Here is a 330,889-nt window from a genome sequence, read left to right as displayed (position 1 = left end):
GTAGCGGTCGCAGAGGTCGCGACCGGTGGCGAGCTGGTCGTCGACGGAGTCTCCTGCGCCGGCTATGCCCTTGAACACGTTTTCGCTGTTGCGGCCGTAGAGGTAGGCCTCGAAGTGCACGCCGGGGATGACGAGGTGGAGGTATTCGGGCGCGTAGGGCATGGGGGCATGTTACCGAAATCCTGTGTCCCTAACCGCCTTTGTCTCCCCAGAGGTACCAGGTGTTGGACGTCAGGGACTTCACCACCGTCGGCGCCTCGGTGCCGCCGTGCGCGGCCGCGGTGCTGAAGGGGGTGAAGCTGCCCGGGGCGAGGGTGGTGGAGCGCGCGCCGACGAGCGTCTGGTCCTTCTTGAAGTAGAGGTAGTTGACTCCGTTGACGCCCACGGTCAGATTGCCGTCGATCACGTCGTAGCCGGGGTCGAAGAAGACCTGCGGTGCGGAGACGGTGACGAAGTCGGTGGTGTAGTTCACCATGATCACGTTGTGGCCGCTGGCGTTGACCGACGAGTAGAGGATCCCGTACTGGCCGCGGCCGGCGTCCCAGAAGGCCTCCGGCGCCCAGCTGTGGGTGACCATGTCGTGCAGCTTGAGGCGGTGGTAGCCGGTGAAGGTGCGCAGGTCGGCCGAGTTCCAGACGTGGATGTACTGGCTGTTGTAGCTCCAGTCGGTGCCCTTGAGGTCGGTGGCGAGCACCACGAAGGTGCCGTCCTGCTTGCGCAGGATGAACGGATCGCGCAGACCGCCGGCGCCTTCGGTGGGCGTGACCACGGGGTTGTTCTGGTTCAGCGGCATCCAGCGCAGCCCGTCCGTGCTGACGGCCAGGTGGAGGCCGTAGTCGGTGCCGAGGCCGAGGCTGGTCGACTCGGTGAAGTAGGCCATCACATACGCCGAGTCCGCCGCGTGGGCGGCCGAGGTGCCGAGGGTCAGGGCCAGGGGGACGGAGGCTGCCGCGCCGAGGACGAGACGGCGGGACGGGTTGGGGGTCATGTGCTCTCCACGGGGTGCGGGGGCCGTTGGGCGCATGGAGGAGTGAGGGAGGCGTCCGAAGTGTCGGTATATCGAACGCAGTTCGGTGAACCGATCAGAAGGTAGGGGCCCGAGGGGAACAGGTCAATCACTGGGACACGCTTGGCGGTTTTCCGCCTTCAACCTGTACGTGGCCCGAGGGAAAATCCGGCGATCTGCTCAGCGCACCGGGCTAGTCTCGGCGGCCGTGAACAGGAGACGGCAGAAGAAACTGACGAAGCGGCTCGTCGCGGCGGCGATGTTCGGCGAAGGCCGGGATGTCGACGCGCTGCTGCGTGCCGGCGCCGATCCGGGAAAGGCCGACACCGACGGCCGCACTCCGCTGTACGCGGCCTGTGTCCAAGGCGCCGCGGACACCGCCCGCCGCCTGCTCGGGGCCGGCGCGCCGCCCGACGCGGAGAGCGGCGGCCTCGGCTCGGAGGGCACCCCCCTGTGCGCGGCCGCCTGTTGGGGCTACACCGAGACGGTCCGCACCCTGCTCGACCACGGCGCCGACCCCGACCTCCGGGAGGACCACGGCACCGGGTTGACTCCACTGGAGTGGGCGACCGCGGGACCGCACCCGGAGACGGTCGCCGTGCTGCGCGCCGCGGGAGCCCGCTGAGGAGGTCGACGAGGTGTCGGGGGCGGGGCGAACCGGCGGCCGGGGCGACGATATTTCGGGGGCGGGGGAACCGGCGGCCGGGGCCCGGAATCAGCGTGCCGGGCTCGGCCGGGGCTCGACGTCCGCGATCAGCCGGTCGATCAGCGCGATCAGTACGTCCCGGCACGACTCCCGCTCCCGCGCGTCGCACAGCAGCACCGGAACGTCCGCCGGCAGCGCCAGCGACTCCCTGATCTCCTCCGCCGGGTAAGGGTGCAGTCCGTGGAAGCCGTTGACCCCGACCACGAACGGGATGCTCCGGCGCTCGAAGAAGTCGATCGCGGCGAAGCTGGACTCCGGCCTGCGCACGTCGACCAGGACCACCGCGCCCAGGGCACCGATGGCCAGGTCGTTCCACATGAACCAGAACCGCTGCTGCCCCGGGGTGCCGAAGAGATACAGCACCAGGTCGTCGGCGATGGTGATCCGGCCGAAGTCGAGGGCCACGGTGGTGGACCGTTTCTCCTCGATGCCCTTCAGGTCGTCGATGTCCAGCCCGGCGACGGTCAGCGGCTCCTCCGTGCGCAGCGGCGCGATCTCACTGACCGAGCCGACCATGGTGGTCTTGCCGACGCCGAAGCCGCCCGCGATGAGGATCTTCACCGTGTCGGGCGCCGCGACCGTCCCGTCGGTGGGATCAGATCCGGCCAAGGCCGTCCCTCACTTTCTGCAGCAGGTCCAGGTCCAGGTCCCCGGTGGCGGTGACGGGACGCGGCGGCCGGGCCGTGATCAGGCCCGCCTCCAGCAGATCGCAGAGCATGATGACGACCACGCTCACCGGCAGGTCCAGACGGGCCGCGAGCTCCGCCACGGCGACCGGCCGGGCGCACAGCCGCAGGATCCGGGCGTGCTCCGGCTGCGGCCGCGCGGCCCGCTCGGGCGGTGGGTCCACCGTGGTCACCGTCGTGATGAGTGTGAAGTCGGCGCGGCTGGGCCGGGTCCGCCCACCGGTCAGGGCGAAGGGCCGGACGAGCCGGCCCGCTTCGTCGCCTCCGCTCACCTCACCCGCCGTGGGTGCGCACGGCGGGACCGACACCGGTCCGCGGCGCCGCGCTGAGGTGCTCGCCGATCTTCTTCACCAGCATGTTCATCTGGTACGCCACCACGCCGACGTCCGCGTTCGAGCCGGCCAGCACGACGAGATGGGCCCCCGGGCCCGCCGAGGTGAGGATCAGGTAGCTCTTGGCCATCTCGATGAGCGCCTGGCGCACCGGGCCGCCGCGGAAGTCCATGCTGACGCCCTTGCTGAGGCTCATCAGGCCGGACGCGGTCGCCGCCAGCCGTTCGGCGTCCTCCCGTGTGAACCCGGTGGACTTGCTGACCACCAGCCCGTCCTCGGAGAGCACGACGGCCTGGTTCACGTCGGCGACCCGGTCCACGAGACCGGTGAGCAGCTGGTCGAGCTGGGTGTTGGTGGCGGGGGCGGAGTGTGTCATCGCGATGTCCTTCATGAGCGGTCGGCGGGCGGTGTGGTGGTCGGGGAGGTGCCCGCGGCGGTGACCGGCGGGCCGGGCGCCGACGGGGCCGACTCCTCGGGGCCGAACGGCGGCACGTCGTCGTCCTCGCGTGCCCGCAGCGTGCCGCGCTGGAAACCACCGAGGGAAGAGGCCGCGCGCTCCGCGGTGAAGTCGTCGGGGAAACCGTCTTCCTCGACGGCCCCGGGCTCCTCGCGCAACTCGGCGGCGAGGCTGGTCTGCGGCACCCGGCGGGGCAGCGGGGCGAGAGCGTGGGGGCGGGCGGACACCGCCGCACTCGACGACGTCACCGCAGCCACCCCCCGCATCCGACCACCCGCACGGTCCGCGGTGACCGGAGTGCTCGGCTCGTCTGTGGTGTTCGGGGTGTTCGGCGTGGGGGAGTCTGTGCCGGCCGGGGTGACTGGAGTGCCCGGCCCGGCCGTGGTCTTCGGCGTGGGGGCGTCTGCCCTGCCCGCGGTGACCGGTGAGTCCGGCCCGGGAGCGGACGCGTCGGGGGCGAGGGCCGACGAGGTGTCCGCGGGGGGCGGTGCGTCGGCTGCGGCGGTTGCCGTGCCGTCTGCCGCGGGCGACGCGTCGCCCGCGGAGGCCGCCGAGGCGGGCGTACCGTCGGCCGGGGCCGACGGGTCGTGCGCCGGGGTGGATCGGCGGCGTACCGGGAGGGGCGAGTTCCGTTCGGGGCCGGACCTGCTGTGTTCCGGGTCCGGGGTGGACGTGTCCCGGGCCGGGCCGGACGGCTCCCGTGCCGGGCCGGTGACGCGCCGCGCCGGGCCGGACGCCTCCCGTGCCGTGTCCGGTGTCTCCCGTGCCTTCCGCTGTTCGCCGAACGTCTCCCGTGCCGCGTCGGGCGCGGACTGCCCGGCCGGCGCGAGGTCCGCCTCCGGCGCGGGGGACACGACGGTCCCCGGCGCAGGCGAGACCCCGGCCTCCGGGGACTCGGAGGCCGGGGCCTCGCGGACCACGATGTCGTACGGAACGAGCACGATCGCGGTGGTGCCGCCGTACGGCGACGGACGCAGGGTCACGGTGATGCCGTGCCGGGTGGCCAGCCGGGCGATCACGAACATGCCCAGCCGCAGGTCGTCGGCGAGCGCCACCACGTCGAACTGCGGGGGCACCGCCAACTGCGCGTTGAACGAGGCGTAGTCCTCCTCGGACAGACCGAGGCCGCGGTCCTCGACCTCGATCGCCAGGCCCTTGGCCACCTGCGCCGCACGCACCCCGACCGGGTTCGGCGCCGGCGAGTAGGAGGTCGCGTTGTCGATGAGCTCGGCCAGCAGATGGATCACGTCCGCCACGGCGGGCGGGGCGATGGACACCTCCTCCTCGGTGTGCACCTCCACCCGCCGGTACTCGGCGACCTCCCCGACGGCGCTGCGCAGGATGTCGACCAGCGCGACCGGTTCCGACCAGCTGCGTCCGGGCCGGCCGCCGCTGATGATGACGAGGTTCTCCTCGTAGCGGCGCAACTGGCTCGCCGTGGAGTCCAGTTCGTACAGGCCCTGGAGCACCTCCGGGTCCTGGTGCTGCCGTTCCAGCGCGTCGAGCTTGCTGAGCTGGAGGTTGACCAGGTTCTGGCTCTGCCGGGCGATGCCCAGGATGACCTTCTGGAAACCGCGCCGGGTGTCGGCGAGTTCGACCGCGGTGTGCACGGCTGTGCGCTGCGCCGTGTTGAACGCCTGGGCCACCTGGCCGAGTTCGTCGCCGCCGTAGTCCAGCGGCGGGGTCGCCGAGTCCACGTCGACAGTCTCCCCCCGGTCCAGCCGGGCCACCACATCCGGGAGCCGTTCGTGCGCCAGGCTGAGCGTGGCCATCCGCAGCCCGCGCAGCCGCCGGGACAGCGAGCGGGTGATCCGCCAGGACACGCCGACGCACAGCAGCAGGGCGACAAGGCCGCCGGTACTCAGCGAGGCGGCCTTGATCAGCAGCCCGCGCGCCTCGTCCGCGCTGTTCCGGAGCAGCACCCCGGTCTGCTGCCGGATCAGTACCGAGTACTGCTCGGAGACCGCGATGAGCGCGGCGCGCCACTCCTTCTGCACGTCCGGCAGGACGATGTCGCCGTTCCCACGCTGCTTCGCCCGGGCCGCGAGCACCCTGTCCTCGACGGACTCCAGGGTCTGCCAGTCCCTGCTCTGCAGGATCCTTTCGGTCTGCGTCTTCGCCGAGCCGGTGAGCGAGGGGACGATCTGGTCCTCCACGAGCCAGCGGCGCGCGTTCACCGTCTGCGCGAACGCTGCCCACTCCTTCTCGTCCATCCGCCGCTTCGGCCCGGCCAGGGTGAGGTGCAGGTCCTCCTCGGAGACGAGTTCCGCCGCGTGCTCCAGGGCGACGAGCGGGCCGGCCTGCGAGGTGAGGTCGCCGTCGTCGACCTGGGACAGCTCCTGGAAGGCGTGGATCTGGTCGTCGATGATCGACGTGTACTGGTCCAGCGCCTGCGCCGGGGTGATGTTGGTGGGGTCGTCCACCTGGCCCCGGTAGTACTCCAGGCTGCTCACGGAGGCGACGACCGAGTACATCCGGTCCCGGACCCGGGCGGGCGCGCGCTGGATGTCGTCCGACCGGGCCACCAGCCTGGCGACCGCCGCGTCCGTCTTCTTGCGCTGTGCCTCCAGCGGGGCCCGGGAACCGGCGGGCGTGGCCAGCCACACGGCCGACAGGCTGCGCTCCTGCTGCAGCGCGAGCGTCGCCTCGGTGCCCAAGGCACCGGTCGCCCGGCTCAGTTCGGTCTGCTCGCGCAGCCGCAGCCCCTCCGAGAACATCTGGATCGTCGTCACACCCCACATCGCGGCGAGGGTGACGCTCGGCACCAGCGCCAGCAGGATCAGGGAGAGACGTATGGAGCCGAGACGGCGGCGCCGGGCACCTGTCCGTGGAGACATAGTCGTCCTAGGGGCGATCAGCGGGGCAAGCGGGGGAGGAGGATCGGGGATGGAGGCGAGGCCGGGGGGATGGGGGAGGCCGGGGATCGGGTACGGGGAGAACTGTCCGGTCAGCGGGTTCCGTTGGCGGCGAACCGGGCGACCGCGGCGACGTTGGTCTTCGTGACGAAGGCGGGGCCCGTCAGGACGGGGGCCACACCGCCGCCGCTGAGGTTGCCGTTGGTTCTGTAGAGCCAGAGCGCGTCCACGGCGAGGTAGCCCTGCAGATACGGCTGCTGGTCCACCGCGAACTGCACACTGCCGTCGCGGACGGCCCGGACCAGGTCCTTGTTGAGGTCGAAGGTGGCGACCTTGGCCTTGCTGCCCGCCTTCCCGGCCGCCTGTACCGCGGCGAGCGCGAACTGCGCGCCGTTGGTGACGACCTCGTCGATGTCGGGGTCCTGCTGGAGCGTCGCCGTCACGGCGGCGGTCGTCGCGTCCATGTCGGTCCCGTCGACGTAGAGCATCTTGGTCTCGCCGGCGAACGTCTTCTTCACGCCCGCGCAGCGCGCCTCCAGGGCGACGTTGCCCCGCTCGTGGATGACGCACAGCGCGTGCTTGGCGCCGAGGGCGTCGAGTTTGTCGCCGACGGCGCGGCCCGCGACGCTCTCGTCCTGGCCGAAGTACTCCAGGATTCCCGCGGACCGCCAGGCGTCGATACCGGAGTTGAGACCGACCACGGGTATGCCGGCCGCCCTGGCCTCGGCCACCGGGCTCTTCATCGCCTGCGGCTTGGCCAGGGTCACCGCGATGCCGTCGGCCTTGGCGCGGATCGCGTCCCGCACCAGCGCGGCCTGTCCGGCGGCGTCGGAGTCGCTCGCGTAGGTCAGGTCGACGCCGTCCTTGGCGGCCGCGGCCTCGGCGCCCCTGCGCACCAGCTCCCAGAAGGCGTCGCCCTTCGCGCCGTGGGTGACCAGGGTGACCTTGATCCGGTCACCCGACCGGCCCGCCGCGTCCGTGTCCGCGCCGGACGCCGTGGCGCCGGAGCAGCCGGCGAGGAGCAGACAGCAGGCCGCGGCCAGGGCGGTCAGGCGCGCGGATCTCAGGGAACCGGGGGAAGGGGGAGCGGGGAGGGGAGTGTTCATGGGGGGCTGCACCTCGGTGTGCGGCAGAGCAGGAGGACGGAGCGAGTGCCGCCGGAGCGAGGGGTGTGCACCGGCGAGAGGCTTTCGCTGGCTCGGAGCCAACCGTGTGTGACCGCCGGTAGTCAAGTGAACAACCACTTGGGGTGAGGTGCTGCTGCCGCATTGTGATGTGGGACGGGGCCGACCGGGCCGAAGAAGGGGATCGCCGCAGGTGAATTGAATGATCGTCAATCTCTTCGGGGGTGCAGACCACGATCGTCGACCTCTCCGGGCACGTCGCCCCCGATCGTGGACCTCTCCGGGCACGTCGCCCCCGATCGTCGGTCTCCCCGGAGCGCGCCGGCCGCCGTCCCGTACCGGCCGCGGATCAGGGCTTGCGCGCCACCGCCCCGTACATCGCGATGTCCTCGTCCCGCTCCACCACGGTGCCGGTCCCGTCGGGGTGCCACCGGTGGACCTGGACGATGCCCGGGTCGACGAGGTCGAGGCCGGTGAAGAACGCCGCCGCCTCCGCGTCGGTGCGCAGCCGCATCGGCATGCCGCGCGCCGCGTACTCCCGGGCCACCCGGCCGACCTCCTCCGGCGCGAAGTCGGCGGTGCCGATGGACATCGCCAGGTAGCTGCCCGAGGGCAGCGGGTCCAGGAGGCGGCGGACGATGCCGACGGCGTCGTGCTCGTCGAGCAGGAAGTGGACGATGGCGATCACGGTGAGCGCGACCGGACGGTCCAGGTCGAGCGTCGTACGGAACGCGGGGGCCGCCAGGATTCCCGCAGGATCCCGCATGTCCGCCTCCAGGTACGCCGTCCGGCCCTCGGGCGTGCCGGCCAGCCGGTCCCGGGAGAGGGCGAGGACGAGCGGGTCGTTGTCGACGTATACGACCCGGGAGTCGGGGGCCGCCGCCTGGGCGATCTCGTGGAGGTTGGGGGAGGTGGGGATGCCGCTGCCGATGTCGAGGAACTGGCGTATCCCCGCCTCCCGCGCGAGATGGCGCACCGCGCGGTGCATGAAGTCGCGGTTGGCCCGCATGTGCACCGGCAGGGCGGGCCACTCCCGGCACATCGCGTCCCCGGCCTCGCGATCCGCCGGGAAGTGGTCCTTGCCGCCGATGATGTAGTCGTAGATCCGTGCGGAGTGCGCCGTCTCGGTGTCGATGTCGAAGTCCATGCGGTTCAACCTTCCACCCGACGGCGGTGGTTGAAGCGCGAACCGGGAATTCCTCGGCACCGGTGCCCGCCGTCACCGGCTCAGGCCGGTTCCCCGGCCTCCGGCAACGGCATCGCCTTCTCCACCCGGGTCTCCTTGCGTCGCTGCCGCAGCCTCCGGCGCGGCTCCTGGTCGGGCAGCCAGCCGAAGGCCAGGCAGCTGCCCACGACCCCGAGGAGCAGGCCGATCATGAAGCCCCCGAGGTTCGAGGTGAGCCATGTGCCCAGGGAGAGCAGGACGCCGATGATCGAGTAGAACAGGCGCTGCGTCGGGTTGAACAGGATCAGCAGCCCGATCAGCAGCATCAGGGTCGGCAGGAGATAGCCCGCCAGACCCTGCATGCCGATGTGCAGGATCACCGGCAGCGGTGCCTTCATGGTCACCAGGATCCACGCGCCGCCCAGGGCGAGCATCAGCCCGCCCGGGAAGGGCCGGCGCCCCCGCCACTGCCGGAAGCGGTTCACTGCGGGCAGCCCTTGCTGCTGAACCTCATGTGCAGGTCCGGCAGCTTGAAGACGGCCGCGGTGGCGGCGTAGTTGTGCTGGTACAGGTCGGTGATGACGACCTTGTCCGCCTGCTGGCCGTAGACGCCCGGCAGGCCGCGGGTGTCCACCTTGTCGAAGGTGCTGGCGTCGCGGCCGATCTCGATGTTGTTGAAGGCCGCGTTGCCGGTGATCTCGTCGGAGTCGATGGCCAGGTTCTCCACGCCCACCTTCGTGCCCTTGTTGCCGGCCGTCAGGACGAGCTGGATGCCGCCGAGGTCGACGCTCTGGCACAGGTTGGTCAGCTTGCCGCTCTTCACCACCGAGGTGACGACCAGCACATCACCGCCGGTGTCGCCCTGGTTGGGGCTGTTCTCGATCATGTGGTCCAGCGTGCCGAACTGCGCGAAGCCGTCGCCTTCGAGCTTGTCGGCGGTGACCACGAACGGCATTCCGGAGATCGAGAACTGCACACCCAGCGCGCCCTGGGCGGTGAGGACCGCGAGGGTCGCGGCGGTGAGGGTCGCGGGCACCGCCATCACGGCGGCCCGGCGCAGCCGGACCCGGCCGCGTCTCTCTGCGGAACCGCTTTCCGGGTTTTCGGGGGTGTTCTCGGCGGACGGTGTGACGTCCGAGGACGAGGCCATGTCTGCTCCCATGGGCATAGTCATGCGGTTGGGCTTCGTGGCACGTTGTCCTGGCGCGGACAGCGGCTGTCGCGCACGCCTCCTCACAACTCCCGGATCTTGCAAGGGCTTGCTCGTTACGCGTCAGTAGCCAACGAGGAAGTTACCGATGGTTACAGCAAAGGGTCAAGGGAGATGTGGAAAAAGGGTGTTCGTCGTGTGCCGCCTGTGCCGCATATATCTGTCGGATCATCAACTTCCTTACAGCGCCTTGACGTTGAGTGAATCCGAGGTCTACAACTCTCGTGGCTCAGCCCGGATCCGTGGCGCCGGATCCGCAGCGCGGCGAACACGTCCGCGCGCTCCCGGACCCGGTCCGGCCGTCGGTGACCGACGGCCGGACCACCCGCCAGTACGGGACCACCGGCCCGGGCATCCAGCACGGGCCTTCACGCGCCCCGAGTCCGACCCCTCCAAGGCGCCGCCCACGGCCGCTTCCCCCCTGCCGGCCGTGTCCGACGCTCTTCCCGCTGCCGGTCCGTCACGTACGGAGAAGGCGTGACGGTCCGGTACCGGTGGACGCCGACTCGCGCCCCCCGACCCCCCACGAGCCATCAACTCCCCAGCTCTACCCCCCACTTGAGAAATGAGGCACCCGTATGCGCATCCGCTCTCTCCTCGCCGTCGCCGGTACCGCCGTCGCCCTCACCCTCCCGGCGGTCTCCCCGGCCTCCGCGGCCGACCCCGCGGTCCTGACCACGGCCAACGGCGACCTCGCCGTCGGGGACGAGGTCGTCGCGTCCCTGGCCGACGGCACGGCCGCCACGTTCTACTCCAGCGCCACCGGCACCAGCGGTGTCTCGTGCGCGTCGTCGAACTTCTCGGCGACCGTCACCGACAACCCCACCGCGCCCGGCACCGCCACCGAATCGCTCACGGCGCAGACCTTCACCAACTGCACCTCGAACGTTCTCGGTGTGCTCGGCGTCACCAGCATCACGGTCAACAACCTCCCGTACACGGCGGCCGTCTCCTCCGGCGGCGCCATCACCGTGTCGGCGCCCGCCGGCTCCAACATCCGCACGACGGTCGTCCTGCGCACCCTGCTGGGCAGCGTCAGCTGTGTCTACGAGGGTCCCAGCCTGAACGGCACCACGAGCAACACCGACAACAGCATTGCCTTCACCAACCAGCCGTTCACCAAGCTGTCCGGCTCGTCGCTGTGCTTCGCCAACGCCTACTTCACCGCCAAGTACGCCCCGGTGACGAGCGGTGGCGCGGCCGTCACCGTCAACTGATCACCGCACGGCAGGAGTTCAGCGCCGACGCAGGCGCAGGACCAGGGCGGCGCCGCCGGTGAGCACCAGCACCGCCGCGGCGCCGCCCGCCAGCATGGGCGCGGACGGCCCGGACGTCCCGGAAGCGGACGCCACCGGGCCGCTCGCGGGCGTGGCCGCGGCGGCCGAGCCGGGTGTCGTGGCAGCCGTCGGAGTCGCCGCGGCCGTGGTGGGCGTGGCCGAAACCGACGGGCCGGCGGACGGACGCCTCGGTGCCGCGGACGCCGCGGACGCGGACGGTGAGGGGGACTCAGCGGCCGCCACCTCCGGGAACACCACGTCCGAGCACGAGTAGTACGTGTCCGGCGTACTGCTGTTCTGCCAGATCGTGTACAGCACCTGACGTCCCGTCCGGTCCGCGGGCAGCTTCGCCGTGATGCGGTAGGCGCCGTCCGTCAGCGCCGGGTCCTTGATCTCGGCGAACGGCCGCTCGGGCAGATCGTCCCAGGTCAGCGGCTGCGAGGCAGTGTAGCCCTGCTTCGTCAGGTACAGCTTGAACGTGCCCGTGTGCGGGATCGTCGAGACGTACGTCATCCGCAGCGTCCCGCCCGGCGTCAGCCGGGTCGACGGCCAGTCGGCGCGGGCGAGGTCGAGGCCCCGGTAGTCGGGCAGACCACCGCTGCACAGCTGCCCGTCGGGGACGGTCTGCCGGTCGCGGCCGTTCACGTTCGCGACCCGCAGGTTGTCCCAGGCGGTGAACGGGCCGCCGTTGGCGGCGACAGCGGCCCGGCAGGCCGCCGAGTCCGACGGCGCGCCGCCGTCGGGGGAGCAGGCGTACACCCTGCTGACCGGGTCCGTGGGCGCGCCGTGCGCCTGTGCGGGGCCCGCGGCCCACAGCCCCAGCAGGAGCGGGCCCAGGGCGGCGGCCGCCAGGGCGGCGGTGCGGTGTGCGGTGGTGCGGGGCATCGGGGACGTCTCCTCGGCCGGCGCGGAACGGTCTGCCGTGCAGTACGGGCAAACAGCCCGGCGCGTTCAGTACGCCGACGCAGCGGACGTCACCCGAGTAAACCGGGGCATTCACCGTCGAGATGCCGTCGTCAAGGGTGGCTTTCCGGCCGGATCGAGGGTTTCCCCTGTATCCGAATGACAGTTCCTCTGCCTATCGTTCCTGCCACAGCTGACCCACAGGTAACCCCTCCGGGCTCGGCACCGCGCCTGGCCGGCCATCGCGTTGCTCCTCGATTCACCCCCCGCCGCTTCGACGACGAAGCGAATCGACCGCCGCTCCGCCCTGCCCGGAGCCGGCCACGAAAGGCACGCCCTTGCGCACCTCACCCGCCCTGAGACGGAAGCTGATATCCGTCGCCGCGGTCTCCGCGGCCCTTCTCACCGCCGCCTCCACCGCCTCGGCCGTCGCCGCCCCGGACAGCGACCCCCAGGCCGCCGCCGTCCCGGCCGCCCAGACCGAGGCCGCGCCCGGCGCCCCGGCCGAGCGCCTGATCGTCGGGTACAAGTCCGGCGCGGAAGAGGCGAAGTCGAACCCGGCCGCCGAGGCCGACGCCGCCGCCAAGGGCAAGGAGGCCGGCGAGGACGTCGACTTCCAGCGCCGTCTCGGCACCGGCGCCGCCCTGGTCGACCTGGGTGAGGACCTCACCCGCGCCGACGTCGCCGACGTCGTGGCCGAGTACCAGGCCGACCCGCAGGTCGCCTACGTCGTCCCGGACCGCCTGAACACGCCGAAGGCCGACCCGAACGACACCGAGTACAGCAAGCAGTGGGACCTGTTCGAGGCCACCGCCGGCATGAACGTGCCCGGCGCCTGGAACACCACCACCGGCACCGGTGTCACCGTCGCCGTCATCGACACCGGTTACGTCGCCCACTCCGACCTCGCCGCGAACATCGTCGGCGGCTACGACTTCATCGCCGACACCGCCGTCGCGGTGGACGGCAACGGCCGCGACAGCAACCCGGCCGACCCGGGCGACTGGTACAACGCCAACGAGTGCGGCTCCGGCATCCCGGCCTCCAACTCCTCCTGGCACGGCACCCACGTGGCCGGCACCATCGCCGCCGTCACGAACAACAGCAAGGGTGTCGCGGGCATCGCCTACGGCGCGAAGATCTCCCCGGTCCGCGTCCTCGGCAAGTGCGGCGGCTACGACTCCGACATCATCGACGCCATCACCTGGGCGTCCGGCGGCACCGTCTCCGGCGTGCCCGCAAACTCCAACGTCGCCAAGGTCATCAACATGAGCCTCGGCGGCGACGGCGCCTGCACCTCGGCGACCCAGAGCGCGATCAACGCGGCCGTGAACCGCGGCACCACGGTCGTCGTGGCCGCCGGCAACGAGAACGACAACGTGGCGAACCACTCGCCGGGCAACTGCAACAACGTCATCTCGGTCGCCGCGACCAACCGCTCCGGCGCGAAGGCGTCCTACTCCAACTACGGCTCCCTCGTGGACATCTCGGCGCCCGGCGGCCAGACCAGCACCGGCACCGCGAACGGCATCCTGTCCACGCTGAACTCCGGCACCAAGACGCCGTCCACCGAGAACTACGCCTACTACCAGGGCACCAGCATGGCCACCCCGCACATCGCGGGCCTGGTGGCGCTGATGAAGTCGGCGAACTCCTCGCTGACCCCGGCCCAGATCGAGTCGGCCATCAAGACCAACGCCCGTGCGCTGCCCGGCTCCTGCTCCGGCGGCTGCGGCGCGGGTCTGGCGGACGCGGCCAAGACGGTGCAGGCGGTGAGCGGCTCCGGCGGCTCCACGGGGGGCACCACCTTCTCCAACACCACCGCGGTCAGCATCCCGGACAACGGCTCGGCGATCGAGTCCTCCATCGCGGTCAGCGGCCGCAGCGGCAACGCCCCCTCGACCCTCCAGGTCGGCGTGGACATCACCCACACCTACCGCGGTGACCTGGTCATCGACCTCGTCGCCCCGGACGGCACGGCGTACCGCCTGAAGGCGTCCAGCACCTCCGACTCCGCGGACAACGTCGTGACCACCTACACGGTGAACGCCTCCAGCGAGGTCGCCAACGGCACCTGGAAGCTGCGCGTCCAGGACGTGGCCGCGCAGGACACGGGTCGGCTCAACAGCTGGAAGCTGACCTTCTGAGCGTCGTGACCCCCCGGTATGAACGGGCGGGCCGACCGGTGTGGATGGACACCGGCCGGCCCGCCTTGCGTTGCTCATGAAGCGGCGCGTTCCTGCGAGGCCAGCACCCGCTCGCCCCGGTCGGCCCGGGCGTCCAGGCCGGGCAGCAGACCGGGCACCGCGATGCTCGGCAGTATGTGCGCCCACATCACCGACAGCCGCTCCCCGAGATCCGTGCGATCCGTCAGCGCCCGTGACATCAACTGGATCCCGGTGAACGAGCCCACCAGCAGTTCCACCGTCTCCCGCGGCTTCACCGTCGGCAGCAACTCGCCCCGCTCCCGCGCCAGCTCCAGCAGCTCGGTCAGCCGCTGCGCCCACTGCCGGAACGGCTCCCCGTGATCCACGCCGGACGGCGTCTCCTGGTCCACCGCCAGCCGCACACTGCCCCGCAACAGAGCGTTGCTCAGGAGCCGTTGGCCCACCACGAACGTCATGTCGACGATCTCCTGCAGTTTGCAGGGCTGCGGCGGAACCGCCCCGAAGGGCACCTGCTCGTTGAGCACCGCCTGGGCGAGGGACTCCTTCGACGCGAAGTGGAAGTACAGGGCACCCTTGGTGACCTCGGCGCGCTCCAGAACCATGGCGATGGTGGTGGACGTGTAGCCGTGCTCGTCGAAGACCGCACCGGCCGCTTCCAGGATCGCCCTGCGCGTCCTGATCGCGCGCTCCTGTTTCGCCATAAGAGCCCCTTCACGGCACCGAGTTGGCCGATGATCCCGCGATCGTGAGCGGGATCGGCCCGATCATAGGATGCCGCCGACTGATCTCATTGAAAACAAACCGGTCGCCTCGTACTCTAACGCTCACTGGAGCGGACGGTTCGCCGTCCACCGTGGCCTTCGGGGGACCGTAGGGAGAGACATGACTCGACCGCGGCAGCTTGCCGACGCTCCGTCCCTGACAGCAACCGTTCCACGCCAGCTCGTGCACCGCGCCGCCGTCGCGGAGACCTTCCTCACCGGCTGGCGGCGCACCGGGACAGACCGTTTCGCGGTCTCCGCCCAGTGGCCCCGGGCGCACGGATTACACGTGTCGCCGGACTGGTCCGCGTACGACCCGCTGCTCGTCGTCGAGACGATCCGGCAGGGCGGCACGCTGATCACCCACACCGAGTACGACGTGCCCCTGGACCACCACTTCGTGCTCCAGGAGTTCCGGGTCGGCACGGTTCCGGGGCAGTTGGAGGTCGGCCCGCTGCCGGCCGAGCCGGAGGTCGAACTCGTCTTCACCGACGTCCAGTACCGCGGCCGGCGTCCCGCCGCCGCCCGCTACACCGCGCACGTGCTGCGCGGCGGCGACCGTGTCGCCACCGCCGACGTCGCCTTCACCTGCGTGAGCGGGCCCGTCTACCGCAGACTCCGCGGCGGCCGCACCCCCGCCACCGTCACGGCCGTCCCCGTCCCGCCGGCTCTGCCCGCGGCCGAGGTCGACCGCGCCCTGCCCTCCGACGTCGTCCTCGCCGCCACCGACCGGCCCGCCCGCTGGCAGTTGAGAGTAAATACCGCGCACCCCGTTTTCTTCGACCATCCCCTCGATCACGTCCCCGGCATGCTCCTGCTGGAGGCCGCCCGCCAGGCGGCACGGCTGAGAACCGGCGACGGGCGGTCCCCGATGGCCTACCACGCGCACTTCCACCGGTACGCCGAACTGGACGAACCCGTCTGGATCGAGGCGAAGGAAGACCGCGGAACCGGCATACAAGTCCTGGGGCGGCAGGGGGAGTCGACGGTATTCGAGTGTCTGGTCGGTACCGCCACACGGTGAGCTGGTGTTTACTGGGGGTCAGAAACAAACGGCATGACCCGTTCTTTACCGGCCCAGGAGAGTTCAGGCGATGGCGAGGCAGTTACGCGCCGAACAGACCCGCGCGACGATCATCACGGCCGCGGCCGACCTGTTCGACCGGCACGGCTACGAGTCGACCAGCCTCAGTGACATCGTCGAGCACGCCCATGTCACCAAGGGGGCCCTCTACTTCCACTTCGCGGCGAAGGAGGACCTGGCCCACGCGATCATGGAGCTGCAGTCCCAGGCCTCGCGCAGGGTCGCCTGCGAGATAGACGACCGGGGCTACCCCTCCCTCGAAGCCCTGATGCGCCTCACCTTCGGCCTGACCCGGCTGTCGGTGGAGGGCCCCATAGCCCGTGCGGGCCTGCGGCTCGCCACCGGCGCCGTCCCGGTCCGGCCGCCCGTGCCGCACCCGTTCACCGAGTGGCTGGACCTGGTGTCCCGGCGGCTCGTGGGCGCGGTCAAGGAGGCCGACATCCATCAGGACGTCGACGTGGACGCGATCGCCCACTCGCTCGTCTGCTTCTTCGTCGGCACCCGCGTGGTGGGCCGCTCCCGCGAACCGAACACCCGCCTCCCGCGCCGCATGGCCGAGATGTGGCACGTCCTCATCCGCGGCCTGGTCCCGGTACCACGCCGCCCGCGCTATCTGAGCCTCGCGGCGCGGTTGGAACGGGAGGTCATGGCGGTGGTGTGAGGCCGGAGGGCCCCCGTCCTGGGCGGGGGCCGTCCTGGACGCGGCCGGCTGGGGCGCCTCGCGACGCGGTAGGGCGGCCGCGGCGGCCGTTGCCACCCGCGCGCCGGAGGGGGCGCGCGGGTGGCCGGACTTGAGCGGCGGGAGGGACTCTCGCGCCGACAGGACGGGGCGGTACGGGTCTGGGCACGGGGTACGGGGACTGCGGTCGGCGTGTCCGGGGTGCGCCCGCCGCTCAGTCTGCGGTGGACGGGCCCGCCGACGCCGGTGAGGGCGACGTCGGCGGTCGCACCACGGCTGCGGGTCGCCGTACCGGGCGCCGGTGAAGACGCGTCCGCCCGCCGGCTCGGCCGGCGGCGCCACGCCCGCCCCGGCGCGGCTGCCGCCGCGGCGGGCTCCTGACCTTCCGGCACGCACGGGCTGCCGGCAGGTCAGGCAGGGCGCCGGTGCATCCGGCTCGGCGGCCCGGCCTCCGGCGGAGGTCACGTGCCGCGGAGGTGGTACGCCCGCGCGATACGGTGAGCCGCATGCCCGACCCCTCCGCCCCGCCCGTGATCCTCGGCGACGAGCCCGGCTCCTTCCCCCACGGTGTCCTGGCCGAACGGCATCCGGCGATCATCCGGCAGGTACGGGACGCCTTCCCGTACGGCCCCGGCATCCACCACGCCCTCGACGCGCTGCTGGCGAGCTGCACCGAGGGCGTGATCGAACCGCTGCCCGCCGACGCGCACGACCGGGACCGGTGGCGGGCCTGGGGGCTGGACGCCTACGCGGGCCGCTCCTGGTTCGAGGTGCCCTGGCTGTGGTCGGAGAGCTACTTCTACCGCCGGCTCCTCGACGCCGTCGGCTACTTCGGCCCCGGCCCCTGGCAGGGCATCGACCCGTTCCGCCCCTTCAAGCTCGCCGAACTCGATTCCCCCGAGACCGACGAGGAGCTCGCCGCGCTCGACGGCCTCGGCACCCGCCCCGTCGACGAGCGGGCCCACGCCCTGCTGCACGGCTCGCTGTGGGGCAACCGCGCGGACCTCGGCTTCCGCCTGTCCGACGCGGGGGCGGAGGGCCGGGCCGCCGTACCGGGACTGGTCGCCGACGACAGCGAGGACCTCTGGTCGCTGCTTCCGTCCTCGGACACGGCCACCGGCACCGTGTGTCTCGTCGCCGACAACGCCGGCCGCGAACTGATCCCCGACCTCCTCCTCGTCGCCCACCTCCTCGCCCACGGGCGGGCCGGCCGGGTCGTCCTGCACGTCAAGCCGTACCCGTACTACGTCTCCGACGCCACGACGGCCGACGTCGTCGACGCCCTGCGCAGGCTGACGGCCGCACCGGGCGAGGCCGCCGCGTACGGCCGGCGCCTGTGGGCGGCCATGGCGGACGGCACCCTCGCGGTCCGCGCCCATCCCTTCGCCGCCGCCCCGCTGCCGTACGCGGAGCTGCCGGACGACCTGCGCGCGGAGTTCGCCGCGGCCGCCCTCACGCTGGTGAAGGGCGACCTCAACTACCGCCGTCTCGTGGGCGACCGGCTCTGGCCCCCGACGACCCCCTTCAGGGACGTCACCGCCCACTTCCCGGGACCGGTCGCCGCCCTGCGCACCCTGAAGTCCGACGTGATCACCGGCCTGACGGCGGACACCGAGGCCGCGCTGGTGGCTGCCGAGGGGCAGCTGTGGCGGACGGGCGGGACGCGTGCGCTGATCCAGGTGAGGAAGTGAGGAGGCGTCAGGAGGGCTCGCCGTCCGGGTCCGCCCTCAGGAAGTCCTCCACCACGCGGACCAGTTCCAGCGGCGTCTCGTCCATCGGGTAGTGCCCGGCGGCCGGGAGTTCGTACAGCTCGGCGCGCGGATACCAGCGCAGCCAGGTCTCGCGCATCAGCCCCGCGGAGAGCGCCGGGTCGAGGGCGCCGGTCACGGCGAGCGCGGGCACGGTCGCCCCCTCGGCCCGCTCGTGGAAGTCCTCGCCGGCCCACGAGTCCAGCCAGGAACGGAACGCCTTGGGGTCGCTGACCTCCAGCGAGCGGGCGACCATCCGGTCCAGCCAGGCGGCGGGGCGGCGGCCCCCGGTCGTGATGTCGAGGATCGCGCGCCGGTTCTCCGGCTTGTGCGCCGCGTCCGCGAACAGCTCCCACTGGTCGGGCGGCAGCGCCAGCCCCGACGCGGGCACCGGGGACACGCCGACCAGCCGCCGCAGCCGGTGCGGGGCGTGCGCCAGCAACCGCTGCCCGATCGCGCCGCCCATCGAGTGCCCGACCACCGAGAACCGCTCCCAGCCGAGCCGGTCGGCCAGCGCGACGAGGTCCCCCGCGGCCTCCGCGGTCGTGTACGTGCCGCCGAGGTCCTTGGCGGCGCCGTAGCCGCGCAGGTCCACCAGCGCGTACTGGAAGGCCGTACGGTCCAGGTCCGGCAGGACGGGCGCGAACGCGGACCGGTCGGCGAACCAGCCGTGCACCGCGAACACCTTGTGCGCACCGTCGCCGTGCAGCTCATGAGGGAGCACGAAAGAGGTCATGCGAGCAGGGTGACCGGTGGTCAGAGGCCCGGCAAGGGTGAGCGGCAGGCCGGCACCGAACGGGGGACCTTGTCGTAAACCGGCCGGAACCGGGGCGTGGCGCCCTATGCTGCCATCGGCCGACCGGGGGGAAGGGGTGCGTGCATGTCCCAGGTGGTCCGGGTGCGGGTGGACGGCTCGGAGGAGGAACTCCGGTCGTTCGCCCAGTGGTTGTGCGAGGAGCCGGACATCCGCCATAGGGCGCTGATCTCGTGGGAGGCTCCGCCGCCCGGTGAGGGTGAGATGGGGGGTGCGTTCGACGTGGTCAAACTCGTGATCGACAGCGGCTTCCAGATCTCGAGCCTCGGGCTCGCCTACGTCGCCTGGCGGGGCACCCGTCCGAGGCCCACCTCCGTCACGATCGAACGCGACGGCGTCCGGATCACCCTCGACGACAGCGACCCCGAGGCCGTCGCCCGACTCCTCAGGGCGCTCGACGAGTGAGCGCGCTTCCCGACCCGTCCACGTCCCGGGCGGTCCTGATCGGGACCAGCGAGTACACCAGCCCGAACCTGGACGGACTGCCCGCCGTCGCCGCCAACCTCAAGGCACTTGCCGACCTGTTGTGCGCCCCGGACGTGTGGGGGCTCCCCGCACAGAACTGTGTCGTGGTCACGAACCCGACCACCCCCAGGGAACTGGTCCACCCCATCGCCCAGGCGGCCGCCGAGGCCACCGACACCCTGCTGGTGTACTACGCGGGCCATGGGCTGACCATGCCCATGGCGCCCGCGCTTCACCTGTCCCTGCGGGACTCCGAGCCGAACCTCTCCTACACCTGCGTCTCGTACGAGAGCGTCCGTGAGCAACTGGTCGCGACGCGAGCACGGCGCCGCATCGTCGTCCTCGACTGCTGCTTCAGCGGACATGCTCTGGGGATGGCCTCGGGTGATCCGTCCACCAGGGTGGTCGAGGAGGCGGGCGGTTTCACGGAGGGCACCTACCTGATGGCCGCAGCCGGCAGCACCAAGAAGGCCATCTCCGTCCCCGGCGAGCCCTACACGGCGTTCACCGCCGAACTCCTCCGACTGCTCTCCGACGGCCTTCCCGGCGGAGACCGTTACCTCGATCTCGACACCCTCTTCCAGCACGTGGACGCGCGCCTGCGAGCCAAGCGGCGGCCCGAGCCCCAGCGCCGCGTCCACAACACCGCCGGCCGTGTCGCCTTCCACAACCGTGCCTTCGTCGCCGACGTCGAAGCCCCGACCGCCGACACGCCGGCACCGCCGCTGACGGCCGGCGCGACGGCGGTGGTCCTGCGGACCCTGATCGAGTCGGCCCGGGCGGACCGGTCCGCGCGACTGGCCACGGCCGCACGGGGACCGGCAGCCGAGGTGGCCGAGCTGGCCTGCCTGCTTCCCAAGGCAGGAATGAGCTACGAGGTCCGGGACTTCCTGGAGAAGGCGGCCCGGGACCGGCCGGTTCGCGAGATCGTCTCCCTGGTCGCAGGCCTGCACAAGGACGAGCGGCACGCCGCCCGGTACACGTCCATCGTCCTCACGGAGGCAGCTGGTCTCGCCGTCCCCGACGTCGCGGACCTGATCGCCGGGCTCCCGGCCGACGACGCGGACACTCTGATACGGCACCTCAGCCAGTGGTCACCGATCGATCGTCTGGTCGAACTGACGCGCACTCTCCGGGCCCGCGGCCTGCGCGCGCAGGCCTCCGCCCTGATCGGCGGCGCGGCAGGCGGGAGGAGTGACCTGGTCGGCCTCTTCTCGGTACTGGTCGACCAAGGGCGCGACGGCGACGTCGAGTTGCTGCTCCGGGGGTCCGAGAACTGGAGTCGGCGGCAGCGCCGCTCCATCGACGAGGTGCTGAGGACATCCTCCCTCGACCGCACGACATGGCGCCCACTGCTGCGCAGACACGCCTTCCACTCACCCAAGTCCATCCGTGCGGAGTTCGTTCGCACCTACGCCGTCCTCCTGGCATTGTCGACCACCCTGTCGACTGTCGACCGCAACGTCCACGGTGTGCCCCGTACGGTCGTCCTGTTCGGCGGAGCAACCCTGCTGTTCGCCTACGGCGTCCACGCCGCCCACAGGATCGTGCTGACACATCCGAACCACTACCTGGGCGTGATCGGGGGCGCCACCTTTGTCGCGGGCCTGAGCCTCCCGATCGCGAGTGTGTTCCAGTACGCCGTCACAGGGGTACTGGCCGCGTTCGTGTGGTTCCTCCACAGACGCCTGCGGGACACGCGTCGCGTGCGGGCCTGGTACAGCGAGGTCATCGCCGGGCGCCGGCTGAACAGCCCCTGGGCCATGCACGGTCTGGCCTCCCTGGAAGCGGAGGAGGGGAACGTGGAAACAGCCCGGCGCTGGTACCGCCGAGCCGCTGACACCGATGCGGTGGTGGCGCCCCGGGCCATGCTGGACCTTGGCCTTTTCGAGGAGCGGCAGGGCGACCTGGACGCGGCACGCGCGTGGTTCACCAAGGCGGCGGCCCAGAAGGACACGGCAACGGCCGCCCGCGCCATGGTGCATCTGGGCATCCTCGAGGAGCGGCAGGGGGCCTGGAAGGCCGCGGCCGACTGCTACCACCGGGCGATCGAGACCGAACGCCTCTACACCGCATGGAACGTGTACATCCTCGATCTCCTGCCGAGCGACGGCACCATCACGGGCCCTCTCCGCGACCGGTACGCCAGATCCGTCACGAAGAGGGCCGACGCGGCGCCCTGGGCCATGCACAACCTCGGTCTGATCGAGGAACGCCAGGGCAACGCGGACGCGGCACGTGACTGGTACTCCAAGGTGGCGGCCCTCGGGAACGCGGAGGCGGCGAGCCGCGCGTCCGAGGGCCTCGCGCGACTGAGTCGGCCAGTGCGCTGACCCTGCCACTGTGCGACCCCGTCGTCCCCGCTCACCGGAGCGGCCACCCCCGGCTGTCCTCACGCCCCGCCGTCGAGGTGCACGGTCGTCTCCCCAAGACGCCGGCGGACGCGCTCGACCGGTGCTCCACGGCAGCCAGAAGCGGACAATTTGCTTACGATGCAAGGCGTTTCGCCCGGTTCACGCGATGGTGTGATCATGTGCCGCCCCGTGGATGGCCGTTGGTGGGCGCGGGTAGGGCCCGGCCATGACGCAGCCGTTCGAACTCCCGCACTTCTACATGCCGTATCCCGCGCGGCTGAACCCGCATGTCGACGAGGCCCGGGCCCACTCGACCGAATGGGCGCGGGCGATGGGCATGCTGGAGGGATCCGGGATCTGGGAGCAGGCCGACCTGGAGGCGCACGACTACGGCCTGCTCTGCGCCTACACCCACCCCGACTGCGACGGCCCCGCCCTGTCACTGATCACCGACTGGTACGTGTGGGTGTTCTTCTTCGACGACCACTTCCTCGACATGTTCAAGCGGACCCCGGACCGCGCCGCGGGCAAGGCGCACCTGGACCGGCTCCCGCTGTTCATGCCGCTGGACCTCTCGACTCCCCTGCCCGAACCGTGCAATCCGGTCGAGGCGGGTCTCGCCGACCTGTGGGCGCGTACGGTGCCGGCGATGTCGCAGGAGTGGCGGCGCCGGTTCGCCGTCGCCACCGAGCACCTGCTCAACGAGTCGATGTGGGAGCTGTCCAACATCAACGAGGGGCGGATCGCCAACCCCGTCGAGTACATCGAGATGCGCCGCAAGGTGGGCGGCGCCCCCTGGTCGGCCGGGCTGGTGGAGTACGCGACCGCCGAAGTCCCGGCGTCCGTCGCGGAGTCGAGGCCGCTCAGGGTGCTGATGGAGACCTTCTCCGACGGCGTGCACCTGCGCAACGACCTGTTCTCCTACCAGCGCGAGGTCGAGGACGAGGGAGAGCTCAGCAACGGCGTCCTGGTGCTCGAGAAGTTCTTCGGCTGCACCACCCAGGAAGCGGCCGACACCGTCAACGACATCCTCACCTCCCGCCTCCACCAGTTCGAGCACACCGCCCTCACCGAAGTGCCCGCGCTCGCCCTGGACAAGGGCCTGCGGCCCGACGAGGTCGCCGCCGTCGCCGCGTACACCAAGGGACTTCAGGACTGGCAGTCCGGTGGTCACGAGTGGCACATGCGCTCCAGCCGGTACATGAACGAGGGCGCGACCTCCACCGCGCCCTGGCAGAAGCTCACCGGCCCCGGCACCTCCGCCTCCGACATCGGCGCCCTCCTCGCCTCGGCCGCCGCGAAACGTCTGCGCGCCTACACGCACATGCCGTACGAGAAGGTCGGGCCGTCCCTGCTGCCCGACTTCCACATGCCCTTCCAGGTGGAGCTGAGCCCGCACCTGGACCGGGCCCGCCACACCCTCGTCGAGTGGACGCGCCGCATGGGCATGCTGTCCGAAGGCGTCTGGGACGAGGACAAGCTCGACTCGTGCGACCTGGCGCTGTGCTCGGCCGGCCTGGATCCCGACGCCACACCCGAGGCCCTCGACCTCAGCGCCGCGTGGCTGGCGTTCGGCACCTACGGCGACGACTACTACCCACTCGTGTACGGCCACCGCCGCGACCTGGCCGCGGCCAGGTCCACCACCGCCCGCCTGTCGGCCTGTATGCCCGTCGACGGCGAGGACACCATCGTCCCGGTGAACGCCATGGAACGGTCGCTGCTCGACCTGTGGGCGCGGACCACCACCGGGATGACCCCCGACCAGCGGCGCACCCTGCGCGAGGCGGTCGACGCGATGACCGAGAGCTGGGTGTGGGAGTTGTCCAACCAGCTCCAGAACCGCGTCCCCGATCCCGTCGACTACCTGGAGATGCGGCGCGCCACCTTCGGCTCCGACCTCACCCTGAGCCTGTGCCGCATGGGCCACGGCCCCGCCGTTCCGCCGGAGATCTACCGCAGCGGCCCCGTCCGCTCCCTGGAGAACGCGGCCATCGACTACGCCTGCCTGATCAACGACGTCTTCTCGTACCAGAAGGAGATCGAGTACGAGGGCGAGATCCACAACGCGATCCTCGTCGTACAGAACTTCTTCGGCTGCGACTACCCGACCGCACTCGGCATCGTCCATGACCTGATGACCCAGCGCATGCGGCAGTTCGAGCACGTCATCGCCCACGAACTGCCCGTTCTGTACGACGACTTCGACCTGTCCGCCGAGGCCCGCGAGGCCATGCGCGGATACGTCACCGACCTGCGGAACTGGCTGGCGGGCATCCTGAACTGGCACCGCGAGGTCGACCGTTACAAGGCCGCCTACCTGGCCCGCCGGGCCCACGGCTTCCTTCCGGACCGCCCGCCGGCCGCCCCCGCCCTGCCGGTCGGCTGACGTCTCACACGGGCCGGCTGACCGACCTCTGCGCGGAGTGCTCGACCGCGGCTCGCGCCAGCCCCCGGACCATCGGGTGCGGCTGCGAGCCGTCGCCGGACAGCTCCGGCTGGAAGAGGGAGGTCAGGAAGAAGGGGTGGCCGGGGAGTTCCGCCATACGCACCGCACCCGTCGCGTCCCACCCGGAGAAGCGCAGGCCGTGGGCGCGGAGGGTGTCGGCGTGGCTGGACAGGCCGTAGTGGCAGGAGTAGCGCTCGACAGTGCGGTCCGCGCCGAGCAGGGCGTGGGCGAGCGAGCCCGGCTCCAGCAGGACGGTGTCCTCGTGGCCGGCGAGGGAGCAGGCCAGCGGTTCGAGGAGGAAGTCGTCGGCGTCCGGGTCGTTCTCGGCGTGCGCCACGTGCGTCAGGCCGCAGACGTTCCGGGCGAACTCCAGCAGCGCGTGCTGGAAGCCGCCGCAGGTGCCGAGGAAGGGGATGCCCTCCTCGCGTGCGGTGCGGATCGCGGACAGGACGCCCGCCTCGCTGCGGTACGGGCTGCCCGGCACCACCCACACCGCGTCGAAGCCGCGTACGGCGTCCTCGGCCTCGGCGTCCTGCGAGGGGACCCAGTACGCGTCGAGGACCAGCCGGTCCCGGGAGGCGAGGGCGTCCAGCAGGAGCGGGATGCGGGTGTGGGAGACGACGTTGGGGGAGTGGTCGCCGACGAGGGCGACCTTGGCGATCTGAGCTGCGCTGTCGGTCATGCCCTCATCCTCGGAGCGCGCCCCACTTCACGTCCAACGATGATTTCTGCTCTCTCCATAAGCAGAACTGATGCGACCCTGGGCGCATGGACCCGCACCTCCTGCGCACCTACGTCACGGTGGCCCGCCTCGCCTCCTTCTCCGAAGCCGCGCGCGCCCTCGGCTACACCCAGTCGGCCGTGTCCCAGCACATCGCCGCCCTCGAACAGGACCTCGGCGCGCCGCTGCTCACCCGCCGCCCCGTCGCCCCGACGGCGGCCGGCGAGCGACTCCTCGAACACGCGGGCCCGCTGCTGCTGCGCCTGGACGCGGCCCGCGCGGACGTCGCCCGCATGGCCGCCGCCCCCGCCCACGGCCTCACGCTGGCCACCTCACCGACCGCCCTCACTCCCACGGCCCTCGCCGCGCTGCCACCCGCCGGCGTGACCCTGCGCGTGCTCGCCCGCGACGAGGTCCCCGCCGCCGTCGCCACGGGCACGGCCGACCTGGGCCTCGTCGACGGCCTCGCCGCCCCCAGCGACCCGCTCCGCCTCCCCGACGTGGCCCCGCTGACCACGTACGGCGTCGGCGAGGAACCCGTCTGCGTCCTGCTGCCCACCGCCCACCCCCTCGCCCGGCGCCCCGGCCTGCGCCTCGGCGACCTCGCCGACGCCCGCTGGATCGACGCCCCCGACACGGGCCTGCCCCTGTCCCACCTGCGCGCCGCGAACGGCGGCCACGGCTTCCGCACCGCCCTCCGCTACGACGGCACCGACGTCCGCGTCCTCACCGCTCTCGCCGCGGCGGGCCACGGCCTGACCCTCCTGCCCCGCTCGGCGGCCACGGGCGTACCGGGCACGGCAGCCGTCCCGCTCGAGAAGCCGCGGCTCGTCCACCGGGTGCAGCTCGTGCACGCGGGGACGCCGACGGGGGCGGCTCGGGCGTTGGCGGAGGCGCTGTCCGTGCGGGAGTGAGGGGCGCTGTCGGTACGGGAGTGAGGGGCGCTGTCCGTACGGGAGTGAGGGGCGCGGGCACGTCGAGGGGGTTCGGCGGGCCGGCGGGGACTACCGCTTCTGACCCTCCGTCAGTCTCACTCGTTCGTGGCTCGTGCGGCTCCGGGGCGCCGGGTAGACCCCAGCCGGAGGCGATCCATGAAACAGACTGCGTTGCGTCCCAAGCCGATGCCCGGGCAGGAGCCCGGCGGCGGCACCCGCCCGGGCCGCCCGGGCCGACGCCCGCACGCCGCGCGCCGTCGCGGCCGGCGGCTGACGACCCTGCTCTTCGGCCTGTTCGTCGGCCTGGTCCTGGTTCTGTCCGGGATCGGCCTCGGCACCGTCGGGGCCACCGTGATCGGCATGAGCAAACTGGCCGAACTGCAACGTCAGACGGGCCGGGGGGTGCCAGGAGCGCTGGGTACCACGTCCGCCCCGGCCGGTCCGGGCCCGTCCGTGCCGACCGGGGCGGCCCCCCCGTCGCCGGACCGCGCCGACGCCAGCCTGGGCGTGGAAATCGTGGACGCGGAGAAGTCGGGCGCGAAGATCGTCGCCGTCCATGTGCCCGGCCCCGGCTACACGGCCGGGCTGGTCCGTGGTGACGTCCTGCTGATGTTCGGCGAGACACGCATCGACTCGGCCGACGACCTCGTGCGAGCGGTCGACGAGGCGCGTCCGGGGCGGGAAGTGATGCTGACGGTGCGTCACCGAAGCGGTGGCTACCAGCAGTTGGTGGTGGTCCCCGGCGTCGTCACGTGACGGGCCGGACCGCCTGGCGGACTGGACGGGATGTTCCCGCGGTGCTCGCCCTCCCTCATCCGCCGGGGGTCCTGCACGACCCCCTGCCCGACTCCTGCGGGCTGGGCGGCCCCGCGGGCTGACCGCCCTGCTGGAGCGCCGCCCGGAGATCGCCGGGATCATCACGGGCCATGCCCACACGCTCGTCGCCACCACCTTCGCCGGGCGCCCGCCCGACTGATGCGGTGTCTGCGTCCAGACGTCAGGCCTAAGGGGATGACGATGTGCAGCCATTGGCCGAGTCCCGGGAGCCGGACGTCCTCACCTCCCCCCGAGGCCCGCCCCTTCCCCTGTTCCGCTGTTCCGCCTGTTCCGCTGTTCCGCGTGAAAGCCACGCAATCGGCTCGCGCCGCCCACGCTGTCCGGGCAGGATGCTGCCCGTAGCCACCACGTCCCGCACAAGCCCGTCAGGGAGGCCCGGATGACCGGCAGCACGCCCGCGCCCTTCACCGCCGACGACTACCGGGCCCGTATGGAGCGGGCCGCACACGCGGCCGGCGACGCGGGGCTGGCCGGGCTTCTGGTGGCGCCCGGCCCGGACCTCGTCTGGCTCACCGGCTACGCGCCCACGGCCGTCACCGAACGGCTCACCCTGCTCGTCCTCGCCCCCGGCCGGGATCCCGTCCTCGTCGTCCCCACCCTGGAGGCCCCCGACGCCGCGAAGGCGGCCGGCGCCCCGGTGCTCACCCTGCGGGACTGGACCGACGGCAAGGACCCCTACGCCGTCACCGCCGCGCTCCTCGACGCACGCGGACGCTTCGGCGTCAGCGACAACGCCTGGGCGATGCACCTGCTGGGCCTGCAGAAGGCCCTGCCCGACAGCTCCTACGCCTCCCTCACCGAGGCCCTGCCGATGCTGCGGGCCGTCAAGGACGCGGCGGAACTGGAACTGATGGCGGCCGCGGGAGCGGCCGCCGACGCAACGTTCGAGGAGATCCGGAAGGTTCCCTTCGCCGGCCGCAAGGAGTCCGACGTCGGCGCCGACCTCGCCGAACTGCTGCGGCGCTTCGGGCACTCCCAGGTCGACTTCACCATCGTCGCCTCGGGACCGAACGGCGCCAACCCGCACCACGAGGTCGGCGACCGCGTCATCCGGCGCGGCGACATGGTCGTCCTCGACTTCGGCGGCCTGAAGGACGGCTACGGCTCCGACACCTCCCGCACCGTCCACGTCGGCGAACCCACCGACGAGGAGCGCCGCGTCCACGACCTGGTACGCGAGGCCCAGGAGGCCGGCTTCCGGGCGGTGCGGCCCGGCGTCGCCTGCCAGGAGGTCGACCGCGCCGCCCGCGCGGTCATCGCCGACGCCGGCTACGGCGAGCACTTCATCCACCGCACCGGTCACGGCATCGGCGTCACCACCCACGAGCCGCCGTACATGATCGAGGGCGAGGAGCAGCCCCTCGTGCCCGGCATGTGCTTCTCGGTGGAGCCCGGGGTCTACCTGCCCGGCCGCTTCGGGGTCCGCATCGAGGACATCGTCACGGTGACCGAGGACGGCGGCCGCCGCCTCAACGACACCACCCGCGAGATGGTCATAGTGGAGTGAGGCATTCCGTGGAGTCCCCGGCACCCACCCCCGACGGCAACGGCGCGACCATGACCCAGGCACCCACCCCCACCGCGGACACCGTCCGCCGACTGGTCCGTGCGCTCCTGAAGGAGGGCGAGGAGGGCACCAAGGGCAGGAACGGCGCGGGCGGGGCCGCCGGACTCGACGTACGGCCCGTCCGCGAGAGCGGCGAGCAGTGCACCTGGTGGGTCGGCAGCCGCCACGTCCTGCGGCTCGCCCCCGACCGCGACGCGGCCGCCCGGCAACGTCGCGAACTGCGGCTGCGCGACCTCGTCCGCCCGCACGTCCCGGTCGCGGTGCCGACGAGCGTCGCCCACGGCGAATGGGCCCCGGGACTGACCTACACCCTGGACACCAGGGTGCCCGGAGGCACCGGCGAGGAGCACGACGTGTCCGCCGTCGGCGAGGCCGACCTGGCCGGACTGCTCGGCGGGCTGCGCGAGGTGCCGCCCCGCCAGGCCGAGGCGCTCGGCGTGTCCCGCACCGCGCCCCGCTCCCTGGAGACGCTGCGCCGCAGGGCCGTGGCCGCCGCCGCACGGCTGGCCCGCGCCGACGAGTTCGACCCGGCCCGCCTCCAGCAGCTCACCCCGCCCGGCGCGGCCCAGCTCGCCGCCCAGCCCGCCACCGCCGTCCTCGTCCACCACGCCCTGCGGGGCGAGCACCTCGTGGTCAGCCCCGACGGCCGGGTGCGCGGCGTCCTCGACTGGAGCCGGGCGGTCCTCGGCGACCCCGCCGAGGACATCGCCGGCCTCGCGCTCGCCGTGGGCTCCGGCGCCGCCGTCCGCGCCGCCACCCTCGCCGGCTACGGCGCCCGCCCCTGCCTGCGCGGCCTCTGGCTCGCCCGCTGCGACACCGTCATCCACCTCGCCGAACACCTCCCCACCCCCCGCACCGCCCTCCTGCCCCTCCTCCGCACCCAACTCCGTCACGCCTGGGAAGCGATCCTGCTGGAACGGGTGACGGAGTTCCGGGAGGACGACGACGGGGCGGACGAGGAGCCGTAGGCGCGGTCCATTTCGGTGGTGGCAGGGCGGGGGCGGCTGTCAGAGTGCCGGTCATGGATCTTCCTCCCGACACGGTGCTCGTCTTCGACCGGACGGACGACCTACTCGTCTTCGAGTCGTTCGTCCACGCCGCGAACTGGCTCGAGGCGATCGACATCGACGAGGGGGAGTACCCGGCGGCCTACACCCCCGACGGGGGCGTGGTGGCCCTGACCACCCCGGAGGCCTGGCGGGGCCCCGTCGTGCTGACGCGGACCGACCGGGCCGACCGGGAGGATCTGGCACGCAGGGTGGCTCGCTACTGGAGCCTGCACCAGGAGGGCCGGTCAGCTTGCGACCCCGTACAGACCGCGAGCTTCCTGATCGACAGGGACAACCAGCTGTGGAAGGGACGGCTGAGGCGGCTCCTCGGCGGCTGAGGCGTCACTCCTGCTCCAGCACCACACACGACTCCCCGGGGACATGCAGCAGCCCGTCGGGCCCCGGTGCCTCCACCGGTTCCCACGCCGCGAGGACGCGTGCCGGGCGGGTGCCCAGGGGGATCGCGGCCGGCTCCTTGCCGAGGTTCACGGCCACGCGGACGTCTCCGCGGCGGAAGGCCAGCCAGCGGGCCTGCGTGTCGTGGGCGACCTTGAGGTCGGCGAGGTCGGGGTCGGTGAGGTCGGCCTGGGCGTGCCGCAGGGCGATCAGGCTGCGGTACCAGGCCAGCACGCGCGCGTGGGGCTCACGATCCGGCTCGGACCAGTCCAGGCAGGAGCGCTCCCGCGTCGCCGGGTCCTGCGGGTCGGGCACGTCCTCCTCGGCCCAGCCGTGCGCCGCGAACTCCCGTCGCCTGCCCCGGCGCACGGCCTCCGCGAGCTCGGGGTCGGTGTGGTCGGTGAAGAACTGCCAGGGGGTGCCCGCGGCCCACTCCTCGCCCATGAACAGCATCGGCGTGAACGGGGCGGTCAGCGTCAGGGTGGCCGCGCAGGCCAGCAGGCCGGGGGAGAGGGCGGCCGCGAGGCGGTCGCCCTGGGCGCGGTTGCCGACCTGGTCGTGGGTCTGGCTGTAGCCGAGGAGCCGGTGCGCGGGCAGCCTGGTGCGGTCCAGCGGGCGCCCGTGGTGGCGGCCCCGGAAGCTGGAGTACGTGCCGTCGTGGAAGTAACCGCCGGTGAGGGTCTTGGTGAGCGCGGCGAACGGGTCGCGCGCGAAGTCGGCGTAGTAGCCCTGGGACTCGCCGGTGAGGGCGGTGTGCAGGGCGTGGTGGAAGTCGTCGTTCCACTGCGCGTGCAGGCCCAGGCCGCCCTCCCGTCGGGAGGTGATCAGCCGCGGGTCGTTCAGATCGGACTCGGCGATCAGGAACAGCGGCCGGCCCGTCTCGTCGGCGAGGTCGTCCACGGCCGCCGACAGCTCCTCCAGGAAGGGGTACGCGCGTGTGTCGGCCAGCGCGTGCACCGCGTCCAGGCGCAGCCCGTCCAGCCGGTAGTCGCGCAGCCAGGCCAGCGCGCTGCCCACCAGATACGCCCGCACCTCGTCCGAGCCGGGCGCGTCCAGGTTGACGGCGGAACCCCACGGCGTGTGGTGCGTGTCCGTGAAGTACGGCCCGAAGGCGGGCAGGTGGTTGCCGGACGGGCCCAGGTGGTTGTGCACCACGTCCAGGACGACGCCGAGACCCAGCTCGTGGGCCCGGTCGACGAACCGCTTCAGCGCCTCGGGCCCGCCGTACGGCTCGTGCACGGCCCACAGGGAGACGCCCTCGTAGCCCCAGCCGTGCCGGCCGGGGAAGGGGCATAGGGGCATCAACTGGACGTGGGTGATGCCGAGTTCGGCGAGGTGCCCGAGCCGTTCGGCGGCCGAGTCCAGCGTGCCCTCGGACGTGTACGTGCCGACGTGCAGCTCGTACAGGGCCGCGCCCTGCAGCGGGCGCCCGGACCACTGCGCACGCCACGTGTACCGGTCCTGGTCGACGACCGCGCTCAGACCGTCCGGTCCGTCCGGCTGACGGCGCGAGCGCGGGTCGGGCAGGACCGGGCCGTCGTCCACCGCGAAGCCGTACCGCGAGCCGTCCGCGGCCTCCGCCTCGCCGGTCCACCATCCCGCCCGCCCCGGATCACGCTCCAACGCGCGCCTGACGCCGTCGCACTGGAGCGTCACACGATCGGCCTGCGGTGCCCACACCTCGAACTGCACGGACGGTTCCCCTTCGTCTGCTCACCGGGATGTAGCCCGTCCCATCGTGCTCCAAACGAGATCGATCCGCTGCGGGAACACCCCGTTCGCGGCGGGTGTCGTGGCGGACGTCCTCGGGCACGCGCGTGGGGTCGCCGTTTTCCCGTTTTCTGGACACCCGGGGTTCACTGACCGACAATCACGTGCGTGACGTCGTCTTTCGAGTTCAACACGTACCCCGCGCGATTGTCCGACGCGGAGCGCGACAGGGTGCTGAAGGTGCTCCGTGACGGCGTCGCCATGGGCCGCCTGTCGCACGACACGTTCATCCGGCGCATGGAGCTGGCGCTCGCCGCCCGCCGCTCCGACGAACTCGTCGCCCTCACCGCCGACCTGCCCAAGGAGAGCCGCTTCTCGCGCATCGTCTTCGGCAGCGTCGAGGCGGTCTCCGGCTTCACCGTCCGGCTGCGCCGGGCCTGGCAGGCCGAGCGGCTGCCCAAGCTGCTGCTGCCGCACCCCGGTACCGAACAGGCCCTGCGCATAGGCCGCGACCCCGCGAGCGGCCTCCGGCTGACCCACGAGAGCGTCTCGCGCGTGCACGCCGAACTCAGCCGCCAGGGCGGCATGTGGGTCCTGCGCGACCTCGGCTCGACCAACGGCACGACTGTCAACGGACGCCGCGTCATCGGCGCGGCCGTCGTCCGCGAGGGCGACCAGGTCGCCTTCGGACGGATGGCCTTCCGCCTCTCGGCGAACTGAACCGGCGAACTGAACCGGCCGCAAATCGGGCCGCCCAACGCGGTGTTGACGTACCTCCCGTGCCATGACTCACTGTGCGTACACCGCGTACACCTGATGAACCGACGGCGCTCCGACGCGGAGGTGTGTCCTGCCGCCACTCCTGCGCTACCCGACCGTGGACGAACTCGCGGCCCGCGCGGCCGCGCTCGTCGCCCGCAGGCCCGGGGACGCCCGGCTGCGCCAGGTCGGGGTCTCCCGCGCGGGCACGCCCCTGTGGCTGCTCTCCGTCGGCCACGGCGCCCGCCAGGCCCTCGTCGTCGCCGGACCGCACGCCAACGAGCCCGTGGGCGGCGCCACCGTCCTGTGGCTGGCCGAACGCGTCCTCGCCGACCCGCGGCTCACGGAGGGCGCCGACGCCACCTGGAACCTGCTGCTGTGCCTCGACCCCGACGGGCTGCGCCGCAACGAGGGCTGGCTGTCCGGCCCGTACACCCTCGGCCGCTACTTCCGGCGGTTCTTCCGCCCAGGCTTCCGCGAACAGCCCGAGTGGCTGCCCGAGGGGGCGGCGGCCGCCACGCTGCCGGAGACACGGGCGCTGCTCGGCCTCCAGGATGAACTGAAACCTTTCTTCCAGTGCTCGCTGCACGGCGTCGACGTCGGCGGCGGCTTCGTGGAACTCACCCGTGACCTGCCCGGACTCCCCGAGGCCGTGGCCCGGACCGCCGCGGGATTGGGCATCCCCCGCGAACTCGGCCCCTACGACACCCTGTACTGGCCCGGCCTGGGTCCCGCCGTCTACCGGATCCCGCCCCCGCGCCCCCGCGACCTGGCCGCCGCCATCACCGAAGCCGCCGTCGAGTCGACCTGGTACCACCCGCACCGGCACGGCACGTTCACCGCGGTCGTCGAGGCACCCATGTGGGGCGTCGCCGCCGTCGAGGACGACTCCCCGCCCGCCGACCGGGACGCCGTGCTGCGCACCGTGAGCCGGAGCCTGCGCCACGACACCCGGGTCCTGGAACGCGTCCTCGCGCGCGTGCGGCCCCGTCTGGCCGACGCCCCCGACGCGGCACGCCTGCTCGCACCGATCGACGACTACCTACTCGTCTGCCCCGGCCTCGCCGACGCCTGGGACCCCGACGCCGGCGACCCCACCCACCCGCTCCCGCCGCTCAGTACCGCCCATCTGGCCGCCCTGCGCATCGCCGGCCGCCGTATCGCCGTACGGACGGCTGGCCTGCTGCACCAGCTCGTCACCGGCGCCGGGCCCGAGCCGGCCGGGGTGCTGCCGGAGCTGGACGGGCTCATCGACGCGTGGTGCGCCGACTACGAGGACTGCGGGGCGCGCTGGATCCCCGTGGCCCGCCAGGTGGAGTACCAGGCGAGGATCGTGCTCGCCGCGTTCGAACTCGCCGAACGGCAGACCTCCGCCCCCGCACGATCGGGTGAGCCGGACTGGGGAACGCAGGCCGCCGTGCCGATGCACCGGGAATGAAACACTTCCCCACACACAGCCTTCTGGCCGCCCTGCCGGCCACGGCCGCCCTCGTCCTCACCGCCGTCACCCCCGCCCAGGCCTCGGCGCCCGGCGACACCGGCAACTGGCTCCGGCTCACCGTCACCGAGGGCGACTCCCGCGTCAGCGACAGCCGCGGCACCCTGCTCCTGTGCGATCCGCCCCACGGCCACTCCCGCGCCACCGAGGCCTGCGCGGAGCTGGCGGCGGCGGACGGCGACCTGCGCGCCGTACCCGCGCGGAAGGACACCATCTGCAGCCTCGTCTACGCCCCGGTGACCGCGCACGCGCGCGGCCAGTGGAACGGCCACCCGGTCGAGTACGAGAAGACCTTCGCCAACCGCTGTGTGATGGGCGCGGAGACGGGCGCGGTGTTCGCCCTCGACGACGCGCAGCCGTCGGAGCTGCCCGACCTGCCGGGGTTGTGAGAACCGCGACGCGGCTTCGGGCACACGCGCGTGCCCGAAGCCGCGCGTGCCCGAAGCCGCCGTGTCCCTCCGAGCTCTCTGGCCCACCGGGCTCTCTGAGACCACCGAGCCCTTCGAGCCCTACGTCCCCTCGCGCGCGTGCAGCGCCGCCGCGACGACCGTGCGGGACTGGTGCTCCACCTGGTGCTCCAAGGGCACCCAGCGGGCACGGAAGCGTTCGGCGAAGGCCTCGCTCCAGGTTTCCACCAGGCGCCCCAGCCGGGGGGCCGCGTCGTCCTCCTGCTCCTGGAGGACCCGCCGCAGCATCGCCGCCGCCCGCAGCGGCAGCCGGCGGGCGAAGGCGTCGACGCTGCCGACGTACGCCATCGTCGTGCCGGCCGGCGGGGTGTGGGTCCAGTCCGCGGCCAGGCCCGGCACCAGCTCCAGTGCCCAGCGGGCCGCTCTCAGCAGCGGGCCGTCCACGCCCTCCAGGCGCGGCAGCGCCTCCGTGAGGACCCGCTCCACCTCCCGGGTGTCGCGCAGCAGCCGGACCGCGAGGCGCCGGATCGCCGCGGCCGGGGCGGGGTGCGGGGCGGGGTCGTCCACCAGGTCGCTCGCCCACATCGGCACCTCCACGACCGCGGTCAGGCCGCCGTAGCGATGGGCGTGGTACCAGGTGCTGTGCCGTGCGTCGTCCGGCATGCTCGGGTACGCCACCCCCGCCCCCGGCCCCGGCATCACGTGCACGCCGGGCCCGGACGTCGGCCAGCCCGCCGCGTCGGAGGCGCCCGTCTCCACCGGGATGTGCAACTGCGCCGCGGACTTCGCGAACGGTTCGGCGAGACCCGGGATGTCCTTCGTCAACTGCACCCAGCTGCCGCCCAGATCGGTGCCGTGCAGCGTCACCTGGAGGTAGGGCCGCAGCTCGTCGATGACCTGGGTCAGCGCGCGCGTCTCGGGCGGCAGCCGGTCGGGCGGGAGGACGGCGGGCGACCACTCGGGCTGCTCCGGGCCCGCGGGCCGGAAGAAGCCCAGGTGGTACTCGAGCAGACTGCGCGGCGCCGGGGTCACGTGCAGGCTCGCCCCGTCGGGGTCCGCGCACAACAGGAAGTGCCAGGACGTGCCGTCCCGCAACTCCCGCTCGTGCACCACCCGTTCGGCCAGGGCGAGAAGCGTCGGTCCGCCGGTCGGCTCGTTCGCGTGGGCCCCGGCGACCACCAGCACGGCCCGCCGGGCGTGCCCCACGGACAGCAGGTGCAGGGGCCGCCCGGCGCGGGAGAGGCCCACCTGTCGCAACACGCACAGACCGGGTCGGAGCGCGGCCAACGCCTGGGCGGAGAAAGTCAGTTCGGTCACCGTGGGGTAGCGCAACTCCGGCAGGAGACTCACCCCCGTCACGTCCGCCCGGCCCTCGCATCCGCAGTACCCCACGGACGCCACGCGGTGTCAAGGACGCGGTGGGGGAGCTTCCCGGGGGCGCCCGGACGCATCCACGGCGGACACCGTCCGCGCCACCACCCAGTGGTGCTTGCCCAGGGACCGGCTCCGGGTGAACCCCCGGCTCTCGAACAGCGCCACGGTGCCGTTGTGCAGGAACGACGCGGACACCGACCGGCCGGCCACGTCCTCCGGGTAGCTCTCCACCGTCCCGCCGCCGAGCCGGGCGATCTCGCGCAGCGCGCCGTCGAGTCCGGCGGACGCGACACCGCGACGCCGGTACGCGCGGTCGACGAAGAAGCAGGTGATCCGCCAGTCCGGCAGCCCGGCCCCACCGCCCCCTGCGCCCTCCTCGCCGAGCCCGGCCTCGTAGGCCCGCCGGTGCTTGATGCGCGGCAGCTCGGCGACCGGACCGAACTGACACCAGCCCACACACTCCGCACCGTCGTACACGAGCGTGGCGTGCGCCCGGCCCTCCCGGACGTGGGACTCCTTCTCGGCGCGGTTCTGTGCCGGCGTCTTCGAGCGCCCGACGCCCTCGGCGTGGAAGGCCATGCACCAGCAGCCACCGAACACACCGCCGTGCCGCTCGACCAGCCGCGCGAAGTCCGCCCAGGTGTCCCCGGACAGGGGTCTCGCCGTGTACTCCGCCATGCGTGCCTCCCGCCGTCCTCAGCCCGTCCGCTCCAGCAGAGCCACCGGCCGCCGCGCGAACAACTCTTCCACGCGCGCGTGCCCCGTGAACTCCCGCCCGCGCTCCAGGACGTCGGCCCACCGCCCCGGCGGCAACGCCAGCCGCGTCTCCCGCCAGCCGCCCGCCTCCGCCAGCCGCAGCGACAGCCGCGTCACGGCGGTGACGACCTCACCGGAGCGCGCGAACGCCAGACAGTGGTCCGCGGCCGGCCCCTCGACGGCCAGCGGCTCGTACGTCGCCGACTCCCCGAAGACCTCCGGCCGCCGCCGGCGCAGCCGCAGCGCCGCCGCCGTCACCTCCCCCTTGTCGCCGGAATCCTCCGGCGGGAGAGGCACGGGACGCCGGTTGTCCGGGTCCACCAGCGCCCGGTACTCGCTCTCCGTGCCCTGGTAGACGTCCGGCACCCCCGGCATCGTCAGGTGCACCAGTGCCGTGCCCAGCATGTTGGCCCGGACGTGCGGCTCCAGCGCGGCCCGCAGCGCGGCCACCCGCTCGCCCGGCGGCCCGCACGGCCCGGCCGCGACGAACGCCGCCACCGCCTCCTCGTACGGCGGCTCCTGCTCCGTCCAGCTCGTGTACAGGCCCGCCTCGCGCACATGCTTGAGCAACGCCTCCTGGACGCGCTCCGGGGACGCCGGTCCGAGTCCGAACACCGTCTGCCAGGCCGCCCACGCCGTCTGCCCGTCCGGCACGGCCTCCTCGGCCCGCGTCACCTGCTCCAGGACCTCCGCCCAGCGCTCCGGGCACTCGGAGAGCACCGCCAGCGCGGCCCGCACGTCGGCGCTGCGCTTGGTGTCGTGCGTCGACACGACCGTCCCGGTGACCGGCCAGTCGCGCTGCACGCGCGCGCAGTAGGCGTGGAAGCCGGCCGGCGACACACCCTGCCGGCCCGGATCGCCCCCCACCTCGTTCGCCGACAGCAGCGGCACGTACCGGTAGAACGCCGTGTCCTCCACCGACTTGGCCCGCAGGGCGGACGCCGTCTGCGCGAACCGCGACCGGAACTCCACGGCGGCCGGCCCCGTGCCCTGCCCCAGCACCAGAGCGCGCACCACGTCGACCGCCCCCGCCTCCTCGGGCACGACGAAGGCGAGCCGCGCCTCCTCGGCGGCCTCCTCGGTGACGACGGCGGCCGGGTCGCCCGAGGTGTACGGCCGGTAGACCTCCATGCGCACGAGCAGCTCCTCCAGGGCCGTGCGCAGCGCCCAGGGCGCCCGGTCGCGCAGCGCGGGGTCCGGGGAGGTGGCGCACACGCGGGTCGCCGTCCGGGTCAGTCGGTCCACCTCGGCGGCCAGCTCGTGCGAGAGCACCGCGTACGCCGCCCGCCGTACGGTCGCCGCCCAGTCCCCGCCCCGGTCCGTCTGCGGGGCCGCGAAGTGCCGGTAGAGCTCCAGGAGTTCCCCGGCGCCCGCGGGGTCCGTGAAGAGGCCGTCGACGTGCCGGAGGGCGTCGTAACCGGTGGTGCCGGCGACCGGCCAGGAGTCCGGCAGGGGCTCCCCGTCGGCGAGGATCTTCTCGACGACCGTCCAGCGGCCCCCGCTCGCCTCGTACAGCCGCGCCAGATACGTGTCGGGGTCGGCGAGCCCGTCGGGGTGGTCGACGCGCAGCCCGTCGAGCACCCCCTCGTGCAGCAGCTGGAAGATCTTCGCGTGCGTGGCCTCGAAGACCTCCGGGTCCTCCACGCGCACCCCGATCAGCTCCGAGATACTGAAGAACCGCCGGTAGTTCAGCTCGGTGCGGGCCAGCCGCCACCACACCGGCCGGTACCACTGCGCGTCCAGCAACTGCGGCAACGGCAGGTCCTCGGTGCCCTCGCGCAGCGGGAAGACATGGTCGTGGTAGCGCAGGACCTCACCGTCGACGCGCAGCTCGTCCATCAAATCGCCCAGCGGCCCGCCGAGCACCGGCAGCAGCACCTGGCCGCCCTGCGTCTCCCAGTCGATGTCGAACCAGCGCGCGTACGGCGACTTCGGGCCCTCCCGCAGGACCTCCCACAGGGCGCGGTTGTGGCGCGGGACCACGGCCATGTGGTTCGGCACGATGTCCGCGACCAGCCCGAGTCCGTGCTCCCGCGCGGTGCGCGCCAGCGCCCGCAGCCCCTCCTCGCCGCCCAGTTCCTCACGCACGCGCGCGTGGTCCACCACGTCGTACCCGTGCAGCGAGCCCGGCACGGCCTCCAGGACGGGCGACAGATGCAGATGCGACACACCGAGCGAGGCCAGGTACGGCACGGCCGCCGCCGCGGCCGCGAACGGGAACCCGGGCTGCAGCTGGAGCCGGTAGGTGGCCGTGGGCACGACGGGGGCGGGGCGCTCAGGGGTCATGGAGACCTACGTACCCGCCCTGCCCCCTTTCGTGTCATCCCACCCGCCAGGTGGACGGGACTCGGCCGGCCGCTGCAGCACCGTCATGCTCCGGTCCACCAGCGTCAGCCGGTCCCCGGCCGTCACCTTCGCGTCCGCTCCCCGCGTCACCGGCTCCGGGTGCGCGGTGTCCACGACCACCTGCCACTGCCGCCCGTGGTTGACCGGCACCACGAACTCCAGGGTCCGCGGCGAGGCGTTGAACATCAGCAGGAAGGAGTCGTCGGTGATCCGCTCACCGCGCGCGCCGGGCTCGGAGATCGCGTTGCCGTTGAGGAACACCGTCAGCGCCGACGCCTGCGCCGAGGTCCAGTCGCGCTGGGCCATCTCCTTGCCCTCGGGCGTGAACCAGGCGATGTCCGACAGGTCGTCGTGGGTGCCCTCCACGGGCCGCCCGTGGAAGAAGCGGCGGCGGCGGAAGACCGGGTGTTCCTTGCGCAGCCGCACGATCGCGCGCGTGAAGGCGAGCAGCTCGCCGCCGTCCTCCTCGGAGTCGGGCCACGCCACCCACGACAGCTCGCTGTCCTGGCAGTAGGCGTTGTTGTTACCGCGCTGGGTGCGCGCCGTCTCGTCGCCGTGGCTGATCATCGGCACGCCCTGGGACAGCATCAGCGTGGCGATGAAGTTCCGCATCTGCCGGGCGCGCAGCTCCAGCACCGCCGGGTCGTCGGTCTCGCCCTCCACACCGCAGTTCCAGGAGCGGTTGTGGCTCTCGCCGTCCCGGTTGTCCTCGCCGTTGGCTTCGTTGTGCTTGTGGTTGTAGGACACCAGGTCGTGCAGGGTGAAGCCGTCGTGGCAGGTCACGAAGTTGATCGAGGCCAGTGGGCGGCGGCCGTCGTCCTGGTAGAGGTCGGACGAGCCGGTCAGCCGGGAGGCGAACTCCGCGAGCGTGCGCGGCTCGCCCCGCCACAGGTCCCGCACGGTGTCGCGGTACTTGCCGTTCCACTCGGTCCACAACGGCGGGAAGTTCCCCACCTGGTAGCCGCCCTCGCCCACGTCCCACGGCTCGGCGATCAGCTTCACCTGGGAGACGACCGGGTCCTGCTGCACCAGGTCGAAGAAGGACGACAGCCGGTCCACCTCGTGGAACTGGCGGGCCAGCGTCGCCGCGAGGTCGAAGCGGAACCCGTCGACGTGCATCTCGGTGACCCAGTACCGCAGCGAGTCCATGATCAGCTGGAGCACGTGCGGGGACCGCATGAGCAGCGAGTTCCCGGTGCCCGTGGTGTCCATGTAGTAGCGGGGGTCGTCGGTCAGGCGGTAGTACGACGGGTTGTCCAGGCCCCGGAAGGACAGCGTCGGGCCCAGGTGGTTGCCCTCGGCGGTGTGGTTGTAGACCACGTCGAGGATGACCTCGATCCCCGCCTCGTGCAACGCCCGCACCGCCGACTTGAACTCCAGCACCTGCTGCCCGCGGTCGCCCCAGGAGGCGTAGGCGTTGTGCGGGGCGAAGAAGCCGATGGTGTTGTAGCCCCAGTAGTTGTTCAGGCCCATGTCGACCAGACGGTGGTCGTTGACGAACTGGTGTACGGGCATCAGCTCCAGGGCCGTGACGCCCAGCTCGGTGAGGTGCTCGACGATCGCCGGGTGCGCGAGCGCCGCGTAGGTGCCCCGCAGTTCCTCCGGCAGCCCCGGATGGCGCATCGTCAGGCCCTTCACATGGGCCTCGTAGATCACGGTGTGGTGGTACTCGGTGCGCGGGGGCCGGTCGTCGCCCCAGTCGAAGTACGGGTTGACCACGACCGACGTCATCGTGTGCGGCGCCGAGTCCAGGTCGTTGCGCCGGTCGGGGGCGCCGAAGTGGTAGCCGTACACCTCCTCGCCCCAGCGGATCGAGCCGCTGATCGCCTTCGCGTACGGGTCGAGCAGCAGCTTCGCCGAGTTGCAGCGCAGTCCGCGCCCGGGGTCGTACGGGCCGTGCACGCGGAAGCCGTAGCGCTGCCCCGGCATGATGCCCGGCACGTACGCGTGCCGCACGAACGCGTCGCTCTCCCGCAGTTCCACCGCCGTCTCCGAGCCGTCGTCGTGCAGCAGACACAGCTCTACTCGGTCCGCGGCCTCGGTGAAGACCGCGAAGTTCGTACCGGCGCCGTCGTACGTGGCGCCGAGGGGGTATGCCTCTCCAGGCCAGACCTGCATGGATACGACTCTTTCAGGTGTGCCGCCCCGCTGGGGGTGCCTTGGCATCGAGTCTCCCGGAAAGTGAGGGAACCACCTGTGACTTACGCCCCTCTTACCCATCGACCGGTGCACACGCCGGCCGACGGCGGGTGCCGAATCAATGGGGCAATCACGTACTCCCGGGGCACCAGGGGGAGTAGGGGGAAGATGTGCGCACGACAGTGCGGCGCCACCTGGGCAAGGTGGTGGCAGGCGCGGCCATAGCGGTGGCCGGTACAGCCGCGATGATCGCGATCACCCTGCCGGGCACGGCAGGGGCGGACGGAACCGGAGGGAGCACGAGCGGACAGGCCGCGCAGCAGGCGGCCGGAGCGGGGGCCGGACAGGGCGCCGGGCAGCAGGGCGGCTCGGCCGCGGTCGAGCCCGGAGTCGTCGAGGAGGCGCCGGCCGAGGGCCGGAAGGGCCAGGGCCGCGACCCGCTCACCGACGACGAGATCGCGCGGGTCCAGAGTCTCGCGGTCAACCGGCAGCTCTTCAACGCCACCGAGGACGTCGACGGCGACCGCGGCCCGCAGCGCCTGAGCGTGGACCTCGCCGATCCCGCGGCGAACGAGGTCGACGACCCGGACGCGCCCCGGCGCGCCGAGGTCACCTTCTACGACTACAGGAACGACACGCTCGTCACCAAGACCGTCAACCTCGACACGGGCAAGGTCGAGAGCACCGCCAGCCGGCAGGGCGTCCAGCCGCCGCTGAGCGCCGCCGAGCAGACCGAGGCGGCCCAGCTGCTGATCGCCGACCCGCTGGGCGCGGGCCTGAAGGCGGACTACAAGGACGCCACCGGCAAGGAACTCACCTCGCCCGACCAGCTGGTGCTCGCCGGCATGGTGTACCGCGCCTCGCCGGGCGCCCAGCCCGCCGTCCTCGACCAGTGCGGCATCCACCGCTGCGTCCGGCTGCTGCCGAAGGTCAAGAACGGGCCGTGGATCGACACCCGGTCCTTCGTGATCGACCTCAGCGCCCGCAAGGTGGCCCGGCTCGCCGGCTGACCCGTCCGTCCAGTTTTCCAACCTTCATCTCCCGTCGTAGGGATGCAAAGGGAGTCCTTTCCTCATGCGCGTGATCAGAAATAGCCGTGCCCGCAAGGGAGCGGCCCTCGGTCTGTCCGTGGCCGCGCTTGCCGCCGGCGCGACGACCACCGGTACCGGCCCGGCTGCCGCCCAGCCGAAGGCGGCTCCGGCGGCGGCCGCCGACTGCAGCGCCGCCTACCGCATCCAGCAGAAGCTCTCGAACGGCACCACCTGGCGCATGTGCTGGCGCTTCGAGGCCAAGTCCGGCCTCATCCTGGAGAAGATCTCCTACCAGCCGCCCGGCGAGGCCCGCCCGATCCAGGTCCTCAACAGTGCCAAGCTCGCCCAGATCCATGTGCCGTACGACGACGGCAAGAACGAGTACAACGACATCACCGACTACAACTTCGGTTCGGGCCTGGTGAACATGGCGCCCGGCGAGTGCCCCGGCGGCACCATCAAGACGGTGAAGGTCCCCGAGGCGTACAACAGTACGAACCCGAACGTCAAAGGCCTGTGCACCACGACCCGCGCGCGCGGGCACGCGTACCGCATGCAGACCGACTCGGGCAAGGTCTACCAGGCCCAGGGCAAGGACCTGCTCGTCTACACCGTCAACAAGGTCAGCTGGTACGAGTACATCACCGAGTGGCGCTTCTCCGACGACGGCACCATCAACATGAACGTCGGCGCCACCGGCAGCCTCTCGCCCTTCGACTACGACGCCGGTGACGGCCGCGGCTGGCCCATCGGCAAGGGCGCCAAGGCCTACTCCACCAGCCACAACCACAACGTCTTCTGGCGGCTCGACTTCGGCCTCGACGGCTCCTCCAAGACCAAGGTCGAGCAGTACGACTCGGTGGTCAGCCCGCCCGCCCCCGGCGGCCAGGGCCCGACCAACAAGACCACCCGCACCACCGTCACCAAGGAACTCGCGGGCGACGCCGCGAACATGCGCTGGTGGCGCGTGGTCAGCGCGACCGGCAAGAACAAGGACGGCCACCCGCGCTCGTACGAGATCGTCCCCGGCGCCACGAGCAAGTACCCGGGACGCCCCTTCACGAAGCACGACGTGTACTTCACGGAGTACAACGCGTGCGAGCAGTACGCCAACAACAACGTCCGCCTCTGCGCCAACCCGCGGCACGGCTACTCCGTCGACAAGTGGGTGAACGGCCAGACGCTCACGCACCCCGTGACCTGGGTCAACGTCGGCTTCCACCATGTCGCGCGGGACGAGGACCAGCAGCCCATGCCGGTCCACTGGCAGGGCTTCTCGATCGCCCCGAGGGACGTCACCGCTATGAATCCGCTCACTCCGCCGTCCCTCGCGGGCGAGAACGGCCGTCCGTAGACGGACAGTTGAGAAACGACCTGTCCATCCGGCTGCACCGCCCACCGCTCCCGGAGTACCCTTCCTTGATCGTTGGGACGGGGAGTGCTCGGGGGAGCGGAAGGCGGTGCTTGGGTGGGCTCGGGAGGGCTGGAGCTGCCCCCTGGTGACGAGGGTCACGAGGGAGGCTCCTCCACGGACGTCCCGCCCGGCACGGTGTCGCTGGCCCGGCCGATGGAAGGCGCCATCGGGCCGGAGCTGGACTGGGACGCCGAGGCCTGGCGGGAGGTGCGCACCCGCGCCCAGCGGGCCGGCCGGGCCTACATCTGGCTGAACCTCGTCGAACAGCGGCTGCGCGCCGTCGTGGCCGCCGTGCTGCGGCCCATCTACGAACCCGTCCACGGCGACGACTGGGTGGTCGCCGCGGCCGGCCCCGCCGGACAGGAGTGGGTGCAGCGTGCGGTCGCCGTACGCGAAGTCAGCCGCCGCAAGGGCTACCTGCTCGACCCGGCCGACGACAACGTGATCTCCTTCCTCACGCTGCCCCAGCTGCGCGAGCTGATGGTGCAGCACTGGCCGTGCTTCGAGCCGTACTTCGACGACCGCCGGGACGTCGAGCTCGCCCTGGACGAGCTGGAGGTCACCCGCAACGTGGTCTCCCGCAACCGGGCGCTGTCCGAGGCCGTCCTGGGCCAGGCCGAACGGGCATCCGCACGGCTGCTGGAGGTGCTCGGCACCGGCGGCGACGTGCCGTCCGCGCGCCGGCTGCCCGTGGACGCGGTCGAGGACCTCGTCGGCGACCGGTACGCGGACGTGGTCGCCGTCCACTCCGACCGGGTGCGGCTGCTGCGCCAGTTCCCCGCCGAGGACATCTTCGACGGCGCCCGCCGCCTGGACGCCATCGGCATCGGCCTCAATCTGCTCGTCCAGAACTTCTCCGGCCGGCGGCTGGTCCGCCTCGCCGAGGCCGGCGCCCGCGTCCGGCTGCTGTTCCTCAACCCGGCCTCCAGCGCGGTCAAGCGCCGCGAGCGCGAACTGGGCATGAAGCGCGGTGAGTTGAGCCGCGCGGTGGAGATGAACATCCTGCACATGCGCCGCGTCCGCTCCCGCCTGCGCGACCCGGGCGCCTTCCAGATCCAGGTGTACGACGAGACGCCCCGCTTCACGGCCTACCTCGTCGACGGCGACGGCTCCGACGGCATCGCGGTCGTGCAGTCCTATCTGCGGCGGATGCGGGGCATGGAGGCGCCGGTGCTGGTCCTGCGGAACGGCAACCGGGTGGTCAAGTCGGGCGAGATCGACGAAGGCGGACTTTTCTCCGCCTATCGCGAGGAGTTCGAGCTGGCCTGGGCGGATTCGCGGCCCGTGTCCTGAACTGTCGTGTCCTTCCGTGGAGCCTCCCCAGCTAAGCGGAACGCGATCCTCTGATTGTCAGTGGCGCATGGGAAGGTGGAGACCACTGGGGGAAGCACCACCAAGAAGGGGGGCCACCATGGCCTGGCACCGCGAGCTGCTCATCGGCTTCGACCTGGAGACGACCGGGACGGATCCGCGCGAGGCGCGCATCGTCACAGGGGCCGTGATCGAGGTCAGGGACGGGCAGGTTCTGGGGCGCCGGGAATGGCTGGCCGACCCCGGCGTGGAGATCCCGGCGGACGCCGTGGCCGTCCACGGGATCAGCAACGAGCGGGCGGCCGCCGAGGGCCGCCCCGCCGACCAGGTCGCGGACGCGATCGCCGGCGTCCTCGTCACGTACTGGAAGACAGGCGTCCCGGTCGTCGCCTACAACGCCGCCTTCGACCTCACACTCCTCTCCGCCGAACTGCGGCGGCACGGACTGCCGCCCCTGCGCGACCGCCTGGGCGGCGTCGACCCGGCCCCGGTCGTCGACCCGTACACCATCGACCGCTGGGCCGACCGCTACCGCCGCGGCAAGCGCAACCTCGAAGCGGTCTGCGCCGAGTACGGCGTCCCCCTCGACGCGGCCCACGACGCCTGCGCCGACGCCCTCGCCGCGGCCCGCCTGGCCTGCGCGATAGCCGAGCGCCACACCAAGGTCGCGGCCCTCGGCCCGGCGGAGCTGCACCGCCGCCAGATCGAGTGGTACGCCGAGTGGGCGGCGGACTTCCAGGACTTCCTCCGCCGCAAGGGCGACGCCCAGGCGGTCGTGGACGGGACATGGCCCCTGCGGGAGCTGGCGGACAGCCGGTCCGCCTGAGCCGGCTGCCCGGCTCAGAAGGGGTACCAGCGCACCGTCTCGTCCCCGTCCCGCAGGGACGCCACCCGGCGTTCGAACTCGGCGAGGGCCTTGGGGTTGGCCGGTGCGTGCTGGGCGACCCAGGCGCAGCTCGCGGTCTCGCGGGCGCCGCGCAGGACCGGGCAGCCCTCCCACGCGCGTACGTCCCAGCCGTACGTCGCGGTGAAGGTGTCGTAGGCCTCGGCGGGCAGGCCGTAGCGGTCGCGGGAGAGGGCCATCACGACCAGGTCGTGCTCGCGCAGGTCGGCGGAGAAGGTCTCCAGGTCGACCAGGACCGGGCCGTCCGGGCCTATGTGGACGTTGCGGGGCAGTGCGTCGCCGTGGATCGGGCCGGGCGACAGCTGCGGCGTGAGCGCGGCGGCGGCCGTGGCGAAGCCGTCGCGGCGCTCGCGCAGATAGGCGGCGTCCGCCGGGTCGACCGCGTCGCCCGCGAGCCGCAGCCAGCGCTCCACGCCGGACAGCAGATCCCGCGGGGGCAGGGTGAAGGAGGGGGAGGGCAGGGTGTGCACGACACGCAGGAGTTCGGCCAGATCCCGCGGCTCGGCGGGCCGTACCGGGTCGGGCAGCCGGTGCCACACCGTCACCGGGTGTCCCTCGACCAGCAGGGCCTTCGGCTCGGCCGCCCGCACCGCGGGGACTCCCGCCTCCTCCAGCCACGCCGCGATGTCCAGCTCGCGCCGGGCCCGGTCGAGGAGTTCGGCGTCGCGGCCGACCTTCACCACCAGGTCGCCGGCGGCGAACACCGCGTTCTCGCCCAGGGCGAGGAGCCGCGCGTCCCGGGCCGGGCCGGGCAGCACCCCCGCCGCGACCAGTACGTCCCGCGCACGTGCCTCGTCCATCGTCCGCCTCCGTCTCGTCGTGTGCCTCTACCTCGGGGACGGCGTCGGGATCCGGCCATCCGACGGCCAGTCTCGCATTCGTACAGGTGGGGCCATCTGCGCGGTGCCTTGACGGGGTACAGCGGCTTCACGACCATGGCGGGGCCCGTCACAGCCGCGGGAAGGGGGATCGCTTCGTGTCGCTGACGACCGAGGGGAGAGGGAGCGAAGGGAGAGGGAGCGAAGGGCGAGGCGGCGCGCGCCGTGCGTCCGGCACCGGACCGCCGCGGGACCTCGTGAGCCATGGCGCCTGGTTCCTCGTCCTGCCCGCGCTGCTCCCCATCCTGGTGCTGAGCGTCGGCCCGCTGCTGTACGGGATCCTGCTGGCGTTCACCGACGCCCAGTCGGGCCGCACCGAGCCCACGCAGTGGATCGGCGGGCTCAACTTCCGGGACCTGGGGCACGACACGCTGTTCTGGGAGTCGTTCCGCATCGGGCTGGTCTGGGCGGTCGGGGTGACCGTCCCGCAGTTCCTGCTCGCCCTGGGCCTGGCCCTGCTGCTCAACCAGGAGTTACGGCTGCGCTGGCTGGCCCGCGCCCTCGCGATCGTCCCGTGGGCGATGCCCGAGGTCGTCGTCGGCATCATGTGGCGGCTCGTCTACAGCCCCGACGCCGGTGTCCTCAACGAGACCCTGCGCGACCTGGGCCTCGGTGACGGACGGGACTGGCTGAGCGGCCTGGCGACCGCCCTGCCCGCGGTGATCGTCGTCGGCGTCTGGGCGGGCATGTCCCAGACGACCGTCGCCCTGCTCGCCGGACTGCAGAACACCCCGCGCGAACTCCACGAGGCCGCCGCGGTCGACGGCGCGGGCGCCTGGCGCCGCTTCCGCACGGTCACCTGGCCCGCGCTCCGCCCCGTCGCCCTGGCGATCACCGCGCTCAACTTCATCTGGAACTTCAACTCCTTCGCCCTGGTCTACGTCCTGACCAGCGGCGGTCCCGGCGGCCGCACCCGGTTGCCCATGCTCTTCGCCTACGAAGAGGCCTTCCGCTACGGCCAGTTCGGCTACGCGGCGGCGATGGGATGCGTGATGGTCGCGGTGATCTCGGTGCTCCTCGCTCTCTTCCTGGTGGGCCGGCTCAGGGGAGGTGACCGGGCATGAGGACCAGCGCCACGGGCCGCGTCGGCCAGTACCTCGCCCTGCTCGCCTATCTCGTCTTCCTGGCCTTCCCCTTCCTCTGGCTGGTCTCCACCGCCTTCAAGTCGCCGCGTGAACTGGGCAGTCTGCGCCCCGGCTGGTTCCCCGAGGACCCCACCCTCGCCAACTTCCGGCAGGCCTTCGACGAACAGCCACTGCTGCGCGCCGCGGGCAACTCCCTGCTCGCCGCCGCCGGGGCCGCCCTGATCGCCGTACTGCTCGCGACCCCGCTGGCCTATGTCATGGCCCGGCACCGCACCCTGCTCGCGCGGGCCGCGACCGGGTGGGTCGTCGTCAGCCAGGCGTTCCCGCTCGTGCTGGTGATCATCCCGCTGTTCCTGGTGCTGAAGAACCTGCGGCTGATCAACTCCCTGCCGGGCCTGGTCATGGTGTACGTGGTGTGGGCGCTGCCGTTCGCGCTGTGGATGCTGGTCGGGTACGTGCGTGCGGTGCCCGTCGAACTGGAGGAGGCGGCGGCCGTCGACGGCGCAGGGCGGCTGCGGACCCTGGTGTCGGTGACGGCGCCGCTGCTCGCGCCGGGGATCGTGGCGACGGGGCTGTTCGCGTTCATCACGGCGTGGAACGAGTTCTTCTTCGCGCTGGTGCTGCTGAAGACGCCGGAGAAACAGACCCTGCCGGTCGTCCTCACCCACTTCATCGGCGCGGAGGGTGTCGCCGACCTCGGCCCCCTGGCGGCCGCCGCCTTCCTCGCCACCCTTCCCTCCCTGCTCGTCTTCGCGGTCATCCAGCGACGGATCACGAGCGGCATGCTCACCGGGGCGGTGAAGAGCTGATGCGTACAAGACTGATGCGTACGAGACTGATGCGTACGAGAAGCGCGGCCGTCCTCGCCCTCGGACTGCTGCTCGCCGGCTGCACCGGCAGCGGCGGCTCGGACGACGGCCGGATCACCCTGCGCTTCCAGTCCCTCGCCTGGCAGGAGGAGTCCGTCGAGGCCAACAAGGAGCTGGTGGACGAGTGGAACGCGAGCCATCCGGATGTGAAGGTCGAGTACGTCCAGGGAAGTTGGGACAGTGTCCACGACCAGCTCCTCACCTCCTTCGAGGGCGGTGAGGCACCGGACGTCATCCACGACGCCTCCGACGACCTCGCGGACTTCGCCTACGGCGGCCATCTCGCCGACCTGACCGACCTGCTGCCCCAGCGGCTCAAGTCCGACATACCGCACCGCAGTTGGGAGACAGCCACCTTCGGGGACGGCATCTACGGCGTCCCCTTCCTCCAGGAGCCGCGCGTGCTCATCGCGAACGCCACCTGGCTGAAGGAGTCCGGCGTACGGATCCCCACGCCCGAAAGACCCTGGGACTGGGCGGAGTTCCAGCAGATCACCGATCAGCTCAGCGGCGACGGCAGGTACGGTGTGGCCTGGCCGCTCAAGGACCCCGTCTCCGCCACGCTCAACCTCTCCCTGTCGGCGGGCGGGCAGCTCTTCCACCGGGGCGCGGACGGCAAGGTCACCGTCCGCTTCGAGAGCGGCGACGAGGTCGTCCCCCGCATGGTTCACGACCAGGTCGGCGAGGACCGCAGCGCCCCGGGCTCGCTGCTGGGCAGCGGCGGCTCGGACACCCTGCCCGGCTTCTTCGCCGGCAAGTACGCGATGGTCCCGCTCGGCTTCTCCTACCGCCAGCAGGTCGTTCAGCAGGCGCCGAAGGGCTTCGACTGGCAGGTGCTGCCCGCCCCGGCCGGGGCCGACGGGCTCACCCAGGGCGTGAGCCCGCAGACCCTGTCCATCGCCGAGGACAGCCCGCACAAGAAGGAGGCCGCCGCCTTCATCGACTTCCTGCTGAGGCCCGGGAACATGGTCCGGCTGGCCCTGGGCGACTGGATGCTGCCCACCGGCACCCGGGCGCTCGCCGACCCCGCCCTGCACACCACGAAGGACGACTGGGCCACCGGTACCGCCCTCGCCGCCCATCTGCGTCCGGCGCCCGCGCAGTCGGTCCGCGGCTACCCGGAGTGGAAGGACAAGGTGGCGACCCCGGCCTTCCAGGAGTACTACAGCGGCGCGATCGACCTCGACGAGCTGCGCGACCGCCTGGAGAAGGAAGGGAACCTGGTGCTGGCCCGCTACCAGCGCTGAGTGTCGGCGACGGCTCTGAACGGCGGTGACAGTGCCGGCCGGCGGTGACTGTGCTCGTCTGCGGTGACAGTGCCGGCCTGTAGTGACGGTGCTGGTCGGCGGTGACAGCGACTGCCGTGACGGCGGCCTGCGGTGACCGTACCGACCGGCCCGCCCTCCGGCGTCGTCATGCATTTGCACGAGACGTCTCGTCTCGCGTACGGTCGGCGGCATGACCACTTCCGCGGACCTGACCACTCCCGCGCACATCGCCATGTTCTCCATCGCCGCCCACGGCCATGTGAACCCCAGCCTGGAGGTGATCCGGGAGCTCGTCGCGCGCGGCCACCGGGTCACCTACGCCATCCCGCCCGCCTTCGCCGACAAGGTCGCCGCGACCGGCGCCGAGGTGAAGACGTGGCACTCCACCCTTCCCTCGCCCGACGCCGACCCGTCGGTCTGGGGCACCACCCTCCTCGACAACGTGGAGCCCTTCCTCGACGACGCGATCCAGGCGCTGCCCCAGCTGATCGAGGCCTACGCCGGGGACGAGCCCGATCTCGTGCTGCACGACATCACCGCCTACCCGGCCCGCGTTCTCGCCCACCGCTGGGGCGTGCCCGCGATCTCCCTCTCACCCAATCTCGTGGCCTGGGAGGGCTACGAGGAGGAGGTCGCCGAGCCGATGTGGGCGGAGCCGAAGAAGACCGCGCGCGGACAGGCCTACTACGCCCGCTTCGAGGCCTGGCTGGCGGAGAACGGGATCACCGAGCACCCCGATCCGTTCACCGGCCGGCCCGCCCGCTCCCTGGTCCTCATCCCGAAGGCGCTCCAGCCGAACGCCGACCGGGTCGACGAGAGCGTGTACACCTTCGTCGGCGCCTGCCAGGGCGACCGCGCCGCCGAGGGCACCTGGAGCCGGCCCGCCGACGCCGAGAAGGTCGTCCTCGTCTCGCTGGGCTCGGCCTTCACCAGGCAGCCGGCGTTCTACCGCGCCTGCGTCGAGGCCTTCGCCGGGCTCCCCGGCTGGCACCTCGTGCTCCAGGTCGGCAAGCACGTGGACCCGGCCGAGCTGGGGGACGTACCGGCGAACGTCGACGTGCGTTCCTGGGTGCCGCAGTTGGCGATCCTGAAGCAGGCCGACCTGTTCGTCACCCACGCCGGCGCCGGCGGCAGCCAGGAGGGGCTGGCCACGGCGACCCCGATGATCGCCGTTCCGCAGGCCGTGGACCAGTTCGGGAACGCGGACATGCTCCAGGGCCTCGGTGTCGCCCGGCACGTGCCGACGGAGGAGGCGACCGCCGAGACCCTGCGGGCCACCGCCCTGGCCCTGGTCGACGATCCGGAGGTCGCCCGACGGCTGAAGGAGATCCAGGCCGGCATGGCCCAGGAGGGCGGTACACGCCGGGCCGCCGATCTGATCGAGGCCGAACTGCGTCAGCGGCACGCATGAGTGAGGGCCCGTTGACTCCCCGGTGGTCAACGGGCCCTCGGTCCGGGAGGGATCAGACCCTCACGGGTTCACCCTCGTCGTCCCGCGTCGTCCGCGCGGCCGCCTCGGGCGACTCGTCGTGGGTAAGGTCCGGCAGCCGGTTCAGCCACTTCGGCAGGTACCAGTTGCGCTCGCCGAGCAGGGCCATCACCGCCGGGAGCAGCACGCCCCGGATGATCGTCGCGTCGATCAGGACCGCGGCGGCCAGGCCCACGCCCATCTGCTTCATGGACTGCATGGACAGCGTGCCGAAGATCGCGAAGACGGCGACCATGATGACCGCGGCGCTGGTGACGACGCCGGCCGTGGTGACCACGCCGTGGGTGATCGCGTCCTTCGTGGTGCGGCCCCGCAGCCGCGCCTCGCGGATCCGGGAGACCACGAACACGTGGTAGTCCATCGACAGGCCGAACAGGATCACGAAGAGGAACAGCGGCAGCCAGGTGATGATGGCGCCGACGCCCTCCGCGCCCACCAGGGACGCGCCCCAGCCGTGCTGGAAGACCGCCACGAGGATGCCGTAGGCGGCGCCCACCGAGAGCAGGTTCAGCACGATCGAGGTGAGCGCGATCGTCAGCGAGCGGAACGACAGCAGCATCAGCGCGAAGGCGAAGACCACGACGAAGGCGAAGACCGGGACGACGGCTCCGGCCAGCTGGTCGTTGAAGTCCTTCGAACCGGCCACCTGTCCGGTGATCGGCGCCTCGACGCCGTCGACCTTGCCGAGGGTGGCGGGCCGTACGTCGTCGCGCAGCTTGTCCAGGCTCGTGCCCGCCTTGTCCAGGTCGGAGCCGCCGACCAGTGGGACGTACACGAAGGCGATGTTCCGGTCGTCGTGCAGCTTGATCTCGACCGGGCCGCGTGAGGCACCCGAACTGATCGCCCGTTCACGGAAGTCGGCGAGCGCGGACTTCACCTCGGGCGCGTTGATGTCGTCGGCCTTGACGACCACCTCGGCCGGCTCGGAGCCGCCCGGGAAGGCCTCGTTGAGACGGTTGTAGGTCTGCACGATGGGCAGCGAGTCGCCGAACTCCTGGTCCAGGGTGAGCTGCTGGGTCTTCATGCCGAGCGCGGGCGCCGCGATGGCGAGCAGCGCGCCGGTCGCGACCACGACGGAGACGACGGGCTTGGCGAGCACACCCTTCAGGACGGCCGACCAGAACCGGCTCCCGCTGTTGCCGGCGGTGCTGCGGCGCTTCAGGAACGGGAGGCGGCCCTTCTCGACCCGCTCGCCCAGCAGCGACAGCAGCGCGGGCAGCACGGTCACGGAGCCCACCATGGCCACGGCCACGACCATCAACGAGGCCAGGCCCATCGCCTCGAACTCGGCGAGCCCGGTGAACAGCATGCCCGCCATGGCCACGCACACCGTGACACCGGAGACGACGATCGCACGGCCACTGGTGGCGGCGGCGATCCGCAGGGCGGTCTGCGCGTCCCGGCCCGCGACCCGCTCCTCGCGCTCCCGGCGCAGGTAGAACAGGCAGTAGTCGACGCCGACGGCCAGACCGACCAGCAGCATCACGGAGTTGGCGGTGTCGCTCATCGGCATGACGTGGCTGACGACGCCCATCAGGCCCATCGTCGCCATGATCGCGGTGATCGCCAGCAGTACCGGCAGCAGCGCCGCCACCAGCGCGCCGAAGGCGATGAGCAGAATGCCGAGGGCCACCGGCACAGCGGAGTACTCGGCCTTCTGGAAGTCGTCCCCGAACGCGTCGTCGAACGTCTTCATCATGCTGGCGCCGCCGATCTCCTCGATCCGCAGCGACTCGTGGTTCTTCTGCACGCCCTCGACGGCCTTCAGGACCGGCTCCACCCGCTCACCCGCGGTGTCGGAGTCACCGGTCATGTCGAACTGAACCAGCGCGCTGCGACCGTCCTCGGAGATGGTCTGCGTGTCGTACGGCGAGGTGACGTCGGTAACCTTGCCGGTGCCCTCGACGGCCTTGATGACCGCCTCGACGGCCTGCCGGAACTCGGCGTCCGTGGCCTTCAGCCCGTCGCCCTTGGCCTGGACGAGGACCGTCTCGCTCGCGGGCTCCTCGATCCCCGCGTCCTCGATGATCTTGGCCGCGGTGTGTGTCTCGCCCTTGAGCTGGTCGCTGTCCTTGACGTCGACCCGGCCCGCGGCCGAACCGAGCCCCATCGCCAGGACGACGAACAGCATCCAGATGCCGACGGCCGCCCAGCGGTGCCGGGCACTCCAGCCGCCGGCCCGCGCGGCGATGCCCCGCACCCGCGAATCTCCGTTCCCCATGACGGGCTTGCCCCCTTGAGGTGCGGTGGCGACCCCCTGCCGCCACCTTTCGCTTCGAAGGTATGGGTCGCATAAAGCCATCTCGTCGTGCTGCCCGGTGAACCCTCGGGCGCCCGGGTCCTCCCCTCGGACCCCGCCGTCTCACCGCTGGGGAGGAGGAGGGCCCTTACATCTATTTCGAGGATCTCGGGGGCGATGATCAGGGAAAAGCGGAGGCGTCAGGTCCGCAGCCCCGGTCCGCGCACCCGGCGACCGCGGCCGCCATGCCCACCTCCCCGGGTCACGACGGCCGCCCTACTGTGTGCACATGACGACGACGTACGCGGCGCTGCTGCGCGGTATCAACGTGGGCGGCGCCAAGAAGGTCCCCATGGCCGTCCTGCGCACTCTCCTGGAGGGCCTCGGACACGGCGACGTGCGCACCTACCTGCAGAGCGGCCAGGCCGTCTTCTCCTGCGACCACGGCGACGAGGACGGCCTCGCCGGGGAGATCACGCGGGCGATCGAGAAGCAGTTCGGCTTCTCGGTCGACGTGATCGTCCGCGACCACGCCTATCTGAAGGCGATCGCCGAGGCCTGCCCGTTCCCTGCCGCCGACCTGGAGGCCAAGCAGCTCCACGTCACCTACTTCTCCGTCCCCGTCGACCCCGACCGCTTCGCCGGGATCGACCAGGCCGCGCACCTCCCCGAGGAGTTCCGGCTCGGCGACCGTGCCCTGTACCTGTACGCCCCCGACGGCCTGGGCCGCTCCAAGCTCGCCGAACAGCTCTCCAAGCCGCGGGTGAACAAGGGGCTGATCGCCACCACCCGCAACTGGAACACCGTGGTCAAGCTGGTGGAGATGACGCAAGGGTGACCTTCCGCAGGCCGTGGAGGTCGTCTCCGCCGAGCGCGTCGACGTCGTCCTCGGTGAGCGAGCCGTAGCGGTCGACGGGGGAGAGCCCCCACCCGTAGAAGTCGGCGGACACCTGCGCGTCCGCCAACCGCCGGCTGCCTTAGGGCCGTTGGTACTCGGTGACCCAGTGGTCGTCGTGGAAGCCGTCGGCGAAGTACGTCCCGTACCTGCCCGAGCCGGGCCGGCGTACCGGTCGAAGTCGTCATGCCCCCGGACGGCCCTGCCCCAGGGGCAAGGTCAACCCAGCGCGTCCAGCCGGGCCGTCTCGTCCTCCGTGAGGTGTACGGCGGCCGCGTCCAGGTTCTCCTCCAGGTGGGCCAGGGTGCCGGTGCCGGGCGTCGGGCAGAGGACGGGGGAGTGGTGCAGCAGCCAGGACAGGGCGATCTGGGCCGGGGTGGCGCCGTGCGCGGCGGCGATCGACGTGCAGACCGGGTCGGTCGTGAGTGTCCCGTTGCCGAGCGGGAACCAGGGCAGGAAGGCGATCCCGCGTGCCTCGCACAGCCGAAGGAGCGGTTCGCTCGCGCGGTCGAGGAGGTTGTAGCGGTTCTGGACCGCGGCGATCTCTGTCAACTCGACTGCGGACATGAGCTGTTCGGCGGTGACCGTGTCCAGGCCCAGATGCCGGATCTTGCCCTCGGCGCGCAACTCGTCGAGCGCGCCCAGCTGGTCGGCCATCGGGACGGCCGGATCGAGCCGGTGCAGCTGGTACAGGTCGATGGTGTCGAGGCGCAGCCGGCGCAGGCTCGCCTCGCACATCGCGCGCAGCCGGTCGGGCCGCCCGTCGACATGCCAGGCGCTGTCGCCGGTCCGGACGACCCCGCCCTTCGTGGCGATCAACAGGCCCTGAGGGTAGGGGTGGAGCGCCTCGGCGACCAGTTCCTCCGCGAGCGACGGGCCGTAGTTGTCGGCCGTGTCGATCAGCGTGACGCCGCGCTCCACCGCCCGCCGCAGGACGGCGACGGCGTCCCGGGTGTCGCCGCGCGGCCCCCAGTAGCCGGGGCCCGTGAGCTGGGCGGTGCCGTAACCGAGCCGACGGACCGTCAGCTCACCGCCCACGACGAGCGTTTTCCCGATCATCCGACGCAGCGTACACACCGCTGTGCGAGGCTCGCTCCATGCGCTACATCATCATCGGGGCAGGGGCGATCGGCGGAACCGTCGGAGGACGTCTCGCGGAGGCTGGGCAGGAGGTCGTACTGGTCGCACGCGGTGCGCACCACGCGGCGCTGCGGGAGGGCGGGCTGCGGCTGAGGGTGCCGGAGGGTGAGCTGAGGTTCCGGCTGCCCGTCGTCGACGGACCGGACGCGCTCGGCACGCTGCGCGCCGACGACGTCCTCGTCCTCGCCGTGAAGACGCAGGACAGTGAGGCCGCGCTCGAGGCGTGGGGGCCGGCCCCGGTCGAGGGCGGCGGCACGGCCGCCGAGCGGTTGCCGCTGGTCTGCGCACAGAACGGAGTGGAGAGCCAGCGCCTGGCCCTGCGCCGCTTCCGGCACGTCTACGGCGTCTGCGTCTGGCTGCCCGCCACCCACGTCGAACCGGGCGTCGTCTCCGCCGCCGGCACCCCGCTCACCGGCGTCCTCCACCTCGGCCGCCACCCGCACGGTACCGACGACACCGCCCGCCGGATCGCCGCCGACCTGGAGAAGGCGCACTTCGAGGCGCCGGTCGTGCCGGACGTGGCGCGCTGGCAGTACGCCAAGCTGCTGTCCAACCTGGGCAACGCCCTGGAGGCGGTGAGCGGCCCCGTCGACAGCGAGGAGGCCGTCGCGCTGTACCGCAGGGTGCGGGCCGAGGGGGAGTCGGTCCTCGCCGCCGCCGGGATCGCGTACGTGGGCGCCGAGGAGCAGGCGGCCGCCCGGGGCGACAAAGTCACCCTGGTGCCCCTCGAGGGCGTCCCGCGCGGCGGCGGCTCCTCCTGGCAGTCCCTCAGCCGGGGCGCCGGCAGCATCGAGGCCGATCACCTCAACGGCGAGATCGCCCTCCTCGGCCGCCTGCACGGCGTACCGACCCCGCTGAACGAACTCCTGCAGCGGCTCGCGAACCAGTTCGCGCGCGAGCGCAGGGCCCCCGGCTCGTTGCCGCTGCGGGAGCTGACCCGGCTGGCCGACGAGGCTGTCGCGTTTGTTCAAGAGGACCGGGGCGCCCGTCCCTAGCGTGAGGGGCATGAAGTACGACGAGACGCACCGGTACATGTCCGAATGTGCCGCCGAGGCGGCGCGCGTCGCGCGCGGCGTCCCGGCGGCCAGGCTGAACGACCCGATCCACTGCACCGACTGGAACCTCCGCGCCCTGGTCAACCACTGGGTCCTCTACACCTCCCACGGCCTGGAGCACCGCGCCCTGCGCAAGCAGCTCCCCGAGGACCTCGTCGCCCGCGACTTCACCGCCGACCCCGACTGGTCCGAGGCCTATGCCGCCCAGCTCGACCGTGCGGTCGCCGCCTGGGCCGACCCGGCCGTCTGGGAGGGCGAGGTCGACCTCGGGCCCGCGTCCCTGCCCGCCGCCGAGCTCGCTTCGATGATCATCAAGGAGATGGCGGTCCACGGCTGGGACGTGGCCGTCTCCACCGGCCAGAAGCTCCATGTCTCGGACGGTGCCGCGCGCCTGGTCCTCGACGTGGTCGAACGCCACGGCGACCTCTACCGCCAGTACGACGGCTTCGCCGACCCGGTGCCGGTACCGGCCGACGCGCCGGCGTTCGAGCGGGCACTGGCGGCCAGCGGACGGGACCCGGGGCAGGGCACCCGAGTGGACCATTGACAAGGACCGGTATTGGGCCGTGAACGAGGTCCAATCGGGAACTAGCGTCGACGCCATGACCAGCACAGCCGTCTCACCCACCCGCGTCGACTTCTGGTTCGACCCCGCCTGCCCGTTCGCCTGGATCACCTCCCGCTGGCTGCTGGAGGTCGAGCGGCACCGTCCGCTCGACCTCCGCTTCCGGCTGATGAGCCTCTACCTCCACAACACCGGCAACGAACTCCCCGACTGGTACCGCGCGTTGGTCGACAAGTCGATCGGCCCGGTACGGGTCGCCGTCGCGGCGGCGGCGCAGCACGGCGACAAGGTCCTGCGCGACCTGTACACCGCGTACGGCACCCGCATCCACGAACGCCGCCTCGACGACTTCGACACCGTGATCGCCGACTCCCTCGCCGAACTCGGCCTGCCCGCCGAACTGTGCGCCGCCGCCCACGATCCGTCGTACGACGACGCCGTCCGCCGCAGCCACGAGGCGGGAGCGGAGCCGGACTCCGGCGGGTACGTCGGCACGCCGACGATCCACGTGGACGGGACGGTGTGGTTCGGCCCTGTGCTCCGGGCGATCCCCCGCGGCGACCGGGCGGCCGAACTCTTCGACGCCTTCCGGGTGCTGGCGGTGGAACCCGACTTCTTCGAGCTGAAGCGGACACGGGTGGGAGGGCTGTCGTTCGAGTGACGGGGGCGTCCGGAGCTGTGCGTCAGGAGGTCAGGACGGCTCCGGACAGGCTGGGGTGACGCAGGTAGTCCAGGACGCTGTGCGGCCACCAGGGCGCGATGCTGATGTCCGGCAGCTGTTCCACCTCCGGGAAGACACGGGTCAGTTCGCCCTTCCGTAGGGCGACGAAGTCCCCTACGTCGGCCAGGTCGACCCAGCGCCGCACGCCCGGCGGCTTCGTGGACTCCCCGTCAGCCCTTCTCGCCCCGCCACCCGTCCCGCCCCGCCCACCGCACCGCCGGCCCCATCCCGAGCCCTGCCACCGCGAACAGCACACCCAGCACCGCCCAGCCCGCCGAGCCGTGCTGGATCGCGGTGACGGTGACCAGGGCCGGGCCCGCCATCATCCCCGCGGACATGCCCGCCCCGAAGACGCCCTGGTAGACGCCGTGGGCTCGGGAGTCGGCGAGGGCATAGCCGAGAGTCCAGCCACCGGCCGCCGAGAGGACCTCGGCGAAGACGTGGACGACAGCTCCGGCGGTGAGAGCCAAGACCGCCCACATGGGGGAGAGGCCCGCGGAGAGGGCGTAGACCGCGCAGGCGGCGGCCAGCAGCAAACCCGACCAGCCCATCGCCCGTACGGCGTCGGGGACGTGGGAGAAGCGGCGCGCGACCGGGACCTGGAGCAGGGCCACCAGCACACAGTTCACGATCATCAGCAGGGCCGCCGTCCAGCGCGGGGCCTCCGTTCGCTCCACGATCCACAGCGGCAGCCCGACCTCGGAGAGCGTGTACTGCACGACCAGCACGGCGTTCAGCACGGTCACCGCCAGGAACGGCAGGTCACGCACCGCACGCCAGCGGTCGGCGGCCGGGGCGTCCGCGGAGAGGGGCGGGCGGTCCTGGGCGTGCGGGGCCAGAGGCAACCCGGGGATCAGCAACGCGGGCCCCGCGAACGACAGCGCGTTCAGCAGAATCACCGTCACATAGGCGTCCCTGGTGTCGAGTTGAAGTGCGATCGCCCCGAACGCGCCACCGACGCCCATGCCCACGTTCGTCACCATCCGCAGATACGCCCGCGCCTCCACCCGCGTGGCCGCCGGCAGCACGTCCGCGTACAGCGCGCCCTGCACCCCGCGCGAGGCCATCTGCAGCCCGGTCGCACAGACCACCGCGACCAGGAAACCGGCGTACGAGTGCACCAGCACGTAGGCGGCCGTAGCCACCCCGGTGCCGGCCCACAGCAGCGCGGCCACGCGGCGGGAGCCCCACCGGTCCGCCGCCCGCCCCGCGGGTACCCCGGCAGCCACGCCGACGAGCCCCGCGCCCGTCATCCCGAGGCCGACGGCGGTCGTGTCGAGACCGACGATCCGGGTGAAGTACAGAACGCCGAGCGGGAAGTAGAGGCCGTTGCCGAGGGAGTTGACGAAAGTCAGCAGCGAGGCGCGGCGCAGGGTGGGGTCGGCGGGGAGCAGGCCCGAGGCACGCGTGACCTGCTCCGACGTGGGTGTCGTGGTCATGCGGACAGCCAACCCGGGGGCGACACCCCACCGGCATTGATTTAGCCTGACACTGAATGATCGAGATCCGGTTCGCCGTCGGCGACCTCGCCACCACCTCCTTCGCGTACTCCCCGCTCCAGGAGGCGGTCTTCTCCCTGCGCTCCCTGCACGACCCGGCCCGCTATCCCCATCACCGCCCGTGGCTGCGTCGGATCCGCCCGCGCCTGGAATCCCTCGACCGCGAACTGCTCACCGCCCTGGTCGCGCCCTGGCTGTGGGTGCCGGACTTCCTCACCCCGCGCCCCGACCGGGCCCGCCCCGCCTTCGCCGACGAACTGGACCGGGTCCGTGGCACCCCGCTCGAGGTGGTCGTCGCCGACTTCCGTGCCACCTACCGGACCGAGGACGCCCTGCCGCCCGTCGTCGCCCGTGGGCTGGCCGATCCCGGCGCGTTCCTCGCCCGGATCGCGGACGCCCTCGACGCCTACTGGCACACCTGCCTGGTCGCGGACTGGTGGCCGCGTGTGCAGAGCATCCTGGAGGCCGACCTCGCCCACCGGGGACGCGTGCTGGCCGAGCAGGGCGCGGGCACGCTGCTGCCCGGCCTCGACCGACGGCTCACCTGGACCGGCAGCCGTCTCCAGCTGTCCACACGGGACTTCATGGTCCAGGCACCCTGGGCCGACGTCAGCATCGCCGGACGAGGCATGGTGCTGCTGCCCACGCTGTTCGCCCGGGGCGCCCAGCCCCTGATCGACCCGTCACGGCCACCCGTGCTCATGTATCCGGCGCGCGGCCGCGCCACCCTCTCCGAGACACCGCCCCCGGTCACCGACGACGCCCTCGTCCGCCTCCTCGGCCGCCCCCGCGCCCGCCTCCTGCTCCTCCTGGCGGAACCGGCCTCCACCACCGAACTGGCCCACCGTCTGGGTGTCACTCCGGGAGCGGTGAGCCAGCACCTCGCGGTGCTCTATGACGCGGGGCTGCTCAGCCGCACGAGAAGCGGCCGGACCGTACGGTACGCGCGAACGCTCCTCGGCGACGAACTGTGCCGTTAGGGCCTTCCGGCGGATCAGGTCGCAGGAAACCGGCGGTGACTCATCAGCGCAGGTGAGCGGCGGCGAGGGGGTGCCCCCGCGCGAGGCTGTTCGGAGCGCGGGGGAGTCGGCGACCGACGACAACGCCGGTGGGCCCCTCCCGCTCATGGGGGTCCCTCCCGCTCGAGCGAAGCCGGGAGCGGGGGAGAAAGGCGGGAACGGGGGAGAAGCCGGAAGTGGGGGAGGGCGTGCCGGCCCCGCGCCTGCGGCAGGCCCTGCCCGGCAGGGCCTGGCGGGACGAGGGGGAGACCGGCATGGCCTGGCGGGACGAGGGGGAGACCGGCGGACAGCGGGCCGCACCGGCCCGGCCGCGAGGAACGGCTCCGCCGACCGGCTCAGGCCCCGACCGCCGCCAGTCTCGGCGACCGTGCCGCGTCGTACCGCTCCAGCAGCACCCGTGCCACTTCCGGTGCCGGGCCGAGCACCCCGGCCAGGACGTCCGCCCCGGCCGCGCCCCGGGCGATGCGGTCCGGCAGGAAGCCGGGGGCCAGGACGTACGGGGCGACCGCCACCGTGGAACAGCCCAGCTCCCGCAGTTCGCGCACCGCGTCCTCCGTGCGTGGAAGGGATGCGGAGGCGAACGCGGGTCGCACGGCGCACCAACCGGTGTGCCACCACTCCCGCGCGATGTCGGCGATCACCGCGATCGCCTCCGGGTCCGTGGACCCCGCCGAGGCCAGCACGACCCCGGTCGAGGACTTGTCGACGGTCGTCAGCCCCGCCTCGTACAGTCGCCGTTCGAGGGCGGACAGCAGCAGCGGGGACGGGCCCAGCACCTCGGTCTGGCGGATCCGCAGCCGCCGCGGCGCGTCCCGCAGGACCGCCGGGATGTCCGCCTTCGCGTGGAAGGCGCGCGTCAGCAGGAGGGGGAGGGCGACGACGTCCCGTACGCCCTCCGCCGCCAGGGACTCCAGCACCCCCTGTACCGAGGGGACGTTGAAGTCCAGGAAGCCGGTCTCCACGCGCAGTCCCGGCCGCAGCGACCGCACCCGGCGCACCAGGGCGTGGACGGTCGCCGCGTGCCGCGGGTCGCGGCTGCCGTGGGCGATCACGAGAAGAACCGGCTGGTGGTGCACGCGGGTCAGCCCTTCACCAGCAGACCGCGGCCGCGCAGCACACGCCGCTCCAGCGGGCTGAAGATCAGCAGGTCGATGGCGATGCCGACGAAGAGGATCAGGACGATCGCCTCGAAGACCATCGCCATGGAGCTGGCGTTGCGGCCGTTCTCCAGCAGCGCGCCCAGGCCGATGCCCAGGTCCGGCGAGGAGGCGATGATCTCCGCCGCCATCAGCGAGCGCCAGGAGAAGGCCCAGCCCTGCTTCAGACCGCCCAGGTAGCCGGGGAGCGCGGCCGGCAGGACGATGTGCCAGGCGCCCTTCAGCCCGGTCGCGCCCATCGTGCGGCCCGCCCGCAGGAACAGCGGGGGCACCTGGTCGATGCCGGAGACCAGGCCGTTGGCGATGGAGGGGACCGCGCCGAGCAGGATCACCGCGTACATCATCGAGTTGTTCAGACCCAGCCAGATCACGGCCGGCGGCACCCACGCCACCGACGGCAGGGACTGCAGACCGGACAGGATGGGGCCGATCGCCGCCCGCACGAACTTCACCCGGGCCACGATCAGACCCAGCGGGGTGCCGATGGCCAGCGCCATCAGGAAGCCCAGCAGACCGCGCGAGACGCTGGTCCAGATGTACTCGAGGAGCTTGCCCTCCAGCCACGCTTCCTTGAACTCGCCCCCCACGTCGGCGGGCGAGGGCAGCTTGCTCGGATCGTCGACGATCTTGAAGGAGATCAGCGCCTGCCAGACCACCAGCACGACCGCGATCGCGATGATCGGCGGCAGGATCTTGTTGACGAAGGTCTGCTGGAACGACGTACGGCTGACGACGCCGGTCTCCAGGGCGTCCAGCCCCGCCTCCACCGAGGCGAGCTGCTGATCGCCCTCGGCGCGGGTGTCCGTCGTCTTCGTCTCAGTGCTGGCCATGACGGCGGATCTCCCCACGCAGGACTTCGGTGATCTCCAGGGACAGTTCGGCCACGGGCGCGTCCTCGATACGGCGCGGCTGCGGAATGCCGACGGTCCACTCACGGGCCACCCGGCCCGGCCGGGAGGAGAGCAGGACGACGCGCTGCGCGAGCCGCACCGCCTCCCGCACGTTGTGCGTGACGAACAGCACCGACAGCCCGGTCTCCTCCCAGATCCGGGTCAGCTCGTCGTGCAGCACGTCCCGGGTGATGGCGTCGAGCGCCGCGAACGGCTCGTCCATCAGCAGCAGCCGGGCGTCCTGCGCGAGCGCACGCGCCAGCGCCACCCGCTGGCGCATACCGCCCGACAGCTCGTGCACCCGCTTGCCGTACGAGCCCTTCAGCCGCACCAGTTCGAGCAGCTCCTCGGCCCGGCCGCGCCGTTCGTTCTTCGGAACGCCCCCGAGCTTCAGGGCGAGTTCGATGTTCTTGCCCGCGGTCAGCCACGGGAACAGGGCGTGCTCCTGGAACATCAGAGCGGGGCGCCCGTCGGTGCTGATGCTGCCGGCGCTGGGCTGGTCCAGCCCCGCCACCAGGTTCAGCAGCGTGGACTTGCCACAGCCGGAGGCCCCCAGGAGGGTGACGAACTCGCCCGGAGCGACATCGAGGGTGATGTCGTCCAGGACGAGCTGCTGCCCGGCTGGCCCGGCGAAGGACTTCGACACGTGCTCGATGCGGGCGGCGTACTCCACCGACTCGGCGCTTTCCGCCTTGGCGAGGGTGGTGGCCATGGTCGTCACCTCCTGGGAACTCATCCGACTTCGGGCTTACTTGACGCCGAGACCGGCGTCGTCGACCGTGCTCTCACCCGCGGCCTCGAGGACCTTGTTCAACGGCGCGAGGTCGTAGATGCCCTTCAGTAGCGGGTCCTCCAGCAGACCGGCCTTGACCGCGTGCTCGGCCTCGGTGTTGAGCGTGGAGGCCAGCGGGTCGTTGGTGAACTGGATCGACTTCCACGCCGGGTCCAGGACCTCGGCGGGCAGCTCCTTGCCGGAGTCCACCTTCAGCTGCGCGTTCGCCGCGGCCTTCGCCTCGTCGGGGTTGGCGTTGATGAACTTGTTGACGTCGACCGACGCCTTCAGCACGGCCTCGACGGCCTTCGGGTGCTCCTCGAGGAACTTCTGCGACACGATGATGTTCGTGATCACGAACTTCTTGTCCGGCCACAGGTCGGCCTCGTCCAGCAGCACCTTGGCGCCCTCGGCGACCAGCTTGGACGCGGTCGGCTCCGGCACCCAGGCGCCGTCGATGGAGCCGGACTTGTAGGCGTCCGGGGTGACCTTGTTGTCGGTGCGGACGACCGACACGTCGCCCTTGCCGCTCTCCGCGTCGACCTTCCAGCCCTGCTCCGCGATCCAGTTGAGGAACGCCACGTCCTGCGTGTTGCCGAGCTGCGGGGTCGCGATCTTCTTGCCCTTGACGTCCTTCAGGCTCTTGATCTTGTCCGGGTTGACCACGAGCTTCACACCGCCGGACGCCGAACCGCCGATGATCCGCAGGTTCTTGCCCGCGGACTTGGTGTAGCCGTTGATCGCCGGGGACGGGCCGATCCAGCCGATGTCGATGGAGCCCGAGTTCAGGGCCTCGATCTCGGAGGGGCCGGCGTTGAAGACCTGGTACGTCGCCTTGGTGGCGCCGAGCGCCTTCTGGAAGTAGCCCTTGTTCACACCGACGAGGGCGGTCCCGTGGGTCAGGTTGCCGAAGTAGCCGATCTTGACGGAGTCGAGACCGTCGATCTTCTCCGCACCGGCGGCGACCTTCTGGGTGGACGTGTCGTCGTCGGCCTTGGAGCCGTAGCCGCAGGCGGCGAGGGTCAGCAGAGGAAGTGCGGTCATCACCGCGAAGGTACGGCGGATGCTGGATGTGGCAGGCACGGGAGGCGTTCCTCTCGTTGGCCCGGCGGTCACGTCTCTCAGGTCGTGGCCGGGAGGTCGGCAGGTCTTCGCTTACGGCGGTGGGGGGCGAGGGCGCGCAGGCAGTGCGCGTACGTCACGCCGCACATCGCGCCACTCCGCCCTGCCCGCTGCCGATGGCGCCGCTGCCGACGCGGCCGCCCTCCTTGGCGAACGTGGAGTAGTAGTCGGTGGTGGTCACGTCAGAAGTCCCACCCGTCGTCCTCGGCCTGGTCCTTGACCGGCTCCGGGGAGGCGAAGGACTCGCCGACCATGCCCGCGGTGAGCGTGGTGCCGTCGTTCGGGTCGATCAAAATGAACGAGCCCGTGCGGCGCGAGTCGGCGTAGGAGTCGACCGGCAGCGGTTCCGCGGTGCGGATCTTCACCCGGCCGATGTCGTTGGCGACGAGCTGTCCCGGGTGCGGGTGCAGGGACAGGTCGTCGAGGGTGAGACGGGACGGGATGTCCTTGACGATCGCCTTGACGGTGCGGGTGCCGTGCTTGAGCAGCACCCGGTGGCCGACGGTCAGCGGCTGGTCGGCGACATGGCAGACGGTGGCCTCGACGTCCTGCGTGGTGGCCGGCGCGTCCTTGCTCGGCACGATCAGGTCGCCGCGCGAGACGTCGATGTCGTCCGCGAGCAGCACGGTCACCGACTGGGTCGTCCACGCCACGTCGACCGGCCTGCCCAGCAGGTCGATCCCGGCGATGGTCGTCTTCTTCCCGGACGGCAGGACGGTGACCTCCTCGCCCACGCGGAACGTGCCGGCGGCGATCTGACCGGCGTAGCCGCGGTAGTCCGGGTGCTCGGCGGTCTGCGGCCGGATCACGTACTGCACGGGCAGCCGCGCGTGGCAGTGCGCCAGGTCGTGGCTGACCGGCACGGTCTCCAGGTGCTCCAGGACGGTCGGGCCGCCGTACCAGTCCATGGTCGCGGACGGCTCCACCACGTTGTCGCCGGCGAGCGCCGAGATCGGGATCGCGGTGACCTCCGGGACGCCCAGCTCGGTCGCGTACGCCGTGAACTCCTCGGCGATCGCGGCGAACACGGACTCCTGGTAGTCGACCAGGTCCATCTTGTTGACCGCGAGCACGACGTGCGGGACGCGCAGCAGCGCGGCGATCGCCGCGTGCCGGCGGGTCTGCTCGACGACCCCGTTGCGGGCGTCGACCAGGATCACCGTCAGCTCGGCCGTGGAGGCACCCGTCACCATGTTGCGGGTGTACTGCACATGGCCGGGCGTGTCGGCGAGGATGAACCGGCGCCGGGCCGTGGCGAAGTAGCGGTACGCCACGTCGATGGTGATGCCCTGCTCGCGCTCGGCGCGCAGACCGTCGGTGAGCAGCGCGAGGTCGGGACCTTCCTGCCCGCGGCTCGCCGAGGCGCGCTCGACGGCCTCCAGCTGGTCCGTGAGGATCGACTTGGAGTCGTGCAGCAGGCGGCCGACGAGCGTGGACTTGCCGTCGTCGACGGAGCCCGCGGTGGCGAACCGCAGCAGGGTCGTGGCCGAGAGTTCCTCGGTCGTGATCGTGCTCATGCTTAGAAGTACCCCTCGCGCTTGCGGTCTTCCATCGCGGCCTCGGAGAGCTTGTCGTCGGCGCGGGTGGCGCCGCGCTCGGTCAGCCGGGACGCGGCGATCTCGGCGATGACGGCGTCCAGCGTGGTCGCGTCGGAGTCGACGGCGCCGGTGCAGGACATGTCACCGACGGTCCGGTAGCGCACGAGCCGCTTCTCGACGGTCTCGCCGTCCTTGGGCCCGCCCCACTCACCGGCCGTCAGCCACATCCCGGCGCGCTGGAACACCTCCCGCTCGTGCGCGAAGTAGATCTCCGGCAGCTCGATGCCCTCGCGGGCGATGTACTGCCAGACATCCAGCTCGGTCCAGTTGGACAGCGGGAACACCCGGACGTGCTCGCCGGGCGCGTGCCGGCCGTTGTACAGGTTCCACAGCTCGGGCCGCTGACGGCGCGGGTCCCACTGGGAGAACTCGTCGCGCAGCGAGAACACCCGCTCCTTCGCCCGAGCCTTCTCCTCGTCCCGGCGGCCACCGCCGAAGACCGCGTCGAACCGCTCCGACTGGATCTTCTCCGTCAGCGGCAGCGTCTGCAGCGGGTTGCGGGTGCCGTCCGGACGCTCCTTCAGCACACCCCGGTCGATGTAGTCCTGCACCGAGGCGACGTGCAGCCGCAGGTTGTGCCGCTCCACCGTGCGGTCGCGGTACTCGATGACCTCGGGGAAGTTGTGCCCGGTGTCCACGTGCAGCAGCGAGAACGGCACCGGCGCCGGCGTGAACGCCTTGAGCGCCAGGTGCAGCATGACGATCGAGTCCTTGCCGCCGGAGAACAGGATCACCGGGTTCTCGAACTCGCCCGCGACCTCGCGGAAGATGTGCACCGCCTCCGACTCCAGGGAGTCGAGGTGGCTGAGGGCGTACGGGCTCGCCGTGCCCTCCTCGGCCTTGGCAACGGTCGTCACACCAGTCCCCTTTCGCTGAGCAGGGCGTACACCGACGCCGCGGACTCCTGCACGGTCTGGTTCTGGGACTCGATCCGCAGATCCGGCGACTGGGGCGCCTCGTACGGGTCGTCGACCCCGGTGAGCCCGGTCAGCTCGCCCGCCGCCTGCTTGGCGTACAGGCCCTTGACGTCCCGCTCGCTGCACACCTCGACCGGAGTCGCCACATGCACCTCCAGGTACGCCGTCCCGCTCGCCTCGTGCCGCTTGCGCACCGCGTCCCGGCTGTCCGCGTACGGCGCGATCACCGGGACGAGCGCCTTGACGCCGTTGCGGGCGAGCAGGTCGGCGAGGAAGCCGATGCGCTGCACGTTGGTGTGCCGGTCCTCACGGCTGAAGCCGAGGCCCGCGGAGATGAACTCGCGGATCTCGTCGCCGTCGAGCACCTCGACGAGGTGGCCCTCCTCGCGCAGCCGGCCGGCCAGCTCGTACGCGATGGTGGTCTTGCCGGCACTCGGCAGACCCGTGAGCCAGACGGTGGCTCCGGTCGTCACGTGGTTCTCCAATGTCGTAGGCGCGGTCATGGTCAGCCGTGCAGTCCGCACTCGGTCTTCGCGCGGCCCGCCCAGCGGCCGGCGCGCGCGTCCTCGCCCTCCAGGACGCGGCGGGTGCAGGGGGCGCAGCCGACGGAGGCGTAGCCGTCCATCAGCAGGGGGTTGGTCAGCACGCCGTGCTCGGCGACGTACGCGTCCACGTCCTCCTGGGTCCAGCGGGCGATCGGGGAGATCTTGACCTTCTGCCGCTTCTCGTCCCAGCCGACGACCGGGGTGTTCGCCCGGGTCGGGGACTCGTCGCGGCGCAGGCCGGTCGCCCACGCCCGGTAGCTCTTGAGGCCCTCCTCCAGCGGCTGGACCTTACGGAGCTTGCAGCACAGGTCGGGGTCGCGGTCGTGCAGCTTCGGCCCGTACTCGGCGTCCTGCTCGGCGACCGTCTGGCGCGGGGTGAGCGTGATGACGTTGACGTCCATCACGGCCTCGACCGCGTCCCGGGTGCCGATGGTCTCCGGGAAGTGGTAGCCGGTGTCGAGGAACACCACGTCGACGCCCTTCAGCACGCGCGACGCCAGATGCGCGACCACCGCGTCCTCCATGGAGGAGGTCACGCAGAACTCCTTGCCGAAGGTGTCCACGGCCCACTGGAGGATCTCCAGCGCCGAGGCGTCCTCGAGATCGCGTCCCGCCTGTTCGGCGAGCGCCTTCAGCTCATCGGTGGTGCGGCCTTCCTGAACCGCGGTCATATTCGGTCCCCTCCCGTGTCGGTGCGCTGAACGCCCCGGGCGAGCAGCCCGAGGAACTTCAGCTGGAATGCGCGGTTGCAGGCCGCGCATTCCCAGGCGCCGTGACCTTCTTCGCTGGGGCGCAGGTCCTCGTCGCCGCAGTACGGGCAGTAGAAAGGTGCGGCCCGCTCGCTCATGAGAGGGCCTCCTCGTCGGCACGGGCCGCCCAGGTGGCGAACCGCTCGCCGTCCTCGCGCTCGGCCTGGAACCGCTTCAGGACGCGCTCGACGTAGTCCGGCAGCTCCTCCGAGGTCACCTTCAGACCCCGCACCTTGCGGCCGAAGCCGGCGTCGAGGCCGAGCGCGCCGCCCAGGTGCACCTGGTAGCCCTCGACCTGCTCACCCTTGTCGTTGAGGACGAGCTGGCCCTTGAGACCGATGTCCGCCACCTGGATACGGGCGCAGGCGTTCGGGCAGCCGTTGATGTTGATGGTGATCGGCTCGTCGAACTCCGGGATCCGGCGCTCGAGTTCGTCGATCAGTGTGATGCCGCGCTGCTTGGTCTCGACGATGGCGAGCTTGCAGTACTCGATGCCGGTGCAGGCCATGGTGCCGCGCCGGAACGGGGAGGGCTTGGCGGTCAGGTCCAGGGCCTCCAGGGCCTCGACCAGCGGCTCGACCTGCGCCTCCTCGACATCGAGGACGATCATCTTCTGCTCGACCGTGGTCCGCACCCGGCCCGAACCGTGTGCCTCCGCGACCTCGGCGATCTTGGTCAGCGTGGTGCCGTCGACACGGCCGACACGCGGCGCGAAGCCGACGTAGAACCGGCCGTCCTTCTGCCGGTGCACGCCGACGTGGTCGCGCCAGCGCTCCACGGGCTCGGCGGGGGCGGGACCGTCGACCAGCTTCCGCTTGAGGTACTCGTCCTCCAGCACCTGGCGGAACTTCTCCGCGCCCCAGTCGGCGACCAGGAACTTCAGGCGGGCGCGGGTGCGCAGGCGCCGGTAGCCGTAGTCGCGGAAGATGCCGATCACGCCGGCCCAGACGTCCGGGACCTCGTCCAGCGGCACCCAGGCGCCGAGCCGGACGCCGATCTTCGGGTTGGTGGACAGGCCGCCGCCGACCCACAGGTCGAAGCCGGGGCCGTGCTCGGGGTGCTCGACGCCGACGAACGCGACGTCGTTGATCTCGTGGGCGACGTCGAGGAGCGGGGAGCCGGAGACGGCCGTCTTGAACTTGCGGGGCAGGTTGGAGAATTCCTTGCTGCCGATGTACCGGCTGTGGATCTCGTCGATGGCCGGGCTGCCGTCGATGATCTCGTCCTCGGCGATACCGGCGACCGGCGAGCCGATGATGACACGCGGGGTGTCACCGCAGGCCTCGGTGGTGGACAGGCCGACGGCCTCGAGGCGGTTCCAGATCTCCGGCACGTCCTCGATGCGGATCCAGTGCAGCTGGATGTTCTGCCGGTCGGTGATGTCCGCGGTGCCGCGCGCGAACTCCTGCGAGATCTCGCCGATCACCCGCAGCTGCCGGGTGGTCAGCCGGCCGCCGTCGATGCGGACGCGCAGCATGAAGTACTTGTCGTCCAGCTCCTCCGGCTCCAGGACCGCGGTCTTGCCGCCGTCGATCCCGGGCTTGCGCTGGGTGTACAGGCCCCACCAGCGCATACGGCCGCGCAGGTCGTTGGGGTCGATCGAGTCGAAGCCCCGCTTGGAGTAGATCGTCTCAATGCGTGTCCGCACATTGAGACCGTCGTCGTCCTTCTTGAACTGTTCGTTGCCGTTGAGCGGGGTGAAGTGACCCACGGCCCACTGACCCTCACCGCGGTGACGGCTCACCTTGCGGCGGGGCGCGGAGGCGGCAGGGTTCTGCGGGGTGGCGGCCATGGTGAAAAGTCCTTCGGGACAGGCGGAAAGCGGCTCTGACCAGCGCGTATGGGCGCATGGGTTTATGTGCGCGTCATTGCGCGGGGAGGGTGGAGGAGGGTGTCGGCGGTGCTGCTCCATGGCCGGGGGCCACTGATGGACGCAGCGTCAGCTCGCCGGACAGATGGCGCTGGACATGCGGCCGAGGTCGACGTGCCGCCGACTCACCAAGGCAATTCCAGTTCCAGACATGACGGAAGCGTGTCATGGCGATCTGGACACAGTCCAGCTTCGTCCGTCATGTGGACACCCTTGTCCCGGAATGTGAGACAAGGGTGTCGTCGGTCACATGCGCCGTGCGGCATCTTGTCCGCGCAGGTCAGGAGGGGTATGCACCCGGCCAGGGTCCCGGGCTGGGCGCCTCCGCCTCCTCCTCGACCTTGGTGTCGAACAGCGTGAACCCGCGCCGCAGGTAGTTGGCCATCGCGTGCTCGCCGTCCTTGCTGCACGTGTGCAGCCACACCCGCTTGGTCTGCGGCAGCCCGGGCCAGCGGTCCGCGAGGTCCCAGGCGCGGGCGGTGCCGTACGACAGCAGATGGCCACCGATCCGCCGGCCGCGGAAGGCGGGGATCAGCCCGAAGTACTCGATCTCCACGACCCCGTCGTCCTGCGGCGCCAGCTCCACGTACCCGGCGGGCGTGCCCCGGTCGTACGCGACCCATGTCTCGACCCCCGGACGCTCCAGGTGCTCCTGCCACCGCGCGTAGGTCCAGCTCAGCCGGTCGACCCACAGGATGTCGCCGCCGACGGAGGCGTACAGGAAGCGGCTGAACTCCGGCGAGGGCACCTCGGAGCGGACGATCCGGACGTCGCCGTCGGGCGCGGCGGCCGGCAGCAGGTCACTCGGTGCGGTCTGCTCCAGGGACCAGGTGGTCACGGGGATGTTGGTCATGCCGGTCAGGGAATCATCTACTCCGCTGATCTGTCGATCGAGGCCAGGGGCAGCGCGAAGAGGACCCGCCCCGACTGCGTCCACACCTCGCCGGTCGCCGCCCAGTAGGAGAGGGACTCGGTCCCGGAGCCCCAGCAGCTGTGGCTCTCGGCGGTACCGCACACCGCGGCCCGGGAACCGTCCGTGTCCTGCCGCCACAGCGTCCCCTGCCGCTCGCCCGCGCCCGCCGCGCGGGTCACGTACCAGGCGGACTCATGGGCGAGCACCCCGCGCACCCCGGTGAGCTTCGTCCGGTACGCCTCCGTCGCCCGGACCCGCCCGGCGGCGTCGGTGGCGAGAAGGCCGACGCGTCCGGGGTCGGTGTCGAAGGCGTACCGCCACAGGCGGGCGCCCCGGTCACCGTCGTCGAGGGTCCACTCCCCGGCGACCAGGCTGTCCGGCGCGGTGCTGCGGTCGAGGGAGACGGTGGCCGGGTGCGGGGCGTTCGGGCCGCCGCTCAGCCGGTAGGAGGCGACGGCCGGCAGGACGTACGGGGAGCCGTGCGCCGACCAGCCGCCGGGCACCCGCCCGATCGCCTCGCCGGTGACGGTGGCGCGGTGAATGCGGTTCATGTCGTAGACGTACAGCGCGGTGCGGCCCCCGTCGTCGGCGGTGACCAGCAGCTTGTCCTGGTACCAGACCATCCCGGAGACATGGGAGACCAGCCCCCGGTAGTCGCGTCCGCCGTCGACCGGGACGGCGAGCAGCGCCCAGGTGTAGGTGAGGCGGTTCAGGTTGGCCGCGTCGACGAAGGCGATCCGGGCCAGCCCCCGGTCGGCCGCCGGGCCGGCGCTGCGGGACCAGCCGGACAGGATCACCCGGTGCGCGCCCCACAACCCGTCGTCGTCCGCGTCGCCGGAGGTGGTCACCGCGCCCGGCTGCCAGCCCTCGGTCTCGTCGGTGTTCCAGCAGTACGCGCGCGTGGCCGTGGGGGAGACGGGCAACGCCCGTCGCTCGGTGTCCGTGCAGTCGACGGCGTCGCGCAGGGTGCGGTCGGCGCCGCTCAGCACCGCGCCGACGCCCACCGGCCGGCCCATCTCGGAGGCGAGCCGGTCCAGGGAGGCCTGCGGCACCGGATCCTCCGTCAGCCGCAGCGCGTCCGTGTCGGCCGAGGCGGTGAGGGGCTTCAGGGCCCCGGGACCGTCCGTGACCGTCGCCTGGGAAGCGCTGATCATGGTGGCGGCGGCGGTGAGCGCGAGCGCGGTTCCGGTCAGGAACGCGCGCAGTGCCCTGCCCCGCCTGCGACGTCGATGTCGGCCGCGATGTCTCATCTGTCCTCCCGAGGCGGGCCAACTGCGCCTGATGATCCGTACGTTGACCAAGGAGCAGGTGGGGTGACCCGTCAGGGGATGCTACGGCAGTCCGCACGCCCCTGGGGCGAAGTCCCCGCACATGTACGGAAGATGCCGTGACGTAAGGCGATTTACGGTACGAATGAGGGGGTGAGACACCCTCCGGGCCACGGAATCCGTCGTCAGGGCCTCGGAGGGCGGGGTACGGAATCCGTCGTCAGGGCCTCGGAGGGCACGGCACGGAATCCGTCGTCCGCACCCCCGTCACCGCCGGAGCGCTCGAGTACGGAAGGAGATCCTTCGGGTCGTCCGGGAGGAGCACCTCCACCTCCGCGTCCTCGCTGAAACGATAAGGCCGATGTTCCAGGAGTCCCCCCAGGTACCGCCGCACCCGCGACATCTCGGCCCGCACCGTCACCGTCCGCGCCGGGTCGCCGAACACGTCCTGCGCCAGCCCCGCCGCGCTGCGCCCGCCCCGCTGCACCGCCAGCAGGTACAGCAACTCGGCATGCCGCGGACTGAGTTCATGGGACCACGAACCCGCCCCGCCGCTGACCGTCACCGACCAGCGGCGCGGCCGCGTCACATCCAGCACGATCCGGGTGGCGCCGGGTGGCAGCGGCTCCGCAGCCGCGTCGAGCGTCCGCACCAGCCAGCCCCCGGACAGCGGCTCCACCGAGCACAGCCCCAGCGCCGGCAGCCACCGCCGGCCAGGCGACAGCGACTTCGGCAACGCGATCCGGTTCGTGTACGGCATCCCGGTCACGGCCGCGGTCCAGCCGTCCTCGTCCACCACCGCCGCCCGGCCGCCCAGCCGGGCCAGCACCGGCGCCGCCACCGCGCGCAGCCGCTCCAGCGCACTCAGATGCAGCTCCCGCAGCCTGGCCTCGGCGAGCTTCGCCACCGAGTCGACCCAGGCCAGCGTGGCGGGATGCATCGTCTCCAGCGGGCCGCTGACATCGACCACGCCGAGCAGCCGGCCGTCGCGCGGGTCGGTGATCGGGGCGCCGGCGCAGGTCCACGTGGTGTGCGAGCGCACAAAGTGCTCACCAGCGAACACCTGTACGGGTCTGCGCACCACCGCCGAGGTACCCACCCCGTTGGTGCCGACGACGTCCTCCCGCCAGTCCGCACCCAGTTCGAACCCGAGCCCGTCGGCCTTGCGCAGCACCGGCGAACAGCCCTCCCGCCACAGCACCCGGCCCTCCCCGTCGGCGACGACCATGATGTGGTGGGCGACGTCCGCGACCGACAGCAGTCCCTCCCGCAGCACCGGCAGCACATCCCGCAGCGGCGACTCCTCCCGCCGCCGCCGGACCTCGTCGGGACTGAGCAGCCCCGCTCTGAATCCGTGCTCCGGATCGACACCGCTGCGCAGCACCCGCTCCCAGGACTGCTCGATCACCGGACGCGGCGCGACGCGCGCCCGCTGCCCGGCGAGCCTGGCCTCCCGCACCTCGCTGAGCGTCCGCGCCGCCCGTGCGGCGTCGACGGCCGCGAACCGCGGCACGTTCATCGGCGACTTCGCCACTGGGGCCTCCCGGGAAGCACACAGGCGTGCGACCGGATGTCAAGCTTCTGCGCCGACTGTTTCCGGTCTTGCTGGAGGTCCCATCTTGCCGTCCGCCCGTGACGGAGGGGCACACTCCGGTCACCGAGTCCAACACGTTGCAACCCCTTGCAACCCTGGTCAACATCCACGGGCTGTCCGAGACTTGTGCCACGCCGTCCCGAGCGGCGTTCCTGGCCTCGCAGGGCCATTGCCGCGGGGGTGGTGCCGTGTCGGCGCAGCACCACCCCCGCACCTGTCGGCGCCCAGCTCAGGACAGCGGCCTGGCCCGCTCCACGATCGCCTCCAGACCGAGGCTGTGGGGCAGCGCCCCGAAGGCCGCACCCCCGTCGCCGCCCAGCCGTGAGGCACAGAACGCGTCGGCGACCTCCGGCGGAGCGAACCGAACGAGCAGCGCCCCCTGGAGCACCAGCGCGAACCGCTCCGCCAGCCGCCGCGCCCGCGCCTCCGCCTCGTCCAGATCGGCCAGCTCGGTCAGCAGATCCTTGATCGCCGCGTCCAGCCGGTGATCGGCACCCCGGGCCCGGCCCACCTCCTGGAGATAGGCGTTCAACGCCTGCGGCTCCCGCTGCAACGCCCGCAGCACATCCAGCGCCTGGACATTGCCCGCACCCTCCCAGATCGAGTTCAGCGGCGACTCACGCACCAGCCGGGGCATCCCCGACTCCTCCACGTACCCGTTGCCGCCCAGGCACTCCGCCGCCTCCACCGTCACCGGCGTGCAGCGCTTGGTCACCCAGTACTTGGCGGCCGGCACCGCGATCCGCAGCAGTGCCCGCTCCTGCTCACCACCGTCGTCGTAGGCCGCCGCGAGCCGCAGCCCCAGGGTCGTGGCCGCCTCCGACTCCAGCGCGAGATCGGCCAGAACATTGCGCATCAGCGGCTTGTCGAGGAGCTTCCCGCCGAACGCCTCCCGGTACGCGCAGTGGTGCACGGCCTGGGAGACGGCCGCCCGCATCAGCCCCGCCGAGCCCAGCACACAGTCGAGCCGGGTCGCCGCCACCATCCCGATGATGGCGCGCACCCCCCGCCCCTCCTCGCCGACCCTGCGCGCCCACGTCCCGTCGAACTCGACCTCGGCGGAGGCGTTCGACCGGTTGCCCAGCTTGTCCTTGAGCCGCTGGATACGGAAGACGTTGCGGGAGCCGTCCTCCAGCACCCGGGGGACCAGGAAGCAGGTGAGGCCCCCTTCTCCCGGTGAAGGGGCGGCCCGGGCCAGCACCAGGAAACCGTCCGACATCGGCGCCGAACAGAACCACTTGTGCCCGGTCAGCTCGTACGCGCCGTCCTCGGCGAGCGGCCGCGCGGACGTCGTGTTCGCCCGGACGTCGCTGCCGCCCTGCTTCTCCGTCATCCCCATCCCGAACAGCACCCCCGCCTTCCGGCTCGGAGGCCGCATCTCGCGTTCGTAGATCGTCGACGTCAGCCGGGGCTCCCACTCGGCCGCCAGCGCCGGATCCGTGCGCAGGGCCGGCACCGCCGCATGGGTCATCGACAGCGGGCAGCCGTTGCCCGCCTCGACCTGCGTCCACACCATGAACCCCGCCGCCCGCCGCACATGCCCGCCCGGCTGCGCCCAGGCCGCCGTCAGACCGGCACTGACCCCCTTGCCGAGCAGCCGGTGCCAGGCCGGGTGGAACTCGACCTCGTCGACCCGGTGGCCGTAGCGGTCGTACGCGCGCAGGGTCGGCGGGTTCTCGTTGGCCTGGATCGCCCACTCCTGCAGCTGGGCCGACCCGGCGGCCCGGCCCAGCGCGGACAGCTCACCGCGCGCCTCGTCGAGCAGCTCCGGATCGAGGTGGCGTTCCACGGCGGCCACCAGGGCCTGGTCGGCGCCGTAGACGTCGTACCCCAGCAGGGGCGGGGGCTGGTTGGTCACGGTGTGCGTGCTGCCTGCCATACCGCGAACGTACCCCCGGGTACGCCGCTCATGACCCCCAGGACACGGACAGCAGACGGGCAGCACCCGGGCAGCCACCCGGGACGGGCCGCACGCGCGTGCGCCGGGGCCGATGGCACACCGTGACGGCGTCCCACCGGAGGTGAGCGCAGCCTCGCTCGGCGGATACCGTTAGGACGTGCAGCCAGCAAGTCAGTCATCCGAGCAACCCGAGAGCCCTCACGGGCGTCTCCACCGCGCGCGTGCCCTCTACCGGAACGTCTCCAAGCGCAGGACCGCCTGGCTGCTGCTCAAGGACACCGTCAACTCCTGCATCGAGTACCGCATCCTCGGCCTCGCCGCCGAGGCCGCCTTCTTCACCCTGCTGTCCGTGCCGCCGCTGCTGCTCAGCCTCATCGGCCTCCTCGGCTATGTCGACGACTGGACCGGCACCGACACCATCACCAGCTTGGAGACCAACCTCCTGGAGGCCTCCCGCACCGTCCTGTCCGACAAGGGCGTCACACAGATCGCCCAGCCGATCCTCGACGACGTGATGAAGGGCGGCCGCCCCGACGTCATCTCCATCGGCTTCCTGTTCGCCGTGTGGTCCGGCTCGCGCGCGGTGAACGTCTTCATCGACACCATCACCGTCATGTACGGCCTCGACGGCGTCCGCGGCATCGTCAAGACACGGCTGGTGGCGTTCCTGCTGTTCATCGCCGCCCTGCTGATCGGCTCGGTCGCGCTGCCGCTGATGGTCGCCGGGCCGGACGCGGTCGTACGGATCGTGCCGTGGTCGACGACGGTCGTCCAGGTCCTGTACTGGCCGGTGGTGATCGTCCTGTCGATCGCCTTCCTGACCACCCTCTACCACGTGTCCGTGCCGGTGCGCTCCCCGTGGATCGAGGACGTGCCCGGCGCCCTGGTCGCCCTCGCCATGTGGGTGCTCGGCAGCTTCCTGCTCCGCATCTACCTGCAGAACACCATCGAGGGCGCCACCATCTACGGCTCCCTGGCCGCCGCCGTCGCCGTCCTGCTGTGGATCGGCGTGTCCGCCTTCGCCGTGCTGGTCGGCGCCGCCGTGAACGCCGCGATCGACCGGGTCTGGCCGGCCGCCGCGACGGCCGCGGCCCGCGCCGCCAACGAACGGCTGCGCGAGGAGGAGGCCGCGGAGTACGTCGCCCGCATGGCCGCCGCCCGCACCCACGAGGACCCCGACGACCCCGACATGCCGTCGGAGTTCCCCGAACGCTGGTCCCGCTTCCTGCCCCCGGAGGACGTGACCGGCCGCCTGCGGACCCACGCCAGGACGTCCCCGAAGGGGGGCGGGGAGGAAGAGCCGCCCCCCGAGAAGTGACCCCCCCCGGAGAAGTGCCCCCCCGGAGAAGTGCCCCCCCGGAGAAGTGCCCCCCGGAGAAGGGACCCCGCAGTCACCCCCAGGTACCCGCCCCCGCCGCCTCCCGCGCGAAGTCCGTGAAGTCACGCGGCTCCCGGCCCAGAACCTCCCGTACGCCGTCCGAGAGGTGGGCGTTGCGGCCGTCGAGGAGCTCCTCGAACAGCTCGACCAGGAAATCGGCCTCCTGCGGCGGCACACCGAAGGCGGTCAGGTGCGCGTGGTACTCCCGGGCGGGCACGGAACGGTACGTCAGCCCGCGGCCCGTCGCCCCGGCGATCTCGGCGATCGCCTCGCCCCAGGTCAGCAGCCGCGGCCCCGTCACGTCGATCTCCTGCCCCACGTACCGGTCGCCCGACGTCAGCGCGGCCACCACCACGTCCGCGATGTCCCGCACGTCGACGAACGGCTCCCGCACGCCCTCGGCCGCCGGGAACACCAGGCCCCCACCGAGCCGCAGCTCCTCCACCAGCGGGCCCTCACTGAAGTTCTGCGCGAACCACGCGGCCCGCACGATCGTCCACTGCGCCCCCGACTCCCGCAGCCCCTTCTCGGTCGGCAGCGCCCGCTCCTCGCCCCGCGCCGACAGCAGCACCAGCCGCCGCACACCGAGCCCGACCGCCTCCCGGGCGATCTCCCCGACCGCGCGGGCCGCCTCCGGGGAGCCGACGTCCGTCGGGTACGCCAGATAGGCCGCGTCCGCGCCGCGCAGCGCCTGCGCCCACGTCGACCGGTCCCCCCAGTCGAAGCCCGTCGCCCGCGAGGCCGCCCGCACCGTGAGCCCGGCGGCCCCCGCCGCCCGCGCCACGCGTCCGCCCGTACGACCGGTCGCGCCGGTCACCACCACCGTCATGTTCCGCGCCGTGTCCTGCGTCATCTGCGTCATGCGTCCAGTCAACTGCCGCCCCGCGCACCGGCCCATCGCTGAACGGCTCATTCCCATAAGCGCGCGTCTACGCTGGCGCCATGGACGCACTCGCAGGCCTTCTGGAAGGTCCACGCGCGCGTGGCGCCCTCATGATCCGTGCGTGCTTCGACCCGCCGTGGGCGGTGCGGGTGGAGGACCGCGCGCCGCTGACGGTGATGCTCATGGTGCGCGGCGAGGCATGGGTCGTACCCGACGACGGCGACCGCATCCGGCTGGTCGCCGGCGACCTCGCCATCGCGCGCGGCCCCGGCGCCTACACCTGCGCCGACGACCCCGCGACGCCCCCACAGGCGCTGATCCTGCCGGAGGGACAGTGCGCCTACCCCGACGGGCGGCTGCTGAACGGCTCCATGGACCTGGGCGTACGCGCCTGGGGCGACCGGCTGGACGGCTCCACGGTGGTGCTGATCGGGACGTACATGATGGAGGGCGAGATCAGCGGCCGGCTGCTCGACGCGCTGCCGCCGCTGCTGTCCCTCACCTCCGACGTGTGGCAGTGCCCGCTCACCCCGCTGCTGATGGACGAGATCGGCCGCGACGAACCCGGCCAGGAAGTCGTCCTGGACCGGCTGCTCGACCTGCTGGTCATCGCCGCCCTGCGAGCCTGGTTCTCCCGGCCGGAGGCCGAGGCGCCGGCCTGGTACCGGGCGATGGCCGACCCGGTCGTGGGCCGCGTCCTGCGCCTCGTCCAGGACGACCCGGCACACCCCTGGACGGTGGCCTCCCTCGCCGCGAAGGCCGGCGTCTCCCGCGCCGGCCTGGCCCGCCGCTTCACCGACCTCGTCGGCGAACCCCCGATGACATACCTGACCGGCTGGCGCCTCGCCCTCGCCGCCGACCTGCTGCGCGACACCGACGACACGATCGGCGCGATCGCCCGCCAGGTCGGCTACGGCAGCGCGTTCGCCCTGTCCAGCGCCTTCAAACGGGTCTACGGCGTCAGCCCCCAGGAACACCGGACACGAGCGGCGTAGCCTGGCATCCGTGTACGAGGAACGCCCCTCCCGGCTGGCCGGCGCGGTGGTGTGGACCAACACCCCGGCGGGCGCAGGGGTACACCCCGTGCTCCCCGACGGCTGCATGGACCTGCTGTGGAACCAGGGCCGGCTGCTGGTGGCCGGCCCCGACACCCACGCCTACGTCCCCGACGCCCCGCCCGCGTCCTGGGCCGGCCTGCGCTTCTACCCCGGCACCGCGCCCGCCCTGCTCGGCGTACCCGCCCACGAACTGCGTGACCAGCGCGTGGAGTTGGCCGACCTGTGGCCGGCGGCGGAGGTACGGCGGCTGCGCGCCCGCGTCGAGGCCGCCGCACACCCGGCGACGGCACTGGAGGAGCTGGCGCTGGAACGGGCGGCCCCGCCCGACCCCGAGCTGCGCCACCTGGTCACCGCCCTCGCCGCGGGCCACCCGGTCGCCGCGACCGCCGACGAACTCGGCATCGGAGCACGCCAGTTGCACCGCCGCTCCCTGACCGCCTTCGGCTACGGCCCCAAGACGCTCGCCCGTATCCTGCGCCTCCAGCGGGCCCTCGCCCTGGCCCGGACAGGCCTGCCGTACGCGGACACGGCGACCCGCGCCGGTTACGCCGACCAGGCTCATCTCGCCCGGGACGTAAGGGAGTTGAGCGGGACGACGCTGACGGACCTACTGCGCCAGCGGCGCGAACAGGTCGACGCCGTTGCCGTCGGGGTCGTGCACGACGGCGTACCGCTGGCCCCAGGGGGCGTCCCAGGGCTTGAGCTCGCCGACGTACCCGGCGCCCACGAGCTCCTCGTACACCGCGTCGACCTCGGCGGGCCCGTCGCAGCGCAGGGCGAGGGAGTGCCGGCCGCCTCCCGACGGCGCCTGCCAGCCGGGGAGGAAGGACCGGACGGTCTCCTCGGTGTCCAGCAACAGCCGCAGCCCGCCTGGTAGTTCGGCCTCGGCGTGTGGCTCCCGCTCGGCGCCCTCGGAGAAGGCGAACCCGAGCCGGCGGTAGAAGGCGACGGAGGCGGCCATGTCGGAGACGACCAGGCCGATGGCATCGAATCGTGGAGTCATGCGGCCACCGTAGGCAGGAGGCGGGCGGTCGGTCTTGAAGGAATCGGACAGTGGGCCGCGTGTCGCATACTGCATACAGAATGTCACGCTCTGTATGCCTCATGTCTCATGCCTCATGCCTGATGCTGGTTGTCTGCGTGCCGCCGCATACTGCATACCGCGCACCGCATTGCGCATACCGCATCCCCCGCCCGGACCGTCAGCTGAAGGCCACCGGCCCGTTCGGCGTGTCCACCGTGAACGAGAGACCCACCGGGCCCTGGGTCAGCGGGAGTTCGGTGCCGAGGGCGGTCAGCAGGCGGCGGATCTCGTCGGGGTCGGGGGCGGTGGCCGACAGCTCCAGCAGCGGGGTGACGGGCAGGCCCGACGCGGAGGGGTGGACCGTGGCACCCCAGTCGATGAGGAAGGGGACCAGGCCGGACGGGTGCGGGTCACCGCCGTCGGTCAGCCGCCACTCCAGCAGGGTGCCGTCGGGGCGGCGCCGGCTCATGTCCCGTACGTCGCCGGGGTCGTAGCCGTGCGCGCGGGCCGTCGCCACCGCTTCGTCCAGGTCGGGCGGGCTGATCGCCCAGGTGATGGTCCGCGGCGAGTCGAGCCCGTCCACGCCGAAGGGGCGCGGACCGGTCGGCGCGGCCTGCTCGGGATCCGGCCCGATGATCTCCAGATAGGCGCTGCCGCCCAGGCCGACCAGGTGGTTGCGGGTGCCGTGCCCGATGTGCACACCGCCGGGGGCGGGGGCCACCCCCGTGCGCCGGGCGAACTCGGCGACCGTCGCCGCCAGATCGGGGGTTGCGAGGACGAGGTGGTCGAGCCGTGGGGGAATGGTGTTCATCCCGCCCGAGCCTACGCGGCCCGCCGCCGAAAAGGATGCGTCTGTGGAACACCTGTGCGGCAGGATGGCCGCATGATCCGTACCGTACGCGCCCTGCCGGCGCTGCTGCTGACCCCCGTGCTCCTCGCCGCCTGCGGCACCGAGGACGCGGGCGCCGCCGACCCTGCCGAACTCAAGGCCCGGGCCGAGGCGTTGGGCATCCACCCGGACGCGGTGTACGTCACCGAGGCCCCCGGCGGCTACACCCTCGCCCAGCAGTCCGTCGGCGTGTACGGCGGCGACGGCTTCTCGGCCACGTACGTCTCCCGGAAGAACGGCAGCCAGCTTCAGCTCACCGTCGACCGCGGCACCATGACCGCCGAGACCTGCCCGACCCAGCCGCCCGCCGACGACTCCGGCACTCCCGCGGACTGCACCCGCGAAGGAGACCTCTGGTACCGCGGTGGCGGCGGGGAGTACGTGGTGCCGAAGAAGGGGTTCCTCGTCCGGATCGGGGGCGAGGGCGTGCCGCGCGACGTTCTGCGCGAGGCCGCCGAGAAGGTCCACCAGCCCTCCGCAGGCGAACTCGACACCCTCCTGCCGCCCGCCCCGGCCGGGGGCGAGCCCGTGGAGCGGGGTGACCTGCCACCGGAGGGAGACGGGGCGCCCGACAACAACGTGGACGTCGGGGGATGAGGAAAGTCCGCCGTACCGCTCGTTCCGCGCCGAAACTTTCGCCCTGATCACGACCCTGGGAGGCGCGCCCGCGCCCCCCTAGGCTCCGGCCATATGACCACCCGCCTGCTCGTGTACACCCGCACCACCGACTACCGCCACGACTCCATCCCGGACGCCGTCACCGCCGTACGGACACTGGGCGACTTCACCGTCGACCACACCGAGGACCCGACGGCCCTGGAGGCCCCGCTGGACGGGTACGCGGCCGTCGTCTTCCTCTCCACCAGCGGCGAGGTCCTCACCCCGGCCGGACGGGAACGCCTCGCCGGGTACGTCGAGTCGGGCGGCGGCTTCGCCGGCGTGCACGCGGCGGCCTGCACTGAGTACGACTGGCCGTACTACGGCGACCTCCTCGGTGCCCGCTTCGCCCGTCACCCCGCCCTCCAGCCCGGCAAGGCACTCGTCGAGTACCGCGACCACCCCGCCACCCGCCATCTGCCCCCCGTCTGGGACTTCACCGACGAGTGGTACGACTTCCGCACCAACCCGCGCGACCGGGTCCACGTCCTCGCCACCGCCGACGAGTCCTCGTACGACGGCGGAACCATGGGCCCCGACCACCCGCTCGTGTGGTGCCGCGAACAGGGAGCGGGCCGCGTCTTCTACACGGCTCTCGGCCACACGTCGGAGGCCTACCGGGACGCGGACTTCCTGGCCCACCTTCGCGGCGGAATCAACTGGGCGGCGAGGCTGGAGGATTGACGACACGTCGTGACGGACGGCCGGCTGCCGGAGGTGGACGACAGCGGCGGCGTCGGCGTGCGCACCGCCACCCGGCTGCTGGAGGGGAACATCGCACGGCTGCGGTCGGTTCCGGAGCGTACGCGGGGATGAGCCACGGCCGGCGCCTCGGGCATCCTGTCCGGCATGACCTCGAGACGGTCATCGCGTTGTCCGCCGGTCTCTCCGGATGCCTGATGGTCCTCATGCCTGATGGTCCTCATGCCTGATGGTCCGCGTCGGCCCGGCGCTGTCGGCGCACGGCCGCCTCACGAGGAGGGCCTCGCGCGTCACTGCTTGGGCGCACCCGTGCTCGCCCGCTCCACCAACCGCGTCGACAGCTCGGTCCGCGTCCCCTCCGGCCGCTCCCCGTCCATCATCCGCACCAGCAGCCGCAGAGCCGTCGCCGCCATCTCGGCCAGCGGCTGGCGGACGGTGGTCAGGGCCGGGGTGGTCCAGCGGGACTCGGGGAGGTCGTCGAAACCGACGACGCTGATGTCGTGCGGGACGCTCAACCCCCGTTCCGCCAGGGCCTCGTAGACGCCGAGGGCCATACGGTCGGAGCAGACGAACACGGCTGTCGGGGGCTCGGGCAGGTCGAGGAGTTCGCGCATGCGGTGGTGGGCGACGGACTCGTCGAAGCCGCCGTGGCGGATGTACTCGGGGCGGTGGCCGACGCCCGCCGAGGCCAGGGCCGAACGGTAGCCGGCGACCCGGGCGTTGCTGCACATCTTGCGGCGCGGGCCGGCGATCACCGCGATCCGCTCGTGACCGAGGGCCAGCAGGTGCTCGGTCGCCGTCACCCCGCCCTGCCAGTTCGCCGCGCCCACCGACACCACGCCCGACGGCGGCTCGACCACCGGGTCGATCATCACGAACGGGATGCGGTGCTGCTCCAGCCAGAGGTACTGGGACTCCGTCAACTCGGCCAGGTTGAACAGCACTCCGGCCGAACCGCGGGCGGTCAGCTTGTCCAGCCAGCCGCGCTGCGGGCGGCCCACCCGGGTGCGGGACAGAGCGGCCGAGACCACGACGTCCAGGCCCGCGTCGTGCGCCGCCTCCTCCACGCCGTGCAGCACCGCCCCCGACCAGGAACTCTCGAGCGAGTGCACGACGAGATCGACCAGCCGGGTCGGCTTCGCCGCGTCGAAGCGCGGTCTGCGGACGTAACCCAGCCGGTCCAGCGCCTCCGTGACCCGGCGGCGGGTCTCCGGGGCCACGTCCTCACGGCCGTTGACCACCTTGGAGGCCGTCGGCACCGACACCCCCGCCTCACGGGCCACGACCGCCAGGGTCGGTCCGGCCGTCACGCTCGCACTTGCCGTGCGGACCATCGGGAACCACCTCTCCGGCCCGCCCGAGGGCCAGCGAAAGTTCGACCACCGCCCTTTCGGAGCCGACCCTGACCGACGGCTCGCAGAAAGCGCTTGCTATCCTAGGTGTGCCTCAGCGTGACGTGAAGACACCGGGAGTGGCCGGATCCCGCGGCCGTGCAGGCCTGCGCAGTCCTGATCGGCCCGGGCGCAGCTCAGCAGGGCGTGCACGTGAGGCTGAAGTCGCGGAAGTCGGCGGTGAACGACGCGTCGACCAGGTCCCGGGCATGGATGCCGACCAGGGTGCCGGTGAAACGGAGGCGATCGGCGTGATCGTCGGAGAGCCGGCCGCAGTCCAGCGCAGGACCCACCGGGGTGCGCACCCCGTCGCGCACGTACCAGAAGCGGGCTTCGACCCCGTCGACGGTCACCCCCAGGGTGAGCGGCACGCTCGCGTCGACCTCCACGACCGCCGCCTGCCGCGCGCCCGTCTCGTCGCGCTCCAGCACACTGAGCACGGTCCGGCCGCCGCCGGCCTGGCCGTCCCCGCGCCACTGCTGCCCGCGCTGCGGCTCCCCCTCGGGCTCCGCCCAGGTCAGATCGAGGGAGAGGTACGCCTCCGCGTCATAGCGGAGGACGAGTCCGGCGGCTTGCGTGAAGGTGGACGGGCCTGCCTCCAAGGTGACTTGGGCTGTTGCTCTGTGTTCCGTGAGGCGCTGCGCCAGCAGGCTCTGCGCCCAGCGGGACTCCGGCCCGTGCCGGCCGCGGAGCCGGATCCAGCCCGGGCGGGAGGTGACGTCCGCCCAGGAGGGGTCCGGCGGTTCCCGCAGCGTGCTCCAGGGCCACCCCAACGGCGCTTGTGGGGCCGCCGGTTGATGGGCGTGAGGGCTCGCCGGTACGTCGACCTCCACCGCCGGGTGCCAACCGCCTTGCCGTAGACGGGGCTTGCCGTCCGCGTCCCAGGTGACCGCCTGGATCGCGGTCTCGCGGCCGAGGGTGCAGCGGGGGCCGTGCGGGGTGTCGAGCGGGCGGGCCGTGAGATGGCTCAGGAACCACTCACCGCCCGGCGTCTCCACCAGCTCCGCGTGCCCCGCCTTCTGCAACGGCAGCTTCGGGTCGTCCCGGGAGGTGAGCAGCGGGCGGTCGTCGAGCTCGTACGGGCCGGTGAGCCGACGGCTGCGGGCCGTACGGACACCGTGCTCGAAACCGGTTCCGCCCTCGGCGAGAACGAGGTGGTACCAGCCCTCCCGCCTGATCAACTTCGGTCCCTCGATGAGACGTTCGTGCTGGAGGAGCAGCTGCGTGTCGCCGCGCGGGGCGAGGGTGCCGCGGTCCAGTTCCGTCAGGACGATCCCCGCGAAGCGCTGTCCGCCGGGACGATGGTCGTTCTGGAGGTTGAGCAGCCAGAGCCGGCCGTCCTCGTGGAAGAGAGCGGGGTCGAAGCCGTGACTCGGCACGCGGCGCGGCTCCGTCCAGGGGCCGGCCACGTCGGGGGCGGTACTGATGTACGTGTCGAGGTCGAAGTACGGCGTGCCGACGGATCGTACGACCGCGTAGACCACCCAGAAGCGCTCGCCGTCCCAGCTCAGGGAGGGCGCCCAGATGCCGCCCGAGTCGGGGACGCCGGCCAGCGTTCCACCGGGGGCGGCGCCTTGGACGTGGCCCGCGTACTCCCAGTGGGCGAGATCCCGGGAGCGGTGGACGGGGATGGTGGGGAACCACTCGAAGGAGCTGGTTGCTATGTAGTACCAGTCGCCGGCGCGGATCAGGGAGGGGTCGGGAGCGAAGCCGCGGATGACGGGGTTGTGTGCGGTGGTCGGGCTGGTGGCGTCGGCGGCCCGTCGGGTGTCGCCCGGAGCCGGTCGGATGTCTCCCGTATCTCGTCGGATGTCTCCCGTATCCCGTCGGGTGTTGCCCGTATACCGTCCGGTGTCTCCTGTATTCGGTCGGGTGTCTCCGGTCGTCACTTGAGCGCCCCCAGCGTGACCCCCGTCCGCCAGTAACGGCGCATCGCGACCATCATGATCGCCATCGGCACGATGGACAGCAGCGCGCCGGTGAGCACCAGGCTGGTCACGTCGACACCGGACTCCATCTTTTTGCCGGTCCAGTTGTACAGCCCCAGGTTGAGCGTCCAGTTCTCTTCGCCGCGCAGCACGGTCAGCGGGAGGAAGAAGGCGTTCCAGGTGTTGACGAAGGCGAGCAGGAACACCGTGGCGCCACCGGTGGTCATCATGCGCAGCACGATGCTGAAGAAGATGCGCAGCTCTCCGGCGCCGTCGATACGGGCCGCCTCCAGCAGCTCGAAGGGGATCGTGGACTCGGTGTAGACCTTGGCCAGGTACACGCTGAACGGATTGATCAGGCAGGGGATGAGCATCGCCCAGGGGGTGTCGACCAGACCGATCTCCGAGAACATCAGGTACAGCGGCAGGGTCAGCAGGGCGATGGGGATCAGGAAGGAGCCCACGACGCACGCGAACACCACGTTGCGCCCGGGGAAGTCGAAGCGGGCCAGCCCGTAGCCCGTGGCGAGGGCGACGAGGGTACCGCCGAGCGAGCCGACTCCCGCGTACAGGAAGGAGTTGGCGGTCCAGCGCAGGAAGATGCCGTCGTCGTAGGTGAACACCTGGTGCAGGTTGTCCCACAGGTGCCAGCCGGAGAACCACATGCCGTTCGTCTGGTACAACGCGACGCGGTCCTTGGTGGCGGCGACGATCAGCCACCACACCGGGAACAGGCTGTAGGCGCTGGCCAGGGTCAGCCCGACGAGGAGGAAGCGCTGGCCGCCGCGCGAGCGCGCGGACGGGTCCGGGCGCGTACGGCGGCGGACGACCGGCGCCGGGGACTTCTCGGCCCGGTTTTCGGTGAGTGTCATCAGTCGACCTCCCTCGAAGTCAGCCGGTAGAAGAGGAAGGAGGCGACACCGAGGATGAGGGCGAGCAGCACCGACAGGGTCGCGGCGTAGTGGTAGTTGTTGGCGCTGAACGCCTGGTTGTAGATGATCATGATCGGGGTGAAGCTGTCGGTCACCGTCTGGGGGGTGACGTTCCGGAACAGCGCGGGCTCGTTGAAGATCTGCAGCATCTGGATGATGGAGAGCAGACCGGTCAGCACCAGGGCCCCGCGGACGTGCGGGATCTTGATGCTCAGCGCGATCCGCACCTCGGAGGCACCGTCCAGCCGCGCCGCCTCGAACAGCTCGCGGGGCACACCCTGCAGGGCCGCGTAGATGATCACCATGTTGTAGCCGATGCCGTGCCAGGTGAGCAGGTTGCCGATGGACGGCCACACCATCGAGGGCGCGAAGAAGTCCCACTGGAACCCGAAGAACTCGCCCAGGGGCGTCAGCGGCCCCACGAGCGGGCTGTACAGGTTGACCCAGACGATGGCGGCGACCACCCCGGGGATCATGTACGGGACCAGCAGCAGGATCCGGAAGCGGCCGGCCGCCCGTGCGGTGACCGCGTCCAGGAACAGGGCGAGCACCAGGCTGATCCCAAGCATCAACGGGATCTGGACGCAGGCGAACAGGAACACCCGCAGGACGGAGCCGAGGAACGCCGAGTCGGTCAGGCCCTGCTGGTAGTTGTCCAGGCCGACGAACTTCTCCGTCGCCCCGCCCAGGCCCAGCCCGGACCGCTGCTCCAGAAACAGCGACTGGTAGACGGCGTAGCCGATCGGCAGCAGGTAGAGGAACACGAAGCCGAGCTGGAAGGGCACCGTGAACGCGGCACCCTTCCAGCGCTGGGAGCGGATCATCTGCGCTGCCTCAGCCCTTGACGTTGATGCCGCGGGACTTCAGGTCGTTGACGGTCCACTCCTGCATGTGGGCCAGGAGGTCGGTGATCTTCATCTGCTTGTTGACGACCTTGCCCCAGCCGCTCTGCAGCTCCGTGAACATCGCGGTCCAGTTCGGGCCGAAGGTCCAGTCGGTGGTGACGGTGGCCAAGCTGTCCGTCACGACCTTCTTGGCCGGCTCGTAGTTCTTGCCGAGCAGCTTCTCGGAGATGGCCTTGTCGATGTACGGGCTGGTGTCGGCCAGTCCGGGCATCACGCCGCTGCCGGTGTCCGGGCTGGCCATGGTCTGGACCGCACCCGGGTCGGTCGACATCCACAGCGCCGTTTCGGCGGCCTCCTTCTGGTGCTTGCACTCCTTGGCCACCAGCGTCAGGTTGCCGCTCTGGTTGGTCCCGGCCGGCGTCTTGGCCGCCTCGCCCTGGAACGTCGGCCACGGCGACAGGGCCCACTGCCCGAAGGACTTGGTGAAGTTGTTCACCATGCCGGACATCTGCCAGGTGGAGATCTGCCGGGTCGCGGTGCCGCCGTTGTCGTAGTTGCGCTGCACGGCCGCGTAGTCCGCGAAGGAGAGCTTGGAGTTCAGGTCGTTGTCGATGATGTCCTGGATCACCTTCGCGGCCTTGAGGGTGCCCTCGTCCTGGAAGTTCACCTTCCAGGAGTCGCCGTCGATGGTGTACCAGTGGGCGCCCGCCTGCATGGCGAGCACCTCCAGGGTGCTCGGGTCCTCACCCGCGTAGTTGGTGATCTTGATGTTGTGCTTCTTCAGCACCTTGCCGGCGGCGATGAAGTCGTCCCAGGTCGCGGGCGGCTGCAGACCGTACTTCGAGAAGACGTCGGTGCGGTAGATGGTGAAGGCGGGCGCCGAGGCGGTGGGGACGCCGTAGACCTTGCCCTGCACGGTGCCGCTCGCCCAGGAGCCGGCGTTGAACTTGTCCTTGCTGGACTCGACGTACTGGGTGATGTCGGCGAGCGCGTCCTGCGAGACCCAGCTGGTCACGTACTCGGCGGTGTTCTGCAGCAGGCAGGGCGCGTTGCCCGCCTTGACCGCGTTGGCCAGCTGCTTCTGCATGGTCAGCTGGTCGGTGACCTTCGTGTACTTGAGCTGGACGTCCTTGTGGGAGGCGTTGAACGCCTTGACGACGGCCTCCTGGCCGTTGGCCCAGCCCCAGAAGTCGAGGGTGACCGGACCGGAGGACTTGGACCCGGAGTCACCGGAGTCGGAACCTCCGCAGGCGGAGAGCAGACCTGTCAGCGCGATGCCCGCCACTGCGGCGCGGGCGAACCTTCTCCGGGGGCTGGTGGAGTTCATCTGACCGTGATCCTTCGGAAAGTAGGCGTCTCGGAAGAGAGAACGGCGGCTCGATACCGGCCGGGAACGGCGGCCGGGAGGCGTCGGCGGCCTGGGCGGCCGATGGCGACAGCGGCTCGCGGTGCGGGGGGTCCGGCCGAAGCGGAAGGTGTAGTAACCGGTTGCTGGGACCGTAGGCCCAGTGGTTCGGCCATATCAAGAGGCGTGCGGGAAAAAGTTGTGAACAGGGAGGTCAGTTGGTGGGAAACCGGTTACGAAAACTGATCGTCAAAGCGGCATCGTCGGAGAGTCGGGGTTCAGAGCGCCGGCAGCAGGACCGGCGGCGTCGGCGCGCCTGCCGGCAGCACCGGCGGCGTAGGCGCGCCTAAGGCCCGCCGGTCGCCGACCGCCGTGTTCACGTGTGCCGCCTCGGCGGCCGCACCGAGTCCCGTACGACGACATGGGTGCCCAGCACCAGGTGCTCGCCGTCACCGCCGCCCTTGCGCCGGCCTGCCGGGCCGGTCCCCTCGCGCCGGTCGGCCACCGCGCGCAGGGCGACACGGCCCATCTCCTCGTACGGCACGTGCACGGTGGTCAGCTGGGGCGTGAGCTGGGAGGCGAGCGGAATGTCGTCGTAACCGACGATCGACACATCGTCCGGCACCCGCAGGCCCTCCGCGCGCAGCGCCTGCATGGCGCCCGCCGCCACGACGTCGGTGCCGGCGAGCACCGCGGTGAAGTCCGGCGTGTCGTGCAGGGCCGCCTTGACGGCCGCGTACCCGTGCTCGTCGTCGTACGGACCGTGGCGCACCAGGCCCGGGTCGAACGGCACCCCGTACGCCTCGAAGGCCCGCCGGGCGCCCTTCAGCCGGCCCTGGGCCGTGGTGAGTCCGGCGGGCCCGGGCAGGACCAGCACCCGGCGGTGGCCCGCGGACAGCAGGTGGCTGGCCATGGCGTAGGCGCCGGACTCGTTGTCGTAGTCGACCGTGGTGGCCGGGACGTCGCCCTCCAGCGGTGGCCGGCCGACCAGGACGAGGTGCGAGCCCGCCGCGTCGAGGGAACGCGCGAAGCGGGCCATGCGCAGCTGGTACTCCTCGAAGTCGTAGGCCCCGCCGAGCAGGACGACGGCGGCCACGCCCTGCTGGCGCATCAGGTTGACCAGGGCGAGTTCACGCTCGGGGTCGTCGCCGGTGGTGCCGACGAGGGACAGCCAGCCGCGCAGGGTGGCCGCGCCCTCGACGCCCTTCGCCACGTGCGCGAACGCGGCGCCGGTGATGTTGTTGATGAGGATCGCCACCGTGGGTGTGCCGCCCCCGGCGAGGGAGCGGGCGTGCGCGTTGGTGACGTAGTCCAGGTCGCGGACCACCTTCATCACGCGGCGGCGCAGCTCCTCGGAGACCGGGTAGTTGCCCGACAGGACGCGCGAGACACTCGCCACGGAGACGCCCGCGCGCTCCGCCACGTCCCGGATCGTCGCCCGGCCGGCGTCACCGATCGCCTTGCGCTGACTCACCGCTGCGGCTCCTTCACCGTCGTGCCCCGCTCACCGGGCGGGCCGGGGCCCGGTCCCGCGCCGGTGCGGAAACCGTATCCCATCGTTCCTCCAGGTGGCGTGGCCTGTGGACAACCTCCGGGGACGGTGCGGGGGCCCGCATCAGGCCACCCGGACCAGGTCCGCGTGGCGCACCTCGTGGGCCAGGGGGAGGCCGCCGGCCAGGCGCTCCAGTTCCTCGACGACGATGCGGCCGAGCCGCTCGAGTTCGTTGCCGAGGGAGCCCGCGATGTGCGGGGTGAGGAAGACGTTCGGGAGCCGGTAGAGGGGGGAGTCGGCGGGCAGCGGCTCGGGCTCGGTGACGTCGAGGATCGCGTGCAGCCGGCCGGAGACCAGCTCGTCGGTGAGGGCGGCGTGGTCGACCAGGGCGCCCCGCGAGGTGTTGATCAGTACGCCGCCGTCGCGGACCAGGGCGAGCCGGGCGCGGTCGAGCATGTGGTGGGTCTCGGGGATGTCGGGCGCGTGCAGGCTGACGATGTCGCTGTGCCGCAACAGGTCCTCCAGGGACAGCAGCTGGGCACCGAGTTCGGCGGCCTCGGCGGCGTCGACGTAGGGGTCGTGCAGCAGGACCTCGAAGTCGTACGCCCGCAGCAGCTCCAGCAGGCGGCGGCCCACGCGCGAGGCGCCGATGACGCCGACGCGGCGGCCGAGGTTGCCGGTGGCGGCGGTCTCGGCGGGGGTGGGGTGGACGTGGGTGCGGCGGAAGCGCTCGCGGTGGGCGAAGGCGTCCTTCCCGGCGAGCAGGATCATCGCGAGCGTGTACTCCGCGACGGGGAGGGCGTTGCCGGTGACCGCGCTGGAGACGGTGACCCCGTGGCTCCACAGGGGCTCGCCGATCAGGGAGCGGACGGAGCCGGCCGCGTGCAGGACCGTGCGCAGCCGGGGTGCCGCGGCCAGGGTGTCCGCGCCCAGGCGGGGGCAGCCCCAGCCGGTGATCAGGACGTCCGCGCCGGCCAGTGCGGGGGCGGCGGCGGGGTCGGCGAAGTCCCGTACGACGAGCGCCGGGTCGAGGTCGGCCGTCCGCCGCAGCCGGGCCAGGAGCGGCGCGGGGAACAGCAGGGGGAGGTGCACCGGATCCATGGCGAACACGGCCCTGGGCAGCTGGGCGCTGGGCATGACTCTCCTGAGGTGCGTGGGAAACATTTTCTGAAAGCGTCTTCTACCGTAGGTCTCGCCCGGAGGCGTGGTCAATCGGTCGGATGGAATGCCCGGGTGGAAACATTTCGAGGTGGGATGGCGGCCAAATGGCCACTTCAAAGGCGTTGTTGGGGTGACGGGGAGGCAGCTGTCCAGGAGTGGCGGAGCCTGCGCGAAACCTGTTTCCCGCATCGGGCGATGGGTGGCGACCGGGAGGGTCGTGACAACCGGCCGATGTGGCGTCGGCGGGGCGCGTCCAGTGCGGGGCAACTTCTGATCAGGTCGGCCGGACCTAGGGGAGCCGAGCCGTCGCACGGCTGATCGTCCCAGGTCAGAGCGGTTGTCGCGGAGGGCGGGGCCGGGTCGTGTGAGCTGCGCCTGCGTGCCGTCGGCCCGTACAAAGAGTTTTCGAAAGTCTGCGCAGACCCTTGACGGGCCCCCGAGAGCGCAAGAAGCTCACCCCACCCAGTCGTAGCAACCGGTTGCTACCTGTTACTGCGCTTGCCGCGCCCACCGCGCTTTCCGCGCCGCTCCCGAACTCCCGACCAGAAGGCGAGGCCCCCATGCCCTCCCATGCCGGTGCTCCCCCCAGTCGTCGCCGCTTCCTCGCCCTGTCGGCCGGTGGTGCCGTGGCCGGTGCGGCGTCGCTCGGCGGGTGTGCGCTGCCGGTGTCGACGGGGGTCAGCGGATCGGGTGAGACCGTCACTGTGATGGTCAACTCCGGCGATATCCTCCCGGAACAGGTCCAACAGGCCAAGAAGGACCTCGGAATCAAGATCGTCCTGGTGAAGTACGACATCACCAAACTGATCGCGATGCTCACCAGCGGCAACCCGCCCGACCTGGTGCGCGGCGTCGGTGCCGTGGACTCGCCGTTCTTCGCCGCGCGGGACGTGGCCGAGGAACTGGACCCCTACTTCGCCCGGAGCAGCATCCTCAAGCCGGCCGACCTGGACCCCGTCAACGACCTGTGGCGGTACGACGGCCGCACCCAGGGCAAGGGTCCGCGCTACGGCATGGCGAAGGACTTCTCCCAGGACTCCATGTACTGGTACAACACCGCGGCCTTCGACAAGGGCGGAGCCGACTATCCGCCGGAGACCGAACCCACCACGTACGAGGAGTGGCTGGACACCGCCAAGCGCCTCGTGCAGCGCAAGAAGGGCCAGACCACCGTCTTCGGCGGCAGCTACGGCGGCCTCACCCGCGCCACGCTTCTGGCGACCATGACGGCGTCCGCCGGAGGGAGCCTCTTCAACGACGACTTCTCCCGGGTCGACTTCACCACCCCCGAGGCCCGCAAAGCCCTGACCTGGTACATCGACTACTGCAGGACCAAAGTCGGGCCGAGCCTCATCCAGCCCGACCCCAACGGCTGGGACGGGCCCACGTACCAGGCCGGGCGGATGGCCATGTCGAACTCCGGCTACTGGATGGGCGGCATGATCGGCACCGACAAGAAGCTGGCGGAGGTGTCCCGCCTGGCACCCGCCCCGGTCTTCGCGGGCGGCCCACGGATCAGCGCCTGCCAGGGCGGCACCGGCCTGTGGATGCCGCGCGGGGCGAAGAACAAGGACGCCGCATGGCGGATCTTCGAGTGGTTCTTCGGCGAGGAGCCGGCCAAGGCACGCGCCTCCGGCGGCTGGGGCATCCCCACCCTGAAGTCGATGCGGTCGCTGATGCCGACCCAGGAGGACTACCAGAGGCGGGTGCTGAAGGTACAGGAGAACGAGCTGAAGCACTTCTCGGTGGTCTCCTTCACCCCCTACACCAGGGCAGACGCGCTCGACGCCCTCTTCAACCAGATCGCCCCCGCCGCGATGAACGGCCAGATCTCCGTCGACACCCTCGCCGGGCGCCTGAACTCGGCCATCAACGAGCAACTGAAGCGCGGTAAGGAGCAAGTGGGATGACGGTCGACCAGATCTCCTCCGTCGCGGACCGGCCCCGGCCCGCCGCGAGCGCCGGACCCGCACCGGCCGCCGGCAGGCCACGGATCTCCATGACCGCGCGCAGACACCGGGCGTTCTACCTGTTCACCTCGCCCTGGATCATCGGGTTCCTGCTGCTGACCATCACACCGATGGTGTACGCGCTGTGGCTGAGCTTCACCACGTTCGACGGCATCTCGCCCAACTGGCGCTACGTCGGACTCGGCAACTACCGCGAACTGCTGAACGATCCGGTCACCTGGGACGCCCTCGGCCGCGCGGGCCTGTTCGCGCTGACCTCGGTGCCGCTGTCGATCATCGCGGGACTCGGCCTCGCCGTCCTGGTCAACCGGCCGATCAAGGCGCGCGGCCTGTTCCGCACCCTGCTCTATCTGCCCGCCGTGGTGCCGCCGGTGGGCGCGGGCCTCGCCTTCAAGTTGCTCTTCGACCAGAACTCCGGTGCCGCCAACGGCGTTCTGACCGTCTTCGGTATCGACGCCGTGGGCTGGCTCGCCGACCCCTACGCCCGCTACGTGCTGCTGATGACGGTGCTCTGGGGCGCCGGAAACGTCATGATCATCTCGCTGGCCGGGCTCCAGGACGTACCCCGGGAGCTCCACGAGGCGGCCCGTATCGACGGGGCGAGCGCCTGGCGCACCTTCCGCAGCATCACCGTGCCGCTGCTGTCGCCCGTCCTGCTCTTCCAGACGGTGACCGGAATGATCGCCTCGGTGCAGACCATCATGCCGCTGCTGCTGGCCCCCCTCGGCGACACGAGCGGCATCACCACGGTCCCGCAGTCCAACTACCTCTACATGATGCACGTGTTCGCGCAGTACTTCGCGCTCGGCCGCTACGGCTACGCCTCCGCGCTGCTGTGGGTGCTCTTCGTCCTGATCCTCCTCGTGACCGGACTCATCTTCAGGTTCACGTCCGGCGCGGTGTTCTACAACGTCGACCCGGAGGCGAAGAAGTGACCGCCACGACCCTGCCGCCCAAGTCATCGACGACCGACGTGCGCGTGCGGGTGCGCGCCAGGCGCCTCGTCCTCTACACGGTCCTCGTCTCCGTCACCGGGCTGTTCCTCGGCCCCTTCGGCTGGCTGATCCTCTCCGGCCTGAAGACCCAGGGCGAACTGGCCGCCTCGCCGGTGCACTGGCTGCCCGACGCCTTCCAGTGGCACAACTTCGCCGACGCCTTCAACCAGATCGACTTCCTCGGCTACGCCCGCAACTCCCTGGTCATCGCCCTCCTCTACGCCACGCTCGTCACCCTCAGCTCGGCCTGGGTCGGCTTCGGCTTCGCCCGCCTCGACGCGCCCGGCAAGAAGGTGCTGTTCGGTGTCCTGCTCGGCTCGATGATGCTGCCCCAGATGGTCACCCTGCTGCCCACCTACCTGATCTTCGCCAAGCTCGGCATGGTCGACACGTACTGGCCGTGGGTGCTGTGGGGCTTGTCCGCGGCGCCGTATCTGGTCTTCCTCTTCCGGCAGTTCTTCGCGGGCATGCCGCGCGAGCTGGAGGAGGCCGCGATCGTCGACGGCTGCGGATACACGTCGATCTTCTGGCGGATCTTCCTGCCGCAGTCCTGGCCCGTGCTGTCCGCGAGCTTCATCATCGCCTTCACCTGGACCTGGGGCGACTACATCGCCCCGCAGCTGCTGCTGTCCACCGACCGCACCACGCTCGCCGTCGCCGTGATGACCACCTACGTCAGTGAGGCCGGCACCCCCGTCCCCGAGCTGCAGGCCGCCGCTTCCGTGATGTACGTGGTCCCCATCCTGCTGATCTTCCTCATCGCCCAGCGCGGCTTCGTCGCCGGGATGTCCACCTCCGGTCTGAAGTGACCCTCCCCGTAGCTCTCCCGTATCTCTCCTCTCTTCCTCCTGTTGAAGGAACTTCTCCATGAACGACACGCAGAGCACCGGACTGTCCCGGCGCACCCTCCTCCAGGCCGCCGGTGCCACCGCCGCCGCGTACTCACTGATCGGCGCGGCGACCGGTACCGCGAGAGCCGACGACACGCCCGGAACGCCCGACAAGCTGGTGGTGTACCCCATCCCCAGCGGGGTCCCGACCAACTCGAGCTTCACCGTCAAGGCCCGTACGCCGGGCGGCGCCTGGCAGACGGTGCCGGTCTACCGGGCCAGGGCGAAGCAGATCGACGCGAACACGGGCAGCGGCCCGGTCTTCAACTCCTCCGTCGCCACGTTCGACTTCGACGGCACCGTCGAGGTCGCCGTCACCTCGTCCAAGGGAGCCATCGGCTCCGCGCGGATCCGCCCGCTGTCCTACGGCACCCAGTTCACGGTGGACGGCGCCACCGTGAGCTTCACCCTCACCGAGCCGCGCAACCTCTCCATCGAGATCGACGGCGAGATCTTCAACAACCTGCAGCTGCACGCCAACCCGATCGAGTCGAACGCGCCCGACCCCGACGACCCGGACGTCATCTACTTCGGCCCCGGCCTGCACAGGACCACCGACAACGTGGTCAAGGTGCCCAGCGGCAAGACGCTCTACCTGGCCGGCGGTGCGGTGCTGACGTCCCGGGTGGAGTTCGTCAACGTCGAGAACGCCCGCCTGCGCGGCCGCGGCGTGCTGTACAACTCGCCGAGCGGCGTCCTGCTCCAGTACTCCAGGAACATCGAGATCGACGGCATCCTGGTGCTCAACCCGAGCAGCGGATACTCGGTCACCGTCGGCCAGTCGCAGCAGGTCACCGTCCGCAACCTGCACTCCTACAGCCACGGCCAGTGGGGCGACGGCATCGACGTCTTCTCCAGCGAGGACGTCCTCATCGAGGGCGTCTGGATGCGCAACTCCGACGACTGCATCGCGATCTACGCCCACCGCTGGGAGTACTACGGCGACTGCCGCAACATCACCGTCCGCAACTCCACCCTCTGGGCGGACGTCGCGCACCCCGTCAACGTCGGCACGCACGGCAACACCGACAAGCCGGAGACCATCGAGAACCTCGTCTTCAGCAACATCGACATCCTCGACCACCGCGAACCGCAGATGGACTACCAGGGCTGCATCGCGCTCAACCCCGGCGACAGCAACCTGCTGCGCAACGTCCGCGCCCAGGACATCCGGGTGGAGGACTTCCGCTGGGGTCAGCTGATCAACATGCGGGTCATGTTCAACAAGTCGTACAACACCTCCGTCGGGCGGGGTATCGACGGGGTGTACATCCGGAACCTGACCTACACCGGGACGCACGCCAACCCGGCCGTCATGGTCGGCTACGACGCGGACCACGCCATCAAGAACGTGACGTTCCAGAACCTCGTCATCAACGGCAAGTTCATCGGCAACGGGATGAAGAAGCCCGGCTGGTACAAGTTCACGGACATGATGCCGGCGTACGCCAACGAGCACGTGCTGAACATGCGGTTCCTGAACTCCACCGAGGCCACGTCCGCCAAGGCGCCCGAGATCACCAGCCCGGACCAGGCCACGGGGACCAAGAACCAGGTCTTCAACCACCTGATCACCGCCGGCGAGCTGCCGACGTCGTTCAACGCCGAGGGGCTGCCGAAGGGGCTGGAGATCGACACCGCCACCGGTCTGATCTCCGGGACCATGCGGGACAACGTCGGCGCCTTCCCGGTCACCGTCTCGGCCACCAACAGCGTGGGCACCGCGACGCAGACCCTCACGCTCACCGTCCAGCACGCGTGACGCGGCCCTTGCGAACCATGGAGTCACCCGTGCTTCCTCTCAGCCGACGGTCCTTCCTCGGCGCGGCGGGGCTCGTGGTCGCGGCCGGAGGCGGACTGCTGTCCGCCTCCGCCGCGGCGGCGTGGGCCCAGGACGACAAGACCCGGCTGCGGGCCTTCACCCACCCCGGACTGCTGCACAGCGCCGCCGACCTCGCGCGCATCAAGTCCGCGGTCGCCGCGCAGGAAACGCCCATCTACAACGGTTACCTGGTGTTCGCGGCCCACGCCCGCTCGAAGGCCACGTACACGATCCAGAACACCGGCCAGATCACCTCCTGGGGCCGCGGCCCCACCAACTTCCAGAACCAGGCCGTCGCCGACTCGGCCGCCGCCTACCAGAACGCGCTGATGTGGTGCGTCACCGGCAACCGTGCCCACGCCGACAAGGCCCGGGACATCCTCAACGCCTGGTCGGCGTCCCTCACCGCGATCACCGGAGCCGACGGCCCGCTCGGCGCGGGTCTGCAGGCCTTCAAGTTCGTCAACGCGGCCGAGCTGCTGCGCCACAGCGGCTACGACGGATGGGCGGACGCCGACATCGCCCGCTGCGAGCGGTCCTTCCTGGACGTCTGGTATCCGGCGGTATCCGGTTACATGCTCTACGCCAACGGCAACTGGGACCTGACGGCCCTTCAGTCCATCCTGGCCATCGGCGTGTTCTGCGAGGAGCCCACGCTCTTCGAGGACGCCCTCCGGTTCGCCGCGGCCGGCGCGGGCAACGGCAGCGTGCGCAACCGCGTCGTCACCGACGCGGGACAAGGGCAGGAGAGCGGCCGCGACCAGGGCCACGAACAGCTCGCCGTCGGCCTGATGGGCGACGCCGCCCAGGTCGCCTGGAACCAGGGCGTCGACCTGTGGGGCTTCGACGGCCACCGCATCCTGGCGAACGCCGAGTACGCCGCCCGCTACAACCTCGGTGGCGACGTTCCCTTCACCCCCGACCTCGACCGCACCGGCAAGTACATCAAGACGACCGTCTCCAACAAGGGCCGCGGCACCCTGTCGCCGGTCTACGAGATGTACTACGCCCACTACGCCGGCGTCCGCGGCCTCGACGCCCCGTACACGAAGGCGGCCGTCTTCCGCGGCACGGGCGGCGCCCGCGTCGTCGAGGGCAGCAACGACGACCTGCCCGGCTTCGGCACCTTCACCTACGCCGGCACGCAGGCTCCCGCACCGACCGCGCCGACGGCCCCGGCCGGCGTCACGGCAGTCGGCGCCGACCGGAGCGTCACGGTGACCTGGCTGCCGTCGGCCTGGGCCGACACGTACACGGTCCTGCGGGCCGACGTGGCCGAGGGCCCGTACGAGAAGATCGCGTCCGGGGTCGACGGTACATCGTATACAGACGACGGTGTGCGGGCGGGCCGCGCCTACTACTACACCGTCACCGCCACCAACATCCACGGCACCAGCGACAGTTCCACCTGGGCGGCGACCACCGCCGGCCTCCCCGCCCCCTGGTCGACCCAGGACGTCGGGGCCGTGCAGGTCCCCGGCACCGCGCTCTTCGACGGCGAGCGGTTCGTGCTGGAAGCGAGCGGCACCGCCGGCACATACCGGGTGGCGCACCTCCCGCTGCCCGGCGACGGCACGGTCACCGCGCGCATCGTGTTCCCGCTCAGCTCGCAGTACTCGAAGATCGGCGTCACTCTTCGCGACTCCCTCGACGCGGACGCCGCGCACGCGTCGATGCTGATCCAGGGCCTGCCGCTGCACACCTGGAGCGGCGTGTGGACCGTACGCCCGAAGAGCGGGGCACCGGTGTCCGCCACCGGCAGCACCCCCGTGCCGCCCAGCCAGCAGCAGGCGATCACCACCAGCGCCTCCTTCCCGATCTCCGACCTGGGCGAGCTGCCCGAGTCGGCGACCCCGCTCGAGGCCCCGTACGTCGAGGGCGCGGGCGACGGCTACCGGCTGCGCATGCCGTACTGGGTGCGCGTCACCCGCAAGGGCCGGCGCTGCACCGGGGCGATCTCCCCGGACGGCGTCGACTGGACCGAAGTGGGCTCCAGTGAGGTGGAGCTGGGACGCACCGCGTACGCGGGCCTCGCCCTCACCTCCTGCCTCGGTGTCGACGAGGGCTACGCCGAGACCGGCACCGGTGCCTTCGACAACGTCACCGTGACGTCGTCGGCCACCGGTGAGGTGTGGAGCACGCCGCGCCCCCGGCGCACCGCCGGCGACCTGCGGGCGACCGCCGGCGCCGACGCCGTGGAGCTGGCCTGGACCGACCCGGACCTCTCGGCCCGGTACCGGGTGCTGCGGGCCACCGCCGCGGACGGCCCGTACCGGACCGTCGCGACCGGTGTGGGCCCGGTCGGGTTCGGCACCCGCATCCGGTACGCGGACGCCACGGGTACGCCCGGCACGACGTACCACTACGCCGTGGCCAAGTCCAACGGCGGCGGACGCGGGCCGCTCTCGCAGCCCGTCGCCGCGACGATGCCGACCCCGTCGGTCCCGGAACCCACCTCCGCGACCACCGCGTTCGCGAACACGGGCGTGCCCTTCCGGTATCTGCTGCGGGCCTCCCACGAACCCGTGCGGTTCACCGCGGACGGTCTGCCGGAGGGCCTGCGCCTCGACAAGCGCACCGGGCTCGTCTCCGGAACGCCCACCGAGACCGGCGAGTTCACCGTCACCACCACCGCGGGCAACGCCGCCGGCGACGCAACCGGCACGCTGAGGCTCACGGTCGGCACCCCGCCGCCCGACCCGTGGACGTACGGCGACCTCGGTGACGTGGTCCTCGACGACCGCGCCTTCGGGACCTTCGGGGTGGTGGCCGTCAGGACCCCCGGCAGCACGGCGTACGAGGACGGGACCCTCGTCGTCCGCGGTGCCGGGACCGACCTGAACGTCAACGGGCAGGGGATGACAGGTCAGTTCGTACGGCAGCCGGTCACCGGTGACTGCGAGGTCACCGCACGGCTCGTCTCCCGCGAGGGGGCGAGCGGCGACCGGGTCGGACTGCTCATGGCCAAGTCCCTGTCACCGTTCGACCAGGCCGCCGGAGCGATCGTCACCGGCGGCACCACCGCGCAGCTCATGCTGCGCAAGACCGTGGCCGGCGCCTCCGCCTTCTCCGGCAACGGCACGGTCACCCTGCCCACCCTGCTGCGGCTGAAGCGCACCGGGACCGCCTTCAGCGCAGCCTTCTCCACCGATGACGGCGTCAACTGGACCCCCCTCGCCGCGGGAGAGATCCCCGGCTTCGGTGACGCCCCCTACTACGTGGGCCTCGTGGTCTGCTCGCGCAGCCCCCTGGTCCGCAGCACCACGCGATTCAGCGAGGTGAGCATCACCCCCGTGTAGATCGAGCGGATTGGAGCCGCACCGCTATGAGCCGCACTTCCCCCCACGAGCAACTCCACAGCGGCGAGGTGAGCCGCCGCGGTCTTCTGAAGACCGCCGGCGGCGTCACCGCCGCCCTCGCCCTCGGCGCCACGGCCACCGCCACCACGGCCGATGCCGCCCCGGCGACCTTCACCCACCCCGGCATGCTGCACAACGCCGGCGACATCAACCGCGCCAAGGTCAGGGTCGCGGCGGGCACCGACCCCTGGCTGTCCGGCTGGAACAGGCTGGTCGCCAACTCCCACTCCCAGTCCACCTGGACGCCCCGCGCGACGGCGACGATCATCCGCGGCGGCACCGGCGAGAACTACTCACTCCTCTACAACGACATCGCCGCCGCCTACCAGAACGCCCTGCGCTGGCAGGTCGGCGGAACCTCTGCCAACGGGGACTGCGCGGTGCGCATCCTCAACGCCTGGGCGAACACCCTCACGTCCGTCACGGGCAACGCCGACCGGTTCCTGGCCGCCGGGATCTACGGCTGGCAGTTCGCGAACGCCGCCGAACTCATGCGCGGGTACGCGGGGTTCGACCTCGCCAAGTTCCAGACGATGATGAAGAACGTCTTCTACCCGCTCAACAACCAGTTCCTGAACAACCACAACGACGCCTGCATCACCAACTACTGGGCGAACTGGGACCTGTGCACCATGGCCTCGATCATGGCGATCGGGATCCTGTGCGACGACGGCGCCAAGTACGACCAGGCCGTGAACTACTTCAAGACCGGCGCCGGCAACGGCTCCATCCAGCACGCGGTGCCGTTCCTGTACAGCAACGTCGAGGGCTACGACCTCGGCCAGTGGCAGGAGTCCGGCCGCGACCAGGGCCACACCGTGATGGGCATGGGCCAGATGGGCGCGCTCTGCGAGATGGCCTGGAACCAGGGCGACGACCTGTACTCGTACGACGGCCGCCGCTTCATGAAGGCCGCCCAGTACGTCGCCAAGTACAACCTGGGCAACAACGTGCCCTTCACCACCTACACCTGGGGCAGCGGCCAGAACTGCAGCCAGCAGTCGCAGACGGTGATCAGCTCCGCAAGCCGCGGCCAGGTCCGCCCGGTCTGGGCGATGCTCCACTACCACTACAACCGGCGCCTGTACCTGGACGACAAGTACATCTCCCAGATGTGCTTCTCCGCCGCCCCCGAGGGCGGCGGCGGGGACTACGGGTCCACCAGCGGCGGCTACGACCAGCTCGGTTTCGGCACCCTGATGTACGCCAAATAGCCCTGCGTGAGGCTCGTGCACCGGAATACCGGGCGCCGCTGTGGTGCTCTGGTGTCACTGGTGCACGAGCGCGGCGAAGGGCTGGTGGGCAGATGACGGCAGGCCGGACGAACCCCGTGACGAGGCCCCACGCGGACCCCGTGGTCAGCACTCCGTACGGTGCCGTACGCGGCCGGTACGAGCACGGCGTCGCCGTCTTCCGGGGAATCCCGTACGCGGCACCCCCCTTCGGGCCCCGCCGGTTCCGGCCGCCCGAGCCGCCCGAGCCCTGGGACGGGGTGCGTGACGCGGGCGCCTTCGGGCCGACGCCGCCGAAACCGCCGTACTCCGAGGCCTTCGCGCAGTACCTGTCCGACCCGGTGGTGCCGGGGGACGACTGTCTCAACCTCAACGTCTGGACGCCCGAGCCCGGGCCGGGCAGTCGGCTGCCGGTCCTGGTGTGGTTGCACGGCGGGGCGCTGACCAGGGGTTCCTCGGCGGTGCCCGTGTACGACGGGCGGCACTTCGCGCGGGACGGGGTCGTGTTCGTCTCGATCAACTACCGGCTGGGCGTGGAGGGCTACGGCCTGTTCCCGGACGCCCCCGCCAACCCCGGTCTGCGTGACCAGCTCGCCGCGCTGCGCTGGGTGCACGAGTCGATCGGGGCCTTCGGCGGCGATCCCGCACGGGTCACCCTGGCCGGGCAGTCGGCGGGCGCCATCAGCATCGGCGCGCTGATCGCCGCCCCGCAGGCGCAGGGACTGTTCCGGCGGGCCGTCCTGCAGAGCGGGCCGCCGGAGGCCTTCGAACGGGACAAGGTGCGGCGGATGGTCCGCCGGATGGCGAACCGGCTGAGGATCCCCGCCACCGCGGAGGCCTTCGCCGCCGTCGACCGCGAGCTGCTGCTGCGCACCCAGGCCGAGATCGGCAGACTCAGCAGCCCGGTCCTGGGCGGGCCCGCCTTCGGCATCGTCATCGACGGCGACCTCGTCCCGCGCGACCCCCTGCAGGCCCTCGTCGACGGCGAGGCGGCCCGCGGCGCGGACCTGCTGCTGGGGTGGACCCGTGACGAGTACCGGCTGTGGCTGGTGCCGGGCGGCCTGCTGGAACGCGTCGACCGCCTCGGCGCCGTCGCCCTGGCCGGCGCCATGGCCCGCTGCCACTGCGGCCACGAGGTGCCGCGCGGCTACCGTGCCCTGCATCCCGAGGCCGGCACCGCCGAGACCGTCGGCCAGATGGTCACCGACCACCTGCTGCGCCTGCCGCTGCGGCGGCTCGCGGACGCCCGCCCCGGCTCGTCGTACGTGTACGAGTTCGCCTGGCCGTCGCTGCGGCCCGGCCTCGGTGCCTGCCACGCGCTGGAGCTGGGCTTCGTCTTCGACACCGGGGACGTACCCGAGGCCGCGAAGCTCGCCGGCGAGGGCGCCCCGCAGGAGCTGGCCGACGCGATGCACGGGGCCTGGGTGCGGTTCGCGGCGACGGGCGACCCGGGCTGGGAGGCCTGGGACGCGACGCATCCGGTGCGTGTCTTCGGCGAGGGCGGGGCCGGGGATGCGGGCGACAGGATTTCGTATACGGCATACGGTCCGCGGGATGTCGAGCTGGCCCTGTGGGCCACCGGCAGCACGACCGCCGAACCCACGGTCCCCGTGTCGCCGGACCCGCTGATTGCCCGCTCCCTGCGCACCACCGAACTGCGCTCGGCGGTCCGCCGCCTGCGCCGCGCCGGGGGAGTCCGCCGCCACTGACGGCCCGACGCCCCGCACCCGCACACCGGTCCCCTGGGGAGCGCCGACCTCACCGCCCCGCCCGTGACCCCTTCCCCACCCCCGCCACCGAGTCCCGCACCACCACATGGGTCCCCAGCAGCAGGTGCTCGCCCGGCGCGTCCGGGGACCGGCCCAGCACCGTGCGGACGGCGAGGCGGCCGAGCTCCTCGTAGGGGACGTGGACCGTGGTCAGGGCCGGGTGCAGGTCGCGGGCGAACGGGATGTCGTCGTAGCCCGCCAGCGACACGTCACCGGGCACGTCCAGGCCCGCCTCGTGCAGGGCGGTCAGCGCGCCCGCCGCGACCATGTCGGTGGCGGCCACCACGGCCGTGAACTCCAGGCCCTGCTCCAGGGCCCCGCGCATCAGGCGGTACCCGGAGTCGCGGGTGAAGTCGCCGTGCAGGATCAGCGCCGGGTCCGGGTCGAGGCCGCGGGCCCGGTGGGCGCCGGTGTAGCCGCGCTCGCGGCCCAGCGCCGTGGTGTGGTCCGGCTTGCCCCCGAGGAGCAGCACCCGCCGGTGCCCCTGGGCGAGGACGTGCGCGACCAGGGCGTAGGCGCCGCCCTCGTTGTCGTACTCGACGACCGTCACCGGCGCCCCCGGCCCCAGCGGCGGGCGCCCGCACAGCACGAGCCGGGAGCCGGCCGCGGCCAGCGAGTCGGCGATACGGCGGGTGCGCTCGCGGTATTCCGGGGTGTCGGCGGCGCCCCCGACCAGGATCACGGCGGCGGCCCGCTGGGCGCGCATCATCTCGACGAACTCCAGCTCGTGCCGCACGTCGCCGTCCGTACTGCACACCAGGCACAGATGCCCGAGCCGCGTCGCCTCACGTTCCACGCCGTGCGCCATGTGCGCGAACGACGGCCCGGTGATGTCCTCCAGCACGAACGCCAGCGTCGGCGTCCCCGCCCCCGCGACGGCCTTGGCCCGCGCGTCCGCGACGTAGTCCAGCTCGCGCACCGCCCGCAGCACCCGCGTCCGGGTCTGTGCGCTCACCGGATACACCCCGCCGAGGACCCGCGACACCGTCGCCGCGGACACGCCCGCCCGGGCCGCCACGTCCCGGATGGTGCTGCGCGTCGCGTCCCCGCTCTTCCTCGTCATCCCGCCCCTCCCTCGGAAACCCGGCGGGAACCGGTTTCCCGTGCGGAGGCTAGCAGCGGGTGGACCGCCCGAGCAGGGGCCGTGCGGTCGTCAACCTCCGCACGGCCGTGCAGGGTTACGCCGTCGCCAGCGTCCGCGCGATCGACGCGACCGCCTCCGGGCCCACCCGGCAGCACCCGCCGATCAGCCGGGCGCCCGACTCCCGCCAGCCCAGGACCTGTTCGGGGGCGAAGGTGGAGCGGCCGATCCAGGCGCGGGCCTCGGCGTCCCAGGCCTCACCGCTGTTGGGGTAGACGACGACCGGCTTGCCCGTCACCCGCGCCGCGATCGCCACGGCGCCCTCGACGTCCTCGGGGGCACAGCAGTTCACGCCCACCGCGATCACCTCGTCCACGTCGGCGGCCGGGGCGAACGCCTCCTCCAGCGGCTGCCCGGCCCGCGTCCGGCCGCCGGCGATGCTGTACGACAGCCAGGCCGGCACGCCGAGCCCGCGCACCGCCCGCAGCAGCGCCTCGGCCTCGTCGGCGTCGGGCACGGTCTCCAGCGCGAGCACGTCGGGTGCGGCGGCCGCCAGCACCTCCAGGCGGGGCCGGTGGAAACGTTCCAGCTCGTCCACCGTGAGGCCGTAGCGGCCGCGGTACTCGGAGCCGTCCGCGAGCATCGCCCCGTACGGGCCCACCGACGCCGCCACCCACAGCGGCTGCGTGATCCCCTTGTCCCGGGCCTGCCGGGCGGCTTCCCGGGCCAGTTCCACGCTCAGCGCGAGCAGCCGGGCGGCCTCCTCGCGGCCGATCCCGCGCCTCGCGAACCCCTCGAAGGTGGCCTGGTAGCTGGAGGTGATCGCCACGTTCGCGCCCGCCTCGAAGTAGGCGAGGTGCGCCTCGGTGATCGCCTCGGGCCGCTCGGCGAGCAGCCGCGCCGACCACAACTCGTCGCTCAGGTCGTGCCCGGCGGACTCGAGCTGGTTCGACATGCCGCCGTCGAGGACGACGGCTCCGGAGGCGAGCGCCTCGGCGAGGGTGGGGGCCTGCGGGGAAGGGGTGTCGCTGGTCATGACCCGACGCTAGTCGAACAGGCGGGGGACGGCCCGGTGTGTCCAATACATGAACAATGCGCCCATGATGTGGGACGCGCTTCGTCGATCACACCCCTCCCCGTCCCGTTCCCGCGTCTAGTCTGGGCGGGTGACCGACATCGCCTCCCTGGACGTGGAAGCCCGCGAGGTCTTCGGGGCCGCCGGTGCCGGCCGCGCCGTCGTCGAGCCCCTCGTGCACAACCCGAAGAACGGCGTCACCGCCGGCGTGTGGCGGGTGCGCGCCGGGGAACGGTCGGCGGTGCTGAAGGTGCTCACCCGCACCAAGAAGGCCGAGGGCCGCTGGGCCGCCTCGGACGAGCCCCGGCACTGGAACCACTGGCGCCGCGAGGCCCACGTCTACGAGTCCGGCCTCGCGCGGCTCTGGCAGCCGTACGGCATCCGCGCGCCCCGGCTGCTGGCCTGCGTCGAACGGCCCGACGGGGACGTGGCGCTGTGGCTGGAGGACGTGCCGGGCGAGCCCGCCACCGCCTGGACGGTCGACCGGCACGCCGAGCACGCCCACCGGCTCGGCGCGGCACAGGGGGCCGTCGGTGCGATCGACCGGCCCTGGCTGACCCGGCGCTTCCTGCGCCAGTACGTCGAGAGCAACACCCTCGGCCAGGAACTCCTCGACGACGACGAGGCCTGGCAACAGCCTCTGGTCCGCGACCACTTCCCGCCCGGCCTGCGCACGGCCATGGTCCGCCTCCACCACGACCGGGAGTGGTTCCTCCAGGTGATGGAGGGCCTCCCACGCGCCCTCAGCCACCTCGACCTGTGGCCCGCGAACGTCCGCGCGGACGGGGCCGACGGCGCGGACCACCGCCCGGCCTCCGTCGCCTTCGACTGGGCCTTCGCCGGCGACGGCGCCCTCGGTGAGGACCTCGGCAACTACCTTCCCGACACCGTTTTCGACCTGTTCCTCCCGGCCGCCCGCCTCCCCGCGTACGCGGCGGCGGCCTACGACGCCTACCTGCACGGCCTGCGGGAGAGCGGGTGGCGGGGCGACGAACGGCTCGTACGGCTGGGGGTGTGCGCGTCGGCCGTGAAGTACGACTGGCTCACGGCCCTGATGCTCGCGCGGGCCGGGGAGGAACAGCTCGACTACGGGGGCGGACGCACGGTGCCGGCGGAACTCCGTTACCGGGAACGCGGGTCGGTGCTGGAGTTCCTGGCGGGCTGGGCGGCCGAGGCGCGGCGGCTGGCGCCGGAGGTGGGTTTTCCGGAAGCGCCGAGCGGCCGTTGACGACGCGGCGGCCGCCACGGTCGTAGCCGCCAAAACCGCCCTGGCCGCGGACAGGCGTGCCGTCCCGCCGGGGCCGCGCTCGTCCCCCGGAGGGCGGCACCTCGCCGACGCGGGCGAGCGAAACCCACCCCCAGCACCGGCACCGGGCGCCCGCTCCCCCTACGCCGCGTGCCGCCCACCCCCACGCCGCCTGACACCCCACATACGCCAGGTCACCGGAACCATCAGTCCCCCGAGCATCCCCGCGGCCAGCACATAGGGCCACCACCCGAACCCCTCACTCGCGGCAGCGCTCGCGCTCCTCGTCTCCGCGGTCGCCGCCCCCGACGAGCCCTGACCGTGCACCGCCGCCGAAGGGCTCGCCGAAACCGCCGTCAGCACGACGTCGTTCCCGTCCCCGGCGCGGTAACTGATCCGGTAAACGGTGTCGGCGAGTTTCACCTCGCCGCCCTCCTTCAGCCCCTCGAAGGTGCCGGTGACGGCCGCGTGCCCGGTGTGGTCGAGGACTGTGATCTTCCGCGCCGGATCGACACCGGCGGCGGACAGGTCCAGGGACCCGGCCAGCCGCACCTTCCCGGCCACCTTCAACGGCGCGTCCCGCAGGACGAGTTCACCCTGGGCGTCCTGTGTGTAGTCACCGGTCACCGTCACCCCGCCCGCGACCACACCCTCGTTCGTGACGCTCCCCTTCACCGTGCCCTTGCCGCTGAGCGTGCTCGTCACCCGCAGCGCCGAACCGCCGGTGTCCAGCCGGGCCCCCGCCGACGTCAGCTTCACCGCGCGGCTGTTGGCGAGCGTCGCCCCGTCCTTCAGCGCGAGGGTCCCCTTCTTGACCGTCGTCGTGCCGGTGTACGTCACCGCCGATCCCGTCAGGGTCGTGGTCGCGGCCCCGGACTGGACGAGCGAGCCGCTCCCGCCGAGCTGCGACAGCGAGATCGGTTTCCTGGTGTTGCGCACGACGAGCGTCCCGTTGTTCACGATCCGCCGTCGCTCCGTCCCGGTGAGCAGCGAGCCGTCGCCGCCCGCCGCGCCCGACCCCAGCCGCAGCACGGCTCCCTTCTCCACGGTCGTCGACCCGTCGTAGTACTGCGCGGCCGCGAAGGTGACGTCGTTGCCCTTGGTGCCCGCGATGACGATGTCGCCGGCGCCGGGCGCGGACAGGGTGTCATGGAAGCGGCCGCCGCCGATGGGGGCGCCGAGCGTCACCGGCCCGTTGTAGTCGAAGGTGAGCTTCGAACGCTCCCGGGCCGCCAGCAGGTTGATGTACACGGTTTCGGCGGTGCCCGGCATGAAGATCTTGTCGGTGGTGCCGTCGCCCCACTGGACGTTCGCGCCCTTGATGTTGGTGCCGCGCTTGTTGACGTTCTTCCGCGCGGGCGTCCAGTTCAGGGCGGGGTCACTGAGCGAGGGGTCGGTGTCGCCGCCCTGGTCCGACCAGCTGTACTGCCCGGTCAGGACGACCTTGCTGCCCGGCCGCGACTGGACGTTGATGTCGCTGCCGTACTCACGCTGGTAGAAATCCATGCCCATGGTCACCGTCCGGCCCAGCGGGGTGTCCACGGTGAAGGTGCCCTGGTTGAGGATCTTGCGCACGCGTGGCAGCGAGGTCGCGTACTCCGGCCGGCCGGCGTTCACCTGCGTGCCGTTGTCGATCACCCCGGAGAAGGAGTGGGTGCCCGACAGGTCCCAGGTGCCCCAGAGGAAGCGCGGCTGGGTGATCAGCCCCGAGCCGCTGATCGTGCCCAGGTTGTAGGCGCTCTTCAACGAGAGCCGCAGGGTGCCCTCGACCCGGATGTTGTCCTGGTTGAGCCGGAACGCCGGGGTGTTGTACGGGAAGTGGCCGATCAGCCCGGTCGTCCCGCCGTTGCCGTACTGGAGGGTCGCGCCGCGCTCGACGGTGATCGCGGGCGGGTCGGGGTTGGTCACGGTCACGTACGGGTGGTTGCCGCCGAGCGTCCGCACGCTCTGCCGCTGCCGGGACCTGGGCAGCGTGAAGTCGCTGTCCCTGGTCAGGATCAGGGTCCCGCTGCCGCGCACGGTGAGTGTGCCCTCGCCGCGGAACACCCCGTCGTACGTCGTCGTACCGGACGGCACGGTGACCACCGTGTCGCCGCTGAGCGTCACGTCCCGGCCCGCGAGTACGTCCGCGGTGACGTCCCGGGCCCCGGCGGCGGCCGCCGGGGGAGCGATGACGGTGAGGGCGGCGACCGCGGCGAGGGCGCCGGCGGCCGCTGCTGTCTTGTGGGTATGGCTGCGCACGTCGTCGGAGACGGAGCGGGCGGCAGGCCGATAACAGAAAATCGCCGTCCGCCCGAAAACTCCGGAAAGGGCTTGTCCCCGGGTCTCGTCGCACCCGTTGACCTGCTCGTAACACGCCCTTACCTTTTCGGCGTTCGTCATTCCACATGCCGTTCGCAGACTCGAACGACCCTCCGGCGAGAGGCAGCCGCGTGCATCCCCATCCCCTCGTCCTGAACCGCGCCGATCCCCAGGTCCACCGCCACACCGACGGCTTCTACTACTTCACGGCGACCCACCCGGACTACGACCGCATCGTCCTGCGGCGCTCGCGCACCCTGAGCGGCCTCGCCACCGCCGCCGAGTCCGTCGTCTGGCGCGCCCACCCCACCGGCGACATGGGCGCCCACATCTGGGCGCCCGAACTCCACCGCGTCGACGACACCTGGTACCTCTACTTCGCCGCCGCGCCCGCCGAGGACGAGTGGGCGATCCGCGTCTGGGTTCTGGAGAACACCCACCCCGACCCCTTCCGGGGTACGTGGACGGAGAAGGGTCGCATCGAGACCGCCTGGGACACCTTCTCCCTGGACGCCACCACCTTCGTCCACCGCGGCACCCAGTACCTGGCCTGGGCCCAGCAGGACCCCTCCCGCGACGGCCACAACACCGCGATTCTCCTCTCCGCGATGGCGAACCCATGGACCCTGACAGGCCCTCAAGCCCTGCTCTCATCACCGGAGTACGACTGGGAGTGCGTCGGCCACAAGGTCAACGAGGGCCCGTACGTCCTCCAGCGCCACGACCGGGTCTTCCTCACCTACTCCGCGAGCGCCACCGACCACCACTACTGCCTGGGCCTGCTCACCGCCGACGCCGGCAGCGACCTCCTGGACCCCGCCGCCTGGACCAAGTCCCCGGTCCCGGTTTTCGCGACCAGCGAGGCCAACGGCGTGTACGGCCCCGGCCACAACTCGTTCACCGTCGCCGAGGACGGCGAGACCGACGTCCTGCTCTACCACGCCCGCCCGTACAAGGAGATCGACGGCGACCCCCTGAACGACCCCAACCGCCACACCCGGTTCCAGACCTTCGGCTGGAACCCGGACGGCACCCCCGAGTTCGGCGTCCCCGTCGCCGACACCGTGAAGGAGAGTGCGTGACATGAGACGTGCGTACGCGATCCTGCTCGCCCTCTGTCTGGCGCTGGCCGGCGCCCTCGCCACCGCGGGACCCGCCCAGGCCGCGCCCCAGACGATCACCAACGGCACCCAGTTCACCGACACTTCGGGCAGCCCCGTGCACGCCCACGGCGGCGGCGTCCTCAAGGTCGGGAACTACTACTACTGGTTCGGCGAGCACCGCAACGCCGACAACACCTTCCGGTACGTGGACGCCTACCGCTCCACCGACCTGAAGAACTGGGAGTTCCGCAACCATGTCCTGACCCAGTCGAGCGCCCCCGAGCTGGCCACCGCCAACATCGAGCGGCCGAAGGTCATGTACAACGCGGCCACCGGCAAGTTCGTCATGTGGATGCACAAGGAGAACGGCACCGACTACAGCGAGGCCCGCGCCGCCGTCGCCGTCTCCGACACCGTCGACGGCAACTACACCTGGCAGGGCAGCTTCCGCCCGCTCGGCCAGCACATGTCCCGCGACATCACCGTCTTCGTCGACACCGACGGCGCCGGCTACATGATCTCGGCCGCCCGTGAGAACTACGACCTGCACATCTACCGGCTCACCGCCGACTACACCGGTATCGCGAGCCTGGTCGCCGACCCCTGGCACGGCGGCCACCGCGAGGCCCCGGCGCTGTTCAAGCGGGGCAACGTCTACTTCATGCTGACCTCGGGCGCGACCGGCTGGAACCCCAACCAGCAGCAGTACGCCACGGCCACCAGCCTCGCCGGCCCGTGGACCGCGATGACGAACATCGGTGACGCGACCACCTACGGATCGCAGACCGCATACGTTCTACCGGTGCAGGGATCCTCGGGCACCTCGTACCTGTACATGGGCGACCGCTGGGGCAACTCCTTCGGCGGGACCGTCAACGACTCGCGGTACGTCTGGCTGCCGCTGACCTTCCCCACGTCGACCTCGATGACCATGTCCTGGTCGCCGGAAGTCACGGTCGACGCGGCCGCCGGCACGGTCAGCGGCACGAGCGCCACGTACAACACACTGATCGCGCGGCACAGCGGCAGGTGCGCCGACGTCACCAGCCAGTCCCTCTGGCAGGGCGCGCAGATCAAGCAGTACGACTGCAACGGCGGCAACAACCAGAAGTACTGGTTCAAGTCGGTCGGCAGCGGTTACTACCAGTTGGTCGTCCGCAACAGCTCCCTGTGCGTGCAGGAGAACGCGAGCACGGTCACCCAGGAGAACTGCAACTCCTCTGCGACCAGCCAGCAGTGGTCTCTCACCACCACCGGCTCCTACGTGAACATCAAGTCCCGCGCCACCGGCGAGTGCCTGGACGTGAACGGCGCGTCCACCGCCAACTCGGCCGCCGTCATCACGTACACGTGCAACGGCGGCACGAACCAGCAGTGGACGCGGGGGACATGACGTTCCGTCGACGCGAGGTCAGGTCAGCAGGTCGATCGCGTCGATCGCGGTCCCCGCGCTGAGGAAGCCGGTCGACCCCGACCCGCTCACCACGTTGATCCTCAGCACGTTGTACTGACTGGTGTCCGTGAGCCACGCGCTCGCCGGGATGCTGTACGTGAACGTGTGGTTGTTGCCCCGGTACGACCCGTTGGTCAGCGACCGCGTGTTCGGCTGGGTGGGCGGGGAGGGGATGGCCGACGTCCAGGTGTCGTTGACGACGACCTGCGGCCGGCCGTTGGCGTAGGCCGTCGTCACGCCGATGCGCAGGGTGTGCGCGGCGGCGGCCTGGGCCGCGGTCAGCCTGAAGTACACGAGGAGTCCGCTGTTGACGTCCTTCCAGAGGTAGCAGGGGAAGGCGGAGGTCTCGCTGCCGCTGCCGATGACGACGTTGCCGGTCCAGGCGGCGGCCCGGACGTCCGACGGGTGCGCGTACGTCATCAGGTCGGCGTTCTTGAAGCCGCTCGGTGTGCCGGTCCAGTCGTTGATCCGCCAGATCGCGCTTGCGTTGCTCGGGTCGTTCGAGGAGGGGATGGCGATCGTGTTGAGGGTGGTCGTCCCGCCTGCGGACGCGGTCACCTGCGTACTGTATACAGCCAACTCGCTCTTGTAGACGGTCAGCGTGTACGTCCCCGGCAGCACCCCGCCGATCGAGAAGTAGCCGTCCGAGGCACGCGCCGACCCCCAGTACTGCGCCGCCGAGTTGGCAAGCCCCACCGTGTACGGGTACGCCGTGTTCCGCCCGGTGATGCCGACCCCGGCCACCCGGCCGCGCCCGCTCGCGCCGACGTATCCCGAGATGCCGAGCGAGTCCGCCCACGAGGTGGTCAAAGTCCCCGGGAACAGCGACGAGGAGGGCGCGCCGCCGTCCGTGAAGGCGATGACGTACGGGCCCTGGAGACCGAAGCGCTGGGCCTCGGTCTGGTTCTGGCCGTAGTACAGGATCTCGTACAGGCCGCCGCCGTCCGCGCTCTGGTGCCGGAGGAGGGAGCGGTAGAACGGGCCGCCGGAGGCCTTCTCGTGGTTGCTGCGCACGATCCACAGGCCGGCGCTGCCGGTCGTCCAGCCGACGTAGTCGTAGTCCATCACCCGGAGCTTGGAGTAGTGCTTCGAGCGGGTCTGGCCGTCGGACTTCGCGAACACGTCCGAGGCCTCGATCGTGCTGGTCGTGTAGGTGTAGGAGTCGGGCTCGTCGTTGAGGAAGAGGCCCTTCTTCACGCGCACGATGTAGCGGGTGGCGGAGACGGACGTGTCGGCCTTGTTGGTCCACAGGTAGATGTTGTTCTCGCCGCTGCGGGCCGCGTAGTAGTGCCGCAGCGTGCCGTACGCGACGGAGATCAGGATCGTCGTGCCGGACTGCCTGATGCTCACCGTGGAGGTGCCGAGGCCGGACTCGATGTGCGAGTTCATGCCGCCGTAGCCCTGGTATTCGACGCCCCGGTAGACCAGTGAGGTGAGGTCGCCGTTGGTCTTGCTGACCTTGAAGACGAGGTTGGCGCCGGTGTCGACGACGTAGTTCGAGCCGTCGTCGGTGTAGCCGAACGCCGCGGCGGACGCGGGGGTGGCGAGCGGACCGGCGAGCGCGGCCGAACCGGCGGCTGCTGTGATGCCGACGGTTCCGAGCACGAAGGTACGGCGTCGGACCGGCCTGGGGCTGTCGGATCCGGACATGGGGGTGCCTCCTTCGGAGATGTGGGGGAGCGGGTGTGGTTGGCAGAGTGACAGTTGAATCGATTTCGCGAAAGGGCTTTCGCTTGCGGGGGGTTGGCAATCTTGCGAAATGGGCTCAGGCTCTAGAAAGCGCTTGCCCGAGGCGGTACGGTCCACCGCCAGGTCCTGTTGCCGCGATGGAGGAGCCGCACGTGAGACGTTTCACCCGAGCCGTGCCGGCGGCGCTGATCCTGGCCACCGCCCTGACGGCCACGCCCGCCGCCCAGGCCCACGACGGCCGCCGCCCGGCCCTCGGCATCGATCACTGCACCGCCACCGCCTGCCACTTCGACGTCCCGCCCGGCACGTACGACGTGAAGGTCCTCCTAGGCGGCGAGGCGGCGTCGAGCACCGCGATCAGCGGCGAGACCCGGCGCTCCCTGCTCCCCGAGACCGCCGTCCCGGCCGGCGAGCGCGTCGCCCGCAGCTTCACGGTGAACGTCCGCACCCCCGAGGGCGAACCGACCGGCGCCGAGGGAACTCCCGGCCTGGACCTGGCACTCGGCGGTTCGGCTCCCGCCCTCGCCGACATCCGCGTCACCCCGGCCCGGCATGCCCGCCAGATCTTCCTGGTCGGCGACTCCACGGTCTGCGACCAGCCCGGCGACCCGTACTCCGGCTGGGGCCAGCAGCTACCGCAGTACCTCCGCAAGGGCGTCTCCGTCGCCAACTACGCGGATTCCGGGGAGAGTACGGTCACGTATCTGGGGAACCCGCAGTTGTGGGCCACCGTCCAGCCGCAGATCCGCCGCGGCGACCTGGTGCTGATCCAGCTCGCCCACAACGACAAGACCACCGACGAGGCGACCTACCGGGCGAACCTGGAGACGCTGGTGGCGGGCGTGCGCGCGAAGGGCGGCGAGCCGGTCCTCGTCACCCCGATCGTGCGCCGCTGGTTCAACGCCGACGGCACGCTCAACAACGGCACGGCCCTGCTGGTCAACGGCCTCGGCGTCGACCACCCGGCGGTGATCCGCTCGGTCGCCGCCGACCGGGACGTCCCGCTGATCGACCTCACCGCCCGGACCAAGGCGCTGGTGGAGTCGCTGGGCGTCGAGGGCTCCAAGGCGCTGTACCTCTACAACGAGAAGCGGGACAACACCCACACCTCCGTGCACGGAGCCACGGTGTACGCGGGCCTGGTCCGCGACGAACTCGTCGCCCGGCATCTGGTGCCGCAGGGCACCGTCCGGGTGGGATGAGCCCCTGGGGGCGCCCCGACCGGAACCGGGACGCCCCCAGGCCCTGGCCCTCGACCGAAAGAACCCCCGATGCACCTGCCCCCGCCCGACCACACCCTCAGCCCCCGCACCGGCTACACCCGCGCCCACTGGGAGGCGGCCGCCGACGCCCTGCTCGCCGCCGTCGAGCCGTACGCCACCGAGGACCGCGCGCTCTACCACCTTCCCGGCGACCGCGAGAGCTGGTCCGGCCGCCTCTCCGACGGCCTGGAGGGCTACGCCCGCACCCTCCTCCTCGCCGCCTTCCGCCGCGACGAGACGGCCCTGCAGCGCTATGCCGACGGCCTCGAGGCCGGTGTCTTCGGGGTCTGGCCCCGCATCGAGGACCGCAGTCAGCCCCTCGTCGAGGCGGCGTCCATCGCCCTCGCGCTCCGGCTGACGCGGGAGGTGCTGTGGGACCGGCTGGACGAGGGCGTACGGCAACGGGCGGCGGCCTGGCTCGGGGACGCGCTGACCGCCGAACCCTGGCCCTGCAACTGGGAGTTGTTCCCGGTCACCGTCGGCGGGTTCCTCCAGTCGGTCGACCACGAGCCGGAGGCCGCCGGCAAGGCGATCGACCGCGGTCTGGAACGCATCGAGCAGTGGTATGCCGGTGACGGCTGGTACACGGACGGCGCCGGGCGGGCTTTCGACTACTACAACGGCTGGGCGATGCACCTGTATCCGGTGTTGCACGCCTGGTTCGCCGACGACAGTCGACTGTTGAATGTATACGGTAGCCGCCTGCAGGCCCACCTCTCTGACTACGCCCGTCTCTTCGGTGGCGACGGCGCCCCCCTGCACCAGGGCCGCTCCCTCACCTACCGCTTCGCGACGACGGCCCCCCTGTGGCTCGGCGCGCTGACGGGCCACACCCCGCTGCCGCCGGGGGAGACCCGTCGGCTGGCCTCGGGCGCGCTGAAGTACTTCCTGGAGCGAGGCGCGGTCGACTCGGGCGGTCTGCTGACCCTCGGCTGGCACGGACCGGACTCCACGGTTCTGCAAGGCTATTCGGGCCCCGCCTCCCCCTACTGGGCGAGCAAGGGTTTCCTCGGTCTGCTGCTCCCGCCGGAGCACGAGGTGTGGACGGCGCGGGAGCTGCCGGGGCCGGTGGAGCGCGCGGACGCGGTCACGCCGATCGCCGCCCCCAACTGGCTGCTCCAGTCGACGCGGACGGACGGTCTGGTCCGCCTCCACAACCACGGCAGCGAGGACGTCCGCTACGACCCGTACTACACGCGGCTCGCGTACTCGACGGTGACGGCGCCCTCGTCGTGGTACGACAACAGCGTGATCGTCGGGGACGATCCGAGCCGTACCGGTATCGAACCGCTGGGGGTGGGGGACGGCTGGGCGGCGTCGCGGCACACCGCGGGTGGAGGAGCGCGGGTGACCAGTGTCGTGCTGGTGCGCGGGGCGGCGGAGGTGCGGGCTCATCTGGTGTCGGGGGCGGAGCCGGGGACGCCGGTGCGGGTGACCGGGTGGGCGGCGGAAGGGGGCGTGCGTGCGGAGGTCGTACCCGTCTTCGGCCTGGGGGAGTCCCTCACGGGGGTGACCGGCGACGGGGACGGTCTCTTCGTCGCCCTCGCCCGGCTCACCGCCGAACCGGACCCCCTCCCGCTCGAGGACGTCGTGTCCGTGCGGGTGGAGGGGGCGGGCGAGATCCACGTCCGTTGGAGCGCAGGGCCCGAGGTGCGTCTCCGGGTGGTGGACGGAGCGGTCGTCTCCGGGGACCTCGTAAGGGTCAGCGGTGGGGGCGTCGGGGCAGACGAGTGACCGCGCCGAACGTCGTCAGTGCCGCCAGGATCCAGACGGCGTAGACACAGAAGGCGCCCCAGGGCGAGTCGGTGGCGGCGGGCAGCAGGGCGTACCCGAGCCGGTTGACGGCCCAGCCGACCGCCAGCGCGGCCAGGAAGGCAGGCCAGCGGAGCCGTACGCCCTGGGCGACGGTGCGCAGCAGCTCCAGTTCTGCGATGACCGTCATCATGATCGGGCCCTCCTCCCAGCCGAGGGCGGCGGCGACGGCTCCGAAGGCCAGGCCGAACAGCCAGGTCTCCAGGAGGGGCCGGGGCGGGGCGGGCCTGCGGGGCGTGCCCCTCGGGAGCCAGAAGAACCGCCGTACGTCCTGGACGAAAACGTGTTTCCCGCCGCCGGCCATGGCACCGCCCTCCCCCGTTGTGTGTGCCCGCACCTGTGAGACGCACCCACCGGGGGCGGTGGTTGTAGGGGCGGCAACGGGGGAGTCCGGCAGTCCGGCGGTGGTTGACGTTCGAGCCCGCTCAGGGCTTGAGGCGGGCGATCTTCAGGGTCGTCGTGGTCGGCGAGGCGCCGGTCAGCGGCTTCGCGTAGGTCGGTGTGACGGGGGCGTACGCCCAGGTCAGAGTGCCGTCCTTGAGGACCGCGAGGTCGCCGGTGATCCGGGTGTTCACGACCTTGTCCGCGCTCTGGAACTTGCCGTTCCAGTCGATGAGACGGAGGTGGGTGCCCGTGAAGGTGCCGGTGCAGGTGCCGCTCGCGCACTTGGCGTTCTTCAGGGACTCCCAGGAGACGAGGAGACGGTCCTTGCCGTAAGGGGCGATGTGGACGTTGACGTTCTCGATGCCGGGCGTGCTGGTGAGGTAAATCGCCTTGCCGGGGCCGGAGTTGCGGTTCTTCATGAAGGCGACCGCCACCTGGTGGGCGGTGGACTTGGGCTTCACGGTCCAGCCGCGGCCGCTCGAGTCCTCCGGGTTCTTCTTCGCGGAGACGGCGCCGCGGGAGGCGAAGGCGGTGGCGTAGCGGCCGGTGGCGGACTTCACCAGGTCGCCGGTGCGGCCGGGGAAGGTGCCGCCGCAGTAGCCCGCCCAGCACTGCTCGCGCTGCACGACGGGAGCGGTGTCCGGGGCGCCGATCCCGGTGGAGACGAACAGGCCCGAACGCCAGTCGTCGAAGCAGAGGGAGGTGAAGGCGCCCGTCTTCTCCGGGTACAGGGCTATGCCCTCGTTGTGGCTGCACCCCCAGGTCCAACCGCCGCTCAGCTTGGCGCCCTTGGCGCTGACGTAGGTCAGCTTGTCGCCGTAGTGGCCGTCGGCGAAGCCACCCGCGCCGTGCACGACGAAGTACGCGCCGTACTTCGCGCCGTTCCAGGTGAGCTGGCCGTCGAGCAGCGGGGCCGTGTCGTGGGAGGCGGTGCCGGTGAGCTTGGTGCGGAAGGTCTGCTTGCCGTTCGTGTACCGGACGATCGCGGCCGCCGTCTCCTTCCACTTGTTCGTGTCGGCGACCCGGGTGAGGAGGGCGAAGCCGTCGTTGTGCGCGACCAGGCCGCCGACCTCCTTCGCGCCCTTGACGACCGTGTCGGCGCCCGAGCGCTTCCCGGCGGCCGTCAGCGGGGTGACGTGGATGCCGTCCGCGGCGGGCCAGGCCACCCGGAGCGTGCCGTTGGGGGCGACCGCGGTCGTCGTCCGCGTCCACTCACGGGTGTTGTTGTAACCGGCCGACAGATAGGGGAACTTGGCCGCGAGAGTGACGGTGGTGCTCGTGGGCGTCAGGTTCGGGGCGGTGGTCGCCGCCCCGGCGGTGGCGTACCACGCGCCGACGGCCACCACGGCGGCTGCGAGGGCCCCGATCACGGGCTTGCGGGCCGCGCGGACACGGCGGTGGCGCGTTGTGCGTCGTGCAGATGTCATGGCCGGCAGTCGCCGCAGGGGTGGGAAAGGTTGCCGTACGGAGGGAATCGGCCAGATTCCTGAGCGAGGGTTTACGCCATACCGGCGTGAGCGGGCTTTGTTCGTTGCCGGGCGTGAGCGGGGTGCACAAGAATCCCCCGCATGACTTCCAAGATCCGCCATGTGACGATCGACAGCTCCGACGCCTACGCCCTCGCGAGCTTCTGGTCCGAGGTTCTCGGCCAGCCCGTCCACGAGGACGACAAGCCGGGTGACGAGGAGGCGCTCATCGAGGGCGCGGGCCTGCTCTTCGTCACCGTCCCGGAGGGGAAAACGGTCAAGAACCGCATCCACTTCGACCTCCAGCCGCAGGAGCGCACCCGCGAGGAGGAGGTCGAGCGCCTGCTCGCCCTCGGCGCGACCCTGGTCGACGACCGCCGCAACCCTGACGGCACGGGTTGGGCGGTGCTCGCGGACCCGGAGGGGAACGAGTTCTGCGTGGAGCGGAGTGCGGGGGAGCGGGGCCAGTAGGAGGCGGGGCCAGTAGGGGATAGGAGACGGGGCCAGTAGGGGAAGGGAAGGCGCTCGGTGTGCGGGCGTGAGGCGAGGGAGGGCCCCTCGCACGCGGGCTACGGCTCGCGGGGCCAGTGGGTGAGGGCCGTGTGCAGGGCGTCGATGGCCTTCTCCCACGAGCGCTGTACGTCCCGGGACGCCCCGAAGCTGCCGCCGGCCTCCAGGGCGCAGTAACCGTGGAAGGTGCTGCGCAGCAGGCGGACGGCGTCGGTGAGGTCGGGTTCGTCGAGGCCGTAGGCGCGGAGCATGCCGTAGGTGATCTCGGCGGTGCGACGGAAGGCGGGGGCCTCGGCGACCAGGCCCTGGTCGACGGGGATCTGGGTGGCGGCGTACCGTCCCGGATGCCGCAGCGCGTACTCCCGGTAGGCCCCGGCGAACCCGGCGAGCGCCTCCTTGCCGGCCCGCCCGGCGACGGCCACGGCGATCCGGTCGATCATCTCGCCGCCGGCCAGCAGGGCGACGCGGGTCCGCAGGTCCTGCAGGTTCTTGACGTGCGAGTACAGGCTCGCGTCCTTGACCCCGAAGCGGCGGGCCAGTGCGGAGAGGGTGACGTTCTCGAACCCGACCTCGTCGGCGAGATCGGCGGCGGCCGCGACGAGGCGGTCGGGGGTGAGGCCGGCTCGGGGCATGGGGGGCCTTGGGGGTAGGGGGCGGACCTTGGTGGGTTAGGGGGGATCCTAAGGGGTGTTCCGATGCTGTGGCTTGCGGTGGGCCGGCGCGGTTCGGCCGGTGGGGCAGGTAAGGGCTGACGTGCGCACGACGCTCGAGATCCGAGCCCGTACGGGGCGTTCGCGCCCTACAGTTCGGACACGACCCGAGTTCAGAAGGAAGGCAAGAACCACGGTGGCTGAAAGATCGCCCGAAGAGCCTGAGAACGGCTCGTCGATATCCGACGAGGAGTTGCAGGCGTTCCTCCAGGACAGCGAACGCAAGGCAGCGGCCGCGCCGAAGGAGCCCTCCGCTCGCGCCCGTATGGTCACCGAGCGGCTGCGGCAGCAGGACGCCCGGGGTGAGGCGCCCGCGCCGTGGCGGGGCGTGTCGGAGGGGCGGGCCGGGCGGCGTCGGAAGGTGTGGCCGGCTCTGGGGGTGCTGCTGGCGCTCGGTGTGGTCGCCGTGTCGCTGAAGCCGTCGTTGCTGCCCGGTGACCCCCTCGGCTCGGGGGAGCCGGAGGTCGCCGCGGGGTCCCCCCTGCCCGCCGAGACCGCGGCCCCTACCGGCGCGCCCGCCGAGGCCCCCGATCAGACCCCCACCCTCGACAGGCCGTTCGCCGGTTCGCCGGCGCTGCGCTGGGCCGACGGGGAGGCCGGTATCGTCCTGCCGGCCGCGAAGGCCGTCGGGGCGGCTCCGAAGGAACGGGTCGAGCAGGCACTGCAGTTGACGAAGAAGCTGCTGGTCGGGGCCAACCTGGACCCCAAGGCGCTGCGCGGCGAACGTCCTGCGGCCGCGCTGTCGGTGTTCGACCCCAAGCAGCCGGACCTCCTCGACGACCTGAACGCCTCCCTGCGTTCCCCGGACAAGGACCACGACCCCCTGCTGCTGTTCAGCCGCTTCGACCCCGACGAGGTCCGGCTCGTCGGAGACGTGGTCAAGACGCGCGGGCGGATGACCTTCAAGAAGGGCGAGTACGCCGGCGTCGCCGTGCACGCCGACTACACCTTCGTCTACCCGGTCGTGCGCACCGACGGCTCGACCGAGGTCACCCGCACGATCGTGCGCCGCGTGATCGACGTCGAGCTCTCCGACCCCGCGCACTACGACGTCACCTCCGGCCGGCTGGTCCTCGTCAAGTACGACCAGGAGATCGGCAACTCGGCGTGTGACACCTACGACGGCTTCCTGCACCCGGAGTTCACGTCGACCGAGTCGGAGGGGCCCGAGCCCACCGGCCCGACCGTGGACCCGTACGACCGCAGTCAGGGCCTCGATGAGAACCGCTCCAAGAACTGCGGGACGGTGTCCCGCGTCTGAGCGGGGAGGAGTGGGGAGTGGACCTCCGCCCGGACGGCGGCCGCATGGCCGTCCTGGCGGAGGTTCCGCCCGCTGACCGGGCTCAGCCGATCGGGGCGTACACGACGCCCAGCTTGTCGATCTCGTCGCCCGAACGGCCGGTGAAGCCCACGATCTGCCAGCCGGCCGGAGCCGTGAAGGTCCTCGTGTCCGAGGTGGGCGTGCCGGCCGACAGGGTGCGGGACTTGTCCGTGGTGAAGGCGGCCGAGAAGATCCTTGTGCGGCCGTCCTTCTGGCCCTGCGTCAGCTTCACGGATGTGAGGTGCTCGCCCGTCCCCAGCGTCAGGGACGTCGCCGTGCCGCCCGTCCCGCCGTGGGTCAGCGTCGTGCCGCCCTCGTGCGTCAGGGACAGCGCGTCCAGGCGGGAGCCGCCGCGCAGGGTCAGGGTGCGGGGCGAGGGCGTCGACGGCAGATCGTCCGCGTCGTTGAACGCCGTGCCGTGCGGGCCGCCGAAGAAGTCACTGGCCTTCAGGGCCGAGTCGAGGGTGTACGAGAAGTCGACCGTGTGCGGGAAGTGGTCGGACAGGTTGGCGCCCGCGGAGTCCAGGAAGGACGCCCACTCGTTGTGGTAGCGGGTGGCCGTCAGGGACAGCAGCTTGCTGCCCCGGTAGAAGATCTTGTCCACCACCTCGCAGCCGTTCGGCGGAGCCGACGTCGGGCAGAGCAGGGCGTCCGCGCCCTGGGCCGGCGGTGTGCCGCCCTTCACCAGCTTCACCCACGCGTCCGTCAGGCCGTTCTCGGTGACGAGGGTGCGGATGTTGTCGCCGGTGCGGGTGTAGCGCGTGTTGGTGTCGCCCATGACGATCACCGCGTTGCCGGAGGAGTTCGCCTGGATGAAGTCCGACAACTGGTCGATGTTGGCGCGGCGGGCGGCCAGCGCGTCATCCGTCGCGTCGGCGTTGGTGTGGACGTTGTAGAGGTCGACGAAGACGCCCTCGGCGAGGCGCACCCGGGCCAGCGAAAAGCCCTTCGGCGTCAGGCAGTTGGTGCCCGTGCAGTTCTTCCACTTCACCCGTTCGAAGTCCTCGAAGGGGAAGTCGGAGAGCGTGTTGAGGCCGTCGCCGAACGGCACTCCGCCACTGGTCGCCGTCCGGTGGGGATGGTTGTCGCCCGCGTACAGCGCCGCGTGGTAGTTGAAGTCCTCCTGGACGTTCACGATGTCGTACGCCGCCAGACGCGGGGAGATCAGCGGGGTGTTCTTCTCCGGACTGCCCGAGCTCAGGCCCTCCGGGAGGCCCGCCACGTTGTACGTCAGGACGTTGAACGTGCCGGTGGTGGCGGCTGCGGCGGGCGTCGCGCCGGTGCCGGCGAGGCCGGTGAGGGCCAGCGCGGCGGCCGCGAGGGTGCCGAGGAGTCTTCTCATGGTGGGGGTGTCTCCGGTCGGACGGAACGGGTGGGGAACACGAACGCGGACAGGGAACATGAACGCTGCTCACGTTCGCTGTCCAACAGTGTGACCGGCAAGGGCAGTTGAGGAAACAGTGAGAGACGAGGTGAACCGGCCGTGCCCGGGTCGGCCGCTGATCACCCCTGCGTCGATCAAAGTTCATGTTTCGCCTCGATCCTCCACACGCGGCGCACTCGCGCCGCAGAAGGCAGCCGCGGAAGGCAGCGGCAACCGGGAGGGCACCATGGGACACGGTCACGCGCACGGGCATCACCATCACCATCACGGAGCTGACCACGAGCACGGGCACGACCATGGGCACGAGCAGCCCGCCGCCCTGCCCGCCGCCTTCGACACCTCCGTGCCCGACGAGGCCCTCAGCCCCGAGCAGCGGTCGCGCCGCTCCCTGCTCCGCCGCGCCGGCCTCCTCGGCGCCGGTCTGACCGCCGCGAGCGTTCTCGGCCAGGCCGCGGCCTCCCCCGCGTACGCCACCACCGGCAGCCGCCGCGGCAAGGGCTTCCTCTGGCTCGCCGGTGACCACCACATCCACACCCAGTACAGCAGCGACGGCAAGTACCGCGTCGTCGACCAGGTCCGCCAGGGCGCCAAGCACGGCATGGACTGGCTGGTCATCACCGACCACGGCAGCACCACACACGCCAAGATCGGCGTCGACAAGGTCAACCCGGACATCAAGGAGGCCCGCTCCGCCTACGAGGACACCCTCGTCTTCCAGGGCCTGGAGTGGAACATCCCGGGCGCCGAGCACGGCACCGTCTTCGTCCACCCGGGCAAGAACGAGGTCTCCGTCCTCAAGCAGTTCGAAACCGATTACGACGGCAGCGTCAAGGGAGCCTCCGACTCCACGCCCGCCAACGAGGCCCTCGCCGTCGCCGGCCTCAACTTCCTCGCGGAGCAGGTGCAGCGGCGCAAGGTCAAGGACGCGCTGATGCTCGCCAACCACCCCGCGCGGCGTGGTGTCGACTCCCCGCACGAGATACGCGCCTGGCGCGACGCCACCCCCGCGAGCCACCGGATCGCCGTGGGATTCGAGGGCGCCCCCGGGCACCAGGCCGCCGGCCTCCCGGCCCCGCTCGGCATGGCCCGCGCCCGCGGCATCTACGACAACAACCCCAGCGCCAACTCCTTCCCCGGCTACCCGCTGGAGAGCTACCGCACCTGGGGCGGCTTCGACTGGATGACCGCCACCGTCGGCGGCCTGTGGGACAGCCTCCTCGCCGAGGGCAAGCCCTGGTGGATCACCGCCAACTCCGACTCCCACCAGGTCTACGGCGACACCGCCGTGCGCGGGCCGGGCGGCGACTTCAGCGCCAACGGCAGGTACGAGGACCCGGTCTACGGCGGGAAGATCGACATCACCCAGGGCGACTACTGGCCCGGGCAGTACAGCCGTACCCACGTCGGCGCCGACGGCTTCACCTACGCCGCCGTCATGGACGGTATCCGCGCCGGCCGCATCTGGGTCGACCACGGCCAGCTCCTCAGCGGCCTCGACGTCCGTGTCTCCGGCGGCAGCCGCTGGGCCACGCTCGGCGGCGCCCTGCACGTCAAGAAGGGCACGGCCGTGACGCTGACGGTCGACATCGCTCTCGCCGATGGCCCCAACTGGGCCGGTTTCGTGCCCAAGCTGGCCCGCGTCGACGTCATCCGGGGCGATGTCACCGGCCCGGTCGCCGACAAGGACACCTTCACCGCTCCCACCGCCAAGGTCGTCCGCTCGTACGAGGTGAACAAGTCCACCGGCACGGTCCGGCTCACCTACGAACTCGGGCGTGTGGACCGGCCGACGTACGTCCGCCTGCGCGGCAGCGACGGCAACCGTTCCGCCGTCGGCGCGATGGGCGCCGCCGTCGACCCGGCGGGCCCGGCCATCGACGTCGTCGGTGACGCCGACCCGTGGCTCGACCTGTGGTTCTACTCCAACCCGGTGTGGGTCCTGCCGTCGTGATGTCGTACGTCCTCACGGTGGACGCCGGTCTGCGCGACCTGCGCGCGGCCGATCACCTGCTCCGCACCTTCGCAGCCGAACTCTCCCTCCCCGAGGGCATGTTCGGCTGCACGCACCTGGTGCGGGGCGATCGGCCGCGGGTCGTCGTCTCCCTCGCGACGCGGTCGGAGGGGGAGCCGGCCGGTGTGCGCGAGTGGTTCGTGGCGAAGGGGTACGAGGTGGCCGACGGGGCCCCGGACGTCGTCGGCCGCGCGGTCCTCTACCCCGGAGCCGACGCACTCCGCGGCACAGTGACGGTCGCGGAGATGCTGTCCGTCTCCGCGATCGACCGGGTGACCGTGCTGGGCGCGGTGGGCCCACCCGACCCGGGGGCAAGGCTGGTGACGCGGGATCATGTGCGACCGCAGTGGCAGGACCGGGAACTCGTCCTCACCGCCATGCCCGCCGCCGGCGGCACCCTCGTCCCCTTCGAAGTGCCCGATCCGACGCCCTGCTGCGCCGACCACTGAGGACCGCTGAGGACCGCTGAGGACCACCGAGGTCACCGTCGCTTGCGGCGGGCCCTGCGCGGGCGGTGCAGGGCGTCCAACTCGCCCACCGCCGCCCGCACATGGGCCGGATCCCCCGGCCCACGGCCGCCCGCGCACCACCACACCGGGCGGCCGTCCTCCTGGCGCGTGTGCATCCCGATGCGGTGCTCCGCGCAGACCGGCCAGACCTGCCACAGGCACTCCATGACCGTGTCCTGCGCGGCCTCGGCGACGGCCGCGAGCGCGCTGGTGAGGGTGGCCTCCGAGCCGTGCCAGAGGTCTGAGCCGTGCCAGCGGCCGTCGGGCAGGGCGACGTACACGTGCTCACGTTCGGACTCGTCCAGGTCGTCCCAGGGCGGCAGCGCCAACAGACGCAGGGGGCCGTGGTCCGGCAGGAGGGCGGCGAGGTCGCGGTTGACCAGGGCCAGGGCCTCGTCCCAGACCGGGTACTCGCCGGCCTGGACCTCGCGGGGCCGCGGCAGGTCGAAGGGGTCGTACATGCACGACATCGTGCACCACCGGCCGCCCGGCGCGCTGCCGGGGGCGGTGGCCGCACCCGCCGTCTCCCGGTGGATCGGCGTGGGCCCGGGCATCGCCGTGGGCGCGGTGCTCTTCCCGGCACGGTGCTGTGGCTGCTGACGTCGCCGCTCATCGCCGTCCGGACCCTGGAGCGGGCGGCACCGGTGCCGCCCGCCCCGGCCGACGTCACGCGTTCGGATTGAGCCCGTTCGACAGGCCGGTGTAGGCGGGCTTCGCCGCGTAGCCCTCGTTGTACGGCAGCGCGGCCCCGTACCCGCTGAACGTACCCGGCACCCAGGAGTACTTGTCGGTGACGCCCCACAGGGTGACGCCGGCGCAGCGCGGGACGCCCAGGCAGTTCTCGCTGGCCGTCTTGTAGTCGGTGGACTGCTGGGCGAGTTCGGCGGAGGAGGCCGGCAGCGGGATGCGGATGTCGAGCTCGGTGACCGACACCTCCAGACCGAGGTCGGAGAACCGCTTCAGGTTCGCCTTCATCGACGCCGGCACCTTGCCGACCTCGAAGTGCGACTGGAAGCCGATCCCGTGCAACGGCACACCCTGCGCGAGGAGTTGCTTCGCGAGGTTGTACAGGGCGTCGCTCTTGGCGTTGTCCGCCTCGATGTTGTAGTCGTTGATGTACAGCTTCGCCGCCGGGTCGGCCGCGTGCGCCCAGCGCAGGGCGTTGGCGATGTAACCGGTTCCGAGCTTGTCCTGCCACAGTGAACTGCGCATCGAGCCGTCCTCGTTGAACGCCTCGTTGACGACGTCCCAGGCGTAGATCCTGCCCTTGTAGCGGCCGACGGTCGTGTCGATGTGCTTCTTCAGCAGCGTGTTCAGCTCGGACGCGGAGAAGTTCCCGTTCTTCAGCCAGGACGGCAGCTGCGCGTACCAGACCAGCGTGTGTCCGCGCACGCCCTGGTTGTGTGCGACGGCGTGGTTGACCAGCCGGTCGGCGGCCGCCCAGTTGTAGCTGTTCCGGCTGGGCTCCAGCGCGTCCCACTTCATCGCGTTCTCCGCCGTCACCGAGTTGAACTCCCGGTCCAGGACGGTGGTGTAGGAGGAGTCGGAGGTCAGCGGGCCGTCACCGACGGCCGCGCCGATCTTCACACCCCGGCCGTCGGCGTAGCCGCGCAGGGTGGTGGCGGCCGAGGCCTCGGAGCTGAGGTGCGGCAGACCGACGGCCGCGGTGGCGAGGAGGGCGCCCGCCAGGGCGAGCGGGACGGGGCGCGAGAGGCGTCGACGGCGGTGGGTTCCCGACGGGGTCTGGGGCACTGCTGCTCCTCGGGGAGTGGGGGACGCGGGTGCTTCGGCCTTGAGTCGCCGCCGACGGACGTAAGGTTGCCGGGGACTTCGGGAGGGGGCCGGTGACGTACGAGGCGCGCAGCGGGCGAGCACGGAAGGTCACGTCGGGTTCCGGTCAACCGCTGTGGCGGCAGCGGGACTTCGGGGTCTTCTGGGTTGCGCAGACGCTGTCCTTCCTCGGTGACTCCTTCGCCCTGATCGCGCTGCCCCTGCTGGTCCTCGAGGCCACCGGCTCCGTCGCGCGCATGGGTCTGCTGACGGCGGTCGGCGGGGCCGCCTCGGTGGTGGCGGCGGTGTTCGCCGGGACGGTGGTGGACCGCGTCGACCGGCGCCGTCTGCTCATCACCTGCGACCTCGTGCGCATGGTGCTGTACGGGGTGATCCCGGTGGTGTGGCTGTTCGGGCCGCGGATCTGGCTGCTGTACACGGTGCTTCCCGTGTGCGAGGCCGTCGGCATGCTGTTCGCGGTCGGCTATGTCACCGTCGTGCGCGGTCTCGTCGACACGGCACGGCTCACCGAGGCCAACGGGCGGCTCAACGCGACCGCCGCCGCGGCCGGCGTCCTCGGGCCGCTGGGCGCGGGACTCCTCGCCGCCTGGACCGGTCCGGCGGCCGCGGTCGGCGTCGACGCGGCCAGCTTCGGCGTGTCGGCCGCCTGCCTCGCCGTCGTCCGGGTGCGGGAGCGGCCCGCCGACGACCGGCCGGGGGAGCGGGCCGGGCTGTGGCGGGACCTGCGCACCGGAGTGGCGTTCCTGTACGGCCACCCCGTGCTGCGGACCCTGACGGTTGTGCTGTTCCTCTTCAGCTTCCTGACCCTCGGCCTGAACGACCTGATCATCTACCACCTCAAGCACGACCTCGGCCACGACGACGGCACGGTCGGCACGGTGCTGGCGGCCGGCGCGCTGGGGACGGTCGCCGGGTCCCTGCTCGTGGCCCGGGTGCGCCGCCGGCTGGGCTTCGGTCCGACCTGGATCACGGCGGTCGCGCTGAGCGGTGTGGCCGTCGCGGGCCTGGGCTGGGCGCGGCACGTCGGCCTCATCGCCGTCCTCGCCGCCCTGTTCCTGGCCACCGTGGCCGTCGCGGGCACCTGTTCCATGTCCCTGCGGCAGGAGGTCACCCCGGAACCGCTGTTGGGCCGGGTCACCTCCGCCTTCTGGACCCTCCAGTACGCGGCGGCCCCCATCGGCGCGGCCGTGCTGACCTGGGCCGCGGAACGACACGGCACCGCACCGGTCGGGCTGCTGGCCGGTGGGTGCTGCGTGGCGATCGCGGGGGTGGCGCTGGTGACGCCGATACGGGGCAGCGGCTGACGCCACACGCCTACAGCCACCTGTCTACGGCCGCCTGTGTACAGCAGCCTGTCTACAGCCCGCCTGTCTACAGCCCGCCTGTCTACGGCCGCCTGTGTACAGCAGCCTGTCTACAGCCCGCCTGTCTACAGCCCGCCTGTCTACGGCCGCCTGTGTACAGCAGCCTGTCTACAGCCCGCCTGTCTCCGGCCCCCAGGCCTCCGGCGCCGCCGGTGGCCGGCGCCGCCGGTGGCCGGCCCCGCGACCGACCTCTCAGTCCCGCCGCCCTGGCAACCGCATCGCCGGAACCAGCGCCAGCGCCAGCAGTCCCGCCGCGACCAGGTACGCCGTACGGAAGCCGGACGGGTCCGCCCCGGCGGAGCCCAGGACCACGGAGATGAGCGCGGTGCCGACCGACGCGCACACCTGGGAGTTGATGTTCACCGCGGTGCTCGCGGCGGGCATGCGGTCCTTCGGCAGGTCGCGGCTCGCGGTCGTGGTCGTCGGCAACAGCACCATCCCGGAGCCGACGCCCATCACCACCGTCGCGCAGACCACCTGCCAGGCCGGCACGTTCTCCACCCCGACCAGCAGCCCCGTCAGGGCCATGCCGAGCGCCCCCACCGCGATCCCGGCCCGGATCAGGCGCCGCGGGGACACCTTGTCCACCCTGCGCGCGGCGATCTGCATCGTCGTACCGACGGCGAGCCCGACGGGCACCCCGAGCAGCCCGGTCGACGTGGCGCTCCAGCCGCGCGCCTGCTGCCAGTACACGGGGCCCAGCAACATCGAGCCGAAGTAGCCGCAGGTGAACAGCGCGAGCGTGCCGATGCCGAAGGCGAACGTCCGGTCGTTCAACAGGCGTAGGTCCAGCAAGGGGTGACGGGTCGTCAGTGCGCGCCGCAGGAATCCCGCCACCAGCGTGGCTCCGGCGAGCGCCGGCAGCAGCGCGCCGGGCGTCGAGAAGTCGCCCCGCTCGCCGCCCCGGGCCAGCCCGTACAGCAGCAGCGCGAGACCGGGGGAGAGCATCAGCAGGCCGGGGACGTCCAGTTGCGGCGCCGGCACCGTGCCCCGGGGTGCGTCGGGGCGCAGCAGCTTCGCGGCGAGTGCCAGCGCCACCGCGCCCACGGGGAGGTTGACGAGGAAGATCCACTGCCAGGACGCGGCGTCGAGCAGCCAGCCGCCGAGGACCGGGCCGGCCACCGGTCCGACCAGGATCGGCAGTCCGAGCAGTGCCATCGTGCGGCCGAAGCGTTCCCGGTCGGCGGCGGCCATCGCCATGCCCATCCCCACGGGCACGAGCAGTCCGCCGCCGAGCCCCTGCACCACGCGGAACGCGATGAGGCTGGGCGCGTCCCACGCGCACGCCGCGAGCAGCGATCCGAGTGTGAACAGGATGAGCGCGGTGAGATAGGCGCGCTTGGCGCCGATACGGGCCATCACCCACGCGGTCGTCGGGATGACGGCGGCGAGGGCCAGCGTGTACGCGGTGGCGGTCCACTGGATCGTCTCCAGCGGGGCGCCGAACGCCTCGGAGAGCCTGCGCATCGCGATGTTGACGATCGTCATGTCGAGCACCGACATCACCGTGCCGATGATCACGACGAGGATCGTGCGGTTCAGCGCCGACGAGGGGATGCGAGGCGCGTCGGACGCCTCCTGAACGTCCCCTCCGGCGGCTTCTGTCGAGATCATGTCCCCCCGTCCCCTCAGCCCTGGTAGGGGCGGGCAGCCCGGGCCGTCCGCAACGCCCTTCCCCACCAGGCGAGTTGACCGAGCATGCCCTTGGCGGCACCCTCGCAGACGCCGGCGTCCCGGGGCGCGCCGTCCTCCCCGAGCCCGGACCACGGGCCGTGCAGGCTGACCGAGTCCCGTACGGTCGTGGCGTGCAACTCGGCGAAGACCAGCCGGAGTTGCTCCACCGCGCGGACGCCGCCCGCGAGCCCGCCGTAGGAGACGAAGCCGACCGGCTTGGCCTGCCACTCCCCGTGGTGCCAGTCGATGACGTTCTTCAGGGCGGCGGGGAAGCTGTGGTTGTACTCGGGCGTGACGACGACGAACGCGTCGGCGGCGGCCAGGCGCGGGGTGACCTCGGCGAGCGCGGACACGGCCTCGGGGCTGGGTGTGCCGCCCCAGCCGGGCATGACCAGCGGCAGGTCGAGGTCCGCGAGGTCGACGACGTCCAGGTCGAGGCCGTCATGGCCGGCGGCGGTGCCGAGGAACCAGTCGGTGACGGCACGGCCCTGACGGCCCTCGCGGACGCTGCCGACGATGACGGTGACGCGGAGCGGAGTCTCATGATCGATGACGGTTGTGGACATGGGTGTCCCCCTTGTTCTCCCTGGGCCCCTGGACGGGGCGGGACGGCCGCGCGGCGCGGCCTCACGTTCGGTAAGCTACAACGAGCGTTGTAAAAAGTACAACGCTCGTTGTAACTCATGAGGAGGCGGCGTGGGCGGCAGCAACGAGGCGTGGCTGGAGAAGGCGCGACGCGAGTTCCCGCCCCGCAAGGTGGAGAAGTGGGTCGCGATGGCGGGCGCGGCCTGCATCGTCTTCGGCCGCGAGGGCTACGCGCGCGCCTCGGTCGACGCCCTCGCCGCCGAGGCCGGCGTGTCCACCCGCACGCTCTACAACCACTTCCCCGGCGGCAAGGCCCAGCTCTTCAGCACTGTCGTGACCTGGACGTCCTCCGAGGTGAAGGACGCCCAGGTCGCCCTGTTGCACTCCGTGCTGGACCCCGAGCGCCCGCCCCGCCCGGAGGACCTGGAGCGCGACCTCGTCGCCCTCGCCCGCGGCTTCGTCGGCCTCATGGCGGACTACCCGAACCACTTCGCGCTGGTCCGTCACATCCACGCCGAGGCCGACCACGTCCCGCCGGAGGTGCTCCAGGCATGGCGCGAGGCAGGCCCGGGCCCGGCCGGCCACGCCCTCGCCGAGGCCCTGGACGGCCTCGCCGCCGTCGGCCTCCTCGACCTGCACGGCGACGCGGCCCTCGCGGGCGCGCACCTCATGGCCCTGATCTCCCACGCGATCATCCAGCAGTCCCACTACGGGGTGCTGCCCCTGCCGAAGGAGGAGACCGAGCGGCTGATCACCGGGGGCGTCGCGGCCTTCCTGCGGGCGTACCGGGCGGCGTGACCTCCGCTGCCGACCGGCGTCCTCACCCAGGGGGTGGAGGTCCGAGCGATGTCTCTCATGACGGCCGCGGGCGGACGCCTGGCATGTCAGGTGACTCCCGGTGGGCTGCTGGAAGGTCACGGACGCGGAGCGGAGGCCCGTCGCGTCTGCACTGCCTACGCGGTGTGCTGCTCCGCCTCGCCGAAGCGGGCCAGCGCGAGTGCGCCCGCGAGGGAGAGCGCGAACCCGGCCGCCGCGAGGGGCGCGAGTCCGTGGCGGGTGGTGTCGCCCAGCCAGACGACGCCGAAGACCGCGGGCCCGATGGTCTCGCCGATGACCATGGCCGCGGTGGCGGCGGTGACCGCACCCGCCTGGAGGGCCCCGATCAGCAGCAGATAGCCGGAGATCCCGGAGACGACCACGGCGTACGCCGCCGGCTCGGCGAGGACGCCCGGCACGGTCGGGCCCGGCAGCAACCGGGCGGCGACGGCCACCACACCGAAACTGACCCCCGCCATGACGCCCAGCACGGCGGCGCGATGGCGCACGCCGCCGAAGCGGGTGCTCACCCCCCAGCCCAGCACCGCGAGCCCGACCGAGGCCGCCAGCACCGCGCGCCGCATCGTGTCGTCGCCGTCCCCGCCCGTCTCGCGGCCCGCAGCGATCGCCATCAGCGCGAGCCCGCAGCACACCGCGCCCACCGCCGCCCACTCCACTCGCCGAAGCCGGACGCGCAGCATGCCCGCCGCGACGACCGCGGTCACTGCCAGGGATCCGGCGACCGCCGCTTCCACCAGGAAGAGCGGTACCGAGCGCAGAGCGAGCAGTTCCGACACGAAGCCCAGCGTGTCGAGAACGATCCCGACGAGGAACGGCCACTGCCATGTGGCCCGCACCGCCGCTCCCGGCCCTCCGCCGGCCACCGCTCGGGCGCCGAGCGCCTGGAAGACGGTCGCCGTACCCATCAGGACGGAGGCGCAGAGTGCGAGGAGCAGGCCGAGTGCCATGAGTGCACGCTAATGGTCCAGGAGCGTGTCGGGCGGGAAGGCGACGGGGCGTGGCGCCGGGTGGCCGGGCGGGAGAGAGCGGTTGTGGACGCCGGTGTCGGCGTGCTCGACGTGGTCGGCGCGCTCGATCATCGTCCGGGCCGTCTGTACCGGGGCCGTCGTGCGGCCGTACGCGCCCCGGCCGTCGACACCCGCGTCACCCCCGGCGCAATGCGTACGCGTCCCGGCTGTCGACCCCCGCATTACCCCCGGGGTAATCGACCGCTCCCCCTTCCCCCGGCAGGATCAAGCACATCGACGGGAACCCCCGTCGGGATCCGGCCCCAGCTGCGAGGAGAGCGCCATGTCCGCCACGTCCACCGCCGCCACGGCGAGTGCAGGCACCACCGTGAGTTCCGTCGCCGAGGCCACCCGGGCCGTCGTGCAGGAGTTCCTTGCCGCCCGGCTGGCGGGGGACGTCGGGCGGCTCGTCGAGCTCTTCGCCGACGAGGTCGACTGGCTGCTCGCCGAGAACCCCGCCGCCCCGTGGATCCGCCCGCGGTCCACCGCCGCCGAATGCGCCGCCCAGGCCACGGAGTTGATGGAGCACACCGTGCCCGAGGACGCGCGTGCCTCCGTCGACACCTTCCTCGTCGACGGCACCGACGCCGTCCTGATGGGGCACGTGTCGGGGACCGTACGGGCGACGGGGAAGTCCTTCGAGGGCCCGTTCGCGCTGCGCCTCACCGTCGAGGACGGCCGGATCACCCGGCACCACCTCTACGAGAACAGCCTGTCGATCGCCGAGGCCTGCACCCCGTGAAACCGGCTCGGCCGGACTCCGCACGCCGGGCACGCCGCGCCGCCCGTGACGGGTGGCGCGGCCTCCCGCGGATGGCGGTGTGAGGCAGCTGCCGGGGCCGCTCAACTCTGCCGGGCCGCCCGATGCGGAGAGGCTTCTCGGCCCGGGAGGGTCTGCAGGAACCTGGCGAGGAGGGTGTTGTAGCCGGCTGGGTCTTCCATGTTGGGGTAGTGGGCCGTGTTCTCGACGGTGGTGGCGCGGCCGTCGGGGACGGTGCGGACGAGGCGTTCGGCCATGCCGATGTGGTCTGCCGAGTCGATGCCGCCGTTGATCGCGAGAACGGGGACGTCGATGTGCGCCGCTCGCTTCCAGGTGTCCTTCACCGGGACGAGATGGTCGGGTTCGCCCGCGGTGTGCTTGGAGATCGTGCGCAGCGCCATGGCGCGCAGCCGCCGCACCACGTTCTGATCGACGTCGTCGAGCGGGCGGTGCGGGCCTGCCGCGTAGCGCAGGAAGGCGTTCAGCCAGGCCTCGATGTCACCGGTGGCCAGCGTGCGTTGCTCTTCGGCCAGGACGTCCAGCACCCAGGGATCCTCCCAGGAGGGCTCGCTGGTCCCGACGCCGGTGACGACCACCGCGCGGACGAGTTCGGGGTGTTCCAGCGCGGTGTCGATCGCTGTGCCCCCGCCCATCGACACCCCGACGAGGACCGCGGGCGCGGCGTCGAGGTGGTGGAGCAGTGCCGCGACATCGTCGGCCGGACGGAAGGGCCGGGACGCGTTCGAGGAGGCGCCGTGGCCGCGGGCGTCCGGGGCGATGACCCGGTGGTGCGATGCGAAGGCCTGTATCTGGTCGTCCCACATGCGGTGGTCGAGGAAGCCCCCGTGGAGCAGCACGAGGGCCGGTCCCGCGCCGTGCTCTCGGTAGGCGAGGGAGCCGTCGGAGGTCGGTGACGACAGCGTCTGTGCGTGTTCACCAGGTCCATTCATGACAACCAAGTTGTCATTTTTCCGCGAAGTTGGCAACGGAGGTGTCATTCTGGCGGTGTGACTGACGCCCGCACGCCCCACGACGCCCCCTTGGCGCCCGATGAACTCGCCGACCGGCTCACACAGGTCTTCGCTCTGGTCGGCCCGCTCTACCGGCGGGTGCATCGCAAGGTGGAACAGGCCGCGCCCCTCGAAGGGCTTTCCGCCGGCGTGCGCGCCGTCCTGGATCTGCTGCGCGAGCACGGGCCGATGACCGTCCCTCAGATGGGTCGCGCCCAGGCCCTGAGCCGGCAGTTCGTGCAGCGCATGGTCAACGAGGCGGCGGCGCAGGGCCTGGTCGAAGCCATCCCCAACCCCGCCCACCAGCGGTCCTCACTGATCCGGCTGACGGATGCGGGCGGCGCGGCCATCACTGCGGTGCTCGCCCGCGAACGCGCCCTGCTGAGGCAGGTCGGAGGCGACCTGAGCAGGGCCGATGTCGATGCCTGCACGAAGGTGCTGGCCCGAATGCTCGCGCTCTTCGACGACGTCGACGTGAACTAGCGCCACGGCCGGCAGCGCTACCGCCGGACGCGAGGGCCCACCACCGCCGGACAACCATGACCGGTCGTCCGCCGGCGCCCGGCCGGGGGCGCCCGGCCCGTGACGTCACCGACATGGCGGATCCCCCTGGCGGGGATCGACGATCAGGCGCCCGGGGCCGGGTCGAGGGAGTCGACCTCGTCCATGAAGCCCAGCATCTTGGCGTTCAGCAGGTCGGGGTGGTCGATCGCGGGGCCGTGGCCGGTGTCGGTGACGATCTCGGCGCGGGCCCCGGGGATCAGGCGCGGCGCACGCTCCAGTTGGCGCCTGGGGTGTACGAGCAGGCTGCGCCTGCCGAGGACGAGGTAGAGCGGGGTGCGGACGGTGCGCAGTTCGTCCTCGGTCAGCGGCAGCGGCGCGGGGCGGCGTATCCGGAAGGCACGGACGCCCGCCCGGACCCACGTGCGCAGCTCGGGAACGACGAGTACCGGCTGTTCCAGCCAGGCGGCGAGACGCGGGCGCAGCGCCTCGGGGGCGAAGGTCGCGAAGAGGCTGACGAAGATCCAGAAGAAGAAGCGCGGGCCCACCTTCTCCAGGCCGCCGGGGTCGAGCAGGGTGACCGAGGCGAGCCTGCCCGGCCTGCGGTGTGCCTGGTTGAGCGCCAGCCAGCCGCCGTAGGAGGAACCGACGAGGTGGACCCGGTCGAGGCCGAGCGCGTCGAGTGCCTCGTCGAGCCACTGGGCCGCGCGTTCGGGCTGCCACATCGACGCGCGCACGGAGGCGATCAGCCTCCTCGCCATGACCGCGGCCATGGGCACCAGCGTCCTCGTGGGCCAGCGGGGACCGGAGTCGGCCCTCGCGGTACTGCGCCACCACCTGGACCGGATCTTCACGACCGACGGGCACTCCCCGACGCCGGCATGACCTCGGCGGCCCCCCACGGCCTCGGGCGTCAGGCGGGACGCCGGGCGCTCACCCCCGGGCGTTCACGGCGCGCAGGACCGCGTCCGCCCTCCCGCGTCCGCCGCGCGCGTCGGGGTCGCCCCCGACACCGGGCTGGTTCGGCCGGCCTGACGGGACGGGCCGTCCGGCCGCCCCGGTGTCAGCCGTTCACCCCGGCGTAGTGCGCGAGGCTCCTGCGCCACAGCAGCCGCGCGCCCAGGTAGGCCAGCACACCCACCAGCGGTGAGACCGCCGCCAGCCAGTACGGAACACCGGTGTCATGGCCGTGGCCGGTGAGGACGGCGGCCGGGAGGTACGCGACGAACGCGAGCGGAAGGCCGTACGTCAGAAAGCCGCCCACCGCCCTCGGGAGCACGTTGAGCGGGTAGCTGCCGAAGGTGCCGAGGAGTTCCTCGAGCCAGCGGCTCCAGTAGTCGGCGGCGGGGAAGCGCAGGGCGGCGCAGGCCACCGCCGTGAAGAGCGCCGCCTCCAGCAGCATGCCGCCGAGGATCGCGGCGACCAAATACGAGATCCGGCCCGCCGTCCAGTCCAGCTCGCTGCGGCTGAGCGCGCCCACCATCAGGCCCGCCGCGACGGTCAGGTCGCCGATCGCGTTGGTCGGGAAGTAGGCGAGCTGGACCTGGCGGTGCACCGGCATGGGGCGGGTCAGATAGATGTCGATCCTCCCCTCCTGGATCTGCCGGCCGATGAAGTGCACCCGCCCCAGCACCAGCACGAACAGTCCGTGCGCGAGCATGCGCGTCGCCGGGATCAGCAGTACCTCCGAACTGTCCCAGCCGCCCATCCCGGTGAACCGGGACAGCAGCACCGTCGCGAACACGATCACCGACACCTGCCAGATCGCGCCGATCGCGACCATCAGCAGGAACTCGGTGCGGTACTCCAGCTGGGCACGGAAGTTGAGCCGCGTGACGCGCCACGCGATCCGGACGCCCTTCACAGGCCTCAGCCTCCCTGGGAGATGACACGACGGGCGGCCCGCCGCCACAGGAAACGGGTGAACAGGGCGAGGACGACCACCCAGGCCGCCTGGACCGCCAGCTGACCGGCCGCGTCCGACAGCGGGATCCGGCCGATGTAGAGCGACAGCGGCACGTTCAACGTCGCCTGGAAGGGCAGGAAGCCGCTCAGCGTGATGAACCAGTCCGGGAAGAACCACAGCGGCGCGTACACGCCGGACAGCAGGTTCTGCGCGAAGATCAGGATGAGCATCGCGGCGTTGTTGCGCACCGTCCAGAAGCACAACTGGTCCAGGACGAGCATCACGTAGTACAGCACCCACTGGCCGAGCAGCAGACTGAGCGCGAACACCCCTGCCACGGCAGCCGACTTGGGCGGCTCCACCACGCCGACGGCGAGACAGACGGCGTATCCGCTCAACGCCCAGGCGAAGCCGTACAGTTGCTCGCCGAGGGCGCGCAGAGCGTGGTAGCGCCGGGGCGGCAGCGGGCGCAGATACCAGTAGACGATCGTGCCGAAGTGCATGTGCTGCAGCACGGTGTCCCGGCCCGCGTACTGGTCCAGCTCCCGCAGCCGGGAGGCGAGTACGGCCAGGACGGCGTAGGTGACCGCCTGGTCGCGGTCGAGTCCGGCGGTGGTGCCGGTGTGCGCGTACAGGCCGTCCCACAGCGACGCCACCAGGACCACCTGCACGGTCAGCCGGAGCAGGACGGCGGTCATCCGGGGCGGGCTGTGCAGTTCGCCGAGCGGGGTGACGCGGGCGGCGCGCCAGGCGTGCACCGTGGCCATCACACCGCCCCGGCGTGGATGTAGGCGGCCCGCATGACGTCCTCGAGGTCCGCCTCGTCGATGGCGATGCCCGTCACCTCGTACCGCTCGATGACCGCCTTCAGCGCCTGGTGGACGGTCGGCGCGTCGGCTCCGTCGGGGCCGAACACGACCTGCGGCCCGTCGTGCCGCAGCACCGCGATGCCCGGCAGCGGTACGACGTCGCTGTGCGCGTCGGCGAGGGTGGCCCGCACCTGCCAGGTCGAGCCGAACTTGCGGCGGATCTCGTCGAGGCTGCCGTCCAGGACGAGCCGGCCGTGGTTGATCAGGACGACCCGTTCGGCGAGCCGCTCCACCTCGGTCATGTCGTGCGTGGTCAGCAGCACCGTCCGGCCGCGCTGTTCGACCTGGTGCCGCAGGAACTCGCGGACCTGCTCCTTGACCACGACGTCCATGCCGATGGTCGGCTCGTCGAGGAAGACGACGGGCGGGTCGTGCAGCAGCGCCGCCGCCAGATCGCTGCGGACGCGCTGGCCGAGGGAGAGATGACGGACCCGGGTGTCCCAGAAGGACGACAGGTCCAGCAGGTCGTCGAACTCCTTGAGCCGGGCGGCGTGTTCGGCCTTGGGCACCTCGTAGATGTCCCGCAGGATCGCGAACGACTCACGCACCGGGAGGTCCCACCACAGCTGGGTGCGCTGTCCGAACACCGCGCCGATGTTGCGGGCGTTGCGCTCCCGCTCCTCGTACGGCACGACGCCCGCGACGCGGGCCTCGCCGGAGGTGGGGGTGAGGATGCCGGTGAGCATCTTGATGATGGTGGACTTGCCGGCGCCGTTCGGGCCGAGCAGGGCGAGGAGTTCGCCCGCGGCCACGTCGAAGGTGATGTCGCTGACGGCGTGCTTGGCGACCCGCTCCGGGTTGACCAGGGAGCGCACGGCTCCCATGAGGCCGGGGCGGCGGACGGTGGTGTGGAAGGTGCGGGACAGACCGCGCACCTCGATGCTGCCGCTCACTCGAGGAACCTCCGTGGGATGGGGACGAGGAACCGCACGGCCGAGGCCGGCCGGGTGGGGAGCCGGCCGGCCTCGGGAGACGTCATCACCGTGTCGGAATGTCGATCAATTGGTCAATCGGTTAACCGATCTCCGAGAACACGAACGAGAACTCGGCGGGCGCGGCCTTCAGGAAGTACTGCGGCAGTGGGCCCGGGCCGCAGGACTGCGAGCCGATGCCGTGCTGGCCGTGGTCGAGGTTGACCCACACGGTGTCGCCCGGCACCAGGTCGGTGCGGTGCCGGGCGGCGTCCAGCTGCTCGTTCGTCCAGCGGCGGGCGCTGAACCAGAACTCCGGGTCGCCCTCGATCCGCAGCCCGCCGATCTCCGCCCAGCGGACATCGGCGCGGGCGCCGTTCTCCTGGGGGCGGACGTATGGCGTCTGCAGATCGTCTACAGTCGACTGCCAGCGGCCGACCATCGACGCCGCCCTGCTGTCGGGATACGCCTCGCCGGGACCGCCGCCGAACCACTTCACCTGGTCGGCCTCGGCGAGTCCGAAGCGGACGCCCAGCCGGGGCAGCGGCACCGTCCAGTCGCCCTCGGGCGTCACGGACACGGTCAGCTTCAGCCGGTCGCCGTCGGAGGTCCAGCGGTACACCGTGGCGAGGCCGACCTCCCGGGCGGCGGGCGCCACCCTGGTCCGTACCGTCAGCGCGGCGTCGCCCACCTCCACCGCGTCCAGGCGGTGCCGTACCCGGTGCAGGCCCAGCGTGCGCCACAGCACGCCGTAGCGGGTGTCCGACTGCCACTCGGCGCCCTCGTCGTTGTCGGTGGTCGCCCGCCATACATCGAGACGGAAACCCTCGACGGACACCCCGCCGATCGTCCTCAGCGCACCGGTACGGGTGTCGAAGGCCGCCGGGCCGAGCGTGATCAGCCGTTCCCCGACCACCGGCCCGTCGGTGGGGACGACCGTGGGCGACGGACGGGCGGTGACCGGGAACTCCCCCCACGCCACCTCGTGGTCCTTCCGTCCCCACGCCGTGTCGGCCGCCAGCAGCGCCCGCACGGTCCACCGCGTCTCGGCACGCCGCGTGTCCGCGGGCGGCTCCGGCAGCTTGACGTCGACCGACTCGCCGGGGGCGAGTGACGGCACGCTCAGACTGCCCGCCTCGATCGTCTCGCCGTCCACCTGGTACGACCACTCGAAGGCCAGCGCCGACAGGTCGGCGAAGTCCTGCTTGTTGGTCACCCGCACGGTGCCGTCCGTGCCGTCGCCGGTGATCGCGACCGGCTCGATCACCTTCTTGAACTCGACGAGCCCGGGGGAGGGGGTGCGGTCGGGGAAGACCAGGCCGTCGCAGACGAAGTTCCCGTCGTGCAGCTCCTCGCCGAAGTCGCCGCCGTACGCGTAGCCGTAGCGGGGGTCCTTGATGCCGTGGTCGATCCACTCCCAGATGAAGCCGCCCTGGAGCCGCTCGTGCGCCTCGAACAGCCGCTGGTAGTCGGCGATGCCGCCGGGGCCGTTGCCCATGGCGTGGCCGTACTCACAGAGGATGAAAGGGAGTCGGCGCCGTTTGTGGGTGCCGCCGTCCAGGCCGCGGCCGATCCGCTCGACCTCCTCGTGGAAGGCGTACATGCGCGAGTAGACATCCGTGTCGCGGCAGTCGATGTCGCCCTCGTAGTGCACCAGGCGCGAGGCGTCACGGCCGTGGATCCACTCGGCCATCGCGGTCAGACCGCGTCCGGTGCCGGCCTCGTTGCCCAGGGACCAGATCACCACCGACGGGTGGTTCTTGTCCCGCTCGACCATACGGGCGGCGCGGTCCAGGAGGGCCGGGGTCCAGCGGTCGTCGTCGACGGGGTTGTCCCGCCAGTCCTGCTCGACGAAGCCGTGGGTCTCCAGGTCGCACTCGTCGATCACCCACAGCCCGTACTCGTCGCACAGGTCGAGGAAGGCCGGGTGGGGCGGGTAGTGCGAGGTGCGGACGGCGTTGACGTTGTGCCGCTTCATCAGCAGCACGTCCTCGCGCATCGTCTCCAGGTCGAGCGCGCGGCCCTGCTCCGGGTGCCACTCGTGCCGGTTGACGCCCTTGAACAGGACGGCCCTGCCGTTGACCTTGATCAGGCCGTCCTCCAGGACGACCGTACGGAAACCGATCCGCAGCGGGACGCGCTCGCCCTCGGTGGCGAGGAAACCGTCGTAGAGCTTCGGGGTCTCCGCCGTCCATGGCAGAACGGGGACCGTGACCGCTTCCCCGGTCGCGACATCGATGTCCAGCGCGGGTACGGTCACCCGCCCGTCGACGTCGGAGTCGACGCGCAGGGTGCCCTCGCCCGTGACGTGGTCGTAGGAGGCGTGCACGAAGAAGTCGAGGGCGGCCCCGGCCGGGCGGTGCAGCAGGGTCACATCACGGAAGATGCCCGGCAGCCACCACTGGTCCTGGTCCTCCAGGTACGAGCCCGCGGACCACTGGTGGACACGGACCGCCAGTACATTGTCGACAGTCTGCAGCAGATGGCCGACCGCGAACTCGTGCGGCAGCCGCGAGCCCTTGAACTCACCGATCTCCGTGCCGTTCAGCCAGACCCGGGCGCAGGACTCCACGCCGTCGAAGCGCAGGACGGCGCCGCCCTCCGACAGGGCGGGCCAGTCCTCCGGCAGGTCGAAGACCCGCAGATGGTCGCCCGTCGGGTTCTCGGTCGGGACGCGGGGCGGGTCGACCGGGAAGGGGTAGAGGTGGTTGGTGTAGATGGGGGAGCCGTGCCCCTGGAGGACCCAGTGACCGGGGACCGTGACCTCGGCCCAGTCCCCGGCGTCGTAGCCCTCCGCGGCGAACGAGTCGTCCTCGGCGTCGACCGTCGCCGACAGTCGGAAGCGCCAACTGCCGTTCAGCGAAAGGGACTTCGCGTCCGAGGAGGCGTACCAGGCGCGGGGCGGAAGGGCCCCGGCGCCGGGCGAGACGTCCTCGACGTAGTCGACGGCCGTGGTCGTGCGGAATGACATCTGTCTCCTAGCTCAGCCCTTGATGCCGGTCTGGGCGATCCCCTGCACCAGCCAGCGCTGGAGGAAGAGGAACACCAGCAACAGGGGCAGGATGGAAATGGCCGTGGCCATGAAGATCAGGTGGTAGTTGACGGTCTGGTTGGTCATGTACGACGACAGCGCGACCTGCACGGTCCAGGCGCTGGGGTCCTGGCCGATGACCAGCGGCCACAGGAAGGAGTTCCAGCCGTTGATGAAGGTGATGGTGGCGATCGCCGCGAAGAAGTTCAGCGAGTTCGGTACCACGACGCGCCAGTACGCGCCCCAGTAGCCGAGCCCGTCCACGCGCGCCGCCTCCTCCAGCTCCTTCGGGAACCCCAGGAAGTACTGCCGGAAGAGGAAGCAGGTGAAACCACTGAAGAGGCCCGGGATGATCAGACCCCGGTAGGAGTCGATCCAGCCGAGGGACGACACCAGCACGAAGCCGGGCACGAACGTGACGGCGGTCGGCACCATCAGGGTGAACAGGACGGCGTAGAACACCTTGTTGGCGTGCCGGTAGGGGATGCGGGCCAGGCCGTAGCCGGCCAGCGAGCACACCAGCAGGGTGCCGACGGTATGCAGAACACCCACGATCAGCGAGTTCACCATCGACTGGCCGAAGTCGACCGTCGGGTCGTCGAACGGCTCGGTGATGTTGCCCCACTGGATGTCCGTGGGGAAGAGCGTCCACTCCTCGCCGGTGATCTGGGCGTCGGTGGAGAGGGCGTTGCGGATCAGGACGTAGAACGGGATCAGGAAGAAGAAGGCGGCGACGCCGATCGCGAGGTACAGGCCGGTGGAGCTCATCACCCCGCGGCCGCGGCCGCGGCCACGTCCGGTGCCGCGGGGGCCGCCGGCGGGGGCGGTCTTGGTCACCTCGGGTGCGGTGGTGGTCACTTGGACTCCTCACCCCTTCCGAAACCCATGATCTTGCCCTGGAACAGGGTCACGACGACGATCAGCAGGGTGAGGATCACCGCGCCCGCGCTGCCCGCGCCGTAGTCCTGGTTGTCGCCGAGAGCGGTGTAGTACAGCTCGACGAGCGGTGGCCGTCCCCAGGTGGTCTTGGACAGCAGGTTGAAGAACTCGTCGAAGGCCTGGTAGGCGGCGATCAGCAGCAGCAGGATCACGGCCGTCGAGGTCGCCCGAAGCTGCGGCAGGGTGATGTACCAGAAGGTCTGCCAGCCCCGCTTGGCGCCGTCGATCGCGGCCGCCTCGTACAGCTCGCCGGGGATGTTCTGCAGCGCGGCCAGGAAGAGGATCATGTAGAAACCGGACTGCAGCCACAGACGCGCGGTGACGATGACGAGCCAGTACCACGGCGGGTCGGGGTTGGCGAGCCAGGCGATGTTCTCGACGCCGAACCAGCCGAGCACGGTGTTCGCCAGACCGAAGCGGACCCCGTTGAAGACGGACATCTTCCAGATGAGGGAGGCGGCGACGTAACTGCACGCCGTCGGCAGGAAGAAGACCGACCGGAAGAACGCCCGCATGAACCGCAGCCGGTTCACCATCAGCGCCAGACCGAGCGAGAGCGCCCAGGTGGTGGGCACGATGATCGCGGCGAAGACGGTGAAGGTGCCGAGGGCGCCGGTGAAGTTGTCGTTCTCCAGCATGAACCGGTAGTTGTCGAACCCGACGAACGTGCTGGGGGTGACGGTGAAGCGTGCCTCGAAGAAGCTGAGCCAGATGCTCCAGCCGATCGGGACGTAGACGAAGATGAGCAGGCCAATGAGGAACGGCCCGGTGAAGAGCCAGAAGTTGAACGTGCCGCTGCCCCGCAGACCCCGCCGCGGACGGCCCTGGGAGGGCTTCGCCGGGGCGGGGCTCGCGAGGTCGAGCTTGGTGGTGGTCGACATGGCGTGGTCCGTCCGCCGGCCTATCCGAAGAGCTTCTTGAGCTCGGCGTTGACGGTCGTGTCGCACTTGTCGAGCGCGGCCTCCGGGTCACCGTTCTTGCGGACGGAGTCGGCGAAGACGTCCTCCGTCGCCTTGATCATCGCCTGGGTCCAGCCGATGTTGTCGAAGTGCCCGTAGTCGGTGAAGAGCTTGACGCCCTCGGCCGGCAGCCCGGACTTGAGCTTCTCGGCGGACGCGGCGATCGAGGTGCGCGGCGGGACGTGGAAGCCGTAGGAGAGGGCCCAGTCCTCCTGGTACTCCTTCTGGTCGATCCACAGCCACTTCACATACGCCTTGGCCTCCTCGATCTTCTCGCTCTTGGCGTTGACGAACATGGACCAGCCGCCGTTGTAGACCGAGGGCTTGCCGGCGGCGCCGACCTTGGGGAAAGGGAAGACGCCGAGGTCGTCGCCGAGCGCCTTCTGCATGGCCGGCATGGCCCACATACCGCAGAACTGGACGGCGGTGAGGCCCTGGACGAGCGCGGAGGGGTCCCAGTAGTCGGCCGGGGCGTCCAGCAGCAGGTCGCCGCTGGTGAACAGCTTGCGCATCTGCTTGAGGCCCTCGACGACGCCGTCCGTGTGGTAGGCGGGCTTGTTGTTCTGGTCGAGGGTGTCGGCGCCGGCCGCCCAGATCATCGGGCGGATGACGGCCTGCAGCGTGTTGCCGAGGTAGACGCCCTTGACCTTGTCCGTGGTGAGCTTGGCGGCGACCTCCAGCAACTCCTCGAGGGTCTGCGGCACTTCGACCTTGGCCTTCTCGAAGAGGGACGGCCGGTAGAAGAAGAACTGCGGGTCGTCGATCATCCGGACGCCGTATATCTTGCCGTCCACCGTGTGCGACTGGATGTCGGCCTGGTTGAAGTCGTCCTTCACCGGCTCGATGATGTCGGTGAGGTCCGCGACCTGACCGCTCTTCACCAGCTGGATCTGCGGGTGGAACTCGAAGAGGTCGGGCGCGTTCTTGGTGAGCAGGCTCGCGAAGAGCTTGCTCTCGAAGTTCGAGCCGGTGATCCACTGCGTCGTCACCTTGGCCTTGTCGTACGCGGCCGCGTACTTCTTGATCGCCTGCTCGGTGCCCGCCTCGCCGTACGCGTGGAAGTACTGCACGAGGCCGGTGCCCGAACCACCGCCTGACCGCCCGTTGTTGCTGCCGCACGCGGCCAGCGTGCCGGCGGCGGCCATGCCCGCTGCGGCCCGGAAGAGGGATCGGCGGGACCAGTTGCTGTTGCTCATTGCCGACATGCTGACGTCCTTGTCTCGAGTGCGGCTGCGGCTCAACACGGCTTCAGCGCCAGATGGCTCGAATGGCGTTGCGGTGCGGGACGTTAACCTTCGGCTAAGGCTTCGGCAAGGGGTTGGACGAAGTCTGCCCGAAGCGTTGTGATCGGTTCGGGATGGCGAACGGGAGAGGCGGGGGAGGGTGGTGTGGAGTGCCGGGGAATGGGTAATGCGGTTGCGAAAAGAGGGACGGGAAGAGGGGGTTGGGGGCCGGTGGCTCTCGGCTCAGGGGCCGGCGACCTGGGCCGTTCGCCGGTTCACGCGGGCGGTGCGGTACGGCTCCGTGCGGGGGTGGCGCGCTGTCCGTTCCGCTGTACGACGGACTGCAGCGCCCCTTCGAGTGCGAACGTCGCCGCACCCAGACAGACCGGGTCGGTGGGGATCGGGGAGAGGACGATCTCGGTGGACGCCAGTGGGCGCCGCAGCGCGTGCCGGGCGACGGCCTCGCGGACCTCGTTCAGGAGGGGCTCGCCGAGCCGGGCGGCGACCCAGCTGCTCAGCACGACGACTTCGGGGTTCAGGAGGTTGACCAGGTCGGCGATGCCCGCGGCCAGATAGCGGGCGGTGTCGCGGACCACCTTGACGGCCACCGGGTCGTGGACGGCGACCGCGCGGGCCAGGGCGTCGACGGTGGCGGTCTGGTCCTCGGGATGCAACAGGGCGCTCTGCGGGCTGAGTTCACGCAGGTTCTGCATGATGCCGGGCGCGCCGACGTACGTCTCCACGCAGCCGTGATTGCCGCAGTGGCACAGCCGGCCGTCGAGCACGAGCGTGGTGTGCCCCCACTCGCCGGCGCTGTTGCTGACCCCGCGGTGCAGCCCGCCGCCCAGGACCAGCCCGGCGCCGACGCCCGTGCCGAGGTTGACGACCACGGCGTCCCCGCGCCCCCGCGCGGCCCCGAACCACAACTCGGCCACCGCGCAGGCGCGCAGCGGATTGTCCAGGTACAGGGGATACGCGATGTGCTCGGAGAGCAGGTCGAGCAACGGCACGTCGTGCCAGTCCCAGTTGGGCGCGTACTCGGAGACGCCCGTGTCCCGGTCCACCTGCCCCGGCACGCTCACGCCGACGCCGAGCACCCGGGCCCCCTCGACGCCGGCCTGCGCGACCACCGAGCCGGCCGCCGCGGCGACATGGCTGACCACCTGCTCCGGGCGGCTCTCCCCGGGGCGCATGTCCTCCTCGGCGCGGGCCAGCACGTTCAGCGCGAGGTCGAACAGCTCGACATGGACGTACGTCTCCGCGATGTCCACGCCGATCAACGCGCCCCCCGACGCGTTGACGGCGACGAGGCCCCGGGGGCGGCCGCCCGCCGAGTCCTCGAACCCGACCTCCGTGATCATGCGGAGGTCGAGCAGCTCACCGACGAGGGTGGCGACGGTGGCGAGGCTGAGGCCGGTGGCGGCGGCCAGCTCCTGCCGGGAGGTGGGCGAACGGGCGATGATCTGGCGCAGCACCTCGTAGCGGTTCGCGGTGCGGATGTCGCGGGACGTGCGCTTCACCGGAGAGCCCCCTCCCTTCCGTGCCGGGCAGGCCGGAGCGGGGTCGGCACCGGCGCGCGGCGTCAGGCTATGGGGTGCGGGGAAGTTCGACAAGGGGTTAGGAAAGGGGGTTTACGAAGTCGGGCGGAGGCCGTCGGTTCACTGGCCGAGGACGTCCGCGAGGAACGCGTTGGTGAAGGTGCCGGCCGGGTCCAACTCCCGTACCAGTGACCGGAAGTCGTCGATCCGCGGATAGCGCTCGCGCACCGCGTCGGCCGGTACGGTGAAGACCTTGCCCCAGTGCGGCCGCGGCGCGAAGGGCTCCAGGGCGGCCTCCAGTTCCCGGACGACGGGCAGCACGGCTTCCGTGTCCTCGATCCAGGTGAAGTGCACGGCGACGGAGTCCCGGGCGTGGGCCGGGCTGAGCCACTGCTCGTCGGCGGCGACGGTCCGCACCTCGCAGGTCTGCAGTGCGGGGGCGACCGTCTCCCGGATCCCGTCGATTGCATACAGAATGTCGACGGCACGCTCACGCGGCAGCAGATACTCGCTCTGCAGCTCGTTCCCGCTGCTCGGCGTGAACTCCGCCCGGAAGTGCGGCAGCCGTTCGTGCCACGGCCCCGGCACCCCGAACTGCTCGGTGCAGTTCACCGCCGGCATCCCCGGCACCGGGTGCAGCGCCTCCGTTGCCGGGGCGGCCCACGGGAAGTCGGCCAACGGCTGGTCGGTACGCCGCTTCAGCCACACCTGCCGGAAGCCGGGCGTCCGCCAGTCCGTGAACAGGCTCACGCTGTACGCGGCCCCCGCCACGGTCTCGAAGTCGAGCCCCTCCAGAGGAAGGTCGGTGAACAGGTGCTGCTCGACCTCGAAGGCGGGCTCCAGGTCCAGGGTGAGCGCGGTGACGACCCCGAGGGCGCCGAGCGAGGTCACGGCCCCGCCGAACCGTTCTTCCTCCCGCCCGACGGCGACGGTCGATCCGTCGGCGGTGACGATCTCCACCTCCCGTACGGCGGCGGCGAGGGACCCGTTGCGCACCCCCGACCCGTGCGTCCCGGTCGCCACCGACCCGGCCACCGAGATGTGCGGCAGGGAGGCCATGTTGGGCAGCGCGAGCCCGTGCGCGTGCACCCGGCGGGCCAGTTCGGCGTACCGCACCCCGCCGCCGACCCGTACCGTCCGCGCCGCCGTGTCGACATCGACCTCGGCAGGCAGGGCGTCCAGCGACAGCAGCACGCCCTCGGGCCCCGGCTCGGCGATCTCGTTGAACGAGTGCCCGCTGCCCAGCACCCGCACCCGCGCGCTGTGGGTCACGAGCGAGCGCAGCGCGTCGAGCGAGCCGGGGCGGTGCAGCTCCTTCGCCGCGAAGGTGATGTTGCCCGCCCAGTTCGTCACGGTCCCGGCCATGCGGTCGCCCCTCCCGAGGAGTACGAGAATGCGGAATCCCCAGGTGGAACCTACCTTGCCGTCAACACGAGGCCCCCCGCCGCCTCCCCCGTCCGCCCAGGGGCATACCGTGAGGAGTCGTACGCCTGAGCCGGGAGGAGAAAACGGATGGGCAGCCGTACCGCGCTGGTCGAGGATCTGATGGAGCGGTTTCCGCACGTTCCGCGGGAGGCCGTCTTCAAGGAGGACCTGCTGCGCGGAGGCGTGGCCTTCGACCCGTCCGCGCTCAGCGACAACGAGAGCGGCGAGGTCAAGCCGAAGTCGTACTTCATCTTCTCCTTCGACCACGGCACTCTCCCCGAGCTGGGCGAGGCCGCGCTGCGGCGGCCGCCGGAGGAGATCATCCTCACGGGAGGCCCGTACGACCTGCGGCGGACGGTCGTCTCGGTCCGTGTGAACCCGGCCTCCCCGTACCGGGTGGCGGCGGACGACGACGGGCTGCTCGGGCTCTACCTCGACGGGAAGCGCATCGCCGACGTCGGTGTGCCGCCCATGCCCGAGTACTACCGGCACACCCTCTCCAACGGGAAGTCCGTCATGGAGGTGGCCCCCACCATCCAGTGGGGTTACCTGATCTATCTGACCGTCTTCCGGGTGTGCCAGTACTTCGGCGCCAAGGAGGAGTGCCAGTACTGCGACATCAACCACAACTGGCGCCAGCACAAGGCCGCCGGTCGACCGTATACCGGAGTCAAGGACGTCGACGAGGTCCTCGAGGCCCTGGAGATCATCGACCGGTACGACACCGCCAAGGCCTCCACCGCCTACACCCTCACCGGCGGCGCGATCACCAAGACGGTCGCCGGTCGCGACGAGGCGGACTTCTACGGCCACTACGCCAAGGCCATCGAGGAGCGCTTCCCGGGCCGCTGGATCGGCAAGGTCGTCGCCCAGGCGCTCCCGCGTGACGACGTGCAGCGCTTCAAGGACTACGGGGTGCAGATCTACCACCCCAACTACGAGGTGTGGGACCGCCGTCTGTTCGAGCTGTACTGCCCGGGCAAGGAGCGCTACGTCGGCCGCGACGAGTGGCACCGGCGGATCCTCGACTCCGCGGAGGTCTTCGGCGCGCGCAACGTCATCCCCAACTTCGTCGCGGGCGTGGAGATGGCCGAGCCGTTCGGCTTCACGACGGTCGACGAGGCGATCGCGTCGACGACGGAGGGCCTGCGTTTCTTCATGTCGCACGGCATCACGCCCCGCTTCACCACCTGGTGCCCGGAGCCGACCACCCCGCTCGGCAAGGCCAACCCGCAGGGCGCGCCGCTGGAGTACCACATCCGTCTGCTGGAGGCCTACCGGGCCACGATGGACGACTTCGGTCTGTCCTCGCCCCCCGGCTACGGCCCGCCCGGTCCCGGCCGCGCCGTCTTCTCCGTCAGCTCCTTCATGGACAGCCTGCCGGCCCAGGAGCCGTCGGCCGTTCGATAACGCTTCGGTGACGTCGTTCGGTTTGGCGGTACGGCGTTGAGTCGCAGGCGGTCCGCGTCCGTACGACAGGTGCGAAAGACCGGAGTCGTGGGGGCACGTCCGTCCTGTCCTGACATCTGAACAGGGCGCTTGTCAGTTGTGCGGAAGACGTGAAAAGCTCTGGCCCTGCCGCGAGGTTCCCCCCAACTCCATTGCCGTCATGGTGAGTTGACCTCGCTTGTGGATGCAGGAGACCCATGCCCGACCTGCCGACCCCGAAGGACGCCGCTGAGGCCGCGCTCTTCTCGGAGTGCTGGGACGCCGTCCTGTCGTACGCCGACCTGTGCACGTCCGGCTCGACCGCGGCCAATCAACTGGCCCGCGAGGCGTTCGCGCTCGGCATACGCGAGGCCCGTGCCGCCGAGGACGGTTACCGGCACACCGCCGGCCGCCGTTCGTCCCGGCTGCCCCGGATCCCCCTGCTGCTGACCGCCGTACGCACCACGGCGGCCGCCTGGGAGGCCCAGGGAGAGGGCCATAAACTCGACCCCGACCTGCGGTTGTGGCTGAACTCCGACAAGGCGGCACGGTACATCGGACCGCCCCTGAGCCGGCCCATCGCCCTGCGTGGCCTCAGGGACATGCAGGAGCCGGACGCCGCGCTGCTGTGGCTGGCGGAGGTGGAGGCGCTGCCGCTGCGTGCGGTGGCCCGCCGGCAGGGCCTCGACCCGATGGCCGCGATGGAGGAGCTGAACCAGGTCCGCGGCCTGTTCCGGGACCGCTGCCACCGCAACCATCTCGACACGCCGATGGACGCGGAGTGCCGCAGCTACGTCCGGCTCCTGGACGCCGTCACCCGCTCGCCCGTCGCCGACACGCCCGACGACCTCTCCCGGCACCTCGCCACCTGTGTGGAGTGCGCGGAGGCCGCGGCCTGTCTGCGTCTGCACGGCGGCGGACTGCCCGCCGCCCTCGCCGGCGGGGTCATCGGCTGGGGCGGCCTCGCCTACCTGGAGCGCCGCCGCCGGGCCGCCGAGGTCCGGCTGGGCGCCGGACGCCCCGACGCGCCGGACACCGACGGCGAGCCGGCGGACGCCGCCGCGAGCAAGGCACGCGCGGTGCGGCACGGACTGCTCGTCGCCGCCGTGCTCGTCTCCGCGCTGGCCCTCGCCGTGTCGCTGATGCCGTTCGGCGACAGCGGCGACAACTCCGCGCAGGGCGACCTGCCGACCGACAGCACTCCGGTGGCGGGTCCCGGCAACCCGTCCCTGCCGTCCACCGTGCCCGTCCCCTCGGACTCGAAGACCACCTCCGACTCCCCGAAGCCCTCCCCGAGCCGCACACCCTCGGCGCCGGAGAAGTCCGACCCCGAACCCCAGGGCACCACCTCGTCCACCGCCGGCGCCGGCGCGAGCGAGCAGGCGGCGTCCTGCTCGGTCGACTACGACCTGGTCAACCAGTGGCCCGACGGCTTCCAGGCCACGGTCACCGTCACCACCGAGACCCCCCTCTCCTCCTGGACCGTCGCCTGGTCCTTCCGCGACGGCCAGCGGGTCGACCAGATGTGGGACGCGAGTTTCTCCCAGAACGGCTCCCGCGTCACCGCCGCCGCCGCCGACTACAACAAGAACGTCTCCGCCGACGGTACCCTCTCCTTCGGCTTCCTCGCCTCCTGGCAGAACAAGAACACGGCACCGCACGGATTCACCCTCAACGGCCGGGACTGCACCTGATGATCCGGCGCCATGGGAGCTGACGTCCACGGCTTCGTCGAGTGCCGGGCGACGCACCGGGTGCTCGATCCGGAGGACGCAGGCGGCTGGGCCGCCGCGATCGACCTGGACCTGCTCTACGCCGGGCGCAGCTATGACGCCTTCGGCTGCCTGTTCGGCGTCCGCAACCACGCCGGCTTCCGGCCTCTCGCGGCGGACCGTGGACTCCCCGACGACGTGTCGGCCGAGGCCCGGCACGCCCACGACGCGTGGGGACGGGACGCCCACAGCGCGTCCTGGATCGGCTGGGCCGAGCTGTCCCGGGTGGACTGGGACGAGCCGGCGGAGCGGGTGGACGAACGCGTGCACGAGTACCGGCGGGGTGCCGACGGCGGCTGGATCCTCAGGGGAAAGGCGTCCAAGCGCCTCCGGGACCGTCCCGCGGAAACCGAGTGGACGGAGGGCGACACCCTCTTCCGTGTCACGCGGACGACCCGGCGGGACGCGGTCCCGCAGGACGGCGACTGGGCCCCGGTCTGGGCCGTCATGCGGACCCTCGCCGCGGTGCACGGCGAGGAACACGTCCGTCTGGTGGTCTGGTTCGACAACTAGGGCCTGTCCGGCATGAACTGCCGGACAGGCCCTGGCGTGCCGGGGCGGCCGGTGGCTCCGCCCGGTGGTGGAGGGTTCAGGTGGCCACGTAGGCCGCGAGGTGTTCGCCGGTGAGGGTGGAGCGGGTGGAGACGAGGTCGGCGGGGGTGCCCTCGAAGACGACGCGGCCGCCGTCGTGGCCGGCGCCGGGGCCGAGGTCGATGATCCAGTCGGCGTGGGCCATGACCGCCTGGTGGTGCTCGATGACGATGACCGACTTGCCGGAGTCGACGAGCCGGTCGAGCAGGCCGAGCAGCTGCTCGACGTCGGCGAGGTGCAGGCCGGTGGTCGGCTCGTCGAGGATGTAGACGCCGCCCTTCTCGGCCATGTGGGTCGCCAGCTTGAGCCGCTGCCGCTCGCCGCCGGACAGCGTGGTGAGCGGCTGGCCGAGGGTGAGGTAGCCGAGCCCGACGTCGGCGAGCCGGTCGAGGATCTTGTGCGCGGCCGGCGTACGCGCCTCGCCGGCCCCGAAGAACTCCTCGGCCTCGGTCACCGGCATGGCGAGCACCTCGCTGATGTCGCGGCCGCCGAGGTGGTACTCCAGGACGGACGCCTGGAACCGCTTCCCCTCGCACTCCTCGCAGGTGGTGGCGACGCCGGCCATCATCGCCAGGTCGGTGTAGATGACGCCGGCACCGTTGCAGGTGGGGCAGGCGCCCTCGGAGTTGGCGCTGAACAGCGCCGGCTTCACGCCGTTGGCCTTGGCGAACGCCTTGCGGATCGGGTCGAGCAGTCCGGTGTACGTCGCCGGGTTGCTCCGCCGGGACCCGCGGATCGCGGTCTGGTCGACCGTCACCACCCCGTCCCGCCCGGCGACCGAGCCGTGGATCAGGGAGCTCTTCCCCGACCCGGCGACGCCGGTGACGACGGCCAGCACACCGAGCGGGATGTCGACGTCGACGTCCCGCAGGTTGTTCGTGCCGGCGCCGCGCACCTGAAGAACTCCCGACGGTGTCCGCACCGAGGGCTTCAGCGAGGCCCGGTCGTCCAGGTGCCGCCCGGTGAGGGTGTCACTGGCCCGCAGCCCCTCGACGGTGCCCTCGAACACCACCTCGCCGCCCTCGGTGCCGGCCCGCGGGCCGAGGTCGACGACATGGTCGGCGATCGCGATCGCCTCGGGCTTGTGCTCCACGACCAGCACCGTGTTGCCCTTGTCGCGCAACTGCAGCAGCAGGCCGTTCATCCGCTGGATGTCGTGGGGGTGCAGCCCGATCGTCGGCTCGTCGAAGACGTAGGTGACGTCGGTGAGGGAGGACCCGAGGTGGCGGATCATCCGGGTGCGCTGTGCCTCGCCGCCCGAGAGCGTGCCCGAGGGGCGGTCGAGGCTGAGGTAGCCGAGCCCGATCTCGACGAACGAGTCGAGCGTGTGCCCCAGCGCGGCCAGCAGCGGCGCCACCGACGGCTCGTCGAGGCCGCGGATCCATTCGGTCAGGTCGCTGATCTGCATCGAGCAGACGTCGGCGATGTTCTTCCCGTCGATCTTCGAGGACCGGGCCTCCTCGCTGAGCCGGGTGCCGTCGCACTCGGGACAGGTCGAGAACATCACCGCCCGCTCCACGAAGGCGCGGATGTGCGGCTGCATCGCGTCGACGTCCTTGGACAGGAACGACTTCTGGATCTTCGGGATCAGCCCCTCGTACGTCAGGTTGATCCCCTCGACCTTGATCTTGGTCGGTTCCTTGTGGAGCAGGTCGTGCAGCTCCCGCTTGGTGAACTTGCGGATCGGTTTGTCCGGGTCGAAGAAGCCGCAGCCCCGGTAGATGCGGCCGTACCAGCCGTCCATGGTGTAGCCGGGGATCGTGAGCGCGCCCTCGTTGAGCGACAGGCTGTCGTCGTACAGCGCCGACAGGTCGAAGTCGGTGACCGAGCCCCTGCCCTCACAGCGGGGGCACATGCCGCCGAGCCGGTTGAACGTGGCCTTCTCGGCCTTGGTCCTGCCGCCGCGCTCGACGGTGATCGCACCGCTGGCCCGCACCGAGGGGACGTTGAACGAGTACGCGTTGGGCCCGCCGATGTGCGGCTGCCCGAGCCGGCTGAAGAGGATGCGCAGCAGCGCGTTGGCGTCGGTGGCGGTGCCGACGGTGGAGCGGGGGTTGGCGCCCATCCGCTCCTGGTCGACGATGATCGCGGTCGTCAGCCCCTCGAGGACGTCGACCTCGGGCCGCGCCAGCGTCGGCATGAAACCCTGCACGAAGGCGCTGTAGGTCTCGTTGATCAGCCGCTGCGACTCCGCGGCGATCGTGTCGAACACCAGCGAGCTCTTGCCCGAGCCGGAGACGCCCGTGAACACCGTCAGCCGGCGCTTCGGGATCTCGACGCTGACGTCCTTGAGGTTGTTCTCGCGCGCGCCGTGCACGCGGATCAGATCGTGGCTGTCGGCGACCTGCGGCGCGGGCGACCGCGGGTCCGTCCTCTCGGCCATGCTCATCGTGTCTCCATGGGTTGGGCTCGCTCCCGCACGGTGCCGTCCGCGCGGGTCATGACGGTGCTCGTCGGACGGCTCAGCGCACGTGCGGAAGGAAGCTCGCGGGGATGGTGATGTCCATGGCCCTCACGCTAGGCGCGGCCCGGGACCGGCGCTTCTCGATTTCTGATCGGCCGGGTCACCTGCTTCGCCACGCACGACGGCATCCCCGCCGTCGCGCGCGCCGCCTCCTGCCGGTAGACGCTGGGCGGCACCCCGACCAGCTCGGTGAAGCGTGTGCTGAAGGTGCCCAGCGAGGAGCAGCCGACCTCGAAGCAGACTTCGGTGACACTGAGGTCGCCCCGGCGCAGCAGCGCCATCGCGCGCTCGATGCGCCGCGTCATCAGATACGCGTACGGCGACTCGCCGTAGGCGCGCCGGAACTCGCGGCTGAGGTGCCCGGCCGACATGTGCACACCGCGGGCGAGCGCCTCGACGTCCAGCGGCTGCGCGTACTCCCGGTCGATCCGGTCGCGGACGCGGCGCAGCCGCGCGAGGTCGCTCAGGCGCTGCTCGGGGGCGGGTCTGCTGGTCACATCCGCGATCGTACGACCCGGTCTGCGCTCCGGTCCTCCGGTTCGGGCGATCCGCCCGCACCCCGTCACACCGGCACGAGCCCCGGATTCCCCGCCTCCGTCACGAAGGACGCCGCCGTCGAGACGGGGGCGCCGGGGCTCGTCACCGCCGGGACGGTCCGGAAGTCGGCGCGCGCCCCGCGCCGGTCCAGGCCGACGCGGACGTAGCCGCGGCGGCCGTCGTAGAACCGCAGGTGGGGGTTGGCGGCCAGGTACGTCGCCCAGTTCGCGGGGCGTGCGGTGCCGTCCCTGCCGCTGGCGATCGACGTGGCGACGATCTCGGTGCCCAGGGTCGTCGACGCCGGGTCGTCGAAGTCGTCCTTGACGTCGAAGGCGCAGCCGACGTGGACGTCGCCCGTGAGGACGATCAGGTTCTCCACGCCGGCCGACCGCGCGCCGGCGAGGATCCGGGCGCGGGAGGCGCGATAGCCGTCCCAGGCGTCCATGAACATCGGCGCCTCTGCGCCGAGGTCCAGCCTGCGCTGGGAGAAACAGACCTGTTGCGGCATCACGTTCCACAGCGCGTCCGACGCCCGCCAGCCGTCGATCAGCCACTGCTCCTGGGCCGGGCCGGTCATGGTGCGCGCCGGGTCGTCCGACTCGGGGCCGGGGACGTGTCTGCCGTCGCCGTAGGCCTGGTCGGAGCGGTACTGGCGGGTGTCGAGGACGTCGAACTGGGCGAGGGTGCCCCAGTGCAGCCGCCGGTAGAGCCGCAGATCCGGGCCGACGGGCAGCCGCGCCGTGCGCAGCGGCTGGTGCTCCCAGTACGCGCGGTAGGCGGCGGCCCGGCGCAGCAGGAACTCCACCGGCGGGCCGCCGAGTTCGTCGACGGCGCCGGCGTAGTTGTTCTCGGTCTCGTGGTCGTCCCAGGCGACGACGAAGGGGTGGGCGGCGTGGACGGCACGCAGGTCGGGGTCGCTCTTGTAGAGGGCGTACCGCAACCGGTAGTCCTCCAGGGTGACCGTCTCACGGTTGAACACGTCCGGCAGGATCCGGTCGGTGTAGGCGCGGGCGCCGCCGGCGGAGTCCACCGCGTACTCGTACAGGTAGTCCCCCAGGTGGAAGACCACGTCCACCTGCTCCTGCGCCAGGTGCCGGTGCGCCGTGAAGTACCCGTCGTGGTACGCCTGGCAGGACACCGCGGCGAAGGTCAGCGCCGGGACGGCGGAGCCGGGGGCGGGGGCGGTGCGGGTGCGGCCCGTCTCGCTGATCCAGGTGCCCGTGCGGAACCGGTAGTAGTACGTGCGGCCGGGCTCCAGCCCGCCGACGTCGACGTGGACGGTGTGGTTGTAGTCGGGTGACGCCAGGGTCGTACCGCTGCGGACGACCGAGGCGAAGCGCTCGTCCCGCGCCACCTGCCACGCGACGGCGACGGCCCGCCCGGCCAGACCTCCGCCCGGCTCGTACGGGACGGGTGCCACCCGCGTCCACAGCACCACGGAGTGGGGCAGCGGATCCCCGGAGGCGACGCCCAGCGTGAACGGGTCCTCGGCGATCCTCGCCGCGTCGAGCTCCCGGGCGGCCGCCACGCCCGTCGCGGGCAGGTGCGTGGCGAAGGCGAGGGCCGCCGCGGCGGCGGTGAGGGTCAGGAAACGGCGGCGGGCGAAGTGGCGGGCGGCGGCGCGCGGTTCGGGTCCGTGGGCGGCCGGGACGCCGTGCGGCAGGGGTCGGTGACGGCCTGTCGGGCGCATGGGCCTCGGCTCCCGCGGGACTCTGGGGGGCGACTGCGGCCCACGGGCCGGAGCCTGCGGGCGGCAGGCATCTCGATGCTAAGCAGGCGAAGGGGGAGATTCCGGCAGGAGTAACCCATTTGAGCTACCGTCAGGTCCGACGTGGCGAGGAGTGGGGCACGGGCGGCCGCCTCAGCGGCGGCCGCCCTGCCGGGCTCTCAGAGGGTGAGATAGAAGCGGACGGTCGTGCCGTCGTCCGAGGCGTGCACCCGCACCAGATCGGCCACGTAGTGGACGAGCATCAGGCCACGGCCGCCGATCTGCCCCCGCTCCGGCGGCCTGCGCCCCGCGAGCGGATCCGTCAGCCGTCCCCGGTCACGGACCTCGCACACGGCCTGGCCCGCCTCGGCCCAGATCCACAGCGTGCCCCGGCCGCCGCCGTGGACCACGCTGTTGGTCGTCAGCTCCGCGACCGCCAGCTCCGCGTCCTGCAGCCGCTGCCCGGCCAGGCCCAGCCGGCCGGCCTGGCCGACGGCGAAGTGACGGACCTCGGGAAGCTCCTGGGCGCCGAAGGAGAAGACGGCGGCGTCCGGGGCGGGGACCAGCGCCGTGTTGTAGCGGGCGACGACGGCCTGCCAGTCGTAGACGTCACTGGCCCGCTCGCGGCCTCCGGCGATGACCGTCGGATGTGTGACCCGGGCGTCGGCCAGCACGTCCGGGTCCAGCCGGGACTCGTCGTACGGACACAGGATGGTCGCCGCCCGGCCCTCGAAGGCGGCGTTGATCAACGCCTCGTGCTGCGCGCACGCCGGGTACTCCACGGAGCTGCGGCCCGCCCAGATCGGCTCTCCGATGATCCGCACCCGCCCCTGCGGGTGGGCGTCGGCGAACGCCCGGAGAACGCCGGGGATGATCCGTCCCGGGTTGCGGCCGGCCTCGGTCATGTCCAGCAGGAGGACGTCCTGGGCGTCCGCTCCCAGCCCGGCCTCGATCAGTGCCAGGTTGGGGCCGGGCACGGCCACCGCCACGGGCTCACCCGAGGCCAGGCCCTCCCGTACGAACGACACCGTCTGCTCGGCGTACTCCTGCCCGGTGCGGTAGAACAGCGCAGGGTGGCTGAACGCCTCGTTGACCACGGAGCTCATCGGGGCGCCACCTCGATCCCGCGCACGGTCGGCCAGAACAGCTCCAGCACCCGCGGCACCTGGGGCGGCGGATGCTCCACGACGACCCGTCCGCCCGGCAGGTTCATGGCCGTGACCGCGAGCGCCGACACCCCGGCCACGTCGACGAATCCGACACCCGACAGCTCCACATAGGACACGTCCCGGTGCCGCCGGGCCAGCTCGGCCAGCGCCTCCTGCCAGGACAGGCGGGTGATGACGCTGATCTCGCCACTGACACAGATCCCGGGACGACCGGACAACGGGCTCACCTCCAGCACAGCCCCGCCGTGCGCCGGAGTGGGCTCGCCCCTGTCATGTGTGGCATCCACACTCGGTCTCCTCAGCAATCCGCCGACCCTCTGCTCGTCCGGGCGCGGCACGGACGGAACGTCACATCCCGTCCGGGCGGCGGCCCGGGGCGGCCCCAGCCTGCCAGGGGTTCCGCCCTCGCCGATCACGCCGCGCCCAGTGCGGCTTCCCGCTGCCGCCGCGAATATGCCCGTCTGATCGTGGGTGTTCACGCGCCGCCTTCGCCACGCTGTGCCCGCCGCCGCGCACCGCGATGTGCAACGCCCACGGCGGCGACGAGCCGACGACACAGCAACCACGTGTCGGCTCCATGTGACGGGTTCCCTCACGCCTCGTCGATGTCCAGCAGGGCGGCCGGGCCCACGTCCACCCACGCGAGTTCCACCCGCACCCCGGGAATCTCCTGGTACGCCGGCCGCGGTGCGAGGAGGGCGGTCAACGCGCGGCGCAGGCCGTCCTCGTCGCCGTCCGGGTGCCGACGGTGCAGCGTGCCCGGCCTGGGGTCCGCGGCCAGGACGCGCCGTACGTCCCACACGCCGCCCGTGCGACGGGCGCGGACGACCGCGACGGGGTCGACGACCGTGCAGTGGAACGTCAGCGTGACGGGGAAGTCCCACGCGAGGTCGGACGCCGCCAGCTCCCAGCCGGCGTGCACGTCCCGGCGCCCGACGTCGACCAGGCTCACGGCGGTGGCCCGCGCGGGATCAGCCACCCCGGTCGCGAACGTCCCGTCGATCTCGTACACGAGCGTCTCGTCCCGCCCCGCGGCCAGCGGACTGCGCCGCTCCCGCCACGCACTCCACCGCCACCGCGGCCGCAGCGCACGGCGCCTGACGATCGGGTAGCGACGCATCACCCTCCCTCACCTCCCGTCCGTGCGCACGTCGGTACGGGGGCGCGCGTCAGTACTGCAGGGCGGTCGCCACGTCCCGCCCGATCCGCTCCACCGCGGCCAGGTCGAGGCCGTAGTGCACATAGCGGCCGTGACGTTCCACGCGGACGAGGCCCAGGTCGCGCAGGGCACGCAGATGGCGTGAGACCTGCGGGCGGGTCATCGACAGCCGGTCCGCCAGGTCTGCGGTGGTCATGGCCTGACGGGCGATGAGCCGGCACAGGCGCACCCGGCGCGGGTCGGTGAGCGCCAGCATGCGGCTGCGGGCCAGCGTCACCCCGATCTCCGGGGCGTCCATCGGGAAGTGCACGACCGGCGGCAGCCCTGGCTCGTCCTTCACCAGCAGGTGCGGCGCGCCGTAGCAGGTGGGGATGAGCAGGACGGGCGTACGGGCCGGGCTGAGCACCGCGTGGTGCACCTTGTCGAGGACGACCCGGGCCGGGCTGTCCAGACGGGCGCTCGACGGGCTGAGCGAGAGCAGGGCGGCCGTGGGACCCTCGTCCGCGAGCCGCTGCCGTACGCGGTGCGCGGCCCGGGACAGGGCCGGCTCGGTGCGGGCCCAGAGCTCGTCGAAGTAGACGCGGCGGCACAGGTCCAGGAAGGCGAGGACGTCGGCGCGCAGCGCCTCCGGGTCGCGCAGCAGGTCCTCGGCGAGGGCCGAGTGCGGCTCGGGCAGCGCGGACGCGGCCTGCCGCAGCAGCCGCGCCTGCGCCGGCTCCTGCAGCACCCGGCCGAAGGCGAAGCCGCGGTAGCCGCTGGCGCAGGTGTACGCGGTGAGTTCGGCGAAGCGGTCCGCCGGCAGGCCCGTCAGGGACGCGTCCAGGCCGGGGTAGAAGCCGCGCCAGCGCAGCGCCGTCCACAGCGGGGCGAACCGGCGCAGCCCGGCCCGGAATCCGGGCGGAGCGGCAGCGGCGGTCCGCTCGGCCCAGGCGGAGTGCTCGGCGTGGTGCGCGTGCTCCGTCAGCACATGCAGGCTCGCGGCCAGCTCCGCGAGCGGGGACACGGCGACCGTGAAGTGGTCGGCTGCGGTCCCCTCCAGGACGATCACGACCGACATGACCGGGAGTGTACGGCCTCACACCGGCACCTCCCCCTTCTCGGACTCCGCCTCGAACTCCGCCCGCGCCGCCGCCAACACCCACGGTTCCGTGAGCAGTTCGGCGACCACCTCGGCCAGCCCGGTCGCCGCGACCTGCGCGCGGTCGTGCGCGAGGGGCGTCGCCGCCGCCTCCCGCATCGCCTCGGAGTGGGCGGGCGTACCGGCCTCGGCGATCTGGACGTAGGGGTGGATGACCGGCATCCGCTGCGAGAGGTTGCCGATGTCGGAGGACCCGGCGGGGCTGTCGGGGTCGAGCGGCGCGATGTCCACGCCCAGCGCGCGCACCGCGTCCCCGAACCGCTCGGCGAGCACGGCGTTGTTGCGGCGCTCCGCGTACAGCGGTCCCGTCTCGGAGACCTCCGCCTCCGTCCCGGTGGCCAGCGCCGCCCCCTCGGCGGCCCGGCGCACCCGCTCCACCAGATCCCGCGCCGACACGGCCGTACGGTCCCGGACGTACAGGTCCACGACGGCCCGCGCGGGGACCACGTTCGGCGCCTTTCCGCCCTCCGTGACGATCCCGTGCAGCCGCGCGGTCGGCGGCACGAACTGCCGCATCGCGTCCACGGCGGCCAGGAACAGCTGGGCGGCGGCCAGCGCGCTGCGCCCCTTCCACGGCGACACCGAGGCGTGCGCGCTCACCCCGCCGAACGCGACCCGCAGATGCGCCGCCGCGAGCCCGGGCCGCCCGGTCAGCCACCGGTCCCCCGGATGGAACATCACCGCCGCGTCCACCCCGTCGAAGACCCCCGCAGCGGCCAGCCGCACCTTCCCCGCGCCGCCCATCTCCTCCCCGGGCGTGCCGATCACGGCGACCGTCCCCGGGTGCGCGGGAAGGGCCCGTGCGACGGCGATCGCGGCCGCCGCCGCCCCCGCCGCGATGAGATTGTGGCCGCAGCCGTGCCCGACCCCCGGCAGCGCGTCGTACTCCGCGAGGACGGCGACGTACGGCCCCGGCCGGCTCCCCTCGTGCACGGCCACGAAGGCGGTGTCGAGCCCGCCGGCCGGCGCGGTCACGGTGAACCCCGCCTCCGCGAGCCAGCGGGTCAGCACCTGCTGGGCGTGGAACTCGGCGAACTTCAGCTCGGGCCGCGCGTGAATGGCCAGACTGACGGCGTCCATACGGGGCCGCAGCACGGCGAGTTCGGCGGACAGGGCCTCCAGAGAGGGCGAGGACATGAACAACTCCCTTCGTGCCGACCTGTGATGACGTGATGTCGGCTACGAAGAGAGCGTGCGGCCGGGTATACGCGCAGGGGCGCCGATTACCGCGGCGCAGGCAACCCTCCACCGGAGGCGGGGAGATGTCCGGTGCCCGGGGAGATGTCCGCAGGCGGAGAGATATTCCGTGGCGCCTCGAAGGCACCGGCGTCTATGGTGGGTGCGCGCATCGCGCGGCGGCCGTCGGCCGCCGCCGTCGGCCGAGTGAGGAACAGGAGGTGTGACCGATGACTGTCGCCACCACGGGTGCTGTCCGCAGCGACCAGACGTTCGTTCGTTCCACCTCCGCGGTCTCCGGCTGACCACTTCACCCACCGCGCCGGGACCGCCCTGTGAAGGGTCTTCCTTGAACCTCTCCTCTTCCATGGCTTCCGCGGCTTCCGCACACCCTCTGTCCCGCTACGGCTGGGACGAGGGATGGGAAGCCGAGTTCGCCGGCCACGCCGAGCGGGGGCTGCTGCCCGGCCGGGTCGTCCGCGTCGACCGCGGGCAGTGCGACGTCGTCACCGGTGACGACGTCGTCCGGGCCGACACCGCGTTCGTCACTCCGCACGACCCCCTGCGAGTCGTCTGCACCGGCGACTGGGTCGCCGTCGACGCCGACGGCACCCCGCGCTACGTACGCGCGTATCTGCCGCGCCGTACCGCCTTCGTACGGTCCACCTCCTCCAAGCGGTCCGAGGGGCAGATCCTCGCCGCCAACGTCGACCACGCCGTCGTCGCCCTGTCCCTCGCCGCCGAACTCGACCTCGGGCGGGTCGAGCGGTTCCTGGCGCTGGCCTGGGAGTCCGGGGCACAGCCCGTCGTCGTCCTCACCAAGGCCGATCTGGTGCCCGGCCCGGCCGTGCTGGCGCACCTCGTCCAGGACGTCGAGCGCAGTGCGCCCGGCGTGCCCGTGCTCGCCGTCAGCGCGCTGGACGGCGACGGGGTCGAGGAACTCGCCGGCCTCCTCGGCCGTGGCACCTCCGTGCTGCTCGGCGCCTCCGGCGCGGGCAAGTCGACGCTCGCCAACGCGCTCGTGGGGGAGGACGTCATGGACGTCCAGGCCACCCGGGACGCGGACGGCAAGGGCCGGCACACCACGACCACCCGCAACCTGCTGCCCCTGCCCGGCGGCGGCGTGCTGATCGACACGCCCGGGCTGCGCGGCGTCGGGCTCTGGGACGCCGGCGGCGGCGTCGGCCAGGTCTTCTCCGAGATCGAGGAACTCGCCCAGCGCTGCCGGTTCCACGACTGCGCCCACGAGTTCGAACCGGGCTGCGCGGTGCTGGCCGCCGTCGACACCGGCGACCTCACGGTCCGACGCCTGGACAGCTACCGCAAGCTCGTCCGCGAGAACCAGTGGATCGTCGCCAAGTCCGACGCCCGACTCCGCGCCGACATCCGCCAGGACTGGAAGCGCAAGCAGGCCGAGGGACGGGCGGCCTGGCGGGCGAAGCGGGGGGAGTGGGGGTGACGGCGGCAGGCTCCTGGCCGGGGTGACGGCCGTCCGGCTTCGGGCAGGGTGACGGCGGCAGGCTCCTGGCGGGGGTGACGGCGGCTGCTCCCCCGGCCGGGACGGGGGTGGCGGTCCGGTTCCTGGGCGGAGACGTGACGGCGGCCGGCTCCCGGCCGGGGTGACAGGGGCCGGCTCTGGCCGGGGCGGCGTCGGCGGCACCCGGCCGGAGCGGTGGGGGACCGGCGTCCGGTCCCCCACCGTGATGTCCGATTCCCGCTGGCACTCCCCGTGTCACGGGCGAAGACTGGAACCCATGCGAGACGAGGAGAGCAGGTACGAGGCGGTCCGCAGCCGGGACGCGCGGTTCGACGGTGAGTTCTTCTTCGCCGTCGAGACGACCGGCATCTACTGCCGGCCCAGCTGCCCCGCCGTGACGCCGAAACGGCGCAACGTGCGGTTCTTCGCGACGGCCGCCGCCGCGCAGGGCTCGGGTTTCCGGGCCTGTCGGCGGTGCCGGCCGGACGCCACACCCGGCTCGGCCGACTGGAACGTACGTGCCGACGCCGTCGGCCGGGCCATGCGGCTGATCGGCGACGGAGTCGTCGACCGGGAGGGCGTCGCCGGTCTCGCCGCGCGCCTCGGCTACAGCGCCCGCCAGGTGCAGCGGCAGCTCACCGCCGAGCTCGGCGCGGGGCCCGTCGCCCTCGCGCGGGCGCAGCGGGCGCACACCGCGCGGGTGCTGCTGCAGACGACCGGCCTGCCGGTCACCGAGATCGCCTTCGCGTCCGGGTTCGCCAGTGTGCGGCAGTTCAACGACACCATCCGGGCGGTGTACGCGCAGACCCCGACCCAGCTGAGGGCCGCCGCGCCCCGGCAGGGCCGCACCGCCGCCCCCGGCGCCGGGATCCCGCTGCGGCTCGCCCACCGGGGCCCGTACCACGCTGCCACCGTCTTCGACCTGCTGGAACGGGAGGCCGTGGCGGGGGTGGAGGAGCTGAGCGGGCCGCCCGGCGGACGCACGTACCGCCGGACGCTCCGCCTCCCCTACGGCAGCGGAATCGTCGCCGTGGACGAGCGGGCGGGCACCGCAGGCCGGGCCTGTGCCGTCCACCCGGGCGGCTGGCTCGACGCGCGACTGCACCTCACCGACCCCCGCGACCTCACCACCGCCGTCCAGCGGCTGCGGCGGCTGTTCGACCTCGACGCCGACCCGTACGCCGTCGACGAGCGGCTCGGCGCGGACCCGCGGCTCGCCCCGCTCGTCGCCGCCCGGCCCGGGCTGCGCGCGCCGGGGGCCGCCGACCCGGAGGAGTACGCGGTGCGCGCGCTGGTGGGCCGTACGGAGGCCGAACGCCTGGTCCGCGCCCACGGCAAGACCCTGGACGCGCCCTGCGGCGGCCTCACCCATCTCTTCCCCGAACCGGCGGCTCTGGCGGAGGTCCCAGGCCCCCCGGGCACCCTCGCCACCGCCCTCGCCGACGGCACCGTACGCCTCGATCCCGGCGCCGACCGGGACGACGCCCAGGAGGCGCTGCTCGCCCTGCCCGGCCTCGACGGCCGTACCGTGGCGGCGATCCGGGCCCGCGCCCTCGGCGACCCCGACGTCGCGCCGCCCGGCGCGGACGTCCCCGACACCTGGCGCCCCTGGCGCACCTACGCCCTGCACCATCTGCGCGCCGCGGAGGAACCCCATGTACTGGACCAACGTCGACAGCCCCCTCGGCCCCCTGCTCCTCACCGCTGACCCGGACGGCGCCCTGACCTCGGTGTCCGTCCCCGGTCAGAAGGGCGGACGCGTCGTCCAGCCCGGCTGGCGGCACGACCCCGGGCCCTTCCGCGCGGCCGGGGAACAGCTCACCGCCTACTTCGCCGCCGACCTCAAGGAGTTCCGGCTGGAGCTGCGCGCCGAGGGCACCGCCTTCCGCGAACGCGTGTGGGCCGCCCTCGACGCCATCCCCTACGGGTCCACCACGACATACGGCGAGATCGCCGCCCGCGTCGGCGCGTCCCGGGCCGCCGTGCGGGCCGTCGGCGGCGCGATCGGCGCCAACCCGCTGCTGGTCGTCCGCCCCTGCCACCGCGTCATCGGCGCCGACGGATCCCTGACCGGCTACGCGGGCGGCCTGGAACGCAAGGTGCGGCTGCTCACGCTGGAGGGTTCGCTGTAGGGGCGCCGCCCTCCTGCGGCGCGAGCAGCAGCTCCACCACCCCCGTCGTGTCCTCCTCCCCGTGCCCGTCGGCCAGCCGGCGTTCCATCAGCGTCATGTAGGGCGTCAGCAGCTCCGGGCTCACACCTTGCTCCTGGGCCGTGGCGAGCAGGGTGGCGTTGCCCGCGACCTGCATGGCCAGGTTCGACACGACGCCCTTGCCGTAGTCTCCGCTCTCCAGCTGCGCGGCCGCCTGATGCGCCATCGGCGCCATCGCGCCGAGCCAGGACACGAGCAGCGGGGCGAGTTCGGAAGGGGCGATGTCCTCGCGGCGGACGAGCGCGAAGGCGTGCAGGATGCCCGCGAACATCCCGCTCATCGCGCTCAGCAGTGCCACGTCGTGCAGCGCGGCGAAGCCGGCGTCCGCCCCGACGTACACCGTCCCGGCGGGGACCGCGAGGACGTCCCGATGCTCCTCGAACAGCCCGGCGGAACCGCTGTAGAAGACGTACGCCCCGCTCTGAGCAGCCCCGATCATCGGCGGTACGGCCATGATCCCGCCGTCCAGGAACCGGGCACCGCGCTCCGTCGCCCAGGCGGCACGGGCCCGGCCCTGCGCGGGCGTGTCGGTGGTCAGGTTCACGAGGTCGCGGCCGGCGAGGTCGGCCCCCGCCAGGGCCTCGCCGACGGACGCGTCGTCGAGCAGGCACACGACCACCAGCCGGTTCGCCGCCACGGCCTCCGCCGCACTCGCGGCGACGGCGGCCCCCTCGGCGGCGAGCGCCTCGGCCCGGGCGGGGGTGCGGTTCCAGACGGTCACGGGATGCCCGGCGGCGAGCCAGGCGCGGGCGAGCGCGGTGCCCATGGCACCGGCACCGAGAAGGGAGATCGGGGAAAGAGCGTTGTCACCAGCGTTGTCAGTCATGGCGACTAGGCTCATTCGCGGGAACCGGCCTGCTCAAGTACGTACTTCGAAGTGGGTGGTTACCACCGGGAAAGCATCCAGGCAGGGGAGGCGCGGACATGGCGATCGGCCGACGGCCGGGGGCGTACGTGTGCGGGATCGACGCGGCGATGGACGTCATCGGCGGCAAATGGAAGGTCCTGATCCTCTGGGCCCTGCACGAGAAACCGTGCCGCTTCGGCGAACTGCGCCGCGGACTCCCGGGCGTCACGGAGAAGGTCCTCGCCGCGCACCTGCGCGAGTTGGAGGCAGACGGCATGGTCCACCGCGAGGAGTACGACGAGACACCCCCACGCGTCGAGTACTCACTCACGCCCCGCGGCGAGTCCCTCAACGAAGCCCTTGCACCACTGGGCGCGTGGGGCCGGGAGAACCTCCTCGGGGGCGATCCCGTGCCGCACTAGACACCGCCGTCCCCCTCCAGCCCCCAACTGTGGATCCGGCGCGGGTGGATCCGGATGACCTCCGCACTGAAGTGCGGCCCCAGATCATGCGGCCCGGTCAGCAACTCCGCCTCTCCACGGATGTCGATGCCCCGAACCCTCCAGGGCCGCAGACTGACGATGTCGTCGACGACCAGGGCGACCTTCGGATTCTGCTGCAGATTCCGCCACTTCTTCGTGCTGCCCATCGCATGCCCACCGACCAGGATCGTGCCGTCGTCCTGCGGGAAGAACCCCACCGGATTCGCCTGCGGCTGCCCCAGCCCATCGACGGTGGCCAGCCGCCCCAGCCGCTGCGACTTCAGATACGCGCGCTCTGCCTCGCTGAATGCGGTCATGGGAGCAGCGAAGCACGCGGCCGCCGCACCGCACATCGGATCTTCGCCCTAGGGCCGACGCCCTACGTCGCCGCCCCGCGGGCTCACCCCCACCACACCGCCCCCAGCCAAGCCCCCATGATCAGCAAGCAGGTGAACAGCTCCGCCAGGATGCTGGAGCCGCCCGCGCGCATCGTCTCGCGGAGGGAGGCGCGGGCCGCGTCGGGGCGGCCCAGGCGGAGGCGTTCGGCGTAATAGATGCCGGCGATGAAGCCCGGGACGGCGCCGAGGACGGGGACGAGGAAGAAACCGAGGAAGGCTCCGGTGCCCGCGTAGACGGCCATGTGGCGGGTGGCGCCGCTCACGCGCAGGCGGCGGGGTGGCAGGGCCCAGCGCACCACCTGGGACAGGAAGAGGGCGACCGTCGCGCCCACCAGTACGGCCCAGGAGACCGGATCCGGGTCCTTCAGCGCCCACCACAGGACCGCGGACCACACCAGCCACGATCCCGGCACGCCGGGTACCAGCACTCCGCACAGGCCGAGCAGGATGACCAGACCGACCAGCAGGAGTTCCCACGCTCCCATCTGCCCAGCGTGCCGGAATCCGGGAGAAGACGCAGGTCAAGGCGGAGGCGGAGGCACGAGCGCTAGCGCTCCCGGGTCACCCAGCCCCGCTCGTACGCGTGCCAGCCCAGCTGCAGCCGGGTCGTCACGCCCGTCAGTTCCATCAGCCGTCTCACCCGGCGCTGTACGGTCCGCAGGCCCAGGTCGAGCTGTTTGGCGACGCTCGCGTCGGTCAGGCCGGCCAGCAGCAGGGAGAGGATCTCCAGGTCGGTGGTGTCGAGGCCGTCCGGGTCCTGCTCCGCGACGCCGGCCGGGCCCAGGCGGAGCGGCAGCGCTTCCCGCCAGACCGACTCGAAGAGACCCGACAGCAGCTCCAGGAGTCCGCCGGCGTGCACCACCAGCGCGGCGGGCTCCGCGGAGCGGCCGGTCAGCGGCACCAGGGCGAGCGCGCGGTCGGCCACGACGAGCTTCGTCGGGACCTTCTCCACCACCCGCACCCGCTCGCCCCGGCCGAGGGCGGCGGTCAGCTCCTTCATGCCGTCCGGCTGGTCGAGGACAGCCCGCTCCAGCACCACGCGGTAGCGCACCCCGCGGGCCGCCGCCTGCTCCTCCGCGACGTTCTCCCCGCCGGTCACGGCAACCGGTGTGCCGGTGACCAGCGCGCACACCTCCTCGCTCGCCCCCAGCTGGATCTGCAGGAAACGCTGGGCGACCGCCGCCGCGCCCGTCACCACCTCCACCAGGTCGTGCACCGACGGTTCGGCCGCCGCCGCCCGGTACTCCTCGGCGAGCAACGCGGCCGCCAGCTCCGCCTGCTCCAGTTCGTGGCGTCGCTGGGTGAGCAGCGCCCCCAGCGCGACGCCCGGCGGCGCGGCGACCCAGCGCCCGGGCCGGCCCGAGGACTGCGCGGCCAGCCCGTGCCGCTCCAGCCGGCGCAGCGCGCGCTCGGTGTCGCGCTCGCCCAGGGTCAGCCGCCGCGCGAGATCCGGTACGTCCGCGGCGCCCACGGACACCAGCACCCGGTACGCCGACTCGTGCGTCTCGTCGAGCCCGATCGCTCCCAGCATCCGGTGCCGTCCTCCCCTGACCGCCATGGTCGCGTCCGGCGGGAAGGTGGCGGGAAACCGCCACGGCGCATTCCCGCCCCGGTACATCATCGCCCTGGACCCGGTCACTCTGCCAAGGTGTGGCCACGGCGGTCGGCGGTGATCATCCGCGGCCGTGACCGTGAGCATCCGTCACAGCGGAGCTCCAGGTGGGCGGGGCACACCCGGGACGGCCGGCCGCGTCGGCGCGGCACCGGTGAGCACCCAGAACGTGGTCCGGGTTCATGACGCGCAGGGGCGCACCGGGGATCTGAGCCCGGATCACCCGGGGTCGCCGGGCGGTTCTCCCGTGGGGGGTGGAATCGCCCGGCGGTCTCATGACCCCCTCCTCGCACCCCAGTTCGGCATGTCGCTCGACATGCGCGTCGACACGCCGGAAGGCGCGACGTACCGGCTCGCATTTTCCTGATGCCCCGTTTTCATACGGCCCGTGCGGTGGACAATTAGGGGCATGAGCCAGCAGGGGGGAAGGCCCACCGGTCACGAGGACGACTGGTGGGGGCAGTTGTACGACGACTCCACCGAGGACACCGGACCGACGGCCGCCACCGACTCGCTGGACGACCGGTTCGCCTCGGCGGTGGGCGCGGTGCGCCCCGCGGAGGCGACAGAGGCGAGAGAGCCGACAGAGCCGGCAGAGCAGTCCGAGCCGACTGCACCGACGGAGTCGCCGGCTTCGGCGGGAGCCGCGCGACCGGCGGACGAAGAACGCCCCGAGAAGGCGGACTGGTGGGAGGCGGTGGACGTACCTCCGCCCCCGCCCCCGACCACCCCGCCCCCACCCACCACACCTCCGTCCACCACGCCTCCGCCCACTGCACCCCCGCTCGCTGCACCGCCGTCGCCCACCGCGCCACCACCGCCGACCGCAGTGCCCCGACCGCACAACGCAGCTGACGAGGAGCCGCCCGCCGCCGGCCCCGACGACCGTCCCCCCGTACGCCCCCGCGCCCCCTGGGAACCACCGCCGGACACACCTCCCGGCCCCACCACCTTCCCGCCCGGCCCACTGCCCCCGGGTTTCGACAAGCGGTCACCCCGGAGCCCCGCCTCCGCCGCGCCCGCCGGCCGTACGGCCACGGAGACAACCCCCACGCCCTCCGTTCCCGCCTCCCGCACACCCCCCGACACCCACCCCGCGAAGCCGACCGCACCCCCACCACCCCCACTCGCTCCCACCCCCGGCACCGGGACCCCGCCCGCCCCCACCGCGTCCGCCGCCGGCACCGCCGCCCCGTTCGGCCCGGCCACCGCGCGCCCCGCCGCCAAGCCCTACGTCGGCTCCGGCCCGCCCACCTACGACGCCGAGCCCACCGCCCTCCCGCCCGCCGACCCGGACGAACTCGACGACCTGCTCGCCGACACCGTCCTGGACGGCGCCCGGTACGGGTCCTGCACGCTGCGGGCGGCGTCCGTGCGCGGGGACTCCGCGCGCTACCGGGGCGAGCCGCGCCGCGACTCCCTCCTCACCGCACGATTCGGCACCGGCGAGCAGGCGCTGATCCTGGTCGCGATGGCGACCGGCGCCCGGGCCACGCCGGGGGCGCACCGGGCGGCCGCCGAGGTGTGCAGGTGGATCGGTGGGGCCGTGGGCCGCAGTCACGTCCGGCTCGCGGAGGACATCAGGGCCGCCCGGCGCGGCGACCTGAAGTCGGGCCTGCACCGTCTCACCGACCGCAGCCTCGGCCGGCTCCGCGCCAGCGCCGCCGAACAGGGCCTCGAACCGGAGGAGTACGCGGCCAGCCTGCGCTGCCTCCTCCTGCCCGCCGACCCCGAATGCCGCACGCGCGTCTTCTTCGGCGTCGGCCCCGGCGGACTGTTCCGCCTGCGGGACGGTGAGTGGCAGGACATCGAACCGCAGGTCGGCGAGGTCGCCGGCGAGCCGGTCGTCGGGTTCGGCTCCCTGCCCGCCGAGACACCCGAGGGCGACCGCCTCACCATGGACCTCGGCATCCCGACCCCGCCGAACCCGTACGAACCGGATCCCGAGCCGCCCCGTGAACCCTTCCGTTTCCGGGCCTCCGTCGCCCGCCCGGGTGACACGCTCCTGATGTGCACCGGCGGCCTCGCCGACCCCCTGCGCGGCGAGCCCGAACTGCCCGCCCATCTGACGGAGCGGTGGTCCGGGACCGCCCCGCCCGGCCTCGCCGCGTTCCTCGCCGACACCCAGATCCGGGTCAAGGGATACGCGGACGACCGTACGGCCGCAGCCGTTTGGGAGGCGTGACAGGCGTTCGCCGTGCATGCATGGACCCGGAGGAATCCGAAGGACCCACGGAGACCGAAGATGCTGGTCGCCCGCGGTGCTGGACGGCGGCGTCGGGCGCATGCTGCAGATGGCCCGCTCCAACCTGCGCTACGTGCCGCGTCCTCAGCGGTACCTACTCGCTGGGCGTCCACCGGCGCGCCGAGGTGTCGTACGTGTAGTGGGGCAGGCCCGCGATGCTCCTGGTGCGGAACGGGCGGCCGTGGTCGTCGACGCGGACCGTGCCGGTACGGCCCTGGGAGGACCAGTCGAGTTCGAGGTACCAGGAGCAGTCGCAGGCCTGGGTCCGCGCGGTGACCAGCAGCACCTCCGGATCCTCGGCGGACACCCGGTAGGGCATCCGGACCGCCGGGATGGGCGTGCCCGAGTCGTTGCCGGGGACCGCGCGGGCGATCGGGCGGTCCTTGTCCAGGTCGACCGCGAAGTGGCGGGGGCTGATCGAGCCGCCGCAGCCCTGGTCCATGGCGTAGGCGTTGCCCGGCGTGGGGTCGGTACGGCCGACCACCCGCACACGCAGCGCCGTCAGCACGACGGCCGTGGAGCTGCGGCCCTGCACCGAGATCTCCACGTTGGTCTCCCGCCCGTGCACGGCCCCCTGCGCCGTCGCCCACGGCCTGGCGTCCTGCGGAGCCGGGGGCGGCGGAACCTGCGCGGGCGGCTTGGCGACCACGTAGTCGTGACCGCAGCCGAGCGCCCAGGCCTGGGAGTCGGCGGTCCAGGTGAGGGGGACGGCCGCGGGCGTGTCCTGGGGAGGGGTGGTGCGGGAAGCGGAGGGGGAAGGCTTCGGGGCGCCGGGGGAGGGCGGGATGGTGCGGGCCGTGGGGGAGGGGGAGGGCGAGGGCGACGGGGAGGTGGTCGGCGTGGGTGAGGGGTGCGGAGCCGCCGGGGCCGTTGTCCGGGACGGGGTGGTGGGGAAGGACCGTGCCGTGTCGGAGGACGACGGGCGGTCGGCGGGGAGCGCGGAGAGGGTGCCGAGGGTGGCGAGCAGAGCGCAGGCGAGGGCGGCCAGGAGGGTGACGCGGCGGTGGTGCCAGGGCCGGGGCGGGCGAGCGGGGCCGGGATCGACCTGTGCGTCCGGCGCGCTCTGTGTCTCTGGTGTCCCCGGCACATCACGCTTCTCGGGTACGTCGGGGTTCGCCGGTGCCTCAAGGTTCGCCGGTACCTCAGGCTTCTGCGGTACGTCCGCTGCTTCCGCGGCCTCCTTCGCTGCCTTCTTCTTCTCCTCCTCGTCCTCCGCCTCCGCCGATCCGGCCGTACGCGGCCGCTGCCGTGCCGCCACCGCCAGCAGCCACCGGCGATGGAGTTCGAGCCGTTCCTCCGGCGATGCCCCGCAGAACTGCGCCAGCCGCTCCACGGGCGCGAAGTCCTGCGGCACCGCGTCCCCGGCGCAGTAGCGGTGCAGGGTGGACGTGTTCATGCCGACTCGGCGGCCCAGGGAGCCGTAGCTCCGCTCCGTCCGCTCCTTGAGTTCCGTCAGCAGTGCCGCGAACTGCGCGACATCGTCCCGTGCTGCCGACACCGTTCCCCCGTCCGATCCGCACCGCATCCCAGGCACTCATATGTCTGCACGTCAGATGGCCTGGGATGGTTCCATGCCCGCCGAACGGGCGCCGGAGCTTGCCGCCGCTCCGGTGACCGCCGATGCTCTTGGTGTCGCCGCCGAGCAAGCCGGACGGACCATCCGGTGCCCGGTGGCCTTCCACACTCCTGCACCCCACTGCACTCACTCACGGGGGACACCCATGCCCAAGCACACCCGAGCAGGCGCGCTCGCCGCGCTCACCGCCGCGGGCCTCGCCCTCGGCACCGTACTCGCCGCCCCGGCCGGTGCCGCCCCGAAGGCGCCCGGCTTCCTCGCGGCCAAGGACCTTCCGCCGCACCTTTCGTCGACCTGGACGGCCGGCAAGGTCACGCCCGGCGTACCGGAGGAGGTGGAGGTGGACCGCTGTCTGGGCATGGCGCTGCCGGGCCACGCCTCCTCCTGGCACCGCGACTTCTGGACCGACCTGGACGCGAGTGCCCGTCAGATCACCGTCGTCCTGAAGGACACCCGCGCGGCGAAGGGCCTGGCCTCGCGGCTGAACAAGGACATCAAGTCCTGCCCGACGCGCATCGAGCAGGCCGACCCGGAGGTCGAGGCCACGCTGAAGGACTACGGCACGCTGAACGTCGAGGAGGGCGCCCACGTCCACGGGCTGCACACCGAGACCTCCTGGGGCGCGACCGACATCCGCCTTCTCTCCGTCGGCCGGGACGGGCGGACGGTGACAGTCGTGGACTGGGGCCGGCTGGGCGACTTCGGCGACGCGCCGGTGAAGGCCTTCAAGAAGACGACCACCCAGGCCGTCAACAAGCTCCACTGACCCGGACGACCACCGGAAAGGACGGGCCGCCGCTCTCCCGCCACGGGGGTCGGGAGAGCGGCGGCCCCGCACTGTCACCGCTGCCGGCGGCAGCGGTGAAACTGGTTCCGGCTGGGTTTCCGGGTGCGGAACCAGCGGATTCCGGCCAACTTCGCGAACTGCGGGAAGGCGGCGGTGCAGTGAAGGAGCCGGGGAGCCGGATCTCCTCGGTCTCCACGCCCGGCTCCTCGGCGGCGCACACCGGCCCCGGGCCGTCGACGTCCGGCACCAGCCGCCACACCTCTTCCCCGCCTACGGCCGGATCAGCAGACACGCATCGGCAGAAAGGCCCATCGCTCGCGGTCAGCACGTCCCTCGGGCGCGTCGGCTCGAAGGCGTGCAGGACGGCCGGATCGGCGGCCGCCTCGACGAGCAGATGCCCCGGCTCACCACCCTCGGCGGGGGCGGCGACCGTCAGGTGACGGGTGCGCGGGTGCACGCCCTTCAGGGGTACGCCCGCGCCGTCGTACAGCAGCCCCTCCGCCTGGAAGGCGGGGGCGTCGCCGGTGAACCCGGGGCCGATCACGAACCAACTCGTCGACCAGGGCTTTCCCCACTCCGCGCCGGTCGCGCGGGGCTCGTGGGCGGCCTGCAGGGTCCGGTCGACCGGCACCGGCTCACCCGGCACGTGCCTCACGGACGGGACCAGCGGCACCCGCGCCCCCGTGCCGCGCGGGACGCACGCACTGCCGCATCGCGCGCTCCAGGCGCGCTTCCACCGGGGTTCGGGCGCCGTGCACGGCGCTGTCCTCGGCGACGCGGACGGCGGTGTCGGGGTGTCACCCACCCCTCCCGGCGCCGGTGAGGACATGCGGAGCGGGCCCGTCGGCGTGGCCGAACACCCGGTCGTTGAGGATTCGACATGACTCGGTCCGGTGTCGACGGGGCAAGCATCCCCGTGAACGTGTTCGAGCAGGAGGGGAACCGACCATCGGCACGCGGGCGGGGGTCATGAAGAGGCAGGCACGAGGCAGCGGTTCGACCGTGATCGCGGACACCTCGGCGACGACGCGCACAGTGGAGGACAAGGCCGACGACGATGCCGGGGAGACCCAGGCGTCGCAACTGCGGCGCAGACTCGGGCGGGCGGACCTGCGGGCCGTCCCCGAGACCCGGCGGGCGCTGCGTGAGCTGCTGCGGCACTGGGGGAGGCCGGGACAGTCGGAGACGGCGGAACTGCTCACCAGCGAGCTCGTCACCAATGCGCTCGTCCACACCGATCACGACGCGGTCCTGACGGCCACCGTCGGGCCGTCCGGCCTGCGGGTCGAGGTACGGGACTTCGTCCCCCGCCGCCCGCAGCCGCGCACACCGAGCGCCGGCGACAGCACCCACGGCCGGGGCCTGGTCCTGGTGCAGTCCCTCGCGGACGCGTGGGGCGTCCGGGCGCACGGTGTCGGGAAGGTGGTGTGGTTCGAACTGGACGCGGAAGCGGCGTGAACGGGGGCCGCGCGCACGGGAAGGGGGCGCGACCTCGCCGGTCGCGCCCCCTTCCCATGGACGTCGTGTCCCTCAGCCGAACTGCTGCTCCAGGTCCTTGAGCTTGCGCTCCAGGGAGTCCAGGCGCGGCAGGGCCATCGTGTCGTCCTCCGCGGTGAGGTCCACGGTGATCGGGTCAGAAGTCTGGCGTACGGGCTGCAGGGAGGGCCGTGTACGCACGGGCAGCTGCTCTGGCGCGTTCGCTATGGCAGGCTCCGCGGAGACCCGCTCGTCGGCCCGCTCCAGCGTGGCCTGCGCCTCCAGCTGACGGCCGCCACGGCCCGGCAGACCGCGGTGTCCGCGGCTGATCGCCTTGAGCTGGGCCCGCTCCACCCGCTGCTGCTCGCGGCGGCGCCGACGCGACTCGTCCTTCTGGCGCTTGTCCTCGCGCACCTCCTCGACGGCCTCGTCCAGGCTGCGCACACCCTCCAGGAGCATCAGCGACCACGCCTTGTAGGTCTCGCGAGGGGCCCGCAGCCAGCGCACGACGCGGATCTGCGGCAGCGGACGCGGCACCAGGCCCTGCTCGCGCAGCGCGGCCCGGCGGGTCTGCTTCAGCGCCCGGTCGAAGAGCACGGCCGCCGACAGCGACATGCCGGCGAAGAAGTGGGGGGCGCCCGCGTGGCCGATGCCCCGGGGAGCGTGGACCCAGTTGAACCAGGCCGCGGCGCCCGCGAACGTCCACACGAGTATCCGGGAGCCGAGCGCGGCGTCACCGTGGCTGGCCTCGCGCACCGCGAGGACCGAGCAGAACATCGCGGCCCCGTCCAGGCCGAACGGCACCAGGTACTCCCAGCCGCCGGAAAGGTTCAGGTTCTGCCGGCCGAAGCCGACCAGGCCGTGGAAGGAGAGCGCGGCGGCGACTGCCGCGCAGCAGAACAGCAGCACATAGGAGGCGGTGCCGTAGAGGGCCTCCTTGCGCCTGCGGCGCTCCTCGCTGCGCTCCCACGAGTCGTCCGCACTCGCGTTCTCCCCGGAGGAGCGCTTGCCGCGCGCGAGCACCGCCACCGCCGCCAGCATGCCCAGGAGCAGTACGGCGCCCGGAAGCAGCCAGTTCAGCGATATGTCGGTCAGTCTCATCTGGGGTCCCTTGCATTGGGATAGGGCGTAACGCCCGCCATAGTGGCCCAATCCCGCCGTCCCTCAGGGGGTTTCGGGGCAAGAGGCCGCCAAGGAAGTGCAAGGGGATGCCCAGGGCGACGTTCTGCTCGAACTGCCGCTTGAGGGGCGGGAGTTGAGTTCGAATAAGACTACCCGTACGGGTGGTTCCACGGAAAGTTCCCGCGACGAGTGAGGAAGTTGTGAATCGCCTGTCGCCCTGCGGGAGCCTCGTTCCGGTGATCCTACGGGACGCGGAGGGCCGACTTGCTCTGATGGGGCCTCAACTCACTGCGGCTGCGGCGAGTTTGGTGACGCGGTCCGCGTCGCAGGTGCGCGGGCAGGTGGCGCAGGTGTCCTCGGGGTGCACGGTGTAGAACATGCAGCAGCTCGCCCGGTCCCGGGTCGCCAGCGACTCGCCGTCCGGGCCGGTCAGCTCACGGAAGGCCGCCGAGCCGACGTACGGCCGGGTCGCGCCCGGCAGCAGCAGCTCCAGCTCGCGCCGCGCCCGCTCCTGCTCGCCCTCGCCGAACAGCTGGGCGACGTACCAGAGCCCCTCGACGATCTCGTCGGTCACCATGCCCCACAGGGCGCGCCCGCGCCGCCGCGCACGCGGCCCGAACCCGGCGAGCACGGGCTCGTGGTGCTCGGCGATCGCGGCCCGCACCTCCGTCCGCAGCTCCTCGTCGTCCGCGACCACCCGGGCACCGGGCAGCGCGGCGGCCGGGTCGCCCGGCAGGCAGGCGAACGAGGCGGGCGCGCGGACGGCCATCCGCATGCCGTCGCCGGTGCGGTCGTACGAGACATGCGTCACGGGGAAGCGGGGCACCCGGCGGTGCAGGAACCACGGGACGGTGATCAGCAGGCAGGCCGGCCAGGCGTACCGGTGCAGTCCGAAACTCGCGACGACGTCCGGGCGGGCCTTTCGCCCGTAGTCGCGCACCACCTGCGCGTCGTCCCAGGCGAGGAAGGCCTCCAGCCCCGCTCCACCCGCCGCGAGCTCGGCCGCCGCGACCCAACCGCCCCCTCGGGGCGCCGGCTCCTCGTCCTCCAGCTCCGTGACGGTGAGGCCCGGGTAGACCTCGGTGAGGCGGGCGTAGGCGTCCGCCACGGCCGACTGTGCCGACCGCGCCGACGGGCGTATGTGCATACCGGGACCACCGATCCACGCATGACTGGCAGGTAAGGCTTACCTTACTCGGTGCGGCCGGGCTCTACGCCCTCCTTGGGGGGCGTCCTCGATTACCCCCCTTGCGGGCGGTACGCCTAAGGTGCTTGACGGACGAGTAACAACCCGCCGTAATGACCCCAAGTACCGACACGTCCCGAGGAGGACCCCGTGGAGCAGAGCGCGCAGGGCTTTGCCGGGACGGGGACTCCCAAGGAGCGCGGCGCCGGGGTCCCGGCGCAGCCGCGGGCGGCGGAGCGTGAGCGAGACGTGCGGGGCCCGGCCGGAGACGGCCGCGTACCGGGCGCCGAGACCGGCGCCGTGCGCGGCGAGCACACCCACAGCGAAGTGCCCCTCCCACGCCCTCGCCCCGTCGTGCAGCGGGCCTCCGTGCGCGGCCAGATCCTCGACGCCCTGCGCACCGCGCTCGTCGCCGGGGAGCTCACACCGGGCGAGGTGTACTCGGCCCCGGCCCTCGGCGAACGCTTCGGGGTGTCCGCGACGCCGGTCCGCGAGGCGATGCAGCAACTCGCCGTCGAGGGCGCCGTCGAGGTCGTGCCCAACCGCGGCTTCCGCGTGATCGTCCGGGGCACCCGCGAACTGGCCGAGCTGGCGGAGGTGCGGGCGCTGATCGAGGTGCCGGTGATGCTGCGGCTCGCCCGTACGGTGCCGGGCGAGCGCTGGGCGGAGCTGCACCCGCTCGCGGAGGCGACGGTACGGGCGGCGGGCTCCGGCTGCCGCGCCACCTACGCCGAGGCCGACCGCGCCTTCCACCGCGCGGTACTGGCCCTGAGCGGCAACGAGCAGCTGGTGGGGATCGCGGAGGACCTGCACCGCCGGGCCCAGTGGCCGCTGGTGGGCGGGCCGGTGACGCGGGGGCGGGCGGACCTGGTCGCCGACGCCGCGGAACACATGGCGTTGCTGGAGGCGTTGGGCGCCGGGGATCTGGACGTGGTGCAGGCCCTCGTACGGGAGCACTTCGCGGGGGCGGGCTGAGCGCACCTCCCGCCCCGGCGGCCTCCCCGCCCCGCACACGAGCCCGCGCCGCTGTCACACCCGGCCGCTAACGTCCCGGCCATGACTGACGGAATCGCGTGGATCAGCGACCGGTTGGGCGACGGACTGGGCTTCTCCCTCACTCTGGTGAAAGGCATCGGCCACGAGGAACTGGCCGTCCGTCTCGGGGCGCGGCCGGGGACTCTCATGGACCCGGACACCGCCCGGGAGATGCTGGAGCTGTCTCCCGGCCCGTGGGACCTGCCGGACTACGCCGTCGTGGGCGACACCGGAAACGGCTGGGCGTTCGCCCTCGAGTCGCCCGCCGCCACCGACCGCGCCGACCGGCTCGGCCCGGGCAGGGACCTGTGGTCGACGCACACCGTCGTCACCATCTGGGACAGCACCATGGACCCGCCGATCATCAGCGCGGCCGTCGACGGCAGGTTCGACTGGATGTTCTGGGAGTACAACACCGGCCACACCGACCACCCGCTCACCCGGCGCCTGATCACGGAGGCCGGATTCGTCGCGGGGCCCAACGGCGTGCACCGGGACGACCGGTTCGGCGCCCGCGTGACGATGACGAACGTGTACCGGATCGTGGGCGACCACTACGGACTGACCCTGCCCCGGCAGGCCATCGCCGACCGCCGTCTCCCGCACGTCTTCACCGAGCCCACGGTGCGGGTGCGGTCCCGGGCGCGGTGCCCGTTCTGCGGCGGGCAGATGGTGCCGTACGGCGGTGGCTCCTGGGCGCCGGGCGAGTACCGGCTGGTGTGCGTCTTCTACAAGGTGCGCGACCAGCCGGGCCGCCCGCCTCAGGGATGCCCGGGCGAGATCAGCGGGCCCGCGGTGGCGGAGGCGGTCGACGTGGAGCCGAACCCGAAGTACGACAACGTCCGGATGCCGTCCGGGGGCTGACCGGTGCCCTGGGCCTGCCCATATCGGCCTACGCCGTGGCCGCCGGCGGCGCCAACTGCCGTCCCAGCCACGTCGGTACTCCGCCGAGCAGCCGGAACAGCCGCCGGGCCTCCTCCCGCAGCCGCGAGGCCTCCGGCTCGACCTCCGCGTCCGCCAGCGACGCCAGGGCCGGGGCCGTCCCCACCAGGTAGCCCAACTCCTCCCGGATCCGCAGGGATTCGGCGAAGCCGTGGCGGGCCTCGGCGATCTCGCCGTCACGCAGGGCGAGGCCCGCGAGGTGGCGCCAGGTGAAGGAGAGCAGCAGGTCGTCGGAGTGGGCCGCGGCGGCCGTGTGGGCGCGCCGGTAGGCGGCACGGGCGGCCTGCGGGGAGCGGGTGAGGTTCTCCGCGAGCAGACCGCGGCGGAAGTCCAGCAGCGCCCGCGCCGGCGACTCCGGGTGGATCAGTGCCGCCGCCCGGCCGAGCGCGGCCCGCGCCTCGTCGACCCGGTCGCGCACCCCGTGCACCGTCGCCGTGTACGCCAGGTGCCCGCGTTCACAAGCGGCGGCACCCCGCTCCTCGTCGGTGTGGGCCAGCGCCTCCGCCGTACGCAGCGCGTCCTCCGCCTCCTGCCAGCCCTGCTCGGCGTACAGGCACCGCTCCACGAGCAGCGCGGCCCGCTGCATCGAGCCCGCCGCCGTGTCGGGTGGGAGCAGGGCCGCGGCATCGGCCCAGCAGGCCCGCGAGCGCAGCCGCCACACCGCGGTCTGGAGGGGATCGTCACCAGCGGTCGTTCCGTTACCAGACATGGCGGGATGCGCCACCTTGCCCTCCCCGAGCACGCCATCGAGCTTTGAGTTGGTGGCCGCATCTCAGCACGGATCGCCGGGCCGGGCCAAGGGGGCGGGTGAAGGATTTCACAAAGTCGTGGGACTCCTGGCCCGCAGAGGTTTCGGCTCGCGGGCGCCGATCCGTCAGCTCATGCGCAGCGCCAGGAAGAAGTCCAGCTTGTCCTCGAGGCGCGACAGGTCACGGCTCGTCAACTGCTCGATCCGGCCGACACGGTAGCGCAGCGTGTTGACGTGCAGGTGCAGCCGGGAGGCGCACCGGGTCCAGGAGCCGTCGCAGTCCAGGAACGCCTCCAGCGTCGGGATCAGCTCGGCGCGGTGGCGGCGGTCGTAGTCGCGCAGGGGGTCCAGGAGGCGGGCGGTGAAGGCCCGGCGGACGTCGTCCGGGACGAAGGGCAGCAGCAGGACGTGCGAGGCCAGCTCCTGGTGGCCGGCCGCGCACACCCGGCCGGGGCGGGCCGCCGCCACCCGCCGCGCGTGCCGGGCCTCCTCCAGGGCACCCCGCAGGCCCTCCGCCGAGTGCACCGCCGCGCTGACGCCCAGCGTGACCCGCCCGTCGCCGTCCAGACCCGCCGACAGCGGCTCCCGTACGGAGGCGAGGAGGGCGTCGGCGAGGACGCCGGACTCCGAGCCGTCGTGCTCGGTGGAGACCGCCGGGAGCGGGACGAGGGCGATGGCCTCGTCGCCGGTGTGGGCGACGGCGATGCGGTCGGAGGGCTCGGGGCCGGTGGTGTGCGGTTCGACGAGGATCTCCTCCAGGAGCGACTGGGCGACCGGGCCGCCGTCGATCTCCCCGCCGTCCCACTCCACACGCGCCACGACCACCTGCCAGTGCGGGGCGGCCCCGAGGCCCGGCAGCAGCACCGGCGCCGCCACCCGCAGCCGCGCCGCGATCTCGGCGGGCGCCGCGCCCGTCTGCACCAGGTCCAGCACCTCCTGCGCGAGTCGCCTGCGCACCGTGCGCGCCGCGTCCCGGCGGTCCCGCTCGACCGCGATGAGCTGGGTGACGCCCTGGAGCAGGTCCAGCCGCTCCTCCGCCCAGTCCCCGGCGTCCGCCTCGACGGCCAGCAGCCAGTCCGACAGCACCGTCTCCCGTACGTCCCGCGAGGACTGCGGGGCGCGGCCGCCGGAGCGGACCGGGAAGAGCGAGTACGTCGTCTGGCCGACGATCACGCGGTGCGGGCCGCGGCGGCCGGTGCGGGCGGCCGCCAGCTGCTCCGCCGCCAGCTTCGCGCACACGTCGGCCGCCGGTCCGGGCCCCGCCACCTTCGGTCCGGCGATGAGCCGCCCGGTGGGGGAGAGGACCCAGGCGCGCAGGTCGAGGTCGGTGCCGAGCAGGTCCAGGACGACGTCCGGGCCGCCGCCCGCCGGGCCCGAGGTCATCATCCGCCGGTGCCGGTCGACGACGGCCGCGAGGTCTCCGGCCCGCTCGCCGGACACCTGCCGTACGACGTGCTCGGTGATCGTCGCGAACGCCACCGACTCGTGTACCGCGAACAGCGGCAGCCGGTGCCGGGCGCAGGCCACGACCAGGTCGTCCGGCACGTCCCCCAGCTCGGCTTCGCCCGCGGCGAGCGCGGCCACCCCGGCCTGCACCAGGATCCGTACGAACGGCTCGGAGTCCGCGGCGTCCCGGCGCCAGGCCAGACCCGTCAGGACCAGCTCCCCGCCGGAGAGGTAGCGGCTCGGGTCGCGGAGGTCGGTGGTCATCACACCCCGTACGGTGCGGTCCAGCTCGTCCTCGCCGCCGAGCAGCCTGAGGCCCAGCGCATCGGTGTCCAGCAGTGCGCGCAGCCGCATTCTCGTCGCCGCCGTTCTGTGTCTCGAAATCTACGATGAAGCGTGAGGGCTCGTGGGGTGAGGAGGCCTCGTCGACGGGCTCCCGGCCCGTGCGAGGGCCCTCATGAGCCGCATTCTTCGATTGCCGGGCTGTTTCCCGCGTTTCCACAGGAATACCGGGAGGTTACTGATGGCCTCCGTTCATATGAATCTACAAGATGCCCGCCCCGACCAGCCAACTCCTTCATGGTTTCCGTGACTGACCCCGTCGGAGTACGCCGCTGTGTACTGGGCCCGATCCGCGTGAAACAGCACATGAACGAGCCGGGCCCGCCGCACCCGATCTGGCTCGATCCGAACGACCCACAAGACGAAGAAGAGAGCCGGTCATGGACTTCCTTCGCCCCGCCAGCTGGGAGGAGGCGCTCGCCGCGAAGGCCGAGCACCCCACCGCTGTGCCGATCGCGGGTGGCACCGACGTGATGGTCGAGATCAACTTCGACCACCGGCGGCCCGAGTACCTCCTCGACCTCACCCGCGTCGGCGACCTCTACGAGTGGGAGGCCGGCGAGGACAGCGTGCGGCTCGGTGCCTCCGTCCCCTACACGAAGATCATGGAGAACCTGCGGACCGAACTCCCGGGCCTGGCTCTCGCCTCGCACACCGTGGCCTCCCCGCAGATCCGCAACCGCGGCGGTGTCGGCGGCAACCTCGGCACCGCCTCCCCGGCCGGCGACGCCCACCCCGCCCTCCTCGCGGCCGGCGCCGAGGTCGAGGCCGAGTCCGTACGCGGCACCCGGCTCATCCCGATCGACGCCTTCTACACCGGCGTGAAGCGCAACGCGCTCGCCGCCGACGAGCTGATCCGCGCGGTCCACATCAAGAAGGCCGACGGCCCGCAGCAGTTCTCCAAGGTCGGCACCCGCAACGCCATGGTCATCGCCGTGTGCGCCTTCGGCATCGCGCTGCATCCCGAGACCCGTACCGTCCGTACCGGCATCGGCTCGGCCGCGCCCACCCCCGTCCGGGCCAAGGCCGCCGAGGAGTTCCTGAACGCGGCGCTCGACGAGGGCGGCTTCTGGGACAACGGAAAGATCATCACCCCGTCGGTCGCCAAGCAGTTCGCGGACCTGTGCGCCGGCGCCTGCAACCCGATCGACGACGTCCGGGGCACGGCGAGCTACCGCCGCCACGCGGTCGGCGTCATGGCCCGCCGCACGCTGACCTGGACCTGGGAGTCGTACCGCGGCGCCCGCCGCCACACCGAGGGAGCTGCGTGATGCGCGTCAACTTCACCGTCAACGGACGTCCGCAGGAGGCCGACGACGTGTGGGAGGGCGAGAGCCTGCTGTACGTCCTGCGCGAGCGCCTCGGGCTGCCCGGCTCCAAGAACGCCTGCGAGCAGGGCGAGTGCGGTTCCTGCACCGTCCGCCTCGACGGTGTGCCGGTGTGTGCGTGTCTGGTGGCCGCCGGCCAGGTCGAGGGCCGTGAGGTCGTCACCGTCGAAGGGCTGGCGGAGTACGCCAAGCAGCGAGCCGAGGGCGGCTGCGGCACCGGCGCCTGCGGTACGACCCTGCAGGACGCCCGGCAGTGGCGGGCCACGGGCACCGACTCCCAGGCCGGCCAAGGCACGGAACTCTCACCGATCCAGCAGGCGTTCATCGACGCCGGCGCCGTCCAGTGCGGCTTCTGCACGCCCGGCCTGCTCGTCGCCGCCGACGAGATGCTGGAGCGCCACCCGAACCCCTCCGACGCGGACATCCGTGAGGCGCTCTCGGGCAACCTGTGCCGCTGCACCGGCTACGAGAAGATCATGGACGCGGTGCGCCTGGCGGCCGCCCGGCAGGGAGAGGCGGTCTGACGATGCCTACCAACGGCGCTCCCACCAAGATCACCCAGGGCTCGCAGACCAAGGGCGGCATCGGTGAGTCGACCCTCCGCCCCGACGGCATCCTCAAGGTCACCGGCGAGTTCGCGTACTCGTCCGACATGTGGCACGAGGACATGCTCTGGGGCCAGATCCTGCGCTCCACCGTCGCCCACGCCGAGATCGTCTCCATCGACACGAGCGAGGCCCTCGCCACGCCCGGTGTGTACGCCGTCATGACGTACGACGACCTGCCCACCGAGGTGAAGAACTACGGCCTGGAGATCCAGGACACCCCCGTCCTCGCCCACGGCAAGGTCCGCCACCACGGCGAGCCGGTGGCCGTCGTCGCCGCCGACCACCCGGAGACCGCCCGCCGCGCCGCCGCGAAGATCAAGGTCGAGTACCGCGAACTGCCGGTCATCACCGACGAGGCCTCCGCGACCGCCCCGGACGCGATCCTCGTCCACGAGAACCGCACCGACCACCACGTCGGGCACGTCCCGCATCCGAACATCGTCCACCGCCAGCCGATCATCCGCGGAGACGTGACGCAGGCCGCGAGGAAGGCGGATGTCGTCGTCCGGGGCGAGTACTCCTTCGGCATGCAGGACCAGGCCTTCCTCGGCCCCGAGTCCGGCCTCGCCGTCCCGGAGGAGGACGGCGGCGTCCACCTCTACATCGCCACCCAGTGGCTCCACTCCGACCTGCGCCAGATCGCGCCCGTCCTCGGCCTGCCCGAGGAGAAGGTGCGGATGACGCTGGCCGGTGTCGGCGGCGCGTTCGGCGGCCGCGAGGACCTGTCCATGCAGATCCACGCCTGCCTGCTGGCCCTGCGCACCGGCAAGCCCGTCAAGATCGTCTACAACCGCTTCGAGTCCTTCTTCGGCCACGTCCACCGCCACCCGGCCCGCCTGTACTACGAGCACGGGGCGACGAAGGAGGGCAAGCTCACCCATGTGAAGTGCCGCATCGTCCTCGACGGCGGCGCGTACGCCTCCGCCTCCCCGGCCGTCGTCGGCAACGCGGCCTCCCTCGGCATCGGCCCGTACGTCGTCGACGACGTCGAGGTCGAGGCCATCGCCCTCTACACCAACAACCCGCCCTGCGGCGCGATGCGCGGCTTCGGCGCGGTCCAGGCGTGCTTCGCCTACGAGGCGCAGATGGACAAGGTGGCGCAGCGACTGGGTATGGACCCGGTGGAGTTCCGGCAGCTCAACGCCATGGAGCAGGGCACCATCATGCCGACGGGCCAGCCCGTCGACTCCCCGGCCCCGGTCGCCGAACTCCTGCGCCGCGTCAAGGCGATGCCGATGCCGCCGGAGCGTCAGTGGGAGAGCAGCGAGGGCGCGGACGTACGGCAGCTGCCCGGCGGCCTGTCCAACACCACGCACGGCGAGGGCGTCGTACGGGGTGTCGGGTACGCGGTCGGCATCAAGAACGTCGGCTTCTCCGAGGGCTTCGACGACTACTCGACCGCCCGTGTCCGCATGGAGGTCATCGCGGGCGAGCCCGTCGCCACCGTGCACACGGCCATGGCCGAGGTCGGCCAGGGCGGTGTCACCGTCCACGCACAGATCGCCCGCACCGAGCTGGGCGTCGCCCAGGTGACGATCCACCCGGCGGACACCCGGGTGGGCAGCGCCGGTTCGACGTCCGCCTCGCGGCAGACGTACGTCACCGGGGGCGCCGTGAAGAACGCCTGCGAGCTGGTGCGCGAGAAGGTGCTGGAGATCGGGCGCCGCAAGTTCGGCTCCTACCATCCCGCCTGGGCCGGCGCCGAGCTGCTGCTGGAGGGCGGCAAGGTGGTCACCGACGGCGGCGAGGTGCTCGCCGACCTGGCCGATGTCCTCGGGGAGGAGGCCGTCGAGGTCGAGGAGGAGTGGCGGCACCGGCCGACCGAGGCCTTCGACCTGCGGACGGGCCAGGGCTTCGGGCACGTCCAGTACTCCTTCGCCGCCCACCGCGCCGTCGTCGAGGTCGACACCGAGCTGGGCATGGTGAAGGTCGTCGAGCTGGCCTGCGCCCAGGACGTCGGCAAGGCGCTCAACCCGCTGTCCGTCCTCGGCCAGATCCAGGGCGGTACGGCCCAGGGCCTCGGGATCGCGGTCATGGAGGAGATCGTCGTCGACCCGAAGACCGCGAAGGTGAGGAACCCCTCCTTCACGGACTACCTGATCCCCACCATCCTCGACACCCCGACCATCCCGGTCGACGTCCTCGAACTCGCCGACGACCACGCCCCGTACGGCCTGCGCGGCGTCGGCGAAGCCCCCACCCTGTCCTCGACTCCGGCCGTGCTCGCGGCCATTCGCAACGCGACGGGCCTGGAACTGAACAGAACGCCGGTACGCCCGGAGCATCTGACGGGCACTTCGTAACCGGGCCGCCGCTGCGGGCATGCGTGCCGCCTGGGGCGGCACGGGTGGGCGCAGCGGCACCCCGACGTCGGGAACCAGCTTCCCCACGGCCACCCCGGCGCCGGCAGTACCACAGCGGCACCCACGTTCGTCTCGGGCCGTCCCCCGGGTCGTGCACCTCCCCACAACCCGCGAGTTGCCGAAGGCACCCGCGGGGCCCCTATGCACCTTGGGAGCAGGCCCACATGACCCAGCAGTCACTGGAGCCGAAGACCGTCACCAAGGACGCGGGCGACGGCACCCGCGTCCCGGCCGGCCGGTCCCGGCTCGACCGCTACTTCCACATATCCCGGCGAGGAAGCACCGTCGCGCGTGAAGTGCGCGGCGGCGTCACCACCTTCATGGCGATGGCGTACATCCTCCTGCTCAACCCGCTCATCCTGTCCGGCAAGGACGCGGCCGGGGACACGCTCGGCCAGAAGGCGCTGATCACCGCGACCGCGTTCGCGGCGGCCCTCACCACGCTGCTGATGGGCTTCGTCGGCAAGGTGCCCCTCGCCCTCGCCGCCGGACTCTCCGTCTCCGGCGTGCTGGCCTCGCAGGTCGCCCCGCAGATGACCTGGCCGCAGGCGATGGGCATGTGCGTGCTGTACGGCGTGGTCATCATGCTGCTCGTCGTCACCGGCCTGCGCGAGATGATCATGAATGCGATCCCGCTCGCGCTCAAGCACGCGATCACCATGGGCATCGGTCTGTTCGTCGCCCTGATCGGCTTCCACAAGGCCGGCTTCGTGCACCGCGGCGAGGCGACCCCCGTCTCGCTGGGCCCGGCGGGCGAGTTGGCCGGCTGGCCGGTGCTGCTCTTCGCCGTCACCCTCCTGGCGATCTTCATGCTCCAGGCGCGCGGGATCCCCGGCGCGATCCTGATCGGCATCGCCGGCGGGACGGTCCTCGCGGTCCTCCTCAACGCCCTGGACGTCATCGACCCGGAGCAGTGGGCGAGCGGTGCCCCCGAACTGCACGGCAGCGCGGTCTCGATGCCGGACTTCTCGCTCTTCGGCGACGTCGAGTTCGGCGGCTGGGGCGAGGCCGGCGCGATGACCGTCGGCATGATCGTGTTCACGCTCGTGCTCGCCGGCTTCTTCGACGCGATGGCCACAGTCATCGGCGTCGGCACCGAGGCCGGACTCACCGACGACAAGGGCCGGATGCCGGGCCTGTCCAAGGCACTGTTCGTCGACGGCGCGGGCGGCGCGATCGGCGGTGTCTCCGGTGCGTCCGGCCAGACGGTGTTCGTCGAGTCGGCGACGGGCGTGGGCGAGGGCGCCCGTACGGGCCTCTCCTCCGTCGTCACCGGGCTCTTCTTCGCGGCGTGTCTGTTCTTCACCCCGCTGACGGCGATCGTCCCGGGCGAGGTCGCCGCCGCGGCCCTGGTGGTCATCGGGGCCATGATGATGATGAACGCCCGGCACGTCGACTGGGCCGACCGGGCCACCGCGATCCCGGTCTTCCTGACCGTCGTGATCATGCCGTTCACGTACTCCATCACCGCGGGCGTCGCGGCCGGCGTCATCAGTCACGTGGCCATCAGGGCCGCCCAGGGGAAGGCGCGGGAGATCGGGGCGTTCATGTGGGCCCTGACAGGCATCTTCCTGGTCTATTTCGCCCTCCATCCCATCGAGAGCTGGATGGGCTTGCGCTGAGCGCTCCGCTGGGAGCCGAGTAGTCACGCGCGGGTCCGTCGTGGCTGGTCGCGCAGTTCCCCGCGCCCCTTCGGGGCGCGGCCGAACCGCAGCCGACTCGGCCGTGCCTGCCCGGCGGCCCTTCACACGACCGCAGTTAAGGAGACCGAGACATGCTGGACATCGCCGAGGAGCTCAACCGGTGGGTGGAGCAGGGACGTGACGTCGCGGTGGCCACCGTGGTGGCCGTCGGCGGCAGCGCGCCCCGTCAACCGGGCGCCGCCCTCGCGGTGGACGCCGACGGCACGGCGATCGGCTCGGTGTCCGGCGGCTGCGTGGAGGGCGCCGTCTACGAGCTGTGCCGACAGGCCCTGGCGGACGGCCAGTCGGTCCTGGAACGCTTCGGCTACAGCGACGACGACGCCTTCGCCGTCGGCCTGACCTGCGGCGGTGTGATCGACATCCTCGTCACGCCGGTGCGGGCCGCCGACCCGGCCCGCCCGGTGCTCGCGGCCGCGCTCACCGCCGCCGCGGGCGGCGAGGCGGCGGCGCTGGCCCGCATCGTCTCCGGCCCGTCGGAGCTCGTCGGCCGCGCCCTGCTCGTCCGCCCCGACGGCTCCTACGACGGCGGCTTCGGCGCCCACCCCGAACTGGACCGCACGGTCGTCGCCGAGGCCGGCGCCTTCCTGGACGCCGGCCGCACCGGCACCCTGGAGATCGGCGCACAGGGCTCCCGCTGCGGGGCCCCGCTCACCGTCCTCGTCGAGTCCTCGGTGCCCCCGCCCCGCATGATCGTCTTCGGCGCGATCGACTTCGCGTCGGCACTGGTCCGCGTCGGCAAGTTCCTCGGCCACCACGTGACCGTGTGCGACGCCCGACCGGTGTTCGCGACCAGGGCCCGCTTCCCGGAGGCCGACGAGATCGTCGTCGCCTGGCCGCACCAGTACCTGGAACGCACGGAGGTGGACGGGCGGACCGTCCTGTGCGTCCTCACCCACGACGCCAAGTTCGACGTCCCCCTGCTCCAGCTGGCGTTGCGTCTCCCGGTCGCCTACGTCGGCGCCATGGGCTCCCGCCGCACCCACCTCGACCGCACCGAGAGGCTGCGCGAAGTCGGCGTCACCGAGCTGGAGTTGGCGCGGCTGCGCTCACCCATCGGCCTCGACCTGGGCGCCCGTACGCCCGAGGAGACCGCGCTGTCGATCGCCGCGGAGATCGTCGCGAACCGGCGGGGCGGCAGCGGGGTCCCGCTGACCGGCGCGCACACGCCGATCCATCACGACGTGACGTCGGTGCCGGCCGGGAGGATCGGGTCGGTCGCCTGAGCCGTGACCCGGCGGACCACCGGCTGGTCGGGCCAGGCGAACGCGTAGTGCGGGTCGCCCGACTCGCTCAGCCGGACGAAGCGCAGCAGCTCGCGCACGATGCCCGCGGTGCCGGCGCCCCAGCCGGTGCGCGGTTCGAGGGTGCTCGGGGTGGCCCGGTGCTCGACGTTCGACCAGCGCGCCCCGTCGGCGTCCCGGGTCACCCGGGCCACCAGGTCCGTGACGAGGACCTGCGCGAAGTCCGGGGAGTCGCCCTGCTCGGCCATCCGGTCGCAGGCCAGCGCCAGCACGCCCGCCGTGCCGCAGCAGCGGGCGTTGTTGTCCCAGAAGCTGGGGCGCAGCCGGCGCGGCAGCCCGGAGTGCGTCACGGTGTGCCAGCAGCGGTCGGCGAGGGCCTGCCAGCCGGGCTCGGCCAGGACGTCCCGCAGCAGCCGGAAGACCTGGGCGTCACCGGCCGGGCCGTGACACCAGCCGTAGCTGTACCGCTCGATCAGGTCGGGCACGTACTGCGGGTCGGAGTGGGGGACGAGGAAGCCGTCCGGGCCGCCCTCGTCGCGGGCCACGACGTCCGCCGCTCCGGCCCGCGCCAGCTCCACCAGGTCCGTACGGCCGGTGGCCCCGCCGACGGCGGCCAGCCCGTACACGATGCCGAGGGTGCCGTGCGAGATGTGGTGCAGCCGCGACTCCACGCCCGGCCGGTGCGCCCACCGCACGCCCGCCGCGGTCTCCTCGGCCGTCCGCGCGTACGGCTCCAGCGCCAGCACGGCCAGCCCGGCGTCGCCGGCGGCGAGCGCGCCGAGGCCGATGCCCGCGTTGCCGCCCATCAGCTCGAACAGCTCGCCCCAGCGCGTTCCGTCGAAGCGTGAGCGCACCCGCGCCATCGCCCGGCCGGCGGCGGCGCCGGCCGCGCTGTCGCCCAGTTCGCGGTGGACGGCCCGCAGCACGAGGGCCATACCGGTGCGGCCGAAGTACAGCGAGTCGTCACGGCAGTCGTCGACGGCGGCCACGAGGCTGCGCGCCGCGCGCAGGGCGGCGTCCCCGTAGACGTCGTCCCCGAAGTGACGCCGCGCCTCCAGCAGCACCGGCACGATCCCGGCCGTGCCGTCGTAGAGCATCGGCTCGACCGCGCCGTCCGAGGGCCGGGCGGGCCAGCCGAGACCGCCGTCCCCCGTCTCGCGCGCGACCCCCAGCAGCCAGCGCAGTCCCTCCGCCGCCAGCGCCTCGACCTCGTCCACCGCCAGTGTCCCGACCCCGTCCACCGCCGTCATATGTCCACCCTGGCACGCGGCACGTCGCCTGCCCAGAGCGCGACTAGAGCCGCTCCGGCGGGCGGATCGAGCCCGTGGACCTCACCAGGGCGGTCAACGTGGAGTGTGCGCTCGGGCGGAGGGCGTCGAACGCGGCCTGCACCGCGGTCCAGGCGTCGTCGCCGGTGAGCGGGGACGCTCCGCACGCCGTGATGTAGTCGTCGTGGCGGGCCAGGAACTCGTCCTCGCGGCGGCTGCGGCGGCGTTCGGACAGGAGCCCCACCACACCCCGCAGCGCGTCGAGGAACACCGGGTCCCCGCTGCGTTCGTGCAGCTTGGTCAGCGGGACGCCCAGGTTCACCAGGGCCCAGACGACCCGCGCCGACTCCTCGCAGTAGGGCAGCGCGAGACAGCCCAGCAGCGCGTTGGACTCCGGGTACCTGGCCTGCCCGGCGGCCGTCCCCCACTCCAGCAGGAAGCCGATCATGGATTCGGGGTCGGCCACCTGGTTGATCTCCGCCCAGGCCTGCTCGGCGGCGCGCAGCGCCTCCTTGCGGCGCTTGGCCGTGCGCAGTGCCGACACATGGCTGGTCCGGTAGCTCAGCCGGGTCGGGGCCGCGGCGACGGCGGCCTCCGCGGCCGCCAGGTACTCGTCCGCGGCCCAGCGCTGCTTCTGCAGCCGGGAGGACAGATACGCCACCGAGTACAGGTCGTCGTCCATGGCACCGGTGGTCCTCGTCAGCGAGACGGCCGCCCGGACCAGGGCGCGGATCAGCGTCTCCAGCTCTCCGGGGTGCTGGTCACGGCTGAGATCGAGGGCGGCCTGCGCGATGGAGTGGTGACGCACCCACAGGTCGTCGCCGTGCTCGCTCACCGCGGCCTCCTTGCGGAGGATGTCCTCGAGGTTCATCCGCACGACGGAGTCCCTGACCCCCAGCGCCTGCGCGAGGATCCGCACCGAGAGCGGCCGGATCCTGTCCCTGCGCGGGGTGAACGCGGCATGCAGCAGGGCGATCATCAGAAAGCTCTCCCGCAGCGAGCGGTCACCGATCGGCGGGTAGGTGTCGATCCGCCTCAGCAGGTCGTCGACGTGCCGGCCCAGCTTGCCGCCGTAGCGCAGCTTCAGCATGGCGCCCACCAGCGAGCTCTCCTGCTTGCCGTAGGACTCCGCGGACAGGTCGACCAGCTTGCGCACGCGTTCGTCCGCGGGCGTCCCGGCCAGTTCGCCGAGCGCGTCGAAGCGGTCCCAGGCGCTCACGAGCTCCGCTCCGTCCCGCTCCGTGAGGCCGTGGCAGCTCACGATGTCCAGGGTGAACCGGCCCAGTTCGTTCCAGGCGCGACGGTTGCGCCACTCCCACTCCTGGGCGGCCAGCAGCACATGGATGTCCGTACGGCCCTGTGCCCGGCACTCGGTCATCAGCCGGCGCACTCCGTCGACGACGAGTGCGCCGTCGTCGCTCACGAGCAGGATGCGCCGCCCGGGACGGGCCGGAACGGCCAGCAGGGTGTCGGGATCGAACGGCTTGCCGTGCTCCCGCCAGAACACGGTGAGGTCGTCGCGTTCCCGGACCAGGTCGACGGTGGCCTGGCGCAGCGCCATGGACTTGCCCTCGCCCATGGGGCCGACGGCGGCCACGATCCGCCCGTCGTCGCCGTCCAGGCAGGCCCGGACCGCCTCGCTCAGTTCCGCTACGAGCGACAGACGCGGCACCCGGGTGTCGAGGGCGGTGCGCCAGTGGGGCTCCACGCCGTCGAAGAAACCGATGACGTCCTCACGCGCGGGAGCGACCGCGCCCAACTCGTCGAGCAGCGCGCGGTCCAGACGGAGCCAGCCGGGCGGGCGCTCCAGCGCCTTCTCGTAGGCGTCCACGACGGCGGGGAACAGGCGGTTGGCGTCGACCCCGTGGTAGAAGCGCTTGCGCGGAGCGTCGACGAGATCCTTGAGCAGCCCCGACGAGAAGCTCTCCGCAGTCAGCGGATCGTAGGAGCACCAGATCAGGTCGACGCCGTTCCTCTCCTGCTCCTGGACGTGCTCGCGCAGGGACCGTGAGAAGGCGTCGTCCCAGCCGCTGTAGCCGACCACGATCACGGTGTGTCCGCTCAGCGAGTTGCGCAGACTGCCGTGCAACTGCGTCCGGTGCCGCTGGAGTTGGAACACGGTGTGCAGGGTGTCGCCTTTCCGCCAGTACCCGTGCACATGCGCGATGTCCACGATCTCCTGGTCCTCGCTCCGGCTCAGCTTGCCGTCGAGGTCGATCTGCTGCGGGAGGGCGTGGGCGCCTGCCCGGCGCACCGCGATCTCCAGCAGCGGATCGAAGTTGGTCGTGATCACCGGGCCCCTGCGCTCCCTGGGCAGCAGCTGCAGCAGGCGCCCCAGCGCCTCCGTCGCCGGAGTCAGTCGCCACCGGGACGAGTCCCGTTCGATCTGCTCGAGTTCACTCTCGGAGGCACGGGCCCACTGCTCGCGCTCCTCGGGCGTCAGGTCCTGGCACGCGCCCAGGACCGCGTGGCGGATGACGAGGTTGAGCCAGTCCTGGTCCCGGTAGTCCTGGGCGAACTCCGCGCCCTGCTGGTACCGCTCACCGTCGGTCGGCCCGGTCACGCTCTCGTCGAACAGGGCGGTCTCCCCGGGGTCGCCGATACGGCGCCGCATGTCCTGCACGATGGCCCCCACCCCGTCCACGGCCCCGATGCTCACACCGGAACCGACGATGAACGCCACCGGCTTGTCGGTCTCCGACAGCAGCGAACGCAGTCGGTAGACGAGCGCCCTCTCTTCCCCGGGTTTGATCGCGACCGTGTTCACCCAGCGTCCCCCGTACGTGTCGTGATGAGAGTCTTCCGAGTCTACCGGGGCCTCCGGGAGCGCCGTCGTCGCCAACGCGACTTGTGGTGAAGGGGCTTGACGGGCAAGGTGGTCCGTCGGGCCGGGCCGGCGAGGAGTGTCCGGGTGGGAACAGCGGGGCGGGCGGTTGAGCGAGACACGGGAGTCGCGGGGCACGGACGAGGCCGGCGGCGGTGGGGGCGAGGCCGGCGACGGCGCGCGGCGTCTTACGGTGCCGGGGATCGCGGTGCTCGGCGTGCTGCTGCTGGCGGAAGTGGTCCTGCTGTGCGGCGCGTTGCTGAGCCTGTGGCCGGTGCTGCTCGATCTCGTCGGGCCGGGCGCGGAGGTGACGGCCACGGCCCGCTGGTCGCCGTGGGGCCTGCGCGGCTGGACGCTCACCGGGGACACGGCGATGCTGCTCGGGGTGATCTGCTGCAGCGGCCTGGGCAGCTTCGTCCACGCGGCCACGTCGTTCGCGACGTACGTGGGCAACCGGCGGCTGTATTCCAGCTGGGTGTGGTGGTACCTGCTCAGGGCCGCGATCGGGGTGACGCTGGCGCTGCTGGTGTACCTGCTGCTGCGCGGCGGACTGTTCGCCGGGAGTTCCGGTGCCGGGTCGGCCAACCCCTACGGTTTCTGCGGCATCGCCGGGCTGTGCGGCCTGTTCTCCAAACAGGCCACGGACAAGCTCCGCGAGATCTGCGACACGATCCTCAGCACGCGCGGCGACGGCGACCGCGACCGTCAGGACAAGCCGGTCGTCGTCCGCGGCCAGGAGCCGGGGCCGGGCACGCCGTGAGCCGTCGGGGGCCAGGGCCTGTCCGGCGGATCGAGTCGCAGGAAAGCGATGGAGCCTTATAAGCGCAGGTGAGTCGGGGTGATGGGGTGCCCGCGCTCATGGGGGGTGCCCGCGCTCATGGGGATGCCCGAGCTCACGGGGATGCCTCCCGCTCGAGCGAAGACGAGCTGGGGGTAGAAGCCGAGAGTGGGGGAGGGCAGCGTGCCGGCCCGGCGTCCGCTGCATGATCCGCGGACAGGCCCCAGGGCGGCCGGGGCGCGTCACGGGCGGCGCAGCAGGCGGTTGGCCGCCCGCCCGAACACCACCCGGGCCGAGGCCCCCAGCAACGGGTCGCACAGGGACGGCAGAAGGCGCGGTCGCAGCTCCTCGCGCCAGACCACACGGGCCCGCCCGCCCGGACCGGGCCGTACCTCGATCTCGGCCCAGCCGCGGACCGTCCGGCCGCGTTTCTCCAGCCGGCACAGGCCCGGCTCGTCCCCGGTGGGCGGGCACCAGACGGTGACCTCCATGCGGTCGTCGACCGCGAACGGGCCGATCCCGGACCGGGCCACGAACACCGTGCCCTCACGGGTCGGGCCGGGCGTGACCACGGTGACGCGGGTCAGCGGCACCACGTCCCCGTGCCGGGGCCACTCGGTGAGCCGGCGCCAGGCTTCGTCGAGGGTGAGCGGTGCGGTGCGTTCGAACTGGAAGGTGACCACGTAGTGATCGTAAGGAGTCCGGGCGGCCCGCCGGTGGGTTCCCCGACCACTCACACGGTCGGCCCAGCCGCAGGTCGGGGCGAAATCGTACGAGAAACGTTTCTCTGTCTTGTGCCCGCGGTGCCGGGGATCCGCGGCAGATCTCGTGCACCGTCTCGTTCGTACGGCTCTGGGGCGGGCGCATGGGGTGGGCCGGCGGCCGGCGAGCCGAGTTCTCGCCCGGGCCCGCGGCGAAGGTGAGCGCGATGCTCCCGCAGAGGGGTGCCCCCATTCACTCCGACTTCGTTCCGTTCGCCCTGCGGCAGTCGACGGTGCCGAAGCGGGCCGTCTGCGCGGTGGTCGCGGGCTCCGCGTGGACGGTGCCCGGTGCGGTGGTGTCGGGGCTGCCGCAGTCGGTGAGGGCCGGGGAGAGGCAGGCGGCGGCCGCGCCGATGCCCGCCGTGCGGAACGAGATCCCCGGTTTCCTCATCTTCTTGATCAGAGAAGGCAGGCCGGGGCTATACACAGCACTTATAGCGGCTGACCTGCTCCGATGCGTGCTGCGTGTTTGAGTTTGTTGTCAGCTGGCACCCGGATGCTCGTGACCGCCTACACCGTCGTGATCCCGACCCTCGTGCGGGACACGCTCGCCGACTGCCTTGCCGCGCTCGCCGCCGCCAAGGGGCCGAAGCCGGCCGGGATCGTCCTCGTCGACGACCGGACCGATCCCGAACCCGGCGCGCTGGACCACCCGTTGAGCGTCCTCGGCGACCTGCGCGAGCGCACCACCGTCCTGCACGGTGCCGGCCGCGGGCCCGCCGCCGCCCGCAACAGCGGCCTGCGCGCGGCCAGTTCGCCGTGGGTCGCCTTCCTCGACGAGGAGGTCCAGGTCGGCCCCCACTGGGGCGAGCAGCTCACCGAGGACCTGGCGGACGCCACCTTCGACACCGCGGGCGTCCAGGGCGTGCTGGCCGTACCCCTGCCGGGCAGGCGCCGCCCCACCGACTGGGAGCGCACCACCGCGGCCCTCGCGCGGGCCCGCTGGATCACCGCCGACATGGCCTACCGCACCGAGGCCCTCAAACAGGTCGGCGGCTTCGACGAACGTTTCCGGCACACCTTCCGCGAGGACACCGACCTCGCCCTGCGCCTGCTGGACGCCGGCTGGCGCATCCGGCAGGGGCAGCGCACCACCCGCTGCCCGGTCCCGCCCGCCGACCGCTGGGTGTCGCTGCGCGCCGAGCGGGGCAACGCCGACGACGCCCTCATGCGGCGGCTGCACGGACCCGGCTGGCGGCACCGGGTGTTCGCGCCGCGCAGCCGGCTGCGCGCCCACGCCGCCACCACCGCGGCGGGCCTGGCCGCCGGCACGCTCGCCGCGGCCGGCCGCCGCCGGGCCGCCACGGCCGCCGCGCTCGGCTGGGCGCTGGGCACCGGCGAGTTCGCGTGGGCGCGCATCGCGCCCGGCCCGCGCACCCGTGACGAGGTGACCACCCTGCTCGCCACCAGCGTCCTCATCCCGCCCACGGCCACCTGGCACCGGCTGAGCGGCACCTGGCGCCACCGGCACGCCGCGCCCTGGCAGGAGGTGGGCCCGTGAACCCCGTCCGCCTCGTGCTCCTCGACCGCGACGGCACCCTCGTCGAGGACGTCCCCGACAACGCCGACCCCGACCGGGTCCGCCCCCTCCCCGGCGCCCGCGAGGCGCTCGCCCTGCTGCGGGCGCACGGCCTGCGCACCGGCGTCGTCACCCGCCAGCCGGGCGTCGCCCGCGGACTGCTCTCCCAGGCCGATCTACGCCGCGTGGACGAGCGGATCGACGACCTGCTCGGCCCCTTCGACGTCTGGGCGGTCTGCCGGCACGCCCCCGACGACGGCTGCCACTGCCGTGCGCCGCGGCCCGGCCTGGTGCTGTGGGCGGCCGGCCGGGTCTGCACCCCGCCCGAGCGGATCGCCGTGATCGCCGCCACCGGCGACACCGCCGAGGCCGCCCACCGCGCCGGCGCCCACGGCATCCTCCTCCCCACCCCGGGCACCCGCACCGAGGAGACGGCCGCGGCGGACCACATGGCCCCCGACCTGCTCACCGCCGTCCGCGGGCTGCTGACCGGCGGGCCCAGGCAGCGCGTCCTGGCGGACGAGCGGGCGATCGCGACGGCCTTTCGATCCACCGAACGGCACTGAGCGGCACTGAGATCGACCGAACGGCACTGAGATCGACCGAAACGGCACTGAGCGGAACGCAGAGAGCGGGGCCGTCCCGAGGGACGGCCCCGCTCAACGCACCAGGCGCTGCCGGCCGGCACTACGCGTTCGCGTTCTGGTCGGGGCGGACCGGGCGCCAGGTCAGGGCTCCGTCCAGCGGCACAGCAACCGGAACGCCGCGTACAGCGTCGGGGGCCAGACCGCGGCGAACGCCCAGATCACGACCGGGGCCGAGGTGATGATGCCGGCCACCGTCAGGCCGACGGACACGGCGAGCAGGAGCGCCACGGTCCACGGGCGGGGTGCCCAGGACGCCACCCCGGAGAGGCTGGGGTGCCATCGCAGGGTGCGCAGCCGCCTGTCGAGGCGGCGGTCGCGGCGCAGGGCGCGCTCCATCTCCGCCAGGATGCGCCGCTCGTCGTCGGAGAGCCGGTCTGTCGTCACTGTCCCTCCTCCCGGGGCCCGACACGGACACTCTTCGGGTGCCCGGGCCGCAGGAGGAATAACGGGGAACGACGAGGCGCCCCCGGCCGGCACTTCTGCCGGCCGGGGGCGCCACCGGATCCCGTGGGTCAGTGGGGGCGTGTCACTGGGCGTAGTACGTCGCGTCCGCCCGGTCCGTCGCCGTGCTCAACGCCTGCACGTACAGCAGGTAGTTGTAGTGCCGGATGTAACGGCCCGGGAAGTTGTACGACTCGTACGAGACCCCGGCGGAGTCGGCCAGGCCCGCCCGCCTGGAGAACGTCGCGTCGGACGCGAACTGCGCCGTGCCGTCGTTCTTCTCCAGCCGCACCTCGAAGTTCTTGTGCCGCAGGTAGTAGCCGGGGAAGTTGGCCGACTCCAGCGACACCGTCCCGCTGCCCGCCAGACCGGGAACCACCCGGAACTGCGAGTCCGCGAGCGGGCTCACGTTCGCCTCGACCCGGGCCCGGTACTCCCAGTGCCGGATGAAACGGTCGGCGAAGTTGTACGAGGAGAACCGCTGCGGGGTGACACCGTCCGCGACCGGGATGCCGAAGTCGGGCGTGCCGTCGGCCTTCCAGTACAGCTTCTGCACGCGGGTGCGGCGGTTGGGGTCGTTCAGCGGGTCGCCGGAGATGTCCTTGTAGCTGCGGTCGTGGTAGACGAGGATGTCGGACCTGCCGTCCTCGGAGACGGTGAAGGAGTTGTGGCCGGGGCCGTACTGCGAGGTCGCGTCACTGGACTTGAACACGGGCTGCGAACTCTTCGACCAGGACGCGGGGTTGGTGAGATCGGCGCTCGCGGAGGCGGTCAGCATGCCCAGGCAGTAGTTGGCGTCGGTCGCGCTCGCCGAGTAGGTCATGAAGACCTTGCCGCCGTGCTGGATGACGGCCGGACCCTCGTTGACCTTGAAGCCGATCGTCTCCCAGGACAGCGTCGGCTGCGAGAGCTCCGCCGGAGTCCCGGTGATCGTCCAGGGGTTGGCCATCTTCGCGAGGAACAGGCTGGTGTTGTTGTCCTCGGCCGGGTTGCGCTGCGCCCAGGCGAGGTAGCGCACGCCGTTCACGACGAAGGTGGTGGCGTCGAGGGAGAAGGACTCCCACGTGGTCTTGATCTGGCCCTTCTCGGTCCAGGTCGCGGTGAGCGGGTTGCTGCCGGTGCCCTCCAGGACGTACATGCGGATCGCCCAGATGTCGTTGGTGGCGCCGGCCGCGAAGTACACGTACCACTTGCCGTCGATGAAGTGGATCTCCGGCGCCCAGATGTGGGCGCCCATGACCCCGCTGGTGTGCTTGGTCCAGATGGTGACCTCCTGGGCCGTCGACAGGCCCTGGATGGTCGTCGCCCGGCGCAGCACGATGCGGTCGTACTCGGGGACCGTGGCGGTGAAGTAGTAGTAGCCGTCGGTGTGTTTGAAGATGTGCGGGTCGGCGCGCTTCTCGGCGACGGGGTTGGTGTAGGTCACGGCGGGGGAGTCGGGTACGGCGGCCTGGGCGGCGGGGGCCGGCCCGGCGAGGCAGGCCGCCAGGCCCACGAGGACGGCCATGAGCAGCCGTACGGCTATGCGTCTCAAGGGGGTTCTCCAGATCAGAGGGGGGTGATCAGGCCGTGGGGACGAGCTTCCACTGCTGGCAGGTGTTGTTCAGCCAGGCCCACTGCCGTACGTCGGTGCCGTTCGCGGTGCCGCAGTCGGCCACGTCGGCGACCTTGCCGGTGGACTCGTTCACGATCCGGACGTGGTCGCCGCTCGCGGTGAAGACCAGGCGGTAGCGCTGGCACTTGTTGTTGAGCCACGACCACTGGCGGAGGTCCGCGCCGTCGGCGGCGGAGCAGTCGGCGGTGTCCATCACCTTGCCGGTGGCGACGTTGACCAGACGGTTGGTGTCGTCGCCGAGGTCCTCGACCTTCCACTTCTGGTTGGCCCCGCCGTTGCAGGTCCACTGGAAGATGTTGGTGCCGTCGGCGGTGTTGCCACCGTTCACGTCGAGGCACTTGCCGCTGTTGCGGTTGACGAGGGTGTACGACGCCGGCGTCGCGGCCGTCTCGCCGGACGGGCCGGGGAGCGTGGTGCCGAGGGCGACGGGGGCGCCGAAGTTCGGGGTGCCGTCGGCGTTCCAGGTGAACTCCTGGGCGCGGGTGGTCCGTCCGTTGCCGCAGCCGCCGCTCGCCGAGGAGTTGGCGTGGTAGACGATCCAGTTCTCGGTGCCGTCCGGCGAGGTGAAGAAGCCGTTGTGGCCGGGGCCGTACACGCCGTTCGCGTCACTGCGCTGGAAGACCGGTGTCTGCTTCTTGGTCCAGGACGCCGGGTTCAGCGGGTCGGAGCCGGTCAACTCCAGCTGTCCCAGCTTGTAGTCGGCGGTCTGGCAGGAGCTCGCGGAGTACGTCAGGAAGGTGCGGCCGTTGTGGTACAGCGGCTCGGGGCCCTCGTTGACGGGTGACCCGGACCTCTCCCAGCTCAGCGTGGGGCTGGAGATGATGGTGAAGGTGCTGTCGGCCAGCGTGTACGGATTGCTCAGCGGCGCGATGACCAGGCTCTGCGTACTTCCGTTGATGAAGCCGCTGCCCACCAGGTACAGCTTGTTGTCGGCCTGCAGCACACTCGCGTCGATCAGCCAGCCGCCCGGCGTGAGGTTCGATCCGGTGAGGGAACCCTTGTAGGTGTAGGGCCCCATCGGGTCGGTGCCGGCGCTCTCCAGTACGTGCGTGCGCTGCGAGTCGCAGCAGGCGACGCCGCTCTGCCCGGCCGAGTAGTACACGTACCAGTGGCCGTTGAAGAGGTGCATCTCCGGCGCCCAGAAGTTGGTGTTGCGCGTCGACGTGGTGTCCGACCACACCTGCACATTGGGCGCGGTGGCGAGGCCCGCCAGGGTCGGTGACTTGCGGATGCCGAGGATGCCGGTGAACGTCGTGGTGATCAGGTAGTAATTGCCGTCGTGATACTGGAGCCAGGGGTCGGCACCCTTGAACGACTTCAGCGGGTTGGTGTACGGGCGGCCGTCCGCCGCGGACACCGGCTGGGTCGCCGCGACGAGGGCGACGAGGAGCGCGAGCACACAGACCAGCAGGGGTCTGCGGCGTGCCGTCCGCGCGCGGGCGCGCCGAGGAAACATCCGAGGCATACAGGACCGTCCCTTGTCCGTAATTTCGAACGTAGTTCGTAACTTCGGCCGAAACATAGGGGTCGGGCATGCCTCCGTCAATGGTTTGGACGAGGAGGCTCCGGTTGACCCGGTGACGCGCCCGGTGCGTAAACCGGTCGGTTTTCGTCGGGTGCGCGACGGGGTCGGCCTCTCTCCATGAGCGCCGACGCGAAGACCGGTTCCCGTGACCGGCTGCTGGAGGCGGCCGCCACCCTGGCCTACGCCGAAGGCGTCGGGATCGGCGTCGAGGCGCTGTGCAAGGCGGCCGGGGTGTCCAAGCGCTCGATGTACCAGCTCTTCGAGAGCAAGGACGAGCTGCTGGCGGCGAGCCTGGAGCGCCGCGCCTCGGCTTTCACCACCCTGCTGTTCCCGGCCGCCGACGACGGGCGGCCCGCGCGCGAGCGCATCCTGCACGTCTTCGAGCGCGTGGAGGCGCAGGCGGCCCTGCCGGAGTACCACGGCTGCCCGTACCTCGCCGTCCAGGTCGAGCTCAAGGATGTCGACCACCCGGCGAGCAGGGTCGCGCGGCGGGTCAAGGGCGAGCTGACGGAGTTCTTCCGCGCCGAGGCGGAACGCGGCGGGGCCGACGATCCCACCCTGCTGGCCCGCCGGCTGACCCTGCTCTTCGACGGGGCGAGCGCCCGGGCCGGCATCCGCGCGGACGACCTGAGCGGGCTGATCGTGCCGACGGTGACGACTCTGCTCGACGCCGCGGGCCTGCGCTGATCCGGGGCGCTCGGGCGGGGGCGGGACGCGGGAGTGACGTGGGGATCCGCCCGCCGGCCCGGCGAGTCCCGGTCGGCAGACCGACAGCGGACCGGTCCGGCCGTATCCGGCAGCCCGGCCACGGGGATCCGCGCCTCGGCCCCCCGATGCGCACCGTCCGGCACGGGGTGGCGGCCCACGTCCGCCCCCGCGGCGCACCGTCCGGCACGGGGTGGTGGCCCACGTCCACCCCCGCGACCGGTCTCCTCGAAGCGATCGTCGCCCTCCGGCAGGCGCCCGTCACGCCGAGGGCATGACGGGCCGCACGGACGCCGACGCTTCACACAATCCGCACACGAGTCCACTGAAGCTTTAGAGTTCAAGGGATACGCTCATCGCCATCCGAGTGGCCGGGAGAGCCCATGCGCCACGGCACTCGCTCCTCCCCCCACAGCTCAGGAGACCGGTGTGAGTGACGGCGACGTAGTGGTGATCGGCGGCGGCTACGCGGGTGTCCGCCTGGCGAAACGACTGGACGCGACGGCGCGGGTCACCCTGGTGGACCGCAAGGAGATCTTCTTCCACCGCATCGCCTCCCTGCGTGCCGGCGTGCGCCCGGAGTGGACGGTGACCCCCTTCATCCCGTACGACCGACTGCTGCGTCACGGCCGTGTGGTCGCGGACAAGGCGGTCCGCATCGACACGGGCGAACGGCAGGTGACCCTCGCGACGGGGGAGCGGCTGCCGTACGACGTGCTGGTGATCGCCACCGGCGCCGACTATCCCGAACCGGCCCGCTTCATCGGCACCACCACCGAGGAGGCGGCCAAGGCGTTCGCCGGGCACCAGCGGAGCATCGCCACCGCCGAACACGTCCTCGTCGTCGGCGGCGGGCCCTCCGGAGTCGAGCTCAGCGCCGAGATCCGCCTGGCCAGACCGGACGCCCGGATCACCCTCGCCCACTCCGGGCCGACACTGCTCCACTCCACGGGCAGCTCACGGGCCGCCCGCAAGGCGCAGGCCTGGCTGGAGGCGCACGACGTGGAGGTGCGGCTCGACTCCTTCATGTCCCCAGGCCACGACTTCGGCACCTATCGCGACGCCCGCGGCAACGTCATCGAAGCCGACCTCTCCTTCTGGGCGACCGGTACCACTCCCAACACGCTCTGGCTGCGCCTGGCCGGGCACGGCGACTGGCTGAACGCGAGCGGGCACGTGAAGGTCGACCGCACGCTGCGGGTCGAGGGGCGGCTCGACGTGTTCGCGGTCGGCGACGTCAACGACGCCACCGAGCTCAAGATCACCCCCGCCGCGCTCGCCCAGGCGGATCTCGCCGCCTGGAACATCCGCACCTACCTGAACAGCTCCGGCAGGCATCGCAAGGAGCCCCGCCTCTACCGGCCCGTCCACCGCACCCCACTCATCGTCCCCTTCGGCCCGGCCGACGGGCTCACCATGCTGCCCGTCCCCGGCGGGGAGACCGCGGTCCTCGGCGGCCGCACCTCCGTCCTGGCCAAGGCGAAGACCCTCATGACCCCGTACATGAGGCGCCAGCTCGGCTACACCGCGACCTGACGCACCGAGGACCGGGCCGGGCTCAGCGGCCCATGCTCGGGCGACCAAGAAGTCGACGGTCGCGCCGAGCCGGTCGGCGAGGTCGCGCAGGACCTCGCGGGAACGGCTCGCCCGCGCCGCACGGCTGGACGCCCCCCGCCTTCGCCGGCGCCGCCGAACGCGCCGGGAAGACCTGGATCGGCATTCCCTAGCACACGGGCGTGCTCCGCCACCCGAGATCATGCAAAGACACGCCCTGGCCGGGAGCGTGATGGCATCCCTACTGTGAGCTCTCCGGCGCACCGCGCCTCGGACGGGGAGCGAGCAACGGGGGGAATCCATGCGACGGACCTGGCGGCGCGTTCTGGGCGATCTGCGGACACGTACGCATCTCGACGCCTATGCGGTCTCCGCGTGCGCCCTGGTCTTCTGTGTGCTGTCCCTGATCGGTGACGTCCTGTCCCAGCGGCTGCAGTTGACGGTCCTGCTGGCCGGTGTGGGCCTGTTGGTCTTCCGGATCACGCTGCCCGAGCGGGGAGCCTCGGACGTGGACGCGGTCCTGCACGACCGTACCGACCTCGAGTCGGTCCCGATCGCCGGCCGGCTGGCCGGGGCGCGCGAGGTCGCCGTGTTCGCCCCCTCGGGCATCAACCTGCTGAGTTCGAGCACCTGTGAGGCACTACGCAGCCAGGTGCTGGCCCGCGCCGACGGGAAGGTGCGGGTCCTCCTGCTCGATCCGTCCGCGGCGGAGGCGGTGCGCGTGGCCGCCCGGCAGCTGGACGACGGGCAGGAGTTCTCGGTGGAGTCGCTCGCCCCGTCCCTGCGGACGGTGGTGTCCCGTATGGAAATGATGCGGAACTGGAATGTCCCGGGAAGCTTCGAATACCGGCTCATCGACTTCAGTCCCGGATTCAGCATGGTCACCATCGATCCCGGCACCAACAACGGATCGCTGATCGTCGAATTCCACGCCGTTCACGGGCGTCACACCGGCACCCGTATGCACATCAGCCTGACCCGGGCGAGCAGCAATCGCTGGCACGACTACTGGACCGACCAATTCGAACATCTTTGGGCCTTGGGCCGGCCGCCCGCCAACTGACCCGCAGACATGGGGGATTCCGCTTTTATGCCCCTGTCACCATCTTGCCCGCCCGCCCATTCCGTGTCGATAATGGGCGGCCCTACACAGCCGCGAAAAGCAGGCGGATTGCCCATGGGTTCGACCGTTCCACCCTTCCCCAGATTGGACTTCCGGGGTTGGTGCATAGTTCTGCCGGAGCGAGGCCGTCGCTTCCTGTTGCCCGCCGAAAATCTTCGGGAACCACTGAATGCCGACGTCTCCGAACGCAAGTCCGGATTATGGGTTCTGCGTACCGAGTCGGGGCTCGGAGTGCTGGTGCCGGACGGTATGGACGTCATCCGTAACGGCACCGCCATCACCGGAATGGCCGTTCTGCACCAGGGGGACACCCTGGAATTCGGCGGCCGGCTCGCGGTCTACGAAGAGGTCCAGCGACTGACCCTCGACCCGGACGACGCCCTGACCGGCCGCCACTGCCCGCACTGCTTCACCACCTTCACGGCGGGGACGGGGGTCGTCCGCTGCCCGCTGTGCGGAGAGGGCTACTGCCCGGACTGCTGGGAGCACCTGGTGGGGAGCCGCTGCTGCTCGCGCAACTGCCACTTCTCTCCGGACAGTCAGGGGACCCATGACCAGTGAGCGCTACGCCCAGCCGGCGTCGGTCCGGTGGTGGCGCGAGGATCTGCTCAAGGACGCCCGGGCTGTCGTCGTCGGGGCCGGAGCCCTGGGGAACGAGGTGGTCAAGAACCTCGCCCTGCTCGGCTGGGGCACGGTCGTCCTGATCGACTTCGACCGCGTGGAGGGCGGCAACCTCGGTAAGTCCGTGCTGTTCACGGACAAGGACATCGGGCGCCCCAAGGCCGAGGTCGCCCGGTCGGCCGCCGCCCGGCTCAACCCCGACTGCACGGTCGTCGCCCTGCACGGGGAGCTGCGCACCGTGGCCGGCGCCGGGCTGTTCGCCCGGATGGACGTCGCCTTCGGCTGCGTCGACAACGCGGCGGCCCGGGTCGCCCTCGGGCAGCTCGCGGGACTGGCGGGCTGCCTGTTCGTCGACGGCGGACTCACCTCCTGGGAGGGGGCGGTGCGCCTCTACGCCCCGGACGACACCCGCCCCTGCTACGTGTGCACGCTGACCGAGGAGGACCTGAGCGACCTGACCCTGCGCCACTCCTGCCTGGCCTACGCCCGGCGCGCCCAGTACGGACAGGGCGTGCCCACCACCGTCCTCGGGGCGTCCGCGGTGGCGGCGCTCATGGTGCAGCAGGCAGTGAAGTGGATCCACCACGACCCGGACGCCCTGCCCGTCCGTCTCGGCGAGGAGATACGCCTCGACCTCGCCCACGACCAGTACGCCCGCACCACGCTCCCGCGCCGCGAGGACTGCTGGCTGCACCCGCAGGCCGCCTCCCCGGCCGCCGCCCCGGACGCCTGGGCTCGCACCGCCACCGACTGGGCCGGACTGCTCGGCTCCTGGCGGGACGCCACGAACGAGCCCGACGCGGTGCTGCGCCTGCCGATGGAGATCAACGCGCGAACGACCTGCCTGGCCTGCGGCAGCACCCGCCCGGTCAACCACGTCCAGGAGAGCACGGGCGGCCCCGAGGACGGACCCGGCCGCTGCGCCGACTGCGGCGGGCGAACCGTCCCCGACCTGTCCAACCTGGTGACCGGGGACGAACCCTGGGCCCTGCTCTCCCCCGGGGACACCGGTTTCCCCCCGTGGAGCTGGGTCGAGGCCGATCCCGGCGACACCGCGGACGCCGACACCGCCGTACACCTGGAACTCCCCGGACTTCCCGCGGAGCCGGAACTGGCCCGACTGGACCCGAGGCGGCGCGGATGACATCACCTCGGCACCGGCGCCTCGCGAACGACTACGCGGGCATGCTCGACCTCGCCCAGTCCAGCGAGCTGATCAGCTTCCACAGCCTCGGAAACCCGCCCACGAAATACACCGTCACGCTCCGCTGCCTGGGCCTCGCCCAGATCAAGGACGTCCTGATGCAGTCGGAAGAGCACGAATTCGACATCGTGCTGGGCGAGAGGTTTCCGGTGCTGCCGCCCACGGTCGTGTGGAAAACGGTCATCTTCCACCCGAACTTCAAACCACCGCACGTCTGCATGGGCGACATCTGGTATCCGGGGCTCTCCCTCGCCGAACTGTGCGTGGCGCTGTGCGAACTCGTCCAGTACAAGTCCTTCAACATCTACGACCCGCTCGACGCGAAGGCCGCCCTGTGGCTCTGGGAGCAGCTGAACGTGGACGAAACGATCGTACCGATCGACACACGTCCGGCCATCAGCCCGCAATTCGAGATCACCGCTTCTCCGCGCCCCGAGCCAGTGGAGGAATGAGCCGTCATGCCCAGACTCGACGCGCACAGCGTCGCCGGCCACTTCGACCAGCTCGGCTGGCACTACCGCATCGTCGACAACAACACCGTGCTCACCGGCGTACGGTGTCTCGTCCCCTGCTACGACTACCGGGCGGCGCTGGAGGTGCGCACCACCGAACGCTGGGTGTACCTGCGGGTCCTGCTGCAGCGTGACGTCCTGCCCGCCCGGCGTGTCACCGTGCTGCGGTTCCTCTCCCGCTGGAACCAGCGGTGCCATCAGGCCCGTCTGCTGCTGGTCGACGACTGTGTCGTCGTGCAGGCCGAAATAGCCACCGTGCAGTGTCATTTCGGCGCCTTCCGCGACGCGCTCTCCGCCGTGTGCCGGTACAGCGAACTCGTCGGGGTGGAAGTCTCCGTACTCGCCACGAACCCCGCCGCCGGTGAACTCTACGAAGCGGTCGAAGCCGCTCGGGAGAACGACTACTCGCCCACAGCCGGCCGGGGCCTCACGGCCGAGGAAATGGACTTCGACTTCGATCTCGTGGTGAATCCGTCGTCGTCCGCAGCCGTCCCTGCACCTTCAACCGCTGCGAGGTAAAGCATGACAACCCCCGCTCCGGAAACGATTCCCGTCATTCTCCGCGCGAGTTTCGGCACCGGCTCCTGGGACATCTCCCTGCCCCTGGACGTCAATGTCGCGGCCATCATCAAGAAACTCATCGGCACCGCGAACCTGGGGTTCACCGAACAGGACAGCAGCGGACTCCGCATCCCCTACCGGCTCCGGTGGCAGGAGGGAAACCGCTACCTGCTGGAGGGCGAGACCCTCCGCGCCGCCCAGGTCGCCGCCGGCCACACCCTGATCATGTCGGCCGAGGCGCGCGCCGGTGTCACCGCCGCGCAGCCGGAAGCACCGGCCGGTGTCCGCTCATGACCGAGGCCGAACCGGACTTCTCGATCAACCCCGTGCCGAGGGTCTCCCTGAGGGACACACCCCCGAGCATCGCCGACCTGCCGCTGGGCGCCGACGGTTTCCGGCTGGAGGTCGCCGACCACGTGCTGGCCGCCCTGCGCAGCCACTCCGCGCTCGACCCGGAACAGGAGTGCGGAGGCGTCCTGCTGGGACGGCACTACCGGTCCGACGACAAGTACGCGGTGCGGATCACCGACTCGCTCGCGGTGCCCAGCGAGAGCCGGAGCCAGGTGCACTTCGACTTCGACGCCACCTCCATGGACGCCATCTTCGCCCGCCTGGAGGACGGCGACGAGTACGTGGTCGGCTGGTACCACTCGCACGTGGCGGGCGCCCCGTTCATGTCCGCCGTCGACCGGCGCACCCACCGGCGCCACTTCACCGACCCCTGGTACGTGTCCTGTGTGGTGGGAGCCGGGGAGTGGGGCGTGCCCGTGGGTTTCTGGCGGTGGGCCGACGGCCGGCTGCGCGCCGTCGACGAGTATTGCGTCACGACCCGGGCCGTCCCGCCGCACGCGGTCCTGGAGAACCACCGGCGGTCGTTGCGGGCCTGCGGCATGCCGGAGGACCCCACCGAGGCCTCCGCCCTGCGGGCGCTGAGCCTGTTCCCGGCCCTCGGCATCGATCCCCGGGGCCCGCTGGGACGATCCCTGCTGCCGCCGAAGCAGCCGTCGGGCGGCCGGCGGTGGCTGCTGGGGAGCGGCTCGGAACTCCAGCTCATCGTCGGACTCGCGAGCGCCGCCGCCGAGGACACGAGCGCCGCGGCCGAACTGGCACGGGCCAAGGACCGGCTCCTGCTCACCCGTCCGCTGCGGGACGTCCTGCAACGATCGCTGCTCGACGACGACTTCACCGACCTCATGGCCGTCCAGCGCGGCGTCTGCTGCATGCTCGACCCGGACGAGGAGATGGTGCGCCGCTACGACATCGCCCGCGGCATGGCGGTGCACGTGTCCCTGGGCGTCCGCCTGAACAACCTCTCCTTCGGCCCCGACGACGATCTCTACCTCACGGCGGAGGACCAGCGGCTGTACAAGCTGCCACCGACCGTCAAGCAGGACGAGGCGGGCTACCAGTACGAGTTCCACACCATGGTGATGAGAGGGCTCGAAGGCACCTGCCGGCAGCTCGTCGCGGCCCAGGACGCGATCTGGGTCCTCACCGACGACGACCGCTGGTACCGCTACCCGTACCCCCAGCGCATCGAAGGCATCAGCCCGCTGGAGTCGGGGCGACTGCCTGCGGCCGACCACCACTTCGTCCTGGAGGAGCCGGTGTCGGAGTCCTCCTCGGCGCCCTTCCTGCTCACGTCGCAGAACGGCTCGCTCAGCACCTGGCGGTGGGAGGCCGGGACGTGGGTGGCGCAGAGCACGTGCGAGCTGCCGCAGCCCTTCCACGATGCACCGATCGTCCAGGCCTGCCGCGGGGATTCGGGCATCCACGTCCTGTTCGAACACCGCATGGGACACCAACTCGCCCTCTTCGAAAGGGATTCGCTGAGACTGCTCTGCCACTTCCTCGACTCGGACAGCACCGACCCGGTCAAGCCCACGGGACTGTGCGCGGACCGCACCGGGCGCGTCTACGTCCGGGCCGCCGAGTCGCTGTACCGGATCAGGGTCTGAGCGGGCACGGCGGACCGTGGCCGGCGGGGGAGAAGACACAGAGGGGGAGCGGATGAGCGAACCGACGGTGGTCGAGTGGCTGCTCGACGGGGATCCGGTGCGGGCGGCCCGCGCGTTCGCCACGGCCCACGGACTGGCCGAAGCGCGGGAGGCGCCGCGGGCGGGGAGCGCCGTCGACGCCGCCGCCGTTCGCGAGCTGGCCGACGTGGTGCGCGAGGGGCGACCCGAGGACGCGCAGTGGTGGGCGCGGGTCGCGGAGCTCTGGCTCGCCCTGCGCATGGCCGCCACCGCGACCTCCTGCACCTTGCGCGCCCGGCACCTGCTCAACCGGGGGACGCGGGCCGCCCCGGGACTGGTCCGCCGGCTCAGCGAGACGGACGCGGCGGCGCGATCGGCGCTCCCGGCGGTCACGGACGGTGCCGAGGACCCGGCCGACCCCGCCGAACCCGAGGGCGCCTACGCCAAGTGGGAAAGGCTGACCGGCCGACGGGACCGTTCACCGTTCGTCCTCGACTCGGACGTGAAACGCAGGTGGCATCGCGAGGGCCGGTACTGGCTGATCGTGGAGGACCTGCTCGCCGAGTCCGCGCTCAGACCGCTGGAGCGCTGGCTGTACGTCGACACCGAGGACCTGGTGCGCTGCGGCCGCGCCCTGCACGCGCTGGGCGACCGCGTCTCGGCCTACGCCTGCTTCAGCCTGGTGGTGTCCCTGCACGGTGAGCCCGCCACGGAGTTCGGCGACGACAACCCCGGCGATCCCCACGTCAGGTATGCGCACACCTATCTGAACCGCTCGCCGGGTCTGGCGGACCGGCTCGCAGAGCCGTCGCTGTCGGGCCATCACGTCCGGGGCTCGGCCCTCGCCGAATGGCTGGAGCGCGAGGGTCTGCAGGAAGCACTGCTGACCGGCCCGTACGTGCAGAACCTGTGCGCCGGGCCGATGCGGGGCCGCCACCGGACGCTGCGCCGTCAGCTCGAAGGCATGGCCCGGCGCAACGGATGGTTCCTGCCCCTGAACGACCCGATGCCTGCTGTCCCGGACATCCCGGACGCGGCGGCGCCGGTCACCGCCGCCCCGCCGCGGGCCTGCCTCCCGAACGGCGTCCGCGCCCTGCGGGGACAGGCGCGCGCCTCCGCGGGCACGGCCCGCGGACACGCCTGGCCCGCACCCGAGGACCTGCCCCCGGACCCGGCCGAGGTCCCGCCACCGAACCTGCCGGAGACCCTGTCCCCGGGCCTGCGCGAGGCCCTGGCCCGGCTCCTGTCGGTCACCCCGGACGCCGCACTGCTGCGGACCGTGGTCGGTATCGGTCCGGACGGCGGCGACCAGGTCCTGGGGATCACACCGGGCAGCCCGGCGCTGCTGCTCGGCAGCGCCGGCGACCCACAGATGACCGGACACCTCGCTGCCGAGCTGGTGGCCGCCGGCATCCCGGTGCTGTGGGCCCGGCTCCCCGGCCCGGAGGATCCCGCGCACGACGTCACCGGCAGCTGGCACCGGCTGGCCGACGGCGGGTACTGGGGGCGGCGTACGCACTCATGGATGACCGAGATCAAACACCCCGGCACCCGCGCCGCGGTCCTCGACTGCCTGATCGCCGGTACGGGTCCGTGCCCCGACCCGGCCGGCGACGACTGCCTGAGCGGACTGCTCGACGCGGTCTGCTACGACGAGGGAGCGGGCGAACTGTCCGAGGGCGGCAGCGAGGCCCTGCGCCGGCTCGCCGCCCGGGCCGTCGAGGCACGGGCACGCATCAGCTACTCCGGCCCCGACGCACTGCGCCGCACCGCCCTGCTCCTGGAACGCACCACCAGGGCCGCCGAGTCCCTGCGCGAGGCCATCTCGATGAGCTGGCAGGAGCCCCGCCACCCGGTGCCGCCCGCGCCGCCCGCGGTACTCCTGGAGCTGCCCAAGGACGACGCGACGGCCGCAGCCGTGGCCCTCACCCTGGTCACCGGGTCCCTGATCCGGACCGCCGAGGCCGTACGCGGCGGCGACAGCGCTGCGGCCGCCACGACGGACATCTGGCCGGAGGGTTTCGAGCTCAAGGCACGGCCGCGCGACACCCCCGGCGAGACCGCCGAGACCGCCGAGACCGCCGAGACCGCCGAGACCCCCGAGACGGCCGAGACCGGGACCGACACGTCCGGCGACGCCTCCCCCACCACCCCCGGACCGGCGGACGCCACGACCGCCGCACCCGAGGAGAACCCGGACACCGGCTCCTGGTTCGACCAGCCGCCCGACGTCGACACCGACTACGCCGCCCGTGCCGCGCTCACCTCGGCCTGGGAGGAACGACGGATGGTCCGCCCGCACGACTGGCGGCCGGTGTGCGTGCTGGTGTCCGGGAGCCCGGCGACCGTACCGGCCCGGCTCCTCGACTGGTTCGCCGACGGGGCCGCACACGATCACGGCCTGGTCGTCGCCGGCACCTCCGTCTCACCCGTCGACCTGCGGACGGCGGCGCGCTACGGCACGTTCCTGGTGGGCGAGTCCGTCGACCGGAACGCCGAGCTGCGTACGGCGTTCGAGGTGGGGGCCGGTGTCCGGCTGCCGCCCGCGGCGGACGCGGAGGACGCCGACGCGAGCCTCGTACAGTGCGCCGGCCCGGGAGCCGTCCGCTCCGCACGGCTGGTGCTGTGGCCCCGTACCGCGATCGGAAGGGAGGGATGACCATGCCGCACTCGCACGACTGGAGGATCCACTACGAGCAGGGCGTCGAGGCACTGCGGGAGGAGCGGTTCGAGGACGCGCGGGCGCTCTTCGACAAGGCCGTCGAGGCCGGCGCCGACCGCTGGGAGGCGTACTACGCCCGTGCCTGGGTCACCATGAGGTCCGCGGCGGGCGGGGCCGATCCCCGGCTGGACCTCGCGGAGGACGATCTCGCACGCGCCGTGGAGGAATTCGGAGCCGGGGCGGACGCCACCGCGTTGCGCGGGGAGATCGCGGCACGACGCGAGAACCACGAACAGGCTCTCGAGCACTTCCTGCACGCCCTCGGCCGCAGCAGCAGGCCCGCCGCCGTCGAGCAGGTGATCTGCGAGGAACTGGCGATCCTGCTGGACGATCTGGAGGCCGAGACCGAGACCGGAACCGCGCTCGAAAGCTGCGAGCGGCTGGTACGGCTGGTGCAGGCCGCGCCCCTGCCGCCGAAGCGCGCCGACGAGTTGCTGGCCGAGGTGATCGCCACCCGGGCCCACTGCCACCGCGCGGCGGGGCATCTCCAGGACTACCGGACGGACGTCGACACCATCGCCCGGCTCGCGCCGGACCACCCCATGGCCGCCGAGGGCAACGCCGGGAACACGCCGACGGGTTCCGCCGCGCCGAAGCCCGTCACCTCCGAACCGACCTTCGCCGCGGTGGGCGGCCTGGACCATCCGGGCAGCTTCACCAGCACCGTCAAGCAGCTGTTCGAGACCTACTTCGCCTCACCCGACATCGAGGCCCTGCGCCGCAGGCTCGCGGAGTACGGGCAGTCACCGACCCAGTCCCTGCTGATGTTCGGCCCGTCGGGGTGCGGCAAGACGCACATCATCCGCGCCCTCGCCGGGGAGTACCGGGCCCGGCACCAGCTGGACCTGCCCATCGTCCGGATCCGCCTCAACGAGGTCCTCAACCGGTACGTCGGCGACGACCAGAAGGCCCTGACGAACCTGATCGACCAGGTCATCGACGTCCAGCCGGCCATTCTCTTCGCCGACGAGGTGGACGCCATCGGCATGTCCCGCGAGGACAGCCAGGACTGGCGCATCCATCTGGCGGCGCACTGGATCCAGGAGGTCGACCGGCTCCGCGAGTCCGGTGCCGCGGTCCTCTTCTTCGGCTGCACCAACCGCATCTGGGGCATCGACCCGGCGATGCTGCGCCGCTTCGACCAGAAGCTGCCGGTGGAACTGCCCGGCCCCGAGGTGCGCTCCCAGGTCTTCGAGCTCTACCTCAACCGGCTCAGCGCCCGGGTGCGGCCCGAGTCGGTCGACCTGAAGCTCCTGGCGGAACGGTCGCACGGACTGACCCCCGGGGACATCCAGCAGGTGGTCAACCGTGCCTCCCAGGAACTGCTGGGCCAGGGCGACCGCGAACAGCGGCTCACCCAGGAATCCCTGGTGCGGGTGCTGCGCGCGTACAGCCAGCCCATGCACGTCCAGGAGTGGGTGCGCCAGTCGGTCGCCGCGCTGCGCAGCAACCATCTCGACGCCATGGCGGAGCAGGTCGAGCGGACGTACGGCCCGTTCGTCGCCGACTTCGACGCGCTGGTGCAGGACACGGGCTCGGGGACGCCCGCCTGGCGGTTCGTACCGGAGGACGCCTGGACCGAACAGCCCCACTTCGACCTCAGCCTCATGCGGGAAATGCGGAGATGACAGTGAGTGCACAGGACACGGTCGGCTTCCTCGTCGATCACATGAAGTCGGCCCGCTCCGACCAGCCCCGCGAGGGCAAGCCGGTGTTCTGGCTGGGCGCCGGCTGCTCGGCCCACGACGGCGTTCCCCTCAACGCGGAACTGCTGCGCCTGGCCATGCCCGACGATCGGGGCACCTGGGGCAGCCCCCAGTACCGGTTCGACGTCTTCTGCGACAACCTCGGAGCGGACCGGGCCGACTTCCTCGCCCCGCACATCACCAGGCCCCTGCGCCCCGACTCGCCCTATCACGGCCTCACCCGGCTGATGCGGGCCGGATACGCCGACGTGGTCTTCACCTTCAACATCGACGACCTGCTGGAACAGGCCTTCCAGGCGGCCGGGCTGCGCGAGCGCGTGGACTACGAGGTGGTCCTGGTACCGGAGCTGCTGCCGGACGTCGTCGCCCGCCGGATCTCCCCGCGGCACGGTCCGCGCCTGCGGATCGTGAAACTTCACGGCGACCACCGGTGGGGCATCAACTACATGACCAGCACCGAGATCACCCGGTACCCGGAGGCCATCCGCAAGGCCGTGGAGACCTGGTCCGGACAGCCCGCCGTGGTGTGCGGCTACTCCTTCTTCCACCTCAACGTCCTGGAGGCGTTCAGCCGCAAAGGGTCCTACATGGTGTACGCCAACCTGCAGTTCCCGGACGCGCCCATGGTGCTGTCGCTCATGTCGGCCAGGAACCCGAAGTCGGCGTGGTTCGTCGACGGCGACCTCGGCTCCTTCGGCGGGTTCGTCGCCGCGTTGGAGGAGGGACTCATGCCATGAGCGACATGGACGTGGGCCAGCTCGGCTCGATCATGAAGCTGCACAACGAGCAGCGCAACACCTGGAAGACGGCGCTCATCGTCGGATACGACGGAGGCGCAGCTCTCCTCAACCATGCGCGACCCCAGGTCTTCAAGAACGACCTGCTGCTTCGGGTGTACCGCAAGGTCGACCGGGCCTGGCGCAGCGTGCTGCCGGACGAGAGTCACCGAAGCCAGTGGATGGTGAAGCACACCTCGTCGCCGGACGGGGAGCCGGACGCCGAGGCCCTGTGGTGCATCGCACGGCTGGTCCGGGACGGATACGTCCATTCGATCGTCGCCACGGACAACGCGGGCACGTTCCACCGGGGCCTGGGCGAACTCGGCGTGAAGATGGCGAAGTACGAGTGCAGCGAGAACCTGCCCAACGTCCTGCCGGCCAAGGCCAAGGGGCCCGAGCCCCTTTTCATCAACGCCGGGGAGTTCCTGCTCTACGGCTGTGTGCCGGACGTCCGCGGGAACGGCGCCAAGCACGTCGGCGAGATGCTCGAAGCTCTCAAGTCCTTCCTGGACGAGTTCGACGCCGTGTACTGCTGGGGATGGTGCAACCTCAACCACCAGCTCGACTCGATCTTCTTGAACACCAATGAGACCCTCAAGGTCCTGGGCTGGTACGACACCACGGAGACGGCCATCAGGATCACCACCAACTACGACACCGTGGTGTGCGACGGCTCGCTCGACATGGCGACCACCGACATACTCCACCGGCTCGCCGACGAGCTCTTCGACAACGAGAAGGACCCGATTCCGACCGCTCCCCGGCAGCCCTCGGCCGAGCCGGTCCTGGCGGCCGTGCCGACCACGGCCCCGCGTCCGCTGCTCTCCGACGAACTCCTCGCCGACCTGGTCGCCAACGTCCAGCAGTACCGGATCAGTTACATCGGGGTCGACGGCGAACTGACCCGGCGGCGCTGCTTCGAGTGGCTCACGGCCGAACTGAGCGGGCGCGGCCGTGACGTCTTCGTGCGCACCGACAGCGACATCAGGGTCCTGGGCCGACTGGCCACCACCCTGTCGGGGCTCGACGACAACATCTGGTTCATCGGTCAGCTCAACGGCGACGGAACGGCCGACCGGACGTGGCTGAGCAGTCTGCTGTCGTACGCCCAGCGCTGGAACGGCCACGGCAAGGGGCCGAAGAACGAACGGTGCGACCCCGCGTCGCGCATCGTGCTGCTCCTTCCGGCACAGGCCGCGGGCGAACTTCAGATCGCCCTGCCTCCGGACGGCCAAACCTGCATCATGTCCGTATTCGCCGACAGCCATTTGGACCAGAAGACCGTCGTCAAGTATGTGGACACGACGGCCGGGCCGCCCCTGGCGCAGCTCAAAACGGTCGAGGTGATGGATCTCGCGGAGAGGATGATCGACCAGTGCAGGGCTGACAGCTCGTCACCCCTGGACTGGCTGCACGACACCCTGGACCTGTGGCGAAGACTGATCGTGTCGGAGATCGCCGCCCGGGCCCCCGAAGAAGCGGATTCCGATCATCAGCCCCTGTTGACCATCGCCGATCTCCAGCGGCTCTGGGACGAAGCGGGAAACCGCATGACCGATGCCGAGGTTCCACTGGACTTCGACCTCGGACCTGTGCATCGTCGAGAAGAGGACGACCCACCCGAGGGCGACGAATCCTCCGACGACGACCCACCTGACTTCGATCTCGGGCCCGCCACCCCGCGGCCGTAGGAGACAGCGATGCACGATCGTCCGATCGAAGAACGGGAGCACCGGAAGAAGAGCGTGCCGTATCCCGAGCTGAGCCTCAGGACCAAGGACAGCTGGCTGTCCGTCAACCTCACGCCCACCGACCGGATCCACAGCGGCGGACCGACCGTCGAACTGCTCGCGAACCTGCAGGACAGACGCTTCAAGCTGACCTACGAGATGTCCGGCGACATCGTGAGCGTGCGCGACAGGCTGTCACGCATCCAGCGCAACCATGAGGAACGAACCCAGGAGGCGCGCCGCGACGCGACGGCGTCCGTCGCGCCCGAGCCGTCCAGGAAGTGCGAGTCCACCGACCTCCAGGACGGCGTGGTCGAGCTCCTGACGTGGCAGTCCTTCCTGGATGCGGCCTCGGCCCTGCGGGAGGTGGCGGATTTCGACAACCGGCAGTACAAGGAGCAGGATCTGCTGCTCGACAAGGTCGCCGACATGTACCACTACTGGCTGACCACGATCGTCGACCGGGTCCGCAACCGGCACGACGGCGTGCAGTTCATCAGCGGGCTCCTGCGGTCGGAGCAGGAGATCCTGGTCAACCTGGGAGTACGACTGGCCCGCGAACCCGCGCTCCGGCCGGCCCTCCAGGACGAGCTGGTGGAGGTCTACCGCGACGACAGCCTGTCTCCCGAGACCAGGCGTCACGCCTTCAACTCCATGCAGCCGATCACCCAGGAAGCGGTCGTCAACGAGGACAACCTCTCGGTGTGACGCCGGGCCCGGGCCCGGCGTCACACGTCCTCGTCCCGCTCAGCGGCCGTCGATCAACGCCTCCGCCAGCTCCGGAGAGAACTGCCCGGCCCGCGGGGAGCCCACCGGGCACTTGGACGGGTCGTCGCCGTCCGAGTCACCGGGGTTCTTGATCCACAGCAGGTACTCGGCGCCGCCCTCGCCGGCCCGGGAGGTCACCCCGAGCTTGCGCCCGGCCGGGTTGCAGAAGCCGACATGGCCGCTGCTCGGCACACCGGGGACCACGTAACCGCCGTTGCCGTTGCGGGCGGTGTCCACCACCCACCGCACGGTGACGCCGTAGTCGGCCTGGAGCTGCGCGGCCAGACGGCGGCCGTAGTCGTTGGAGACCTCGGTGGAGTCGAAGTTGGAGACGTTGACCGAGACACCGCCGGCGAGCGAGGCTCCGGAGCGGTTGAGCAGCTCGGCCATCTTCGGCAGACCGATCCCCTGGGCGCCGGTGCCGGCGTCCCCGAGCGTCCAGGTGGCGTTGCCCGCGTCCAGATAGGTCCGCACGAACTCGCCCTGTTCCTTCAGGCGCTGGTTGGCGAACCAGAGCATGTCGAAACGTGCCTCCGCGCCGCCCTTCATACAGGCGTCGTCGGCGGCCTGGGCCACCGCGTCGGGCTCCAGGACCACGATCGCCGGGCGGCTGTCGATGCCCCGGGCGAACTTCTCGATCCAAGCCTTGTACTGCTCCGGCGAGCCGGCGCCGCCCGAGGAGGCTCCGCCGCAGTCACGGCCGGGAATGTTGTAGGCGACCAGCACGGGCAGCCGGCCCTGTGCGGCGGCCGCGCCGACGTAGTTGCTGACCTCGGCCTCGATGTCGGTCGCGCTGTCGCCGTCGGCGTCCCAGTCGCCGTACCACTTCACCGTGTTGTGGTCGGCGATGGCCGACTTGATCTTCGCGTTGCGGGGGTCGTCCGGGTAGTCCTTCACCCAGGTCGCCGCGTTGTTCTTCGGGTCGTTGTAGAAGCCCTCGCGCGCGGTGGAGGTGGTGAGCGAGACGTTGTCGAACACGACGTCGGTCGCGGCCCGTTGACCGCCGAGCTGGAAGGTGATCTGCCCCGTGGTCCCCACGGTGGAGGTGAACGTCCAGCTGAAGTGCTGGGAGGCGGTCCCCAGGGCGATGGTCCTGTCCAACGGTGCGGTGAACGGGTTGGCCCCCATCTGAACCGTTGCCCGGATGTTCGCCGCCACCGAGGACCTGGCGTCGAAGGACAGGGTGTACGCCACCCCCTCGCGCAGCTCGATGCCGTCCTGCCCGATCACCGCGTCCCACGGATTCACCGTCCCGGCGCCGACGGAGGCCCGCAACGCTCCGTCGGCGCCGGTCATGGACGTGTTCGTGGAGTTCCACCAGTCGGTGGTGCCGGACGCGAAGGTCCCGTTCTTCGCCAACTCGCCGTAGAGGGCGGGATCCGCGGCCGGGGCGGCCTGGGCCGTCGGCGCCGGACCCGCCAGGGGGACAGCGGCCCCCAGCAGAGCGGCGGCCAGGACTGGGGCGGCGGCAGCCGACAACCGCCGTGGTATGACACGCATCGTCAGACATCCTCGTTCCGTCGGCTCGCGCACCGGGCTGGCCGAACACGGCGGAGGGAACTCGCCGATCCCCCCGTGGACTTGGTCATCATCGAGCCCACGGGTCCCACTCTCGTGACAGGGGGCGGACGTGATCAAGTGCCCGGAAGGACCGCCGATATGAGGTGTGACACATTCCGCTCACGGCGCCTGCTCACGCCGCCGCCTCCCGTCAGCGGAACGTGATGTCGGACTCCTGGAAGACGCAGTTCACGCCGTCGGCCTCCGAGTCGAGCTCCTCCGGTTCGCCGTCGGTGACGCCCTCGAACTTCTGGCAGGGCACGATCTCCCGGTCGGGGTCGCCCACGATCGTGATGCCGGACAGCCGGGCGGTGTCCCCGAAGTTGCTGTTGATGCCGACCAGTTCGTCACCGGGTGCGGTGACCGTGATGTTCTCCAGGACGACGTCGCGCTGGACCTGTTCGCTGCAGTTGCCGCAGGAGCGGACGAGCTTGCCGAAGTCGGACACCTCGAAGTCACGCACGGTCAGCGTGCCGGCCCCGTTGAACTGGAACACCTTGTCCTCGGCCTTGGTGGCTCCGCCGCCGCTCACCACATAGGTGGCGTTCTCGGACGTGCCGAGGAAGGTGGCGGCATCCTCGCCGACGTCCTCCCAGAAGACGTTCTCCAGCGTGCAGCTGCCCAGGCAGTGGATGCCGTCGGCGGCCGGAGCGCCGAGGATGACGTTCTTCAGGACGGCCCCGTCGGCCAGCTCGAAGATCGGGTCCTGCCCCTCCTCCTGGCCGTCTCCGCCGAGCGCGCCCGCCCCGGTGAACCGCTTGTTCTCGCCGTCGAACGTCCCGCTGATCTGCCGGGTCTCGGCGATCTGCTCCTCACCGGCGGCCTCCGGTGCGGCCAGCACCCTGGCCGTGTCCGGTCGGCCGCTCTCTGTGGCGGGCGCGTCCGTCGCCAGGGCGACGCCGCCCGCGACAGCCGCGGCGAGCCCGCCGGCGGCGATGGCGGCGACGAGCGCGGTCCTGCCGCGGCGCCTGCGGTGGCCGGGCACGGGATGAGGGCGTCGTGACAGTGTGATCACCTCGCGAGCTACGGGATGGTGCCTGTACGTACGTCACCGACGTGATCGGTGTTCAGCCCCGCGCCGGCCCCGTCCCGGCGCGCGCTTGTCAGTGGCGGGTGTCACGCTGATGTCAACAGGACCTGCGAAGGGACGCGCCGTGATCACCACTGACCTCACTCCCGGCTCCCCCTGCTGGCTCGACCTCGGTGCCCCCGACGTCCGGGCCGCCGCGGCCTTCTACGGTGCGGTGCTCGGCTGGGAGTACGAGCCCATGGGCGAGGCGGAGGAAGCCCAGGACGTGGAAGGCGGGATGTTCCGGAAGGACGGCAAGACCGTCGCCGGGCTCGGCAGGCTCACCGAGGAGGGCGCGCGCTCGGCCTGGATGATCTACTACAGCGTCACCGACGCGGACGCCACGACGCAGGCCGTGGAGCGCGCGGGCGGCACGGTGCGGGTGGCGCCGAGAGACCTCGGCGAATGGGGCCGGATGGCGCAGTACAACGACCCGCTGGGGGGCCAGTTCGCCGTCTGGCAGCCGGGGACGGACACGGGCGTCGAGCTGGTGGACGAGCCGGGCTCGCTGTCCTGGACCGAGCTGTACACGAGCGACGTCGCGGCCGCGAAGGAGTTCTACGGCGGTGTCTTCGGCTGGCAGTTCAGCGACATGGAGCTCCCGGGCGGCGGGGGCACGTACAGCCTCATCACCCCCGCCGGGCTTCCCGAGGAGCGCATGCAGGGCGGCCTCATGGAGGTCGGCAAGGAGGACCTCGCCCTGGCGAACGGGCGGCCGTACTGGCATCCGGTCTTCAACGTCACCGACTGCGACGCCGCGGTCGCCGAGGTCACCGGGAACGGCGGCAGTGTGCAGATGGGCCCGGAGGACGCGGAGGGCGTCGGCCGGATGGCCGTCTGCCTCGACCCGTCGAACGCGGACTTCGTGCTGCTCACCCCGGCCCGGAGCTGAGCTGCACTAACTCTGAGCTGCACTAACTCTGAGGTGTACTAACTCTCCGAAAGTGCTTCCTTGGCAGTAAGGTACTGGCATGGGAGTAAGGGACACGGACACCACGCTCGCGGGCCGCGTGCGCAGCGCCGACACCGACACGATGTGCCCCGAGCGCCTGGTCCTGGAGCACGTCACCAGCCGCTGGGGCGCCCTGGTGCTCATCGCGCTTCTGGACCGCTCGTACCGCTTCAGCGAACTGCGCCGGGAGATCGGCACGGTCAGCGAGAAGATGCTGGCCCAGACCCTGCAGACCCTGGAACGCGACGGCCTGGTCCACCGCGACGCCAAGCCCGTGATCCCGCCCCGCGTGGACTACTCCCTCACCGACCTCGGCCGGGAGGCCGCCGAACAGGTCCGTGCTCTCTCGCTGTGGGTGGCGCAGCGGATGGCGGCGGTCCGCAAGGCACGCGAGGAGTACGACGCGGCGAAGGCGTGACCCGCACGCCGGGGCTCCGGTGGGTTCTCCACCGACAGCACCTGGTTCCTGCCGTCGGCGTCCAGTGGTGTGCCGTCCGAAGCGGTCTCCGTAAGGGTGGTGCGGACCTCGGTGATGACCTTGGTGCGGCTGACCACGGCGCAGGTCATCTCGAACAACAGGAAGCCCGTACGGTGCTTTCCGCGCACCGTGCCGGAGTCAGCGCAGTGGTTCACGCCTTCGCGGAGCCAGTCGTACAGGTCGTGGACATCGTCGTCCTGCCGGCCCCCTAGAGTGGCCGCGCCGATGCCGAGGGCCAGCTTTTCGGCCAGGTAGTCGGGGCCGAGGACGCTCCGGACGCGCATGGTCGGGCGCTCGAACTCATGGCTCCCTCGCCCGGCAGGGCGCGGGCGCCGGGAACTGCCCACTGGAGGCGTTCGTCGCGGTCGCCGACCTCATGGGCCGGCAGCACGGCTGCGACCTGTTCCCCGCTCCTGACGCGCCGCCGACGATCTCGTACGACCGCTGCAGGACCGCGAGGTCCGAGTGGACCTGTGCTGGGCAGGGCATCAGCATCTGGGGCCACAAGCCGGTCGGCCGGACGATCACCGACAGACTCGACCAGTTCCGGCTCGGTGCCCGCTCCCTCGTCCACCCCGAGAAGACCGTCCCGGCCCTCAGCGGCGCGGGCATCCCCAACGACCGAGCGCCTGCGCCGCGGCGCTGACCCGGTCCTCGAGTCCGGTCCGGCTCCGGACCGTGCGATGGTTGTGGAAGCCCCCGACCTCATCGCCTGCTACGCCCGCCTGGGAGGCGTCCGCCGCAGTCGGAGGTGACCGCCTCGACGCGTGCGTGCAAGGATCCGGGCCCTTCGGCGCCCCGGCGGTTCCTTAGGATGAGCCCATGCCTTCCACCACTCGACGACGCTCCAGCGCGGCCGACCGACGGGCCGCACTCGAAAAGCGGATCCTGTCCGTGATCGAGGAGCTGTTGCGCGGCGGTGTGACCTATACCGAGCTGAGCGTGGAGCAGATCGCCCACGCTGCGGGCATCTCGCGGTCCACGTTCTATCTGTACTTCCGGGACAAGGTGGATGTGCTGTTGCGGCTGAGCGGCTCCCTCAAGAAGGAGAGCTTCGCTATCGCCGAGGCCTGGCGGCCCTGCGGCCCCGACGGCGGGCTCGAGGGCCTGGCCCGTACCTACGAGCTCATCCTGCGGCACTACCGCGAGCACGCGGCGCTGCTCTCGGCGATCAACGAAGTCGCCGCGTACGACCCGGCGGTCCGGGAGGCATGGACGGCGGACCAGGACCGCTTCATCGACAACCTGGTGACTGTGCTGAAGGAGGAGCAGCGGGCCGGCCGGACACCCGCGGACATCGACCCGGAGCTCGCCGCCAGGATCATCGTCCAGGGAGGCGGTCAGGTCATCGCCCAGCAGGTGTCCGGCAGCGACCGGGACGACGCCGCGGTCGCGCGTGAGCTGGCAGCGGGTTACTGGTACGGGGTGTTCCGCCGCTCCGCCGGAGCGACGGACGGCCGGGCGGGGGCGGAGGGCGCCTACCGTACCCCCGACCAGGATCGGACGGCGCCTTCGGCGTAGTCCCGGAGCCTGTCCGCCGCTCCGGTTCCTCGCCAGGCCGACCCATGACCGATGCTGCTCCCACACCTCGCGGTCAGGCCCGACGGGAAGGCGTTTCAGGATGGTTGGCGAGTCGAGCGTTGACCCCGTGGGCGTCCGCGACACAGAGGCCGGGCGGTGTCCCTTCGTGCTGCTGGGCCTTCGCCAAGCGGGGTATCACCTCTCGCGACCAGCTCGAACACATCCCGCGACCGGCGTCCGCACCAGGGGGCCCGGAAGCTCAGGCGGGGATGCCGGTCTCCGCGCGAGCGGCCCGCAGCAGTACGCGCGCGGCGTCCTTCGCCTGACGGGTGGGCTCGGGGGAGCCGGAGATGCCGGCTGTGGTCATTGCGCCCTCGGCGAGGAGGACGAGGTGGTCAGCGAGCCAGCTGGGCGCCTCCGCAGCGGCTGTCAGGTCGGCGATGTATTGCCGGAACGCTCGTTTGTGAGCTTTCGCGATGTCCGCGACGGGGTGATCATCGGGCCGGCGCCCCAGGGGCCATGGAACAGAGGCCGCAGCCTGCGCCGTGAACTGGGCGCGGGCGCGAAGAGGCAGGGAGAACGCCGTGCGCGGTCACCGGTGGGGCAGGGGCGCACACGGCGTTCTCGTTCGAGGCCGGCTTACGCGGCGAGGCGTTCGGCGAGGGCCTTGGCCTTGGCGGTCGCCTCCTGGAAGGCGCGTTCGCGGGAGGTTTCGAAGAGCGGCACGAGTTCGGTCATGGCCGGGATGTGCGGGGCCATGGTGAGTTCCGGGACGATGAAGTCGAGGTCGAGGGCGAGCATGCCGGCGAGGGTCGCCGTCAGGTAGTTCTGTACGTACTCGTAGGGCTCCTTCGGGGTGCCGGGCGCGTAGGAGCCGCCGCGGCTGGCGACGACGGTGACCGGGGTGCCCTTGGCGGAGGGGTTCTCGCCCGAGGTGCGGCCGAAGAGGATGACGTTGTCCAGCCATGCCTTGAGGGTCGAGGGGATCGTGTAGTTGTACATCGGGGCGCCGATCAGCACCGCGTCTGCCTGCTCCAACTCCTCGATCAGCTTTATGCGCTGGGCGAAGGCGGCGGCCTGCTCGGGCGTGTGGGCGTCCGGGGCGGCGAACCCGGCGGTGTGGGCGTGGGCGGTGATGTGCGGGACGGGGTCGGCGGAGAGGTCGCGGTAGATCACCGTGCTCTGCGGGTGCTGCTCCTCCCAGGTCTTGCGGAAGGTCTCCGTCACGGCGCGGGAGGCGGAGGCGCCGCCCGGGAACACGGAGGAGTCGATGTGCAGCAACGTGGCCATGGAGTGTCTCCAGTACTGGGTGAGATGAGAGGGCGGGCGCTCGCGGCGGGTGCCGCGGGCTCGTGGTCGGTGAGGTCGAGGCGGCCGGCGTTCAGGCCGGTGGCCGATTGCGCAGGACGCCGTCGGGGTCGTAGCGCTTCCACAGGTCGGTGACGCGGGTGCGGGTCGGTCCTGGGTAGGCGCGGGCGAACGTCGTCTCGTCGGGGGCGCTCTCGAAGTTCACGTAGGCGCCGTCGGTGTGCGGGGCCAGGGGGCGCCAGGCGGCGGCCAGTGCGGCGGGGGCGTCCGGGGGGAACGCCGTGGCGATGACGAGGGTGTTCTGGTGGCGGTGGGCGAACGCGGTGGCCGAGGGGGCGGGGTCGTGGACCGCGCCGCCGAGTGAACGCAGCTGGATCAGGACCGGGTCTGGGGCGGCCGACGCGGTGACCAGTGCGCGGGCGGCGTCCGGGGTCATGTCGGTGAGCAGTCCGTTGGTCGTGCTGGCGGGCATCTGCCCGGAGTTGGAGTGCAGGTGGTGTGGTGGGACCAGCTCGGTGTAGGGGACGACGTGGGCCTGCTGCGCCATCACGTCGCCGATGCCGAGGAGAGGTTCGACGGCGTCGCGGATGACGGAGGGCCTGTCCGAGGCCACGACCGCGGTGATATGCGCCGCGGTGGTGGCGCCCCGCGAGGAGAGCATCACCGCCGTCGACAGCTCGCGCGGCGCCCGCGCCATCACGTCGGCCCAGCGCCGCAGCGTCTCCCCGCCCGGGTCCACCGTGACGACCAGCTGTGCGTGGCCGACGTCACGAAGCTCCATGGCCTCGATCTCGAAGGCCACCGCGATCCCGGCGCCCGCGCCGGCCCCGCGCATCACCCACAGCAGGTCGGGCTCGGCTTCGGCATCGGCGCGTACGACCGTTCCGTCGGGCAGGACGACCTCGACGGCACGGATGTGGTCGATGGTGAGCCCGTACTGCCGTACGAGCCATCCGACGCCGCCGCCGGTGGCGATGCCGCCGACGCCGACGTTGCCGTGGTCGCCCGAGCTGATGGCGAGCCCGTGCGGGGCGAGTGCCTGGGCGACCTGGGCCCAGCGGGCGCCCGCCTCGACGCGGACCAGCCGGGAGCCGCGGTCGAGGACGTCGATGCGGTGCAGCGCGCTCAGGTCGATGACGAGTCCGCCGTGGTTGGTGCCGCTGCCGGACAGGCCGTGCCCGCCGCTGCGGACGGCCACCCGAAGCCCTGTCTCCCGTGCGAGCCGCAGCGCCGCCGCGACGTCGCCCGCGGACTCGGGCAGGACCACGGCGGCTGGGCGGCCGACGGTGGTGTAGGTGGAGCGGAGCAGCCGGTAGCGCGGGTCGTCGGGCGTGACCATCTTGCCCGCGAGTTCGGCCGGCACGGTGGAGAGGGTGGCGTTCATCGTCCGCTCCGGAGGGTGTCGACGCGCTCGCGGACCGCGGGCACGACCTCGCCGGCGAAGAGCGCGAGCTGCCGCTCGGGGTCGCTGGCGGGCCAGAAGACGAAGGTGTCGAAGCCGAGTTCCACGGCCCACATGGTGAGGGTGTCCACCCACCGCCGCACATCGCCGACGAGCCCGGGACCGCTCCCGTGGCCGTGGTCGCCGATCACGCCGATCACGTTGTAGACGCGCCGCAGTGTGCTCGGGTCGCGGCCCGCGCCGGTGGCCGCCTCGTCGATGATCCGCTGACGCGAGGGCACCTCCCGTGGCGGGAGGTAGAGGTTCAGCGGAGCGATCCAGCCGTCGGCCGACCGGCCGGTGACGGCGAGCATCTTGGGCTTCTGGGCGCCGAGCCAGAGCTCGACGGGTTTCGGGGGCACGGGCCCGGCGCGGTAGCCGTCGATGGCGTGGTACGGGCTGTGCAGCTGTACGACGCCTCCGGCCAGGGCCGTGCGCAGCAGCCCCAGGGACTCCTCGGTGAACGCCACCATGTCCTGGCCGCGTCGCGCCGGCCCGCCCATCGAGGCGATGGCGTCGGGGATGCCGCCCCCGCCGACGCCGAGCTGGATCCGTCCGTCGGTGAGCACGCTCAGCGACGCGGCGGCCTTGGCGAGCATCACCGGCGGACGCAGCTGCAGGTCGGCGACGCCGGTGAGGAAGGAGATGCGGTCGGTGACCGCCGACAGGTGCGTGATCAGGGTCCAGGCGTCGAGGTGTCCGGGCTGGTACGGGTGGTCCTGGACGGCGAGGTGGTCCAGGCCCGAGTCCTCCGCCGTGCGCGCGAGGCGCCGGGTCAGTGCCCATGTCCCGGCGGAGGGGTCGAGGCTCACTCCGAAGGAGAGCTGGCGTCCGTAGTCGGTCATGAGTCCAGAGTGGGCCGGACCGGCCCGCTGCCAAAACGATGGGTAAGGTGCTAATCTTTTGTAAGTGAACTCCATTCATGACGACACCTGCCCGAGCTTCGAGGACACCCTCGAAATGGTCGGACGCCGCTGGACGGGTTCGGTACTGCAGGCCGCCGCCCAGGGCGCCCGGCGCTTCGGCGAGTACCGGACGATGATCGACGGCATCTCCGACCGGCTGCTCTCGCAGCGTCTGAAGGAACTCGAGGCGGCGGGCCTCATCGAGCGCACCGTCATCCCCACTACGCCCGTACAGATCCGCTATCAGCTGGCCCCGGACGGCCAGGCGCTGGTGGACGCCCTGTTGCCGCTCGCGCAGTGGAGCATGCGACGCACGGGCCCCAGGGGAGCGGGGCGGCGGGTCCCGTCGGCGTAGCGTCCTGACATGTGCGGGAAAGTGTGCCCCGTCGAGGCCTACGCGGTGATGCGTCTCATCCTGCGGCTGTCGCATGGCGCTGCGAGCGCAGCGTCTCCGGGGTGGGATTCGGTGGACCCGCCCCGTGTCCGGAGGTGAGGTCCACCGCCGCCCGTCAGAGGCGGACTGATGCCCTGAAGCCGTGTCAGAACGTGTCCGGCGCGGTGCCGTAGACACGGCGAGCGTGCGAGGCGTAGGCGCGCGGCCCGAGCCGGGCAGGATCAGCCGCGGTATCTGGGGCCCTGGACAGCAGCAGGGTCAGCGGGCGACCGCAGTGGGGTCCCGTCTCGCCGATCACGACTGTTCCGGTGCGCCCCGGTTCCAGCATCACCCCGGCCTCGGCCGCTGCGGTGCGATTCAGCTGGGCCGGGCCGCCGAGCGTGCCCTCGTACGCGCCATCGGAGCGGACCGCCGGCCCGCGCCCCAGCAGTTCGACCGGCCCGTCGGCCACACGAGCCAGCGCAACCGCCCTCCGTGAGCGCGCCGCGGACCATGCGCGGGTCGTCGAGTTCGACTCGACGCGGTGGTGCGGATCGACCACGCCGGCCCCTGCGCCGGCGGTTCCACGCCTGCTCCCGGGTCAACCCGCCCACTCCGGAGCGGAAGCGATGAAGACCGACCGATGGGGGCGCACCTCGGGACGCAAGCGCCCAGGGGTACGCCCCGCAAGTAGGCCTACTCGGTGAGGTAGGCGCGGTCGATCGTCTGAACCAGTGTGTTGCCGTCCTGATCGGTCAGCTTGGCCCGCAGCGAGACGGTGCCGGGCTGCGCCGGGTGGTCGAGCGTCAGATGCGTGCCGCCGACCGCCTTGGCCGCGGTCCAGGTCCTGCCGTCGTCGTACGACACCTCGAACGACAGCTTCTTGACGGCTCGGGCCGTGGCCGCACCCTCCACCATGAAGGGAACCCTGAACCGTTCACCCGCCTTCGCCGTGCCGGTCGGCGACAGCTCGGGCGAGAAGCGGACCGCGGAGAGCGGCAGCCGGGTCCAGCTGTCCTCGGACGTGCGCGCCGACCGGAACGTCCACTGTGCCCGTACGCGGGTGCTGACGGGGAACAGCTCGGGGTCCCGTGAGACGTCGACGTTCAGCTCGTACCGGCCGGCCTGCTCGGGGAGGGTGTACTGGACGGCGCCCTTCCCATCGTGCCCGTCGGCGGCGATCTCCTTGCCGTCGGCGTGGAGGGAGGTCTCCTCGCCGGTGACCGGGCTGACACCGACGTGTCCGGCGCCGTCGCCGAACACCGGCAGGTAGGTGCGCATCACGTTCCCGCTGCGCGCGGCGCCGGGGCTGCCCCACTGCGGCATGTCCTCGCCCTTCGGCAGCGCCGGACCGAAGACACCGGCGTTGAACCGCTCGGTGTGGCGCCGGCCCGCCTCGTACGCCTTGAACCCGCCCAGAAGGGTGCTCCCCGACTGATCCGCGTGCACGGAGTACAGCCACCGGACCCCGTTGCCGAGGACGTATTCGGTGGTCCGCAGCGGCAGTTCGAGGGAGGTGGGGGTGCTGAAGTCGATCGCCGGGCCGTTGAGCGGGGGCTTGGGCCCCGCGCCGATCCGCGCGGTGGTGTCCGCGCCGGGCTTGCCGACCGAGAGGTCGACCTCGGCGAGATCCTTGCGCTTGACGTCGGCGGTGAAGCCGCCCAGATCGCCCGTGCGGTTCCACGCCAGGCGGTAGTTCACGGGAGGCTCGCCGTCGGTCCGGCTCTTGAAGAAGCCGGCGTACTGGGCGTACGCCTCGTCCGCCGCGGCCTCGGGGCCGACGTGTCCGACCTTGAAGCTGTCGAACCCGGGGAAGTCGAAGAGGAACTGCGGGATGACTCTCCCGTCGGAGCGGGTGAAGCCGGGGACCAGATGGGCGTAGGTGTTCACGGCCGCCGGGTCGGGGACGGTGACGCGGGTGGGCTCGGCCCGGCGGGCGTCGATGACGACCGTGGTGTCCTCGGTCAGCCGGATCGCGGGCGCCAGCAGCACGGAGCCGGGGGCACCGTTCTCGTCGTCGCCGCCGATGATCCCGGTGAGTCCGTAACCGCCCTTGGGCAGGCGCACCGTGACCTCGCCGTCCTCGTCGTCGGCCAGCTCCGCGTAGTGGTCGCTGTCCCGGCCGTCGACCGCCGTCCAGCCGCCCGTGGCCGGCCGGCCGTCGTCGCCGATGTGCTTGACGGTCAGGCTGTACGACTCGACCTCGCGCTCCACGCCCAGGGCGGTGCGCACCGAGATCCGGCCGTCGGACGAGACCGCGGTCACCGCGCCGCCGAACGAGCCGTCCCTCTCGCCGACGCGGGTGTCGGCGGTCACCGTGGTGCTCGCTACACCGCCCGCAGGGACGGTCAGCCGCCGCTCCGCCACCGTGAACATGCCCTCGGCGGCCGGCTTGCCGTCCACCCCGACGGCCTCGGCGGACAGGTCGAGCACGACCGGCTCCGAGCCGAGGTTGCGGTAGGTGATCTCCTTCGTCACCGGCCGGTCGTCGCTGTGCGGCCACTGCTGCAGGCCGAAGTCGAGCGGGCCCTGCTCGACGACGACGGTCTGCTCCATCGCCCGCGCGACGTCGGTGCGGCCGGCGCCCTGCTGGTACGCGCTGTACGGGCCCGGCTTCGCGGAGCCGGTCAGCGCCGCCTTGATGCGCTCACCGCTCCAGTCCGGATGCTGCTGGGCCAGGATGGCGGCCGCGCCCGCGACATGCGGAGTCGCCATGGAGGTGCCGTCCAGGGTGGCGTAACCGGCCGTTCCCGAGGGGTACTGCGATTCGATGTCGCTCGCGGTGGAGGCCGCGGCGGTGATCTCCGCGCCCGGCGCGGTCAGGTCCGGCTTGACCCCGCCGTCACCGACGCGCGGGCCCCGGCTGGAGAAGTCGGTGAGCTCGTCGGCCTTGTCGACCGCGCCGACCGTCAGCGCGGAGTCGGCGCTGCCCGGCGATCCGACGGTGCTCTCGCCCTGGCGCCCCTCGTTGCCGGCGGCGATGACGAACAGTGCGCCCGACTCGGCCGAGAGGCGGTTGACCGCCTCCTCCAACGGGTCGACGCCAGGGGTGTCGGGCCCGCCCAGGCTCATGTTGACGACCCGGGCGCCCTCGGCCACCGCCCATTCCATGCCGGCGATGACGCCGGACTCCTCGCCGGAGCCGCCGTCGTCGAGGACCTTGCCGTCCAGGATCCGCGCGCCGGACGCGACCCCCTTGAACCTGCCGTCCGACTTGGCGCCCGTACCGGCCACGGTGGAGGCCACGTGGGTGCCGTGTCCGAACCGGTCGACGCTGTCCTCGGAGGCGGAGAAGTTCCGCTCGGCGATCTCCCGGCCCGCCAGGTCGGGGTGGGCCTGGTCCACGCCGGTGTCCAGCACCGCGACCTTGACGCCCTTGCCGTCGAAGCCGGCGTTCCACGCCGTCGGCGCACCGATCTGCGGCACGCTCCTGTCCAGGCTCGCCCGGCGTTTGCCGTCCAGCCAGATCTTCTTCACGCTCTTCGTCGCCGCCGAGGCGGACAGCCGCGCCGTGCCCTGCCCGCCGTCACCGCCGTCGGTGAAGGCGTCCCAGAACGCGGAGCCACCGTGCTTGTCGGCCCGCAGTGCCAAGCCGTTGATGCTGGGCAGCTCCTTGCCGACCCGGGCCCGCGCCCCGCTGAAGGCACTCGCGGCGGGCGTCTCGTCCCCGGCGTAAGTGACGATCAGCGGCAGATCGGACCGGCTCGCGTCGTCATACCCGTCCGCGACGAGCTGCGTCACGTCGAACAGACGCCGGTCGAGCTTGCCCTGGGCCACCGCCGGGGCCGCGTCGCCCGGTATCACGTAGCGGTGCCCGTCGATCTGCCGGACCGAGAACGAGCCGTTCTCGCGCCCTTCGGCCCGCTCGATCCCGGCGACCGAACCGTCCTCGGCGATCGACACCTTGTCACCGGTGATCAGCGTCACGGTGGTCGCCTGCGCGCCGGAGCCCCGGCCGGAGCCTTGCTCACCGCCCGGCGGTGCTGCGGCGGCTCCGCCGGCTAATCCTGAGGTGAGCGCCACGGCGAAGGCGATGGCACCCGCCGGGTATCCGCTGGTTCTGCGCATAAGAGTTGTCCATGTCTTTCTCGTTGGTGGGATACGAAGACTGGTCCGGCGATGTTTTGATTTCTTGAGCGGAAGATCGCGGTCGTATAACGCGACGCGGCGGTCCGCGGGGCGGGGCGCCGTGCGTGCGAGCCCGACGGCCCCTGAGAGACCCGACCTTCAGGACGGGGCGCGCAACGCCTCGACAGGTTCCGTCCGGGAAGCCCGCAGCGATGGGTACACCCCCGCCGGCAACCCGACCAGTGCGCCGGCGACCGGCGCTCCGAGGGCACGTAAGGCCCGGTGGCCATTCAGCGATGCCATCCACCACTTCGACGGTCATGCGCACCGGTGGTGGCTGGGCTGCGGCACAGCGGTGTTCCTCGTGGGTCACGCGATCTACCGAGGCCGGCCGTGATCGCCACGGTCGACGTGCCGTCCTGCCTGTCCGTCTCACCTGTCGCTGTCAACGTCGGCCAGCTGATGGACACTTCGTTGGACAGGGTGTCCGATGTCCCCGTAGGGTCTTTCGTGAGCGCCGCTGAGCGCTTCGTTGTTCTTGCTGATCTGAAAGTGGACTTTCGTGACTGATGGGGTTTCCCGTCCGACTCTGCTTCTGGTGCACGGGGCGTGGCACGGCGCGTGGTGCTGGGAGAGGCTGACCTCGGTGCTTGACGCCGACGGGTGGCGGGTTCGGGCGATCGACCTGCCGAGCGCCGGTGGGCGGGCGGGTGTGCAGGAAGACGCGCAGGCGGTATCAGAAGAACTGGAGCTCATCGACGGCCCCGTCGTGGTCGTCGCACACTCCTACGGCGGCATACCGGTCAGCCAGGCCGTCGCCGAGGCGGGGAACGTCTCGCGCGTCGTCTACCTGGCGGCGTTCCCACTCGACGTGGGCGAGAGTCTCCTGGGGTTCCACGGCGCGCCTGTCCCGCCGCCGGACCAGGGCGATTTCGAAGCTGTACCGAGCGATCCGGTCGCGTTGTTCTACGGTGACGTGCCTCGCTCGGAGGCGGAGGAGGCCGCCAAGCGCCTGGTGCCGCAGAGCGCGAAGTCCTTCAGCGACGTCCTGACCAGGGCCGGGTGGCACACCGTGCCGTCGACGTACATCCTCTGCGAGGACGATCAGGCGCTGCCCGCGCAGAGTCAGCAGGTGCTGGCGGCCCGCGCCGACGAGGTCCACAGGATCGAGGGCGGCCACTCGCCGTTCCTGTCGAAGCCGGTGGAACTCGCCGCCCTGCTGGCGAAGGTCGCCCTCAGGCCGGAAGCCTGACCCCCGGTCACAGCCTCACTCGACCACCCACCCCCGTTCGATCACCTGGCAGCGTCCGCTATCGCACCCCGCACGTCGGCCGAGAGGCACGCACGGTGCGGCGGTCCTGCCCGGCAAGCAACCGTGAAGAAGGAGAACATGGTGAACAGCAACAGCCGCGAGGAGGCAACCGGTGTGCTGTCCAGGGAGGCGCTCAGGGCCGAGCTCGTGGCGCGGGCCGTCGTTCTGCAGCCGCTGCTGCGGGACCGGGCGGCGCGCGGCGAGGCGGATCGCGTGCTGCCGGCGGAGGTCGTCGACGCCCTGGCCGAGGCCGGGGTCTTCCGGCTGCTGACTCCGAGGCGCTACGGCGGCTGCGAGACCGACCTCCGGACCCTGACGGAGGTGTCCGAGGCGCTCGGGGAGGGCGATGGTTCGGCGGCCTGGGTCGGGATGATCATCTCGGTGACCAACTGGCTGGCGTGCCTCTTCCCGGACAAGGCCCAGGAGGAGGTCTTCGGGGCCGATCCGGAGGCGCGCGTGACCGGTGTGGCGGCGCCGACGGGTATCGGAGAACGGGTGCCGGGCGGCTGGCGCGTCAGCGGAAAGTGGTCGTACAACTCCGGTGCCCCGTACGCCACTTGGGCCGCGGTCGGTGCTCTGCTGAAGGACGACAGCGGAGCGGTGGCGGACCAGGCGCTCGTCCTGATCCCCGCCTCCGAACTGGCCGTGGAGGACACCTGGCACACCGCAGGCATGAAGGCGACGGCCAGCAACACGCTGATCGCCCGGGATGTGTTCGTTCCCGAGCACCGCGTGCTGTCGGTTCCCGCGGCCGCCGAGGGCGTCTACCCCCGCGCATCCCGGGACGAGGCGCTGTACGCCTCGACGTTCGGGCCGATGCTGTTGCTGTGCCTGGTCGGACCGCTGCTCGGGCTGGGCAAGGCGGCGCTGAGCGTGGCGGTGGACACGGCCGCGGAGAAGCCGCTGTCGTTCACCGTCCACAGCCGGCAGGCGGACTCGGTGGGCGTCCAGATACAACTGGCGGAAGCAGCACTGAAGTTGGAGACGGCACGCCTGCACACCTACCGAGCCGTGGACGAGGTGGATCAGGCCGCCCGCTCCGGCGGCCCCCTGGACCACGCCGCACGTACGCACATCAGGGCCCGAGCCGGGTTCGCCGCACAGCAAGTGCTCGACGCGATCAGCACCCTCCTGAACGTGCACGGCGCGGCCGCGTTCGCCGATGCCGGCCCCCTGCAGCGCATCTGGCGGGACGCCAACACCGCGGCGCGCCACGCCGGCCTGGTCCCGGCGGTCGGCCTGGAGGTCTACGGTAAGTCCCTCCTCGGCATCAGCGAGCGGGTGAGCCTCATGGTCTGATCCACACCGTCCGCCGGCCACGGCGACCTGGCCGTGGCCGGCACGGGTCCCTCTACCAAGCCCACCTGAGCAGACAGGCCTGGACGAGATCCAGTGGAGTGATCGTGCCACTCGCACGCCGTTCCCACGCCCCAGTCGTCCTGCCCGCGGATGCGCGATGCTCGTGGCCCGAGACAGTGTCGTCGACGTACAGGACGACGGTCACCTCCGTACTGCGGGACTCGAGCCGACGCGCCCCCTGCTGGTGGGACGCCCGTGACATGGCTCCCGGAATTCTCATGCCCGGCCTCGTCGACACGCACAGCGCGATGACACCGCTGCGAGGCGCGGGCGGAGACCTTCCGCTGTCCCTACTGATCCCCGGCCCGGCGGCTGCTCAGCTGTGACCGCGCCGGGCGGCGCCGTCGCCGGGGGAGCATGAGGAGCGGGCCCGGGCTCAGGGACGCCTTCGGCATCGGCCGGATCGTCGCGCCGGGTACGGGGCGGAGCTGCCAGCGCGCGCTGACGGCGGCCAGCGCGAGGGTCGCTTCGGCCATACCGAAGGCGTCACCGATGCATTTGCGGCTGCCTGCGCTGAAGGGCAACATCGCGGAACGCAGCGCCGGCGACACGCGCTCGGGCAGCCAGCGGTCGGGGTCGAAGCGCCCCGGGTCGCGGAAGACACCGGGGTCGCGGCCGAGGACGTAGGGGCTGAACAGGACGATCGCGCCGGGGGGCAGCGGCTGTCCCGCCAGCTCGGTCTCGGCGGTGGTCGTCCGGGTGAGGATCCACGCGGGCGGATACAGGCGCAGGGCTTCGGTGACGACGCGCCGGGTGTGGTCGAGCTCGGGCAGATCCGGGAAGGCGGGCAGCAGCCGTCCGCCGAGGACGCGGTCGACCTCGTCCTGCACCGCCCGCTCCGCCTCCGGGTGCCGGCTCAGGAGGTGGAAGGCCCAGCCGAGGGCGTTGGCGGTCGTCTCCGTTCCGCCGATCAGCATCGTCATGACCTGGTCGCGGACCTCGTCGTCGGTGAAGCGTTTGCTGCTCTCGTCGTCGTGGGCACCGATCAGGATCGACAGGACGTCGTCGTGCTCGGACCCGGCACTCCGGCGGGCCCGGACGGTCTCGTCGATGATCGCGCACAGTCTCGCCCGTGCCCGGTCGAACCGCCTGTTCTCCGGGGTGGGGAGCCGGTGCAGCGGCCCGATCGGCGCGATCATGCGCCGGTAGACGCCCTTGAAGATGACGGGCAGACAGTGCTGCACCTCGGCGACAGCCCGGCTGTCCATCGTCGTCGAGAGCAGGGTGCGCATGGTGACGCGGATCGTGAGCGCGTGCAGCGCGGCATTGAGGTCGACGGCGCGGCCCTCCTCCCATGCCGAGACCACGGTGTCGACCTCTTCGCACATCACACGGGCGTAGGACGCCATCCGGCCGGGATGGAAGGCGGGTTGTACGAGCCTGCGCTGGATCCGGTGCTCCGCCCAGCCCGAGGTGACCAGGCCGTTGCCCACCAGCAGCCGGGCCGCGTCGAACAGCGGGCCGCCCTTGTCGAACGTACGCGGGTCCAGCAGGACCTGCTGGACGAGTTCGGGCCGACAGACCAGGTAGGCCCGCAGCGGGCCGAGACGCACCTCGACGAGGTCGCCGTGGGACGGCAGGGAGGTGAGGAACCGCAGCGGTCGGCGCAGGAGGGGTACCGCGTGGCCGAGAACGGGGAGCCGGCCGGGCGCGATGGCGGCCGCCGTCGGCGCGGCGGTGCCCCGGGCCGGCCGTCGGGACCCCGGCCAGGTGGGTCGGATCGCTGTCACTTCAGCTCCTCGTCGTGGAAGGCCGCGGGCCGGCCCGGGCCGGCCGCGAGCGAGTCGTCGGCATCGGGGCCACGGCCCGAGTGCGGCCGGAACCGGGTGACGGGAGCGGTGAGGCTGAGCCAGCCCGAAGTGGAGCCGTCCCAGACATAACCGTCGCCGAAGTAGCGGGGCGTGAGGTACTCGAACTCCTGGCTGCCACCGATGCAGTGGTCCAGTCCGCGCAGGTAGCCACGGATGTCCGGGCGCGAGCCGTGCGGCCCGTCCAACAGCCGGTCCCGTGCCGCGAGATAGGCCTTCTCATGGTGCTCGACCAGCCCGCACAGCTGGTCGACCGACTGCTGCAGACCGAGCCCCTCACGCTCGATGAGCACCCGGACCAGCGTCATCTTGTCCCCCTGGGCATGCTCCTTGCGCCACGACAGCAGATCGTTGACGATGATCATCTGTCGCATTCCGTGCGTGTGGACGTCCGTGAGCAGCGCGTCGTGGGCGGTCATGTCGACCTCGGCCGCGTACTCGGTCATCAGCCGGATGAAGTCGCAGCCGAAGCTGTTCATCCGCACGGCCATACAGGTCTGGTAGTCCGGCACGCGGTCCGTCAGCTTGAAACCGATCTCGGTGGCACACCCGTGCAGAAACGCCTCCAGCGCATCGGCGAACCGCCGGATCTGCGCGGGGGAGAGCTCTGGGCCGATGCGGCGCCAGAGCTCCTTGCCGGCGCGGGCGTACGGGAGTCGCTCGCTGCCGCCCCGGCCGCCGTGGAAGTCGGTCATGATGCCGGCGAACACCTCGCGGGCGCCCGACTCGTCGGCTCCCAGCGCCGAGCGGTCCGACACGGCGCTGTCTATGACGGTGACGTACTGGTACCAGTCGGTGACGTCGAGCGCCCGCCGCTCGTCGGCGGCCGGCACGGTCAGGGGCCCGTACAGACCGTTGCGCTGGCGAAGGAAGGAGAGCAGATCGTCCTCGCGGGCGAAGCAGCCGCCGAGCAGGCGGCGCACCCAGCCGTTGGACCGGAACTCGATCTGGGCGGCCTTGGGGTGGTAGGCCACGGGAAGCAGCCGGGGCAGCTCGGGCAGATAGAACTCGGTCATGACGTCCTCGCGGAGAGTGCGTAGGCGAGTTGGCGCAGGACGGCGGTGGCGGCCCGGGGGAAGGAGGCGCGGTCGAGGGCGGCCAGCGCACGGCGGCAGCGGCGGGCGATCATGCGCTCCACCGCGTGGCGGGCGCCCGTGGCCTCCAGCACGGCCCGTACGGCGTCGGCCTGCTCCTCGGTGAGGTCGGGGCGGCCCACCAGGGACCGCAGGAGCCGCAGTTGCCCTTGATCGGCTCGTGCGACGGCAAGGGCCATCAGAACGGTGCACTTCCCTTCCCGGAAGTCGTCGACGGCCGGCTTCCCGGTCGCCGTGGGGTCGCCGAAGGCTCCCAGGAGGTCGTCCCGGAGCTGGAAGGCCTCCCCGAGCGGGAGGGCGTACGCGGTGCAGGCGTCGGCGACCGCGGGGGAGCAGCCGGCCAGCGCGCCGCCGAGGTGCAGCGGGCGCTCGACGGTGTACTTCGCGGTCTTGAAGCGGATGAGCTCCAGGGCGTGGGCGAGATCGCCGATCGGCCTGCCGATGCCGAGGAGATCGAGGTACTGGCCGAACACGACCTCGGTACGCATCGTGTCGATCACCGGGAGGCCCGCCCGTAGTTGGTCGGGCGTGAGCGACGTGTGCAGCAGTTCGTCGGACAGCGTCAGGGCGAGGTCGCCGAGCAGGACCGCCGCGTTCCGCCCGAACTGGTCGGCGTCGCCGGTGCCGCCGCGGCTTCGGTGGAGGTCGGCCAGCGACCGGTGCACGGTCGAACGCCCTCTCCGCAGGTCGCTGTTGTCCATGACGTCGTCATGGATGAGGGCGAAGGTGTGGAACAGTTCGAGCGACGCCGCCGCCCGTACCACCGGCTCCGGATCTCCCCGCCCGTCCGCGGCGTACCAGCCGCACAGGCACATCACCGGGCGGATCCGTTTGCCGCCGGCGAAGAGGAATCCGTGCAGCGTGTCGATGAGTTCTCGCAAGGCGGGTGCCGCCGAGCGCCGTTTGGCCGCCAGTGTTTCCGCGAGTGCCGCGTCGACCGCCTGCCGGACGTCCCTCAGGGCCGGTGCGGCGTCGGTGAGGGCGGTCGGGAAGCGGCCGTCTGTACCCGTCGCAGCGATGAGCATTTCCCCTCCCGGGGAGCGAGACCAGGAACATGGGGGGTGGGAGCAGACGCTCCCGTAACTGTCACGCGTGAGGGATCCTGCGCTGCTCGTCACGGACGGAAACCGAGGACGGCGGCCCAGTGCGCTTCCCGCCCCACCAACTGGCGCACGGCCCCGCGTACACGTCCTCACGTGCGCCGTTCACTCCAGGGACGGCTTCGTTCCGGTTACGGCGGACGGCGTTCCTGCGGTTACGGCGGACGGCGTTCCTGCGGCTACGGCGACTCGTGCGGCGCCAGGTCCAGGCGGCGTGGACTCAGACCGGCCGCGACCAGTTCGTCACGGGCCTGCGCCGCCACCCCTCCGGCCCCGCACCGGCCGGCCAGGTCCACACCCCGGTACAGCGGCCCCGCGGCCTCCGCGAAGCGCCCGGCACGGCGCAGCGCGGTTCCGAGTTCGACCAGGGCGCTCGCGCGCTCGTACGACGAGGGCGCCGTCTCCAGCACGGTGACGGCCCGTCGCAGCAGGGCGATGCCCTCAGGCCCCTCGGTCACCCGGGCGAGCACCCGCAAAGCCTGGCCGACCGCTGTCGCCGTACCGAACCGCTCGGCACGCCTGAGCGCGTCCCGTGCGAGGTCCAGCGCCCGGGCGGGCTCCGTCCCGCGGGAGGCGAGCGCCAGGTGGGGCAGCCATGGACACCAGGCGGGGTTGCGCATGCCCCGCAGGTCGAGGCGGTGCCCCACCTCGGTCAGCTCCTCGGCGGCCTCCTTCACCAGGCCGCGTGCCAGCAGCAGCTCACCGTGGGCGGTCTGGACGTCGGGAAGCGTCACCACCGACGGGAACGGCTTGCCGAACCGGCGGCTCACGGCCAGCTCCTCGGCGGCCGCGGACTCGCCCCGCGCGATCAGGATCTCGATCAGGCCCGCGAGCGCGTACCACTGGGCATGGACGCCCGCCGGCCCCAGCCGTTCGGCCAGCTGCAGCCCGGCACGGACGAAGTCCTCGGCGTCGGTGAGCCGGCCCGTCCGGAACCGGATGTAGCCCAGCAGGGTGTAGCCGAGCGCGAGGTGCATCCCACGCCAGCCCTGGTGCTCGTACTCCGCGATGGCCCCCGTGTACAGCTCCTCGGCCCGCTGCGGCCGGTCGCAGTACAGGAAGGTGAGGGCCACCAGCGACGGGACCTCGAACCCCCACTCCTCGTCCGTCCAGCGCATGCCCTCGGACCCCAGCGCCCGCTCGGCGTACTGCACGGCGGTTTCCGCCGGCTCGCCGCGCACCATCGCGTTCCACGCCCGCAGCCCGAACAGGTAGCGCTCGGTCAGGTTCCGGCCGGACAGCCGCCGGGTGAGTTGGGCGAGCCGCCGGGACAGGACGGGGACCTCGCGGCTGTGCGAGGTGATCCCCGCAACCATGAAGTGCTCCATGAACATGCGCAGGCGCATGCGCGAGTCGGTGGCCCGGCCGGCCTCCCGGGTCGCCACGTCCGACGCCTCGGTCAGCCGGTCGCAGTAGGCCAGCGCCCGCATGAGGCGGATCACGACGCTCTGTCGCAGAGCCGACGGCAGATCCGGCTCCTCCAGCGCGGCCCGCAGATGGTTCGCCGTCGTTGTCGGGTCCTGCATCAGTGCCGGGGAACCGAGTTCGTACAGCACCGTGGCCCGCAGCTCGGCGGGCGGCGGCTCGCACAGGGCGCGGCTCAGACAGCGCCGGGCGGCCTCCGGAGCGCCGCGGCGCAGATACTCCCGGGCCGCTTCGTGCAGTTGCTCGGCGGCCCAGGTGTCACCCTCCGGCTGCGTCTCCAGCAGATGCCGCGCCGCCGCGGCCGCGCCCTGCCCCGCCTCGACGAGCTCCCAGGCGGCCTTGCCGTGCAGAGCCACGCGCGTCGGGTTCGGAATGGCACGGTAGATCGCCGTCGCGATGAGCGGATGCGCGAACTCCAGCGTCGGGCCGTACGTCAGGATCCGTTCGGCCCGCAGCACGTCCGCGGCCTGGGTGAACTCGGCCTGGCCGAGCGCCGCCAGAGACGCGGCCAGGCACGGGGTCGCCTCCGAACCGAGGACGGCCACCGCCCAGGACAGCCGGATCGCGGCCTGGCCCAGTTCGTGCAGCCGGTCCACCAGACCGCCGCCCCAGGTCTCGGCGGCGATGTCCCGCAACGCGTGGGCGTTCTCCCGGACCGGAGCCAGACGGCGGTCGCCCACCTTCGCCACCAGCTCGACCGTCTCGAACGGGTTGCCGCCGGTCACCAGCCAGGCTTCCTGGCAGAAGTCGTCGTCGGCCTCCGCGTCCAGGCCCACGCGCAGGAGGTCCGCGACGGCGCTCGGGCTGAGCGGCGCCAGGTCCAGCGGACGGACCCGGTGCCGCTCCACCATGTCGGTGAACTCGGCCGATTCCTCGCCGAGTTCGTCCGGGCGGTAGGCGACCACCACCAGCACCGGCAGCTCCTCCACTCGCCTCGCGAAGGAGGTGAGCCACGCCACGGACTCCGCGTCCGCCCAGTGGAGGTCGTCCACGGCGAGGACCAACGGCCCGCGCTGGACGGCCACATGGGTGACGATCCAGTCCAGGCCGTCCCGCACACCCTGCGGATCCGGCGCCGCGCCCTCCGTCGCGGGAGGGCACAGCCCGACACAGGGACCCACGATGCCGTACCAGTCGCCCAGCGCCTCGCGGCGCTCGCTCTCGGAGTACGAGGCCAGCAGCGGCTGGAACAACTGGCGCACCACGTGGAAGGCGAGGCTCTGTTCCTGCTCGACGCCCTTGGCGAACAGACCCGTGCACTCCCGTTCGGCCGCGCGGCGGCGCACCTCGTTCAGCAGGGTCGTCTTGCCCCCTCCGGCCGGTCCCGTGAAGGCCAGCAGTCCGCCGCAGCACTCGGCGGGAATCGCCGCCTGCGCCGCCGAGCGTCCGATCACGGCATCCAACGCGGCCTGGGCGGTGGCCAGTTCCGTGTCCCGCTCCAGAGTCCTCGGCAGGGTCCGCGCACCCCGCTCAAGCGGTTTCCCCGCCGCCGTCCGGGTTACCACCCGCAGCGGGTCGGCCTCATCGGTGACCACCGGTTTCCCCTCCCGGCACGGTGCAGTCGGCACATCGGTGACGCGCCGCTCGACATCGACAGAGCGTATCGGTTGGACAGCGGTCAGTGACCGGTCTGTGACCTCTTCATATTTTCAGGAAACCTGTGGCCTCTTCGTGTTTTGAGGAAATCGGCACCGGTGTCAGGGCAGGCGGATGAGTTCGCCGCGGGCCCCTGCGACGACCGCGCCGCGGACGGCGGACCGGGCGGGTCAGCCGTCGGCTCGACGCGACGGCAGTGGGCCCGCGGCGACAAGCGCCTTCTCGACCGGGGCCGGCGCTGGTGGTGGTGAACCAGTGCGCGGAAGCGACCGTTGTGGTGTGTACGGGCCCGCACCCGTAGGCGGGCTCTGGCATCCCACACCGAGTTGTCAGAGCCCGCCCCCCTTTTTTTTGCGCGCACGGCACAGGACACCGCGACCGATGCGCTGCACCGCGGGCCCACTCACGGCGTTCGCCGAACACCCCCGAGGGAAAGGGACTTGATGATCGGCACAGTGCTGGTCCGCGGCTTCATCTCCGTGCTCCGATGTGGTGCTCGTGTGTACTGGTACACGTGGCGGCGCCACACCCATGTCCCGTACCACGACGATATCGAGCCGCTCGACATCCCCAGCGGGACACATGACCACGCCGGCGTCCCGAGGTAGCGTGCCCAGCATCCCCGCGCGGCAAGGCGTGCAGGTCCGGGACGGCTGCTGCTCCTTCTCCACCTTCGGGTAGAGATGTCTTTCCTGCCGACGGCGGATGATGGGGCGTATGGTCACCGGAATGCTGGTGGTCATGACCTTCACCTCACTCGTCATCGCGCTCAGCATCGTCGTGATCTGCGCGTCCTCAGCCGTGTCGGTGTCCAACGAGCCGCCGTTCTGGATGGTGCTGATCGTCTGTCTGGCCACCTATCCGCTCAGCACCGCGCTCCTCGGCCGGCCCGAACTCGCCCACGCCGGGAGTGGGTTCGTGAGCGAGTGGAGCGTACGGCTGGCGGTGGTGAGCGCGGTCACCGCACTCCTGAGTCTCTTCATCGGCAAGGGCAGGCGCGGACCCCGTACCCGTGCCACCGACTGAGCGGGCGTGGGTCGTCTCGGCGCCGAGCGCCACTACGTCCGGGAGCGGAGGGCCGCTGCTGCGACGCGCGCGACCATCGACGGGCGGAAGAGCAGCGTCGGCGGCTTGGCGAGGTGGGCTACGGAGGCGAAGGCCTTGGCGACGGGCGCGGAGACCTGTGCGGCCAGGGCGACACCGCGAACGTAGCGGTTGACCATGTCGGTTCCGCGCGGCTTGGGGCCGCGGGTCTGGGGGAACGCGAAGTCTCCTCCGGCCGCCAGAGTCCAGGGAACCTCGACCGCCTTGGCTGCCGCGGCGTAATAGGCGGCGGCCGTTCGGGCCTCGCGGGGCCCGAACCGGTCAAGGACCCCGCCCAGGGCGAGTGCCTGGAGGGCGGCGCTGGTCATGCCCTGTCCGTAGACGGGATTGAACGTGCACAGCGCGTCCCCGACCGTGACGAAGCCGACGGGGACGTCCGTCAGCCGCTCGAAGTGCCGTCGTCGGCTTGCCGGGAAGCGATGGAGGGAGATGGCACCCATCGGCTCGGCGCGGGTCACCAGTTCCGCGATCGACGGATCGGGCAGGCTCCTGGCGAAGTCGAGGAACGAGGCGTCGTCGTCGGGCAGGCCGCCCACGTGCAGCGCGTGCAGACCGATGAGCCAGCGATCACCTTCGACGGGCACCGCGTTGGCCCCTCGCGGACTTCCGGGAGGGGAGGCAAGGACGTAAGCAGCCGCTGCCCCACCCACGCGTTCGCCGGGAAGCCGGCCGAACATCCGGCTGGAGTATCCCGCGCCGATCTTCACCTGTGACACGTCGGGCAAGGGTCCTCCCAGGGCCGCCAGCCACCTGTCGGAACGTCCGGACGGACCTGTGCAGTCGGCAACGAGGTCCGCGGCGAGCACCTCACTGTCGGCGGTCCTCACCCCGGTCACCCGGTGTGCGTCACCGGACAGGCCGATCGCCGCGCAACTCGGCCGGATGATCACGTTCGGCAGGCCCAGGACACGTCGACGCAGAGACCACTCGAGAAGCGGCCTTGTGACACTGAGGAAGTGGCACTCGGAGACGGTGTGACGAAAGGGGTGACCGTACTGGAACACCCTCGAGTCGGCGAGGTGGTCCAGACGCACTCCACCGGCTGCGACGAGTTCCGCCGTGACTCCGGGGAACAACTGCTCCAAGGCGCGCTGACCGGTCTCGAGCAGACCGTGGCCGTGCCGCCCCTGGGGGACCGCTGACCGGAACTCCGGCCCGGCGGGGAGGTTGTCACGGTCGACAACCAGTACATGGTCGAATCTCTCCGCCAGCACGCGTGCGGTGCACAGCCCCGCGATACTTGCGCCGATCACCACAGCTCGCCGCTGCTCACTCACTCCAGAGCCTTCCTGTACGTCGTTCGCCGTGAGGCCGCAGCCTGGCTCAGACGGCTTGCTGTTCCCGTGCCGTGCGGTTGTCGGGCGAGACTCTTCGCCTCCGGCGCAGTGGTGACGACTGCCCCGAGCCCGGTGAGCATCAGTGAGAACGAGTGAGCACTGGACCGGCCTGGGGCTCGGCCCCGACGGCGGACAGCATGGGGCGAGCCGACGGAAACGACGGCTCGGGGGAGCACCGCACCGGGTGTGCACCCGGTTTCGGCAGAAGCCTGAAAGGTCGCCGCTGTCATGCGGGTTCATGCACTTTCGCGGTACTCGGACAGCCGAGGTCTCACGCTCGCCCTGCTGACCGCGGCCCAGTTCCTGGTCGTCCTCAACACGTCCATCGTGAACGTGGCGCTGCCCGCCATCGACCGGGATCTGGGCCTCTCGCAGACCGGGCTGACGTGGATCGTCAATGCCTATCTCATAGCCTTCGGAGCGCTGCTGCCGGTGGGTGGACGGCTCGCCGACCTGTTCGGCAGCCGCACCACATTCGTCGCCGGTCTGGTGCTGTTCGTCGGTGGGTCACTCGTGGCGAGTGTTCCTGCCGGAGCCGGGCTGCTCATCGCCGCGCGCGCCGCGCAGGGCGTCGGCGCCGCCGTTCTGTCACCGGCGGCCCTGGCCATCCTGCTGTCCCGGTTCCCGCCGGGGCCGGACCGCGGCAGGGCGCTCGGCATCTGGGGGGCCGCCGCCGCGGCGGGCGGAGCGGCAGGAGTGCTTCTCAGCGGCCTCCTCACGAGCGCCCTGGGGTGGTGGTCGATCTTCGCGGTGAGCGTGGCCGCCGGCGTTCCCGCGCTGCTGTCCGTCCCCTGCCTGATCCCGCGCGACACCGGCAGCCGCGGCGGCCGGCTCGATGTGCCGGGAGCCCTCGCCGTCACCGCCGGTCTCACCCTCCTGGTGTATGGCCTCGGCTCGCGTGACGGGTCCGGTGCGGAAAGGTTCCTCGTCCCGGCGGCAGGGATCGTCCTGCTGCTCTCGCTCGTACCGCTCGAACGTCGCGCGACGGATCCGCTGATCCCGCCCGTTCTGCTCGGCAACCGGTCCGTGGTGGCGGGCAACCTCCTCATGCTGCTGCTGGGCATGGTGTGGGTCGGCACCTTCTTCTTCCTGCCTCTTTACCAGCAGAAGGTACTGAGCTACTCGCCGCTGACCGCAGGCCTCACCCAACTTCCCCTCGCCGGGGCGCTGATGGCCGCCTCGGCGCTGGCCGGACGGCTGCGGTCGACACTCCTTCCCGGTCTCGTCCTGCTCGCCGTAGGGCTGCTCTGGCTGGCACGGCTGCCCCTCGACGGCACGTTCCCCGCCGACCTGCTGGGCCCGAGCATCCTGATCGGTCTCGGTCTGGGCCTCGCCTTCGTGCCGCTGACCGCCCTTGGCGTGAGTGGCGTCGACCCCCGGCACGCGGGAGTGGCGGGTGGGCTCATCAACACCGCACGGCAGGTCGGTGGGGCGCTGGGCCTCGCCATCCTGACCTCCCTCTCTTCGACGGCCGCCGCTGAAAAGGGGCTCGGCCCGGCCGCCCTGGCGCAGGGATACCGCCGTGCTCTCATCGGCGCGGCCGTGATCTCCCTGCTGGCGGCCATCGGAGCCGGCGTCCACGCGCTGCGCGACTCCGGTCGCACGTCGCGGTCGACCGTGAGCACCACTCAGTAAGCCTGCGGACGACTGTGAGGGCGACTCAGCAAGCCCCGTTGCCGGCACACCACTTCACCTCGACAGAAAAGGCAGTCATGAAGCCCTACCTCACGGGTCACTACACACCGCACGTCGATGAGGTCACCGCCCACGACCTCCTCGTGGAAGGACACCTTCCCCCCGAGCTGTCCGGTCGGCTGATACGCAACGGCCACAACCCCAAGCCGGGTGTCACCCCCACCCACTGGTTCAAGGGCAGCGGCATGGTCCACGGCATCCGGCTGCGCGAAGGACGCGCCGAGTGGTACCGCAACCGCTGGGTCCGCACACCGGCGCTGGAGGGAGCGCCGTACATGACGGAGAAGGGCCCCGATCTGACCGCCAGCACCGCCGGTACCCACGTCATCGAGCACGCCGGACGGCTGCTGGCCCTGTGTGAGTCCAACCTTCCCTTCGAGCTGACGCCGGAACTGGAGACGGTCGGCGCCTACGACTTCGACGGCAAGCTCACCACCGTCATGACGGCTCACCCCAAGCAGGACCCGGTCCACGGCGAACTGCACTTCTTCAGCTCCTCGCCGTTCCCGCCGTATCTGACCTACCACGTCTCCTCGGACAAGGGGGAGCTGATCCACAGCGAGGAGGTGCCGGGCGCCAGTGCCTCACTCAAGCACGACTTCGCCATCACCGAGCGGTACGTGGTTTTCGTCGAGGGAACGGTGACCTTCGACCACACCGAGACGTCGGGAATCCCCTATGCCTGGAAGGACGAGCAGCCCGCCCGGATCGGCGTGATGCCGCGCGGGAAGGGTGGAGCCGCGGCGGTCAGGTGGTTCGCCATCGAGCCGGGATCGATGCTGCACGCGGCGAACGCCTATGAGGACGACCGGGGCAGGATCGTGCTGGAGGGCCCCACTGTCGACCGGGACGGCTTCCGCACCTCCTGGAACTGGTGGGTCGGTTCCCCGGAGAGGGGCGCCGTCCCCAACTCCCGGTCCTTCAACCAGCAATGGGTGATCGACCTCGCTTCGGGCACCGTGCACGAGCGGATCGTCGACGACCTGGTCGTGGAGTTCCCCACCATCAACGACGACATGATCGGCCGCGAACACCGCTACCAGTACGCGATCTCCTTCCCTGACGACCGGGGCGTCGGCAACTTCGGTGTCGTCAAGTACGACCGGAGCACCGGAACCCGGCAGATCAGGCACGTCGGTGACGGACAGCTGCCCAGCGAGGCGGTCTTCGTGCCCGCCGGCGGCAGCGACGGGGAGGACGAGGGGTATCTGCTGACGGTGCTCAGCGATCTGCGCGCCGACGCCTCCCAACTGCTCGTTCTGGACGCCACCGACCTTCGTGCCGACCCTGTCGCCACCGTGCACCTGCCCCGCAGGGTGGTGGCCGGCATCCACGGGTCCTGGGTCGCCGACGAACCTGTGAGCACGGCGTGAGTCACTGAGAGGTGAGCTGTCGGCGGAGGCGGGTGACCGCCTCCGCCAGCCCATGGTCCAAGTGCCGGCGGTAGGTACTGAACGGAGTTTTCAGGCGGGCGGCGGCGCCCCGTTGGGTGGTCTGCCGCCCCAGGTACGTGGCGGTGAGGGCATCGTGGTACTTGGCCGTGGTCAGGTCGCCGCGCAGTGACTGCACCACGTACAGGAGGTGTTGCCGCAGAGCTTGCACGCGTTCCCCCGGGGTTTCCCCGGGAACCAGCCGGAGGAGGGGGTTGGCGGCCAGCACGTCCGCGTGGTTCCAAGCCCGGAACAACGCGCGTACGGCCGTGTCCCACTGCTGCTCCGTCAGTTCCTCGCCGGCCGGGCCCCCGTCCGAGGCGGTGAGAGGGGCAGCGGTGTCGGGGTCCATGGCACCGGTCCCGAACAGTACGCGCCGGGACAGCGTTTCCAGCCAGGCTTCGACGGGCAGGGTCCGCCAGTCCTTGACGAAGACCGTGGGGGACCGCCCGTCAGGTGTCCGTCCGGCGTCGACGGTCCCATGGCCGAGAAAGGACATCTCCCTCTCCCAGAACTCCCGGTCGGACAGGACCTGTCCGGACCAGGCGAGGCGGTCCGTGCGCAGCCAGTCGGCGAGCACGGTGAGCCGCATCAGATCGAACGTGGGGCTCGGCCGCTCACCTCCTTCGGCCTGGACCAGGTAGCGGGCCAGGCGCAGAACTCCACCTGTCGGCGTCGGCACGTCCCCGCCGTAGTGGCCCTTGAGCGCGGCCACCACCGGATCGGCGGCGGCGTCCTCAGCGGTGAACCTGTCGCACTCGAGATGGGCGAGGAACCCGAGCAGGGCGCCGGTCGTGGAATTCCGGTAGAGCCTGAACGTCTCCGGCCGGCGGTCGAGCCAGTACTCCAGGCCGTGCAGCGGCTTTCCGCCCTGTACCTGCTGGGCCATCTCCACCACCGCCGACCAGTCCTGTGGACGGTAGGGCGCCTCGTACACCTCTCCGTTGCCCCGCCACGAGTGGTAGGCCATCTCGAACGGCCCGTGGCGCAGCAAGTAGTTCGCCGCGCGAGCGGCCATCAGGACCGAAGGGCCCGAGGCGCTCCGGACCTGCTCGATGGCGTATCCACATACCCTGCGGTGCATCTTCTGGTAGCCGGCGCAGTCCCGCCAGCGCAGATCCGAGTCGAGCGCTTCGCGCACCACGTCGTGCGGGAAGACGCCGCCGGGCCCGGACTCGACGAACGGCAGACCGCGCAGCCAGTCGAAGAGCTTCGCGGCGTGCTCGTCGCCGAAGACGCTCCGCAACAGGTCCTCGGTGGTTGTCATGGCGTGGGCACACACTTCCAGGGCGTGCCGATGCAAGGGCGAAGGGGTGCTGCCGACAAGGTGCCGCAGCAGCGTCCCGACGATGTCCGGAGTCGGTGTCCAGTCCATCGACGAGGACATGCGGCGCGACACGACGGCGGCCGTGAGGCTCAAGGCCAGCGGATGGCGGCCCGCGAAGGAAGCCACCGTTGCGTGGAGCCTCGACGGCACTCCGCGTACTCGGATCAGGTCGAGCGCGTCATCGTGCGCCAGGTCACCCAGCGGCAGCACGTGCAGGGTCTCGTCCCACGCGGGGTCTATGTACCAGTCCGTCGAAGGCGCCTCCCTGCCCGCCACGACCACGGTGGTGTCGTGCGGAAGCGTGGGCAGGAAGCGTTCACGAAGCCATTCCTCCAGCCCCTGGCACCGTTCGAACGTATCGATCAGGAGGACCGAACCTTCGGGTACGGTCCCGACCGCTGCCCGGAACGACGCCGGCGACGGTTCGGTCGTTCTGCCGTCGACCTCGATGACGTGCCGCCCCCTGTCCACGGCCTCGTCGGCCAAGCGTCGGAGCAGAGTGCTCTTTCCCACGCCGCCCGGGCCGTGGAGGTACAGCACCGCCGCCCGGCCCCCATCCCCGACGACGGCGCGGAAGAGCGCCAGTTCGTCCTGCCGACCGACGAACACCCGCTTCCTGCTCCTGGCGAGATGACTGCCGAAGCTCCGCTGTCGTTCGTCGCCGACAGACTCGACGCACGCGGCGAACGTGTCGCTCATGGATTCCCCCTGAACTCTGTCTTTCCCTGTTCCGATCGGCCTGGACCGCCGTGGTGACCCGGCACTCCGGCCGGTGAAGGTGCGCGACCGCACGGGGGCGCAGCCATCGGATCGGCACCTCGTCAGATGGGTGCCGGAGGGTTCAGCCAGAACAACGGCGAAACCGGCAACACGGTTCGAGTGCACCCACAAGGTGCGGCGCGCATGGTGCTGGGCCATCTGAGGATGTGCGCCGACAGCGAGGTCGCCCGCCATGCGGATCGCACCGCGTTCGCCGCAGTTACCCGGCGGCGCACGCGCCGGCCGGACCGGGTCGATGTGCGTCCCTGTTCAAGGCCCCAGCCTTCTCCCTGTATGCCTGGCCTGTTGGCCGTGAGCCGCCGGGACCTGCGTCGGTCCCGGTGCCATCATCGATGAGCGATCGTTGTGTGGAGGTAGGAATGGCGGACGGCAGGCCCAACGCTTTGGCGGCGCGGCTTGTGGCGGCAGAGGAAAGAGCGTTTGTCGGCCGTGAGGCCGAGACGGAGTGTTTTGCTGCGATGCTTCGCGGTGAGCCCGGCTCGCCGGCGGTGCTCTATCTGTATGGAATGGGCGGGGTCGGGAAGACCACGCTGCTGCGGCGTCTGGCGACCAGGGCTCGGGAGGCCGGACGTGTGACGGTGCAGATCGAGGGAAGGCTCGTTGATCCCTCGCCCAGGGGTTTCGAGCAAGCGGCGTCCGGAGCGCTCGGCGATACCAAGAGTGTTCTGCTGGTTGATTCGTTCGAGTACTGCCAGGGCCTCGAGGGGTGGTTGAGGGATCAGTTTCTGCCCACTTTGCCGGCGACGACGCTGGTCGTGGTGGCCGGCCGGCAGCCGCCCAGTGTGCGATGGACATCTGACATCGCATGGTCCGACGCGCTGGCCGTCCTGGAGGTGCGTCCTCTGGATGACGAGCACGCACAGGCCCTGTTGGAACGGCACGATGTCCCAGCCGCGCTGCGCGGGAAGGTCATGTCGTTCGCCGGCGGTCACCCCTTGGCTCTGAGTATGGCCGCGTCGCTGCTCTCCGCCGGGGGTGATACACAGACGGACTGGGCGCCGAGCCCCGACATCATCAGCGAACTCGTCGCCCAGCTGATCGGTGCTCTTCCCACGCAACAGCACCGCACCGCCCTGGAAACCGCCGCGCATGTTCTGACGCTGAACAGGAAACTGTTGGGCGCGGTGATGGGCGACGAGAGTGCCGGGCCCATGTTCGACTGGCTGTGCGGACTGCCGTTCACGGAGTTCGGGCCGCGGGGACTGATCGTCCATGATCTGGTGGCAGAGGTCCTGGACCGCGACTTGCGCTGGCGTGACCCCGAGGGCTATCAGCTGATGCACCACAAGACGGGGCGGTTTCTTCTGAACCGTACGCGAACGGTGCCCGAAGTCGAGGCCGCACAGGCCGTACGCGAGCTGCTGTATCTGCTGCGTCATGGCCCTATGCGCGCATACTTCGAGCGCATCGCGCATGCGGGCAGTGTGTGGGAAAAACATCTTCGTCCCGAGGACCACGACATCGTGCTCAAACTGATCGCGGCGGAGGACGAAGACTCGGCCCGTATCGTGCGCTACTGGCTCGAGAAGCAGCCGGAGGCCTTCTGGCTGTACAGAGACACCCATACGGGCGACCCGATGGGCTTCATGATGTGGCTGCGTCTGACGCGGCGCGATGAGAGCGACCAGGCGGACCCCGTCGTGGCAGCGGCCTGGGATCGTATCGAGAGCCATGCTCCGCTGCGGCCCGGGCAGCACGTGCGCATCTTGCGCTTCTGTGTCCCCGAGCCCGCGCACGAGGGTCTCGTTTTCGTGGAACATCTCGAGCAGCTGCACGTGGTCAAGGACTGGGTGCGGACGACAGGTATGGGCTGGTGCTTCGTCGTCACGCCGCATCCGGAGTACTGGGGAACGCTGATGCACCTCACTGGTCATCGGCAGGTCATTCGCACCACGTTCGACAGTGGGCGCGCCTGGACGGCTTTCGGTATGGACTGGCGTGCCAGTTCACTGGAGTCCTGGTTCGACCGAACGTGGTCACTTGTTCCCCTGGCCGAGGCCCTGGACCCGGCGCAGAGCAGCACCCCGCCGCTGGACCAGCGCACCTTCGCCGCAGCGGTCCGCGTTGCTCTGCGTGACCTGCACTCCTCCGGTCTGCGGGACAATCCACTTCTCACCACCCGGCTCCTGGCTGATCGCGCCAACTGGACGGGCACATACGATGAGCAACTGCGCCACTTGTTGCTCGAGACGGTGGAGGCCCTTCAACAGGACCCCCGTCAGGCCAAGCCGTATCAAGCTCTCAAGGCCACTTACGCGAACCGTCACCGGACCCAGGAGGCCGCGGCGGCCCTCCTGGGTATCCCGTTCAGCACCTACCGACGGCATCTGGCGCAAGGAATCGATCGTGTGGTGGAACTGCTCTGGCAGCAGGAGTTGAGGTTGTCGACTCCGGCGGACGCTTTTCCGCAGCAGGCTGTCGGCAGTCCGGAGTGACGTACGAGGGGTCCGGAGACGTCCGTGGAGTTCGCGGCCTGGAGCGCACGGCCCCAGCAAGCACCTGCCGTGCTGTGCGGTCCGTGCGCCCCGTACGTCGAGGTGGTTCATGAGTCCGGCCGTCCCAGGCGTGTGAGCTGCCGGGACTGTGCCACCAGGCGGCCGGCCGAATCCCACACCTCGGCGTCTTCCTCCATACGGTCGTTGTCAACGAGGCTTGTCGAGTGCTTCAGCCTCAGCCAACCCGGGGCAGGCAGCCTCCTGATGTGCGTGGTGAGTTCCAGCGTCGGTGCCCAGCCCGGAATTCCGAGATCCAGACTGACCGGCGGAAGACAGTCGACGGCGAACAAGAGCATCATCGGGTCCGGCTCACGGTCGTCCAGGAAGCGCAGCCAGCCCTGCACGGCTCCTCGCCCTGAAGGCATCCCTACAGCCCACCCGACACAGTCGGGGTCAAGTCGCAGGTCGACGCGCTGAAGCAGTGGTGATTCCTTGAGAAGTTCCGGCGGCGCCAGGTCGGTCCCCACGCACTTCTCGGGCGGCGGCATGCTCGGAGGAGCCGAGAACACGCGGGCAGGATCGGCCGTGGCCTTGTCGGCGAGATCCCCGAACGTGGCGACCACGCGCACGCGTTCTTGATCGCCCTGCCGGATGAAAGCCATGCCGCTCGAGACGGTACGCCCGTGGCGGAGAATCTCCGTGCGCACAGTCGCAGGGCCGGGCAGTGACCTGGACAGGAAGTGAGCGCTGACGGATATCGGATCACGGTGGCCTGAACCCTGGGCCCCCAGGTCCTCCGAAAGGGCGCGGCCCGCCAAGGCCATCAGCACACCACCATGAATACCCGCACCGAAGCGCCAGTCGTCCCGCAACTCGGCATGATGCAAGGCTGAATCATCGGCTCGAATGAGCGAGGTGGCCTGATCGAATTCCGTCGTGGAGGTCATGCGTTTCTCTTTTGCATAGTGAGGCAGAGGGTGAGCTCGTGGTGCCGCTTCGGGTCCCCCTCCGGTCTGTGGGGAACGCTCAGGCGTGGGAGTCCGGCACCCGCCATTCGAGTACTACGAGGGTCTGGGAAGTCTGGTTCACCGGGAGGGAAACCCGCCGCAGCCGCGATACCGGAATCCTGCTGAACCAGCCTGCCGTCCTCGTCGTAGCGCTGACTGGGAGCGTCGCCAACCGTGGGCGGTTCCCATTCTCCTTTCCGCCTACGGCGGACGCCCGACTCATCCGGGCCTTACTCGAATTGGGGGACCAGTGCGCAGCACCATGCAGGACACCGGACTTCAGATCCGCCGCCTTCTGGAGCACGGATCACGCGTTCACGCGACCAGCAGGATCGTGACGGCGGGGCAGGAGGGGCACTCGACCACCACGTACGCGGAGACGGGCCGTAACGCCGCCCGGCTGGCGGGTGCCCTGCGGGCCATCGGGGTGGGAGAGGGCGACCGGGTGGCCACCTTCATGTGGAACAACCAGCAGCACGTGGAGGCGTATTTCGCCGTGCCGGCGATGGGCGCGGTGATCCACCCGCTGAATGTCCGGCTGTTTCCGGAACAGATCGTGTACACCGCGAACCACGCCGAGGACCAGGTCGTCATCGTCGACCACTCGCTGCTGCCCGTCTTCCTGCCGCTGCTGCCCGGGCTCCGGTCCGTGCGGCACGTCATCGTCAACGGGCCTGCCAACGTGTCCGTCCTGGATGCCCCTGGAGTCGAGGTGCAATCGTACGAGGCATTGCTCCACGGTCAGCCGGACAGCTATGCGTGGCCCGAGGTGGACGAGCGGTCCGCGGCGGCCATGTGCTACACCTCAGGGACCACTGGTGATCCCAAAGGCGTTGTCTACAGTCACCGTTCGATCTATCTGCACTCCATGGCGGCTTCGCTGCCGGATGTCATCGCCCTGTCCCGCGAGGACCTGGCTCTGGCCGTCGTGCCGCAGTTCCATGTACTGGCCTGGAGCCTGCCCTACGGCGCCTTTCTGACCGGCGCTTCGCTGGCCATGCCGGACCGCTTTCTCGCGCCGGAACCCCTGGCCGCGTTCATTGCCGCCGTCCGTCCGACCAAGGGCGTGGGTGTGCCCACGGTGTGGGGAAATCTGCTGCGGTATCTGGAAGCCCATCCGGAGATCGACATTTCCTCCATGGAGGAGATCGTGGCCGGCGGATCGGCGTCACCGGAGTCCATGGTCCGTGCCTACGCCGAGCGGTACGGGATCACACTGATGCAGGGCTGGGGGATGACCGAGACCTCGCCGCTCGGCAGCTTCGCCCGTCCGTCCGCCGCTGCCGGAGTTCAGAAGTCGATCGCGCACCAGACCGGCCAGGGCCGCTTCTGCGCCCAGGTCGAGGCCAGGCTGATCGACGAGCACGGCGACGAACTTCCTTGGGACAACACGTCGGTCGGCGAACTCCAGGTGCGTGGCCCCTGGGTCACCGGCTCCTACTACGGTGAGGACACCGGGACGCAGGACGACAGGTTCAGCGACGGCTGGCTGAGGACAGGAGACATGGGGCGCATCTCCCCCGACGGCTGTCTCACCCTGACCGACCGCATGAAGGACGTCATCAAGTCCGGAGGCGAGTGGATCTCTTCGGTCGAGCTGGAGAACCATCTCGCCGACCACCCCGCCGTTCTGGAGGCCTGCGTCATCGGAGTGCCCGACGACAAGTGGGGCGAACGGCCCCTGGCCTGTGTGGTCCTGGCGGACGGCCCGATCGAGGCCTCGGAACTGAAGAACTTCCTGAACGACCGGATCGCACGCTGGCAGCTGCCCGAACGCTGGGTTTTCCTGCCGTCCATCGCCATGACCTCGACCGGCAAGTACGACAAGAAGGCGCTCCGCGAGCAGTACGCACAGGGGGCCTTGCGGGTCGTCATGGCCTGAGCACCACCCGCGACAGGTCGCAAAGCGCCGACGCCCCTGGGCCTCTGCCCAGGGGCGCACTGAGGGATTCAGGGTGGCGGACGAAACAGGGTGTGATTCCGTCCGCCACCCTGTGACGCCTCGTCCGGTCATCGGAGCGTCCAGATCTGGTTGTCCCTCCCGTTGCATTCCCACAGGACGGCGACCGTTCCGCTCGCGCCCCCGAAAATGTCGACGCACTTCTGTGACTGGTCGGCCAACAGTTGCCTACCGGCGAGGTGGAATCGCTGGCTGAGGCTGCCGTCGCAGCCAGCCAGTTGGATCTTGGTCCGGTCGTCGGTCGCCCCTCCGGCCACGGTCATGCATGCGCCCGACGACCGGATGGTCCCATCCGAGCCGATCCGCCACTGCTGCGCCGTGGAGCCGTCGCACGTGGCTTGGAACAGCTGAATCCCCTCGGTCCCGTCGCCGCTGCTCAGGCACTTGCCCGAGGCGGCGACCACCAGGGCACGGCCTGCCGGGGTGACCGATGAGCCGGATCCGTCCTCCACGGATGTGTCCCCGCCTCCGGGTTCCGGCTCAACCTTCTCCCGCGCGGCCGTGGACGTCGACTGCGAGGGGGTGAGCGCCGTCTGCGAGGGGACGCCGGAAGTCGCGGAGCTCGACGGTGAGGAGACGGGCGAGGACGTCGCGGATGCGGACGCGTCCGCGGACTGCGGCGTGGTGTCGCCGGGCAGGAGCGGGCCGTCCGATGCCGTGGCGCTCGCGCTCTTCTTCTCCGGCGTCGTGGTGACCAGCAAGGCGATCGCGGTCAGTACCGCTGTGGCGACCACTGCGGCGAGCACGACCGGCTTCTTCGAACGGCCTGAGGGTCGCTGTGCCTGCAGGGCCGTAGCGGGCTGCCGGCTTTCTGCGGCAGCCTCGTCAGCGGCTGCGTCGCGCGTTGCGTGCCCCGAGCGCGCCGCCTCCGGCCTCGTCTCCGACTCCGGCTTCGCGGCCTGAGCCGGAGCGTCGCCGGCCACTGCACGGACGGCGGGCGGAACGACAGAGGATCCCACTTCGCCTGCCGGTGTGCGCAGCATGCGCTCGGCGTCCTCGGCCGACAGCCGCTCGGTCGGGTCACTGGCGAGCAGCCCCTGGATCAGCGGGGTGAGCGGCCCGGCGCCTCGCACCTCGGGGACCGGCCCCATGGCAATGGCGTACATCGTCTCCGTCACCGTGTCCCGGAGGAACGGTGAGCGGCCGTCGACCGCTTGGAAGAGCGTCGCGCCCAGCGCCCACAGATCGGCCTCCGGGCCGGGCGTGGCGCCGATGAGGCGCTCGGGGGCGATGAAGTCGACCGACCCCACAAGCTGGCCGGTGCGGGTGAGATGTGAGTTCTCGGAGGCCTGGGCGATACCGAAGTCGGTGAGGACCACCCGTCCGTCCTCGGCGAGCAGCACATTGGCCGGCTTCACGTCCCGGTGCAGGACCCCGGCCCGGTGCGCAGCCCGCAACGCGGCGATCACGCCACGGCCGATCCTGCATACCTCCTCGAGCGGGACTGGGCCGTGCGCCGCGATCAGGTCACCGAGGGTGGTGGAAGGCACGTACTCCATGACGATGATGGGCACGCCCTCGTCGTCCACGACGTCGTGGACGACAACGACATTGGGGTGGCTGATCCGGGCGGCGCTGCGGGCCTCGCGCCGGGCGCGCTCGAAGAGGGTGGCGAGTTCGTCGTCGTCGAGGTGCGGCTGGGGATGGAGCTTCTTGACGGCGACCTGCCGGGCGAGGAGATTGTCGTGGGCGCGCCAGACGGTGGCCATGCCGCCTCGGCCGATCCGGTCGAGGACCCGGTATCGGCCGGCGATCAGCCGTCCTTCGTCGGACACTGTGGTTTCCTTTCCGCTGCTGCAGGGCCGATTCGGCCAAGGACGGCACATACGGTGCAGCCGCGCGGCCGTCCCACCCGTCATGCAAGCAACGGCCGTGTTCCGTACGGGGTTCATCGCTGTGCGTGACAGGCGGCGCGGGGCCGACGCGGGGCAGCGGTCCGGCTTTCCAGGGCCGGTGAGCAGTACTGGGCAGGTGGGTGGGCTTCAAGGTGGGCAGTTGTCTGCGGCAGCGTGAGCAGCACGGCGTCACGCGAGACAGGAGCAGTGCAGATGACCACGACCTGCCCAGGGAGGCAAGGGCATACCGTTGCAAAGGGTGTGCGGCAGGAGGCAGTTGGCCACCGGGCAGCCGAGCAGGGGCGGGCCGCGCACGGCCGACCTTCCGGGGCATGGTCCTTCGGCCTGCTGGGTGCGTTGGAGGTCAACGGGCCCACGGGTCCGGTGGCGCTCGGGCCGCCGCAGCGGCGGGTACTCCTCCTGCGGCTGCTCACCGAGGACGGCTGGCCGGTATCGGTCGAACGTCTCTGCGAAGACCTGTGGGAAGGACGGCCGCCGAGCGCGGCACTGTCCTCCCTGCGCGCCCACATCAGCAGGCTCCGCTCTGCGCTGGCGGTGTTCCCGGAGTCCGGGACCGGCATGCTCACCTACACCGCGGCGGGCTACGCGCTGCACGTCACTCGTGAGCAGCGGGACGCCGGGCTGTTCGAGGACGCCGTCCAGTACGCCCATGAGCTCGCGAGGGAAAGGAAGTGGGCCCAGGCACGCGCGGAGACGGAGAAAGCACTCTCTCTGTGGCGCGGCCGGCCGTACGCCGACGCGGACGGAAGACTCTTCGTGCAGCGCGAGACGAACCGGCTCTCGGAGCTTCGATGGTCCGCCAGGGAACTTCAGGCCGGTCTGCTGCTGGAGGAAGGAGAGATCACGCGGTCCCTTGCGGTCGCCGAGGAGATCGTCAGCGGGAATCCGCTGCGCGAGGCGTCCTGGGCCGTGCTGCTCCGTGGTCTCTATCTGGCAGGGCGTGCGGGCGAGGCGCTACGTCGTTTCGAGGCCGTCCGCCGTCTGCTCGCAGAGGATCTCGGCACGGATCCTGGGCCCGCGTTGCAACGGGTGCACATGGCCGTCCTCCGGCATGACACCGGTGCCCTGCAGCCCGCCGCACGGGCGAGTGTGCGCCTCGCTCCGGCGTCCGACGTGACGGACCGGACCGCTTCCCCCGGCCGGGTACGCCTGGCCGGACGCGAGGCCGAACTGACCCGGCTGACCGGGTTGCTGTCCGCCGCACGCGCCGGCAGCACCAGGTGGGCGGTGGTGTCGGGACGAGCGGGTACCGGCAAGACACGTCTGCTGGAGGCGCTCGGTGCCGAGGCCGAGCAGCGCGGGTTCGAGGTGCGGTGGGTCCGCCACCCGAAGAAGCGCCAAGCCCCGCTCGCGGCAGGGAGAACCCCGGTCACGCGGAGCCTGGGGTGCCTTGCCGCAGACGAGGGCGGGCACCAGAACCTGCCCGGGAGCGAGCACGGCAAGCCGGATACGAACGAGGTCGAGGGCAGCCGCCCCGTACTCTGCCTGATCGACGATGTTCAGGGCGCCACCCCGGTGGTCATGAACGAACTCGCCTCCCGTGCCGCACTCGTACGGGACAGGCCGTTGCTCGTCGTGTGCGCCGTGAACCCCGGCGACGAACCCGGCACCGAGGAACTGCTGGCGACTCTTGCCCGGTGCGACGCGGAACGCTTCGAACTGCAGCCACTGACCCCCGAGGACATCGCCGGGCTGCTCCGGTCGAACGGGGATACCGGCGGCGCCGGTGCCGCCGTCGACGATCCGCGGTCGGAAGCAGCCGCGTTGCATCAGTTGACCGGTGGCAACGCGTTCTTCCTCGCCGAACTGCTGCGTCTGCCCGCGGCTCGGCGCGCGGGCCCGCGGCTCACGATCCCGGCCGCCGTGACCTCCGTTGTCCGGGCCCGGCTGCGGGCGCTCGCTCCGGAAGTGCGGCAGGTGCTGGAGATCGCCGCCGTGACCGGAGAGGAGCTGGACGTGCCGGAACTGGCGGTGATGGCCTCGCTTCCGAGGGCAGCCGTACTTTCCGGCCTGGACGTCGCCGTGGAGGTGGGTCTTGTGACGTGGTCCGCCGGCGGCACACCGCGGGAGCCCGGGGCGTACCGCTTCTCCTGCGGGCTGGTCCGTGAGGTGCTGAGGGCGGGCCTGAGCCGCGCGCGCAGCCACGAGGTGCACGCGACGGTGTACCGGGTGCTGGCCGCCCGGCCCGGGAGCAGCGTCGAAGCCGTCGCCGAGCATGCCGTCGCGGCGGGGCCACTCGTCGATGAGCGCGATCTTTCCCAGGCCGCACTGCAGGCCGGCTACGCGTGCCTGAAGCGGAATGACGTGGACGAGGCCCGTGAGTGGCTGGCCCGTGCTCTCGCGGGCCCTGCGTCCGGGCGCGGAAGGAGCACGGGGGAGTGGCAGAGGAGCGGTGCCACGAGGCGCTCTCGGGGCGGGTCCGACGGCGCTGCCACCGGGGAGAACAACGTTGTCCACCTGCCGGTGCGACGTGCCTGAACACCGGGCCCCGTAGCGGCGGTCGGAACGGCAGCGCAGGAGTCTCCCGCTGCCTCCGGCACGGCTGCGTGGTGGGCAGGACCCGCCCTCGGAGCGGCGCCGGAGAAGTTGCCTCGCGGCCAACCCGTCGGTGCTGGATCAGCGCCGACGGGTTGGCATGACGCTACGGCTTGACGATCTGCCCGTAGGCCACCACGGCCATCGCGAACTGGCCGGAGGCGTTGGGATGCGCGGCCAGGGTGTTGGCGGCGGGTGTCAGGGACTCGAACCAGCGTCGCTCGCGGGGCTGGCACATGTCGTGTCCGACGGTCGGCGTGTAGGTGTCCGCGAAGGACATACCGACGCCGCCGGCCACCGCCTGGCGTTCCAGCGCCCGGTTGACCTTCTTCGTCATGTCGCGGAGGAAGGCGAAGTCACCCTGGGCGAACGGCACTTCCGGGCAGCGGACTCCGTTGTCCGGGAACAGCGCGGGGTAACCGACGACGATCACCTTGGCGTCCGGGCTGCGTCGTCTGACGTCCTTGAGCACCTCGCGGATGCGACCCTCCATGGTGTTGATGCGCTCGCCCAGTACGTCCTTGCCGCCCGGCCTGTAGGACTCCTTGCAGGGGCTGCCATCCGGATCGGATGCTGCGACGCTCCAGCACTTGGCGAGTATTTCCGTGAAGCCGACGTCGTTGCCGCCCAAAGTCAGCGTGACGAGCTTGGTGTTGGCGGTGAGGGCATTGGCCTGGGGAGGCTTGGTGCCCTGGTGGTTCCAGATGCTGCGGGTGGTCGCACCGCTGCAGGTGACATCCTTGAAAGCGCGGTTCAGCCCCTTGACCGCGTCCGTCCCGGCGATGAGGCCGGCGTAGCTGCCGGTGGTGCGGTCGCACTCCTCGTCCTTCACCCCGGCCAGCCCGGCACCCGAGGCGTAGGAGTCACCGAGCGCGACGTAGTTCGGGCCGTCGGCCGAGGTGATCGCCGCGTTCTGGGCCGTCGCGGTGGGCGCGCACAGGGAGAGCAGAGCGGCCGAGGCGACGGCGGCTCCTGCGACCGCACGGCACTTCCGTACCGGCCTGCTCGGGGAATGCGTCATTCCGAAATCTTCCACAACGCCTCTGCTTTCTCGTCGAACGGGATGGAGGGACGCGGCGCCTCGTAGGCCGGCCGCGGATGCTCCCGAAGTGGCTCAACGAGGAGTGCGAGGCATCGGTTCACCGTGCGTCACGATGCGCTCCAGCGGCTGAAAGCCGGTCACTTCAACCTTGTGGTGGCCGGGCGGCGCCACCTGCGCGCCCGCGGCAATCCGACGACAAGCTCCGGCCAAGCCCTGTCCACGAGCGTGATCACGCCACGCACAGCGTGGAGACGCGACAGCCACATCTTCGATCACAAGGACTCCGAGACATGAGGTGCACCACGGATGCCGTCGGCTCTTCCGCCGAGCCGCGCTCATCACTGCCGCAGCCGGCACCCGAGGGCTCCGACTGCGAGACATTCGTCCGGGAACTGTACGAACGGCACGGCACCGATCTGCTGCGGTACGCCTCCCGGCTCCTGGGAGGCGACTGGCACCAGGCGGAGGACATCGTCCAGGAGGCGGCAGCCAGGGCGTGGAACCATGCGAAGGTCCTGCGGAACGCGCACGAAGCCCGCCCCTGGGTCTTCACCGTCGTACGCAACCTGGTGATCGATCACCACCGGGCACGGCAGATACGCCCGACGGAGGTGCCGGCGGTGGAGCGCCCGGAGATCCCGGTGGCCGACCAGATCGACCGGCTGCTCACCGCACAGGTGGTCACCCACGCCCTGCGGGAACTGAGCACGCAGCACAAGGAGGTCATCAGGCTCATGCACTACTCCAGATACAGCGTGGCCGATGCCGCGAAGCACCTGGGGGTCCCTCCGGGTACGGTGAAATCCCGTTCGTACTACGCCATCAGGGCGCTCAGGAGTGCCCTGGTGAACCGCGGCGTCCTGGATGCCGCCGCCTGACGGACCGGCTGCGTCACCGGGTCGCGCAGCGCCTCGCCCCACTGCTTCCTAAGCCGACCGGTGCCCGTCACCGTCCGCTCCGTGGATCTCCAGTCGCCACAGCGCGTCACAGACCCGCTCGACCCCACTCACCAGATGCCTGCGGTACGTACCGAACGGCAGCCCCAGCCGTGCCGCGGCCGCTTCCTGTGTGGTCCTGCCCCGCAGGTAGGTGGTCGCCACCGCACGGTGGTACTTCTCGCCGCTCCGCTCCTTGTGCAGCGCTTGTACGGCCTGGGCCAGCACGTCCTGCAGTGAGACCCCGTGCTCGACGGTCAGCCTGCTGCGTGCCAGCGGGTTCACCGCGAGCTTCTCCGGCCGCCCCAGAGCGCGGAGCGCGTCGCGTACGGCGGCGTCGAACTCAGGCCGGGACAGCACGGTGAGTTCGGTGGGTCTGGTCGGGGCCGGGGCCTCATCGGGCGTGCCGGGTACGCCGGGTACGTGCGCCAGCATCAGACGGGTCTTCTGCTCCGCCCACGTCCAGACGGGCTGCGCCCGCCAGTCCCAGGCGAACACCATGTACCTGACTTCGCCGACCTGAGGCCGGTCGACGGTCGTGTCGAAGCCGAGGCTCGTCAGGTAGGGATGCCAGAACTCCACGGCTCTGATGGCTATGTACGACCACCCCAGGCGCGGCCCGGCGCGGGCGACCTCGGCAACGAACCGCCACTGATGGAGGTCTTCGACCGGCGACACCTTCGGGTAGCCCGGCGACGTCACGTGGAAGCGGGACACGGCCATGTGCTCGCCGTCCCGGAGCGGGGCGGTGCCGCGGGCGTGCTTCCAGGCCGCCGCGATCACCGGGTCGACATCCTCGCCGTACGGCTCGGTGAGCCGCAGCCAGGCCGAGAATCCCACGCTTTCACCGCTCCGCGTGGACCGGTACACGCGGAAGGCCTCCGGCTGCCGACCCAACCAGAAACGGACCAGCTCAGCCGACTCCGCCCCTTCGACTTCGGCCGCCAGTGCGATGACCAGGGGGTGGTCCGCCGGTTCGCACGGGAGCAGCACCAACTCACCCTCACCACGCCAGCTGTTGAAGTCGGACATGTAGCGGTCGGTCCGGTACAGGTACATGAACTCGCCCACGGCGGGCAGCATCCCGCTCTCCGGAACCGTCCGTATCCGATCGAACAGGTGGCGGCGGAGCCGACTGTGCAGCTCCGCGAACCCTTCGGGATCACGCCAGCGCAGGTCCGCCTCCAACGCCGCGCGGACCACGTCGTGCGGGAACAGGCCGCTCCGGGCGGACTCGACGAAGGGCAGACCGCGCAGCCAGGCGAACGTCGACGCCGCGGCGTCTCCGAGCACGGCGCGCAGCAGTGTCTCCGTGGTCACGTACGCGTGAGCGCACACCTCCAGCGCCCGCCGGTGCGTCGGCGAGGGCACCTCGCCGATCAGCTGCGGCAACAGCGTCTCGACCACATCCCGGCTGGGCTCCCAGTCCGCGGTGCTCTCTTCGTCCTGGATCGCCACGGCGGCCGCGAGCGCGAGGCCGAGGGGGTGGCCACCGGTGAAGGCCAACAGCGCGTCGTGCGTCCGCCGCGGCACTCCACGGGCGTCCAGGAACGCCGCGGCTTCGTCCGGGGTCAGGTTGCGCAGCGCGACGGTCCGCATCAGCCCCGCCCAGCCGGGATCGTAGGTCCACCCCGCGTCCGGCGCCTGGCGTCCCGCGATGACGACCAGCGCCCCTACCGGCAGCCGCGTCAGGAACCTGTCCCGCAGCCAGCCCTCCAGCCCCTGACAGCGCTCGAAGGTGTCGATGAGCAGGACGACCCGGTCGCCGGTGAGTACCGCGTCGGCCTCCGTCTCGAAGGCCTCGGGCGTGGGCTCGATGATCCGCCCGTCGACCTCCAGTACGTCCCGCCCCGCCGCCCGCGCCTCGGCGGCGAAGCGGCGCAGCAGCATCGACTTGCCGATGCCGCCGGGGCCGTGCAGGTAGAGCACGGCGAGACCCTTCGCGTCACCGGCCAAAGCGGAGCGGAAGATGCCCAGTTCGGCCGCCCGCCCTGCGAAGACACGGTCTCGTGCCTCTTGTAACCGGGCGCCTATACAGCCGGCTTCTCCGCTACTCATCAAGGACACTCTCGGTTCGTCGCCGTGCGGATGACGCAGACGTCTGGATCACCAATGTTCGAAAGATCTTCGCATGTGATCCCGCCGGGCCCGGGTGAGTGCGCGCCATGTGGCTGAATGAGGCTGTCCGTCGGGGCAGTCACGTGTCGCCGGGCGATGCGTCAGCGCCGTTCATGGAGCGTGCGGACGAGGGAGATGACGCGGGTCTTCGCCGCGGCGGGGGCCGTGAAGGAGGTCAGGTTGACCGGCGGGGTGAAGCGCTGCACCGTGACCGACTGAGGCGCGGTGAAGGCGCGCAGGCCGTCCGCGCCGTGGATGCGTCCGAAGCCGGAGTCTCCGGAACCCCCGAAGGGGAGGGCGGGCACTGCGGCGAAACCCAGGACCGAGTTGACGGAGACGGCGCCGGCGCGCAGCTGGGAGGCCACCACAGCGCCGGCACGCCGACGGCGGGTGAAGACCGAGGCTCCGAGCGCGTACCGTGACGCGTTGGCGCGCCGCACCGCCTCGGACAGGTCGGCGACGGAATTGATCGCGACGGTCGGCCCGAAGGTCTCCTCCGTCATGGCCGCCGAGTGCTCCGGGACGTCGACCAGGACGACTGGACCGACGCCCTCCGCCGACACCGGCTCCCCACCGCCCAGCACGGCCCGCGCTCCGGCTCCCACCGCCTCCTTGACGTGCCGCTCCACCACGGCCGCCTGACCCGGCATGGTCATCGGGCCGTACGCCGCGTCGGGTCCCGCCCCGGGGTGAAGTGCGCCCGCCCGCTCAACGACCTTGTCGCACAGGGCCTGGTGCACCTCCCGCACGGCATAGACCCGCTCGACACCCGCGCAGGTCTGGCCGGCATTGGCCATCGCGCCCCACACGATGGCGTCGGCGGCGGCGTCGAGGTCCGCGTCGGCGGCGACGATCACGGCGTCCTTGCCCCCGCACTCGGCGAGCAACGGCGTGAGCGACTCGGCGCACACGGCCATCACCTTCCGCGCGGTTCCCGGCGAGCCGGTGAAGGCGACCTTGTCCACGCGGGACCGGGCCAGTGCCTCGCCCGTCGCGGCCGCACCGGTGACAGTGGTGAACAGACCGGCGTACTCGGGCACGGCCGCGTCGAAGAGTTCGGCCAGGAGTACGCCGGTGCCCGGCGTGTACTCGGACGGCTTGAACACCACGGCGTTGCCGGCCGCGAGGGCGTAACCGATGGATCCCACGGGTGTGAAGACGGGGTAGTTCCACGGCCCGATCACACCGATGACACCGAGCGGACGGTGGACGACCGTCGCCCCCTGGTTGACGGCCAGCAGCCCCGTACGGATCCGGCGCCGGCGCAGCACCCGGCCGGCGTTGCGCGCGGCCCAGGACAGATGCTCCAGAGCCAGGATCATCTCCAGCTCGGCGTCCCCCCGCAGCTTGCCCGTCTCCGCGGACACGGTCGCCACGACGGTGTCCATGGAGGACGCCAACCGCCGTTTCCACCGCAGCAGATGCTCGCGGCGCCGCGCCGCCGGCAGCGCCGCCCAGCGAGCCGCGGCCCTCCGCGCCCGGTGCACGGCCTCGGCGATCTGCTCCGGCCCCTCGACCGGGTACTCGGCGAGCGGCTTCCCGGTGACCGGGGAGTACGAGGTGAACCTGGCGGTGGGAAGGGTCGTGTCCGTCATCGGTGCTCCTGGTGTGGGTTTTCGCCCCTGAGCGGGGCGACCGGCTTGGCCGGCCCGCCCCTCGCGCCGCGTACTACGGCGACTTCGGTGGGCGGGTTCACCCCCACGGGTTGGGCGGGTTCACCCTCACGGGTAAGGAGGCAGCTCACCGCGTGGCGCGGTGCGGCCGAGACATCTCCTGTGCGCCGCCGCCGAACGCCATCGAGGAGAACGCCGAGCGCTCCTTCACCGACGAGCCCGGCTGCCGCTCCTTCGACGTCGTCTGCGACCTGGCGGACGTGCGCCAAGCCCACGCCCGCTGAGCCGAACCTGCTCATCCACCCCGACGAGGTCGAACGCTTCGACCGCGGTGGCGGTGTGGCCACCCTCCCCTATGTCGGCAAGTGGAACTCCGAGAAGGCCGTCATCACCACCGGCCAGACCGTCTTCCGGCCCGGCACCGGCCTGCCCCTGCTCAGTCACCACGTCGAGGAGTCGGTCCTGATCCTGGAAGGTGAGGCGACCGCGGAGATCGACGGCGATTTCTTCGACCTGCAGGCCGGCCAGGCCACCTGGGTGCCGGCGGGCGTTCCGCACCGGTTCTTCAACCGGGGGGAGGGCGTCATGCGGATCTGCTGGGTGTACGGCGTCCGGGACGTCACCCGCACCGTCACCGCCACCGGCGAGACCTTCGAGCACCTCTCCGAGTACGACAAGGGCGGGGCACCCACCGCATGAGCGGCACCATGGCTGCCCTGCGGCGGCACCGAGCGCGGCGGCCATGACCGCGAACAGGCCGCCGCCTCGTACGCCGCGGCGGCTTCGTCGCGGAGGCCGGGAGCTACGATGGCCCGCGCGCCGTCCCTCCCGGTTTCCGGCGTCAGGCAATCCGATCGTTCCGGTGGTCTGGTGGACGCGGTGGACCTGTCCAGGGGAGGGTGGCCGGCTCCGGGTCCTGCCCGTACGACCCGGACGAGAGGGGATGCTGAAAATGGCCACGCAGGCCGACGCCGCCGCACAGCCGCGCGCACCCTTGAGCAGGGAGCGGGTTCTGAGCACCGCCGTCGCCCTGGCCGACGAAGGCGGGGTCGACGCGCTCAGTATGCGCAAGATCGCGCAGGCGCTCGGTGTCGTGCCCATGGCGCTGTACAAGCACGTGGCCAACAAGAACGAACTGCTGGACGGCATGATCGACGTCCTCGTCGGCGAGATCGACCCGCCGGCCGGCGACGCCGACTGGAAGACCGTCATCCGTCGGCGGGTGCTGTCGGCCCGCCGCATGCTGCTGCGCCACCCGTGGGCGTCCGAGGTCATCGAGTCGCGGACCAAGGCGCGGGCCACCCCGACCCCCGCGGTGATGGAGTACCTGGACTCGATGATCGGGATCTTCCGGGCCGGGGGATTCTCGGTCGACCTGGTCCATCACGCGATGCACGTCATGGGCAGCCGCCTGCTGGGCTTCTCCCAGGAGTTGTTCGAGGACGCTTCCGGCCGCGAGCCGGATCCGGACGCGCTGCCGCCCGAGGAGATGGCCGCCCGCTACCCCCACATCACCGAACTGGCCATGGCGGTCGCCCACGACGAGGAGTCCGTCGTCGGCTCGGGCTGTGACGACCAGTTCGAGTTCGAGTTCGCCCTGGACCTGACGCTGGACGGCCTCGAGCGGCTCCTGGGCACGACCTGACCCATCGGTGAAGGGCCCGGCGGCAGCTGCCCGTCCGTGCTGATTCCTGCTCGCACGTCTCACGGTCGCATCCGCGCCCCTTGACGGGTGTACGGCGTACACCTATGGTCCGATCCATGGGCGGTGTACGCCGTACACCTCCAACGGTCGACGACGAGGTGGTGGGGGAGACCCGATGAAGGCGATCATTCAGGAGCGGTTCGGCCCACCGGACATCCTGCGGCTGGCGGACACCGACCGGCCCGAGGCCGGGGCCGGCCAGGTGCTGGTGCGGATACGCGCCGCCGCGCTCAACCCCTACGACTGGCACATGATGCGCGGCGACCCGTTCGTGGCGCGGCTGACGGGAGGCATGGGGCTGACCAGGCCGAAGTCCCGCGTGGCCGGGATCGACGCAGCCGGACAGGTGGAGGCGGTCGGCGCCGACGTGCGCGGGCTCCGGCCCGGCGACGAGGTGATGGGCTTCTGCCCGGGCTCCTTCGCCGAGTACGCGTGCACCACCGCGGACCTGCTGGTGCCCAAGCCGGCGAGCCTGACCTTCGAGCAGGCCGCGGCCGTGCCGGTGGGGGCGGTGACCGCCCTGCGCGGCATCCGGACCGTGGGCCGGGCGCAGGCCGGGCAGCGGGTGCTGGTCAACGGGGCCGCCGGTGGCGTGGGCACGTTCGCCGTGCAGATCGCCGCGGCCCTGGGCGCGGAGGTCACCGGGGTGTGCAGCGCTCGCAACATCGAGCTGGTGCGCTCGCTGGGCGCCGAGCATGTCGTCGACTACACCCGGGAGGACTTCACCGACGGCAGGGTGCGCTACGACCTGATCCTGGACAACGTGGGCAACCGCCCGCTGAGCCGGCTGCGCCGGGCGCTCACCCCGACAGGGACTCTGGTGGCCAACGGTGGCGGCTCACCCGGCCGTGTGTTCGGGGCGATGGGCTCCATGCTGCGACTGATCGTGGTCGACGCGTTCGTTCGGCAGCGGCTCCGCGTGATCCTCCCGACGGTCCCGGCCGGGCCGACCCACCAGGACCTGCTCGCCGTCACCGCGCTCATCGAGGCCGGCGAGCTCACCCCGGTGGTCGACCGGACCTACCCCCTGAGCGACGTGGCCGAGGGCGTGCGCCATGTGGAGCAGGGGCACGCCCGTGGCAAGGCCGTGGTCGCCGTGCCATGAGCACGGGCCGTTCCTGTGAAGAGCAACGGTGACACACCGTCGGAAGACGATCGCCGTCGTACGGATCGGCGATCCGTACGACGGCGATGTCCTGTCGGTCCCGGGACCGTACCGGGGCCGACACGTCGGAGGAGGGCGAGGGACTGCCGCCGCCGCGCGGACTGGGATCCGCGGGGCGGCGGCGCCGGCCGACCCTCGGGACCGCGGTGGGTCCGGCAGGTCAGGGGTGGCTGGTCAGATACCCGCCCATGGAGGTGAAGTACTCGGTCGCGGTCAACTCCCGGCCGTCCTCGGTCCGTACGCGCGTGATGGCGAGGCCGTGGTTGCGGCCGGTGCGCGCGTCGGCTCCGGCGACGATCACCACGCCGTCGCCCTCGCGGTAGAAGATGCGGCCGGGAGTGCCGCCGTACCGGCCCTGGGACACGACCGCCCCCAGGATCTCGAGGCGCTTGCCCTTGTGGAAGGTGAAGGCGCTGGGGTACGGCTCGGACTGGGCGCGGACCAGGCGCTGGAGGTCCTCCGCCGGCCAGGTCCAGTCGATGCGGCTGTCCTCGATGGACCGCTTGTGGAAGAAGCTCGCCCGGGACCGGTCCTGCCGGGTGAACTCCGTCTGCCCGGAGGCGATGAGGTCGAGTGCGCCGATGGTGACCGGGGCGATGAGGTCGACGGTCTTGTGGAAGAGATCGGTGGCGGTGTCCGTCGGTCCGACCGCGACCGCCTCCTGCCGGACGATGTCGCCGGCGTCGAGTTCGTCGTTCATCATGTGCGCGGTGACGCCCACTTCGGGCTCGCCGTTGATGAGGGCCCAGATCAGCGGGGAGAAGCCGGCGTACTTCGGCAGCAGGGAGTCGTGCACGTTCAGCGTGCCGTGGCGCGGCAGGCCGAAGATGCGCGGGGGAATCCACGTACGCCAGTTGTTGGCCACGATGATGTCCGGGTCGGCCTCCTTGAGGCGCTCGAACAACTCGTCGTCGTCAGGGCGGTTGCGGATCAGCACCGGGACGCCGTGCTCTTCGGCGAGGTCGGCGACGGAGTCGCTCCAGATCTTCTCGTACGCGTGCTCGCTCTTGGGGTGCGTCACGACCAGTACCACGTCGTGCTCGGAGTCCAGGAGGGCTCGCAGGGTGCGGTGCCCCCAGGTCTGGTAGCCGAACATGACGACCCGCATGGGGTTCCTCCTCGCAGCAGGGATTGGCCGTGGTCAGTAAAGCAAGGCTTACCTAAGTGGTCAACGGGGCTTGTTCGGGGGCGCGTTGACGACCGCACCTGCTCCCGGCTGTCCGGTTTGTCTATGGACAGCTTCATGAGATGAGCTTAGCCTTACCTAAGTTTTGGGTCGCGGCTCTTCGGCGTGCCCAACTTCCGTACTTCCCGATGCACGACCAACGGCTGCCTGCCCCACCTGGCGGCTGCCTCGCACGATGGGAGTGACATGGCACAGGCTCGTCCTGGCGACGCCCCTTTGATCCACGACCTCATAGGCATCGGCTTCGGTCCGTCCAACGTGGCCATGGCGATCGCGCTCAGCGAGCACAACGCACGCGTCGGCAGGGAGGAAGCGGTCACCGCTCACTTCTTCGAGCAGCAGCCGCGCTTCGGCTGGCACCGAGGCATGCTCATCGACGACGCGACCATGCAGGTGTCCTTCCTCAAGGACCTGGTGACGCTCCGGAACCCCGCCAGCGAGTACAGCTTCCTGTGCTACCTCCAGAGCAAGGGACGGCTGATCGACTTCATCAACCACAAGAACCTCTTCCCGCTGCGGGTGGAGTTCCACGACTACTTCGAGTGGGCCGCCGACAAGGTCGACGACATGGTCTCCTACGGCCACGAGGTCGTCGGCGTCATGCCTGTCGTGCGCGACGGTGCCGTGGAGTACCTGGACGTGACCGTCCGGTCGGGGGAGGGGCTCGCCGTCCACCGGGCGCGCAACCTCGTGATCGGCACCGGCCTGCGTCCCCTCATGCCGGAGGGTGTGGAGCGCACCGACCGCGTCTGGCACAACTCCGAACTGCTGGCGAAGGTCGACGGACTGGAGGGCACCTCACCCTCCCGGTTCATCGTCGTGGGCGCCGGACAGAGCGCCGCCGAGAACGTCGCCTACCTCCACCGCCGCTTCCCCCGGGCCGAGGTCTGCGCCGTCTTCTCCCGCTACGGCTACAGCCCCGCCGACGACAGCAGCTTCGCCAACCGGATCTTCGACCCCGCGGCCGTCGACGAGTTCTTCACCGCGCCGGAGAACGTCAAGCGCCGGCTGATGGACTACCACGGCAACACCAACTACTCCGTGGTGGACATCGACCTGATCGACGACCTGTACCGGCAGATGTACCAGGAGAAGGTCGTCGGCACCGAGCGCCTGCGCTTCCTCAACGTGTCCCGGCTCACCGGCGTCAAGGACACGCCGGACAAGGTCCGGGCCACCGTCACGTCCCTCGTCACCGGCGAGGAGACCCTCCTGGACGCGGACGTCGTGGTCTTCGCCACCGGCTACAGCCCCGCCGACCCTGTCGGTCTGCTCGGCGAGGTCGCGGACCGCTGCCTCCGCGACGACGAGGGCCGCGTCCGCGTCGAGCGCGACTACCGCATCGCGACGGACCCCGACCTGCGCTGCGGCATCTACCTGCAGGGCGGCACGGAGCACACGCACGGCATCACGTCGTCTCTGCTGTCCAACACCGCCATCAGGGTGGGTGAGATCCTGGACTCGCTCCTCGACCGGGGCCTCGAGCCGGCTTCCGGAAAGGCCCGGACGGTCGCCGACGGAACCGGCAGCACCGCGCGTTAGCTCCGCTGGTGAGGCCGTACTACGTCAAAGGGATAACGTACGTCGACATGGGCACGACTGCAGTTGAGCGCCCCGCGTCCGAGGCCACAACACAGGCCCGTCGGCGGCGAGTTGTGGGTTTGGGCACACTTGTGGTGATCCTCGTGATCGCGGGGGCGGTGTCGTTGGCTGTCGGTGCGCGCGCGTTGAGTCCCGCCGAGGTGTGGCGCGGGCTGTTCGCGGCGCCGGACTCCGACCAACGGCTCACCGAGATCAGGCTCATCGTGCAGACCGTGCGGGTTCCCCGGACGGTGCTCGGGATCGTGGCGGGCATCGCCCTGGGGGTCGGCGGGGCGCTGATCCAGGGGTACACCCGCAACCCGATCGCCGACACGGGCCTGCTGGGGGTGAACTCCGGCGCCTCGTTCGCCGTGGTGTCGGTGATCGCCGTGTTCGGGTTCTCCAACCCGTTCCAGTACGTCTGGTTCGCCTTCCTGGGCGCGGCGGTCGCCGGTGTCGTCGTGTTCGGACTGGCGAGCATCGGCCGCGGGGCCGGCAACCCGCTGACGCTCGCCCTGGCCGGGCAGGGGGTCACGGTGTTCCTCGCGGCGATGACCACGGCGGTCTCGCTGTCGGACAAGGCGGCGCTGAACGCGCTGCGGTTCTGGAACGCGGGCTCGCTGGTCGGTGTCGGGTTCGACGTCATCTGGCCGGTGACCGCGTTCATCGCGGCCGGGTTGGTGCTGGCACTGATCACGCTGCCCTCCCTCAACCTGCTCAATCTCGGTGACGACGTGGCGCGGGCGCTCGGGGTGAACATCGCGCTGAGCCGGACCATCGGCATCACCGCCATCACCCTGCTGGCCGGCGCGGCGACGGCGGCGTGCGGCCCCATCGCGTTCCTCGGGCTCATGGTGGCCCACGTGGCCCGCTATCTGACCGGCCCGGACTATCGCTGGCTGGTGCCGTACGCGGGTCTGCTCGGCGCCATCGTCCTCCTCGTCTGCGACATCGTGGGGCGTCTGGTGGTGCGGCCGGGCGAGTTGGACGCGGGTGTCCTCGTCGCTCTCCTCGGCGCCCCGTTCTTCGCGGCTCTGGTGTGGCGCGGAAAGTTCAAGAAGGCATGAACACAACAGAGTTGAAGCCGTCGGTGGCGCCGGGCGTGCGGCTCGGCCCCGTGTCGTTCGTATGGCGGCCCTGGGTCGTCCTCGTCACGCTGCTGCTGGCGGCGGCGACCTTCCTGGTGTTCTGCCTGTCCATCGGCGTCGGGGACTTCCCCATCGGCCTGCCCCAGGTGATCGCCACGATCTTCGGCCGGGGCGAGCAGGTCGACGAGTTCGTGATCATGGACCTGCGGATGCCGCGTGCTCTGGCCGGCCTCGTCGTGGGGATCGCGCTGGGAGTGTCCGGGGCGATCACACAGTCCATCGCGCGCAATCCGCTGGCCAGTCCGGACGTTCTGGGGATCACCGGGGGCGCCAGCGCGGTCGCGGTGTCCCTGGTGACCGTGTCGGGCGGGACCACCGCGGCGATCGTCGACTCCGTGGGTCTGTCCGCGGCGGCGCTGGCGGGCGGTCTCGGCACGGGTCTGCTGGTGTACTTCCTGGCCTGGCGGCGCGGGGTCGACGGCTTCCGGCTCATCCTCATCGGCATCTCGGTGAGTGCCGTGATGGAGGCGATCACGACCTGGCTGCTGGCCACGGCCGACATCAGGGATGTGGCCCTGGCGCAGGCGTGGTTGGTCGGCTCGCTGGACAACCGGGGGTGGGACGAGGTCCGGGTGGCGCTCTGGGGCACGCTCGTCCTCCTGGTCGTCGTGTGCTGTGTCGCGTTCCAGTTCAAGCCGATGCACTTCGGCGACGAGGTCGCCGCGGGCCTGGGCGTCCGGTACTCGATGGTGCGGGCGGTCCTGCTGTTGTGCGCGGTCCTGCTGGCCGGTGTGGCGGTGAGCGCGGCCGGCCCGGTCCCGTTCGTCGCGCTGGTGGCGCCGCAGGTGGCGATGCGGCTGACGAGGTATCCGACGCCGCCGATGGTGGCCTCCGGCATGGTGGGAGCGTTGCTGCTGATCGGCGCGGACCTGGTCGCGCGCACGGCGCTGCCCATCAGTCTCCCGGTCGGTGTGGTCACCGCCGCGATCGGTGGTCCCTTCCTCGTCTATCTGCTGGTGCGGGCGAACCGCAGATAGCTGCTAAGAAGTCAGGTAAGTCCGAACAAGGGGGCCTCGTGGTCGCTCAGTCCATCACCGGGATCGAGTCCGCGGTCGACGACGCCGCACGGCTGGCAGCCAGAGGCGTCACGGTCGGGTACGGCGCCCGGACCGTCATCGACGATCTCGACGTGGCGATCCCGCCAGGGGTCGTCACCACGATCATCGGCCCCAACGGGTGTGGGAAGTCGACCCTGTTGCGTACCCTGTCGCGGCTGCTCAGGCCGACCAGGGGGACGGTCGTGCTGGACGGTGACGACATCGTCAAGCTCAAGACCAGAGATGTGGCGAAGAAGCTCGGCCTGCTGCCGCAGTCGCCGGTGGCGCCCGAGGGGCTGACGGTGTCCGACCTGGTCGCCAGGGGCCGCCATCCGCACCAGAGTTGGCTGCGGCAGTGGTCGTCGGACGACGCCGCCGTCGTGGAGCGCGCGCTGGCCATGACAGGGGTGTCCGACCTGGCCGACCGCCCGGTCGACTCGCTGTCCGGAGGACAACGGCAGCGCGTCTGGATCTCGATGACCCTGGCCCAGGGAACCGACCTGCTGCTCCTCGACGAGCCGACCACCTACCTGGACCTGGCGCACGCGATCGATGTGCTCGACCTCGTGGACGACCTGCACGAGTCGGGGTGCACCGTGGTCATGGTGCTGCACGACCTCAATCTGGCCACGCGCTACAGCGACAACCTCGTCGTGATGAGGGAGGGGTCGATCCTGGCGCAGGGGCACCCGCGTGACGTGATCAACGCCGAGCTGCTGCACGAGGCGTTCGGACTGCGCGCCAAAGTGATCGACGACCCGGTGGGTGACCGGCCGCTCATCGTGCCGATCGGCCGCACACACGTCCAACTCCACTAGATACCAATAAAGTTATCTAAGTTAGGCTAGGCTAACCTCACCTCTGCACGGTAAGGTTTGCCTGCCCTTAGACGGGGGTGCAGTGGACAGCACGAAAGCAAGGGGATTTCGGATGCTCATCCGTAGAACGACGCGCAGTCGGCGGCGGTTCGCGGCGGTACTGTCCGCCACGGCTCTCGGCGTCGGCCTTCTCGCGGGATGCGGTTCCGACTCGTCCGACTCGGCCGACAAGGCGAGCGACTCCACCTCGACTGCCGCCGCCGGCGCGTTCCCGGTCACCGTGGAGCACGCCTTCGGATCCACCACGATCAAAAAGGCTCCCCAGCGCGTCGTCTCCGTGGGCTACACGGACGACCAGACCATCCTGGCCTTCGGCATCAAGCCGGTCGGCATGGTCGACCAGTACCCGAACCCCGCGGGCCAGACCCCCGACATCAACACCCAGTGGCCCTGGGTGAAGGACAAGTGGGGCGACACCAAGCCCGAGGTCATCATGAAGAACGGTGACTCCGGCCCCAACTTCGAGAAGATCGCCGCCCTGCGCCCGGACCTGATCATCGCCGTCTACTCCGAGGTCGACCAGGCCGCCTACGACAAGCTCTCCAAGATCGCCCCGACGGTGGGCCGCACCAAGACCGAGAAAGAGCCGTTCAGCGCGCCCTGGCAGGACAACGCGCTCCACATCGCCAAGGCACTCGGCAAGGCCGAGGAGGGCGAGAAGATGGTGGCGGACATCCAGGGCAAGCTCGACACGGCCAAGAAGGCGCACCCCGCCTTCGCCAACCAGACCGCCGTCGCGCTGTCCTGGTACGAGAACTCGGTGGCGCCGTTCACCTCCACCGACGTGCGCGGACGGCTGGTGACGGGCATCGGCTTCAAGTACCAGACCGAGATCGACAAGATCGCGGACGGCAGCTTCTACACCAAGCTCTCCCCCGAGCGCATCGACCTGATCGACGTCGACCACATCTTCGTCATCAACGACAAGGCGGATACGGACGCGCTGAAGAAGTTCAAGCTGTTCGCCAACCTGGACGCCGTGAAGAAGGGCAACGTGTCGTACCTGCTGGACAGTGAGGGCCCGGCGGTCGGCGCGGCCATCTCCCAGGGCACCCTGCTGTCCATGCCGTACGCGATCGACGAGCTCGTCAAGTCGGCAGAGTAGGTGTGAGCACCACCGACACGCGCGCCGCCCCGGAGACCCTGCGCACGGCCACCGGACGCGAGGCCACCCGATGGGTCGTGGCGCACTGCCGCGAGGTGCCGGGGCTGACGGTCGCCACCGCGCTCACCACGGTGGCGGGGGCGGCGCTCCAGGTGCTCCCGGTGCTCCTGCTCGGCCGGGTGGTCGACGGGGTGGTCGAGGGTGAGTCGCAGTCGGTCCTGGTCACGATCGGGGCCCTGCTGGCGGCCGCCGCGCTGTTCGGCGCGGCGGCCACCGCGGTGTCGACCTACCTGATCGGCCGGCTGGGCGCGGATCTGCTCGCGCGCCTGCGCGAAGGCGCCGTCCGGGCGGTGCTGGGGATGCCGAGCGCACGGATCGAGCAGGTCGGCCGGGGGGACGTGCTCTCCCGGGTCGGTGACGATGTGGCCGTCATCTCGAAGGGCATCCGCACGGCCATCCCCACGGTGTTCTCGGCGGGCGTACTGGTCGTCATCGCCACGGTCGGCATGTTCGGACTGGACTGGCGGCTCGGCCTGGCGGGCGCCGGCGCGCTGCCCGCGTACGCACTGGCCCTGCGCTGGTATCTGCCGCGGTCCGCCCCGCTCTACCGGAAGCAGCGGGTGGCCCAGGCCGACCGTGCACAGGCGTTGATCAGCGGCCTGAACGGGATCGACACGGTCCGGGCGTACCGCCTCGAGGACGCCTTCCGCGAGAAGGTCACCAGCGAGTCGTGGCGGGTGCGCGATCTCGGCATCGAGGTGTTCCGGTTCTTCGGCCGGTTCGTCGGCCGGGAGAACCGCGCCGAGTTCATCGGGCTGGTCCTGATCATCGTGGTGGGGTACGCCCTGCTGGAGGCCGACGCCGCCAGCCTGGGTGAGGTGTCGGCCGCCCCGCTGCTGTTCCACCGGCTGTTCGGCCCGCTGGGCCTCATCATGTTCACCTTCGACGAGGCGCAGAAGTCGGGCGCGAGCCTGACCCGGCTGGTCGGGGTGCTGGGGGAGGCCGCGGAGGACCGGCTGGTGGGCGACCCGGCCGTCACGTCGGCGGACGCCACGCCGTTGCCGGTGACGGTGGAGGGGCTGACGTTCAGCTATCCCGGCACCGACGAACCGGTCCTTCGGGATGTCGACTTGACGATCCCGGCCGGCGGTTCGCTCGCGCTGGTGGGGGCGACGGGCGCGGGCAAGACGACCCTGGCCGCGCTGATCGCGGGCATCGGGACCCCGCAGTCCGGGGCGGTGCGGGTCGGGTCGACCGACCTCGCCGGTCTGGACGAGGCCGGGGCGCGGGCCCTGGTGAGCATCCTGACGCAGGAGACCCATGTGTTCTCCGGTCCGCTCGCCGACGACCTGAGGCTGGCCGCGCCCGAAGCGACCGACGCCGAGCTGATGGAGGCGCTGCGCACGGTCGGCGCCGACGGGTGGGTCGACGCGCTGCCCGACGGGCTGAACACCATGGTCGGCGAGGGCGGCGAGCGCCTGGACGTCACCAAGGTCGCCCAGATCGCCCTGGCCCGGCTGGTGCTCGGCCGGTCGCCGGTCGTGGTGCTCGACGAGTCGACGGCGGAGGCGGGCAGTGAAGGCGCCGCCGAGCTGGAGCGGGCCGTGCTGGCCGCGTGCTCGGGCCGGACCACGTTGTTCGTGGCGCACCGGCTGACCCAGGCGATGGCCGCGGACCGGATCGCCGTGCTGGACGCGGGGCGTGTGGTGGAGCAGGGAACGCACGAGGAGTTGGTGGCTCTGGGGGGCCGGTACGCGCGACTGTGGCGGGCCTGGCGAGAGGGTAGTTAGGTAACCCTAACTTAGGTTAGGCTAACTTTCATACCGTGGAAGGGACGCTGAGTCTTCGATGATCGAACCGCGCGCTCGTCTCGTACTGCTTTCTCCCACGCAGCTGGCGGACATGCGCCGGCGCACCGGGGACTTCTCCGACCGGATCCTCACCGAAGCCTGTGCCATCGGGCTGTCGTTCTGGGCGACGGGCCGCAGCCCCGACGGCATCGACCTCACCCCGGGCACGCTCTTCGCCGACGTCCTCGGATGGGTCGACAACGGCGGTACCGCGCCCGGCGGTTGGGAGACCGGCGCGGACGGCCGGAGCATCGCCGTCCCGGAAGGCGTCGAGCCGGCCGACGCGCAGCTCGCGCTGGACGACCTGGCCGACTTCCCGGACCGGCCCCTCGGCACCATCGGCCCGGCCGACGTGGCCGCGCGGCTCGAAGCCCTGGCCGAGTGGAACGACACCCACGCCGACCGGGTCCGCCCGACCATCGTGGAGATGTTCCACGAGCAGGCGCGGAGCCGACCGGACGCCGTCGCCGTCGTCGACGAACACCGCTCGCTGACCTACCGTCAGGCAGCCGAGCTCTCCAGTCAGTTGGCCCACCACCTGATCGAGCGCGGACTCACCGCCGAACAGGTCGTCGGCATCTCCCTGGGCCGCTCCGCCGACATGGTGATCGGGCTGCTCGCGGTCCTCCAGGCGGGGTGCGCCTTCGTGCCCCTGGACCCGCAGTGGCCCGCCGCCCGCCGAGCCGTCGTCATCGAGGACGCCCGGGTCGTGCTGCAGCTCAACGACTCGGGCGAGCACGACCCGGCTGAACCGGAAGCCGTGGCCGTCGACCTCGGCGACTGGAGGTTCGGTTCCCACCCCACCGAGGGACCCGGGGGCACCGTCCCCGGCAACGCCCTGGCATACGTGATCTTCACGTCCGGTTCGACCGGGCGGCCCAAGGGCGCGATGATCCGGCACGAGGCGATCAGCGAGCGCCTGCTGTGGCAGGTCCACGAGATCCTGGGCTTCGGCCACGATGACGCGTCGCTGTTCAAGGCGCCGTTGTCCTTCGACATCTCCATCAACGAGATCTTCCTGCCGCTGGTGTGCGGAGCCAGGCTGGTGGTCCTGCGCCCCGGCGGCGAACGCGACCCGCACCACCTGCTGAGCGTGATCGCCGAGCAGCGCGTCACCTTCACCTACCTGGTGTCGTCCATGCTGGACGTGCTGCTGGAGATCGCCGGCGACTCCGGACGGCTGGACAGCCTGCGGCACGTGTGGTGCGGCGGCGAGGTGCTCACCCCGGAGCTGTACGAGCGGTTCCGTACCAGGCTCGACATCCCCATGTACCACGGCTACGGCCCGGCCGAGACGACGATCGGTGTCTCCCACGTCATCTACCGGGGCGCGGCGGAGCGCCTGACCACGTCGATCGGCAAGGCCAACCCCAACACCCGGTTGTATGTGCTGGACGACGAACTGCGCCCCGTCCCGGTCGGGGTCGGCGGCGAACTCTACGTGGGCGGGTTCCTCCTGGGGCGCGGCTACGTCAACGCGCCCGGCCTGACGGCGTCCCGGTTCGTCGCGGATCCCTTCGCCGCGGACGGGTCCCGGCTGTACCGCACCGGTGACCTCGCGCGGTTCAACCCGGACGGGTCGCTGGACTTCCTCGGCCGGGCCGACAACCAGATCAAGATCCGCGGCATGCGGCTGGAGATCGAGGATGTCGAGGTCGGTCTCGCGGAGCACCCCGGGGTACGGCACACCTGCGTCGTCGCGAAGAAGAACGCGGCGGGCGGCACCTACCTGGTGGGGTACGTGATCCTGGCCGCCGGGAGCGAGGACCTGCGGGCGGACGAGGTCAAGGCGTGGGCCGCCGAGCACATGGTCGAGTACATGGTGCCCGCCCACATCGTCGTGATGACGGAGTTCCCGCTCACCGCGAACGGCAAGCTCGACCGGAACGCGCTGCCGGAGCCCACGATCACGACGGGCTCGCTCGTCCAGCCCGCCACCGAGAACGAGCGCGCGGTGTGCGCGGCGGTCGCGGCGGTGCTGCGGCTCGAAGAGGTCGGCGTCGACCAGGACTTCTTCCAGCTCGGCGGAGACAGCATCCTGGCGATCTCGCTGCTGAGCGCGCTGCGCGACGCGGGGCTCTACGTCACGGCACGGCAGATCTTCACCCACAGCACCGTGGGGGCGCTGGCGGCGGTCGCCGGCCGTGAGGACGTCTCGACGGTGGACCACCGCGATGTCGCGACCGGCTCCGTCGTGGGATCGCCCATCGTGCAGTGGCTCGGTGAGACCACGGACGCGATCGACGGCTTCGTGCAGTCGGTGGTGCTGAACACCCCGGCGGATCTGACCGCCGACGCTCTCGACGAGATCCTCGCCGCCGTGGTCCGGCGGCACGACATGCTGCGCGCCAAGCTGGTGCGCGGAGACCGCTGGAGCTTCGACATCCCGGAGGCGGACCGGGCCGTCGCGGGGTGGCAGGAGAGCGACCGGCCACTCGACGCGTGTGTCGCCCTCGCCACGGACGGGCTGGACCCGGAGGGCGGCGTGATGCTGCGTGCGGTCTGGCGCCGCGAGGTACGGCAATTGGTCCTGGTCGCCCATCACGTGGTGATCGACGGCGTGTCCTGGCGGGTCCTGATGGACGACCTGGCCACCGCCTGGCGGCAGTTCGCCTCGGGCGCGCCCATCGAGCTGCCCCCGGTGGGGACGTCGTTCCGGCGCTGGACGCAGTTGCTGGAGCGCGCCGCGTTCGACGCGGACAGTTCCTACTACTGGCGCCCCCTGCCGGGAGAGGACCAACCGGTGGGCAGGCGCGCGCTGTCCGCTGCCGACACCGTCGCCAGTGAGCGACTGCGGACCGTCTCGGTCGGCCCCGAGGTCACGGCCGCGCTGCTGGGCGAGATCCCCGCGAAGTTCCACGCGGGCGTCAACGACGTCCTGCTGACCGGGCTCGCCGTCGCCCTCGCACGGTGGCGCCGCGACCTCGGGCAGGACCAGACGTTCGCGCACATCGAACTCGAGGGCCACGGCCGCGAAGGACAGTTCGTGGCGGGCTCCGCCGGCTTCGAGCCCGAGCTGTCACGGACCGTGGGCTGGTTCACCACCCTGTTCCCGGTGATCGTGGATCCCGGAGCGGCGGCCGACCTCACCGCACCCGAGTACCTGGCCACAGCGCTCAAGGCGGTCAAGGAAGACCTCGCCCGGGTACCGGACAACGGCGTCTCCTACGGGGCCCTGCGGTACCTGACCCACACCGAGTTCGACGCGCCCGCACCGCAGGTGCTGTTCAACTACCTGGGCCGCTTCGACGCGGGCGCATCCGGGGACTGGCAACTCGCGGGCACCACCGGCCAGTTGGGCGAGAAGCGCGACCCGAGGATGCGCCTGCCGCGCCCCCTGGAGTTCAACGCGATCGCCGAACCCGCCGCCTCCACCGGCGAGTACGAGCTGGTCACCACCATCTCCTGGCCCGACGGGATGTTCACCGACGAGGACATCGCGACTCTCGGCGAGTACTTCCGGACGGCTCTGGCCGGACTGGCCGCACTCGACCAGGGCGGTCACTCTCCCAGCGACTTCGCACTGGTTGCGCTCACGCAGGCCGATGTCGACGCCCTGGACGGCCCGGCGCTGCGGGACGTCCTGCCGCTGACCCCGCTGCAGGAGGGCCTGTACTTCCACTCGGTCTTCGACGACGACTCGGCGGGCGCCTACGTCGAGCAGCAACTGCTCACGCTGGGCGGCGAGGTGGACCCCGGCCGGCTCGCGGCGGCGGCCACCCGGCTGCTCACCCTGTACCCGAACCTGGCCGCGCGGTTCGTCGCCCTCGCCGACGGCCGCGTGGTCTCCGTACTCGAGAGCGGTGTCGAGGCGCCCTTCACCACGCTGGACCGCCCCGGCATCACCGACGACGAGATACGCGACCTGGCCGAGCGGGACCGCCGCGCCGGGTTCGACCTGGCCACCGGCCCACTGATGCGGTACACGCTCGTCCGCGCGGGCATCGGCCGCACCGTCCTGGTGCAGACCGTGCACCACATCATCGCCGACGGCTGGTCGGTGCCGCCGATGCTCCGGGCGCTGCTGGCCGAGTACCACGCGCCGGGGACCGTGTACCCGCTCGGCGGCTTCTCCGACTACGTGAGCTGGCTCGCCGGACGCGACGACGGCGAGAGTGACCGCGTATGGCGCGAGCAACTCGCTGATCTGCCCGGCCCTTCACTGGTCGCCGAGGGACACACCCCGTCCGACCGGTTCGCCGACACCGCCGTGGAGCCGGAGGACGACATCGACGCGGCCGTCCGCTCGGCAGGCGTGCCGCTGAGCGTCGCCGTGCACAGCGCCTGGGCGGTGACGCTGGGCTCCCTCCTGCACGGCAGGGACGTCGTGTTCGGTTCCACGGTGTCCGGGCGCGACGCGGAGGTGCCCGGTATCGAGGACATGGTGGGTCTGTTCATCAACACGATCCCCGTACGCGCCCGTTGGACCGGTACCACCACGGCACGGGACCTGCTCGCCTCGGTGCGGGAACACCAGAGCGCCGTGCTGCCGCACCAGCATGTCTCGCTGGCGAGGATCGGCCGCCAGGCCGGCGCCGGCTCCCTGTTCGACACCCTGGTCGTGTTCGACGTCGCGACCGATGTCGAGGCACTGCGGCGGTCCGGCGACACGCTGGTCGTCACCGACATCGTGAACGAGGGCGCCCCGCACTACCCGTTGACCCTGGTGGTGGAACGCGCGCTCGACGGCCGTCCGCGCTTCAACCTGATCTACGACGGCGAGCTGCTGCGGGAGACGAGCGCCCAGGAGATCCTGCGCACGTTCACCTCGACCCTCACCGGCCTGCTCACCCGGCCGGACGCCCTGGTCGATCACCTGGCGTCCGAGAGTGACCGGCGTCCGACGCGGATCACCCCGACGACGTTGGGCGGACTGTTCGACGCCGCCGCGAGCCGCGACCCGGCCGCCACCGCCGTCACCCAGTGCGCTCTCGACGGCGGTACCCGGTCACTGACGTACGGCGAACTGGCGGACGCGAAGAACCAGTTGGCCTCGGCCCTGCGCGCCGCCGGTGTCGGGCCGGGCCGGCGGGTCGCCGTCGCCGTCCCGCGCTCCCTCGAACAGGTCGTCGCCCTGGTCGCGATCGTCAGCGCGGGCGGCGCGTACGTACCGCTGGACCTGGCGTACCCGGACGAACGGCTGGAGTACATCCTCACCGACGCAGCTCCGCAGGTCGTGCTCGTGGACCGCGAGCAGCGGGACCGCTTCACGGAACTGCTGGCCAGGGCGGGCGTACCGGCCCGCGTGCTCGTCCAGGGAGACGAGCTGCCACAGGCCACCAGCGAGCCCGGGCCCGGGCCCGAGGCCGGCTGGCACAACCCCGCGTACGTGATCTACACGTCCGGATCGACCGGCAGGCCCAAGGGTGTCGTCGTCCCGCACTCCAGCGTGGTGACGCTGCTCGCGAACACCCAGCCCGACATGGACTTCGGCCCGCACGACGTGTGGGTCCAGTTCCACTCCTTCTCCTTCGACTTCGCGGTCTGGGAGCTGTGGGGCGCGCTGGCACACGGCGGTGAGCTGCTGGTGCCGGAGTACGGGCTGACCCGCTCCCCGGTCGACTTCCACCAGCTGGTCCGCGAGCGCGGAGTGACCGTGCTCAACCAGACCCCGTCGGCGTTCTACCAGTTCATCGAGGCGGACCGGCATGCCGGCGAGCCGCTGCCCGCACTGCGCCGGATCATCTTCGGAGGCGAGGCGCTGGATCTCGGGCGGCTGCGCGGCTGGGTCGAACGGCACGGCACCGGTTCGCCCGAGCTGGTCAACATGTACGGCATCACCGAGACCACCGTCCACGTCACCCACCGGGTGCTGACCGACGAGGACTTCCGCCTCGGCGAGGACGTCAGCCCGATCGGCGGCCCGATCCCCGGCCTGGTCACCTACCTGCTCGACGACCGGCTCCGGCCCGTGCCACCGGGCCGGGAGGGCGCCATCTACGTCGCCGGCGACCAGGTGTCGCTCGGCTACCTGGGCAGGCCGGGGCTCACCGCGGGCCGGTTCGTGGCGAACCCGTTCGCGGGCGACGGCTCCCGCATGTACCACACGGGCGACCTCGCCCGCCGCACGCTCGACGGCGAGCTGGAGTTCACCGGCCGTGCCGACGACCAGGTCCAGCTCAAGGGCTTCCGGGTCGAGCTCGGCGAGGTGGAGTCCGCGGTCAGGGAACTCGACGGCGTGGTCGACGTGGCCGTCACCGTGGCGGACAGCGGCGACCACCTGGTCGCGCACGTCGTGGGCCGGGTGCCTGGTGACTTCGTCGATGTGCTGTCCACGAAGTTGCCCGTGCACATGGTGCCGGCTCGGGCGCTGCCGGTCGACGCGCTGCCGTTGACGGTCAATGGCAAGTTGGATCGCAAGGCGCTGATCGAGCGCGCCCGAAGGGGCGCGGGGCTGCATCCGAATGCGGCTCCGCCGCGGGGCGCGACCAGCCACGACGCACTCGCGGACGAAGACGCTGCTGTGGCCGCACTGCCTGCGCTCGTCGACATCTTCACCGAAACCTTGCCCGGCTCCGCCGTGGACGCCGACACCGACTTCTTCCGCGCCGGAGGCGACAGCATCGTCGCCATCACCGTGATCAACCGGGCCAGGGCACTCGGCCTGCCGATCGCACCACGGGACGTGTTCCTGTACAGGACCCCGCGCGCGCTCGCCGAGCACCTGGGAGCACGCGCACCGCAGCAGGCCATGGTGTCCGCGCCCGCCCGCCGCGAGGACGGCCCGCTGACGCCCACGCCGATCATCCTGCGCCAGCGCGAACTGGGCGGATCGCTCGCCCGGTTCGCCCAGGCCAGGACACTGGTGGCCCCCGAGGGCACCGGGTTCGCCGACGCCGAGCGCGCCGCGAACGCGGTCGTGGCCGCGCACCCGGCCCTCCGGCTGCGGCTGACCGTCGAGCACGGGGTGTGGGCGCTGCGCACCGAACCCGCCCGCGAGATCACCGTCGTACGGCCGGACACGGCCGACGCGACGACCGCGGCGAACGAGGCCGCCGGACGGCTCGACCCCGAGTCCGGGGACGTCATCGCGTTCTCGTGGCTGGAGGCGAGCCGGACCCTGGTGGTCACCGTGCACCACCTCGCCGTCGACTCGGTGTCCTGGCTGGTCCTGCTGGACGACCTGGCCACCGCCCTGCGCGGGGAGACCCTGGCGGCGCCGACCACGTCGTACGCCGAGTACGCCGAAGCGCTGACACTCCAGTCCGCCCGGGTGATCGACGACCTCGGGCACTGGGTCACCACACTCCAGGCGCCCCCGCTGCTGCCCGCGGTCGATGGCCTGCGCGAGACCACCGTCGTACTCGCGCCCGACCTGAGCGACCGCGTCACACGCTCCGCGCCCGCCGCACTCGGCGTCGGTCTCACCGAGTTGCTGTGCGGCGCGCTGCGCACCGCGCTGACCCACATCCAGCCGTCGCCCACCGATCTCGCGATCGAGCTGGAGCGGCACGGCCGGGTCCCGGTCCTCGAACACCACGACTACACGCGTACGGTCGGCTGGTTCACCTCCATCGCGCCCGTACGGCTCACGGCGCACACCGACCCCGTCGCCGCGGCGCGCGAGGTCGCCGAACGCCAGCCGGACGAGCGCGCGCACGTGGCCTACGGCCGGCTCAGGTACCTCAACCCGCAGACGGCCCCGCTGCTGAACGCCCGCCCGCAGGTGCTGTTCAACTACCTCGGCCGGGGAAGCGAGTCCCAGGCGGTGCACATCAGCGGCGGCGACCAGGGCAGCCCGTACGCCGTCGAGGTCAACGCGTGGCTCGACGAGGCCACCGGAAGCCTGCACACGGCCTTCACCCTCGCCGAGGGCATTCCCGACGAGATCACCGAGCACTGGCACAGCGCCCTGGAACGGATCGCGGACGCCTCCGCGACGGCCGAGCGCACGGCCCCCGTCACCCCGCTCCAGCGCGGCCTGTTCTTCCAGGCCGAGTTGGCGGGCACGGCCGGACACTACGTCGCGCAGAGCTGGTTCACCTTCGACCGGCGCCTGGACACCGACGCGCTGGCCGAGGCGATGGCGTACGTGATCGCGCGGCACCCGGTCGTGGGCGCCGGCTTCACCACCGACGACGACGGAAACCCGGTCCAGGTCCTCAAGGCGGGCCGGCGCGTCGGCGTCCGCACGGTCGAACTCGCCACGGAGGCGGACATCGAGGCCCTGCGCGCCCGGGACCGCGACACCGGGTTCGATCCGGGAGAGCCGCCGCTGATCCGCCTGACCGTGGTGCGTCTGCCCGACGACCGCGACGGCCTGCTGTTGAGCTACCACCTGCTGCTGTGGGACGGCTGGTCCCGCGAGATCGTGCTGCGGGACCTGTTCGACGCCTACCGGGCCGTCCTCGCGGGCGAGCCGCTCGACCCGACCCCGGCCACGCCGAGCTTCGAGGACCACGCCCGGGCGCTCGACGCCAGGAACCCCGCCGTATCCGAACGCTTCTGGGCGGAGCACCTGGCCGGCCTCCCCGGCCCGACGCTGCTCGCCGGACCGGCGCCCACCCTCTCGGACGACCTGCCGCGCGCGCTCGTGCACACACTGTCCGCCGAACAGTCGGACCTGCTGCGGGAAGCGGCCAGGGTGCACGGCGTCACACTGAACTCGGTGCTGACCGGCGCCTTCGGCCTCCTGCTGGGCGCCCACACGGGCCGCGGTGACGCCGTGTTCGGTGTGACCGTCTCCGGCCGGGAGGGCGAGGGGCTGTCCGACATCGTCGGCGTGCTGCTCAACACCGTGCCGATGTGGACGCGGGCACGGCCGGACGACACGGTCCGTGCGTACCTGTCGGCCGTGCAGACGGCCAGGGTCGAGGCGATGGAGCACGAGCACCTCGGCCTCGGCGAGATCCAGCGGGCCAGTGGGCACGACACCCTGTTCGACAACCTGTTCGTGCTCCAGAACTTCCTGGACATGGACGCGTTCGCCGAGATGAACGCCCGGCACGGCATCACCTCGGTGAAGGCCGACGACTCCACCCACTATCCGTTCACGTGGGTCGTCACGCCGGGCGACCGGCTCACGGTCAAGCTGGAGTACCGCGACGACGACACCGAGAACGCCCGGCGTCTCCTCGACGACTACCTGAGGGTGCTCGAGGACCTGGCCCGGTCGACCGGGCCGGTGGGCGCGCTGCGGGGCCTGGGGCCGGAACCCGAGCCCGCCGAACGCACGGACGTCGGCACGGACACCGTCGTCGACCGGTTCGACCGGGCGGCGGACCGCGATCCGCAGCGGGTGGCGCTCGTCGCCCACGGCTCGACGATGACCTTCGCGGAGCTCCGGGACCGCAGCCGCGCGGTGGCGGGTGTGCTCGCCGGGCGCGGCATCGGCCCCGAGAGGACCGTGGGTCTCGCGATCCCGCGCTCCCTCGACTCGATCGTGGCGCTGTTCGCCGTCCTGCGTGCCGGCGCCGCGTACGTGCCGCTGGAGCTGGACCACCCGGACGAGCGGATCGCCGCGATCGTCGCGGACGCCTGCCCGGACGTGATCCTCACCGTGAGCGCCGTGTCGCCCCGGCTGACCGGTGACCTGTTCGACCTCATCGACCTGATCGAGCTGGACCGCCCGCTGCCCGAGGCGGAGCCGTTCGTGACGTTCGCGCCGGACGACCCGGACCGCCTGCGGCACCCCGCGTACACGATCTACACCTCCGGGTCGACCGGGAAGCCCAAGGGCGTGGTGACCGAGTACGCCGGGCTCACCAACATGCTGATCAACCATCAGCGCCGGATCTTCGAGCCGGTGCTGGCGGAGCACGGCCACCGGGTCTTCCGGATCGCGCACACCGTGTCGTTCGCGTTCGACATGTCGTGGGAGGAGCTGCTGTGGCTCGCCGACGGGCATGAAGTGCACATCTGCGACGAGGAGTTGCGGCGTGACGCGCCCCGGCTGGTCGAGTACTGCCTCGAGCACGGGATCGACGTCATCAACGTGACCCCGACCTACGCGCAACAGCTCGTCGCGGAGGGGTTGTTGGACACCCCGGAACGGCGGCCGGCGCTGGTGCTGCTGGGCGGTGAGGCCGTCACCCCGACGCTGTGGCAGCGGCTCGCCGAGACCGAGGCAACGGTCGGCTACAACCTGTACGGACCCACCGAGTACACCATCAACACCCTCGGCGTCGGCACCTTCGAGTGCCAGGATCCGGTGGTGGGCGTGGCGATCGACAACACCGACGTGTACGTCCTGGACCCGTGGCTGCGGCCCCTGCCGGACGGCGTCCCCGGCGAGCTGTACGTGTCGGGCATCGGCATCGCGCGCGGCTATCTCGGACAGCCCGCCCAGACCGCGCACCGCTTCGTCGCCTGCCCGTTCGGCGAGCCCGGCGAGCGCATGTACCGCACCGGGGACCTGGTGGTCCGGCGGCCCGACGGCAACCTGATGTACCTGGGCCGCACCGACCAGCAGGTCAAGATCCGGGGTCACCGGGTCGAACTCGGCGAGGTCGAGGCCGCGTTCGCGGCGCACCCGGCGGTGCGGTTCGTCGCCGCGGTGGCCCAGCCCGACCCACAGGTCGACGGAGCGTACCGGCTGGCCGCGTACCTGGTGCTGGACGGCGCGGACCTGGCGGCGGTCGCCGCCGAAGTGGGCGCCGGGCTGCCGGACTTCCTGCGCCCGACGCACTATGCCCAGGTCGACAGCATCCCGCTGACGGTGAACGGGAAGGCTGACACCAAGGCGCTGCCGGAGGCCAAGCCGCTGGGCGCGCTGACCACGGCGGGGGAGCGGGGACCCGCGACCGAGACCGAGACCGTGGTGTGCGAGTTCTTCGCCGAGGCACTGGACCTGGATGACGACGAGGTGAGCGCGGTGAGCGACTTCGTGTCCCTCGGAGGGCACTCCATGCTGGCGGTGCGACTGATCGGGCTGCTCCGCCGCGAGTATGGTCCTGTGATCACGATCCGCGATCTGTTCACCCTGCGAACCCCCGAAGCGATTGCCCACCACCTCGATGACAACTCCTGACACACAGCGGCCCCGCCCGGGGTCCGACATCCTCCGGACCGCACTGCGCCGCAACGTCGGCGCCATGATCTGGGGCACCCTCCTCATGGGCCTGTACCAGGCGGGCGAGACGGCCTTCCCGATCGCGCTCGGCCTGATCGTCGAGCACACGATGCGGGACCGCAGCCTCGGCGCGCTCGGCCTGTCGATCGCCGCGCTGGCCGTGATCATCACGACCGTGTCGCTGTCGTGGCGGTTCGGGATGCGGATCCTGCAGAAGGCCAACACGACCGAGGCACACCGCTGGCGGGTGAAGGTCGCGGCCTGCGGACTCCAGCCGGTGGCCAGGGACGTCGACCTCAAGTCCGGCGAGGTGCTGACCATCGCCACCGAGGACGCCGACCAGACCGCCGACATCATCGAGGTGGTGCCGCTGCTGATCAGCTCGCTCGTCGCGGTGCTGGTCGCTGCGGTCGCGCTGGGGCTGGCCGACATCCGGCTCGGCCTGCTGGTGATCGTGGGAACCGTCGCGATCCTGTCGATCCTGAGCGTGCTGTCCAAGCGGATCGGCTCCAGCACCCAGGAACAGCAGGCCCGGGTGGCGCGGGCGGGCGCGAAGGTCGCCGACCTGATCACCGGTCTGCGCCCGCTGCACGGTTTCGGCGGCAACCACGCGGCGTTCCGGTCCTACCGGAAGGTCAGCACGGCGGCGAAGCTCCAGGCGATCACCGTCGCCAGGGTGAACGGTGCGTACGCGGGCGCCGCGCTGGCCCTCAACGCGGTCCTCGCCGGCGCTGTGACCCTCACAGCGGGCTGGCTGGCGTTCGACGGCCGGATCACCATCGGGGAACTCGTCATGGCCGTGGGGCTGGCGCAGTTCATCATGGAACCGCTCAAGCTGTTCTCGGAGATGCCGAAGTACGTGATGATCGCGCGTGCGTCCGCCGAGCGGATGGCGCTGGTGCTGACCGCGCCGCCGGCGATGACCCCGGGACCTCGGCGCCCGGCCGCGGGCGGGGACCTGGAGATCGACTGTGTCCGCTACGGGACCCTGCGCAAGCTGAAGTTCCAGGTGTCCGCCGGCGAGTTCGTGGCGATCGCCGCCTACCAGCCGCGCGCGGCGGCCGACCTCGCGTCGGTTCTGGCCGTGAACGTCCCGCCCGACGCGTATGAGGGAGTGGTGCGGGTCAGCGGGCAGGAGCTCGCGGACCTCTCGGTCGAGGCGGTCCGCGAACACATGCTGGTGAACCCGTACGACGGCGAGATCTTCGCGGGCACCCTCCGTACGAACATCGACCCCTCGGGCACCAGCCGGATGGTCCCCGAGGCCGTCGAGGCGTCCATGCTGACCGACGTCGTCGCCCTGCACCGCGAGGGACTCGACTACGGCGTCCGGGACCGCGGCGCCAACCTCTCCGGGGGGCAGCGCCAACGGCTGTCGCTGGCCCGCGCCCTGGCCGCCGACACCGACGTCCTCGTCCTGCACGACCCGACCACGGCCGTCGACGCGGTGACCGAACAGCTCGTCGCGCGCAACGTCGCGAAGCTGCGCCGGGGCCGTACCACCGTCGTGATCACCAGCAGCCCGGCCCTCCTGGACGCCGCCGACCGTGTCCTCGTCCTGGACGACGGTGTCATCACGGCGGAGGACACCCATCGCAACCTCCTCGCCACGGACGAGGACTACTGCCTGGCGGTGGCCCGGTGACCCGACCTGTCAACCGAGAGCCCAGGCGACATCCCTGAGCAGGGCCTGCCGCCAGCCCGCTCGGTCATGGTCCGCTGCCGACCGTGAGACCCGCACGGTCGCGCCGGCCTGTCCGGCCAACGTCTCCACCAGGTCGCAGTGGGGGAGCATCCGTGTCTCGTGTTCCCCCACGTCGAACGCGACCCGCAGGCCGGACAGGTCGGGGCGCTCCCGCAGGCGCGCGGCGATGTCGCCGCCGACCGGGCCGCCCAGGGGATCCGCCTGGTCCATGGCGTCGGGTGTCCACCAGAACGACCCCGACTGGCAGGCGACGCGGGACACCAGGTCCGGGAACTCCAGTGCCGCGTACATCGCGCTCAGCCCGCCGAGGCTCTGTCCGGCGACCACCAGCCGGTCCTGGTCGGCGGGTACGCCGGTTTCCGCCACCAGCGGCAGCAGTTCGTCCCGGATCGCCTCCCACAGTTGCGGCCTGCACGCGAACTCGGCCGCTCTGTCCTTGGCCGGAAGGAAGACGAGGGTGACCGGGGGCATCTCCCCACCGGCGACGGCCGAGTCGAACGCGCTCATGGCCGGGTGCAGGTACAGCCAGTCGTCCCCGTCGAGGAGCAGGACCACCGGTCCACCGCCGCCCGCCGGGTGGACGCGTACGGTACGCCGCCCGCCGAGCCGCTCGCCGGCCCAGCGGAGCCGGGTGCTCGGGAGGGGCAGTACGACGTCGGGGCCGGCGCCGACGACGGGCCAGTGCGGCTGGGCGGGAGCGTCCGGGGTCGCGGCGATGGACCGGTCACCGCCCGCACCGACCGGGTTGAACGGGTCGGCGTACGCCGCGTCGTCCGCGAGGAACCGGTAGGTCACCCGCAGCCGCGCGGGCATGCGCACCTTGGCGTACCAGCAGTCCGTGTCGCCCCATCGGCGCAGGGGCACCGGCTTCGACCAGCTCTCGAAGTCGATGGTCGCTGCAGACCCGCGCCACAGGAACAGGGTCACCCAACCGCCGTCGTCGGCAGGTATCGACGCGGGTGTCCCTGCCGTCGCCCAGAACTCGGCGGTGCCGGGTCTGCCGGACAGCCCGAACTCGGCGAAGGCGTTCTCCATGTCGGCCGTGACCACGCGCATGAACGTCTCCTTGTGAGGGGGAGGCGGCAAAGGCTAAGCTCCAGTAAGTTAGGCCAGCCTAACCTAATGTTGACGTTCCGAGGAGGCACTGAGCATGAGCACCAACCCCTTCGACGACAACGAAGGCCGTTTCCTGGTCCTGGTGAACGACGAGGGCCAGCACTCACTCTGGCCGTCCTTCGCCGAGGTACCCGGGGGGTGGACGGTCGTCTTCGACGAGAACACCCGAGAGGCGTGCCTGGAGTTCATCGAGGCGCACTGGACCGACCTGCGCCCCCGATCCCTCTCGGCGTCCATGGACGGCTGACCCTCCCGACATCCCCGCAGCCACGGGCACACGCTGTTCGTGAACCGGTTCGTGAAACGAGGAAGGAAAGGCTTGACCACGGCAACGCCGCGCTCTGCCCCGCCGCTCCAGGCGCTTCTCGGGCCGGCGCCCACCGTGCGTACCGGACGTCAGGAGGACGCTGTCGCGCTCGCCGACCTGTCCCATCCCTTCGTGCGCTCGGGGGCGTTGCGGGAGCGGCCCGTATCGCTCTTCGCCACCCACGCGGCCGACTTCCTCGTCTCGGAGGCCTCCGACGGCACCTTCGAGGGCTGCGTGGGGCTGCGTGCGCATCCGGCCGACCCGGGGGAGGGCCGCGGACCCACAGGCGTTCTGTACAACTTCTGCGTGGCCGGGCACCGGCAGGGAGGCGGAGTGGGAGCCGGGCTCCTGCGCGCCGTGCTGGCCAGGGCGCGCGCCCAGTCGCTCGGTGCCCTGTTCACGGCGACGACCGGCGGTGGCGGCCTGTTCCTCCGGTACGGGTTCACGCCCACGACCGCGTGCCTGGCGCCTCCGTCCTGGGCGGAGTCCCTGGATCCCCGGCGCAACGCGCGGATCTTCGCGAGGATCCTGTGACCGTCGATCTGCCGGCGCGCCCGTTCCGGTCGGCGCCCGCGCGACGCAGCGAACCCGAGGCCTTGCCCAAGCGCCGGGTGACGGGCCTGGGAGCCCGCTGCCCGTGGGCGCCGCAGCGCACGTCGGGGACGAGCAGGCTGCGGCGGGAACGGCCCCCGTACCGCAGTTGACGAAGAACTCCCCATCCTGCTCGGCCAGGTGCTCGGCGGCGAACAGGTCGTCGCCGCGCAGCCGAGCCGCGCGATCCGGGCGGAGCCGGCGGACACCGCAGCGGGGTGGCCGCCCCGGATCAGCGCACGTGCGGCGCGTCATCTGCGGCGGTCATGCGGAGTCCCTCTCGTGGGCCGGGCTGCTGTCGGGAACCACGGTCGTGCCGGGACTGGTCTCGCCGAGGACGCTTCGCAGCACGGCGTGCGGCACGCGGCCGTCGAGCACGTGTGCCCTGCGCACACCGCCGCGGACGGCCCGCAGACAGCCCTCCATCTTCGGCAGCATCCCGCTCGCCAGCCCCGGCAGCAGCCCGTCCAGTGCATCGGCCGTCAGGCGCTCGATGACTTCGGTGCTGTGCGGCCAGTCCGCGTACAGCCCCTCCACGTCGGTGAGCATCACCAGCCGCTCGGCGCCGAGGGCCACGGCCAGGGCCGACGCCGCGAGATCGGCGTTGACGTTGTAGACCTCCCCGTCCTCACCGCGTGCCACCGGGGAGACCACCGGGATGTGCCCCTGCTCCAGGAGCGCGCGCACCATGCCGGGGTTCACGTCCACGATGTCGCCGACGAGACCGATGTCCACCGCCCGGCCGTCCACCCAGGCCGGCCGCCGCACGGCGGTCATCGTGTGCGCGTCCTCGCCGGTCATGCCCACGGCGAAGGGCCCATGGGCGTTGATGCAGCCGACCAGCTCCCGCTGGACCCGGCCGGTCAGGACCATGCGCACCACCTCCATGGTCTCCGGCGTCGTCACCCGCAGGCCCGCCTCGAATCGGGTCTCCAGACCGAGGCGGTCGAGCATCGCGCTGATCTGCGGCCCGCCGCCGTGCACGACGACCGGGCGCAGGCCCGCGTGCCACAACTCGACGACGTCGTGGGCGAACGTCCGCTGCAGGCTCGCGTCCACCATGGCGTTGCCGCCGAACTTGACGACGACTGCGCTGCCGTCCACGCGCTCCGTAAGGACCGGTCTCATGTCTGCCCCACCCCGTTCTTAGGTGTCACGCTTTCTTCTGCTCCCTGTGCAGGAGGAGGGCGCGCAGCAGACCGTCCGTCACGCAGACCACGCCACTGCGTGCAGCCCACCGAAGCGCCAAGGTGTGCTCCTCGGCGGAGAAGTCGGCCACCGCGTCGGCGACGACGAACGGCTGGATGTCGTTCATGAAGGCGTCCGCCGCTGTGAGCAGGACACCGAGGTGCGCGTACACCCCGCAGATGATCAGCTGGTCGCGGCCCTTCGAACGCAGCAGCCTGCCGAGATGGCTGCGCAGGAACGCGTTGTGGCGCACGTTCGCCAGCACATGCTCGCCGGAACGAGGCGTGAGGGGTGCGACGATCGCGGCTCCGTCCGACTCGTCGCGGATGCCCGGACCCCACATGTCGGCGACGAGCCCGCGCTGCCCCGGCGGCTGTCCGGCCGGCTCCGCGCTGAAGACGACCGGCATGCCCAGCGTCCCTGCGAGAGCCCGGAGCGCCGCGATGTTCTCGACGAGTTCCACCACGGGGGAGCGTCCCGCCGGGAACGCTCCGACGAAGTGGTTCTGCATGTCGTGGACCAGCAGCGCGGCGCGCGCCGGATCGATCCTCCAGGAGACATGCGACCGGGGGAGGGCGGAGCGGTCCGGCATGGGGTAGGAGTCGATGACGGGCAAGGCCATGGGTGATTTCCCTCCCCGGATGACGCGTCGCTGGCTCCGAACCGCCAAGATTTATTAGCTAAGCCTAACCTAATTGACAGCCCTCTGGTTCGGATTCCGGCCTGCCTCTCAGGGCTTGCCCGGCGGCCAACTGCGTTCGGGTTAGCGGGAGTTGCTGGCCGAGGAACAGGATCTCGTTGATCAACCGCAGAGCCGGTCAGGTGCGCGGTGCCGCCGGGGCCCTCGCGGCGAGGGCCCCGGCGGTGTCCGCGGGGGTGGGCGGTCAGGCCGCGGGGATCAGGTCAGATCCAGGTGGGCACGTGACCCCCGGCGTAGCGGGCGCCGAAGCCGCCGTGGGGCAGGATCTCGTCGACAGCGGTCAGACCGGCCTCGGTCAGGGTGACGACGGCGGCGCCGACGTTCTCCTCGACGCGCTTCGGGCTGCGGGTGCCGGGGATGGGCACGAAGTGCTCGCCGCGGGTGAGCAGCCAGGCCAGGTGCGGGCCGGCCTCGCTCAGGCCGAAGTACCTGACCTTGCCCGCGTCGATCAGCTCCTTGACGGTGCCCGCGACGACCGCCCGCAACGGACCACGGCGGGTGAAGACCGGTGCACGCTCGGCGGAGAACCCACCGGCCCGGCAGCGGTCGGCCGCTCCATCGACCACTGCCGGCGCCCGGGGCGAGGCGTCTAGAGCCAGTCCCGCCGCTTGAAAATCACGTACAAACTGACGCAGACCACTCCCATCAAGCCGATCGCGAAGGGGTATCCGAAGCTCCAGCTCAACTCGGGCATGTGCTCGAAGTTCATCCCGTAGATGGTCCCGACCAGCGTGGGAGCAAAGAGAATCGCCGCCCACGACGAGATCTTCTTGATCTCCTCGTTCTGCTCGAACCCCGCCTCCGCCAGCGCCCGCATCTCCGCGTTCTGTTGCTGGGTGACCAGCGTGGCGTTCACCGTGAGGATTTCGGTGAGGGCCTGGCGGAAGCCGTCGACGCGTTCGCTGGTGTGGGTGACGTGGTCGGCGACATCCCGCAGATACCGTTGCAGCTCCTCGTCCGTGCCGTACTTGGAGAAGCCGGCCATCAGGCCGTGCAGCATGCCGACGAGGGGGCGGGTGGCGCGCTGGAACTCGACCATCTCGCGGGAGAGTTCGTAGATGCGGCGGGAGACCTCGGGGTCGCCGCGGAAGACCTCGGTCTCGATCTCGTCGATGTCGTTCTGGACGCCGGACACGACCGGCACGTAGCCGTCGACGACCGCGTCGAGGATGGCGTACAGGACGGCCTCGGGGCCGAGTTTCAGCAGCTCCGGGGTTTCCTCCATACGGCGGCGGACCGCCGACAGGTCGGGGGCGGCGCCGTGGCGGACGGTGATGACGAAGTCGGGGCCGACGAAGACGTGCAGTTCGCCGAAGTCGATCTCCTCGGGGGCGTCGAGGTAGCGGGCGGCCCGCAGGACCACGAACAGGGTGTCGCCGTAGCGCTCCAGCTTGGGCCGCTGGTGGGCCTCCTTCGCGTCCTCGACGGCGAGCGGATGCAGGTCGAACTCCGCGGCGAGGGAGTGCAGTTCGGCCGCCGTGGGGCGGGCGAGGCCGATCCAGGCCATGCCGGCCGGACGTTCGCGCAGCTCGCGGTAGGTCTCGGCGAGAGAGGCGGGGGCCGAGACGCGGACGCCGTCGCGGTACAGGACCGCCTGGACGACGCTGGCGACGCCGCCGCTCTCGGGCGGATCCGAGGCCGATGCGTCGGCGGGCGGCTCCGGTGGCTGCGCCCGGGACGGCTGCGGCGGGGGCAGGGCGCGGCGCCAGACGGACTTCCTGGGTGTCTGCCGGTCCCGGTTCTTCGAGGCGCGGCGGGAAGGGCGCTCGGGCATCGCGGCTGCCTCTCGGTCGCGTGGGTGTCGGGTCGGTCGAGCCTCCGTCTGTGTGATCACCGGCAGGATATACGGGACAAACGACGCCGGCGCCGGGGAGGCGGGCCTGACTCGGTGAGAGTTGAGGACAGAGGGTGTCCGCAAGCCTCGCTAGCGTGCCCGTATGACGAAGACGACGAACGCGGAGACGGCGAACGCGGCGAAGGCGGAGACGGCGGACGCGGCGAAGGCGGAGACGGCGGACGCGGCGAAGGCGGCCGACGCGGACACGCCGAAGGCGGCCGACGCGGACATGCCGAGGTCTTCGAAGACCTCGAAGACGACCTCCGCGGCGATCCCCGTCCTCTCCCCCCGCGCCCTCAACCGCGCGACCCTCGACCGGCAGCTCCTCCTGCGCCGCTCCCCGATGTCCGCGCGCGCCGCCGTGGAGCACCTCGTCGGCCTGCAGGCACAGAACGTCAAGCCGCCGTACTACGCCCTCGCCGCCCGCCTCGACGGCTTCGCCCCCGAGCGGTTGTCCACGCTCATGGCCGACCGTGAGGTCGTCCGGATCGTCACGCTGCGCTCGACCATCCACACCCACACGGCCGACGACTGCCTCACCCTGCGGCCGCTGGTGCAGGCCGCCCGCGACCGTGAGCTGACGAACTTCCGCAAGGGTCTGGCCGGCGTCGACCTGGGCCGGCTCGCCGCCCTCGCCCGCGACCTCGTCGAGGCCGAGCCCCGCACCATGAAGCAGCTGCGCGCAGCGCTCTTGGCCGAGTGGCCCGACGCCGATCCGCAGGCCCTCGCGATCGCCGCCCGCTGCACGCTGCCGCTCGTCCAGGTCACCCCGCGCGGGCTGTGGGGGAGGAGCGGGCAGGTCGCGCTCACCACGGCGGAGCACTGGCTGGGCCGCCCCACCGAGCCGTCCCCGGCGCCCGACGCCACCGTTCTGCGCTACCTCGCCGCCTTCGGCCCGGCCTCCGTCAAGGACATGCAGACCTGGGCCGGCCTGACCAGGCTGCGCGAGGCCTTCGAACGCCTGCGTCCCCAGCTGCTCACCTTCCACGACGAGAACGGCGTCGAACTCTTCGACCTCCCCGACGCGCCCCGCCCCGACCCGGAGACCCCCGCTCCGCCGCGTTTCCTCCCCGAGTTCGACAACCTGCTCCTCTCCCACGCCGACCGCACCCGCGTCGTACCGCCCGAGTACCGGGGCCGCAGCTGGCAGGGCAACCAGGCCTTTCGCACCCTCCTCGTCGACGGATTCCTCGCGGGCGTGTGGAAGCTGGAGGGGGACGTCCTCGTCATCGAGGCCTTCGGCAGGCTCACCAAGGGCCAGAAGGAGGAGGTGACGGCCGAGGCCGAGCGCCTGGTGAAGGTGATGCACGGGGGGTCGTCGTACGACATCCGCCACGGCGAGGTGATCCGGTAGCGGCCTCTCAGCCCGGCGGGCAGGCCGTCCGGGACATGGAGAGGGGGCGTTGCGGGCCGCTCGTGGAGGCCCGCAACGCCCCCTGGTTTGTTACCTGAGGGGTACTCAGGAGAACTTCTGGGACACTGGGTGACTACGAGTTGACCTGCGCGGTCACCAGGCTGGAGAACGTGGTCAGCCGGGTGTAGACACCCGGGTAACCGGCCGCCGCACAGCCCTCGCCCCAGGAAGTGATCCCTGCCAGGACGCCCCCGATGAGCAGGGGACCGCCGCTGTCGCCCTGGCAGGTGTCCACGCCGCCGGAGGTGTATCCGGCGCAAACCATGTCGGACTGGACGAAGTCCGAACCGTAGGAGCTGCGGCAGCTCGTGTCGGAGACGATCGGGACGGTCGCCGTCCGCAGCTGGTTGGAGGAGCTGCCGTTCGAGGAGGTGGTGCCCCAGCCGAGGATGCGGGCCGTGGTGCCGGCCGCGTACACGCTCGTCTGGGAGGAGGAGACGTACGACGCCGTGGTGTACGGCATCGACGTCGACAGGGTCAGGACGGCCACGTCGTCTCCGTTGGTGGCGTCCGTGTACGACGGGTGGATCCAGATCTTGCTCACCCGGCTGACCGTGCCGTTCGTGCCGTTGAGGTAGGTGCGGCCGCCGACGACTCTGACGCTGCTGGTGGTCTCGCCGACCATGCAATGGGCGGCCGTGACCACCTTGGTGGGCGAGACGAGGGTGCCGCCGCAGAACTGGTTCTGCGAGGCGTCCGTGATCTGCATCATGAACGGGTACGCCGTGGCGGTGGTCGTCGTCCCGCCGACGATCGGCTGGGGGGCCGCAACAGCGGCGGGGGCGCTGAACAGGGCCGTCGCGGCGGCGGCAGCGGTGGCCGCGACGAGGGCCGCGGTCTTCTTGGCACGGTTGAGCCCGAACATGGATCTCCTTGCTGGGGGAGTCGCCGGTGGGGGGTCGCGCGGGTGTGGGGGGTGTGCACGGGGGTCGCGGGACCGACCCCCGTGTGCCCGGGCGAGCGGCACGTCCCTTACGCTAGGGGCCGGAACCCCAGCCTCCCAATGAGGGAACCCCCTAAGGGAGTTGGGGAGGGAAAACCCTCGGTCGCCCCTCGGTCAACCCCGCGCGGCGCGCCCGTGCCATGGGCCCCGCACTCGTGGCCGCCCCGCAATCCCTACTTCGCGTGCCGCCCCGCCGCCAGTCGGACGATGTCCACCCGGGAGCGGATCCCCAGCTTCCGGTAGACCCGGGTCAGGGTCGCCTCCACCGTCTTGACGCTGATGAACAACCGCGCGGCGATCTCCCGGTTGGTCGCGCCCTCCATGACCAGCGCGGCCACCTGACGCTCCATCGAGGCCAGCCCCTCCAGCGCGTCCGCCGCGGGCACCGGCGCGGCCGGCGCCGACGGTTGCGCGGGGATCTCCGCGGCGGCCGCGGCCGCGTCGACCTGCCGCAGCCACGGCAACGCCCGGCACCGCCGGAACAGCCGCGCCGCCTCCTCGTACGACGTCGGCCCCGGCCGCCGGGTGCGCAGCCGGGCCAGCGCGAACGCCGCCCGTGCCTCCTCCAGGCCGTACCCCAGCTTGGCGAGCCGGTCCTGAACGGACGTCAGACGGACGAGGGCGCCCTCCTGGTCGCCCCGCGCCGCCCGCACCAGCGCCTCCGCCCGGTCCAGCACCGCCAGCACGCTCTCCCGGCCCAGCCGCAGCGCGTGCTCACGGGTGACGTCGATGACGTCCTGTGCCTCGCCCGGCTCGCCGACGCGGACCAGCGCCTCGGCGAGGTCGCCCTGCCAGCGGCCGCGCGCCGGGTCGGTGATGCCCAGGCCCTGCTCCAGCTCCCGCACCTGGCGCAGCGAACCCACCGCTCCCGCATTGTCCCCGGCCACCAACTGGGCGTAGCCGAGCGCGGCCAGGGCCCGCGAGAGGTACATCTGGTCGCCGTCCTCCTCGGCGCGGTCCACGGCCTCCCGGGCCAGTACCAGCGCCCGGTCGACGTCGCCGGCGGAGGCCTCCGCGAGGGAGGTGAGCATGGCGGAGGCGCCCAGGCCGATGCCGGAGTCGCGGGCCAGGCGCAGGCTTTCGCGGGCGAGGTCGAGGGCGCGCCCGCAGTGTCCGGAGCGCAACTCGATGTCGGCGAGGAAGCGCTGGAAGTGCACCTCGCTCTCGACCATGCCGCGCCGGCGCACCTCGCGCAGCAGCGCCGTGATGGTCGACCGGGCCTCGGGCAGCTGGTCGCTCATCAGCAGCCACCGGAACCGGGCCATGCCGACACCGTTGTGATGGCAGGTCACGTACGGGTCCTGAGGCTCTTTCAGCGCCCGCTTGATGGTGGCGGGTGCGTCCGGATGACCCATGAGGATCTCCGTCGAGGCCTGGAAGGAGAGCGCCATGAGCTCGGTGCGCCGGTCCTCGCCGCGCGCGGCCAGCTCCGCGGCGTGCGCCGCCTGCCGGCGGGCCTCGGCGAAGTCTCCCTCGACGACCAGCCCGCGCCAGGCGAGCTGGTAGTGGACCTGGGCGAGCAGCCCGGGGTCGTCGCCGGCGTCGGCGAGCACCTGCGGGTAGACGGCGTCGACGTCCCCCAGGGCCTGCCCGGCCGCCTCGATCACCACCATCCAGGCCCGTACCCGCTCGGCGGGGACAGTGGCCCGGGTCAGCACCTCACGTGCGATGTCCCGGGCGAGGTCCACCTCGCCGGCGGTGATCGCGTCCTCCGCGGCCTGCAACCGCCGTTCGTCCGGCGCCGGTCCGCCGGTGGCCGGGGTGTGCCGGGCCGCGAGCAGCCCGAGCGAGGCGGCCACCGACGGCGCGCCCCGGTCGCGGGCCAGCGCGGCGGCCTCGGCGAGCCGCGCGGCCACGTCCAGGTCGGTCCCGGTGGTCGACAGCGCGAGGTGCCGGGCCCGCTCGATCGGGTCGGAGGCGGCCGTGGACAGCGCGGCGTGCGCGGCCCGGCGTTCCTGCGCGGGCGCCTCCGCGTACAGCGCGGCCGAGATCAGCGGATGCGCGAACCGTACGGCCGGCCCCTCGGGCTCCGTCGCCAGCAGCCCGAGCGCCGCGGCCTGGGCGGTCTCGGCCTCGGCGTTCTCCCGGCCGGCCGCGTGCAGCAGGGCCAGCGTGGGGCGGGCGCCCGCGCTGGCGACGAGCAGGGTGCGCCGGGCCTCGTCGGAGAGCATGTCGAGGCGGCTGAGCACCAGGGCGCGCAGCGAGGTCGGCACGGGCAGCGGCTCGCCGGGGCGCGGCGGGGTCGGGTTCTCGCCGAGGGCGCGGCCCAGTTCGAGGGCGAACAAAGGGTTGCCGCCGCTGGTGCGGTGGATCTCGCGGACCGTGGAGCGGGGCAGGTCGGTGTAGCCGCGGTGGTCGAGCAGCGCGGAGACCTGGGCGCGGGAGAGGGGGTTGAGGCGGACGGCGAGGGTGTCGGGCGGGGACGCGCGTAGATGACGGTCGTACTCCTGCCCCTCGGTGCGGACCGCGCACAGCAGCTGGACGGGGGTGTCGCCGAGGCGGCGGGCGGCGAAGCCGAGGAGTTCGGCGCTGGCGGAGTCCAGCCACTGCAGGTCGTCGGCGACGACCAGGACGGGGCCGGCGGCGGCCAGGGCGCGCAGCGCGGAGAGCACGGCCAGGCGCAGGGCGAGGCCGTCGCGCTGCAGAGTCGATTCGCCTCGGCCGGTCAGCGCCGACTCCAGGGCGGTGCGCTGGGCGGCGGGCAGCTTGTCGGAGACCTCGTCCAGGACCAGACCGAAGAGATCGGCCAGGGCCAGGAAGGGCAGGTGGGATTCGGACTCGGTCGCCGAGCAGCGCAAGACGGTGCGGGCCGACTCGCCGTAATCCGCGGCCAATGCCCGCAGCACGGTCGACTTTCCTATTCCGGCGGGGCCGTGGAGCAGCACACTGCCGCCGCGCACCAGCTGGTCACGGGCGGAGCCGAACAGCTCCTCCCTGCCGATGACCAGGTCGGGGCGGCACCTGGCAGGCTCCTTGAAGTCCCCTCGCACGGTCACCGCTCCCCTCCGTGTGTCGTGTCCGGGCCAAATTCTAGGCAACGTCCCATTGAAATTCGGAGGGACGGCGTGGTGAGGGATATAACAGCGGGGGCATAGAGAAATTCATCGAGGTGTCCGGTGAATGGACGGTCGTCGTCAGGGTCTCTCCCCGGCCGGATCCGAGCGCTCCACCGAGCCGCCTCGAGCCCTACGGCAGCAACCCCGCCCTCCGTGCCGCGACCACCGCCTCTCCGCGCGTGTGGGCCCCCAGTTTCCGCATCGCCGACCTGAGGTAGCCCTTGACTGTCTCCGGCCGCAGACCCAGATGTTCGGCGGCCGTCGCGTTCGTGGCACCCGCCGCCACGCATGTCAGAACGTCCAGCTCGCGCGGCGCCAGGGTCACCCCCTGCGTCGGTGTCCTCGCGGTCAACAGCCCGCAGACGTCGAGGAGCTCGGCGCGCAGGGCCGGGTCGGCGATACGCGGGGCGAGGGCGCGCAGGGCCGCGTGGGCCTCACGGACCCGCTCCCATCCGGCCGCCGAGCCGGGGCCGGGCTCCGGTCGCGCCGCGGACAGCAGGTCGCGTGCCTCGTCCCCCACCACCAGCGTCTGCTCCACGTCCCGCGCCACGCCGACGGCCGCGTTCAGCGTGCGGTCGCCGAGGGGCTGGGCCGTGCGCAGGGCGCCGTAGAGCACTCCGCGCACCCGGCGGCGTACGACGACGGGGATCGCGAGGACCGAGCGCAGGCCCTCCTGGGCGACCGCCGCGTCGTACTCGTGGCTGATCTGGCGGGAGAGGGAGTAGTCGGTGACGGCGCACGGACGGGCCAGGGCCACCGCCTTGCCGCCGAGGCCGTTGCCGGAGGTCACCGCGAAGCCGCGCAGCGCGGGTGTGGCGGCGCCGCTCAGTTCGCTGATGCGCATGCGCTGCCGCCCCGGCTCCACCAGCCCGCCGAAGGCGACCGGCAGCCCCGTCGCCCGCCGCAGCCGCGCCGGCGCACCGCGCATCCCCACCGCTCCGGCCGCGTCCGCTGCTGCCATGTGCCCGCCCTTTCCCGATGGCACAGACCCCCGTTCGGGGTCTTCACCATGGCGCACACCCCCGTTCGGGGGTAGTGAGACCTGCATCACGGATTACACGATGGCAGAGAGCCGCCCGGCAATGGTCCGGCACACAGGAGGACAGATGACGGCGACGGAGCAGTTCCGCAGGGCGCGGGACTTCCTGCTGGAGCACCGCGAGGACTACGACACGGCCTACGAGGGCTTCGAGTGGCCCCGGCCCGAGCACTTCAACTGGGCCCTCGACTGGTTCGACGTCATCGCGGACGGAAACGACCGCACCGCCCTGCACATCGTCGAAGAGGACGGCTCCGAGGTCCGGCTCTCCTTCGCCGAACTCTCCGAACGGTCCGACCGGGTCGCCAACCTGCTGCGCGAGCGCGGGGTCGAGGCCGAGGAGCGGATCCTCGTCATGCTCGGCAACCAGGCCGAGCTGTGGGAGACCGCCCTGGCCGCGATGAAGCTGCGCGCCGTCGTCATCCCGGCCACCCCGCTGCTCGGCCCCGCCGACCTGCGCGACCGCGTCGAGCGCGGCCGGGTGCGGCACGTCGTCGTCCGGGCCGAGGACGCCGCCAAGTTCGACGACGTGCCCGGCGACTACACACGCACCGCCGTCGGCGGAGTGCCGGAGGGCTGGCAGCCCTACGAGGACGCCTACGCCGCCTCCGCGGACTTCCTGCCCGACGGCCCGACCCTCGCCGACGACCCGCTGATGCTGTACTTCACCTCCGGGACGACGGCCCGCCCCAAGCTCGTCGAGCACACGCACGTGTCGTATCCGATCGGGCACCTCGCCACCCTGTACTGGATCGGCCTCAAGCCCGGTGACGTGCACCTCAACATCTCCTCGCCGGGCTGGGCCAAGCACGCCTGGTCGAACCTGTTCGCGCCGTGGAACGCGGAGGCGACCGTGTTCCTCCACAACTACACACGCTTCGACCCGGCCCGGCTGATGGCCGAGATGGACCGCGCGGGCGTGACGACCTTCTGCGCGCCGCCGACCGTCTGGCGCATGCTCATCCAGGCCGACCTGACCCAGTTGCGGACCCCGCCGCGTGAGGCCGTGGCCGCGGGGGAGCCCCTGAACCCCGAGGTCATCGAGCAGGTGCGGCGGGCCTGGGGCGTGACCATCCGGGACGGCTTCGGCCAGACGGAGACGGCCGTGCAGATCGCCAACAGCCCCGGCCAGCCCCTGAAGACCGGCTCCATGGGCCGACCGAGCCCCGGCTACCGCGTGGAACTGCTCGACCCGGTGTCGGGCGCGCCCGGCGCGGCGGAGGGTGAGATCGCGCTGGACCTGTCGGCGCGGCCGGTCGGCCTGATGACGGGATACCACGGCGACGCCGACCGCACGGCGGAGGCGATGGCGGGCGGGTACTACCGCACGGGGGACATCGGCACCCGCGATGAAGACGGATATGTCGTTTATGTCGGGCGTGCCGACGATGTCTTCAAGGCCTCCGACTACAAGATCAGTCCCTTCGAGCTGGAGAGTGCGCTGCTGGAGCACGACGCCGTCGCCGAGGCCGCCGTGGTCCCCGCCCCGGACGAGCTGCGGCTGGCGGTGCCCAAGGCGTACGTCGTCCTGGCCGAGGGCTGGGAGCCCGGTCCCGACACCGCGAAGGTGCTGTTCGAGCACTCCCGCGAGGTCCTCGCGCCCTACAAGCGCGTACGGCGCCTGGAGTTCGCGCCGCTGCCCAAGACCGTCTCCGGCAAGATCCGCCGGATCGAGTTGCGCGAGGCGACGGCGGCGGGTTCGGCCGACGAGTACCGCGAGGAGGACTTCCGGTGAACTCCTACACGCACGGGACGAGTGGGACCGCGTTGCTCGGTGACACGATCGGCGCCGACCTGGACCGGGCCGTCGCCCTCTGGCCGGACCGTGAGGCGCTCGTCGACGTGCCGTCCGGGCGGCGCTGGACGTACGCCCGATTCGCCGCGGACGTCGACGAGTTGGCGTGCGCGCTGCTCGCGAGCGGGGTCGCCAAGGGCGACCGGGTGGGCATCTGGGCGGTCAACTGCCCCGAGTGGGTGCTGGTCCAGTACGCCACCGCCCGCATCGGCGCGATCATGGTGAACATCAACCCGGCGTACCGCACGCACGAGGTCGAGTACGTCCTCAACCAGGCCGGGATCTCCCTGCTGTTCGCCTCCCTCCGTCACAAGACGAGCGACTACCGGGAGATGGTCGGGCAAGTGCGGGGCCGGTGCCCGCAGTTGCGGGAGGCGGTCTACTTCGGCGACCCGAGCTGGGACACGCTGCTCGGCCGCGCAGCCCCCGACCGGAGGGAGGAGCTGGCGGCCCGGGGACGCGAGCTGTCCTGCGACGACCCGATCAACATCCAGTACACGTCGGGGACGACGGGCTTCCCGAAGGGGGCCACCCTCTCCCACCACAACATCCTCAACAACGGCTACTTCGTGGGTGAGTTGATCGCCTACAGCGAGCAGGACCGGGTGTGCATTCCCGTTCCGTTCTATCACTGTTTCGGTATGGTCATGGGGAATCTGGCCGCTACGTCCCACGGCGCCTGTATGGTCATCCCGGCCCCGTCCTTCGACCCGAAGGCGACGCTGGAGGCCGTACAGCAGGAGCGGTGTACGTCGCTCTACGGCGTCCCGACCATGTTCATCGCGGAGTTGAACCTCCCGGACTTCGGGACGTACGACCTGTCCTCGCTGCGCACCGGCATCATGGCGGGCTCGCCCTGTCCGGTCGAGGTGATGAAGCGGGTGGTCGCCGAGATGAACATGACGGAGGTGTCGATCTGCTACGGCATGACCGAGACCTCACCCGTCTCCACCCAGACCCGTCGTGACGACGACCTGGAACACCGCACGGGCACGGTCGGCCGCGTGCTGCCGCACATCGAGGTGAAGATCGTCGACCCGGCGACGGGCGTGACCCGGCCACGCGGCACGGCGGGGGAGTTGTGCACCCGCGGCTACAGCGTGATGCTCGGCTACTGGAACGAACCCGAGAAGACCGCCGAGGCCGTCGACGCCGGCCGCTGGATGCACACCGGCGACCTCGCCGTGATGCGCGAGGACGGCTACGTCGAGATCGTCGGCCGTATCAAGGACATGATCATCAGGGGCGGCGAGAACATCTACCCGCGCGAGATCGAGGAGTTCCTCTACGGCCACCCCAAGATCAGGGACGTCCAGGTCGTCGGCGTACCGCACGCGACGTACGGCGAGGAAGTCCTGGCGTGCGTGATCCCGCACGACCCTGCCGCACCGCCCACCCTGGAGGAGGTGCGCACCTACTGCGAGGGGCGGTTGGCCCACTACAAGATCCCGAGCCGGCTGCAGGTGCTGGAGGTCTTTCCGATGACGGTGTCGGGGAAGGTGCGGAAGGTGGAGCTGCGGGAGACGTACGGCGCGTAGGGCCGGCGCGGCGGCGCGGGCCGGCTTCAGGCACCCATCGCCGCACGGTCGGACGCGCTGCGCAGGACGCAGAACTCGTTGCCCTCGGGGTCGGCGAGGACGGCCCAGCCCGCGCCTCCGGGCTCCCGGCGGTCGACGGCGAGGGTGGCGCCGAGGCCCAGCAGCCGCTCGACCTCCTCCTCGCGGGAGGTCTGCGGGCGCAGGCACAGATGGAGTCTGTTCTTGCCGGTCTTCGGCTCCGGCACCTGGTTGAAGTGGAGCACCGGGCCCTCCGGGAGGATCACCTGAGCCTCCGGGGCGCCCGGTCGGTCCTCCGGATGGAGCGGGCCGCCTGTCACCCTGCTCCAGAAGCAGGCCAGTTCATAGGCGTCCGCACAGTCGATCGCCACGTTCTGCACCACCGAAACCATGCGGCGAGCCTGCCCCAGCGGCGCCGAGTTCGCCACCGAATTGGCAGCAGGCTCAGGCGTCAAGGGCGTCGGCCGCCTCGTTGACCGGCCGGGGTGTGCCCGTCAGGTCCAGGAAGAAGAGGGGGATGGTGAGGGAGTCGGCGCGGGCGCGGGCCTCGGGGGCGTAGCCGGCGAGGGAGAAGTACACGCAGTCCGTGGAGTCCGTCATGGCCGTCAGCCACAGACACTCCACGTCCCGCAGCGAGGCCGGGCGCGCGCTGGGGTCGACCTGGGCCAGCAGGCCGCGCGCGGAGAGCCCGATACCGGAGGTGGGGCGCTGATCGGCCCGGCGGATGTCCCGGTAACCGAGCCACCGGAGGTAGCGGACCGTGGCTGTGACGGCGTCGCGGGCGGTGCGGATGGCGACGGGGTGGAAGGGGCGGCGGGGAGGGGAGGGCCGGGGCGGGTTCTGTGCCGGTACCAGGGGTTCCGCGTGGGCCGGCGTGGGGACTTGTGCCGGGGGCGCTGGTGGTGGCAGGGGTGGCGTGTTCGGTGCGGGGATCCTCTCCTGCTCGGAGGCCGACGCGTCGACGACGTCGCTCACCGGGATCCACAGGACCGTCCCGCACGGGCATCCCAGCTCGGGCCGTGGCCATCGGCCGTGGCGGCCGCAGGCCGGGCAGGAGAGGGTGACCCACTCCTCCTCCCATGCCCGGTGGGCGACGGTCCTCGGCGCTGTGCGTGGGTCGAGGCACGGTGCGACCGTGGCGCCGCAGGCGCAGGGGTAGGAGGGCGCGGTGTAGAAGCGCTCGCGCCGGCAGGCCGGGCAGCGCACCGGCACGCTCTCGGACATGCCCCCATCGTCCTCCGGAAACCCCCGCCTGTCCGTCTCTTGACGACCTTCGCCCACCCACTTACATTGCTTCCAGATAGTAGAAGTTAATTTCCGCGATACGGAACATGGATCGCGGAGGTGCTCCCCGCGGGGCGCGACGGAGAGCCGATCCGACAGCCGAAGCAGGAGTACTCCATGGCTCGAATGACCGCTGCCCGCGCGGCAGTTGAGATCCTCAGGCGCGAGGGCGTCACTGCCGCGTTCGGTGTCCCCGGCGCGGCGATCAACCCCTTCTACGCGGCCCTCAAGGCCTCCGGCGGCATCGCTCACACCCTCGCCCGCCATGTGGAGGGTGCCTCGCACATGGCCGAGGGCTACACCCGCACCCACCCGGGCAACATCGGCGTCTGCATCGGTACCTCCGGCCCCGCCGGCACCGACATGATCACGGGCCTGTACTCCGCCATCGGCGACTCCGTCCCGATCCTGTGCATCACGGGCCAGGCCCCGACCGCCGTGATCCACAAGGAGGACTTCCAGGCCGTCGACATCGCCTCGATCGCGCGGCCGGTGACGAAGACGGCGGTCACGGTGCTGGAGGCCGCGCAGGTCCCCGGCGTCTTCCAGCAGGCCTTCCATCTCATGCGCTCCGGCCGCCCCGGCCCGGTCCTCATCGACCTGCCGATCGACGTCCAGCTCACCGAGATCGAATTCGACCCGGACACCTACGCGCCGCTGCCCGTCCACAAGCCGGTCGCGACCCGGGCGCAGATCGAGAAGGCGATCGGGATGCTCAACGCCTCCGCGCGCCCGCTGATCGTCGCCGGTGGCGGTGTCATCAACGCCGACGCCTGCGAACTCCTCGTCGAGTTCGCCGAGTTGACCGGCACACCGGTCGTACCGACCCTGATGGGCTGGGGCACCCTCCCCGACGACCATGAGCTGAACGCCGGCCTGGTGGGCCTGCAGACCTCGCACCGCTACGGCAACGCGACCTTCCTGGAGTCCGACTTCGTCCTCGGTATCGGCAACCGCTGGGCCAACCGCCACACCGGCAGGCTCGACGTCTACACGGCCGGACGGACATTCGTCCACGTCGACATCGAGCCCACCCAGATCGGCAGGATCTTCGCCCCCGACTACGGCATCGCCTCCGACGCGAAGGCCGCGCTGGAGCTGTTCGTGGACGTGGCACGGGAGATGAAGGCGGCCGGCGAGCTGCCCGACCGCTCGGCCTGGGCGGCCGCCGCACAGGAGAAGAAAGCCACGCTCCAGCGTCGTACACACTTCGACGACATCCCGATCAAACCGCAGCGCGTCTACGAGGAGATGAACAAGGCCTTCGGCCCCGAGACCCGCTACGTCACCACCATCGGCCTCTCGCAGATCGCCGGCGCCCAGTTGCTGCACGTCTACAAGCCGCGCCACTGGATCAACTGCGGCCAGGCCGGCCCCCTCGGCTGGACCGTCCCGGCCGCACTGGGTGTGGCCAAGGCCGACCCGGAGGCGTCGGTGGTCGCGTTGTCCGGGGACTACGACTTCCAGTTCATGATCGAGGAGCTGGCGGTCGGGGCACAGCACAAGATCCCGTACGTCCACGTCCTCGTCAACAACTCCTACCTGGGCCTCATCCGCCAAGCGCAGCGCGCCTTCGACATCGACTTCCAGGTCAAGCTGGAGTTCGAGAACATCAACTCGCCCGAGCTGGGCGTCTACGGCGTCGACCACGTCAAGGTCGCCGAGGGTCTCGGCTGCAAGGCGATCCGCGTGACCGACCCGAACGAGCTGGGCGCCGCCTTCGAACAGGCCAAGAAGCTCGCCGCCGAGTTCCAGGTCCCCGTCGTCGTCGAGGCGATCCTGGAGCGCGTCACCAACATCTCCATGTCCACGACCAACGACATCAGCGACGTCGTGGAGTTCGAGGAGATCGCGACAGAGCCGGGGCATGCGCCGACGTCGATCAGAGCGCTGAAGGTCTGACAGCCCCGGGCAGGCAGGGGCGGCCCCACCCGGAGGTGGGGCCGCCCTTTCGCCTGTTCGGGTCCTGCGTGCTCAGTCGGAGCCGCCGCCCGAACTTCCGCAGGAGTACCAGCTGCGGCCGTGGAAGGGCGCGTCGCCACCACGAGGGGAATGCCGCAGAAGCCCCTTGCCGGCCACCTCGGCCCGCTGGATCAGCCCCGCCCGGAGGGCGAAGCGCGGCACGAGCACCCGCAGGGCCGCCTCGCCGTGCAGCGCGACGGCGAGCAGCTTGTCGTGGTCCGTCAGGCCGTGCCGGCCCGCGGGCAGGGCGTGCGCCTCCCGCAGGGCCCGCACATGGCGGCGGGCGGCGCGGGTCGGACCGAGCAGCGGCCAGCGCAGCAGACCGGCCTCCGCCAGGGGGATGCGCATCAGGGCCACCGCCAGGCGGACGTCCGACCGTTTCACCAGCGTCCGCAGCCCGCAGGGCTCGTGGAGGGAGGCACGCACCGCGTTCTCCAGCGGCGGGAGGGGAGACGGTGACTGCCCCGGGACCGCGTCCGCCGTGACGGCCTCCGACGCCCTCATCGTCCGCGGCCGGCCGGCTTCCACCGCACCCCGCAGGTGAAGGCCCATCACGGCCACCGTGACGGCGGCGCGGGGACCGCCCCGCAGGAGTGCGATCTCGTGCGGCTGGAGCCGGATCGCTGTGTCTGCGCTCATGGCACACCCCCTGGGGCGGAGCCCGCCACCCCCGTGCCGGCGGGCCCCGCGTGACCACAATGTGCCCATGCCCAGGGTCTGTTGAAGCCTTCTGAACCATGTTCAGAGGTTGATTTGAGGTTGACGTACCCGCCCTGCGTCTCCCGCTGCGCAGGGCGGGTGGTGCCGTCCGGCGGCGCGAGGCCGGGCGCGACAGGACGTTCGCGCCGCCGGACGGGGTCCTCGGGTCAGACCCGGGTGCCGGAGAGACGCTCCACGGCCCGCAGCAGCGCGGAGTGGTCCAGGCCGCCGTCGCCCTGTGCCCGCAGACTCGCGACGAGCTGCGCCACCACGGCACCGACCGGCAGGGCCGCGCCGACGTCGCGGGCGGCGTCGGTGACGATGCCCATGTCCTTGTGGTGCAGGTCGACACGGAAGCCCGGCTTGAAGTCCCGGTTCAGGAAGTTGTCCCTCTTCCGCGTCAGCACCGTCGAGCCGGCGAGCCCGCCGCCCAGGACGTCCAGCGCCGCCTTCAGGTCCACGCCCGACTTCTCCAGGAAGACCACGGCCTCGGCGCACGCCTGGATGTTGACGGCGACGATCAGCTGGTTCGCGGCCTTCACGGTCTGGCCCGAGCCGTGCGGACCGCACAGCACGACGGTCCTGCCGAGCGCCTCGAAGATCGGCTCCGCCGCGTCGAAGTCGGCCTGTTCGCCGCCGACCATGACGGACAGCACGGCCTCGACGGCACCTGCCTCACCGCCGGACACGGGCGCGTCGAGCACGCGGATGCCCTTGTCCCGCGCCGCCTTCGCCAGGTCGATCGAGGTCTGCGGGGTGATCGAGGACATGTCGATCAGCAGCGTGCCGGGCCGCGCGTGCTCCAGGATGCCGTCGGGGCCGTATGCGACGGCCTCGACCTGCGGGGAGGCGGGCACCATGGTGATCACGACGTCGGCGTCCCGGACGGCCTCGGCGACGGATCCGGCGGCGGTGCCGCCGGCGGCGGCCAGGCGGTCCAGCTTCTCCTGCTCCAGGGTGAAGCCGGTGACGTCGTAGCCCGCCTTGATCAGGTTCTCGGACATGGGGGAGCCCATGATGCCGAGGCCTATCCAGGCGATCTTGGGGAGCTGGTTGCTCATGGGGGTGCCTCTCTGCCGCGGTGCGGCAACGTCAGGGGTCAGTGCGCTCCGCGCGCCTCCCGCGGCAGCCAGTCGAAGGCCTCCGCGCTCGGACGGTCGCCCGGCTTGTACTCCAGCCCCACCCGGCCCTCGTAACCGGCCTTCCGCAGCCGGGCGAGGAGGTCCGCCAGGGGGAGCGAGCCCGTGCCGGGAGCGCCGCGGCCGGGGGTGTCGGCGATCTGGACGTGGCCGGTCCGGTCGGCGTACCGCTCGATCACCGACGGCAGGTCCTCGCCGTTCGTCGACAGGTGGTACAGGTCCATCAGGAACCTGGCGTTGCCGAGCCCGGTCGCCCGGTTGACCTTGTCGACGACGCCGACGGCGGCGGAGGCGCTCACCAGCGGGTACAGCGGCGACTCGGTCCGGTTCAGGGCCTCGATCAGCAGGACCGCGCCGATCCGGTCGGCGGCGCGGGCCGCGAGCACCAGGTTCTCCAGCGCCAGCGCGTCCTGCTCGGCCGGGTCCACCCCCTCGACACGGTTGCCGTACAGCGCGTTGAGCGCCCCGCAGCCGAGGGCCTCGGCGAAGCCGGCGGCCACGTCGATGTTGGCGCGGAACCTCTCCGACTCCTCGCCCGGGACGGACAGCGCGCCGCGGTCCGGGCCCGGGAGCCGGCCGGCGTAGAAGTTCAGGCCCGTGAGCCGGACGCCCGCGTCCTCGATCGCCCGCTTCAGCGCGTCGAGCCCGGACCGCTCGGGGGCGGGGCTGTCGACCCAGGGCCACCACAGCTCGACCGCGGTGAAGCCGGCCGCGGCGGCGGCCGCGGGACGCTCCAGGAGCGGGAGTTCCGTGAAGAGGATCGACAGGTTGACGGTGAAGCGCTGGTCTGCGAATCCCATCGGGGCCGCCACTCCCTCCCTGATATTCCATAATGTGGAAGTCATTTTCTGTGTGATGGAAGATTGCCTCCGGCGGGGAAGGGCTGTCAAGAGCGGCCGCAAGAATGCGCCCCCGCGCGGGGCGCGGGGGCGCATCGGCAGGGGGAGGTTCACAGCGCGTCGACGGCGCTCACCTTCCAGCCCTCGGAGGTGCGGGTGAGCGTCATCCGCACCCGGTTCAGGTCCACGCGAGATCCCGTGACCTGGGTGCTCCTGGTGACCTGGTTGACGAAGAGCAGCACAACGGCCCGGTCCGGCGAGGCCGACACGACGGAGGCCGCCGGGGCGCCACCGCCGGACGGCTCCACGACCGTCGCCTTCACCACCCCGTGGTACTTCCGGGCGGCCGGCCCGACCACCGTCTCCGTGGTCGCGCCGTACTTCTCGCGGAAGTCGCCGGTCAGATGCGTGCGCGCCCGGGCGAAGTCGCGGTCCAGGTGCCGGTAGTCGTACGACAGCACGGCCGGCACCGCCTTGCGTGCGGCGGCGAGTGCCTGCCCTCGGGCCTGCTCCGCCGTCCGCCCCTCCCGGTACTGCCATCCGAGCACGGCGGCTGCGCTCAGACCGGCCACGAGCAGGACGGCCGGCGCAGCGGTGCGCAGCCTCGGGAGCGGGGACCGTCGCACGGGCGTGTTCTCCTGCGGCTCCTCCTCGGCGGAGCCGGGCGACGGCTCCGGCGGGTCCTCCCAGCCGCCGTCCGGAGCGTCGACGAGCACCGTACGCCCGGAGCTGTGCTCCTCGGACTGCCGCGGGGCCTCCTCCGCCGGGGCGGGGACGGCACGCCCGCCGCCCCCGCCGTGCTCCGGTCGCCGGGCGCGCTTGGCTGCCGCACGGGCTGCCGCGGTCATGGTGCGGCGGGCGGGGGAGCCGGCGCCGCGGCCTCGGGTGGTCGGGTTCGCCACGGTCTTTCTCCTCAAAGCCTCAAAGGTGGTACGGGGGTCAGCCGACGAACTCGACGTCCGAGGTCAGCCAGCGGCCGCCCTCGAGCACGAGGTCGAGTTGCAGCCGGTACGTGCGCGCCTCCCCCTCGGGCACGGCGGTGTTGGTCACCTTGCTGTCGGCGACGACGAGGACCCGGGCCGAGCGCGCGTCGGACCGCACGATGCCCGCTTCGAGGACCTGGCCCTCGGACACCGACTTGTTCCCGGTGACGAGCTTGGTCAGCTCCTCGGTCTGCGCGGCGAACTGCTTCTTGAAGTCGCCGGTGGCGCCCTGCAGCACGTTCCCGCTGTCCCGCTCGTAGTGCCGGTAGTCGAGCGAGGTGAAGTTCAGCGCCGACTGCCGGGCCGCCGCCAGGACGTCCTGACGGCGCTGCTCCGCCGCGCGCTGCTCGTGCACCTCGAAGCCGAGCCAGACCGAGAGCGCCGTGGTCAGGACCGTGGCCGCGACGAGCCCCGCCGACAGCGCCCTGCGGCGCCCGGCGGACCGCGCGGTGCGGCGGCCGCTGTCCGCCCGTCCGGCGACCAGCCGGAGCAGCGGTCGCAGGGCCCGGGTGAGGGAGCCGCCGATCAGCGGGCGGAGGCCCCCGCTCATGCCATCGGTCCGACGAGCAGCCATTGCCACGAGTCCTTTCCGAACACGGTCTGTTCGCCGCCCGTCGAGCCGATCTCGACGGGCGTTCCGTCCGGGCCGGCGGCGATGCCGGTCTCCGGGTCGTACGGGGTGACGTACGCGGCCCGGTGGGCGTCGCCGGAACGGCCGGCCGCGCCGGGCGCGTTCTGAGCGCCGCGCACGGAGGTGTCGCTGCCGCGCGGTGCCGTGCAGCGTGCGTCGGTGTTCGCCGGGCGCGTGCCGGTGTCCGCCGGATCGCGTCGCTGTGTGCCGTACCCCTGGGTGCACGGCGGCGGGTCGTCGGCGTTCAGGACGAGCCCGAAGTGGGTGGTGCCGTCGCCCGGGATGACGGTGTGGCTGCCCGCGACCACCACCGGGAAGGTCACCAGGGCCTGCTCCACGCCGGGCAGCCGGGCCACCGTGACCTGGCCGCCGCTGATGAGGTTGGCGAGCAGGACCGGCAGATCGGGCCGGACGGACCTCAGCAGCGAGTTGACCTCCTGCCCGGCGGGCACCGCGTTGCCGATCAGCCGGCGCAGATCCCCGTCGCTCGACTTCAGCTCCGCGGTGAGCGCCGCCAGATCGCGGGAGAACGACTTGATGGACGAGCCCTGGTCGGCCTGTGTCTTGAGGACCTTCCGCGCGTCCTCGATCAGCGAGACCGTCTCCGGGAGCGAGTCGGAGGCCGACTCGACGAGCGCGTTGCCCGAGTCCACCAGCCGGCTCAGACGGGGCCCCGTGCCGGAGAAGGCCTCGCCCAGCTCGTCGACGGTGATCCGCAGATCGTCCTTGCCGACCGAGGTGACGAGCCGGTCCAGGCTGACGACCAGGTCCGTGACGGGCAGCGGCACCCGGGTCCGGTCGCGTGGGATCGCGCTGCCGTCCAGCAGGTACGGGCCGCTCGAGCGGCGCGGTTGCAGGTCGACGTACTGCTCGCCCACCGCCGAGCGGTTCGCCACCACCGCCAGCGTGTCCGCCGGGATGCGCGGCGCTCCGTCCTCGATCTCCAGGGCCACGGAGACACCGTCGGAGCCGGCCGGCCGCAGCTCGCCGACCCGGCCCACCGGCACCCCGCGGTAGGTGACCTCCGCGCCGGTGAAGATGCCGCCGGAGTCGGCGAAGTCGGCCCGCACGGTGTAGCCGCGGTCGAGGAGGCCGTCCACCAGGCCCGTGTACTCGGCGCCGACGTACGCCACCCCCACGGCGGTGACGGTGGCGAAGGCGAGCAGCTGGGCCTTGACCGTACGCGTGATCACGGCTGTATCCCCTTCAGCATGAGCTCCGCGAGCGTGAGGTCGATCCCCGGCGGGAGGCGGCCGGAGCCGGCCCGGGGGCCGTAGCCCGCGGTGCACACCGGCGGGCACAGCGGGTCGCCGTCCCGGGGCGCCGAGGGTTCGACGGGCGTGTCCGGCACGTCCGGTGTGTCCGGCAGTGCTGTCGGTGCGGGCAGGCCGGGCACGTCGGGCACGTCCGGCAGGCCGGGAAGGTCCGGGGCCCGCGGCGTGCCGGGATCTCCGTCCCCCTTGCCGGGCTCGTCGGTGAGGTTGCCGTAGATGCCCGACAGGTCCAGGTCGGCGGTCACGTGGAGGTTGACGTAGTCACCCTTGACGGCGTCCACCGCGTTGCGCGGGAACGGGTAAGTGGTGAGCAACTCAAGGGAGTTGGGCAGGTCGTCGCCCGCCTTGTCGAGCTGCTGCAGGATCGGCCTCAGCTGCCTCAGGTTGGCGACCGTGTCGTCCCGCGAGGCGTTGACGACCCTGGTGCCCGTCTTGCCCAGCTCCGACAGGGCGGTGAGCATCTTCGTCAGGTCGCGTCGCTGGTCGGCGAGGACCTTCAACGCGGGAGGCATCGTCTCGACGGCCGTGGCGATGGTCTTCTTCTCCTTCCCGAGCCGCTTGGCGAGCCGGTCGATGCCCTTGAGCGCGCGGACGATGTCCTTGCGCTGGCCGTCCAGGCCGCCGAGGAACGTGTTCAGCTCCTTGAGCAGGGACTTCACCCGGTTCTCGCGGCCCTCCAGCGCCTTGTTCAACTCCACGGTGATCGTCTTGAGCTGGGCGACCCCGCCGCCGTTCAGAAGCGCGGACAGGGCGGACAGAACCTCCTCGATCTCCGGGTTGCGGCCGCTGCGGGACAGCGGGATCAGGTCGCCGTCGCGCAGCCGGCCGGCGGGTGCGGTGCCGGCCGGGGCGGACAGTGCCACGTACTTCTCGCCGAGCATGCTGGTCTGCCGCAGCTCGGCGACCGCGTTGCCCGGCAGCTTCACCGAGTCGGCGACCCGCAGCCGTACGCGCGCGTGCCAGCCGTCGAGCGCCACCTTCTCCACGGCGCCCACGGTGACGTTGTCGACCTTGACCGCCGACTGCGGCACCAGGTCGAGTACGTCCCTGAACTCGACGGTGACGTGGTAGGCACGGCCGTCCGCGGCGGCGCCTCCGGGGAGCGGGACGTCGTACCAGCCGTTGAACTCGCAGCCGGTCAGCATCAGTGAACCGACTGCTGCCCACACCACCGCTCCGCCCCTGCGCGGCAGGCTCATACCCAGGCCGCTCATGCGCCCGCCTCCAGGATTCCGCCGAGCGTCCGGTCGACCGAGCCCGTGCCGGGCACCGCCGGAGCCTTCGGCACCTCGGGCAGGGAGGCGAAGAGCTTCTCCAACTCCTTGCAGTCGGGGTTCTTTCCGCCCTCGTCGCCGGTCGTCCGCAGCAGGGAGCACAGCAGGTCGGCCGGGTCCTGCGACTGCTGCGCGTTGTTGCGGGTGTCGAGGGTGCCGGCGGACGGGTTGTAGGCGTTCTGCAGGTTGGACAGTCCGGTGGGGGCGACCTCCAACAGCTCCTCCAGCGCGGCCCGTTGGGTGACGAGCACCTTGGTGACCTTGCTGAGTCCCTTCACGTCCGAGGCCAGCGCCTTCTTGTTGTTCTTCACGAAGCCGGCCACGTCACCGAGCGCCGCCGCCAGGTACTTCAGCGCCGCCGCGAGGTCCTTGCGTTCCCCGGCCAGCTGCTCGGCCACCTTGGCGAGGCTGCCGTTGAACGACCGCACGCTCTTGTCGTCGGCCGCCAGCGCAGCGGTGAAGACCTGCAGGTTCCGCACGGTTCCGAACAGGTCGCCACGGCCGTCGGACAGGGTGGTGACCGCCTTCGAGAGGTCCTCGACCGTCTGGTTCAGGTTCTTCCCCTGCCCTTCGAGGTTGTCCGCGCTCACGCCCAGCAGCCGCGCCAGGGAGCCGTCCTGGTTCGCGCCCTCCGGGCCGAGCGCCTCGGCCGTGGTGTGCAGGCTGTCGAAGATCCGGTCCAGTTCGACCGGTACGGCGGTCCGCGACTCGGGGATGACGGCGCCGTCCCGCAGCACCGGGCCCTTCCGGTACACGGGCAGCAGCTGCACGTAACGGTCGCTGACCACCGAGGAGTTGATGATCGCGGCCTGCGCGTCGGCGGGGACCTTGCGGCCCTCCTCGTACTCCAGCTCGACCCGCACCCGGCCGCCCTCCGGCGAGATCTCCTTGACCTCGCCGATGCGGACGCCGAGCACACGGACGTCCGAACCGGGGTAGATGCCGACGGTGCGCGGGAAGTACGCCGTGACACGGACCGTCCCGGGGCGCGGCCACAGCACGACGGCGAGCGCGGCGGCGACCGCGAGGGCGGTGAGCAGGGCGAGAACCCGTAGGCGCTTGTTCATCGTGTCCCTCCCGTTCGCGGCACCACCGGAGCGGCCACCAGGTTCTGGACGTAGGCGTCGAACCAGCGGCCGTTGCCGAGGGTGTTGGTGAAGACCCGCACGTACGGGGCGAGCAGCTTGACGCTGCGGTCGAGACTCTCCTGGTTGCGTTCGAGCATCCCGACGAAGGTGTTCAGGCCCTTGAGCGCGGGCCCGATCTCCTTGCGGTTGTCCTCGACCAGGCCGGAGAGCTGGATGCCGAGCGCGGCGGAGCTCTTGAGCAGCTTGTGGATCGCCGAGCGCCGTTCGCTGATCTCCTTGAACAGCTTGTCGCCGTCCTCGACCAGCGCGGAGAAGTCCTCGGTGTGGTCGGCCAGCACGCCGGTGACCCCGTTCGCGTGGTCGAGGAGTTCGCGCAGCGCCTTGTCGCGCGAGGCCACCGTCCTGGAGATGCTCGACAGGCCCTTGATGGAGGCGCGTACCTCGGCGGGCGAGTCCTGGAAGGTGGTGGAGATGGTGTCCAGCGCCTTCGCGAGCTGCTGCGTGTCGACCTCCTCGGTCGTGGTCGTCAGATCGCTGAACGCCTGCACGACGTCGTACGCCGACACCGTCCGCCGCAGCGGGATCTCGCTGCCCGGCTTCAGCCGGCCGGGCCCCTTCGGGTGCAGCGCGAGGTACTTCGCGCCGAGGATCGTCTTCACCCGGATCGACGCGCCGGTCTCGGTCCCGAACCCCGGGCCGCCCTTGACCTTGAAGGTCACCTCGACGTGGTCGCCGTCCAGGTCGACCTCCTCGACCTTGCCGACCTTGACCCCGGCGATCCGCACCTCGTCGCCCGGCTTCAGCCCGCCGGCCTCCGAGAAGGCCGCGCGGTACGTCTCACCCCCGCCGATCAGCGGCAGGCTGTCGGCGTTGAACGCGGCGACCGTCAGCAGGGCCAGGGTGGTCAGGCCGACGGCGCCGATCACCACGGGGTTGCGGTCACGGAACGGCTTCAGGCGCGGGCGGCGCAACCGGATGCGCGGCAGCTCGGGCGGCAGGACGCGCACCTTCATCAGCGGCTCGGGGCGGCCGGTCCCGCGTTGCGGCAGCCTGCGGAGCCCGGGCAGCCTCGGCAGCTTCGGCGGCAGGATCCGCACCTTCATCAACGGCTCGGGGCGACGGCGGCGCCGCCGCACGATGCGCAGGCTCATCCGCCGCACCTCGCCCGCGCCACGTGCATCTCGGGAGTGAGCACCTGCTTCGTCTTCGGCAGCACGATCCGGCCGTCGAAGTCGCACAGGTAGAAGTTGAACCACGAGCCGTAGGACGCGGTCCCCGTCAGCTCGCCCAGCTTGTTAGGCAGCCGCTTCAGCACACCCTCCACGGTCTTCTCGTTCCTGTTCAGTGTTCCGGTGAGATCGGTCAGCCCGGCGATGTCGTCCTTCAGCGCCGGGCGGGCGTCCCCGAGCAGCCCCGAGGTGGCCTCGGTCAGGTCGCCGATGCTCACCAGCGACTTCCCGATGGGCTTGCGGTCGGCGGACAGCCCGGAGATCACCCGCCGCAGCTGCTTCAGCAGCCCGGAGAAGCGGGCGCCGCGCTTGTCGAGCGTCTCCAGCACGGTGTTGAGGTTGTCGATCACGGAGCCGATCAGCTTGTCGCGGCCCGCGAGTGTCGTGGTGAGCGACGCGGTGTGGGCGAGCAGGCTGTTGACGGTGCCGCCCTCGCCCTGAAGCGTCTTGATGATCTCGGTGGCGAGCTGGTTGACGTCCTGCGGGCTGAGCGCGGCGAACAGTGGCTTGAAGCCGTTCAGCAACGCGTTGAGGTCCAGCGCCGGCTGCGTCCGCGACAGCGGGATCGTGCCGCCCGGCCGCAGCCGCGTGCCGTCGCCCGCGCCCTCGGTCAGCGCGACGTACCGCTGCCCGACCAGGTTCCGGTAGCGGACGACCGCGTGCGTGCTGGTGAGCAGCGGACGGTCCGTGGCCACGGTGAAGGTGACCTCCGCCAGCGTCCGGTCCTTGATCCGGATGCCCTCGACCTCACCGACCCGTACCCCGGCCACCCGGATCTCGTCGCCCTTCTCCAGGCCCGTCACATCGCTGAACACCGCGCGGTAGGTGTCCTTCGGGGTGAGGGAGACATTGACGATGGTGGCGGCGAGCAGGGCCGTCGCCACCATCGTGACCAGTGCGAAGAGGCTGAACTTGATCAGCGGCGCGGCCGTCCGGCGTGCCCCCTTCGTCCTCATGCGACGCTCACCGCCGTTCCGCGGGCCAGCGGTCCGAACAGCAGGGTCGTGACGGGCGGCACCTCGTCGGCGGGCACGCCCAGGACGGGGGCCACGAGCGAGCCGACGGCCCGCTGCTCGGCCTCGGTGGCGGACACGGGGACACCTCCGGGCAGGGCGCCGTCCGAACCGCCGGACGACGTACCGTCGTTGAGCCTGGGTTTCGGGCCGGGCACCGGCGGATCGGGCAGACCCCGGCAGTCCGGTCCCGACCGCTCGCCGTAGTACGGCTCCTCGCCGGGCTCGTACGCGCGCTGCGCCCGCACCACTTCGAGGGTGATCCGCATCCTGCCGCCCCGGAACGCCTCCTCCGACGCCTCCTCCTGCCGCACCAGACCGTCCAGGAGGCACGGGTACTCGGGCGAGTAACGGGCGAAGAGTTCCAGCGTGGGGCGGGAGACCCGGCCCAGGGTGATCAGCCGGTCGCCGTTCTCGGCGAGGAAGTCCTCCGTGGTGCCCGCGACGGCCGCGGTCGTGCGGAGGGCGGCGGCCAGCCGGTCCTTCTTCTCGACGAGGGTGCGGCTGGTGGTGACCGTGTTGCGCAGGATTCTCATCAGGTCGGGAGCGGCGTCCCCGTACACCTCGGCGACGTCGGCGAAGCGCGCGATGTCCTCCTTCAGGGACGGCAGGTGCGGATTGAGGCGGCGCAGGTAGCCCTCGACGCGGGTCAGGTTGTCGCCGATCCGGTCGCCGCGGCCCTCCAGCGCGGTGGCGAACGCCGAGAGCGTGGAGTTGAGCTTGCCCGGCTCGACGGTCCGCAGCAGGGGCAGCAGGTCGTTCATCAGCTGCTGCAGCTCCATGCCCACCCTGGTGCGGTCCTGGGTGATGACGTCCCCGGCGCGGAGGGGCCGGGTGCCGGAGGAGCCGCGCGGTGCCACCAGGTCGACGTACTTCTCGCCGAACAAGGTCTTGGGCAGCAACCGCGCGTGGACGTCCGACGGGATGGACGCCACGTACTCCGGCTTGAGCGCGAGGTCGAGCACGGCCTTCTCGCCGTCCGCGCGCACCGAGCGCACCTCACCGACCAGCAGCCCGCGCAGCTTGACGTCGGCGCGCGGATCGAGCTGGTTGCCGAGGCTGTCGGCCTCCAGCGTGATGCGCACGACGGGGGTGAACGCCTGCCGGTAGACGGCCACGGACAGGGACAGCAGCAGGGCGAGCACGGCGACGAAGGCGATGCCGTACAACCGCAGCCTGAGCGCTCGCATCCGGTTCATGTGGCTCACCCCGCGATCCGCACGGTCGTGTTGGCGCCCCAGATCGCGAGGCTCAGGAAGAAGTCCAGGACGTTGACGGCGACGATCGAGGTGCGTACCGCACGGCCCACCGCGACGCCGACGCCCGCCGGTCCGCCGCTCGCGTAGTAGCCGTAGTAGCAGTGCACCAGGATGATCAGGACGGCGAAGACGATCACCTTGCCGAAGGACCAGAACACGTCGACGGGCGGCAGGTACTGGTGGAAGTAGTGGTCGTAGGTGCCGGTCGACTGCCCGTAGTAGCCGGTGGTGATGGTGCGGGCGGCGAGGTACGAGGACAGCAGCCCGACCACGTACAGCGGGATCACCGCGACGAATCCGGCGATCATCCGCGTGGTCACGAGGAACGGCAGCGACGGGACGCCCATGACTTCCAGGGCGTCGGTCTCCTCGCTGATCCGCATCGCGCCGAGCTGGGCGGTGAAGCCGGCGCCCACCGTCGCGGACAGGGCGAGCCCGGCCACCAGCGGGGCGATCTCCCGGGTGTTGAAGTACGCCGACAGGAACGCCACGAAGTTGGAGGTGCCGAGCTGGTTGAGGGCCGCGTAGCCCTGGAGACCGACCTCGGTGCCGGTGAAGAACGACAGGAAGGCGATGACGCCGACGGTGCCGCCGACGACGGCCAGCGCGCCTCGCCCGAAGCTCACCTCGGCGAGCAGGCGCAGGACCTCCTTCTTGTAGCGGCGCAGGGTGCGGCCGGTCCACGCCAGGGAGCGGCCGTAGAAGGAGAGTTGGGCACCCAGATCTTCGAGAGAGCGCAGGGGGCGGTCGAGCGGTCTCATCGGCTAACCCCTCTGTGGGACGACCTGGAAGTACACCGCGGTCATCACGAAGTTCGTCACGAACAGCAACATGAAGGTGATCACCACTGACTGATTGACGGCGTCGCCCACTCCCTTCGGACCGCCCTTCGCGGTCAGCCCCTTGTACGAGGCGACGATCGCGGCGATCGCCCCGAACACCAGCGCCTTCAGCTCGGCCGCCCACAGGTCGGAGAGCTGGGCGAGGGTGGTGAAGGACGCCAGGTACGCGCCGGGCGTGCCGTTCTGGAGGATCACGTTGAAGAAGTAGCCGCCCGCGACACCGACCACCGACACCAGGCCGTTGAGCAGCACGGCGACCACCATCGAGGCCAGCACCCGCGGGACGACGAGGCGGTGGATCGGGTCGATGCCCAGTACCTGCATCGCGTCGATCTCCTCGCGGATCTTGCGCGCCCCCAGGTCCGCGCAGATGGCGGTGCCGCCGGCGCCCGCGATCAGCAGCGCGGTGACGATCGGGGAGGCCTCCCGCAGGACCGCGAGCACCGACGCGGCACCGGAGAAGGACTGGGCGCCGAGCTGCCGGGTCAGGCTGCCGATCTGCAGCGCGATCACCGCCCCGAAGGGGATGGAGACGAGCGCGGTGGGAAGGATCGTGACGCTCGCGATGAACCACGCCTGCTGGATGAACTCCCTCAGCTGGAAGGGACGACGGGGCACGGTGCGCAGGACGTCCAGCGCCATCGCGAACAGGTGGCCCGAGTGCCGCAGCGCCCCGGTGGGCGACAGGCTCATGCGTCCGCCACCTCCCTCCGGCGGTGCGGTTCGGCCTCGCGTCTCGCTATCGCCTGCCAGCGGGGCGGGCGGGTGATGCCCGGCCCCGGCAGCAGGCGGGGAGTCAGTTCCCGGCTGCCGGGAGTCTCCGCGCGGGCGCTGTCACCGAGCTGGGCGAGCTCCTGCTCGACCTGTGCGGCGTCCTTCTCCTCCGCCATGCCGATCGGCCCCTGCATCCGGCCGTTCAGGAACTGCCGTACGACCGGCTCGTCGCTGGTCAGCAGCTTCTCCCGGGGGCCGAACATGACCAGCTCGCGCCGGAACAGCAGCCCGATGTTGTCGGGCACCTGGCGGGCCGAGGCGATGTCGTGCGTGACGATCAGGAAGGTCGCGTCGATCTGCGCGTTGAGGTCGACGATCAGCTGGTTGAGATAGGCCACGCGCACCGGGTCGAGGCCCGAGTCCGGCTCGTCGAAGAGGATGACTTCCGGGTCGAGTACGAGTGCCCGGGCCAGCCCGGCCCGTTTGCGCATGCCGCCGGAGATCTCGCCGGGAAGTTTCTCCTCGGCGCCGATGAGCCCGACCATGTCCATCTTCTCGAGCACGATCCGCCTGATCTCGCTCTCGGACTTGCGGGTGTGCTCGCGCAGCGGGAAGGCGATGTTGTCGTAGAGGTTCATCGAGCCGAACAGCGCGCCGTCCTGGAACAGCACGCCGAACAGCTTCCGCACCTCGTACAGCTCGTGCTCGCGGAGTGTGGTGATGTCCCGGCCCGCGACCCGGACCGAGCCGCGGTCCGGCTTGAGCAGGCCCACGAGCGTCTTGAGGAACACCGACTTGCCCGTGCCCGAGGGGCCGAGCAGGACCGAGACCTCCCCGGCGGGCAGCGTCAGCGAGACGTCCTGCCAGATGACCTGGTGACCGAAGGACTTGGTCAGCCCTTCCACACAGATCTCGACACCCATCCGGTCCACCCTTCAGCCATGGAGCAGCTCCGACACCTGCTCTACGGGGAGGGGCGGGGCGTCCGTCGCGACCGAGGCGGATTTTTTTCGGACGGGTTTGCGGGTGGGGTGTGGGCCGCTCCACGGGCGGCCTGACCTACGGCCTGACCTACGGCCTGACCTACGGCCTGACGTGCGGCTTCACGGGAGCGTGCGCGTCGTGGGTACGGCGGGGGTGTCCGAAACCGAGGGCGTCACCGGAACCGACGAGGCCGACGGGACGGCGGACTCGACCGGAACGTCCGGCACATCAGGGAGCTCCGGGAGGTCCGGCGTTTCGGCCACCTCGGACAGCTCCGGCAGCTGCGGCACATGCGGCACGTCCGGCACCTGCGGGACCTCGGGTGCCGACAGCACCGGAAGCGGGGACACCGCGACCTCCGGCAGGGGCAGCACGGACAGCGGCAGCAGCGAACCGCCGGCGGGAGACTCCGTCGGCTCCCGAGGCGGGGTCGGCGCGGGCTCGTGGGCCTGAGGAGCGCTCATCCGGCCGTCACCGTCGGGCCGGAGCGCCTCCCCGGGGCCCGACACGGAGGTCCTCGGCGCGGGACTCCTCCCGCCCCCGTTCCCGTTCCCGTCGAGCGCGTACGGCAGGACGAACCCCGCCACCGCCAGGGTCGCCGCCGTGGAGGCGACCGCCACCGCGTGCGCCTTGCCGCCACCGCGCGGCCGCCCCCGCCCGAACAGGAACAGCACCAGCCCCAGCGTCCCGGCCAGCGAGGCGCGCAGCGTGCGCCGGGCCCGGGCCAGCAGCGACTCGACGGTCCGGTAGCTCAGCCCCATGCGCACGGCGACCTGGCCGACGTCCAGGTCCTCGGACTTGAGTCGGAGCGCCTCCGCCTGGCGGGCGGGCAGCTCCCCGCTGCGCACGGCCAGCCACCTGGCCTCGGCCCGGTCGCACACGACCTCCTCGACGGGCACCGGGCCCGGTGCGACGAGCGTGGGGCTGGTGCGCACCTGGGCCTCACGGTTGACCTGGCGGTACCGGTCCACGCACAGCCGCATCGTCACGGTGGTCAGCCAGGCGCCGAGTCGCTCGTCGTCGAGGTCGGGGCGCTCCGCGGCGCGCAGCATCGCCTCGTGCACGGCGTCCTCGGCGTCCTCCAGGCTCATCGACCGCCGCCGGGCCACCTTGAGCAACTGCTCGCGGTGGCTCCACATGCGCTGCCAGCGGTCGTGGTCCGCCTGTGTCCCAGCAGCCATGGCCGCCTCTGTCTCAGCAGGCATGTCCGTCGCCATGAGGGCCCCTTCGCGCTCACCCGCCGGTCCTGTGCCGTCCGGCGGCTGGCGACATTACCGCCCGGTAGTCGCGGTTGTGGAGGGGGCGGAGCCCATCGTGTCCTCACTGTTGCTGGTCAGCGGACCGTCGCCGGGCAGCACGCCGTCGCCGGGCAACACGTCCGGGTCCGGCACGGGGAGCAGCGGCTCATCCGTCTCCCCGGCTCCGCCTGCCGGGCGCGACGGGGCGGGGGCAGGGGAGGCGGGTGGCGTGGCGGGCGTACGGGACGGATCCGCGCTCGGGCGGACGGACGGTTCGGGCGCAGCGGGCTTCGGCGTGCTCGGGTGCGACGGGGCCGGTCGGCCCGAGGCTTCGGCGCGCCGGTCCGGCACCACCCGGTGCCCTTCCAGGAAGTACGCGTACCAGGCCCTGACCGCGCGCAGGTACGCCCGCGAGTGGTTGTAGCCGAGGATCGCCCGGTCCAGGTCGGCCGGGTCGGACAGGTTCCGCCCGCCTGCACACAGATAGCGGCCGGCGGCGAGCGCCGCGTCGAAGACGTTGTTCGGGTCGGCCCGGCCGTCGCCGTTGCCATCGGCGCCCCAGCGGGCCCAGGTGGACGGGATGAACTGCATCGGGCCCACCGCCCGGTCGTACGACGTGTCCCCGTCGTAGACCCCACTGTCGGTGTCGCGGATGACGGCGAAGGCGCCGCCGTCCAGCCGGGGGCCGAGGATCGGCGTCACGGTCGTGCCGTCCGCGGTCACCCGGCCGCCGCGCGCCTGCCCCGACTCCACCTGCCCGATCGCGGCGAGCAGCTGCCACCGCAGTCCGCAACCGGGGGTGGTGCGGGCCAGCTCCTGCTCGGCGTGCCGGTACGCGGCGAACACGCTCGCCGGCAGCGCGCCGCCGCCCGCCACCGGCGCGGCGCCCTTCTCGTGCTTCCCGGCCCGCAGCGGCGGCAGCTCGGTGCGGTACGGGGTGTCACCGGACACGCTCGGCCCGCGTTCGGCGGGTGCCGCCTGACGCGCGGGCTCCGATGCCCGGGCCGGGAGCGTCGTCCCCGGACCCTGCGACGCGGTGAGCGCGGCCATGGCCGCCGCCGCGATCGCCGTACCCCTGGCCCCCCTGAACACACCACTCCTGAATGTGCGCACCTCGCAGTCTCCTCCCTGGGCGGATCCCTGTGCGGATTCGTCCTCTGCTCTACGCGGCGGGGCGGCCCGTCCGTCGCACGGAACGGGGACCGCTGAGGAGGCCGGGTCCGCGACCATGTCCGTTAAGGTCTCCCCAAGCGGCCTGGGCGGTCCGGTCCCGATCGCGGACCTGGCGGCACGCGCGGGTCGGAGCAGATGCCATGGGGGCACAGTGCGACTGAAAGTGGAGTTCACGACCGAGCCCTTCGACCTCGAAGAGGCGCCCGCGCACGCGCTGGTCGCCCGTGAGGTGATCGAGGCGGCCGATCTGGACGCGGTCGACGTCGGGCCGTTCGGCAACACCGCGGAAGGCGGTGCCGACGTGGTGCTCGCCGCCGTGGACGCCCTGCTGCGCAAGTCCCTCGGCGCGGGCGCCACCCGGATCTCTCTCCAGGTCAACGTCATCGGGGAGGGCGAGTGAGCGGCGCCGGCGACGAGCCCTTCATCACGGCCGTGAAGCCGCTGGTCGACGCCATGGGCGGCGAGATGCTCCCGCCGGACGAGGCCGGCCCCGACGATGTCGTCCTCTCCTGGGCGGGCGCCGAGGTCGTCGCCGTACGGCTGCCGCAGCTCGCCGACTCCCTCGACCACATCCTGGCCGCCATGGAGCGCAAGCAGGGCAGGCCGCTGGCCGACCTGGACCGCAAGGCCAAGCAGGAGGTCGTGCGGATGCTCGAGGCGCGCGGCGCCTTCTCCGTGCGGCACGGCGTGGAGACGGTGGCGAGCGCCCTCGGGGTCAGCCGCTTCACGGTCTACAACTACCTCAACCGGGAGAAAGGGGTCTGACCGGCGGCTCTCCGGCACCCCTGCTTTTACCCGTTCGATTTTTCAACAAACTGTTGACGTACGGAGTGCGGAGGGCGTTAGCTGTCGGCATGACGTCGACTCCTACGCCATCGGGCCTCACCCGCCTCAACGCCCTGGAGGAACAGGCGGCCCGGGCCGAGCTGCACGAGGTGTGCGCCGCCCCGGCCTGGGTGCAGCGGCTGCTCGACGCCCGCCCCTACTCCACCACCGCCGACCTCTACGCGGCGAACGACGCCGCCATGGCCGAGCTGACCCCCGCTGATCTGGAACAGGCGATGGCCGGGCACCCGCCGATCGGCCGTCCCAGGCCCGGCGACCCGACGTCCGCCCGGGAACAGCGCGGCATGGCCGGCGCCTCCGACGAGCTCAGGGCCGAGATGCTGGAACTGAACCTCGCCTACCAGGAGAAGTTCGGCCACGTCTTCCTGATCTGCGCCACCGGCCGCACCGGCGAGCAGATGCGGGACGCGGTCAGACAGCGGATCGGGAACTCGCCGGAGCAGGAGCGCGAGATCGTCCGCACCGAGCTGGGGAAGATCAACCGCATCCGCCTGGCCCGACTCGTCGAAGAGGACTGAGAGCAGCATGAGCACCAGCACCACCGCCTCCGTGTCCACGCACATCCTGGACACCAGCGCCGGCCGCCCCGCCGCGGGCGTCGCCGTCCACCTCGCCGCCCGCGCGGGCCGCGCAGCGGACTGGCGGGCGCTCGGCGGCTCCGCGACCGACGCGGACGGCCGGTGCAAGGACCTCCCGGCGCTGCCGGAGGGGACCACCCATGTACGGCTCGACTTCGCCGTCGAGCGGTACTTCGAGAACTCCGCCCACCAGCAAGCCGATGCGCAGCAGGACGCCCCCGCGAATCGGGACAGCGGTGCCGCGGGAGTGTTCTTCCCGGAGGTGACGGTGACCTTCGCCGTCACGCCGGGCGAGCACTACCACGTACCGCTGCTGCTCAACCCGTTCGGCTACTCCGTTTACCGAGGGAGCTAGCTATGGCAGACAATTCCCGCCCCGCCCGCCCGGTGTTGGGACAGAACCAGTACGGCAAGGCCGAGAACCGAGTCGTACGCATCACGCGGGACGGCGCCACCCACCACATCAAGGACCTGAACGTCTCGGTGTCGCTCTCCGGCGACATGGACGAGGTCCACTACTCCGGTTCGAACGCCAACGTCCTGCCGACCGACACCACGAAGAACACGGTGTACGCGTTCGCCAAGGAGTACGGCATCGAGTCCGCCGAGCAGTTCGGCATCCACCTCGCCCGCCACTTCGTCACCAGCCAGGAGCCCATCCACCGCGCCCGCATCCGTGTCGAGGAGTACGCCTGGGAGCGCATCGAGCACTCCGGGAAGGGTGCGCACTCCTTCGTCCGCAGGGGCCAGGAGACCCGGCTGACGCAGATCACGTACGACGGCTCCACGTGGGAGGTCGTCTCCGGCCTCAAGGACCTGACCGTCATGAACTCGACCGACTCCGAGTTCTGGGGCTACGTCAAGGACAAGTACACGACGCTCCCCGAGGCGTACGACCGCATCCTGGCCACCGAGGTGTCCGGCCGCTGGCGCTTCAACTGGACCGACGACGAGCAGCAGACGCCCGACTGGGACGAGTCGTACGCGCAGATCAAGGCCCACCTGCTGCGAGCCTTCGCCGAGACGTACTCCCTCTCGCTCCAGCAGACCCTGTACGCCATGGCCACACGGATCATCGACCACCGCGACGAGATCGACGAGGTCCGCTTCTCCCTCCCGAACAAGCACCACTTCCTGGTGGACCTGGAGCCGTTCGGGCTCAAGAACGACACCGCCGACGGAGCTGTGTACTTCGCCGCCGACCGCCCCTACGGCCTGATCGAGGCCACCGTCCTGCGGGACGGGTGCGAGGCGAAGATCCCGGCGGACCTCACCAACCTCTGAAGGACGAACCATGGCAGCAGCCCAGCGCATCCTCATCGAGAACTGCGCGATCGCGACCGTCGACACGCAGGACACCGAGTACGCCTCCGGGTACCTCGTCGTCGCGGACAACCGGATCGAGTCGCTCGGCGCGGGCAGGGCCCCCGAGGGCCTGGAGAACGTCGTACGCCGCATCGACGGCACCGGCCACCTGGTGACCCCCGGCCTGATCAACACCCACCACCACTTCTACCAGTGGATCACCCGGGGCCTGGCCACGGACCACAACCTCTTCAACTGGCTCGTCGCGCTCTACCCGACCTGGGCGCGCATCGACGAGCCGATGGTCCGGGCGGCCGCGCAGGGTTCGCTCGCGATGATGGCCCGCGGCGGCGTCACCACCGCCATGGACCACCACTACGTCTTCCCGCGGGGCTCCGGCGACCTGTCCGGCGCGATCATCGGCGCCGCCCGCGACATGGGCGTCCGCTTCACGCTCGCCCGCGGCTCCATGGACCGCAGCGAGAAGGACGGCGGGCTGCCCCCGGACTTCGCCGTCGAGACCCTGGAGGGCGCCCTCACCGCCACCGAGGAGACCGTACGGCAGCACCACGACGCCTCCTTCGACGCGATGACCCAGGTCGCCGTCGCCCCCTGCTCCCCCTTCTCCGTCTCCACCGAACTCCTGCGTCAGGGCGCGGAGCTGGCCCGCGGTCTCGGCGTGCGCCTGCACACCCACGGCTCGGAGACCGTGGAGGAGGAGAAGTTCTGCCACGAGCTGTTCGGCATGGGCCCCACCGACTACTTCGAGTCCACCGGCTGGCTCGGCGAGGACGTGTGGATGGCGCACTGCGTCCACATGAACGACTCCGACATCGACGCCTTCGCCCGGACGAAGACCGGCGTCGCCCACTGCCCGTCCTCCAACGCCCGTCTCGCGGCGGGGATCGCACGGGTCCCGGACATGCTCGCCGCCGGTGTCCCGGTCGGCCTCGGCGTTGACGGCACCGCGTCGAACGAGTCCGGCGAACTCCACACCGAACTGCGCAACGCGCTCCTCATCAACCGCCTCGGTGCCCACCGGGAGGCCGCCCTGAACGCCCGTCAGGCCCTGCGTCTCGGCACCTACGGCGGCGCCCAGGTCCTGGGCCGCGCACGCGAGATCGGCTCGCTGGAGCCGGGCAAGCTCGCCGACCTGGTGCTGTGGAGGCTGGACACCCTCGCCCACGCCTCCATCGCCGACCCCGTGACCGCCCTGGTCTTCGGCGCGGCGGCCCCGGTCACCGCCTCCTTCGTGAACGGCCGTCAGATCGTCGAGAACGGCCGCCTGCTCACCGCCGACGAGGACGCGATCGCCCGCACCACGCGGGAGGAGGCCCAGCGGCTCGCCCGTGTCGCCGGGCAGGGCTGAGCACCTGAGAACTCCGGTCGAGGGGGACGGCCCTCGACCGGAAGCCGTGACCGGGGCGCGCGCGGACGCGCGCGCCCCGGGACGGTCAGCGGGGTGAGGTGGGCCCCGGCCACTGCATGAGGTGGGCGAACAGCTCCGCCTGCTCGATCGCGTCGTCGCGGGCATGGTGGGTGTGGCGGCGCCGCGACAGCAGCTCACGCGGCATCGTGCCCTTGGCGACGGCCCGCAGCGGAAGGCCCGCCTTCGTCGCGTACAGGGTCTTCATGTCGAGGCAACCCGAGTGCCCGAAGGGACTCTCCCCGGTGAAGCGGATCAGGTACCAGTAGAGAAACATCCAGTCGTACGCGGCCGGATAGCCGCACATCACCGGCTGCGCGTCGCCGCTCACCTCGCGCACCCAGCGGGTGAACCGGCCCAGCGCCAGGGCCGGTTCGAGTCCCTCCCGGCGCAGCCGCTCCCGGTCGAGGCCGCTCACCGCCAGCGCCTCGGGGACGAACTCCTCGCTGATGGGCCGTAGTTCGCCGTAGAAGGTCCGGGCGGTGGGATCGGCCGGGGTGAAGCCGTCGGCGTCCTGCACACCGGCGACCGCGGCACCCAGGCTCAGCATCGAGTACGGGCCCGGGATCGGGCCGTCGGCCTCGATATCCACGGAGATGTAGAGACTGGGTTTGCTGCGGCGGCGGGACATGGGACCGGAGCATCGCAGGTCGCGGGGGTGCCCCGCACCCGAATTCAGCGGTGTCGGGTCGCCTGGCAGGGCGTCGCCCGTGGCAGCCGGCCCGTGAAGAACGCCCTGGGCGGCACGCCCATCAGGGTGCGGAAGTCGGCCGTCATGTGTGACTGGTCGTAGTAGCCGGTGGCGGCGGCGAGCTCCGCCCAGGGGGCGGTGGTCGCGTGGGTCAGGACGTGTCGTACGCGGTGGATGCGGGCGTAGTGCTTGGGGGAGACGCCGACTCCCTCGGCGAAGAGGTTGCGCAACTGCCGCTCGCTGACGGCGAGTTCGCGGGCCACGTCCTGCACGGGGGCGGGGGTGCGGTCGTGGTGGGTCGAGAGGGCGGCCACGGCGGCTCGCAGCAGCCGGTCGCGGGAGGGCGTGGCGGGTGAGGGGAGCGTGGCCGCCAAGTGGGCCGCGTACTCCTCCTGCTCCAAGTCGGCGAGGGCGCGGGCCAGTTGGCGGGCCGTCGCGGACGGCAGTTCGCGCAGGGGCAGGACCCGGCCGACGAGGTCCACCGCCGGCACGCCCAGCAGCGGACGCGTCGCGCCCGGTCCCAGGCGCACCTGCACGCAGGACACCACCTGCTTGTCCGCGTCCGCGTGGTACGCGGCACGGGTGCGCGGCCCGACGACCATCATGTCCCGCCGCCCGTCGGCCCCGACCCGCACGACCACCTGCGTCGCGGTGTCCGGTACGTGCGTGAAGGAGTCCTCCAGCGGTCCCGTGACACGCACCGACGCGATGTCGGTGATCCAGGGGCGGACCGTCTCGGGGACGGGCAGGGCCTGCTCGGCGAGGGCGTTCGTCACGCCTTCACCGTAAGCGCGCGGCAGGCCTTCGCGGGCGGCCGAAGCGTGCCGGAATTTCCTAGAGACCGGGGAGGGCCGCCCGTCACCGTGGAGTCCATGATCCTCGTGACCGGTGCCACGGGCACCATCGGCAGTGAACTCGTACGGCAGTTGGCGGCGCGCGGCGAGAAGGTGCGCGCCCTGGCCCGCGACCCCGCGAAGGCCCGCGTGCCCTCGGGGGTGGAGCTGGTCCGGGGGGACTACGGCGATCCGGGGTCCCTGGAGGCGGCGACGGCCGGGGTGACGGCCGCGTTCCTGGTCGGCGTGCCCGGGCCGGACACCCGGTACGACCAGGACCTGGTCGCGGCGGCGGTGGCGGCGGGCGTGGGCCGGCTGGTGAAGCTCTCCGCGATCGCGACGGGCGATCCCGAGGTGGGGCCGTCCGGCGCCTGGCACCTCCCCGGTGAGCGGGCTGTGCGCGAGAGCGGGGCGGAGTGGGCGGTCCTGCGGCCCTCGTCCTTCGCCTCGAACACGCTGAGCTGGGCCCCGGCGATCCGGGCGGGCGAGCCGGTGCCGAACATGAGTGGTGACGGCCCGCAGGGGGTGATCGACCCGCGTGACGTCTCCGAGGTGGCGGCGCGGGTGCTCCTCGAGGGTCGGCTCGCGGGGCGGACGTACACCTTGACCGGTCCGGAGACGATCAGTGTCCCCGGCCAGGCCGCCGTGCTCGCCGAGGTCCTCGGCCGACCGGTCACGGCGCGGGACCTCGCGCCGGAGGAGACACGTGAGCACCTGCGCGCCTGGGGCCTCGGGGAGGCGCAGGTGGAAGGGGTGCTGGGCGGCGCGGCCTTCGTGCGCGCGGGCGGCAACGCCGTCGTCACCGAGGACGTACCGGAGGTGCTGGGGCGTCCGGCGCGGACGTACCGGGAGTGGGCGCGGGCGCATCGGGGGCTGTTCGGGGAGGGGTGACCGGAGGGCGGCACGGCGGGGAGTGCGGTGCCGTGGGGAGCGCGGTGCGGCGGGGTGCCGGGCCCCGCCGTCCGCCGTGCCGCCGTACCGCCGCACCGGCTCCGGCCGAGCCGGACCAGCGGCGCCGGAGCTGGTGGACGCGCAGGCGGTGCCGGTGCCGGTCAGAGGCCGAACAGGGTCGGATCGGATGCCAGTTCCTTGAAGTAGTCCTGCGGGTTCTTCACCATCCGCCGCTCCTCGAGGTCGAGCAGCCCGCCCACCGCGGTCAGTTCGGCCGCGACCGTGCCGTCCGTCTTGCGGATGATCTGCTCGATACGGAACGTCTTGCCGCCGCCCCACACGAAGGAGCAGGTCACGTCGACCTCGTCGCCGGCGAGGAGCTCGCGCTTGTAGCGGATCGTCGTCTCCAGGGCGACCGGTCCGACGCCCCTGCCGATCAGCCCGGCCTGGGTGATGCCGGCGGCCTGGAGCAGTGACCAGCGCGCGTGTTCCGCGTAGTTGATGTACACGCTCTGGTTGAGGTGGCCCTGTACGTCGGTCTCGTATCCGCGGACGGTGACCCGGACGGAGAACGGCTCGCTCACTGCTTCCCCTACTCGTCGACGAGAATCGATGCCCTGTCCACCGATCTTGGCATGTCCCTCACACCCGGCGGGGGGAAGCCAGCAGATAGCGCGCTCTGGTGCGGGGATCGGTGTGTTCGCCGACCTGCCAGCCCGCCTTGTCCAGTGTCGCCGCGCAGGCCCGCAGCGTCCCGTCGTCCGGCCCGTGCACGGCGACGGCCTCCGGCTGCGGCGTCGCGCGCACCCGGTAGCCGTCGGCCTCCGGGTCCGCGGGACGGTGCCCGGCCGCCTCCAGGGCGAGCGCGGCGGCCCGCACGAGATGCGTACGCTCCCAGCCGCACGGCCGGTCCACGGCCCCGTCCGGATTGGTCATCCGGCGCAGCTCCAGCAGCCCCTGCCAGGCACTGTGCACCTCACGGGCACGGGACGGCCGCGTGTCCGGCCGCTCCTCGCCCCCGACCCGCGCGGCGAACACCCCGGTGTCCGCCTCCGGCGCCCCGGGCACCGCCTTGGACACCGCCTCGGACACGGGGAGCGGCTCGGGACCCGCCTCCCGTATCCGATGCCCCGCCGGCGTCAGAAAGTGGTCGTGCGGCGGCCGCGGATGCCGGAAGGCAAGCCCCCGCCTGACCAGCGCCGCCATCTGCGCCTCCGTGCCCCTGAGCCGCCCGGTGACAGGATCGGCGGCATCGATCACACGCCGCTGAGCGGCAGTCGGCGGTCGTGTCACGGCGTGCTCCCTCCGAGTGCTGCGATCCTCTCGAAGGCTACGACCCGGGTCTGACATTCCAGCCGGCGATCACCGGCCGCCCGTGCTCCGTGCCCAGCCGGCACAGCGTCCCCGTGGCCAGCTGGAACAGCGCTCCCGCCGACGCGGGCAGCCCGAGCCGCCGGGCGGTCAGTACCCGCAGGAAGTGGCCGTGGGCCACCAGCACCACGCACCCCTCGGTGTTGGCGAGCGCCGCGTCCACCTTGGCCAGCATCCGGTCGGCCCGCTCCCCGACCTGCTCCGGCGTCTCCCCGGGACGTTCCGGCGGTCCGGGCACGACCCCGTCCGTGAACAGGAACCAGCCCGGCCGCTCACGCTGGATCTCGACGGTGGTGACGCCCTCGTAGCCGCCGTAGTCCCACTCCCGCAGATCCGCGTCGACCCGCACCTCGTGCAGTCCGATCACCTCCGCCGTCTCCCGCGCCCGCTGCAGGGGGCTGACGAACGCGGCCCCGATCCGGTGCGAGCGGATGAGCGGCACCAGCCGGCGTGCCTCCTCCCGGCCGTGCTCGGTGAGCGGGACGTCCGTCGAACCGGTGTGCCGACCGGAGCGGGACCATGCGGTCTCGCCGTGCCGGACGAGAAAGAGATCACCCATGAGGCCCAGGCTCGCACAGGGGCCCGGGAGACGCCGAGGCCACGTGTCCGGTCAGTGATCGGCGGCGTAGGAGACGAAGGCAGCCCATTCCGTTGCACCGAAGGCGAGTTGGGGGCCTCGCCGGTTCTTCGAGTCCCGTATGTGGACGGTGCTGGGGGCGAAGGCGACTTCGACGCACTCGGGGCCGTCGTTGCTGCTGTAGCTGCTCTTGAACCATTCAAGTGGAGCTGCGGACGGGGTGGGCGTCATGTTTCCTCTCCCAGGACTTTCTCAATGAAGGCCAGTGACTCCCGGGGTGTGAGAGCCTGCGCCCGGATCATTCCATAGCGCATCTCCAGAATCTGGACCTCCCTGGGGTCGCTGATCAGGTGACTGTGCAGCTGGGCTTCGGAGTGCCCCACCGTCTTGCCATCACTGAGTTTCAGCAGTTGCAGCGAGCCGGCCATGCCTGCGTGGTCCTCACGGTCCGTGGGCATCACCTGGATCTCGACGTGCCTCAGCGCGCTGACCTCCAACAAGTGTTCGAGCTGCTGACGCAACACCATTCTGCCCCCGATGGGCCGTCGCAGCGTCACCTCTTCTTGGACGAAGCTGACGAGCGGCGAAGGCAGGCGGTCGAAGACGCACTTCCGCGCCATGCGCGCGGCAACGTGACGGTTGATCTCGTCCTCGGTGTACGTCGGTCGCCGCATGGCGTACAGGGCCTCTGCGTATGCCGAGGTCTGCAACAGACCGTGGATGTGGTGACTGGCGTAGGCACCCAAGTCGACGGCTTTCGCCTCCAACTTGGCCAAGTCCCGCACCTTCTTCGGATACCGAGCCTCCTCCACGTCCTTCTGCAACCCGGCGATCACCCCGCCCGCCCCGAGCACGTCGTCCGCCGCCTCCAGGAACTGTGGCATCGGCGCCCGCCGCCCCCGCTCCACCGAGGACACCTGCTCCTCGCTGTACCGGATGGCCGTGCCCAGCTCGGCCTGGGTCATCCCCTTCCGCTCCCGGCACATCTTGATGACCTTGCCGACGGTCCGCAGGACCGCGGTCGACTCCTCGTCGTCGACCTGCGGCTCCTCGGCGTCTCCCTGTCCTGTCGCGCCCACCCTCGGACACCTCCTCGTGTCGTCCGTTCCCAACTCCCCAGCGGCCCGTCGCGTAACGCGTCGCCGCCCGGACGGAGCCGGACAGCGAGCGGACAGTGACGCTGCGTACCGCCGATGGCGCTGTTCAGGTTAGAGTCACGCGACCACGCTGAGTGACATGAACGTGGAGATTGCTCAACCCACCCCCACTACCCGTCACTTCACCGTCCGTCTCTCCGCCACCCCCAGGGGCGCCCGCCTCGCCCGTCACCTGGCAGCGGAACAACTCGACACCTGGGGCTGGCCCTATGCGGCGGACGCGAACGGCACGGCCACCCTCCTCGTCGCCGAACTGGCGGCGAACGCCGTACGGCACGGCCGGGAGCGGGGCCGCGACTTCCGGCTCCGCCTCACGCTCCACCCGGAGGACACCACCCTCCGTATCGAGGTGACCGATGCCCGCCCCGGCCGCCGCCCACCCACCCCCGGCACGCTCCAGCAGCCCGCCCCCGACGCGGAGTCGGGCCGGGGCCTCCTCCTCGTCGAGGCCCTGTCCGCCCATTGGGGAGCGACGTGGGGGGACCAGTACACGAAGACGGTGTGGTGCGAGGTCACGCTGGGCTGAGTGTCAGTGGCGTCTGCCACTTACGGACCTGGCTGCGACGGCGGCAGATCGTGCCGCGCATCGCATGCCGCGGCAAAGAGAGCTCCGGCCGCCTCGGTCGGTACCGCTAGGCCTCGCGCTTTCGCGAGTGGGTCTGTCCGGGTCTTGATCAAATAAATGGAGAGTGCTG

General features: G+C 71.6%; 278 protein-coding genes and 7 pseudogenes. 134 read left to right on the top strand and 151 right to left on the bottom strand.

The genetic code is table 11. The features are described from left to right. Positions 1-202 precede the first annotated feature (202 nt). Positions 203-988: pseudogene (locus IE263_RS24255) on the bottom strand (glycoside hydrolase family 43 protein); the annotation flags it as partial. Positions 989-1,214: 226 nt separating this feature from the next. On the opposite strand from IE263_RS24255, the gene IE263_RS24250 reads away from it, so the two are divergent. Further along, complete coding sequence (locus IE263_RS24250; RefSeq protein ID WP_189939843.1) at positions 1,215-1,631, top strand: ankyrin repeat domain-containing protein; 417 nt, start codon at positions 1,215-1,217, stop codon at positions 1,629-1,631. A gap of 90 nt (positions 1,632-1,721) precedes the next feature. On the opposite strand, the gene IE263_RS24245 is transcribed toward IE263_RS24250, so the two are convergent. From IE263_RS24245 to IE263_RS24210, 8 genes are all read right to left on the bottom strand, one after another. Continuing rightward, on the bottom strand, positions 1,722-2,321 hold the full coding sequence (locus tag IE263_RS24245) for a GTP-binding protein (RefSeq protein WP_189939842.1): 600 nt from the start codon (positions 2,319-2,321) through the stop codon (positions 1,722-1,724). Continuing rightward, on the bottom strand, positions 2,308-2,670 hold the full coding sequence (locus IE263_RS24240; protein WP_189939841.1) for a DUF742 domain-containing protein: 363 nt from the start codon (positions 2,668-2,670) through the stop codon (positions 2,308-2,310). The genes IE263_RS24245 and IE263_RS24240 overlap by 14 nt, the downstream gene beginning before the upstream one ends. Position 2,671: 1 nt before the next feature. Beyond that, positions 2,672-3,106: a roadblock/LC7 domain-containing protein gene (locus IE263_RS24235; RefSeq protein WP_189939840.1), complete on the bottom strand. Its 435-nt coding sequence runs from the start codon at positions 3,104-3,106 to the stop codon at positions 2,672-2,674. A gap of 11 nt (positions 3,107-3,117) precedes the next feature. Next, positions 3,118-6,024 (bottom strand): sensor histidine kinase, encoded by a 2,907-nt coding sequence (locus tag IE263_RS24230; protein WP_189939839.1) that lies wholly within the window; start codon positions 6,022-6,024, stop codon positions 3,118-3,120. Positions 6,025-6,134: 110 nt separating this feature from the next. After that, positions 6,135-7,148 (bottom strand): substrate-binding domain-containing protein, encoded by a 1,014-nt coding sequence (locus tag IE263_RS24225; RefSeq protein WP_189939838.1) that lies wholly within the window; start codon positions 7,146-7,148, stop codon positions 6,135-6,137. Between the two features lie 367 nt (positions 7,149-7,515). Continuing rightward, a complete protein-coding gene (locus IE263_RS24220) occupies positions 7,516-8,313 on the bottom strand; it encodes an SAM-dependent methyltransferase (RefSeq protein WP_189939837.1) in 798 nt (265 codons plus the stop codon). Positions 8,314-8,393: 80 nt separating this feature from the next. Then, positions 8,394-8,816, bottom strand: coding sequence for a DUF6114 domain-containing protein (locus IE263_RS24215; RefSeq protein WP_268256056.1), 423 nt, complete (start codon positions 8,814-8,816; stop codon positions 8,394-8,396). Beyond that, positions 8,813-9,481, bottom strand: coding sequence for a DUF6230 family protein (locus IE263_RS24210; RefSeq protein WP_189939836.1), 669 nt, complete (start codon positions 9,479-9,481; stop codon positions 8,813-8,815). The genes IE263_RS24215 and IE263_RS24210 overlap by 4 nt, the downstream gene beginning before the upstream one ends. 638 nt (positions 9,482-10,119) lie before the next feature. On the opposite strand from IE263_RS24210, the gene IE263_RS24205 reads away from it, so the two are divergent. Beyond that, on the top strand, positions 10,120-10,758 hold the full coding sequence (locus IE263_RS24205) for a Tat pathway signal sequence domain protein (protein WP_189939835.1): 639 nt from the start codon (positions 10,120-10,122) through the stop codon (positions 10,756-10,758). 18 nt (positions 10,759-10,776) lie between these two features. On the opposite strand, the gene IE263_RS24200 is transcribed toward IE263_RS24205, so the two are convergent. Beyond that, positions 10,777-11,703, bottom strand: coding sequence for a lytic polysaccharide monooxygenase (locus IE263_RS24200; protein ID WP_189939834.1), 927 nt, complete (start codon positions 11,701-11,703; stop codon positions 10,777-10,779). A gap of 356 nt (positions 11,704-12,059) precedes the next feature. On the opposite strand from IE263_RS24200, the gene IE263_RS24195 reads away from it, so the two are divergent. Next, a complete protein-coding gene (locus IE263_RS24195; RefSeq protein ID WP_189939833.1) occupies positions 12,060-13,868 on the top strand; it encodes a S8 family peptidase in 1,809 nt (602 codons plus the stop codon). A gap of 74 nt (positions 13,869-13,942) precedes the next feature. On the opposite strand, the gene IE263_RS24190 is transcribed toward IE263_RS24195, so the two are convergent. Then, complete coding sequence (locus IE263_RS24190; RefSeq protein ID WP_189939832.1) at positions 13,943-14,590, bottom strand: ScbR family autoregulator-binding transcription factor; 648 nt, start codon at positions 14,588-14,590, stop codon at positions 13,943-13,945. A 181-nt stretch (positions 14,591-14,771) separates the two neighbouring features. Between IE263_RS24190 and IE263_RS24185 the strand changes: the two genes are divergently transcribed. The 3 genes from IE263_RS24185 (at position 14,772) to IE263_RS24175 (ending at position 18,104) form a co-directional block, all read left to right on the top strand. Then, positions 14,772-15,674 (top strand): ScbA/BarX family gamma-butyrolactone biosynthesis protein, encoded by a 903-nt coding sequence (locus IE263_RS24185; RefSeq protein WP_189939831.1) that lies wholly within the window; start codon positions 14,772-14,774, stop codon positions 15,672-15,674. A gap of 70 nt (positions 15,675-15,744) precedes the next feature. After that, on the top strand, positions 15,745-16,395 hold the full coding sequence (locus IE263_RS24180; protein ID WP_189939830.1) for a ScbR family autoregulator-binding transcription factor: 651 nt from the start codon (positions 15,745-15,747) through the stop codon (positions 16,393-16,395). A gap of 524 nt (positions 16,396-16,919) precedes the next feature. Beyond that, positions 16,920-18,104 (top strand): damage-control phosphatase ARMT1 family protein, encoded by a 1,185-nt coding sequence (locus IE263_RS24175; protein ID WP_189939829.1) that lies wholly within the window; start codon positions 16,920-16,922, stop codon positions 18,102-18,104. Between the two features lie 7 nt (positions 18,105-18,111). Here the strand turns inward: IE263_RS24175 and IE263_RS24170 are convergent, their stop codons facing one another. Then, on the bottom strand, positions 18,112-18,897 hold the full coding sequence (locus IE263_RS24170; protein ID WP_189939828.1) for an alpha/beta fold hydrolase: 786 nt from the start codon (positions 18,895-18,897) through the stop codon (positions 18,112-18,114). Positions 18,898-19,041: 144 nt separating this feature from the next. Between IE263_RS24170 and IE263_RS24165 the strand changes: the two genes are divergently transcribed. The 3 genes from IE263_RS24165 (at position 19,042) to cyc2 (ending at position 24,183) form a co-directional block, all read left to right on the top strand. Further along, positions 19,042-19,380 carry an effector-associated constant component EACC1 gene (locus tag IE263_RS24165; protein ID WP_189939827.1) on the top strand — a complete coding sequence of 113 codons (339 nt, stop codon included), beginning with the start codon at positions 19,042-19,044 and terminating at the stop codon, positions 19,378-19,380. Next, positions 19,377-21,773 (top strand): caspase, EACC1-associated type, encoded by a 2,397-nt coding sequence (locus tag IE263_RS24160; RefSeq protein WP_189939826.1) that lies wholly within the window; start codon positions 19,377-19,379, stop codon positions 21,771-21,773. Before IE263_RS24165 ends, IE263_RS24160 begins: the two co-directional genes overlap by 4 nt. A 247-nt stretch (positions 21,774-22,020) precedes the next feature. Then, positions 22,021-24,183, top strand: coding sequence for a germacradienol/geosmin synthase Cyc2 (gene cyc2 / locus IE263_RS24155; RefSeq protein ID WP_189939825.1), 2,163 nt, complete (start codon positions 22,021-22,023; stop codon positions 24,181-24,183). A 4-nt stretch (positions 24,184-24,187) separates the two neighbouring features. On the opposite strand, the gene IE263_RS24150 is transcribed toward cyc2, so the two are convergent. Next, a complete protein-coding gene (locus IE263_RS24150) occupies positions 24,188-24,925 on the bottom strand; it encodes a CTP synthase C-terminal region-related (seleno)protein (RefSeq protein WP_189939824.1) in 738 nt (245 codons plus the stop codon). A gap of 86 nt (positions 24,926-25,011) precedes the next feature. Here IE263_RS24150 and IE263_RS24145 point away from each other — a divergent pair, with 86 nt between their 5' ends. The 5 genes from IE263_RS24145 (at position 25,012) to IE263_RS24125 (ending at position 29,690) form a co-directional block, all read left to right on the top strand. Further along, entirely contained in the window at positions 25,012-25,878 is an 867-nt protein-coding gene (locus tag IE263_RS24145; protein ID WP_189939823.1) for a LysR family transcriptional regulator, read from the top strand. Positions 25,879-26,055: 177 nt separating this feature from the next. After that, positions 26,056-26,655 (top strand): PDZ domain-containing protein, encoded by a 600-nt coding sequence (locus IE263_RS24140; protein ID WP_189939822.1) that lies wholly within the window; start codon positions 26,056-26,058, stop codon positions 26,653-26,655. A 460-nt stretch (positions 26,656-27,115) separates the two neighbouring features. Continuing rightward, positions 27,116-28,243, top strand: a complete 1,128-nt coding sequence (locus IE263_RS24135) for an aminopeptidase P family protein (RefSeq protein WP_189939821.1) — start codon at positions 27,116-27,118, stop codon at positions 28,241-28,243. Between the two features lie 50 nt (positions 28,244-28,293). Then, positions 28,294-29,271: an aminoglycoside phosphotransferase family protein gene (locus tag IE263_RS24130; protein WP_189939869.1), complete on the top strand. Its 978-nt coding sequence runs from the start codon at positions 28,294-28,296 to the stop codon at positions 29,269-29,271. A gap of 53 nt (positions 29,272-29,324) precedes the next feature. Next, positions 29,325-29,690: a hypothetical protein gene (locus IE263_RS24125; RefSeq protein WP_189939820.1), complete on the top strand. Its 366-nt coding sequence runs from the start codon at positions 29,325-29,327 to the stop codon at positions 29,688-29,690. A gap of 4 nt (positions 29,691-29,694) precedes the next feature. On the opposite strand, the gene treZ is transcribed toward IE263_RS24125, so the two are convergent. Further along, entirely contained in the window at positions 29,695-31,440 is a 1,746-nt protein-coding gene (gene treZ / locus IE263_RS24120; protein ID WP_189939819.1) for a malto-oligosyltrehalose trehalohydrolase, read from the bottom strand. A gap of 186 nt (positions 31,441-31,626) precedes the next feature. Between treZ and IE263_RS24115 the strand changes: the two genes are divergently transcribed. The 3 genes from IE263_RS24115 to IE263_RS24105 all read left to right on the top strand — a co-directional run bounded on the left by IE263_RS24115 (position 31,627) and on the right by IE263_RS24105 (position 34,104). Beyond that, complete coding sequence (locus tag IE263_RS24115; RefSeq protein WP_189939818.1) at positions 31,627-32,178, top strand: FHA domain-containing protein; 552 nt, start codon at positions 31,627-31,629, stop codon at positions 32,176-32,178. Positions 32,179-32,335: 157 nt separating this feature from the next. After that, positions 32,336-33,655: a M14 family zinc carboxypeptidase gene (locus IE263_RS24110; protein WP_189939817.1), complete on the top strand. Its 1,320-nt coding sequence runs from the start codon at positions 32,336-32,338 to the stop codon at positions 33,653-33,655. Further along, complete coding sequence (locus IE263_RS24105; RefSeq protein WP_189939816.1) at positions 33,652-34,104, top strand: SSI family serine proteinase inhibitor; 453 nt, start codon at positions 33,652-33,654, stop codon at positions 34,102-34,104. The genes IE263_RS24110 and IE263_RS24105 overlap by 4 nt, the downstream gene beginning before the upstream one ends. Before the next feature lie 120 nt (positions 34,105-34,224). Here IE263_RS24105 and IE263_RS24100 read toward each other — a convergent pair whose 3' ends face one another. Genes IE263_RS24100 through glgX form a run of 4 tightly spaced genes read right to left on the bottom strand, consistent with a single transcriptional unit; the run spans position 34,225 to position 40,716 of the window. After that, entirely contained in the window at positions 34,225-35,472 is a 1,248-nt protein-coding gene (locus IE263_RS24100; RefSeq protein ID WP_189939815.1) for a M14 family zinc carboxypeptidase, read from the bottom strand. Between the two features lie 57 nt (positions 35,473-35,529). Then, entirely contained in the window at positions 35,530-36,174 is a 645-nt protein-coding gene (locus IE263_RS24095) for a GNAT family N-acetyltransferase (RefSeq protein WP_189939814.1), read from the bottom strand. 18 nt (positions 36,175-36,192) lie between these two features. Further along, a complete protein-coding gene (gene treY / locus IE263_RS24090) occupies positions 36,193-38,538 on the bottom strand; it encodes a malto-oligosyltrehalose synthase (RefSeq protein WP_189939813.1) in 2,346 nt (781 codons plus the stop codon). Between the two features lie 6 nt (positions 38,539-38,544). Next, on the bottom strand, positions 38,545-40,716 hold the full coding sequence (gene glgX, locus IE263_RS24085) for a glycogen debranching protein GlgX (RefSeq protein ID WP_189939812.1): 2,172 nt from the start codon (positions 40,714-40,716) through the stop codon (positions 38,545-38,547). 191 nt (positions 40,717-40,907) lie between these two features. Between glgX and IE263_RS24080 the strand changes: the two genes are divergently transcribed. The 4 genes from IE263_RS24080 to IE263_RS24065 all read left to right on the top strand — a co-directional run bounded on the left by IE263_RS24080 (position 40,908) and on the right by IE263_RS24065 (position 45,319). Continuing rightward, positions 40,908-41,747 (top strand): Tat pathway signal sequence domain protein, encoded by an 840-nt coding sequence (locus tag IE263_RS24080; protein ID WP_189939811.1) that lies wholly within the window; start codon positions 40,908-40,910, stop codon positions 41,745-41,747. A gap of 64 nt (positions 41,748-41,811) precedes the next feature. Continuing rightward, entirely contained in the window at positions 41,812-43,122 is a 1,311-nt protein-coding gene (locus IE263_RS24075; protein WP_189939810.1) for a copper amine oxidase, read from the top strand. A 114-nt stretch (positions 43,123-43,236) separates the two neighbouring features. Next, positions 43,237-44,475: a DUF5919 domain-containing protein gene (locus tag IE263_RS24070; RefSeq protein WP_229911126.1), complete on the top strand. Its 1,239-nt coding sequence runs from the start codon at positions 43,237-43,239 to the stop codon at positions 44,473-44,475. Between the two features lie 118 nt (positions 44,476-44,593). After that, positions 44,594-45,319, top strand: a complete 726-nt coding sequence (locus IE263_RS24065) for a 3'-5' exonuclease (RefSeq protein WP_189939809.1) — start codon at positions 44,594-44,596, stop codon at positions 45,317-45,319. A gap of 14 nt (positions 45,320-45,333) precedes the next feature. On the opposite strand, the gene IE263_RS24060 is transcribed toward IE263_RS24065, so the two are convergent. Continuing rightward, the gene (locus IE263_RS24060) at positions 45,334-46,197 is read right to left on the bottom strand and encodes a phosphotransferase enzyme family protein (protein ID WP_189939808.1); all 864 of its coding nucleotides are present in this window, start codon (positions 46,195-46,197) and stop codon (positions 45,334-45,336) included. 275 nt (positions 46,198-46,472) lie between these two features. Between IE263_RS24060 and IE263_RS24055 the strand changes: the two genes are divergently transcribed. The 4 genes and pseudogenes from IE263_RS24055 (at position 46,473) to mgt (ending at position 50,908) form a co-directional block, all read left to right on the top strand. Further along, the gene (locus tag IE263_RS24055; protein ID WP_189939807.1) at positions 46,473-47,339 is read left to right on the top strand and encodes a carbohydrate ABC transporter permease; all 867 of its coding nucleotides are present in this window, start codon (positions 46,473-46,475) and stop codon (positions 47,337-47,339) included. Further along, a complete protein-coding gene (locus IE263_RS24050) occupies positions 47,336-48,169 on the top strand; it encodes a carbohydrate ABC transporter permease (RefSeq protein WP_189939806.1) in 834 nt (277 codons plus the stop codon). The genes IE263_RS24055 and IE263_RS24050 overlap by 4 nt, the downstream gene beginning before the upstream one ends. 29 nt (positions 48,170-48,198) lie before the next feature. Beyond that, positions 48,199-49,476, top strand: coding sequence for an ABC transporter substrate-binding protein (locus tag IE263_RS24045; RefSeq protein ID WP_189939805.1), 1,278 nt, complete (start codon positions 48,199-48,201; stop codon positions 49,474-49,476). Between the two features lie 168 nt (positions 49,477-49,644). Beyond that, positions 49,645-50,908, top strand: a pseudogene (gene mgt, locus IE263_RS24040) (macrolide-inactivating glycosyltransferase). A gap of 52 nt (positions 50,909-50,960) precedes the next feature. Here mgt and IE263_RS24035 read toward each other — a convergent pair. Next, on the bottom strand, positions 50,961-53,207 hold the full coding sequence (locus IE263_RS24035; RefSeq protein ID WP_189939803.1) for an MMPL family transporter: 2,247 nt from the start codon (positions 53,205-53,207) through the stop codon (positions 50,961-50,963). Positions 53,208-53,514: 307 nt separating this feature from the next. Between IE263_RS24035 and IE263_RS24030 the strand changes: the two genes are divergently transcribed. Next, on the top strand, positions 53,515-54,063 hold the full coding sequence (locus IE263_RS24030; protein WP_189939802.1) for a DUF1697 domain-containing protein: 549 nt from the start codon (positions 53,515-53,517) through the stop codon (positions 54,061-54,063). Here the strand turns inward: IE263_RS24030 and IE263_RS24025 are convergent. Further along, the gene (locus tag IE263_RS24025; protein ID WP_189939801.1) at positions 54,035-54,190 is read right to left on the bottom strand and encodes a hypothetical protein; all 156 of its coding nucleotides are present in this window, start codon (positions 54,188-54,190) and stop codon (positions 54,035-54,037) included. The genes IE263_RS24030 and IE263_RS24025 overlap by 29 nt on opposite strands. Before the next feature lie 149 nt (positions 54,191-54,339). Next, positions 54,340-55,179: an aldo/keto reductase gene (locus IE263_RS24020; RefSeq protein WP_189939800.1), complete on the bottom strand. Its 840-nt coding sequence runs from the start codon at positions 55,177-55,179 to the stop codon at positions 54,340-54,342. Between the two features lie 38 nt (positions 55,180-55,217). Between IE263_RS24020 and IE263_RS24015 the strand changes: the two genes are divergently transcribed. The 3 genes from IE263_RS24015 to IE263_RS24005 are packed head-to-tail and all read left to right on the top strand — an operon-like array spanning position 55,218 to position 57,541. After that, a complete protein-coding gene (locus tag IE263_RS24015) occupies positions 55,218-56,255 on the top strand; it encodes a ketopantoate reductase family protein (protein ID WP_189939799.1) in 1,038 nt (345 codons plus the stop codon). Positions 56,256-56,265: 10 nt separating this feature from the next. After that, positions 56,266-56,862, top strand: a complete 597-nt coding sequence (locus IE263_RS24010) for a TIGR03086 family metal-binding protein (protein ID WP_189939798.1) — start codon at positions 56,266-56,268, stop codon at positions 56,860-56,862. Positions 56,863-56,917: 55 nt separating this feature from the next. Beyond that, positions 56,918-57,541, top strand: coding sequence for a mycothiol-dependent nitroreductase Rv2466c family protein (locus IE263_RS24005; protein WP_189939797.1), 624 nt, complete (start codon positions 56,918-56,920; stop codon positions 57,539-57,541). A 22-nt stretch (positions 57,542-57,563) separates the two neighbouring features. Here the strand turns inward: IE263_RS24005 and IE263_RS24000 are convergent, their stop codons facing one another. Together IE263_RS24000 and IE263_RS23995 are read right to left on the bottom strand one after the other, a co-directional pair. After that, positions 57,564-57,746 (bottom strand): hypothetical protein, encoded by a 183-nt coding sequence (locus tag IE263_RS24000; RefSeq protein ID WP_189939796.1) that lies wholly within the window; start codon positions 57,744-57,746, stop codon positions 57,564-57,566. A gap of 25 nt (positions 57,747-57,771) precedes the next feature. After that, entirely contained in the window at positions 57,772-59,040 is a 1,269-nt protein-coding gene (locus IE263_RS23995; protein ID WP_189939795.1) for an MFS transporter, read from the bottom strand. A 56-nt stretch (positions 59,041-59,096) separates the two neighbouring features. Here IE263_RS23995 and IE263_RS23990 point away from each other — a divergent pair, with 56 nt between their 5' ends. Then, entirely contained in the window at positions 59,097-60,080 is a 984-nt protein-coding gene (locus tag IE263_RS23990; protein WP_229911125.1) for an ArsR family transcriptional regulator, read from the top strand. Positions 60,081-60,454: 374 nt separating this feature from the next. Here the strand turns inward: IE263_RS23990 and IE263_RS23985 are convergent, their stop codons facing one another. From IE263_RS23985 to IE263_RS23915, 15 genes are all read right to left on the bottom strand, one after another. Beyond that, positions 60,455-61,195 (bottom strand): sirohydrochlorin chelatase, encoded by a 741-nt coding sequence (locus tag IE263_RS23985; RefSeq protein ID WP_189939794.1) that lies wholly within the window; start codon positions 61,193-61,195, stop codon positions 60,455-60,457. A gap of 5 nt (positions 61,196-61,200) precedes the next feature. After that, entirely contained in the window at positions 61,201-62,106 is a 906-nt protein-coding gene (locus tag IE263_RS23980) for an ABC transporter permease (protein ID WP_189939793.1), read from the bottom strand. Next, complete coding sequence (locus IE263_RS23975; protein WP_189939792.1) at positions 62,093-62,878, bottom strand: ABC transporter ATP-binding protein; 786 nt, start codon at positions 62,876-62,878, stop codon at positions 62,093-62,095. Before IE263_RS23975 ends, IE263_RS23980 begins: the two co-directional genes overlap by 14 nt. A gap of 36 nt (positions 62,879-62,914) precedes the next feature. Further along, a complete protein-coding gene (locus IE263_RS23970) occupies positions 62,915-64,021 on the bottom strand; it encodes an aliphatic sulfonate ABC transporter substrate-binding protein (RefSeq protein ID WP_189939791.1) in 1,107 nt (368 codons plus the stop codon). Positions 64,022-64,242: 221 nt separating this feature from the next. After that, entirely contained in the window at positions 64,243-65,577 is a 1,335-nt protein-coding gene (locus IE263_RS23960; protein ID WP_189939789.1) for a sulfate adenylyltransferase subunit 1, read from the bottom strand. A 2-nt stretch (positions 65,578-65,579) separates the two neighbouring features. Continuing rightward, the gene (gene cysD / locus IE263_RS23955; RefSeq protein ID WP_189939788.1) at positions 65,580-66,515 is read right to left on the bottom strand and encodes a sulfate adenylyltransferase subunit CysD; all 936 of its coding nucleotides are present in this window, start codon (positions 66,513-66,515) and stop codon (positions 65,580-65,582) included. Beyond that, complete coding sequence (cysC, locus tag IE263_RS23950) at positions 66,512-67,078, bottom strand: adenylyl-sulfate kinase (RefSeq protein WP_189939787.1); 567 nt, start codon at positions 67,076-67,078, stop codon at positions 66,512-66,514. The genes cysD and cysC overlap by 4 nt, the downstream gene beginning before the upstream one ends. Before the next feature lie 2 nt (positions 67,079-67,080). Continuing rightward, positions 67,081-67,791, bottom strand: a complete 711-nt coding sequence (locus tag IE263_RS23945; RefSeq protein ID WP_189939786.1) for a phosphoadenylyl-sulfate reductase — start codon at positions 67,789-67,791, stop codon at positions 67,081-67,083. Continuing rightward, positions 67,788-67,967 (bottom strand): hypothetical protein, encoded by a 180-nt coding sequence (locus tag IE263_RS23940; protein ID WP_189939785.1) that lies wholly within the window; start codon positions 67,965-67,967, stop codon positions 67,788-67,790. The genes IE263_RS23945 and IE263_RS23940 overlap by 4 nt, the downstream gene beginning before the upstream one ends. Next, entirely contained in the window at positions 67,964-69,661 is a 1,698-nt protein-coding gene (locus IE263_RS23935) for a nitrite/sulfite reductase (protein WP_189939784.1), read from the bottom strand. The genes IE263_RS23940 and IE263_RS23935 overlap by 4 nt, the downstream gene beginning before the upstream one ends. Before the next feature lie 147 nt (positions 69,662-69,808). Next, on the bottom strand, positions 69,809-69,892 hold the full coding sequence (locus IE263_RS50075) for a putative leader peptide (RefSeq protein WP_309486338.1): 84 nt from the start codon (positions 69,890-69,892) through the stop codon (positions 69,809-69,811). Between the two features lie 127 nt (positions 69,893-70,019). Further along, complete coding sequence (locus IE263_RS23930; protein WP_189939783.1) at positions 70,020-70,592, bottom strand: GNAT family N-acetyltransferase; 573 nt, start codon at positions 70,590-70,592, stop codon at positions 70,020-70,022. 17 nt (positions 70,593-70,609) lie between these two features. Further along, positions 70,610-71,902: a hypothetical protein gene (locus IE263_RS23925; protein WP_189939782.1), complete on the bottom strand. Its 1,293-nt coding sequence runs from the start codon at positions 71,900-71,902 to the stop codon at positions 70,610-70,612. Between the two features lie 238 nt (positions 71,903-72,140). Continuing rightward, positions 72,141-73,439, bottom strand: a complete 1,299-nt coding sequence (locus IE263_RS23920) for a GAF domain-containing protein (RefSeq protein WP_189939866.1) — start codon at positions 73,437-73,439, stop codon at positions 72,141-72,143. 304 nt (positions 73,440-73,743) lie between these two features. Then, the gene (locus IE263_RS23915; protein WP_189939781.1) at positions 73,744-75,393 is read right to left on the bottom strand and encodes an acyl-CoA dehydrogenase family protein; all 1,650 of its coding nucleotides are present in this window, start codon (positions 75,391-75,393) and stop codon (positions 73,744-73,746) included. Between the two features lie 178 nt (positions 75,394-75,571). On the opposite strand from IE263_RS23915, the gene IE263_RS23910 reads away from it, so the two are divergent. Then, positions 75,572-76,732 (top strand): YihY/virulence factor BrkB family protein, encoded by a 1,161-nt coding sequence (locus tag IE263_RS23910; RefSeq protein ID WP_189939780.1) that lies wholly within the window; start codon positions 75,572-75,574, stop codon positions 76,730-76,732. 73 nt (positions 76,733-76,805) lie between these two features. On the opposite strand, the gene IE263_RS23905 is transcribed toward IE263_RS23910, so the two are convergent. After that, complete coding sequence (locus tag IE263_RS23905) at positions 76,806-77,645, bottom strand: NmrA family NAD(P)-binding protein (protein ID WP_189939865.1); 840 nt, start codon at positions 77,643-77,645, stop codon at positions 76,806-76,808. 89 nt (positions 77,646-77,734) lie between these two features. On the opposite strand from IE263_RS23905, the gene IE263_RS23900 reads away from it, so the two are divergent. Both IE263_RS23900 and IE263_RS23895 read left to right on the top strand, forming a co-directional pair. Next, positions 77,735-78,670 carry an AraC family transcriptional regulator gene (locus IE263_RS23900; protein ID WP_189939779.1) on the top strand — a complete coding sequence of 312 codons (936 nt, stop codon included), beginning with the start codon at positions 77,735-77,737 and terminating at the stop codon, positions 78,668-78,670. Positions 78,671-78,680: 10 nt separating this feature from the next. Further along, positions 78,681-79,349, top strand: a pseudogene (locus IE263_RS23895) (helix-turn-helix domain-containing protein); the annotation flags it as partial. Here IE263_RS23895 and IE263_RS23890 read toward each other — a convergent pair. Both IE263_RS23890 and IE263_RS23885 read right to left on the bottom strand, forming a co-directional pair. Further along, positions 79,341-79,736: a VOC family protein gene (locus IE263_RS23890; protein WP_189939778.1), complete on the bottom strand. Its 396-nt coding sequence runs from the start codon at positions 79,734-79,736 to the stop codon at positions 79,341-79,343. The pseudogene IE263_RS23895 and the gene IE263_RS23890 sit on opposite strands and share 9 nt — an antisense overlap. 199 nt (positions 79,737-79,935) lie before the next feature. Continuing rightward, positions 79,936-80,568 (bottom strand): VOC family protein, encoded by a 633-nt coding sequence (locus IE263_RS23885; protein ID WP_189939777.1) that lies wholly within the window; start codon positions 80,566-80,568, stop codon positions 79,936-79,938. Positions 80,569-80,640: 72 nt separating this feature from the next. Between IE263_RS23885 and IE263_RS23880 the strand changes: the two genes are divergently transcribed. From IE263_RS23880 to IE263_RS49545, 3 genes are all read left to right on the top strand, one after another. After that, entirely contained in the window at positions 80,641-81,243 is a 603-nt protein-coding gene (locus tag IE263_RS23880) for a hypothetical protein (RefSeq protein WP_189939776.1), read from the top strand. A gap of 93 nt (positions 81,244-81,336) precedes the next feature. Next, complete coding sequence (locus IE263_RS23875; RefSeq protein WP_189939775.1) at positions 81,337-81,987, top strand: ThuA domain-containing protein; 651 nt, start codon at positions 81,337-81,339, stop codon at positions 81,985-81,987. Between the two features lie 9 nt (positions 81,988-81,996). Next, positions 81,997-82,119, top strand: coding sequence for a hypothetical protein (locus IE263_RS49545; RefSeq protein ID WP_268256055.1), 123 nt, complete (start codon positions 81,997-81,999; stop codon positions 82,117-82,119). A gap of 176 nt (positions 82,120-82,295) precedes the next feature. Here IE263_RS49545 and IE263_RS23870 read toward each other — a convergent pair whose 3' ends face one another. The 7 genes from IE263_RS23870 to IE263_RS23840 all read right to left on the bottom strand — a co-directional run bounded on the left by IE263_RS23870 (position 82,296) and on the right by IE263_RS23840 (position 91,075). Continuing rightward, complete coding sequence (locus IE263_RS23870) at positions 82,296-83,339, bottom strand: LacI family DNA-binding transcriptional regulator (RefSeq protein WP_189939774.1); 1,044 nt, start codon at positions 83,337-83,339, stop codon at positions 82,296-82,298. Positions 83,340-83,533: 194 nt separating this feature from the next. Further along, positions 83,534-85,186: a glycoside hydrolase family 43 protein gene (locus IE263_RS23865; RefSeq protein ID WP_189939864.1), complete on the bottom strand. Its 1,653-nt coding sequence runs from the start codon at positions 85,184-85,186 to the stop codon at positions 83,534-83,536. A 95-nt stretch (positions 85,187-85,281) separates the two neighbouring features. Continuing rightward, positions 85,282-86,196, bottom strand: a complete 915-nt coding sequence (locus IE263_RS23860; RefSeq protein ID WP_189939773.1) for a carbohydrate ABC transporter permease — start codon at positions 86,194-86,196, stop codon at positions 85,282-85,284. Continuing rightward, positions 86,196-87,080 (bottom strand): carbohydrate ABC transporter permease, encoded by an 885-nt coding sequence (locus IE263_RS23855; protein WP_189939772.1) that lies wholly within the window; start codon positions 87,078-87,080, stop codon positions 86,196-86,198. The genes IE263_RS23860 and IE263_RS23855 overlap by 1 nt, the downstream gene beginning before the upstream one ends. 10 nt (positions 87,081-87,090) lie before the next feature. Then, on the bottom strand, positions 87,091-88,428 hold the full coding sequence (locus tag IE263_RS23850) for an ABC transporter substrate-binding protein (RefSeq protein ID WP_189939771.1): 1,338 nt from the start codon (positions 88,426-88,428) through the stop codon (positions 87,091-87,093). A gap of 394 nt (positions 88,429-88,822) precedes the next feature. After that, the gene (locus IE263_RS23845) at positions 88,823-89,920 is read right to left on the bottom strand and encodes a LacI family DNA-binding transcriptional regulator (RefSeq protein ID WP_189939770.1); all 1,098 of its coding nucleotides are present in this window, start codon (positions 89,918-89,920) and stop codon (positions 88,823-88,825) included. Between the two features lie 141 nt (positions 89,921-90,061). Beyond that, entirely contained in the window at positions 90,062-91,075 is a 1,014-nt protein-coding gene (locus IE263_RS23840) for a hydroxyacid dehydrogenase (RefSeq protein ID WP_189939769.1), read from the bottom strand. A gap of 584 nt (positions 91,076-91,659) precedes the next feature. Between IE263_RS23840 and IE263_RS23835 the strand changes: the two genes are divergently transcribed. From IE263_RS23835 to IE263_RS23805, 7 genes are all read left to right on the top strand, one after another. Continuing rightward, a complete protein-coding gene (locus IE263_RS23835; protein ID WP_189939768.1) occupies positions 91,660-93,009 on the top strand; it encodes an extracellular solute-binding protein in 1,350 nt (449 codons plus the stop codon). After that, positions 93,006-94,004 carry a carbohydrate ABC transporter permease gene (locus IE263_RS23830; RefSeq protein WP_189939767.1) on the top strand — a complete coding sequence of 333 codons (999 nt, stop codon included), beginning with the start codon at positions 93,006-93,008 and terminating at the stop codon, positions 94,002-94,004. The genes IE263_RS23835 and IE263_RS23830 overlap by 4 nt, the downstream gene beginning before the upstream one ends. Beyond that, positions 94,001-94,873, top strand: coding sequence for a carbohydrate ABC transporter permease (locus IE263_RS23825; protein ID WP_189939766.1), 873 nt, complete (start codon positions 94,001-94,003; stop codon positions 94,871-94,873). The genes IE263_RS23830 and IE263_RS23825 overlap by 4 nt, the downstream gene beginning before the upstream one ends. 58 nt (positions 94,874-94,931) lie before the next feature. Further along, on the top strand, positions 94,932-96,716 hold the full coding sequence (locus tag IE263_RS23820; RefSeq protein ID WP_189939765.1) for an Ig domain-containing protein: 1,785 nt from the start codon (positions 94,932-94,934) through the stop codon (positions 96,714-96,716). Between the two features lie 29 nt (positions 96,717-96,745). Further along, a complete protein-coding gene (locus IE263_RS23815) occupies positions 96,746-100,075 on the top strand; it encodes an alginate lyase family protein (RefSeq protein WP_373312055.1) in 3,330 nt (1,109 codons plus the stop codon). 26 nt (positions 100,076-100,101) lie between these two features. Next, positions 100,102-101,349 (top strand): alginate lyase family protein, encoded by a 1,248-nt coding sequence (locus IE263_RS23810; protein WP_189939763.1) that lies wholly within the window; start codon positions 100,102-100,104, stop codon positions 101,347-101,349. A 92-nt stretch (positions 101,350-101,441) separates the two neighbouring features. Further along, a complete protein-coding gene (locus IE263_RS23805) occupies positions 101,442-103,076 on the top strand; it encodes a carboxylesterase/lipase family protein (protein WP_189939762.1) in 1,635 nt (544 codons plus the stop codon). 49 nt (positions 103,077-103,125) lie between these two features. Here the strand turns inward: IE263_RS23805 and IE263_RS23800 are convergent, their stop codons facing one another. Next, positions 103,126-104,199, bottom strand: coding sequence for a LacI family DNA-binding transcriptional regulator (locus tag IE263_RS23800; protein ID WP_189939761.1), 1,074 nt, complete (start codon positions 104,197-104,199; stop codon positions 103,126-103,128). Positions 104,200-104,314: 115 nt separating this feature from the next. After that, positions 104,315-105,253 (bottom strand): homocysteine S-methyltransferase, encoded by a 939-nt coding sequence (mmuM, locus tag IE263_RS23795; RefSeq protein WP_189939760.1) that lies wholly within the window; start codon positions 105,251-105,253, stop codon positions 104,315-104,317. Positions 105,254-105,383: 130 nt separating this feature from the next. On the opposite strand from mmuM, the gene IE263_RS23790 reads away from it, so the two are divergent. Beyond that, entirely contained in the window at positions 105,384-106,520 is a 1,137-nt protein-coding gene (locus tag IE263_RS23790; RefSeq protein ID WP_189939759.1) for an aminoglycoside phosphotransferase, read from the top strand. A gap of 159 nt (positions 106,521-106,679) precedes the next feature. On the opposite strand, the gene IE263_RS23785 is transcribed toward IE263_RS23790, so the two are convergent. Continuing rightward, entirely contained in the window at positions 106,680-108,779 is a 2,100-nt protein-coding gene (locus IE263_RS23785; RefSeq protein WP_189939758.1) for an autotransporter-associated beta strand repeat-containing protein, read from the bottom strand. Between the two features lie 146 nt (positions 108,780-108,925). On the opposite strand from IE263_RS23785, the gene IE263_RS23780 reads away from it, so the two are divergent. Further along, positions 108,926-109,921 (top strand): glycoside hydrolase family 43 protein, encoded by a 996-nt coding sequence (locus IE263_RS23780; RefSeq protein ID WP_189939757.1) that lies wholly within the window; start codon positions 108,926-108,928, stop codon positions 109,919-109,921. A 1-nt stretch (position 109,922) separates the two neighbouring features. Beyond that, the gene (locus tag IE263_RS23775; protein WP_189939756.1) at positions 109,923-111,335 is read left to right on the top strand and encodes an RICIN domain-containing protein; all 1,413 of its coding nucleotides are present in this window, start codon (positions 109,923-109,925) and stop codon (positions 111,333-111,335) included. An 18-nt stretch (positions 111,336-111,353) separates the two neighbouring features. Here IE263_RS23775 and IE263_RS23770 read toward each other — a convergent pair whose 3' ends face one another. Further along, the gene (locus IE263_RS23770; protein ID WP_189939755.1) at positions 111,354-113,045 is read right to left on the bottom strand and encodes a rhamnogalacturonan lyase B N-terminal domain-containing protein; all 1,692 of its coding nucleotides are present in this window, start codon (positions 113,043-113,045) and stop codon (positions 111,354-111,356) included. A 191-nt stretch (positions 113,046-113,236) separates the two neighbouring features. Between IE263_RS23770 and IE263_RS23765 the strand changes: the two genes are divergently transcribed. Both IE263_RS23765 and IE263_RS23760 read left to right on the top strand, forming a co-directional pair. Beyond that, positions 113,237-114,286: a rhamnogalacturonan acetylesterase gene (locus IE263_RS23765; RefSeq protein ID WP_189939754.1), complete on the top strand. Its 1,050-nt coding sequence runs from the start codon at positions 113,237-113,239 to the stop codon at positions 114,284-114,286. A 69-nt stretch (positions 114,287-114,355) separates the two neighbouring features. Continuing rightward, positions 114,356-116,080, top strand: a complete 1,725-nt coding sequence (locus IE263_RS23760) for a DUF2264 domain-containing protein (protein ID WP_189939753.1) — start codon at positions 114,356-114,358, stop codon at positions 116,078-116,080. Here IE263_RS23760 and IE263_RS23755 read toward each other — a convergent pair. Further along, a complete protein-coding gene (locus IE263_RS23755) occupies positions 116,049-116,462 on the bottom strand; it encodes a hypothetical protein (protein ID WP_189939752.1) in 414 nt (137 codons plus the stop codon). The two genes, IE263_RS23760 and IE263_RS23755, sit on opposite strands and share 32 nt — an antisense overlap. Before the next feature lie 121 nt (positions 116,463-116,583). Then, the gene (locus IE263_RS23750) at positions 116,584-117,969 is read right to left on the bottom strand and encodes a hypothetical protein (RefSeq protein WP_189939751.1); all 1,386 of its coding nucleotides are present in this window, start codon (positions 117,967-117,969) and stop codon (positions 116,584-116,586) included. Between the two features lie 141 nt (positions 117,970-118,110). Here IE263_RS23750 and IE263_RS23745 point away from each other — a divergent pair, with 141 nt between their 5' ends. After that, positions 118,111-118,479 carry a VOC family protein gene (locus IE263_RS23745; RefSeq protein ID WP_189939750.1) on the top strand — a complete coding sequence of 123 codons (369 nt, stop codon included), beginning with the start codon at positions 118,111-118,113 and terminating at the stop codon, positions 118,477-118,479. Between the two features lie 98 nt (positions 118,480-118,577). Here the strand turns inward: IE263_RS23745 and IE263_RS23740 are convergent, their stop codons facing one another. Further along, on the bottom strand, positions 118,578-119,150 hold the full coding sequence (locus tag IE263_RS23740; protein WP_189939749.1) for a TetR-like C-terminal domain-containing protein: 573 nt from the start codon (positions 119,148-119,150) through the stop codon (positions 118,578-118,580). A gap of 214 nt (positions 119,151-119,364) precedes the next feature. Here IE263_RS23740 and IE263_RS23735 point away from each other — a divergent pair, with 214 nt between their 5' ends. Next, a complete protein-coding gene (locus tag IE263_RS23735) occupies positions 119,365-120,489 on the top strand; it encodes a serine/threonine-protein kinase (protein WP_189939748.1) in 1,125 nt (374 codons plus the stop codon). Between the two features lie 82 nt (positions 120,490-120,571). Here IE263_RS23735 and IE263_RS23730 read toward each other — a convergent pair whose 3' ends face one another. Then, the gene (locus IE263_RS23730; protein ID WP_189939747.1) at positions 120,572-121,891 is read right to left on the bottom strand and encodes a jacalin-like lectin; all 1,320 of its coding nucleotides are present in this window, start codon (positions 121,889-121,891) and stop codon (positions 120,572-120,574) included. Between the two features lie 268 nt (positions 121,892-122,159). Here IE263_RS23730 and IE263_RS23725 point away from each other — a divergent pair, with 268 nt between their 5' ends. Together IE263_RS23725 and IE263_RS23720 are read left to right on the top strand one after the other, a co-directional pair. Then, positions 122,160-123,884, top strand: a complete 1,725-nt coding sequence (locus tag IE263_RS23725; RefSeq protein ID WP_189939746.1) for a PHP domain-containing protein — start codon at positions 122,160-122,162, stop codon at positions 123,882-123,884. Further along, the gene (locus IE263_RS23720) at positions 123,884-124,393 is read left to right on the top strand and encodes a hypothetical protein (RefSeq protein WP_189939863.1); all 510 of its coding nucleotides are present in this window, start codon (positions 123,884-123,886) and stop codon (positions 124,391-124,393) included. Before IE263_RS23725 ends, IE263_RS23720 begins: the two co-directional genes overlap by 1 nt. Positions 124,394-124,425: 32 nt before the next feature. Here the strand turns inward: IE263_RS23720 and IE263_RS23715 are convergent, their stop codons facing one another. Next, positions 124,426-124,914, bottom strand: coding sequence for a hypothetical protein (locus tag IE263_RS23715; protein ID WP_189939745.1), 489 nt, complete (start codon positions 124,912-124,914; stop codon positions 124,426-124,428). Here IE263_RS23715 and IE263_RS23710 point away from each other — a divergent pair. Then, positions 124,913-125,053, top strand: a complete 141-nt coding sequence (locus IE263_RS23710; protein ID WP_189939744.1) for a hypothetical protein — start codon at positions 124,913-124,915, stop codon at positions 125,051-125,053. The genes IE263_RS23715 and IE263_RS23710 overlap by 2 nt on opposite strands. Positions 125,054-125,119: 66 nt before the next feature. Here the strand turns inward: IE263_RS23710 and IE263_RS23705 are convergent, their stop codons facing one another. Beyond that, the gene (locus IE263_RS23705) at positions 125,120-126,205 is read right to left on the bottom strand and encodes a glycoside hydrolase family 10 protein (protein WP_189939743.1); all 1,086 of its coding nucleotides are present in this window, start codon (positions 126,203-126,205) and stop codon (positions 125,120-125,122) included. A 92-nt stretch (positions 126,206-126,297) separates the two neighbouring features. On the opposite strand from IE263_RS23705, the gene IE263_RS23700 reads away from it, so the two are divergent. Then, complete coding sequence (locus IE263_RS23700) at positions 126,298-127,548, top strand: MFS transporter (protein WP_189939742.1); 1,251 nt, start codon at positions 126,298-126,300, stop codon at positions 127,546-127,548. A gap of 252 nt (positions 127,549-127,800) precedes the next feature. Here IE263_RS23700 and IE263_RS23695 read toward each other — a convergent pair whose 3' ends face one another. After that, positions 127,801-129,222 (bottom strand): DHA2 family efflux MFS transporter permease subunit, encoded by a 1,422-nt coding sequence (locus tag IE263_RS23695; RefSeq protein WP_189939741.1) that lies wholly within the window; start codon positions 129,220-129,222, stop codon positions 127,801-127,803. A gap of 14 nt (positions 129,223-129,236) precedes the next feature. Then, positions 129,237-129,848 (bottom strand): NADPH-dependent FMN reductase, encoded by a 612-nt coding sequence (locus IE263_RS23690; RefSeq protein WP_189939740.1) that lies wholly within the window; start codon positions 129,846-129,848, stop codon positions 129,237-129,239. Positions 129,849-129,978: 130 nt separating this feature from the next. Here IE263_RS23690 and IE263_RS23685 point away from each other — a divergent pair, with 130 nt between their 5' ends. Next, complete coding sequence (locus tag IE263_RS23685; RefSeq protein WP_189939739.1) at positions 129,979-130,665, top strand: TetR/AcrR family transcriptional regulator; 687 nt, start codon at positions 129,979-129,981, stop codon at positions 130,663-130,665. A 155-nt stretch (positions 130,666-130,820) separates the two neighbouring features. Here the strand turns inward: IE263_RS23685 and IE263_RS23680 are convergent, their stop codons facing one another. Together IE263_RS23680 and IE263_RS23675 are read right to left on the bottom strand one after the other, a co-directional pair. Beyond that, a complete protein-coding gene (locus tag IE263_RS23680) occupies positions 130,821-131,651 on the bottom strand; it encodes a hypothetical protein (protein WP_189939738.1) in 831 nt (276 codons plus the stop codon). Positions 131,652-131,660: 9 nt separating this feature from the next. Continuing rightward, positions 131,661-131,894 (bottom strand): hypothetical protein, encoded by a 234-nt coding sequence (locus IE263_RS23675; protein ID WP_189939737.1) that lies wholly within the window; start codon positions 131,892-131,894, stop codon positions 131,661-131,663. A gap of 100 nt (positions 131,895-131,994) precedes the next feature. On the opposite strand from IE263_RS23675, the gene IE263_RS23670 reads away from it, so the two are divergent. After that, a complete protein-coding gene (locus tag IE263_RS23670) occupies positions 131,995-132,453 on the top strand; it encodes a nuclear transport factor 2 family protein (protein WP_189939736.1) in 459 nt (152 codons plus the stop codon). A 101-nt stretch (positions 132,454-132,554) separates the two neighbouring features. Here the strand turns inward: IE263_RS23670 and IE263_RS23665 are convergent, their stop codons facing one another. Then, positions 132,555-133,421, bottom strand: coding sequence for an alpha/beta fold hydrolase (locus tag IE263_RS23665; protein ID WP_189939735.1), 867 nt, complete (start codon positions 133,419-133,421; stop codon positions 132,555-132,557). A 57-nt stretch (positions 133,422-133,478) separates the two neighbouring features. On the opposite strand from IE263_RS23665, the gene IE263_RS23660 reads away from it, so the two are divergent. Further along, a complete protein-coding gene (locus tag IE263_RS23660) occupies positions 133,479-133,964 on the top strand; it encodes a MarR family winged helix-turn-helix transcriptional regulator (protein ID WP_189939734.1) in 486 nt (161 codons plus the stop codon). Between the two features lie 143 nt (positions 133,965-134,107). Here the strand turns inward: IE263_RS23660 and IE263_RS23655 are convergent. After that, a pseudogene (locus IE263_RS23655) lies at positions 134,108-134,716 on the bottom strand (alpha/beta fold hydrolase); the annotation flags it as partial. Here IE263_RS23655 and IE263_RS23650 point away from each other — a divergent pair. Beyond that, a pseudogene (locus tag IE263_RS23650) lies at positions 134,706-134,867 on the top strand (TetR/AcrR family transcriptional regulator); the annotation flags it as partial. The pseudogenes IE263_RS23655 and IE263_RS23650 overlap by 11 nt on opposite strands. A 178-nt stretch (positions 134,868-135,045) precedes the next feature. On the opposite strand, the gene IE263_RS23645 reads toward IE263_RS23650, so the two are convergent. The 9 genes from IE263_RS23645 to IE263_RS23605 all read right to left on the bottom strand — a co-directional run bounded on the left by IE263_RS23645 (position 135,046) and on the right by IE263_RS23605 (position 146,723). Beyond that, positions 135,046-135,846 (bottom strand): ABC transporter permease, encoded by an 801-nt coding sequence (locus IE263_RS23645; RefSeq protein WP_189939733.1) that lies wholly within the window; start codon positions 135,844-135,846, stop codon positions 135,046-135,048. Positions 135,847-135,851: 5 nt separating this feature from the next. Beyond that, positions 135,852-136,655 (bottom strand): ABC transporter permease, encoded by an 804-nt coding sequence (locus IE263_RS23640; RefSeq protein WP_189939732.1) that lies wholly within the window; start codon positions 136,653-136,655, stop codon positions 135,852-135,854. Continuing rightward, positions 136,655-137,650 (bottom strand): ABC transporter ATP-binding protein, encoded by a 996-nt coding sequence (locus IE263_RS23635; protein WP_189939731.1) that lies wholly within the window; start codon positions 137,648-137,650, stop codon positions 136,655-136,657. Before IE263_RS23635 ends, IE263_RS23640 begins: the two co-directional genes overlap by 1 nt. Positions 137,651-137,771: 121 nt before the next feature. Continuing rightward, entirely contained in the window at positions 137,772-140,639 is a 2,868-nt protein-coding gene (locus tag IE263_RS23630) for a glycoside hydrolase family 2 TIM barrel-domain containing protein (RefSeq protein ID WP_189939730.1), read from the bottom strand. A 12-nt stretch (positions 140,640-140,651) separates the two neighbouring features. Beyond that, a complete protein-coding gene (locus IE263_RS23625; protein ID WP_373312053.1) occupies positions 140,652-141,557 on the bottom strand; it encodes a carbohydrate ABC transporter permease in 906 nt (301 codons plus the stop codon). After that, positions 141,554-142,519 carry a carbohydrate ABC transporter permease gene (locus IE263_RS23620; protein WP_189939729.1) on the bottom strand — a complete coding sequence of 322 codons (966 nt, stop codon included), beginning with the start codon at positions 142,517-142,519 and terminating at the stop codon, positions 141,554-141,556. The genes IE263_RS23625 and IE263_RS23620 overlap by 4 nt, the downstream gene beginning before the upstream one ends. Before the next feature lie 20 nt (positions 142,520-142,539). After that, complete coding sequence (locus IE263_RS23615; protein WP_189939728.1) at positions 142,540-143,802, bottom strand: ABC transporter substrate-binding protein; 1,263 nt, start codon at positions 143,800-143,802, stop codon at positions 142,540-142,542. A gap of 293 nt (positions 143,803-144,095) precedes the next feature. Beyond that, positions 144,096-145,340 carry an ROK family protein gene (locus tag IE263_RS23610; protein ID WP_189939727.1) on the bottom strand — a complete coding sequence of 415 codons (1,245 nt, stop codon included), beginning with the start codon at positions 145,338-145,340 and terminating at the stop codon, positions 144,096-144,098. Positions 145,341-145,478: 138 nt separating this feature from the next. Further along, a complete protein-coding gene (locus IE263_RS23605) occupies positions 145,479-146,723 on the bottom strand; it encodes an FAD-binding protein (RefSeq protein ID WP_189939726.1) in 1,245 nt (414 codons plus the stop codon). Between the two features lie 147 nt (positions 146,724-146,870). On the opposite strand from IE263_RS23605, the gene IE263_RS23600 reads away from it, so the two are divergent. The 3 genes from IE263_RS23600 to IE263_RS23590 all read left to right on the top strand — a co-directional run bounded on the left by IE263_RS23600 (position 146,871) and on the right by IE263_RS23590 (position 150,496). Then, positions 146,871-148,193, top strand: a complete 1,323-nt coding sequence (locus tag IE263_RS23600; RefSeq protein WP_189939725.1) for a radical SAM protein — start codon at positions 146,871-146,873, stop codon at positions 148,191-148,193. 236 nt (positions 148,194-148,429) lie between these two features. Beyond that, positions 148,430-149,905, top strand: coding sequence for a cellulose-binding domain-containing protein (locus IE263_RS23595; protein WP_189939724.1), 1,476 nt, complete (start codon positions 148,430-148,432; stop codon positions 149,903-149,905). 12 nt (positions 149,906-149,917) lie between these two features. Beyond that, positions 149,918-150,496, top strand: coding sequence for a hypothetical protein (locus IE263_RS23590; protein ID WP_189939723.1), 579 nt, complete (start codon positions 149,918-149,920; stop codon positions 150,494-150,496). Between the two features lie 76 nt (positions 150,497-150,572). Here IE263_RS23590 and IE263_RS23585 read toward each other — a convergent pair whose 3' ends face one another. From IE263_RS23585 to IE263_RS23550, 8 genes are all read right to left on the bottom strand, one after another. Continuing rightward, positions 150,573-152,963, bottom strand: coding sequence for an ATP-binding cassette domain-containing protein (locus tag IE263_RS23585; protein ID WP_189939722.1), 2,391 nt, complete (start codon positions 152,961-152,963; stop codon positions 150,573-150,575). A 128-nt stretch (positions 152,964-153,091) separates the two neighbouring features. Further along, positions 153,092-153,535: a helix-turn-helix transcriptional regulator gene (locus IE263_RS23580; protein WP_189939721.1), complete on the bottom strand. Its 444-nt coding sequence runs from the start codon at positions 153,533-153,535 to the stop codon at positions 153,092-153,094. Positions 153,536-153,600: 65 nt separating this feature from the next. Next, complete coding sequence (locus IE263_RS23575) at positions 153,601-155,265, bottom strand: alkaline phosphatase D family protein (RefSeq protein ID WP_189939720.1); 1,665 nt, start codon at positions 155,263-155,265, stop codon at positions 153,601-153,603. A 197-nt stretch (positions 155,266-155,462) separates the two neighbouring features. After that, positions 155,463-156,389 (bottom strand): anti-sigma factor RsbA family regulatory protein, encoded by a 927-nt coding sequence (locus IE263_RS23570; protein ID WP_189939719.1) that lies wholly within the window; start codon positions 156,387-156,389, stop codon positions 155,463-155,465. Then, complete coding sequence (locus IE263_RS23565) at positions 156,386-156,739, bottom strand: STAS domain-containing protein (RefSeq protein WP_229911123.1); 354 nt, start codon at positions 156,737-156,739, stop codon at positions 156,386-156,388. Before IE263_RS23565 ends, IE263_RS23570 begins: the two co-directional genes overlap by 4 nt. A 305-nt stretch (positions 156,740-157,044) precedes the next feature. After that, positions 157,045-157,572 carry a hypothetical protein gene (locus IE263_RS23560; protein ID WP_189939718.1) on the bottom strand — a complete coding sequence of 176 codons (528 nt, stop codon included), beginning with the start codon at positions 157,570-157,572 and terminating at the stop codon, positions 157,045-157,047. 49 nt (positions 157,573-157,621) lie between these two features. After that, positions 157,622-158,668, bottom strand: coding sequence for an ArsR/SmtB family transcription factor (locus IE263_RS23555; RefSeq protein ID WP_189939717.1), 1,047 nt, complete (start codon positions 158,666-158,668; stop codon positions 157,622-157,624). Positions 158,669-158,686: 18 nt separating this feature from the next. Beyond that, on the bottom strand, positions 158,687-159,886 hold the full coding sequence (locus IE263_RS23550; RefSeq protein ID WP_189939716.1) for a M20 family metallopeptidase: 1,200 nt from the start codon (positions 159,884-159,886) through the stop codon (positions 158,687-158,689). 406 nt (positions 159,887-160,292) lie between these two features. Here IE263_RS23550 and rsgA point away from each other — a divergent pair, with 406 nt between their 5' ends. The 3 genes from rsgA to IE263_RS23535 all read left to right on the top strand — a co-directional run bounded on the left by rsgA (position 160,293) and on the right by IE263_RS23535 (position 163,534). Beyond that, a complete protein-coding gene (rsgA, locus tag IE263_RS23545; RefSeq protein WP_189939715.1) occupies positions 160,293-161,384 on the top strand; it encodes a ribosome small subunit-dependent GTPase A in 1,092 nt (363 codons plus the stop codon). A 295-nt stretch (positions 161,385-161,679) separates the two neighbouring features. Then, entirely contained in the window at positions 161,680-163,110 is a 1,431-nt protein-coding gene (locus tag IE263_RS23540; protein WP_189939714.1) for a DNA-3-methyladenine glycosylase 2 family protein, read from the top strand. Further along, positions 163,058-163,534 carry a methylated-DNA--[protein]-cysteine S-methyltransferase gene (locus tag IE263_RS23535; protein WP_189939713.1) on the top strand — a complete coding sequence of 159 codons (477 nt, stop codon included), beginning with the start codon at positions 163,058-163,060 and terminating at the stop codon, positions 163,532-163,534. The genes IE263_RS23540 and IE263_RS23535 overlap by 53 nt, the downstream gene beginning before the upstream one ends. Here IE263_RS23535 and IE263_RS23530 read toward each other — a convergent pair. Further along, a complete protein-coding gene (locus IE263_RS23530; protein ID WP_189939712.1) occupies positions 163,512-164,438 on the bottom strand; it encodes an NAD(P)-dependent oxidoreductase in 927 nt (308 codons plus the stop codon). The two genes, IE263_RS23535 and IE263_RS23530, sit on opposite strands and share 23 nt — an antisense overlap. 98 nt (positions 164,439-164,536) lie before the next feature. On the opposite strand from IE263_RS23530, the gene IE263_RS23525 reads away from it, so the two are divergent. Next, positions 164,537-164,881, top strand: a complete 345-nt coding sequence (locus tag IE263_RS23525; RefSeq protein ID WP_189939711.1) for a winged helix-turn-helix transcriptional regulator — start codon at positions 164,537-164,539, stop codon at positions 164,879-164,881. Here IE263_RS23525 and IE263_RS23520 read toward each other — a convergent pair. The 3 genes from IE263_RS23520 to IE263_RS23510 all read right to left on the bottom strand — a co-directional run bounded on the left by IE263_RS23520 (position 164,878) and on the right by IE263_RS23510 (position 166,870). Then, on the bottom strand, positions 164,878-165,258 hold the full coding sequence (locus IE263_RS23520; protein WP_189939710.1) for a PPOX class F420-dependent oxidoreductase: 381 nt from the start codon (positions 165,256-165,258) through the stop codon (positions 164,878-164,880). The genes IE263_RS23525 and IE263_RS23520 overlap by 4 nt on opposite strands. Before the next feature lie 83 nt (positions 165,259-165,341). Beyond that, entirely contained in the window at positions 165,342-165,824 is a 483-nt protein-coding gene (locus IE263_RS23515; RefSeq protein ID WP_189939709.1) for a DUF456 domain-containing protein, read from the bottom strand. A 62-nt stretch (positions 165,825-165,886) separates the two neighbouring features. Further along, the gene (locus IE263_RS23510; protein ID WP_189939860.1) at positions 165,887-166,870 is read right to left on the bottom strand and encodes a TrmB family transcriptional regulator; all 984 of its coding nucleotides are present in this window, start codon (positions 166,868-166,870) and stop codon (positions 165,887-165,889) included. A gap of 490 nt (positions 166,871-167,360) precedes the next feature. Between IE263_RS23510 and IE263_RS23505 the strand changes: the two genes are divergently transcribed. Beyond that, on the top strand, positions 167,361-169,136 hold the full coding sequence (locus IE263_RS23505) for a PP2C family serine/threonine-protein phosphatase (protein ID WP_189939708.1): 1,776 nt from the start codon (positions 167,361-167,363) through the stop codon (positions 169,134-169,136). 154 nt (positions 169,137-169,290) lie between these two features. Here IE263_RS23505 and IE263_RS23500 read toward each other — a convergent pair whose 3' ends face one another. Continuing rightward, the gene (locus tag IE263_RS23500) at positions 169,291-170,721 is read right to left on the bottom strand and encodes a helix-turn-helix domain-containing protein (RefSeq protein WP_189939707.1); all 1,431 of its coding nucleotides are present in this window, start codon (positions 170,719-170,721) and stop codon (positions 169,291-169,293) included. A 196-nt stretch (positions 170,722-170,917) separates the two neighbouring features. Here IE263_RS23500 and IE263_RS23495 point away from each other — a divergent pair, with 196 nt between their 5' ends. Beyond that, positions 170,918-171,538, top strand: coding sequence for a hypothetical protein (locus IE263_RS23495; protein ID WP_189939706.1), 621 nt, complete (start codon positions 170,918-170,920; stop codon positions 171,536-171,538). Here the strand turns inward: IE263_RS23495 and IE263_RS49770 are convergent. After that, entirely contained in the window at positions 171,522-172,214 is a 693-nt protein-coding gene (locus tag IE263_RS49770; RefSeq protein WP_189939705.1) for a hypothetical protein, read from the bottom strand. The genes IE263_RS23495 and IE263_RS49770 overlap by 17 nt on opposite strands. 314 nt (positions 172,215-172,528) lie before the next feature. Here IE263_RS49770 and IE263_RS23485 point away from each other — a divergent pair, with 314 nt between their 5' ends. Further along, the gene (locus IE263_RS23485) at positions 172,529-173,017 is read left to right on the top strand and encodes an ATP-binding protein (RefSeq protein ID WP_189939704.1); all 489 of its coding nucleotides are present in this window, start codon (positions 172,529-172,531) and stop codon (positions 173,015-173,017) included. A 72-nt stretch (positions 173,018-173,089) separates the two neighbouring features. Here the strand turns inward: IE263_RS23485 and IE263_RS23480 are convergent, their stop codons facing one another. Beyond that, positions 173,090-174,136: a DUF2637 domain-containing protein gene (locus IE263_RS23480; protein WP_189939703.1), complete on the bottom strand. Its 1,047-nt coding sequence runs from the start codon at positions 174,134-174,136 to the stop codon at positions 173,090-173,092. Between the two features lie 301 nt (positions 174,137-174,437). Further along, complete coding sequence (locus tag IE263_RS23475) at positions 174,438-175,304, bottom strand: (2Fe-2S)-binding protein (protein WP_189939702.1); 867 nt, start codon at positions 175,302-175,304, stop codon at positions 174,438-174,440. Between the two features lie 189 nt (positions 175,305-175,493). Here IE263_RS23475 and IE263_RS23470 point away from each other — a divergent pair, with 189 nt between their 5' ends. Further along, positions 175,494-176,318 carry a GntR family transcriptional regulator gene (locus tag IE263_RS23470; protein WP_189939701.1) on the top strand — a complete coding sequence of 275 codons (825 nt, stop codon included), beginning with the start codon at positions 175,494-175,496 and terminating at the stop codon, positions 176,316-176,318. An 81-nt stretch (positions 176,319-176,399) separates the two neighbouring features. Next, positions 176,400-177,242, top strand: a complete 843-nt coding sequence (locus IE263_RS23465; RefSeq protein WP_189939700.1) for a hypothetical protein — start codon at positions 176,400-176,402, stop codon at positions 177,240-177,242. A 28-nt stretch (positions 177,243-177,270) separates the two neighbouring features. Here the strand turns inward: IE263_RS23465 and IE263_RS23460 are convergent, their stop codons facing one another. Then, a complete protein-coding gene (locus IE263_RS23460; protein WP_189939699.1) occupies positions 177,271-178,044 on the bottom strand; it encodes a hypothetical protein in 774 nt (257 codons plus the stop codon). Between the two features lie 150 nt (positions 178,045-178,194). Beyond that, on the bottom strand, positions 178,195-179,868 hold the full coding sequence (locus tag IE263_RS23455; protein ID WP_189939698.1) for a PucR family transcriptional regulator: 1,674 nt from the start codon (positions 179,866-179,868) through the stop codon (positions 178,195-178,197). A 368-nt stretch (positions 179,869-180,236) separates the two neighbouring features. Between IE263_RS23455 and IE263_RS23450 the strand changes: the two genes are divergently transcribed. From IE263_RS23450 to IE263_RS23430, 5 genes are all read left to right on the top strand, one after another. Further along, entirely contained in the window at positions 180,237-181,127 is an 891-nt protein-coding gene (locus tag IE263_RS23450; RefSeq protein ID WP_189939697.1) for an FAD binding domain-containing protein, read from the top strand. Beyond that, the gene (locus IE263_RS23445; RefSeq protein WP_189939696.1) at positions 181,127-181,708 is read left to right on the top strand and encodes a (2Fe-2S)-binding protein; all 582 of its coding nucleotides are present in this window, start codon (positions 181,127-181,129) and stop codon (positions 181,706-181,708) included. The genes IE263_RS23450 and IE263_RS23445 overlap by 1 nt, the downstream gene beginning before the upstream one ends. A 2-nt stretch (positions 181,709-181,710) precedes the next feature. Beyond that, entirely contained in the window at positions 181,711-184,095 is a 2,385-nt protein-coding gene (locus IE263_RS23440) for a xanthine dehydrogenase family protein molybdopterin-binding subunit (protein ID WP_189939695.1), read from the top strand. A 224-nt stretch (positions 184,096-184,319) separates the two neighbouring features. Beyond that, a complete protein-coding gene (locus IE263_RS23435) occupies positions 184,320-185,777 on the top strand; it encodes an NCS2 family permease (RefSeq protein WP_189939694.1) in 1,458 nt (485 codons plus the stop codon). A 152-nt stretch (positions 185,778-185,929) separates the two neighbouring features. Further along, on the top strand, positions 185,930-187,081 hold the full coding sequence (locus tag IE263_RS23430; protein ID WP_189939693.1) for an XdhC family protein: 1,152 nt from the start codon (positions 185,930-185,932) through the stop codon (positions 187,079-187,081). Here IE263_RS23430 and IE263_RS23425 read toward each other — a convergent pair. Together IE263_RS23425 and IE263_RS23420 are read right to left on the bottom strand one after the other, a co-directional pair. Next, a complete protein-coding gene (locus IE263_RS23425) occupies positions 187,033-188,349 on the bottom strand; it encodes a lanthionine synthetase LanC family protein (RefSeq protein WP_189939692.1) in 1,317 nt (438 codons plus the stop codon). The two genes, IE263_RS23430 and IE263_RS23425, sit on opposite strands and share 49 nt — an antisense overlap. Positions 188,350-188,392: 43 nt before the next feature. Continuing rightward, positions 188,393-191,134, bottom strand: coding sequence for a P-loop NTPase (locus tag IE263_RS23420; protein WP_189939691.1), 2,742 nt, complete (start codon positions 191,132-191,134; stop codon positions 188,393-188,395). Positions 191,135-191,300: 166 nt separating this feature from the next. On the opposite strand from IE263_RS23420, the gene IE263_RS23415 reads away from it, so the two are divergent. Beyond that, positions 191,301-191,951, top strand: a complete 651-nt coding sequence (locus IE263_RS23415; RefSeq protein WP_229911121.1) for a hypothetical protein — start codon at positions 191,301-191,303, stop codon at positions 191,949-191,951. Between the two features lie 260 nt (positions 191,952-192,211). Here the strand turns inward: IE263_RS23415 and IE263_RS23410 are convergent, their stop codons facing one another. Together IE263_RS23410 and IE263_RS23405 are read right to left on the bottom strand one after the other, a co-directional pair. Beyond that, positions 192,212-192,652 carry an SRPBCC family protein gene (locus IE263_RS23410; RefSeq protein ID WP_189939690.1) on the bottom strand — a complete coding sequence of 147 codons (441 nt, stop codon included), beginning with the start codon at positions 192,650-192,652 and terminating at the stop codon, positions 192,212-192,214. A gap of 271 nt (positions 192,653-192,923) precedes the next feature. After that, positions 192,924-193,121 (bottom strand): hypothetical protein, encoded by a 198-nt coding sequence (locus tag IE263_RS23405; RefSeq protein WP_189939689.1) that lies wholly within the window; start codon positions 193,119-193,121, stop codon positions 192,924-192,926. A gap of 105 nt (positions 193,122-193,226) precedes the next feature. On the opposite strand from IE263_RS23405, the gene IE263_RS23400 reads away from it, so the two are divergent. Then, a complete protein-coding gene (locus tag IE263_RS23400) occupies positions 193,227-194,231 on the top strand; it encodes a glycosyltransferase family 2 protein (RefSeq protein ID WP_189939688.1) in 1,005 nt (334 codons plus the stop codon). Continuing rightward, complete coding sequence (locus IE263_RS23395; RefSeq protein WP_189939687.1) at positions 194,228-194,815, top strand: D-glycero-alpha-D-manno-heptose-1,7-bisphosphate 7-phosphatase; 588 nt, start codon at positions 194,228-194,230, stop codon at positions 194,813-194,815. Before IE263_RS23400 ends, IE263_RS23395 begins: the two co-directional genes overlap by 4 nt. A 162-nt stretch (positions 194,816-194,977) precedes the next feature. On the opposite strand, the gene IE263_RS23390 is transcribed toward IE263_RS23395, so the two are convergent. The 3 genes from IE263_RS23390 to IE263_RS23380 form a co-directional block, all read right to left on the bottom strand. After that, positions 194,978-195,280, bottom strand: a complete 303-nt coding sequence (locus IE263_RS23390; protein ID WP_189939686.1) for a DUF3040 domain-containing protein — start codon at positions 195,278-195,280, stop codon at positions 194,978-194,980. 142 nt (positions 195,281-195,422) lie between these two features. Continuing rightward, positions 195,423-196,844, bottom strand: a complete 1,422-nt coding sequence (locus IE263_RS23385; RefSeq protein WP_189939859.1) for a family 43 glycosylhydrolase — start codon at positions 196,842-196,844, stop codon at positions 195,423-195,425. Between the two features lie 55 nt (positions 196,845-196,899). Then, on the bottom strand, positions 196,900-198,408 hold the full coding sequence (locus IE263_RS23380; protein WP_189939858.1) for a family 43 glycosylhydrolase: 1,509 nt from the start codon (positions 198,406-198,408) through the stop codon (positions 196,900-196,902). A gap of 186 nt (positions 198,409-198,594) precedes the next feature. Between IE263_RS23380 and IE263_RS23375 the strand changes: the two genes are divergently transcribed. From IE263_RS23375 to IE263_RS23310, 14 genes are all read left to right on the top strand, one after another. After that, positions 198,595-199,164, top strand: coding sequence for a TetR/AcrR family transcriptional regulator (locus IE263_RS23375; RefSeq protein WP_189939685.1), 570 nt, complete (start codon positions 198,595-198,597; stop codon positions 199,162-199,164). Between the two features lie 447 nt (positions 199,165-199,611). Beyond that, positions 199,612-200,718, top strand: a complete 1,107-nt coding sequence (locus IE263_RS23370; RefSeq protein ID WP_189939684.1) for an NAD(P)/FAD-dependent oxidoreductase — start codon at positions 199,612-199,614, stop codon at positions 200,716-200,718. 319 nt (positions 200,719-201,037) lie between these two features. Further along, positions 201,038-201,799, top strand: a complete 762-nt coding sequence (locus IE263_RS23365) for a DUF5919 domain-containing protein (protein WP_189939683.1) — start codon at positions 201,038-201,040, stop codon at positions 201,797-201,799. A gap of 309 nt (positions 201,800-202,108) precedes the next feature. Next, positions 202,109-202,420: a hypothetical protein gene (locus tag IE263_RS23360; protein WP_189939682.1), complete on the top strand. Its 312-nt coding sequence runs from the start codon at positions 202,109-202,111 to the stop codon at positions 202,418-202,420. After that, positions 202,410-203,624, top strand: coding sequence for a HesA/MoeB/ThiF family protein (locus IE263_RS23355; protein ID WP_189939681.1), 1,215 nt, complete (start codon positions 202,410-202,412; stop codon positions 203,622-203,624). Before IE263_RS23360 ends, IE263_RS23355 begins: the two co-directional genes overlap by 11 nt. After that, positions 203,621-204,136: a ubiquitin-conjugating enzyme E2 gene (locus IE263_RS23350; protein ID WP_189939680.1), complete on the top strand. Its 516-nt coding sequence runs from the start codon at positions 203,621-203,623 to the stop codon at positions 204,134-204,136. Before IE263_RS23355 ends, IE263_RS23350 begins: the two co-directional genes overlap by 4 nt. Before the next feature lie 6 nt (positions 204,137-204,142). Beyond that, on the top strand, positions 204,143-204,715 hold the full coding sequence (locus IE263_RS23345; RefSeq protein ID WP_189939679.1) for a hypothetical protein: 573 nt from the start codon (positions 204,143-204,145) through the stop codon (positions 204,713-204,715). A gap of 3 nt (positions 204,716-204,718) precedes the next feature. Then, on the top strand, positions 204,719-205,051 hold the full coding sequence (locus IE263_RS23340) for an EsaB/YukD family protein (RefSeq protein ID WP_189939678.1): 333 nt from the start codon (positions 204,719-204,721) through the stop codon (positions 205,049-205,051). Further along, on the top strand, positions 205,048-206,715 hold the full coding sequence (locus IE263_RS23335; protein ID WP_189939677.1) for a M67 family metallopeptidase: 1,668 nt from the start codon (positions 205,048-205,050) through the stop codon (positions 206,713-206,715). Before IE263_RS23340 ends, IE263_RS23335 begins: the two co-directional genes overlap by 4 nt. A 52-nt stretch (positions 206,716-206,767) precedes the next feature. Next, on the top strand, positions 206,768-209,392 hold the full coding sequence (locus tag IE263_RS23330; protein WP_189939676.1) for a hypothetical protein: 2,625 nt from the start codon (positions 206,768-206,770) through the stop codon (positions 209,390-209,392). A 2-nt stretch (positions 209,393-209,394) separates the two neighbouring features. Continuing rightward, positions 209,395-211,083, top strand: coding sequence for an AAA family ATPase (locus tag IE263_RS23325; protein ID WP_189939675.1), 1,689 nt, complete (start codon positions 209,395-209,397; stop codon positions 211,081-211,083). Beyond that, positions 211,080-211,898: an SIR2 family protein gene (locus IE263_RS23320; RefSeq protein ID WP_189939674.1), complete on the top strand. Its 819-nt coding sequence runs from the start codon at positions 211,080-211,082 to the stop codon at positions 211,896-211,898. Before IE263_RS23325 ends, IE263_RS23320 begins: the two co-directional genes overlap by 4 nt. Next, positions 211,895-213,631: a hypothetical protein gene (locus tag IE263_RS23315; protein WP_189939673.1), complete on the top strand. Its 1,737-nt coding sequence runs from the start codon at positions 211,895-211,897 to the stop codon at positions 213,629-213,631. The genes IE263_RS23320 and IE263_RS23315 overlap by 4 nt, the downstream gene beginning before the upstream one ends. A 9-nt stretch (positions 213,632-213,640) precedes the next feature. After that, a complete protein-coding gene (locus tag IE263_RS23310) occupies positions 213,641-214,378 on the top strand; it encodes a hypothetical protein (RefSeq protein WP_189939672.1) in 738 nt (245 codons plus the stop codon). Between the two features lie 39 nt (positions 214,379-214,417). On the opposite strand, the gene IE263_RS23305 is transcribed toward IE263_RS23310, so the two are convergent. Both IE263_RS23305 and IE263_RS23300 read right to left on the bottom strand, forming a co-directional pair. Further along, positions 214,418-215,938: a glycoside hydrolase family 6 protein gene (locus IE263_RS23305; protein WP_189939671.1), complete on the bottom strand. Its 1,521-nt coding sequence runs from the start codon at positions 215,936-215,938 to the stop codon at positions 214,418-214,420. A gap of 211 nt (positions 215,939-216,149) precedes the next feature. Next, positions 216,150-216,983 (bottom strand): pectate lyase, encoded by an 834-nt coding sequence (locus tag IE263_RS23300; protein WP_229911120.1) that lies wholly within the window; start codon positions 216,981-216,983, stop codon positions 216,150-216,152. A 169-nt stretch (positions 216,984-217,152) separates the two neighbouring features. On the opposite strand from IE263_RS23300, the gene IE263_RS23295 reads away from it, so the two are divergent. The 5 genes and pseudogenes from IE263_RS23295 to IE263_RS23275 all read left to right on the top strand — a co-directional run bounded on the left by IE263_RS23295 (position 217,153) and on the right by IE263_RS23275 (position 220,018). After that, entirely contained in the window at positions 217,153-217,959 is an 807-nt protein-coding gene (locus IE263_RS23295; RefSeq protein WP_189939670.1) for a VOC family protein, read from the top strand. Between the two features lie 79 nt (positions 217,960-218,038). Further along, the gene (locus IE263_RS23290; protein WP_189939669.1) at positions 218,039-218,437 is read left to right on the top strand and encodes a winged helix-turn-helix transcriptional regulator; all 399 of its coding nucleotides are present in this window, start codon (positions 218,039-218,041) and stop codon (positions 218,435-218,437) included. A 355-nt stretch (positions 218,438-218,792) separates the two neighbouring features. After that, a pseudogene (locus IE263_RS23285) lies at positions 218,793-218,968 on the top strand (4-hydroxy-2-oxovalerate aldolase); the annotation flags it as partial. A 10-nt stretch (positions 218,969-218,978) separates the two neighbouring features. Then, positions 218,979-219,143: pseudogene (locus IE263_RS23280) on the top strand (VOC family protein); the annotation flags it as partial. Between the two features lie 176 nt (positions 219,144-219,319). Then, on the top strand, positions 219,320-220,018 hold the full coding sequence (locus tag IE263_RS23275) for a TetR/AcrR family transcriptional regulator (RefSeq protein WP_189939668.1): 699 nt from the start codon (positions 219,320-219,322) through the stop codon (positions 220,016-220,018). A 639-nt stretch (positions 220,019-220,657) separates the two neighbouring features. Here the strand turns inward: IE263_RS23275 and IE263_RS23265 are convergent. The 3 genes from IE263_RS23265 to IE263_RS23255 all read right to left on the bottom strand — a co-directional run bounded on the left by IE263_RS23265 (position 220,658) and on the right by IE263_RS23255 (position 223,612). Further along, positions 220,658-221,308 carry an FMN-dependent NADH-azoreductase gene (locus IE263_RS23265; protein ID WP_189939667.1) on the bottom strand — a complete coding sequence of 217 codons (651 nt, stop codon included), beginning with the start codon at positions 221,306-221,308 and terminating at the stop codon, positions 220,658-220,660. Positions 221,309-221,399: 91 nt separating this feature from the next. Beyond that, entirely contained in the window at positions 221,400-222,710 is a 1,311-nt protein-coding gene (locus IE263_RS23260) for an FAD-binding oxidoreductase (protein ID WP_189939666.1), read from the bottom strand. Further along, on the bottom strand, positions 222,707-223,612 hold the full coding sequence (locus tag IE263_RS23255; protein ID WP_189939665.1) for an LLM class flavin-dependent oxidoreductase: 906 nt from the start codon (positions 223,610-223,612) through the stop codon (positions 222,707-222,709). Before IE263_RS23255 ends, IE263_RS23260 begins: the two co-directional genes overlap by 4 nt. A gap of 64 nt (positions 223,613-223,676) precedes the next feature. Here IE263_RS23255 and IE263_RS23250 point away from each other — a divergent pair, with 64 nt between their 5' ends. Then, positions 223,677-224,027 carry a winged helix-turn-helix transcriptional regulator gene (locus IE263_RS23250; RefSeq protein ID WP_229911119.1) on the top strand — a complete coding sequence of 117 codons (351 nt, stop codon included), beginning with the start codon at positions 223,677-223,679 and terminating at the stop codon, positions 224,025-224,027. 184 nt (positions 224,028-224,211) lie between these two features. On the opposite strand, the gene IE263_RS49765 is transcribed toward IE263_RS23250, so the two are convergent. Continuing rightward, positions 224,212-224,607 carry an XdhC family protein gene (locus tag IE263_RS49765; RefSeq protein ID WP_189939664.1) on the bottom strand — a complete coding sequence of 132 codons (396 nt, stop codon included), beginning with the start codon at positions 224,605-224,607 and terminating at the stop codon, positions 224,212-224,214. Between the two features lie 134 nt (positions 224,608-224,741). After that, complete coding sequence (locus tag IE263_RS23240; protein WP_189939663.1) at positions 224,742-228,113, bottom strand: S8 family serine peptidase; 3,372 nt, start codon at positions 228,111-228,113, stop codon at positions 224,742-224,744. A 562-nt stretch (positions 228,114-228,675) separates the two neighbouring features. Here IE263_RS23240 and IE263_RS23235 point away from each other — a divergent pair. Together IE263_RS23235 and IE263_RS23230 are read left to right on the top strand one after the other, a co-directional pair. Further along, entirely contained in the window at positions 228,676-229,365 is a 690-nt protein-coding gene (locus IE263_RS23235) for an alpha/beta fold hydrolase (RefSeq protein WP_189939662.1), read from the top strand. Between the two features lie 138 nt (positions 229,366-229,503). Continuing rightward, positions 229,504-230,724, top strand: a complete 1,221-nt coding sequence (locus IE263_RS23230) for an acyl-CoA dehydrogenase family protein (RefSeq protein ID WP_189939661.1) — start codon at positions 229,504-229,506, stop codon at positions 230,722-230,724. A 350-nt stretch (positions 230,725-231,074) separates the two neighbouring features. Here IE263_RS23230 and IE263_RS23225 read toward each other — a convergent pair whose 3' ends face one another. The 4 genes from IE263_RS23225 to IE263_RS23210 form a co-directional block, all read right to left on the bottom strand. Next, positions 231,075-232,514 (bottom strand): cytochrome P450, encoded by a 1,440-nt coding sequence (locus IE263_RS23225; RefSeq protein WP_229911117.1) that lies wholly within the window; start codon positions 232,512-232,514, stop codon positions 231,075-231,077. Then, positions 232,511-233,608, bottom strand: coding sequence for a terpene synthase family protein (locus IE263_RS23220; protein ID WP_189939660.1), 1,098 nt, complete (start codon positions 233,606-233,608; stop codon positions 232,511-232,513). The genes IE263_RS23225 and IE263_RS23220 overlap by 4 nt, the downstream gene beginning before the upstream one ends. Beyond that, positions 233,605-234,711, bottom strand: a complete 1,107-nt coding sequence (locus IE263_RS23215) for a polyprenyl synthetase family protein (RefSeq protein WP_189939659.1) — start codon at positions 234,709-234,711, stop codon at positions 233,605-233,607. Before IE263_RS23215 ends, IE263_RS23220 begins: the two co-directional genes overlap by 4 nt. Before the next feature lie 254 nt (positions 234,712-234,965). Beyond that, on the bottom strand, positions 234,966-237,746 hold the full coding sequence (locus IE263_RS23210; RefSeq protein WP_189939658.1) for an ATP-binding protein: 2,781 nt from the start codon (positions 237,744-237,746) through the stop codon (positions 234,966-234,968). Between the two features lie 778 nt (positions 237,747-238,524). Between IE263_RS23210 and IE263_RS23205 the strand changes: the two genes are divergently transcribed. Further along, positions 238,525-238,833, top strand: a complete 309-nt coding sequence (locus IE263_RS23205) for a hypothetical protein (RefSeq protein ID WP_189939657.1) — start codon at positions 238,525-238,527, stop codon at positions 238,831-238,833. 32 nt (positions 238,834-238,865) lie between these two features. On the opposite strand, the gene IE263_RS23200 is transcribed toward IE263_RS23205, so the two are convergent. Next, a complete protein-coding gene (locus IE263_RS23200) occupies positions 238,866-239,495 on the bottom strand; it encodes a hypothetical protein (RefSeq protein WP_189939656.1) in 630 nt (209 codons plus the stop codon). A 372-nt stretch (positions 239,496-239,867) separates the two neighbouring features. Between IE263_RS23200 and IE263_RS23195 the strand changes: the two genes are divergently transcribed. From IE263_RS23195 to IE263_RS23185, 3 genes are all read left to right on the top strand, one after another. After that, positions 239,868-240,053, top strand: coding sequence for a hypothetical protein (locus IE263_RS23195; protein WP_189939655.1), 186 nt, complete (start codon positions 239,868-239,870; stop codon positions 240,051-240,053). Between the two features lie 423 nt (positions 240,054-240,476). Then, entirely contained in the window at positions 240,477-241,883 is a 1,407-nt protein-coding gene (locus IE263_RS23190; protein WP_189939654.1) for an MFS transporter, read from the top strand. 77 nt (positions 241,884-241,960) lie between these two features. Then, complete coding sequence (locus IE263_RS23185) at positions 241,961-243,316, top strand: carotenoid oxygenase family protein (protein WP_189939653.1); 1,356 nt, start codon at positions 241,961-241,963, stop codon at positions 243,314-243,316. Position 243,317: 1 nt separating this feature from the next. Here IE263_RS23185 and IE263_RS23180 read toward each other — a convergent pair whose 3' ends face one another. Beyond that, positions 243,318-245,399, bottom strand: coding sequence for an ATP-binding protein (locus IE263_RS23180; protein WP_189939652.1), 2,082 nt, complete (start codon positions 245,397-245,399; stop codon positions 243,318-243,320). Positions 245,400-245,839: 440 nt separating this feature from the next. Between IE263_RS23180 and IE263_RS23175 the strand changes: the two genes are divergently transcribed. Further along, a complete protein-coding gene (locus IE263_RS23175) occupies positions 245,840-247,915 on the top strand; it encodes an AAA family ATPase (protein WP_189939651.1) in 2,076 nt (691 codons plus the stop codon). 107 nt (positions 247,916-248,022) lie between these two features. On the opposite strand, the gene IE263_RS23170 is transcribed toward IE263_RS23175, so the two are convergent. Next, a complete protein-coding gene (locus IE263_RS23170) occupies positions 248,023-248,862 on the bottom strand; it encodes a thioesterase family protein (protein ID WP_189939650.1) in 840 nt (279 codons plus the stop codon). Between the two features lie 310 nt (positions 248,863-249,172). On the opposite strand from IE263_RS23170, the gene IE263_RS23165 reads away from it, so the two are divergent. Continuing rightward, positions 249,173-250,804, top strand: a complete 1,632-nt coding sequence (locus tag IE263_RS23165) for a long-chain fatty acid--CoA ligase (protein ID WP_189939649.1) — start codon at positions 249,173-249,175, stop codon at positions 250,802-250,804. Between the two features lie 128 nt (positions 250,805-250,932). Here the strand turns inward: IE263_RS23165 and IE263_RS23160 are convergent, their stop codons facing one another. After that, the gene (locus tag IE263_RS23160; RefSeq protein ID WP_229911116.1) at positions 250,933-252,657 is read right to left on the bottom strand and encodes a serine/threonine protein kinase; all 1,725 of its coding nucleotides are present in this window, start codon (positions 252,655-252,657) and stop codon (positions 250,933-250,935) included. 321 nt (positions 252,658-252,978) lie between these two features. Between IE263_RS23160 and IE263_RS23155 the strand changes: the two genes are divergently transcribed. Next, positions 252,979-255,216: an ATP-binding protein gene (locus IE263_RS23155; RefSeq protein ID WP_189939647.1), complete on the top strand. Its 2,238-nt coding sequence runs from the start codon at positions 252,979-252,981 to the stop codon at positions 255,214-255,216. Between the two features lie 163 nt (positions 255,217-255,379). On the opposite strand, the gene IE263_RS23150 is transcribed toward IE263_RS23155, so the two are convergent. After that, positions 255,380-256,294, bottom strand: a complete 915-nt coding sequence (locus IE263_RS23150; protein ID WP_189939646.1) for an SGNH/GDSL hydrolase family protein — start codon at positions 256,292-256,294, stop codon at positions 255,380-255,382. A 311-nt stretch (positions 256,295-256,605) separates the two neighbouring features. On the opposite strand from IE263_RS23150, the gene IE263_RS23145 reads away from it, so the two are divergent. Continuing rightward, a complete protein-coding gene (locus IE263_RS23145; RefSeq protein WP_189939645.1) occupies positions 256,606-257,193 on the top strand; it encodes a sigma-70 family RNA polymerase sigma factor in 588 nt (195 codons plus the stop codon). Between the two features lie 48 nt (positions 257,194-257,241). On the opposite strand, the gene IE263_RS23140 is transcribed toward IE263_RS23145, so the two are convergent. Further along, complete coding sequence (locus IE263_RS23140; protein ID WP_189939644.1) at positions 257,242-259,308, bottom strand: ATP-binding protein; 2,067 nt, start codon at positions 259,306-259,308, stop codon at positions 257,242-257,244. 161 nt (positions 259,309-259,469) lie between these two features. Further along, a complete protein-coding gene (locus IE263_RS23135; RefSeq protein ID WP_189939643.1) occupies positions 259,470-260,963 on the bottom strand; it encodes an aldehyde dehydrogenase family protein in 1,494 nt (497 codons plus the stop codon). A gap of 152 nt (positions 260,964-261,115) precedes the next feature. Between IE263_RS23135 and IE263_RS23130 the strand changes: the two genes are divergently transcribed. The 4 genes from IE263_RS23130 to IE263_RS23115 all read left to right on the top strand — a co-directional run bounded on the left by IE263_RS23130 (position 261,116) and on the right by IE263_RS23115 (position 263,791). Then, entirely contained in the window at positions 261,116-261,265 is a 150-nt protein-coding gene (locus IE263_RS23130) for a hypothetical protein (protein ID WP_189939871.1), read from the top strand. Between the two features lie 55 nt (positions 261,266-261,320). Continuing rightward, positions 261,321-261,680 carry a cupin domain-containing protein gene (locus IE263_RS23125; protein ID WP_229911115.1) on the top strand — a complete coding sequence of 120 codons (360 nt, stop codon included), beginning with the start codon at positions 261,321-261,323 and terminating at the stop codon, positions 261,678-261,680. A gap of 253 nt (positions 261,681-261,933) precedes the next feature. Then, positions 261,934-262,626 (top strand): TetR/AcrR family transcriptional regulator C-terminal domain-containing protein, encoded by a 693-nt coding sequence (locus IE263_RS23120; protein ID WP_373312052.1) that lies wholly within the window; start codon positions 261,934-261,936, stop codon positions 262,624-262,626. 175 nt (positions 262,627-262,801) lie between these two features. Further along, positions 262,802-263,791 (top strand): NAD(P)-dependent alcohol dehydrogenase, encoded by a 990-nt coding sequence (locus tag IE263_RS23115; protein ID WP_189939641.1) that lies wholly within the window; start codon positions 262,802-262,804, stop codon positions 263,789-263,791. A gap of 220 nt (positions 263,792-264,011) precedes the next feature. On the opposite strand, the gene IE263_RS23110 is transcribed toward IE263_RS23115, so the two are convergent. Continuing rightward, positions 264,012-264,959, bottom strand: coding sequence for a methionyl-tRNA formyltransferase (locus tag IE263_RS23110; protein ID WP_189939640.1), 948 nt, complete (start codon positions 264,957-264,959; stop codon positions 264,012-264,014). A 264-nt stretch (positions 264,960-265,223) separates the two neighbouring features. Here IE263_RS23110 and IE263_RS23105 point away from each other — a divergent pair, with 264 nt between their 5' ends. The 8 genes from IE263_RS23105 (at position 265,224) to IE263_RS23070 (ending at position 285,292) form a co-directional block, all read left to right on the top strand. Further along, complete coding sequence (locus tag IE263_RS23105) at positions 265,224-266,579, top strand: lysine N(6)-hydroxylase/L-ornithine N(5)-oxygenase family protein (RefSeq protein WP_189939639.1); 1,356 nt, start codon at positions 265,224-265,226, stop codon at positions 266,577-266,579. Between the two features lie 47 nt (positions 266,580-266,626). Then, positions 266,627-267,685 carry a FecCD family ABC transporter permease gene (locus IE263_RS23100; RefSeq protein ID WP_189939638.1) on the top strand — a complete coding sequence of 353 codons (1,059 nt, stop codon included), beginning with the start codon at positions 266,627-266,629 and terminating at the stop codon, positions 267,683-267,685. Beyond that, positions 267,682-268,743, top strand: a complete 1,062-nt coding sequence (locus tag IE263_RS23095) for a FecCD family ABC transporter permease (protein WP_189939637.1) — start codon at positions 267,682-267,684, stop codon at positions 268,741-268,743. Before IE263_RS23100 ends, IE263_RS23095 begins: the two co-directional genes overlap by 4 nt. 38 nt (positions 268,744-268,781) lie before the next feature. Then, positions 268,782-269,621, top strand: a complete 840-nt coding sequence (locus IE263_RS23090; RefSeq protein ID WP_189939636.1) for an ABC transporter ATP-binding protein — start codon at positions 268,782-268,784, stop codon at positions 269,619-269,621. Positions 269,622-269,733: 112 nt separating this feature from the next. After that, a complete protein-coding gene (locus IE263_RS23085; protein ID WP_189939635.1) occupies positions 269,734-270,786 on the top strand; it encodes an iron-siderophore ABC transporter substrate-binding protein in 1,053 nt (350 codons plus the stop codon). A 2-nt stretch (positions 270,787-270,788) separates the two neighbouring features. Then, entirely contained in the window at positions 270,789-272,576 is a 1,788-nt protein-coding gene (locus tag IE263_RS23080) for an ABC transporter ATP-binding protein (protein ID WP_189939634.1), read from the top strand. 58 nt (positions 272,577-272,634) lie between these two features. Continuing rightward, positions 272,635-283,605, top strand: a complete 10,971-nt coding sequence (locus IE263_RS23075; protein ID WP_189939633.1) for a non-ribosomal peptide synthetase — start codon at positions 272,635-272,637, stop codon at positions 283,603-283,605. Beyond that, entirely contained in the window at positions 283,592-285,292 is a 1,701-nt protein-coding gene (locus IE263_RS23070; RefSeq protein ID WP_189939632.1) for an ABC transporter ATP-binding protein, read from the top strand. Before IE263_RS23075 ends, IE263_RS23070 begins: the two co-directional genes overlap by 14 nt. 9 nt (positions 285,293-285,301) lie before the next feature. On the opposite strand, the gene IE263_RS23065 is transcribed toward IE263_RS23070, so the two are convergent. Continuing rightward, on the bottom strand, positions 285,302-286,408 hold the full coding sequence (locus tag IE263_RS23065; RefSeq protein WP_189939631.1) for an alpha/beta hydrolase-fold protein: 1,107 nt from the start codon (positions 286,406-286,408) through the stop codon (positions 285,302-285,304). A 94-nt stretch (positions 286,409-286,502) separates the two neighbouring features. On the opposite strand from IE263_RS23065, the gene IE263_RS23060 reads away from it, so the two are divergent. Both IE263_RS23060 and IE263_RS23055 read left to right on the top strand, forming a co-directional pair. Beyond that, positions 286,503-286,715 (top strand): MbtH family protein, encoded by a 213-nt coding sequence (locus tag IE263_RS23060; RefSeq protein ID WP_189939630.1) that lies wholly within the window; start codon positions 286,503-286,505, stop codon positions 286,713-286,715. Positions 286,716-286,787: 72 nt separating this feature from the next. Then, the gene (locus IE263_RS23055; protein WP_373312050.1) at positions 286,788-287,309 is read left to right on the top strand and encodes a GNAT family N-acetyltransferase; all 522 of its coding nucleotides are present in this window, start codon (positions 286,788-286,790) and stop codon (positions 287,307-287,309) included. Between the two features lie 321 nt (positions 287,310-287,630). Here IE263_RS23055 and argB read toward each other — a convergent pair whose 3' ends face one another. The 4 genes from argB to IE263_RS23035 form a co-directional block, all read right to left on the bottom strand. After that, a complete protein-coding gene (argB, locus tag IE263_RS23050; protein WP_189939629.1) occupies positions 287,631-288,494 on the bottom strand; it encodes an acetylglutamate kinase in 864 nt (287 codons plus the stop codon). A gap of 25 nt (positions 288,495-288,519) precedes the next feature. Then, complete coding sequence (locus IE263_RS23045) at positions 288,520-289,176, bottom strand: isochorismatase family protein (RefSeq protein WP_189939628.1); 657 nt, start codon at positions 289,174-289,176, stop codon at positions 288,520-288,522. Between the two features lie 281 nt (positions 289,177-289,457). After that, positions 289,458-289,820 (bottom strand): hypothetical protein, encoded by a 363-nt coding sequence (locus tag IE263_RS49760; RefSeq protein ID WP_308430650.1) that lies wholly within the window; start codon positions 289,818-289,820, stop codon positions 289,458-289,460. A gap of 23 nt (positions 289,821-289,843) precedes the next feature. Next, complete coding sequence (locus IE263_RS23035; RefSeq protein WP_189939627.1) at positions 289,844-291,028, bottom strand: magnesium and cobalt transport protein CorA; 1,185 nt, start codon at positions 291,026-291,028, stop codon at positions 289,844-289,846. Positions 291,029-291,320: 292 nt separating this feature from the next. Between IE263_RS23035 and IE263_RS23030 the strand changes: the two genes are divergently transcribed. Continuing rightward, entirely contained in the window at positions 291,321-292,445 is a 1,125-nt protein-coding gene (locus IE263_RS23030; protein ID WP_189939852.1) for a winged helix DNA-binding domain-containing protein, read from the top strand. A gap of 133 nt (positions 292,446-292,578) precedes the next feature. On the opposite strand, the gene IE263_RS23025 is transcribed toward IE263_RS23030, so the two are convergent. From IE263_RS23025 to IE263_RS23015, 3 genes are all read right to left on the bottom strand, one after another. Then, positions 292,579-293,370 (bottom strand): S1 family peptidase, encoded by a 792-nt coding sequence (locus IE263_RS23025; RefSeq protein ID WP_189939626.1) that lies wholly within the window; start codon positions 293,368-293,370, stop codon positions 292,579-292,581. A 251-nt stretch (positions 293,371-293,621) separates the two neighbouring features. Beyond that, the gene (locus IE263_RS23020) at positions 293,622-296,444 is read right to left on the bottom strand and encodes an AAA family ATPase (protein WP_189939625.1); all 2,823 of its coding nucleotides are present in this window, start codon (positions 296,442-296,444) and stop codon (positions 293,622-293,624) included. A 190-nt stretch (positions 296,445-296,634) separates the two neighbouring features. Continuing rightward, positions 296,635-297,465 carry a response regulator transcription factor gene (locus IE263_RS23015; RefSeq protein WP_229911114.1) on the bottom strand — a complete coding sequence of 277 codons (831 nt, stop codon included), beginning with the start codon at positions 297,463-297,465 and terminating at the stop codon, positions 296,635-296,637. Between the two features lie 145 nt (positions 297,466-297,610). Between IE263_RS23015 and IE263_RS23010 the strand changes: the two genes are divergently transcribed. Together IE263_RS23010 and IE263_RS23005 are read left to right on the top strand one after the other, a co-directional pair. Beyond that, a complete protein-coding gene (locus IE263_RS23010; protein WP_189939624.1) occupies positions 297,611-299,278 on the top strand; it encodes an AMP-binding protein in 1,668 nt (555 codons plus the stop codon). After that, positions 299,275-300,876, top strand: a complete 1,602-nt coding sequence (locus tag IE263_RS23005) for an AMP-binding protein (protein ID WP_189939623.1) — start codon at positions 299,275-299,277, stop codon at positions 300,874-300,876. Before IE263_RS23010 ends, IE263_RS23005 begins: the two co-directional genes overlap by 4 nt. Positions 300,877-300,902: 26 nt before the next feature. Here the strand turns inward: IE263_RS23005 and IE263_RS23000 are convergent, their stop codons facing one another. Both IE263_RS23000 and IE263_RS22995 read right to left on the bottom strand, forming a co-directional pair. Next, the gene (locus IE263_RS23000) at positions 300,903-301,286 is read right to left on the bottom strand and encodes a VOC family protein (protein WP_189939622.1); all 384 of its coding nucleotides are present in this window, start codon (positions 301,284-301,286) and stop codon (positions 300,903-300,905) included. A gap of 52 nt (positions 301,287-301,338) precedes the next feature. Further along, entirely contained in the window at positions 301,339-302,118 is a 780-nt protein-coding gene (locus IE263_RS22995; protein WP_189939621.1) for a hypothetical protein, read from the bottom strand. Positions 302,119-302,295: 177 nt separating this feature from the next. On the opposite strand from IE263_RS22995, the gene gcl reads away from it, so the two are divergent. Beyond that, entirely contained in the window at positions 302,296-304,080 is a 1,785-nt protein-coding gene (gene gcl / locus IE263_RS22990; RefSeq protein ID WP_189939620.1) for a glyoxylate carboligase, read from the top strand. 72 nt (positions 304,081-304,152) lie between these two features. Here gcl and IE263_RS22985 read toward each other — a convergent pair whose 3' ends face one another. From IE263_RS22985 to IE263_RS22910, 16 genes are all read right to left on the bottom strand, one after another. Then, entirely contained in the window at positions 304,153-304,779 is a 627-nt protein-coding gene (locus IE263_RS22985; RefSeq protein WP_189939619.1) for a DUF2207 domain-containing protein, read from the bottom strand. A gap of 227 nt (positions 304,780-305,006) precedes the next feature. After that, the gene (locus IE263_RS22980) at positions 305,007-305,900 is read right to left on the bottom strand and encodes a 2-hydroxy-3-oxopropionate reductase (protein ID WP_189939618.1); all 894 of its coding nucleotides are present in this window, start codon (positions 305,898-305,900) and stop codon (positions 305,007-305,009) included. A 38-nt stretch (positions 305,901-305,938) separates the two neighbouring features. Then, positions 305,939-306,778, bottom strand: a complete 840-nt coding sequence (locus IE263_RS22975; protein WP_189939617.1) for a TIM barrel protein — start codon at positions 306,776-306,778, stop codon at positions 305,939-305,941. A 149-nt stretch (positions 306,779-306,927) separates the two neighbouring features. Then, a complete protein-coding gene (locus IE263_RS22970) occupies positions 306,928-307,719 on the bottom strand; it encodes an Rv1363c family protein (RefSeq protein ID WP_189939616.1) in 792 nt (263 codons plus the stop codon). A 37-nt stretch (positions 307,720-307,756) separates the two neighbouring features. Next, complete coding sequence (locus tag IE263_RS22965; RefSeq protein WP_229911113.1) at positions 307,757-308,350, bottom strand: Rv1363c family protein; 594 nt, start codon at positions 308,348-308,350, stop codon at positions 307,757-307,759. Further along, a complete protein-coding gene (locus tag IE263_RS22960; RefSeq protein ID WP_189939615.1) occupies positions 308,347-309,624 on the bottom strand; it encodes an MCE family protein in 1,278 nt (425 codons plus the stop codon). Before IE263_RS22960 ends, IE263_RS22965 begins: the two co-directional genes overlap by 4 nt. After that, positions 309,621-310,919, bottom strand: a complete 1,299-nt coding sequence (locus IE263_RS22955) for an MCE family protein (RefSeq protein WP_373312048.1) — start codon at positions 310,917-310,919, stop codon at positions 309,621-309,623. The genes IE263_RS22960 and IE263_RS22955 overlap by 4 nt, the downstream gene beginning before the upstream one ends. Beyond that, complete coding sequence (locus tag IE263_RS22950) at positions 310,916-312,046, bottom strand: MCE family protein (RefSeq protein ID WP_189939614.1); 1,131 nt, start codon at positions 312,044-312,046, stop codon at positions 310,916-310,918. The genes IE263_RS22955 and IE263_RS22950 overlap by 4 nt, the downstream gene beginning before the upstream one ends. After that, positions 312,043-313,218 carry an MCE family protein gene (locus IE263_RS22945; RefSeq protein ID WP_373312047.1) on the bottom strand — a complete coding sequence of 392 codons (1,176 nt, stop codon included), beginning with the start codon at positions 313,216-313,218 and terminating at the stop codon, positions 312,043-312,045. Before IE263_RS22945 ends, IE263_RS22950 begins: the two co-directional genes overlap by 4 nt. Next, positions 313,215-314,252, bottom strand: a complete 1,038-nt coding sequence (locus tag IE263_RS22940) for an MCE family protein (RefSeq protein WP_189939613.1) — start codon at positions 314,250-314,252, stop codon at positions 313,215-313,217. Before IE263_RS22940 ends, IE263_RS22945 begins: the two co-directional genes overlap by 4 nt. Beyond that, entirely contained in the window at positions 314,249-315,499 is a 1,251-nt protein-coding gene (locus IE263_RS22935) for an MCE family protein (RefSeq protein ID WP_189939847.1), read from the bottom strand. The genes IE263_RS22940 and IE263_RS22935 overlap by 4 nt, the downstream gene beginning before the upstream one ends. Before the next feature lie 14 nt (positions 315,500-315,513). Then, positions 315,514-316,329: an MlaE family ABC transporter permease gene (locus tag IE263_RS22930; RefSeq protein WP_189939612.1), complete on the bottom strand. Its 816-nt coding sequence runs from the start codon at positions 316,327-316,329 to the stop codon at positions 315,514-315,516. 3 nt (positions 316,330-316,332) lie between these two features. Further along, on the bottom strand, positions 316,333-317,103 hold the full coding sequence (locus IE263_RS22925; protein ID WP_189939611.1) for an MlaE family ABC transporter permease: 771 nt from the start codon (positions 317,101-317,103) through the stop codon (positions 316,333-316,335). Further along, positions 317,100-318,047, bottom strand: coding sequence for an ABC transporter ATP-binding protein (locus IE263_RS22920; protein WP_189939610.1), 948 nt, complete (start codon positions 318,045-318,047; stop codon positions 317,100-317,102). Before IE263_RS22920 ends, IE263_RS22925 begins: the two co-directional genes overlap by 4 nt. 180 nt (positions 318,048-318,227) lie before the next feature. Further along, a complete protein-coding gene (locus IE263_RS22915) occupies positions 318,228-319,313 on the bottom strand; it encodes an RNA polymerase sigma factor (protein WP_229911112.1) in 1,086 nt (361 codons plus the stop codon). A 66-nt stretch (positions 319,314-319,379) separates the two neighbouring features. Further along, on the bottom strand, positions 319,380-320,396 hold the full coding sequence (locus IE263_RS22910; protein WP_189939846.1) for a lytic transglycosylase domain-containing protein: 1,017 nt from the start codon (positions 320,394-320,396) through the stop codon (positions 319,380-319,382). A gap of 274 nt (positions 320,397-320,670) precedes the next feature. Here IE263_RS22910 and IE263_RS22905 point away from each other — a divergent pair, with 274 nt between their 5' ends. The 6 genes from IE263_RS22905 (at position 320,671) to IE263_RS22880 (ending at position 324,617) form a co-directional block, all read left to right on the top strand. Continuing rightward, positions 320,671-320,919 carry a YkoF family thiamine-binding protein gene (locus IE263_RS22905; protein ID WP_189939608.1) on the top strand — a complete coding sequence of 83 codons (249 nt, stop codon included), beginning with the start codon at positions 320,671-320,673 and terminating at the stop codon, positions 320,917-320,919. Then, positions 320,916-321,284, top strand: coding sequence for a helix-turn-helix domain-containing protein (locus IE263_RS22900; protein ID WP_189939607.1), 369 nt, complete (start codon positions 320,916-320,918; stop codon positions 321,282-321,284). The genes IE263_RS22905 and IE263_RS22900 overlap by 4 nt, the downstream gene beginning before the upstream one ends. A gap of 89 nt (positions 321,285-321,373) precedes the next feature. Then, positions 321,374-321,883: a 2-oxo-4-hydroxy-4-carboxy-5-ureidoimidazoline decarboxylase gene (gene uraD / locus IE263_RS22895; RefSeq protein ID WP_189939606.1), complete on the top strand. Its 510-nt coding sequence runs from the start codon at positions 321,374-321,376 to the stop codon at positions 321,881-321,883. Positions 321,884-321,890: 7 nt separating this feature from the next. Further along, positions 321,891-322,298, top strand: a complete 408-nt coding sequence (gene uraH / locus IE263_RS22890) for a hydroxyisourate hydrolase (protein WP_189939604.1) — start codon at positions 321,891-321,893, stop codon at positions 322,296-322,298. A gap of 2 nt (positions 322,299-322,300) precedes the next feature. Further along, positions 322,301-323,227, top strand: a complete 927-nt coding sequence (pucL, locus tag IE263_RS22885; RefSeq protein ID WP_189939596.1) for a factor-independent urate hydroxylase — start codon at positions 322,301-322,303, stop codon at positions 323,225-323,227. A gap of 10 nt (positions 323,228-323,237) precedes the next feature. Further along, positions 323,238-324,617, top strand: coding sequence for an 8-oxoguanine deaminase (locus IE263_RS22880; RefSeq protein WP_189939594.1), 1,380 nt, complete (start codon positions 323,238-323,240; stop codon positions 324,615-324,617). An 85-nt stretch (positions 324,618-324,702) separates the two neighbouring features. Here the strand turns inward: IE263_RS22880 and IE263_RS22875 are convergent, their stop codons facing one another. Then, entirely contained in the window at positions 324,703-325,305 is a 603-nt protein-coding gene (locus tag IE263_RS22875) for an exonuclease (protein ID WP_189939592.1), read from the bottom strand. Positions 325,306-325,349: 44 nt separating this feature from the next. After that, complete coding sequence (locus IE263_RS22870) at positions 325,350-326,141, bottom strand: AraC family transcriptional regulator (protein ID WP_189939590.1); 792 nt, start codon at positions 326,139-326,141, stop codon at positions 325,350-325,352. Positions 326,142-326,237: 96 nt separating this feature from the next. Between IE263_RS22870 and IE263_RS22865 the strand changes: the two genes are divergently transcribed. Next, a complete protein-coding gene (locus IE263_RS22865; RefSeq protein WP_373312045.1) occupies positions 326,238-327,089 on the top strand; it encodes an NAD(P)H-binding protein in 852 nt (283 codons plus the stop codon). A gap of 161 nt (positions 327,090-327,250) precedes the next feature. On the opposite strand, the gene IE263_RS22860 is transcribed toward IE263_RS22865, so the two are convergent. Genes IE263_RS22860 through IE263_RS22840 form a run of 5 tightly spaced genes read right to left on the bottom strand, consistent with a single transcriptional unit; the run spans position 327,251 to position 330,116 of the window. Next, positions 327,251-327,673: an acyl-CoA thioesterase gene (locus IE263_RS22860; protein WP_189939587.1), complete on the bottom strand. Its 423-nt coding sequence runs from the start codon at positions 327,671-327,673 to the stop codon at positions 327,251-327,253. Positions 327,674-327,731: 58 nt separating this feature from the next. After that, a complete protein-coding gene (locus IE263_RS22855; protein ID WP_189939584.1) occupies positions 327,732-328,382 on the bottom strand; it encodes a hypothetical protein in 651 nt (216 codons plus the stop codon). Between the two features lie 37 nt (positions 328,383-328,419). Next, positions 328,420-329,019, bottom strand: coding sequence for a histidine phosphatase family protein (locus IE263_RS22850; RefSeq protein ID WP_189939582.1), 600 nt, complete (start codon positions 329,017-329,019; stop codon positions 328,420-328,422). 51 nt (positions 329,020-329,070) lie between these two features. After that, positions 329,071-329,268, bottom strand: a complete 198-nt coding sequence (locus tag IE263_RS22845) for a DUF397 domain-containing protein (protein WP_189939579.1) — start codon at positions 329,266-329,268, stop codon at positions 329,071-329,073. Then, entirely contained in the window at positions 329,265-330,116 is an 852-nt protein-coding gene (locus IE263_RS22840) for a helix-turn-helix domain-containing protein (protein WP_268256058.1), read from the bottom strand. Before IE263_RS22840 ends, IE263_RS22845 begins: the two co-directional genes overlap by 4 nt. Before the next feature lie 157 nt (positions 330,117-330,273). On the opposite strand from IE263_RS22840, the gene IE263_RS22835 reads away from it, so the two are divergent. Further along, entirely contained in the window at positions 330,274-330,720 is a 447-nt protein-coding gene (locus tag IE263_RS22835; protein ID WP_189939578.1) for an ATP-binding protein, read from the top strand. Positions 330,721-330,889: the final 169 nt, after the last annotated feature.

Origin of the sequence: Streptomyces aurantiogriseus (genome assembly GCF_014649375.1) — a bacterium.
Lineage (GTDB): Bacteria > Actinomycetota > Actinomycetes > Streptomycetales > Streptomycetaceae > Streptomyces > Streptomyces aurantiogriseus.
This window is presented reverse-complemented; position numbering and strand designations above follow the sequence as displayed.

What these genes read in the sequence shown, in the direction of transcription:
- IE263_RS23105 (WP_189939639.1), top strand. Translation starts at nt 265,224, where the DNA reads ATGGCACAGGCTCGTCCTGGCGACGCCCCTTTGATCCACGACCTCATA.
- IE263_RS23120 (WP_373312052.1), top strand. Translation starts at nt 261,934, where the DNA reads ATGGCCACGCAGGCCGACGCCGCCGCACAGCCGCGCGCACCCTTGAGC.
- IE263_RS23730 (WP_189939747.1), bottom strand. Translation starts at nt 121,891, where the DNA reads ATGAGAAGACTCCTCGGCACCCTCGCGGCCGCCGCGCTGGCCCTCACC.
- IE263_RS23255 (WP_189939665.1), bottom strand. Translation starts at nt 223,612, where the DNA reads ATGACCGACTACGGACGCCAGCTCTCCTTCGGAGTGAGCCTCGACCCC.
- IE263_RS23170 (WP_189939650.1), bottom strand. Translation starts at nt 248,862, where the DNA reads ATGACCTCCACGACGGAATTCGATCAGGCCACCTCGCTCATTCGAGCC.
- IE263_RS23525 (WP_189939711.1), top strand. Translation starts at nt 164,537, where the DNA reads ATGGCGATCGGCCGACGGCCGGGGGCGTACGTGTGCGGGATCGACGCG.
- IE263_RS23450 (WP_189939697.1), top strand. Translation starts at nt 180,237, where the DNA reads ATGGACTTCCTTCGCCCCGCCAGCTGGGAGGAGGCGCTCGCCGCGAAG.
- IE263_RS23180 (WP_189939652.1), bottom strand. Translation starts at nt 245,399, where the DNA reads ATGAGCGACACGTTCGCCGCGTGCGTCGAGTCTGTCGGCGACGAACGA.
- IE263_RS22945 (WP_373312047.1), bottom strand. Translation starts at nt 313,218, where the DNA reads ATGAGCCTGCGCATCGTGCGGCGGCGCCGCCGTCGCCCCGAGCCGTTG.
- IE263_RS24010 (WP_189939798.1), top strand. Translation starts at nt 56,266, where the DNA reads ATGAAGTACGACGAGACGCACCGGTACATGTCCGAATGTGCCGCCGAG.
- IE263_RS23330 (WP_189939676.1), top strand. Translation starts at nt 206,768, where the DNA reads ATGAGCGAACCGACGGTGGTCGAGTGGCTGCTCGACGGGGATCCGGTG.
- IE263_RS23710 (WP_189939744.1), top strand. Translation starts at nt 124,913, where the DNA reads ATGCACGACATCGTGCACCACCGGCCGCCCGGCGCGCTGCCGGGGGCG.
- IE263_RS23260 (WP_189939666.1), bottom strand. Translation starts at nt 222,710, where the DNA reads ATGAACGCCACCCTCTCCACCGTGCCGGCCGAACTCGCGGGCAAGATG.
- IE263_RS23485 (WP_189939704.1), top strand. Translation starts at nt 172,529, where the DNA reads ATGAAGAGGCAGGCACGAGGCAGCGGTTCGACCGTGATCGCGGACACC.
- IE263_RS24140 (WP_189939822.1), top strand. Translation starts at nt 26,056, where the DNA reads ATGAAACAGACTGCGTTGCGTCCCAAGCCGATGCCCGGGCAGGAGCCC.
- IE263_RS23925 (WP_189939782.1), bottom strand. Translation starts at nt 71,902, where the DNA reads ATGAGACATCGCGGCCGACATCGACGTCGCAGGCGGGGCAGGGCACTG.
- IE263_RS23405 (WP_189939689.1), bottom strand. Translation starts at nt 193,121, where the DNA reads ATGAGGAAACCGGGGATCTCGTTCCGCACGGCGGGCATCGGCGCGGCC.
- IE263_RS22880 (WP_189939594.1), top strand. Translation starts at nt 323,238, where the DNA reads ATGGCAGCAGCCCAGCGCATCCTCATCGAGAACTGCGCGATCGCGACC.
- IE263_RS23755 (WP_189939752.1), bottom strand. Translation starts at nt 116,462, where the DNA reads ATGGCCGGCGGCGGGAAACACGTTTTCGTCCAGGACGTACGGCGGTTC.
- IE263_RS23740 (WP_189939749.1), bottom strand. Translation starts at nt 119,150, where the DNA reads ATGCCCCGAGCCGGCCTCACCCCCGACCGCCTCGTCGCGGCCGCCGCC.
- IE263_RS24175 (WP_189939829.1), top strand. Translation starts at nt 16,920, where the DNA reads ATGCCCGACCCCTCCGCCCCGCCCGTGATCCTCGGCGACGAGCCCGGC.
- IE263_RS23325 (WP_189939675.1), top strand. Translation starts at nt 209,395, where the DNA reads ATGCCGCACTCGCACGACTGGAGGATCCACTACGAGCAGGGCGTCGAG.
- IE263_RS23010 (WP_189939624.1), top strand. Translation starts at nt 297,611, where the DNA reads ATGACGGCGACGGAGCAGTTCCGCAGGGCGCGGGACTTCCTGCTGGAG.
- IE263_RS23810 (WP_189939763.1), top strand. Translation starts at nt 100,102, where the DNA reads ATGAGCCGCACTTCCCCCCACGAGCAACTCCACAGCGGCGAGGTGAGC.
- IE263_RS23675 (WP_189939737.1), bottom strand. Translation starts at nt 131,894, where the DNA reads ATGCGGGGGTCGACAGCCGGGACGCGTACGCATTGCGCCGGGGGTGAC.
- IE263_RS24190 (WP_189939832.1), bottom strand. Translation starts at nt 14,590, where the DNA reads ATGGCGAAACAGGAGCGCGCGATCAGGACGCGCAGGGCGATCCTGGAA.
- IE263_RS23995 (WP_189939795.1), bottom strand. Translation starts at nt 59,040, where the DNA reads ATGACCACGACACCCACGTCGGAGCAGGTCACGCGTGCCTCGGGCCTG.
- IE263_RS23830 (WP_189939767.1), top strand. Translation starts at nt 93,006, where the DNA reads ATGACGGTCGACCAGATCTCCTCCGTCGCGGACCGGCCCCGGCCCGCC.
- IE263_RS24200 (WP_189939834.1), bottom strand. Translation starts at nt 11,703, where the DNA reads ATGCCCCGCACCACCGCACACCGCACCGCCGCCCTGGCGGCCGCCGCC.
- IE263_RS24145 (WP_189939823.1), top strand. Translation starts at nt 25,012, where the DNA reads ATGGACCCGCACCTCCTGCGCACCTACGTCACGGTGGCCCGCCTCGCC.
- IE263_RS24185 (WP_189939831.1), top strand. Translation starts at nt 14,772, where the DNA reads ATGACTCGACCGCGGCAGCTTGCCGACGCTCCGTCCCTGACAGCAACC.
- IE263_RS23590 (WP_189939723.1), top strand. Translation starts at nt 149,918, where the DNA reads ATGGGAGCTGACGTCCACGGCTTCGTCGAGTGCCGGGCGACGCACCGG.
- IE263_RS23045 (WP_189939628.1), bottom strand. Translation starts at nt 289,176, where the DNA reads ATGGCCTTGCCCGTCATCGACTCCTACCCCATGCCGGACCGCTCCGCC.
- IE263_RS23115 (WP_189939641.1), top strand. Translation starts at nt 262,802, where the DNA reads ATGAAGGCGATCATTCAGGAGCGGTTCGGCCCACCGGACATCCTGCGG.
- IE263_RS23695 (WP_189939741.1), bottom strand. Translation starts at nt 129,222, where the DNA reads ATGATCTCGACAGAAGCCGCCGGAGGGGACGTTCAGGAGGCGTCCGAC.
- IE263_RS23355 (WP_189939681.1), top strand. Translation starts at nt 202,410, where the DNA reads ATGACCAGTGAGCGCTACGCCCAGCCGGCGTCGGTCCGGTGGTGGCGC.
- IE263_RS23670 (WP_189939736.1), top strand. Translation starts at nt 131,995, where the DNA reads ATGTCCGCCACGTCCACCGCCGCCACGGCGAGTGCAGGCACCACCGTG.
- IE263_RS23665 (WP_189939735.1), bottom strand. Translation starts at nt 133,421, where the DNA reads ATGAATGGACCTGGTGAACACGCACAGACGCTGTCGTCACCGACCTCC.
- IE263_RS23855 (WP_189939772.1), bottom strand. Translation starts at nt 87,080, where the DNA reads ATGATCCGCTCCCAGCGCTGGAAGGGTGCCGCGTTCACGGTGCCCTTC.
- gcl (WP_189939620.1), top strand. Translation starts at nt 302,296, where the DNA reads ATGGCTCGAATGACCGCTGCCCGCGCGGCAGTTGAGATCCTCAGGCGC.
- IE263_RS22935 (WP_189939847.1), bottom strand. Translation starts at nt 315,499, where the DNA reads ATGCGAGCGCTCAGGCTGCGGTTGTACGGCATCGCCTTCGTCGCCGTG.
- IE263_RS23190 (WP_189939654.1), top strand. Translation starts at nt 240,477, where the DNA reads ATGCGGGTTCATGCACTTTCGCGGTACTCGGACAGCCGAGGTCTCACG.
- IE263_RS23680 (WP_189939738.1), bottom strand. Translation starts at nt 131,651, where the DNA reads ATGGCACTCGGCCTGCTCCTCGCACTCTGCGCCTCCGTCCTGATGGGT.
- IE263_RS24180 (WP_189939830.1), top strand. Translation starts at nt 15,745, where the DNA reads ATGGCGAGGCAGTTACGCGCCGAACAGACCCGCGCGACGATCATCACG.
- IE263_RS23800 (WP_189939761.1), bottom strand. Translation starts at nt 104,199, where the DNA reads ATGACGAGGAAGAGCGGGGACGCGACGCGCAGCACCATCCGGGACGTG.
- IE263_RS22920 (WP_189939610.1), bottom strand. Translation starts at nt 318,047, where the DNA reads ATGGGTGTCGAGATCTGTGTGGAAGGGCTGACCAAGTCCTTCGGTCAC.
- IE263_RS23505 (WP_189939708.1), top strand. Translation starts at nt 167,361, where the DNA reads ATGAGCCAGCAGGGGGGAAGGCCCACCGGTCACGAGGACGACTGGTGG.
- IE263_RS24170 (WP_189939828.1), bottom strand. Translation starts at nt 18,897, where the DNA reads ATGACCTCTTTCGTGCTCCCTCATGAGCTGCACGGCGACGGTGCGCAC.
- IE263_RS23805 (WP_189939762.1), top strand. Translation starts at nt 101,442, where the DNA reads ATGACGGCAGGCCGGACGAACCCCGTGACGAGGCCCCACGCGGACCCC.
- IE263_RS23385 (WP_189939859.1), bottom strand. Translation starts at nt 196,844, where the DNA reads ATGGCCGTCCTCGTGGGCCTGGCGGCCTGCCTCGCCGGGCCGGCCCCC.
- IE263_RS23305 (WP_189939671.1), bottom strand. Translation starts at nt 215,938, where the DNA reads ATGCGTGTCATACCACGGCGGTTGTCGGCTGCCGCCGCCCCAGTCCTG.
- IE263_RS23345 (WP_189939679.1), top strand. Translation starts at nt 204,143, where the DNA reads ATGCCCAGACTCGACGCGCACAGCGTCGCCGGCCACTTCGACCAGCTC.
- rsgA (WP_189939715.1), top strand. Translation starts at nt 160,293, where the DNA reads ATGGCTTCCGCGGCTTCCGCACACCCTCTGTCCCGCTACGGCTGGGAC.
- IE263_RS23990 (WP_229911125.1), top strand. Translation starts at nt 59,097, where the DNA reads ATGATCGAGATCCGGTTCGCCGTCGGCGACCTCGCCACCACCTCCTTC.
- IE263_RS23310 (WP_189939672.1), top strand. Translation starts at nt 213,641, where the DNA reads ATGCACGATCGTCCGATCGAAGAACGGGAGCACCGGAAGAAGAGCGTG.
- IE263_RS24020 (WP_189939800.1), bottom strand. Translation starts at nt 55,179, where the DNA reads ATGATCGGGAAAACGCTCGTCGTGGGCGGTGAGCTGACGGTCCGTCGG.
- IE263_RS50075 (WP_309486338.1), bottom strand. Translation starts at nt 69,892, where the DNA reads ATGTCTGGAACTGGAATTGCCTTGGTGAGTCGGCGGCACGTCGACCTC.
- IE263_RS23365 (WP_189939683.1), top strand. Translation starts at nt 201,038, where the DNA reads ATGCGACGGACCTGGCGGCGCGTTCTGGGCGATCTGCGGACACGTACG.
- IE263_RS23205 (WP_189939657.1), top strand. Translation starts at nt 238,525, where the DNA reads ATGGTCACCGGAATGCTGGTGGTCATGACCTTCACCTCACTCGTCATC.
- IE263_RS23885 (WP_189939777.1), bottom strand. Translation starts at nt 80,568, where the DNA reads ATGAACACCATTCCCCCACGGCTCGACCACCTCGTCCTCGCAACCCCC.
- IE263_RS23455 (WP_189939698.1), bottom strand. Translation starts at nt 179,868, where the DNA reads ATGCGGCTGCGCGCACTGCTGGACACCGATGCGCTGGGCCTCAGGCTG.
- IE263_RS24075 (WP_189939810.1), top strand. Translation starts at nt 41,812, where the DNA reads ATGCGCGTGATCAGAAATAGCCGTGCCCGCAAGGGAGCGGCCCTCGGT.
- IE263_RS24095 (WP_189939814.1), bottom strand. Translation starts at nt 36,174, where the DNA reads ATGGCGGAGTACACGGCGAGACCCCTGTCCGGGGACACCTGGGCGGAC.
- IE263_RS22985 (WP_189939619.1), bottom strand. Translation starts at nt 304,779, where the DNA reads ATGAGCGCAGACACAGCGATCCGGCTCCAGCCGCACGAGATCGCACTC.
- IE263_RS23135 (WP_189939643.1), bottom strand. Translation starts at nt 260,963, where the DNA reads ATGACGGACACGACCCTTCCCACCGCCAGGTTCACCTCGTACTCCCCG.
- argB (WP_189939629.1), bottom strand. Translation starts at nt 288,494, where the DNA reads ATGAGACCGGTCCTTACGGAGCGCGTGGACGGCAGCGCAGTCGTCGTC.
- IE263_RS23640 (WP_189939732.1), bottom strand. Translation starts at nt 136,655, where the DNA reads ATGGCCACGGTGCACGCCTGGCGCGCCGCCCGCGTCACCCCGCTCGGC.
- IE263_RS23065 (WP_189939631.1), bottom strand. Translation starts at nt 286,408, where the DNA reads ATGCGCGTGGTCACGGCCGACATGGAGAACGCCTTCGCCGAGTTCGGG.
- IE263_RS23835 (WP_189939768.1), top strand. Translation starts at nt 91,660, where the DNA reads ATGCCCTCCCATGCCGGTGCTCCCCCCAGTCGTCGCCGCTTCCTCGCC.
- IE263_RS24050 (WP_189939806.1), top strand. Translation starts at nt 47,336, where the DNA reads ATGAGGACCAGCGCCACGGGCCGCGTCGGCCAGTACCTCGCCCTGCTC.
- IE263_RS23550 (WP_189939716.1), bottom strand. Translation starts at nt 159,886, where the DNA reads ATGTCCTCGCCCTCTCTGGAGGCCCTGTCCGCCGAACTCGCCGTGCTG.
- IE263_RS23110 (WP_189939640.1), bottom strand. Translation starts at nt 264,959, where the DNA reads ATGCGGGTCGTCATGTTCGGCTACCAGACCTGGGGGCACCGCACCCTG.
- IE263_RS24060 (WP_189939808.1), bottom strand. Translation starts at nt 46,197, where the DNA reads ATGGACGAGGCACGTGCGCGGGACGTACTGGTCGCGGCGGGGGTGCTG.
- IE263_RS22910 (WP_189939846.1), bottom strand. Translation starts at nt 320,396, where the DNA reads ATGGCCGCGCTCACCGCGTCGCAGGGTCCGGGGACGACGCTCCCGGCC.
- IE263_RS23900 (WP_189939779.1), top strand. Translation starts at nt 77,735, where the DNA reads ATGGACGCACTCGCAGGCCTTCTGGAAGGTCCACGCGCGCGTGGCGCC.
- IE263_RS23335 (WP_189939677.1), top strand. Translation starts at nt 205,048, where the DNA reads ATGACCGAGGCCGAACCGGACTTCTCGATCAACCCCGTGCCGAGGGTC.
- IE263_RS22850 (WP_189939582.1), bottom strand. Translation starts at nt 329,019, where the DNA reads ATGGGTGATCTCTTTCTCGTCCGGCACGGCGAGACCGCATGGTCCCGC.
- IE263_RS23975 (WP_189939792.1), bottom strand. Translation starts at nt 62,878, where the DNA reads ATGGCCACCACCCTCGCCAAGGCGGAAAGCGCCGAGTCGGTGGAGTAC.
- IE263_RS22930 (WP_189939612.1), bottom strand. Translation starts at nt 316,329, where the DNA reads ATGAGACCGCTCGACCGCCCCCTGCGCTCTCTCGAAGATCTGGGTGCC.
- IE263_RS23935 (WP_189939784.1), bottom strand. Translation starts at nt 69,661, where the DNA reads ATGGCCGCCACCCCGCAGAACCCTGCCGCCTCCGCGCCCCGCCGCAAG.
- cyc2 (WP_189939825.1), top strand. Translation starts at nt 22,021, where the DNA reads ATGACGCAGCCGTTCGAACTCCCGCACTTCTACATGCCGTATCCCGCG.
- IE263_RS23070 (WP_189939632.1), top strand. Translation starts at nt 283,592, where the DNA reads ATGACAACTCCTGACACACAGCGGCCCCGCCCGGGGTCCGACATCCTC.
- IE263_RS24210 (WP_189939836.1), bottom strand. Translation starts at nt 9,481, where the DNA reads ATGGCCTCGTCCTCGGACGTCACACCGTCCGCCGAGAACACCCCCGAA.
- IE263_RS23760 (WP_189939753.1), top strand. Translation starts at nt 114,356, where the DNA reads ATGCACCTGCCCCCGCCCGACCACACCCTCAGCCCCCGCACCGGCTAC.
- IE263_RS22835 (WP_189939578.1), top strand. Translation starts at nt 330,274, where the DNA reads ATGAACGTGGAGATTGCTCAACCCACCCCCACTACCCGTCACTTCACC.
- IE263_RS23920 (WP_189939866.1), bottom strand. Translation starts at nt 73,439, where the DNA reads ATGAACGTGCCGCGGTTCGCGGCCGTCGACGCCGCACGGGCGGCGCGG.
- IE263_RS23585 (WP_189939722.1), bottom strand. Translation starts at nt 152,963, where the DNA reads ATGAGCATGGCCGAGAGGACGGACCCGCGGTCGCCCGCGCCGCAGGTC.
- IE263_RS23720 (WP_189939863.1), top strand. Translation starts at nt 123,884, where the DNA reads ATGTCGTACGTCCTCACGGTGGACGCCGGTCTGCGCGACCTGCGCGCG.
- IE263_RS23600 (WP_189939725.1), top strand. Translation starts at nt 146,871, where the DNA reads ATGGGCAGCCGTACCGCGCTGGTCGAGGATCTGATGGAGCGGTTTCCG.
- IE263_RS23540 (WP_189939714.1), top strand. Translation starts at nt 161,680, where the DNA reads ATGCGAGACGAGGAGAGCAGGTACGAGGCGGTCCGCAGCCGGGACGCG.
- IE263_RS23275 (WP_189939668.1), top strand. Translation starts at nt 219,320, where the DNA reads ATGCCTTCCACCACTCGACGACGCTCCAGCGCGGCCGACCGACGGGCC.
- IE263_RS23475 (WP_189939702.1), bottom strand. Translation starts at nt 175,304, where the DNA reads ATGCACATACGCCCGTCGGCGCGGTCGGCACAGTCGGCCGTGGCGGAC.
- IE263_RS23495 (WP_189939706.1), top strand. Translation starts at nt 170,918, where the DNA reads ATGCCCAAGCACACCCGAGCAGGCGCGCTCGCCGCGCTCACCGCCGCG.
- IE263_RS24150 (WP_189939824.1), bottom strand. Translation starts at nt 24,925, where the DNA reads ATGACCGACAGCGCAGCTCAGATCGCCAAGGTCGCCCTCGTCGGCGAC.
- IE263_RS23690 (WP_189939740.1), bottom strand. Translation starts at nt 129,848, where the DNA reads ATGTCCACAACCGTCATCGATCATGAGACTCCGCTCCGCGTCACCGTC.
- IE263_RS23840 (WP_189939769.1), bottom strand. Translation starts at nt 91,075, where the DNA reads ATGCCCAGCGCCCAGCTGCCCAGGGCCGTGTTCGCCATGGATCCGGTG.
- IE263_RS24220 (WP_189939837.1), bottom strand. Translation starts at nt 8,313, where the DNA reads ATGGACTTCGACATCGACACCGAGACGGCGCACTCCGCACGGATCTAC.
- IE263_RS23145 (WP_189939645.1), top strand. Translation starts at nt 256,606, where the DNA reads ATGAGGTGCACCACGGATGCCGTCGGCTCTTCCGCCGAGCCGCGCTCA.
- IE263_RS24030 (WP_189939802.1), top strand. Translation starts at nt 53,515, where the DNA reads ATGACGACGACGTACGCGGCGCTGCTGCGCGGTATCAACGTGGGCGGC.
- IE263_RS24125 (WP_189939820.1), top strand. Translation starts at nt 29,325, where the DNA reads ATGGATCTTCCTCCCGACACGGTGCTCGTCTTCGACCGGACGGACGAC.
- IE263_RS22845 (WP_189939579.1), bottom strand. Translation starts at nt 329,268, where the DNA reads ATGACGCCCACCCCGTCCGCAGCTCCACTTGAATGGTTCAAGAGCAGC.
- IE263_RS23185 (WP_189939653.1), top strand. Translation starts at nt 241,961, where the DNA reads ATGAAGCCCTACCTCACGGGTCACTACACACCGCACGTCGATGAGGTC.
- IE263_RS23535 (WP_189939713.1), top strand. Translation starts at nt 163,058, where the DNA reads ATGTACTGGACCAACGTCGACAGCCCCCTCGGCCCCCTGCTCCTCACC.
- IE263_RS23240 (WP_189939663.1), bottom strand. Translation starts at nt 228,113, where the DNA reads ATGCGCAGAACCAGCGGATACCCGGCGGGTGCCATCGCCTTCGCCGTG.
- mmuM (WP_189939760.1), bottom strand. Translation starts at nt 105,253, where the DNA reads ATGACCAGCGACACCCCTTCCCCGCAGGCCCCCACCCTCGCCGAGGCG.
- IE263_RS23715 (WP_189939745.1), bottom strand. Translation starts at nt 124,914, where the DNA reads ATGTACGACCCCTTCGACCTGCCGCGGCCCCGCGAGGTCCAGGCCGGC.
- IE263_RS23850 (WP_189939771.1), bottom strand. Translation starts at nt 88,428, where the DNA reads ATGAACTCCACCAGCCCCCGGAGAAGGTTCGCCCGCGCCGCAGTGGCG.
- IE263_RS23015 (WP_229911114.1), bottom strand. Translation starts at nt 297,465, where the DNA reads ATGGCAGCAGCGGACGCGGCCGGAGCGGTGGGGATGCGCGGTGCGCCG.
- IE263_RS22915 (WP_229911112.1), bottom strand. Translation starts at nt 319,313, where the DNA reads ATGCCTGCTGAGACAGAGGCGGCCATGGCTGCTGGGACACAGGCGGAC.
- uraH (WP_189939604.1), top strand. Translation starts at nt 321,891, where the DNA reads ATGAGCACCAGCACCACCGCCTCCGTGTCCACGCACATCCTGGACACC.
- IE263_RS23605 (WP_189939726.1), bottom strand. Translation starts at nt 146,723, where the DNA reads ATGGCCGGGACCGTGACGAACTGGGCGGGCAACATCACCTTCGCGGCG.
- IE263_RS23445 (WP_189939696.1), top strand. Translation starts at nt 181,127, where the DNA reads ATGCGCGTCAACTTCACCGTCAACGGACGTCCGCAGGAGGCCGACGAC.
- IE263_RS24225 (WP_189939838.1), bottom strand. Translation starts at nt 7,148, where the DNA reads ATGAACACTCCCCTCCCCGCTCCCCCTTCCCCCGGTTCCCTGAGATCC.
- IE263_RS23265 (WP_189939667.1), bottom strand. Translation starts at nt 221,308, where the DNA reads ATGGCCACGTTGCTGCACATCGACTCCTCCGTGTTCCCGGGCGGCGCC.
- IE263_RS23175 (WP_189939651.1), top strand. Translation starts at nt 245,840, where the DNA reads ATGGCGGACGGCAGGCCCAACGCTTTGGCGGCGCGGCTTGTGGCGGCA.
- IE263_RS23380 (WP_189939858.1), bottom strand. Translation starts at nt 198,408, where the DNA reads ATGTTTCCTCGGCGCGCCCGCGCGCGGACGGCACGCCGCAGACCCCTG.
- IE263_RS23025 (WP_189939626.1), bottom strand. Translation starts at nt 293,370, where the DNA reads ATGTTCGGGCTCAACCGTGCCAAGAAGACCGCGGCCCTCGTCGCGGCC.
- IE263_RS23340 (WP_189939678.1), top strand. Translation starts at nt 204,719, where the DNA reads ATGACAACCCCCGCTCCGGAAACGATTCCCGTCATTCTCCGCGCGAGT.
- IE263_RS24135 (WP_189939821.1), top strand. Translation starts at nt 27,116, where the DNA reads ATGACCGGCAGCACGCCCGCGCCCTTCACCGCCGACGACTACCGGGCC.
- IE263_RS23595 (WP_189939724.1), top strand. Translation starts at nt 148,430, where the DNA reads ATGCCCGACCTGCCGACCCCGAAGGACGCCGCTGAGGCCGCGCTCTTC.
- IE263_RS22925 (WP_189939611.1), bottom strand. Translation starts at nt 317,103, where the DNA reads ATGAGCCTGTCGCCCACCGGGGCGCTGCGGCACTCGGGCCACCTGTTC.
- IE263_RS23375 (WP_189939685.1), top strand. Translation starts at nt 198,595, where the DNA reads ATGAGCGCCGACGCGAAGACCGGTTCCCGTGACCGGCTGCTGGAGGCG.
- IE263_RS23500 (WP_189939707.1), bottom strand. Translation starts at nt 170,721, where the DNA reads ATGCGGTGCGGATCGGACGGGGGAACGGTGTCGGCAGCACGGGACGAT.
- IE263_RS23220 (WP_189939660.1), bottom strand. Translation starts at nt 233,608, where the DNA reads ATGACCGAGTTCTATCTGCCCGAGCTGCCCCGGCTGCTTCCCGTGGCC.
- IE263_RS23860 (WP_189939773.1), bottom strand. Translation starts at nt 86,196, where the DNA reads ATGACACTCACCGAAAACCGGGCCGAGAAGTCCCCGGCGCCGGTCGTC.
- IE263_RS23615 (WP_189939728.1), bottom strand. Translation starts at nt 143,802, where the DNA reads ATGTCGGCAATGAGCAACAGCAACTGGTCCCGCCGATCCCTCTTCCGG.
- IE263_RS24035 (WP_189939803.1), bottom strand. Translation starts at nt 53,207, where the DNA reads ATGGGGAACGGAGATTCGCGGGTGCGGGGCATCGCCGCGCGGGCCGGC.
- IE263_RS23510 (WP_189939860.1), bottom strand. Translation starts at nt 166,870, where the DNA reads ATGCTGGGAGCGATCGGGCTCGACGAGACGCACGAGTCGGCGTACCGG.
- IE263_RS23095 (WP_189939637.1), top strand. Translation starts at nt 267,682, where the DNA reads ATGAACACAACAGAGTTGAAGCCGTCGGTGGCGCCGGGCGTGCGGCTC.
- IE263_RS23360 (WP_189939682.1), top strand. Translation starts at nt 202,109, where the DNA reads ATGGACGTCATCCGTAACGGCACCGCCATCACCGGAATGGCCGTTCTG.
- IE263_RS23775 (WP_189939756.1), top strand. Translation starts at nt 109,923, where the DNA reads ATGAGACGTGCGTACGCGATCCTGCTCGCCCTCTGTCTGGCGCTGGCC.
- IE263_RS22865 (WP_373312045.1), top strand. Translation starts at nt 326,238, where the DNA reads ATGATCCTCGTGACCGGTGCCACGGGCACCATCGGCAGTGAACTCGTA.
- IE263_RS24065 (WP_189939809.1), top strand. Translation starts at nt 44,594, where the DNA reads ATGGCCTGGCACCGCGAGCTGCTCATCGGCTTCGACCTGGAGACGACC.
- IE263_RS24205 (WP_189939835.1), top strand. Translation starts at nt 10,120, where the DNA reads ATGCGCATCCGCTCTCTCCTCGCCGTCGCCGGTACCGCCGTCGCCCTC.
- uraD (WP_189939606.1), top strand. Translation starts at nt 321,374, where the DNA reads ATGACGTCGACTCCTACGCCATCGGGCCTCACCCGCCTCAACGCCCTG.
- IE263_RS23960 (WP_189939789.1), bottom strand. Translation starts at nt 65,577, where the DNA reads ATGAGCACGATCACGACCGAGGAACTCTCGGCCACGACCCTGCTGCGG.
- IE263_RS23750 (WP_189939751.1), bottom strand. Translation starts at nt 117,969, where the DNA reads ATGACATCTGCACGACGCACAACGCGCCACCGCCGTGTCCGCGCGGCC.
- IE263_RS23100 (WP_189939638.1), top strand. Translation starts at nt 266,627, where the DNA reads ATGGGCACGACTGCAGTTGAGCGCCCCGCGTCCGAGGCCACAACACAG.
- IE263_RS23400 (WP_189939688.1), top strand. Translation starts at nt 193,227, where the DNA reads ATGCTCGTGACCGCCTACACCGTCGTGATCCCGACCCTCGTGCGGGAC.
- IE263_RS22940 (WP_189939613.1), bottom strand. Translation starts at nt 314,252, where the DNA reads ATGAGGACGAAGGGGGCACGCCGGACGGCCGCGCCGCTGATCAAGTTC.
- IE263_RS22965 (WP_229911113.1), bottom strand. Translation starts at nt 308,350, where the DNA reads ATGAGCGGGGGCCTCCGCCCGCTGATCGGCGGCTCCCTCACCCGGGCC.
- IE263_RS24130 (WP_189939869.1), top strand. Translation starts at nt 28,294, where the DNA reads ATGACCCAGGCACCCACCCCCACCGCGGACACCGTCCGCCGACTGGTC.
- cysC (WP_189939787.1), bottom strand. Translation starts at nt 67,078, where the DNA reads ATGACCGCGCCTACGACATTGGAGAACCACGTGACGACCGGAGCCACC.
- IE263_RS23620 (WP_189939729.1), bottom strand. Translation starts at nt 142,519, where the DNA reads ATGTCGACCACCACCAAGCTCGACCTCGCGAGCCCCGCCCCGGCGAAG.
- IE263_RS23880 (WP_189939776.1), top strand. Translation starts at nt 80,641, where the DNA reads ATGATCCGTACCGTACGCGCCCTGCCGGCGCTGCTGCTGACCCCCGTG.
- IE263_RS24105 (WP_189939816.1), top strand. Translation starts at nt 33,652, where the DNA reads ATGAAACACTTCCCCACACACAGCCTTCTGGCCGCCCTGCCGGCCACG.
- IE263_RS23560 (WP_189939718.1), bottom strand. Translation starts at nt 157,572, where the DNA reads ATGCGTCGCTACCCGATCGTCAGGCGCCGTGCGCTGCGGCCGCGGTGG.
- IE263_RS24005 (WP_189939797.1), top strand. Translation starts at nt 56,918, where the DNA reads ATGACCAGCACAGCCGTCTCACCCACCCGCGTCGACTTCTGGTTCGAC.
- IE263_RS23430 (WP_189939693.1), top strand. Translation starts at nt 185,930, where the DNA reads ATGCTGGACATCGCCGAGGAGCTCAACCGGTGGGTGGAGCAGGGACGT.
- IE263_RS22995 (WP_189939621.1), bottom strand. Translation starts at nt 302,118, where the DNA reads ATGTCCGAGAGCGTGCCGGTGCGCTGCCCGGCCTGCCGGCGCGAGCGC.
- IE263_RS23930 (WP_189939783.1), bottom strand. Translation starts at nt 70,592, where the DNA reads ATGACCAACATCCCCGTGACCACCTGGTCCCTGGAGCAGACCGCACCG.
- IE263_RS23075 (WP_189939633.1), top strand. Translation starts at nt 272,635, where the DNA reads ATGATCGAACCGCGCGCTCGTCTCGTACTGCTTTCTCCCACGCAGCTG.
- IE263_RS23060 (WP_189939630.1), top strand. Translation starts at nt 286,503, where the DNA reads ATGAGCACCAACCCCTTCGACGACAACGAAGGCCGTTTCCTGGTCCTG.
- IE263_RS23440 (WP_189939695.1), top strand. Translation starts at nt 181,711, where the DNA reads ATGCCTACCAACGGCGCTCCCACCAAGATCACCCAGGGCTCGCAGACC.
- IE263_RS24015 (WP_189939799.1), top strand. Translation starts at nt 55,218, where the DNA reads ATGCGCTACATCATCATCGGGGCAGGGGCGATCGGCGGAACCGTCGGA.
- pucL (WP_189939596.1), top strand. Translation starts at nt 322,301, where the DNA reads ATGGCAGACAATTCCCGCCCCGCCCGCCCGGTGTTGGGACAGAACCAG.
- IE263_RS23530 (WP_189939712.1), bottom strand. Translation starts at nt 164,438, where the DNA reads ATGACTGACAACGCTGGTGACAACGCTCTTTCCCCGATCTCCCTTCTC.
- IE263_RS23945 (WP_189939786.1), bottom strand. Translation starts at nt 67,791, where the DNA reads ATGACCGCGGTTCAGGAAGGCCGCACCACCGATGAGCTGAAGGCGCTC.
- IE263_RS22955 (WP_373312048.1), bottom strand. Translation starts at nt 310,919, where the DNA reads ATGAGCGGCCTGGGTATGAGCCTGCCGCGCAGGGGCGGAGCGGTGGTG.
- IE263_RS23465 (WP_189939700.1), top strand. Translation starts at nt 176,400, where the DNA reads ATGACTGACGGAATCGCGTGGATCAGCGACCGGTTGGGCGACGGACTG.
- IE263_RS23425 (WP_189939692.1), bottom strand. Translation starts at nt 188,349, where the DNA reads ATGACGGCGGTGGACGGGGTCGGGACACTGGCGGTGGACGAGGTCGAG.
- IE263_RS23630 (WP_189939730.1), bottom strand. Translation starts at nt 140,639, where the DNA reads ATGTCATTCCGCACGACCACGGCCGTCGACTACGTCGAGGACGTCTCG.
- treY (WP_189939813.1), bottom strand. Translation starts at nt 38,538, where the DNA reads ATGACCCCTGAGCGCCCCGCCCCCGTCGTGCCCACGGCCACCTACCGG.
- IE263_RS23940 (WP_189939785.1), bottom strand. Translation starts at nt 67,967, where the DNA reads ATGAGCGAGCGGGCCGCACCTTTCTACTGCCCGTACTGCGGCGACGAG.
- glgX (WP_189939812.1), bottom strand. Translation starts at nt 40,716, where the DNA reads ATGCAGGTCTGGCCTGGAGAGGCATACCCCCTCGGCGCCACGTACGAC.
- IE263_RS23030 (WP_189939852.1), top strand. Translation starts at nt 291,321, where the DNA reads ATGCCGAGGTCTTCGAAGACCTCGAAGACGACCTCCGCGGCGATCCCC.
- IE263_RS23875 (WP_189939775.1), top strand. Translation starts at nt 81,337, where the DNA reads ATGACCACCCGCCTGCTCGTGTACACCCGCACCACCGACTACCGCCAC.
- IE263_RS23140 (WP_189939644.1), bottom strand. Translation starts at nt 259,308, where the DNA reads ATGAGTAGCGGAGAAGCCGGCTGTATAGGCGCCCGGTTACAAGAGGCA.
- IE263_RS23290 (WP_189939669.1), top strand. Translation starts at nt 218,039, where the DNA reads ATGGGAGTAAGGGACACGGACACCACGCTCGCGGGCCGCGTGCGCAGC.
- IE263_RS23350 (WP_189939680.1), top strand. Translation starts at nt 203,621, where the DNA reads ATGACATCACCTCGGCACCGGCGCCTCGCGAACGACTACGCGGGCATG.
- IE263_RS23770 (WP_189939755.1), bottom strand. Translation starts at nt 113,045, where the DNA reads ATGTCCGGATCCGACAGCCCCAGGCCGGTCCGACGCCGTACCTTCGTG.
- IE263_RS23215 (WP_189939659.1), bottom strand. Translation starts at nt 234,711, where the DNA reads ATGCTCATCGCTGCGACGGGTACAGACGGCCGCTTCCCGACCGCCCTC.
- IE263_RS23870 (WP_189939774.1), bottom strand. Translation starts at nt 83,339, where the DNA reads ATGGTCCGCACGGCAAGTGCGAGCGTGACGGCCGGACCGACCCTGGCG.
- IE263_RS23320 (WP_189939674.1), top strand. Translation starts at nt 211,080, where the DNA reads ATGACAGTGAGTGCACAGGACACGGTCGGCTTCCTCGTCGATCACATG.
- IE263_RS23905 (WP_189939865.1), bottom strand. Translation starts at nt 77,645, where the DNA reads ATGACGCAGGACACGGCGCGGAACATGACGGTGGTGGTGACCGGCGCG.
- IE263_RS23780 (WP_189939757.1), top strand. Translation starts at nt 108,926, where the DNA reads ATGCCGTTCGCAGACTCGAACGACCCTCCGGCGAGAGGCAGCCGCGTG.
- IE263_RS23980 (WP_189939793.1), bottom strand. Translation starts at nt 62,106, where the DNA reads ATGGCCAGCACTGAGACGAAGACGACGGACACCCGCGCCGAGGGCGAT.
- IE263_RS23435 (WP_189939694.1), top strand. Translation starts at nt 184,320, where the DNA reads ATGACCCAGCAGTCACTGGAGCCGAAGACCGTCACCAAGGACGCGGGC.
- IE263_RS22950 (WP_189939614.1), bottom strand. Translation starts at nt 312,046, where the DNA reads ATGAACAAGCGCCTACGGGTTCTCGCCCTGCTCACCGCCCTCGCGGTC.
- IE263_RS24230 (WP_189939839.1), bottom strand. Translation starts at nt 6,024, where the DNA reads ATGTCTCCACGGACAGGTGCCCGGCGCCGCCGTCTCGGCTCCATACGT.
- IE263_RS22975 (WP_189939617.1), bottom strand. Translation starts at nt 306,778, where the DNA reads ATGGGATTCGCAGACCAGCGCTTCACCGTCAACCTGTCGATCCTCTTC.
- IE263_RS23745 (WP_189939750.1), top strand. Translation starts at nt 118,111, where the DNA reads ATGACTTCCAAGATCCGCCATGTGACGATCGACAGCTCCGACGCCTAC.
- IE263_RS23315 (WP_189939673.1), top strand. Translation starts at nt 211,895, where the DNA reads ATGAGCGACATGGACGTGGGCCAGCTCGGCTCGATCATGAAGCTGCAC.
- IE263_RS24235 (WP_189939840.1), bottom strand. Translation starts at nt 3,106, where the DNA reads ATGACACACTCCGCCCCCGCCACCAACACCCAGCTCGACCAGCTGCTC.
- IE263_RS22875 (WP_189939592.1), bottom strand. Translation starts at nt 325,305, where the DNA reads ATGTCCCGCCGCCGCAGCAAACCCAGTCTCTACATCTCCGTGGATATC.
- IE263_RS23520 (WP_189939710.1), bottom strand. Translation starts at nt 165,258, where the DNA reads ATGACCGCATTCAGCGAGGCAGAGCGCGCGTATCTGAAGTCGCAGCGG.
- IE263_RS24045 (WP_189939805.1), top strand. Translation starts at nt 48,199, where the DNA reads ATGCGTACGAGAAGCGCGGCCGTCCTCGCCCTCGGACTGCTGCTCGCC.
- IE263_RS23725 (WP_189939746.1), top strand. Translation starts at nt 122,160, where the DNA reads ATGGGACACGGTCACGCGCACGGGCATCACCATCACCATCACGGAGCT.
- IE263_RS23555 (WP_189939717.1), bottom strand. Translation starts at nt 158,668, where the DNA reads ATGTCGGTCGTGATCGTCCTGGAGGGGACCGCAGCCGACCACTTCACG.
- IE263_RS23515 (WP_189939709.1), bottom strand. Translation starts at nt 165,824, where the DNA reads ATGGGAGCGTGGGAACTCCTGCTGGTCGGTCTGGTCATCCTGCTCGGC.
- IE263_RS23915 (WP_189939781.1), bottom strand. Translation starts at nt 75,393, where the DNA reads ATGGCAGGCAGCACGCACACCGTGACCAACCAGCCCCCGCCCCTGCTG.
- IE263_RS23035 (WP_189939627.1), bottom strand. Translation starts at nt 291,028, where the DNA reads ATGCCCGAGCGCCCTTCCCGCCGCGCCTCGAAGAACCGGGACCGGCAG.
- IE263_RS23890 (WP_189939778.1), bottom strand. Translation starts at nt 79,736, where the DNA reads ATGACTCCACGATTCGATGCCATCGGCCTGGTCGTCTCCGACATGGCC.
- IE263_RS23085 (WP_189939635.1), top strand. Translation starts at nt 269,734, where the DNA reads ATGCTCATCCGTAGAACGACGCGCAGTCGGCGGCGGTTCGCGGCGGTA.
- IE263_RS23150 (WP_189939646.1), bottom strand. Translation starts at nt 256,294, where the DNA reads ATGACGCATTCCCCGAGCAGGCCGGTACGGAAGTGCCGTGCGGTCGCA.
- IE263_RS23570 (WP_189939719.1), bottom strand. Translation starts at nt 156,389, where the DNA reads ATGAGCTCCGTGGTCAACGAGGCGTTCAGCCACCCTGCGCTGTTCTAC.
- IE263_RS23820 (WP_189939765.1), top strand. Translation starts at nt 94,932, where the DNA reads ATGAACGACACGCAGAGCACCGGACTGTCCCGGCGCACCCTCCTCCAG.
- IE263_RS23230 (WP_189939661.1), top strand. Translation starts at nt 229,504, where the DNA reads ATGGTGAACAGCAACAGCCGCGAGGAGGCAACCGGTGTGCTGTCCAGG.
- IE263_RS22980 (WP_189939618.1), bottom strand. Translation starts at nt 305,900, where the DNA reads ATGAGCAACCAGCTCCCCAAGATCGCCTGGATAGGCCTCGGCATCATG.
- IE263_RS23480 (WP_189939703.1), bottom strand. Translation starts at nt 174,136, where the DNA reads ATGAGACTGACCGACATATCGCTGAACTGGCTGCTTCCGGGCGCCGTA.
- IE263_RS24165 (WP_189939827.1), top strand. Translation starts at nt 19,042, where the DNA reads ATGTCCCAGGTGGTCCGGGTGCGGGTGGACGGCTCGGAGGAGGAACTC.
- IE263_RS23575 (WP_189939720.1), bottom strand. Translation starts at nt 155,265, where the DNA reads ATGCGCCCGACAGGCCGTCACCGACCCCTGCCGCACGGCGTCCCGGCC.
- IE263_RS23000 (WP_189939622.1), bottom strand. Translation starts at nt 301,286, where the DNA reads ATGGTTTCGGTGGTGCAGAACGTGGCGATCGACTGTGCGGACGCCTAT.